Here is a 461373-nt window from a genome sequence, read left to right on the forward strand (position 1 = left end):
TCCGATGCTGCCTGGTGTCGATCTGCTGGGCGATCTCCGGCATCGCGGAACGTTCTGTGAATTTCATGGAAAGGGGGTAACGGCGCCTCATTCGGCTCCGGCCTATATGTGGCGGACCACGGAGTGGAAGCTCATTCTGTACCTGGAAGGTTCTGTCGCAGAGTCTGCATCCAGAGTGCATGAAACGAAGGGTGAATTGTATCACCTCACGGTTGACCCTCATGAGTGGACGAACCTGTATGATGAGGAGCAGCATGCTGTAATTCGGGAGCAATTAAAGACCGAACTGCTGATGCATCTGGCTGTCAGTTGGGCGAAAGGCCCCTTTTTCTATGATCGTGGAGGAACCAAGCCGTTGGAGCGGTAGATAGATCATGTTGACCGGGCAACCGGAGGCAAAGCAGTTATTGCTGAACCAGATCAGTCCATCTCATTAGATTGGCTCGTAGGGACAGAGATAACCGGCTTTGCTTTTTTTTGTACGCATATACTAACCAATCGATGGAGGGGAATTGTAAATGAAAACCAAAACGACTGTGGCCAGAGGAACAAAAGTACTATTCACATTGCTGTTAAGTGGAGTTATTGGATGGACAGGCATTGTTTCACCGGGAGGGGGAGTACTTCAGGCAGATGCCGCAGAAGGGTCTGCACCACGTCTGGTTGAAAATCTGGGACGAGGTCTTACTGCCGTATATCTGGGAGAGAACAAGGTATATTTGAACTGGCGTCTGCTTGGGACCGAATCGCAGCAGGTTACATTTGATATCTATCGTAGGACGGGTACAGAAGAGGTGAAGCTGAATGACCAGCCTTTGACGCAGGGAACCAATTATACGGACACGAATGTAGATGTAACCCAGAGCCATACGTATATCGTGAAGTCTTATGTAGACGGTAGATTACAGGATGAGAGTGCTGAGGTTGTATTGGCAGCCAATCCCGAGATCCGCAATTACTTCAGTATTCCATTGCAAAATATAACATCCAATCCGTCGGATTATTTTGTGCAGCATGGCTGGCCTGGGGATCTGGACGGTGATGGGGAATATGAATACGTGGTCACCCGCATTCCGGTGAACGGAGGCAATAAATATGTGGAAGCCTACAGTCTGACCGAAGGTTTCCTGTGGCGGATTGATCTGGGTCCATACAGTGTCACAACGATAGATACATATAATGCGCCGCCTGCTTCTGTCAGTGAATTTGGAGTGGCTGGACTTGGGGGCTGGCGGGACAATGACAATATAACAGTGTTTGATCTGGACAGTGACGGGAAGGCTGAAGTGCTGCTGCGTACCTTTGAAGGGGTAACGTTTGCAGATGGTCAGGTCGTTCCTGCCACAACGGAGCGTGCACAGTATGTGTCTGTCGTGGATGGATGGACCGGAACAGAAGCGGCACGCACAGCGATAACCAATGATTATGCAGCCGATGGTCCCCTCAGTGGGCACTTTGGCATTGCTTATCTGGATGGTGAACATCCAAGCCTGATTACGGCGCTCAAGAATCGTGCGCTCAGCCGCAACTTTCAGTATGTGACGTCAGCCTATGACTATACAGGCGGTGCCCTGACCGAGCGTTGGAGACATGCGGGAGCGGACGGTGAGTTTTTCCACCAGATTCGTATACTGGATCTTGACGGGGATGGGAAGGATGAGGTGTCATTCGGAGGCTGGGCGCTGGATGATAACGGAGAGACCTTATACAGTCTGCCTGGTGTAGTCCATGGCGATCGTTTCCACATTACGGACATTGATCCGGGTCGACCAGGGCTGGAGCAATTCGGGATTCAGCAGGCGGAGAACGGAAACGTCAATCAATTCCCTTGGTTTTATGCCGATGCGGCGACGGGCGAGATCATTCGTACAGGGGAAATTCCGCAGGACGTCGCACGGGGAACACTGGCGGATATTGATCCAACGCACAATGGGCTTGAGATGTGGTCCAGTTCAGGCAATATCTACAATGTGGACGGTGAAGTAATTAGTTCAGTTCAGCCCTCAACCAATTTCAGAATTTGGTGGGATGGTGATGTACTCGGCGAGTTGTTGGATAAGAACTTTGTGGAAAAGTGGGATTGGGAGCAGAACACAACAACACGTCTGTTTACAGCCGATGATGTTCGCGTGAATTCCAGAAATGCTCCTGTGCTCTATGGCGATCTGCTGGGGGATTGGCGAGAGGAAATTCTCTATGAAACGAATGATTTCACAGCATTGCGTCTGTATACAACAACGATACCATCCGATGTCCGCATCTACACGTTGCCGCATAACCCCGCCTACCGCAATGGACTGGCGGTGAAAGGATATATGCAATCCTTGTTGACGGATTATTATCTGGGTGAAGGGATGACAACACCAACCGTTCCGGACATTCTTCCCGTCGTGTACAATGGGGATCATGAGTCTTAAACCAAAGGGAAGGGGATGCTTCAGATGCATGGTCAGATATCCAAAAAGGAAAATTCTTGCTGTTGTTCTGCAAGCCGAAGCGGCAGGATGAAAGTGAAAATTCAATCAGAGGACACGCCAGAATTGACGGCTTCCCGTGAGGTGAGTGTAGCGTCTGACCATGCATCTCCATCTCCACTTTCCGTTGACCGTCTATCGCCTAGTGCGCTGGCGGGAGATGATGGATACATCGCCGGGCGAAACGACAGGGACCGTATATGGATTGAAGGTGGACGTTTCCTTATGGGCACCAATGATCCGGAAGCTTTTGCAAGTGATGGGGAAGGGCCTGTCCGGGAAACCCAGGTGGACTCCTTTTATCTGGATGAATGCACGGTGACCAATGCGCAGTTTGAACAGTTTGTAAGGGAGACAGGTTATCGAACGGAGGCCGAGCGATTCGGTTGGTCCTTTGTTTTTCATCTGTTCGTTTCTTCGCAAACGGCTGCTCATGTTCGTACTGTGGTGCAGCAAACGCCCTGGTGGTGGGTTGTTGAAGGTGCGGACTGGTCTCATCCCGAAGGACCTGACTCTGATGTAAAGGACAGGGCTGACCATCCCGTTATCCATGTCTCCTGGAACGATGCCAATGCGTATTGTGGCTGGGCGGGTAAGCGCCTGCCCTCAGAAGCCGAGTGGGAATATGCAGCCCGAGGTGGATTAATCCAGAAGAAATATCCCTGGGGCGACGTTCTGCGGCCGGATGGACAGCACCAGTGCAATATCTGGCAAGGTACCTTTCCAACTCAAAATAATGCTGCTGATGGTTATGCGGGTACAGCCCCATCCCGATCCTTTCCTGCGAACGGATATGGATTGTACAATATGTCAGGTAATGTATGGGAATGGTGCGCTGACAACTATGTTACGGATCATGAGAAGTCTATAATTACTGAGATTGTTGCTTCTCCCGATGAAGTTCGCAAGGTGTTAAAAGGCGGTTCCTACCTTTGCCACCGTTCCTATTGCAACCGGTACAGAGTGGCAGCACGGATTCCCAATACGCCGGATACATCCACCGGACATATCGGTTTTAGATGTGCATCCGATGTATTGCCGGTATAGCGTGCTATTGATAGGACATACCGAATACGATTATGTATATGAAAGGAATACAAGCGACTCATGTGAGTCGCTTTTTTCCTTTTACTGATCCGAAAGGATAATTCCGTTATTTCACGAATACAACAGAGAACTCAGTGAATTCAAAATCACAGACAAAGGGTGTGCCACATGACGAATCTATTCGAACAATGTTCAGGTCAAACATTATCTGCCAACCTGGGATGGCTGAACGAGCCAACAGATTGGTCCATTGAAGACGGCAAAGTAACGATAACCGTTTCGCCGATCAGTGACTTTTTCATTGATCCGGGAGGTGAGCCGGTGAAAGCTTCAGCTCCATTTTTACATACGATAGTCAAGGGAGATTTCAGCATCACGACTCAAGTACAGGTGGACATGAAAGAACAGTATGACTCCGGCTGCCTGATGGTGAGGGTGGACGATACGAATTGGGCTAAAGTCTGCTTTGAGTATTTTGAAGAACAGCCGTCTATTCTTAGTGTTGTTACTCGTGGTAACTCGGATGATTGTGTATCAGCACCTGTAGACGTTAACAAGCCTTATTTACGTGTAGCCCGGGCAGGCAACAGCTTTGCTTTCCATTATTCTCAAGATGGAGAGAAGTGGAAGCTGGTTCGTTATTTCGGACTCGACTGCCCGGAAGAGATCAAAGTTGGCATTGTGGCCCAATCCCCCATTGGGCAAGGGACCACGGTTACTTTTACTGACGTACAGCTTCAACATGGGGTGACCGGAAGTGTTCGCCGGGTAAAATAACAGCGATCAGAAGGTTGTTCTGTCATTTATTTCACCCGAATTAATAATCCAAACAGGCCGAGTACAGCAAAGGCCAGAAATGCCGTTGTATTGGAAAACACTTCAATCGTGTAACCTGCCATGGATGAGCCGAGGAATTGCCCCACACCCAGCGCGAGAAAGGCAAGGCTGATTCCGATAGACACATTTGGACTGAATAGTCTCGTTGCCCAAACGATAAATACACTGGTCAGGAAAATATACGTGCTGCCAAATATGATCGCAGAGATGAGACTGGCAGTCATGGATGGAAGAAGGATAACCCCGAGCGAAGTAGCCAATAAAAGTATGCCTATTCGGTAGGACCACCCAATCTCGAACCGTTCAATAATGCGACCAGCGCATCCACCGAGTATCCCCATAACCCCCATCACAATCCAGAACAACACGGCTTCCGAATCGGAGGCCCCTTTCTCGTCTGTGAGGAAGTTCCGGGCAAAGGTCCAGTAGATTGCAGAACTGAAACCTGTCAACAGACAAGCCATGAGCAGAGCAGACCCTGGTCTGGTAGGTTTCATACATGTCCAGAGAGATTTGGTACAAGGCAGTGTCTTGGTTGCCGGAATAACACGTCTGTTCCACAAAAGAACCACAACACCAATTACAGCAAACAGGATGTAGGTTAGACGCCAGTAATCCGTGAACAGCCAGTAGAGTGGACCCGATATGACAATCCCGAAGCTGGTTCCGGTGTTAATCCAGCTGTTGCCTCTTGCTTGTAGATCGGGTGCAAGCTCGGCATTAACCGTGTTACCGAGGGCTGGAGAGGCCCAGCCTGTACTCAAACCCGCTAAAAATATACTAAATGTAAGAACCCATGCATTCTGAGCAAGGGCAATGCCGGTTAATCCGAGCACTGCGCTGATTCCTGCCAATTGAATGACATAATGATGTCCCTTGCGATTAATCAACAATGGTGCAGTTAGAAGGGACAGACAGTAGGCAATATACGTTCCTGAGTTAATCGCACCAGAGGCTGCATCATTCAATTGTAAGGCTTCCGAAATTTCCGGCATAAACAGTCCATAACTGAATCGCCCGAATGCATAACATACAGCGATAAGTGCAATGCCTGGAAAGATAATTTTTTTCATTAAATCCACCGCCTTTTAGATAGAACGATCATTATATTTCTTATTAAATAAAAAAGTGAGTTGAACTACTAACTCACCCGGAATCGCATTACTTGAAACTGGTCTGCGTCATATGGATCAGTTCGCGGCAGACGTCATTTACATTTTCTGTCTCGGCCAATGCAGTAGAACCCTCCAGGAGCAGGGAGAATTGCAATAGATCTCGATCACTTGCAGCAGGCGCCAATGTTTGAATTAACGTTCGCATATGTCTTTTGTGCGCATTCACTGTCTGCACGATGATATGATCTGCATGACCTCCGAATTCTTCTTTGGCGCGTAAAAATAAGCAACCTCTTGATTCGTGCTCTTTCAGCCAGGCTGCATGTCCTTTAGCCAGATTGAGGAACATGGGTTGTGCTTTATTGTCTGCATATTGCCGGAGTTGTTCTAAATAACGCTGTTCGCGTCGCAAGAGTACCTGGACAATGAGATCATCCTTGGACTCAAAATGATTATATAACGTCATGATGGCAATCCCGGCATCCGTGATAATCCGCTTCAAACCGATGGAATGGAAGCCGTGAAGGTAGAACAATTCTTCCGCCACGTTCAAAAGCATTTCCTTTTTGCTGCTCATGATCAGTGATACTCTCCCTTCAAAATAAGATAGAACGATCATTATACTTGTAGGCTATATTATATCGTTAACATTGTCAAATTATGTGACTTCCCTTGCCTCTGGTTAGTTCAAAGCCTGGGCAGGGCGTTATATGAACAACGTCTTTGCACATTAACCGGACGTATGAGAGCACAATATGACAGGTTTTTGGGTGGTTTATCCGTTATATTAGACATCAAGGAGTGATTATTACATGAACTGGATCAACGCATTACAGGTCGCTATTCAATATATGGAAGACCACTTGCTCGAAAATATGACGATGGAGCAGATTGCAGCGCAGGCTCATATCTCTCCTTTTCATTTTCAACGTACCTTTGCCTTATTAACTGATGTTACTGTAGCCGAGTACATAAAACGCAGACGATTGACACTGGCGGCACATGAGCTGCTTCAAAGTGATCACAAAATCATTGATCTGGCGTTTAAATACGGTTACGACACACCGGAATCTTTCTCCAAAGCATTTCGTAGACAACATGGGATCGCACCCAGTGAGGCTCGAAAGAATAGTAACGCTGTCCAATCGTATAATCGTCTGGTGATTCAAGTGAGTCTAAAAGGAGCAGAGCCGATGAAATATAAAATTGTTGAACATCCTGAATTTACGTTGGTCGGAGTAGAGCAAACTTTCTCATATGCAGATGGAGAACATCTGCAAGGCATCGGGAAGATGTGGCAGGAAGCGTGGACGAGCGGTACAGAGGATCGTTTATTTGAACTGAACAATGGGGTTATTCCAGGTTTACTCGGTGTCGTTGTCGATCAGAGTGAAATCCAGGAGAAACAGATGCAATACTGGATTGCTACGACTTACGATGGTGAAGTACCTGAAGGATTATCAAGCTTCACCATGCCTGCTTCCAAATGGAGTGTATTTGAGGTAGAAGGCCCGATGCCGGAGAGTATGCAGCTTCTGTGGAAACGGATTATTTCGGAATGGTTTCCATCCAACCCGTATGAGCACGCATATATGCCGGAGCTGGAAGTATACCCGGGCCCCAATCAATCGCCACAAATCTGGATACCGATTAAATAAATTTTAACCGTTTCAAACTCGATCATTGTAGCCCATAAACATTCGGATAACCGAAGCTGTTTATGGGTTATTTGGTTGTGATTAATCAGAGATTCGAAGTTGTACAGAGGATGTTCAAGCGTTGTTCATTTTATTGCAGCCAGGTAAACATGATATATTGGAATGAAGGTTAACAGCTATAAGAGGACAATGAGGCGAACCGCAGGAGGCAGATATGTTATATGAGGACCCATTCATTCAGACGATCATCAAATACGAGCAATTAATGCACGACCTGCGGAGAGTTCGTAGTCTCCATTTGCCTCAATGTTACATAGGTGCAGGATATATTCGTAATTATATTTGGGATGTTCTGCATGGATATGATCTTCGTGAACTTCACAGCGATATTGATGTTGTCTATTATGATGCACAAGACTTGCGTGAGGAGCGAGACATACAGCTCGAACAACAGCTTCGTGAGGAGACGGGCAGTTCGAAGTGGTCGGTCAAAAATCAGGCGAGAATGCCTCTGCGCAATGGCACAGTTCCTTATCATTCTAGTGAAGATGCTCTTCGCTATTGGCCAGAAGTTGTGACTGCTATAGGCGTACAGTTGGATGAAGAGGATCGGGTGAACATCTGTGCTCCGCATGGTTTGCATGATCTGTATCATCTTATAGTCCGCAAAAGTCCATTCTTCACGGATGCTGACTATTATAATCAGAGAGTACAGAAGAAGCGCTGGCAGGAACAATGGCCGAAACTAACGATAATAACATCTTGAATAATAAGTAATTTGCGGAATAGTGGGTACAAGAAGGAGTGTCTACGGATTTGAAGAAAAAGTTCTTACAAAAAAATGGACTGATCATTGATCTTGTCCTGTTGGCATGTTTTGTGGCATTTCTGATCTTCTGGGGCCAAAGATTCCCAGTCATGTTATTCGGAATGATCACGGTGGCTTTTATTGTTCTAAGACGAATTGACTATCAGAAGCATGTTATTCTGAAACGGATTATCCTTACCGGATTTGGCGTGGTTGCCGTCTCTTTTGTTATTATCGAAGCACTTGTATTCACACAGCTTGGTGCGAATGATCCGGAAGAAGCGGACTATGTCATTATTCTGGGTTCAGGCATCCGTGGAACGGAATTGTCATTGACCCTAAAACAAAGGTTGGATGCCAGTCTGGACTATATTCGCAGTCACCCTCAGACACCCGTCATTGTATCAGGTGGGCAGGGACCTGGAGAATCGATTCCTGAAGCGCTCGCCATGAAAAACTATCTGATTGAACAGGGGATTAACCCTTCCCAAGTCATTATGGAAGATCGCTCCACAAGCACACAGGAGAATTTGGCCTTTTCCAAAAAAATCATTCTTGAATCCGGGTTAGAGCACCCTGAGATCATGATCGTCACCAGTGACTATCACATGTTTCGCTCCAAGTATATCGCTGCCAAGAACGGTTATGCGGCAGAATACGGCATATCGGCCCCATCACCGGGATATTTGAAACCCGTCAACATGATCCGTGAATATTTTGCTACGATTAAAACATTTATCTGATGCACATGACAGAAAAACGGAAACAGGACGAAGCGGAGATCTATGATCTATGCTTCGTCCTGTTTGCATATAAGGATGCTATTGATCCTTAACGATAGGTTATTTTTCTGAAGGAACAGGTACAGCTTCGGTGACCTGGGCCTCGGAAGGGACGGCTACGATTTCAGGAGAATTACCCGTAAAAGGAACAGTGGCTGCTTCTACAACTTTAGCCTCAGAAGGTTTAGTAGTAGAAGGTACAGTAGCAGACGGAACTGGCATAGCTTCGGAAACTTCATCCTCAGGGAGAGCCACGATTTCAGGAGTTTCGGAAGTGGAAGGAGCAGTTACAGCTTCGGAAATTCCGACCTTGTTGGGAGAAGCTACGATTTCAGAAGATCCATCCGTAGAAGGAACAGGCACAGCTTCAGTAGCATTGGCCTCTACTTTAACTGTGTGGTTTGATGCCCATACGGCGGTGGACGTACTTACGCCTGTAATAAGCAGGAGTGCTCCCATACTTAACATCCAATGTTTCTTTTTTAGTTTTTTTACATTAAACATAATCATCAATCTCCTTTTTAATTGTTTGCCTTCACCGGATAGGGACGAACAAAATTGAGCAGGCATTTTCTTGGTTCCCGCCATCACATTTAAAATTGTCTCACCATATCTTCTTCGTTCTTCGTGGGACATCTCTTTCACCACATCTTCATCACAGGCCAACTCGCTCCAGGTATGAATGTCCCGGCGAATCATATGAATCAGGGGATTGAACCAGTGCAGGGCACTAACCCCCAAGGTCAAAGCTTTGACCCACAGATCGTTATGTTTTAGATGTACCAACTCATGATGAATTACCATGCTGATGTCCATTTCCACCGTATTTTCGGGTGGCAGATATATCGTGGGTTTAAACAAGCCAACCAGTATAGGGCTTCGTACTAGCGTGCTGTGAGCAAGCGTGATATTGCCTTTGAGACCCAAAGCCTCTTTAATTAATGGTAGCTGTATAGCTGCTTCACTATGACAGAGGACTGGGGTACGTGTACGAGATAATTCATTCAAAAATCTTCGATAACAGTACACCTGCCATGCAGAAAAACCAATGACTCCAATGCCCCATACGCATAACAAGAACCAGGCTGTGGTTACCGAAATGGTTTGTTCCGGGATAAACGTTCCTGCAAGTACGCCCGAAGCTGCATTCTCCGTACCCGGTATAGTTGATGTCGTTTGGAACGCAATATCCAAAAGCCATGAAAGGCCAAGAGATACCGGGAACAGATAAAACAAGATAGCCAGTTTACCGAGTCTGTAGAGCCACTTGGTCGGAAAAACAGATACGGGTATAAGTCGTAGTGCCAAAATACAAACAGAAACGATACTTCCCGCCACGGTCAGGCTGCACAGAATTTCAAAAAAGATGTTCATCATCTGCACCTACTTTTCCGAAAGCCATTTTTTCAGTTCTGAAATGTCATCGTCTGAAAGCTTGTCGCCATCATACATGGCCGAAACCAAATTTTTAACTGAACCTTGGTAGAGTCCATCAATAACGTGCTGCGTTTCCTGTAGTTTGTAATCTTCGGGCTGTAGAAGAGGTACATAATCATTGGTTCGTCCACGTCTCGTGACGGTAAGTGCGCCTTTATCCACCAACCGTGATAGAAAGGTAGACATGGTCTGCGCTTTCCACGCTTTCCCCTTCTCAGCGAATATGTCTAATAGTTCTGTCGAGGTGACCGGTGGGGCGCATGACCATATAACAACCATTAACTCCATTTCTGTTTCGGATAATTTTTGAATCTGGTTCACAGTGAACACTCCTTAACATCGTTATGCGTCCATAACGATCGTATTACTACACTACGTAGTACGTATAAACTACTACAACTTGTAGTGGATAGTCAAGTTATCCTGATAGATGATTGCCAAACCATGTTATAATATAGGTCATTAATAGAAGAACGATGTAGGAGTGAATGATCATTACAGCATATCAATTACCTGCTCTCTATGAGCAGAAGCGAGTTTCAATGCACGAGATGGAAGAGATTGTACGCCTGTTAGCCCAGGCACCGCTATTATACGATGATGGACAGAGCATTCAGGTTCAGGATTACATGGGAGGCTTGGAGGTCGAACTTGAGCATGCGGTACGCCGTGCAGTGACCGAGTTGTATGAACTGGCTGTTCAGGCCTGCCGCGCCTTCGCTGATCCATTGGCGTACGAGCAACTTCAGGATGCGCTTGGGTTACAGGCTGAGTTATGGCAGGAGGAAGTGCTTACTATTGCGAAGTGGATGGACTGGCTGAAGCAGATCAGTGAAGGAAAGAAAACACTGCCAGAGTACAACTTTACAGCGATGCTTGGGAACTTGCCGGAAGGATTCATGATCCATGATTTTTATGATGAACTCCGATATCAGCTGGAACAAAACCCTGCAAACGAATGGGCTCTCAAAGAGCGGGATCGCTTGTACGCAGCCCTGGGTGCGAATTAAATCAAACCAACGGGTCACCAGCGGTGTTTAATCTAATATCTGCATTTTGCACGCATAGAAACATTCAGATCTATATCTTGCGAGTTCTTTACCCAGTATGGGAAATGAGGGGATACCGTGAAGAAGGTTGTATTAGCTGGTGGAACGGGATTTGTCGGACAGGATTTTGCCCAAAGATTCAAGAAACTGGGTTATGAGGTATTGATCATTTCGCGTCAGCCCGGTCATATTGCCTGGGAGGATCGTGCAGGAATTATAGGGGCACTGGAAGAAGCAGAAATGTTGATTAACCTGGCAGGTAAATCGGTGAACTGCCGTTATACGGATGAGAATCGCAAAGTCATTCTGGAATCCAGAACCCGTACTACGCGTATTCTCGGCGAAGCCGTCCTGGCTTGTAATCATCCTCCCGAACTATGGATTAATTCGAGTACAGCGACCATATACAGACATGCTGAAGATCGTCCCATGACGGAAAAAGAGGGCGAGATTGGCTCCGGATTCTCGGTCGAAGTTGCCAAGGCATGGGAACAGGCTTTCTTTGAATTCAGTCTGCCATCTACGCGTCAGATTGCACTGCGAATTGCGATTGTGCTGGGCGAGGGTGGCGTGATGGTGCCCATGACAAATCTGGTTCGTTTTGGACTGGGAGGATCGCAAGGCGCAGGAACACAGCAGTTTAGCTGGATTCATATCGAGGATCTCTTCCGCATGGTAATCTATCTGCAAGAGCATCCACACTTGAATGGTGTGTTCAATGCGTCCTCTCCGCATCCGGTGACGAATCGCGAGCTAATGGCGCGTCTAAGAGAACAGATGGGTGTTCGGATCGGCCTGCCTTCTCCTCGCTGGATGCTTGAACTTGGCGCACGTTTTATTAAGACCGAAACAGAGCTTGTCCTCAAAAGTCGTTGGGTAATTCCTGAGCGACTGGAGAGGGAAGGATTCACTTTCACATACGGTACGCTAGATGCCGCTCTTGCCGAGATTTTGAATAAGAAGAAATGACACTTCATAACAAAAGAAAACACAACAGGAAGGGCAGAGGCATCTGCCCTTTTGTTATATATTTTAAGGTTTACTTCATGGTGTTTCGCCATTGGAGGTGGAGTGTAAATTTCATATTAATCAGTCAGATGAACAGAAAGAGGTTGGGGAAATGCAACTTAGAAGAGTAAGGATCGCAGGAACAGGGAAGTACCTGCCTGAACAGGAAGTCACCGATGAGGAACTGGATCGCCGCTTGGACGTGCCTGCGGGCTGGGTCAGCAAAGCCACAGGTGTAGGTGTACGCCATTATGCTTCGGGTGAAGAAACCTCCTCTTTCATGGGCGCACGGGCTGCGGAAGTTGCACTGGCGGATGCAGGATTACAATTCAGTGATATCGACTGTCTGGTGTGTACCAGTGGCACGAAGGAACAACCGTTGCCAAGTACGGCGGTATTTATCCAGCAGGCCATGGGGCAGCAAGATTCTGGCGTACCTGCTTTTGATATGGATGCAACCTGCCTGAGTTTCCTGAACGGACTCGATGTGATCTCCTATATGGTAGATGCCGGACGTTACCGGCGAGTACTGCTCGTAGCCACGGAGATTGCCTCCGCCGGATTGAATTGGTCTGATAAAGAAAGTGCGGCGCTGTTCGGAGATGGAGCGGCCGCCGTTATTATTGAACGTACGCCTGAGGGATCATCGTCGCAGATCGTCCATGCTTCACTTCAAACCTACAGCCGAGGTGCTCGCTTCTCGGAGATTGCCGGTGGAGGTACACGGATGCATGCTTCAAATTACAAGGAAGATCAGCCTGAACCCTACCTATTTCATATGGATGGACAGGCCATCTTCCGCATGGCTTCCAGACTTCTGCCCGGATTCATTGGTGATATGTTGCAGGCGACCGGGAATCGAATGGAGGATTTCCAATTGGTCATTCCCCATCAGGGAAGTGCGATGGCGATGAGACTGATTCGCAAGAAGCTTGGCATTGCTGAAGATCGGTTTATGGACATCACACGAAATCACGGCAATACAATTGCGGCATCGATCCCGATGGGTCTGCATGAAGCGATTAAACAACAGCGTATTCAGCGTGGAGATCGGGTGTTGATGATTGGCACGGCTGCCGGATTATCATTGGGAGGACTCATTTTTGACTACTAGATCTGGGGAAACCGGACATCGTACATCTGCTTCTCTCCGTGTGTTGCTTACAGGCGGAAGGGCCCCCGTAACGCTCGATCTGGCACGCATGCTTCATCGGGCAGGCCATCGGGTCTATGTTGCGGAGAGTGCCGTACGGCATCTGACCAAATCATCCAGTGCAGTGGAACAGTGTGCTGTGGTCCCATCACCACGTCATGACACACGTGCGTATCTGGCGGAGCTGGAACGGTTGGTTCAGAAGTGGCAGATTGACCTGTTGATTCCGATGTGTGAAGAAGTCTTCTATGTTGCTCAAGGGGCAGACAGACTGCGTGCATATTGTCGTGTCCTGGTTTCAACTCTGGAGCAACTGCATGAGCTGCATCATAAATATGATTTTATCCAGCTTGCAGGGTCACTCGGTCTTTCGGTTCCGGATACACGCCTGATCCACAGTCGGCAGGAATGGATGGAAGCTCAGTCTGTTCTAGGAAAAGAAGGAGATTGGGTGTGGAAACCGGTGTATTCCCGCTTCGCAGCCAAAGTTCGCATGCCAACACTCATGCCCGATGACGCTGGGGCAGGGACGGATCAGGAAGGAAACGTAAGCGAAAAGAAACGTCGACATTTACGTAACGATCCTCCGGATGAAGGGGAATTATCCTCTATTTCACCTTGGGTTGCACAGGCATTCATTCCTGGTCAGATGTTATGTACATACAGCATAGCGCATGAAGGGCAACTGGTTGCGCATGCCACTTATGACAGCCGCTATCGTACAGGTAGCGTGGGAGCCAGTGTTTTTTTTGAACAGGTGGAACATAAAGATGCCCTTGCGTGGGTGAGACAATTTGCCCAGGCAACGGGTTTTAGCGGACAGATTGGGTTTGATTTTATAGAAGGTCCGGATGGGCAAGTATACGCAATTGAGTGTAATCCGAGGGCAACGAGTGGGATTCATCTGTTTCACCCCGGAGATGACTTGGTGCGTGCACTAACTGAACCGGAGACGTTGGTCAAAGAAAGAAGAATGATCACGCCCGCACGGGGCAGCAAAGCCATGCTCATGCTCCCCATGCTGGGAAGCGGAGTACAGCAGATCTTTGGCAAAGGGAAACTCCGTGCATGGATAGCTGCGTGGCGTGGAGCCAGGGATGTGGTCTATGGAGGGCAGGATATCCAGCCTGTATTTGAACAATTCGCAGTGGTGCTAGCCGCCTGGCGTCTGTCAAGATCGCAGAAGTGCTCGCTGACTGAAGCTTTGACTCATGACATAGAATGGAACGGTGAACAACAATGAATAGAGCATTGGTTACAGGAGCTACGGGATGTCTGGGCAGGCATCTCGCGATACGACTTGCAAAAGAGGGATGGGAAGTCACTGGCATGGGCCGACAGCCAAAGGTTGGTGCAGAACTTGAGTTGGCAGGAATCCGATTCTTGAGTGGAGATATACGAGATGAGGCAGCAGTAAACGAAGCGTGTGCGGGGCAGGATGTGGTGTTTCACTGTGCGGCACTATCCTCGCCATGGGGCCGATATCGTGACTTTTATAGCAGTAATGTAGAAGGCACACAAAACCTCATTGATGGCTGCCTGCATAATGAGGTGCAGCGATTCATACATGTCTCAACTCCGAGTATATATTTTAACTACAACCCGCGATATAACGTACATGAGAATGATCCGTTGCCATCCAAACCAGCCAATCATTATGCAGCCACAAAGCTTCTCGCTGAGCAGGTTGTGATGGAGGAGCATGCGAAGGGACTTCCGTCGATCATGATTCGACCGCGAGCGATCTTTGGTCCGTATGATCAGACGTTATTTCCCAGAATTGTCGCAGCAAACGCAAAATCGGGCGTGCCCATGATCGGTGGTGGACAGGCATTGATCGATCTGACCTGTGTGGATAATGTGGTGGACGCCTTGTTGTTATGCCGTGATGTTGATGCCGCAGCACTCGGCAGAGCTTACAATATCTCCAATGGCGATCCAAGGGCGTTTAATGAGTTGGTAAGCAGTTTGTTTGGTATGTTGGATATGCCGCTGCGTCGTCGAAATATTCCTTATCGGACGGCCTATGGTGTGGCAGCGTTGCTGGAGCGAGTTCATGGCTATATTCCTGCGTTGGGTGAACCTGCGTTAACACGGTATACAGTCGGCTCCTTATCCATCCCACAGACGTTGGATATTACGGATGCACGGGAGCAATTGGGGTACGTCCCTCGGGTGTCCATTGAAGAGGGATTGCAACAATTTGCAGACTGGTGGAGGGCTGAGTCATGCTGACAACAACTCCGGTGAAGCTATATTTGGGTGCGGCGGGTTACTGTACACATCCAGAGTTTCTGACGCTGCGCGGTGGTCGGTTGAGCCCAGTACCTTTCCCGGCAGGATTTGCCTGCATCATTCATCCCATACATGGACCGATCCTGTTGGATACGGGATACAGCTCCCGCTTTTTTAAGGAAACGGCTCATCTGCCCAACGCACTGTATCGTCATATTACACCTGTGGTTTATCGTGAAGAGGATAGTGCCCTTCATTTTTTGGCTGGGCTTGGACTGAAAGCTTCCGATATTCGGTATATCATCCTCTCGCATTTTCACGGCGATCACATCGCGGGTGTACGAGATTTCCCGGAGGCTCAATTCATCTATCTGCCCAGAGCTTATGATGCTGTGCGCTCACTCGGTCCGATTGCGGCTGTAAAGGCAGGCTTTCTTGCCGGGCTGTTGCCCGAGGATTTTACGGCCAGATCATGGCCTGTTACGTGTCAGCCTGAGCGGTTGACGAGAATAGGGGAAGGATTCCCTTTTGATGAGGTCTACGATATCTTTGGCGATGGCAGTGTGCTGGGGGTGGATGTATCCGGGCATGCGGAAGGCATGATGGGGCTCCTGCTGCGTACGGAAGAACACGACTATTTCCTGTGCGCGGACGCGGTGTGGTCGAGTCGGGCTTTTCGTGAACAGCGCAGACCTCATGCGCTCGCGGGTATTATTATGTCGAATCGACAGGAATACCACCTTAACTTTGACCGACTGGTTCAGCTGCATCAGCAGTTTCCTCACATTCGGATTGTGCCGAGTCATTGTCGAGATGTACTGGACGCTTGGGGTACGGGAGGGCTGAAACGATGAGCAATACCCTTCGTATTGTGGTTCATTATGCGCTTGCACGTGGGCTGCGAACATGGAAAACGCGAGAACAACTGGAGCGCTGGCAAGAGCGCCGGGTTATTCGTCATGTTCATCAGATCCGTGCCCGCTCTCCGTTTTACCGGAAGTGGTGGGGTAGCTTGAACACATCCGACTGGAGAAGATTTCCTTTGATTGATAAATCAATCATGATGCAGCATTTCGATACACTGAACACGGTGGGCATCACCAAGGACGAAGCTCTGGCTCTTGCAGGTGAAAGTGAAGAAACGCGTGATTTCAAACCTTCCATTCAAGGTGTGACGGTTGGACTGTCTTCGGGCACGTCAGGGAACCGGGGGATATTTTTGGTGAGTGATCGGGAGCAGGATGCGTGGACGGGCACAGTGCTGGCCAAGTTGCTGCCTGGTGGACTGTGGAAACCTGCAAAGATTGCGTTTTTCCTGCGGGCCAACAGTAATCTGTATGAATCGGTGCAACGTGGCAAATTGCAGTTTCAGTATTTTGATCTGCTGGAGCGTGTGGAGACCTTGGTGAATCGGCTGGAAACCTACCAACCTACCGTGTGGGTGGCTCCTCCATCCATGCTGCGTCTGTTGGCGGATGCCTATGTGGCAGGCGATCTGACCGCTGTACCGGATAAAATCATCTCGGTTGCCGAGGTGCTGGACCCCCTGGATCGCAAGGTGCTGGAGCAGGTCTTCGGACAGACCGTTCATCAAGTCTATCAGTGTACGGAAGGATTTCTGGGTGCGACCTGTCGTTATGGCACACTGCATTTGAATGAAGATATCGTGCACATTGAAAAAGAATTCATTGATCCCGCCACCCGGCGGTTCGTGCCCATTATCACAGACTTCTCCAGAACATCACAGCCGATTATCCGGTATCGGCTGAATGATATTCTGACCGAGGCGGCTATACCATGTGCCTGTGGTTCCCCGTTTACCGCCATTGAGCGGATCGAAGGCCGCTGTGATGACACGCTTTATTTTTCAAACATACATACGGGTGAGGCAGTACCGGTCTTTCCGGATTTCGTCACTCGTTCGGTCATTGCGGCTTCACCAGATATTGAACATTATCGTGTGGTGCAACAAGGAGACGGAACAATGGAAGTATCTCTTCGGCTTGGGGGGAGCGCAGTGCTGGAGCAGGTCGAGACGGATGTACGGAGTGAGCTGATGAAGCTGGGAGAGCGTCTGGAATGCACCTTACCTGAGATCAGATTTGTTCCGTATACGTTCGAACCGGGAATCACGAAGCTGCGCAGGGTGCAGAGAAAAGATAACGGAGTGGCGGATTAAGCAGCAGGGGCCGTGCGGTATAGGTAGGAACGGAAGTAAGTAATTTACCGAGGAAAGAAGGACACACCGTGACAGCTGATGAACACTTAACAGAGGACGAGCAAGGACGAATTAATACTGGTCTTGATTCAGTGAGTAAGACAAAGGAGAGAGATAACGCTCCGGTGGCCTTAATTACAGGTACCTCCAGTGGTTTTGGTATGCTCACCGCAATCACCCTTGCCAAGCAGGGGTATCGCGTTGTTGCTACAATGCGTGATCTGAGTCGAAGAGAAGAATTGGTGAAACTGGCTGAACAGGCGGGGGTAGCTAAACGTTTGCAATATGTGCAACTGGACGTGACCGATGCTGAATCGGTGCAAAAAGCTGTGGGGTCCGTACTTCTTAATAATGGCCGAATCGACATGCTGGTGAACAATGCGGGATTTGCGGTTGGCGGGTTCATTGAGGAAGTATCGATGGAGGATTGGCGGCGCCAGATGGAAACGAATCTATTTGGATTAATCGCCGTGACACGTGCGGTCCTGCCTGTGATGCGTGAACAGAAGCAGGGGCTGATTATTAACTTGTCCAGCGTTAGCGGGTTATCCGGTTTTCCAGGGTATGCGCCTTATGCTGCCTCCAAATTCGCTGTGGAGGGATTCGCCGAAAGTCTGCGGCATGAGATGTCTTCGTTTGGCGTTCGTGTGGTATTGGTTGAACCAGGTGCTTATCGCACGCCGATCTGGAATAAAGGTTTGGGTGAGATTCACCGGAGCGAGAACTCCCCATATAAGCATAAGCTGGATGCGGTTCTTCGTTATTCCAAACATGCGAGCGAGACGGCACCTGATCCACAGGAAGTGGCAGATCTGATTGGCCGAATTGCGCGGATGCGTGCACCAAGACTTCGATATGCGCTCGGAAAAGGTTCGCGTGTGCTCATCATAGGTAAAGCACTGCTACCGTGGAAGTGGCTGGAGCGGATTATCGCCCGTGGTTTAAAATAGAGATTAGGCAGGAGCCAAAATTGTACAGTTTGCGAATGGGAGGGGTTAGCCATATTCGAATTTATCGTCATTATTTTACTTCTTGCGATTGTGGGTCTGCTCTTTCATATCAATAGCAAGCTGCCAGCGCGTGACCGGGTGAAGGAAGCGATGGAACGGGATCGGAATCAGAAACATAATCAGGATGCTCCAAATTAAAACGCGGAGGTTACCAATGAAAATTGCATTCGTTTTGTTTGATGGACTGACTTTCCTTGATTTTGCAGGGTTTTATGATGTAATCAATCGGTTGAATTTCTTTGAACAAACAAAAGGAACGACGTGGGAAACCTGTGCCATGACAGATCAGGTTACGGATGAGTCTGGTTTAACGATGAAGGTGGATCGAGTGAAACCTGACCTATCGGAATATGATCTCGTGTTTATCCCCGGAGGCATGGGAACGCGTAAGCTTCGATACGACGAGGCCTTTGTAGGTTGGCTGAAACAGGCTGAGTCTGTGCCCATGAAGGTTTCGGTGTGCACAGGCTCTCTGCTGCTGGGTGCGGCTGGTTTTTTATCCGGCAAAAAAGCAACAACACATCCCTATGCATATGATTTGCTTCAGCCGTATGTCGATGAGGTGATTCAGAAGCGGATCGTAAAAGATGGAAATGTCATCACGGCTGGTGGAGTAGCCACGTCCATTGACCTGGGGATTTATGTTGTTGGGTTGCTTGCAGGACAGGAAGCGGCAGCGAATGTAAAACTTCAGATCGATTATCCTTATGAAATGCAGGGAGTGGTCGAAGAATGAACGAAGGCCGAAAGCAAGAGACCTATACCATTCGCAATATTCAGCGGGATGAAGCAGACATCTACTGGCCTTTGCGACTGGAAGCACTGAAAACACATCCTGAAGCCTTCGGGGCTTCGTTTGAATTGTCCATTCAGATCCCTATGAATGAAGTGCAGGAACGCATACATAATGAGCCCGATGATTATATTTTGGGGGCATATACAACAGAAGGAACACTGGCGGGAATGATGGGTTTCAAAAGGGAACACGGCCTAAAGCTCAGGCACAAAGGCATGATCTGGGGCGTCTATGTAGCTCCGCCATATCGGGGAAGTGGGCTGGCTTCGCGCTTGCTCCGTGAGGTGCTGGATCGGGGAAGACATCTGGAAGGTATCAAGCAGATTAATCTGAGTGTAGTGACAACCAATGAATCAGCCCGACGTTTATACGAACGATATGGATTTGAAGTTTATGGCATCGAGCGTAACGCATTGGAAGTCTATGGTCAGGGATATGATGAGGCGCATATGAATTACTTTTATACGGAGCATTCAACTTGGAATGAAGATATCAGCACAGGAGGAGTCCGATGACAGATCATGTTGAACATGAGATCGACGGTGTTTCCTTTGTCTTAAAAGAGTCTCATTCTTTCGATTGGTTACAGCCCTTGGGTAGGGTTTTTCGCGTATTCGATCAGCAGGATTCAGGGAATCTCTCCTTCGGTATTGTGCAAAGGGATGGAAAGAGATTGTTTGTAAAGTATGCGGGAGCACATACAATTCATGCGAATCATACGGGAAGTCCCCCGGAAGCCATTCGTAATCTGAAATCATCTGTTTCCGTTTACGGAGATTTGACGCATGACACGTTGATTCGACTAACGGATCATTTTGCAACGGATGAGGGGTATGCCTGTGTATTCGATTGGGTGGAGGGGGAGAATCTTCATAATCACTGGAAATTTCCGCCTCCGGCTAAGTATGAAGATCCCCGTTCGCCCTATTATCGGTTCAGACAGCTTCCGGTGAAGACACGTATTCAGGCGATGGAGCAGATTCTGGATTTTCATATCGAGGTGGAACGAAGAGGTTATGTGGCTGTTGATTTGTATGATGGCAGTCTGATCTATGATTTTGACAGAAACTTTATGAAAATTTGTGATATCGACTTGTATCGGAAGGGCTCTTTTACCAATACCATGGGGCGTATGTGGGGATCTTCCCGCTTTATGTCTCCCGAAGAGTTTGAGCTAGGCGCACCCATAGATACGGTTACCAATGTATTCAACATGGGGGCAACGGCTTTTGCGTTGCTTGGCGGGGAGAAAGATCGTTCCTATGAGAGATGGGATGCCGGAGAAGCATTGTATCAGGTTGTGATACGTGCAGTCAGCGCCGATCGGTCCCAGCGGTATGCAACGATTTCGAAACTTGGTGAGGCTTGGAAACAAGCAACCATGCAAGGTAAATGAGTGGATCGGTGTAATTTTCGCAAATATGCAAAATCCATTCGTATGTGCGTGTGAAATCCCGTATAATGGAAATTATTAAGGGGGGTGCAGACGATGTGCAGATATGCTATGTCAGGACCATATAAAGACATCTATGCATGTTTCAATTGTCGCAAATCATTTAAACAAGTTTCCAGACATGACCTAAGCCCTGAGGTGGTGGCACAACTTGAATATAAATGCCCGCAATGTGCCACGTCTATGGTTAGCATGGGACAGGATTTCCAGGCACCCAAGCAAAATGATACCAAACAATGGACCAAAGTGATGATGTTGTATCGTCATGGTTATACCTATCATAATTGCGGGTGCGGGGCTGGATATCGCCCGGCTGATTTACGTGAATTATCCGATTTTCTGGAGCAGCAGGAAGCTGGTAAAGGCAGTGAAGGCAAACGATTATTGCAAAGGTTAACTTCATAGTTATGGTTCCAGAATCCAACCTGTCGTCTATGGAAATGTTGAAAATACAGGTGAGCACGTTGTATACAATCAATGAGCAGCAGCGTCTATTAAGCATTAACGAGCCAGGTGGTGGGCAAGCTCCAGCCATTTTTATCGGCATGACTTCTGCTGGTTCACTGGTCTATTACCATGAGCAGTTACCGCAGGATCTAATGAATGAGTTGGCTAGGGATTGCGAGCTTCCGTTGGATATTCCGAAACTGATTCGCAAGGTGGAAACCTTTGAGCCAGTTAACCGTGTGTGGATGGGACCCGCCTATGCTTTTCCTGAGTTATCTCACGTGTGGAATCAGAAGGTTCAGTTGATTGGTCAGGAGCAGCGTTATTTGCTGGTAGAGCATTTCCCTGAATTAACAGATCACTTATATGAAAAAAGCCCTGTTGCCGCTTATGTTATTGGGGATTCTGCTGTGGCAGTGTGCTGCTCCGCAAGGCTCTCCGATCATGGGGCGGAAGCGAGTCTGTATACGGCACCGGGTTATAGAGGACATGGATATGCAGCGGAGACGGTAAAGTGCTGGCAGTATTATGTCAAGGAGCGTGGACGCATGCCAATCTACAGTACATCTTGGGATAATTTCGCTTCACAGCAAGTTGCTCGTAAACTCGGATTAATTCAGTTCGGTGTGGATTTCAGTATCACAACTGTGGATTTGAGGAAGGACTGTGATGTCTGATGATCCGCACTTTCGTACAAAAAGATCTGCAGTATGTCATTGAAGCGCATATCCGAATCTATCGAAACGAGTATAATTATGATCATAGCTTTGCTGAATTTATCACGAATGCGGTGAATTCGTTTGGACTGACGGGTAATCACTTGAGGGAGATGTTGTGGATCGTTGAGTTGAATCAGTCAGCTTCCGGCTCCATAGGTCTTACTCAGGTGAATGAAAATACGGCTCAACTGCGCTGGTTTCTGATCGAACCGGAAGCACGTGGTGCAGGATGGGGCAGGAAGCTTATCGAACAGGCAGTTTTTTTTGCAAAAGAAAAAGACTACACATCCGTGATCCTGTGGACCAATGAGTCTTTGATCGGCGCGCGTAGATTATATCAATTTGTGGGCTTTGAAGTGAAGGAAGTCCGCAAGCAGATGTTGTCAGGTCAGGAGCTTACCGAAGAACGATGGGAACTTGTTCTGTAGTTGGCCGAGGGCTTGAGCATGAAAGTCGAATCTATTGCGTTAACTCGTTGTTAAAAGGAGTGGTACAGTGAATCGCAGAAGACTGATTCTGGGTTTGTTATCCGTATGCACAGCATTGACGGTAGCAGCATGTTCGACTCGGACGGGAGAACAAGAAGTATCAGCAACAATTGAAAGCAACCTGCAGCAGATGGTTAGCGACCCTGTCCTCCTGACCAGCAGCGATCCCAATGATTATATTGCTGGCAACCGGGAGGCTTACGACGACATCTTGAGTACGGGTGAGGCAGGACTGCCTTTCCTGTTACAGCAGCTCGAATCCAGTCCGGATAACGGTCTTAAGGAATGGATCATGGCTCAGGCAAGTACTGAACTGCTTGGAGAACATAACCCCGTAGAGGCGTGGCATAGTGGCAAGGACTGGCTCAGACAGTATAAAATGAGCGTAGAATAATGGCTCATCTTCTCTATAGTACCTGACTTAGCGGAAGTAATGGAGGGGGCGGAATCGATTCTGAAGAAGCGATAGCGTTCGCCTTAGTCAGCGATCAGAAGAACGATCCGTAACCGGAATGGTTCCCGCAAGCCGTCAAGCACTGTAGTGTGTGATGAGCCGGAAGTACAAACCTCACCTCCAGTCAGCATGAGCAGCATTGAGAGGTTCTTGGAACCCGAAAGAATACATTATAGAGGTGAAATCCTTGACTAAAAAAATTGCTTTTTTTGATTCAGGCATCGGTGGTTTAACCGTTTTGCATAAGGCATTACAACAGTTTCCTGAAGAGAAATTTCTGTATTATGCGGATACTTTACATGTACCGTATGGAACCAAGTCGGCGGATGAGGTTAGAGGACATATTTTTGATTGTGTGGAAGCCATCGTTCAGGAGGATGTCCAGGCAATCGTGATTGCTTGTAATACAGCAACAAGTCTGGCTGTGAAGGATCTGCGCGCCAAATACGATATCCCGATCATTGGCATGGAGCCTGCGGTGAAACCAGCCGTGGAGATGAATCGTGATAGTGGGAAGAGAGTGCTTGTATTTGCCACGGCCCTCACCTTGAGCCAAACCAAGTATAACGAACTGGTATCGCGTGTTGATGATCACCACAGTGTGGATTCCATTGCGCTGCCGGAACTAGTGGAATGGTGCGAACAGCTGGATTTTGATCCGGGCAAAATCGCTGATTATTTCCGGTTCAAGCTGGCAGATCTCGATCTTCATGGGTATGGCACAGTGGTGCTTGGTTGCACGCATTATCCATTCTATACGTCCATTCTGCGCACGGTTCTGCCAGATCATATACAGATTATTGATGGCAGTACAGGTACAGTGAACCATCTGAAGCAACGGCTTGGACTGGTGGCTCAACATGGAGACAGAACAGGGGAACAGGTCACTTTCCTCAGTTCATCAGGCCGACAGGAAGAGCAGGAGAAGATGTACAGTGCACTTCAATATCTTGAGAAGAACTCTATGTAGGTTACACCATAGGAGGTGATAGCTATGAAGTCCATTTACCTTATCCGTCACGCCAAGGCCACAGGGCAGGAACCCCATGCTGAGCTTACAGATGAAGGGATCAGGCAGGCTGAAAAACTTGCAGATATCTTGGCTCATCATTCCATATCGTATATTGTCTCCAGCCCATGGAAAAGGGCCGTTCAGACGGCTATGCCACTGGGCATAGCAACACTGCAACATATACATACGGATGAACGTCTCCAGGAGAGGGTACTTAGTTCTCTTGATCTGCCTAACTGGATGGATGTACTGAAACGTACATACGATGATGTGGATTGGGTGGAAGAAGGCGGGGAATCTTCGAGAAACGCGGCTGCAAGGGGGCTGGCACTACTGGAAGAGTTGTGGAGCAGACCAGAACAGCACGGGGCCGTGGTTACACATGGGAACTTGTTATCACTGCTTATTCGTGAGTATGAACCATCCTTTGGTTATGAAGAGTGGACCAAACTTTCTAACCCGGATGTGTATGTGCTGGAGAGACAACTGCCAGATGCAGGGCTGTCCACCATTCGCAGAATTTGGACAGATTAAACAGTAAAAGAGTGCTCCAGCGATATTATATCAGCCAGAACACTCTTTTCGTTTATTCACAGGGCATGTTTACAATGCCGCAATTATGATCATAACCCATCCAGCCAAAAATGCGACTCCGCCAAGTGGGGTAATAGCTCCCAATTTGCGAACACCCGTTACACTTAAAGCGTACAGGCTGCCAGAGAACAGGATGATCCCGGCGAACATCAGCCATCCGGCAAGCATGACGAGTGAAGAGGATTCAAGACGGTCTGCCAGCAGTCCGATCAGGATGATGCCAAGTCCGTGGATGAGGTGATATTGAACACCGGTTTCATAGATTTTGATCATGTCAGCGGATAGTTTGCGCTTGAGCGCGTGTGCGCCAAAAGCACCCAAAGCAACAGCCAGGAACATCATAATACTGCCGAGTATAATCAGGGTTTGCAATGTGTTTTTCTCTCCTTTTAAGGGTAATTAGATATAACATCAAAGTGTACTGCACGAGTGTTGTCTACAGTTTGCGCAATTGAATCTGCCCAATGGAGTGGTCGGCTTCCTTTTTCAAAATCAGTCTGGCACGCCCTTTGGTTGGCAAAATGTTTTCATGCAGGTTTTTGGCATTGATATCTTGCCAGATCTGGTTGGCCGTACGCACGGTTTCTTCTTCATCGATATTGGCGAATCGTTGATGGAAAAAGGAATCCGTGTTCTGGAACGCTGTATTGCGGAGTAGCTTGAAACGCTCAACGTACCAGTGTCGTATATGCTCTTCTTCCGCATCAATGTAGATGGAAAAATCGAAGAAATCACTAACCAGCAAAGGCGTTTCCTTTTTGATCTGAAGTACATTGATACCTTCAATAATGAGAATATCCGGCTGACAGATCTGCTTCTCTTCCCCTTGAATGACATCGTAGGCGAGGTGAGAGTAGACGGGTGCTTTCACTTCGGGCTTGCCAGATTTTACATCACCCATGAACTGAATCAGGGATTTGATATCATAACTTTCCGGGAATCCCTTGCGGTTCATGATGCCCTTCTCTTGCAGCACGGCGTTGGGATATAAGAAACCGTCGGTTGTGACAAGGTCAACCTTCGGGCTATTCTTACCTCTGGCGAGCAGTGCCTGTAGCAAGCGGGCCGCTGTACTTTTGCCCACGGCAACACTACCCCCGATTCCAATGATGTAGGGGGTGGGGAGGGCTTCTTTTTTCATAAAGGAGGCCGTCAGTTGATTCAGTTCTCGTGAAACTCTTGCATATAGGTCAATAAAGTGGGTAAGAGGCAAATATATATCTTCGACTTCTTGAATCGATACCTCTTCATTCAATCCCTTTAACTGTTCTAATTCGGCTTCCGTCAGTGGAAGAGTGGTCTGATGTTCTTTAAGTTCAGCCCATTCCTTGCGGTTAAACTCGATGTAAGGAGAGTATAAATTCATGAGATCCCGCTTTCTGTATGTAATATAATTGTGGACACAACCTTTAGTGTATCAAATTTCAGGAAACTGACAACACCTTTACATTGTGCCTTTCATAATGCCTTTCGTCAAAATGGAGCGAAAAACAACTTACTAGGAAAGTTTAACCCAATTTATGTTAAAGTCAACGTATACCATGCGGAAGGGTGACAGCAAATGATCGTATATGAGAGAGAGCATGATTTTGTTTTGACTGCACAGCATGAGCATGGATTAGTAGCCGGAGAGATGGCTTCCCACTGGAAAAATGAATTACTAGCCGATGCTGCGCATCGGGATGAATTGATTCTAGCGGCCAAGGAACATGACCGTGGCTGGATTGAACTGGATTCATCTCCGTTCTTGAATGATTACAGTCAATCGCCGTATTCGTTTCGTGACTTTCCATTGCGTCCGCGTTTTGTATTCTACCATAAAGGGATTGAAGAAGTTCGTCAGAAAAACCTCTACGCCGGATTATTGTGTAGCTTGATGTACACCGAGCTATTTCAGAAAAATCTGGGGGCCAATGCTCAGGATGATGATGACATCCGAGATTATCTGCAACAAGAACACAAACGTCAGCTGGATTGGGAGAAACAGCTTGGTGGTGATGCTGAAGCACTGAAACAGAGGCTGCAAAGTGATGTGGAGATTATGCTTTTCTGTGATCAGCTCAGTCTGTTTCTCTGTATGGAGGAACCTGGAACACCTGCTGCGCGTTATGATTTTTTTGCAGAAGGGCTCAGTTGTACATTTGATGCCTGTTCCAGACAACCGATTCAGGCAGAGTGGTTATCCAATGAAAAAGTAGGCCTGTCTTTTTTCCCGTTTGATGAGGACTTTACGATCGTTTTACCATATAAATCGGTACCAAAGGCAAGTATCCGCAAATTTGGTATGCAACAGGCTTATCGCCGGGCTGAATGGAAGGAACGCCGGGTGTTGATTACGGAATTGAACTGAGAACTGGAAACTCCAGGCTTGAGGAAAGAGCAGCATAGAATATCACAAAACAGGCGGGCTTCTGATGTACAGGTGTACAGGGCGTCCGCCTTTCGTATGCATATATATCATCATAGACTATACTGTGAGACCGGTGAAAATACCAATGAATCAGAGTGGGAATAAAGAAGGAAAACACAGGTTATTCCCAGAAATGTTAGTGTACAGCAGAGAAGCGCACGTTAGCAGGAGGACGAATATGGATACTAGAATAGAGATATTAACGATGTGTATGATATGGGACAAAATGAATGATCAGGTGTTGTTAATGAATCGGCCGGACCGCAAAGGATTTCCGGGATACATTGCTCCTGGGGGGAAGGTAGACTTTCCGGAGAGTATCGTGGATGGTGCCGTCCGGGAGGTACTGGAGGAGACGGGGCTAGCGGTCAATGAGATTACGTATAAAGGGCTTGATGAGTTCTGTGATCCCGAACAAGGATTGCGGTACATGGTATTTAACTATTTGGCGACTTCATTTGAGGGTCAGTTATTGCAAGATCCGCCCGAAGGCGAACTGTTATGGGTGCCTATGAAGCGGGTTTTTGAGCTGCCTATGCAGGATTGGTTTGCTGAACGTTTCCCGCGTTTTTTCCAAAAAGGTACTTTTGAGCGCAGCGTGATCTGGGAGAAGTCATCCGGACGTACACTGCAAGAGACATTTATGGTGTATAGCGATTCGGTACTTGAACAGAGTGGGACCCGATAAGTTAAACCGTCAGAAGGAGGAAAAATCATGGGATACCAGCATGCCCTGCAAGGATACATTGCGGCGACGCTTGATGGGGAATGGAAATTAATCCATGAGCATTTAAGCTTGGGTTAGGATATAAAATAATGCCTCATAATGTATCATCCATATCTATATATTTATATCCAAATATTATGATATAATGAAGTTTGCTATTTTTATAGGAGATGACTAGTCTGTGGGTAATATTGTGTGATTAATAGATTGAGTAAACTAGTTTGTTGAAATGAAGAATGATATATTTGTGGATTTGCCATACATAGGCTTCTGCAAACAGAACGTAAATGAATATTGTACGATGAAAAGGTGGAGATTGGCATGAAATTGTCGTTCCGGATTTTGGACTGGGAAGAAGAGAGACCCTACGAACTTTTATTGATGGCTGATCCTTCAAAAGCAATTGTTGATGAGTACCTGAGTCGGGGTGTTTGTTTTATTGCCGAGTATGAAGGTGAGATGGTTGGGGAGTTCGTATTGTTGAAGACTCGTCCGGAGACTGCGGAGATTGTTAATATTGCCGTACAGGAAGAACTGCAGGGACAAGGTGTAGGCAAACACATGATTAAGGAAGCGATGGAAGCTGCACGTAGATTGGGCTGCCGGATTCTGGAGATAGGGACAGGCAACTCCAGCTTTCATCAATTGAAGTTATACCAACGTTGCGGTTTTCGCATTATCGGGGTTGATCGTGACTTCTTTGTGAGGCATTATGAGGAAGAGATTATAGAGGATGGTATCCGCTGTGTGGATATGATCCGTATGGCCATAGATCTGGATGCTGTTACAGAGGATGAAAAGAAATAGGAAGTATTTGCTGGGGTGAAATTTGCTGAATCCAAAGAAGCTGCTCGGATAATTTATGTCTGGGCCAGCTTTTTGCTGTGGGTCTCCTGAAGAAAACCCCAATTATTTGTTGAATGTGACGTCAAATGGTTAATGTTTAACTTGACGGTTTGTTTTTGCACATAATGGACCACAATTCAATTAAGGAGGTAAAATGGGAGATCGTATGCCTATTTTGTTGTAATTAAGCGTTCGTTGTTCTACCCAAATTGATCGATTTATTCGATTCATCTAATTTATGCATCAATTGAACTAAAAATAGGAAATGCTCCTGAGCGTAAAAGTTTATAGAATAGATAGTAGAACATGGACTTCACTTGAAGAAGTGGAGAAAGTGTAACCTTCGAACGGATCAGGACAGTATTCGACATCTGTGCGACGGTATATACAATCATTGTTTTACTTTGATTTTGAAAACGCAGACAAACCTTGACGGGAGCGTCGGACTAACGTTACTACCACCAACAGCACGATTATTGGACTTCATGAAAAATTTCGCTTAAAATGTTGAACGAACGCAAATTACGGCTTAGTCAATGATTTCCGTCAAAAACTTATGACTAAATCAAGACGGAGGGAACGTCGATGACGATCGTGGAAGGCAACAAGAAGCCCTGGGAAAGTTACTATGGCCCCAATATGGGATACGTACAGGAACAATATGAATTATTCACTCAAGACCCTGGTTCGGTTACACCGGCTTATCGTGAACTATTTGAACAATGGGGTGCACCGCCGATGTCTGGCAGGGATGCACGCACAACCTTGAATTCCGGCAACGCCCAATCGGCTTCCGGAAGCGTAGACATTCAACTATTACAGAAAGCGGTTACAGCGGGTAAACTGGTATGGAACATCCGCACCTATGGTCATCTTGCTGCAGATATAGATCCGCTTGGAATCAGTGAAGATACAGACACATCTTTGCTGGAACCTCAGCATTTTGAATTAAACGAAGAAGATCTGAAAGCTTTGCCTGCTTCCCTGATCTGGGAAGGTGCAGATGGGCAGACAGCAACCGGATGGGATGCAATCCAACGTTTGCGTCAGATATACACTGGACCCATGGCCTACGAATTCAGTCATGTGCACGAAGTTCAAGAGCGTGAGTGGCTGAATCGTCGTGCGGAATCTCGGACATCACCGGCTCCACTTACGCCGAAAGAACGTAAGGCTTTGCTGGAACGTTTGGTTCAAGTCGAGCAATTTGAAGATTATCTTCACAAAACATTTGTTGGGCAGAAACGTTTCTCCATCGAAGGTAACGATGTGCTTGTGCCGATGCTGGATGAAGCTGTTCGCATCATGGCAGAAGCCGGATCAAGCCACATTCTGATGGGTATGGCCCACCGTGGACGGTTAAATGTACTGGCTCATGTTTTGGGCAAACCGTACAGCAAAATTTTCTCTGAATTTCATCATGCTCCGAACAAAGATTTGGTTCCATCGGAAGGTTCGACTGGGATCAACTACGGTTGGACGGGGGATGTCAAATATCATATGGGTGCCAACCGTTTTGTGAAAGACGGGGAAACTGTGCAGGCACGCCTTACTCTGGCGAATAACCCGAGCCATCTGGAATACGTTAATCCGGTTGTACAAGGGTTTGCTCGTGCGGCTCAGGATGACCGTCGTGACCCTGGATATCCGAAGCAAGACGTGACGAAGGCAGCTACCATTTTGATGCACGGTGATGCAGCATTCCCTGGAGAAGGGATTGTTGCAGAGACGCTTAACTTCAAAGCTCTGCCAGGATATCAGAATGGCGGAACCATCCATATTATCGTCAACAATCGTCTGGGCTTCACTACAGATAGCGGTGATTCCCGTTCAACGTACTATGCAAGTGACCTTGCTAAAGGGTACGAGATTCCGATTGTACACGTGAATGCGGACAATCCAGATGCTTGTATTGCAGCCATTCGTATGGCAGCCGAGTATCGCAATCGCTTCAAAAAAGATTTCCTGATCGACTTGATCGGTTATCGTCGCTACGGCCATAACGAAACCGATGATCCCGAAACAACTCAACCTATCGTTTATGACAAGGTGAAAAACCATCCAACGGTAAGCCACTTGTATCAGGATCAGTTGAAAGAGGAATCGATTATCGATGATGCATCCATTACGAGCATTCGCGATGGAGTAACGAACAAATTAAAAGAAGCTTATGACCAGATGAAGAAAAATGAAGTACATGAATATTATCAGCGGAAAATCAGTGAGCCGGAAGCTGTTACGATTACTCCGACTGCGGTACCGCTTGAGAATCTTCGCAGCATTAATGCCGATCTGCTGAAATGGCCTGAGAACTTCAACGTGTATCCGAAGTTACAGCGGATTTTGCAACGCCGGAGCACTTCCCTGAACGAAGGGGAAAAAGTGGATTGGAGCCTTGCGGAGACACTCGCATTTGCAACCATTCTGGCAGATGGTAAGCCAATTCGGATTAGTGGACAGGATGCCGAGCGCGCTACATTCGCTCATCGGAATCTGGTGTTGCACGATTCGGAGAATGGAGCAAAGTTCTGCCCATTACATCACTTGCCACAGGCAAGAGCATCCTTTGCAATCTATAACAGTCCGTTGTCTGAAGAATCCGTTGTTGGATTCGAATACGGATATAACGTATATTCACCAGATACACTGGTCATCTGGGAAGCTCAATTCGGTGACTTTGCCAACTGTGCACAGGTTATATTTGACCAGTTTGTATCAGCGGGTCGCGCCAAATGGTCTCAGAAATCCAGTCTGGTTATGTTGCTTCCACATGCGAATGAGGGTCAGGGACCTGAGCATACAAGTGCTCGTCTTGAACGCTTCCTGCAGCTTTGTGCAGAAGACAACATGACGGTTGCCAACTTGTCGAGTGCATCTCAGTACTTCCACTTGTTGCGTCGTCAAGCTTCGTTGACTGAAACGGAAGATGCTCGTCCACTTGTGATGATGTCACCGAAAAGTCTCATTCGGAATCCACGTGTTGCTTCACCGGCAGTCGAATTTAGTGAAGGCAAGTTTGAGCTTGTGCTGGAGCAAGCCGGACTGGGTACACAGCCGGATCGCGTAGAGCGCATTATTTTGTGCAGTGGCAAGATTGCCATTGACCTGGAAGATGCTTTTGAAAAAGATAAAGCAGATTGGTCATGGCTTCACATTATTCGCGTAGAACAGCTATATCCATTCCCGGCAGAAGAGATCAAACGTATACTCGCACGTTTCAGCAATGTAAAAGAACTGGTATGGGTACAGGAAGAAAACAAAAACATGGGTGCCTGGACATACATGGAGCCTCGTCTTCGTGAAGTTGCCCCTGAAGGCACAACCGTTAGATACGAAGGTCGCCCGGAACACGCAAGTCCTTCAAGCGGTTATCAGCTTGTGCATAGTATGGAACAGCAACAGATTATTACATCTGCGTTGAAACAAACGACGAAGAATAATATTCCACTGGGGAGGTAACAGCTGTGAGTGAAATTAAAGTACCTGCAATGGGTGAGTCAATAACTGAGGGAACTGTATCCAGATGGATGGTTAAAGAAGGGGATACCGTTAATCAGGGTGATGTGCTTCTTGAACTGGAAACGGATAAAGTAAATATTGAGATCAGCGCAGAAGAAAGTGGCGTGCTGGAGAAGATCATTCGTCAGGAAGGAGAGACGGTCGAGATCGGTGAAACGATCGGTACACTCTCAGCTGGTTCTGGAGGAGGAAGCGGTGCACCCGCTTCCGAACCAGCAGCTGAAGAGAAAAAGGCCGTTACTCCTGCACCTGAAGCTCCAACACCACCACCAGCACCTGTTGCGGCAGCACCGGAGTCATCCGATAGTGCCAAGACGGCTTCACCGTCTGCCCGTAAGCTTGCACGTGAACGTGGTATCGAGTTGGATCAGGTTCAGAGCAAAGATCCGATTGGACGGGTATACCAGGATGATGTGAAGAGCCATAACAATCAGGCGCCTGCTCCTGCTGCTCCACCTGCGAGTAAAGCTCCAGCAACACCAAGTGCTCCGGCAGCTGGAAGTTCTACCTATACCAAACCAGTGGAGCGTCAGCGGATGTCTCGCCGCCGTGCAACCATTGCGAAACGTCTGGTAGAGGCTCAACAGACAGCAGCCATGTTGACTACGTTTAATGAAGTTGATATGACTGCCATCATGGATGTACGTAAACGCCGTAAGGACAAGTTCAAAGAGAAACATGAGATCAACCTGGGCTTCATGTCCTTCTTCACCAAAGCGGTTGTGGGGGCTCTGAAAAAATTCCCTACAATCAACGCAGAGATTGATGGCGAAGATGTTGTACTCAAAAAGTATTATGATATTGGCATCGCCGTATCTGCGAAGGAAGGACTGGTTGTACCGGTTGTGCGTGATGCCGATCGTCTGGGCTTTGCCGAGATCGAGAAGAGTATTGCGGACCTGGCATCCAAAGCTCGTTCCAACACGCTGGCGTTATCTGATCTGCAAGGTGGAACGTTTACCATCACCAATGGTGGAACATTTGGTTCCTTGTTGTCTACGCCAATTCTGAATACACCTCAAGTGGGTATTCTGGGGATGCATAAGATCCAGCTTCGTCCAGTGGCGATTGATGCAGAGCGGATGGAGAACCGTCCAATGATGTACATCGCGTTGTCCTACGATCACCGGATTATTGACGGTAGTGAGGCTGTTCGTTTCCTCGTGACCGTGAAAGAACTGCTTGAAGACCCGGAATCCCTGTTAATTGAAGGTTAATCCATAACGTTTGATCATGGCTATTATTCATATCGCTTAACAAGAAAACCCCTGAACTGGAGCGCAGCGTGAGCTGACATCCGATTCAGGGGTTTCTTTTTGCTCTTGGTATGTTGTCTCCGACTCTATTATATAGAGTCAGCCGTCTCGGTAGGGCTCACCGGACTAGGGTGTGTATTCGAGCCAGGGGTATTCCGCTCTAGCCAGCTCACAACGTGCTGGGCTACTTCTGTTCGGTTGATCTCATGCAGCATTTCATGGCGTCCATCCGGATACAGGCGATACTCAATATTCTCCAGCTGAAGCTTCTTATACTGCGAGACCAGATTAAGAACGCCTTTGCCATGAAGTCCGACAGGGTCCTTCTCACCTGAGAACAGGTATACGGGTTTGTGTTTGGGTATGCGCTCCATATTTTGTGGAAGATGGACTTCAAGCAGCAATTTGAAGAAGTCGCGGAAAAAGCCTGCTGTACAGACGGCTCCGCACAGGGGGTCATCAATGAATCGCTGAACCTCTTGTGAGTCCCGGGACAACCAATCAAACGGTGTCGTTGCAGGGCGGAAGGAGCGGTTAAATCCACCAAACACAATCGCGTTGAGCAGCATGCTGGGATGAGTAGCCCCCTGAATGCCGCATTGCAAAAAGGCGAGCTTCTCTCCAAACCGGAGCAGACCACGTCTGCCGTTTGTCCCGGATAAAATAAAGGCATGGTACTGCTCATGACCAGCGTACATGAGATGTTGTACCAAGAATGAGCCCATGCTGTGTCCCATTAGAAACAGGGGCACCCCAGGATTCTCTTTGGCGGCTACTTCGCCCAGATTGATCATATCACTCGCCATCCAGCGGAAGGCATCGATACCAGCATTACCAAGCAACTTGGCATTCTCCACAGTTTTGCCATGACCCCGATGGTCATTGGCATAAACCGCATAGCCATTTTGGGTAAGGATGTCGGCAAATTCGGCGTATCGGGCTGATGTCTCGCCCATGCCGTGTGCAATTTGCACGACACCTTTAACGTTGCATTCCGGATCGGGAAGCCAGCGGTACACATGAATACGGGTACCTTCACTAGCGACCAAGGCAAAGGTAGATTCCTGCATCTCGTGTAATTCCTCCTTCACAGGTTACATATAAGCTTAATTTAGGGTAGATAAGAGCGAAGAATAGTGGTATTCCCGTTCAATGTATAAGAACCCAGATTGGCTGGCAAGAGATAACATTGTCCAGCTTTCAATTCAATGCTGTCTGATTCAGCATGTGCCCACTCCAAAGTTCCTTCTCCTTCACAGACAACCAGAATCGTGAAGCTGTCAGGATTGGTGGAGAGTTCCCAACGTTTATTCACAATACCTTTTTCAACTACAAAATAAGGGCATTCCGCAAGCTTGAGCCATTCACCAGGAGTAGCGTTATTTGTTTTCATCGTTGAGGCACCTGCGCCCTCATAAGCGGTGACATTTAATGAGTCTTCAACATGCAACTCACGTGGTTTGCCATCCAGCCCTGGACGATTGTAATCGTAGATCCGGTACGTCGTATCCGAGTTTTGCTGAATCTCAGCGACAACCACACCTGCACAGAGCGCATGCACTGTTCCAGCAGGGATAAAGAACGTATCACCAGCTTCTACAGGTACCTGACGAAGGGTATCCATCACCGTGCCGTTTTCCAATGCTTCTTTTAATGTTGCCCGATCAACGCCTTCGTTCAAGCCATAGATGATATGTGCGCCCGGTTTTGCGTCGAGTACATACCACATTTCTGTTTTGCCAAGCTCGCCAGGAGGAAGTGCCTCATACTCGTCAGTTGGATGAACCTGAACGGACAGGTCATCGTTGCAGTCAAGCAGCTTAATCAGAAGGGGGAAACGGCCGCCTTTTTCAGAGACGCCTTTAGTTCCAAGCCATTCGGTGCCCAGTTGTTCACGAACTTCATCCAGACCTTTGCCAGCAAGTGATCCATTTAATACCTTGGTTGTACCGTTTGGATGATCCGCAATCATCCATCCTTCTCCGATATGTCCTTCAGGGGGCGTAAGGCCGAATTGCTCCAGCGCACGACCGCCCCACACACGTTCTTTGAATTCAGGTTGGAATTGTAATGGGTATGGCGTAGACATCAGTAATCTCTCCTCTAGTATATGAAATGGTGGATCGCTTTAATCAGTCATGGGCATGCAGTCGCCATGAGCAAACAAGTGAATACGTTTGCATATGTAGATGTAGAACACAGATCGCAGTAAGAGAAAGCCAGTAATGGCTCACCTTGCAATTGTGTCTAGTTTATTGTATTTGGTGAACAAAGGAAATTATTTTTTCTCGATTCCGATCAGAAAAGGAGAAGTTTCTCGCTGCAATTGGCGATACATCACAACCTGTGCCTGTTCCACCGGAAGGGCAGAGGACCAGTCTAATACAGCTTCTGCTTCCTGTGCCCCTCCGTCATGACCAGGGTAGAGCACAACCGTAATGATGCCGCGAGGACGTAATAAAGCGAGTGCGGCTTCGAGTGCAGCGATTGTGCTGTCTGTCTCGGTGATGATGGAGGAATCTGCACTTTCTGAAGGCAGGTACCCCAAGTTGAACATAACTGCACCAACCGCAGCAAGCCATGACTCAGGCACCGCTTCTGCCATTCGATCATGGCTGAGTTGAAGCATGGAGATGGAGCCAAGCTTGGCTTCATCGGTTTGTTTTCGAATCCGGGCCTGTGCCAGCGTGAGGGCTTCACTTTGAATATCGAATCCAATGACTTGACCACGCCTGCCTACTTGTTGTGCCAAAAATAGTGTGTCTGCTCCTGTACCCACCGTTGCATCTATGGCCAGATCACCTGGCTGCAGACGGGAAGCAATCCACTGATGTGCACAGCTGAGAACCGAAAGAAAGCCCATCTATGCTCGCCTCCAATACTTACCTTGCCATGAATCCCGCTCTCGCAGCTCACGATCAATGGAGTTCAATACTTCCCATTTGTTCATCGACCACATCGGTCCAATCAGCAGATCACGCGGTGCATCACCTGTAAGGCGGTGTACGATCATTTCAGGTGGAAGCATCTCCAGTGTATCTACGATCAGCTTGATATACTCGTCCTGATCCAGAAAACGTAAAAGACCAGCTTCGTATTGCTTCACCATTGGTGTTTTGCGCATCAGATGCAGCAGGTGAATCTTGATTCCCTGTACATCCATATTGGCAACTGCCCGTCCAGTCTCCAGCATCATCTCATGTGTCTCTTGAGGCAGACCATAAATGATATGTGTACACACTCGTATATTCCGTTTTCGCAGTTTCTCAACCGCTTCTTCGTAACACTTCGTGTCGTGCGCGCGATTAATCAATGTTGATGTGGAATCATGGATCGTTTGAAGGCCCATCTCAACCCACAGATAGGTGCGTTCGTTCAGTTCAGCCAAATAATCAACAACGTCATCTGGCAAACAATCCGGGCGAGTGGCGATGGACAAACCAACAACACCGGGTTGCTCAAGAATTTCTTCAAAATATTCGCGCAGCTCCTCAACCGGAGCATACGTATTCGTATAGGCTTGGAAATAGCCAATATAATGGGCTGTAGGCCACTTGAGGTGCTGTTTATCTCGAATTGTATTGAACTGAGTGACCAGATCTTCACGTCTGCTGCCAGCAAAATCGCCTGATCCACGCGCACTGCAGAAGGTGCAACCACCTTTGGCAATGGAACCGTCGCGGTTGGGACAGGTGAATCCAGCATCCAGCATCACTTTGAAAACCTTATTGTTAAATTGATCGCGCATCTCATAATTCCAGGTATGGAATCGTTTATCCCCCCACAACAGAGGGGACTGTAATGCAGGTGCATTCATCTTCAGAGTACTCCTTTGGCTGTCGAATTACAGTAATCATACGTGAACAAAAGAAGAAGCGCTATGCGATTTCCGTCATAGACGATTCATAGCGATTATAGGTGTCTTCATGAACTTTTATCATTGTATCAAAAAACGAAAAAAAAAGGGAATCGAAACGCAAAAATAGGCCGTAAAATCAAGGTTTTCTCCTTGCTATAGTTTACACCTTATGTTATATTTAAATCAGCGTCAGACACCATCTAATGGGTATTATTCATCATAGCATTTGAATCAACGTTGACGTCATGGACCATACTATACCGTGAGGTGATATGAATGAATTCCCAAGTTAAAAACAATGAATTGAATCATGTGTCTGTTGAATTGACGGCAGAAGAAGCACTGGCTTTAACAGGTGTTCGTTTTAATGGAAATCCGAAAGTGAAAGCGGCTGCAAGACAAAAAGTTCGCGATGCTTTCGAAAAGACATTTGATTTTTCACACCAAGATAAGGTAGACTATGAACTACTAAAGTAGTTGGACCCCAATTCCAAATAAATCGAAGAGGGAATCTTTGAGATTTGCCCAAAGTGGCAGATCCGAAGATTCCCTTTTCATTGCTCTTTACAATTTGCCAGTTCTTCGGCAAAATAAGTCTGAGACAAGTATGGGACAAACGGAGGAATAAAATGCGTTTACGTGGCAGAAAAGGGATAAGAGAAAATCTGGAGCAACAAGTTGATCTTGTTGTACTGGACCCGAAGCAACATAAAGGAAAATGGTCTGAACTGTTTGGCAATGATCACCCGATCTTCGTGGAATTTGGTATGGGTAAAGGTCAATTTATCAGCCAAATGAGTTATAAATATCCGGAATTTAATTTCATCGGTATTGATATGTATGATGAGCTGGTTCGTCGTGCCAGTGAGAAGGCTCGTAATGCGTGGAGTCAGGCTGATGTGGAGACTCCCCCGAACTTGAAGCTTGCGCTGGCAAATATCGAACAGATCGAAGAAGTTTTTGAACCGGAAGAACTGGAGCGCATTTATTTGAACTTCAGTGATCCTTGGCCAAAAGCAAAGCATGCACGTCGTCGTTTGACGCATCCGCGCTTCCTGAAGAAATACACGGAATTGCTTAATCCCAAAGGTCAGATTCATTTCAAAACCGATTCGGAGACGCTGTTTGATTTCTCACTCAACGCCATTGCCGACTTTGGCCTGCAAATGACCAATATTTCTTTGAATCTGCATCGTGATGGTTTGAATGAAGAACATGTGATGACCGAGTACGAGCAGAAATTCATGGGTAAAGGTATGAACATTCACCGCGTTGAAGTGATTGTGGGTGAAGAGGCCTTGCGTGAGTATCAGCAGACACGTTTGGACAAGTATAAAGTTCGTGAAGCTTCGGATGAGTCTGGCGAAGATCAGGAACAGGAATAAATCGAAATCTAACTTAAACTCATTAAAGAAGAGCGACACATGAGGTGAATGATTCATTCTCAAAGGTCGCTCTTTTTTTTGCATTAACAATCGATGTGCATTACTCCATAAACTCACGTCTGGGATAAATTCAAAAGTTCTCTGAATGAAACTCTTTGCGGCGATAGTCGTTTGGTGTAACCCCGTTGAACTTTTTGAACATGCGATAGAAGTATGAACTGTTGGTGAATCCGGTTCTCTCGGCAATGTCGGCAACGGAGTTCTCCGTCTCCACCAGCAGATGCTGGGCCTTGGCTATGCGGGTTTCGTTAATCACGTCCGTGAGCCCTTTCAGGGTGAGTTGTTTGTAGAGCCTGCTTACATAGATGGGCGACATGCCCAACTCGTCTGCGATAGAAGTTAGACATAGATTGGGGTCCGCATAGTCCCGTTCAATAATGCCATTGATTTTACGAATCAACTCTTCGTGCTTCAGTGTACGTTTCTCCTCAACTTTGGAACCAAGCTCATCAAACATTCGATAGAAGTGTTCATGTACTTCACTGATGTCTTCCGCGTCTTTGACAGGCAGCATTAGACCATCCGAGACTGAATCAAGCGTGAGTTGATTATTCTTCTTGAGGGTATTTCGTACATGGTTCAGTGTCATCGTCAGATGGGATAAGGCTAGCTGGAAGACGGTAAACGGATATGCAGCTGTCTCGCCGACGATATCTGCATAGACTTGTTTGGCTTCTCGCGTCTTACCTGTCATTAGATGATCGACAAGTTGTCTTTCCTTACCTGCTGGGAATGCGTACTCCTTGGCGTGATAAGCCATAATGTCAGAGGTATAGATCAGACAGCCCGGTCCCATGAACAAACGATGCAGTGAGGCTTCGGCTGATCTGGTGTAGGATGCAATACTGTCTTCCAATGAATCTTCTTCCGTGCCGATCGTACAGGAGATGGAGCATTTCAGATGGGTCATTACAGCTGCCTGCATCATACGTAGCAGCTCTTCAATCCGGTTATGAGCAGGTTGCTCAAGTTCATGGCTTTCCGCTTTCTCATTGAAGATGAGTGTGATCAGATCACCGCCCATGTCCACAGCTTCCGCATTGTAGTGGAGATCGGCTGTCTCGGTGCAGATGTTCATCATGGCGTATTTTACAAGCTGGGTCTCATCACGATACGTTTCGCTGAATTCGGTAAAATGGTCAATACGCAGCAATACCAGTCTGGATGCATGCCGAACATCAATGGAGGAACCATAGAACTTCATCCGTTCTTCCAGCATACCTCCGGTTACTGTTTCGCGGCCCTGTAGGGCCCCTCGTAGAAAATCCTGCCGTAACAAATGAAGACTGCCACGTCGCTCTGCTTCCATCACACGTAAACGAACAAGCACCTTATCAATAGGATGATATAGTTTTCGGGACACAAGGTAAGAGAGCAGTAACCCTGCGAAGAGAAGTCCAACACAAAACAGAACGGTATGTGTGCGCATACTCCGTATATCTGAGGTAATCAGATCATAAGGTGTTATTCTCACATAACGCCAACCCAGATCATCGGGAGCGGTATAGGTGATGAGAGATTTTTCTCCGTCGACCTTCTCGGTAAAGTAAGCTGATTGCCCCGTATCCTGCATAATTGGCTTCATAAAAGCTTCGCTGGAGAGATTTTTCATCAATGCACGGTCGCCAAAGTCAGATAAAAGGTCTCCATTCTCATTCACGATAAAGGTTTTGCCTGGTTGATCCACAGCATTCATATTAGGACTGAGCCAATCATCCTTGATATTAACGATGACAGCATAGTTTAGCTTTGCGTTATCATTAATCGTGTCATAACAGAGATAGGTGTAGCTGTTAACCTCTGTCGCTTCGGTAGAACCGACCTGATATGTACGCGGGATGGGAACAAAAGGTTTATAGTCATGGAAGCGTTGGAGGATGCTTTTAATCCCCTGATCGTCGATCTCCGAGATGGACTGCTGCCCATTGCGCACGTCGGAACTGATAAAGAATTCATTGCTTTTGGAGTTATATACATAGATAGATTCAATAAAAGGAAGGGACATACGGTAGTTGTCTAGCTGCTCCATCGCGGATGTGATTTCATAGATATTCGGTTTGGAATAGAGCAGTAATGAAGAGATGGTGTAGTCTTGATAAATCTGATATGACAATGATTTTGCAGTCTCGGTCATTTTGGCCACTTCACGGCTGGTTTGAGTAAGACTGTTCATATCTGTACGATACACCTGGCGAAGAGCGATCCGATTATAGTTGACGTACAAAATAGAAGAAGCCACAAGTAAGGTAGCGACGGTACTGATAATAATGCCGATCAGAATCCGTGTGAAGACCTTCTGACTGTCCTCTGAACGTTTACGCATTCTTCTTCCCCCTCAGACCTCCTATTTTGGGTGAACAACATAGAATTTCATATACATACGTGAGGCTTCATATATGGATGAGCAGAAGAACAAGAGTAATTTGAATTATATATTATGTATGCGTTTACATCAATGCTGGACAGGCCATTTTGCCTGTTTTGTCTACATAAAGTTCAACTTTCGCTGGATTGTTCACTAGGTGTAGCCTATGCACGATATCAACATTTGTGAACGGATGTGTGTGGATGTCTGTTCATTTCATGGTTCGTTCATTTTGTTCATAGTTCATTTCGCAGAATCGTTCATTTTCTGAAGGGAAGCTTCAGTATCCGTGAGTGAAGAGTGCATCTACAATAAAAAGAGAGCTCCACCACGCAGCACCGCAAGAAATTCGGGAGGGATCGAGCCATGCTCAAAGAATTGAACAAAAACAAAATCATGTTTCTGATGCTGTTGCCCACGCTGATCTTTTTTCTGATTAACTCGTATTTTCCGATGGTCGGCATCTATTATGCGTTCACCCGGTATGATTTTGAAGGCGGATTATTTGGCAGTCCATTTGTCGGTCTGGAGAACTTTAAGTTCCTGTGGCAATCCGGAATGCTGCTGAAGCTCACAACCAATACCGTGGGTTACAATCTCGCCTTCATTATATTAGGAAACGGTCTGGCGATCTTCTGTGCGATCATGCTTAGCGAGATCCGGGGCAGGTTATTCAAAAAAATTACGCAATCCGTCATGTTCTTGCCGTATTTCATCTCGTTTGTACTATTAAGTGTAATCGCTTACAACATGTTTAACTACGAGTCGGGTTTTGTGAACACGGTGCTCAAACGTTTCGAGGCCGGCCCGGTCGACATTTATAACACACCCTGGATCTGGGTGTTCCTGATCATCATCTTTTATCTATGGAAAAATCTTGGATACAGCATGGTCATCTATCTGGCCGCCATAACGGGTATCAGTGACGAGTATTATGAAGCTGCCCGTATCGACGGGGCCAATATATTTCAGCGGATCTGGTACATTACGGTACCAATGCTGAAGCCAACCTTTGTCATCCTGTTGTTGTTCTCACTCGGCAGCATTATGAAGGGGCAGTTTGACCTGTTCTATCAACTGATCGGTAACAACGGGGTGCTGTACAATGCTACAGATATTATTGATACGTATGTGTATCGTTCACTGAAAGTCACGTTTGATATCGGGATGGCAACGGCTGCTGGTCTGTATCAGTCCTTGTTTGGATTCATTTTGATCATGACCGTCAACTATATTATCCGCAAAGTAAATGAGGACTACGCCTTGTTCTAGACGCCCGCAGGGCAGGAGGGAGAACAATCATGAACACGCCAATGAATACTCACACGCGTACGAATACGCGTCTCAGAGATTCGGAATTCACTTTCATGTTTCAACTGATTTCCTACAGCTTCATCATCATTTTATCAATCATGTGCTTGCTACCGTTTCTGCTGATCCTATCCGGTTCATTCAGCAGCAACGAGTCCATTGTGAGGGATGGTTATCACCTCTTTCCAACGGACTTTTCCCTGGAAGGTTACAAAATGGTGTTCAAATTTCCGACTCAGGTACTCAAGGCTTATGGGGTAACGGTCTTTACAACGGTGGTGGGGACTACGCTAGGGCTGTTCCTCATCACAATGGCCGGATTTGTGCTCCAGCGTAAGGATTTTAAATACCGTAACACGTTTTCGTTTTTTATCTACTTCACAACCCTGTTTGGTGGGGGACTTGTGCCTTGGTACATTATGCTGGCGAACTACTTCAATCTCACAGATACGTACACCGTACTGATTTTCCCGGGGTTGATGACGCCATTCCTCATTATCTTGATGAAAAACTTCATTCGCTCGGCAGTTCCGGATGAATTGATTGAGTCCGCCAAAATTGATGGAGCGAATGACTTCCGCATCTATTTCAGCATTGTGTTGAAACTGGCGATGCCTGGTATCGCAACCGTAGGTCTGTTCCTGGCACTGGGGTACTGGAATGACTGGTTTACCTCATCCCTCTTCATTAACAACCCGGATATGTACCAACTGCAATTTTATCTCTACAACACGATGAACACGATTACATTCATTGACCAGATGGCGATTGGCACAGGGATCACACTCAGTCAGGATGTGCCTACCGAATCAACCAAGATGGCAATGGCTATCGTTGTAACGGGACCGATTTTGTTTCTGTATCCGTTTGTACAACGTTATTTTGTCAAAGGACTCACCATTGGTGCAGTGAAAGGTTAGAACGTGAACACGCTGTGGGTGTCAGGCCATTGACATCATTTCCGGTCTGAAGCATGGCGAGTCTGCGCTAACATATAAAGGTTCACCACAAAAAGGGAGGATGCGTATGCGTAACAAAACAATTCGGCACCTGTCTCTGGTACTTGCCCTGATGCTGTTCGCCGGGGTACTTGCCGCATGTAATAATGGTTCGGGGGGATCGACGCAAGGAAGCGAGCAGGGAGGAACATCCGGGAACAAAGGGGAGAAAGTCACACTTCAATTTTACATGCTTGGGGATGCTCCGAAAGATCTGCCTGTCATTGAATCTGAGATCAATAAGCTGGCGGAGGCTGATCTGAACGTCAATGTGAAATTCAACTACACCTCATGGACCGACTGGGATCAAAAATATAAACTGCTGCTGTCTTCCGGACAGCCGATCGATCTGATCTTCACAGCGGATTGGACATTCTACCAGTCCTATGCAAAGAAGGGTGCGTTCCTGCCACTGGATGAAATGCTGCCTACAGCAGCGCCAGCACTGAAAGCTCATGTACCTGATGACATGTGGAATGCTGTCAAAATCAATGACAAAATCTATACTGTTCCATCCACTTGGATTGAGTATGTAACCGAGGGAATTGCGTACCGTGAGGACTTGCGCGAGAAGTACAATCTTCCGAAACCGGAATCCTTGGAGACGCTCGAAGCGTATCTGGAGGGCATCAAAGCCAACGAACCCAATATGATTCCGATTGCGGATAGCAATGCCAACCATACCCATGGTATTCGTCAATTGACATCCAAGCTGGTTAATACAGCAGGTCAACTTCCATATGGACTGGATATTATGTATGACACACCAACAACTGTGACGTCCTACTGGGGATCGGCGCAACACCTGGAAGACCTGAAAACATACAAACGTTGGATGGATAAAGGCTTTTTCCCGAAAAACGTATTGAATGTAAAGGATACTTCCAACTCATTGCTGCAAAATGGAAAAGCAGCTGTTGTTCTGTCCGGGGAGAACCCGAACAAATTTAATGCAGATGTCATCAAGGTGCAGTCTACTCATCCAGATTGGAAACTGGCTTATTTCCCGTACCCGAATGCGAAAGGGTTTGCACAACCGGTTCACCCGATCCACAATGGTTTTGCGATTCCGCGTAGCAGTAAAAACCCGGAAAAAGCATTGGCATTTTATGAGAAACTTGTGACAGACAAACGATATAACTGGTTGACTGAATACGGCGTTGAGGGCAAAAACTTCGAGGTAGATAATGGATACTACAAAATGGTCGGAGATGCACAAACAAACGGCTTCCCGCGTGAGGGCATGAATGGCTGGGCTTGGCGCAATCCGGAATTCATGCTCTATGACAAAACCTTTGATGATGTCCTGACCATGTTTGAAGATCTCGACAAAATCAAGAAGCCGGATATTTATACCGGATTTGCTGAAGACTGGACACCGTACCAAGCTGAGAAGGCTGCATTGGAGCAAGTGGAAAAACAATATCTTTATCCGCTTAATGTAGGTTTGGTGGCAGACGTAGAGGCTGGATTGAACACATTTATGGAGAAGGCTAAACAAGCGGGATTGGAAAAAATTCAGGCAGAATACACCAAGCAGTGGCAGGAGTACTTGAAGTCAGCAGGCATTCAATAGTTTGTACTTTCCTTCATAAAGAAAAGGTGCCTTCAAATCCGAAGGCACCTTTCCAATGTGGTTGCAGGCTTGTTTGAAGCCGTTGGTTAGAGGCATGATTGGACGAAGAATACGGGAAGCAGCACCTTATTTGGATAAATTCATAAACGGGCCTCTTCTGCGGATGAAGGACGAACGTCCTCCAGCAGATCGATAATACTTTGAGCGCTCTGCATTGGATGAACCTTGGCGATTTCCGCCAGATGACGTTTGCGTTTACGTACAACATCCGGGTAGTGATGCAACAGCTTGTTCATCCATTTAACCACTACGTCGGGCGAAGTTATGGGTTCTCCCAACCCTCTTGCCGTAAAATAATGGACGTTTTCTTCTTCCTGACCAGGTATAGGGTTGTGGAACAACATGGGAATTCCTTTGGCCAAGCCTTCACTGCATGTCATTCCCCCAGGTTTGGTAATCAGAAGGTCGGATACTTCCATTAATTTGTCCACTTCGTTGGTGTATCCCATAATGTGAATGTTTTCTTTGCGATACATGGGGTTCTGTTCCATGCTGATCCGTACTTTATCATTGCGACCCAGACAAAAAATGATCTGAATATCTTCATGCCAGCGTGTCAGCAGCGGATGGACCAGCTTGTCGCTGAGCATTCCCCAACCGCCGCCCATCACTAGTACAGTGGGCATGTTCTTGAGGTTAAATCTGCTTCGGATCTCTTCTCGCCCGGGATGCTCCCAGAAATTTGGATGCACCGGAATGCCCGTGACTCGAATGTTGTCTGCAGGTACGCCTCGTAGCATTAGTTTGGACTTAACCTCATCTGAAGAAACCAGATAAAGGTCTACTTCACGGTTAATCCACGTCCCATGTGCATCATAGTCGGTGATGACTGTGCATAGAGGAACCTGTACACCCAGACGCTTCAGTCTGGATATGACAGCACTTGGAATCGGATGTGTACAGACGATCGCATCGGGACGTAACTGGCGCACAACGCTGCGTGTGTGTGTATAGAACAGTTTATGCAACGCCAGTGTTGTCAGCCTGTTCAATGATTTTTTATATTGGTGTCTGTATACGTATCCGAAAAGTTTGGGTTGGTTGGTAACCGTTTTTTTGTATGCTGTTATAATCAGAGGTGCAACCTTTGGATTTAAGAAACTTCCCAGTTCAAGCACTTTTGTCTGCACGTCTGGCGAGAGCTTTCGCAAATTGCTGGACAATGCATAGGCGGCTTGAGTATGACCCGTACCAAAGCCTTCAGATAATAGTAATACTCTTTTTTTCTCCACGCTTACTTCACCTGTTCCTGCTAGGTTTTTCTGAGTCTAACATATCGGCTTTAAGACCAGAATGCAACTGTTGCAAGTGCGACTAAAGTACCTATTGTGGCACCCGCCAGAACATCGGAAGGATAGTGTAACCCCAGATAAATTCGAGAGAATCCGACAATAAGGGCCACAGGCAACAATATTAGCAATAAGATCGGATCAGTGGTCATAAAGGGAACTGTGACCGAAAAAATGGCAGTTGTGTGCCCTGAAGGAAACGAGTGATCCGTCAGGGGATTACGGAACGTAATTGTATCCGGCAAGGCCAGATAAGGTCGAATGCGGGGATACAATTTTTTCGCGATGGCTACAGGGATGTGGCTGACCGCAAGGGCGATACATGCCTGGAGTCCTGTTGTGCTCCATGGAGCTGGAGCAAGCAGCCAGATTAACAACGATATTGCAATAGATGAAGTTGCTCCACCCAGATGGGTGAAATAATACAGCCAAAAATTCATAAAACGATTATGAAGTCGGCCGTTGATCCACATAAAAACATTTCGATCATAATCTTGAAACTTTAAGAATAAACGGCTCATATTGGCCTCCTGCCAGTCAGGCCGCCCATAATGGCGGCATTATTTCCGGTGATTTTCTGCATCCGGTTTCGTCCTGATTAGTATATAACCGTTTTTCATGAACTTGAGGTTATTTCAGGTATATGTTTATCATATTTTTAAATGTTGTCCTTTTCAAGAAGAACCCATGTAAAGAACGTGAAATTCATGTTAAAGAGTGGATATATACCCATCTTAACTTTTTGACTTGGGTCAGCCAAAAAAGATACAATGATTCAACATGGCTGAAATGAGGTAAAAAAATGTGAGTTCTGTTTCAAACTTTTTGAGGTCTGTTTGCGTTATTTGTTATAGAGCCTCTGACGAAGAATAACATGCTGATGAAAAAAGCAGGGACTTTAGAAATAAAAATCAAGTAAACGGCTGAAAATAAGATATAACAGGCATGAATGCGAGGTTGTGGTATCACGAAGTGTCTATTCAGCGTTTAAAGATCACATTTCTGCTTCAAAAAGTGAAATTGGGGTTTTGACAAATGACTGAAAAGGATACAGAATCGATAAAGCAGCCAACTGATAGCAACCAAGCTTTGAAACATTGCCTGATATAATCACGTAGTACACAAAAGAACAGGGTCATATTCTGCAGATCAAAAAAAAATAAATTGCAGAATCAGGAAGAGAAATGCTTGAGTAAACTGGGTTTTGAAAAAAAGGGGGTAACAGAGAACGATGTTGGACGCTATATTCGTCACGATGCAGGTCATTCTGGCACTGCTAGCCGTGTACCAATTCACGTTTTCGCTGTTCGGTCTGATTAAGAAAAAGAAAAAGAAACATTATCCGGCGACAAAATCATTCGCTGTACTCGTCGCAGCACACAATGAGGAACAAGTCATTGGTGCCTTGATGGAGAACTTGAAACAACTTGATTATCCGGAAGATCTGTACGATGTGTTTGTCATCTGTGACAACTGTACGGATGGAACGGCTCAAATTGTCAGAGAGCATGGATTAAACGCATGTGTACGTACCAATGCCGATTTAAGAGGTAAAGGGTATGCCATCGAATGGATGCTTAAGTACCTTTGGAAATTACCGCGTCAGTATGACGCAGTTGTTATGTTTGACGCGGATAACCTGGTTGACCGTAACTTCTTGCTTGAGATGAATGATGACTTGAACAATGGTTCGCGTGTTATCCAAGGATACATTGATACGAAAAATCCGGAGGATTCCTGGATTACTGCAGCTTACGGTGTTTCTTACTGGTACATCAACCGTCTGTGGCAGTTGTCTCGTCATAACTTGAATATGGCGAATTTCCTCGGAGGAACCGGAATGTGCTTTGAGACCAACCTGTTGAAGGAAATTGGTTGGGGTGCAACAAGTCTGGTTGAGGATCTGGAGTTTACGATGCGCAGTGTGCAACGTAATGTGTATCCTGTTTTCAACTATGACGCCAAAGTATTTGATGAGAAGCCATTAACATTCAAAGCTTCAGCGAGACAACGTCTGCGCTGGATGCAAGGTCACTTTACAGTTGCGCGTAGATACTTCTTCCCGTTGCTATGGCAGTCCATTAAGGAAAGAAGCCTGGTGAAATTTGACCTTGCTATCTACGGAGCCAATGTCTATGTGGTGTTGCTTACGTTCCTGATGACGGCTGTGATGTGGGTAGACATGGCTATATTCAGTGGTCCGCACATTGCTAATATTTATGGATACTTCCCGTTATGGGTTGGGTTCGTGGCTATTGGTTTGAACATTCTGACGTTCCTGTTGTCCATGGCGCTGGAGAAGGTTACCTTTGCCAAAGTTTATCTATATCTGATTTTGTTCCCGATCTACTTGCTGTCTTGGTACCCGATTACGTTCTACGCTTTCTTTACGCAGAACAACAAACAGTGGAGCCACACTCAACATACACGTGTTGTACGGTTGGATGAGGTGCAAAGCAAACAAGGGTAAGGAACATGCATGCGATACTTTGTTGACATCTGATATCACAAATGTGTAATTCACGAAAAAAAGTTGTGAAGAATGTTGACAATGTATTTCATGGGTGATATAGTATTCAAGTGCCTTAAAGCGAATAGCAATGGAATCACAAGCAGAAGTCCGACTTCTCACCTGATCAACAAATATGTTGGCTGGTCAACGATCCCAATAATTTATGAAGTGTATACTCATGAAGAATTGTGTTGATTACAGGGATGTCGGTAGCTTGACCGGCATCCCTTTTATTTTTGTTTAACTGGATATTCAAAATGACCTGGAGGTGGACGATTATTAGTAAAGATCACATGATTAATGATGAGATTCGGGCGAAGGAAGTACGCCTTGTCGGAGCTGAAGGAGAACAAATTGGGATTACGCCCATTCGCGAAGCACTGCAAATGGCGATTGACCTGAATTTGGATCTGGTCAATGTGGCACCACAGGCTAAACCGCCGGTGTGTCGTATTATGGACTATGGCAAATTCCGCTATGAGCAACAAAAGAAAGATAAAGAAGCCCGTAAGAACCAGAAAATTGTTGATATTAAAGAAGTATGGTTCCGTTCCAATATTGAGGAGCACGATTATCAAACGAAGCTTCGTAATGTAGTTAAGTTTTTGAACGAAGGCGACAAAGTGAAATGTTCTGTTCGTTATCGCGGACGTGAAATTGCACATGCCGCGATTGGTCAACGGATTTTGGAGCGCGTTAAGGTAGAAGTTGCAGAACTTTGTACTGTTGAACGTCAACCAAAATTGGAAGGCCGCAGTATGATCATGATCTTGGCTCCTAAAGCCTGATAACATTGGAGGAGGAAACACAAAATGCCTAAAATGAAAACACACAGCAGTTTGAAAGGACGCTTCAAAATTACCGGTTCCGGTAAGGTCCTTCGTTACAAAGCTCACAAAAACCACTTGCTTTCCCACAAATCCAAACGTGCTAAGCGCGTTCTGAACGGTAACCCAGTTATGGCTGCCGGGGATGTTAGACGTTTGAAACAAGGCTTGGCTAACTTGAAAGGCTAATTCTAATTAGTACATTCCGTATGGGGGATCGGCTACGGCCGTACACATACCACGGATACATTTATATTTATTTGGGAGGTTCTTTAATATGGCAAGAGTAAAAGGCGGTTTTGTAGTACGTCGTCGTCATAAAAAGGTTTTGAAACTGGCAAGAGGTTATTTCGGTTCCAAACACCGTATTTTTAAAACAGCTAACGAGCAAGTAATGAAATCCCTGGTATACGCATACCGTGACCGTCGCAACACGAAACGTAACTTCCGCAGACTGTGGATCGTTCGTATCAATGCTGCAGCACGTATGAATGGTTTGTCTTACAACAAACTGATCCATGGTTTGAAACTTGCTGGAGTAGACATGAACCGCAAAATGTTGGCTGATCTGGCCGTTAACGACATCAATGCGTTCAACTCTTTGGCTACTGTAGCTAAAGGCAAAATCAACGCTTAAATTGTATGATACAAGCCGCCGTACCTATATGGCGGCTTTTTTTACGGCTTGGAAGAAATTCGAAGATGAATCTCTGAATGATTAGAGCGAATAGGCTGTAGTCTGGAAGGGAACAATGAAACCAGATAACTGGTGAATAACGATCCATAGGAATACATAAAATACGAACGGTGAAATAATACAAATAAAAACAGGTAAATCCCACTCATCACTAAAGTTCGCGATATGTTTTTGTTATATAACATCACATCGTTGTAACGTTAGTGTGTTAAAACGCTAAATTATTAAGCGTTTTCAATAAAAAAAGAACAAAAATATGTGATATTTGGTGATGAAACATCTGGATTTTAACACTGGTTGATTGTATAATCACCTCTAGTAGGCTAGTCCTAGATTTTTCTCTCCATGTCATAATGTTCGGTTTTTCGACAGATGATAGGATGCTTCAAGGGTGAGAATACGCTTTTAATGTCGAAGAAACCATACATTCTGCATAAAAGTCATTCCTGCTATCTGTTAACCGTTCAATTGTAGGCTGGATTGGAATGAGGGATATATCATTAAGGGGGAAAAAGAGAAAATGAAAAAGATGCTCAGCTTGTCTTTGGTAATGTTGCTGGCGGTATCGGTTATGCTCGCAGGTTGCGGTAGCAAACCGAAAGAAGAAACAAATGCCGGAGGAGATACAGGTGGCACTTCCACTGAAGCAAAATCCGATCTCAAAATCGGTATGGTTACTGACGTAGGTGGAGTTAATGACAAATCCTTTAACCAATCCGCTTGGGAAGCTCTGCAAGCGACTGAAACAGAAACAGGTACTGCTGTTAAATACCTGCAAAGTAAATCCGATGAAGAATACATTCCTAACTTGAACGAATTCGTTAAAGGTGGATATGATTTGACTTGGGGTATCGGTTTCCAATTGGCTGATGCAATCAAAACGGTTGCTGACCAAAACCCGGATGCTAAACTCGCGATCATTGACAGCGTAGTGGATTCCCCTAATGTTAAATCCGTAACTTTTGCTGAAGAAGAAGGCTCTTTCCTGGTTGGTGTTGTTGCGGGTCTGACAACAAAAACGAACAAAATTGGTTTTGTTGGCGGTATGGAAAGCCCGCTGATCAAAAAGTTTGAAGTTGGATTCAGAGAAGGTGTTAAAGCAGTTAACCCTGACGCTAAATTCATTTCTAACTACACAGGTGCATTTGATAAACCTGACCTGGGTAAAGCAGCAGCAGCAACACTTTACAATGAAGGCGTAGATATTATCTTCCACGCTTCTGGCGCAACAGGTAACGGTGTGTTTATCGAAGCAAGTGCTCGCAAGAAACAAGGTCAAGATGTATGGGTTATCGGTGTTGACAAAGACCAATCTCTTGAGTTTGGTGATGAGATCACTTTGACTTCCATGATCAAAAAAGTTGACGAAGCTGTTAAGCGCGTAAACCAAGAAATCATCGATGGTACCTTCAAAGGCGGAGCTGAGAATCTGACTTTGAAAGACAACGGTGTAGGTGTCGCTGATACTTCCACGAAAAATGTTTCTGCTGATACACTTGCAAAAGTGGACGAGTACAAAGAAAAAATCATCAGCGGCGAAATCAAAGTTCCTACAGAGTAATTTGATCTTCGTTGCAAAAGAATAATCATTGGGGCCGGTCTTGACCGGCCTTATGATTGCAAGAACAGGAACATTTGATCAAGTCATCATAACAATTGTACAAGGTCACACTGTGCACCAACGCTCCGGTAGGAGCTTTTCTTAAGATAATGGAATGTATATGTTCTTAATTGAGTTGCACCATTCGATTATCGCAAGAAAAACTTCAGCTAAGCGAGGTCTGTCTTCTTTGAAAGTACGTCGATAGACGTTTTTTTTTACGTTTGCGGAACCACACTATATCAGTTATAAGGGTGATTACATGGGTGCAGCAACCCCCGTCGTTGAGTTAAAACAAATTACGAAGCGTTTCCCAGGCATTGTTGCCAACGACGCCATCAGCCTTCAGCTTCGTAAAGGCGAGATCCACGCGCTACTGGGCGAAAACGGCGCTGGTAAGTCAACGTTGATGAATATTGTTTTTGGTCTCTATCAGCCAGATGAAGGTTCCATTGAAGTGAATGGCAAGCCTGTCATCATCGACAGTCCTAACCGAGCGATCGATCTTGGCATCGGTATGGTGCATCAGCACTTTAAGCTTGTACAGCCGTTCACGGTAACAGAGAACATTATTTTGGGATCTGAACCAACGAAGGGTCTCAATATTAATTATAAAAAAGCAGCCGCTGAAGTTCAGCGTCTGTCTGAACAGTATGGATTGAAAGTGAATCCTCATGCCAAGATTCATGATATCTCAGTCGGAATGCAGCAGCGAGTTGAGATCGTAAAAACATTGTATCGTGGTGCAGATATTTTGATTTTTGACGAGCCTACAGCCGTATTGACTCCTCAAGAGATTAAAGAATTGATAATCATCATGAAGAAGCTTGCTGCTGAAGGAAAGTCCATTATTTTGATCACGCACAAACTGAAAGAAATCATGGAAATCTCCGATACGGTAACGATTATCCGTCGGGGTAAAGTGATTGATTCGGTCAAAACTTCGGAAACGAATCCGAATGAGTTGGCAGAGAAAATGGTGGGGCGGAATGTCACATTCAAAGTGGACAAAAAACCGGCTACACCTGGAGCCAATGTGCTCGAAGTCAGTAAATTAACGGCCAAGAATAAAGAAGGTATTTCGGTTCTGAACCAACTTAACCTGAACGTACGTGCAGGAGAGATTGTCGGAATCGCAGGCGTGGATGGTAACGGTCAAAGTGAACTGATTGAAGCTCTTACCGGACTTCGTAAAGTAGAGAGCGGTTCGATTCTTTTGGAGGGCAAGGAGCTGTCCAATCATTCTCCTCGCCATATCTCGGAGTCGGGTGTAGCCCACATTCCGGAAGATCGACATAAACACGGACTTGTACTTGATTTTTCAGTGAGTGAAAATATTGTTCTGGAATCGTATTATAAAGCACCATACACCCGTAAAGGGTTCCTTAACTTCGATGCCATCAAACAGCAGGCGAAGCGGCTTGTTGAGGCTTTTGACGTGCGTACACCAAGCATCGAGACCAAAGCTCGGTCCTTGTCCGGAGGAAACCAGCAAAAGGCCATTATCGCCCGTGAGGTAGATAAAAACCCTGAACTGCTTATCGCTGCGCAACCAACACGTGGTTTGGATGTAGGGGCTATTGAGTTCGTGCAAAAGCAACTGATTGCACAGCGCGATCAAGGGAAGGCTGTTCTGCTGATTTCATTTGAGCTTGATGAGATTATCAATGTATCTGACCGAATTGCTGTTATTTATGAAGGCCAGATCGTTGGCGAGGTGCTGCCGGAAGAAACCAATGACAGGGAGCTCGGCTTGATGATGGCGGGCAGCACCCAAAAGAGAGGTACTGCGCATGAATAACGTATTGAAATGGTTTACCCGAGATTCATTTATTTTACCTGTAGTAGCTATTATTATGGGTCTTATTCTCGGTGGAGTTGTCATGCTGATTGGTGGTTACAATCCAATTGAAGCCTATGGTGCATTGTTCACCAAGGTATTTGGCGACATGTACAACTTTGGTGAAGCAGTACGGGAAATGACACCACTAATTATGACTGGACTAGCATTTGCATTTGCATCACGTGCAGGGTTGTTTAATATCGGGGGAGAAGGTCAATTTCTCGTTGGTATGACCGCTGCAACATTTGTTGGTGTTAAATTTGCAGGTTTGCCGATCTACCTTCATGCGCCACTGGCTTTGATTGCCGGTGCATTGTTTGGTGGTCTGTGGGCCGCGATTGCTGGTTATTTGAAGGCGGCACGTGGGGTCAATGAAGTTATCAGTAGTATCATGTTGAACTGGATTGGTCTGTATCTGGCCAACCTTATCGTTCGCCAATTCTTGCTATTGAAGGGCGAGAATCGTTCCGTGGATATCAGCGAATCGGCTTCGATTAGTTTGACATGGCTCTCTGAGCTGATGGGCAATTCCCGTGTACACATGGGGACGTTAATTGCCCTTGTGATGGCTGTGCTCTTTTATATCTATATGTGGAAAACAAAACAAGGTTATGAAATCCGCGCGGTAGGTTACAACCCTAATGCGGCTGAATATGCAGGTATGCATGTTAACCGGAATATCGTAAAAGCGATGTTTATCAGTGGTATGCTTGCCGGTCTTGGTGGTGCATTCCAGGTTCTTGGTGTGTTCCAATACCAAACCGTAATGTCGGGTTCACCAGGAACAGGCTTTGACGGAATTGCGGTTGCCCTGATTGGTTTGAATCATCCGTTTGGGGTGTTATTGGGGGCAGTGTTGTTTGGTACCCTCACGTACGGATCTGCAGGTATGAGTTTTGCTGCGGATGTTCCGCCTGAGATTATTCGGATTGTGATCGGTTCGATTATCTTCTTCATTGCGGCACAAGGCATCGTGCGCTGGATACTTAAACCGTTCTATTCGAAGCGTAAGAAAGAGAAGGTGTTGTAGATGGACTTGTTGACAATTGGGCAAATTATCAATACGACGCTTGTCTTTGCTACGGCATTGATTTTTGCATCACTCGGCGGAATTTTTTCGGAAAAATCAGGTGTAACCAACCTTGGACTTGAAGGTTTTATGGTCTTTGGTGCCTTTGCAGCTGGAATCGGAGCGCATTATGCTCAAGAATCGGGCATGGGCGGAACGACATCGGCCTGGATGGGGGTTTTGCTCGCGATTGTATTGGGCGTACTGGTATCTCTGATTCATGCCGTTGCGTCTATCACATTTAAGGCAGACCAGATTATCAGTGGTATCGTCATTAACTTTTTGGCAGCAGGAAGTACGTTGTACTTGGTTAAACTGTTGTTTGAAGGTTCTGGTGATTCACCGTTGGTTCAAGGCTTCAGCAAGTTTGATGTGCCATTGTTGAAAGACATTCCTTTGCTTGGAGAAGCCTTCTTCAAGAACGTATATCCAACGACATATCTGGCCATTCTGTTCGTATTCCTGACGTATTACATCATGTTTAAAACGCCATTTGGTCTGCGCCTTCGTTCTGTAGGTGAACATCCAAGTGCGGCTGATACGGTTGGTGTTAAAGTGCTTCGTTATCGCTATATTGGCGTTATGATCAGTGGTGCGCTTGCGGCCATTGGTGGAGCTGCGATTACGTTGACGACTACGGGTACATTCTCACACAATACGGTTTCCGGCCAAGGTTATATTGCCATTGCAGCTATGATCTTTGGTAAGTGGAATCCGATTGGTGCCTTTGGTGCGGCTGTCTTCTTTGGATTCTCACAAGCGATCCGAAACTATGTACAGTTGTTTGAATGGTCACAAAGTATTCCCCAGGAAATTATTTTTATGTTGCCTTACCTGCTTACCATCATCGTTCTCGTTGCAGCGGTTGGACGTTCTTCCGCTCCGTCTGCACTCGGTGAAGCATATGATCCGGGTAAAAGGTAACAACCTTTTCCATATCAGTTTAGCTATTCAGAGTTTTGATAAAGGGTCCGCCTTGTGCGGGCCTTTTTTTGTTTTCTTGAGCATCACCAAGCCGTTTTTTCACGTTTAACTTGGTTCTCGTGCAGATACCCATATTTTCAGGTAGGGACAAAGAAACAGGCGAATTCAGTGATGGACGAATACACTGTTTTGAACGATCCGAGGAGGAGGGGAAAGTATGAAACAACAAGTTACGCGTGATGAAGCGATGAAATTAATAGGCAAAAATATTGTTGCAATCAAAAAAGACGGCACTCGGGTTACGGGAAAGCTGTTGAAAGTATCGGGCAACAAACTGGTACTCAAGCGTTTGAATGGCAAAAAAGTACGTACAAAAGCGATTCTGCCACTGGTATTGTTTGATCTGCTCGCTATTGCTACACTGCCTTATGCTTATGGAGGTGGTCCCGGCTTCGGTCCCGGATATGGACCTGGACCAAAACCAGGCCCTGGATATGGTCCAGGCTACGGACCGGGATATGGACCTGGAGGACCTGGTGGCGGATATGGACCTGGTCCTGGATTCGGCCCTTATGGTCCAGGTCCACGCCCACCAGGATTTTTCTAAGACATTCTATAATGTTTTTTCCAATTCGTAGCAGCGGCTTATCATGATGTATCGAATCGCGCTGTATCCATTTTTTTGATAAAACTGAAGCCCTTTGGTATTGCCCTCATCCACCATCACTTTAGATCTTCGACAACCCCGAGATACCGCAAAGCTCTCTGCTTTGAGTAACAAAGTTTGCCCGTAACGTTTGCGTTGTTCTTTCGGACTAACGGCCATCATATCGACATAGAGCAATTCCCCATGCATGAGAAAATGGATGAATGCCACAGCAGCTTTGTCTGGCTCCGGCGAGACAACAAAGGTCATGCCCCTGTTCATTCGCAGGGGTATTTCTTTGCGGATTTTATTAATTTCCTTTTCGCTCATATGGGATAAAGGAACAAGTTGAGTGTCAATCAGCTTCATGATGGCGCCATCATCCAGCTTGGATGTGCGTTGCCGAATCACCATGCGGAGCCTCCTTTCAGGACCAGTCGTGCTGCTCGTATATCCTATGCCCGAAGCAAGATAAAAGGTGACTGAATGAAGCGCTGGGATTAGGGCAACCTTATAGGCTGAAGAGGGAGGAAAGAAGGTTCTCTGAATTTTTATGCAAAACAGGTATTGACTTATCGGTTGGAGGAATCATATAATGTTCCTAACATTTAACGAGAATATTTCATCGGCTATGAAGAGGACGAAGTTTTAAGGGCTCTTTTGCTCAGAGAGTGGCTGGAATTGCTGAAACCACCACCATTATCCCTTATATACGAGCTCACCTCGGAGCTGTTTTCCTGAAAAGCACTGGATGTCACTCCTTTCGCGTATTAGGGAAAATCGTATGTCTGCGTTACAGACAACAGGTATGGGAAACGACTATGTTCGTTTGAGCTATTCGTTTTGTTGTACCTGGTAAGGTCCGTTATTGCGAAATTTCGGGCAAAGTTGGGTGGTACCACGGAAGCGATAACCTTTCGTCCCTCGCAAGCATGAACTTGTTTGCAGGGGATGGAAGGTTTTTTTTGTAACTTTAAATGTCAGAATGGTGTAAATTCCGAGAGGAGGATGACTAATGGGAGCTCAAATTCCAGAAGTACGATCGACAGATGAATTACGTGAAAAATGGATGAAGCCGGAGGTCATTAGCGGTTCCGAGATTCTGCTGAGAAGCTTGTTGCTTGAAGGTGTGGATTGCGTATTTGGTTACCCGGGTGGCGCAGTGTTGTACATTTACGATGCAATGTATGGTTTCGAGGATTTCAAACACGTCTTAACCCGTCACGAACAAGGTGCAATTCATGCAGCTGACGGATATGCACGTGCAAGCGGCAAAGTTGGTGTTTGTATCGCTACCTCCGGGCCGGGAGCAACCAATCTGGTTACTGGAATAGCCACGGCATATATGGATTCTGTGCCGCTGGTTGTCATTACGGGAAATGTTAATTCCAGCCTGATCGGCTCGGATGCTTTCCAGGAAGCGGATATTACCGGGATTACAATGCCGATCACCAAACACAGCTATCTGGTAAAAGATGTTAAGGATCTGTCGAGTATCATTCATGAGGCATTCCATATTGCCAACACCGGCCGTAAAGGTCCTGTACTGATCGACATTCCGAAAGATGTCTCAGCCAACAAAACCTTGTTTGAACCGAGTACTGAACCTGTTACATTAAGAGGGTACAATCCACGGACAGTACCAAACAAACTGCAGGTTGACCGTTTGGCTCAGGCCATTCAGGAAGCAGAACGTCCAATGATTCTGGCCGGTGGCGGTGTGGTATACTCGGGAGGACATGAAGAATTGTTCGAGTTTGTTGAGAAGACAGGCATTCCGATTACGACAACCCTTCTGGGGCTTGGTGCATTCCCAAGTGGGCATGAACTATGGACAGGGATGCCAGGAATGCACGGAACATACACATCCAACCTGGCCATCCAACAGTCGGATCTGCTGATCAATATCGGCGCACGATTCGATGATCGGGTAACAGGTAAGCTGGACGGATTCGCTCCACATGCCAAAATCGTCCATATCGATATTGATCCGGCTGAGATTGGTAAAAACATTGCAACCGATATTCCAATCGTTGGTGATGTGAAGACCGTACTTGAAATAGCCAACAAAGAAGTTGGACGTGCAGAGCGTGCAGATGCATGGAGAGACCAGATCAAACAGTGGAAACAAGAGAAGCCTTACAGCTATACGGATTCAGACGAAGTGCTGAAACCGCAGTGGGTTGTTGAAATGTTGAATGATACAACCAAAGGTGAAGCGATTGTGACTACGGATGTGGGACAACATCAGATGTGGGCAGCACAATATTACAAGTTTAATCAACCACGTTCATGGGTAACTTCGGGTGGTCTCGGAACGATGGGCTTTGGATTCCCTTCTGCCATTGGTGCTCAGATGGCCAATCCGGACAGACTCGTTATCTCCATTAACGGTGACGGCGGAATGCAGATGTGTTCCCAAGAACTCGCAATCTGTGCCATTAACAATATACCGGTAAAAATTGTGATCATTAACAATCAGGTACTCGGAATGGTTCGCCAATGGCAGGAACTCATCTATGAGAACCGTTACAGCCACATTGATCTGGCAGGAAGTCCGGATTTTGTAAAACTGGCTGAAGCATATGGCGTGAAAGGATTGCGTGCAACGAATAAAGAAGAAGCAGCGCGTGCTTGGCAGGAAGCTTTGGATACACCAGGACCAGTCGTTGTAGAATTCGTAGTACGCAAGGATGAAAATGTGTATCCAATGGTTCCGCAGGGAGCAACAATTGATCAAATGCTGATGGGGGATGCTGACGAATGATTAGACATACGATTTCAATATTGGTTAACGATCAGCCAGGCGTCCTTCAGCGGGTATCAGGGTTGTTCGGTCGACGCGGATTTAACATTGAGAGTATTACAGTAGGTCAATCGGAAGAACCTGGACTCTCCCGGATGGTTATTGTCACCATTGGTGACGATAAAACGCTGGAGCAGATTGAGAAACAATTGTACAAAATCATCGATGTTATTAAAGTGGTTGATTTCAGCCTGAAACCGATGGTAGCCCGGGAACTTGCCCTGATCAAAGTGAAAGCAGAGCCTTCCGAGCGTCCTGAGATTCTGGGTGTGGTAGAAACATTCCGCGCATCCGTTGTAGATGTTGGTCCAGGCAGCCTGATTGTGCAGGTAGTTGGAGATACGGACAAAATTGATGCTATGATTGAATTGCTCAAGCCATATGGCATTCGCGAATTGTCCCGTACAGGCATAACTGCATTGGTACGCGGCAACGTATAAAGCTATAATGAATGAAGAGGGACGACGGTTAGCTAACATATACAGTTGATCTTATGTGAGTGTCAGTCCCTTAACAGTTGTAATTTAACATTTTAGTGATGTAACGCTTGAAAATATAGCTACATTCCCGCATTAATGGGCGGGTGTCTGAACGGATCGGATCAGACCAGAGATGCTTTTGACACTCCAAGCGAGGCGGTCCCTTGAGACACCCGCTCATTAATGAAGGGTTCTTTACAATACAAAGGAGGACTTATAAACATGCCAGTAACTACTTATTATGAACAGGATGCAGAGCTTAACGTATTGAAAGGAAAAACGATCGCGGTAATCGGTTATGGTAGCCAGGGCCACGCCCAAGCTCAAAACCTTCGTGATAGTGGATTGAACGTAGTCATCGGACTTCGTGAAGGTAAATCCTTCGACACTGCAAAAAATGACGGATTTGAAGTTCTGTCCCCGGCTGAAGCAACAAGTCGCGCAGATGTAGTTCAAATCTTGCTGCCAGACGAAACTCAAGCTTCTGTATACAAAAACGAAATCGAACCAAACCTGAAAGAAGGCGCTGCATTGCTCTTCTCACACGGTTTCAACGTTCATTTCGGTCAAATCGTTGCTCCAAAAAACAGCGATGTATTGCTGGTAGCTCCTAAGTCCCCTGGTCACATGGTACGTCGTACTTATGTGGAAGGTTTTGGTGTACCAGGCCTGATCGCGATTGAGCAAGATGCAACGGGTAAAGCTAAAGAAATCGGTTTGGCTTATGCTAAAGGTATCGGTTGTACACGCGCAGGGGTTATCGAAACTTCCTTCCGTGAAGAAACAGAAACAGATCTGTTCGGTGAGCAAGCTGTTCTGTGTGGTGGTGTGAGTGCATTGGTAAAAGCTGGATTCGAAACATTGACAGAAGCGGGTTACGCTCCTGAAATGGCATACTTCGAATGTCTGCACGAACTGAAGCTGATCGTTGACATGATGTATGAAGGCGGACTTTCAAGCATGCGTGATTCCATCAGTAACACAGCTGAGTACGGTGACTATGTAACTGGACCTCGCGTGGTAACTGAAGATACCAAGAAAGCAATGAAAGAAGTGCTGACGGATATCCAACAAGGTAAATTCGCACGCGACTTCATTCTGGAAAACCAATCCGGACGTGCATTCTTGACAGCAACTCGTCGTAACGAAGCTGAACACCCAATCGAAGTGGTTGGCGGACAATTGCGTGAGATGATGCACTGGATCAAGAAGTAAGCATTAACTTCTAGACATGCACTTTAAGGTATTCAAGTAAACTTAGAGCTTTAACTGGGAATAGCGGCCGTGCTTTATGCGTGAGCCGCTATTGCTGGTTCAGAGAAACATATAATAACAAGTACAGGAGGTGCGAAGCGTGCGTAAAATCTATGTATTTGACACAACGCTGCGTGATGGAGAGCAATCCCCGGGAGTCAATCTGAACACTCGTGAAAAGGTGGAAATTGCCCATCAGCTCGAGCGGCTTGGCATTGACCGGATGGAAGCGGGTTTCCCGGCGGCATCTCCAGGTGACCTGGCAGCTGTCAATGCAGTAGCAAATGCGGTCAAAAATGTGACTGTAATTGGCTTGTCCCGTTCCAGAGAGCAAGACATTGATGCGGTTAAAGAAGCACTTAAAGGTGCACAGGATCCGTGCATTCACGTTTTCCTGGCAACTTCACCTATTCACCGCCAACATAAATTGCGCATGGACAAAGCGCAGGTACTGGATACAGCTCGTTCCGCGATTCGTTATGCAAAGAAAACATTCTCGAAGATTGAATTCTCACTTGAGGATGCAGGTCGTACCGAGTATGATTTCCTCGTGGAAATGGTGAATATGGCTGTGGAAGAAGGTGCAGCCGTCGTGAATATTCCGGATACGGTTGGTTACCTGAGCCCATATGAATACGGAAACATTTTCAAACATCTCAAGGAGAATGTACACGGCATTGAAAAGGTACAGCTGAGTGCCCACTGTCATAATGACCTGGGTATGGCGACGGCCAATACACTTGCAGCCATTCTCAACGGAGCCGATCAGATCGAAGGTACGATCAATGGTATTGGTGAACGTGCCGGGAACACGGCGATCGAGGAAATTGCTATGGCGCTGGAGACACGTCAGGAATTTTTCCAGGCGAAAACATCGCTGCAGTTGTCTGAGATTACACGGACCAGTCGTTTGGTTAGCCGTTTGACAGGGATGGTTGTGCCTGGAAACAAAGCCATTGTTGGGGCGAATGCCTTCGCACATGAATCCGGGATTCACCAGGATGGCATGTTGAAGGAAAAAACAACGTATGAGATTATGACTCCAGAGTCCATCGGTCTGAAGGAAAGCAAACTTGTACTGGGTAAACATTCTGGTCGTCATGCCTTCCGTGAACGGTTGATTGATCTGGGGTATGAGCTGGAAGATGAAGCATTGAATCGTGCTTTCGCTCAGTTCAAAGATCTGGCTGATAAGAAAAAAGAAGTTACTGACGAAGATCTGCTTGCCGTAATTGAAGAGAAATTGCAGGATGCACCTGAGGTGTATAAACTGGAATCCATCTTCGTAACGTACGGAGACGAATCGGTACCAACGGCCAAAGTCCGCATTGCAACGCTTGACGGGGATACGATTGAGAAGCAAGCAGAGGGTAACGGATCGGTAGATGCAATCTACAATGCGATTGACCAAGTGAGTGGGGAAGACGTAACGTTGTCTGACTACTCCATCAAATCGGTAACGCATGGTAAGGATGCATTGGGTGAAGTGCATGTTGTGCTGACTCAGAATCAGGTTTCGGTACAAGGACGTGGCGTAAGCACAGATATATTGGGTGCAAGTGCACGTGCCTATGTAGACGGCCTGAATCAATTGATTGAGAAGCGCAAAACATATACGAACCGTGTAAACGTTAACCTGTAGGCTCCGATGAAAGAAGCACACCACCTTCTTTGAACTGAACTTAAAGCTGGGACGTATGTACGCTGCCAGGAAGATCTATCTCGATCTGAATTGATTTGGTAGATCGTTCGGCTTGCTTTGTTACGTGTAGTGAGGGACGTAAAGAGTCTGACTCTCCTGTGGAGGGTCAGACTCTTTTGCTTGTATTTATATAATTATGGCAGTAAAACACAGAACCTTTTCTACGATTACCTATTGCATTGGCTTACGCTATCGAGCTATTACCACGCGTATGCATTAGGTGCATGCCCACCTGGACCCGGGAAAATCTCATCCAGACGTTTGAGAACGGCTTCATCCAAAGTCACGTCCAGACATTTGAGTGCGGTCTCAAATTGCTCCAGCGTACGTGGTCCGATAATCGGGGCGGTCACTGCCGGATTGGCTGCAACCCATGCCAAAGCCACCGTATCCTGTGGTTCACCGAGATCACGACACAGTGCGGCAAAGTCTTCAAGCTGAGTTTGCTGCTGCTCGATCCGTCCAGCGATGCCCCCGCTACGTGTTCCTTCCAGCTTCTGCAGAGCGTTACGTCCCAGTAACCCACCATCCAGTGGACTCCATGGAATGACGCCGAGGCCCAGCTCTTTGGCTGCGGGCAGTACTTCCAACTCAGGCAAACGACAGTTGAGACTATATTTATGTTGTTCGGAAACCAGGCCGAGGAAATGACGATTCTTGGCTTCACTTTGAGCGATTGCAATCTGCCATGCAGCAAAGTTACTCGATCCTACATAACCGATTTTACCCTGATGAACGGCATTCTCGAACGAACCCCACAGCTCGTCCCATGATATCGCAGGGTCTACATGATGCATCTGGTATAGCTCGATATGATCGGTCTGTAAGCGGCGGAGGGAACCCTCCAGATGCCGTCTGATTTTGTAGGCGGAGAGGCCAGCTTCGTTGTTGGGGCCGTCTGTATCATCATGCATGGAGCCATAGACTTTGGTGGCCAAAACTACTTTTTCACGTCTGCCCCCACCCTGGTTGAACCAGCGTCCGATAATTTCTTCGGTAAGGCCGGAATTTTCACCCCAACCGTAGATGTTAGCGGTATCAAAAAAGTTCACGCCTGCATCGAGTGCTGCGTCCATAATGCGGAAAGCTTCTTTTTCATCTGTAGCAGGCCCGAAATTCATGGTACCGAGACAGATTCGGCTGACCTTGAGGCCTGATTTACCCAAATACGAATATTGCATGTTGCTTATCCCTCCTGCGTACCTGATTTGAATTCAGCTATATTTTAACTCAGCCGGGAGGTCAGAACAACTTGGAAAGGCCAATCTCTATTGGCTTATAGGTAAAATCTATTAAAGTCATAGATTGTATATCTTGGTCAAATGACCTTGGAATATGATACAAAAGAGAGAGTTAATATGAGACGTTACTTTATGAATAATTAATGAATGAAATATAAGGAGTGGACAACCCAATGGCAGACGTGAAAAAAATTGCAGTTATTGCTGGTGATGGAATCGGCCCTGAAGTGGTAGCTGAGGCTGAGAAAGTGCTTAAACGTACGGAGGAAGTATTCGGTTATCGTTTTGAGACAGAGCATGCGCTGTTTGGCGGAATCGCAATTGATGAGAAGGGAACACCTCTTCCTGAAGAAACACTGAGCGTATGTAAAAGTGCAGATGCAGTCCTGCTTGGAGCGGTTGGCGGTCCAAAATGGGATAACAACAGTAAGGAGCTTCGCCCGGAAACAGGCCTGCTGGGTATTCGTAAAGCACTCGGATTGTTCTCCAACCTTCGTCCGGCTGTCGTATTTGATTGCCTGAAGGATGCTTCAACTCTGAAGCCGGAAGTACTGGAAGGTACAGATCTGATGGTGGTACGTGAATTGACAGGTGGGATCTACTTCGGTGAGAAGTTCAGACGTGAAAGTGCACATGGCGAAGAGGCAGTAGATACATGTGCATATAATGTAACAGAAGTGGAGCGGATCGTTCGTCAGGCATTCGAAATTGCGCAAGGACGTCGCAAAAAGCTCGCTTCTGTAGACAAAGCCAACGTATTGGAAACTTCCCGTCTCTGGCGTGAAGTCGTGAACCGGGTAGCACCGGATTATCCGGATGTTGAACTGGAGCATGTGCTGGTAGATAACTGCGCGATGCAATTGTTGCGTCGTCCAGCCAGCTTCGATGTCATCGTAACGGAAAATATGTTCGGAGATATCCTGAGTGATGAAGCAGCGATGCTGACGGGTTCCATCGGTATGCTAGCATCTGCATCACTGGGAGAGGGCAGCTTTGGACTCTATGAGCCGGTACATGGTTCCGCACCAGATATCGCGGGTCAAGGCCTTGCTAACCCGATTGCAACCATTCTCTCTTTGGCGCTGATGTTCCGTACAACCTTTGGTTATGCAGAAGGCGCGGACGCTATCGAAGCAGCTGTATCTGATGTACTGAACGCAGGACACCGTACGAGTGATATTGCTGTAGATAAGAGCACAGCGATCAGCACGACCGAAATGGGCGATTTGATCGTGGCGGCTATTCAGAAACAAGCGTAATTATATTACCAACAACACGACAGCCCTTTGTTTCCAATTATGGAATGTACAGAGGGCTGTTCCTTTATATTTTTTGCCACGAAAAATCCTTATTTATAATAATTATAAAAAAATAATGTTTATAATCTTGACTTTGGGAAGTCCGGATGATAACATTTTACTTGTACTTGTTATCAAGGTTCAAATCATTTTAATTACAGGAAAAGCGTACGCGTTTTTCTTGATGATGAGCAATCCGCAAGGATGCTTACATAATCCCAAAGGAGGAATTTTTAGTTATGGCAGAACGTTTGGTAGGTAGACCAGCACCGGATTTCGCAATGGAAACAGTATCGGGAGACGGACAAGACTTTGGTTCCGTTAAACTGTCCGATTATCGTGGCAAATGGCTCGTATTCTTCTTTTATCCTTTGGACTTCACATTTGTGTGCCCAACTGAAATTACAGCTTTGAGCGTTGCTTCCGAGCAATTCAAAGCTTTGGATACTGAAATCCTTGGCGTGAGCGTAGACTCCGTACACAGCCACAAAGCATGGATCAATACACCTGTAGACAGCAATGGCCTGGGTCAATTGAACTTCCCACTGGCTTCCGACATCACGAAGCAAGTAGCTAAAGATTACGGTGTTCTGATCGAAGAAGAAGGCGTAGCATTGCGCGGTCTGTTCATCATCGATCCAGAAGGCGAACTGAAATATCAAGTGGTTAACCACAACGATGTAGGCCGTAGTGTTGAAGAAACACTTCGCGTACTGCAAGCACTGCAATCCGGCGGATTGTGTGCAATGAACTGGAAACCAGGCGACACTAACCTGTAAGCCAGGTTAACTTGAACGGTTTTTGTTCAAGCCCTCATCCCGTTAGGGATTGAGGGCTTTTTGCACCCTTTTGCCGGAAGTTATCACGAAGTTAATCAAAAGTGTTTGAACAAGCAGCTAAACGTGTTAATGATGTATTAGGAGAAAGTCTTCTTTTTATCTGTTGAAAGAGGAATTGATGGCCTTCAAGGCGAATAGGGTATGGAAACCCGGTAAATATTCCGGTGCTCTGCATTTATAATCTGTACATGAATGTGATACACTGATGGAACTATTCCTTTTCGGAAGTGCTGGAAGTGTACGGGATTGCATTTTAACATAAAAGTCCCGGCACGTAATAAGGAGGGTGAACAAAAATGAGTTACTGTTGTGGGGCAAGTATGGTTGGAACGAAGGGCACGCTGAAGCATTACCGCACCCAGGTTCATAATGTTCCCCTGCTGTTTTGCCCGGTGTGTCATCGGGTTGAGGTGCATTATAAAGTGGAAAATGAATATGAAATTCTCGCAGAATACGCGCATGGAGACGGTGCGTCCGAGATCGATTTTCAAGATTATGTAACAGAAGATGAGGATGCGATTTTCGAAAACTGTGTAAACCGTGAGAGTGAGGATGCTATGGTCATTGTACAGCGCCAGATTGATATGGCTCTGGATCTGCTCAGACTCGCGAAAGAAACAAAAGACGAGAAGTGGGAAAGCGAACTTAAACGTCGATTAGCTGTGATGAGTCAGCGCAGACTGAAAATTCAGCATAATAAGACCGGACTATAGATGTTCTCGGATATATCATAAAATAAAGATATTAAAAACGAAGCTGATTTGCCTCCTGGGCGAAACGGCTTCGTTTTTGTGCATTGATCTGGAACTAATTCGAGGTTTTTTTTAAAATAATTTCCATTCGACACTTTCTCCGATTGACTCTCTTCTATAAACTTGTCTATGATAAAAACAGACTTGCAAAAGAGGCGGAGCAAAAAATGTTCGTGTTTGGGAATAGGAGAATGTCAGAATGGGACAAACGTATATGATTTTCCGGATCGACTGTTGGTTACCGGGAATAGACCAGCTTGAGTTCCGGACATGCCATCCATATTTTCGGCTCAGCCCCCCAACGAAAGGGCACCGGTAATGAAAAATAAAATCGGCCCTTCCTGTTTCTGTGATGATATGATGTCCGAATGGCAAGTTTATCATTTACGTGAAAAGGAGGAACCTGACATGATTAGTGAATTTCAGGATACAGTGCCTCAACCAACGGATGGATTCCCGCCCGTACATCTGGATAACAACAAGTATGAGAATGTACTGGAACATCTGGATAGCGGTATTATGTTGTTTGACAGCCACGGTGTATTGACGTTTATTAACGTTCAGATGGCAAAATTGTTGGAGCTTCCAAGAAGTCTGTTGAGCGGCTGCACCCTGATGCAAATGCTGCATCATCCACAGATGAGCCGATTCAAGAAAAAGAAAATTTTACGCATTTATCGGGAAACCATCTTCCATCGTAAGCGCTATCATGAGTTGATTGATGAATACGGAAGGCATTGGCTGGTTACTGTGACGTACGGGGATCAGATGGACGGAGACTTCTTGTTCAGTGTCAAGGATGTATCTGATTATAAACAGATTGAACAGACCGCTTATCAAAATGACAAACTTGCGATGCTGGGGCGCATTTCGGCATCTATTGCTCATGAAATTCGTAATCCGTTAACCGCAATCCGCGGGTTCATCCAGTTGCTTCGGCCCCATCTGCTGCAGCTTGGCAAAGACGAGTACGCTCGCATCATACTGACGGAGATTGATCGGGCGAACGACATCATCTACGAATTCTTGAATTCTTCCAAACCGTCAGCCCCTCAGAAGACCGTGATGTCTGTCGACTCTTTGCTCAAAGAGGTGGTCTTGCTGACAGAGAGCGAAGGTTTGATGAAGGGATGCGAGATCACGTTGGATGAAGGGGATGCCCCGCTGAATGTGTCCATCGATGTCAAACAGATTAAGCAGGTTATTTTGAATATGGTGAAAAATGCAATGGATGCCATTGAGGAAGTCGGCGAAGAACACACTGGCCTGATTCGAATATCTACCGCTACGGAAAACAAGTTTGTGCAGATCTCCATCGCCGATAACGGTCAGGGAATGGACCATAACACACTTGTGCGTCTGTTTGATCCATTCTTCACGACGAAGGAGAGCGGAACGGGTCTGGGACTCTCGGTGAGTTATCGGATCATTAAGAACCACGGAGGTACCATCTCTGTAGATAGCAAAAAAGGCGAAGGTACGCGGTTTATGATTATGTTACCCTTGGTATATTGAGAAGAGTGGGGCGTAAAGGAGTCGGCAAATAGCCGACTTCTTTGTTTTTTGTTGCCAAAAAGGGTTATAGTTAGTAATGAATGCGAATACATAAGCTCCATTAACGGAAGGATGAGATACGATGGATATCCAAGGAATGGAACGAATGAATCAACAATTGATTGATCACGTGGGAAAAGTGATTGTGGGCAAAGAGCATACCATAGAGCTGGTGATGACAGCGATCATAGCATCAGGACATGTGTTGCTGGAGGATGTACCGGGTACCGGGAAAACGATGCTCGCCAAATCGGTAGCCTCCTCATTGGACTGCACATTCCAGCGCATACAGTTTACACCGGACTTGCTGCCATCTGACTTGACAGGTATTCATTTCTTTAATCAAAAAGAAGGGGATTTTGAATTCAGACCCGGCCCCTTGTTCGCCAATCTTGTGCTAGCGGATGAGATTAACCGCGCTACACCGCGTACGCAATCAAGCTTGCTGGAGTGCATGGAAGAGCACCAGATAAGTATCGATGGTTCAACGAGACAGCTGGAGCGGCCATTTATCGTTATTGCTACCCAGAACCCCATAGATAACCAGGGAACTTTTCCATTACCTGAAGCGCAGATGGATCGCTTTATGATGAAAATTCGCATGGGTTATCCGAGCAGTGAAGAGAGTGTAGAAATTTTGAGACGTACGGTAGCCAGTCGCTCTGTTGACGACTTGTCGGCAGTGATCAGTCGTGAAGAACTTTTGAAGGCCCAGGATACGTATAAAACAGTGCAAATCAACGAAGATTTGCTACGATATATCATTCAGTTAACCGAAGCGACAAGGCAACATCCCGAGCTCTCGCTTGGCGTAAGTCCACGAGGGGCTCAGGCATTACTCAAGGCAAGTCAGGCCTGGGCTGCACTGCATGGCAGAGACTTTGTTTTGCCGGATGATATTAAAGTTCTGGCGGAACCTGTGCTGGCCCACCGCCTTGTATTCCGTAACCGGATCAGACAACAAGAAGGCTTGGCAGAGCGTATCATCCAGGAACTTCTGAATCAGACAGAAGTGCCAACGGAGAACCTCGCTACAAGCGGGCGTTAGTCTTATGGCATTATTATGGCTTGTCCTTGTAGGAGGCATTGTCGTTGGCATACACGGTGTATGGTTCGGACGACCTGCACTGCGGAAGCTCAAGTACAGCAGACAATTCAGCAAGCTGCGTTGTTATGCTGGAGATGAACTTGAGATGGTGGAGACAATATCGAATGAAAAACGAGTCTCCGTTCCCTGGCTCAGACTTGAAGCGATGATGCCTGTGTCGTTTGTATTTCGTTCCGGTTCAGGAATGGATATTAGCCAAGGCGAAATCTATCAGAACCATAAGAGTATTTTCACATTGAAACCGTTTACGCGTATCACGCGCAAGCATCCGTTCTCATGTACTCAGCGTGGCATCTATCCACTCAATACAGCAAGCATGACAGGTGGGGACCTTTTTGGCGTGTGGCGTTCCACCAAACCGATTCCTTTGCATATGTCCATGGTCGTGTATCCTTCATTAGTGAATGCAGAGGATCTTCCCGCCATATATCAAGTGTGGCAGGGGGAAGTGGAAGTATCGCGATGGATCGTGGAAGATCCGTTTCTGATTCTGGGTGTTCGCCCTTATGGTGCAGGCGACCCGATGAATCGTATCCACTGGAAAGCGAGCGCACGTACGGGTGAATTACAAGTCTACAAGCAGGGATGGACAGCAGATCCACAATCATGGATTGTAGTTAACATTCAGGAGTCAGCAGATATGTGGAGTGTAGTCACTCGACCAGAAAAGATTGAACGGGCGCTACGTTATGCTGCTACTGCTGTAGTGGATGCGATCGGTAGAGGGTTGCCGGCAGGCTTCGCTCATAATGGTTATCATGTGGGTGGAGGTCGTGATGCACTTCGGATTGAGCCGGATTATGGTACACCCCATCTGGAAAGGGTTCTGGAAGCTATGGCTGAGACCGAGTTGAAGTGCATGGTGCCGATGGAGCAATTCCTGAATGATGAAGTACGTCTGAATGAAGAAGCACAGCAAATCCGCAGCTATCTGCTGATTACGTCCTATGTATCTGCCGCTATGGAGCACGAGATTGCACGTCTGCACGAACAAGGACATCGCGTGACGATTCTCCCGGTAGAGGACGTGAAGGGTGATACGAAGGCGGTGAGTGCATGAGGGACAGACAGGTAGCGACGACCAAGGGACTTATAGCGATGCTTGCAGTCTTGATGGCGGGCATATACCTTTTCCCGATATTTACGCTTGCTTCATTCTACGCAATGGAACATGTACCTTACACACTATTCATTCTGGTTGTTTTCGTGGGTTGGTTGGGACAATTCATTCAACATAAAATTCCGGTTTTTAGCGAGAAAAGTACATTTATTCGTGGAGTAACGGCACTCGTCATAGGGCTTTTCTTCGGACTCGTAGTTGGGATGAGCCTCATTCTACCGATGCCGGATATCATCACATTGATGCTGTGTGGAGTCATCTCGGCTTATGCAGGTCTGACCTTCGAGCCAGCTTTTCATTCTGTTTTGTTATGGCGTTTGCAGATTGTGGGGGTAATCAGTGCGATTGTGCTTACGGTTGCTTCGAACCAGTTGGAATTCATGCAGCCGATACAAGCCTACACCATGTGGATCTATGTTGCGGGAGTGATCAGCTTTGCCTTCTGGCTGGTTGGACGATATATGCTACAACTGGACCGGGCAATACTTAATGATGGCAAGCGAAAATTAGTATTGCGCGATTTTGCGCGTGCGAATCATCAGCGGTTCATGTGGATGTTTATTGTCATCGTCGCGATCGGTGCTTTCCCAAGTTTGGCTGCGTGGTTGAAGCCACTACGCGACCGTTTGCTCGCATGGATCAGGGGATGGTTTGGCTCGATTTCCGGCGAGGATCCACAACTACCAATGGACGCCCCTAATCAGCCGATAAATATACCGCAGGAATGGAGAGAACCGCCCTCCGAACCTTCAATCTTTTGGAACATTCTCGGATGGGTAGTGATGTGTGCTTTAGCAGGAGCGATCCTGTGGCTGCTTCTGAGGTTCGGACAAAAAACGATAAACAGACTTATGGATCGATTCAAGGGGATGCTACAACCAGGTGTGAAGAAGGCAGAACCACGTACGGAGTATATGGATGTTAGTGAGACGCTTGAGGCGCCGGAAAAAGTTCGAAAGACTTGGTTTCGGAAGAAAGAAACGCCACCTGTGCAGGATGCTGAGCGTGTTCGGTATTACTATCGGACTTGGATTGACAAGGCTGCTCATCGAGGAGTGGGAATACAGGGGACGCACACTCCGCTGGAGGCTGCCCAGACCATTATTCAAAATGGTGTGAAGCAAGAAGAAGATGAGCTGTCTGCGAGACTGCCAGATACGTATAACAGCGTGCGTTATGGAGGAAAAGTTCCGGATCGTTCCGATATGGTTGAGATTGACCGAATCTGGAAATCTTATCGAAGTAAATAAGTCCGGAATCCCTTTACTTTTCTTGTCACGTTCAAGTATCATGAGAGGAATACACAAGTTGGTCAGAAAAGGAGCAGACATTAATGAAGACAAATCATTGCAAAATTGTAGATTGTACGATCCGTGATGGCGGATTGGTGAATAATTGGGACTTTAGCGTGGACTTTGTTCAACAGCTGTATGCTGGATTGAATGAAGCTGGCGTTGATTATATGGAAATTGGATATAAGAACTCTCCGAAGTTGCTGAAAGGTGCGGAGGAAGCAGGACCTTGGCGTTTCCTGAATGATGATTTCTTGCGTAAAGTTATTCCTCAAAAAGGAAATACCAAACTGTCTGCACTGGTTGACGTTGGACGTGTGGATGAGAACGACATCTTGCCTCGCAGTGAGAGCATGCTGGATCTGATCCGGGTTGCCTGCTACAGCAAAGATGTAGACAAGGCACTTGCACTGGTTCAAACATTCCATGATCGTGGATATGAAACAACACTGAATATTATGGCACTCTCCAATGTTATGGAGAATGAGTTGCTGGAAGCATTTGAATTGATCAAAGAAAGCTCCGTAGATGTGGTTTACATTGTAGATTCCTACGGTAGCCTGGATCATAATGATGTGAAATACCTGGTAGAGAAGTTCAAGACTCACTTGCCTAACAAGCGTCTTGGAGTTCACACCCATAACAATATGCAGCTCGCGTTCTCCAACACATTGGTTGCGGCGGAACTGGGAGTTGAGCTTCTTGATGCTTCTGTATATGGTATGGGCCGTGCGGCAGGTAACTGCCCAACCGAATTGCTCGTAGCTCATCTGAAAGGTACGAAATACAATCTGCGCCCAGTACTCGGTGTACTGGAACAGCTGATGGTACCTCTTAGAGAAAAAGAAGAATGGGGCTACATTCTGCCTTACATGATCACAGGTGCATTGGACGAGCATCCACGTTCGGCGATGGCGCTTCGTTCATCGGAAGACAAGGACAAGGTTGTTGATTTCTATGATAAACTAACAACACCAGAAGTGAATTTCGACAAGTAATCATTTGGCATGCATCCTTAGAGCGTCTTCCGATTAGCAAAATCTAGACGGAATGATCGTATTCATCTAGATTTTGTACCCGTAAGCGAACTAAATCGAATTATGCAAAATGATGATAATATAGTCTGAAATACAGTTGTAAACTAGGGAAACATGGACTCCACCTGGAGATCCATGTTTTTTTAGTTCTTAATGCCTTGTTTTTCTCCATATTTATGAATAAATATTCCTAGGAGTAACTATTTTTTAGTTCACGTATACAGAATTAAATGTTATTATGTACCAGATAGCATGTGCCTGCATGTGAATTGAACGTTGGTAAATATGTTTTTTGTCGAATTGTGTAAGCAAGCTTAGAAAGTTTGGTTAATGTAATTCAGGATAGGTGATCCCGGGAAGGAAAACACGGCATGAAGGTTAATCTGCAAGATCAGAGAAAAATAGGTTGGGTCGCTGTATGCGGCTTATTGTGTTTCCTCGCAAGTCAATGGTTTCGTTGTTCTTCAAGCTCTGATCTGATCATATCGGGTTACCCTGTTTTGACACTCTTGGGTGGATTCGCTGCGGCGGCGGCTTGTATCGGCATTTATAATCAAAGCTGGTTGTTTCGGACACAGAAGCTGACCCTTCGGAGGGTGTTATTGACAACACTCTTTTTATTGATTGGTCTGTTTGAACTGGTTCATATCGTTTCATTTGCAGAAGAGATTCCGAACGGAGCGATGATGGAGTCGGAATTCTCCTTGATGATGTCAACCATGGGATCTATGGTATGTTCAGTAGGTTTACTGCTCGTGTATACCATAAATGAGAAGGAAATTGCATTACCGCGCAAATTCTTACTGTTCAGTGGGACATTGGGTACCTTTGTTATTTTATACACATTGGCTATTCAGGAATGGAGCATGTTGCCGAATATGCTTGAGGGTGAAGTGCTTGGTGGGATTTTCACCCGGGTTCATTTTATGGTCGGATTGCTGTATGGCATTATTGCCGTAATTTTGTTTGTACAATGGAAAAAAACCAAGGATGGTGACTTGCCATCCATTCTATGCGGCATTCTGTGTTTCTTCTTTGGGGAATGTTATTTTGTTTCCGCCACAGGGGTGAACGATCTCAATCTGCTGCTCGGATTGCTGAGTAACTGTATGGCATATTTTTTCATCCAAAAAGGGTTGTACACGTCCGTTGTGGATACGCCGTTCCTGCAACAGCAGGTTGCTGAAGCCAAGATGAATTATATTGCCCATCATGAGGATGTGACGGGGCTTCCAAACCGTCGTCGCCTTTCGCAGCGGTTGAAAATGATGATGGATGATGCCGTGGTGGAGGAACAGCTTGTCGGTGTGCTCGTCCTGAATATTAATCGGTTCAAGACCATTAATGATTCGCTCGGACAGCAAGCAGCTAACCGGGTTCTGCGCCAGGTAGGTCAACGTCTGAAACATTCGTCACTTCCAGGAGAAGAAGTATTCGGCTTGGGAAGAGATGAGTTTGCATTGACGATGACAGATTTCAGCACAACCGATACAGCTTTGCGGAGAACAAGATCCATTTTGCAACTCTTCGAGAAGCCAGTCCTGGTTGATGGTAATGAGTATCATCTTACACTTGGAATCGGGATGGCTATTTTCCCGCATGATGGCGAGTCACCGCAGGAGATTATTCAGAATGCAGATACGGCTCTGCATAATGCCAAGGAACAGGGCATGGAATTGAACCGTTATGCTCATGCGATGCAGATGAAAGCACAGGAGCGTTTGCAGCTTGAGAATGATCTGCGCAAAGCGTTGGATCGAGGTCAGTTCTACCTGGTCTACCAGCCGCAGGTTAATCTGCAAAGTGGGCTAATCGTCGGCATGGAAGCATTGGTGCGCTGGCAGCATCCGCAGCGAGGCTCGGTATCTCCGGCAGAATTTATTCCTCTCGCAGAAGAGAGTGGGTTGATTGTACCGCTTGGCGAATGGGTGCTACGTGAAGCATGTGCACAGAATAAGCTGTGGCAGGAAGCCGGTTATCGTAAACTGTGTGTCTCGGTGAATCTGTCCATGAGACAGTTCAGGCATTCGCATCTATTGGACAATATCAATGGCATTCTCAAGGAGACGGGGCTTGAGCCGGTATGGCTTGAACTGGAGATTACGGAGAGTATGACATTTGATAAAGACCGGGCATTCGAGCAGTTACGTAAAATCAAAGAGATTGGTGTGCATATCAGTATTGATGATTTTGGAACGGGATACAGCTCGTTGCATTATCTGAAGGATCTGCCGATTGACCGGCTCAAGATTGACCGTTCATTCGTTAACGAGGTCATGGAGGACAGCAATAATGCTGCGATCGTATCCACCATCACTTCAATGGCACATCATTTACATCTGAAAGTGACAGCTGAGGGTGTGGAGAATGAAGATCAGATGGTCTTTCTTCGCAATCAGCATTGTCACGAGGCACAGGGGTATTTCTTCAGCAAACCGATTGAAGCCGCTGATTTTGAAAAGCGGTTTTTGAGAGATGTGGATAAACCCACAGGATAGGGAACAGCGGGGGCACGTGAGTGCTCCTGTTTTTTTTAGATGGATGCTTAATGAAAAAAATGGTAAATTTGACTTGCATGCTACAGAGGATTATGGTATATTATTCTTTGTAAAATCACTGTTAACTTCCGAACGGAACTTAATTATGAATCATCAATCATGCGGGTGTAGTTCAATGGTAGAACTTTAGCCTTCCAAGCTAATAGCGTGGGTTCGATTCCCATCACCCGCTTAACGAAGCAGTACCCAGAGCCCTTGCGATGCAGGGGCTTTTTTCTTTTGCCCTAAAAGAAATATGAGGGTAACCTTTGCTTTTTAACAATGATCTGGTACAATAACGGAGAAATTGATACTACACATGAATGAGAGGTAACCATACGTCCCATGAAGTAAAACACATGAATTGAACCCCAGTTAACTGCAGACGGTTTTATAACGCAGTCAGCCAGAGCGGCTGAGCAATGAGGGGATTCGTGTGTCCAAATTCAGCTATGGGAAAAGGTATGGAACAAGTAAGCCATGAAGGTTTACGTGTACCCTGTATTTGGGGTTTCTTTGTTCATGCCGTAGCTTACCTTAGATCTGTCTTTGAATGCTTGATCCAACCCTGAATTGCCAAACCGCCGGCTGATGCCAGCGGTTTTTTTTGTTCAGCAAAAAGGATGCAGGAAGGATGAGGCCTCATGATGACATTGGTACGCTTACATGAAGTATCAAAAGAATGGAACGGCAATGAATTGTTTACAGGATTGAATTTGGAGATTAATGAGGGCGAGCGACTCGCCATTTTGGGTCGCAACGGATGCGGCAAGACGACATTGTTACGCATCATTTTGGGTGAGGAGCATGGTGGTGGACGGATTGAACGTCATATCCCTCAGCAGGAATGGGGGTTCATGCGCCAGCGCTCGGAGATTGAGGCCGGGATGAATGTACTGGATGCAGTCCGGCGTGAGAGCGGTCAGATCTATGAAGTGAAACGGAACTTGGAAGAACTGGAACAACGGTTGAGCATTAGCACTGAAGCTGATGAAGAGCTGCTTGCAGTTTATACTAAAGTGATGGAGCAATATGAACAGTTGAATGGTTATATGTGGGAGACTGAGGTAGAGAAAGTACTGACTCGCCTTGGATTATCCGCAGAGCATTGGAACAGACCCTATCATTCTTTGAGCGGTGGACAAAAAACAAAGGCTCGTTTGGCGGGACTGCTTGTCAGCAAACCCAAATTCCTGATCCTGGATGAACCGACGAATCATCTGGATGAGGGAAGCATGCGCTGGCTTGAAGAGTGGTTATCCTCATATGAAGGTACGCTGTTATTTGTATCACACGATCGTACGTTTATTGATCAGGTAGCAACAGGCGTCATTGAGTTCAGTCCAGATGCCCTGGCCAAATACAAGGGCGGATACTCCGACTACAAAATCCACAAAGAGCGTGAATTACGCGAACAGGAAACGATCTACCGCAGGCAGGAGTTGGAACGTAAAGCGCTGGAAGAAACGATTCGAAATTATCAGGAATGGTTCCATAAAGCGCATAATTCGGCGACTGATGTGGAGGTGAAGATCACCCAGAGCTTCTACAAAGCCAAAGCCAACAAAAATATTTCACGTTACCATGCGAAACAAAAACAGCTGGAACGTTTGGAGCGGGAACGGGTGGATAAACCTCGTGAAGCTGCAAAGTTGAACATGGAATTACAGATGAATCCACTGGCTGCACGCCAGCTGCTTGCGCTGGAAGAGGTGAGTTTTTCATATACGGGAGAAAAACTATTGCTGCGTGATCTTCGAATTACTGTGGAACGTGGAGATCGGCTTGCCGTACGAGGCCCTAATGGAACGGGCAAGACAACACTGTTGAAGTTGATGATTGGTGAGCTGGAACCTTCGCAAGGCAAGGTCACACGGCATCCACAGCTGAGAATCGGTTACTTTTCACAGGAGCTGGAAGGGCTACCCGAGAACCTGACGCTGCTGGACAGCTTGCTTACCCTTCCATCCATGACACAAAGTGCGGCACGTACCATTCTGGGATGTTTCCTATTTTCCAGGGATGATGTGTTCAAGCGTATTGGGGATTTGAGCATGGGGGAAAAGTGCAGAGTGGCATTTCTGAGACTGTATTTTGGCGGAGCGAATCTGCTGGTGCTGGACGAACCAACGAACTATCTGGACATCGATACCCAGGAAGTCATGGAAAATGTATTAAAACAGGCTTCAGGTGCTTTGGTGCTTGTATCCCATGACCGGATGCTGACGAAGTCACTCGCGAATCGGTTATGCGATCTGGAGGCTGGTGGCACAGCAACTCTGTTTGAAGGAGGCGTAACGGATTGGGGGCAGTCCAACAAATTTCGGGAGGTAGCGCTGGAGACCCGAGAATCCGATGATGAGCGGTTACGATTGGAGATGCGCCTATCGGAGTTGCTGTCTCCTGTGAGCACTGCTGGAAAAGACAGTCTGACACAGCCGGAGCATTCGAATGAGCGAGCAGTCGAGGCAGCTGAGATTCGCGAAATCCAGCAGCGGCTTAAACAATTGAAAGATAAGGGTGCAAGCATAAATTAGAACATGGACGACTTGCTATTTCGATTTATTTTGCATATAATTATGAACGATCATCGATGATTACATCGATATAGGTAAACTAAGCAAACGTGATGATGGAGATAAGTAAGCAGTGCCTCTGGACAGGGAGGAAGCGCCGTAGATTGAGAGCGTTTCTGTAGAACAAGGCTGCCGAAATTCACTCCGAAGCGGTTCCCTGAACCTGTTTGTGTGCAGACACAGAGGCAACAGTAGGGGCAAACGGTTAACGGTCGTTATTCCGTACAAAGTGAGACAGAACCAGTTGCAGGCCAGAAGGGCCACGCAGCAATGGATGTCTAACAAGGGTGGTACCACGGTCTTTTCGTCCCTTCAGGGGAGAGAAGGCCTTTTTTTGTTGCAAAAACACCACAAAAAGGGGGCAATTACACATGAAAGAACGTTTAGAGGCATTGAAGATCGAAGCGCTGGAGCAGTTGTCTGGTGTGAATGATCCGCAGACGCTCGGTGATCTGCGTGTAAAGTATTTGGGGAAAAAGGGTGCATTGACTGAAATTTTGCGTGGTATGGGTGCGCTTAGTGCGGAGGAACGTCCAGTTATTGGTCAAGTAGCCAACGATGTTCGGGCTGCCATTGAGGAAGTCATCGACAGCAAGCAGGATCAGTTCCAGAAGGAAGAGACAGCGAAGCGTCTGCAATCCGAGAAAATTGATGTGACTCTGCCAGGACGTCGTGGACGTCAAGGCGGACTGCATCCACTGACCAAAGTGGTACAGGAGATCGAAGATATTTTCATCGGTATGGGATACCGCGTTGCGGAAGGTCCTGAAGTCGAAATGGATTATTACAACTTTGAAGCATTGAATCTGCCGAAGAATCACCCGGCGCGCGATATGCAGGATTCTTTCTATGTTACCGAAGACTTGTTGATGCGTACCCATACATCTCCGGTTCAAGTACGTACCATGCAGAGCATGAAGGGCGAAGTGCCTGTCAAAGTCATCTGCCCAGGTAAAGTATACCGCCGTGATGACGACGATGCGACGCACTCTTTCCAATTCAACCAGGTTGAAGGTTTGGTCATTAGCGAAAACATTCGTATGAGCGATCTAAAAGGAACCCTGTTGCAATTCGTACGCGAAATGTTCGGTTCCCACACGGAAATTCGTCTGCGTCCAAGCTTCTTCCCGTTCACAGAGCCAAGTGCGGAAGTGGATGTAACGTGTGTACAATGTGGCGGCAGCGGCTGTCGCGTATGTAAGCAAACAGGCTGGCTTGAAATTTTGGGCGGCGGTATGGTTCACCCGAAAGTACTGGAAATGGGTGGTTATGATCCGGAGAAATACAGTGGTTTCGCATTTGGTATGGGCGTAGAGCGTATCGCGATGCTGAAGTATGGTGTCGATGATATCCGTCACTTCTACAACAGTGATCTGACCTTCCTGAAGCAATTCGGACGGCTGTAATTTAACAAAACAATGGATCAACGTATATAGAGCAAGCGAATGAACCGGGAACACCAATTTATAGATGAAGGAAGTGAACGTCCATGAGAGTATCGACAGATTGGCTGTCTGATTATATTTCCCTTGAAGGTGTGACGCCACAGGAATTGGCAGAGAAAATCACCCGTGCGGGAGTAGAAATTGATGTAGTGGAGAACCGCAACAAGGGCGTGAATAAAGTTGTTGTAGGTTATGTGAAGAGCAAGGAGAAACACCCCGATGCAGACAAACTGAATGTATGTGTTATTGATGCTGGTCAGGAAGAAGATCTGCAGATCGTGTGTGGTGCGAAAAATGTGGATGCAGGCCAAAAAGTAGTCGTAGCCCTGGTCGGAGCGAAGCTCCCTGGTGGATTGGATATCAAAAAAGCCAAACTGCGCGGTGTTGTTTCCCTTGGCATGATCTGTTCCGCTAAAGAACTGGGCATGAACGATAAATTGCTGCCAAAAGATCAGCAGGAAGGTATTCTCGTTCTGCCAGAACAAACGGAGGTTGGCACGCCAATCAGCCAGGTTCTTGGTCTTGACGATCATGTGCTTGAACTGGACCTGACACCGAACCGTTCCGACTGTCTCAGCATGCGTGGTGCAGCTTATGAAGTGGGTGCCATTCTGGGTCGTGAAGTGAAGCTGCCAACTCCCAAAGACCAACTGGTTGAAATTGGTGATGCAGCCGCGAATCATATCTCTGTAGAGATCAAGGCACAGGAGCAATGCATTCACTATGCAGCTCGTTATGTAACTGGCATTAAACTGGGTGCTTCCCCTCTGTGGATGCAAAACCGTCTGATGGCGGCAGGTGTTCGCCCAATCAATAACATCGTTGATATCACGAACTATGTCATGCTGGAATACGGTCAACCGCTACATGCATTCGATGCGGATAAGCTGGAAAAGGGCCATATTGAAGTGCGGATGGCTAAAGAAGGCGAAACGATTGTTACGCTGGATGGCCAGGAGCGTAAGCTGGAGCCGCACATGTTGCTCATCACGGACGGCGTGAAACCTGTAGCCATCGCTGGGGTTATGGGTGGCGAGAATTCCGAGGTATCGGAAGGCACGGTGAATCTGCTCTTGGAGTCCGCCAAGTTCGACGGCGGAACCGTTCGGAAAACGTCGCGCCAACTGGGGCTGCGTTCCGAAGCAAGCATGCGTTTTGAAAAGGAAGTAGACCCGGGTGCGGTCATTACGGCTTTGGATCGTGCGGCTGAACTGATTCAGCGTTATGCTGAAGGTGAAGTGCACCAGGGAATCGTGGAAGCTGGAGCAGAAGCTGCGGAGAAACGTGTAATTCAATTGTCGCTGGACAGACTGAATCGTTATCTGGGAACTGATCTGTCTTTGCTTGAGGTGAAAACGATCTTCGCTCGCTTGCACTTTGCATGTGGTGATGCAGATCAAGGATTGCTGGATGTGGAAGTGCCAACACGCAGAGGGGATATTACGCTCGATGTAGACTTGTTTGAAGAGATTGCACGCCTGTACGGATACGACAACATTCCAACCACATGGATTGAAGGACCGACGACTCCAGGGGCATATACACGCTCTCAAGCAATGCGCCGCACGATTCGTGGATTGCTCTCCGGCAGTGGCTGGCAGGAAATGATCAGTTACTCCTTTGTACACCCGGATAAAGCGACATTGTTCCCGGCATTGACACAAGGTAGTAAAGCCGTGAAACTCGCTATGCCTATGAGTGAGGACCGCAGTGTGCTTCGTACGAGTATTTTGCCGCAAATGCTGGATGCAGCGGTGTATAACATGAACCGTAAACAGGATTCACTGGCTGTATTTGAAGTGGGCAATGTGTTCTTCACCGAAGAAGATCAGTTGACCAAGCAACCACATGAGATTCCGGTACTGGGCTTGCTGCTCACCGGGAATCGTGCAAGCCAGCAGTGGAATGTCGGAGCGGAGAAAGTAGACTTCTTCGATCTGAAAGGTGCTCTTGAGCATCTGTTCGCCTATGTGGGGCTTGAACAACGCATTCGCTTGGTAGCAAACAGCCCTGAAGGATTCCATCCGGGACGTTCCGCATCGGTTTACCTGGAAGGTAAGGATGGCGGGGAAGGCACATTGATCGGTACATTGGGTCAATTGCATCCGGAACTGCAACAGCAGTATGATCTGAATGATGTGTACATCGCAGAGATTGCACTTGAATCGATCTACAGCGAAGCAGACGCTGATATTCGTTATCGTGAACTTCCGCGTTTCCCGGCTATGGAACGTGATATCGCGGTTGTTGTGAATGAGGATGTTGAAGCTGGAGATATGCTGCGCGCCATTCGTGAATCGGCGGGTGAATTGTTACAAAACGTACAGGTATTCGATGTGTTTACTGGCAGTAAACTGGGTGAAAACAAGAAGAGCGTGGCGATGGCATTGGTATACCGGAATCGTGAACGTACACTCACCGATGAGGAAGTTACTGAAGTTCATGCCCGTGTAGTGGCTCGTCTGGAAGAGCAATTCGGAGCGGAATTGCGTAAATAGGACAAAAGAAGATTTTTTGAACAAAGATTAGCAGGAATTGTTTGAAGTCACATCGAATCCTTAGCATTAGAGGATCGATGTGACTTTTTTGTGATTACAGCTTAGAATCAACATACAGACTTGAAGGAGGGCACAACTGTGACTACACCTGATCGTACACGCGTCACCGTAGAGATCTACGGGACTTCCTATAAACTGGTTGGCAGCAGTGCCGACTATATGAAACAAGTAGCTAACCTGGTAGATGAGCGTATGGGCGCAATCTCCAAGCAAAATTCCCGTCTGGATACTCCGCGTATTGCGGTACTGGCGGCTGTACATATGGCTGAACAGTCTCTTCAGACTCAGGAAATCCGTAATGAACTGAAGATGCTCACTGGAGAACGTACAGAACTGAGAAACGAATTGAATCGGTTAAACGCCATACAAAATGAACATCAACAAGAATTGGAACGGCGTGACCAGGCTCTTGCTGATTTGAAACAGCTGAAGATTGAAGCAGAGCAGGCGCTGCAAAAGTCCGAATCGGACAAAAATTCAGAGATAGCCAAGTTGAATAAGCTGCTGGAGCAAGAACGCGCCCAAGCAACGGAGCGAGTGCAGAAATTGCAGGCCCAAGCGACGGCACAACTGAAGGAAGCAGAAGCCAAGGGAACGAAACAGCTGAAGGAAATGGAAGAGAAAGCGGCTAACCAGCTTAAAAATGCACAGGCACAGGCAGCTTCCCAGCTCAAAGAAGCTCAGAACCGTTCTGCAGCGGAATTGCAGCAGGCACAGGCCAAAGCTGCGGCACAATATAAAGAGTTGCAGGACAAGACTGCAGCTCAATTAAAAGAAGCCGAAAGCCGTGCCGTTGCAGAACGTCAACAGATTGAAGCGAAGGCTGCGCAGCAGGTTCAGGCAGCCAAGGAAGAAGCCGAGTCGGCCATTTTGTCCGAGTTGGAGCAGGCAGAGAGCAATCTGAAGAAAGCTCAGGAAGAGGCAGCGCTGCAATATAACGAACTTCAGCAACAGATGGAACTTCGTCTTCAACAGGCTGAAGAAAAAGCGCTGCAACAGACACAAGAGCTCACGGATCAGGCGAATCAGGAACGGTCTGCCTTACAGGAACAAGCGGAGCAGAAGCGCCTGACTGAGATAAATCAGTTGAATGCGGAGTTCAAGGCGTTATCCGAGCAGTTGGAACTCGAATGGATGGAGAAAGAAGCAGCCCTCGAGGAACAATTGCAGCAAGCCAAGGAAGCAGCAGCGTCCCAGGCGAAAGAAGCCGAAGTGGCGGCAGAGGCCTTATTGCAAGAAGAACAGGGCAAGCTCAAACAGCAACTTGAGGAACAACGTATACAGGCGGAGACTCGACTATTAGATGTCGAAGAGCAATTGGAAGAAGTGATGACCCAGCTCATCAGTGCACAGGACATGGTTGCAGAGCAAGAACAGCAGCTTCAGCACGAGCGTGGTCAATTGGAATCGTTACGTCATGAGCATGGGGTCCGTAAACAGGAGCAGGAAGTTCAGACTCGCCGAATTACGGAACTGGAGCAACAACTGGAACAGTTGAAAGAGGACCGTTCCCAGTTGCAGGAGCTTCTGCGTGAAACGGAACAGGCTGCCCAGCAATCCCGTGATTCACAGGAACAATGGAAGCAGAAGTATAATGAAACTGTGGATAGAGAAACCTCTCTCACAGCACAGCTACGCAAACTTCAGGAGCAACATTCACAGCTTGAACAGGAAGCCCAAAAGCTTCGTGAGGCTGAAGTGAAGTCGGAAGAGGAACAGCGCAGACTGCAAAAAGTGCTTGAACAAGCTCATGCTGCGGTGCGTACATTGCAGAATGAGATCGGCACGCTTACGGAACGTGAGCAGTCCTTGAAGGACCTTGCTGAGCAGCGATTGGCTGAGATCGGAGACCTGGAGAATCAGATTCTTGAAGTTGCTGAACAAAATGAAACGTTGGAGTCTGGTGTGCAATCCCTTCATGATGAATTGTCCGTGGTGAAGGAAGAGTCTCGTTTCAACCATGAAGAGGCTGTGCAATACCAGAAGGATGCAGAGCTTTTGGAAGAGAAACGTAATCAGCTTGAAGTTGAGCTAAATGTTGTTCGGGAAGAGCTGAACCGACTTCAGGATAACTATAAACAAATCCGTAATGATTACAGTGATGCATTACAACGTGAAGAGAATTACAGTTCCAAGCTGGATGAACTGAGCAAGGAGAAACAGGAGATTGTGAGCGCACTTGAAGAAGCGAGACAGTCTTCAGCTAAACTTTCCGAGCGTTACTCTGAGCAAGAGAGCCGGCTAGCCCAGACTGAGGAAGAAGCGTTGGAGTGGCAGATCAAATACGAAGAACTGTCAGCCAAACAGACCGAGTTGGCATCCCGTCTGGAGCAGTTGACAAGACGTGAAGAAGAACTTCGCTCAAGTGTTGAACAAGCAGAGCAGAACGACCAGGTATGGCAACGCCGTGCAGATGAATGGGCGGCTCAGGAACAAACCTGGCAGGAACGCTGGGCTGCACTTGAGAATGAACTGACGGTTTGGAAGAGAGAAAGTGCGGCAAGTAGTGAGTTGCTGGAGGGACTGGAACAAGAACGACAGCAGCTGGACAAGTTACGTGCAGAAGCGACCCAAGAGAAAGAGATCATGGAAACTGAACTGCTTGAGATGGGGGAGCGTTACGAACTAGCGGCCAATCAATTACGTTTGTTACAGGTTGAACGTGAAATGGAGCAGGAGAAGGCAGAGCAGCTGAACACGGAATATCGTCAGTTGCATGATGAATATAAGAAATTGCAGACGGAATATAACGAATGGATTGAATTGATTGAACAGGACCAGACCTAGCGGAATGAATGTAGCAGAACTGGATCGTGGGCAACGTACTCTGGTACAATTTGTTATACTAAAGAAGGAGCTCCCGTCGCTGCGGGGGCTCCTTGTCTTGAATACTATTCTTCAACGATAATTTTGGAGATCATGCTGCTGTGTCCTGAACCACAGAAGACAGAACAGGACATTTCAAACTCACCAACTTTGTCCGGGGTTATGACTTTGGAGCTATTTCTGGTATCCAGTTGAAGATTCAGCTCAGGTACAAGGATACCGTGATTTCCGTTTTCATTTTTATAAACAATGTTAACGGGAACGCCTTTTTTAAGATGGTACTCAGGTTGATCGAATTCATAGTTACTTGCCTTGATGACCAATTCTTCACTGGCTGTAACTCCAGCATCCGCATCGGATCCATTGCTGCCAGATTCTGCGGACTGTTTCGCCCCTCCACATGCAGTGAGGACCAGAATTAACATACAGGCAGCGAGCCATGTTATGCCTTTCTTCATCATGTGCCTCCTTAAAGCGTGATATGGATAAAATTTGAATGATTGCTCCAGTCATCATACCGCAATATGTGGATGCCTGTACACGCTGCGTATGTCGTTTTTTTGAAAATTGTACGTGTACGGCAGAGCGTGTGCACTGCCTGAATGAAATAAACCCCTTCCGGCCCAGGGCCTTCAGAGGTTTAGGAGAATACATGGGGACGTTAAGGTGAAGTGGAGATTAACTTTTGGAGCTTCGTCCGGCATCAAAAGGGGTGGATACCGGGATGAAGAGATCGATAATCCCGATAACCAGCGCAGCGAGAATGGCACCGAGCAGGCTGACTTCAACATGATCTACAACATATTGACCAAGCCAAATCACCAGTGCGCTAACGATAAATCCGACAATACCGCGACCAAACGGGTTGACTCTTTTGCCGAAGATACCTTCAACGATCCAGCCGAGCAGGGCAATGACAAGAGCAAGCAACAGGGCGCTCCAGAAGCCACCAACGGCGAATCCGGGAACGATCCAGCTAACCACCATTAATACAATTGCAGCGATGATAAATCGCACGACATGTCCCAGGAAATTCATGGTGTTTACCTCCTTTTATTCGGATTGAACTGAGCAGGGCAACTCCAAGGGGATGGAGAGGTTGCACAATCCTGACACCTGTAGTTTGTGGTGCTATGGTTGAAGTTATGTGTGGAAGGATTCGTTAAATAGCGTAAGAAAGTTTCTTTCGTTATAATACAGATATAGTTTGGAAGGAGTTGTACACTTGGACACGAAAATTTTACACACACTGGAATATCGCAAAATTTTAAATACATTGCTTAGCTTTGCCCAGACGACCATGGGAAAAAAGAAAGCGGAGCAACTTGAACCAAGCAGTGAACTTGAAGAAGTGAAGCGGTTGCTGCAGCAAACCGATGAAGCCTTCACATTTGATCGCCTGAAAGGCTCACCGTCATTTGGGGGAATTGTAGATATTTCGGCTTCCATCAAACGTGCTGAAATTGGAGGTACACTTAACCCTCACGAACTTTTGGGAATATCCAATACAACTTTTGCGGCGCGGCGATTGAAACGTCAGATTGGTACTTTGCATGAAGATGAGCCCATCGAATCTTTGTTCTATATTAGTGATCAACTGTCAGAGCAAAAAACGCTTGAGGATGCCATCAAAATCTGTATTGACGATAATGCAGAGGTTGCCGACAGTGCAAGCGTTACGTTGGCGCAGATTCGTCGTGAGCTGCGAGGCGGAGAAGCACGGATTCGCGAAAAACTGGATTCCATGATTCGATCCTCTACCGTATCCAAGATGCTTCAGGATCAGCTCATCACCATCAGAGGAGACCGTTTTGTTATCCCGGTGAAAGCTGAATATCGTTCGTACTTTGGCGGGATTGTGCACGATCAATCCGGTTCGGGTGCGACATTGTTCATTGAGCCGGAATCCATTGTTGCAATGAACAACAAATTACGCGAGACTCGGATTCGGGAAGAACGCGAAATAGAAATTATTTTGCAGAAATTGACGGCACTTGTCAGTGAACAGGGAGAGTGGCTGTTGTATGATGTCGACTTGCTGGGATCACTTGATTTTATCTTTGCCAAAGCACGTCTGGCTCGTGAACTGAAAGCAACATTGCCTCGCATGAATGACCGCGGGTTCCTGAAGCTCAAGAAAGGCCGTCATCCACTGATTCCGATTGAAAACGTGGTACCAATTGACATTGAGTTGGGCAATGATTATACATCCATTATCGTGACAGGTCCCAATACGGGTGGTAAAACGGTAACGCTCAAAACGATTGGATTGCTGAGCCTGATGGCCATGTCCGGTTTATTTGTTCCGGCTGAGGATGGCAGTCAGTTATGTGTATTTGATGCGATCTATGCAGACATTGGGGACGAGCAGAGTATCGAGCAGAATCTGAGTACTTTCTCCAGTCATATGACCAATATCATTCGCATTCTGAAAAACATGACGCCAAAAAGTTTGGTATTGCTCGATGAACTTGGAGCAGGGACAGATCCGGCTGAAGGTTCCGCACTGGCGATCTCCATGCTGGAGCATATGCACCGGACGGGATGTCGCATGGTTGCAACCACTCACTACAGTGAACTGAAAGCATACGCATATGAGCGTAAAGGTGTCATTAATGCCAGCATGGAATTTGACATCAACACACTGAGTCCAACCTATCGCCTTCTAGTGGGTGTACCTGGACGAAGTAATGCATTTGCCATTGCAGAGCGACTGGGACTGCCGGGTTACATTCTCGACTACGCCCGTGGCGAAGTGAAGGAAGAGGATCAACGGATTGAGCACATGATTGCTTCTCTTGAAGAGAACCGTCTTACAGCTGAACAAGAGCGTGAGAAGGCAGAGAGCTTGCGCCAGGATATGGAGAAATTACGCAGTCGTCATCAGACCGAACTGGAGAAGCTGGAACAGCAGCGGGATCGCCGGATTGAAAAAGCAGAAGAAGATGCACGCAGCATTGTGGACAAAGCTCGCGCGGAAGCGGAGAAGATTATAGCAGATCTTCGCCTGTTGGCTATGGAAGAAGGTGCTTCCGTGAAGGAGCACAAACTCATTGCTGCCCGCAAACAGCTGGACGAGGCTGAACCGGAGAAACGCAGAAAAACGGTCAAGAAGACGGCAACAGCGCCGAAGACTCGTGCTATCGGTCCTGGTGATGAAGTGCTTGTCTACAGTTTGAATCAAAAAGGCCATGTTGTAGAGATGGCGGGCAGCAAAGACGCTATGGTACAACTGGGGATTATGAAAATGAAAGTATCCCTGGATGACCTGGAACTGCAGCAATCGGCTCCCGCAGCCAAACCAAAGCAAAAGCCGGTAACGGGTATGAAGCGCACACGTGATGACAATGTGAAAAGTGAATTGGATCTGCGCGGTACCAACCTGGAAGAAGCCCTGATGGAGACAGACCGGTTCATTGATGAAGCTTTCCTTGCCAACCTGGGCCAAGTTTATATTATTCACGGTAAAGGTACAGGAATTTTACGTTCCGGTATTCAGGATTACCTGCGTAAGCATAAACATATTAAAAGCTACCGGCTGGGCAATTACGGAGAAGGCGGGAACGGTGTGACCGTCGCAGAATTGGAATAGCCGGTCCATGAATCAATGATATTCTGCGACCTTATTCATGAAGGTCGCAGATGGGGAGAGGGGAACGGTGCGTGATAGAAAGCATTGACCAATTGCTGTCTCATCCCTTGGGGATGGTACTCGGTTTTTTCTCGGTAGCGATTATGGAGCTGCTTGTATTTCTGGCTTGCTTCGAACTGGTGACGAAGTATAAATGCTGGACGGAGATCAAGAAGGGCAATGTGGCCGTTGCGATGGCTACAGGAGGTAAGATCTTCGGGATCTGCAACGTATTGCGGTTCTGCATACAAGCGAAATCTTCGGTATATGAAGCCATGACGTGGTCATTTGTAGGGTTTATCCTTCTGCTCATTGCCTACTTTTTGTTCGAATTCCTGACACCCGTGTTCTCCATTGATAAGGAGATCGAATCGGATAACCGAGCTGTCGGATTGATATCCATGATTATTTCAGTCTCGCTGTCGTTTGTAATTGGCGCGAGCATTATCTAGGGGGACCGGTCATGAAGATATTGATACGAATTCTGTTTGCGGCATCGATCGTGTTTTTTGCCATCGGTGTCATCTATGTAATGAATACATGATTATATGAAAGAGAAAGGTTGATCAATATGGAAACAACAGTATGCCCTTGGTGTCAGACGGAGATTGTATGGGATGAGGAGCTTGGTCCTGAAGAAGAGTGTCCGTATTGCCACAATGAGTTAAAAGGATACCGTACGCTCAATATTAACATCGATGATGAAGAGAACGATGAAGCTGAGGACGACATCTATGATGTAGACGATGTAACGAACGAGAAACAGACTACGGATCTTTCTGATCTGTGGGGGGATGAAGTCGAACTCAAATTGCCAGAGTTGCGAACGTTAACCAAATACGCGGATGAAGGTAATGATCTCATTCAGTATGAACAAGGTGTACAGAAGCAACTTGATCATCAGGAAGAAGTGCCGGAGTGCCCGAATTGCCGGGAATTCATGATTCTCGCAGGTACACAAGCTGCAACGCAGGATAACTTCACACCAGTTGCTAACGCTGCTTCAGGTGTAGGGCCACTATTGGCATCACCGTTTAAAGTATTGACCTATGTGTGCTCTGGATGTTTCCAAGTTCAATACAGTCTGTCTGAGGAAGATCGTCTGCGTCTGATCAAGAACCTGAGTACGCAGGAATAAACATTTCGGAGATTCTAACCAATTTCATAGCAATCCTGAAGATTCATCATGTTTTCCTCTTGCTTGGGGCACGTTAACCCTAAGACCTACCTGTACATAGTTCACTTCAGGTGGATGAAGGAGGAGCAGATGAAGATTACTTTAGGCCGACAATCCATTCTGCTTTTGGGCGTGAATGGATTGTTTGCGTTAGCCGGAGCGCTGTCGGGAACCTTTTTGAATGTGTTTCTGTGGAAAAGCCGTCCGGATTATGCCATGTTGGGGTGGTTCACTCTCAGCCAGCAACTGGCCATTGGACTGACATTCTGGCTTGCTGGCAAATGGGTCAAGGAACACAATAAAATGAGTGCACTACGACTAGGTACTGCGCTGTCCGGCATATTTTATATGATAGTCCTCTGGGCTGGTTCCAAAGCTGTAGACTGGATATGGCCTCTGGGTATACTACTGGGTTGTTCCCTGGGGTTATTCTGGATTGCATTTAATGTTGTGTATTTTGAAATAACGGATCGGGAAAACAGGGATTTATTCAATGGCTGGGTCGGGTTACTTGGTTCGATGACAGGAATTATAGGTCCATGGTTCTCCGGTCTGATTATTACTCGTATGACAGACAACACGGGATATCGGCTCATCTTTACGGTATCACTCGTTATTTATGTCATAGCGGTAGTTTTTAGTTTTTTTCTGAAAAAAAGAAAGGTGAGCGGTACATACCGCTGGTCAGAACCTTGGATACAGCTATCCAAGCGGGATAGTCCCTGGAGGACCTTAGGCTTGGGTTTATTCGCTCAGGGTGCACGTGAAGGTGTCTTTGCCTTCCTGATTGCACTGCTTGTATATTTGGCTACCGCACAGGAGTACAAATTGGGGCAGTTCTCACTCATCACTTCTGCTGTGGCGCTAGTAAGTTATTGGGCAGCCGGGAAATGGTTCAAACCACAGTATAGATCAAAAGGCATGTTCATTGGAGCCCTCATTCTGCTCGTTGTGCTTCTTCCTCTTCTATGGAAAGTGACCTATGGTACGCTGTTAATCATGGGGATTGGGAGTGCTGTTGCAATGCCACTATATGTATTGCCAATGATATCAGCGGGATTCGACATGATGGGCACAAGTGGCGAAAATGTGGAGAAAAGGGTTGAACTTGTCGTTTTGAGAGAGTTATGCCTGATGCTTGGCAGACTATGTGGGTTGACCATATTTATTGTGACGGTCTTAAATGCTCCGTCTCTACGCATGTTAACCTGGCTTATTATTGTCCTCGGCGCTTCTCCACTATTTGGATGGATCTTTATGCGCAAGTTATTGAACCGAACGGAAGGGCAAGAGCCCTCGGCTTAGCAGGCTTCCCAATATATAAACAGGGTACAGCGGCGGGAAAAGAGAACTTTCCGTGTGCTGTACCCTATTTGTAGTTGTATTGATTCAGTTGTTGATTATACAGGAGATGGTTTACTTGTACGTGTGAGAGAGAACAGATCCATATCAGGGTTTGGTTTGCCAGTAATAGCATCCACAATTAAGGAAGCAGCAATCATGCTGTATACCGTCCCGTTACCTCCATACCCTTCTACAAAATATGAATGCGGATAATCCGGATGTGTGCCGATCAGGGGGAGGCCATCATTCGTATTACCAAACACAGCGCCCCAGGCATAATCGACTTCAAGATCATCTAAAGGGAAATAGGAACGGACCTCTTCCAGTAGTGTATCTCCCCGGTGTTTTGAACGTATTTCACGTTGATCCTCTCGAGGTGTTTCTTCATCCAAACCGCCTGCGATGATTCTTCCGTCCGGTGTTGTTCGCATATACAAATATGGGCGAGCTGTCTCCCAAATCATGCTGTGTTCAAACCATTCACTAAGATCAGACAACGGTTTGGTAGCAATCGCGTAGGTCGTTTTCAGATAGGCTCCGCGATCCTTTTTGATGTCCTGTGTCTCGTAACCGGCAGCAAATATGACTTTCTTGGCACGGATTTTACCGTTGGCAGTGTGGCAGACTACACCATCTTCATCGTATTCACAGTGTATCATCTCCGTCTGACCATAGATTCGAGCGCCACGCTTATTGGCGGATTCAAACAAGGCATGAACAAAACGATAGGGGTTCACTTCTGCATCTCCCATTGTGTACAGTGCAGCGGGTTTGTTGAAGGGGAAATGCTGGCTTATTTTGTCGGCATCCCACAGTTCAGCTTCAAAACCATAACGCTTCAAGGTCTGATATTCTTCCTCCAATAGGGCCACATCATCTTCACTGCTTGCAAAACAAAGACTTGTTCGTGGGATAAACCAAGGGTCTGTATCCAGGCTGTCTGCAATTTGAGCAAGTTGTTTCATGGCTTCACGACAAAGCTCATAAAAACGTACGCCTGTTGCTTCACCAAAAGTGTGGATACATGAGGTTAGTGTCTTGTCATTGGTATATTGTAAAAGACCTGTATTGGCAGAACTGCTGCCGTTGGCAATGTCTCGTTTATCAATCACAACAGTGTTAACACCCTGTTCCGTAAGTAGTTTAGATGTCAATGCGCCCCCCATGCCCCCACCAATGATGAGGCAGTCACAAGAGATGTCTTCTTGAAGAGCAGAATAATTAAATGTTGAATTGAAAGTGGAGGGCCAGAAAGGTGTGCCATAGACCAGATCCATTAGAAACATCTCCTTTATAATTTAAATTTGTATACTTTTGTGTGACCGGGTTAACAATAATTGCGCATAAACTTTATGCCGAGGAGGCCATCGAAACATGCAGAATCATACTATGCAAGCGCTGAGTCCCAAGGAATTGAACTACATTGCGGACTCTATCACCAATGAAGAACTGCTGATTAAGCAGTGTGCAGCCACAGCTTCCATCACACATAATCCACAAATTCAACAAGCTCTGAATCACTATGTTCGCTCACATGAACAGCATCTGAACACGCTTGTCAATGCACTGCAGCAACATCAGTCTCTTGCACCGGCGCAAGTCAGTAATTGAAAACAACTCTAACTGTATAGGAGGAAAACGCATGTATTCTCAATCTTTATCATCTAATGGCGCTTTTATGCAGGAGCAGGATCTGCTGAAGTCGATTCTTGCAGATTTAAGACGAACCTCGCGCGAATATACGACTGCGACAACGGAAGCTTCCTGCCCCATGACACGTCGAATGTTCACAGACCTGACAAACGATACCCTAAGATTACAAGGGGAACTGTTTAATCTGATGCAGCAAAACAACATGTATTCTGTCTCGTCCAAGGCACTTCGTCAGGATGTGGACAAGCAAATTCAGTCCGCCCACCAGACCCAACAAAAGTGTCAGCAATTCATTCAGGAAAAGAATACGCAGAACAGTTCATATAGCCAAGCTCCGAATGTGCCTCAGCATCAACCGAATTACGGTAACCCTTATTACATGTAACCTATGTAAAAGAGGTTTGAAGCACCTAACGTTAAAGGACCATACCACCGCTTGCCTGAATTCAGGGCAGGCGGTCTTTTGTCTATGCATCAACGTCAAATTCATGTAATATAAGTATTAATTCATTTTCAGGAACCTGGATGACGCTGGAGGGAAAACCATGAAAGATTTGAACGATCTGCAATTAAAAGTTCTGGATCTGTTGAAGGAAGACGCGAGAAGGACTCCCGCACTGCTGTCGACGCTGCTGGGGGAGTCGGAAGACAAGATCAAGAACGCCGTGGCACAGCTAGAACAAGACCACGTCATCGTGAAATACGCAACCGTCGTGAACTGGAGCAAAATAGATGATGAAAAAGTAACGGCCCTGATTGAAGTGCAGATCACGCCGGAGCGTGGTCGTGGTTTTGAAGGGATTGCCGAACGCATTTATCTCTATCCGCAAGTGAAGTCCGTATATCTCATGTCCGGTGCATACGATCTGCTCGTTGAAGTGGAAGGTGGCAACCTGCGTGAAGTCGCTAATTTTGTGTCGGAGAAACTGTCTCCGATAGACTCTGTACTTTCAACCAAAACGAATTTTATTCTTAAAAAATATAAGCAGGACGGGATTATCTTTGAAGACCATCAGGAAGACAACCGTCTCATGATCTCGCCGTAAAGGAAGATGTGTCATGATAGTGAATGAACAGACAACCGGGAACAACAAGAAAATGACATCTTATCTGGCACCCCTCGTGCAGCAGATACCTCCATCCGGAATTCGTAAATTCTTTGATCTGGTTGGAGACAACAAGGATATAATCACATTGGGTGTGGGTGAACCTGATTTTGTTACCCCTTGGCATATGCGTGAAGCTTGTGTATACTCGCTGGAAAGAGGTATGACCAGCTACACATCCAACGCAGGTATGCCTAAGTTGCGAGAAGCCATCAGTGAATATCTGGATACTCAGTTTGATACCAAATACGATCCCAAGGATGAGATTATTGTTACCGTGGGTGGCAGTGAAGCGATTGACCTGGCTTTGCGCGCATTAATCGTACCTGGCGACGAGATTCTCATTCCTGAACCTTCGTACGTGGCTTATTCACCAATCGCTTCAATCGGTGGCGGTATACCGGTTGGTGTTGAAACCTACGCGAAAGATCAGTTCAAGTTAACAGCTGAAGCGCTTGAGGCAGGAATCACGCCGAAGTCAAAAGTGGTTATTCTGTGTTATCCGAGTAATCCCACTGGAGCCATCATGACGTATGAAGAGTGGCTGCCTATTGCTGAAGTGATTAAAAAGCATGATCTGATTGTGATCGCTGATGAAATTTACGCTGAATTGACGTATACGCAAAAACATGTTAGCTTTGCAGCTATCCCTGACATGAAGGAGCGGACCATTCTCGTAAGCGGATTTTCAAAGGCTTTTGCAATGACAGGTTGGCGGATCGGTTACATGTGTGGTCATCCTGAGCTTATTGCAGCCATGCTCAAAATCCATCAGTATACGGTAATGTGTGCGCCGGCCATGGGTCAGGTTGCTGCACTTGAGGCGTTGACGAATGGTTTGGGTGAGAAGGATCGGATGGTAGAATCGTATAATCAGCGTAGACGTTTAATTGTGCAGGGATTCAGAGATATTGGACTTGATTGTCATGAACCTCAGGGAGCATTCTATGCATTCCCGAGCATTCAAAAGACGGGTATGAGTTCCGACCTGTTTGCTGAACGATTGTTAACGGAGAATAAAGTGGCTGCTGTTCCGGGCAATGTTTTTGGACCTCAGGGTGAAGGCTTCTTGCGTTGTTCTTATGCCACTTCTGTAACCCAATTAAATGAAGCTTTGGAACGAATCGGAAACTTTGTTTACAAACTGCAAAAAGAGGGTTAATACTAAAGTAGAATCTTTTTACAAATGTGACATTGTTATTATTGGAAAAAAATAACTTTCTTTTACAAAATAATGTGATATAATTCAAATTTGAAATAAGTTTTCATATATTTGGAAACCATTTTTCCAAGGAGGGGTTAGCTTTGTTTTGTGTTGAATATGATTTACCGACGAATCGTGGGCACTATCTGGCAGAAGGCGATCATGGCGACCGATGGTCGGTGAAACCCGATAACGCATCTTTGCATGACATTTCCTTGGAAGATGAAATTCATATGCTTCGTCGCAAGATGGAACAGATCTTCCTCGAAGAGAAATCATTCACATCCGATATTGTAATTGAAATCAGCAGTTTGCTGGATTTAAAGATTAATGAATATATGAAGGCTAACCCGATTAAAGCAAAATAACGTTTATGCTGGATTGAAACGTTTCATTAATCGAATTAGAAAGGGAGACCTGAGAAGGTCTTCTTTTTTGTGTGTAAAGGCAAGGTGATCCCCCGATAAGCCAGGTTATTTTTTTGCGTGGAACAATTGTGATATATTGGACATAGGAGACTAAAGGGGGAACTGGAATGAAGAGATTTTGGGGGCTTACTGCAATCATTTCTATCGTTTTTCTGCTTGCTGGTTGTGGAGGTAAAGATGGTTTTTCCATATTCATCATTGATAACCAAGGAAATCCATCTGTAATCTCAGAACAGTTACAGGCCAATCTGCAACAGAAACTGGGTGAGGAACCCAAGGTGGAAGTGATTACCAGTGCAATGTATGATGTTCAGAAAATTATGGTAGAATATGCGGCTGGAGGACATGATATTTTCATTTTGCCTGAGTCCGACATGAAACAATACGGAAGTAATGGCTCCAATATTCCGCTGGATGATACTTTTGATCCCAAGAAGTTTGAACGGGGTGTATTTGAGGGTGGAGTATTGGTAGAGAAGGGTGAAGGAGATGGAGGTTCAGATCTCAAGCAAGAATCACATCTTTACGGCATTCCGCTCGAAGATATGAAAATGTTTAAAGATGTAGAATATGCTGCGAGCAATTTGTTCGCAACCATTCCAGTGTCATCTTCCAATGTCGAAGAATCCAAAAAAGTGCTGAAGGCGCTGACAGAGTAAAGAAAATTCAGAATGGCTATGGAAGGAGGGAAGCGGATTGCTGATTACGGTCACAGGCGGCATAGGTAGTGGTAAAACCCGGTTTGCCCTCAAGTACGCAGCCGGGATTAGCCGGGAGGGTGTATATTTATCCACCGGTGATCATGATCCCGTTATTCCCGAATTGCCATCCGCTCATTATCGTGCCATTCATGCCGGGAACGGTCAGCATCTGACAGAGGTGATCACCCAGATTAATCGGGAATCCAATCTGTTTTTGGCGGATCAGCGAATTGTAATTGTAGACAGTCTGACCTCCTGGATGGCTGCCGGTTTCAGGGCAACAGAGGATCTGGATCATCAGCGTTCAGAGACACAGCTTTTGCTTGATGCGTTATTGTCTTATCAGGGGAAGTTGCTTGTGATTACCAATGAAATGCATGGCACATTGCATCCTACCGAGGAAGAACGAATATTTACAGCGAGAATGGCTTCGGTTAATCGGATGCTGCAGATACATGCTGAAAAGATGTACTTGCTGGTATCTGGTCTGGCTATCGATCTTAAGAGTCAGGGCATGCGAAATGAAGATGAACGATAGCGAGATGACATAAACGGGTGACATAAAGAAGCCTCCTTAACCACGAATTGGTGGCGAGGAGGCTTTATTTATTAAGCTATTCTTTTTATTTCTACTTTTTGCTACGTCTGATCCACCAGATGATACATCCGATGACAATGATGGCCAGAATGACGTACACTACAATGGAATAGACGTCCATAAAGTGCAAAATGCTCTCCCATGATGCGCCAAGCGCAGCACCAACGCAGACAAGAATGACATTCCAGATCAATGTACCAATGGTTGTAAAGAGAAGGAATAAACCAAATTTCATATTGGACATGCCTGCGGGAATGGAGATAAGACTACGAACGAGGGGAACCATTCGGCAGAATAATACGGTCCACATGCCATATTTGTCAAACCATGCATCGACACGGTGAATATCCTCTTTTTTGATGCGCAGAACATGTCCCCAGCGTTCCACAATTTTCTCAAGGCGTTCGACGTCAATGAGTAGACCAATGCCGTACAGGATCACAGCACCAAGGACAGAACCAATAGTTGCAGCGATAATAACTCCTGGAATAGTGAGACTGGTATAGGTGGTCATGAATCCGCCAAACGGCAAGATGATTTCGGATGGAATCGGGGGGAATACGTTCTCAAGAGCAATAATGAGTGCAATGCCTATGTAGCCGTATTGTTCCATGAAATCGGTTATCCAGTTTTGCATAATCGTCTCCTTTACTTTTGGTTTCCTTCGATTTGTCGTATACTCTGCAGAGCACACCAATTCTTATATACGTGTAAAGCGATAGAGGGGTTTCTGAAAAAATGCATTCCCGTATTCATTATTATATTACCAATTGGAGGGATAACGATGGGCATATATACACGAACAGGTGACGAAGGACAGACTTCGGTCATCGGTGGACGCGTCATCAAGGATGATGACCGAGTTGAGGCTTATGGTACGATTGATGAGTTGAACTGTTTTGTAGGCCAGGCGATCAGCCTTATTGACTCGGCTCAAGGGGAATTTGAAGATCTGCGTGAACATCTGCTGGAAGTTCAGCAGGAACTGTTTGATTGCGGGTCGGATCTGGCCTTTGTGAAGATTAGTGAGACCAAATATAAGGTGAGAGATGAAATGGTCACACGTCTGGAACAATGGATCGACCAGTATGATGCAGAGAATCCAAAAGTGGAACGATTCATTATTCCTGGTGGCAGTCAGCTGTCTTCTGCTCTTCATGTGTGCCGTACTGTATGTCGTCGCGCAGAGCGTCGCACGGTAACATTGGGACAACATACGGACATTAACCCGTCTGTACGACGGTATCTAAACCGACTGTCTGATTATTTCTTCGTGGTTGCACGGACGGCCAACGCGAGACAACAGGTGGCGGATATTGAATATGTGCGGAGCAAAAAAGTATTCCGCCGCAAAGAATGAGCCAATATTATTCGCCGATTGTCTACACGGTGACCGAACAAGAAGATGGCTGGCTGCTGAAGACCGTGCTTCAGCGCCGGTTGCTGGTGTCGCGTAAGCTTTTGTCCAAAATTAAGCTGACCGAACAAGGTGTCATGTTAAATGGAGAGCGCGTGTATATTAGCGTCAAGGTAGCTGCAGGTGATGTCGTTGAAGTTCGGATGGAGCAAGAGGAATCGGATGATATTTTGCCTGAACCTATTCCCTTTACCGTTCTGTATGAAGATGAGCACTTGCTTATTGTCAACAAGGATGCGGGCATCATCGTTCATCCGACGCATGGACATTACACGGGTACTTTGGCAAATGGCGTTGTTCATTACTGGAAAACCAAGGGTGAACGCTTCCGGTTCAGACCGATTCATCGACTTGATCAGGAGACTTCAGGAGTGCTCGCAATAGCCAAGAACCCTTATGTGCATCAGCATGTCTCTGAACAGATGATCGCTGGAACAGTGGATAAGAAATATATTGCACTTGTGCACGGAAGCCCTGTCCCGGAACAAGGGTCGGTGGACGGACCGATTGACCGCGATCCTGAAGAGCCACACCGCCGAATCGTAACACCTGATGGTTACGCTGCAAGAACGTTGTACACAACCTTAACATGCTGGGCAGAAGACAGCGCCAGTTCGATAAGCCTCAAGCTGGAAAGTGGCAGAACCCATCAGATCAGGGTACATATGACTTCTATCGGATGCCCGTTGATAGGTGATCGAATGTACAAGACACTACCTGTGCATGACATCGATGAGCAGACCATGGCTGTTCGAGAAGAACGGGACAGCTGGATCGAACGCCAGGCATTACACGCTTGTGAGCTGACGTTCGAACATCCCATTCTACAGGAACGCATAACGTTCCAGGCTCCTTTTCCAGCAGATATGGCCGCGCTGGAGCAGCGTTTGAATGATGAGGCAGCTCCCAGAGAAGAACTGTAGGAAGCTGCGACGAGTCCCTTAGATCTGCACCTCGTATCGCAGTTTCCTGCACGGCCTGTCCTGTTTGGAGTTCAACGCTGTTTGTCTTACCCTTGTGAGGGATGCTTAATGCACCCGAACAGCATGCCGTAGGCTAATCTTTATGGTTCTATGGTTAATGTATTGATGTTTAGCAGTTTCATGTTAATTATTTCAAGAATTCAAATCTCAAAAGCTTTTAAGGATATAAAAGCTGTAAGATTTTGACCCAAAAAAATATAGCGAATGTGTTTTTGATCTCATTCGCAAAAGTCAGTAAAGTTGCATGGCGATGGTATCGATTTGGAGCGACTTTTGGATTTGCGAAGCAAACCAAGGGAAGTGACAAGTCGAGACCGGAGCCACACACTAGGAGGCAAATCGATGAGTAACTTAAAAATATATCAATATGCCAAATGCGGCACATGCCGCAAAGCTGTAAAATGGCTTGAAGCTCAAGGACATGAGCTGGAGTTAATCCCTATTTTTGACTCACCGCCTTCAGAATCTGAACTAACAGAACTCATCCAAAAGAGCGGACTTGAAGTGAAAAAGTTCTTTAATACGAGTGGGGAAGTATACAAAGAGCAACAATTGAAGGACAAGCTTCCGGGCATGTCCACTGATGAACAGATCCGTTTGTTGGCTTCCAATGGTCGTCTGATCAAACGTCCGATCGTTACGGATGGAGAAAAGGTGACGGTTGGATTCAAGGAAGAAACGTACGAGCAGGAATGGAATAACGCGTAAACGCGCTGAATATCAGCCTTGAATTGTTCAAAAATTCAGGGCTTTTTTGGCTGATCGATGGTTGGCGGAACTATGCTATAATGATAGAATTAGTTCGATATTTTATTTGCTATAGAAATTGAACTAAACATTTACACGAAAATGGAGAGGACAGAAATAACCTGAAGAAGCGGAGCGTTCGCCTAAAAGCTTTCTGAAAGAAAGCTACTTCGGAAGCATATGCTATCCCCGGATTTTCCCTTTTGGAAAAGGGAATCAAAAAAATCTGGGGATAACAGCGATCAGAAGGTTGTTCTGTCATCGGAATGGTAAGTGTAAATATACTTTAGTTTAATTTCTATAGAATCAGGACAGGAGAGAACAAATTCAAGTGAATCAACGTAATGAACCTACTTTGTTGCTGGTAGACGGTATGGCGGTGTTGTTCCGTGCTTTTTATGCGACATCTGCAAGCGGATATATCAGACGTACAAAGGCAGGATTGCCTACCAACGCAGTCTACGGATTTATCCGTTATTTCTGGGATGCGGTTCAGACTTTTGGGCCAAGTCATGTCGTATGTTGTTGGGATATGGGTGGTAAGACGTTCCGCGGTGAAGAATATGCAGCTTACAAAGGCAACCGGGCCGAAGCTCCGGATGACCTGATTCCCCAGTTTGCTCTGATTCGTGAAGTCATGGATAGCCTGGGTATTCCCAATATAGGTGCACAAGGATTCGAAGCCGACGATTGCATCGGGACGCTTGCGAAGTATTATACCGAAGAGACCGATATGAATGTTATGGTACTGACGGGTGACCACGACATGTTGCAACTGATCAATGACCGCACAAGTATCATTATTATGAAAAAAGGCCATGGCAACTACATGGTGTACAACCCTGAAACGCTCATGGCAGAGAAACAACTGACACCTCGTCAAGTGATTGACATGAAGGGTCTGATGGGAGATGCCAGTGACAATTATCCCGGAGTACGGGGAATTGGTGAGAAAACAGCGTTGAAGCTTGTACAGGAATACGGCTCCATTGAAGGGATTTTGAGCAACATGGATAAACTGACCCCTTCGGTGCGTAACAAGATTGAAAATGATCTGGACATGCTTCATCTGTCCCGCAAACTGGCAGAGATTCATTGTGCTGTTCCGGTTGCCTGTGCGCTGGATATCTGTGAATTGCGTCTTGATCCGGATATGGTGATGGACAAGTTTGAACAACTTGAGATGAAGAGCCTTGGCTCTTGGATGGGAGTGGCAATAGGGTGAGCAACAAGCAGAACGTACGAACAGGAAAAAAGTGGTGGACAGGGGCTATGGCCCTCGTCCTGGCCTTGCCGGTAATTCTTTCGGGAGCAGTAAGTGCACCACAGACAGTGGATGCCAAAGCAGCAATTAGCACAAAAGTACAGAAAGTAAAAGCAGCAGGACGTAATTTTACCGTACAGACCGTTTCGATTCCAAAGGGAACACCGGTTACCGTGGGACTCGCGAAGAAGCAAGTTGGCCAGACGGCAACATTGCCATCGATCGTGAAAGCCTATGGTGCACAAGCAGCCATTAATGGAGCATTTTTTGAAGCATATAACGGAGCACCAGATCCATACGGTATGTTAATAGCAAATGGTAAGGTCATACATATTGGAAGATACGGAACATCCATCGGATTTAAGGAAGACGGCTCGGCGATCATGGATTCACTTCAGGTGAGTTTGACAGGTAAAGTAACGGATACAAAAGGTAAATCACGGAGTTGGTATGCGACCTTTATTAATCGAACACCTTCAGCGAACGCAAGCATTACGATGCTGTATACGCCTGAACGAGGTGCCACAGTCGGGTTCAAAGGTGGCACTGCGGTTGTTATGGAGAAAGGTATTGTGACCAAAAAAGTGCCCAATACAAATGTAGCGATTCCTAAGAATGGCTCTGTACTGGTCTTCACAGGTAACCAGAAGTCTTCTTCGGATCGTTTCACCGTTGGTTCGACCGTAGAAATGAATTATAAGTATACGAACGCAGCAGGCAAAGAGATCCCTTGGCAAGATGTAGTGACTGCTGTGGGAGCAGGACCCCGTCTGGTGAAAGACGGCAAGGTAGCTGTAAATCCGACGAGCGAAGGTTTCAAGGATGCCAAGATTCTTAATGCTTCCGGAGCCAGAAGTGGTATTGCGATCATGGCGGACGGTTCTGTTATGCTGGCTACCGTTTCCGGAGCAACAATCAAGGAGTGGGCAGCGGTTATGCAGAAGCTTGGTGCCAAACAGGCCATGAATCTGGATGGCGGTGCTTCCTCGGGTATGTATGCCGGGGGCAAAATGCTGACTTCTCCAGGCCGGCTCTTGAGTAATACACTCGTATTTGGTGGCTCTGTGCGTTAAAAGAAAGTGATTATGGGAGGTATGATGCCAAATGACACTCACATCTGATCGAAAGCCAGGGGAGGGCAATACAGCTGTTCTGGCCATTAATGTAGGACTGCCGCAGCCGCTCCCTGGGCAGAAGCGTGAAGTGCTGAGCGGCATTGTGAAACATCCTGTATCCGAGGCGGTTTTCCTGTCATTCACTGGAATGACAGGGGACGCGCAGGCGGATCTGGTGCATCATGGCGGCCCTGACAAAGCCGTTTGTGTATACGATTACAGTCGTTATCCGGCGCTGGAACAACTGATGGATCGCAAGCTGGATTGGGGAGCTTGTGGAGAAAATCTGACGGTTGAAGGCTGTGCCGAAGAAGAAGTCCGGATTGGTGATGTGTACGAGTTGGGCGAAGCCACAGTGCAGGTCAGTCAGCCCAGACAACCTTGCTTCAAGCTGGGTGCGAGGTATGACTATAAGGAGCTGCCTGTTTATTTTCAGGAGAGTGGATATACCGGCTTTTATTTTCGTGTACTGCAAGAAGGTGAGGTAGGGCCTTCATCGATATTTCGACGGATCAGCACCGATTCTGCCTCAATGACGGTTCTTGAAGCCAATCGAATCATGCATCAGGGGAAAGAAAATGTCGAAGGTATTCAGGCGTTGCTGGCCATTCCTGCGCTGTCAGACAGCTGGAGGCAAACGTTAATGAAACGATTGTCCAAGCTGGAGAACAAGTAGCAGGGTAATTATAGTGTCATCAAGTAAAGCAATTCGAATTCCTTTTTAAACTAACTTGGGAGTGTGACTAACATGACGATCTTAGGCGCAATTGAAGCAGGCGGAACCAAATTTGTATGTGGTATTGGCACAGAAAACGGAGAAGTTCTGGAACGCGTAAGTTTTCCAACAACAACACCGGAAGAGACCATGGCTCAAGTGATTTCATATTTTGAAGGCAAAGGCATTGAAGCTCTGGGTGTAGGTTCATTCGGTCCGATTGATCCGATTGAAGGAAGCCCAACATATGGCTATATCACAACAACACCAAAACCACATTGGGGACAGTATAACGTGATTGGCAAGCTCAAGGAGCATTTTGATGTGCCGATGACATTTGATACGGATGTGAATGGTGCGGCACTTGGAGAAGCAACCTGGGGCGCTGCACAAGGTCTTGAGAGCTGTCTGTATATCACTGTGGGTACAGGTATTGGTGCAGGTGCTGTGGTTGGCGGTAAAATGGTCCATGGATTGTCACATCCAGAGATGGGACATATCATTGTGCGGAGACATCCGGAGGATACATACGAGGGTTTCTGTCCGTATCATGGTGACTGCCTCGAAGGCCTTGCAGCAGGACCGGCCATTAACAAACGTTGGGAGCAACCGGCTTATGAACTGCCGGCAGATCATAAAGCTTGGGAGATCGAAGCACATTACCTGGCACACGCACTGATGAATTATGTTCTGATTCTCTCTCCGCAGAAAATTGTCATGGGTGGCGGAGTAATGAAGCAGGAGCACCTGTTCCCGATGGTTCGTAGCAAACTGCAGGAGTTGCTGGCAGGGTACGTTCAGCATCTGGCACTTCAATCCGAGATTGACCAGTATGTTGTCTCACCAGGACTTGGCGACAATGCAGGGCTGTGTGGTTCGCTGGCGCTTGCCAAATTGGCATTGAATAAGTAGATTATAAAGGGATTGACGAATTTTACCATTGTGGTATGATATGGGCAACAGCATAGTACGGTTAATGAGGAAGCACCTCTCTTGCATGGATTTTGCAGGAGGGGTGTTTTTTTTGTGCTGCCTATAGGTAGTATCTCTAACTCGTATAAGCTGAATATTCAAAGGGAGGGAACGAAAATGGAAGTCATTTTCATGAACAGATTATCCAGAATGTCAGATCAGAATGCAGAGTATGCACAGTTATGGATTGGGGAAGAGGAAGATAGTTGGCAGCTGGGATGGAGTCGCTATGAGGAAGGAGAGCGTGAGGACAGCATCTGGTATGAGGGGACTTCTTGGGAGGAGCTGCTTCATATTTACCGTCATCAGCTTGCCATACAGATGAGTGAGGGGTACCGGCCGCAGTTGCAGGGGTTATTTCATGAGAATGATGATCTGAAGTCACGCAGTTATGGTGGACAGCGGCTTCATTGTTACAGTGAGTTATATGGCAATGAACAATTATATACGGATCTGTGCACATGGCGCAGGAAGAGAGCTGTCTCTGACCGGAAGGCACCGTATTTTATTGCAACGAATCGTCTGCTGCGTTTGATCAGTGCCTTTGTTCCGCAATCGCTGGATGAACTGATGCAACTGCCGGGCGTAGGAGAGAGCAAAGCGACTGAGTATGGTACGGAATGGATGGAGATTACAAACGGGTTGGAACGTTCAACGACATTCCCGCTGGACTGGGTATACACGGCGCTGAAGGAAGAAGAGTATGAGAGTTGGTTATACAAGCAGAGAGAGCAGAAGTACAAGCAAGAACTTGATAAGTTCACCACGCGCAAGCAGGTGCTTGAAGGCATGAAGGAAGGGTATACGTTAGAGGAGATTGTTCATCGATCCGGATTATCCCGTCGCGAGTTGGTTGAGCTGTTAGAGGCACTGGATCACGAAGGTTATGACACTGATTGTCTTCTTGATGTGGAGCTGGCAGTGATGCCAGAGAACGAACAAGAGGCAGTATGGAGTGCGTATGAGGAGCTGGGAGATACGTTCCTGAAGCCAGTATTACATAAGGTGTATGGAGGAGAGAAACCCGATGGAGGAAGTCTGGAGCAGGTCTATGAAAGACTGCGCATGATTCGAATCCGCTTCCGTCGGCACGCGGAGACAGAGAAGAGTGTTGGTTAATAATCAGAAATGAAAAAAGACGAGGCGTTTCTCCCGGAGGAGCGCTTCGTCTTTGTAATTTCATACGAGTTCATACCCAGTCTTTCTTGCGGAAAATGAAGAACATGCTCAGGCCCAGTGTAACCATCAGGCCAATCACAACAAAATAGCTGTATTTCCAGTTAAGCTCGGGCATATTCGTAAAGTTCATACCGTATATACCGGTAATGACCGTCAGCGGCATGAAGACCGTGGTAATGGCGGTAAATACACGCATGATCTCATTCGCCCGGTTCGCAATACTGGATTGGTAGGCTTCTCGCAAGTTGCCCATCAGGTCGCGATAAGTCTCAAAGGTTTCAGATATTTTTACAGCATTCTCATAGATGTCACTGAAATACTTTTGCAGTTGATCATCGATGAGACGCAGATCTTTTTTGTTCAAGGTGTTAATGACCTCTTTCTGAGGTCCAAGGACTTTTTTCAGCCACAGAATCTCACTGCGTAGCCCGATAATTTCATTCAGATGTGACTTTTTGGTGTGCATCAGAATGTCTTCCTCAAGCTTCTCGATCCGTGCTTCAATTCGGTCACCTACGGTGAAATAATTATCAACAATCAAGTCAACCAGCAAATACAGCAGACGATCCGGTGTACTGATTTCCTGTTCCCACAGGATGGGTTTCAGTGTGCGCAATTCGCTGACCTTTTGCTTCGTAACACTAATAATGAAATGTCTGCCGAGAAACAGGTTGACCGCACGTAGAAATATCTCTTCATCATCAAAACGGATGCTATTAATCACAATAAAATAATGGTTCTCATAAATTTCAATCTTTGGACGTTGTTCTTCGTCACTAAGACAGTCTTCCACAGCCAGATCATGCATCAAGAACAGCGGCTGAAGTACCGCCAAATCGTCTACGTCTGCATCAATCCAGTAAAATCCTTCCGCTGGTGGAGTCAGCGCCTGCTGAATGTCGTCCACCGGAATAAATACACCGTTGTTTACCAACCGGATTTTCATCGTTAATCTACTCCTTCTGCACCCGCCAACTTGGCGGATATTATCATAATGGGCGCAAAAAGAACAAATCAGCCGGTCGGCAGCGGAGCCTGGAGATCAGGGCTGCGTTCACTATATAATCAAACGGAAGTCACGTCCCGCTGCCGGCATGCTGATGTCAATTCTCTATGCAGTTTGTCGGAATTCGGCTGCCAGTCAGGCCTCGGGTCGCCATCCATTTAATATGTCACCTCTCACATAAGGGTTTATAACACCTTGTTTAGTATACCGCTGCTACAAGGTGCTTTCAAGCGCAAAAATGTGTCTATTTCGCGCCCTGAGGCAGTGTATGACAACGGATGATGAACGGTTCCGATCTGGGAAGCAGACATCGAACTGCAACTTGACGTGAGGGCATTAATGTAATAAAGTAGACGGTGAACCATATTAAATTACAATCTAATACAGCGAAATCTTATCAAGAGTAGGTGGAGGGACTGGCCCGATGAAACCCGGCAACCGGCGGTATACCGCACGGTGCTAATTCTTGCAGCGACTAAGTGTCAAGTGGCACTGTTGTAACTGAGAGATGAGAGAGGCGCATATCTATTTTACATATGACCTTTCTCGAAATCCGAGGAAGGTCTTTGTCATATGCCCCGACTTCTCAGCAGTGATTTTCGCTAAGGAACTTGAGGTTGTTTGTAACGTTGGATGAAAGCGCAATTCAATGTTTTTACAAGCTCAAGGCAGTCTATAACTGTATTGATGTGAAGACATCAAGCCAGGGGTGGCTGCATCTATTTATGCACAAGGAGGAGTTAGACTTACTATGCCAATCAAAATACCCGATACTCTACCAGCAAAAGAAGTACTTGAAGGAGAGAATATCTTCGTCATGGATGAAACTTCTGCATATCAGCAGGATATTCGTCCACTCCGTATCGTTATATTAAACCTGATGCCCACAAAGGAAACGACCGAAACACAATTGCTTCGTCTGGTGGGAAACACGCCTATTCAGGTGGATGTCGTTCTTGTACATCCCAAATCCCATACGTCGAAGAATACGTCTCAGGAGTATTTGGATCTGTTCTATAAAACCTTCGATGAGATTGAGCACCGCCGTTTCGATGGAATGATCATTACGGGTGCCCCGGTGGAACAGATGGATTTCGAAGACGTGAACTATTGGAATGAAATCCAGGAGATCTTCGAATGGACCAAAACCAATGTGACTTCAACCCTCCACATATGTTGGGCTTCCCAGGCAGGTTTATACCATCATTTTGACGTACCTAAGGTTGCACTTGATGAGAAGTGTTTTGGCGTTTTCCCACATACCATCAATAAACCACATGTTCCGTTGTTGCGTGGATTTGATGAAGTATTCAACGTTCCACATTCCCGTCATACGGAAGTGAGACGCGAAGATATTGAAAAGAATGAGAATTTAGAGATTTTGGCTGAATCCGAGGAAGCGGGGATCTTCCTGGTTGCTACCAAAGACGGCAAACAGATTTTTGCCACAGGACATGCCGAGTATGACCCGTTCTCATTAAAGTGGGAGTATGACCGGGATGCAGCCAAAGGGTTGGATATCGCATTGCCTAGGCATTATTATCCGAATGATGACCCTTCCCGTGTGCCACCAGCTACTTGGCGCGCTCATGCCAACTTATTATTCTCTAACTGGCTCAATTACTATGTGTATCAAGAAACACCTTACGATATTGGCCCGCAAATCTAATCGAGATTACAGGAGGATGCAGCAATGGAAGACAACAACAAGTTGAAAATCGAAAGCCGCTTAGCACAAATTGGGTCCATCAATGAACCGGTAACAGGCGCCATTAACTTTCCGATCTATCAATCCACTGCGTTTCGCCACCCGAAGCTTGGACAAAGCACGGGGTTTGATTATATTCGTACGACTAATCCAACCCGTAAAGTATTGGAAGAAGCCGCTGCAGCGCTGGAGTCCGGTGATGCAGGGTTTGCCTGTAGCTCGGGAATGGCCGCGCTGCAAACGATTTTTGCCATGTTTGGTCAAGGGGATCATCTGATTGTATCGCTGGATCTGTATGGTGGAACCTATCGTCTGCTGGAACGTATTCTGTCCCGTTTCGGCGTAACTGCAAGTTATGTGGACACGAATGACCTAGCAGCACTGGAGAAGGTTCGTCAGCCGAATACGAAAGCTGTATTTATTGAGACACCAACCAATCCACTGATGATGATCACCGATGTGGAAGCTGTTGCTTCCTGGGCGAAAAGTTACAACCTGTTGACCATTGTTGACAACACGTTGTTGACTCCATTTTTCCAACGTCCGATTGAACTGGGTGCAGATATCATCATTCATAGCGCTACCAAATATCTGGGCGGTCATAATGATGTGTTGGCCGGACTAATTATTACCAAAGGTGAGGCGTTATCTGCTGAGATGGCGTTCCTGCATAATTCCATTGGAGCGGTATTATCTCCAAGTGACTCCTACCAGTTGATGAAAGGTATGAAAACGCTGGCTCTTCGCATGGAGCGTCATGAGCACAATGCACTTACTATTGCCAAATACTTGCTTGAGCACCCAGCGGTGGTTGAAGTATATCATCCAGGTCTATCCGATCATCCGGGGTATGAAATACAGAATAAACAATCCACCGGTAACACAGGTATCTTTTCTTTCAAAGTGAAGGATGCACGTTATGTTGAACCATTGCTGCGTCATATCAAACTGATCGCTTTTGCCGAAAGTCTCGGTGGAGTGGAATCACTCATGACCTACCCAGCGGTACAAACGCATGCGGATATTCCGCTTGAAATTCGTGAAGCCGTAGGTGTGGATGACCGTCTGCTCCGGTTCTCTGTAGGCATTGAACATGCGGATGATTTGATTGCAGATCTCGGCAATGCTCTGACAGCTGCACAACAGGAAGTGGAAGGAGGCGTGCACTCATGAGTGAGTCCAATAACAAGCCCAATTCCGAGTTGAAATTTGATACCAAATTGCTCCATTTTGGAGATGAAATTGACAAAACAACTGGAGCCTCCAGTGTACCGATCTACCAAGCATCAACCTTCCATCATTTTGATATCTTCAATCCGCCTCAACATGATTACAGTCGTTCGGGTAATCCGACACGTCAGGCTTTGGAAGATTACATCACATTGCTGGAGGGCGGTGCACGAGGCTTTGCCTATTCTTCGGGGATGGCTGCGATATCAAGCGTGTTCATGATGTTCTCCGCAGGGGATCACATGATTGTAACGGAAGACGTATATGGAGGTACGTATCGTTTGCTTACTTCCATATTAAGCCGTATGCAGATCGAGACAACCTTTGTAGACATGACCAATATAGATGAAGTAAAAGCGGCACTCAAGCCAAACACCAAGGCAGTTTATATGGAAACACCGTCGAACCCTACACTGCGAATTACGGATATCGCTGCTGTAACTGACTGGTCGAAGGAACATGACCTAATCACGATTCTGGATAACACCTTTATGACACCGTACTATCAGCGTCCAATTGAGCTTGGTGTGGACATCGTCGTACATAGTGCTACGAAGTTTCTCGGAGGTCACAGTGATGTACTGGCAGGATTAGCCGTTGCTCGCACGGAATCACTTGGCGTACAACTGAAACAGTTGCAAAATGGACTTGGAACTGTACTCGGGGCACAAGAGTCCTGGCTTCTGATGCGCGGGATGAAAACCTTGGGGGCTCGCATGGCTCATAGTGAACGGAGCACAGCCAAACTGGCGGCATGGCTTAATGAGCGCAGTGATATTACCGCTGTCTTTTATCCTGGACTGGAGGATCATCCGGGCCGTGAGGCACATGAGCGCCAGTCCACAGGATATGGAGCTGTCGTTTCTTTTGACGTCGGCTCAGGTGATCGTGCAAAAGCAGTTCTTAACCGGGTGAAGCTACCCATAGTTGCTGTAAGCTTGGGAGCTGTGGAGAGTATTCTGTCCTACCCAGCCATGATGTCTCATGCGGCAATGCCAGCTGAGGTTCGCCGTGACCGTGGCATTACAGACGGGTTGCTGCGCTTCTCCGTAGGTCTGGAAGATATCGAAGATCTCATTGTAGATTTGGAGCAAGCACTTCAGGAATCCTAGCAAAAGTGGATGCCCGAATACGCCGATGCGTATCACTTAAGTTCGAACTAATTCTTTTCCATATGTAAAAATTTTTACTTATTTTTAAAGCACCTGAACATAAGGTGCTTTTTTTCACATGTAACCTGTGTTACGATATGTGGAGTACAGAAATACGATGTTGCCACCAGAACTTGCTTCTCTTGAACAAGTTGGGACGGATCGTTATATAATTTCTCTTCATGAGGGAGGCTTTTTTACGATGAGTACGGTAGACCGTATCTTAGATAAAGCCCTTCGGGGCGAACGTTTGGACTTGGAAGACACGATTCAGTTATTTGAATCCAATGAAGTGGACAAAATCGGGGCAGCTGCTAATGTCATTATGAAACGCATGCACCCTGAACCATACAGAACATTTGTAATTGGGCGTAACGTCAACTACACAAACGTGTGTGATGTATACTGTCGTTTTTGTGCTTTCTACCGCAGACCTGGTTCGGATGAAGGTTATGTGCTTCCGGACGAAGTTATTTTCCAGAAGATCCAGGAAACGGAAGATGTGAATGGTACCGAAATTTTGATGCAAGGTGGAACGAATCCAAACCTGCCTTTCAGCTATTATACAGACCTGTTGAAAGCCATCAAAGAGCGTTTCCCAAACATCACGATGCACTCTTTCTCCCCAGCGGAGATTATGAAAATGGTTGAAGTATCCGATGGCCTTACATTGGAAGAGGTTGTTCGTGCCATTCACGAAGCTGGACTGGATTCCTTGCCTGGTGGCGGCGCTGAAATTCTGGATGACCGCACACGTCGGAAGATTAGCCGTTTGAAAGGTTCATGGCGGGATTGGATGGACGTTATGCAAACTGCACACCGCATCGGTATGAACACCACGGCAACAATGGTTATCGGCCTTGGTGAATCAATGGAAGAGCGTGCATTACACTTGCTCCGTGTACGTGAAGCTCAGGACGAATGTATTGCGAACAAGTATGATTCCGAAGGTTTCCTGGCGTTCATTCCGTGGACTTTCCAGCCAGACAATACCAACCTGAAGCTGGAGCGTCAGACTCCGGAAGAGTACTTGAAGACTGTAGCCATCAGCCGCCTAGTGCTGGATAATATCAAGAACATTCAATCCTCTTGGGTAACGATGGGTCCTGAGATCGGTAAGAAGTCGCTTGAATTTGGCTGTAATGACTTTGGTAGCACGATGATTGAAGAGAACGTTGTATCTGCTGCTGGTGCAACATATAAAGTTAACATTGAATCCATTCTCCGTTTGATTCGGGAGTCCGGTTATATCCCGGCACAACGTAACACCCGATATGACATCGTGCGTATGTTCGACGAAGAGAATGCCGTGCATGAAGATTTCGTAATGCAGAACTAATTCTAATTAATTCAATACTACTCCCATAAATGCTGATTGTTAGATAAGTTTTTATGAAGCCAAGCCCGCTGACTACTCCGTTTGGAGAGACGGCGGGCTTTTTGATTTCTTTCTGCGGTTCGAGGTCATCAAACAGTACATGTTACGCAATTGGCGATATTTTATATTGAAATTGAACTGTTACAATGAAAGGGAACTTGTGTAGTCAGACACGGTGGAAGGGGTAAACCGATGAAGAGAAGAATACTTGGCAAGACGGAACTGGACGTACCTGTATTGAGCTTTGGAGCATCCTCACTCGGTTCTGTATTTCGTGACATTGACCGGAACGAAGGGATTCGCACTGTACATGCAGCCGTAGATGCGGGGATGAATTACATAGACGTTTCGCCTTACTACGGGCTGACAAAGGCGGAGACCGTGTTGGGTGAAGCCATCCGCAGCTTGCCGCGTAGTTCATATATGTTATCAACCAAAGCCGGACGGTATGGGGAAAACGAGTTTGATTTTTCACGTCAGCGGATTCTGGAGAGTGTGCAAGAGAGCCTGGATCGATTGCATACAGACTATATCGACATTCTGTTTCTGCATGATATTGAATTTGTGCCAGCAGAGATCATTATCGAAGAAGCTTTTCCAACGTTGCTGCGTCTGAAAGAGCAGGGAGTTATACGACATGCGGGCATTTGTGGATTGCCCTTACCGTTGTTCGAGGAGGTTCTGCCACAGATCGATGCGGATGCGATCATCTCGTATTGTCATTATTCATTGAATGATACCTCATTATTATCTTTATTGCCCTTGTTGGAAAAAAAAGAAATTGGCCTCGTCAATGCTTCGCCTCTTTCTATGGGCTTGTTGAGTACCCGAGGGGCTCCTGCCTGGCATCCGGCAGATGATCGGGTGAAACAGCTCTGCCTGAAGGCTGCCCGCTTCTGTGCAGAACAAGGCAGTGACATTGCCAAGCTGGCCGTGCAATTCTCCACGTCGAATGAACGAATTCCGACAACACTGGTGAGCAGTGCCAGCCAGCGCAATATCCTCAATAATGCAGCCTGGATAGAGGAACCGATCGATCAGAGCTTGCTGGATGAAGTGCTGCCCATTCTGGCTCCATTGCATAACGAGACGTGGTCAAGCGGACGACCCGAATATAATACGAAGCCAAGCAACACGTCAGCAGAAGCACCCAAGGGGGAACAACGATGAGAGCCATTGTATGTGAAGAAATAGATCAATTGAAGCTCCAGGACCTGCCTCAACCGGATCGAGCAGAAGGAGAGGCGTTGGTTGCCATTCGGCGGATTGGGATCTGTGGAACGGATCTGCATGCGTACAAAGGCAACCAACCATTCTTTACCTATCCTCGTGTTCTGGGTCATGAACTGGCGGCTGTTATTGAAGAGATCGGTCCGAACGAGGCAGGATTACAGCCTGGGGATCAGGTAAGTATTATTCCGTATCTGCACTGCGGTCACTGTATTGCATGTCGCAGTGGAAAAACCAATTGTTGTGTGTCCATGCAAGTCATGGGTGTGCACGTAGACGGAGGCATGAGAGAAAAAATCAGCGTGCCTGTCTCACATCTGCTCTCAGCAGAAGGTTTGACACTGGATGAGACGGCAATGGTAGAACCATTAAGCATTGGAGCCCATGCCGTCAGAAGAGCAGGAATCAAGCCTGGTGAGCATGTGGTTGTGATTGGAGCTGGCCCCATTGGATTGGGTGTGATGGCATTTGCCAAACAGGCGGGAGCACGTGTTATTGCCGTTGATCGTAATCTGGACAGGCTGGAGCTTAGCCGGACTTGGGCTGGAGCGGATGACCTGGTACAGGCCAATGAACATACTGTACAACAAGTGGCTGAAATTACGGGAGGCGACTATGCTACAGCTGTCTTCGATGCAACAGGTAACGTGAATTCCATGAATGAGGCCATTCAATATGTGGCGCATAGTGGTCAACTTATTTTCGTGGGACTGGTGAAAGCGGATATTACCTTTCATGACCCCGAATTTCACAAGCGGGAGATGAGCATCCTGGGTAGTCGAAACGCAACCCGTGAAGACTTTGAACAAGTCCTGTCGACCTTGCGTCAAAAGAAATTAAACATGGATGGGTATATCACACACCGCGTGGAATTTGATGAGTTACCTACTGCAATAGATCAATGGTTATTGCCAGATTCACATGTAGTCAAAGCTATCGTTGAACTATAATATCAATTAATTATAATAACAGAAAAAAACGCTCTCTGACCTTGGTGGACAATACTGTCCATCCATAGGGGAAGAGAGCGTTTTTTGTAAGTTGAATTAAAATTACACGATAACGAAGAGGACAGAAAAAAACTGAAAAAGCGAAGCGTTCGCCTTTATCCCCGGATTTTTCCCTTGAGAAAAGGGAATCAAAAAAATCTGGGGATAACAGCGATTGGAAGGTTGTTCTGTCATCGTAGTGTCAGTGTAAATATCTTTAGTTCAACTTACATGAGCTATTATTTTTCCGGATTCGTTACAATACCCGCATGTGGATCAATGTGACGCACAATGGACTTCAACCAGATCATCTCCAGCACATGTACCTCATAATAAAGTGCACCCGGGATTTGCCTGATCCATCCTTCCGCCATCGCGAGTTGTGTTGAGTCAGAAGTGGCTTCCAGAATTCCAGGTTCACGGCGAAGCCGTTTGCGTACAGCTTTTTCAACTTGAGAGCTTTGTGTGGTCAAAATGCATACTTTGCGTTTGGAAGAGAAGCCCCTGAACGCAATGTACACCATTTCATAAGCAATAAGATAGGCGATTACGGAATACATCGCTTGGTCCCAGCCAAAGACAACACCAGCGGCTGTCAGTATCAACAAGTTAAGCAGCATGATTATTTTTTCGATAAGCATCCGTTTTCCGCTAAATACACGTTCAGGTGGGCGGGAAGACGGATCACCGATTTCCAGCGTATCCAGTGTCCCACCATACCGCACGACGAGCCCAATTCCGAGTCCGAGGCATAATCCGCCAAACATGGCGGCAGCCAGCGGATGCTCTACAAGTGGCGGCATGGGATGAAGCACAATGGCACCGATCGAAAAGACAACCAGACCCAGAACAGTAACCAGTACAAATTTCTTCTGCACAATCTTGTAAGACAGAAATATAAACGGAACATTGAATAAAAATAGGAATAATCCAATTCTCATTTCGGTCCAGTGGGCGAACAGGGAGGAAATGCCTGTAATGCCTCCAATAATGATCTTATTGGGGTGTAAGAACAATTCAAGTCCCACGGAGGCCAGAATTCCACCGACAATCACAAGTAACAGGTTTAACCAGCGGCGGGTTGACGAGATTCTGGTCTTGGCGGTGTTTGGCACCGGATTAGCCGATATCAGAGGTGCTTTCATAGGTCATCCTCCTTAGTGCGGCTTTCGAGCCATCCCCCTGGGTTAGTCACAGAAAGATCGGCGTAGAGCCGCGAAGTACGATAGTATGTCTGTTCTGCACAGACATATGGATTATCCTTCTTTCTGCAGAACCTTCGGTTCTTCTTTCTTTTTCCGAGGATCTTTGAACTTGAATATTTTATCCAATAAACGGAATACATGTTTGGACTCTTTGGTTAATAAAGGACCCAGAATGGCCAGAATTAGGACATACAGCGCAGCAAATGGTTGAATCATTGGCAACAGTCCCCCGGCTTTACCCATGTTCGCCAAGATGATGGAAAACTCACCCCGTGATACAATGGTTAATCCGATATTCGCCGATGCTTTGGGTGATAGTCCTGCACTGCGTCCGGCCAGCATACCCGCCAGGAAGTTACCGAACAATGTAATAACAACTGCAATCAGAGCTAACCATACGGCATCGCCACCCAAGGACAACGGATCAATGGACAATCCAAAGCTGAAGAAGAAGATTGCTCCGAAGAAGTCACGGAATGGTAGAATCAAGTGCTCAATCCGTTTCGCGTGTTCTGTTTCAGCAAGCACCAGACCAACCAGTAATGCACCAATCGCTTCGGCAACATGAATAGTTTCAGAGAAACCAGCTACCAGGAACAAGGCTCCAAATACAACGAGAGAGAATAGCTCATTCGATCGAATTTTAAGCAATTTGTTTAGTAGCGGTGTTGCTTTGCGTCCAAGGATAATCACGATAAGCATGAATCCGAGGGCAATAAGTGCAGACATGATGACGCCTCCGATGGAGGATGAATCACTAAGCACAAGTCCGGACAAGATCGAGATATATACAGCGAGGAATACATCTTCGAACATAATAATACCCAATATCATCTCTGTTTCCGGGTTGGCCGTTCGTTTCAAATCGACGAGTACCTTGGCCACAATGGCACTGGAAGAGATGGTAGTTATACCTGCGATAATAAGTGCTTCTGCAACTGGGAAACCGGACATAAAACCGAATATTAATCCCAGTGTAAAGTTAATGCCGATGTAGATCGAGCCGCCAACTGCAATAGAGCGACCCGATTTAATTAAACGACCTACCGAGAATTCAAGTCCAAGGTAGAAGAGAAGGAACAGGATACCGATCCGACCCATAAATTCAATAAAAGGCTGACTCTCAATAAAACGGAAGTCCAGATGCCAGATTTTCATGGCATGTGGCCCAACGGCCATCCCGATCAGAATATAAAATGGAACGACCGAAAATCTTAGTTTTGCCGATAAAAGGCCGGCTGCAGCAATGAGCACAAGGGCCAGACCTACTTCGAATATCAAATGATCCATCTATTTACCCCCTTCCAGTCAGGAGGAGGGATTTAAACAGTTTCTGCTGATTGCGTTCGCCAACGGCTACCACCGTGGATTCTGCACTGATAACTACCTCCGGACCTGGGCTGATATGTTTTTTATGATTTTTCTCTACAACGGCGATAACCGTTGCCCCAGAGTTTTGACGTACGTCCAATTCACCGATGGATTTACCGATACTTCCGAAGGATGGTTCGATTTTGTACCACTCGATAATCAGGTCGTCAAACGTTACTTCAATATTTTCAAGCTGTTTTGGTTTGTAAGTTAATCCGCCAACAATAGCAGCAATCTGTCGTGCTTCGTAATCGTCAAGTGTGATCATCGAGATGCTTTGATCAGGATCATCATACTCGAAGTGGTACATTTCCCGGCGACCGTCATCGTGAATAATAATGACAATTTTATCACCGCTGCTTGTTTCAATCTGAAATTTTTTGCCGATTCCCGGCAAGTCTGTTTCGCGTACATCCATGGATTGTTGCCTCCTTATAATTAGGGGCTGGCCATAGAAGACAGGCTTATTTCCCGAAAATGATTAATCTGCTGCTCAAGGGAACATCAAAAGATGCGGGTAAACAGAGCCAGAAATTCCTGACACAGCCATATGATTTGAATTTGTCGGTGTGGGTACAACAAAAACAGGTACTGTCATAAACATTGGTTCATCTAACGTGTGCTAAAAGGGTTATAAGTTATGCACAAGCGCACCGTCTTTCATTACAGAGGTGTCTCCATGCAAAAGCAACCTGTAATACGTCGTAACGGCTAGTGAAGAGCGTTCACGTATTTTGGTGCTATAGGGGTGAGGGATACATACATGCTGGTAAACTTAATAGGTAGCAGAAATAATCTGCGTTTAAACAGACAATACCACGGTTTAAAGGACAGACCCGTTGTAGGGATTCGCAGCATCAATAACAATGCGAGGACAAGAAAGACAGGCTTATTATGCGTAACCGCAATCAGCTTGGACATGACTTGTGGGTATTTGCGAATAACAGGTTTCTGCTGGGATTCGGGTATTTGCGACAGCACTTCCTTGTTGGAAGTTGCGTCAACAGACACCCCAACGGCAGATTCGGACTGCATCGGAATAGGGAAGCACAAGGCTTGGAAAACGCACAAAATGATAATGATCGTGTAGTGGAGTATTCTAGGTTGTTGTCTCATTTTGGCTTCCCTCCTTTTCCGTGAAACATACTGTTATTAAAATAATAACACATTTTTGTCTTAACTCCAAACCTCTTCATAATATACTGAGAAATCATGACACGCTTTCCATCAATCCGCTTCGTATATCCCCATCGGCCTTGCCATATACTTTGAACAGGAAGGAAAGGAGTGATTCTTGTGGAACTGTTTGCTGTATGGACCGATGTATCGGGGCAAGAGGAAGCGGATCAATTTTATCGTTGTGTCAAGGAAAAAACCAAAGGTTTACATATAAGTAAAAGAGGATTTCGGCTCACCTTCAAACATAATGATGGAAGAGCAACCTGGGTGTGCAGAGGGAATGAGAATCACGAAGACTTCCAGCAATGGCTTCCCCGGATCAGTGATCTGCTCTCCCTTGGACTCGCCGACTTCATTATGGAGACACAAGAACGGAGCATGGTGGAGGATATGATCGCCAAGGCGTGTTCTGTCATGGATGAGCATGAGGTGGAGAAGGTCAATCGAATCTGCATGCCACTTCTATTAAATGGTGATCTGGATCAGCCCGGACTTCGGGAGCGCCGCCGTACTACGTTAGCCAGTGGACTACGGCAGGATTTGGAGGATGTTCACTTTTTTCACCTTGAAGGCATTATCAACTTCCGCATACGGCCATATAAGCAGGAGCTTCAGGAATTAGTGGAGTATGCGCTCGATGAGTTCTGGATGGATCGGCAATATGAAGAGTTTATGGGGCTGTTAAAATATTTTGTGTTTTTTCAAGAAGCCAAAGTTCCTCTGGTTCATCTTGTACACAAGGGAATGCATGAATTTCAGGTCCTGGATGCTGGACTTAATCTGTTACCCGTGCAAAAGGATGAACAGGTTGTTGTGGAAATGCCGGGTCTGGAACTGGAGATGGATATTGAAGATATGATTGTAAGTACACTCATCTCAATCTCTCCTGAGAAGGTCATGCTCCATACACGCACCCCGGATCTGCCAATCATCTCGACCATATGCCAGATCTTTGAAGACAAAGTGCAAATATGTCATCATTGCCCGGAATGCGAAGTGCTTCGCTCAGGATTGTTGACAGGTCTTGACGCAAGTGATCTCGGCAATTATAATAACTGTTGATCCATGAATTTTTCATGTGAACCATTGAACCAAAAGCGTTGACAAAGACAACAACCACACGCAAGATCGGTGCAGAGAGAGGAACCTAGGCTGAAATTTCCTCCGGATATCACGTATGGTTTACCCCTTTGTAGCTGCAATTTTGAAAGTGGAGTTAGAATATCGCCTTTATTGGGGATTATCCGCGAGTAAGGATCTGCCGGGTCATGCCCGTTATCGTCATGCCAATGAGGGCTGTGTCTCCGACTAGGATGAATCAGCTGAATTAGGGTGGAACCACGAGTATATATCACTCGTCCCTTTGCCGGGACGGGTGTTTTTTGCGTTCCTTTGCCAAATGACTGGAATAGCAATAGATAATCAGTCCATAAATATCTGGACACAAAGGTTACATTAACAGGAGGAATGAGACAAATGGCAGTGAACATTAAACTACCGGATGGTTCGGTACGTGAGTACGCGGATGGCAGCACCATTGAGGACGTAGCCGCTTCAATTAGCAGCGGATTGCGAAAAAATGCCGTAGCCGGCAAGCTGGATGGTATCGTGGTGGACTTGTCCACAACACTTCATGAGGGAGCATTGGTGGAGATCGTAACTCTGGATTCACCAGAAGGACTTGAAGTGATGCGTCATAGTACAGCTCACTTGATGGCTCAAGCAGTGAAACGTTTATATGGTAACAAAGAGGTACGCCTCGGTATCGGCCCTGTCATTGAAGATGGTTTCTACTATGATATGGACCTCGAACATGCGCTCAATCCTGAAGATCTGCAAAAGATCGAGAAGGAAATGGAACGTATTGTGAATGAGAACTTGCCAATTGTACGTAAGGAAGTTAGCCGCGAGGACGCGATCAAAACGTTCGAAGAAGTGGGCGATCCTTACAAACTTGAGTTGATTCGTGATTTGCCAGCGGACAGCGTGATTACGATTTATGAGCAAGGTGAATTCTTCGACTTGTGTCGTGGCCCTCACGTACCATCAACTAGCAAAATCAAAGTGTTCAAACTGATGAATGTCGCGGGTGCTTACTGGCGTGGAGATAGCAAAAACAAAATGCTTCAACGTATTTATGGTACGGCTTTTGTGAAAAAAGCACAGCTGGACGAGCATTTGCACTTCCTCGAAGAAGCTAAAAAACGGGATCACCGTAAGTTGGGTAAAGAGCTTGAAATGTTCACATTCTCCCAACTGGTCGGTCAAGGCTTGCCAATCTGGTTGCCTAACGGTGCGAAGCTGCGCCGTACTCTGGAGCGTTATATTGTGGATCTGGAAGAAAGCCTGGGATACCAGCATGTATACACACCAGTTCTGGGTAACGTGGAATTGTACAAAACATCTGGACACTGGGAGCACTACCAGGAAGATATGTTCCCGAAAATGGTAATGGATAACGAGGAACTTGTTCTCCGTCCAATGAACTGTCCTCACCATATGATGGTGTACAAGTCCAGCATGCACAGCTACCGTGATCTGCCAATCCGTATTGCAGAGCTTGGTATGATGCACCGTTATGAAATGTCGGGGGCATTAACAGGTCTGCATCGTGTACGTGCAATGACACTGAACGACTCACACATTTTTGCACGGCCGGATCAGATCAAAGAAGAGTTCGCTCGTGTTATCGAGTTGATTCAAACAGTCTATAAGGATTTCGGTATTAACGAATACCGTTTCCGTCTGTCCTATCGTGATCCGCAGGATACCGAGAAATACTTCCAGAACGACGAGATGTGGGAGATGTCCCAACGCATGCTGCGTGAAGTTGTGGAAGAACTTGACCTTCCATTCTATGAAGCTGAAGGTGAAGCGGCGTTCTACGGTCCGAAGCTGGATGTACAGATCAAAACAGCTCTGGGCAAAGAAGAGACATTGTCTACGGTTCAATTGGACTTCCTGTTGCCTGAGCGCTTTGAACTTGAATATGTGGGCGATGACGGACAGAAACATCGTCCAGTCGTTATTCACCGCGGTGTAATTAGTACAATGGAACGTTTCACAGCATTCTTGCTGGAGAACTTTGCAGGAGCTTTCCCATTGTGGTTGTCTCCCGTACAGGCAAAAGTGATCCCGGTATCCGGAAACTTCGACGATTATGCGCGTGAAGTGGAAGCGAAACTGAAACGTGCGGGAATCTCTGCTGAAGCCGATCTGCGGAACGAGAAACTTGGATATAAAATCCGTGAGGCGCAGCTTGAGAAAATGCCTTATATGTTTGTTGTTGGTGAGAATGAGCGTAATGCAGAAGCCGTATCCGTGCGTAAGCGTGGAGAAGGCGATCTGGGCATGAAACCGGTCGATGAAATAATCGCTCAATTGAAAGAAGAAATCGCAACACGTTTGGTATAAATGAACAAATGATCTATCAGATAACCAGTGCATAAGTTGCGCTGATCACTCTGCATAACGCCTGAATGACATGGGGTTGACCTATGTTATTCAGGCGTTTTTTCGTAGTGTTTGCAGTAAAAAGTATAGATTAATTGCTTTTTGGAAAACCTTTGCAGTGAGGGGGAGGTTATACAATGAAAAAGCAATTCTCAATTCAAAAGAAACATATACGGGGTTTATTGGTTGGCTGTGTGATGTTCGCCGGGATGATGATTAACCTGAATCAGGCGGATGCCTATACATTTGAAGATGAAAGTACAGTACTGCATGTCGAGAGTCAGAGCAGCGGCAGTGAAAGTCCGATTATTGAAACTTCGAGCAAGTCTGATCAGGAATTTCCAGAACAGGTCAGCCATCAATACAGCGATGAGGCCCAGCTGACGACCATGGTGTATATGGCTTTATTGTGGTCACCACAACCAATGGTCATTCCAAGACCTGAGCTTCCAGAGAAACAAGTGGCAGATCCGTCTATGCCGGTGCTTGCTCCGCGTTCAGAACAAATCCTGGGTACACAAAAGGTTACAGCAACGGGGTATACGGCAGGTGTGGAGTCTACAGGAAAAGGACCAAAACATCCTCAATACGGAATTACGTATTCTGGTGTAAAAGTACGTCGTGATAAAGAAACAGTTTCCACGATTGCAGCTGATCCAAAATTGTTCCCGATGGGTTCCATTCTGTACATTCCGGGCTATGGTTACGGAATTGTTGCAGATACCGGTTCAGCGATCAAAGGCAATAAAATCGATCTGTATTTCCCCACAACCAAGCAAGTGTACAAAGAGTGGGGCAAAAAGGATGTGGAGGTACAGGTGATCAGGCAAGGCGCTGGGAAATGCACAGAAAAGATGCTCAGCGAGTTGGCCGATGCGATCGATGTGTACAAATCCGTACCGGACTCCTGGCTGGACAAGGCCATTTAATTTCACACGTGAACATGAATAACTGAAGTGCTCTCTTCACATAATACTGACTGGGGACGAACCCCGCGGTGCAGCAATGCATCGTAAATATGAAGAGAGAGGTGATTCGTTGTGGCTAAAAAATCACAAGGGTACCAAACGCCAAACGAGAAGTACAATGCAGAGTTTGGAGAAGAGAATGCAGCAGCAAAAGTGAAGCAATCCGCTCAAAACAAAGTACAAGATAATTTCCAAACACCTGATGAAAAATACAATGCCGAGTTCGGTGTAGAAAACACAGGCCAAACTGGCCAAGGTCAAGGCAAAGCATCAAAATACAAAAAATAATTGAAGATTCATTAATCAAATGATGATTCAGCACCCTGGAGCACCAGCTCCGGGGTGTTTTACATATGCGAAGTTTTTTACATTAATATCCTCTGATCTCAGTCTCGAGACCGAGATGAATTCCATCTGCCGCCGCTGTTCTCATTGTCTTGTCTGAGTTACACTGGATACATAATACAGACAAAGGAGACATGAGCGATGAAACGATCGACGCGTGACCGCTGGTGGGTTGGCATACCTCTTATTGCTATTGGTGCGATGATCTTGTTCAGACAATTGGGATATGACATTGATGTAGGATATATTTTCAGAACATATTGGCCGTTATTTCTAATCTGGTGGGGGGTCAAAGGAATATCCGAGATTCGTCGCAACGGGGGTTACGCCTTTATTGGACCAGTAATTGTACTGGCGATTGGTGGTTACTTTCTTGCCCGTAACCTGGGATGGATTGATTACTCCATGGGGGAGTTCATTCGTTATCTGATCCCGGTTATGCTGATTGGCGGAGGATTATTTGTACTGATTGGGCCACGTCGTCGTGATCGGAAACATCATGACAAGATGCAGCCACCTCCAGCACCTGAGCAACCTTATAAACCGTTGGCTCCGGAGGATCTGGAGATGCCGTCGTCGTTTGATGAACAGTTCGAGAAAACATTTGGCAAACCAAAACAGGAACAGAAGAACGATGCACATGGCCCTCATTTCACAGGGTCAACGGATTCATCATCACAAGGGCATCAATATAAGAAGAAACATCAATCGTATAACTCTAACGATACCGGATATGGAGAACATTATGATGATGGCTACGGAAATGGTTATGGGGATTATGGCAATGGCAATACCATTAACAAATCGGCGTTCATCGGGGATCTGTACATGGGGCAGGAAGTGTTCTCGTTAAAACCAATGAACATCTCGGCTTTTATCGGAGATACCGTAATTGATTTGACCAAAGCACAGATTCCTTATGGGGAGACGAAGATTGTTATTTCTTTATTTATTGGGGATGTGAAAGTATTTGTTCCAGAAGATATGGATCTGGGTGTGACGGTGACGACAAATTCCTTCATTGGAGATATGTCACTGTTGAATCAGAAACGCGGCGGATTCCTGAGTAGTGCCCAGGCTGAAACTTCCCATTACCATGAAGCAAGCAAAAAAGTACGGATTATTGTAAGTGTGTTTATCGGAGACGTCAAAGTGAATAAGGTGGGTTAATGCATGATTCGAACAATTCTCAAGGCCAATAAATGGGAACTGATGATGTATTTTGCGCTAACTGGTCTGATTACGCTGGGCGGATTCTATCTATTGTATGGAGAGGTGTTGATGGGGGCTGGTCGTCAGCGGGCATGGACCTATGTTGCCGTTGTTGTGCTGGCCACCGTTATCACCGGATATATTGCTGCATTACGACTCCAACGCAAGATCGACCTGCTTGATCTCAACATGTTGAAAGTGTCCAAGGGTAATCTGGCGGTGCGCATGCCTGAAGCGGATGACGCTTCGTTTGGTCGTGTCTATCAGGAGTTCAATGTCATGATGGATTCGATTGAGAAAAAGATGAGACTGCTTCAGCGCCTCGGTGAGCAGGAAGTCATTGAGAAGGAGCAAGCCTCGGAGCGGGCTGTGCTTGAAGAGCGCAAACGAATGGCAAGGGACCTCCATGACACGGTTAGCCAGCAGCTGTTTGCCATGCATATGTCGGCTTCGTCCTTACCGCGACTGCTGGAGATGAATCCGGAACATGGTGGTAAAGTACTGGACCAGTTGATCCAGATGTCACATATTGCACAGCGTCAGATGCGAGGATTGATTGCCCAACTTCGACCGGTGGAGCTGGAAGGGCGTGACCTCACCGCAGCACTGGATAGTTGGTTTCCTGATTATTGCAGGCAGAATGGTCTTAAAGGTGTGAAAGAGCTGGAACTGGATGGCGGAATCTCGGATGCCATTGAGCACCAGCTGTTTCTTGTTATTCAGGAGGCAGTTGCCAATGTTGTGAAGCATGCAGAGGCGGGAGTGGTTAGTCTGTCCATACGGGAGAGTGAACATCAGATCAGCATGAGCATCAGCGATGATGGTCAGGGATTTTTGCAGCAAGCGGAGCGTCCGGGTTCATACGGGTTATCTACCATGCGTGAACGGGCGGAGAAGCTTGGGGGGCAAGTTCAGATTATATCGAAACCGGGAGCGGGAACGACGGTGCGGGTATTGATCCCGAAATTCCCGAACGTTCCTGAGTGAACCAGAGGGGGAGACGGAATGAGTGGTAAAGTAAACGTGATGATTGTGGATGACCATGATATGGTGCGCATGGGGTTGAAAACATATCTGATGCTGGAACCTACTTTTCATGTGATGGGAGAAGCGGGCCACGGGCAGGATGCGCTTGATCAGTTACGTAAGTTAAATGAGAGTGAAATGCCGGACCTGATTCTAATGGATCTGATGATGCCTGTAATGAATGGCGCTGAAGCAACAAAAGCCATCATGACTGAATTTCCAGGGATGAAAATTGTGATGCTCACCAGTTTCCTGGAGGATGATCTGGTTGTGCAAGCGATTGAAGCGGGTGCGGTAAGTTATGTACTCAAGACAGTCTCTGCTGAAGAACTGATCTATGCTCTGCAAGGGGCCTATAGAGGTATGCCTGTTATGACAGGTGATGTGTCGCAGGCGTTAACCCGGGGAATCAGACAACGTACAGCGAGAGAGAGTGAATCGGGTCTGACTGAACGGGAGAAGGAAGTGCTGCTGCTTATTGCAGAGGGAAAGACCAACAAAGACATTGGAGAAGAATTACATATCAGTATCAAAACCGTCAAAACACATGTGAGCAACCTGCTGATGAAATGTGAGATGGATGATCGTACACAATTGGCCATCTATGCGCATCGTCAGGGTTGGGTGAAAACGAAAGGGTAAAATGCTGTCATGACGGGGAAAAGAGTCTATTCTTACGTGCTTTTATCTCCTTTTTAATTGTTTTTAAGGTACGGTTAAGGTTTAAAGTACAAAATAAGGACAGTTAAAGAATATCTCTTGGGAATAAGAGATTGGGAGGTAGAGAGGCATGGACGAACGCAACTATAGATCGAACCGTCAAGACGAGGAAAACGAAACTAAACAAACGGAGAACCGCAATTCTTCCGGAACGGACGAATCCTCCTATTATTATTCTTATGGACCTTTTCAGTCCGTGAATCAGGAAGATACAGCAAATCACATGGGAAGCAATAATCAGCGTGAAGAAGGAAATGTAGAGATTACAAAACCTGATCCGGTGAGACCCGTACCTACTTACTATAATAGTGAATCAACCGAACAAGCGAAAAGATCATCAGCAGGCGGCGGAAACGGCTCAGGTAACGGTGGAGATCAAGGGAATGGCGGCAAAGGCAACTGGAACTATAATAACCGCAAACCGCGTTCTTCCGTAAGATCACTTCTATTTTCCTTTATTGCCGGTATGCTGGTCATCACCGTTCTCATGTACACAGCTGACAGAACAAACATGTTCACACCGGAGACGGCACTTACGAACACGGACAATCAAAGTTCAGGACAGGAAGCATCCACAAACACAGGCGGAGGCAACAATGTCACAGCGTCGTTACTGCCAACAGGCAAAGAAGATGTGTCTTCCGTTGTAACAAGTACAAGTCCGGCTGTCGTCAAAATCGAAACACTCGCGAAGCAGTCCTCACGTACAGGATTGGGTCAGGGTGGATCAAATACAAGTGATCCGTTGTACCAATACTTCTTTGGTAATGGCGGCGGAACAGAAGGCAATCAAGGCCAAAGTCAACAACCACAAAGCAGTAATCAGCTTGTGCCGATGGGCATTGGTTCCGGGTTCATTTTTGACAAAGAAGGATATATCCTGACGAATCAACACGTTGTTCAGGGTGCAGACGTGATCCAGGTAACCCTGGAGAACAACAGCAAGCCTTATGAAGCTAAATTGCTGGGAAGCAGCTTTGATCTGGATTTGGCTGTATTGAAAATTGAGAAAAACAGTGGTGACGATGCGTTCCCTGTAGCTCCACTGGGTGATTCCAACAGTACTCAAGTCGGTGAATGGCTTGTAGCTATTGGTAACCCGGAAGGGTTTGAACACACCGTTACAGCAGGTGTACTGAGTGCCAAAGAACGTACGATCAGCATTCCAGATGAAGAAACAGGAAAAACACGTGAGTACAGCCATTTGCTGCAAACAGATGCTTCGATTAATCCGGGTAACTCCGGTGGTCCGTTGCTTAACCTGAATGGGGAAGTTATTGGAATGAACGTTGCAGTAAGCGCAGATGCACAGGGTATTGGTTTTGCAATCCCGTCGAGCGTCATTTCTGAAGCTGTTAAATATCTTAAAGAAAACAAAGAAGTTCCCAAAGAGCCAGTACCCTTTATCGGTGCATCTCTGATGGCTCTCACGCCTGAAGTTGCTAAACAAATGGGAACAGACGTTACCGAAGGTTCTGTTGTAGCCAGCACGATCTTCCAATCACCGGCTTACCAAGCAGATCTTCGTGCATATGACATCATCACAGGTGCCAACGGTACGCCGTACGCGACAAGTCAAGATCTGATTGATTTTATCAAGAAACAGGAAATCGGTAGTGAAGTTACACTGAACGTGGTGCGTGATGGTAAGAAGATGGATCTGAAAATCAAAATCGGCAACAAAAATGATTTTGATACTTCACAAACAACAGATACACAACAGCAGCAACCATAAATATCAGGCAAGGATTGACAGAACGGAAGGGTTTGAAGGCCCTTCCGTTTTTTTTGCCCTGATGAAGCAGAGTTACAATGGACCAGGACGGATTGGAGACGCCTACTTGAAGATGCAGATTGTGCTTCTGCCTGTTACAATGGGATAAAACGTTAGGATAAAGGAGAAAGACCACCATGCGCTCAACTATTTTGATTGTGGATGATGACGAAAAAATTGTATCCATGCTCCGCCGGGGGCTGGCTTTTGAGGGATATGAGGTACAGACGGCTTCCAATGGAGCCGAAGGCCTCAGCAAACTGATGGACAAGGAGCCGGACATCGTTGTGCTGGATGTGATGATGCCACAGATTGACGGATTTGAGGTATGTCGCAGATTGAGAGAAGCAGGCAGTAAAGTGCCTGTGCTGATGCTGACGGCCAAGGATGAAGTACAGAGCCGGGTGACCGGACTGGACACAGGAGCCGATGACTACCTTGTAAAACCTTTTGCGCTGGAAGAATTATTGGCACGTGTCCGTGCATTGCTGCGCCGCAAGTCAGATAGTGCGGGTACGCCGGACAACCGCTTAATGTATGAAGATATCATTTTGGATAATGACTCACGTGAAGTATTGCGAGATGGGCAGCGTCTGGAGCTGACTGCCAAAGAATTCGAACTGTTGAATCTGTTCATGCAAAATCCAAGACGGGTACTGTCCCGTGATCTGATTATGGATAAAATCTGGGGTTATGATTACAGCGGTGAGTCTAACGTGCTCGAAGTGTACATTGCCATGCTCAGACAGAAGACCGAAGAATACGGTGGCAAGCGTCTAATCCAGACCATCCGGGGAGCCGGCTATATCCTGAGAGGTGACTCTTGATATGTCCATCCGGTTAAGACTAACCGCATGGTATTCTGGCATTTTGGCGGCTGTTCTTATCTTTTGGGGCGTTGTAATCTATGCCTTTGTATATTTTAACTCCTATCAGGAAGTCGAACAGCAATTGAAGGTGAAGAGTACCCGGATTACGGAACAGATTGGTGTTAATCCTCTTTCACAGTCGTTGGATCTGGACCCCTTTACAGAGAGTCAGCTTCAGGAAGCACAAATTTACATTCAACTCTGGGATTATCAGAGTCGCTCAGGCAGAATTTCGGGTAATATGGAGAAACTGCAGATTCAGTTTCCGGTATTAAAAGCCAATGAGATACTTAAAGAGCGAGGCATATCCAAGATCTATGTGGATGGAACGCCGTTTCTGGTGAATCAGCTCCCCCTTTCTCTTCAGGGAACCAATGAAGTACGTGGAATTCTTCAGGTTGGTGCGAATGTAAGTTCACAGGAGCGCTTGCTGGAGGCGTTGCTTAATATTTTGGTTTTTGGCTGGCTTGTAGCGATGGCCCTCGCTATTACCTCAGGTCTCGTCTTGGCTCGGAAGTCGATGCGTCCGCTCGTGACTGTCATTGATGCCGCCAATCAGATTCAATCTGGAGATGACTTAAGTGTACGTATTCAATATGCCGGGCCGAAGGATGAGATCGGGCGTCTGATTGAAACGGTGAATAATATGCTTGAACGTACAGAATTGTCATTCCGTGGTTTGGAGGAGACGAATGCTGCCCAGCGCCGCTTTGTATCCGATGCATCACATGAACTGCGTACGCCGCTGACCACCATTCGCGGGAACGTAGACTTCCTGAAGAAGCTGTGGGATCAGGAGGGAACCGACCGACCGAATCTGGATGAGGAGACTGTCAAACAAATGTCGCTGGAAGCCATTGAAGATATGGCGGATGAGGGAAAACGTATGAGCAGGCTGATCAGCGACATGTTATCGCTGGCGAGAGCGGATACGGGTCAGAAAATTGAACTAAATCCGATCCCGCTGCAGATACTCGTACAGGAAGTGGCACGCAGAGCACAGTTTCTGGATCGTCAGGCAGACTGGCTTCCAGGAGACTTTTCCATCCTTAACGGCATTTATGTGAACGGTAGCAAGGACTATCTGCAACAGATGTTGTTTATTTTCATCGAAAATGCGTTTAAATACACACCTGAAGGCTCTGTGACGCTGGATGCCGTATTATACAAGGGCCAGGTGGGATTACGCATTAGCGACACCGGTATTGGGATGGATCGGGACGAAGTGCCGTTCATCTTTGATCGTTTCTATCGGGCAGATGAATCACGCGGGGCTACACCGGGCATAGGTCTGGGACTTTCGATTGCGAAGTGGATTATTGAGGAACACCATGGATCGGTTGAGGTTGTGACCAGACGTGGAGAAGGAACCACCTTTATTATCTGGTTGCCGGTTGTCTTTGCTCCGCCTATCGAATAAAGGTATAATAGACAGGACTGCAATTACATCGGCAACGTTGCCGAGAAAGAAAGCGGGTGGCAACCAAGTGGAAGTACTACGAATTTCGCCGCGTGGATATTGTTACGGCGTTGTGGATGCGATGGTGCTCGCGCGTCAAGCGGCACGCAATCTGGATTTACCACGACCTATTTATATATTGGGTATGATTGTGCATAACCAACATGTGACGGATTCCTTTGAAGATGAAGGTATTATTACATTGGATGGTCCGAACCGGATGGATATTTTGAGCCAAGTGGAGAGTGGCACGATTATTTTCACAGCTCATGGTGTATCTCCTGAAGTGCGTAAGCTGGCACGGGACAAAGGATTGACAACAGTGGATGCAACATGCCCTGATGTCACCAAGACCCATGATCTCATTCGGGAGAAGACGGCAGAGGGTTATCAGATCATCTATATCGGCAAAAAGAATCACCCTGAACCAGAAGGTGCCGTTGGTGTTGCACCAGATCTCGTTCACCTGATCGAGAAGGAAGAAGAGATCGAAGAGCTGAACGTATCTCCAGGCAAAATCCTTATTACAAATCAGACAACGATGAGCCAGTGGGATATTAAACACATTATGAGCCGTCTGCTGGAGAAGTTTCCGGGCGCAGAGATTCATAATGAGATTTGCCTCGCAACTCAGGTTCGTCAGGAAGCTGTCGCGGAACAGGCGGGTCAAGCGGACCTGGTTATCGTGGTGGGTGATCCTCGCAGCAATAACTCTAACCGTCTGGCACAAGTGTCGGAGGAGATTGCGGGTGTTACGGCCTACCGTGTTTCCGATGTTTCCGAGATTCAGCAAGAATGGCTGAAAGGTGTAAATAAGGTGGCGGTTACTTCGGGTGCATCAACACCAACACCGATTACGAAGGAAGTCATCCTTTACCTGGAACAGTATGAACATGACAAGCCGGAGACGTGGGAGATCAAACGTACCGTGAACATGAGCAAACTGTTGCCTCCAGTTAGAGAAAAAACACGTACACCTTAGGGCAAAGGAAATGTAAAAGTAAGTCTAAGTGTATGTGAATTAAAAACGAGATGTGAATGAGAAGAATTCTGTTATGCAGATCCGAATGTCGGAGCCTGTAGAGCAGGATTCTTTTTGTATATGGATAAGGAATGTGTACCTTGACGCAATCAGATAACTATGGTATATTCACTTTAACGGATAAAAGCTTAAAAGCGAACAAGCGTTTAAGCGTGACAGAGTTTTTATATTTAATCAGACGCACGTTAAGAAATGATTGTGCTCTCATACAAGGAAGGATGGGAATTAATATGATCGTTATTGCAGGCAAGGCTACACCGGAGGAACAGATTCAGGATATCGTTGCAGTTATTGAAAAAGAAGGGCTTCAGGTGCATATCTCTCGCGGAGAGGATCGTACTATCATTGGTTTGATTGGTAAAGTTGAACCTAAAATGCAAGAGCATCTTCGCCAAATGAAAGGTGTCGAGAATGTCGTTAAAATCTCGAAGTCTTACAAATTGGCAAGCCGCGACTTCCATCCGGAAGATACGGTGATCTCCATCAAAGGTGTAGATATCGGCGGAAAAGAACTTGTTGTCATGGGCGGACCATGTGCGGTTGAATCCGCTGCACAGATTGATGAGATTGCCGGGCTTGTGAAAGCTGCTGGTGGGCAAGTGTTGCGTGGGGGAGCATTTAAGCCTCGTACGGGTCCTTACAGCTTCCAGGGAACGGGCGTAGAGGGATTGATCATGATGGCGGAAGCAGGCAAGAAACATGATCTGCTGACCATTACAGAAGTCATGACACCTGAGTATGTGGATATTTGCGCCGAGTACGCAGATATTCTGCAAGTAGGTACACGTAACATGCAGAACTTTGACCTGCTCCGCAAATTGGGCGAGTGTGGCAAACCGGTATTGTTGAAACGTGGCTTCAGTGCGACATACGATGAATTGTTGAATGCGGCTGAATACATTCTTGCGGGTGGTAACCCAAATGTTATGCTGTGTGAACGTGGTATTCGTACGTTTGAATCCTACACACGGAATACGCTGGATCTGTCAGCAATCCCTGTTCTGCAGTCTCTGAGCCATTTGCCGGTTATTTCTGACCCGAGCCATGGTACTGGACGACGTGAACTGGTGGAACCGATGACAAAAGCTTCCGTTGCTGCGGGTGCCAATGGCCTGATCATTGAAATGCATACCGATCCGGATAACTCCATGACAGGAGATGGTGTGCAATCCTTGTTCCCTGACCAATTCGCTAACCTGTTGCAGGATCTGGAGAAATTGGCACCAATCGTGGGTAAATCATTCAGCACAGCCAAACAACCGGCAGAATTTTTCCCGGCACGTGTAGGCGTGTAATAAAAATTTCTATAATCAAGGTCTGGATCATCATCCGGGCATCTCCTCTGATCTCGTTCATTGCAACGGAATCAGATAGATGCTCGGTTTTTTGCATATTTTGCAGTTTTGAACGTATTTATTAATCAATAGTGATAAGAAACATTTATGATGTGAAGTTTTTCCCATGATTTAGGTTAAAATAGGGGTCGCTTTACCGCATTAAACCAGTTAAATGTATATGAAAATAGTTGTTATATGAATTTATGTTATTTATAAAGTGTGAGTATATCTAACATCCCTTCAAAAAATACCTTACATAAGTATTGACGATGTCATGTTTTAAAATTTATAATGACGACAGAAAAAAATTCGAATTTAGACATTTTCTTAGTGGGGTTGTTTAATGTTCGGAATATTTGGGAGGACGAATACATGTCGGTTGAAAACGTATTGAAATCAATTCAAGAGAACAACATCGAGTGGGTAGATTTTCGTTTTGTAGATTTAGCTGGTCGTGCACATCACATCTCGTTGCCAGCTTCGGCTGTTGATGCAGACACGTTCGTAAATGGAGTAGCTTTTGACGGTTCTTCTATCCAAGGTTTCCGCGGAATTGAAGAGTCCGATATGGTTATGATGCCAGACCCTGAAGCGACTTATGTCGATCCGTTCACTGCACACCCTACATTGAATGTTATGTGTGATATCTTCACTCCGGATGGCGAGCGTTATGAGCGTGACCCACGTAGTATCGCTGTTAAAGCAGAAGCTTATTTGCAAGAGAGCGGTGTAGGTACAGCGGCATTCTTCGCACCTGAATCCGAGTTCTTCATCTTCGACGATGTACGTTATGAGAGCGGCACGAACAGCTCTTCTTACTATGTAGATTCCGAAGAAGCTTCATGGAACACCAACCGCAAAGAAGAAGGCGGAAACCTGGGCTTCAAAGTTCGCACTAAAGGTGGATATGTTCCAGTAGCGCCAGTGGATACACAACAAGATATCCGTAGCGAAATGTGTCGCCTTTTGGAAGAAGCAGGCCTGTCGATCGAGCGTCATCACCATGAAGTGGCGACAGCGGGTCAAGCCGAAATCAACTTCCGTTTTGATACACTGAAGAAAACAGCAGATAATCTGCTTGCATACAAATACATCGTGCACAACACTGCACGTCAATATGGTAAAGTAGCAACATTCATGCCAAAACCATTGTTCGGTGATAATGGTAGCGGAATGCACGTTCACCAATCCATCTTTGATGGCGATTCCCCATTGTTCTATGACAAAGCGGGATATGCTAACCTGAGTGAAATGGCTCTGCACTACATCGGAGGTATCTTGTACCATGCTCCGGCACTGATCGCTTTGACTAACCCTAGTACAAACTCATTCAAACGTCTTGTACCTGGTTACGAAGCACCAGTAAACCTGGTTTACTCCAAAGGTAACCGTTCCGCAGCAGTTCGTATTCCGGTTGCAGCTGTGACACCAAAAGGTTGTCGTATCGAGTTCCGTACACCAGACTCCACAGCTAACCCATACTTGGCATTCTCCGCAATGTTGATGGCTGGTCTGGATGGAATCAAACGCAAAATCAACCCAACTGAGCTTGGATATGGTCCGCTCGACAAAAACATCTATGACCTGTCTGATGCAGATAAAGAAAACATCCGCAGTGTGCCAGCTTCCCTCGAAGAAGCACTTGATGCATTGGCAGCTGATAACGAGTTCTTGACTGAAGGCGGCGTATTCACAAAAGAATTCATTGAAAACTACATCAACCTCAAACGTGATGAAGCGAAAGCAGTAGCGATCCGCATTCATCCGCACGAGTACAGCCTCTACTTCGACTGCTAATCGGTCGGGGTCGGAACAGTTCTTGTTCCAACTTAAAGCCTCCGGGACACGCTCTCGGAGGCTTTTCCTTGAATTAAACAATGTAGTGCTTTAACTTTGCAGGGTGATAAAGGAATTTGATGACCTGAATTCAACACTTCAGTGCATATTGCCCTTGAAGCAGATAGAGAATACTGATATCATAGCGATAATATTCACTTTGTATGTCAGAGTTACGGATGGAAAGGGCGGGGGATTTTGTGACAAAAAGAGCGTATAACTTTAATGCAGGACCTGCGGCGTTACCACTTGAGGTACTGGAGCGTGCACAGGCGGAATTTGTAGATTTTCGTAATACAGGCATGTCGATTATGGAGATGTCTCACCGTGGAGCGGTGTATGAGTCTGTACATAATGAAGCTCAGGAGCGGTTGTTGTCGCTTCTAGGCAATCCAAAAGGATACAAGGTTCTCTTTCTGCAGGGCGGTGCAAGCACTCAGTTCGCGATGTTGCCAATGAACCTGCTTGGGGCAGGGCAGACTGCAAGTTACGTGATGACTGGCAGCTGGGCGAAGAAGGCTCTGTCTGAGGCGAAGTTGATCGGCGAGACATATGTTGCTGCATCTTCGGAAGCAGAGAAGTTTATGAAATTGCCGGATGTTTCGAATCTGAGTTTGCCTGAACGTACGGCTTATGTGCATCTGACTTCCAACGAAACGATTGAAGGTACGCAATTCAAGTCGTTCCCGGATACCGGTTCAGTACCTCTGATTGCGGACATGTCGAGTGATATTTTCTGTAAACCATTTGATCTTAATCAGTTTGGCATGATCTACGCGGGTGCACAGAAGAACCTGGGTCCATCCGGAATTACGGTTGTAATTGCTCGTGAGGAACTGGTGAGCGAATCGCCTAAAACGATTCCAACCATGCTTCGTTACAGCACACATGTAGATAACAACTCCCTGTACAATACGCCGCCATCCTTCTCGGTATATATGGTGAATGAAGTATTGAAATGGATTGAAGAACAGGGCGGACTGGCTGGTATTGAGCAAAAAAATACGAAAAAAGCGGAATTGCTCTATAACACAATTGATGCTTCCGGTGATTTCTACCGTGGTTGTGTTGAACAAGAAGATCGTTCCCTCATGAATGTAACTTTCCGTCTTGCTTCTGAAGAACTGGAGAAAAAGTTCATCAAGGCTTCGGAGGAAGAAGGATTTGTAGGTCTGAAAGGACATCGCAGTGTGGGTGGTCTCCGTGCCTCCATTTATAATGCTGCTCCTTATGAGAGTGTTAAGGCACTGACAGACTTCATGAGCCACTTCCAGAAGACAAATGGATAATTAAGTATAGGTACGGTGTAATGGACCTTTGTGTCTAATCCTGTGCCTTACCAGAGCCTTCCACATTGACGTGTGGAGGGCTTTTCTTTAAGATTAGTGGGTTGTCGTCAACATGAAAATGAAAAGGAGATTGAACACATATGGCTTTACACATCGTTCTGGTTGAACCAGAAATTCCGGCGAACACAGGCAATATTTCGCGTACTTGTGCGGCAACCGGTACCCATCTGCATCTCGTACGCCCACTTGGATTTCGAACAGATGATGCTACATTGAAACGTGCAGGGCTGGACTACTGGCATGCCGTTCATATTGAATACCACGATTCATTTGCTGAGGTTCAGGAAAAATATTCGGAAGGTCGTTTCTTCTACGCAACTACGAAGGCCAAGAACCGATACAGTGATTTTAATTTTCAGGATGGAGATTTCCTCGTTTTTGGTAAAGAGACTAAAGGCCTGCCACCTGAATTAATTGCTGCGAATCCCGATACATGCATGAAAATGCCAATGACTGGTGACGTTAGATCATTAAATCTGTCCAATTCGGCAGCAATTATTGTATATGAAGCGTTGCGCCAGCTCAATTTCCCCGGGTTAGAAGGATAAATTTAGGTTATAAATGACGGCTAGAATTCGGTAAAAAAACATTTTTCAAAAAAAAGGACAAAAAATGTTTATTTCCAGCAGGATTCGACAAAATCTTGGCGAATCTATAAACATAGTACAAATGTACCTAGAAATTTAGAGTAAGATAGGAGAGGTGTGCCGTAGCTATGAAGCCAGCTGGAGTAGTTCGCAAAGTTGACCAATTAGGTAGGATCGTATTGCCTAAATCTTTGCGTAAAAGGTATCAAATGAATGAGGGAGATCCTGTAGAGATCTTAGTACAAGGGGACCATATTATCTTGGAGAGATATCGTCCAAAATGTATTTTCTGCGGATCCATCGAGGAAGTCAACGAGTTCAAAGAGCGTTACATATGCGCACAATGTTTAGATGAAATGACTCAGCTTCCACAACACGGATAAGAAATAACGTCATGGGGTCCATTGACCCCGTGGCGTTTTTTTTGTTTTATTATCAATTGGATGGCATAATTGCAGATTGAAAAAAAAGATAGACTATCCCTTGGTGTAGAGGGGTAATACCTCATTCCATACGGCATTCAGGATGCCTTGCATATTTTCTTCCTCACTATTAATACATATGACAGCTTCCTTTGAGGGAATTACGATACACAACTGACCATAGGCGCCATCGGCGCGGTAAGCGTCATGAGAACACATCCAGAACTGATACCCGTAACCTTTTCCCCAATCACCGTCTCCAGTCGTTTCGATCTGCGGGGACGTAGCCTGTCGAATCCAATCTGCAGGTACAAGCTGTCTGCCTTCCCAAAAGCCCTCCTGCAGCAGTAACTGTCCAAATCGACTCAGTTCCTCATTGCTTATCCAAAGACCTGCACAACCAAGCGTTACGCCGAGTGGAGAGGTTTCCCACTCTACATCATGAATGCCAAGTGGATCAAATAACCGTGGAGTCAGGTAATCTTTCACGGTTTGGCCGGTAGCAGCCTGTAGCATGGCTGAGATCATAAATGTATCCCCACTGCTATATGTAAATTGTTCTCCAGGTACCCGGTCCAGAGGCAGAGACATATAATATTTCGCCCAGTCCTTTTCAGTCAATGAAGCTCGTTCATCAGCCCAAAGAGGGGGAGAGTCATGACCCGAAGACATTCGGAGAAGATCACGCAGTCTCAATTCCTGCGGCGATGGGAGATTGCGCTGTGCAGAGGGAACATGATCATAAGAAAAGTAATCACCAAGTGTCGCATCCAGATGTAACAGACCTTCTTCAAGCGCAAGACCAACGGCCATACATGTGAAGGATTTACTGATGGAATGTTGGACCCTGCGCTGATCCTTATCTCGGTCCCAATGGGCAAGCAGATGCCCTTTTTGTAATATACGAATGGAAAAAACGTTCAATTGTTGCTCCGTAATCGTATGAATGAAACCTTTGAGTTGCTCAGACATATTAACCTCCCTAATATCAGGTGAAACCTGAGTAAAATCGGTTGGTGAAACGTTTCCGTAATTCGAATGCAAAATCAGAACCCATGTTAGTATAAACCTGGTTTGGTGTCAATTAAAGTTGTAATAGCACTTACTAAATTTTCATTTTTTCGTAATAATAGTGTCTTTGGACGCAAATTTAGACTTAAAAGAGCATTTTTTCGAGAAAAAAACGCGAAATTTGTAAAAAGGTTATTGACAGGATTTACTCATCGGGCTTATGATTTATTCGAAACGATTCGAAGAAATCGCTTCCACATTAAAAGTGTTGTAATGAAGTCCATGTGAATCAACGTTGGCTATGTTTTGAAACGATTCGAGAAAATCGTTTCGATAACCCATCGTAATACAAGGGAATCTACAACAGCCTGCAATCCAACGCCAGAGAAACGAATGAGTAAAGACAGCAGGCGATGATGAGAGGGGTTACATTTATGGCGCATATAACGATCGAAACTGGATCGCCAACCTTATGCATGAATACCAGCATACATGTTGTGTCCAGTGACTCCGGAGAGACTTCAGGCGGTACACTATATCTGTTGCACGGGGCAGGCGATAATGCGAGTACCTGGCAGCGGTTAACCACAATTGAGATGTATGCAGCGCAATACGGCTGTACGATCATTATGCCGGAAGCGAATCGAAGCTATTACACCGATATGGAATACGGCCTGAATTACTTCCACTACATCACTCAGGAGTTACCTGAAATATGCAAGCGTCTGCTCAATCTGAATCCTGATCCGGAGAAAACATACGTCGCCGGTTTATCCATGGGTGGATATGGTGCACTGAAATGTGGACTAACTTATCCAGAGCGATATCGCAAAGTAGTGTCTCTATCCGGCGTAACGGATATCCAGACACGGCTTCAAGATCCCCATATGCCAGCGACCATGATCAAGGAAATGAAAGCGGTTTTTGGAGAACGTTTACAGGTGAAAGCCGATCAGGATATTTACGCACTGTCGGCCAAGCTGCTGGAACAGGGTGTTGCTTTACCGGATATCCTCAGTTGCTGTGGCGATAGTGACCCCTTCGTAGAGATGAATCGCGACTATGCGAGATACATGCAGGGGACTGCCTTTGATTTTCGGTATGTGGAGACGCCGGGGGCTCATGAATGGAAATTTTGGGAGCACCACCTGAGAACGATGTTTGATTTTCTGTACAACGACAAGACCATAGTAGAGTGAGGAGATGCAATGTGAAACCTGCAGCCGAAGGACCTAGCAAAAAGCTGAAGGGAAACGTGAAGGGCAATTCGCTCTGGACTGAAATCTGGAAGCACCGAATGACATACACCCTGCTTATTCCGGGGCTTGTCTGGCTAATTCTGTTTGCCTACATGCCGATGGGTGGCCTGTCTCTGGCATTCAAAGATTACAAGGCCAACCTGGGCATCTGGGGAAGTCCATGGAGCGGATTCGAGAACTTCAAATATGTTTTCCGTGATCCAACCTTTATCGACGCAGTATGGCGTACGCTGTACATCAATATTCTGAAACTGATTATTCAGTTCCCGTTCCCGATCATTCTGGCGCTGTTGCTGAATGAATTGCGGATGCGCAGAGGGAAAAAATTATTCCAAACCGTTCTTACGTTCCCGCACTTCCTGTCCTGGATCATCGTATCCGGGGTAGTCATCAATGTGCTGGCATATGACGGACTGGTAAATAGCGCGCTCGGATTACTCGGATTGCCAACGATTAACTTCCTGGGGTCTGAATCCAACTTTGTACCAATGTTGCTGTTGACTGATATCTGGAAATCAAGTGGATGGGGCGCGATTATATTCCTGGCTGCCATCTCCGGTATTGATCAGGATCAGTATGAATCAGCACAGATTGACGGGGCTTCCCGTATGCAACAGATGTTCAAAATTACTTTACCGAACATCCTTCCAACCATCACAATCATGTTTATTCTGTCGGTTGGTGGATTGATGTCTTCCGGGTTTGACCAGATCTTCAACTTGGCAAATGCCGCTACCAAAAATGTATCGGAAGTACTCGATGTATATATCTATCGGATTACGTTCCAGTCATCTACCGATTTCTCATTCTCGACAGCGGTCAGCTTGTTCCGTTCCCTGGTGAATATGGCCTTGCTGCTTCTTGCTGACAGATTTGCCAAGTGGCTTGGCGGAGACGGTTTGTTCCGATAAGAGAGGAGGAAAAATGAGATGAGCAAGAAAGCTAACAAAAAACCGAGAATTGGTACAGAAAAAATGACACTTCTCGATTACATTATTTTCGCCGTATTACTCGTGCTTGCCCTGATGATCCTGATTCCGTTCTGGAATGTCATCATGATTTCGTTTGCAACACAAAAAGAATATGCTGACAATCCATTTTTGATGTTCCCTAAAGAATGGACATTGGATTCCTACAAGGCATTGTTCGCTGACGGAACGATTCTGACAGGGTACAAAAATACAATTATATTGCTAGTCATCGGCTTGCCACTCAGCTTGTTCCTGACAACAAGCATGGCATACGGCCTTAGTCGCAACAAATTTCCGTTTAAGAAATTTATATTTTTCCTGGTACTGTTCACCATGATCTTTAATGGTGGTATCGTGCCGCTGTACCTGATCATGAAATCACTTCATCTTACAGGTACGTTGTGGTCCGTTATCCTGGCGGGAAGCTTCAGTGCGTTTAACATGATTCTGATGATGAACTACTTCTACACCTTGCCTGAATCGCTGATGGAATCGGCGAGACTGGATGGAGCAGGAGAGTGGAGAATTTTGTTCTCCGTTGTTCTTCCGCTTGCTACACCAATTATGGCTACAATCACGTTGTTCTACGGTGTGGCTTATTGGAACAGTTGGTATGATGCGATGATATTCCTTCGAAAAGCGGATCAGTTACCGCTCCAGAATGTACTCCGAAATATTATCGTGACATCTACGACGAATGCATCCAATGCATCCAGTGTGGATGCTGCCCAGGCAAGCAACTTCTCAATGGGCATGAAGATGGCGGCCGTATTTGTCACCATGGTACCAATTATGTGTTTCTTCCCAATGCTGCAAAAACACTTTGCCAAAGGGGTATTAACAGGGGCAATCAAGACCTGATATACGTATAGGATTTTGCAATAAAATTCTACTAAAAAACATGGGGGTAAAACATGAAAACGAACAAAAAGTTGTCAGTAAGAGCTCTCTTTGCCATCACGCTTAGTGTAGTTATGCTGATGGTGACCGCTTGTTCCAGTCAAGGAGCTTCAGGTGGTAACGAAAAAGATGCAGAGGGAAATTACAAAGACAACCTGACCATCTCTGTAGCTAACCTGACAGAAATCAAAAACGGGAACCTGGATAATGACTTCCACAAGTTCTGGACAGACAAATTTAATTTAACATGGGACTACAACTATATCGATTGGGATTCATGGGGCGAGAAGCTTCGTCTGTGGATCAACTCTGGCGACTTGCCGGATGTAGCGGTATGGAACTACGTACATGGCGATGCCATTAACAGCATTGAACAAGGTTTGTTCTACAAATTCCCGGATGACTGGAAAGAACGCTGGCCTAACGTGGCAGCAGCTTACAATTTGACGGGTCTTGGAGACAAGTTGGAAGAATTGACAGGTGGAACATATGTCCTGCCTAGACCAATCTATTTCGAGAACAAACCGGCTGACCCACTGACGAACCAAATTGGTGTCATTGCGCTTCGTAAAGACTGGGCTGAAGCAGTTGGTTTTGAACTGAAAGATGCTTATACAACAACCGAATTGAATGAATATGCTGCGCTAGTGAAAGAAAAAGATCCAGGCAAAGTGGGTAACAAACTTGTACCTCTGTCCTACAATGCGGCAGATGCCATGACAAACATGATTATGCCAAACAGTGTGCATGCCATGACTGACTCTCCGTTCTACAAAGGTGAAGATGGCCAATTCCACTGGGGACCAGCAGATCCTGAAACGCTGACAGGACTTAAATTGATGCAAAAAGCCTACAAAGATGGACTGCTCAATCCTGAGTTCTACACATGGAAAAACAATGAAGGTCAAAACAACTTCAAAGTAACAGGTACAGCTGCTGTAACAAGTCTGGGCGGACTGGCTTCGTACAGACAAGGTCTGGATTCCGATATGAAAAAAAATCTGGGTGTAGATAGTGATGAACTGGTACACACAGCAATCGTAGTAGGCGATGACGGTAAATACCGTAACATGGAGCAAGCCAACTTCTGGTCGGCATTGATCTTCAATCCGGAAATTAGTGACGAGAAATTCGAACGGATCATGGATCTGATCGATTACTCTGCAACAAAAGAAGGACAGTTGCTCATCAACATGGGCTTTGAAGGAAAAGATTGGAAATATGATGAAAACAACGAACTCGTTAGCTTGTTGCCAGAAGGAACGGTATTGGAAGATAAATATCCAGCACGTTTCGAAGGTCTGTACCTGCTCGGTGACGACTTCAGTGTTGTAAACCCTGCAATCAAAAAAGATTACCGTGATAGAGCCGTGAAATTGTTCGAAGAAAAAGCAAAACTCGGTACAGAAGGCAAATCGCTTGCACCATACGATTGGGATGTCAACTTGTACGATTCCAAAGCTAAGAGTCAGGCTTCATTCGACTACCAGAATGAATATGCCAACTTGATCCTCAAAAACGGAGATCTAGAGGCAAACTGGAAAGAATGGGTAAACAGTAAAATGTCCCTGGTTCAACCTTATCTGGATGAGCTAAACGATAAATTCTAGTAATCATTCAGTAATAAATTTTGAACCCGGTGCGCGGTCTCTCCCCGAACGCAGCCGGGTTCTTTATTTCAACAACTTATAGTGGAGGATACGATCAGATGAATAACGAGCAGTTGTTAGACCTGGTAAAACAGATGACGTTGGAGGAAAAAACAGCTCAGCTTCTTCAGTTGACCGCCAACTTTTATGAAGGAACAAATGTCGAAGGTCAGATCACAGGGCCGATGGAAGAGATGGGAATTACGGAGCAGTCCGTGGATGCTAGTGGGTCCATTCTAGGGTTGTCCGGTGCGCAGGCCATCATTGATGTACAGCAAGCTTATATGAAAAAAAGCCGTTTGGGCATTCCGCTTTTGTTCATGGCTGACGTAGTTCATGGATTCAAAACCATTTTTCCGATTCCACTGGCGATCGGTTGTTCATGGGACACAGAACTGGCTGAGAAAAGTGCTGAAATTGCAGCACGTGAATCAGCTGTATCCGGTTTGCATGTTACCTTTGCACCTATGGTGGATCTGGTTCGTGACCCGCGCTGGGGCCGTGTGATGGAAACGACAGGAGAAGATCCTTATCTGAACAGTTTGTTCGCGGCTGCGTTTGTACGTGGATATCAGGGCGACAGCTTGAAGGATGAGCCAGATCGTCTTGCAGCCTGTGTTAAACACTTCGCGGCGTATGGAGCGGCTGAGGGTGGTCGGGATTACAATACGGTGGACATGTCCGAGCGTAACTTGCGTGAGTACTATTTGCCAGCGTACAAAGCAGCGTTGGATGCGGGCGTGGAAATGGTCATGACTTCGTTCAATACGGTTGACGGTATTCCGGCAAGTGGCAATGAGAAGTTAATGCGCGGCATTTTGCGTGAAGAGTGGGGCTTTGATGGTGTATTAATCTCGGATTGGGCTTCCATTCGCGAGATGATTGCGCATGGTTCTGCAGAAGATGATCGTGAAGCGGCATATCGTGCCATTCGCGCAGGAGTAGATATGGAGATGATGACACCTTGTTATGTGCATCATTTGCCTGAATTGATTGAGAATGGTGAAGTGGATGAGAAGCTCATTGATGAAGCCGTTCTGCGAATTCTGCAACTAAAAGAAAAGCTGGGATTGTTCGATAATCCACTTCGTGCAGCTGATCCTGAACGTGAACGTGAGATTGTATTCTCCAAAGAGCACCGTCAGGTATCGTATGAACTGGCAACGAAATCAGCTGTTCTTTTGAAGAATGATGACAGCGTGCTTCCACTTCAACCTGATGCTAATGTAGCCCTTATTGGTCCTTTTGCACAGAGTCCTGATATTCTGGGCTGGTGGTCCTGTGAAGGAGTTAAGGAAGATGCAGTTAAGTTGGGAACAGCTCTGCAAGAACGCCTGACGGGTGGGAAAGTTCAATTCGCTCAAGGCAGTAATGTTCATACGATCACAGCTGAGCAGATTGCCGAAGCCCTGGAAGTGGCAAGCAAAGCAGATCTGATTGTCCTTGCTCTTGGTGAAGACTCCGAGATGAGTGGAGAAGGTGGCTCGCGCACGGATATTCGTCTGCCAGCAGCCCAATTGGAATTGGTTAAACAGCTCAAAGCAGCGGGAAAACCGATTGCCAGCGTTATTTTCAACGGCCGTCCATTGGATTTGCATGGTGTAATAGATGAATCGGATGCCGTTCTTGAAGCCTGGTTCCCAGGTAGTGAAGGCGGAGCGGCGATCGCAGATGTTCTGACAGGTGTAGTGAATCCATCTGCACGTCTGACGATGTCTTTCCCGCAGTCCGTAGGTCAGATTCCGGTCTATTACAATCATTTCAATACAGGTCGTCCGCTTAACCCGGAGAAGACGGAAGAACGTTATGTCTCCAAATACATTGACAGCCCGAATGAACCTTTGCTTCCGTTCGGTTATGGTCTCTCATACACTTCGTTCTCTTATGGTGATCTTGAAGTGTCAAGTAACGAGATGACTGCCGAAGAGTCCCTGAGCATCCAAGTACGTGTAACAAACACGGGTGAGCGTGCAGGCGTGGAGACCGTTCAGTTGTACGTTCGTGATGTAACGGGTGAAGTCGTTCGTCCTATGCGTGAGCTGAAAGGATATGTGAAGCTTGCGCTGGCGCCAGGCGAAAGTGGTACAGCGACATTTACGTTAAATGAAGAACAGCTTCGTTATCACCATTCCGACTTAAGCCACCGCAGTGATCGAGGCGAGTTCCATCTTCTTGTGGGTGCAAACAGTCGGGATACTCAGAAGAAATCATTCAGACTTGTTTAATCCGGTGAATGGAAAGAGTAATGTGTCAGGCCTTTTGTTATGGAAGGCCTGATGAACATAACAGGGGAGCGAAGAATGTGGTCAGTATCAAGGATATCGCCAAACAGGCGGGAGTTTCCATCTCTACTGTGTCATATGCGCTGAATGGCAGCAACAAAGTGACCGATGAGACGAGTTCCAAAATTTTGGCCATTGCCAAAGAACTGAACTATGTTCCAAATGCCGCAGCAAGAACACTGAAGAAGAGGGAGTCCAAAATTCTAGGTGTATTCTTGACCGATTTTAGAGGAGATGTGTATGGAGACTTGCTGAGTGGCATGAAAGCCGTATGTAATGCTCAAGGCTATGACCTGATCGTGTGCAGTGGTAAACAATCCCATCGCATGCTTCCAGAGAGGATGATTGATGGTGCGATCATTCTGGATCATACGTTTGCAAGTGAGGAACTAATGCAGTATGCCGATCGTGGGCACAAAATCGTTGTACTGGACCGTGAGATGGATCATCCCAACATTAATCAGGTTCTGCTGGATAACAAAGCCGGGGCGACACTTGCGATGGAACATCTTATTGAACAGGGACACAAGAAAATCTACGTGGTGACAGGACCGGAAGGTTCGTTTGACTCTGTGCAGCGGTTAAAGGCTGTAAGACAGGTTGCGGAACGTGAAGCCGATGTGGAATGGATTGAGATCACGGGAGATTTCGAGAAGAGTGGTGGAGAACAAGCCGCAGATCAGATTGTGCAGGTGTATGATGGACCCGCAGCGGTATTCTGCCTCAATGATGAGATGGCTATTGGCTTGTGTGATCGTCTGGCAGACAGTACACTTGGCGTTGGTCAGGAGATTGATGTCATTGGATTCGACAATATTGAATTGAGCAAATACGTCCAGCCGAGATTGGCAAGCATTGATTATTCCAAGCGCAAGTGGGGATCGCTCGCTGCTGAACAATTGATCAAGATTATTGCTGGAGAACCCGTTGATCATGAACGAATTTATGTGACATTAGTTGAGGGTGGGTCGGTGAGTGGGCCTATTCCGTCTGATTCTGTTATATCCATGCGGAATGACCGGGCGGTTAGCTATTGATCCCGAATACAGCAAGAGACAAGGCTTAGAAGAATCGAATCATTCTTTTAAGCCTTGTCTCTTGTTATTTCGAGGATGAAGCAATAGAAAAAGCCTCTCCGGAGAGAGGCTTGGCCTTTACAAGCCTTTTGTTTTGTCATTGTTGTAGGATGAAGTGAGAATGCCTGTAATGAAGAGAGTCAATACGATTGCAATAATCCAGAATGTCAGTGAAAATGACATACCCTTCGCACCTCCTGCACAAGCTCATTTTCTTCTATTATAACCATTATAGGTAGAAAAGAAATGCTTCACCCTATTATTTGTAAAATAAAAAGTGTGTGGGCACCGGTCTGAGGCTGCCATCTGAAGGGTTATTCACGACCCGATTATTAAGAATAAGTGAGGATGATCCACCGCCATCCAGATTATAGGCGTCGATCACCCCAAGCTTGTACAACCGCCCTTGCAACTCTTCAAGGGTAGCACCGGAACTTCCGCCCTCATTATATCCGTCAACTACAATAATCAATAACTGATCATCTTTATAATTGCCAATGACTGTACGTGGTGCTCGTTTGGGTGATACTTTCCATTTGTCGGGAATTGGAGTTTTACGTCCATTCTGTAGCAGCACGGGTACAAACGTAGCCCCAAATTGTGGTTGCAGGCGATCCAGTGAGTTTTTGTCGAAGAACTTGCCTCCAACCAGTTTGCCGGCATCGTTAAGTCCTACAAAAAACAGATCTTTGAAACTGGCCTGGAAACCGTTCACGTATTTCCCGTCCATGACGGTTGTGCTAAGTGGATAACGTTTGCCGCCACTGTCAGCAAATCCACCTGCGTTAATCCCGGCAATTGCGCCGTTACGCTTCACAGCCTGCATGGTCGTCTCAGAACGCCCAGGTTCACTGTCTAGAGCCATCTGCATGGCCGTAGGGTCTTTTAGCTTGATCTTCATGGCATAGCCCTTATAGCTGCCAGGATTCACTCTGTACATTTCAATCGTTAGCCGGTCACTGTCTACCCGTTCAAATGGAACGCCAAGCTTGGATGAAATCCGTTTGTTGTAGATTGTTTCCGGACGATCCGCTTGGGCGGAAGCCTTCTGCACAAGTGTAGACATCGTACTTGTTGTTTTATTATAGAGCTGTGTCGTTCTTTTAATAGAAGAAGAAGTCTGGACAGCAGCATCTTTTGCCCCCGCAAGCTCTTGGCTAATTGCTTGGGTCCGGGGTGTAATCGTATCCTCTGACAGTTCGGTAGGCATCAAACCTCCGGGTTCAAGTGGAGGACGAAACAGCAGCAGGCATAATATCAATCCAACAAAAGGAGCGAGTGCAAGCATAAAAAAACGATTAACCTGTTTGACGGGTGTAATCATTTGAGCAGGTCCATCTTTTTCTGGAGTGTCTCCAGTTGTTTTTTGACTTCGCTCAGCTGGGTATACAGTTTGTTGCTGTTATCCGTTTTGTCACTTGCATTATCCTTGGTGAAAGTCAGCAATTCATTGAAGGATTGAACCTGTCCCTGCAGGTCTTCTACTTCCTTAGATATCGTTGTTAGCTGATTTTCGTAGTCGGTTTTTAGCGCTGCAATCTGCTGCTGATTATGGGCTTGAAGCTGGTTAATCATCTGTTGCTGGAGATGGTTACTATAATAGTAGGTTCCAACGACTCCTAGTGCAATGAGGACAATCCACATTACCAGAAACAGCTTGATTGAAGATCCAGCCTTGCCTTTGGCGCTCCGGGTGTGATGGATGTCAGAGGACGGGGCAGATGGTTTCATATCATCACTCCTGGTCATTTATAGGTACAAAAAAATTTCCAGTCCTCATTCTATCATGCCCCTATTGATTACGCAAAAATGAAATTCTTTACTTAATAGAGTAAAAAGAGATTGCATCGGAAGGAAGTCCTAGGATACAATTTCTTATAGATGCAATAAGTAGGAACTTTGGGCAGGTTTTTCGACTTTTTTAGATAGAAATGCAGGAAATTTATACTATATTTTGACCTTTCCGGGGATGGGAAGAGGGACGTCATGGTCTTTTTATAACAAAATACAGTGAAAATAGAGCTTTTTTATCGGCTTCCTCCTGTATTTTTCTGTTTTTCGACATAATCCGACCTGTGCTTCTTCTATACTCGGACTGTCGCATAGACGATGGAATTATCATGACAGAAGCTAGAAGTTATTTGTCCAATACATAACAGGGGGAACAACAATGAAAAAAGTATGGCAGGTGGTCATCATAGATATCCACCCCACCAGCATGCTCGGTACAAAATTGATTTTGGAAGAGCAGCAAGATCTGACGGTACGTGGCATGACTTCGACCGGAACAGAAGGGCTCGAACTGGTGAATATTCACCAGCCTGATCTGATTCTGATGGATTATCGTCTTCCGGAGGGTCAGGCAGATCAATATATTGCCCAGATGAAGAATCTGTCAGCTCACAGTCACATCATTATTTTGACGGATGAAGACAATGTGAAGCTGTTTCGTCATCTGATGAGCCTTGGTGCAAGCGGTATGTTATCCAAACAGGCTTCCCCTAGCCAGCTGATTCATCTGATCTCTGGGTTACGTGAGGGCCATGTGTCCATTCCATTGTCGTGGTTAAACAGTGCGGAGTGGGCGCAACCTGTAGAGTCTCCGACAGAAGCACGTGTCATTGAATTAACAGAAACTGAAACTTTTATCATGGAAAGAATTGTTCAGGGTGTAACCTATGATAAAATAGCGAATGAGATCAACGTTAGCAGACGTTCCATTGATAATTACCTGCGTAAAATATACGTGAAGCTGGAAGTAAGCAGTAGAGCACAGGCCATTGAACGTTATGCCTTGCATGCAAGACAAGTGAAGACGGGATCCTGACGAAACAAGTCTGTTCTTCCCATGATCACAACAGTTCTGTATGCATCCGGTCATATTCGATGGCGCGCAGGAATAGGTTGTAGGGCTGCGGACTGTGAGTACAGTTTCGGAATAGGGACGAAAGGGGAACGGATCGATGAAATATTTCTTTGCTTCCCGTACCAACAGGCTTTTGTCATCACCACTGAGGGATATACGTGAGATGTCTGGCAGGGATTATTTCATTTCTCTGGCAGAAGAATTGCCTGCGGAGGAGTTGTTTCCTTTCAAATTGTTGGAAGAAGCAGCGGTGTCTGTCTTTAGTTCAGGCCCCTCCGCATTGCAATATGGAGAGCCAGCAGGCTATACGCCCCTAAGAGAGTGGTTGAACAAAGACTGGAATGCACGCAAAGGCATACGAACGGTACCCGAGCAGATTCTGTTGACCACTGGTACCCAGCAGGCCATCGATCTGGTGATGCGTCTATTGCTTGAGCCCGGAGATTCTGTACTGGTTGAACATCCCACATCCCCAGGCTGTCTTGAGGTTCTGGAGATGCAAGGAGCCAAGATTGTGCCCGTAATGGGTGATCGGGACGGCATATTGCCAGACCTTTTGGAGCAACACATGCAGCAGGTTAGACCGAAGCTGCTTTTTGCTGCACCCAGTTTCTCGAATCCGACCGGTGCTTTGTGGAGTATGGAACGGCGGGAGGCTGTCCTTGAGCTGTGTTCGCGCTATGGTGTACTGCTTGTGGAAGATGATTCTTATGGAGAGCTCCATTTCGATGGCCTTGAGCCAACGGAATTCTATCGTAAATATCCTTCACTCTTTGCACTGGATACTGCCGATCAGGGTGGACATGTTCTCTACATTGGTTCATTCAGCAAAACGGTAGCGCCCGCTCTTCGAACCGGATGGGCCGCTGGACATCCTGCGCTGATTCAGGCAATGGCCTCGGTTAAACGAATTGCAGATGGTCAGTCCAGTCCGATGAATCAGCGGCTGTTGTATCAATTGCTTGCTCATTCCCCATTTCGTTGGAGTGATCACCTATCGATGTTGAATCGGGAGTATAAGACAAGACTCAAACTGATGCTAGAACTGTTGAAGAGGCCGGGCTGGAAAGGGTGTCAGTACAACATCCCTGAGGGCGGAATGTATCTGTGGGTACAGTTGCCGGAAGGATTGGATAGTGGCGCTCTGCTTAAAGCGGCTTTGCCCAAAGGTGTATCCTTTCTTCCTGGATCACTATGCTCCACAGGTGTACAGGATCAACGTTACATCCGATTGAACTTTAGCCATCCGGGCCGGGATGAATTGCTGCTTGGCATGAACCTGATCAGTGAAGCCATTTCCGAATTTACGGCTCGTAGCTAAGTCAGATCAAAAAATAGATTTTGTAGCAAAAATTAAAATTGGTTCATGACCAAAGTGATTACGTTATTGCATCCACTAACATTTTTATATATAATATGAATTAATGAGTTGTTGGTTTCTTTATATAAGCTACAATGGTGGCCAGTTCAGGAAAAGCACTCATATATTTTATCTAACGGGGGAAAATTCAACATGTCTAATATTTTATTTGTTAAAGCAAATGACCGTCCTGCAGATCAAGCAGTCAGCGTTAAATTGTACGATGCATTCTTGAGCGCATACAAAGAGTCCCACCCAGGTGACACAGTTACTGAGTTGGATCTCTACAATACAGAATTCCCATTCTATGGTAACACTGCTATCACAGGTACTTACAAAGCAGCTAACGGTTTTGAACTGACAGCTGACGAGCAAAAAGCAGCTTCACTTGCAGCACAATTGCAAGATCAATTCCTGGCAGCTGACAAAGTTGTATTTGCATTCCCACTGTGGAACTTCACTGTTCCAGCTCCATTGGTAAACTACATTGCTTACCTGAGCCAAGCTGGTAAAACATTCAAATACACTGCTGAAGGTCCTGTAGGACTTGCTGGCGACAAAAAAGTAGCTTTGCTTAACGCACGTGGTGGCGTTTATTCCGAAGGCCCAATGGCAGCTGCTGAAATGTCCCTGAACTTCCTGAAAACAGTTCTCGGCTTGTGGGGCATTCAAAACCCTGAAGTGGTTATCGTTGAAGGACATAACGCTTCTGCTGATCGTGCTGAAGAAATCGTTACTGCAGGTCTGAAATTGGCTTCCGAAGTAGCAGTAAAATTCTAATAACAATCTTCTATATAGAACACATCAAAACACCTGTAGTCTCCAGTGGAGATTACAGGTGTTTTTTTTGCATTCTTATTTTTTTTTACATCCGTTACTTCAGATGATTCCGGTTCAGATCTTGCCTGTATTTTTTAAGTACTGCTCCGCTGTTTCAGCGATGTGTGCAAGGTCGTCCTTATTTTCACCAGATACAGAATACGTTACATTGAGTTCATTAATGGTTCGTTCAATCATATCATTATCCTCAAGCATGTGTGCATGCTCGGTTAACGCCTGTACTCCCTTAATCGTCAGAATATACTTTCCACGGGAGAGGCGTTCAAACCAGCCATAATAATTTTTTTGCAGAATCGCTGCGGCAGAACCTACGCCTGTCTGTCTGGCAAGGTTGGCCGGAGAGGCTTCTCCGTTCGTCCGTAAAGCGGATGCGACACGCAAAGCCTTCTCACGATATGCTGTGACCAGCTGTCTTCGTGTGCTACCTCCCGTATTGTAGTCTCCGCTGCGTTCGTCGAATTCCTTGAGCAATCGTTTCCGCCGAACACCGCTTTTACGAGTAACCTGATTGTGGCCAGTGAGGGGGATCAGGGCGGAGGGCTCACACAATACATCAATCAGGGGAGCTTTGGTTTTGTAAAATGTGACAGTCAGCAGCCCTAGACCAAGTTGTCTGCATAGTGCGGTCAATTCGCTCCAGCGTTGGTTCACGGCTCCACGTTTACTGCGATTGCGCTCGACGGCCAGATACACGAACGGGCTGAGCTTCAAGCGCTGCATACCTTGTAACAACAGGGAGAGGTTAAATGTTTTTTTCATCTCCACGATCAGTGGTTCGTCCTGGTCCGATCTGACTCCGACGAGGTCACAATGTCTGACTTCCGCCTTGACGTCGAAGCCGCGCTGCTCGAAGAAAGCCTTCACAGGCGAATATAATTCGGTTTCGTATTTCACTGCCATCGTCCGTGCTCCTTTCCTGAAGTGGCCTGTCTCTGACCATGTGTTGTCCGGTTTCCTGAATTTAGAACCCTCATTATATCATATTCGTTCTTTTTTTTCTGAAGGCACAAGATGTCTGATAGAACAGGGAAAAGCCAAAATTCGAAGCGGTTGATTGAAAAAAAGAGGTCAACTTATCCGAATTGCCGCATAGGTATGTAATACACTTTTCACAACAAAACAAGACGTTTGGACAGAGGGTGGCGGGACTACACAGGACCGCAAGATTGGTATTCAAGCAGGAGCCGCAATTCTATTGATTTCTTCATACCATTCGGAATGGTTGACAATCACACTAAAGGAGCCATGGGAGGTACCAAGCATGAATATTTTTGAACGCGTTGCGGAACATCGGGCAGAGAGTGACCGTTTGACATGGAACGGAACATTTGAAGATTATATTGCACTGCTGAGAGAGGACCCGACTCCGGCAATGACGGCTCACGCCAGAGTGTATGAGATGATTGAATCGTTTGGCGTGGAAGAAGTAGGTGGGCATAAGCGGTACAAGTTTTTTGAACAGGAGATCTTTGGACTGGATCGTTCGATTGAAAAGCTGGTTGAAGAATACTTCCACTCGGCAGCACGTCGTCTGGATGTACGGAAGCGGATTTTGCTCCTGATGGGTCCCGTAAGTGGAGGGAAATCAACGCTGGTGACGCTGCTGAAGCGGGGGCTTGAACAGTTCTCGCGGACAGAGAAAGGTGCCATATATGCCATTGATGGATGCCCGATGCATGAGGAACCGCTGCATCTGATTCCACTGGAGCTTCGCCCTGAAGTGGAAAAGGAAATTGGAGTCCGTATTGAGGGTAACCTTTGCCCATCCTGCCAGATGAGGCTCCGTACCGAATATGGTGGTGATATCAGCAAGGTGCCGGTGGAACGGGTCATTGTTTCCGAAGATAATCGGGTGGGAATAGGAACGTTCAGTCCATCCGATCCGAAATCACAGGATATTGCCGATCTGACGGGGAGTATCGACTTCTCCACCATTACGGAGTTTGGTTCCGAATCCGATCCACGTGCCTATCGTTTTGATGGGGAGTTGAACAAGGCGAATCGTGGATTGATGGAGTTCCAGGAGATGTTGAAATGTGATGAGAAATTCCTGTGGAATCTCTTGTCACTCACGCAAGAAGGTAATTTCAAAGCAGGACGCTTTGCCCTAATCAGTGCGGATGAAATGATTGTGGCGCATACGAATGAATCGGAGTATAAGTCTTTTATCTCCAACAAGAAGAATGAGGCACTGCAATCCCGGATGATTGTCATGCCGATTCCATACAATCTGAAAGTGTCCGAGGAAGAGAAAATCTATGCCAAGCTCATTCAGCAAAGTGACATGAAGCATGTTCATATTGCACCGCATGCACTGCGGACTGCAGCCATTTTTTCGATACTTACCCGCTTGAAGGAAACGAAGAAACAAGGCATGGATCTCGTTAAAAAGATGCGCATGTATGATGGTGAAGAAGTGGAAGGATACAAAGAAGCCGATCTGCGCGAGATGCAAAATGAGTATTTGGATGAAGGGATGTCCGGCATTGATCCACGGTATGTCATTAACCGGATCTCCAGTGCTTTGATCAAGCAAAATCTTCAGTGCATTAACGCGCTGGACATTCTGCGGGCGATCAAGGATGGTCTGGACCAACATGCCTCGATCACAAAGGAAGAGCGGGAGCGTTATCTGAACTTCATTGCTCTTGCACGCAAGGAGTATGATGAACTGGCCAAGAAGGAAGTACAGAAAGCATTTGTGTACTCATTCGAGGAATCCGCAAGAACGTTATTCGAGAATTACCTCGATAACATTGAAGCATTCTGCAACTGGTCCAAGATTCGTGACCCGCTCACGGATGAAGAGATGGACCCGGATGAGCGTCTGATGCGATCCATTGAGGAACAGATCGGGATCTCAGAGAATGCAAAGAAAGCGTTCAGAGAAGAGATTCTGATCCGAATCTCGGCTTACTCCCGCAAGGAGCGCAAGTTCGAATACAGCAGCCATGACCGTTTGCGTGAAGCGATTGAGAAGAAGTTGTTCACCGATCTGAAAGACATCGTCAAGATCACAACCTCAACCAAAACACCAGATGCAACACAATTGAAACGTATGAATGAAGTCATTAAACGCTTAATTGAGGAACATGGATACACCGCAGCAAGCGCGAATGAACTGTTACGTTATGTGGGTAGTCTGCTTAATCGCTAATCGGCAACGAACCATTCCGGATCAGGCTCCTGATGCCTGTTGTGAGGCTCCTTCACAGCAGGGTCAGGGCCTTTTTAATTAAATGAAGGTCATATTAGTCTAAAAAGCTGACAAATAAGGTTAATTTTAAAGAGAATTAGTTCTAATGGTATATGTATATTTAGGTATTTTAGTCTATAATCAATACATATATTTACAATTTAAAGTAATTTAGTGTTTATTAAGGAGCTGACTGAACCAGATATGAGCAGTATTTCCGCAACAAGACAGAAGCAACTTGATTACATGGGATTAACCGCAGGGGATCTAAAACTGCTTGCCGATCATCGGCCTGTTTTTAAAAAAGTCGTTAATGAAGTGGTAGATCATTTCTACAATCATGTGGGGAATTATCCTGAATTGGTAGATCTGATCGCAAGATTCTCTACCATTGATCGTCTAAAAGAAACACAGAAGATGTACTGGCTATCAATGACAGACGGAATCGTGGATGACGCATATATTGAGCAACGGATTGCAATTGGACTTGTGCATTCACGGATTGGTCTGTCTGAAGATTATTATCTGGGTACCTATATGGTCTACCTGGATATTGCAACGAGCATATTCCAACAGGTTATCCCTGATTCCTGGCATCTTGTCATTCAGGCGCTCAGCAAAATGTTTAACCTGGATTCACAACTTGTCCTTGAAGCCTATGAGAAGAAAGAAAAAGAAAAGTTACATCAGCTTGCCGATGACCAAAAACATACATTACAGGCAATTACGCAGATTACCCAAGAGCTTACAGGCATGATTAGTGAATTAAATGAAAGTGCAATGGCTATATCAAGTGTAGCCAAAGAAACAGCGGCTTCTCAGGATCAGGCTCAGGTTATGCTTACCGAATTAACAGGAGAGATCCAGCAGATCGGAAAAATGGGTGAACTCATTCGCGAGATATCGGATCAGAGTCATCTTGTCGGTCTGAACGCAGCGATTGAAGCTGCTCATGCAGGAGAGTTCGGACGTGGCTTCGAAGTAGTTGCCAGTGAGGTGCGCAAGCTTGCAGCTAGTTCTCGGGATGCCCAGGGTAAAATTCAGTCTAATCTGGAGCAGATCATGAAGAAACTGAGCAGTGTGCAGCAGGAGTCGGATCATACGTCTCGCGGAGCACGTAGCCAAGCTTCACGCTCGGCTGAACTCGCTGTATTTGCAACAACAATGGAGAAACTGTCTCTGGATTTGAAGAATCTGGAACAGCAGGAATAGAGCTTAAAAGCATTAGGAACCTTCCATACCGTTTCAGGCTGTTTTAAGCTATAATGGGTAGACAAACCTGCCGATGTTATAGAAAATGCAGCCGGAGACAGGGGATTTGAAAGAGGTTGAGGTGATCAGATGGCTTCTATCCATGATGTAGCCAAGGAAGCGGGAGTATCTGTTGCAACCGTTTCCAAAGTGATAAACGATTATCCTGATGTAAGTGAAAAAACACGCAAAAAAGTCAATATAGCCATCGAATTATTGAAATATCAACCCAATGTGGTCGCACGTGGACTTGTCAAACGCCGTTCATGGACGGTGGGAGTACTGTTAACAGTTCCGTTTACGAACCCTTTTGTGTCGGAGTTGCTGGAAGGGATCAAGACAGCGCTGGAGAACAGTGGATATGACCTGGTCCGGTTGTCTACTCGATTCGATGATCCGGCGTACTCGTTCATCAAACATTGCCGCAGTCGTAATGTGGATGGCGTTGTGGTATTCGGGGAAGGCAGAGAAAACGCGAGTATTCAGGAACTGGTGGATGCAGAGATTCCAACGATGTTTGTTGATACGGACATGTTGGGCAAACGTGCCGGTTACATTACTACGGATAACGCGAACGGGATTTCGATGGGTGTCAAACATCTGCATGAGCTTGGGCACCGCAAAATTGCCTATATCTCAGGGACACTTGGACCTGCTGTAGCCAATCTGCGATTGGAAGGATATCGGGAAGGACTGCGAGAATGCGGCATCCCGTATTCTACGGTATATCTGGAGATCTGCGATTATTCCTTCGACGGAGGAAGCAAGGCTGCCCGGCGATTGCTGGCACTTCAGGATCAACCAACGGGAATTGTCTGTGCATCAGACATGTCTGCCTTTGGTGCGATTCATGAAATTGAAAAGCATGGACTGAGTGTACCAGAAGATATCTCGGTTGTCGGGTTCGATAACACGTATTATGCTGAGGTATTTAAACCGGGGTTGACCACGGTGAATCAGAATATCTATTCCATTGGTATTAAGTCCATTGAATATCTGATTGCCATGATCGAGAATCCATCCTATTCTCCTCCTGTGGTTACGGAACCTTCCAATCTGGTCATCCGTCAGACGACAGCACCTTTAAAAGTGTAAATATGTAATGACGGTGACATGGAGCACAGCTAACAAGCTGTGCTTTTTGTCGTTTTATATTATGGTGAAGTTTTTAAAATAAGTCCTATAGTTTAACGGGTAAACAAAGTTTACTAGCAATCGTATAATGAAAGTGCTTACAATTTTCTGTCCATTTGCATCTATCCATCCTGTATAACGATCTTGTAAAGGGCTGGCACATGGCAGAGCAAAGGTTATTCTTCACAAACAACGAACCAAGGAGGAGATCGGATGCATTTGAGAAAATGGTGGAGCTTGTGCTTGTCGGCTGTATTGATCTTCAGTTTGTTCCCAAGTGTGGGAACAGGAGGGACACGTGCTTCGGCAGCGGACGTTAAGACTGGCGATGATGAAGTACTGTTCAAGGCTGATTTTGAAGATGGTGTGTTGGGACAATGGCGTCCACGTGCAAGTGAAAAGCTTGATATCGTAACGCAAGTAGGTCATGACAGTACACGCAGCCTGAGAACCTCTTCACGTACCGAAACGTTCCATGGACCCTTAGTTGAAGTGCTGGATCATGTACAGAAGGGTAGCACAGTTCATATTTCATTTTGGGCCATGTACGATGAAGGGCCGGACAGTCAGGTCCTTAACGGTGCACTCGAGAAAGAATACAATAAGGACGCTTCGAGTCTTGAATATGCTACCTTTGCCTCCGCTACCTTGAACAAAGGACAGTGGAAAAAAGTCGAGGCCGATGTGGTGATTCCCGAAGAAAATAGTGGCATCACCGGATTCCGCATGTATGTGGAGACACCATGGAAGACGTCAGAGGAAGTGACGCCGGCAGATACGATTTCATTTTACGTGGATGATGTTCTGATTACGGCTGCTCAGAAAATTGAAATTGAGAAGGATATTCCGAATCTGGTCGATATCGTGGGACAAAATTACGCAATGGGAGCTGCCATCAACCAGTCTGCACTAGACGCGGAAAACCAGCATTCCCAGTTGTTGACGAAACACTTTAATAGTATTACAGCGGACAATTTTATGAAAATGGATGCGATGCAGCCCAAGGAAGGAGAGTTTGTCTGGTCAGAGACAGATCGCCTGGTGAAGTTTGCCGAAGCAAATGACATGGAAATCAGAGGTCATACGCTGTTATGGCATAGTCAGGTGCCGAATTGGTTCTTTACTGATCCGAATGATGCATCGAAACCTGCCACGCGGGAACAGTTGCTTGCACGGATGAAAACCCATATTCAAACCATCGTGACCCGGTACAAAGGAAAGGTTCATACATGGGATGTCGTCAATGAAGTCATCTCAGACGGGGGCGGCTTACGGAATGAGGCCAGTAATTCCAAGTGGAGAGATATTATTGGGGATGTAGATGGCGACGGAGATGACAGTGATTACATTGAGCTGGCTTTCCGTTATGCACGTGAGGCTGACCCCGATGCTGTACTGGTGATTAATGACTATGGAATGGAGGGCAATGGAAACAAGGTGAATGATATGGTGAAGCTTGTAGAGAAGCTGCTTGCCAAAGGAACACCGATTGATGCGGTTGGATTCCAGATGCATGTATCCATGTACGGACCGGATGTAAAGCTCATTCGTGAGGCTTTTGAGAAAGTGATCGCTCTTGGTGTAAATGTACAGGTTACAGAGCTGGACGTTTCGATCTATTCGAGTAACTCTGAACTGGAGATGCCTGTCACAGATGAATTAATGCTGCAACAAGCTTACCGTTATCGTGAACTGTTCGACCTGTTTGACGAGCTGGGAAAACGCGGCGTAATGGACAGTGTTACAGTATGGGGACTTGCGGATGATGGTACATGGCTTGACAATCATCCAGTCAAAGGACGCAAAGATGCACCATTGTTATTTGATCGTAAATTAAAAGCAAAACCGGCTTTTTGGGCACTGGTGGACCCTACCACCCTTCCGATCTATCGTAATGAATGGACAGCATTGAAAGCCAGCCCTTCTTTCCCGAACCACAAAGGACAGGAAGATATACTTTGGGGTGCTGTGAAAGGACTCGAAATTAATCATCTGGCAGATGGTACATCTGCGGTTACGGGTGAGGCTCGTATGATGTGGGATGCCAAAAAGGTGAATTTAAGAGTGGAAGTGAAGGATACCACACGTCGCAAAGGGGATCAGGTGCAGGTTTTCCTCGCGGAAGAAGTCAAGGGGACAGGCGCTGCAACTTCTGAAGCTGATCTGTCTGCCAAGAAGAAAAATCCGCCGTCTGCAAATGGTCAATATACATTTAAACGGGATGGCGGTAAAGGCAAAGATAAAAATACTTACAACGTACAGGAGACAAAAACCGGGTATGTTGTATACGCATCACTGCCTATGTCAGCCGCTTTACTTACCGAAGGCCAGGTCTTGTCTCTGGATTTTCGGATTACGGATGAACATGCTGCTGGAAAGATAGCGACCATCGTTTGGAATGATATTTCCAATCAACAGCCTGACAAACCAGCCAACCGGGGCAAACTGAAGCTCGGTTCTGTCTTGAAACAAACCAAGGTCACTTATGGCAAACCTGTCATTGATGCAAAAAAGGATAACGTCTGGAAAAAGGCTGCATCTGTTAAAACGGATGTCTGGGTGGTCGGAAAATCCGGTGCAACGGCGACTGCACAGCTGTTATGGGATGAGAAATACCTGTACGTATTGGCAGATGTGAAAGATCCTTTGCGAAGCAAATTAAGTTCTAATGCACATGAGCAAGATTCAATTGAAATTTTTATCGACCCGAGCAAAGATCAGACAACATTCTATCAGGAGGATGACGCCCAGTACCGGGTCAATTTTGATAATGAGACTTCTTTTGGTGGAAATGCACGGAAAGAAAGTTTCAAATCAGCTACCCGATTAACAAGCGGAGGGTATACAGTTGAAGTGGCAATCCCACTAGACAGCGTTCGTGCTGAAGGGCAAAGATGGATTGGGTTTGATCTTCAAGTTAATGATGATGGCGCCGGGGATGGCAAGCGAAGCAGTGTCTCCATCTGGAGTGATGCATCAGGTAATTCTTATCAAGATACTTCCGGTTTTGGCAGTCTGTTACTGACTCGTAAATAGAATATTTAGTTGTGAATTAGAATATGAGAATGTTAGCTGTTCAACATTGTATATCTGGAAATAAGTGTTGATTTTAAAGGCTGGGACGTTTAGACTATATACATTCAAATAAACGGGTTCCAATGTATGACAACGGCTTCAACTAAGTCTGTTGTCACGAGTCAAATGATGCGGAGGGAGTGCCTGTCATCCAGACAGCGCACTCGCTTCTTTTTTACATTTTTGCATACATACAAGGCATTTCCCGGTTGAAAGGACAGAGTGAGTGGAGCACCTACATGGCACGTACAACTTAGAACTTGTTATTTTATCCTATATTATTGCATCGTTAGCTTCATACGCTGCCCTTGACCTTGCAGGCCGTGTAAGTCAGGCTAACGGGATGGCGCGGAATGTATGGCTTACCTGCGGTGCAGTATCCATGGGGCTGGGAATCTGGTCCATGCATTTCGTAGGTATGCTGGCTTTTGTTCTGCCTACGCAAGTCTCCTATTCCACCGGTAAGGTTGTTTTATCTGTTCTACTTGCTATTGTCGCATCGGGGGTGGCCTTGAACATTGCGGGTAGACAATCGGGCAGGATAAGTAAGCTCATGATTGCTGGAGTACTGATGACAGCAGGGATCAGCTCGATGCATTATGTGGGCATGGCAGCGATGTCAATTCCGGTTACGTATGAACCAGGCAGAGTGGTGTTATCTATTCTGATTGCAGCGCTTGCTTCATTTGCGGCATTGTGGCTCATGTTTTTTTTCCGTTATCATCAATCAAGACATACCTGGGTTTACAAGATGGGCAGCGGTCTCATTATGGGTATTGGAATCTCTGGCATGCATTATACCGGGATGTCAGCCGCACATTTCCATCATTCACATGGCTCGATGGTAAGTTCAGGTATGCAGATTGAGCCAGGCATTCTCGCCTACTTGATCGCATCGGGCACATTTATTGCTTTGGGCTTGACGTTGTTTGGCATATTTATCAATCAGCGAATGTCACAGAAAGATCGACGGATTCATGAGAATGAGCAATGGTATCAGGCCCTGTATCATAACCATTCGGATGCCATTATTTCAGTGAACAAGGAAGGTATTGTCAAAGGCATTAATGCTGCTGTAACAACAATCACCGGATATCCTGAAAAAGAGGTCATGGATCGTTCCATTGATGAGATCGCTCAGCAAATCGATATAGAGTGGATAAGTGAATTTGATTCCATCGATTGGGATGATCATGGGCTGGAGCAGGCGCACTACATGGCCAAAATGAGAGATGTACAGGGTGAACTTCTGGACCTTAGTATTGTTGTAGTTCCTGTTGTCATTGATGGCAGACATGTGGGAAGTCACATTTTGATCAAAGACGTTACGGAGGAGAAACAGGCTCAGGAGAAGATTCGTCACCAAGCTTTGCATGATCCGTTGACGGGACTGCCCAATCGGCGCAAGTTGGATGATGTGCTGGCATGTACGATTAACGATTCAGCAGAAAAAGGGAATTCTTTTGCCGTTATGGTGATGGATATAGATCGTTTCAAGATGATTAATGACTCGCTGGGACATTCCATTGGAGATGTATTTCTAAGAGAAGTCAGCAACCGGATCATGAAAGCCATAGAAGCTTCTGATCCCTTGGCTATGGAGAATGTCATGCTGGCTCGGATGGGCGGTGACGAGTTCACACTCGTTGTGACCCAGGATCAAGCGACAGAAGTAAGAGTGGCAGAACTTGCAAAACAGATTGTTGAAGCCATTCAGTTACCTTATCGACTGAAGGAGAATGACTTTTACGTAACCGCCAGCATTGGAATTGCGATGTACCCGGATCATGGAGTGGGCGTGGATGCTTTGCTGAAACATGCGGACTCTGCCATGTATGAAGTGAAGAAAAACGGCAAAAATGGTTTCCAATTCTATACTGCCCAACTGGATTCGGAACTATATGAACGCATTGAGCTGGAGGGTTATCTTCGTAAAGCTTTGGAACGCGATGAGATGGTCCTGTACTATCAACCACAGATTCGTACCGAGGATAGCCGCATGATTGGTGTGGAGGCTCTTATACGTTGGAACCATCCACTCAAAGGTCTGCTCGCACCCAATGTGTTTATCCCGCTTGCAGAAGAGACAGGCATGATCTATGAGATTGGCAATTGGACGCTGCGGGAAGCATGCAGGCAGATGAAACTCTGGCATGCCAGTGGCGGACCACTCATTCCGGTATCGGTTAACTTGTCCAGCCAGCAGTTCCACCAATCCAACTTGGTAGAACAGGTCAAGAATGCACTCTTGGAGACAGGGCTGGAAGCTCGATATCTGGAGCTGGAAATAACAGAGAGCATGATGATGGATGCAGCCGTATCCACGGCGATTCTTAATGAACTGACAGCCCTGGGTGTCAAGATCAGCCTGGATGATTTCGGTACAGGTTACAGCTCACTCAGTTATCTGAAGCATTTCCCGATTCACAAGCTCAAGATTGATCGATCGTTTGTGACGGACATTACAGAGAGTCACAGCGATCAAGCCATTGTGGCGACCATTATATCGATGGCACAGAATCTCAAGATGGAAGTCATTGCCGAAGGCATTGAGACGAAAGGCCAACTGGATATTCTGATGCAGAATGATTGCCGCGAGATTCAGGGATATTATTTCAGTCGCCCACTGCCGGCAAGTGAAGTGGAGCATGATTTTTTTGTGCCGCTGCGATTGCAGGATAATGGTACACCAACAGTATAATCAGAGTGAACATTTCAATTAAAGGATTTTACAGTTTAGCTGAACTATATCTTAAACGGCAAGTCCCCAATCACGTGTAGGGAACTTGCCGTTTAAGTTTTTAGAGCAGTTTTTTTAGGGGAATGATTAGAAAAGAAGGCGTTAGGACCTGCTGTATTTTATATGATTGATATTATTGGTAATCCTAAGATTGATGGCTGAGATGCAACATGGTTGTATGCTATAATTCAGGTAAAAGTACGATTCACCAAATTTTTGCGATATCATCAAAGGAGGTTGCTAAGGATGAATTTTAGTCTTAAGGCTCCTGATGGCACTGTCATTGAATCCTATGAGAAGGATCATAAGGAATTCATTCGTATTGCCGGTCTGGAATATGAAGTCTATAACCCGGTGGATGAGCTAGACTCCGATCCGGAGATACGGCAAATGATTGAAGCTTCCGAGAAAGACATTAAACAAGGCAAGCTGTATTCAACAGATGACTTGATTGAACTGGTGAAGCGTGGTGAGCTGTAATTGATGGTTCAATGGACCGCCACGGCAATGAACCGACTTCGCCAGATCAAAAGCGAACATTTTACAGATAAAGAAACGATGGAATACAAAATTAATCTCATTCGCCGTGTTGAAGAGAAGATTGTTACTATGGGAAAAATGCTGCCGTCTCGTGAGTACCGCAACACGTACTATTGTTTCGTGGATCGATACGTTGTATCTTACAAGCTGTTGGACAACGGTGAGCGATATGTAATCACTTCCTTTAAGCATGGTGCAATGAAACGTAATTTTAAATATTAATTATGAAATGCCAAGCGGCAAGTCCCCGTGTATGTCGGGAGCTTGCCGCTTTTTTTGTTTTTTTATGGTATGTCGCCATCCTTCATACGTGATACGAAGGTTCTCTTTTTTAAAAGGAAAAGGGCTGTTGGAACCTTACATAAACTTGCGGTGGTGTTTCTTGCCATCATACGTAAACCAGATCGGTTTATCCTCAACACGTGTCTCCACATGTACGGTACGTCCCCAGAGGCGATACAGATAAGGCAGGGTGCGTTCCATATATTTCAGATCCAGCTCGATGCCTTCATATTGATGTTTTAGTACGAGTTCACCGGTCCGCAGATAGTCAGCATCTTGCACAACCAGATAAGGGGAGCCTCCGTTGACACGTGAAAATACGAGCTGATCCCGTATGTTCTCCCAGGACTTGTCGGTGATTTTCCAGTCCGGACCTTTTTTCTCAAATACGTAGAGGTCCAGATCTTCGGTTAATTGCTTGGTCATGTAATTGCGGATAAAGGAGGTATCGGAATCAAATTCACGCACCTCGAACATTTTGACACGACCTTGCCCTGGTTTGCGGCCCCAACGTTCCTTTTCTTCCCGGGTTGGGTTATCCCAGCGCCGTTCAATATCCTCGAAAATCTTCAGTCCCAAATAATACGGATTCAGACTTTGTTTGGATGGCTGCACCACGGAGGAGTTGAGTTTGGCAAATTCTATCGTATCCTCACTGTTCAGATCGAGCTCACGGATAATGCGTTGATGCCAGTAGGATGCCCAGCCTTCGTTCATGATTTTGGTTTCCATCTGTGGCCAGAAATATAACATCTCTTCACGCATCATACTCATGATATCCCGCTGCCAGTCGGTCAACACTTCGGAGAATTCCTGAATAAACCACATGACATCCTTTTCCGGTTCAGGCGGAAAATGATGGACCTGAATACCTTCAGCGGGAGCTTCTTCCGTCTGCACGTCATCAAGTGACCATAGATCATCATAGCGACCTTCCGGCCGTGGTTTTTTCTCACCGCGCTGCTCCCGCATTTTCATCTCCATGTAGCGTTGTTTGTCCAAATGGCGGGGTTTAATCAGCTGTGGGTCCACATGTTCCTGAATTGCGATCACGGCATCGATAAATGCTTCAACCGCTTCCGTTCCGTACTCCATCTCATAATTGCTGATGCGATCCGCCGTGGCAGCCATGCTTTCGACCATATTACGGTTGGATTTGGAGAAGCGGGCATTGTTTTTGAAAAAATCGCAGTGTGCCAGGACGTGGGCTACGATCAATTTGTTCTGAATCAGGGAATTGCCATCCAGCAAGAAGGCATAACAAGGGTTGGAGTTGATGACAAGCTCATAAATTTTGCTGAGTCCAAAATCGTATTGCATTTTCATCTTATGAAATGTTTTGCCAAAGCTCCAGTGACTGAATCTGGTCGGCATGCCGTAGGCTCCAAATGTATAAATAATATCCGATGGGCAGATTTCGTACCGCATGGGGTAATAATCCAGGCCAAAACCATTGGCGATCTCCATAATCTCGGCAATAGCGTATTCTAGGTCGCGGATCTCATCTGTCATCTAACGCTGCCTCCTTCCCGTTTCTGGAAAAAGCTGCGCAAAGCTTTGTACACTTCGCCTTTTTCTTTGATCACATAATACATGAACTGATCCATCTTGATATGACGGTAAGCCGACATCAGTGTGCTGCTGCGGTTGTACTGATTCACTTCGCCGTATCCAAACATATTGCTACGCTTCATTAACTCGCCGATCAGCTTCACACACCGTTCGTTATCCGAGGTCAGATTATCCCCGTCAGAGAAGTGGAAAGGGTAGATGTTGTAGCTTGAAGGTGGATACCGACTGTCAATAATATCCAGTGCCTTCATATATACAGAGGAGCAGATGGTGCCTCCGCTCTCGCCACGGGTAAAGAACTCTTCTTCGGTTACTTCCTTGGCTTCCGTATGATGGGCGAGGAAAACAATCTCAACTTTCTCATACTGACGGCGTAGAAAACGGGTCATCCAGAAGAAAAAGCTGCGCGCGCAGTATTTCTCAAACGAACCCATGGACCCGGATGTATCCATCATGGCAATGATAACGGCATTGGATTGTGGAATGATTTTGTCTTCCCATGTCTTGTAGCGCAGGTCATCTGGACTGATGTGATGGATGCCTGGCGTACCGGTCGTTGCATTGCGACGCAGATTCTCCAGAATGGTACGTTTCTTGTCAATATTGGACTGCATGCCTTTTTTGCGAATATCGTTGAAAACTACCGTATGTGTCTCAATCAGGTCTTTGTCTTTCTGCTTCAGATCGGGTAATTCCAGCTCAGCGAAGAGCATATCTTCCAATTCCTCAATACTAACTTCGGCTTCCACAATATCATGACCAGGCTGATCGCCAGCTTTTTCGCCTTTGCCGGGTTTCTGCGAAGCAGAGGGATCACGACCGATGACGTCTCCGACCTGACTGTCACCGTCTCCTTGACCGACATGTTTTTGCTTCTGGTAGTTATACACAAAACGGTACTCATCCAGACTGCGGATTGGTACCTTGATGATTTGTTTTCCATCAGACATGATGATGTTTTCTTCCGTAATCAGATCAGGCAGATTCTGCTTGATGACATCTTTCACCTTTTGCTGATGGCGCTGTTGGTCCTGGTACCCTTTGCGGTGAAGCGACCAATCTTCCTTCGACACAACGAACGAGTAAGGCTGGTGTGAATTTGACATGTAGGCACCCCCCATTGATTACGCGGCACAGTTTGGCCTGTCGGTAATTAAGTATATTCACGGGCGAGGACGATATGTGATGAGAGTGGATATAAAATGATACAATTACGCAAGTTCACCTCAGAGGGAAGGTGAGTCGTAAGAACAGAAGTGCACCATTTTTTACAGAAACAGTGAACAAGTGTGATATCCTTCCTTTACAATAGGAGAAAGACATCAATCATTTAATAGATGCATGAAAAGGAAGGATTTATGTGAATAAAAAGGCGATCAAGGCTTGGATTATGTATGATTGGGCCAACTCGGCTTATGCAACAACTGTACTGGCGGCAGTACTGCCTGTATTCTATGCTTCGGTGGCTGCCGCAACACTGGATACGGATACCGCCGCCTCCTACCTGGCTTATACACACTCCATTGGCATGTTGTGCGTAGCTCTGCTAACACCGTTGCTAGGCACGCTGGCTGATTTGTCTGGACGGAAAGGCGACTTCCTGCGTGTATTTGCAATTATAGGTGTCCTTGCCACATTGGGATTCAGCGCAATCGGTGAAGGGGACTGGTTCCTTGCTTCCGCGTTGCTGGTCATATCTACAATCGGTTTTGCGGGTGGTAACACCTTCTACGATGCAATGCTGCCGGATCTGGTACCTGTGGAACGAAGGGACATGATATCCTCCAAAGGTTATGCCTATGGTTATATTGGAGGAGGCTTGTTGCTTGCAGTGAACCTGCTGATGATTCAGCAACCGGGCTGGTTCGGGATGAGCAGTACACTGGCAGGAACAAGACTTGCTTTTATCTCCGTCTCGTTGTGGTGGTTGCTGTTCTCGATACCGATCTTTCGCCATGCTCCGAGACGGCCTGCATCACCGGATCTGCCCGGAACGTGGACAGGGTATGCTGCAGTGGGCGTACGCAGACTGCGGCAAACCTTTCGTCAGATGCGGCGTTTTCCCCAGTTAATCCGCATGTTGGTGGCTTTCTGGTTTTTTAATGACGGCATTAATACCATCATTCTAATGGCTACAATTTATGGGACAAGTATAGGTATAGGCACAGCCGACCTGATGCTCGCGCTACTGTTAACCCAGTTCATCGGGTTCCCGTGTACATTGTTACTGGGAGCATGGGCACAGCGTTGGGGAGCAAAGCAGGTATTAATCGTTAGCTTATCGGTCTACATATGTATTGTGATTCTCGGTTATTTCATGACACAAGCGATCCACTTTTATGTGCTCGCCGGGTTGGTTGGTGTCGTACAGGGTGTGAGTCAATCCACAGCGCGTTCCCTGTTTAGCAATCTGATGCCGGCAGGCAGAACAGGAGAGTATTTTGGTTTTGTGAATATTACAGGCAAATTCTCTTCGATCTTTGGTCCATTTGTGTTTGGTTATGTTGGGCAAATAACAGGTTCCACACGTTGGGGTATTCTATCCCTCATCTTCTTTTTCGTCGCGGGCATTGCCGTATTGTTAACCGTGAAGGTACAGAAGGGGATGCAGGATGCTACACAGGCAGATCAGGAAGAAGAGCGAAATAGGAGCGTTGGAGCTCCTGGGAAAAGTTCGAATGTAAGGTTTACCTGATGCTTGTTCACCAGTTTTTATGTTAATTTTCTCAACGGATTACGTATGGCTTCAGGCATTGTTCCTCACAGAACATGTCTGGAGCTTATTCGCTTTTGTGCAATCAGAACATAATTGATCATGAATAAGTGCTTAAATGACAAACAGCAGAATACAGTGAAAGAGTATGAATTTATGAAAAGGTGAAAATAAAAGATTGACATGATACATTTTGTATCATAGAGTAAAACTATAAATACATATTGTATCTGAGAGTTGTCGAATGTAACCATGTGTTTTGTTTCATTCCCGGGTGAACTTCCGACGGAATATTGCAAAATGCTGACCTATAGCGTGCATATTACTCGTTTTGCCAAACACAAAGGTAGAGTCTGGTCTATCCCAGCTACATATTTATACTAATGAACAGAGGAGAGGCTGCCATTGATCGATACTCAAGGTAACGGACTTGTTTTCTTACTATGTGTTCCCCGCAGTGGTAGTTCCTTATCCACCGTAATGCTGCAAAATCATAGTCGTATATTTGCCACCCAGGAAATGTGGTTTCTGATGAATCTTGTCGATTTGAACAAGGCTGATTCACGTGCTTATGGTGGCAGCTCCATTATTCGTCAGTTCTACAATGCCATGGTATCCGAGGATGTCTTCGAAAAGGCGTGCAGAAGTTTTGCTCTTGAAATCTACAATGGATTCCTGGAAGGGAGCGGAGCAGACTTCATCGTTGATAAATCTCCACGATACTATTACATGCTGGAATGGCTGGATCGTCTGTTCCCTCAGTCCAAGCGTATTCATCTCCAGCGTAATCCTCTGGCCGTAGCTGCATCATTCAAAAAGGTAAACCGCCACACAGGAGAAGGATTCGACCTGATTCATAGTTTGCAGAGCCCCAAATTAAATATGAAATCCGTTGATCTCACACTTGGGATGCTCCGCTTGAATGATTATTTTGCCAAACCCCACTCCAATGCGTATGAATTGCAATATGAACGATTGGTTTCCAATCCTCAAGAAGAACTTGAGAAACTATGCGCGTTTCTGGGAATTCGATATGAACAGGGAATGGAGCAGTATGGACAGTTTCTGGACAGTGCCAAGTCTGGCATGTTCTACAGTATGGGCGTGGGTGATCCTTTCCTCTCTTCGCATCAAGAGGCACATCAGGATTCTGTTAACAACTGGAAAAACATATTAGAACCACATGAAGTTGAACTGTATTGCCGTGTAATGGGGGCAGATCTGTTCCACCGGATGGGATACAGTGAACAGCTGGCAGAAGCCGAACAATGGACGGGTGTACATTATGATGCAAGTCCGGATCAAGAGGTCATCGATCGAATTACGCATCAATTGACGACAGCGACCGGTTGCCAGTGGCAATCGCAATACCAAATGCAATCGGCAGATTCTGTCGTTCATGATCCGCTTGGGAATCTTAATGACCAAATTGTCGAAGAACCGGAAAAGACAGACCCGACGCTAGCTGCACTGGTAACGATCAGACAGCTGCAAGCCGCATTACGTGCAGCAGATCATCGTCTGGAACGGGGTTACAGTGAGCGAGAACGCTTGAAAGTCCAGCTGGCTTCTGCTCAAAGCAAAATACAGCGTATCAAATCATGGGTACCATTTGGTCATCAGATCAGCGCCTGGGCTTCACAGCGCAAGATTCTACGGGGAGGCAAGTCATGAGCGCCATAGCAGGAATTGTACACAACGATGGTCAGCAGGCGCTATGGGAAGACAGCTGGCGTCTGTACGCAAGCCTGGGGCATGTCCCTGCGGATACAACAGGAGTGTGGAAAGGCAATGAGGCGTTCCTCAGCTGTCATGCCCAATGGATTACACCGGAATCGGTTAGCGAGAAGTTGCCTTTATATGATGAGGAAAGTGGTCTGACCATCACAGCAGATGCCATCCTGGATAATCGGGAACAACTGGCTGATCAATTGCAGATATCCAGAGCTGAACTGGCTATGTTGGCGGATAGTGAATTGATCTTGCGTGCCTATCAGCGCTGGGGAGACGATGTAGCCGTCCGATTGCTGGGGGATTTTGTATTCGCGATATGGGATGAGCGGAATCGCAAACTGTATGCAGCAAGAGATATTACAGGCATGAGAGCTTTTTATTACCGACATGATGGTTCACGTTTTGCTTTCTGCACACTTATGAATCCGTTGCTCGGGCTTGAAGGGGTACATAAAGAACTTGATGAGACCTGGCTGTCCGAATTCCTTGCCATTCCTGACATGCATGATTCAGCAGATATCAATTCGACCGTATATCGGGGAATAAGCCAGCTGCCTTCTGCACATACACTTGTCTTCCGGGATGGGAGACTGGAGCTGAAGCAATATCATCGCTGGAATGAAGTGGAACCTCTAAGGCTGAAATCCGATGGCGAGTATGTAGAAGCGTTTCGGGAGGTATTTGGGCAGGCGGTTGGATCACGCTTGCGAACGCACAGGCAGGTGGCTGCAGCATTAAGTGGTGGGCTGGACTCGGGAGCCGTGGTTGGTTTTGCTTCCGGAACACTGAGAAGTCAGGGTAAACGGCTGCAGGCCTATAGTTATGTTCCGGTACCGGATTTCACAGATTATACGTCGAAAACGTTGCTCGCAGACGAACGGCCCTTCATACGTTCAACCATTAATCATGTCGGCAATATCACAGAGAACTACCTTGATTTTGAAGGCAGAAGTCCACTTAGTGAAGTAGATACCTGGCTCGACATTATGGAAATGCCCTATAAATACTTTGAAAATTCATTCTGGATTCGCGGATTCTATGAAAAAGCGAGCCAGCAAGATGCAGGCATCCTGCTCACAGGCGCACGTGGTAATTTCACCATCTCCTGGGGGCCGGCTCTGGATTATTACGCCAGTCTACTGAAAAGTGGCCGCTGGTACCGCTGGTTCCGTGAGATGCAGCAGTATAGTGAACGAACGGGCATGCCCTTCTCCCGTATTGCCAAGATCACCGGGAAAAAGGCATATCCGGATTGGTTCAAGGCGCAGTCCAAAGGAGCCAGTCAGGCGGCATCTGTACAGTTGATCCATCCTGATTTTGCGCAAAGAACAGGTGTGTTGGAACGACTCAAATCCATTATTGTCCTGCAGGGCGGTGCCCAGGCGGATGCTCTCAAAGTCCGTGCCGAGAAATTTAATAACCTGGCTATTGCGAACAAAAATGGTGCCGTAGCTACGAAATGTTCTCTCCGTTACCGGGCTTGGGAACGTGATCCGACAAGTGATGCCAGAGTCATCCGGTTCTGTCTGTCCGTTCCGATTGAACAATATGTGAAACACGGGACGGATCGTTCATTGATTCGCCGGGCTACTTCACCGGAGTTGCCTGACAAGGTCAGGCTGAATCAACGGGTACGGGGTGTACAACCGGCGGATTGGTTACATCGCATCATTCCCAATTGGGATGCTTTTACTGCCGAGTTACGTGCTTTGTGTTCTGACAGCAAGGTCGCTGGCATATTAAACACGGAGCGTATCAAATCTGCCTTGGCCAACTTTCCGAGTCCGAGACCAGAGCTTGCTTCACATCCAGATCTGCGATTGATGATGCATAGTCTGATTGTCTATCGGTTCATTCGGAAATTCTGATATAGCCCGGTGAACTGTGAGCCCGGATTTTTCTTACATTTGACTCATGATAGGAGGTGAATACGATGCAAAGGGAAAAAAAGGAATGGCAAGAACCAGCACTAGAAATATTGGAAGTCAACCAAACAATGGCGGGCACAGGTTACAAACATATCGACTGGGTTACGGTTCACGATGCGGATCTCTACGGAACTAGTTAGAAAGCTTTACCATATGCCATCATACTTAGAAGTGCGTAAAGGAGGTGAATACGATGCAAATGGAAAAAAAGGAATGGCAAGCACCAGCTCTTGAAGTGTTGGAAGTCAATCAAACAATGGCCGGTACTGGCTACAGACAAATTGACTGGATCACGGTTCACGATGCGGATCTGTACGATCCAACTTCCTAAGTTGTTAAGTTTGATGAAGTGTCATCATACTTAAAGGGCGGAAATGCAACAAATCCAGCTTTTCGCCTCCGCCCTTATATTGAGCAACATGAATATAAGGGCTTTTTTTTACATTTTATTACGTAGGAGGCGTCGTTCATTGTTGCCTGTGCATTATGTGGCGTATGGTCTGCGCTGGTCGAGCCAAATTCGAATGCCTGAACTACAGATCGCACCCAAGGATGCGGAGACTGATTTTGATGTCGTGGATGTGCACATCGAGTCTTCAGATCTGACCCCATTGTGGGAGGATTGGGATGTAGGCAACGACAACTTTGTGGCGCGAGAGGGCAGTCTTTTTTTCAAAATCGAAGATACAGGTCTGTTTCTAATGGAACAAGGAAAGCGCATTGTTGTATCTCCGATACCGGGTGCAGATGAGAAAAAGGTCAGATTATTCATCCTGGGCACCTGTATGGCGGTCATTATGATGCAGCGTGGCATTCTTCCTTTGCATGGTAGTGCAGTTGTTATTGATGGCTGGGCTTACGCATTTGTCGGACATTCGGGGGCAGGCAAATCGACACTGTCGGCCGCACTGGCATCACGCGGATATCCACTTCTCACCGATGATGTTGTTGCACTGACCTGGGATGCCGGGGGAAGAGCCATCGTATCCCCTGGTTACCCGCAACAGAAGTTATGGCAACCCAGTCTGGACGGCTTCGGCATGAAGGAGCAGGATTACGCAACGGTTCACGCAGAGATTACGAAGTATGCGATTCCTGTCCAGCACTATTTTCATGAGATGGCCGTACCTCTAGGTGGAATATTCGAACTTGCTCCACAACCGGAGGAAAACCATACATCTGTTCAACTGGTTGAAGTGGCAGGCTTGGAACGATTGCATCTATTATGCTCGCATACGTTCCGTGGTGGACTCGTTGCAAGACAGGGACTGGCACAGTGGTTGTTCGAGACGGCTTCAAGACTTTCAGCAAGTGTGGAGATTGGCAGATTGGTCAGAACGGGTGCTGAGTTTACAGCATTTGAGATGGTGGATCGGATCACAGATCATATACGTAAAGGAGTGCATACAGGACAATGACAGCGACTACGCCGATGAATGTGGAAGACCGGGTAATCCGGAAGGAAGGCAATCTGGTCAGTGATATGGGCAGTGAGAAAGTCATGATGAGCATTAGCTCTGGAAAATACTATAATCTCGGGAGTACCGGTGGGCGAATCTGGGATCTGATCGCAGAAGAACGCACGCTGGGCGAAGTTGTTGAGGTACTTGCTGGGGAGTATGAGATTGAGCCAGATGAATGTCGTGAGCAGGTGGTGCAATTCCTGGAACATCTGTCCCGTGAAGGTTTAATCGACGTTACTCGCGGAGTGTAGAATGATGTTGCGAAAAATAAAGGCTTATTTCTCGCTCCCACGGCCGATGCGTCGACTGGTATGGGAGGCCTATATCCTCCTTGGCTGGGCACGCATACAGAAGGCTATGCCATTCGTTAAAATCGCGCCAGGGCTGGGTACGCCTATGGTAGAAACACCCATGACAGGACTTGATCGCAGCGAGGTCATCACTATACGGAATATTTCCAAAGCGATTTCGCTCGCCAGCAAATATACCTTATGGGAAAGCCGCTGCCTTGTAATGGCGATTGCCGGGATGAAGATGCTTGAGCGACGCAAGATAGAGAGTACGTTATATATGGGAACTGCGCGGAATAAGCAAGGACATATGATGGCTCATGCCTGGCTGCGAAGCGGTAAATTGATCGTGACCGGAGCTGATACTATGGACCAATATACGGTTGTCGGTGTGTTTGGCAAACGGTGTCCGGAGAAGGGATCTGGGGAGATTGTCTATGATACATGAAAGTGAACTCTATTCATCAGGGTTTCCGAAGGAGCTTAAGCTGATTTTGAGCATGATTAGAGGTGATCTGACGGCTCTATCCCCTGAAGAACTCAAGGTGGGTTTGCAAGGAACCGATTGGCGACTCTTTCTGCGGCTTGTCTATCATCACCGCTTATACTCTGCCCTTTATGTGAAAATGAAAGAATTGAACTCTGCAATCATTCCTGCAGATGTTATGGAGAGTCTGAGACAACAATATACGGTCAATACGTTCCGCATGTTACATCTAACAGCTGAGATGGAGCAGGTGTGTGGAGCTTTTCGTGAACGCGGTATCCGCAATATTACACTAAAGGGACCGGCACTCGCCCATGATCTCTATGGCGATGTATCGATGCGAACCTCCAAAGACCTGGATATCCTGATTCCGTTTGATGATGTGGAAGCAGCTGAAGGCATTCTGGCTACCCTCGGATATATATCCAAGGAAGGGGAGCGGGCACCTACGGTGCGCAGCTGGAAATGGCGGGAACATCATATCTGTTACACCCATCCGGTCAAAAGGACTCAAGTGGAGATTCATTGGCGTCTGAATCCAGATTCGGGCAAAGAAACAGATTTTGAATTGCTGTGGAAACGTAGCCGGTTCAGTTCATACACACAGACACCTGTCCGTATGCTTGAACAAGAAGACCTATGGGCTTATCTCGTAACCCATGGTGCACGACACGGCTGGTTCAGACTGCGCTGGTTACTGGATATCGACCAGATGATCCGCAGCATGCCACTCGATGTGAAGAAAGTAGAGAGACGTCTGAAAGCGGAGGGTCGTTTATCGATCGGTTCGCAGGCTCTTTATCTGGCTTCGGAGCTGCTGAATACGCCGCTGGATGTAGAGTACAGGTCCTTGATGTCCTTGAGTGACCGTACAGGCAAGCGATTAGCCAACGAAGGCGCAAAGTTCATGAACGACATGCTGGAAAGTCCGGCTGATATGAAGTCTTATCAATCGTATTTGTTTAAACTTCGAAGTACAAAACAGAAATGGTTCTTCTTTATTGAACGTTTATATCCAAGTACATGGGATGTGGATCAATTGCCGCTTCCACGTTCTTTGTTTTTTCTATACTTTCCGTTACGTCCGTTTCTCTGGTTCTGGCGGCGAATTAAAAGGTATACGGTGACGGAAAGGGGTAAAGTATGATCTCGGAATTAAGGTATTTCATGCGAAAGTTGCATCATGTCACGGGGCCCATTTTATATTGGAATCTGATAGGGATGATCTGTATCAGTCTCATGGAAGGGATCGGTATCTACATGCTTGTTCCGATGCTGAGTCTGATTGGCATATTTGAGATGGGCTCCACAGGCTTAAACATTCCCTGGCTTGGCGACGTGTTGAATCGTTTTTCTGAAAATAGCCAATTGTTACTCGTATTGTTCACCTTTGTGTTGATTGTCTCCGGACAGGCCTGGATGCAGCGTCTCCAGACGATCCGTAATACTCGAATCCAGCAGCAATTTGTACGAACGCTGCGCATGGAAACCTATGGTGCTATTATTATGGCGCAATGGTCATTTTTTCTCCAAAAACGAAAATCCGATTTTAACCATATATTAACGACTGAACTTGCACGTGTGAGCCAAGGAACGAGCATTATGCTGCAAATGGCAGCCTCGCTGATCTTTACGGGCATTCAGATCGGTCTTGCTTTCTGGTTATCCGCCAAGCTGACGGCACTTGTGCTGGTCTGTGGATTGTTATTATTTTTTGTCTTGAGAAAATTCGTCAAGCGGGCCAAGCAGATCGGAGACCAGACCTCTGAATTCTCGCAAAGTTATTATAACGGCATTACTGAGCATTTCAACGGCATTAAGGATATTAAGAGCAACATGCTTGAGCGCTCACACATGAACTGGTTTGAGCGCATGTGCAGACAGATAGAACGCAATGTCATTCAGTTTAGCCAATTGAACAGTGGAACACAGCTGATTCACCGGATGTCCGCGGCAATCATTATTGCGGCATTCATCTATCTTTCTCTCCGTGTAATGACGGTACCTCCAGCAAGTCTGCTGCTCATCATCCTTATCTTTTCCCGGTTATGGCCAAGATTTACGGCGATTCAGTCCAATCTGGAGTACATTAGCTCCATGCTGCCTGCATTTCGGGTAGTCAGAGAACTGCAAGCGCAGACGGCGAAGAGTCGTGAGATTAGTGAAGAGATTGCTTCGGCAGGAGACGTTGGAACTGATGGGATTCAACCTATGGAACTGAAGGCATCTATCACCTGTGAGGATGTCTGCTATCGCTATGAGGGAAGTGATACGTACTCATTGAGAAATGTGCAAGCTTCGATTCCAGCAAGGGGCATGACCGCGATTGTGGGGAAATCCGGAGCAGGCAAGAGCACGCTGATAGATCTGATTATGGGCCTCGTAAGGCCTGAAACTGGTCGTATTTTGATTGACGGTGAGCCTCTGTCAGAAGAACGATTATTGAGCTGGCGAAGTTCCATCGGATATGTCTCCCAGGACCCATTCCTGTTTCATACGAGTATTCGTGAGAATCTGCGTCTGGTTGATCCAAATGCAAGTGAAGAACAGATGTGGCAGGCTTTGCAATTTTCCTCCTCTGCGGCATTTGTACGGAAGTTGCCTCAGGGTCTGGATACGATCATTGGTGATCGGGGGATTCGGCTATCCGGGGGTGAACGTCAGCGATTGGTGCTCGCCCGGGCCATGCTGCGGAATCCTTCTGTATTGGTACTGGATGAAGCAACGAGTGCGCTCGACAGTGAGAATGAACAGTATATTCACGAGGCGCTGGAACGATTAAAAGGACATGTGACCATTATCGTGATTGCACACCGATTGTCCACGATTCGGACGGCAGATCGTGTAATTGTGCTTGATGAAGGTCGGGTGATTCAAGAAGGCGGGTACCAGCAGTTATCAACTGATCCGGTAGGGACGTTCAGCAAACTTTTGAACATGCAAGCGGGTGTTGTGGGACAATAAGTAGGTTATGACATAACGTAAAGAGGCGCGCCACGAGGGGCGCGCCTTTCATGTAAGTAGTTTGTATAATGAGCAAGAATTAATGAACGAGGGCTGTTTTCGTAGGGAGTGGCAGTTGAAGAGCGCCAATCTGCTCCAAATGCTGTACGATCTCTTGCACGGCTTCCTCAATGGACCATTGCTCTGTATCGATGATGAATGAAGGAGATTTTGGTACATCATAGGGGGCGGAAATGCCTGTGAAATGCGGGATGTCACCATTGCGGGCTTTTTTGTATAGACCCTTGGGATCACGCCGCTCACATTCTTGGATTGAACAGCGCACATAGATTTCAATGAAATCATCTGGTTCAAATAACTGTCTGACCATCTCCCGATCCTGTTCATGAGGAGAGATAAAAGCCGAAAGTACAAACAACCCGGCATCTACCATTAACTTCGATACTTCACCAATTCGACGCAGATTTTCTTGACGATCCCCTGCTGTAAAACCGAGATCACGGTTCAGTCCATGACGTACATTATCCCCGTCCAGAACATAACAGCGTACGCCTTGATCATAAAGATACTGCTCCAGGGCAAATGCAAGGGATGACTTTCCTGCACCTGATAACCCGGTAAACCATATGGCACGACTACGGTGCCCATTATGCTTCTCCCGGTCTTGTCTGTTGATGCTGGATGATTGCCAGGTTATATTGCGCTCTTCCTTCGACATGAGTATCCCGCCTTTTCCCTACCATGATATGTATAATATTTTAACATATTTACAAGATTATAGCACCTTATAGATTTCTTCAAAATAAGCGTGAATCGACAAAATATCGGGTATAGATGTAGTACATACATAAGCATTATGCATATATCCAAGGAGTATTTTGAATTGAATGATGCAAAATGCTCACATAGCAGGAGGAACAATGTCATGAACAAAAACATACAAAACATACAAGTTGGGTTCAAATGCCCGGATTGCCAACAGGATGTCCGAGCGGAATTTATAGATGAACAGGTCAGCACGGTTCGTTGTAAAGGTTGTGACAGAGCGTATACACTTTTGAAGCCAACCATCGGTGATGAGATTCTACTGGATTGGGAGCAGGAGGCTTTGTATCACAAGCTGAGGGCAGAGCAGTCTGAACTGGATAATCACAATATGTCGGCCTTGATTATCAAAGTTATCGAGTTGCTTACATGGCGTGATCGGGGAGATGGACAGACCCGTGCCATACAGACCGTGAGGGAATGGCTTGCTTCCAGTGGCAAACCTCAGACCTTACTTGAATTATTCCATCAATCTCCGTCACAACCTGAAAATAAACGTTTCGATCGTTAATGATTTACATACATTAGCCGTTCCTGTGGCATATTACCTGAAGGTGTTCGTGTGTGCAAACGACTAACCGAATTTTTCAGGAACAGGAGCGGATAGAATGAAGCGAATGGTTCTATATATACTGCTGGGACTGTTATCCATCAGTATGGTACCGGCACAGACTGAAGCATCACCGGTTACCGGAGCGTATCACTTTGGCTTCAAAAAAAGTCAAAACGGTCAACTGCCCTCCATTGATCAGGAAGGCTTTAAATCAATCTTACAACATAACGATGCCATTTTCCTGGGGGATACAAAACAGAAGGAGTTGTATCTCACGTTTGATAACGGGTATGAGAATGGATTCACACCTGCCATACTGGATGTTTTGCGTACCAAGAAGGTGCCAGCTGCTTTCTTTGTGACAGGTCATTATCTGAAAGATCAGCCTGAGTTGGTCAAACGTATGGCGGCTGAAGGTCATATTGTCGGTAATCATTCATGGAGTCATCCGGACATGACTCGCATCTCCAATGAAAAGCTTAGAGAGGAACTTGAGAAGGTCAAGTCGGAGGTCAATCGGCTGACCGGTCAACAAGCGACCTTTTTACGGCCACCGCGCGGGATTTTTAACAATCGTACGCTCGCAGAGAGTCATGCCCAAGGGTATGTGAACGTGTTCTGGTCTGTTGCTTATAAAGATTGGGATACCAATGTGCAGCGTGGTGCACAATATGCTCATCAACAGGTGTTGAAACAACTCCATCCGGGCGCTGTCATTTTGCTTCATTCGGTATCCAAAGATAACACGGAAGCTCTGGGTTCCATTATTGATGAGGCCCGCAAGCAAGGATATGCATTCAAAAGTCTGGATGATCTGCGGACCAAAAGTTATTGATCCATTATCGTAATGAGCAATGGACCAAGTGTAGGTCATTCAAAAGTTTAGCAAAAATATTAAAGGGCATCCTGAGCGATTAAGCTCGGAATGCCCTTTTTAGTTTATAACGGTATGCCAGTCCAAGTATTGGATGTACCACATATAGATTTAGAAGAAAGGATTGGGTAATACGATACGATGTAACGTGTAATACTATAAAACAGTATTATAGATGATTCCAATCGTTTTCGGGCCGCAGTGACTGCATACTACACAACCAGCAGTGGTCAGTTCCACACGTGCACCCGTTTGTTCCTGCAAAGACTTCTGCAAGTCAAGCGCATCCTCTTCAGCCATGGTGTGAACAACAATCAGAAGGTCTGGATCGATCTGATCTTTCTGGCTGAGCGTATTATTCAGCATTTGTTCCAGAGCTTTCTCCCGTTTGCCGCGCACTTTATAGGCAGGTGCCATCTTGCCATCTGTTACCCGGATGACAGGACGAATCTTCAACAGGCTTCCAATCAGGTTCTGCATGCCCGAACAGCGTCCGCCTTTATGCAGATACTCCAGTGTATCGATAACAAACTCCGTGCGTACATTTGATTTCATCGCCTCAATCAGGTGTGTAATCTGAGTCAGGTTTTGCCCTTTATCAGCAGCATGTACAGCTTTCATCACCATCAGTGCAATTCCTGATGAGAGATTCTGTGAGTCAATGACCGATATTCGACCTTCAGGGAACTCGGAACTCGCTAGTCGTGCATTTTGATAGGTAGAGGAAAGTTCAGAAGATAAGCTGATATATAAAATCTCATCCCCTTGATCTATGTAAGGTTGAAATGCCGTTATGAAATCAGCGGGGGAAGGTGCAGCCGTTTTGGGAAGACGCCCATCTTGGCTAACACGTTCATATAGCTGTTCAGGCTTAATCTCAGCACCGTCTTTCAGTGATTCTTCACCAAACACGACATATAAGGGGATGATACCGATATCGTGCTGCTGGATCCATTCTGGAGCCAGATCACTTGTGCTGTCCGCAAAAATTTTGATTCGTGACATGTCAATCTCCTTTGAAAACAATGATTTTGGCAAAAAATATAGATTATACTTATGTGTAAACCCATTCATTTTAATTATAAGGAAACATGACGCTGATGCAAAGCGTTACATCAGCGTCATGCCTACCAAAATAAGTCCAACGAATAACAGAATCATGATCCCATTTAATATGGTTCCGATAATGGCAAAGATTTTCTTTCGATTCTTGAGAACAAGACCGATAATTCCGACGATGCCTCCGGCCAGATTGAGAATCAGGCAGACCAGAATGGCTAATGAAGCCAGAACCACTGCTGGATGCAAGGCTATCTCTTCTGTCTGCAACGGGGTTAGAACTCCGATGGACTCGTTTACAGCCATGGTGGCAATAAAGAATATCAGAATATAACCCAAGATTGCAACCAACCCAATGACAAAGCTGGCGATCCCAGGTCCGGAATGTTTCAGTGGTGCCATTGGTTGCCTCTCATGATCTGGCGGGTAGGCTTCATACCCATTGTTATTGTATGGATCTGCATGGCCAGGATTCTGATCCGTGTTGTTATAACCTGAATTATAGGAATCGCGATTATCCATAATGTTGACTTGCCTCCCTTAATCATCGTACTGAATGTTATTAACCTAATCGATGAGTAATGATTAGCTTCATCCCATCTTCTCGGTACTGAAAACCAATCTTTTTGAACTTGCACTTAAAATACAACGATTACATACCTGTTTACTTTTCCATAATTACCGATAAAAATCAAGGATTTACGCCAGTTTTCTACGATATATTACGATATTTAGGGTAGGGATAGGATTGTTAAGTATAAACAGACATATGATCTTTGAAGCTCCGTCACGACTGGTAAAGGAGGAGTGGATTCGCTACAATAATAGGAGTGAATTTTAGTTGAATTAAGGGAGAGAACTTACATGCAACGAAGATGGATGATGCTTGGAGCTGTAATGACCATGCTGTCGGTGGCGATTGGTGCGTTTGGTGCTCACATGCTCAAGGATACGATTGGGCCCGCGGCCATAGCTACATATGAGACAGGTGTGCAATACCACATGATTCATGCATTGGCCTTGCTCATTATTGGCTTGACGGCTGGTCAACTTGGAGCATCGACAAAACTGAAGTGGGCAGCGCGTCTGTTGTTTATCGGAATTATCGTGTTCTCGGGCAGTTTGTATGTGCTTAGTATTTCTGGCATCAAGATTCTGGGCGCCATCACACCGATTGGTGGGGTAGCCTTCATTGCCGGATGGTTGTTATTGGCATTAGATGTATGGAAGCGAGGTAAGGATCGCTCCTGATCGACCCAAACAAATCTCGGAGGGTTCAATCCTGCATGAACCATTGAACTAAAAAAGCAACTTGCGTTAGAATGTCCCGTCATTCTAACGCAAGTTGCTTTTTGTTTTAATCCGATGAAGTTAGTTACAGAAACTCATCGATTTCATTGGTTCGGAACGTATACACCTGTTTTTCATCGACATGGTAGATGCTCACAATACTGGTATCTCGATCAAAATTCAGAATACGGCAAGGAATGCTCTGATGTTTACCGTTTTTGTTATTGACAACAATACGGGTGAGTTTATTCTCTTTAATGAGCGTGTCAATCCACGCGTCAAACGAGTTTCCATCGGATACATTGGATGTTTGGGTGGCAGGCTTTTTCTCGCTAACCGGTTTTTCTTGCTGATTCTGTGTTTTGACTGGAGCAGGTGAGGCAGGTGTCTGAGCTGCAGTGGACGCCTTCTGTGCTGCGTTGGCTTTTTTGCGTTCGTTGTGAAGTGTGACGAAAGAGTCCTTCTTGGACTGGAGTGTCGCTTCAATAATTTTGCCTAGCTCTATGCCGGATTGAATCCGAAAGTCCGCAATTTGTTCTTCATTGTTTATGAACTCCAACAGGGACTGCAGTGCCAATGCATTTGAGCGGCTCTTAATAAGTATATCGACATTAAATAAAAAGCCGATGTCCTCTTGATTGGATAAGGTTTCTTTCATTCATCCCAGCCCCGTTAAAAAGTATGTCAGCTCAAAAAAACGCTTCAATTCACTATATCATTAAAAAGGAAATTATCATAGTGCTAGAGACGCAGAAATATGCCGAAACAAATGGGTTAATATCACAAATAAACCTTATTATTCACGTCTTTTAGAAGGTGTCCACAAGACAATCCAGAATGAGGAAACAACATTCTGGATTGTCTTGTGGAAGAGGAGGTGGATCGGGAATTTTATAGACCGATGCAGTCCATTATTGTTGGAGAGCACGTATTGGCATGTGCGGAGCACATTTTGGACTAGAGTCGCAAAGTGCTGGTACATGTAAATAATGAACCCGTATGAGACAACATTCATTAGTTTTCAAAAGTGTTTAAAGGGAGTTGAGAACGCAAAAAGAAATCAACTGTGACTGTATTTATGACGAACTCCGTAAAGGCTGTGCTTTTGCTAAAATTCCCTTTAATATGTTGTTCTCCAATAGGCTCATGCCCACTCTAATTGTTTGTACTCTGACGTTTAACAACCGTCTTCTCGTTATTGTGTTACAATATGCTCATCACACATTAAGGAATGAAGATCATGCATCAAGAGGACAGTGTATTTGAACAAATTATGAAGCAGAAAAGATTAAAGCCTATCAAGCCTGAAACTACAACAGTTCAAGTGAAACCAATACATAAAAAGAAACTAGCTCAGGAGCCATTAAGTGAATTGGATGTCCAGTTCAAAAAGTCGGTAGCTGAATCAGTAGATCGAAGTGTACTTCATAGACGTGTACTGGGAATTAGAAGAGAGTTAACGGAGATAAGGAAACTAAAGAATGATGAGCATATGTTTTAAGGTAGGCCAAATTTGATTCACCTTGGGTGACACTTTATTTCGTTCTACCTGGGTATAAACTGCATTGCAGTTGTGTATATGTACTGAACATATAAATCAGATGTTGATTGATGGAGTGGGGTGTACTCTTCCAGCTTTGGTTAAAACGTAAAGAATAAAAAAGAGGCGTCAATCATTGACGTTCCCCCAAGTATTCGTTATTAATCTTTTTTCTGAAAGTCTTCTTGTGTTACGGTAATTTTGCTTCCATCTCCAAAAGTATAAACGTAATTTTTACCTACTTTTTCAATACTTCCTTTACGCTTCTTCTCTTCTTCTTGTTCTCTTCTTTTCTTATCTATTCTTATGAAGAAAGAAGCAAATATTATATGTATTATAATAAATAATGTAGTCCATTTTAAGATGCTAAGAAGTAAGCCATCGAATAGATCGTTATTGTAGGCAACTCTGTAATAATGAACTGCCATCATAAACAACCAGCCCGTGAAATTGTAAAGAAATGAAGCATGTACCAATACTTTTTCTTCAAGTGCGGCTAAACCTGAAAGGACACCCAATAATCCAGTTATACTAATACACAAGACCATACCAAAGTTCATTGTCTCTTTTGTATAAAACCTACCTGTACCTTCAAGTGGAATTCTAATATCTGTGAAAAGTATAAACGACAACATAATCAGTACAAGTACAGTTATAAAAAAAGATACTTTATAAATCGAGTTCATATTTCCCTCCTTCCCGATTAATATCATTATCGGTTATTCAACGTATTATATGAATATTTACCTTACATCTAATCCCATAGACCCACTTCTTTTGGCATGGTATAATCATTCCATAATTTAGGAAACGAGGTCTACGTATGAAGAAGTTGGTTTTATCGTTTTTAGCTTTATTATTGTTTGTCGTTACAACTACATATGCACCCGCACCTGCAACAGCAGCTACTAAGTACGATTTTAAAAATGTCAATTGGGGCATGACAGTCAATCAGGTTAAAAAGAAAGAAAAATCAAAGATATTGGAAACAGTAAAGAGTAAAGATTTTACCTACGTTGTTTATAAAACAAAAGGATTTAGGAAGAATGCGAATCTGTATTACTTGTTCTACAAAAACAAATTAGTCCGTGCAATGTATGTATTTGACCCAAACAATACTAATGGAACTACAATGCACTTGATAGGTGAATATTTCAGTTTAAAGCGAGATCTATTTGATACATATGACAGATCTATTAACAACAGAGACATTCTTGATCGAAGCGGCAAGCGTGTCACTATGTATGATGGCGAAGAGAAAGATCTAGCTGCTGGAAAGATAAGCTACCAATGCTATTGGATAGTAGATAAGAAAAAAACACACATTAGTCTTTCCCTCTCTATCTTTGGAAACTTTTTAATTAATCGAGTAATCTACAGCGATAACACTCTGGACTTCGACATCGATAAAGTCATGGATTCTATGTAAGTATAGGTTAAGTCAGTGGAAGAGCTGCCTCATTTCTGAGGTGGCTTTTTATATTCCAACTAAGCATATTTCTAATATCTAAGTCTGCGAAGAGAATTAGCAACAATATATTTGAACTGTAAGTACCTACATTTTCTCAAACACGGCAGGTGTCCACACGACAATCCAGAATGAGGCATACAATTATCGTGACCTGTGGAAGAGGAGGTGGATCGGGAAATTATGGTGACGATGGAGCCCATTGTAGTTGGAGAGCATGTATTGGTTGGGGTAGAAGTCAAGCTGCCCAAAACAACGTTGTTGACCATTAATACATCCAAAGGTTATATCATGTGCGGAGCACTCGACGTGGGATTACTTAATGAGAAGCTCGGGGATCGCAAAATTATTGCGGCTCGGGCGGTTGGTGTGCGTACACTGGAGCAGTTGCTGCATGCACCTATGGAGTCGGTGACAACAGAAGCCGAGGCCATGGGCATTACGGTTGGCATGACGGGTGTAGAGGCTTTGTTGAAAATGATCTAAGCACTAACAAAAGGGCTCCCCATATGGGAAGCCCTTCTTTAGCGTCTTAGCGTTCTAATACAGAGCTGGGCACATCAGTAGCCACTAGCTCTATACACGAACTCTTCTTGAATACTCTTATTAAATTAAGCTTCTTCCTTCGCGAACAAGGCAGCCAGATTTTCTTGGAAAGGTGCGCGAACAACGCCTTTTTCCGTGATAATAGCTGTTACATATTCGTTAGGCGTTACGTCAAATGCTGGATTGTATACTTTAACACCTTGCGGTGCTGTACGTTTACCAAATCCTTCAGTGACTTCTTCCGCAGCGCGTTCTTCAATCGGAATAAGGTCCCCGGATGGAGTGGACAAGTCGATAGTCGACAATGGGCTCGCTACATAGAACGGAATATTGTGAGCCTTGGCAAGCACGGCCACGCTGTATGTTCCGATTTTGTTAGCTACGTCACCGTTAGCTGCAACACGATCCGTTCCGACGATAACAGCTTGAATCCAGCCTTTGGACATCACCATGCCTGCCATGTTATCACAGAGCAGCGTAACGTCTATGCCGGCTTGCTGTAGCTCAAAAGCAGTCAGGCGTGCACCCTGAAGTACAGGACGAGTTTCGTCTGCAAATACTTTCAGGTGAATGCCACGTTCCTGTGCGAGATACATTGGAGCGGTTGCTGTACCATATTTCGCAGTAGCTAGTCCGCCTGCGTTACAGTGAGTAAGTACACCCATACCATCTTCGAACAAAGGCAGTGCATTCTCGCCGATCATGCGGCATACTTCTTCGTCTTCCTTCTGAATCAACAGAGCTTCTACTTCAAGAGCATCATTGCCCTCATCCAGGCTCAGGCCGGATTCAACGACCTCATTTGCTTTTTGCATCATGCGATCCAGTGCCCAGAACAGGTTCACCGCTGTAGGACGGGAAGTAGCCAGATGAGCACATATGGATTTTACGTGGTCCAACCAACCTTGAACGGTTGTTCCGTCATATGATTTGGCTCCCAGTACAACACCAAATGCAGCAGCAATACCAATCGCTGGAGCACCGCGTACTTTCATGGAGTGGATGGATTCCCATACTTCCTCGGGTGTATACAGTTTCAACATGAGGATCGTTTCTGGCAACAGACGCTGGTCAAGCATTTCAAGCTTGTCCTTTTTCCAGATGAGAGAGGACAGAGGCTGATATTCAGGGGTTGTCATGGGTGGTTCCTCCGTTCCTTATGTTAAGCCTTAGTAGTAGTAACAGCTGTGGATACAATATCCAGTACTTCGCCGATGGTATTCAAGCGACGATTGTTCTTGATCAATGCTTTACCAATGGACAATGCTTTACGCTGAGCATGCTCACGCTCAGTCGCATTTGGAATGGTATCTATATCCGCCACGTGAGCGAGTCCCACGATACGACGAACCATTTTGGCACCTGCGAAGCCGATCGAATCTCTAAACAATTGTTGCACATACAGATCCTGATAGCCTGGTGTTTTTGCCATCGGATCAACGAGGTCATTAACCCAGAGGGCACGGAAACGAGATTCGAATTCAGTCCATACATCACGAACCATGTTCAGCAAAAGCGTCTCACGCTCACGCAAAGCAGTCTCATCCTGAATCCATCCTGGCAGGGATGCGTAATTCAAGAGCAGGTTAGCAAGGACTGCACCAACATCAAATCCCATGGGGCCGTAATATGCAAATTCGGGATCGATGACTTTGGTCGATTCAGGTGTAACAAAAATACTGCCTGTATGCAGATCTCCATGAAGCAGTGCCTGCCCATGTGTCAGGAATTTTTCCCGTAGTAATGCCACTTCAAGGTGAAGCTCTCCATCTGTGCGAAGGGCTTCAGCCTCGTCCTCAATGGAAGCATCATAATTATTTTTCTCAGCGATCCGGTAGGGTTCATCAAAGATCAGATCCTCCGTTATTTTGCATTGGTCCGGATTAATGAATCTGCCCTGTTGTTCTTTCTTCAATTGCTGATCCATGCCCAAGTCTGATGTGAAGAACAGCGTTCTTGCCATGAATTCCCCAATATGCTGTGCAAAAAGAGGATAGGAAACACCTTCAATCAGGCCTTTGCGCATGATCACATGATCACTCAGATCTTCCATAACCGTTAACGCTAGGTCATCATCGTAATGATACACTTCGGGTACCATCCCTGGACACAGACGATACTCTTCCTGCAGAATCTCACGTTCAATGCGGGCACGTACCAGAGAGAGTGGCCATGATTCTCCAACCACTTTCGCATAAGGAAGCGCCTGTTTGATAATGATACTTTTATCGGAGTTCTGATCCGTGATGTGGAATACCAAATTCAGATTGCCGTCGCCGATCTCATGACAATCCAGATTTGCATCTGCCGCAAATGGACCCGGTAATGTTTTGGCCAGTTCAATTGCATCCTGGGGGGTAAACGGGCGATATTGGGACAAAGGTGCCACCTCCATATATATGAAGAAACAGGAAAACCCACTTCTTTGCTTGGTATATGTCAGTATATCGGAAATAACGCGGTTTTTGAACTTTTTTTTGAGACAAGTCAAGTCGATCCTGATTCGAACTTCCGGTTCAAGGGTAAAAACAAATAGGCCGGACGGTTGAGAGAAACGCCGTTAACAAGCCTCTCCACTACATGTGGTGACACATTATTAACTCTCTGTTATGCATTGCGGGACAACCTGCTTATCATGGCATGACAGACTAAATTTTAAATAAAGGATGGGATTAATATGGCTACAAAAAACAAAACAGATCAAGCAAAATCGGTGGAACAAGTACTTAATCGTCAGGTAGCTAACCTGAACGTATTGTATGTTAAAATCCATAACTATCACTGGTACGTTAAAGGACCTAACTTCTTCACGTTGCATGTGAAATTCGAAGAGTTCTACAATGAAGTTACAGTACAAATGGATGAAATTGCAGAGCGTATCCTTACGCTGAAAGGTAGCCCAGCGGCTACAATGAAAGAGTATCTGGAGCTTTCCTCTATCCAAGAAGCAGCAGGCGGAGAAGACGCAAAAACAATGGTGCAAAACCTGATCGAGGACTTCGCTACACTTTCGAATGAATATCAGGAAGGTATCGAAGTTGCAGATGCAGCTGAAGATCAACCAACATCCGATATGCTGACAGGTTTCAAGGCTGACCTTGAGAAACACATGTGGATGCTTCGCTCTTTCCTGGGTTAATATAGCCAAGATTTTGCCTAATACAAATGGTCTCTTACGTAAGCTTTCTGAGCCCGGATCATGTTGTCAGAAACGCCCTGAGCGTCTATACTGCTGACAAGAACGATAGGGGGAGGGGACCGCTTATGTTAGAACCAACGATACCGGCTTTAAAAGAATGGGCTTCTGCAATCAAAGCGCTGGAAACCGGTCGCCAGATTATGGTGATGCGCAAAGGCGGCATTGTAGAGGAAACCCGACATTTTGAGCTGAAAAGTCCAGCGTTTTATCTGTATCCGACTTATGAACATCAGCGTAAAGAACTGATTAAGTCCTCGGATCAATCCTATGTTGAAGAATCACTGGCCGAATGGGTGCCCGAAGCTTCGACAATCCGTATTACTGCATATGCCGAAGTAACGCAGGATCTGGAGATACGAGATCAGGAGATGCTGGATCGACTTCTTGACTTTCATATGTGGACAGCGGATTTTTCCGAAGAACGTTTGAAATGGAAACGGAAAGATCCGCTCCATGTATTGATTTTACGAGTGTACCTTTTGGAAGAACCGATGGAAATCCCCGTACTGCCTGAATATAATGGTTGCCGTTCATGGATTTCTATTCCGAATGGTCCGGTGCCGCGCGAAATGACGCCGGTGGTGGACGTTGCGGATTTTGACGAACAGGTACAGAAGATTAACGAGATGCTCAAATTGTAAATGGTAACGTTATTAACGGAGGGACTTGTCCATAATATGGATGAGTCCTTTTTTTAGATTAGTGTACAGCAGATGACTTAAAAGCTTGAATTGCTGTGATTTTTCTCACTGTGCATTTGTGCTTAAGATGTTTTCTGATTTGATTCAATTTGTCTTTTACTATAGAATCAGAAAGAATAAGGTTTCATGCAAGGGACAAAGGTTCTTAGGAAATGACTTGATTATCATTGAGAATCAGTTTAGAATTATTCTAAAGTGTTCTTGCTTTGAAGATTCGAGTACAGGAGAAATTCAGGGGAAGCCCTGTTCAGATATAATAGGCGCTTTTTCTTTTTCGACAGTAAACATCAATTTAATCAATGGAGGGAAACAATACACATGGCTACGAATTTCGTCATTGAAGGTCTGAAAGCGACGATCGAAGGTAAGGAAATCCTGAAAGGCATCAACCTGGAAATGAAAGGTGGAGAAATCCACGCAATCATGGGACCAAACGGAACAGGTAAATCCACTCTGGCTTCTGCCTTGATGGGTCACCCTAAATATGAAGTAACAGACGGTAAAATTACACTTGATGGTGAAGATGTATTGGATATGGCTGTAGATGAGCGCGCACGTGCAGGTCTCTTCCTCGCTATGCAATACCCAAGTGAAATTGCAGGTGTTACAAACTCCGACTTCTTGCGTAGTGCAATTAACGCACGTCGTGGCGAAGGTAACGAGATCTCCCTGATCAAGTTTATTCGTCAAATGGAAGGTAAAATGAAAGAACTCGACATGAACCCTGAGTTCGCTCACCGTTACCTGAATGAAGGTTTCTCCGGTGGTGAGAAAAAACGTAACGAGATTCTGCAAATGATGCTGCTTGATCCGAAAATCGTAGTACTTGATGAAATTGACTCCGGTCTGGACATCGATGCTTTGAAAATCGTGGCTGACGGTGTGAACGCTATGAAGAGCGAAGACCGTGGCTTCCTGATCATCACTCACTACCAACGTCTGTTGAACTACATTACGCCTGACTATGTTCACGTAATGATGCAAGGTCGTATCGTGAAATCCGGCGGACCTGAATTGGCTCACCGTCTGGAAGCAGAAGGGTATGACTGGGTAAAGGCAGAGCTGGGAATTACAGACGAAACTGTAGGCCAAGAAGCGTAAAGACAAAACGGAGGAGGATTAATTAATGACTACACAAACAATTCTTCCGGTTGAATCTGAAGCGCTTCGCGCCTTGTCGGAAAGCAACAATGAACCCGGCTGGTTGACCGAACAGCGGCTTGAAGCTTTAAAGCTTGCGAGCGGGCTTGCGCTTCCTAAACTGGAAAAACAAAAAATTGAACGCTGGAATGTCAGCGAGTACGGAACATATAAAACAAGTGAAGCCATTTCTTCTTTGACAGAAGTACCTGCTTCTATCAAAGATCTGGTTCAGGATCAAGCTGAAGGCAGTCTGGTTATCCAGCGCAATTCCGGTACGGTATACTCCAAGGTGTCTGCTGATCTGGCAGCAAAAGGAGTTATCTTTACGGATCTGGCTACAGCGGTTCGCGAACATGGCGATCTGGTAAAACAATATCTGAACACAGCAGTTAAAGCGGATGAGCATTCCCTCGCTGCATTGCATGCGGCACTTTGGAATGGCGGGGTCTTCCTGTATGTTCCGAAAAATGTTGAAATCGAAGTACCACTGCAAGCAGTGTTGCTTACGGATGACGCATCTGCAACGTTTGCACCTCACGTGCTTGTTGTTGTAGAAGCAAACAGCTCCGTAACTTATGTGGATAACTATGTATCTGGCGAATTGTCCGCACCTGTTTTCCATAATGGTGTTGTGGAAGTATTCGCAAAATCCGGTGCTAAAGTACGTTTTGCATCGGTTCATCAACTGAGTGTGAATGTAACTGATGTTTCATTCCGTCGTGCAGTGTTGGAGAATGATGCTTCCATCGAGTGGATTGTAGGCGAGATGAACAATGGCGACACAGCGAGCAACACGATGACCGTGCTGAAAGGCAATGGATCTAGTTCTGATTCCAAAGTCATCGCTGTAGGTTCCGGTTCGCAGAAAATCAACTACACCACAGAAGCTCGTCACTTCGGTAAGAATACGCCAAGCCAGATGATTACACGTGCAGTTATGCGTGAAGAAGCTTCTGCAATCATCAACGGCATCACGAAGATTGAGAAAGGCGCTACCAAAGCTGATGGACAGCAGACAGAGAAAGTGTTGATGCTGAGCCCTAAAGCACGTGGAGACGCCAACCCAATCCTTCTGATTGACGAGGATGATGTAACAGCAGGTCACGCGGCTTCTGTTGGTCAAGTCAATGCCGAGCAGATTCATTACTTGATGTCGCGCGGAATTAACCGTACGGATGCCGAACGCCTGATCATCTATGGCTTCCTGGCTCCGGTGGTGGCGGATATTCCTTTGGAAGCACTGCGCACCCAATTGCAGTCCCTGATTGAGAAGAAGCTGGGACAATGAACCCGTCCATTCGCGAGCAGTTCCCGATCCTCCACCAGGAAATTAACGGACACCCGCTCGTATATTTAGATAGTGCTGCAACTTCACAGAAGCCTCATGCTGTGATCGAAGCAGTCAAACATTATTATGAGTATGAGAACTCCAACGTACACCGCGGTGTTCATACCCTTGGAAGCCGTGCAACTGACGCTTACGAAGGCGCACGTGAGAAGGTAGCCAAGTTTATCAATGCCCGCCGTACACAGGAGATTATCTTTACCCGCGGGACAACGACAGCTCTGAATCTGGTGGCTTCATCATATGCCCGCGCCAATTGCAAAGAAGGCGATGAGATTGTTATCACGCAAATGGAGCACCATAGTAATCTGATTCCTTGGCAGCAGGTTGCCAAGGAGACAGGTGCAACATTGAAATACATCCCGCTTCAGCCTGACGGTCATATTGAATTGGCTGATGTCGAGAAGACGATTACGAACAATACTAAAATTGTAGCGATCGCTTATGTATCCAATGTTATGGGTCTGATCCATCCTGTGAAACAAATTGCTGAAATTGCACACCGCAATGGTGCTGTCATCGTTGTTGATGGCGCACAAAGCACACCTCACATGAAGGTGGACGTTCAGGATCTGGACTGTGATTTCTATGCATTATCCGGTCATAAAATGTGCGGACCAACCGGAATCGGTGCACTCTACGGCAAAAAGGCGCTGCTGGAGTCCATGGAACCCATTGAGTTCGGCGGTGAAATGATTGATGATGTGGGTCTGTACGAATCCAACTGGAAAGAGCTTCCCTGGAAGTTCGAAGGTGGAACCCCGATTATCGCAGGTGCGGTAGGATTGGGAGCTGCCATTGATTTTCTGGAGCAGATTGGTATGGATGAGATCGCACATCATGAGAGTGTGCTGGCAGCTTATGCAACAGAACGACTGGCCGAGATCGATGGGTTAACCATCTATGGCCCAGCCAAGCGGCATGTGGGTGTTGTTACCTTTAATCTGGGGGATGTTCATCCGCATGATGTGGCAACTGTGCTGGATGCGAGTGGCGTAGCCATTCGTGCCGGACACCATTGCTGTCAACCGCTAATGCGCTGGCTTGAAGTTAGCTCAACAGCTCGTGCCAGCTTCTATCTATACAATAACGAACAAGATGTAGATCGGCTTGTCAGCGCCTTAATCCAGACAAAGGAGTATTTTGGCGATGCAACTTGATGATCTGTACAGACGTGTTATAATGGACCACTACAAAAACCCGCGTAACCGCGGAACATTTGATAATGACGCTGTCACGGTGAATTTGAACAATCCAACGTGCGGCGACCGGATTTCACTGCAAATTTTGCTGAAAGACGGAATCGTCCAGGAAGCCAAATATACGGGTGAAGGCTGCTCCATCAGCATGTCCTCTGCATCGATGATGACGGAGGCTGTCAAAGGCAAAACGATGGAACAGGCACTCGATATCGCTAACCGTTTTTCCTCACTGATGAAAGGTGAAGAAGTCGATTTCGACGATTATGAAGATCTCGAAGCCCTATCCGGTGTGAACAAGTTCCCTGCACGCATCAAATGTGCCACTCTGGCCTGGAATGCATTACGCAAAGGGATTGACGAAGAGAACAAAGTACAATAACGATAGGGAGGTAGAGCAAGATGGCTAAAAAAGCACCAGAAATGGAAGAGTACAAATATGGTTTTCGCGATGAGCACAAATCCATCTTTCAAACCGGTAAAGGTCTGACTGCAGAAGTAGTTACCGAAATTTCCAAGATTAAGAACGAACCGGAATGGATGTTGGAATTCCGTTTGAAATCCCTGAAACAATTCGAAAAGATGCCAATGCCGAAATGGGGCGGAGATCTAGACGGATTGGATTTCAATGAAATTCAGTATTATGTACGTGCTTCTGAAAAACAAGGTAAAACATGGGAGGAAGTTCCTTCCGAAATCAAGGAAACCTTTGATAAATTGGGTATCCCTGAAGCAGAGCAAAAGTTCCTTGCAGGTGTATCGGCTCAGTATGAATCCGAGGTTGTATACCACAACATGCAAAAGGAATTGGAAGACCAAGGTGTAATCTTCATGGATACCGACACGGCTCTCAGAGAGCATCCGGAAATCCTGCGTGAATATTTTGCAACGGTTATTCCACCAGCAGATAACAAATTTGCTGCGTTGAATAGTGCGGTATGGTCCGGAGGAAGCTTCATCTACGTGCCTAAAGGCGTTAAATGTGAAGTGCCTCTGCAAGCCTACTTCCGGATTAACTCCGAGAATATGGGACAATTCGAGCGTACACTCATCATTGCGGACGAAGACAGCTTCGTTCACTATGTAGAGGGATGTACAGCTCCAATCTACAGCACGAACTCACTGCACAGTGCGGTTGTTGAGATCATCTGTAAGAAAAATGCCCGTGTTCGTTACACAACGATTCAAAACTGGGCACCAAACATCTACAACCTCGTTACGAAACGTGCGGTTGCAGAAGAAAATGCAACGATGGAATGGGTCGATGGTAACATCGGTTCCAAACTGACGATGAAATATCCAGCGGTTGTACTGAAAGGCCGTGGAGCTAAAGGTTCCGTACTCTCCATCGCTGTAGCTGGTAAAAACCAGCATCAGGATGCAGGTGCGAAAATGATTCACTTGGCTCCGGATACAACATCTACGATTGTATCCAAATCCATCAGTAAACATGGTGGTAAAGTAACGTACCGTGGTTTGGCTTCCTTTGGACGTCAAGCTGAGGGCGCGAAATCCAACATCAAGTGTGATACACTCATTCTCGATAATGAGTCCACATCGGATACAATTCCTTACAATGAAATCATGAATGATAACATCATGCTGGAGCATGAAGCTACAGTATCCAAAGTGTCTGAGGATCAACTCTTCTACCTGATGAGCCGTGGTCTGACTGATGCAGAAGCAACACAGATGATTATCATGGGCTTCATTGAGCCATTCACGAAGGAATTGCCAATGGAATACGCCGTTGAGATGAATAGATTGATCAAATTCGAGATGGAGGGCTCCATTGGTTAATCCAATGCAGCGCCTTTCGAAGCCGTAAAGCTGAAGCTAGCTGCTGATGTTAAGCGGTAGATATCGTTTTATGTGATTGAATACCCTCTAGAGCAGACTTTTTAAAAAGTCTCTCTAGGGGGTATTTTTATTCAAAAAATCTGGGGATAACAGCGTACAGAAGGTTGTTCTGTTATCGGAGTGGCAAGTGAAAATATACTTTAGTTCAATTTGTATATTTACAAATGAATAGACCAGAGTTATTCTTCCACTAATGAATATTACATATATTTGAATAGATTCTAATATGAGGAGGTATATAATGCGAAGAAGTATAGTTAAAAAAGGAGCAGCCTTGGTATTGTCTGTTGTTGTTGCCTTTACGAGCTGGCCTTTATTTTTATCAACGGCGAGTGCAGCAGAAGGTGGAATGATATCGGGTTCATTCAAGGTACTTAGTTACAATGTAGGTGGTCTTCCGGATCTGGTATCCAGTTCCAACCCCAAGGAGTACACCGTTCAGATATCCCCCAAATTAAATGACTATGACATTATTAATGTGCAAGAGGATTTTAATTATCATAATGAGCTGATATCTCAGGTCACTCTGCCATATCTGACGACAACAAGCGGAATTGCGGGTTTTGGTAGTGGGTTGAACAGTCTGTCCAAATATCCATTCCGAGACTTGAAACGTATTACCTGGGATAAGCGATCTGGTCTTTTTGACAATGGAAGTGATGAATTGACTCCAAAAGGATTTACAGCAGCCACATATGAGATCACACCTCAGGTGAAATTGGACGTGTACAATTTGCATGCTGACGCAGGTAGCGATGATAAATCGCTTGAGGCCAGACGAGATAATATCAGACAACTCTCCAATTACATCAAGGAGCACTCGGACGGGAACGCAGTTATCGTATTCGGGGATACCAATACACGGTATACCCGTGCTGCTGACAATATAGAGTTGCTCATGTCTGAGAATGGTTTAAGCGATCCGTGGATCGATTTGATTCGAGGTGGGAGTATTCCCGCTGATGGAGACGCCCTTATGGATGCAAGCAATTTAAATGGCCCGAACTATGAAATTGTCGACAAAATTTTGTATCGCGGAAGTAAAGCGTTGTCCCTTAATGCACAGAGCTATCGTTTAGAAAATCAAACGTTTGTTGATCCAAATGGAAAGCAACTCTCTGATCATTATCCGATTACAGCGGAATTTGTGTACAGCACATCTTCTCAGTACCAACTAAGTTCAACGATCGGAGGATCCGGAGGAACTGGGTTTAATGATCTGAATCAGATTCCCGATGCCAGACCCAGCTCCGTCGTGCTCAACTCGGGTAATCGTGTAGACGGCATTTCAACGTTATATGGGGATGGAACGAACCTGGCACATGGCGGCCAATCGAACATTGCCACACTGAACCTGGCAGACGGAGAGTACTTAACTCAGGCTACAATTGGTCAGGGGACACGTAATGGAGATAAACGTATCTTTTACGTGGAGTTGTCCACCAATCTTGGAAACAAAGTTGAAGGCGGACAAAAGACCTCGGATCAAATCAAACTTGAGGCACCAGTTGGTTGGTATATTGCCGGATTTTATGGAAGAGCAGGACAGGAATTGGATCAGCTAGGCGTCATATACAGACCTCTGAATTAGAAGTGAGCAGTGGTTAAAATGAAATAATAATATATACATCTCATAGAGTGTTCATAATGGTGTAGCGCGCCGCTTGGAATATGTGTTGGAGAGACCACAAGGTTTTCCCCAAGGCTATTCTGAGCGGTGTTTTTTTGTAATAAAATAAGACCAATAGCACAAGCCATTTCATAGATTTAAGCATCTAATGATAGAAAAGGATGTGAGTGTATGAGCGTGAACCCTTTCGAGGGATATCGGATTACAAGTTCATTCGGCTATCGAATTCATCCCATTCATGGTGGACAGACGTTTCACCGCGGAATTGATCTCGTAACAGAGCCATGGAATGGCCCCGTCTATGCCTTTATGGAGGGGAGGGTACGTTTTGCTTCCGAGGGAGTTACAGGCTCTGGATTTGGCGGTTACGGGCTTACAGTAGCACTTCAGGATCATCGAGGCTATTTACATTGTTATGCGCACCTTTCGCGCATTGCTGTAACTGTTGGGCAACGCGTGAAGCGAGGCCGGCTTATCGGTAATCAGGGAAGCACGGGTCAGAGTACTGGCCCGCATGTACATTATGAGATTCGCAAAACAAGTGCACCATCTTACGGGTATACAGCCAGCGAAGATGGTGTGACGGAACCGGGTGCGTATCTACAGGCTGAATACGGAACTGCATCTCAGGAACAGGAGGCTCCGCCGATGACCACTGAGCAGAAGAAAATGTTTGAAGCCATGCAGAAAACGCTGGAGATTCAAGGGGAATGGATCAAGCAACAGGAGCAACTTTCCAATATGGATTGTCCCGCATGGGCGCAGCAAGCATTTGATTATTATCGACCGTTTATTATGAATGACAAAGGCAGTTATGAATTTTGGAGATTACTTGTTATCATGTACCGCAAGGAAAAAGGCATTCAGGTTCATTCGGAGTCCGACATATAGATCTCTGCAAAGAACAGGGAATAGCAAAAGGCTAAACCACTCAGGTAGATGCAGACAGACAACCATTTATCGAATGTTGCCTGTTCGCCCGGTTCATTCCAACGGAAACGTCATATGTTAGGGTATACCTGATGAAGAGGAGGCAATCACATGAGCGAAGTAGGATATGGCTGTGGTGGCAACGTAGGCGGAGTAGGCGGCGTTGGCGGATACAATATGTTCACAAACACTGGTGCAATCTTGGTACTGTTCATTCTGTTGGTTATCATCACAAAAGCATTCTGCGTGTAATCCAATATGATCGAATCGGAATAGACAAAAGGGAAGCCAATTACGGCTTCCCTTTTGTCATATGCCAACCTATGAGTTGGTTATTTCAGTTACTATGGGGTTCTTCGTATACATGCTGTGTACAATGAACAGTTACTGTACATAAATCTCAACGATAGCAATATCTCTTTCTTTCGCTAAATCGATAAAGGCCGTAGAGGTCTGAACGAGTGGTCGGAAATAATCCGCAGGATTATTCATGACAATGAGTCCCGTCTGACCCGTGGTGAGCAGAACCCTTTTACCGATAAAATTAGGCAGCATGTGCTTGATCAGTTCCTGCGTTGCTTCAGCATTTAACTGACCAAAGCTGAGGCTGTACAGTTCACACAGAACAGAGATCAGTTCCTGTTTGGTCTGGTACACCCGATTGGTCGTCATGGCGCTGTAAACGTCTGCTACAGCAGTTATACGGGCATATGGGTGGATCTCGTCTCCTCGCAGTCCATGAGGATATCCACTTCCATCCTCGCGCTCATGATGTTGAAGTGCAACCATTGCCAGAATTTCATCCTGCGTGGATTCTTTAATGATATCGTACCCATAGAATGTGTGTTTCTTCATTTCGTCAAATTCTTCCGTGGTCAATTTACCAGGTTTATGTAAAATCTCAGAAGGAATCTTGGACTTGCCGATATCATGAAGATATCCTGCTTTGGCTACCGTTAGACATTCCTCGGGGTTGTAACCCATCCAGCCGGCGATATAAAAAGCGAGCATTCCGACTTGCAATGAATGGTTGTACGTATAATCGCTATCCCCGTCCAGCATAAGCAACAAGGAGACAACATCTTTTTGTTTTTCCAACTGTTCTGTTAGGGTAAACAAAATCTCATCGACCTGTGTCTCATCAATAAAACCCTTCTCCATCGCTTGTTGAAATAGAGATTCAGTACCTTTGATCGTATCGTTAAACAAGTTAGTTAACAGACGGGATTGATCGGAAGGTAAGGTTTGTGCATCAGAGTGTAGGTCGGATGTTGTGTGTTCTACATCTGCGTACTCGATTCCATGTTGCAACAGTTTGGATAGGTCATCTTCACTGAGGGTGGAACCTTTCATCAGCATGTGGAGACCCGAACTGTTGTATACATCATTTTTTAACAGGTCACCCGGTTTAAGATCAGTAACATGCACTCTCACGTATAAACCACCTTTTCTCGACTAATATCGACACATATAATTATAATAACAAGAAAAAAATGGGTTGACAACGACTTATTTACTATTAACCCACTCTATCTAAAAGGTGTAAAGGCTCATTATTTAGTTCTCCATGGGGTTCCATGGTCCTAATTGATGTCCCTTCCATTCAGATCCATCTTCCCAAATTTCCTTTTTCCAGATCGGAACGGTCTGTTTGAGTCTCTCTATGGCGTAACGGCTTGCATCATAACAGTCGTTGCGATGAGGCGAGGAAACGGCGATGACTACACTAATCTCTGCCACATCCACTTTGCCAATTCGGTGACTGATTGCACATAACACACCAGGCCAGCGCCCCGAGATTTCCACACCAATGGCTGCCATCTGAGAAAGAGCCATCGGCACATAGGCCTCGTATTCAAGATGAACGGTGCGCTGTTCACCGGTCATTTCACGAGTTGTACCTACAAAAGTAAGAGCTGCCCCGTGATTCGGGGTAATCACTAGCTCCGTTGTTGCTTCCACGGACAAAGTGGATTCTGTAATTAGAAATAAGCCATCTTCAGTCCGATGCTCTGGAACGGTAGAGCGAAGCTGTTCATCGGAAATATCCGTACCATCGCCTCCAGAGACGGGAGGGATCAACGCAAGTTCATCTTCTGAGCTAAGTATAGTATCGGCAGGAGCGTACTGCTGGTTAACTGCCAAAAAGGATGTCCTTATCTGAGAAGCTGCGTCTGGGTAGGCCAGACTCAGTTTTTCTTTTAAATCGGCAGCGGTTGGAATGTCACCAATGTACTCAAACTCCAGAAGGGATGTATTTAAACGTTCTGCAATGCCTGCAAATAGTTGAATTGTCAATTTCATAGATATGACTCACCTCTTTTTGATCTCTAAACCCTATAAATATATCATAACGACGCGGAAAATGTTATGCTTATCCATTAGAAGAATGAACGTTTATTGAAGAGCAGGGGAGGCGGTGTGATGAGCACCAGGGAGAAGCAAACGTTAACGATTCTGCACACCAACGACATTCATAGCCACTTCGGCTCCATGAGCACCATCGCCGCTATGATCAATGAGGAACGTGACCAGGGTGGCAACTTCCTTGTATTGGATATCGGCGATCATATGGACCGGATGGCCGTTGAAACAGAGGGAACACTGGGTACGGCTAATGTTGATGTTATTAACCTGACGGGCTACGATGCCATTACAATCGGTAACAACGAAGGACTAACCTTTACGCCAGATCAGCTCTCACAGTCCTACGCTGGACTTCTGTGTCCTGTGGTATGCAGCAATGTTGTGGAGCAAGATACTGGCCTTCCGCCAGTGTGGATGAAACCTTCTCTGATTGTGGAGAAAGGTCCATTTCGCGTTGGTCTGCTGGGGGCAACGGCCCCTTTTACCACGTTTTACGAATTGCTCGGGTGGGATGTTCTGGACCCTGTGGATTCACTAAGAGCTCAAGTGGAAGCATTACGTGATGAAGTGGATGTGATAGTTATTCTTTCACATCTGGGGCTTTCGACAGATCGGAGACTGGCGGAGCAGATTACTGGAATTGATGTTATTCTCGGTGGACATACCCATCATGTTCTCGAAGAACCCTTAGTCATTGGTCAGACCGTGCTAGGTGCAGCTGGAAAATTTGGCCAATGGCTTGGGAAAGTGGTACTGGAACGAACAAGTGTGGAAGAACCTCTCCAACTGGTAAGTAGCGGTTGTATGGCTGCCAAGAGTATATTACTGGATGATCAGGTCGCGCTGGCAATCGCTACGAATCGTACGGAAGCCGAAAGGACACTCAATCAGACGGCAGTGATAACGGATCGGGTACTGCCCATCATCTATGACCGGGAATCCCCGTTTGCAACCTTGCTTGCACAAGCTGTTCGTCATTTCACGGGGGCACAGCTGTCTCTGGTGAATGCAGGTCAGCTTCTCGGAGAGCTTCCACAAGGTAATATTACAAAAGGAATGTTGCATTCCCTATGTCCATCTCCTATAAATGCTTGTACAATATGCTTGAGTGGAAGTCATATTCGTGAAGCACTTGAGCAGTCCTTGTTGGACGAGTTTTCAGGTAAGCCCATTGTGGGATTTGGTTTTCGTGGTCATATTCTAGGCACGTTATGTATGGACGGAATGGAAGTTCAATACAATCCAGATGCGCCAGCCTATGAGAAGGTCCAGACCATATCCATCAATGGAGAGCCTATGGACGAACAATGTGAGTATATTGTTGGGACACTGGACATGTTTACGTTCAATGTGGGGTATCCTCCTCTTGCTCATGGAACCCGTACGCTCTATCATCTTCCGGAATTCATACGCGATTTGCTGGAAATGGAAATAAAACGACCAGGGGCTCTGGACGACAGCCTGCGAGCCCGCTGGCATCAAAGCTAAATTTAAAGTACTTGCCTTCTGCTGAAGCGGCGGCTAGTGGTAATTACATCTACGGAGCGGGAGAGGATAGGCTGTGCGTTTAGTACATATAAACTTATTGCAGCCTGGCATGAAGCTGGGGAAACGTATTTATAGTGAAGAAGGCCTTGTATTACTTAGTGAGGATGTAGAGCTAACCAGTCGATTGATTGGACGCCTTAAGGATCTCGGAGTCAGTTATGTGTATATTAAAGATGCTGCGACAGAGGACATCATCGTTCCTGAAATGTTGCAGGAAGAGACCCGAAGGAAAGCACTGGTCGAGATCAAGCAGCAATTTCAGAGCATGTCGGGAATGAAAACGAAGAATCGGATTCCTCATTTCGGTAAAGCGCTTAGTGGTGTGATGAATACCATTCTGGAGGACATCGGCAGCCAAAAGGAAGCCATGATTATGCTGATGGACATGAACTCCAGTGATTTTGACCTGTATAATCATTCACTGAATGTATGTGTGTATACACTGGTTCTTGGTGTCGCTTCGGGTTACACACGCCAGCAATTAATGGAGATTGGTCTGGGTGCCTTATTGCATGATATTGGCAAGACACAGATTTCACCAGAAATTCTGCATAAGCCTTCCAGATTAAGTGACGAGGAATTTAAAATCATTCAGCAGCACACTACATATGGACATCGTATTCTCAAAGACGAACCAGGTATACCGCTTCTATCTGCACATTGTGCATTGCAGCACCATGAGCGAATTGATGGCAGTGGATATCCCTTTGGGCTGAAGGATAAAGAGATTCATGAGTATGCCAAGTGGATTGCTCTTGCTGATTCGTATGATGCCATGACAACGAATCGAGTCTACAAGCAAGCCTTGCTGCCACATCAGGCCGTAGAGGTGCTGTATACGGGCTCAGGAACGCTTTATGAACAACGAATGCTGGAGAGATTCAGGGATTGTGTAGCGATCTACCCCGTGGGTCTATCGGTCACGCTCAGTACGGGAGAGGTTGGGGTGGTCGCAGCGATTCATCCACGTGTTCCTCAACGTCCACTTATCCGGGTGCTCAAGGATGCCGACGGCCAGACCTTATCTTCGCCCTACGAAATTAACCTCTCTACAGCACTGTCTGTGATGATCACAGGTGTAGAGGGTGTGGAGGATACACCTTCAGCGGCTCAAAGTGAACGGTTGGAAAGCTGAACAAGCTTAGAAATGATTAGCGCTCATGTCGTAATATCGGGGCCGTTTCGTGATTCGGCCCGGAGTTACCTGAGTGTTTTTTGTCATGTAATGGACAGGGTCTACGTATGCCGGAGCATTCAAAATTGTGCTATGATAAAAGATAACTCCAAAAAGAGAAACACAAGGTATGATGTAAATAAAACTTTTTAGGTTAATAAAAGGAATAAGGTGAAGAACAATGACCATGCTAAACTCAGGATCGGTACAACCGATGCCTTTATCTCCAACGAATGATCCGTGGGATCCGATTGGCTCTCTGCGTACATATGGACGCCATGTGTTGACCAGTGTAGAAATGACTGTGACACATCTGTGCAACATGCGGTGTGAGCACTGTGCCGTAGGAGATATGCTTACGATGCGTGAAGCGCCGGCTCTTCCATTACCGCTGATGCTGAAACGATTGGATGAAGTGGAGCATCTGCAGACGATTAGTCTGACGGGTGGCGAGCCAAGCTTTAGCCAGAAAACAGTGGATGAGATGATTATCCCGCTGCTCAAATATGCCAAGGAACGTGGGATTCGTTCCCAGATCAATTCCAACTTAACGCTGGATATCAGCCGATATGAGCAACTTTTGCCGTATCTGGACGTTATGCATATCTCATTCAACTACCTGAATGCTGACGATTTCCATCAAGTCGGATTTGCAAATAGTGGCAGACCTGTGAAACGTGAAGTCGCGGTGAAGATGTATGAGAAAATGATTGAAAATTCCCGCAAATTAAGTGAAGCAGGCATGTTTATCTCTGCCGAGTCCATGATTAACTTCCGTACACACGACAAGCTGGATGGTATTCATCAATTGATTCGTGAGATGGGCTGTGTTCGTCACGAAGTGCATCCAATGTATAATTCGAACTTTGCTTCGTCGTTGCCCGTGTTATCACTGGACCATATGAGAGCAGCGATACATCGTTTGCTTGATGCACGTGACAAAGATATGTGGATGCTCTTTGGTACTCTTCCATTCTTCGCGTGCAGTGCTGCAGAGCAGGATCGAGAACTGATCAATCGACTATACAGCGAACCAAATGTGACGGTGCGTAATGATCCGGACGGACGCAATCGCGTTAACGTCAACATGTTTACGGGCAATGTATATGTGACGGATTTTGCGGACATCCCGGCGTTTGGCAACATTCGTGATCGTAAACTGGATGATGTGTTCCATGAATGGTCAGCTGAACATCCGTTGAATCAAACGGTCAATTGCCATTGCGATATCGCATCCTGTTGCGGACCAAACCTGCTGGTGGCAGATATGTATTACAAGGGTGTGGATTTCAAATCGAGAAAGGCAATCACACGTTGATATTCCAGGTGTATTCCTGAAATAGATAGAAAAGGGGAGTTTCAACTTGGATATTCATACCGAATTTCATCTTGGGCAGCTGGTATTTAATCTGGTCTGTGTCTTTTTGCTCGTATTTTTGAATGGCGTATTTGTCGCAGCGGAATTTTCGCTTGTGAAAGTAAGGCAGACACGCTTAACTCAATTGCAGAGTGAAGGAAATCGTATGGCGGGTTATGCACTGAAGGTGAATAGTAAACTGGATTCCTATCTATCGGCAACTCAGTTCGGGATTACGCTGACATCGCTTGGACTCGGGTGGCTGGGAGAACCGGCCATCTCCGAATTGCTCGTTGAGCCACTCATGTTTAAACTTGGTGTAGGAGATACAGGGCTTATTTCGACCGTGTCGGTCATTATCGGTTTTTGTATCATTACGTTTCTGCATATTGTGCTGGGTGAGCTTGCACCTAAATCGTTGGCAATTCAAAAAACAGACGGAGTGGCATTGTTTTTATCTGCGCCCTTGCTGTTGTTCTACAAAATCTTTTTCCCGTTCATCTGGGTACTGAATGTATCGGCCAATGCATTGCTGCGTCTGGCGGGTATCGAACCTGCCAGTGAAGGCGAAGCTCACTCGGAAGATGAACTTCGTATTCTGATGAAGCAGAGTGCCAAAAGTGGTGTCATCGATAAAGATGAGATCAAACTGATGGACAACATCTTTGATTTCTCCGATATGTTGGCACGTGAAGTGATGCTGCCACGCACAGACATGGACTGTCTGTACACACATATGTCTTTGGAAGAGAACCTGGAGATCATTAATGCAACCAAACATTCCCGTTATCCCGTAGCAGTAGAAGACAAGGATGAGATCATTGGATTTATACACATCACCGATCTGTTGCTGGCTAAACCGGAGCAACAACATGATCTGGCTTCACTTGTCCGTCCAATCTTAAACGTTCCTGAATCGATGGAAATCAGCCATGTGCTGCGTCTCATGCAGAAGAAACATTCACAGATGACGCTGGTTGTGGATGAATATGGCGGCACAGCTGGATTGCTGACCGCGGAAGAAATTCTGGAAGAGATCGTTGGAGACTTGTATGACGAGTTTGAGGATGAGCGTCCGCATATGGAACGGAGTGGAGATTCATTTTCCGTTGATGGTCGTTCGCTTATTGAAGAAGTTCATAAGTGGACTGGAGCCATCATTGAGGATGAAGAAGTGGATACAATCGGCGGATGGTTGTTTAAAGAGCTTGGGGGCAATCCAACTAAGGGGAAAACGCAGGAGCTGAATGGGTACGTTTTTGAAGTGGAAGAATCGACTCGCTTGCGAATTACCCGGGTTCGAGTGTACAAGAAATCTGTCCCTCAAGACATGAATTCGGAAGAAAATCCAGCAGAATAGAACTCGTTGCAGGAGTAAGATAAGACGAGAAAAAGTATGAAATGACGCAGATTACGAAGATCTGCCAGGATATAAGACCTTTGGAAGTTACCTGAAAGGGGAACGAACCGAAGGTCTTTTTTTTATTTTAAATAAGAATTTGGAGAAATTCTGCACATAGTTGAAACGAATTTCGGATTAACTTCGGGGACAGCGTCATATGGATATAGAGACGGGAAGCGGGAAAGAACTCAGTGTTATTCAATATGCACCAACGATGTAATAAGGAGGCGTTGTTTTGTGAAAGATCCGCAGCTTCGTGCTTACGCCCCTTTTGTGGGGCCGTTTGATCCTTGTCCGCCAGTAGCAATTCGGACGTATCTGGTACCTCCGCAGTTATTTATTCCATTTCAGCCCATGGGCTGGCCGCAGTACAGCCCGGCGGAAGCGTTGAGATTGGGAACCTTATGGCCTGCATTATACAGCCCTTATACACCAGCCAGATCGAAGGGAAGGAAGGTGGAAGTGGATGGAACCTGAAGTGCCGAAACCCTGTGACGCTAAATACTACGAATTGCTTGAAGAACTTCAGGCGCTGGATTTCGTGTTAGTGGAACTGAATCTGTACCTGGACACCCATCCGGGAGACTTCCAAAGCATTGAGCAGTACAACAAGTTCAGCCAGGAGCGAATGAGGGTAGCCCATGAATTTCAGCAGTTGTACGGACCGTTGATGAACTTTGGGCATGCTTTCTCCAAGTATCCTTGGGAATGGTCTCAGACACCCTGGCCATGGCAAGTGTGACACATCAGCCTCAGGCTTCCTTGCAGGACTTTAGGGACAGGAAGCCCGAGGGTTAGAAGAAGGGCTGTATTTTAATAACGTAGAGGGAGGCGTCTTACATGTGGGTGTATGAGAAAAAACTGCAATATCCCGTAAGGGTTAGTAAATGTGATCCTCGTATGGCGAAATTGCTGATGGAACAATATGGCGGTGCCGATGGGGAGTTGGCCGCTGCCCTTCGATATCTGAATCAGCGTTATACGATTCCAGACAAGATTATCGGTCTGCTGACGGATATTGCTACAGAGGAATTTTCTCATCTGGAGATGATTGCCACCATGATCTACAAGTTGACCAAGGACGCGTCGGTGGATCAATTGGAAGAAGCGGGACTTGGGCCGAACTATGCTCAACGCGATTCTGCCTTGTTTTATACCAATTCCTCCGGTGTACCCTTTACTGCTGCCTACATAGCTGCAAAGGGTGATCCAATTGCGGATCTGTACGAGGACATTGCAGCAGAAGAGAAAGCCCGGGCTACATATCAATGGTTGATTGACCTGACCGATGACGTGGATCTGCAGGATAGTCTGAAGTTTTTAAGGGAACGCGAGATCGTACATTCCTTGCGTTTCCGGGAGGCTGTAGAGATCCTGAAAGACGATCGGGAGACAAAGAAGATTTTCTGAACGTTTGGTATAAAAGCAGAAGTCTGGCAGTCCGATAGGGCTGCTTTTGCTTTGAAAAGATAGTATTATTAAATAATTAATTTTAATTTTAAATTAAAATTACACATAATTATATATTTTACAAATATTGTTGTTAAATCCACTTACATATTATACAATGAAATTGTAGTTAAAAACTCTATTTAGGAGATGATCATTTTGAGACTTAGTAAAGTTCTTATTTTGACTGCATGTTCCTTTATTCTGACCACTTCCATTTCAAGTGCAGGCGTGTCTGCGGCAAATATTCAACCAAATACCAGTACAAGTGTATCAGACGTAGTAACTCCTATGCTTGAAAGTAAAACTTTTTCTGTAGTGCATTATTACCCTGTAGGTTTTGGAGTACCAAAATATCTTACGGACTATAAAACGCCAGACGGCTATGTAGGAACCTTGGTGTTGGTTAGTTATCATACGGTGGATGGAATTGTTGCTGCAAGATACGAAGGGACCGTTTACAGATAATCAGAAATGGTAGATTAAACCTTCTAGTATTTAAATTCTTATAACAACACATTTATAATAAATTTGAAAGTAGCAGTTCTCAAGATTAAATAATCTTGGAACTGCTACTTTTCACTTTTTAATAATATTTTTTGTGTAATAATGTGTAAGTGAATATTTTCACAATTATGGATGTTTAATCTTCAATGATAGGGGGAGAAAAAGGAGAAAATAAAACCCTCCCCGGTATACTACTGGGGAGGGTTTTATTGGATTTTTTTGAAGTGTATACCTAATATTCAACCACCATGGCAACATTTTGCCACCCGGCTCCAACGGTCCAGAACAGAACTTTGTCACCACGCTGAATCTGACCGGTTGTAACCGCTCGATGTAATGCGATGAATGGACTGCTGGTTGAGGTGTATCCGAACTCATCTCCGATATAGACGGCAATATCATCACCAATGCCGACGTTCTCGGATACAGCCCGAATGTTACTGATGGATAGCTGGGAGAAGCAGGCGGCTCTGATCTCGTCTGGTCCAATCTCGTTGCGAGTCAGCAACGTACGAATGGACTCTGAAGCAGCATCCACACAGATGGAATCATCAAATGGGATGAATTTCACATGAAAGGCACCCGCATCTACACCCGTTTTGCCCAGCTTTGCCAAGCCTTCTGCAGGAAAAAGAGAATTACCATACACACAGGTATCCGTCTGATAGATGGAGTCAATGAAACCGACAGCATGTTCATCCCGTTCTACAATAACCGCCGCTGCTGCATCACCGAAATTGGCGAAGTATACGGGATCATCGGGACTGGCGTGAGGAGCTACGTAATCCGAGCCGATAATTAATGCCCGGCGAATTCGAGGATTGCCCAGCATCTGCCGGCTAACCTGTTCGAAAGCAGCGGTCATGCCTGCACAGTTGGCGTTACTGTCAATACAGATCGTGTGCGAAGCTCCGTTAATCAGGCGATGAATCATCAAGGAATTCGTAGGAAAGATGTATTCTGGCGTTTGGCTTGCATAAGCAATCAGATCAATATCTGCACCGGTGAGTCCGGTTTTCTCCAGTAGGTTACTGGCTGCCTCAAAGGCCATGCTTAGTGAATTTTCGTTATCGTTGTCAATTTTATAACGTGTATCACGACCAAGTGCCTTTAACAATCCACGAATATCTACACCTCTTGCATCAAAATGTTCAATATAAAAATCATTGTGTACCTTGGTTGCAGGATGATAGATATCGATATCTACAATACGAATTCCGGCCATCTTCATTCTCCTCTTGAGCGGAAGGGTGAATTCACAGCTTGTCCGCCTGGTTTATTAAGTGGTAACGGTAGATATGATTTCGAGATTGTCCAGGCCAACAGACCGACCAAGTCGGGACAATTGCATTTTTAGAATCGCGTTGTTCTCGAGGGTCAACACGACTTTTTTATATTCATCTTTTTTGAACATTTGAAGGCAACCTTCCAGAAGAGGAACAATCTCCGGCGCAGTAACATTCAACTTTTTGCAATCGATGTTCAGGTCATACTCCTTGGTGTTAAGAGGAGCGATCGTATCCTGATAGGCCGAGATGGAACGCAAACCGTCTTCTTGAGAGAAAGAACCCTCCAGTTCAATGTTTAACACCTTGTTTGGAACGTCAGTCTTCAGAATGAAATTTCCCATGTTTGATCTCTCTCCTTTAAATGAGTTAAGGCTATCCTGCTGATGGATACACAGCCCCATAGGGCGTCTGCTGAAAGCTTCTAAGATGAGAGCTGGTTCGAAGGATAATTTAACCATATTATAAAGGTAGGAATGTAAAAAGATCAATAAAAAAGTCGAATCATGTATAAAAATGTAGAAAAGTGAATTACTGTATTTCATCCAAGGTCGCAAGCAAAATATTAAATGCACTAATAATGCGCGGAGCACCCACACAGGGTGCCAGATGTAGCAATATCCCCTTGAGTTGATCCACCGTCACTCCCACGCTCAGAGCCATTGTGTAATGCACTCCCAGTTGTTCATACTGTCCTTGGGTGATCAACGAAGAGATAATAGCAACTTCCTTCCATTGATCCGTAATCGTGGTGCGCTGAAAAATATCCCCATATGCCGTCCCCATAATAAACTCAGACAATTCGGGAAAATGCTCTTTGATGGGGGCGAGGGCTCTTGCGCCGTACTCCCCAGAAAGTTTAGCAAAACGGTCCAGTCCCTGGGCTACATGTTCACTCATGATCTACTCCTCCTAATTCAAAGTTACGGTGCGGTGAGCCGTGGGTGGAATTTCATCTCGATCGGTCAGAAGCTCAATAACAGTTACCTGATTCAACGTCTGGGCTGTGTTCAGCGCAGATGAGAATTCAGCAAGGGTTTCTGCTCGAAACGCAACCGCACCGAGTGATTCGGCGAATTTGGCTGCATCCATAGGAACTTCATATAATGTGCCATCGATTCTGCCTGTTGTTTTTTCCATTCCTTTGAGTGCCATGTCCAGTTGTTTGTTGTTAACGACAATGAAGATGACATTTAGGTTGTTGCATACCGCGGTATTGATCTCCGTCCCCAGCATCATGAAACATCCATCCCCGGTGATACATACAATGGTCTCTTCAGGTGAAGCGGCCTTTGCACCTATCGCCATACCAATGGCGTTCCCCATGCAGGCAAAGTACGCGTCAAACACAAAGCTGCCTGGTTTCTTGACTTTATATCGCTGAACCGCATGGAATCCATGGCTGCCATCATCGACAAACAGCTTATGATCGTACGGAAGCAGATCGCTCATTCCGTCTAGCACAGAAGCCAGAGACAGTTGGGGGAGATCTGGTAAAGGGACAGTGTAATCCATGGGTGCCGTGGTTCTCACAGGAGTAGGGAGGTCTTCTAATGTGCCCAGCAAGTATTGCAGGTTGTCCTTCAAATCACCGGTGATATGTAAGGTTTGAGCGCTCAGAATCTTGCCTACAAATGTAGGATCAGCGTCAAATTGAATGAGGTGTACCGGATGATGTTCAGGTTTCAGATTGCAGAGGGTCATGTCACTCAGACGTGAACCGAGTACGATATAAAGGTCACTTTGGTTCAACATGTCGTCTGCATGCGGGAAACCTCCAACACCACAAGGTCCATGGTACAAGGGGTGGTCCCACGCAATCGCTCCTTTTCCACCAGGAGTAGTAATGACGGGAATGTTGAACGATTCGGCCAATTGAAGCAATTCATCATGGGCTCTGGCGCGACTTACACCTTTACCAGCAATAATTAAAGGGCGGTTGGATTGTTGAATGAGAGGAAGAATACGATTCAGGTTAGATACGCTAAACAGAGGTTCCGGTTCGGGAATGACAATCCGGCATTGGGATAACAACTCGGTCTGTACATCAAAAGGAATACAGAGGTGAACAGGGCCTTTATTAGGGCCGAGTGCAATGGAAAGGGCATGATTCAGCAGTGTACCGAAGTGATCTCCACGCTCAACCAGTTTGCTGAATAGCGTAGCAGGCCTGAACATCTCGGCCAGATCAGCCAGATAGGAAGAAGAATCTTGACACTGGGGGAGCCCCAGTTCCTGAATGGATTGATGACCCGTAATAAACAGTACAGGCAGATTGTTGGCCTTTGCATGGGCTGCTGCAGTAAGCAGATTGGTTCCGCCTGGGCCGGATGTGGCAAAGGCAACGCCGAGTTTACCTGTCTGTAATGCATAACCGGATGCGGCAAAACCTGAGCTGGATTCATGACGGCCTGGAATGAACTCTAATCCGTAATCCACCATTTTCAGTACAGCAGGACAGATGGATTTACCAATAATACCAAAGACATGAGTAACGCCTAGATTACGCAGAGTTTCTGCCAAATAGTCCGCAACTGTTCTCATGCGGGACACCTCGCTTCATGAAATAGGTTATTAGAACCATACGCATATTCCATTTATTGAATGCAAGTTACAGTCTATGGTTGTAAGATGAAATATTGATTGTTATTAGGAAGAGTATCTTTTTTTGTGGTTTTTTGTCAACCTGTTTTTGTGAGTCTAAATTCCTGATTCTTAAGTTGGTAACGCTTTAAGTGTTGCTGGATAAAGTAAAAATAATTGGTTATATATCCCTGCAACGAATTACCCAATCGCAACGAAGTTACAAATAATGTAAAATAATGACTGTAAATGATGAATTTCAGCCTCTAATAGCGACTTGAAAGCTAGAGGTTTATTTTTTTTCGTATCAACGCATCATCGCATTCGCAATTATTTGCTTTCTGCTATACTGGAAAGGAATTGGGAGGGGATGGAATGACAGTCATCAAGATGGCTCTGATTGGGCTGGGTAAAATGGGACTACATATGGTTCATCTAATCGAGAATACGAAGATGGATACAAAGATTGAGATTGTAGCGGTATGTGATGCGAATGAGGACGGTTTGGCGTCTTTTGCAGCTTCTCATCGGGGAGTTAGGACGTATACGGATTACAAGCAATTGATGAATGAACATCAGATTGATCTGTTGTATATTGCAGTTCCGCCGAAATTTCATTATCCGGTTGTCATGGAAGCGCTGGAGCGCAAAATTCATGTGTTCTGCGAGAAACCGCTTGCCAATAGTGTAGAAGAAGCCCAAAAGATGCTGGATGCAGCAGAGCAGGCGGGCGTTGTTCATGCCATCCATTTCTCGATGCCGCATGAACCTTCCGTGCTGAAGTTGCAAGAGATGATTGAGCAGGGTACAGTGGGGGCAATTCGCAAAATAGATCTCATTTTGCAATTCCCGCAGTGGCCACGATCATGGCAACAGAATGCATGGATTACGAGCCGGGAACAGGGTGGATTTATTCTTGAAGTGGGGATTCACTGGATTCATATGATTCAAAAGGTGTTTGGTGCCATCCGGGTAGTGAGCACTCAGGTTCAATATCCTGAGAATGGAGACTGTGAACTAGAAGTACAGGCTGCAATGGAACTGGAAGACGGAACCCGAATTCAGCTGAACGGCATCTCTCAATTTGCGGGGGAAGAACGTGTATCCATGGTGGTGTACGGTACAAAAGGCACGATTGCTCTGGAAAATTGGGAAGATTTGAAGACGGGTCTGGTGGGGCAGCCACTGTCTCCAGTAGAAGTGCTTGAATCCGCCAGTGAATTGCCGGTGCTTAAACATGTCATTGCCCGTATACAGGGTAAACCAGCTAAGATATATGATTTTAACGATGGGTATCAGGCACAATTGATACTTGAAGCGCTACGGAACACGGAACAATCGAGATAAGAAAAGGAGTGCTTAGGTTTTTTTCATATGAGGTGCCCGGTGCACCTTTTCCTGATTCAACTCTCCTTAACACAAAGAAGCATCGCAGAGGCTCGGGTGAGTCTGTCTGCGATGCTTCTTTCCTTTGATATATGCTCATGATACAGCTATTTAGATACTCGATCAGTAGGTTGATTCAGTTCAAGCCAGCTTGAATTGCTTAACCAGCTGATCAAGTGCATCGGACATTTCATTCAACTGCTTGGACGTGTCAGACATTTCCTGCAGGGAAGCAAGTTGTTCCTCGGTCATCGCAGATACTTCTTCCGTGGCTGATGCCGTATCTTCCACAACAGCCGATACTTCATTGATGGACCTCATCACAGCCTCACTACCAGAAGTTAACTCCTCGACAACAGCAGATACCTCCAGAACTTCACCACTGAGGTTATGAATATGCTGAGTAATGGTTGAAAAAGCATTACCTGCATCCTCAATGGTACGCAATCCTTCATTCACATGTAGAGTGCTCTCATCAACCACCTGCACCGTACTTTGAACACCTGCTACCACGGTTTCCAATATACTTGTAATCTCTTTCGCTGATGTTGCACTTTGGTCTGCAAGATTACGGATTTCCGCGGCAACGACAGCGAAGCCACGTCCATTTTCCCCAGCACGGGCAGCTTCAATTCCAGCGTTAAGTGCAAGCAGATTGGTTTGTCTCGCAATACCCGACATTGAATCTGCAATGTTGATCACTTGATCAGACATCTTCGAAATTTCATTAATGGCTTCCTGTACAGAGAGGAAAGATTGCTCAATGGAACTCATTTTACCTACAGCATTATCAATGCGCTGTTGCCCATCCACAGCAATGGATTCGGTACGAACCGCACGGCCTGCCACGTCACTTGCTGAGGAGGCGACACGATTAAGCCCGTTGAGGGATTGCTGCATCGCAGCTACCATGGTTTGCGTAAGAGCAACTTGTTCATCAGCGCCTTCAGCGACGCGTTCCATGGCAGTGGCAACTTCTTTTCCTGCAAGATGGCTATCGGCAACCCCTTTATCCAATCGATCCGAAGCTGTGCTCAGAATCATGGCATTGCTCTGAACGTCCAGCATCATTTGCTGCAAACCAGTGAGCATTGTATTGGCTGCCTCCGCGAGTTCACGAGTTTCGTCTTTCATTGGCGTAGCGATTCTCAGTGTCAGGTCGCCATTGGAAGAACCGATGTCATTTAATGCCTGCTTCACGGTACGAATGTTTCTAACAATGGCACGTGACAGGACCAATGCAGTGATGAACGAGATAATGGCCACAACGATAAGTGCCCCATACAGTTCCAAGTTCAGTAGTGTGTTTTTTTGCTTCAGCGCTTCTGTACGGTTATCGGTTAACGTATGCTCGTTGGTTCGAAACGTATCGAGAGCAGTGCGAATCTGGTCCATGTCTCTTTTACCTGGATCATCTGCGAAAAAATCTCGAATGGCTTGCGTATTATTGGCTTGGCGAAGGGCGACCACAGGTTCACCAGCGACCTGGACCCAGTTCTCCATATTAGTATGTATGTCTTTCAAAAGTGCAAGTTGAGCCGGATTGTCCGAAATTAAAGCAGCAAGTTCATCTCTGAGTGTAATAAGTTGCTCTTTTCCTTGGGTGTAGGGATCAAGATAATTGTCCTGACCAGTGATGATGTAACCGCGTTGACCAGTTTCCATATCTACCATGTTTCTTTCGAGTTCATAGGTGAGAGCATGTACCCGCATATCGTGATCGACCAGAAAATCCAGTTCCCGTTGGAGCTGACTTGTGCTGTTCTGAATCAGCAGGATGCAACCAGCCAGTACAGCCAGTACGAGTAAATACCCTAATCCAATCTTATAAAAAATCTTAAAGGTCTTACGCTTTTTCATGTTTGTTATTCCTCTCTATGGGGTATATGTAGTTGTCGAAAAAACTGGAAATGTGATAATTATAGGTCTTTAGATTAGGTGTCTAAAGCACTATTTTTTAGTATTATACGTAAAGAAACTTCTTTTGTATATAGTTTGTTTAACTACAATATAACGTTTGGTTGATGTTGTATAAGGTTGGGGTTGATGATGTTTTACAATCGTTGGTTTACACGTTCAAACGTTATGTTTATCATGGGAAGGGAACGATTCCAATTACATATACAATATCCCAATCCGAAAGGAACATTGGACATGAATAAAGAGAAGGTATTGCTCAAACCGGAAGCGATGATTTTTGACATGGATGGTACGCTGTTCCAAACAGAGACCCTGTTGTTGCCAGCTTACCAGCAACTATTTGATACATTGCGTGCCGAAGGGCACTTTGAAGGAGAAACTCCACCCGAGGAACGGATGCTGGGAAGTTTGGGCATGTTGCTCGAAGATATATGGAAAGTGGTTATGCCTGAGGCATCGGAAGCGGCACATCGCCGGGCAGACGAACTGTTGCTTCAACTGGAGATTGAAGGGCTTGATCAAGGAAGTTCCCAATTGTATCCTGGGGTGAAAGAAACACTGCAAGCCTTAAAACAACAAGGAGTGCGTCTTTTTGTCGCAAGTAACGGGCTGGAGGACTATGTGAAGGGTGTGGCGTTTGCACACGAGATTATGCCTTTCTTTGAAGGGGTATACAGTGCAGGCCAGTACAAGACTCCTTCCAAGATTAATCTGGTGCAGATCCTGCTTGAGAAACATCGTATTCAGGACGCATGGATGGTAGGGGATCGCTCTTCTGATGTGGAAGCTGGTAAAATGAACGGTCAGGCGGTCATCGGATGTGCCTATGCCGGGTTCGGACGTGATGAGGAGCTTGCAGGCTCAGATGTGCTCATCTCTGATTTTACAGAACTACTGCGTCTGTATGATGAAGCAGAGTAGCCTCTACGCTGCATACGTATACTGAGATTTAAGATTACCAACCGCATGATATGAACCTGTAGACTCAACGGAAATTCGTTGAATACAGGTTTTTTTGCTTGGTCATGCAGTCACATTCTCCCCTGTAGAAAGTTGATTTCCCTATCCCGCTTTCCTCCATAATCCCTCTATACTTCATTCAAAAGCTATAGGGGGTCCGATTCTGGTGAAACCATCCAAAATACATGCCTATATGTTCATCTTTCCAAGTCTTTTTTTAACTGTTGTATTCGGGATCTATCCGCTGTTATGGGCGCTGCGTTACATGTTCTATGATTATCAAGGCATCGGGACGCCGGTCTTTATCGGGCTTGATAATTTTGGACGCATTTTGCGTGACGGGCAATTCTGGGATTCTGTAGGCAACACGGGTGTGTATGCCCTGGGCAAACTCGTCGTTACAATTCCACTGTCGTTAACTTTGGCGATTATTCTGAATCGCAAATGGAGAGGGCGATCCCTCTTTAGAGCGATCTATTATCTTCCCACTATTTTTAGCGCTTCGGTCATGGCGATTGTATTTTTTATTATTTTCAACTCCTATAACGGAATATTGAACCAATTGCTGCTTAAGTATCATGTGATCTCCGAATCCATTAGCTGGCTGGGGGCTGAACATGCCATGCTAACAACCATCATCATCGCCATCTGGGGGGCCGTGGGCAACTATATGTTGTTGTTCATTGCGGGTCTTCAGAGCATTCCTGAAGAGCTATATGAGGCGGCATCGCTGGATGGAGCGAGTGAGTTTCAGAAACTGCGGAATGTAACGATTCCGTTGCTGGGTCCTGTCTTGCAGATGATCATCATGCTGGCAATTACCACGGCGCTGAAAGGTTACGAGAGTATTATGGTGCTGACCGAAGGGGGGCCGTATGGCAAAACAGAGGTGATGTATCTGTATTTGTTCAAACTGTTGTTTCCCGTGTCGGCTGACACCCAATCACTCCAGCAGCTCGGTTATGGCAGTGCGGTCGGTTTCACAACGGCTCTCATCGTAGGGGCTGTGACGCTCATTTACTTCCGGATATCCAAAAAGCTCAATGATGTCTATTAATCCCATTTAGGAGGAAACGATGATGACTCAAAACGTGCTTGCGCCCTCAGGGTCTCCCCAACTCATTCGCTGGACCAAACGAACGGTACTTTGGCTGTTTTTGATCGCAATCGCTCTGCTGTCACTGTTCCCCATCATACTTGTATTGCTCGGTTCCTTCAAAACAAACCAGGAATTGACCGGAGGAGCTACCATCTGGCCGAAGATTTGGCAGTTCTCCAACTATGCTCAGGCTTGGAAAACCGCCAATTTTTCGGGTTTTACGATGAACAGCTTGTTTGTTAGCATCAGTACAACAGTTGGCACGCTGCTGGTAGCTTCGATGTCAGCCTACGCTGTGGATCGAGTGAATTTCAAAGGTAAAAAGGGATACACCCTGCTCATGGCATCTACTCTGTTTATTTCCATAGGCGCAGTTGTGCTGCGTCCGCAATTTGACCTCATGGTCAAGCTGGGACTGAATACCACGTTATGGGGCGTTATTATTATACTGATCAGCGCACACGCTGCCACATACTTTATTCTGATTGGTTTCTTCAAGAGCATCCCGCGCGAACTGGATGAAGCGGCGATGATTGATGGCTGTAATTTTTTCACCACATACTGGCGAATTATTCTTCCGCTCCTGCGGCCCGGACTCGCCGTTGCAGGTCTGGGTGTATTCCAGAGTTCTTGGAATGAATATATTCTTCCTTTTGTGTTCACCATGAGCAATCCGGACTTGCAGACTTTGCCCGTTGGGCTGGCTAATCTGCGATATGGCATCGGAGCTGCGGCTGAGGTCCAACTGATGATGGCCGGAGCCTGTCTGTCCATTTTGCCGCTGCTCATCGTTTATATTTTTGCCAACAAATCATTCATGCAGGTGACCTTGGGAGCTGTGAAAGGATAGGCGTGAGCACAATCATGGAAACGGTTTTACGGGTAATTCCACTGTGCTATACTCATTTTAATTCACAGCGGACGGGCCAAGCCGTGTGCAAGGAGCGAGCGCCGATGATATTCAACTTTTATAAAATGTCCCTGAAAAAAAGAATACAGCTGCTGTACATTTTTCTCGTTGTCTTGTGCATCAGTGTGACCGGGATATGCTCGTATCTCTTTGCTGCACGAAGCATTGAGCAGAATGCACTTGAACTGAAACAAAGCATTCTGAACAAATCAGTGCAGGTTATGGATGAACATCTTAGGCACATTGTTGTATCCTCTTTTTCTTTTATGCTCAATGAAACGTTCACCCAAGTCATGAAGGACGTGGGAAAAAATAACACATCTCATTATTATCAGAATCTCTCGCTGCTGCAAACGTCGTTTGCTCAATTGAAGCTCGTAGAGCCACTGATTGATACCGCATATCTGACAACACCCATCGGTGATTTTTTCTCGACCAAAGACTTTCCGAATCGCAATAACTCGTTCAACAGGGAATACGGACGCTACGTGAAGCTGCAAGGCTGGAATACGATGTGGTTTGGTTCACATCAGAGTCAATTATTCCAATCCCAAGGAAATGTGTTATCTCTGTTGCTCAAACCCATTGTGATCGATAATCATACCTATTCGAATGTATACATGGTCGTCAATATGAAGGAAGAGGCGATGCGAGACATCCTGTCGCAGGATCTCATGAATAACCAGATTCAGCTGTTTTTGCTGCACAAAAACGGAAATGAAGTCATTCGGCCCAGGTCCCGAAATTACGATTTCATTATGGAGCCTTACTTTACTCAACAGTTTAGCCGTGGCGATGCTGGGGATTTTACCTACAGGAACGATCAGGGGGAGGACATGCTTGTTAACTATTCGGCATTGTCGATGAACGAGGATTGGGTCATGGTAAGTGTACAGTCCAAGGCTGACTTGTTGTCCCCCCTCCAAAAGATACGCTGGCTGATCATCCTGATCATGTTGTTTTGCATTTTGCTCGCACTCGGGTTGTCCAGGCTGCTGGCCTCCGCTCTGCTGAAGCCTCTGAACAAACTGCGACGCCTGATGGTTGAGGTGGAGTCCAATGATCTGGATGTACGGTTTCGCAGCAAGTATGACGATGAAGTTAGCGCTGTAGGGCATCGTTTCAATCGGATGTTGGACCAGATTCAGATTCTGTTTGAAGAAGTACGGACAACGGAGCAAGACAAACGGCAGTTTGAAGTCAAGGCGCTTCAGGCGCAGGTTGATCCTCATTTCCTCTACAATACGCTTAATACGATGTTCTGGAAAAGTGAGAGCGGAGAGAAGAAGGATGTAAGTGAGATGATCGTCTCCTTATCCTTGTTATTCCGTCTGGGCCTTAATGATGGGAAAGACATCACCAGTGTGGAGCAGGAGATCAAACATGTCGAACAATACATGCAACTTCAGCAAAAATGTTACGAGGATCTGTTCGTTTATCGGATTGAGGTGGGGGACCCCTCTTGTTACGCTGTTGATATTTTAAAAATATTGCTTCAGCCCTTGGTCGAGAATTCCATCCTGCATGGATTCAATGACAAAGAAGATTTGGGTGTTATCCTGATCCGCATTGATCGTCAGGGTGACACACTACGGCTGGAGGTGGCTGACAATGGATGTGGGATGGATGTAGCCAGCATCTATGCTGAGGAGGCTCCTGACGGGGGACGCAAAGGTTATGCTCTATCCAATCTCCATGGCAGATTAAGCCTGCACTACGGGGATGTGGCCTCGATTGTGTTTCATAGCAGTACAGATGTGGGAACAACGGTTGTTATCACGATTCCGATCACCTGAGGAGGGGCAGTATGGGCGAATTGACGATGTGTGTTATGGATGATATCCAGGCAGTTGTAAAGGGCATATCTTCAACTATTCCGTGGGAAGATCATCAGGTTCGGATTGTAGGCACGGCGAGCAATGGAGAGCGCGGTTGGTCCTTGTTGCTGGAGCAGCAACCCGACATCGTGATTAGTGATATCAGGATGCCCAAGCTGAGCGGGCTGGAGCTAATGAAGCGGGCATTGGATGCCGGACTGCGAGCTAAATTTATTTTCATCAGTGGTTATTCGGATTTCCAATATGCACAGGAGGCCATCAAGCTGGGTGCCTCCGATTATTTGCTCAAACCGTTTACCCCTGAAGAAATACTCGGTGCGGTGTTGAAGGTAAGACAGGTGATTAAGGAAGAACAGGCACAGTGCAAACAGTTGGAACAGTTGGAGCAGAAGGTGGAGAGCAGCAGCCAGTATGAGCGTCACAGCTATCTACTGGGCTTGTTGCGTCATGAAATCGGGGGCTTCCTGAATGAAAGTCGCTGGAACGAGCTGCATATTGATCTCGATTCATCCAATCTTCTCGTCATGGTCATCGAGGTGGATGGTTATACGCGATATGGTTACACGATGCATCTGGATGCCGAAATCGTTCCTTTTGCGGTCCAAAATATTGTTGGAGAAACCATAAACCGTTATACCAAAGGCGTTGTTTTACGGGAAAACCGATACCGGCTTGCAGCCATATTGAACACACCAAGCCAGATCGACGTCTCCGAGCTACTGGAGCAATGCCGCCAAAATGTGGAGCGATTCAGCAAAAAAACAGTCTCGATTGGTGTTGGTACGATTGCCCGCAGACCACAGGAAATTTGGACGTCCTACGCACATGCAGATCAGGCGATATCCTATCGTTTCTACAGTGAAGGAAATTGCATCCTCCAGTATGCTGAACTGGAGAATCAGGCATGTGTGGCTCCGATATATCCTCTGGAGAAGGAGAAAGAGCTTTTTTATGCCCTGAAATGTGGTAATGAGAGCACCTGTCACCGCATCATTGATGAAATTCTCGAAGAATGGCAGGTTTCCGAAGGTTTTCCCGAGCCACTCACGATGATTCGTTTGCTGTCTGGACTGGCTTTTGCCATCTACCGTGCCTTTTGTGATGAGATTACAGCAGAGGAACGCTTGCGTTTGGAGGCCGACCTGACAGTGCTTGAGGCGATGCGTTCCTTGACGTTTGAGGGCTGGAGGGGATATATCAAGCATTTTAGCAGTATGGGTTGCGAGATTATGGACAAAAAACGACTCACTGATGTCAAACAGGCGATTAGCAAAGCGCAGGAATATATCAGTCTGAATCTTGCAGAAAATCTGACGCTGCATGCCTGTGCCCAATCCGTGCATTTAAGTCCGAGTTACTTTGCCAATGCCTTCAAAAAGGAAACGGGCATAACGCCGATTCAATATATTACTAAGATGAGGATGGAAAAGGCCAAAGAGTTGCTGGTTGCAGGTGTACAGGTGCAAGAGATCTGCCAGAGGCTGGGTTATGAAGACAGGCCGTATTTCAGCGGTTTGTTCAAGAAATATTGCGGCATGACGCCAACCTGCTTCCGGCAAATGTATGAGAATTGAAACCGATACGGATCATCATTTTTCCCACCATGCAAAGTCAGAATGTCCCTCACCTCCATGAAAGCGTAGCGATTATCATTACGTTAACGGATAACCAAACGGGTTGTCCAGACAAGCATAAGGGGGCATATCAATGGTTAAAAAGTGGATGGTGACTACGCTAAGTGCATTGCTGGCGCTAAGTTTGGCAGGTTGTTCTGCCGACAGTGGTACTTCGGCAAATAGCGAATCGGGGACCAGCGGGGAGAATGCCGGAGGGAAAACCAAAATCATATATTGGACACCGGACCGCCATGATGCTGATTTTATGAAATCCAAGATCGATGAGTTCAACCAGACGAACAAGGACAACATTGAAGTGGAGATGACCGTGATGGGGGACAACTATCCACAGGCGGTCGATATTGCTTTTGCCAGCAAGCAGGCACCCGATGTGCTGCAAGTTAATGATTTTCAGACGTATTATCAGAAGGGGTATCTCGCCCCGATCGATGGATACATGAGTGATGAGATGAAGGCCGTATTTAAAGACAGCTTGATTGAAAATAAAAACACGATTGATGGAAAGATATATTCCCTCCCCAATACAGGGCAGGTCTGGCGGCTTGTGTATAACAAGGATATTTTCAAAAAGGCAGGGATTGAGAGTCCGCCAAAAACGTTGGCTGAGATGGTTGCGGATGCCAAAAAAATTACCGAAGTTGGTAAAAGTGAAGGCATCTATGGCTTTGCCAGCCCATTCAAGAGCAGCAGCGGCTTCTGGAGAGCAGCCAATACGATTGCAGGTGCAAGCAATAATGTTGGTATTGATGGTTACAACTACAAGACTGGTCAATTTGATTTTGGGATGTACAAGGATATCGCAATGGCGCTTCGTCAGATGAATCAGGATGGCAGCATGCTGCCAGGGGTTGAAAGTCTGGACATCGATCCACTCAGAGCCCAGTTTGCTCAAGGCAAAATCGGAATGTACATTAACCACTCCGGTGAACCAGGTGTATATAAAGATCAGTTTCCTACAAAAGAAAATTGGGCAGCCGCTCCTGTACCAACTAATGATGGAACGATCAAGGGCGCTTCACAAGTCATCGGGGGCTCCTACATCGGCATCAATGCAGATTCTGCCAACAAGGAAGCGGCATGGAAGTTTATGGAGTATGTGTACAGCACAGATCTTCAGAGTGAGTATTACGAAAAAGGATACGGAATCTCACTGATTCCTGCTGTATTAAGCTCTGACAAAAAACCAAGCATTCCGGGCATTGAAGGTTTCCTGCCCAAACGTTATGATGCCATTTTCCCGGCAAATCCAAGTGTGGTAACTGAGAGTTCACTGGAAGGCACCAAATGGAGTGAGGCTTTTTCAATCTTTGTATTCACGGGTGGCGATCTCGATGCTGTGATCAAGGATCTGGATACAAGGTACAATGCAGCTCTGGAGAAAACCAAAGCGGCAGGGCTGACCAACATAACTGCTGATCCTTCGTTTGATTCTTCCAAACTACAGGGTAAATTGTCCACAGAAGACTAATAAACTTTCATAGCGGCCGTGGTTTAACTACTTCGGTCGCTTATTCACAAGGAAAGGGGAAAAGCAAAATGATTATTAATCATGCGTCTATCGATGCACATATCGTGAACGAAACGAGTTCCCGCAAGATCTTGGGTATGGGCGGTACATTAATGATGGTGGAGGTTACCTTTGCTAAAGGTGGTATTGGAGAAGTTCACTCCCATGATGCGCACGAGCAGGTCAGTTATATCGTCAAAGGCAGCTTTGAGGTACAGGTCGGTGAAGAAACTCGCATCTTAAAAGCAGGGGACAGCTTTTATGCCGGTTTTAACGTCCCGCATGGGGTCAAGGCACTGGAGGACTCCGTCATTCTGGATGTGTTTACCCCGTTCCGTCAGGATTTTCTTGAGGCGTCCGAATGAGCGATTTTTACCTTTCGGCAACGGACCTGCAACGGGCTGCCCAATATTATGAAAAACATTTTCCGGAAGAAGCCCGAAATTCGCTCACGATTGCCAATCGTGCCATCCTGAATGAATTTATCGTTCCTTATACCAACGATCTGAATCGCTGGATTCCGATGGGGACACCCGTGGACTGGCTTCACAACCCGACCAATGATCTGGAGTTCACATGGGGCATCAATCGACACTGGCATATGCTCGATCTGGGTAAGGCGTATCTGATGAAGGGCAATCCGCTATATGTTACAGCATTTATTGACCACTTCCGTAGCTGGAGACAGCAAAACCCGGTACCTGTAAATCTGGTTTACGACGAGGCTGTGTTCTTTCAAAAACCCGGTCCGTGGCGCCTGCTGGAGACGGGACTACGTGTGCAGTCCTGGATATCGGCATATAAATATATGGAAGCGAGTTCACTGATAGACGAAGGCTTTCAGGCGGAGTTTCGAGAAGGTCTGGACGAGCACGCCGAGTTTTTGACCCGTTATCTCGGCAGCACGGAAATCAATCATGCCATTATGCATATGCAAGGCTTGTTCATGATCGCTACGTTCTACCACCAGCACCCGCGAAGTCCATACTGGCGTCAAGTGGCGATGGAACGTCTTGAACTGTGTTTGTTGCATCAGTTGGGTGAAGAAGGGATACAGGTTGAACTGACAACACATTACCACAATGCCAGCATCGAAATGTTTGGCACACCTTATCGGTTGGGCGAGATTTCAGGACATCCTTTCTCGGCATGGTATGCCCGCTGTCTGCGCCAAATGGCTGCATTCACCGAGGCGCTGATCCGACCAGATCATCAGTCTACCGGTATTGGTGATTCGGATTGGGTTGGCGATGGGCGACAACGACTGACCCTGCTTGGCGCGATCCTGGACGATGATGATTTGATGGCTCGCGGAACGGATAGCTCGGAGTGTCTCTGGTTGCTGGGTGTAGAAAAATATGAGCGATGCCTCCGACTACAGGCTTCTTCTTCTCCGGTGTTGTCGAGCCGAGCCTTTCCGCAGACAGGATATTATGTCATGAGGGACAAGTATCAATATCTTTTTTTTGATGCGGCTGCCATGGGCGGAGCACACGGACATGCGGATGCGCTGAATGTGGAGTGGATGTGGAAGAACCAGCTTTTCTTCACGGACACCGGACGTTATACGTATGAAGAAGGGAAATGGCGTCGGTATTTCAAAAGTACGCGGGCGCACAATACCGTCACGGTGGATGGTCTGGATCAGACACCTTATCTCTCCACACAGCAATGGGGTGAACCGGAGGCTCAGGCCACAACGCTACGTTGGGAGAGCAATGACAGCTATCACTTCATTGATGCTTCACAGGATGGATATACACATTTGCCAGATCCAGTTACACATCGTCGGTGGATGCTGGCAGGGGTGGAGATCCCTATACTATTAATTGTGGATTGGCTGGAGGCAGAAGCAGAGCATACTCTGGAGCAACGTTTTCACCTGCATCCGCAAGCGGATATTGCGCTGAGAATGAATGAAGCTGGAGAAATGACGGCGGATATGAGCTATGAGGCATCTTCCATAACGCTGACGATGCAATGGGTTACGGCAGGCATCGGGAAGGGAGCCTTCGCGTTGACGGAGCAGCCCGGCTGGGTATCTGAGGTGTATGGTTCCAAGTCGGAAACATCGGTCATCCAGGGCAAGACTGATTTCTCGGGTAAAGTGGGTATTCTGACGTTGTGCCTCCCCGCGGATCATACAGACCAGGTTACACGTGTAACCACATGCCAACTGGAACCTGACCTGATGAGATTGGCATTATCTTATGTGCAAGGTGAGGAAAAAGGGTATATTGTGATTGACAACGACACGCTGCAATGGTCGAAAGAACAGAAATAAAAACAGTGAAGCAGGAGCAGATGCTCGCACTTGGCGAACATAGACTCCTGCTTTTTCTTCACTCACTTGGCTTTATTTTTTCTTTTTACTCTGGGTGATTTTTGCGTAACGGGCTTGGGACTGGCTGGCTTTTTGGCCGTTCCGGGAGGTCTGTTGCGATATACCCATAAGGCATACTCCAGCGGCTGAGTGATGGCTTTATAATAGATATCCCGCTCCCCGATGCGAGCGAATACTTCACGTGCAGGTTTGGGGTTAACTTCAAGCAGGTAGATACGCCCGCTTCTGTCAATCGCCAAATCCAGTGCCAACTCACATAGGTCCCCATACGTATCTTCCAGAAATGAAGCAACATCAATGCCGAATTTCTCTGCAGTTGTGTTAATTTCTGCCCGGAGGTCGTCATCTTCGATCCATTGCTTCATGAGTCGGTCCATCGCTATTGCCTGACCGCCGCCATGCAGATTGGAGGTTACGCTTTTTTCTGCACCCATGCGTCCAGCACATCCAGTAAGCTCCCATTGTCCTTCTCCGTTCTTCTGAACGAGCATGCGATAATCATGCACACGTCCATTCGGAAGCTGAAGTTGAATGCCCTTTTGTACAAGATACTTGTCTTTCATGTTCCAGTGCTGGAGCAATGCGCCAAGTCGTGATAAATGAACTTTACGTGGAGTGATGATACGACGCTTCTGATCCCGCCCCTGAACAAGCACTGTATTAGCCTCGCTACTGCTGCGTTCAATGCGCAGAATACCACGTCCGCCTGTTCCATTAATGGGTTTGAGATAGACCAGAGAAGAAACTTTGAGCATCCGGTTTACATCGGACATATCCTGAAATAGAGCGGTTTCCGGCAGGTGTTCACGAAAGTTGGCTTTTTGTAAAAGGGTCTGGTGGATGGTCCATTTATTGCGCAGTGGCCTGTTCAGAAAGAGCAGATGCCCATATTTCTCACGAAAAGCAAGCAATTGCTGGAACCTTCGGTTACGCTGAATCCGGCAGCGATCAAAGATCAGGTCCGGGAATGATCGCCACTCCCTGGACCAGCCTTTTCCCTCATGAAAAACCATGGCTTCAATTTGTTTGCCGCCGGGGTGTACGTCGGCTGGTGTGAATACATAGATATCGAGTCCCCGCTTGCGCCCTTCAAGAATCATTCTGCGATAAACGCTTCGTTCTTCAAGAGCGCGATGTTCATTTAAGTACAACGTCATAATGCCCAGAACAGGTGAGGACACAAACAATCACCTTCTTTTTGCAGTATTCCTGTCTATCATCGTTTAGACTGACGGGCAAGATAAGCGCTGTAGTGAAATATACGTTCCAATGACCGCCGTCTGATCTGTGGTTCATCAAACTTCATGGGCTTTGCATTGGCTTCGAAGAACCAGAGTTCCCCCAGATCATCAATGCCCAGATCCATGGACATTTCTCCGAGCGTGTAACCTGATCCCCGTTCGACCTGTCTTGCGATCATTAATGAAGTGGATTTCACTCGTTTCATCAGGGTTGTTGACATTTCTTCGCCAAAAAGATCGGTCAGCAGCTTCTCAGGGTCTTCTACGCTCCCGCCGCGCGGCACATGCGTTGTAATGCTGCGGGAGCCAGCAAGTCTCGCTCCTACACCGGTTACGCTCCATTGGCCCTTGGTGTTCTTTTGTACAAGAACACGCAAATCGAAGGGGCGTTTACGAGAGGATGCCAGTTCAATGCCTTGTTGCATGATATAGGGCGTAAGTCCGGTTTCTTTGCGAATTCGTGCCCATAACTTGGCGAGTGTAGATGCTTTATAGGTCGTGCTTCTACGTGTGGTTTGTATTTTGAGTCGATAGGGAAGCCGTTCTTTTTCCTGGAATTTAAGCATCATGATTCCTTTGCCAGCTTTGCCACTCTCGGGCTTAAGGTACAGATAGGGATACGCCCGTAGAACGGCACCCAGAGAAGAAGCACTTCGCATCCGCCGAGTATAAGGAATCAGTTGCTGAGTCGATTTGGATTTCTTGAGCCATTCGAACAGATCCCATTTGTTGAAAAAGAATGGGTTATACAGTTCGATTCCTGATTGCATGCATTCGTCAATTTTACGCTGAACGGAAGGTTTTCCTTCGTCTTCCCGGTTGGGAATACGATTGTACAGAACATGGGGAAGGGGGAAAGGTTGTGAAACCCACTTTCCACTCCCCTTGTTGTACGTATATCCTTTCACGGTGGGACCACTCACGTTCAGATCTCGTACAGTTACAATGTACACCACGTATCCCATGCTCTCGCCTGTCTGTAAGATATCCTGAAAATTTTGATGATTTCCCCTGAACATACGCTGTTTATCATGCATGGTCAAAACAGCAATGACAGGTTTGAAATCATCATGGAGGGTCATCAAATCTCTTCCTTCTTCCGGAACTTGCTCAAATACAGGCAGTGTTCCAAGATGTGCTCCACCGACGATTTGCCCTCCACCCGGAGTGAAGGGTGACGGAAAATGGAGCGCCCGGGTTTGGCGTTCGCTTCGAACATCCATACATGTTCCTCCTGATCAATGCCCAGATCAAAGCCAATCTCACCAATCAGATGCTGGTGCTGGGTTTCAATCGCCTGGGCCAGTGTAATAGCGACGGATTTGGCCTGCTGAAGAACTTCTCCCGCACGATCGCCGAAGTTGCGACTGAGCGCCTGCTCAGGAGTCATTAGGGAGCCGCCATTTTTGATGTGTGTTGTGACGCTGCCACGTCCTGCCTTTTTGGCTCCAATCCCGACAACAACCCATTGATTGTTACCGTTTTTGTGCATGTGAAAACGGAAATCAATTGGACATTCATCAATCTCAATTAAACGTATTCCCTGCTGAACTACATATCCGCGTAGCTGTTTGCCATGTCTACCCTGAAGCATGCGCATCAGACTGTTGAAGGAACCAAAACGCAGGAGTGCATTACCGCCTTTTTTGCGATAACGTGCGAAATATCCGCGTTTCGGCGAATAAGTCAGGCGGTAGATCCCGTTCCCCAGACTTCCTGCAGTAGGCTTATAGTAGACGAACTGATGGCGTTCCAACATTTCCTTCATCTGTTCAACGGACGGATTGGTAATTGATTCTGGAATATACCGTCCTGCTGCCGGCTCGTTCTCCAGCAACGTATAGATATCCGATTTGTTGAAGAAGCTCCAGTTGAAGAACGGAATTTTTCGGCGAACAAATCGTTCCCGCAGCTGGTTGATGGCTGGTGAGAAGTCTGAGCGTCTGCTCGGCAATCGGTTGTAGACGACATCGGGCAGAGGTACCGTTCTGCGGGTAAAGCTTCCGTTCTCATTCAGAAAAAAACCGGATACCGTCTCATTCTGCCAATTGATATCCCGGGGAGTAAAGGCATAAATATAGGATTTTCGGCTACCTTCACGGAGTAACTGTTTGATGAAACCAGTACGGGAACCGAATGGATTCGTGCTCGTCGCAGGCCCATCAGAGAGTACGCCGATCAGTGGACCTAACTGGACCTCATCATTTTGCAAATTCCGGAGATAAATACTGCCCCGTTTGGGAACGTTCATCATATTACGGATACCTGAAGCGAGATACAGATGTTTACCTGCTTTTTTGATTGGTTTGATCGTTGCAGGTACCCGGTCACGCCCGAAGCGAAGGTGCACCGTTTTTTTGCCGGACAGGTTGAGGCTCTTCATTAAAGCGTTGGATACATAAACCACTTTATCCGGTTGCTTGGTGAAATGCAGATTGCAAAAGGTCAAACTCATGATTTATCCTCCTATCCTGAAAAGATCCTTGGGCTCCATGGCAAGCGGGCGCTGCGGGCCTCAGCCGCCGTGAATCGGGATGGGTTTCAGGCCAGCTTTGCTGGATGTATTCGGCAATTTCATTGGACGAAAGACGTCCGTGAGAACATGTTGTTGCAACAGATAACGGGCATAGGCAAGCGGCCGAGTATAAGTCAGGGTATGCATGCGTCGGTCGCCCGCTTCTGCGAATGAGGTGCGGCCTGGTTTGGAGTTGACTTCAATTAGCCAGAGTTGGCCCTCTGCATCTGCTCCGAAATCAAGCCCCAATTCGGCTAACCTGCCGAAACGGCTTTCCAGCAGGGTGGGGATAAGAGTAGCAGTCTGCCGGATGCTCTTCAGCAGAGTTTCCGTGCGGATCGTTCCATATCGCTGGAGCAGATATGCGTGGGCAGGATATGCTTTACCCCCACCGTGAAGATTGGACGTGAGTGAACCTTCGGGTCCTTCCCGTACCATACATCCGGTAAGTGTCCAGCGACCTTGCCCATTCTTTTGCATTAGAGCCCGTATGTCGAATGCTCTTCCATGATGGCTAAGCTCCAGATATGGCTGCACGATCATCTTACGCTCAGCCTGATGTAATGCTAGCCAGGAAGATACAGCCTGGGTATGGTTGAATGTAAGAAAAATGGGTTCATTGTCCTCGTTACGCCCCTCCACGACCCATGTTGATGGAGTCGCTCCCTGAGACAGGCGAAAGGTATTTTTGCCATGAGTCCCGGATACCGGTTTGAAGAACAGTCCTTTGGGCCAACGGTCCAGCCATGTTTCCCAAGGAATATGCGATCCTATCCGGGTTGTGGGAGCAAGTTGTGACCTCAATTCAGGATTTCGGGACAACACACGATGTACCTCCCATTTTCCTGGAAGGGAAGAAGACCAATAACGGTGTTGATCTGTGCCGTTGGTTGGTATCCATTCCTTAAGCTGTTGTCTGACGTACCTGGAGATAGGGCGAAGACAACGATCCATAATGAGATCGACTGCAGGAACAGGTACCGAATTCCACTTCCCTTGATGATAGACATATCCCCATTGAAGAGGGAGATGGACTGCATCATTCGATATCGGGATCACAATAATCTGAAGGGCGTATTTCATGCTCCCCAAACTGAGACGACGGCAGAAAAGTTCATCCGTAAAGGGAGGTGAGCCTTCGGTTGCACGTACCAGAATGGCCAGTGTCTTGGTCTGAGATGTTGGAAACATTACGCTGCACCTCTCCTCTATCAGATTTGTTTTCAATAGGGAATAACTTTTCAAAAACCCGCCAGATACGTAGAGTATTCAAGCATGGCTTTGACGGAAGGGCGGATCTTGCTCTCACTCAGTGGTGTATTATCATTCTTGGATGGTTTGGAGTTGACTTCGAGCAGCCATACGCGCCCAGTGGTGTCTAGAGCCAGATCAATACCAAGTTCACCAAAATGAGCAGGGATGGCACTCTCGATCCCTTTTGCGATATCCAGTGCTGCGGTGTGTAATCCTGCATACGCGGAAGCTTTGGCTGATCCAGACAACTGTGTTTTGGCAACAGCATCCTTGACGGTGCTGAGACTTCCACCTCGTGCCAGATTGGATACGTAGTGACTCCCACCCGCTATCCGGGCGACGATGGAGGTTACACTCCATTTACCTGTACGGTTCTTTTGCACGAGCGCACGGAAATCCACGGGTCTGCCACTGTTGTCAATGAGAGTCAGCCCTTGTTGGATCTGATAACGCGTTGTTTTCATTTTCCCAGACATACTGGCATACAGTTTATCCAGAGAAGTATACGTTTGTTTCCGGGTACCCCCGACGCCAGTCGCCAGAGTCAGGAAGCTTCCGTCCGTCTGACGTGAGACCCGGATGATCCCTTTGCCCAAAGAACCGCGGACGGGCTTCAGAAATACAACCGGATGTCGGTTGCACATCGTCTTGAGCATGGCGGACGTCTTGAGCAAATGAGACTCGGGAAGAACTCGTTTAAGCGTTGAAATGGACTTGAGTGCGTCAAACACTTCGTTTTTGTCCAGAAACTTTTCATTGAAGGTTTGCGTGCCGTAGAGCGATTTTACTTCTTTCATAAAATGCTGTACGCTAGGTTTGTTCTCAAGCTTGCGGGACGTTAGCCGGTTATTGACGACGTCTGCTACAGGCAGAACAGTCTTTTTCCAGCCGTCATCATACACCCAGCCTTTCATATAACCCGTTACCGCTCCAATATCCTCCGGTGTGAAAAAGGATACATAGGCGCCTTGCTTACGGCAGGCGTTCACCAGTTCTTGACAGAACATCGTGATGGAGCCAAAGGGCCGATCGGGCTGATCGGGATAATCCTGGCTAACCAGTACACTGATGTAGGGTCCAAGGCGAAGCGTACGGCTGGCTGAACGATAGGATACCCTCAGGACCGAACGCGGAACGAGACCGGTCTTGCTGGCAACTGTCTGATTGATGCGCAGCCCGTCATACCTTGGTACCGGAATAACAGTGACTTCGCGGCGGAAAGAGCCAAATTGCAGCTGAAGCGGCCTTCCTGAAGGGATTTTAAGCGCCTTAAGCACCCCTTCGCCCAGCATGATGACGTCGTCCTGCAGGATGCCCGAGCCGGTAACCTGAATCGTTACTTTTTTAGTGGACATCACGGATCTCCTTCCGGGCGGCAACTTGATGTCTGATCTCGAAGTTGAACGGCATCTGAACATGGCATGTGCTTCATCATATGAGGACATATAACCCTTGGTGATTGACCCATATGGATTAAATGCATTTGATTTTGAGGCAGGTTATGGATGGCCTGTTTCAGATCGCCCTTGTTTGACAGGAGAGAAAAGCGTGTATTAACACGGATGAACAAACCAATCTGAGGAGGAATAATAGTGAACATTTATGACAAAGCCAATGATTTGGCCAAAGCACTGAGAGAAAGCAGCGAGGTGGAAGAGATTACTTCCGCGATGAAGCTGATTGAAGCTGATCCGGATGCAAAAGCAATGCTGGATAACTTCCGTGATCAACAAATGGAATTGCAACAACGTATGATGAGCGGGGATATGCCAGCTCCGGATGAGATGGAGAAAATGGAGAAACTGTTTGAAGTACTGAGCTTGAATCTGAACATCCGTCGCTTGTTTGATGCGGAGCGTCGCCTCAGTGTTATCATTGAAGACGTGAATAAAATTATTGCTGATAGCCTGGGTCATCTGTACGGTGGCGCTGAAGCGTAAAAAGGTAGTTCAAAAAGTCCACTTTTGATTACGAAGGATGCCTAGCGGCATCATCAGCATCGAATATGAAATTCAGCCGAAATAAGCGGGGGCTTACGAAGGTTGTTTCCTTCGGAAACATTGTGGTTGCTCACGTAGTTCTCCTACGCTCCGCTACTCCATTTCTAGCTTCATTCCATCTTCTCGGTACTGAAAACTGATCTTTTTGAACACGTACTAAAAGGTTGTCTTGTTTTTTACCTGAACCTTTCATATTAGCTCTTTATCGTTCATAGACTAGACATATAGAGTCGATCAAGAACGAAGGAGCTGTGAATGGTGAAGAGGTTGAAAAAAGCAAAACATGTGATCTATCTGCTTATTGCGTTGTCGATGCTGGTCATTGCACTGCCGCGGATTTCCTTTGCTGGAGGAATGGACTGGGTTAATATTTTTGGCATCGTATGGGTGCTGTTCTCCTTATTAATCGTTGGTGCACATCTACATTTTATTCTCGGTGTTGATGAAGAGAAGAAACGTGCACTGGAAGCCGTTCGCCGGGCGAAGCTGCGGCAGTGGGAGATGAAACTGCTGGACAAGCAGGAGCGGAGCGAGTCTGTATAAGGTACACAATGAGATCCAACATGGAAGACCGGAATCCTTTGATACAAAGGGTCCGGTCTTTTTTGGTACATACAGAATTAGCGGTTAATCGGATGATTAAATTCAGACGGCGAACTTGCCTACGAGAATGGGTAGGGGTGGGGTTATTTTCCTAAAGCCGTGTTATAATAGATACAGTATAGTACAGATGCATCTTCGGGGGTGGTACAGTTGGACGGACAAGAAGAGAACGTAACGAAGCATGAACAGTTACTTCAACATATTGAACAACTGAAGGTTGGCAGCAAAATATCAGTACGTGGACTCGCGCGGGAGCTGGGTGTAAGTGAAGGGACAGCGTATCGTGCGGTGAAAGAGGCGGAGAACTTCGGACTGGTCGTGACCAAGGAACGAATTGGAACGGTACGGATTGAGAAGAGACCTCGGGGCATGTCGGAACAGTTGACCTTTGCTGATGTTGTGACCATTGTGGAAGGCCATGTGCTGGGGGGGAACGAAGGTCTCGCCAAACCGCTGCACAAGTATGTGATTGGTGCGATGAAGGAACAGGCAATGGCCCGTTATATTGACGCTGGGAGTCTGCTGATTGTGGGTAACCGTGAAGATGCTCACTCGCTTGCCCTCGAACAGGGAGCGGGCGTGTTGATTACGGGTGGTTTTGGGACAAGTCGTGAAGTAAGAATTATGGCTGACGAGCTTGGGCTACCGATTATTTCATCCAGACATGATACATTCACGGTAGCTTCAATGATTAACCGTGCGATCTTCGACCGGCTGATTAAGAAAAAAATTATGCTTGTTGAGGATATTATTGGTCAGAAACCTCGCTTGCAGGTATTGAAGGTGACCAGTTCAGCCGCAGATTTTCATATGTTGGTTTCAGAGACGGGTGAACATCGCTTTCCAGTCGTGGATGAATGGAACCGGGTCATCGGGATTGTGAGTCTGAAGGATGTCAGTGAGCTGAAAGAAGATCAAAGTATTGAGAAATGTGTGATACGCCGCCCGATTACGGCCTCATTGCAGACATCTCTTGCTTCTGCTGCCCAGATTATGACCTGGGAAGGCATCGATTTTCTGCCAATCGTGGATCGGAACCGCAAACTGATTGCGTCCGTCACACGCAAGGAAGTGCTTCAGGCTATGCGGGATGCACAGAAGCAGCCACAACTGGGAGAGACGTTTGATCATCTGATCTGGAACGGATTTGCCGAGGAGCGCGGTGAACAGAACGAATTGTTATTTCACGGATTCATCATTCCTCAGATGGCAACGGATCTGGGTACGATCTCCGAAGGTGTTCTGTTGAATGTGATGACACAGGCTGGCCGGCGGGCAGCGTGGGATGTTACAGGGAACGACCATGTGGTGGATAATGTAACAACTTATTTTGTTCGACCGGTACAGATTGAGGATCAGATCCTGGTTCGACCGTTAATTCTGGAAACCAGCCGTCGAACGTGCAAAATGGACATTGTGGTTACCCGTGAAGGCAGTGTGGTATGCAAAGCGGTAATGACATTGCAGTCGATTGACCATGCCTAGCAGGGTACGTTGCCTCGGGCATAGACAAAGAGAGTACTCCCTGATCGAGAAGCTCTGCAGGGTTGCGCTGTCGCGCGGTTCTGGCTTCGCTTAATGAAGGGAAGTACTCTCTTTTTGCAGACACAACAATAACACTTCAACGAATCATGCAGATTGTCCAGAGGTTTTACCTGATCCATTATTGGACCGTTGTTGAAGCCGTGCATAATAACTGCGATTACGTATTCCCGCAAATACATTGTACGCACCCATAATCAGAAATAGCGCTTCCACAATCACAGATAAAGTGGAACCCGTGAATACAAACATCAGGATCAGGGCAAGAACAACAAGCATGCCACCCATCCAGATATTTGTCCACGAACGGTACAGACCGGCGCTGGCAGCATCCGAGCTTCTGTGTGAACGAATACTGTTCAACGCTGCAAAAACCATGGCAACAGCAAAGATGGCAATTAGAGCATATTTGAGTACATCAATGAACACAAAGACGCAGCTCCTTTTCTGGAAAGCATTTACTGCCCTTATTGTACCATGCAGAGATGCAGACAAGGGCAGTTTTTTTGCTGTTACGCAGGAACGTGCATGCGAATCTGTACCCAAACTTGCAGTACCCCTTCCATAACCAGCATCGTTTTGACCTGAACGGTGTACTCCTTTTCCCTGACTGAGTACACTTTCTGATTCAGCATGATTCGCGTCATTTTGCTATACTCATCGATGTTGAATACATCTCTGCCCCGAAGTACCTCAAGTTCGTCTCCGAGCTTCTGTAACATCACTTTCAGAGAAGCCTCGTCTGGCCCCTTATCCGATTCTTCTGCACGGACCTTGATTTCCTTGATAACGGTTTGGCGTTTACTGTATTTTTTCAGCGTTTTGATATCCTCCTCATTCTGATGCAGCTGAAGCTGCAGCTCCTGATTGTTCAGCCACAACGCATTGTAACTCAGGTGAAATACACCGTTGTAGACGACACATCCAGCGATCATTCCCAGAACAAACACAGCGGTCATTCGCATCAGCGGGCGGTAACGAGAAAATGGCGGAACTCTCATGAACGCTGTTCCTGTCTCATATTAGCTCCGGCCTCCGCCGCACACCCATTTCACGAGTTCCGTTCCCATATGTGCGCCCATAAAAGCAGAGATCAGATACAGTATTTGTTTGACCGCCGGAGACAAGTTACCATCCAGGAAATTGCTCTCGATGACACGCATGGGGTCTATTGTGCCGCCGACAGCGGCAGCGAGTGCCCATATCTTTATTTTTCCAGAAATATCGAGCATCGTCTGTGTTGGAGGCTGAAGAGAGATCACTGCTCCAATACCTCCGATCATCGCGCCGCCCAGCACGATTCCAAACGCAATAAAGAAATCAAGAATGGCTTTGGACAAAAATGTGCTCACTGGCAACACCCCTTTCAGACCTAGCAGCACACCTCCTGTCTTCGGTCTGTCACAGGGGGAGCGGCTTGTACTTCTATTGTATGGGCGTGCCCCCGAACGTTATGATAAAATAGAATAATAAAGTCTCCTTTTAAGAGGTTGTTACAAATTCTAATATGGGGATTCCATTTTTTATTTATTTAATTCATATATATGAGATAGATAGGGTAGCAGTGGGATCAGAAGATCGATGCTGCGACTATCTGCGGCGAAAGGAAGAAAAAAACATGAGTTCTTTTGTGCATTTGCACGTTCACAGCGAATACAGTTTGCTGGACGGCGCTGCGCGTATTCCGGATCTCGTGAATAAGGCTGCAGATCTCGGAATGACGACACTTGCGCTGACCGACCATGGCGTGATGTATGGTGCAATTCCTTTTTATAAAGCATGTATGGAGCGAGGCATCAAGCCGATTATAGGTTGCGAGGCATACATGACAGCAGGGTCCCGTAAAGAGCGGGGAAGCCGCAAGGATCAACCGATTCATCATTTGATTTTGTTAGCCAAAAATATGACGGGTTACCGTAATCTGATGAAATTGTGCTCGATTGGACATCTCGAGGGCTTTCATTACAAACCCCGTGTAGATATGGAAAGTCTGGCTGCCCATCACGAGGGCATTATTTGTCTAAGTGCGTGTCTGGGTGGTGAAGTACCACAGCATCTGCTGCATGGGAGAGAAGAAGAGGCAAGACGTGCGGCGTTACGCTACAAACATATCTTTGGTGCCGACTTCTATCTGGAACTTCAGGATCATGGGCTTTCCGAGCAAAAAAGGGTAAATCCGCAGTTGATCAAACTGGCGGCTGAGCTTGAGATTCCACTTGTAGTGACCAATGATGCGCATTACCTGTCGGAAGAGGACGCGGAGCTTCAGGACGTACTGATCTGTATTGGAACCGGCAAGACCGTGGATGATGAGAATCGGCTCCGAATTGGAACGAATCAGCTCTATCTGAAAAGTGAAGAAGAGATGGCTCGTTTGTTTCCGCATGTACCGGAAGCTCTGGCAAACACCGTCCGCATTGCGGATTCCTGTGAGTTGAAGCTGGAATTCGGCAAATCGATTTTGCCGGAATATAGACCGCTTCCCGATGGACTCAGTCCTTCGGCGTATCTGCGTCAGCTGTGCGAAGAAGGAATGGAGGAGCGTTACGCGCAGTCCACACGTTGGACAGACGCGGAGCTTCGAGCTGAACTTGAACAACGACTGGCGTATGAACTCGGTGTAATCGACAGCATGGGGTTCTCGGATTATTTCCTGATTGTTTGGGATTTTATCGCCTATGCGCATAAACAAGGCATTGTTACTGGACCGGGCCGGGGCTCCTCGGCAGGTAGTTTGGTAGCGTACACGTTGCACATTACCGATGTTGACCCGATGAAATATAATCTGCTCTTCGAACGATTCCTGAATCCCGAGCGGATCTCCATGCCGGATATAGATATTGACTTCAGCGATGAGCGGCGGGATGAGGTCATTGATTATGTCGCGCATAAATATGGCAAAGCCCATGTTGCCCAGATTATTACGTTTGGAACGATGGCTGCCCGTGCAGCCGTGCGTGATGTTGGACGGGCACTGAATGTGCCTTATGGCGAAGTGGACAAGGCTGCAAAGCTGATTCCGGCACAGCTCGGCATTAACATCGAGCGAGCCATGGAAGCTACACCTGAGCTGAAGGCGCTGTATGAAACCAAACCCAAAACGCGTGAACTGCTGGATATGGCGATGAAGGTCGAAGGTATGCCACGTCATGCTTCAACACATGCGGCGGGAGTGGTCATCTCCCGTGACCCGCTGACTGATGCGGTGCCACTTCAGGAGGGCAGTGAAGGAACAGCGTTAACCCAGTATTCCATGGAAAACCTGGAGTCTATTGGGCTGCTTAAGATGGACTTTCTTGGTTTGCGTACCCTCTCAATCATTGAGCGGTGTGTACGCTGGATTGGGGAACATGGAGAAATTCCGGATTTCCGCCTTATTCCCGATGATGATCCGTTAACGTACGAGATGCTTGGGAAAGGGGACACGATGGGCATATTCCAACTGGAATCTGCCGGGGTACGCCGTGTGCTAAAAGAGATGAAGCCAAGTAGTTTTGAAGATGTAATCTCGGTACTTGCCTTGTACCGTCCGGGTCCGATGGAGTTCATATCCAAATACATTCAGGGCAAGCATGGACAGATTGAAGTGGATTACCCCCATGTGGATCTGGAGCCTATCCTGAAAGATACGTACGGGATCATCGTGTATCAGGAACAGATCATGCAGATAGCCTCCCGGATGGCGGGTTTCTCGCTGGGTGAGGCAGATTTGCTCCGCAGAGCGGTCTCCAAGAAGAAACGGGAAGTGCTGGATCTGGAGCGTGGACACTTTGTACAAGGCAGTCTGAAACAAGGATATAGCGAAGAAGAGGCAGACCTGGTCTATGATATGATCGTCAAGTTTGCCAACTATGGCTTCCCGCGTGCTCATGCCGCGGCATATGGTGTGCTTGCGTTCCAGACGGCGTATCTGAAGGCGCATTATCCGGTTCATTTTATGGCATCCATGTTAACAGCCGTAATGGGTAGTCATCGGAAAGTGGCAGAGTACGTGGTGGAATGTCGGCGTATGGACATGGAGGTGCTTCCGCCGGATGTAAATGAGAGCGGTATTCTATTTACACCTGTATTTGTGCCGTCCGGCAGCGCAGGAACTGGGGATCAGAGCAAGGTATCGCAGCAGAATGCGGGAGCAGATGCAGAGAGTGACGCCGGAAGCCTTGCCGAAGAACATGCCACGAACAGTAACGGGAGTTCCTTGAGGGAAGATCACGTTCATGGGCATTCGGGACAAGCAGAATATGGTGAAGCACCTCTGCCGGATGATCCCGGTCCTGAACCGGAAGAGGACAGTGGCGGATATGAGTGGCAGGCAGCGACATCCATGCCTGAGGCATCCGACAACCGGAAGGAACCGGGATTGGTGACGGCTTCTTCAATGGAAAATGGTAATGACGAGGGACAAGAGGCGTCTTCCTCGCGCGCGGAGCATGGGGAACTGTCCTCTGTGGAGAAGAACGTTGCAGTGTCTAATGATAATCCGGCCGAGGAAAAATTAACGGGTGCAATACGATTTGGTCTGGCCGCTGTGAAAAATGTCGGTACCCAGGCAATGGAAAGCATTATGATCGTAAGGCAGGAGAGACCGTTCGACAGTTTGCTCGATTTTTGTCGTCGTGTGGATCTGCGTGTATGCAACAAACGTGTGATTGAATCGCTGATCCAGGCTGGAGCTTTTGACACATTACCTGGACACCGGGCCCAATTGCTGGCGATGCTGGATGAGACTGTTGAGGCGGCGTTGAAATGGCGCAAGGAACGTGAGGATCTGCAGATTCAATTGTTCGACTTTGTTGAGACGCCAAACTGGGAGATTGAATACCCGGAAATTCCTCCTTATTCCTCAGGGCAGCAACTGGAGTTAGAGCGTGAGTTGTTAGGTTTGTATCTCTCCGGGCATCCGTTGGATGACTATGAAGATGTGCTGGAATCGAGTGGGGCTGACCGGATCATGGAATTGACCGAGGCGGCTGATGACACGATGACTGTCGCCGCGGGTATGGTTGTGTCTGTGAAGTCGATTACGACGAAACAGGGCAAGGCTATGGCGTTCATGGAGCTGGAAGACCAGATCGAACGCTGTGAAGTGGTTCTCTTTCCCGAGGTATGGCGGCGTAGCCAGCAACATGTCGGGAAAGGTGAACTGCTCGTCGTGCGTGCCAAAGTACAGCAGCAGGACGAAGGGTTTAAGCTGCTGGCTGAGGAAGTGGTGCCGTTGTCACCGGCGGCACTGGAGCAGCAGCTGCGCAGCCGTGACCGGCGCGGCAAGCCCGGCAGCGGCAGCTCTTCGCGCCCGGCGCAGGCGGCTTCGCCGCGGCGGCCAGCGGGCGCAGGAGCCGAAGCGCAGCGCAGCAGCGCAGGCGGGGATGCTTCCGGTGCGCGTAGCAGCGGGAGCCAAGGCTCGGCAGCGACGCGCAGCGATGCGGCGGGTACGGGCGCAGCCACGGCGGCGGCTTCCCGGCCTGGCGGTGCCGCTGAGGCGGCTGGCAGCCCGGCGCAGAGCCGCGAACCGCGGGCCGTGGAGCAGCGGGTGTTCGTGAAGATTGCCCCGCATGCGGAGAAGCCTGAGCTTCTGGCACGTTTGAAGCAGCTGCTTCAGGAGCATCCCGGACCTGTGGCGACAGTGCTCTTCTATGAGCAGCAGCAGAAGTTGCTTGCGCTGAGTGATACCTACCGGATTAAGCCATCACCAACCTTGTTCTCCGAGATGGAGAAAATGCTGGGTGAAGGCACGGTCAAAATTAAATAAGAGGCTGTCCCGTAAGTGATAGCACTTATCCATATTATGAAACCTGTTTGGCTCAATGCTGAACAGGTTTTTTGTGATTATTTCAGCGCGGTTTCCTGACGACAGGGTTTAAACAAACGAATTGCAGACTTGTTAGGGCCGCCGGAGCCTGAATGTACAATCCTGCAACATGTCCATGGTGTAATTGGTCTCAACCATCCGCACATTTTATGAACATTTTAACAGGTTGCTGCATACACTTGAGAACACCGAAGGACCTCGCGGTCCTCGGGGGATTGATGCGGGAGGTCGAGATATGTCATATGAAATCGTAGAAGCCATGCTGGCCCGGCGGGGTGTACGGATTGATGCAATCGCAGCAATTGTATACCGTCTGCAAAAAGGGTACCACCCCGAACTGACCTTGGACGACTGTGTAACCAGCGTGAAATCCGTTCTACAGAAACGAGAGGTGCAATATACGCTGTATACCGGTATTGCTCTCGACGAACTTGCGGAGAAAAAACTCTTGCCCCAACCGTTACAGGCTATTATGGAAGCGGATGAATCCCTGTATGGAGTGGACGAGACTCTGGCCCTCGGCATTACTCATGTGTATGGTATGATCGGCTTAACCAGCTTTGGTTATCTGGATAAAGAAAAAATAGGTGTAATTCATGATTTGAACGAACACACAACAGCCATTCATGTCTTTTTGGATGATCTGGTCGCAGGGGTGGCGGCTGCCGCATCTGCCCGGATTGCACACAAAAATATTAAAGCCAAAAAATACCCCTCAGACCTGTAACCCCCTGTATTTCCATGCTTATATGCTGTTGTCACTCCAATGGCTCGTATGAAGTCATCAAGGGCGGCCAAGGCTGCCCTGATAGGCTTGATGCTGCTTATCGATGGGTATCAACAAGAAGATTTCGTCAACCATATGAGTTATTCGTGGGGGACAAACGTCCCTCATGATCCCGAATTCTCCCCAAAGGTCCCGAACCCTTTCTTGCAGAAAAAAAGTGAGGTATGTTATCATTAGTCCAATATACGGGCTCTGAACATTAGCTTAGGGGGCGGACAAGGCATGTGGACGGTGATTTACATTGCGCCGACAGCAAAGGTTGCGGACAAGATCAAGACCAAGCTTTCGGAAGAAGGTTTTCTGGTACAGACCCGTCCCATCAGTTTATCCAAGCAGCAATTTGAGATTCGCGTCCCTTCTGGGGAATTGGAAGAGGTTCAGGAAGTGCTGAATTCCATTCTGCATTCCTGATTCGTTCGACATCGACGTGCCTTGGCAGATGAAGAAGTACCATCGGTACATAAGGGACTAATCGCGTAAGCGGAGAGAGGAATCGACTTGCATGTATTGTATGCTGCTGTCCTTCCTTCTTTTTTTGTTAGGACAAGGACCGATCTGGTTGCTCCCGGAGACCCTACCAAGATAGATTCAAACATCGGCGCAACAATCTTTCGGTTTTGCAGGTAACATCAATCGTGCTGACAGAAGCCGCTGATCCTTGCCCTGTACCGGCGGATTTTTTTGTTGTGAATGCTGGACAAGGCCCATGGCAGCGTGTGGGTCGTAAGCGGTTTACCGTAGCACGCGGATGAAGCTGCCACAAGCAGCGCTCTGCAGGTTGCGGCCATCAAATCAACGGCTGGAGAGGTGTAGTTGTGTTCAAAGATATATTCCAGAAGAAACGGAAGTACGCTACCATACCTTCCGAGCGTGCACTTCCCGGCGAAGGCCAGGAAGTCCTAGAACGCCCAAAACGTGAAATACCTGAAGGGCTTATGAACAAGTGCAGCAAATGCGGCACCATTCAATATAGCAAGGAATTGGAGAAAAATCTGAAAGTATGTCCTGCCTGCGGTTACCATATGCGTCTTAACGCTATGGAACGCATTGCTATGGTACTTGATGATCAAGGATTTGTTGAGTTTGACGCTGATATGATATCGGTTGATCCACTTGGCTTTCCTGGATATAGCAACAAATTGGAGCAACAACGTCTGAAATCGGGCCTTAAGGAAGCGGTAATTACAGGGGAAGGAACCATTGAGGGCCTGCCTGTAGTTGTGGCTGTCATGAGCTTTGATTTCTTCACAGGCAGCATGGGTTCTGTTGTAGGGGAGAAAATTACCCGTGCCATTGAGCATGCAACAGAGAAGCGCTTGCCAATGATTATTTTCTCCACATCAGGTGGTGCCCGGATGCAGGAGAGTATTCTCAGCCTCATGCAAATGGCCAAAACAAGCGCAGCTTTATCCCGTTTGGATGAACAGGGCGGGCTGTACATTTCGGTCATTACGGACCCAACGACAGGTGGAGTCTCGGCAAGTTTTGCGAGTCTGGGCGATATTAATATTGCCGAACCTGGCGCTGTATTTGGTTTTGCCGGCAGAATCGTTATCGAACAGACGATCCGTCAGAAGTTACCTGATGATTTCCAGACGGCTGAATTTAATATGCAGCATGGTCAGTTGGACATGGTTGTGCACCGGAAAGAACTTCGGGCCACTCTTGGCAAGCTTTTGGATATGCATAGTGAAAAAGGAGGGGTCTAAATGGCGGGTGAGTTGCCATATGAAGCGCCTCTGGTTGAGATGCGCAAAAAGATTGATGAACTCGTACAGTTTGGACAGGAAAAAGGCATCGACTTCACGGACGAGATTGCCCGCCTGGAAGAACGTTACCATAGACTTGAAGAAGAGATCTACACTGGCATAACGGCAGCTCAGAAGATGCATCTGGCGCGTCATCAGCAGCGCCCAACAGCGCTGGACCTGATCCAGCTGATCTTTACAGACTTCATTGAGCTGCATGGTGATCGCATGTTCGGAGACGATCTTGCGGTTGTTGGCGGACTTGCCAAGTTGAATGGAAAGACAGTAACGGTAATCGGACAACAGCGGGGGAAAGACACGAAGGATAATATCGCCCGCTTTTTCGGCAGCGCTCATCCAGAAGGTTTCCGAAAAGGACTTCGTCTGATGAAACAAGCGAACAAATTTGGCCGTCCTATTATTACGTTTATTGATACTAAAGGGGCGTATCCGGGTAATACTGCAGAAGAGAGAGGTCAATCGGAAGCGATTGCTCGCAACCTGATGGAAATGGCGAAGCTATCGGTTCCTGTTATTGTTGTGGTCATCGGCGAAGGTGGAAGCGGCGGTGCCCTCGCTATGGCTGTGGGTAATCGTGTGTTGATGCTGGAACATGCGATCTATTCTGCAATCTCTCCGAACGGCGCTGCTTCGATTCTCTGGAAGGATGCATCCAAGGCAGATCAGGCGGCTGAAGCAATGAAAATAACAGCCAAAGACCTGTTGGAGATGGAAGTCATTGAAGAGATTGTCCCTGAGCCACGCGGCGGTGCTCACCGGGATTATGAAGCGTCTGCTGCTTTCATCAGTGAAGCTTTGGTCCGTCATCTCGACGAGATGAAGGGTTGGAGCGGGGATCAGCTGAAGCAAGATCGTTATGAGAAATTCCGTAAAATTGGATCGGTCACGTTTGAACCTCAAGCATCCATTGAAGCCCCTCAAGAGCTTGTAGAAGTCGATGTTGCGAGTAATTTGTCGGGAAATGCTGAATAATGTGACGAATTTCCTATACAAATGAGCAAAAGTATAGTAAATTTAATAGTTGGAAAAAGAAAAATAGATAAAGAGTAATACCTTTAAAATCGGAGGAAACCCAAAATGCGCAAAACGAAAATTGTATGTACCATTGGTCCATCCAGTGAATCTCTGGAGAACACCAAAAAATTGATTATGGCCGGTATGAATGTGGCCCGTCTGAACTTCTCCCACGGTGATTTCGATGAGCACGGCGGACGGATCATTGCGATTCGCCAAGCATGCGAAGAGTTGAACAAAACAGTAGCGATCCTGCTGGACACCAAAGGACCGGAAATTCGGACAGGTAAACTCGAAGTTGAACCAATCGAATTGGTTCAAGACGAGTACATCACTTTGACAACAGAAGAAATTCTGGGCACCAAAGAACGTCTTTCCATTACGTATACAGATCTTCCGAATGATGTTGAACCGGGATCTACAATTCTGATCGACGACGGTCTGATCGGACTGACTGTGGTGGAAGTGCAAGGCACCGAGATCAAATGCCGTATCGTTAACGGCGGATCGATCAAAAGCAAAAAAGGTGTTAACGTTCCGGGCGTTGCCATTTCTCTGCCGGGTATCACCGAAAAAGACGCTAACGATATCGTATTTGGTATCGAACAAGGTGTCGATTTCATCGCGGCTTCTTTTGTACGTAAAGCAAGTGACGTACTTGAGATTCGTGAATTGCTTGAAAAACACAATGCTGGACATATCCAAATCATCTCCAAAATCGAAAACCAACAAGGTGTCGATAACCTCGATGAAATCCTTGAAGTGTCTGACGGCCTGATGGTTGCTCGTGGAGACCTGGGTGTTGAGATTCCTGCGGAAGAAGTACCATTGGTACAAAAACGCATGATCCAAAAATGTAACGTTGCAGGTAAACCGGTTATCACAGCTACACAAATGCTGGATTCCATGCAGCGTAACCCGCGTCCAACACGTGCGGAAGCAAGTGACGTGGCGAATGCGATCTTCGACGGTACGGACGCAATCATGTTGTCCGGTGAGACAGCTGCGGGTAAATACCCAGTTGAATCTGTTCTGACCATGTCCCGTATTGCTGAAAAAGCAGAATCTGCTCTGCCTTACCAAGAGTTGTACCTGAAACAACGTGTTGCTCAACAAACAACAGTTACAGAAGCAATCAGCCAATCGGTTGCTCTTCAAGCTCAAGATTTGAACGCAAAAGCGATCATTACTTCGACTGAATCAGGACATACTGCACGCATGATTTCCAAGTATCGTCCAGAATCTCCAATCATCGCTGTGACAACGGAAGATAGAACTTCCCGTCGTTTGGCTCTGGCTTGGGGTGTAACTCCTGTCAAAGGAAGACTGGTTGATTCCACGGATGCTTTGTTCGAAAATGCAATTGAAGGCGGCGTAAAATCCGGACTTGTTAAAGAAGGAGACCTGGTTGTGATCACAGCAGGTGTACCTTTGGGTCGTTCCGGTTCTACCAACCTGATTAAAGTAAGCCAAATTCCAAACAACGCTTAATAGCGTCTTGGATGGAGAAGCAACAGGAAAGAAGCAATGGGGCTTTATTGTCCCGTTGCTTTTTTTCCATCTTATTGACACTTTACAACGATGTAACACGTATGAATGATAGAACGAAGGAGGCCGATCACGTGCGAGAACAGAGCAATGGTAACTGGTATGCGGCACGTCTTCGTGTACGCTATCAAGAAAGTGACCAGATGGGCGTGGTCTACCATGCGAACTATTTGAATTGGTTTGAAATCGGTCGAACTGAGATGATTCGCCAAATGGGGTATACATATCGTAAAATGGAGGAACAGGGGTTACTGCTTCCCGTAACCGGACTGGATGTGAAGTATCACAAGCCTGCCCGATATGATGATGAGATTATCATTTTCACCCGTATTGCTGCATTTAGTGGTCTGCGACTGAATTATGAGTATGACGTAAGACGCATGTCTGAAGAACCTGATGAGCATATGGCGATTGGAGAACGGGTATGGTCAACTGATGAATCACTCCCCGGTGAACGGCTAGTTACAGGTTCTACCCAGCATGTATGGGTGAATGGGGACTGGAAGCCAGTTCGGCTGGATAAGGCAGCCTCTGAGTTATACAGCGCGCTTGAAAAGGTGTGGCTTTCGGGAAAGGGGTAATACGTCAATGCGAAAATGGATGTGGGCTTTACTCTTAATCATTCCGGTGATTGAATTATTTGGTTTTATTCTGATGAGTGACTGGATCGGAGCCGGAAAGACATTGCTTCTCATGATTCTCACGTCCTTGATTGGTATAGCAATGTTGCAGTTTGAAGGGCGAAAAGTACTTGTGGACGCCAAATCCGAGATGGAGCGTGGCAAGGTACCAGGAAGAAAAATGGTCGATGGTCTTTTTATTTTTGTCGGTGGTTTCTTGCTTTTGATTCCAGGTTTTGTGACGGATCTGATCGGCTTTACACTGGTATTTCCATTAACACGTCCAGTGTACCGTCTGTTCTTCCTGGGATGGCTGGAGAAAAAAATGAAAAGTGGCAAAATTACGTTTTATCGTCGTCCGAAATGAAACACCAGTTGTCATGCATAATGGAAAAGGCTCCGCTCAGCAGATGATTTCTGTTGATCGAAGCCTTTTTCTATTTTCCTGGGCGCTCATAAGATGATGCCTCATCGGACACGGCCGTTGATGATATACGTTCTGAGGTCTCGTAATACGTTAGCCCGATTGAACGCATCGAGAATCACGAGACTGACAGGGCCAATAATCAAGCCCAGAACACCGAACAACTTCAAACCCACAAACATGCCAACCAGCGTGGCGAGTGGGTCGAGCCCTACACTGCTTGCAAGTACCTTCGGTTCAATAATCTGACGGGCGATCAATAAGATCAGATAGATAATACTAATCCCAATGCCCAGATACAGATCCCCATTCATAAAGAGGTACGCTGCCCAAGGCACCATGATAAGGCCAACACCCAGATAAGGAAGCAGATCGACCAAACCAATCATCAGAGCGATGGTGAAGGCTGAATTGACTTGCAATATAAGCAGTCCAATCATGACGAATAGTGCTGTAATCGAGATCATGATCAATTGTGCTCTTGCGTATCCGAACAGTGCCTTCTTAAGGTCAGTCCAGATGTCGGATATCGGCTTGCGAATGGAAGAGGGTACCCATCCCGATACGGTGATGTTGTGCCTGGTCCAGCTTTTGCTAATGAAGAATGTAGACAACAGAACAACGATTAATACCGCGCCCATGTTCGGAAGGGAAGTCAGCAGACTCAGAATCATGTTGAAAAATCCGGTGACCAGATCTGTGACGGCCGTACCCACCGTTTCAGTTGTTTTACTAATATTGCTGTTGATAGTTTCCTGGTAGTTGGGATTTTCCTTGTAAAATTCATTGATCTGCGCAGTCAAACTTTGAATGGTGTCATTCTGGGTCCAGCGCACAAAAGTGTCCTTGATCTCATCAACATGAAGATCAAAACTTGTCGTAAGTGAAATGACTTCTTTTACCATGCGGGTAATCGCTGCAGACAGCACCACCGCAATGGCTCCAAAATAAAGGATTAATGAAAGAGTCACAGCCAGCCAGCGCGGGAATCGTGCTCTATGCTGAAGCAGTTTCACTAATGGATTCATGGCATAGGCGATAATCCACGCAATCGCAAAAGGGTACAAAAGCGGGAACAGCAAGTATATGGCAACGGCGATCAGAACAGCCGAAATGATAACCCATAAGCCACGGAGCAGGCGTTTCATTATTATTCTATCCAAGCATCAACTCTCCTTAGTTCAATTAAGCCGACCTATGTATGATCCATGAAGCAGTATTAAAAATAGATGGCTATCTTAATTAATATAGAGCATTTACAAGGTTTTGAAACGCCCGGATGTTATCAGATCTTGTTCAAAAGCGGATTTTTGAACAAGATGTATGGGGATTCTTTCTTTTGCCTAGAGTATGCCTTAGTATTACAGAATATAGCAATAGAAAGTTCTTCATACGACAGGATTGGTTAAAAAACATTAAATGTCAACCTTGTTTTTGTAAAGGCTTTCAAAAATGCTTTATCGGACCGATAAAGAAGTTTGATGTGCGAATGAACTCTCATCATGTTCACATAAACGACAAAATCCAGTATGATGTTATAAGTAAATACCGATTGACAGATAGGAAAACCTTAGTTTGAAATATTTGTTAATTTTAAAATGAAAATGTTTACAAAAAGAGAATAGGTGCATTTTGGCACTTATATGACACTCTGGAATGGTTCCTGATTTCGCTTATTAAAGGAGAGATGTAATATGACAGCTACCAAAGGTCTGGAAGGCATCGTTGCGACAACCTCTTCGATCAGTTCTATTGTAGACGGTGTGCTCACATACCGTGGTTACGATATCGACGATTTGGCTGAACATGCCAGCTTTGAAGAAGTTGCCTATTTGTTGTGGTTTGGTAAATTGCCAACAACGGATGAACTGAAATCCCTTCGTAAAAGCCTGAGCGATTACGCGCCGATTCCGAGCGAGTTGATTGCACAAATCCAATTGTATCCGAAAAACGTCAGTACCATGGCAGCACTTCGTTCCGCTGTCTCTGCACTTGCACTGTACGACGAGCAAGCAGATGAGATGACAACGGAAGCGAATGAGAACAAAGCGGTTAAGTTGCAAGCACAGTTGCCAACGATTGTGGCAGCCATCGCCCGTATCCGTCAGGGCAAAGAACCTGTGGCTCCAAAAGAAGGCGCTTCCATCGCAGAGAACTTTTTATATATGATGACTGGTGAAGAACCATCCGAGACCGCAGTGAAAGCATTGGATCAAGCCCTTGTCCTGCATGCGGATCATGAGTTAAACGCGTCGACATTTGCAGCCCGTGTAACGGTTGCTACGCTGTCGGATATCTATTCCGGTGTAACTTCCGCCATTGGCGCACTGAAGGGACCACTGCATGGCGGTGCTAATGAAGCCGTTATGAAAATGTTGAATGAGATTGGTACGCCTGATCGTCTTGAAGCGGCAATTCAGGAAAAACTGAATAATCGTGAAAAGATCATGGGCTTTGGACATCGTGTGTACAAAAACGGTGATCCACGCGCCAAACATCTACAGAAGATGTCCAAGGAACTTGGCGAGATGAACAATGATACGCGTTTGTATGATATGTCTGTGAAGATCGAGGAACTGGTAACAGGACAAAAAGGACTGAAGCCTAACGTAGACTTCTATTCTGCTTCTGTATACACCCAACTGGAGATCGAACAGGAATTGTTCACTCCGATCTTTGCCATCAGCCGGGTGTCTGGATGGACAGCACATATTTTGGAACAGCTTGCGGACAATCGCATCATTCGTCCACGTGCGGAGTACACTGGCCCTACAGAACAGAAATACGTTTCTATTGAACTTCGCTAATAGCCACAAAAACAGTATAATAATATGGACGAGGTGAAGGGTTGGAAAGCAGAGGCTTTACTGGCTTAAGCTCTCAGGACCCTTCTCTCAACAAGACTAGTGGTATGATGAATACTGCATATACGAAACTTAGGAGGAATTTTAACTATGAAATTAGAAAAATTTGCTCACCCAACTGAAGGCGAAAAAATCCAAATTGATAACGGTACACTTCAAGTACCTAGTAATCCAATCATTCCATTTATCGAAGGTGACGGTACAGGCCGTGATATCTGGAAAGCTTCCAAACGTGTATTGGATGCAGCTGTTGAAAAAGCTTATGATGGCAACAAAAAAATCGCATGGTATGAAGTGTTTGCTGGACAAAAAGCATTCGATACATACGGTGAGTGGTTGCCGAATGATACACTGGAAGCCATTCGTGAGTATATCGTAGCGATCAAAGGACCATTGACTACGCCAATCGGTGGCGGTATTCGTTCCCTGAACGTAGCCCTGCGTCAAGAGCTTGACCTGTACACATGCTTGCGTCCTGTTCGTTATTTCGACGGTGTACCTTCTCCGGTTAAACGTCCTGAGTTGGTAGACATGGTCATTTTCCGTGAGAATACGGAAGATATCTATGCAGGAATCGAGTATGCTGAAGGTTCTGAAGAAGTGAAAAAAGTGATCCAGTTCCTTCAACAGGAGATGGGTGCTAACAAAATCCGTTTCCCTGAGACTTCCGGTATTGGTATCAAACCAGTTTCTTCCGAAGGTTCGAAACGTCTGGTACGTGCAGCAGTGCAGTATGCAATTGACCATAACCGTAAGACGGTTACACTGGTACACAAAGGTAATATCATGAAATTCACAGAAGGTGCCTTCAAAAACTGGGGATATGAAGTGGCTGAAGAAGAGTTCGCTGACAAAGTATTCACATGGGCACAATACGACATCATCAAAGAAAACGAAGGTACAGATGCAGCGAATGCAGCACAAAAAGCTGCTGAAGATGCTGGTAAAATCATCGTAAAAGATGCGATTGCCGATATCGCTCTGCAACAAGTATTGACTCGTCCAGGCGAATTTGATGTTATCGCAACATTGAACCTGAACGGTGACTATCTGTCCGATGCACTTGCAGCGCAAGTTGGCGGAATTGGTATCGCTCCTGGAGCGAACATCAACTACGTAACAGGACATGCTATCTTCGAAGCAACTCACGGTACTGCACCTAAATACGCGGACAAAGATGTCGTGAACCCTGGTTCCGTTATTCTGTCCGGAGTAATGTTGCTTGAGCACTTGGGATGGCAAGAAGCAGCTAACCTGATCTACAAAGGTATGGAAACATCCATTAACAATAAAACAGTAACGTATGACTTTGCACGTCTGATGGACGGCGCTACTGAAGTGAAATGTTCTGAATTCGCGGATCAAATCATTAAAAACCTGTAAGGGGAGATGTGAATCTTGACTATTCAGCGCAAAAAAATCACAGTAGTCGGCGCCGGTTTTACCGGTGCTACGACCGCATTAATGCTTGCCCAAAAAGAACTCGGGGATGTTGTGCTGGTTGATATTCCTCAACTGGAGAACCCGACGAAGGGGAAAGCACTCGATATGATGGAAGCAAGTCCTGTTCAAGGATTTGACAGTCATATCGTCGGTACTTCCAACTACGAAGATACTGCAGGTTCTGAGATTGTAGTCATCACCGCTGGTATCGCCCGTAAACCGGGTATGAGCCGCGACGATCTGGTCAATACGAATGCGGGTATCGTGAAGTCCGTTTGTGAAAATGTGAAAAAATATTGCCCTGATTCCATCGTCATTATTCTAAGCAACCCGGTGGATGCGATGACTTATGCAGCTTATCAGACCCTTGGTTTTCCTAAAAACCGTGTTATCGGTCAGTCAGGTGTTCTGGATACAGCACGTTATTGTACCTTCATTGCGCAAGAGTTGAACGTATCTGTTGAAGATGTTCGTGGATTCGTTCTTGGCGGCCATGGAGACGACATGGTGCCACTCGTTCGTTATTCGAGTGTAGGTGGTATTCCGATCGATACGTTGATTCCGGCAGACCGCATTGAGTCCATTGTTCAACGCACACGTGTTGGCGGAGGCGAGATTGTGAATTTGCTGGGTAACGGCAGTGCCTATTATGCACCAGCAGCTTCGCTTGTTCAGATGACCGAAGCCATTTTGAAGGACAAGAAACGTATCATTCCAGTGATCGCTTATCTTGAAGGTGAATATGGCTATAATGATCTGTTCCTCGGTGTACCAACCATTTTGGGTGGTAATGGCATTGAGAAAATATTCGAACTTGACCTGACAGCGGAAGAAAAAGCAGGATTGGACAAATCGGCTGATTCGGTTCGCAACGTCATTTCTGTAGTAAACCTGTAAGTTTGAAAACTTTTTGAACAGAAGCTAAAAGAAAACCTCCGGTAAAACCGGAGGTTTTCTTTTCTTTGGATAAGTTCCCCAGTATAATGAGATGTGATGTATAGCACACCGAAAATGTTGAGGAGGATGAAAATTTTGACAATGATTATGTATCTGCTCCATATTGTTGGAGCACTGGCGATGGGATTCTATTTGATTCTGCCATTCGTGGTCGGTAAAATCCGTACCTTGAATGCTGCAGCACAAGAGGGAGCCTTTGCATCGCTTCGTTCTTTGAACAAAGTTGCGCAGTATGGACTTGTAATCCAACTTCTTACTGGTGGTTACCTGATGACCAAAGGTGAGTATTCTCATGTCTGGATGGCTGTCGTTGTTGTTCTGCTCTTGGCTATTGCGGCTATTGGAGGAATTATGGGTAAACCGCTGCGACTCGCTGCAGAAGGTGTGAAAAACAAACGTGATGTGGGTCCTGAGCAAAGCAAGATCCGTATGTTCAGTACACTTCTGGCTGTATTCTTGCTAATCATGGTGTACCTGATGGTGAATAATCAGGTGATCTAAGTGCGTCGCGGACGGTTAATCCACCTTACGAAGATGTTTGTTAGTTGTTGGTTAAGCGTTTGCAGACGTAATTAGGACAAGCCGGAAGATATGTAAGATGGTGTTTCGTTGAAACAAACAAAAAATAGACAGCCTCATTGGCTGTCTATTTTTTGTTATTACCAAGATGAAATCAGTAGTCCTTGGTTTATTTGATCTGGAACTATTAGGAGCCTACCTTACATAACATCTTGCATATTCCATCAGACACGGTCTACATTGGCTAGGTTGTACTCACAGTATACGCACGCACTGCATTTCGACCATTACGTTTGGATTCGTACAAGGCAGTATCAGCGTCGCGTAACAAGGACTCCAGCGAATCTGACCCTCCATTGTACTGGGCAATACCAAAGCTTGAGGTCAGCGTAATAGGTACTCCCTTAACATCCAGGGGGTCATTCAACAAGGCAGCTCTCAGTTGCTCTGCTAGTTCTTCGGCTTCTTGAAGCGAGGTATTCGGAAGAGCGATGACAAACTCTTCGCCTCCATATCGGGCAAACAACAACTCAGGGCTTAAATATCGATTACAAACAGAGACCACATGAATGATGGCCTGATCGCCAACATCATGCCCGTAGGTATCGTTGATGCGTTTAAAGTGATCAATATCAAATAAAATAAATGATACAGGTTGCGTTTTAAGCTGAGCTTCACTCAAAATCTCCCGTCCTCTATGCAAAAATTGAGTGCGATTATAGATTTTGGTCAGACCATCGAAATAAGCCAGTTGTTTCAGCTGTTCTTGCAAGAAGCGTTGTTCCGTTATATCGATTAACATAATTAGACTGCCCACAGTCTGTGCATCCTTGTTATACACGTAAGATGTCCTGACCTGATAACAGACGGTCTCTCCATTTAACTGCCAGTACAGATCGGTTTGCAATCCTTCTCTTCCGTATTCAACGGGAAACGTCTTTCCAGCAAGTTTAAGCCAGATATCATCCAAGGATTGGCCAATCATGGTTGTATTAAGCTCTGGCAACATGTCACGCAGAGATCTGTTGTAATCGACCAGTCGATTGAAACTATCCAGTACAATAACACCTTCACGCATGCTCTCGAAAATACTGTCTTTGGCGATGGGTACGATGGTCAGTAGACGTGAGGATAGAATCGCCCAGATATACATGGCAGATGTGATACACATGAGTACGGGTACGGGGTCCATCCCGCCGGGGGTCAAACCAAGCAAATACAGAAAAGCTGCGACCATAGGAATAATCTGTGAAGTAATGAGAGTAAGTAGTTGACGACGATACATCTTCTTGGTATGTCTCCATTGTCCAATCAGGATGAGGCAGGCACATAACAGACAGGAGAAGGTGAATGCACCGTGTACAACATACCATTGACCCACTGCGATATCCATCAGAGGAACGGGACTACCTTCTCTCAGCCATACTTTTTTATAAAATAGATGATGAAAGTCATTGGTTGCAACCATACCTAGGGTAATGGAAGGGATTACAAACAGCGCTGCAGTTACCTTTTTGGATAACGTTTTTCCTGTGTACTTTATCATCAACATGAGGCCAAGAGATGCGGAGAAGGGCATGCCTATATACTCCACGGTGGTCCAAAACTTCATCTGTTCCAGCGTGTTGCTGGCCAGCTCAATCGCATAACCAAAAGTGTATATGGAGAGTGCAGCTGTGTAGAGAATGAATATCTTGGAACTGGGGATCTCGGATCTTCTGAAATAGGTATATAAACACAAAAAGACATTCAGCACGGCTGAAGTAGCTACGAGTGTTATATATGTATTAATATGCGATTCCATTGTCAGGTCTCCATGTTAGGTTAGAATGATTAAACCAATAAAAATGAGAGTTAAAGCACATCAGTATACTGTACATTGTACATCAGCCCAAGCAGCATAGGAATACACTTTGTATCATGAAACAGTCTAATTTCGAATAAATTTCGAATTTTTGCAAAACAGGCATTGAAGCAAATCGGTTGTTTGACATCCAAAGAGAGTGGTAAATAACGATTAGAGACGGCACACTGAGGCTTAAGTTGCTGTTCATCGCAGAAGAATAATCTGAACTGTTCATGCCATCCTACAGAATGAGACTTTTTCAGAGAACGAAAGACAAGGAAGGTTACAGTTAGAGTCCATGTCTTCTGTAATCCAAACATGTTCACATTTTGAGAGGAGAATGTTAGATGTCAACCAACACACAACAAAATCAAAAAACAATGCCAGCACAGCATCAGGATCAACGCCCCGGTATTGAATCGGAGATGCATCCCAGACCGGAATTTGAGAAGCCTGAATACAAGGCAGCAGGTAAACTGATGGGTAAGGTGGCCCTTATTACAGGGGGTGACAGCGGAATTGGACGTGCTGTTGCTGTTACGTATGCCAAGGAAGGCGCGGATGTCGCCATTGTATACCTGAGCGAGCACGAAGATGCCAAGGAAACGAAGCGTCAGGTCGAACAAGAAGGACGCAAGTGCATCTTGATTGCAGGTGATATTGGTGATGATGCCTTTGCGAAGAAATCGGTTCAGCAGACAATAGATGAACTGGGCAAACTGGACATTGTCGTGAATAACGCAGCAGAACAGCATCCACAGCAGAATCTGGAGGATATTACGCCAGAACAGTTGGAGCGTACATTCCGTACCAATATCTTCGGCATGTTCTATGTGACGCAGGCAGCTCTGCCACATCTGAAGAAGGGCAGTACGATTATTAATACAACCTCCATCACAGCCTATCGCGGAAGCCCAACCCTGCTTGACTATTCATCTACCAAAGGAGCAATCACTTCGTTCACTCGTTCGTTATCGATGAATGTGATTGAGAAGGGAATTCGTGTCAATGCCGTTGCACCAGGGCCGATCTGGACACCACTCATTCCATCCACATTTGATGAGAAAAAAGTAAGTGAGTTCGGCGCAACGCAGCCAATGAAGCGGCCAGGACAACCGGATGAACTGGCTCCAGCCTATGTATATCTAGCTTCAGATGATTCTTCGTATGTGAGCGGACAGGTGATGCATGTGAATGGCGGCGAAGTGGTGAACGGATAATACGTTAAGGACGTTTAGATTCAGGATAAGATTGATTATATAGAGAGGCGTATCGCTTTCAGCATGGCTGAGCGGTGCGTCTTTTTTTATATCAGGTGAATATGTATGTCAAAGATACGGTTAGCACCTGTTTACAAAAGTCGGCATCTCTGTTGATACAACTATGATATTTTATTATTATCCTTGTCTGACTGCATTTGATAGCGTATTACAAAGTACTCACTGAAAAGATTGGGAGTCCCCTAATCTGTGATATGATAGATCGAGCAATTATACTCGGAGGGACAAGTCATATGAAAATGAGCAAACAGAATGCAGCACATTATATATGGGGTGCACAGTGCGACGGTTGGCATCTCGTTCAAAATGAAACACTGAGCATTATTCATGAACGAATGCCCGCAGGAACGGCTGAAATACGACATGTTCATTCGGTAAGCCGTCAGTTTTTTTTCATCCTCAGCGGTGAAGCCTGTATGGAACTTAATGGAGACACGTTTGTGCTGGAACCCCATGAAGGGATTGAGATTCCTCCGGGAGAGCCTCATCAGATGATGAACCGGAGCGACGAAGAAGTGGAGTTTCTCGTAATTTCCAATCCGGGTACCCGTGGGGACCGAATTGAACTGGATTCAATGTAGAGCAATTCATTAGATATTAATCTGATCATAAAGGAAGAGATAGATGAGACCGTTCCGAATTCGCCTTGCCATCATTATGATGGTGCTGATCGGCGTATCCGTCATTGTGGCTGGATATACGATGGGCAGAGTGTTTAAGACTACGCATATAACCGCATTGGAGCAAACCATGGTGCGCGAGATTAATTTGCTCAAAGCAACTTTTCCATTCCATGATGCAAGTGATCCTACCTCGGAAGCCACACGAAAGTATTATTCAGATCGGGCGCTGGAACTGGATCGTCTGACGGATTCCCGGGTAACCTTCATCAATAAAGACGGCATGGTCATTGGAGATTCCGAGAGTGATCCGGCATCGATGGATAATCACTTGAACCGTGAGGAGATTAAGGGTGCCGTCGGAGATGGATACGGACAATCCATACGTTACAGTGAGACATTGGGACAGGACATGCTGTATGTAGCACTACCTGTGAATTCGGATCAAAGTGACATGATTGAAATACCTAGCGGCAAATTTGATGGGTACATCCGCCTTTCCATGAGTCTGCATGCGGTTGATCAGGGTCTTCAGCGTGGTTGGATGATTATGTTTGCTGCACTTGGGCTATTGTTCTTAATTGTCGCGTTTGTCAGTTATCGGGTTGCACGCGGATTAACCTCCCCCATTGAGCATATTACGAAAGTTGCTCATCGGATCACCAAGCTGGAATACGATGCCAGAGTTGATGTAACGCGTAGAGATGAGATCGGACAACTGGGGCTTGCGATCAACGGAATGGCAGACAGCTTGCAGTCCCAACTGAAGACGATCCGTGACAATGAAGCGTTGTTACAGAGTGTCCTCGCGAACATGACCGGAGGTATTGTCATGATCGACGCAGGGCAATCCATTGCACTGGTCAATCGGGAAGCGGAGCGTATGCTTGGTATTCAGGCAGGAAAGGTTACGGGTAAGCCTTATACTGAATTGAAAAGACACTACGAATTAACACGTACCATTGAAGAGAGTGTTGCACTGAAAGAACGGATGCATGAAGAAGTAAGTGTGTTCAACCCGGAGGAAAAATTGATTCGTATTGATGGGGTACCCATGTCCGAAGATGATGGCGGGTATCGAGGCATGTTGTTCCTTTTACAGGACGTGACGGCGATCCGTAGACTGGAGTCGATGCGTAGTGAGTTTGTCGCGAATGTTTCTCACGAGCTCAAGACACCAGTCGCTGCGGTCAAAGGGTTTGCCGAAACGTTGCTCAGCGGCGGTGTACAGGATAAGGAGACAGAGCGATCATTCCTGAAAATCATCTATGATGAAGGAGATCGACTTAACCGATTAATTGGGGATATTCTGGAGTTATCCAAAATTGAATCGAAACGCGCGCCGCTGCAATGCTCCCCTGTTCATGTACACTCTTTCTTCGAAATGGTGCTGGGCACCTTGTCCAAGGTGGCGGAGAAAAAGCAGATTCGTCTGGAAATGCATGTTCCGGAGGAGCTGTACATTGAAGCGGATGAGGACAAGATGAAGCAGATTTTCATCAATCTGTTATCCAACGGCATCAACTATACCCCCGATGGTGGACGAGTGAAGTTACAGGTGACGATGGATAACGATGATGAAGTTGTCTTTGCGGTGTCGGATACAGGAATTGGCATACCGAAAAAAGATTTGCCGCGAATCTTCGAGCGGTTCTATCGTGTTGATAAAGGCAGATCCCGTAATTCAGGGGGCACAGGCCTTGGACTTTCCATCGTTAAACATCTGGTGGAACTGCATCATGGCAAATTGTCTGTAGAGAGTGAACTGGGCATGGGGACAACGTTCCGTGTTATCCTTCCATTCATTCAGGAAGAAGAGATGTAGGCGTCTGGTTAGGGCGTGTCTCAAAATTCGCTGAAGTGCATCTTTTACCGCCTTTTCGCCCCCTGCTGCGTCACTTTCCCTTGACGTGCCCCGGCACGCCTGCGGAAAACTTCCTGGCTTGGAACGAAAATTCGGAAAAATCTGCTTCCTTCAGAATTTTCAGACACGCCCTATCAAAATGTAAAAAGTGTGTATTGTTTTACACCGCGTTAACAAATTAGTGCTATGATAGAAAAAGTGTTGTGGCAACAGACAACCTATGAAGAGAGAAGGGGTATCATGGCACAGCGTTTACTAGTTATTGAAGATGAACCTACATTATCAAGATTACTCACGTATAACCTGACACAGGAAGGTTACGACGTTACGGCAGAGGATCACGGATCTGCAGGATATGATCGGGCCTTGTCCCAGGAATTTGATCTCATTTTGCTGGATCTGATGCTTCCGGGCATGAATGGTCTGGACATTCTGAACAAGTTAAGAATACAGGGTGTCAGTACACCGGTTATCATTCTGACGGCCAAGAACGGTGAAGCCGAGGTTGTACAGGGACTGAAATCAGGTGCCGATGATTATATTACCAAACCGTTTGGTGTATCTGAGTTATTAGCCCGAGTGGATGCGGTATTAAGACGTTATTCCAATGGTGAAGATTTACCACAGCTTGAGGACAAGGATGGCTCACGAATTATTCTGGGAGAGCTGGAGATTTATCCTTTGAAATATGAAGTGACACTGGGTGGGCAATCCATCAGCCTTCGTCCGAAAGAGTTCGAAGTACTTCTATATTTGGCTAAAAAGCCGGGTGTGGTACTGACGCGGGATGATCTGATGAACGCTGTGTGGGGCTTCGATTATATCGGAGGTCAACGAACGGTGGACGTACACGTCAGCTCATTACGTAAAAAGCTGGAGTTGGACCCGGAATCGGTTCACATTGATTCCATTCGTGGTGTAGGTTATAAATTGGTTGTCAAAAGAAAAACTCCCCATCATTCAAGTTAACAATGATCGGGGAGTTTTATTTTACGTTCATTTAACATAAAGGAAGATTTTTCTTTACGTAGAGGGAGTAGCATGGACTTATCTGAGTGATACTTTGTACCTACATAACCCACCTCAAGACGGAGGTATTACGTAAAGGAGATTGCGCATTTATGCCCATGTTGCTCGAAGTGAAACCTGACCAGCCTCATGTTGTTTTACATAATGAAGAAATAGCGACACCCGAACAGCAGCATCATGAAGTAACGGTTGTTGCTGAAGAACCTGTAATCCATTTACATGACTATTACCGTCAAGTACCTGTCGCCGGAGTCCATACCACCTGTGGAGAAGCTGCCACGATGATGAATCAGGATCAGGAACACCCATGTATTGTACTGTGTGATGAGCAGATGAAACCTACCGGATTGTTAATGCGAGAGACGTTATATCGGATGTTAAATGGCCGTTTTGCCGCAGATCTATTCTACCGTAAGCCGGTCATACAAGTAGTGAATAAGTCTCCCGTTGTTGCAGATATTCATATGGAAGCCTCAACGATTATTGATATCGCACTTGGACGGGATGAACAACATTTCTACGACTGTCTGCTGGTTACGGACCAAGGCAGACTGCTTGGTGTGCTGACGATGCGTGACGTAATGTCGCTATCTCGCAGATTACAACAGGCTGTTACGGAAGAGCGCATACGTACTGTAACCGAGAGCAGACAGGAGATATCCAGAATCAACAATGCGGTCACCAAGCTGGTGAATGCAGCCAATCAGACTGTACATGAGGCCCGTGAGATCATGGCATTGTCCAAGCAGGGTGAAGAGAGTTTGAAACACGTTGATGCTTCCTATAACCGGGTACATCAGCATATGGAGAGTCAAGGACAACATGCGGATCACATGCTGAATTCGATCAAAACAGGCTCAGGCATGGCACATTCCATTCGCTCCCTGGCAGATCAAAGTGGTCTCCTCGCCCTGAATGCTTCCATCGAAGCAGCTCATGCCGGTGAATATGGACGAGGTTTTCAGATTGTTGCAGGTGAGATTCGAGCGCTCGCAAAACAGACCCGTGAGGTTGCGGGGAACATGTCTTCATTGCTAGAGAATATTGGTGGATTGACCCTTCAGACTGTTGAACTGGTTAAGGCAAGCGGAGCGGAGATTGACGACAGTTCGGTACATGTCACCGCAGGGGGAGCAACGTTCCGACAACTGAACAGTGCAGTGAGAGATTTGTCTCGTATAGCAGAAGAGATCGCCATGGAAGGCGGGAAAGCTGGAGAAGTCGCAGAGCACATTCGTACGAAGCTGGATGAGATGGTTTCGAATAGTGAGTAATATAAAGTAGTCAATAAGGCAGGCATCAGCAATCAGATTGATCCATCAAGCAGATCATGAAGGTTAAGGATGTCTTTTTTACATTCCGTTAACATGAAAGTGATACTGTTTTTACAATGAAAGGGTAGGATATTAAAGATGGCCGAGCAGCGATGAAAGATTATCAGTATCGGTCTCAACGTAAAGGGAGTTTTAGTGTCCCTGCAGCGAAGGAGAAGTGAACATCCATGAAGGACCTCATTCACATTGAAAATCTTAATTTATATTATGATACGCATCACGCGCTTAAAAATATATCGATGGATCTGCCGGAAAAAACCGTTACTGCGTTCATCGGGCCGTCAGGTTGTGGTAAATCGACATTGCTTCGCACGTTAAACCGGATGAATGACATGATTCCGGGTGTTCGTGTGGAAGGACAGGTTATGCTGAATGGCTCTGACATTTACAGTAATGAGATTGAAGTGGAGACACTGCGCAAACGAGTGGGCATGGTGTTTCAACAACCGAATCCTTTTCCAAAATCCATATACGATAACGTGGCTTATGGACCGCGCTTGCACGGGGTAACCCAAAAGGCTGAACTGGATCAGTTGGTAGAACAAAGTCTTGTCCATGCTGCCCTATGGGATGAAGTGAAGGATGTATTGAAAAAGTCGGCACTTAGTTTGTCGGGCGGACAACAACAGCGTCTCTGTATTGCACGGGCGCTGGCTGTACAGCCTGACGTTCTGCTGATGGATGAAGCAACATCTGCACTCGACCCAATCTCCACATTGAAGATTGAGGAACTGGTGAAGGAATTGCATCACAAGTACACGATCGTTATGGTTACCCACAATATGCACCAGGCGGCACGGGTATCTGGACGCACGGTATTTTTCCTGAATGGTGAAGTGGTGGAGGCAGCTGATACGGAGACGTTATTCTCCACACCGCAAGATTCCCGGACCGAGGATTATATATCTGGAAGGTTCGGTTAAGCGAGTTGAGTTGGAATGATCCCGGCATAACCGGAGATGATGGATAAGGAGGACATGAAATCTATGATTCGCAGAAAAGAATTTGATCAGGAGCTTGAAGAGCTGCGTACCTTGCTCAAACAAATGGGTGAACATGTAGGATCAGCATTGGATGGTGCTATTGAGAGTTTACAAACGATGAACGCGGAGAAAGCTCAGGTCATCATCAAGAATGATGCGAATCTGAATGCCCTTGAAGACAAAATTATGGAACTTGGCTCCAAACTGATCATCACACAACAGCCGGTGGCGAAGGATCTTAGACGTATTATCGTGGCATTCAAAATCTCCAGTGATCTGGAGCGTATGGGAGATCTTGCGCTCGACGTGGCGAAGGTGACACTCCGGATGGATGGACAGAAGCTGATTAAACCTCTGGTGGATATCCCGCAAATGGCAGAAATCGTGAAATCCATGATTGATGAATCCATCGAATCTTTCCTGAAAGAAAACACAGACCTGGCCTATAAAATGGCTCAAACGGACGATCAGGTCGATCAACTGTACAGCCACATGATCAGTGATCTCTACACGTTAATGACAGAGCATCCTAATCAGGCTTCACAGGCTATGCTGCTGATGATGGTTGGACGTTACATTGAACGTATTGGCGATCATGCAACCAACATTGGTGAGAGCACGGTGTACCTGGTGACAGGTAAACGTCCGGATCTGAATCAATAAAAGAGTATTGATTTGGAATTGGGGAATCAGTACTGATTAAGTAATGCAATCATATGAATGGAAAAGGACTTTCTCTCAGGTGGCCTGTGCACAGGCTGTCTGCGGAGAAGGTTCTTTTTTGCGAGTAAATATGATGTGAAAAGATGGCTAATCTTTTTGATGTGACAGGTGGGTATGGTATCATGAGAGTAGATGTAATTTGAAGAGGTTGACCATATAATACGCGAGGTGCTGGAATGGACAAGTTTATTCTCATAGATGGAAATAGCATTATTTACAGGGCGTTTTTTGCAATGCCGCCTCTGACCAACTCGAAAGGTCTGCATACCAATGCGGTATATGGCTTCACCACGATGCTGCTGAGACTGCTTGAAGAGCATAAACCTACACATGTCATGGTTGCATTTGATGCAGGCAAAATCACGTTCCGCCACGAAGGGTACCAGGAATACAAGGGCGGACGGGAGAAAACACCACCAGAGTTGTCAGAGCAATTCCCTTTGCTCAAAGAACTGCTGAAAGGACTTGGCATTGCTCAGTTTGAGCTGGCTGGATTCGAAGCGGATGACATCATCGGAACGTTAACCAAACACGCAGATGAAGCGGGCAGACAGGTGCTTGTTGTATCGGGTGACAAAGATATGCTCCAGCTTGCTTCCGAACATGTACATATCGGGCTGACGCGTAAAGGGGTAACCGATATTGAACTGTATGATCCTGCTCAGATTAAGGAGCGTTATGGTCTGACGCCGCTGCAAATCATTGATCTCAAGGGTCTGATGGGCGATGCGTCCGATAACATTCCGGGTATTCCCGGGGTTGGAGAGAAGACAGCATTGAAGCTTTTGCACCAGTTCGGATCGGTAGAAGATGTGCTGAACGGCACAAGTGAGCTGAAGGGCAAGATGAAAGAAAAGATCGAGGCCCATGCCGAAGATGCCCGGATGAGCAAACAACTCGCGACGATTCACCGGGAAGTTCCGCTGGAGCAGACTTGGGAGGATATGCAATTCGCGGGATTAAAAGAAGAACATGCTGGCCCTGCATTAGCTAAGCTGGAATTTAAATCCTTGCTCGAACGCCTGTCGTTCAGTGGCAGCATCGGTTCTGAACAGGAAGCGGTCCCTGCTGCCGAAGTTGAATCCTCCATTGCAACAGAGGACAACATCAGTGAGCTGTTCAGTTCACTGGATTCCATTGATGTACTCCATGTGGAGACACATGGAGATAACCCGCACCAAGCGAAACTGATTGGACTAGCTGTAGGTTCTGCTGGAACATATACGTTCTTATCTCCCGAATTGCTTCATTCCGAGGCAGCGGCTCCAGTGCGGGCATGGCTTGGTAATTCAGAGCAGCCAAAGCGCGGGTACGATCTTCATCGTGTGGACCTGGCCCTGCATGCGCATGGCATTGAATTTGCTGGTGCGTCATTTGATGTACAACTGGCGGCCTATTTGCTTGATCCAACGGAATCCAACCAGACGATTAGTGGACTCACGACCAAGTATGGTCTGCCGTCACTTGTGGAGGATGACGCGGTTATGGGCAAAGGGGCCAAGTACAAGGTGCCGGAAGTGGAGGTTCTGGGCGATTTCCTGTGCCGCAAAGCCGCTGCAGTAGCAGCTATTATTCCACTTCAGGAACAGGCACTGGAGGGCGATGAGATGAACTCGCTCTTCCACGAGCTGGAGATGCCGTTATCACGTATATTGGCAGACATGGAGAAACTGGGTATCAAGGCCAATACAGCTGATCTTCAGGCTTTGGGCAGTGAGTTTGAAGAACAGATCAGCAGGTTGATGGCAGAGATCTACAAGCAATCAGGAACGGAATTTAATCTGAATTCACCGAAGCAATTGGGTGAGATTTTGTTTGATAGACTGGGCTTGCCGGTGGTGAAGAAAACAAAAACGGGTTACTCCACAGATGCTGAAGTATTGGAGAAGTTGGCCCCTTATAATGATGTGGTCAAGCATATTCTGCAATATCGTCAGCTTGCCAAGCTGCAATCCACGTATGTGGAAGGATTACTCAAGGAGATTTCCGATCGGGATGGCAAGGTGCATACGTATTATCGTCAGACCATTGCTGCAACGGGACGACTTAGCAGTCAATTTCCGAACTTGCAGAACATTCCGATTCGGATGGAAGAAGGTCGCAAAATCCGGAAGGTATTTGTTCCTTCCGAGCCCGGATGGTCCATTTTGGCAGCAGATTATTCCCAGATTGAACTGCGTGTATTGGCCCACATTTCGGACGATGAGCGCTTGAAGGAAGCATTTGTCAATGATATGGATATTCATACAAAGACCGCTTCGGATGTATTCGGCGTGAAGCCTGAGGATGTGGATGGGGATATGCGTCGTTCCGCCAAGGCAGTTAACTTTGGTATCGTGTATGGAATAAGTGATTATGGCTTATCACAGAACCTGCATATTACACGTAAAGAGGCTGCGCAGTTTATTGATCAGTATTTTGAAGTATTCCAGGGTGTCCGCCGATACATGGATGACATTGTTAAGGAAGCTCGCCAGGATGGTTACGTCAAAACGTTGTTGGAACGACGTCGCTATCTGCCAGAGATTAATGCCAGCAACTTCAATCTGCGTTCCTTCGCAGAGCGTACGGCGATGAATACACCGATTCAGGGAACAGCGGCAGATATCATCAAGTTGGCCATGGTACAGATGGATGAAGCGCTGCGGGAACGCAAGTTGAAGAGCCGTATGTTGCTTCAGGTGCACGATGAACTTGTATTCGAAGTGCCTGCGGATGAATTGGAACTGATGAAAGAGTTAGTCCCTTCTGTTATGGAAAAAGCATTGGAACTGTCGGTTCCGCTGAAAGCCGAAGTCAGCTTTGGTGATAACTGGTACGAAGCGAAATAAATCAAGTGCCGCGCGGTTTTTCCGGTATTTTACAAAAGGACTTTCCATGTTTGAGATATAAGAAAAGGGTCCCGCTGAGCGCCATCTTCCGTTATAATATAGGGGAGGTGAGAACATCATGCCGGAATTACCGGAAGTCGAAACAGTCAGAAGAACATTGAATCAACTTATTGTGGGCAAAACGATTGATCATGTTACCGTTAGCTTGCCGCGGATTATTCAGCGGCCGGACGACATAGATGCATTTGCAATGGAACTCGCGGGACATACCGTCATTGGGGTGGAGCGTCGAGGCAAGTTTTTGCGTATTTTGCTGGACGGGCTGGTGCTTGTCTCCCATCTGCGGATGGAAGGAAGGTACGGTGTGTACGAGCAGCATGAAGATGTGGAGAAGCATACACATGTGATATTCCATTTTAATGATGGTACGGAATTGCGTTATAAGGATGTGCGTCAGTTCGGTACGATGCATCTGTTCAATGCAGGTGAGGAACTGGTGTCCAAACCTTTGCTGAAGCTGGGACTGGAGCCGCTTGATCCAGCCTTTACGGTAACTGCATTCCGCGAGGCGGTTGGCAAGCGTACAACCAAAATCAAGGCTGTACTTTTAAATCAGGCATATGTGGTTGGTATCGGGAATATTTATGTGGACGAGGCTCTATTTCGCGCAGGTATCCATCCCGAGACGATCGCCAAGACACTGACCGAAGCTCAGTTAACGGTGCTTCATGAAGCGATTGTGGCTACGTTGCAAGATGCAGTGAATGCGGGTGGATCTTCCATCAAGTCCTATGTGAATGGACAGGGTGAGATGGGGATGTTCCAGCATCAACTGAAAATCTATGGACGCAAATCAGAACCTTGTACAACTTGTGGTACGTTAATTGAAAAAACGGTGGTTGGTGGCCGAGGCACGCATTTTTGTCCGAACTGTCAGCTGCTGTAACATGAACTGAATGAACGAAATGATGAAATCATAGCACCCTTGGATTCCTCCCTCCATATACTGATATGGCAGAAATAAGCGGGCGTATACCCATACTGGCATCTTCAGTTGGCACGAGTACCGCACAGAGGAGGAGTCCGGGGTGCTGCATCATTTTATTTCATTGCTGGCGCTTGCTTTGGCGCTTAGTTTAGATGGTTTTGGAGTCGGGATTACATATGGGTTACGGAGGACTAAGATTCCCCTGTTATCTATCGCTGTTATTTCGATCTGTTCGGGATTGGTTATTGCCTTGTCGATGCAAGTAGGTGTGTTGTTGTCCCATGTGGTGTCACCGGATATCGCTTCGATTGTGGGAGCCGTTATATTGATAGGTATTGGCGCATGGTCACTGTTGCAACTTATTCGAAAGCAAGGCAAAGAACAGTTGGAAACAGACACTGGAACGGGTGAGGGAAGAGAAGCAACGGTAACTGGGGTGGGAGAAGCACAAGAGAGACTGTCGGATTCAAAGGGCAGGAATCAGGTGCTCGCACTGGATCTGGAACAGTCGGCTTCAAGTGGATCACTGGAACGAATGGTATTTACACTGGAGCTGCGCAAGCTGGGCGTTGTCATTCAGATCCTTCGCAGTCCCTCCAAGGCGGATATGGATAACTCGGGCAGTATATCTGCCCAGGAAGCGATGTGGCTGGGTATTGCCCTGTCTCTGGATGCGTTTGGAGCAGGTTTGGGAGCGGCACTTCTGGGATTCCCTACACTATGGACAGCACTCATTATTGCACTGTTTAGTGGGGCTTTTCTGTCACTCGGCATGAAGGTTGGCCTACGATTCTCAGCTCTGCGCTGGATGCGAAGACTGTCTGTATTGCCAGCGCTATTGTTAATGATTATGGGAATAATGAAGTTGTTATGAGGTGAAACGATGAATATAGGCTTAACCGGCGGGATCGCGACAGGCAAAAGCAGTGTTTCCGCCTATCTCGCCAGTAAGGGAGCGTTGCTCATCGATGCAGACGTTATTGCCCGGGAAGTTATGATGCCCGGGCATCCCGTGTTGGCCGCCGCTGTTAAGCGGTTTGGACAAGCCATACTGAACGAAGATGGAACACTGGATCGGAAAAAGCTTGGAAGTATTGTTTTTCAACAACCAGAGGAACGAAAGGCACTGGAGGCTATTACACATCCGGCGATCCGAAAAGAGATGCGCGAACGGGCTGCTGCATACGAATTGCAACATCCGGATAAACTTGTGGTGTCTGATATTCCTTTGCTCTATGAATCAGGTCTGGAGGACGGTTTCGAGGAAGTCATGGTTGTATATGTCCCGAGATCGGTGCAACGAGATCGCTTGATGAGTCGGGATGGAATGACTGCAGCACAGGCTGAGGCTCGAATGGATGTACAGATGGATATTGAGCGCAAAAAGCAGCTGGCAGACATTGTCATCGATAACAGCGGCTTATGGCCTGCGACGGAGCAGCAAATTGACTCATATCTACAGCGTAAGGGTTTGTTATGAGAATATTGCGTAAGAAACGTGTACTGCTGTTGATGTTTGTGTCCTTTGTACTGGTGTTATTTCTGAATACAAATTGGATGGCATGGTTCTATCCCATACATTATAAGGAAGAGATCCGTGCCCAATCTCAGAGCTATGAGGTTGATCCGTTTCTGATTGCTTCCATTATCAAGGTGGAGACTAATTTTAAGACAAGCAAGGAATCCAAACGAGGTGCCATTGGGCTCATGCAACTGATGCCGGACACGGCGAATTGGATACTGGAACAAGCCAAAATTCCCGACACTTCGCTGGAGGAATTGAAGCACGAGCCTGAACGAAATATTCAATTAGGCACATGGTATCTGCGGAATCTGTCTGATCAATTCGATGGCAATGAAGCAGTTATGATCGCTGCCTATAATGCGGGACCAGGCAAAGTAAACAGTTGGCTTAGAGATGGTGTATGGGATGGCTCGTTCGATACAGTGAAAGATATTCCGTTTGGTGAGACGCGTCACTATGTACAAAGAGTCATTTACTATTATAATCAGTATGTAAAGATCTATAATACGTTCTAAGTATATAAGTAGAAGCACAGAGCAGGCCGGTTATTCACCGGCCGCTCCATGCTCCTCTGTGTAGCGTATTACGATGCAGATATTATTGGTATTGACCTGCCAATTGCTGTTCTGCAATTGTTACCAGACGCTTCGTGATGTATCCACCGATCGAACCGTTCTCGTAAGAAGTCATGTTACCTTGGTATCCGTCTTGTGGGATGCTGATTCCGAGTTCTTGAGCAACTTCATATTTCATTTGCTCGAGTGCTGCGGAAGCTTTAGTTACCACCAAGTTGTTGGAGTTACCATTGCTTTGTGCCATTGCTGTTCACCTCCTCGCGGGTTGGTAAAAGTATTATGTGTCGGCAATGCGTTTTTCATTACAAAATCAGTACAGGGAATATGTGGTAAAAAGTAAAACGTGGGAAGTGATCTGTTTTGAAGTGTCCTTATTGCGGTTATATGGGTACCAAAGTGCTTGATTCGCGTCCGGCCAACGAAGCAAAATCCATTCGTCGTCGCCGTGAGTGTGAGCAGTGTGCCCGAAGATTTACAACGTTTGAGATGATTGAGGAGACTCCACTGATTGTCATTAAGAAAGATGGCAGCCGGGAAGAGTTCAGCCGGGATAAAATTCTCCGCGGGCTTATTCGTGCCTGTGAGAAACGCCCAGTCTCCGTAGAGACCCTGGAGATGATGGTATCTGAAGTGGAGAAATCTCTGCGTAATACAGCCGATGCTGAAGTGGAGAGTCGCCAGATTGGTGAGCTATTGATGGAACAGTTGTTTCCGGTCGATGAAGTGGCGTATGTCCGTTTTGCGTCGGTATACCGCCAGTTCAAAGATATCAATATGTTCATGAAAGAACTGAAATCCCTGTTGTCCAAAGACGATCTGGAGGATTAGTGAAGTTGGTAAAGGGAGAAGAGCAGTCTGGAGTTCCAGTCCGTGTGTACCAGAGAAATCGGTTGTTCTTCTCCAATCACTTTGGATCTTGAGAAAGTGATTGACAGCGAAAGCTGGATTTTATATGATATAGGAGTCGCCTGTGGAACGTTGCAGTGTTGGACAAGTTATCTATTTCATATCCTGGGGCCTTAGCTCAGCTGGGAGAGCGCATCGCTGGCAGCGATGAGGTCAGGGGTTCGATCCCCCTAGGCTCCATACTTACAGAACCCGCTAAACACAAGGATTTTCGAGTGTTTGGCGGGTTTTTGCTATGAGAAAATGGTTTGGATTTATTGTTCTGGTCACACGAATGGTCACAGTGAAGAAATTTTTGATGTTTTTTTGATTGGTTGAATCTAAGATGGTACATATTATAGCCCGATTTACGTAATACTTTGATGAATTGAAGTCGAACTAATATTGCGAACCAAACAACATATCCTCCTATTGAGAAGCGGTCTGTTGATGAATGACAGGTAAAAGATGAGAGTACATATCCAACGTTAGTCTTATGTCCGAATGTCCAAGAATTTCTTTTACAATTCTAGGGTTGATGTTCTGAGCGAGCATGAGGGAGGCGACAGTGTGTCTAAGGTCATGAAAGCGAATTGGAGGAACATCCGCATTTCTGATTAAACGATAGAAGCTACGAAGTAAATTTCGTGGATTTAATGCTTTTCCTGAGTTTGTACAAATCACTAAGTCGTGGTCTTGATAATCGAATCCAGCGGCGAGTTTTTCTTTCTTGTATATCCGTTGCTGTTTTTCTAATTCCGTAATTAAACGTGCTCCTAAATTAATCTTTCTTGAACTTGTTTTGGTTTTAGTCCCTTGAATTAATTCTTTACCGTCACGACTGAGGGTCTGACGAATTTGTAATATACGTTTAGAAAAATCAACATCTTTCCAAAACGCTATGCGAGTATTTCAGATTGTCCGTGTAGTTAAGGCAAGCAGAAAAGCGGTATGGAGTTTGTCCTTTTCGGCAGCTTTTAAAAATTATACTACGTCATTGAGTTCCCATACGTCCATAGATCGGGGCGAAAGTCCAGTCTCTTTACGGAGATGTGTATAAAACTTCTCAATCATAACTGTAGTAATCTTACCCATCTCCTGATTTATGTTTTTGAATATTTGATTTATAAGTTTTGAAGGTAACGTCTCTGAGCTTGGATTCTTTACTGTTTAACCATTCACCCTCAATAAATTCGGCATATTTTAAATCGCTATTTTTGATGTATGTTTGGTCATCTACTTGCTGCATGATTTGTCTTAGTTCTTTGAGCGTATCTTTTTCGGTTTTAAAACCACGTCTTTTGATTTGTCTTCGCTTGCCATTCTCATCTTTTCCTGCACTAATTATAAACCACCAAGTTCCTGTTTTTTCGTCTTTATGAGCTTTCATCTGCATGTGTAGTTCCTCCCAGAGATTAAATTAAAATGCAAAAAGGCAGGAGTTTTAGGCTCCTGCCAATTAGAAAGATGTTATAGCGTTATTAAATTTTAATTACCTTCATTTCAAGGTTGAGCTAATTAGTTGTAATGTCGATTCAAATTTAACTTAGCTTGAGTGCTTCTTTCGGAATACGATACCCCTTCATTTTCCACGATTTTATTTGACCGCTCTTGAGAAGTTCATAAAGTTTAGAAAGCCCGATGTTGAGAGTTTCCATCACATCTTCAACCGTCATAATGTCATCATATTGAGTAAACATGTTACCATCCTTTCTAATTGGTTATTGGTGTATCTTAGAAAATAATAAGTAAAGTACCTATTGGTATAATAGATATAAGTAATGTTCATGAATTTGAGGTAGTATTAGAGCAGGTTAACCCGGATTCCAAGTAAGCGATTCTAATCGGAGCATCGTTACTGTTACTATCAATGATTCTGGATTTGAACGAATAACTAACGTTCTAATATTCCCTACAGCCGAAATTTACATTTCAGATAGGGACAAACAAAAAGTTTCAAGTGAAAATAGATCAGGAAATAAGTGACGAACAAGCTTTTTCAAGTGTTTATAAATTACTCAATGTGGCAACAAGCTCTGTAACATTCCCATTGTTGTCATTCACAATTCTTTCAACACTATCAGGTTTAATTAAGCTCAATAATAAAATGAAGCCTGAGTTTATACTTAATTTGTATGGGGATAATGGACAAACAAAAGAGGTTTTGTCTAACTTGTTTTGTAATTTGTACAATCGTTCTAAGCATATCCACTCTATTGATTCAAGAATACATGCTAATCAAAGTCTCAAATCCGAAATACATGGTAGGAAGGTTGGTGTAATAGGTCCCCATAATGATGTGGACTTAATTAATCGTTCTATCCATGTTTTCAGGAGTCATTGTACTCTGGAATCAGGCTCAGAGAGTCATATGAATAATGATATAACCGTTCTTCTTATGACAGACTCACTTAAATTCATCCATGCAATAGATCAATTGCTAATGCATGAAACCTTATTCGCTTATAGTAATAAATCTATAGAAGATCGCTTTCAAGCAATAGAAAATAATTGATCTATGTAGAATAATAAGTTTTAGGTGTATCTATTTATGATATAAAGTTAATTATTGGAATCAATATACTTGAACTAAAGAGTACTATGGAGGCGATAATGTGATAACTAAACCGGATTGGAATATATTTAAAGCAAAGTTTAGTGAGAATCCGCAAAGTAATTTTGAATGGCTTTGTTACTTACTCTTTTGTGTTGAATTTAAGTTGCCTTTAGGTATTTTTCGTTACAAGAATCAGTCCGGTATTGAAACTAATCCTATAATCCATGAAAACGAAGTGATTGGATGGCAGGCAAAATTTTATGAGACCACATTATCTGCGCACAAAGTTGATCTAATAGAGATGTTGAAAAAAAGCAAAGGTAGCTACCCCGACTTAACGAAGATTATCCTTTTTACTAACCAAGAATGGGGACAAGGGAAACTTCAAAGTGATTCTGAGGTAAAACTCGCGGTAGAGGAAGAAGCTGAAAAACAGAATATTCAAGTTGAGTGGAGAACAGCAAGTTATTTTGAATCCCCTTTTGTGACAATAGAAAATAATTTAATAACTCGTTACTTCTTCAGTCTACAAAAGAACATAATGGATACAATCACAAATATGAGGAGGCATACAGAATCTTTACTGTTGGAGATTCAAACGTCAATTACTTTCAATGAGCACATTATAGAGTTGGATAGAAGCAAGCTTCTGCAAAATTTGAATGCTGAGTTGGAGCAAAATTCAATAATAGTCTTAAGTGGAGAAGGCGGGGTTGGGAAAACAGCGGTTGTTAAAAAACTATACAAAGATTTTGGTAATAGTGTCCCTTTCTATTTAATGAAAGCGAGTGAGTTTGAAGTTGCCAATGTTGATCTTTTATTTAGGAATGCCAGTTTAAAGGATTTTATTGATGTTCATCACAATGATAGCAAGAAAATCTTTGTAATAGACTCTGCCGAAAAGCTAATGGATTTAAATAATCATAATCCATTTAAAGAATTTCTCTCAGAAATACTTCAAGCTGGATGGAGGATTGTTTTTACTGCAAGAAGCCGATATCTAGTTGATCTTGATATTCATTTCATTGATCATTTCCAATTAAGACCTTCCAGAATGTATGTTAGTAAATTAAATCACGAGGAACTCGGATACTTAGCGGAAAATTATAACTTTGATCTTCCAAATGACTATAAATTGCTGGAGTTAATTACAAATCCTTTTTATTTAAATGAGTATTTGAAATTCTATACTGGAGGTAGCAACATTGGATATTTGAAATTCAAAGAACTGTTATGGAATAAAATAATTAAAAAAGCGAAGCCATCTAGGGAACAATGTTTCTTACAAATTGCGTTCAAGAGAGCTAATGAAAATCAATTTTATGTAACTTTGGGTTCAAATGATGTCAATTTGGAAGCCTTTGTTCATGAGGGTGTACTTGGTTATGAAACTGCTGGTTACTTTATTACTCATGATATTTATGAAGAGTGGGCATTAGAAAAAATAATAGAATCTGAGTTTTCTAAAAAGGAAAGTAACATTGACTTTTTTGAAAAAATAGGGGATTCTTTTGCAATTCGTAGGAGCTTTAGAAACTGGATGTCAGAGAAGCTTTATCTTGAGAATGTTTTTGTTAAAGAATTCATTGAAGAAATAATTGATGATGAGCAAGTAATCGGGTTTTGGAAGGACGAAGTAATGATTTCGGTATTACTTTGTGACCACTCCCAATATTTTTTTGGTTCGTTGAAGAGAGTATTTCTGGACAAAGATAAAGAATTGTTGCACAGGGTCTCTTTCTTGTTGAGAATTTCTTGTAAAGAAGTGGACGATAGTTTTCCACAGTTGGGTTCTAAGAATATCGATTTTTTATCTATTCAGTACATATTTACTAAACCCAAAGGGAATGGATGGAGTAGCCTGATTCAATTTATATATGATAATTTGAAGGAAATAGGATTAAAAAATGTTGGTTTTATATTACCTATTCTACATGATTGGAATACAAAATTCAGGCAAGGAGATACTACGAGATTTTCAGGTCTAATTGCTCTCAAATACTATCAATGGTTAATCAAAAAGAAAGTATATATTCCTCGTGATGAAGATTTTAAAGATAAAATAATAGAAATAATTTTGTATGGCGCTGGAGAGCTCAAAGAAGAGTTAGCTACTATTCTTGATGAAGTATTAACTAACAAGTTGAAAAATTATAGAGCACCTTACTATGATCTGAATGAAATGATACTGACTAAAACATTTGTGAATATGGAGGTTGCCAAAGCATTACCAGAGTATGTGTTAAAACTAGGAGATTTATTTTGGTTTCGTTCGAGTGAAAGAGATGATAGATTTCACTCGGATTCAGGTATAGAAGAAGATTTTGGGATTGATAAACGGTTAGATAATTATTTCCCAGCAAGCGCATATCAAACTCCAATATATTGGTTGTTGAAAACAGAATTTACTCAAACAATAAATTTTATTTTAAATTTTACTAATAGGGCAGTAGAATGTTTTGTGCAGTCCGATTTTGGACAAAACGAAGTTACAATGATCGAACTCCGCACAAGAGATAACAATAATGAACAGTTTATTTGCAATAGGCTATGGAATGTCTACAGAGGAACTCAGGTCGCACCGTATGTTCTGGAATCAATGCACATGGCTTTGGAGAAGGTATTTCTAGAGACGGCTAAAAACCTAGAAGCTAAAGTATTGGAAGAATGGCTTTTATATTTACTGAAAAATTCTAAATCAGCCTCTATAACAGCGATTGTAGTAAGTATTGTTTTAGCATACCCAGAAAAAACATTTAATGTTGCAATCGATTTATTTAAGACTAAAGAATTGTTTTTTTATGACACAAGTAGAATGGTTCTTGATCAATCTGCCAAATTTAATTACTCCATTGGATATGGATTAAACTATAGTTCTAAACTTTATCAGGACGAGCGTATTGAAACCTGTAATGCCAAGCATAGATCAAAGAGTCTCGAACATATTGCCCTTGAATATCAATTTTTTAGTACTCAAGGGATTAGTGAAGAGGAAGCAGAACAAAGACAAAATAAAATTTGGGCTGTTTTGGATTCACACTATAAGGAATTGTCTGAAGCATTAGTTGAAGATGAGCATACAAAAACTTGGAAGCTTTATTTGGCAAGAATGGATAGAAGAAGAATGAGCCCTACTATAGAGGAAAAGGATGGAGATGTTATTATAAGCTTTAATCCTGAACTGGAACCAGAGGTTCGTGATTATAGTGAAACTTCAATAAGACAAAATTCTGAAAAGATGAAGTATACTTCATTAAAGCTTTGGGCGCATTATAGAATTAAAAATGATGATAAGTATAAGCAATACACTAGTTATGAGGATGATCCTAAACTTGTACTTAAGGAAGTACGGGAGATTATTGGAAAGTTTGAACTATTCTCTGAAACAGAGCATTATGAATATGAAGAGTTCTTTCTAATGAATCATTCAATTCCTTCAGAGGCTTCTGCTGTATTATTTAGGAATTTTCGTGATGTGTTTACTGATAAAGATAGAGAATTCTGTAAATTAATTATATTGGAAGCAGCCACTTCTTCGTTCAGAGAGGGCTACCAGTACCAGATTTCAGACGGAGTGGAATCTGCAATTTCAGTATTGCCTATACTTATGCATGAATTTCCCAATGAAAAGAAGGTTGTCAAATTTATTTTGTTAATGATACTTTTTGACCCGAATAGCATTGGTCAGTATGCTGACTTTTCAGACTTCTCCGTTAATGCAATTCTAAAGGATTTGTGGGATTTGAGTTTTGAAGATGCTCACTCTATTTTAGTTGGGTATTTGTTTTTAGTACCCAAATATAATTCGATTCGCGAAAAACTTCGTAAAGATAGTCAGAAGCAAAATAGATATCGACGCGTGGGTGAAAATGAAATAATTGAGATTTTGGAGTGTGATTTTGAAAATGATATAGAAAGAATTTTAGCAAATAAAATTACATTAAATGAACTAGAAGCAATTAACGAGATGGATTTAGGCTACTTGATAAAAGCTTTTCAATTAATTCCATTAGGAACTGATAATCCTGAACATATGCAAATTGCAATAGATATAATAACTAAATTTGCAACTAAAGTGGCATCAGATAGAAGAGAGGATAGAGTAGACTACTGTATTAAACGTGATTTTTTAATCAAATTCTCAAACTTGGTTTTAGGCTCTGCTGAAACGTATATACCCTTGTATTTAAAGCCGTTTATTGAAAATTTTAATAGCTCAAAGGTTTTCGGGGAACTTTTTGATCAGTTTATTATTGCTGAGAATACTCTTAGTACTAAATATAATTTTTGGAAAGTATGGGATGCTTTTTTTGAGAAAGTAGTTGGCCTCGTTAAAAAGGGAGAACAGTATCGGTATACTGGCGATATAATAAAAAGCTACCTGTTCGCAAATGCCCCATGGAAAGAAACAGCAACGGAGTGGCAAACCTTTCGTGAAGAGGACAAAAGATTTTTTAAAGAGATTTGCAAAGAGTTAGGACACAGTCCTTCTACTTTATATGCCCTGTCCAAGCTCTTAAATAGTATTGGCATCAACTACTTACTCCCAGGAGTAGTCTGGATTTCAGAAATATTAAATAGAAATGAGGTGTTATGGAACTCGGAATTAGATACAAATACTGTATTTTATCTAGAGTCTATAATGAAAAAACATATTTATAAACACATAGAAGACATAAGAAGAGGAAAGAAACAAAAGCAGGAGGTTTTAGTGATCTTAAATTTCTTGGTAGAAAAAGGTTCTGTCGTTGGCTATATTTTGAGGGAGAGAATTCTATAGGAAATTACTTGATCTCTGTTTATAATCACATTTTTCTGAGCGCTGTGGCGTACATTTCCTGGCATGCAAGTGCTGATATGAAAAGGCTTAAAGCAAACAAAATATCTGGCTGTTTCTTTCAATCGAAGATGGTTTTGATTTAAGAATGTGCTCGGGATGTCCCTTTACATGAATAAAATCGATAAATGTAATTGAGTTTTAGACATTAAATAATATGAGTTTGGAGATAGTCTATGATAGATAGCAGAGAACCTATTCATGACAAGATTAAATTTTTCAAATCGTATTGTCATCACCTTTTATCTAATGGAATTGATATATACTCGAATTATTATCTTGTAAACCTTAGGAGTTTGATGTTTGAATTAAAAAGTGAATTAGTAAATCACAAATATCAAAAGGAACGTCGTCTTGGGGGGTTGACATTTTTTTTAGAAGAAATCAAAAGCTACTTGGATAATAACTACTTTTATAGAAAAAAAGTATCCGAAGAAATTATGCAATTAACAAGAATTTTTGCAGAGTTCGAACAGTCTAACAATCCACGAGAATATCTATCTACAAAAACTACTCTGTCGGGAATAGTTGAGTTAATGATAGAAAAGGTGAGTACTTCACATATTTTAAATGACATAATTTGCGAAATAGATGATGTCATATACAATAGCGAGAAGTTAGATGACTGTTACAACAAAATTAAATCACTTGCAAGTGACTATATTTGTGAGATATTACTTCGAGAACTTGATTACGAAAAAATAAAAGAAGAACTTACAAAATCAACATTCAGTTATGAATCAAGTGGAATCATCGATAAAATTGAGGAGTTATTTAGAGAGTTTATTTGGTTACCAATTGATAATGAAAGTAAAGGTTATACATTTATTTTTAAAATTACAGGTTTAAAGATATATGTTAAATCAATTAGAATTGATGATGTACTATTTTACAATCCAATTAGAGAAGATTTGTTGCGTTGGAGAGAGAAAGAAGAAATCTTTTCAGATGAAGTATACATTATGAATCCTGAAGATCAAGAACTTTTAAAGGGTTATCGTGCTGGAACGAGGAAGAGTGATCAAGACCATTATGAGATTGAATATACTGATTGCCATGCTCGGCTCAAAATCAATGCTTCAGGTATCAGTCAAGGATTATTACGAGCAAAAAATAAAATCGATGACGTATTACAAATTCTTAAGTTTAATTACCCAATTAGTAATGTGAGAATTAGTGATTTGTACCTGGTTTATGACCATAGCAATGGAAATCAATATTTAGAATCTATTACAACTGAAGGAAAAAGAAGAAAATCCAAGTTAACGGAAGTAGACTATTACCCTAGAGGATTAACAGATAGAATATTAAACGATATAACTAATAGAAATAGCCAATTAAATAATTTTTTTATGGTTAATAATTCTGAATTTAAAGAGAATTTATTAAGAGTAATTCATTGGTATAACAGGGGGCAAGATGAGTCCGACAACCACGTCAAATTTGTGAATTATTGGGTAGCTCTTGAATATTTGGTGGGACAAAATTCTAGCAATATCAAAACCAAAATGCTCAATGATTTGGCGTGTGTTCTATCTCAAGTAACATTCAGAAATGAATTATGGGGGCTTTATTCATATTTCAGAAACAGGTTTTTTGGTATTGGTAGTGTCATGAAGTTTCCAACTGAATTAGCTAATATTAGCGGTTTTAATGAGTTCCATTCCAAAGTAGACCCTAGTCTGTTTATTGAAAATTTATTAGCATTTAAAAATTATACTGATGATGATTTTATTAAGTATAGAATTGATTTCTTAAATAAATTAAACTCTGATATCAATCATCAAAAAAACATAATTAAGCAATTGGAAGAGAAATACAAGTTACTCGTCAGCAGATTGTATCGAATCAGAAATGGATTAGTACATGGCGCACTTACTGGAAAAAAAGATATTAGTATTTATGTTGAATGGCTTAGATACTGTGTTGTTTTAATTTTAAATGCCGCTGTATCAATTGATGAGGATAAAAATGAAGTTTGGAACTACGAATATGCAATTAAGATATTTAAAGAGTGGAAACATAAGGCCAATAAGGGGCAATTCATTGAGTTTTTCTAAACAATTGAGTTTGTAGGATGATAAGAAAATATGATTTAACAATGTTTAATAATGTTTTGGTCACATTTCTGGTCACACTTTCTCTTTTCCGAGCTTTACACGAAACTCGAACATAGAAATAAAAAAACAAAATAAAGCCTTGTCGCTCAAGGCTTTCCTCCGCGATTCTCTTAACACTCAGAACCCTATCGCTCCACTGGCAGCGATGAGGTCAGGGGTTCGATCCCCTAGGCTCCATAAGAACGCCATCACATTATTGCGATGGCGTTTTTATGTGCGTGAAATAAATCAGAACATGCATTAATTAATTAGAATTTTTGGACTTGGTGACGAGCCTGTTGAGGAATATTCTAGATGCAAAAATAGAGGGTTTAAAGTCCTGACTGTGGAGTTGTCAAAAAAAGTACAGTTTGAAAACAAGCAGACCCTTCCGGCTGGATATTGTCCAACCGGAAGGGTCTGCATTTATCTGTATACGCTTTCAGTTAGCCGGATATTCGACGAATCTTACAAAGATCGTGGCTACTTCGGCGCGGGTGGCGGTGGCTTTGGGAGCAAAAAAGTTGTCCGGCTTGCCTACTACAATGCCGATGTCCCGCAGTGCCTGAACGGCCTCCAATGCCCAGGAGCTGATCTCACTCTCGTCCGTGAAGGACTTAGAATGGCTTTCAGGGAGCTCATAGCCCTTGTACTTCATGTAGTTGTACAGTATCACCAGCATCTGCTCGCGCGTCATCGGTGAATTGGGGTCAAACAGGTCTGCGTTTGTACCGTTGACTACGCCTTTATCGGCTGCCCACTCGGCTGCCGCGGTGTACCATTGTCCGTCCGTCACGTCGTTAAAGCGGGAGCTCGTGTAGCTGGAGAGGTTTACGTTCTCAAGATTGGCCAGTACCTGCACGAACATTGCACGCGTCATTGCGGTGCGGGGTGAGAACGTCGTGGACGTCGTGCCGTTGAAAAGATCGTATGTGTAGGCGAAATTTATATCGTTGTAGAACCAGTCGTCCATGTTGGCATCCCTGAAAGGATTGCCCGATAGCACGAGGAAGCCCAGTGGGGTGGCGTCATCAAACGCCAGCTCCGTACCCTCACGGATGTTCAGCGACATGCCGTTATCTAAGCTAACTTTTGCGCCGCTCGGTCCTACCACAACCGCTCCGCCGCTCCGTATCTTCGATCCGCCGTGAATATCCACACGGTTGCCGTTGGGCAGGGTCACATGCGCGTCTTTGCCGCCTACTGTAACCGTACCGTCGCTCGCTATCGTCGATCCTCCCGAAATGGTCACTGTGCTGTTGCCGCCGGGTAGTGTCACTTCGGCGCTCTTGTCTGCCGGAATGGTTACCTTACCGTTTGAGTCTATCGTTGTGCCTTCGGGTACCTTAATCTTCGTCCCGCCTTTGGTCGCAATCTCGCCGCCACCGGGGAGGGTGGTGTTACCGTTTTTGTCTGTGACCGCAGGCTTATCCTTCGGTGTATTCACTGTGTAGGTCGACTTCGGCGTTCCAGCGTCTGTGCCCGTATTATCGGTGTTGCCCGCATTACTGATGTTGCCGGTATTTCCGGTGTTGCCCGTATTGCCGCCAGAATCAGGCACAGTGGGAGTCGACGTCTTCATCGGCGTCGTCGCACTGATCTCCGCGCCGTCTCCCTTCGCGTTCATCGCGATAATGGTGAAGCTGTAGCCTTGGCCGTTTGTCAGGTCCTTGAAGGTATATTTGGTCTTCGCCGCATCCAATGTGACCGGCGTCACGTTGCCATACCATACCTTGTAGCCCAATATCGCACTGCCACCGTCGTCAGCAGGGGCGGTCCAGCTCAATGTGACCTGTCCGTCACCCGCTGTCGCCTTGAAGCCACTCGGAGCACCGGGCACGACCGGTTTTCTCTGTGCGAATATCCATTCAAAGACGTCTGTGTAGTCATTGTTCCAAGCTGGCAAGTTAGAGGACTGCGCCGTGGGAGCTATGCTCCAATTCCCCATAGTTATCTGGTTGTAAAGAACCGCCGCTTCAACTTCGTGCGCTATGTAATCAGCCAGAACAGGTGTGTTGGCCGGATTCGGCCTCAGGTTCGGCTGATCAAATTGATTGTAGGGCCACGTAAGGACCTCATTACTCTCAAAGCGCGAAGCCCTCGCGTTGATCATTTTCGGCATATTGTTATTGATAAAGTTATTGAGGTTAGTCTGGTAGCCTCCAACATTATGAGCATTTAAAAACATCCAATAGGCCAGGTTGTTGTGAGCGTCATTGTCCTTAGCGTTCGGTGAACCGCTTACCGGGGCCATAGGTGCGGCGGCAGCGAAGAAGCCAGGGTAGCTGTTAACTAAGTTGTTCGTATACTGGCCGCCCCAGGAGAAGCCTGCTGCGTAAACACGATTAGGATCTACTTCGCCGCTGGCAATCAGGGCGTCTATGACCTTCTTAACATTCTCTGTTGAGGGAACAGATACGCCATTATAGGAAATATTCAGTACATGGCTGGCGTACTTGTCAGGATTTTTCTCCATTTTTTTCATTAGAGCGACCGAGCCGTTGGCGGATTTCATGGCCGCTTTTTGGTCTGTCGCAGCGTTTGTACCGCCGCGTGACATGCCGTGAGTATAAACATACAGCGGCAATCCTTTGATCACTTTACCGTCTTCATCCTTGTGAAGGTAGAGCGAGCGATTGACCGAATTGTCCGTGAATGTTGTAAACTTGTCAAGGATCGGATTCACAACTTTTTCCTGTTCAAAAACCACGTTGCGAAGTGGACTCCCCTCTGTCATTACGATCTCTCCGTTTGGGACGATGTTGTAAACCTGCTTTGTCGAGTTACTGCTGCCATCCAGCGTTGTTTTGCCGCCGCTCGCTGAATAAAACTCAGACTCAACTACGATGTAACGGCCGCTTGCCAGTCCGTCCTGATAATCTGGTGAATTGTTAACCTGCCCCACATAGCCGCGTACCTTCGGTTCGTCATTAGCGTATACCCTTGTGATTTTGCGTGGTCCTTCAAAGGTCACTGCTTCGCCGTTCAGGGTTGTGTTCCTAGCCGATAAGGCAAACAAGTCCGGATTAAGAGCGGAGCCTAACGCTGCCTTCCCCTCGCCTAAGTCAATGATGACAGCCGTTGTGTACTCGCCACTGGCGAAGTTGTCATTCCATACAACAAAGGGAAGCAGCCCCGCGTCCGGATCGTTTTTGAATGTTACGTGAATTGTATGGTCAGCCTCAATATTCGAAAAGGTATAAGTGCCAGCAGATAGAGTCGCGGTCTCGCCGTCTACCGTTACGGTATCCACAATTTTGCCGGAATCGGGGGTAAACGTAAATTCTTTGTTAGAGTCCCTATCTACTCTCAGCACATCGCCGGGTGGGTTCGGCGTTATTCGGCCGCCCGGTCCCGCAGTGGCGGTGATTGAGAATCTGGTGTCCACTTCATTGGCTAAAGAGAGCTGCAGGCTGTCTGTAAAAGAAGCAGCGCTGGTGTAAGCCGCGTCCGGATCTCCGAAACTGGAAACGACTTCATAGCGGTCACCGCCCTTTTCCGTTGAGTTATTAATATAAACCTCAAAGGTAAGCTTGCCCTCCTCCAAGGTCAAGGTTCTTTTGGGTATTCTCATCTCCACGATATATCCTGTTTCCGTGATCTGGGTCCATGCAGCTCTGCCCGGAGCGGCCTGCCCTGAGAACACGCCCGTCGCGCTGACGCGCCATTGGTTTGAGCCTCCGGTTCCGGTGCCGACATAAAACTCCAGGCTGTCGTACTGGTGATCTCCGCCAGCTCCCTGATATAGATTACTGTCATTCACAACTACTCTGGAATACAGGTAGTCATGGTCCCAAAGGATTCTGGCTGTGCCCGTGGCATGGGGTCTGGGATCGGCGGGCACAGTGCTTTTGTTGATGTGATGCTCCATGGTCTGGTCCCAGAGTGGGTCGTTTGACCCGAGTTCGGGAGTTCCAAAAATGGCGGTGGGTGTTTCATTCGCTTCTGCGTTCTCGATGTTGTCAGTGGCGGCGGCATAGCTGGTAGGCATTAGCGACGCCACCATTACCAAGCAACAGAGGAACACGAGCATTCTGCTAAATCGTTTTGGCATAAATGAAAATCCTCCTTATTTTTCGATCCGGTGCGCCCACGGCTTACCGCATCGTATTCGGACACGTTGTCCATATGACAAGCGCCCAACTATATATATTATGTTTATCAGGCGTTCAATCCTTTAATTTACCTATAGAGTATATTAAGAATGAAAACGATTACTTCGAAGCATAGGGATAGTGTTGAAGTTTGCGGGAATTACAATAAAAAAATCCACCTTATTAACAAGATACTACATTGAATTGGAAGTGTTGAAGACGTAATATGAGAAGAAATGTAAGCGCATTCTTTTTTTTAAAAAACGTATCTCTATTTCCTTGAGCGAGGTGGTCTGGTTTTAAAGGTGAGAGATATGGGTTGTATGCTTCTGAAAATTAATCGAAGGGAAGAATGCTATGCGAAAGCGGATTTCAATCATAACGTTAGCTTTACTTTTGACCTTCAGTAACTGTTTGAGTCTTGTTCTGTCATTTAACAATCAAGCTTCAGCGGACCCCGTAACACCAACGATGTTGGCACATTATCCATTGCTTGAGGATGTGCAGGATACATCCGGTAATGGCAAACATGGAACGGCTATAGGCAACATTACGTATGCTGATGGTCTTACTTTACCTGGAGGGACCGATAGTAGTACGAACTACGTTCAGCTTCCTACGGGTTTGTTTGATAATCAAGAAAATACAACGATATCTGTATGGATCAAGAATAACACGGGGAGTGGGAACTACTCCGCATTATTCTACGGTACGCCAGCAGCTGGCAATAACTTGCCAACAAATTACTGGATGTTGAATCCATCGAATCCAAGTGGTGATTTTAAGTCAGTATTTACGAATAGCAATAATGTTGACCAGCCTTGGACGACTGAGGTAGGAGTATCAGGCACTTCTACGTCACAGTACAAAGGTCAATGGGTTCACTATACAACGGTTATTACAGAAAGCTCTATTACAGGTTACATTAACGGCGTAAGCATAGGCACGATCGCCAAAGAGAAAACAACAGCAAGTTTTGGTACGGATTTGCATGCTTACATCGGTCGCTCCAATTATTTAGGGGATGCTACTTTTGCGGGCAGCTTTCAAGATTTAAGAATTTACGGAGAGGCACTAAATAATGAAGATATCGCTGTAGTATATGAACAATCGTTTAATGAAAAGCAAATACAACAAGGCAAAATAGAGCTAACGTTAGGTGATATATCGGCAGTTACAGAATCTCTTGAACTGCCTACTCAAGATAAGAATGGCGCAATGATCTCATGGACTTCTAGTGATGAGAGTGCGATTAGTCCAACCGGGGAAGTGTTCTTACGAGAAATGGAGCAACAAGTGACGTTAACTGCAACCATTTCTTTAGGTGGAAGCCAGGCAAAGAAGGAGTTTATTGTTACTTTACTACCTAAGGATGACTCTATTGAGCAAATTGCCGTTAAGAGTGTCTTGCTTAATGAACCTACATTTATTTTATCAGTGGGGGACAGCGAGATATTAGTAGCTACTATTTCACCTTCAAATGCAACAAATAAAAGAGTTATCTGGACATCTAGTGACTCCAGTGTAGCGATTGTCAATTCAACGGGTAAAGTTACAGCTGTTAGTGAAGGTACAGCCACAATTACGGTACAGACTGAAGATGGAGAGTTTACAGCTACATCAGCCGTTACCGTTAAGGGAAAATCGCTAAAAGATGATCTTATTCTTCATTACAACATGAAGACGACTGAAGAAGTAGACGGTCAACTCGTACTGAAGGATGTTGCCAACAAGGCAGTTACATTTGACGGAATATTTAAAAATCCAAACAATGGACAATTCATTTCAAATAGTGAAGTTGGCTTTATTTCCTTTAATGGTGGAAGCTCTACATCGGACAGTGGATATGTTGAGATTCCCAAGGGCTCCAATGGACTGGATCTATTACAAGGTCTGAATGAAATCACCGTATCTTCCATCGTGAACTGGACGAATGATGGTACGAATCGCTGGATTTTTGGTTTGGGTACGGTGTTAACGCCGGAAACGAACAAATATTTTTTTGTAACACCACGTCACGGTAGTGGATCAGGTAATATGATCGCTACAGGTATCTCCAAAAATGGCTGGCCAAACGAAGCATTAGTTACAGGTGGCGCAAACTCAAACCTGATCGGTGGACAGTGGAAGCATGTAACGGTGTCCTTCTCTGAAGCTAGCAACAGGATCACATTATTCGTTGATGGAGTTAAGGTTGCTTCAGGTAATACGAAGGGACTAAAGCTGTCAGACATTATTAATCCGGATGCTACGTTCTCTGGCTTTATCGGTAAGTCCATCTTCTCAAACGATCCATACCTTCAAGGTAGCGTGGCTGATTTCCAAGTATATGATCGTGCGTTGACGGAGCAAGAAGTAGTCGAGTTATATCAACAAGAGGGAGCAACTCACATCTCAAAAATACGTCAGCTCACTGTTGATGATGCAGCGAATCAACTTGACATCAGTCGTTACTTAGGTGAAGGCGATAAAAGCACCGATAAGATAACGAGAAACGTTACATTACCGACAAGCGGTAAAAATGGCGTGAATATTACGTGGAGTTCTAGTCACCCTACGGTCATTTCTAACAGTGGCACTGTACAACGTCCGGCTGTTCAAGCAGGTGATGTTCAAGCAGAGCTTACGGCTACTTTAACGTATCAAGGCGTATCTACAACTGCTGTATTCCCTGTTACGATCTTGAAGCAATTCGATGATCAGCAGAAGGTTGATCTGGATGCTGAACAATTAGAGATCTACAACGCGGACAATGTTAAAGGGAACTTACGTCTTGTCACTGTAGGTGAACAAGGCTCCACCATTACATGGACATCCAGCAGGCCGGCGGTTGTTAAAGGAACGGCTGAAGCGGCTGGTAACGCTACACAATTAGGCTGGGTAAGCCGTCAAGCTACGGATATACCCGTTACGCTAATCGCTACTATTACAAATGGTGCAGCTTCTAAAGAGCTTACGTTTAACGTTACGATTAAACAAGCAATTGCGCCAGTACAGCATGATGCTTACTTTTTTGCGTACTTTACAGGTGAATATGAGGGCGGTGAAGAGATATCCTTCGCTACAGCTGAAGATCCATTGTTCTGGAAAGGGTTGAATAACGGTAAGTCGATCCTTCAATCCGATATGGGTGAAAAAGGACTTCGTGATCCATTCGTTATTCGGTCACCAGAAGGTGATAAATTCTATATGCTGGCAACCGATTTGAAAATGGGCGAAAGTACAAATTTTGACCAAGCTCAAATTACGGGTAGTCATTACATGATGATTTGGGAGTCGGAGGATCTCGTTCATTGGAGCGAGCAGCGTATGATCGAGGTTGCTCCTAAGACTGGAGGAAATACGTGGGCACCAGAAGCGATCTATGATTCAGTAACTGGAGAGTATATCGTATTTTGGGCATCATCGATGAAAAACACAGAGACATATGGTGATTATAACGGAAGACCGGAAGGTCAGTACAATGTGATGTACTACGCAACAACAAGAGACTTCTATAACTTCTCTGAGCCAAAGGTCATGATTGATGAGTCACTTCCGACAATTGATACAACGTTTATTGATCATAATGATATGTTGTACCGATTCACCAAATCAGAAGTGAATACCAAAGTGTATGTGGAGAAAGCACCAAACTTCTACTATGACAAGGATGGTATTGCTGCAAATGGCCTTCAATACAACGCTGTTCCGGGTACACGTGATAATAAACTTGGCTTGATCGGAAAAAATGGAAATAATGAAGGGCAAACGATTTTTAAAGATATTCATAAAGACAAATGGTATCTGTTCCTTGATTCATGGCCATATCATGTCCGGTATACAACAGATCTGGATAGTAGCACGCAATATATGAACAATGTATTAAGTAGTGATCAATATGCACTTCCGCCAGGACCACGACACGGAACGGTAATTCCAATCTCACGTGCAGAGTATGATGCTTTGCAAGAAAAGTATGCATGGAAAGGTCCAGCACCATCAACGGACCCGGTTGTACATTACTCATTTGATGCAAATACAGTGAATGGTACAACCGTGAATGACATTTCTGGCAATGGTCATCACGCAACACTAGTAGGTGGAGCAACGATTAATGAAGAGGATCGTATCGGTAAAACGGGTGGTGCACTAGAGCTTAATGGTTCAACAGGATATGTGAAGCTGCCAGATAACTTGATTCAATCCTTGAATCTTGAGAAGGCTACGTTCTCAACATGGGTTCAAATGGACAGAAATCAAGCCAATCAGAGAATATTTGATTTTGCTTCCGACACAGGCAGACAGGTTAACCGCAACACCATGTACTTGAGCACACAAGGTGATACAGGTAGTCTAGAGTTTGCTGTCGTAACACCTTTTACAGAGAAATTTAGCAATGACAGCACGAAACTCGGATCAGAATATAAATATGCGGTGAGAAATGCTGGACTATTACCTACGAAGACTTGGCAGCATGTTGCCATTACAATGGATGAATTTGATGCAGTATTGTATGTGAATGGTCAAGAGGTTAAACGTAGCTCGACATTTAACGTTGAGCCGAGAATGTTACTGGAAACAACGATGAATTATATTGGTAAATCGAGAAATAGCTCTCATAGTTTATTTGATGGTAAATTTGATGATTTCCGTATTTATAATCGTGCATTATCCGTTGAAGAGATTGCAACATTAGCTGATGAAGACGTTACTCCTCCAGTAGAGCAGCCATCCGGGGCAGAGCTCATTCTTCACTACGATATGAATGATATCGATGGTGCGACGGTTATTGACCAAACAGGAAACTTCAACGGAAAATGGATGAATCCGTCTAAAGCAGAATGGATTCGTACACAAGATGCTGGTGTGCTGAGCTTTACTGGGGGCGGGGCGGACTCTTATGTAGAGCTACCACAAGGAGTACTTGATGGATTAACGGATATGACCGTTTCATCCATTGTGAACTGGAGCGGTAAAAACGCTGCGGAGTGGATGTATGCATTAGGAAGACCAGACAATAACACGCACTATACGTACTTCACACCACGTTATAATGCTAACGGTCTAGCTCGTCTTGGTATCGCGACAAATGCTTGGAATAATGAGTCTTCAACTTCTACCACAGGCTTAAAGAATAATGAATGGAAAGTAGTTACGACTGTTGTTTCAGGCACGGATGGTACACTAACGCTTTATATTGATGGTGTTGCTGTTGCATCAGGCTCAACGAATGGAATGACACTAGAACAAATAAAAAATACTTTAGGTAGTAGTGGGTACATCGGTAAGTCATTCTATACAGCTGATCCATACTTCGGCGGTATGATTGCAGACTTCCAAATCTATGATGGTGCTATGACTGCGGCAGATATTACATCACTTAAGGCTCATGCAGATCAGAAGATTGCTTTGATGGAGGGCATGCTTGTATCAGCTGCGACAGAGAAATTAACGATTAATGATCTTCTTGCTTCTAATACATCAAAAGATGCGATTATAAGCAATGTCACATTGCCAACATCGGGTGCTTATGGCACAACAATAAGCTGGACTTCAGATAAGGGGAATGTCATCTCAACTACAGGTGCCGTAACCAGACCAGCTAACGCAAAAGGTGATCAAGTTGTAACGTTAACAGCAGTATTTACAGATGGTACAGAGACAGTTAACAAAACTTTTCAGTTGACGGTTAAGGCATTGCCAAACGATGTCACTTCTGTAGATGAAGCAAAAGCAACACTAGTCGTTCATAACATTAATGATGTAAGAGGTCACATAGCACTACCAGCATCTGGACTATACGGAACAACAATTACTTGGGCTTCTGCTCAACCAAACGTCGTTTCAGTTACTGGAGAAGTAAAACGTCCGGCACACGGTAGTGGAAATGTGGACGTGAAGCTTACAGCTACGATTAAATTAAATTCAGCATCCACTACGAAGGAATTCATTGCAAAGGTGAAGGAACTGCCTGCTGATGAAAATTATGCGGGATACTTTTTCACATATTTCACTGGAGAAGGTACTGCAACAGGCGAGCAAGTTTACTTTGCGCTAAGTAACGGCAATGATCCGTTGAACTGGCGAGAATTGAATGATGGTAAACCTGTATTGACCTCTACCTTAGGGGAGAAGGGTGTACGTGATCCGTTCATTATTCGTTCGCCTGAAGGTGATAAGTTCTACATGATCGCTACCGATCTGAAAATTAACGGCAATGGTAACTGGGGTAGAGCACAGACATGGGGCAGTCGTTCCATTATGATTTGGGAATCGAATGATCTAGTCAACTGGACAGATCAACGCATGGTAGAGGTTGCACCGGAAGAAGCGGGTAATACATGGGCACCAGAAATTATGTACGACAAGACAACGGGTGAATATATCGTATTTTGGGCATCAAGAATGTTTGATGACGCATCCCATACAGGCGATGCTTATCAAAAAATGATGTATAGCAAGACAAGAGATTTCTATACGTTTACTGAACCGCAAGTATATTTGGATTATGGATATTCCATCATTGACACAACGATGATTGAGCATGAAGGAAAAGTGTATCGCTTTACGAAGGATGAGCAAAACAACGGAGTTTCTGCTCCATTTGGCAAGATGATCTTCCAAGAGGTGGGTGACTCGATCTTAGATCCCACCTTCAAGAAGATTAATCAAGGCGTTGGTAACATCAAATGGGTCGAGGGTCCAACGATCTTCAAATCGAATACCGAGGAAAAATGGTATTTATTCGTAGATGAGTTTGGTGGAAGAGGTTATGTTCCATTCGAGACAACAAATCTTGCATCAGGTTTCTGGACATTATCTTCTAACTACAACTTACCGGCTAGTCCGCGTCACGGAACGGTAATTCCAATTACACAAAGTGAGTATGATGCACTCAATGGGAAGAACGTACCGGTTAGCGGAATTAGCTTGGACAAAACGACGTTGTCCATCGTAGAAGGTCAATCAGGGCAATTGACAGCTACGGTTGCACCAGCTAATGCAACGAAAAAAGCAGTAACATGGAGCTCTAGCGATACAGCTGTAGCGACTGTAAGTGCGACAGGTCAAGTAACAGCGGTGGCACCAGGAACAGCAAGGATTACAGTAACTACAGTGGATGGTGGTTTATCATCTAGCGCTACGGTAACGGTAACACCATTGGTTGATGGAACACCACAAGCACCAGGCAGTGGTAATGGAAATGGTAGCGGTGACGGTAACATCCCTGCACCTACAGCACCACCAGCTACAGGTGGAAGTGAGCCAGTGGTCATGGACAACGGCCAAATAAACATTAAACCAGTTGTAAATGAGAGCGGTACTTCTGAAGTGAAGTTAAGTGCGGATACAATGAAGCGTGCGCTTGATCAAACGACAGGCGGTAAGCTACAGGTACGAGTTGAAGGTGATCAAAGCTGGAACGGGCTAACGATTGAGCTAGCCGTAGATGCGCGCTTAACAAGTGGATCTTCTACGGTAGATCGCATCGAGATCAACACAGGCTCTGCAGTTGTAACCGTGGCAACCGAATTGCTTGGAACAGGAACAAGTGCAGGGAAAACGTTAGGATTGTCGATTAAGAAAACCGCAGCTAATCAACTGCCAGCTGGCGCACAAGCTCAGCTGAACGGTGAGGTCGTATACGATATTGAGCTAACGATTGATGGTAAGAAACTTACAGAGTTTGATGGCAGAGATGATCTCGTGATTGAATTGCCATACACACTAAAGGCTAACGAAAATCCAAACAACGTCGTCGTATACGATGTGAAAGACAACGGAGTGCTAAGAGTCGTGACGAATGGTAAATACAATGCAGCGACAGGGAAAGTAGAGTTCAAGCCAACATATCTGAGCAAGTATACGGTAGCGTATGTTGCAACGAGCTTTAAGGATGTGACCCAAGACTGGGCGAAAGATGCAATCTCAGCATTGGGAGCAAGAGGCATTGTGAAGGGTGTAGGCGACGGCGAGTTTAATCCGAATGGTCAAGTGACAAGAGCAGAATTCATCACCATGCTGATGAAGTTGTTTGAGCTATCGGATGAGAGCGCAACGACAAGTTTTAGTGATGTGAAGCAAGGAGAATGGTACCATGGAAATATCGCAACCGCGCAGAAGCTGGGGATTGTGAACGGGAAACCAAATGGACGATTCGGAGTTCATGAGAACATTACGCGAGAAGAAATGGCGGTTATGGTATACAAGGCTGTCCAAATGAAGCAACTAGCGTTAACAAGTGGTGAAGCTACAGCCTTCAAGGATGAAGCAAGCATCGCAAACTACGCGAAGCAAGCGGTAGAGGCAATACAGGGAGCAGGCATAATAAACGGTGTAGGTAACAATGAGTTTGCACCGAAGAAGAATGCTAGCCGTGCAGAAGCAGCAGTGATGATCTATAATGTGTTGGGTTTGATGTAGACACGTTAAGTATAAGGCAGTTGCTATTGATTCACTCAGATAATAAAGTTGGGCGGAAGAACTTGTTCCGTCCACTTTATTATCTGTTTAATCAGTGAGCAGGAAAAGCCGTTAGATCCTGGCTTAAAGAAGTAGCTGTTCACTTTACCTTAATACGGGCTCAATTCTGCCCCTAAGATTATCGGTATAGGCCAGATTTCCATCCGTCGTAATTACGGCAGCTTCGATATCCTTCATATTATTTACTTTATGAATAATGGAGACAGCGTCGCACCCAAACAATTCTGTAGTATATATATCGCAGTCGAGCGATCGATCCGCAATAATCGTTAACGAAGCAATATTACTTTCGATAGGATAGCCAGTTTTACTGCTGAATATATGATGGTAATGACTCCCTTCCTTCTCTAAAACTCTCTCGTATATTCCTGATGTAACAACGGATTGCTCCCGTATACTAACGAGTGCTGCTGCATTTCCTCTAGGTAAAAAGGGATTTTGGATTCCAACTTTCCAGTGACTGGACCCGGAAGGTGAATCTCCATAAACAAGAACATTACCTCCCATATCGACCATAGCGGACGTAGCTCCATTTTTCTTGAAAAATGCCATAACTTGATCAGCAAAATAACCTTTAGCAATCGCTCCAAGGTCGATTTCCATGCCTTTTTTAAATAAATGAACCGTTTGCAGCTCATCGTCAAACTGTATATGCTCCGGATTCAAGAGCTCCAGCACCGCTTTAATCTCGGTATCCTCCGGCACATGTGCCTCGCCGAAACCAATTCTCCACAATTTGATCAAAGGCCCTATCGCAATATTTAAAAATGAATCTTTATTCAGGCTGTGTTCTTTGCCTATCTTAATAAGATCATACAGTTCCTTGTCTACTCTAAGCGGATGTGATGCGGCTTCTTTTTTTAACATGGCAAGCTGCGAGTGCTCACTGTTGGCACTAAACACTTGTTCATAACGGATGAGCATATTCACGGCTTCATCGGCAAGCTCTTCAGCATCTGTTTCCTCGATATAGAGGGATATGTTCGTTCCCATGAGCGGTATCGTTCTCGTAAAAGGTTTCATGATAGCCTCCTATATTGCACATTGTTGTCCGTGATTGAGAAAAGTATGGATGAGGTCATGATCCACGCTATTCAGCTTTTTTTCTCCATGATGGGCTATAAAATAATCCAGACTCATCTTCTCTATAGGGATTGGATAGATGTTGTATTCCGAAGGGCACTCCTTGATATGGATACTTTCAGGCACAAAGGTCAGACCTAAATTATGCTTTGCCAGCTTCAGTACCGTGTAAATTTCTTTGCTCTCCATAACGATATTAGGCTGTACCTTGTAGACACTGAGCAATTGATCAATCTGTTTTCGGATTGCCGAACCCTTGGACGTTAGAATAAGCTTTTGATTCAAAATGGTGCTGATCTCAATCGTGCCCTCCGGGATGACTGCAACATTCTCTTGATATAATTCGCAGCAACGCGGAATAATGGCCTGGTAACTGTGCCTGCCCCAGTTAAACGAGTTCAAGTTAGGGGAGATACAGCTTGAATTTTGCCCGATCCAGAAGTCCAGCTCATTATTTTGGAGACGTTTCTCATTTTTTTCAGGTAAATCCTCGACAAGATTAATTTTATAAGCAGGATGAAGCTCGAGAAAATCTGGTAAAAAAAGGGGCGTTAAGTACACACCGAGGCTCGGAAGAATGCCGATCCGTATCACCTTATTGCCAATATCCGATACATATGAGATTTCCCTAATAAGCTTGGCGTAGCTGTTTTCGAGTGAAGTTAAGTATTGATAATATATTTTCCCCTGCTCGGTTAATCGATAGGGAAGCTTGTGGCGAGTGATTAGCTCACAGCCCAACTCACTTTCGATTTTCTTGACAACCTTTGTGAGGTAGGGCTGAGATATGTAAAGGGATTGGGCAGCCCTGCTATAGTTACTGTATTTCAATAGGCTGTCAATGTAACACAAGATATCTTGAGATTCTAACTTAGACATGACCCTCACCCTTTGTGAAAAAAGTAACAAACTTTGAATTTGAGGTGATTATAACAAATTAGTTATCAAACTGCAATGAATAACTATTAGATCATTTGAGCTTTGAATGTTAGAGTTATGCCGAAAGAACGAGTCTGACATTTACGAACATCATCTCGAATGACAGAAGGGGGATTACGATGAATTATTTAGCTATCGTGGGCACGAATTCGGATGTATCTACAAACCGGACGCTACTTCAATTTATGCAAAAGCATTTTGCTAGTGAAGCCCAGATTGACTTGTTTGAAATTAAGGATTTGCCTGCTTTTATTGAAAAAGATGAATTAGAGGATGCTGAAGTTGATATTCCTGTGAAGGTACAAGACTTATTAGATCAAATCTCTAAAGCGAAAGGTGTCATTATCGCTACTCCTGAGTATGATCATGCAATCCCTGCCGTGTTGAAAAGCGCGCTGGAATGGATCAGTTATACCACTCAAACCTTGAAAGACAAGCCTGTTCTGATTGTGGGTGCTTCACATGGTGCACTTGGTTCTTCCAGGGCACAAGCGCATCTTAGACAAATCCTGGACTCACCTGAGCTTGGTGCGAGAATGATGCCTAGCAGCGAGTTTCTTTTAGGAAAATCCCAGATTGCATTTGATAACAGTGGCAATCTTATTGACGCTGACAAAGTAGCGGAGCTTGACGAAATCTTCAATGAGTTTGTTTTGTTTACGGAGATCACTACGGAACTGCTATCAAAACGAACGTTGAAGAAAAAAACGAAAAAATTTTCCTGGCAAGAGTAGGGGGCTAATCATAATGAAAATCATAGCGATCGTTGGCACAAATGCAAAGAAATCGTATAATCGCAAGCTGCTTCAATTCATACAAAAGCATTTTGAATCCAGAGCAGCCATTGAAATCCTGGATATTACAGATGTTCCGATGTTTAATCAGTCCGATAACCAAACAAACAGTGCAATTATACAATCGTTTAATGAAAAAATTATGGCAAGTGATGGTGTCATTATTGCGACTCCAGAATATAACCATTCCATCCCTTCATCCCTTAAAAGCCTGCTCGAATGGTTGAGCTTTGAAATCCATCCGCTGGCTGGCAAACCCGTGATGATCATTGGTGCGTCACAGGGAACACAAGGTTCCTCGCGTGCACAGCTACATCTTCGTCAAATCCTGGATGCACCGGGTGTCGAAGCAAACGTGATGCCAGGGTATGAGTTTTTGCTTGGAAGTGCACATAAAGCATTTGACGAATCAGGTAACCTGAACAATGAAGGAACGATTGATTTCCTGGAAACATGTTTCCTGCGGTTCCTTCGGTTTGCCAAAATTTCAAATCAGCTCAACGAAGAAGAGGAGTTTACCTATAGACCCGGTGTGTATGAGATCAATGCCATAGGTCACAGTGGCAATCTGCCGATGAAGGTATCCTTTAGTGAAAATAGAATTGAAAGCATCGATATCGATTCGAAGGGTGAAACGGAAGGCATCGCCGATGTTGTTTTTATAAGAATTCCAAATAAAATCATTGAGGGACAGACGCTGAATGTAGATGCTCTCTCTGGTGCTTCTGAAACCAGTAATGCTGTCATCAATGGTGTAGCCAAAGCGGTTAAGCTTGCCGGAGTGAACCCGGATATTCTAAAAAGACGTCCAAAACCTGCCAGCAGCCAGATGAAAGATGACGAAGAATATATTTGTGATGTGGTCGTTGTAGGTGGAGGTGGCGCAGGACTCAGTGCTGCTGCTACAGCTTTACAACAAGGAGCAAGTGCGATTGTGCTTGAGAAATATCCTGCTGTTGGGGGAAATACGATCCGCTCAGGTGGTCCTGTCAATGCTGCAGATCCTGTATGGCAACAACAGTTCACTGAGAATCCAGGGGAAAGACAGACGATTGAGAATTTATTAAATACCGATGAGAGCTTGATCCATCCAGAATATGTAGCTGATTTCCATGCACTCAAAGAAGAGTTTACTGCGTATCAGGATAAGTTCGGCACAGAAAAGGCTTATTTATTCGACTCCCCACTTCTTCACAGAATGCAAACGTATTTTGGGGGCAAACGTACAGACCTGAATGGGAGCATGATCTATGGACAATACGATCTGGTCAAAGTACTTACAGACCGTGCCTTGGAAAGTGTAACGTGGCTTGAGGATATCGGGGTTGAGTATGATAAAAGTATCGTATTTGCTCCAGTGGGTGCCCTTTGGCGTCGTGGCCATAAACCTGTCAAAAGTTATGGCTCTGCATTTATCATTGCACTTAGCAAATATGTAGAAGAACATGCAGGAAAAATTATTACAGATAGCCCGGTCAAACAATTGATCATCGAAGATGGAAAAATAACAGGTGTTATCGCAACCGGAGTTAACGGACAGAAAATTACCATTCATGCAAAAGCGGTTGTTCTTGCCAGTGGTGGTTTTGGGGCAAATACACAGATGCTCAAGGAATATAACACGTACTGGAGCCATATTGACGATGATATCAAAACAACAAATTCCTATGCAATGACGGGTGATGGAATATCGCTTGGTAAGAGTGCAGGAGCGGCGCTGACAGGCATGGGCTTCACTCAAATGATGCCGGTTGCCGATCCGGAAACTGGCGAACTCTTCAGTGGACTGCAAGTACCGCCTGAAAACTTTGTCATTGTTAACAAAAAGGGAGAACGATTTGTTAATGAATTCTCGGGACGAGATGTCTTAACAAAAGCGGCTATCGAGCAGGGAAGTTTATTTTACCTGATTGCGGATGACGAGATCAAGAAAACCGCAGCGAACACAAGCCAGGAAAAGATAGACCGTCAAGTCGAAGCAGGTACCTTGTTCAGAGCCGATACCATAGAAGAACTGGCAGTGAAAATCAATATGGAACCTGAAGTTCTTAGAAATACGATTGATAAGTATAACTCATATGTGGATGCGGGCTTTGATCCGGAGTTCCATAAGGATACGTTTAGCTTAAAAGTCGAGAAGTCTCCATTCTATGCCACACCTAGAAAACCGGCGGTTCACCATACCATGGGCGGAATTAAGATCGACACCCAAACCCGCGTATTGGATGAAAACGGTCAGCCGATTGCACATCTGTATGCGGCTGGAGAAGTTGCAGGAGGTATACATGCAGGCAACCGTTTAGGGGGTAATGCCTTGACGGATATCTTTACTTTTGGGCGAATCGCTGGTAAGACTGCTGTTGATGAGATGAATGATTAGAATGTAAAATAAGAAATATAGATCACTCTAGGTTTCCCATATGTAAAGAACCCGCTAAACACAAGGATTTCCGAGTGTACAGCGGGTTTTTTCAATGTGGAAATGGTTTGGTTTTGTGGTCGTGGTCACACGAATGTTCTCAGACCCCAAACCAAGCCCGGTGAAGGGCATATACACCTTCTGTAATATCCTCAATACTCAATCCACCAAAACCAATCTGAACCATGGATTGCTCCGCTTGAGCTGGTTGCGCCCAAAAGGGGGATACCGGGTAGACCTGGACACCTTCCTTCTCAGCAGTAGCAATCAGCTTGTGTTCATCCATTCCATTATGTACACGCAACAAAATATTAAGTCCTGCATCCTCACCAATGATGGTAACTTGAGCACCCATCATCTTCTGAATCATTGAAATAAGTGTGAATTGCTTCTGTCGATATACCTTTCTCATCTTGCGAATGTGGGCTTCCCAATGTCCATTACTCATAAACAGCTCTAGGGTGTTCTGCTGAAAATGAGAGACCGTTTGATCATATAATCGGTAGTCTTGTTTACGGTGTAGCTCTAACATGGTCTGTGGTAAAACCATATACGCAATTCGTAATGAAGGAAGAAGGCACTTTGAAAATGTTCCCAGGTAAACGGTTCGCTGTTGAGTATCCAGGCTTTGCAGGGAAGGTATCGGTTTGCCGACATATCTGAACTCACTATCATAATCGTCCTCAATAATGATCCCATTCTGTTCTGTTGCCCATTTCAGTAATTGCATTCTCTTGGCGAGCGGCATGACCATTCCATAGGGGAACTGATGTGACGGTGTAATGTAGACGATGCGGGAATTGCTTTCGTATAACTTATGGATATGAAGTCCATCTGCTTCCAGCGGAATCGGGTGAACGTCCAAACCTTTATGTTGAAAAACCGTCCGAACACCGTCATATCCAGGGTCTTCCATCGCGATACCATGACTAACATCACCTAGTAATCCGGATAACACACCGAGCAGGTATTGAACACCAGCTCCAATTATAATTTGATCAGGTGAACAATTTACTCCCCTAGAGCTGTGCAGGTAATTTGCAATTTCAGATCGAAGTCCCGGTTCTCCAAGAGGATCGCCATAAGAGAACAACTTCATTTGATTCTGGAGCAAGCTCTGATTGGATAACTTGCGCCAAGTGGCAAATGGAAAATGCTCAGCATCTACGTCACCATAACGAAAATTGTATCGAATCTCTGGGCTATCCTGAATACTGTTTTCCAACCAATTCTTACTCACTACATGGGACAAGGGCAATGCTTCCAGCTTCAAATCCATTATGTATAAGCCACTTCTAGGTCTGCTCTGGACATAACCTTCGGCTAATAACTGTTGATACGCCATATCCACTGTATTACGGCTAATGTGGAGGTGGCTGGATAGTGAGCGAATAGAGGGAAGTCGAGAATCGGCTGGTAACTTTCCGTTCAAAATATCTTTTTTAATATAGTTATAAAGCTGAGCGTATAACGGATCTCCAGACTCTCTGTTCAACAATAATGTCAAATCAATCATGTTAATCCTCCTCGTTGCCAAAACTGACCCTGTTATTTTGTTGAGAGTTGTCACTACTTATGGGGTCAATCGATGGTTACAATTATATCAGTTCCGGTCGAATTGAAAAGATATCAGTACACTGGATTACCATTGTTTTAGGAGGAGAAGGAATGAACAAACCTATAGATGTTATGGAACGAATAGAAAATCCGTCAATACAAACGGTAGAAAACTTCAATCAACACCCTGGTTTCCGCCGTATGTTTGCCCCAGACCAATTGACAATAGGGCTGTTTTTACCACTAAAATTTTATAAAGGTCACATGGATGTTCTAAAAGGTCAAGCTGACCTCGTGGAAAACATTGATCAACGAAATTTTGCAGCCGTGTGGGTGCGAGATGTCCCTTTATTTGATCCCGGCTTTGGAGATGCTGGACAAGTATTTGACCCATTTGTCTATCTAGCCTATCTTGCTGCAAGAACCAAAAACGTCTCCCTAGTAACAGGAAGCGCGATCTTCACGCTTCGCCATCCGATTGATTTAGCCAAGGCAGCTGCATCCATTGATGTACTTTCGGGCGGACGACTTGTGTTAGGGATTGCTTCTGGCGACCGACCTGCGGAGTTTCCGGCTTATGGGATAGATGGGGAGCATCGTGATGTGCGATTCCGGGAGACGGTGGAGTTTTTCCGTGAGCTTATTCAGGATAGAACTGGTGCAATTGAATCTTCTCTTGGTCAATTAAAAGGGCTTGAATTGCTCCCAAAACCAGCAGCTGGTGGTATTCCGCTCGTTGTGACAGGCTCAAGCAGGCAGTCTTTAGATTGGATTGCGAAGAACAGTGACGGCTGGCTCACGTATCCCGAAGCAACGGCAAACGAATCCGGTCCTCAGATGCTTGGCCATAAGATTAGTGCCTGGCGTGAAAAAATACCTAATGGCATGTTTAAGCCGCATATGACCAACGAATGGATTGATCTGGTGGAAGATGTCAATTATCCTCGAACACCGCTTCGTGGCGGGTACATATTACGTACAGGTCGGGCAGGTTTGATTCAGCTTTTGGAGGAATGGCGATCAGTCGGCGTTAATCATGCTGCACTAGGCATTCATTTTTCGAGTCGGCCTCCTGCTGAGGTGATTCAGGAGTTGGCAGAGGAAGTATTGCCGCTCTTTCCCACGCATGTGGGTCCGAAGCCGTTGTTTACAGGGTGGTAGAGCATAAAATTATTGCCTGATGACACAGATGGCTTTTCTCCGCATTTCTGTTAACGATCAGAAGAGTATCGATCCGCTGACAGCGATAAGGTCAGGGGTTCGATCCCCTAGGTACCATAACGAAAAAGACGTCATTACGAAATATATTATGGCGTTTTTTTTCGTTATGGATTGTTCAGGTAGCGAATGCGTAGCTTAGTCCGCGTGCGTGCATGAAGCTGTAAATCGAACTCGATACAGCAGATCAGGGATGATGCCAAAGGTATGACATGCTCTTTATGTAAACGCTTTAATTAAATATAGACAAGGGATGCCGACGGTGATAATATTGTTTCTATAAGAAACTATATTGTTCTTATGAAATATAATTATAAGGACTTCATTCTTAAGTACACGAATAACGCCATGTACTAAAGAATTTTAATTGTTTGGTGCTTGAGCGTAACGAGAGGGATGGGAAATATTATGAGTATAATTGAAACAACAATCGAATCCTTTGACGGTACTCGGCTATATTCTAGTAAGAATTTAGTTAGTGATGCGAAGGCAGCCGTGGTCATTGTTCACGGACTAGCTGAGCATGCAGGGCGCTACGATTATTTGACAGAGAAGCTGAATCAGCGCGGGTTTAGCGTGTATCGCTTCGATCATCGGGGTCATGCCAGATCCGAGGGACAGCGTACATTTTATAAAGAATTTGATCATCTTATTGAAGATGTTCATGTCATTGTTGAGGCGGCATTGCAAGAGAGCGGCGATCTTCCGCTGTTTGTTATCGGGCATAGTATGGGCGGTTTTGCAACCTCGTCCTTTGGAACGAAATATCCAGGCAAGGTCAAAGGCATCGTGTTATCCGGAGCGCTCACTCGGTACAATACAAAAGTTGCCGGAGAACTGCCGATGGATCTTCCTGCAGGCACCTATTTTCCAAATGAGCTGGGCAGCGGCGTGTGTAGTGATCCCGCAGTTGTATCCGCTTACGCGAATGACCCGCTGGTTGAAAAGCAGATCTCTGTAGATTTATTTAATAGTCTGGGAAATGGCATAATGTGGCTCAAGGAGAACGCCAAGCAGTTTACAGATCCCGTACTTGTTCTGCATGGAGCAAATGATGGACTGGTCAGCGAAAAGGATTCCCGTGACTTTTACGGCGATATCGCTTCAACGGATAAAACACTCAAAATTTATGCTCATCTGATGCATGAGATCTTTAATGAACCGACTCGTGATGATGTTATTGAAGAAGCAATTACATGGATTGAAAAACGGATCTGATTTCAGTAGAGTAAGAGAGAGAATCTGAATATGAAAGGGATTACGCATGAAATTAGATTGGATGGGCAACCATCGGGAACTGATTGAGAAAATTATCAAATACGGTAATGCGTACTCAAACACTTACAAGTTGCAGCGAAGCTATGGTACAGACATGATGTTCTCGGCTTCACAGATTCAGACGCTGGAATACATTCTGGAAGCCGAGGACAAGGAAGAGAAGATGTCGGAGATGGCCGCACGCCTGGGCGTAAGCCGCAGTACATTTTCCAAGAACGTGAAGAATCTGACGGAAAAAGGTCTGCTCGAAAAATTTCATTTAAGCGGTAACCGCAAAGACATTTACGTCAAACCTTCGGAGAAAGGTCGCGAGGTATATGTGAAGTATACCGAATTTGTAAGGGAACTTTGCTTTGATGAGATTTTCAAGTATGCAGATCAGATTTCAGAAGCAGATAAGCAGAACTTTGTTCGCATCATGGATCTGTTTGCCGACGTGCTCGTCTGGTATGGTGAAAAAGAACAGGAAGCGCGCAAGTTAATCAGAATTGATTCCGATTCGGGAAGCGACTAGTGTCGAGATAAAAGGGATTTTCCTCAAGGCTGTTCTGTGGCCTGAGAGGAAAATCCCTTTTTGCTTCCTCTGAGACACGAACCTTGAAATTAAGGGCACCAGCCCATTCCCTCCGCGAATGTCCGTCATACAGTATAAAGTGCTTGATGTAGCAGAGGCTGTAGGACAATTATTCAGCAGGGAGTGGGATGTGTGAAATCATCAACAAAGCTTACCGGACGGGTTATTTACAAAGGTGATCCAGGATATGAAGCGGCGCGTAAGAACTGGGACCCGCATACGGACAGATTTCCCAAAGTTTTTGTTTTTGCCCAACGGACGAAGGATGTATCCAACGCTATCCGATGGGCTCGTGAGAATAATGTTCCGATTCGTCCGCGGAGTGGCAGACACGCGCTGGAAGTGAATCTTTCCCAAGTGAATGGCGGTATCGTGATTGATGTGAGTGATCTGAATTCCATCAAACTTGATAAAAAAAATGGAACGGTTGTTGTTGGAACAGGAAACCGAGTGGGAAGAATTGCGAATACCCTTGCCAAGCAAGGGTTCATAGCTCCTTTTGGTGACAGCCCTACTGTAGGGATCGGTGGAATTACGTTAGGTGGGGGAATTGGGCCTCTCCAGCGTACGATCGGTCTTATCAGTGATAACCTGCTTGAGGTAGAGATGGTGGACGCCAAAGGAAAAGTGATTCGGGCCAATAAAAATCGTAATTCGGATCTCTTTTGGGCCTCGCGGGGAGGAGGCGGTGGTAACTTCGGAGTATACACCCGCTACAAATTCAAAGTGCGCCGTGCTCCAGCGAAGGCTACTGTATTTAAAATCACCTGGCCATGGTCTCAATTCGAAGAGGTACTTAAAGTATGGCAGAGGTGGGCTCCCTCAGTTGATACGAGACTGGGCAGCGAGTTGTCCATCGGACCGAAAAAGGGTGGCAACGTCCTTATGGAAGGGCTGTTCTTAGGCTCTAAAACAGAAGCTCTCCGTTTATTACAGCCAATTACGAGTGTTGGCAAACCGACGAGCTCCGTTGTTCGTTTGTTACCTTACACGGAAGTTGTAAAGTTCTTATTGCTTCCTGATCCGATCGAAACTCAAAGGTACAGTAACCAGTTCTCGTCCGGTTTTGGACGAAAACCATTCCCCGACAAAGCCATCAAATCGATGCGATCATTTTTGGAGAACTTGGAAGAGGGGCCAGGCGGATTCTATTTCCTCAACTGGGGGGGAGCAGTAAGTCGCAAATCACCTAGATCAACCGCCTTCTTCTGGCGTAAAGAGAAGTTTTATGTGGAATGGACCAGTACGTGGCTCAAACCATCCCATGCCGCCAAAAATATCGCACTCGCTCGTAATACTCGCAAGAAATTGCAACCATACATTGTGGGTTCCTATATCAACGTTCCAGACCAAGGGATCAAAAATTCCGGTCCAGTGTACTATGGAGCCAACTATGCCAGACTGCGGAGAGTCAAAGCCAAGTATGACCCGAAAAATGTGTTTAACAATCCGCAAAGTATCACTCCGGCTCGGATAGTGTAGTCCATGTTCACTTGTTCAATGCCTCTTCAATGAGTGAAGAAAACACGCCTTAATTGGCGTGTTTTTTTGTTGAAGTGAACTTATTTTCAAAAGGAAACTAAAAAGCCGCCCTCGGTCATATGACCAAGAGCGGCTTCTTCACATGTTAAATACGCATGGCAGTTAATGAGCTATTAAGCTTTAACTTGTTCTCCAGCAAATACTTCAACGTTCATTGGAGCGGCCATGAATGCTGCTGCTTGTTGTACAAAAGCTTGGAAATGCGCGCTTGTGTTGTGGGATGCTGTAGCAGCTTCATCTTTCCACAGTTCGATCATCGTGTATTGTTGTTCGCGTTCTGTGCTTTTTGCCAGGTCATAGCTGATGTTACCTTCTTCTTGACGTGTAGCAGCAATCAGTTCTTTCGCAGCTGCGAGGAATGTTTGCTCTTGATCCGGTTTAACTTGCAGATGAGCGTGAATGATAATCATAATGTATAACCTCCATATTGTGTTTGTTTGGAATGTGTTAAAAATATATGCTTATTAACCAGTATAATTGTGACTTACAGGGAAACCGTCCCTGATATTATGCCCAAGTTGTGATTGTTTCTACTGGCAGACGGTAGGAAGGATGACCTTCTTTGGCCGATTTACCGATCGAGATCAACATAACTGGTTGATAACGCTCTTTGTCCATGCCGAACGCTTCTGCGATTTGATCTTTCTCATAACCACCAATTGGGTTGGTGTCATAACCATGAGCACGTGCAGCAAGCATCAATTGCATGGAAGCAAGGCCAGCATCGATCAGGTTAACGTCGCGAAGATCGGAAGCAGCCATTTTTTCGTAATAAGGCATTACGGTTTTGAGCTGCATATCCTTAATGTCTTGTGGCATGTAACCAAGTTCTACAGCTTTACCAAAAATCTCGTCCATGTATTCAACGTTGTTCATGTCAATGAATACGCCAATAACTGCGGAGGAAGTCAACACTTGATTTTGATTAAATCTTGCAAGTGGAGCAAGTTTTTCTTTACCTTCAGCTGTATCTACAACCAGAAAACGCCAAGGCTGCAAATTGATCGAAGACGGTGCACGGGAAGCTTCTGACAGAATTTCTGTCATTTCTTCACGGCTGATTTTTACTTCAGGATCGTAAAGCTTAACAGAACGGCGACCGTAGGTAATTTCGTTAAAATCATTGGTTTTTTGGAATTTGCTTTGAATTGTACTCATGAATGGATCTCTCCTCTATATATGGGTTTAGAAATTGTTCTGCATACGTTCCAGGAAATCGGCGAGTGACTGAACTTCGTCTTCACTGAAATCCTGTAAAATCTGGTTGATAAAATTGGTCTTCTCTGCTTTGTAACCTTCAATCTGCTTCCGACCGTGGTCCGTCAGACGAACAAAAGTTACCCGATTATCATCGGGATTCTTACGTCTTGTAACCATCAGGTCCGCCTCAAGCTGTTTCAAGTGGCGTGTAATTGCAGCACTATCAATGTTAATGATTTTCTGCAGCATGGATTGGTTAATCTCATCTACCTGATCCAGCTCATGCAGAATTTCAAAGCGAGAGGAACTGATACCTGTACAGCGTTCGAACTTGGGACTGATTTTGTTACCCAACACGTTCAACAGATTGATGATTTGTTCTTCTTTGGAAACAATACGTGTCATGACTAGACCTCCCGGGTGAATCTGAATCATGAACAACGGCGTATGTTAACCAATGATTAATGTTGCAGTATACAATGCCATTGCCTAATGATTATTTGGATGCTCTCGATCATTGATGTATCAATATTTGATGCGTCAATCATTGATGGCTCAATTAATATATCATGCCTTTTATGATTTTGCAACAGGTTAGAAAATGTTGCTGATGCTGGCGTTATTATCCCGCTACGTATACATTGCAGTCCGTATATGTTGTCCAAATGGATAAGTTAATATTGATTGTGCATGTTATTGAGAATTGTTATCAATTAATTTATAATAAAATGAAATGTACATAATGAGCGAAAATTACAGGCTCTTCATAAAGAGCAGCAAGAAGGTATGTCGATGTAATATGGCGGGAGGGAAAGTGCAGCGGATATGAATTTGAATGATCACATCAGGTTGTGGAATCATGTTTTTGTCAAAATACTGGATGTACGCCAAAACGCTTTGCATCCTGGGGAGAAGTTGAAGAATTATCAACTACCAGCAAGTACCTATCTATATATCACCGACGGAAGTGCACGGATACGAATGGATCAACACAGATACATCGTGGAGGGATTCCACATCATTCATGGAGGCAAGCAGGCGTATTTAAACATGGAGACGGATTCGGGCGTGGCGTATTATATGATTTTGTACAAAGCCATTCTAGCCTTGCCCTGTGGGATGGAAATTCAGTATCTGATGGACCATGAACGTCCGTTTCAGGACCAATATGCATTTGTACCAACCCGTCCGCTACACATGTATCAGTGTATGGAGGAATTGAAGCAGGAGTGGGAGCAGTCTACTAAGCTTGCAAAGTTACATGCCAAAACCTTATTTCATCAATGGGTATATCTTTTATTGACAGACTTACACGAACAATCCATTCAGCCACATAAACCGGATACGGTCACACAGGCTATTGAATATATGAATACTCATCTCCATGAGCCCATAGCTCTTGACGTAATGGCAGAAGCAATGGAATGCAGTGTGGGGCACTTGTCGAGGCTGTTCAAACAAAAGTTAAACATCAGTCCCATCCAGTATCTTGGACAGATTCGAATGGAGAGGGCCGCACATCTTCTGGTGCATACCAGTGCTACGCTGCAACAGATTGCAGAACAGATCGGCTATCCGGATGCGCATTCGCTGAGTCGTACTTTCAAAAAGATCAAAGGACTCTCTCCAATTCGCTACAAAAAAGGAGTAAGCCAACGGTTAAACAAGTCGAAACACCTATTGGTATTGAACAACAAGCAAGATTTGCCCAGTGTAATGCAAGAAAATGCCCTTCATTCGTTACATTCCCATCTATATAATGATATTGATTATCAATATCAAAAGAATGTTGGAGGGGAATTAATAATGCAAGGAAAATTCAAAATGACAGCACTAAGCATGATGTTGTGTTTCACGTTATTGCTCACGGCCTGTTCCAGTTCAGCACCGTCTGCAAGTGGTACGCAAACTGAGACCAATACGGCTACTACACAATCGGGTAACCAGGCAACGGAGGCAGGGAAATCGACTGCACAGCCGGAGACGCGGACCGTCTCTACAATGAGGGGAGATGTGGTAATCCCGGCCAATCCGCAGCGTGTTGCTTCAGATCAATATATGGGGTACCTGCTGAAACTGGGCATTGTACCGGTTGGTGTAAGAACATTTATGCTGAACGAAGGATGGATTGAAAAGTCTGGCATTGCTGCTGATGTTATAGCGGGTATTGAGGATTTGGGAGGAGAGTTCCCAATGAATCTGGAGAAGTTAGTGTCACTTGAGCCGGATCTCATCATCGGTTCCATTGATAAAAATATTGAGGATTACGAAAAAATTGCAACGACCGTCTTTTTACCTTATTGGGAAGGCGATAAAACTTCTGGTCCACTGGAAAAGCTGCGCCGGATTGCTGGTGTTTTTGGAAAAGAGAAGGAAGCAGAGCAATGGATCACGACATATGAAGAGAATATCGAAGAGACTAAGAAGCAGATTGATGGTGTAATTAAAGAAGGCGAGACCGTATCCATCATACAAATAGGGTACAAAGCGTTGTATGTACTTGGTGCAGAAGGCGGGAACTATGGTAGTTCCACGATCTATGAGATGCTGAAACTGCCTCCAACTCAGCAAGCACTCGAAATGAAGGATGGATTCGAGACGATCTCCCTTGAAGTACTGCCTGAGTATATGGGAGATCATATCTTCTTATATGGTTCGGGTAGTGAGGACGCCAAAGAGATCCTGAACAGCGAGGTTTGGAAACGTCTGCCTGCTGTGCAGAAAGGACAAGTCTACGCCTATGGTTCCTTGGATGGTACAGAGGATGAGTTCGTCATGGAAGATCCCTATTCACTGGAGTTGCAGTTGGATAGTATAAAGAATTTACTATTGGGAGCTGAAAAATAGAGTGTAATCAGTTCACATAGAATCGGATCAGAACAGGGAGGGAACGTGAGCATGGAGGAAAATGATTGGATCAAACAACTGGAGCGACTACATTTCTCTGCTGTCCACGTCTGCCATTACTCTAGCAATCCGGGGGCTGTTCATCATCGGATCTGGAAAAGGTTCGCCATTTGCAGGGTCATCGCTGGCAAGGGATCTTTGTCTATGGATAACATTGTACATACGATATCTCAAGACGAGTGGTTTTTGTTGAAGCCAGGAATGCATGTGGAGTTTCAGACGGATATGGAAGCACCTGTCCGATATCAGATCATTTTATTTTCCTGTGTTATACTTACCCGGCGTAAGAATGCTTGGGATACCGAGGCATTGAATCTCCCTGTGACGGGCAAACTTAATGTTCCTTCCAATACACGTGATATTCAGGAGATGATGGATACCCTGATGAGTGGAAAACACTCGTTTACGAGTCTGGAAAAGACGCGTATGAAACATCTTTTGCATCAGTTGTTGATTCAGTTAATGATGCACGTGAAAGAAGCAACTCCCCCTGTAGCGGGGATGGATTTGGCACTTGATTATATGACGCATCAGTATATGGAAGACATTCGGATTGATCAGATGGCCCGCATGGCAGGGCTTAGTGTGAATCATTTTATAAGAACATTCAAACGGCAATTAAATATGACCCCGATTGAATATATACTGAAACTACGTATGGCAAAGGCCAAGCAGCTGTTATTTTCTTCAGATAAAATCAAGGAAATTGCGGAGCAAGTGGGTTATAAGGACGAGCACTATTTCAGCAGAGTTTTCAAGAAAAACGAAGGTATCGCCCCAACGTTGTATATGAAAAATAAAGTAAATCGCATTGCCACCTTGTATTACGGGTTGGACGATTATGTGATAACGCTCGGTTTGAGGCCAGTATCCGCTTTGTCCTATGGTCAGAGGGTGGCTCGTCATGTTGCCATACCTGCGCTTCAGGCACACAGTCATCAGGGACTTATCCTAGATAGCTTCAATCAGAACTATGATGATTTGAGGCGAGTCCAACCGGATCTCATCATTACAAGTGATCGTTTGGAGCGAAATGACTCCCTGAATCGTATCGCGCCTACCACCATGCTGGAGCACACCAACCATTTTGGCGAGAGGCTTCTGTATATGGCGGACATTATGGGTCGCACCGAACAGGCTGTACAGTGGATAGAACAACATGCTGAACTGAGCTGGGTTCTTCGAGGACGCATTCAATCGAGGTGGGGGAAACAGAGTGCCATGTTCATCCGGGTGACTTCTCATTTCTACCGAATGTATGGATTGAACAACCAGACAGGGGCCCTATTGTATGATGATCTGGGATTTTATTTGCCTCATGATTTTCCGGAACAACAGTGGGCTGTAGAGAGCAAAGTTTGCGATTTGCAGTTATACGACGCGGATCATGTGTTTGTAATGGTCGACCCGACAGAAGAGGCACGTGCTCAACTGGGGCAATTGCAGCAATCCAGTGCATGGTTGGCATTAAAGGCTGTTCAAGAAGGCCATGTATATAATGCAGGAGATATTTTCTTCAAAACGCTGGGTCCCACCGGACGCATGTGGGCCATGCGATATGTGGCAGAGCAACTTGGGGTTACCTTACGGTGATATTGTGCAAGAGAAGAGAGTGGAATAATCCATGGTAAGCCTGTATGCTTTTCCCTACTATAGTGATAATGATTATTATTATTAAATAGTAGAGGGGATTTACTACAAATGGTAAGACAGAGAGCAGCAACGATGATACTGTTGGCTCTGCTTGTGCTCGTTCTGACGGCATGTAGCAAGGCATCAGAAGTAACAGAAGCAACGCCTCCGCAACAGGATACACCTGTGGAAGAGAGTGGTACACAAACGATTGAGCATCTTAAAGGAACAGCGGTTGTACCGCAAAAAATAGAGCGTATGGTGGTATTGTCTGCTGCTTACATCGATCACATGTTGACGATTGGTGAGAAACCAGCAGGCGTTAATGTTGAAGTTCGTTACGAAGGAGATTATTTGCCTTACCTTGCAGATCAGCTTACTGGTGTTCCAACGGTAGGGTCGGCAGACAGTCCTAACCTGGAGGCTATCCTTCAGATTGATCCGGATGTCATCGTTATTGAGAGTCGAACTGCGGAGAGTACGTATGAACAGTTGGAGAAAATCGCTCCAACGATTGTACTTGGTACCGAATGGCTGGATTATGAAGATGATTCAACATATTGGACACAGGATCTGTTGACTATTGCCGGGATGTACAACAAAGTGGATCTGGCAAAAGAAAAGATAGCCGAGGTAGAACAGCAGGCGAAGCAACTAAAAGCGAAGATCGAACAACTGGATCAAAAAAAGTTGGCTTATCTGCGTGTAAGAGAGAAGACCTTGCAAATATACGCGGCAAAAGGACATCCAACCAACACACTTTTGTATCATGATCTTGGATTTGTGCCAACGACTGTGACACCTGCCGAACAACGTGAGGACCTGTCCATGGAGAAAATTGCAGATGTGGATGCTGATTTCGTAGTTCTGGAGATTGACCCGAATGCCGATGAGTATGTAAACAACATCAACGCAAGCTCACTCTGGAAGGCAGTACCGGCTGTTGGTGCAGACCAGGTCTATACGACAGATTCGTTCTGGTTGTTTAAGGGCTGGGGAGCAATTGGGCGAAGCGAGATTATCAACGAAGTTGAAGACATGATTAATAGATGAGACATTATCCAAGACATGATTATTCAGAGATGTCGGAAGTGTTACAGCAATTTTTTGTGACGACGATCCAAGCGACTTGTGATGATTCCAAGTATCCTTTCCATGTGAAAGATCTGCTGAATGAAGAGAAACGAAACTTGATATTGCGTGAACAGGCTATGCAGCAAGGGCTTCAATTGGGCGGAAGAGGAAGTGCGGCCGTCGGTACACTTTTTGCCAAACGTTACTCCGTATTCGTGATGTCCGTAATTTCAGCATTCAGTCTATACGATACTATACTTAGCGTTGCAGACGATGATGTGCGGTTTGAATTGAATGGTGCAGGTGGCATGCGATATGAGACTCTGCTGGAGAGAACCTCTCTGAAGGGTGAAGATCCTGTTCAGCGCAGGTCAGAGAGTGGCTTGCTCAAGAAAAGATTGCTGCTACATCTGGAACCTGTCCTGCGAGCGGTAGCCGTCGCTACAAGAGCGAGCGATAAGGTCATGTGGTCTCTCGTTGCCCATAATGTGCAACAATTGTATGCACGTATGATCAATGATCAGAGCATTTGGAAGACAGATGAACGGCTTGCAAAGATTCAAGAAGATCAGAGCCTCTGGCTGGATCGGCAAAACGATAATGCATGTACATTTGCCAATGAGCTGCAGTGCTTCGAACATTCCGGGTGGCAGGGACCTCCGTTCCTGCTACGCCGATATTGTTGTTTGGCTTATCTGGTTGGAAACGGAAGTCATACACATGGGTATTGTAATAGTTGTCCGAAGCTGGATTCGGAATCCCGATTGCGTAAACTTCTCCAGCAGTGAACAGACACTCTTGTACCGCATGGTACGAATCAGTTTCAGACAATCCATGTTCTCTTCGGTTTCCAGTGGATAGAATCTATGATTGACAAGCTACACAACCTGCAGCGGCTTGAGCCAGCGTCTGCGGGTTTGTTGGCTTTGTACAAGTTCACGATACCTTTGCATTGAGGGATAGTATTCGTTATACTTCAAGCTATTGATCAATTAATCACTAACTATTGGAGGGCGGATTATCATGGCAAAGGATGCAGCAGCGTCGGTTAACCGGCGAAATGATATTATCTCTGCAGCAATTGACGTCTTCGCGGAAATTGGCTATTATCGTGCGACTACAGCCCAGGTGGCTGAACGGGCACAGATCTCACAGCCGTATATATTTCGTTTTTTCAAAACAAAAGAAGCTTTATTATTAACTGCAATTGAGGTCTCATGGACACGGGTGATTGATTCGTTTCGAATTGTGGTGGAGACGGCGACACCAGATCAGTTAGAGAGTGATCTCATTGAAGCCTATGATAAGATTCTGGAATCGCACAAGAGCGAAATATTGCTTCAGATGCAGGCGCAAACGATCCGGGAAGAAGTCATTCGTCAGGCGATGCAAAAAGGCATTAGTGATGTACGAAGTATGGTACTGGAAGCTTTCACCGTTGCAGGAATTGCTGAACCGCTGAAAAGAACCATGATTTTTCTGGCAATCGGGATGTTGTGTAATGTATCTAATGCACTGGATATGCCGGAGCTGAAGGAACGATAGAGAGGGAGGTAAAGTCCCTTTTTATATTTTAGTTATTGATCAATCACTAATTCTGGTTTATATTGTTTTCAGGTAAGTAATCGATCAATAACTAAATGGATGAAAGAGGTCGATCTACGATGAAAAAAGCTATTGTTATTGGAGCCACAGGTGGAACAGGTGCAGCAATTACGGAGGAATTGATTAAACGAGGAATTTCTACGATTGCATTTGGGCGCACCCGTCAAAAACTGGAGCAACTTGCGGTAAAGTTGGGATCGCCAGATCACCTGCAAATCGCAGTGGGAGATGCATTTCGGTCGGATGATATTATCGTTGCTTCCCAGGAAGCGGATGTCATGTTTCATTGTGCGAACGTCCCGTATAACGAGATGGGGAGTAGGCTTATTCCGCTTGGCGAATCCGTGATGGCGGCGGCAGAACACTTGGGGCTGAACGTGGTTGTAATAGATGGAATCTACCCCTATGGCAGAAGACAAATGAACGAGGTAACAGAAGAACATCCGAAGCAGCCACATACCCGCAAAGGCAAGACACGATTTGCCTATGAACAGATGTTATTCAGCACAAGATGGAGCAGAGCTCAGGTGATGATCGTTCGTTTGCCAGATTACTATGGCCCAACGGCCAATCAAGCTTCCTATCTGGGTTCAACGCTTGAAGCGATAGCAAAAGGTAAGATGGCTTTTTTTATCGGGAATATGAAGGTACCGAGAGAGTATATTTATTTGCCGGATGCTGCGGTCATGGTAGTGGAGCTGGCAAGCAGAGATACGACGTATGGACAGAACTGGAACATTCCTGGATCGGGGATCATCTCGGGTCATGAGATTGTGCGTATGGCACAGAAGGCTGCGGGGAGAAGAAAACCTGTGATGACATTAGGAAAAGTGGGATTGTCGGTGATTGGACTAGGTGTACCCGTTATGAAAGAAATTGTAGAAATGTTATATCTGACCGAGGAACCCCTGATCTTGAGTAGACAGAAGTATGAGGAACGGATTGGCCCGGTTGTGGCAACATCTTTTGAAGAAGGAATTGCGTTGACGATTAAGGAGTTGGAGTTGCAGGGGGAGTAGAGGGGAATATATTTTTCGGAGAAAAGTAATTGATTGATCACTAACTGTGAAGGTTTTATAGGTATATTGAACAGGGGCGCACAAAGCTAGTCCAGGGCATAGAGTGTACTATTGTAAAATGCGGGGATTTGACGTGGTGTACAAGGAGGGGGGATTCTCTTGTGAGCGGTATATCCAAAAGGAAACGCAAAATTTCCTCAATCAGTACAGGTAAACGGAAAGCAAAAAAATCAAAAAAGCACTCTATCCCAAAGAAGAAGAGTAAGTCTTGTAAGAAAAGCAGACGTAAATGCAAAAAAAAGAAAAGTCACAGGATTCCTTTCCTTCGCGGCCCACGGGGTTATCAAGGAATGAGAGGATTCACAGGAGCAACAGGTGCTACGGGGTTAACCGGAGACCCTGGGTATCCCAGCATATGGGGAGCAACCATTTTAACAGGACGGACCGGAGTAACTGGAACCACGGGAAGTACCGGAATAACTGGAGTCACAGGTGCAACAGCAGCTACCGGACTGACGGGAACCACAGGTGTGACTGGAACTACAGGATTTACAGGTCCGACCGGTCCAACGGGTGAGTCGGGAGCAACTGGATCTACAGGAAGCACAGGAGTGACAGGTGCGACTGGCACTGGATCAACTGGAGTCACAGGAACAACTGGCGCAACTGGAATTACCGGATTTGGTGTTACAGGCGTGACCGGTGCTACAGGAAATACCGGTATAACCGGCTTTACAGGTCCAACTGGAGTTGCAGGATTAGCTGGGGCTACCGGGTTCACTGGAGCAACTGGTCCAACTGGGATTGGTGTGATGGGACTAACGGGATCTACTGGTGAAACAGGATTCACGGGAGTGACTGGAGCGACTGGACCAACCGGAGCGACGGGTCTAATAGGTATTACAGGTGCGACTGGATTAACGGGAAGTACTGGCGAAATTGGAATCACAGGCCCGTCCGGAGCAACTGGTATTACTGGAACCACAGGTAACAGTGGCGTAACGGGAACGACAGGTACTACGGGCGCGACCGGCCCAACCGGTGAGACAGGTATCACCGGAGTTACAGGCGCTACAGGATTTACTGGGGCAATAGGAGCAACGGGAAGTACGGGTCCAACTGGAAATGCTGGCATAACCGGCACGACAGGGATAACAGGTGCGATTGGCGCAACTGGTGCCACTGGGGGGATTGGGTCTTCGGGAGTTACTGGAATTACGGGTGTAACCGGATCTACTGGAAGTACTGGTGAGACGGGGCTAACAGGAGTCACAGGTCCAACTGGTGTCACTGGCACGACTGGCTTAACTGGCGCAACTGGTACTACTGGAGAAACAGGCAACACAGGAACGACAGGATTTACTGGTGCGACCGGAGCGACTGGCGTCACTGGAGAGACGGGTCTAACAGGTATTACGGGTGAGACTGGAGTTACAGGAAGCACTGGTACTTCTGGAACAACAGGTACTACGGGGGCAACTGGATTAACTGGTGTGACGGGAGCAACCGGCGAAACAGGCACGACAGGCATCACTGGCGTTACTGGAAATACTGGTGCTTCAGGGATTACTGGATTTACGGGTAGTACAGGTGCGACCGGCACGACTGGTTTGACAGGATTCACCGGAGCGACAGGAAGTACTGGTGAGGCGGGGCTGACAGGAGTTACAGGTACGACCGGATTAACTGGCGTTACGGGTACCACGGGTGTAACCGGTTCTACTGGAATTACAGGCCTCACGGGAATTACTGGAGCAACTGGTGCTATTGGCACTACCGGTATCACAGGTACGACTGGTGTGTCAGGACCCACTGGGGATACAGGAGTAACGGGAAATACCGGTACCACAGGAATAACTGGCATTACCGGAGCAACTGGTGCCACTGGAGAGACGGGTCTAACTGGGAACACCGGCACGACAGGTGTGACAGGACCGACCGGGGCTACTGGAGCAACGGGTACCACCGGAGTTACAGGTGCTACAGGATCTACTGGAGCGATAGGGGCAACGGGAAGTACAGGTACAACCGGCGTTACTGGCATAACAGGTACGACTGGTACTACGGGAGTTACAGGCATAACCGGCAATACTGGTGTAACAGGAGCCACAGGAATTACTGGAGATACAGGTCAAACAGGGGTCACAGGAACGACAGGTGTGACGGGATCAACTGGCGCAACTGGAGAAACGGGGATTTCAGGTGCAACCGGAGTTAGTGGCACAACAGGAATTACCGGAGCTACCGGACTGACTGGTGTCACTGGGGAGACGGGTCTAACAGGAGGTACAGGTGCAACTGGTATTACAGGTCCTACGGGTGCGGCTGGACCAACTGGTATTACCGGAAACACGGGTATCACAGGCGTGACCGGAGCCACTGGTGCGACTGGTATCACAGGAACCACGGGTACAGCTGGTGTAACTGGCCCAACAGGTGCGACTGGAGAAACAGGAGTCACAGGTGTCACCGGAGAAACGGGTCTAACTGGGACTACAGGTGTAACGGGCTCAACCGGTTCGACTGGCCCAACAGGAGAGACAGGACTAACAGGTATAACTGGAGCTCCTGGAAGTACGGGCGCGACAGGAACAACTGGTGTTACAGGTGCAACCGGAGTTAGTGGCACAACAGGAATTGCTGGTGTAACTGGAGTGACAGGACTCACCGGGGTTACTGGTTCAACTGGTAATACCGGAGCTACGGGCATAACCGGGGTCACCGGCGAAACAGGGCCAACCGGCACAACTGGCTTAACTGGCGTTACGGGTACAATTGGTGTGACCGGAGCAACAGGCCTCACTGGAGAGACTGGAGCTACAGGTCTGACGGGAAATACAGGACCAACGGGTGACACCGGATTTACGGGTCCAACAGGTGAAACAGGAATAACTGGAGTTACTGGTCCTACTGGAGCAACCGGAGCTACTGGAGATACAGGTTCAACAGGGGTCACAGGTACGACTGGTGTGACGGGACCGACCGGTGCAACTGGGGCAACGGGAATTACAGGTGCGGCTGGACTAACTGGTATTACCGGAACCACGGGTGTCACAGGAGGTACCGGAGCTACAGGGATTGCGGGAACGACCGGGGCCACTGGTGTTACTGGGGAGACCGGTCTAACAGGAGTCACTGGTGTCACCGGGGAAACGGGTATAACTGGGGCCACAGGTGTAACGGGCCCTACCGGTTCGACTGGCCCTACAGGAGAGACGGGGTTAACCGGGGTCACAGGTCCGACTGGTGTGACGGGACTGAACGGTGCAACTGGAGAAACTGGAATTACAGGTACAACTGGCATTACCGGAACCACGGGTATTACAGGAGGTACTGGAGCTACAGGAATTACAGGAGTAACCGGAGCAACAGGTGTCACTGGAGATACGGGTCTAACAGGGGGGACAGGTGCAACTGGTATTACAGGTCCTACTGGTGCGACTGGAGAAACAGGAATTACAGGTGCCACGGGAGTAACCGGCGCAACCGGAACAACTGGTGCAACTGGGCTAACAGGAGTCACTGGTGTCACTGGTGTCACCGGGGCTACTGGTTCAACTGGTAATACCGGAGCTACTGGCATAACCGGGGTCACCGGCGAAACAGGGCCAACCGGTTCGACTGGCTTAACTGGCGTTACGGGTACAATTGGTGTGACCGGAGCAACAGGCCTCACTGGAGAGACCGGAGCAACAGGTCTGACGGGAAATACAGGACCAACGGGTGACACCGGATTTACGGGTCCAACAGGTGAAACAGGAATAACTGGAGTTACTGGTCCTACTGGAGCAACCGGAGCTACTGGAGATACAGGTCCAACAGGGGTCACAGGTACGACTGGTGTAACGGGAGTAACCGGAGCAACAGGTGTCACTGGAGAGACGGGTTTAACAGGAGGTACAGGTGCAACTGGACTAACTGGTATTACCGGAACCACGGGTACAGATGGTGTAACGGGCCCAACAGGTGCCACTGGAGCAACAGGAAGTACAGGTGCCACGGGAGTAACCGGAACAACAGGTGTCACTGGAGAGTCGGGTCTAACAGGAGTCACTGGTGTCACCGGGGAAACGGGTATAACTGGGGCCACAGGTGTAACGGGCCCTACCGGTTCGACTGGCCCTACAGGAGAGACGGGGTTAACCGGGGTCACAGGTCCGACTGGTGTGACGGGACTGAACGGTGCAACTGGAGAAACTGGAATTACTGGAACCACGGGTATCATAGGCGTGACCGGAGCTACTGGACTGACTGGTGTCACTGGGGAAACGGGTCTAACAGGATTCACAGGCGCGACGGGACCGACGGGATCGACTGGGGCGACAGGAGCAACCGGAATTACAGGTATCTCGGGAGTGACTGGCGTAACCGGAACGACAGGTGTTACTGGAGAAACAGGGTTCACAGGACTGACGGGAGCGACCGGGGCCCCTGGTGTTACTGGGGAGACCGGTCTAACAGGAAACACAGGTGTAACGGGCCCTACCGGTTCGATTGGCCCAACTGGTGAAACAGGACCAACAGGCACGACTGGTTTAACTGGCGTAACGGGACCAACTGGTATTACGGGAGTAACGGGAGTAACCGGAACAACTGGTGTCACTGGAGAGTCGGGTCTAACAGGAGTCACTGGTGTCACCGGGGAAACGGGTATAACTGGGGCCACAGGTGTAACGGGCCCTACCGGTTCGACTGGCCCTACAGGAGAGACGGGGTTAACCGGGGTCACAGGTCCGACTGGTGTGACGGGACTGAACGGTGCAACTGGAATTACTGGAACCACGGGTATCACAGGCGTGACCGGAGCTACTGGACTGACTGGTGTCACTGGGGAAACGGGTCTAACAGGATTCACAGGCGCGACGGGACCGACGGGATCGACTGGGGCGACAGGAGCAACCGGAATTACAGGTATCTCGGGAGTGACTGGCGTAACCGGAACGACAGGTGTTACTGGAGAAACAGGGTTCACAGGACTGACGGGAGCGACCGGGGCCCCTGGTGTTACTGGGGAGACCGGTCTAACAGGAAACACAGGTGTAACGGGCCCTACCGGTTCGATTGGCCCAACTGGTGAAACAGGACCAACAGGCACGACTGGTTTAACTGGCGTAACGGGAACAACTGGTATTGCGGGAGTAACCGGAGCAACTGGTGTAACTGGAGTCACAGGTGTAACAGGCTCTACTGGTTCGACTGGTCCAACAGGAGAGATAGGACTGACAGGTATAACTGGAACTACTGGAAGTACGGGCGCGATGGGAACAACTGGTGTTACAGGTGCAACTGGAGGTAGTGGCACAACAGGAATTACTGGTATAACTGGCGCGACAGGACTCACCGGGTCTACTGGTTCAACTGGTATTACCGGAGCAACAGGCGTCACTGGAGAGACGGGTCTAACTGGGAGCACAGGAGCCACAGGAATTACTGGTGCAACCGGAATTACTGGAGCTACAGGTCCAACAGGGGTCACAGGTACGACAGGTGTGACGGGACCGACCGGTGCAACTGGAGAAACGGGAATTACAGGTTCGACTGGCCCAACTGGTGAAACAGGACCGACGGGCACAACTGGTGCAATTGGTATTACAGGTCCTACTGGTGCGACTGGAGAAACAGGAAGTACAGGTGCCGCGGGAGTAACCGGCGCAACCGGAACAACTGGTGCAACTGGGCTAACAGGAGTCACTGGTGCCACCGGGGCTACAGGTGCAACGGGATCTACCGGTTTGACTGGCCCAACAGGAGAGACAGGGCTAACAGGTATAACTGGAAGTACGGGTGCGACGGGAACAACTGGTGTTACAGGTGCAACCGGAGTTAGTGGCATAACCGGGGTCACCGGTGAAACAGGACCAACAGGTACGATTGGTGCAACGGGTATCACGGGAGTTACTGGTGTAACAGGAGCCACAGGAATTACTGGTGCAACCGGAACTACTGGAGCTACAGGTCCAACAGGGGTGACAGGTACGACTGGTGTGACGGGATCAACTGGAGAAACAGGGCTCACAGGACCAACCGGTGCGACTGGCTTAACTGGAGTTACGGGTACAACAGGTACGACTGGAGCAACGGGAAGTACGGGTACTACGGGAGCTACTGGTGTGACGGGAACAACTGGCATCACAGGTCTAACAGGAATTACTGGTCCAACTGGTGTTACGGGATTAACTGGAGCCACTGGTGCGACTGGCATAACCGGAGTCACAGGTACGACTGGAGTTACAGGAGCAACGGGGAGTACGGGTTCCACAGGAATAACTGGCGTAACCGGGCCGACTGGTGCTACTGGAATTACTGGGGTTACAGGTAATACAGGATTTACTGGAACGACGGGAGCAACTGGTGCCACAGGAGAGACGGGTGTAACAGGCGCTACCGGTACGACTGGTGTGACGGGGCCCACCGGGGCTACTGGAGCAACAGGAACCACGGGCATTATAGGAGAGACGGGTGTAACAGGCGCTACCGGTACGACAGGTGTAACGGGACCAACCGGTGCCACTGGAATAACCGGCACGGCAGGACCAACTGGTGCGACCGGATCTACGGGAGTTACTGGCGTAACCGGCTCGACTGGAGAGACGGGTGCAACAGGCGTTACCGGCACGACAGGACCAACCGGATCCACTGGTGCGACTGGCATAACCGGAGTCACAGGTACGACTGGTGCTACAGGTGCCACCGGCACAACTGGCCAAACTGGTGAGACGGGTCTAACAGGGGTCACAGGTACGACTGGTGTGACGGGACCCACCGGGGCTACTGGAGCAACGGGAACTACGGGAGTTACAGGCGTAACCGGCGCGACTGGTGCCACTGGCATAACCGGCACAACTGGCGTAACTGGTGTTACGGGTACAACAGGTACGACTGGAGCAACAGGAACCACGGGTATTACAGGAGAGACGGGTGTAACAGGCGTAACCGGCCCGACAGGTGTAACGGGACCAACCGGCGCGACTGGAACAGCAGGAACCACGGGTATTACTGGCGCGACCGGAGCAACTGGAGAAACAGGAATAACGGGAGCTACAGGAGTTACAGGAATAACCGGAACAGCAGGCATTACGGGAGCTACTGGTTCTACAGGTGCAACTGGGGTTACAGGCATCACAGGAGCAACCGGGCCCAACTTTGCAACACAAGGGTTCTCGGCCTTCCTGGCTACACTTTCGACAGCAACCAGCACTCAGTTAACCAACTGGACGACCACGGCTCCTTATTACGGTAATGCCAACTTCAATGCAACCACAGGAAACTATACCGTCCCGGTAACCGGAAGATACTCCATTGTGGCCACGATCAATTATGCAACGACTGCAGCGATTGCTCTATCTCTGGGTGCAGGCGTTAACCCAGCCTTTCTTGTACAGAGAACATCCCCTACGGTAACGACACTTGTCAGTGGTTTGTTGCCCGTCCTAAATGTCGCGATTACGCTACTCACACTGCGGGCAGTGCTGGGAAGTGGTTCAGTGACTTTGGCAGTAGAAGTCGCATTAAATGCGGGAGATGTGATTGGACTGTTCTATGCTGCAAACGGGTTGACGATTACATTGAACCTGGGCAGTGGTGCTACAAATGGCATTGTGTGGTCTGTGCATGAGATTACCTAAACACCTCTCAACGGATTGCGCCTATGGACAAATTCGTAAAGTTGTAATAAGTTAGTTTGAAGATATTCGAAATATCTTTTGGAAAGTGGACTAACAAGTGAGGTGGATTTCATGATTCCTATTTTGGGACGCATTAACGAATTAAGTCGAAAACAACGCAGCAGCGTCGGTTTGACAAAAGCAGAAAAAAGCGAGCAGCAGGAGCTTAGAAAACAATATTTACAGGCCATTCGAGGTCAGGTACTGACAACCATGCTGGCAGTATCCGTTGTGGACCCACTGGGTCATGATGTGACCCCTGAGAAATTAACCAACGAAAAATTGCAGCGCCGTGAACAAGCCGGCCAATAGCATTCCTTTAAAAAGACAGACCAAGGTTACATCTTGGTCTGTCTTTTTTTTCTGCAAATGATCCGCTCAGCAGGAACTGCATTAATAATCCAGTTAGGTATTTCGTGCGAATTAACAAGCATGTTAGATATTTTTAGTGTTGATGACAATAAAGCTACCGCAAACTTCAATTCATCCCCGATAACTCATATAATAACGCTAATATATTTCAGAAATACAAAGAAAAAGCACAATTCTCCTCAATATAACTGACAACAAACTTACATCAAATAATCAAAGAAAGACTAGTTCATATATGTATCTCGAAAGGGTTGATGAATCATGAGCCTGGAAGCTTTGAATGAACGTGTGAAGAATGATCTGGATTATTTATCATTTGGTGGCGCGAACTGGGTACGTCCAAGAGAACATGCGGATGGTCATGTCTATGATGTCGTTATTGTGGGTGGAGGCCAGAGTGGTTTAGGGGCGGCATTTGGACTTCTTCGTGAACGGATCTCCAATATTGTTGTCATTGACGAGAATGCATCGGGGCTTGAAGGACCTTGGGAGACTTATGCGCGTATGGTAACTTTGCGCACACCCAAGCATCTGACCTCCATTGATCTGGGGATCCCCTCGTTAACCTTTCGCTCATGGTGGGAAGCACAGGTTGGGCCCGAAGGTTGGGAAGAGGTAGATAAGATCCCGCGTGGGGACTGGATGAATTATTTACGCTGGTATCGGAAAGTATTGAATCTGCCTGTGCTTAATGAGGTGGAATTGACGCTGGTTGAGCCTATGGAGAACGGAATACATCGACTTCATGTGAACAAGGCTGGATCTCAGATGGATGTTATACTTGCTCGCAAAGTAGTGTTTGCTACGGGAATACAAGGTGGTGGAGAGTGGCATGTGCCATCCATGATTGCGGATAGATTACCTCGGGATCGGTATGCCCATACGTCGGAAGCGATTGATTTTGATCAATTAAAAGGTAAAAAGGTTGCTGTACTTGGCGGCGGCGCTTCTGCATTCGATAATGCCAGTTATGCGCTTGCCACCGGTGTGGCGGAAGCTCATGTATTTGTACGGCGGGAACAACTGCCTAGTGTTAATCCCATTCGTCAGATGGAACAATCCGGTATGATCGAGCGATACCACGCTCTTCCGGTTGCTGATAAATATGAAGTGATCTCTCATTTCTTCAAATTCAATCAACCGCCAACCAACGATACGTTTAATCGTGCGGCAGCCTGGCCTGGTTTCGAGCTGCATCTGAACGCTCCATGGCTGAGTGTAGAAGCGACGGACCAAGGCGCGATTGTGCATACCGCACAGGGAGCATATGAGTTTGATTTTCTAATTATTAGCACAGGTCTGCTTAGTGATCCGGCACTCCGTCCTGAACTGAAGCTTGTAGAGCCATACATCGCACGCTGGGAGGACTGTTACCAGGCTCCGCCAGAGCTTCGTAATGCGTTGCTGGACGCACATCCATACCTGAGTTCCGGGTTTGCAATGACAAGCAGGAGTGAACAGGGTGAGAGACCGTTGCACGGACTGTTTGTATTCAACTACTCTGCACTTGCCAGCTGTGGTCTGTCGGCATCGGCAATATCGGGAACGAAGAGTGCAGTGCCGAAACTGGTCTCTGCCATAGCGGATCAATTGTTTCTCGATGATCGAGAGGTTATTTTACAACAATTTTATGCGTATGAAGAACAGGAATTTACGGCTACGTGGGCGAAAAGTGGTGCCCTCGCTGAGTAACGCACTCTATAATATTGTGAACGTGTGGCATCTGATGCTGCACGTTTTTTTGTTTTTCATATGAAGAAGGTTACACTTGCCTTTAATTTGTTGTAAAATGTCGGTTGGAACATGTTAAAGGCAGGGATAATAGATGAATGAAATGAACTATGAACAATTTAGAGCCCATTTGAAGAAAGCGTCGCGTAAACGAAATGTACCTTTGATTAAGATCGTTGCATTTCAAGAGAAATACATGAAGATTGAAGAAGTTCAATTTTACGATGTGGAACAAAATCATATGAGTGTTCAGGCTTGCAATACGTTGTGGATGCATCTGGAGAATAAATCTTTCCGTAATATGGTGTCCCAACATTTGCAGTTTTATAGAGACATGGAGAACCTGGGTCGTCATTCCTTTGAGAATCTGATCAAAGAACTATATGATACGTCTGTTCCTGTGCTGCTTGATTACAATCCCGCTCATTATTACACCTCGGGGCAACTCGCTGAGATTCTGGTCATGGATGAGGAGAGGCTGATTGAACAATTGGAGATGGGCCGATTCAAGGGGGCTTTTATTAATGAAGATGGAAAATGGCTTAAACCCAAACCGGATGCAATGGTTGTAGAGTCATAAACGCCATAAAGGTTTCATGATAAGCAAAATCCTGCAACGCCGCGCATCAAGCGCTGGAGGCTGCAGGATTTTTAATGGAGATTTGAAGGGCACGGCATTCCAACTTTAAAAACATGAAGAGAGAAAGGGACAATTGGACAAGAAAATAAGTCGAAAGATGCGGGCTTTTGAATGTTTTTAAATTATTTTGAATGAAAGTGGTTGTTTTTTGAGGAGTTTATGATACTATAGAAGCAGTTGGAGGAATGAAGATGCTGACTGAAGAACGATATGCTGCAATTATAGAGCGCTTACATTTACAGGGAATTGTGAAATTGCAAGAGCTTGTTGATGTGTTAGGTGCTTCTGAATCAACGATTAGGCGTGACTTGATCGATCTGGAGAGTCGTCAGATGCTCAAACGCATCCACGGCGGTGCCGCACTGGTGAATGAAAAAACGCTGGAACCGGGCATGGAAGAAAAAACGTTCAAAAACATTCAACAAAAAACGACGATTGCCCGTTTGGCTGCACAGGAGATCGAAAATGGCGAATGCATTTATCTGGATGCAGGAACGACAACGTTAGCCATGATTCCTTTTATTGAAGCTAAAGACGTAACGGTTGTTACCAATGGACTTTCACATGTTGAAGCTTTGGTAAGCAAGCGTATTCGCAGTTATTTGCTCGGAGGTATGATGAAAATTCATACAAAAGCAGTCATTGGCAGTATCGCATTACAGAACATGGATAATTTCCGTTTTGATAAATGTTTTCTTGGAAGCAACGGAGTTGATCCCGAAATGGGGTATACAACACCGGATCCGGAGGAAGCCTTGATTAAAAGGCGTGCACATCAATTGTCGGGAAAATCTTATGTGCTGGCTGATTCCAGCAAAATAGGGGAAATTACTTTTGCCAAATTGTTTGATTTGGAGGAGGCCGATTTGATTACCGAGCAGATGCCAGAACATTGGCGGCCTGGAATCGCCCAGAAAACTAAAATAATTGAGGGATAACGATGATATATACGATAACACTTAACCCGTCCATTGATTACATCGTGGAAGTGGATGAGCTGAAGCTTGGCGGATTGAATCGAATGAATCGGGATTTGAAGCTCCCTGGCGGCAAAGGCATTAATGTCTCTCGCATACTGAATCAACTTGGAGCAGATAACACGGCTATTGGTTTCCTTGGTGGATTCACAGGACGTTTCATTAATGACAAGTTGCAAGAAGATAACATTCGGACAGATTTTGTTACGATTGCAGACGATACTCGCATTAACATCAAGCTGAAGCATGGAGAAGAGACAGAGATTAATGGTCTTGGACCTGCAATCAGTGCCGAAGAGGCGGAGCAGTTGCTTCATAAATTGTCTTCGTTGGAAAAAGGAGATATTGTCATTCTCTCCGGAAGTGTACCGCCTTCACTTGGAACGGATTTTTATGATCGTCTCATTAAAGTATGCAAGCAAACGGGTGCCGAATTTGTGATTGATACAACTGGCCCTGCGTTAATGGAAGCTCTTGAACATGCACCATTGCTGGTGAAGCCTAATCATCATGAACTGGCTGAACTGTTCGGTGTAACGATTAATACTCGCGAGGAACTGGTGTTATACGGGCGTAAGTTGCTGGAAGCCGGTGCTAAACATGTGTTGATCTCCATGGCAGGTGAGGGTGCACTATTCATTACCAAAGCGGAAGTTCATCATGCGAATGTGCCAAAAGGCACTGTGAAAAACTCGGTTGGTGCCGGTGACTCCATGATTGGCGGATTCGTAGGTACCTATGTACAGAGCGGAGATTTGCTGGAAGCTTTCCGCACAGGGGTTGCATCTGGAAGCGCAACTGCGTTCTCGGATGATCTGGCAACACGAGAACTGATTGATGAATTGCGCAATCAAGTAACCATTACGACGATCTAGTCTAACGATCATATAAAAGTTTTCATTGTAATTGTAATGTAGTGAGGCCTGCCTAGGCAGGCCGACTGAACTTAAGGGAGTGTACCAAGATGAGAATAACAGACTTGATGATCCAGGAAACGATGATCATGGACCTGCAAGCTACAACCAAAGATGAGGCTATTGATGAACTAATTGCAAGCCTGAACCGGAGCGGACGAATTAATGATCCTGTTCTGTTCAAGGAAATGATCTATAAAAGAGAAGCTGAATCCAGTACAGGTATCGGTGGCGGAATTGCAATGCCACATGCCAAAACAACAGCGGTGAACGAACCAACAGTTGTATTTGCCAAGAGTAGAAAAGGGCTTGATTTTGAAGCGTTGGATGATCAGCCAGCTCATGTGTTCTTCATGATTGCGGCTCCAGAAGGCGCAGGTAATACCCATCTGCGTACGCTTGCAGCTCTTTCCAGGTTGTTGATTGATAGCGATTTCATCTCACAATTGATGAGTACAGATACACCTGCTGAAGTTAGTGCATTGTTTGATGCCAAACAGGCTGAAGCAGCTGAGAAGGAAGCAGCCAAAGAAAAAGCAAAAGCTGAAAAAGCAGCAAATGCCGGATCCACTTCTACTACTGGTCAGCAACAGAATACTTCTGGTGTGATTGTTGGTAATGCCAATTCGGAAGATTTTGTTGTTGCGGTTACAGCCTGTCCAACAGGGATAGCGCATACGTTTATGGCTGAAGATGCACTTAAAAAGAAAGCTCAGGAAATGGGCATTAATATTCGCGTAGAGACAAACGGCTCTGAAGGAGCGCAGAATGTTCTCACTGCTGATGAGATCGCTCGTGCTAAAGGGGTTATCGTTGCCGCAGACAAAAATGTGGAGATGGCACGTTTCGATGGCAAACCGGTATTGCAAAGACCGGTGAGTGATGGAATCCGTAAATCCGAAGAGCTGATTCGCAAGGCCGTTAACGGTGATGCACCGATCTATCGCAGCCAAGGCGGAAATGCCAAGGAAGAGGGCGCAAGCACTGGTAAGATTAGTGTAGGTAGCAAAATCTATAAAGATCTGATGAATGGTATCTCGCATATGCTACCATTCGTTGTAGGTGGCGGTATCCTGCTAGCAATCTCCTTCTTGTTCGAGCAACTCGCTAGCCCTGAGAATCCGATTGTACAATTGCTTCAAACGATCGGTGGCGGAACAGGTGCGTTCCACTTCCTGATTCCGGTACTTGCCGGATTTATCGCGATGAGTATTGGTGATCGCCCGGCCCTGATGCCTGGTATGGTCGGTGGATTGATGGCGGTTAACTCAAACGCCGGTTTCCTTGGTGGTTTGGCTGCCGGTTTCCTGGCGGGTTATGTAGTTATTGGTCTCCGTAAGTTGTTCAAAGGATTGCCTAAAGCGATTGATGGCTTGAAACCAATCTTGCTGTATCCGGTATTTGGTTTGCTGATCGTAGGTGCCATCAGTTTCTATGTCTTTGATCCAATCTTTGGTTCCCTGAACACATGGCTTGTAGATGCATTGGGTAATCTGGGTACAGGTAATGCGGTATTGTTGGGCTTGCTGCTTGGCGGTATGATGTCCATCGATATGGGTGGACCGTTCAACAAAGCGGCTTACACATTCGCTATTGGGGTATTCACATCCAGTGGTAACACAGACGGTGCATGGATGGCAGCGGTTATGGCAGGCGGTATGGTGCCTCCTCTGGCGATTGCACTTGCAACAACATTCTTCAAATCCAAATTTACAGAGCAAGAACGCAAATCAGGCCTGACTAACTATGTACTTGGATTCTCTTTCATTACAGAAGGTGCAATTCCATTTGCTGCGGCTGATCCATTACGTGTATTGACTTCCTGTATTCTGGGTTCCGCTGTTGCTGGCGGATTGACACAACTGTGGAGCATTAATGTACCAGCTCCGCACGGCGGGATCTTTGTTGCAGCACTGGCGAACCACGCACTGTTGTTCTTGCTTGCTGTTGCGATTGGTTCTGTGATCTCCGGTCTGATTCTGGGATTGTGGAAGAAATCACCAACGCTTGTGAAGTAACAAATATAAGAAACATCTCCTGGGTGAAATTCACTTGGGGGATGTTTTTTATTTCAGCTTTTTTGTTAAGTAGTGAAAAGTTGCCTCCGGATTTGTGTAAAATGCTTATTTAGCTTTTACATTCATGTGTGGTAAAATAAATATAATTATATTTTGAAACTATGTTTCGTCTAATGAAACTTATGCAGGAGGAATTGGAATGTCTGATGTAATCAAAAGTCAGGTGCAGAAGCAGTTTGCGAAAAATGCAGGTAAATATGTGACGAGCTCGGGGCATGCCAAAGGTGAGGATCTCGCGTTGCTCGTGGCTTCATCTCAAGCCACTCCGGATATGAACGTGCTGGATATCGCCACTGGAGGAGGGCATGTCGCTAATGCATTGGCTCCACTTGTTCAGCGGGTGACAGCTCTCGATCTAACGGAGGAAATGCTGCAGGTGGCTGAACAATTTATACAGGGCAATGGACACCGTAATGTAGATTTTGTTGCCGGGGATGCAGAGAAGCTGCCATTCGATGATGATGTCTTTGACCTTGTGACCTGTCGAATTGCTGCTCACCATTTTCCGGACGTTTCTTCGTTTGTTCATGAGGCATTACGAGTTATGAAGCCCGGTGGAAGGTTGTTATTCATTGACAACGTGGCACCTGAACGTGATGAGAATGACCAGTTTTACAATGAAGTGGAGAAGTGCCGGGATGCAAGTCATGTTCGAGCATGGCGCAAGACGGAATGGATTCATATGCTGGAGTATGCCGGCTTCCGAATGGAAACGATGGTTTCCTTCCAGAAGCGCTTTAAGTTTGAAGAGTGGTGTAACCGTGCGGCACTGCCGGAACGGGAGAGAAGGGAACTTGAAGCAAGTATGTTGAGTGCACCGTCCATCATCAGAAAGTTTTTCAATTTTGAAGTGACAACAAACGGGAAGCTCGACAGCTTCCAAGGAGAAAGTGTGTATATCCAAGCGATTAAACCGACTCATGTCTGATTAGGTGTCGATAAAATAAAACAAGCAGAGTACCTTGAACAGGTAGTTCTGCTTGTTTTATTTTGTATATTTATAATCAAAGCGACGGTTCAGGGTTTTAGTATAACTTTGGTACATTCGTCTTCATGATCGTTGAAAATGCGGTATGCATCGCTTGCATTCTCCAGTGAAATCCGATGGGAGATGATCTCGGTTGGATCAAATTCACCAGCAGTGATTTTGCGGAACAATTCAGGCATGTAATGTATAACAGGAGCTTGTCCCATTTTAAGATTGATATTGCGTTCAAACAAATTACCTAACGGAAACATGTTGTAGGAAGAGCCATATACACCCGTAAGTTGGAGTGTACCGAATTTCCGGATTGCTTTCATGCCGATTTCGATCGCACTCAGTGAACCGCCATGAAGTTTCAGCTTCTGTCCGATCTCCTCCAGCGTGGTTTTTTTACCATCCATACCTACACAATCGATAACAACGTCGGTTCCGCCTTGTGTAATCTCACGAATGTGCTCACCCATATCATCGTAATCTTCGAAATTAAAGATCTCTGCATCGTTTAAACGTTTGGCTTTCTCCAGTCGATAGGGCAGGCGATCCACAGCAATAACACGTTTGGCACCTTTCATCCAGGCGAACTTCTGCGTCATCAGCCCAATGGGCCCACTACCGAGTACAGTGACCGTATCTCCCGGTTTAACTCCGGCATTCTCCACGCTCCAATATGCGGTTGGAAGAACATCGGACAGGAATAATAAAGCTTCATCTTCCAGTTCACAGGATTCAGGAATCACAAACGGAGTGAAGTTTCCGTAGGGAACACGCAATAATTCTGCCTGACCTCCGGGGTGATTTCCGTAGCGTTCGGTGAATCCGAAATATCCACCTGTATGAATATCCGGATTACCATTGGAATTATCGCACTGGCTCTCCATGTCATGATTGCAATAGAAGCATTCACCACAAGCGATGTTAAAAGGCAGGACCACACGGTCCCCCTTCTTCACACGTGTCACTTCTGGACCTACTTCTTCTACAATGCCCATCGGTTCATGACCGATAACGTAATCTTTGGCAGCAGGCAAGGCTCCCTGATAAATATGCAAATCGGATCCACATATAGCTGTGGAAGTAATACGAACGATAATGTCATCCTTCTGTTGCAGTTTGGGATCTTCAACCTCTTTGACTTGAATGTCCTTGATTCCCTGAAACGTAACGGCTCTCATCTTTCATATTCCTCCTTATATAGTGGGATTCTCTGACAATTACCCCATTTCAGTACAAATGATAGAGGTACATACTAAATTAAACGACAGGCCATTTTACTTTACGCAAGGCATTGAGCAACTCAGTCGGCGCATTCAGATTGTCACGGACCAGATCCCGAGGAGTTAATGCTATCCACTGATTCAGCGAGACATCCTCAAAGCGATCACTTCGAAATATCTCCAAAAACCATAAAGTGTCTGTACCGGTATTCTGTATATAGTGTCCCATTGCGACAGGAACATATCCGACATCTCCAGCCCGATAGTCAAATGTGCGAGCAATGCCATTGCCTCCAAAGACAGTCATTCTTCCTTGTCCTGTCAGATAGTATTGCCATTCATCTGCATTAGGATGCCAGTGCAGTTCACGCATGGCGCCAGGCCGGATCTCAACGAGTGCGGCAGCAACGGTAGTTGAGATGGGGAAGTTGGTGGAGTCTACAATCCGGACGCTTCCGCCGGGGGTAATGAGTGGTTCCTGGGCCAGCAATCGGTGTTTGAATGTGAGAGGAACGGTACCATATGGCGACTGAACTTCCTGGCTCTCGATGGAACCCGGGACGGTATCTTGGAAAATGTAGACCTGTTCCTTCGGCATTGACTGAAAAGCGGATTCGGGCACGCCGAAATTGACAGACAATACCTCTGGTGGGGTGTGGGCAAACCAATCCGATATGGATAACGTATTCAGATCGGAGAAGGACCCGTCATCAAACACAAGCAGAAATTCACAACCATCCTCCAGTCCCTGAATGGAATGGGGGAGACCTTTGGGGAAAAACCAGAGATCGCCAGGTCCGACATCCGCAATAAAATTACGTCCGTTCTGATCTACCGAAGTGATTCTTGCCGTTCCCCAGATCATATAGGCCCACTCGGATTGTTGATGCCAGTGCAATTCCCGTACACCTCCCGGTGTCAGGCTCATGTTCACACCAGCCAGTGTAGTGGCAATAGGGAGATCCCGTACGGTGATTTCACGTGACCAACCCCCATGGTTCAATTGCATATGCGTATCGGAAAAAGACATTCTCAGATTGGGCAATAACCCGTTATCTGTTGCTGGAGGTACCAGCATATCGGGGTTTTGTATATCTCTCATAACATCTCTGGGTCCCAGATCAGGTCCTCCAGCGCCATCACTACGAATGGGTTGCGGGATAATAAATGGTTTTTCGTTTGGTTCCTGTCCTTTAGTCATTGAGTGATCCCTCCAGATTCAGTAACATTTCACACGCGACATTGTATCGTTATGTTTACACCTATGAATCAGGGCCTGGATAATATGAGTGACAAACGACAAAAAAAGACGTGACCGCATGCGGTCACGTCTTTATACGTAGGTGAGAAAGTTGAACAATCCATGAATCCGATTATCGAATCAAATGAAGGCAGAATTCCAGATCGGATTGCAGATGTTCTTTCATCAGTCGTTCGGCAGTCTGCCCGTCATGTGCCTTGATCGCTTCACAGATCTGATGATGCTCTTCAATGAGGAAGGGGCGCTGATAATACACAACCGTCTGCCGGAATAGATAAATGACGGATTGCATTTTGTCGAAGAGATCAATCATCAATGCATTATTACTCGCACGCATGATGATTTCGTGAAACTCTTTATTGGCTTCCATAATCTCTTCTTTGCTTCCGGTATGTCCCACGTGCACGCAATGCTCAAGAGCCGCCACTTCCTGGGCGGATAAGAAGGCAGCAGCAGATTGAGCCGCATGTCCCTCCAGTAACTTCCGTAATTCAAACGTATTTCTTAGATCGGTCTCGGTTAGCTTGACGACCCGTTTGTTTACGACTAATCCTTCCTGTTCCAAGCGGCGGATGGATTCACGGATCGGGGTCCGGCTGACATTCAGATCGGTCGCCAGCTTCTCTTCCACAAGTTTGGTTCCCGGAGAAAGGGTGCCTTGCAAAATCATGTCCCGCAGAACTTCATAGGCCTGCTGATAAGCTGGACGGGACTTGTCCGTACTTGGTTGCATTGTATTTCACCTCTACCTTTACTTTAGCGAAAATGAAGGCAATAAACAACAAGATAAAAAACCGAATTTTAAATTTCGGATACATAAATAATAAAATTGTATACAAAAATTAAAATGTTGTGTACAATAACGAATGTGAACAGCAATGATAGCGATTACAAGAGTGAAAAGCGAAGAATTTAGGCTGGAGGGATTGCAAGATGAAGAAACGAATTGGATTTATTGGACTCGGTATTATGGGACGTCCTATGTCATTGAACCTGATCCGGGCGGGATATGATGTAAGCGTATACGATATTAATCAAACGGCTGTGATGTCATTGGCTGATGCGGGAGCGCGAGGCGCAGCATCTCCAAAAGAGGTGGCTGAGCATAGTGATGTCATCTTCACAATGCTGCCCAATTCAGAGCATGTCCGCACCGTTATAATGGGCGAACAAGGTGTGCTGGCAGGAGCCAATACGGGAAGTATCATTATCGACATGAGCTCCATCTCACCGGTCGTTTCCAAAGAGTTGGCTCAGCTTGTATCCCAATCGGGATTATATATGTTGGATGCACCTGTAAGTGGAGGAGAACCCAAAGCAATAGACGGTACACTCGCCATCATGGTGGGTGGCAATGAAATGATTTTTGAATCTGTGAAAGAGGTTCTGCAAGTGGTCGGACAGGATGTAACGCGAGTGGGGGATAATGGTTCCGGTGCTACCGCCAAGCTGGCGAATCAGATTATCGTGAACCTGAATATTGCGGCCATGTCCGAAGCGCTTGTATTTGCAGCCAAAGCTGGCATTGATGTAGAAAAGATGTATCAGGCAATCCGCAGCGGGCTCGCTGGAAGTGCGGTACTGGATGCGAAAGTTCCACTCATTCTGGATCGTAACTTTGTCGCTGGAGGACGGATTGATATTAACCTCAAAGACATGACCAATGTGATGGAAACGGCACATGATATCGGGGTGCCTTTACCGCTCAGCAGTCAGTTGCTGGAGATCTTCCATGCACTGAAGATTGATGGTAAAGCCGCGGATGACCATGGCGGAATCGTTCAATATTTTGAGAAACTCGCAGGTGTAGAAGTGAATCGGGTCTAATAAAAAATTAAAAAAAGAAAAAAGAATGTTAATAGATATAGATATTGATATGAGGTGGAGAGACATGACCTATCAGATGTTATCGGATATCCCCGCAGCTCTTCGGACGGACAACTCTTCTGAAGGATTGCGAGGACAGATTAAACAATTGCAGGATGCGAGGGCACGCAAAATTATCGTGCTGGATGATGACCCAACTGGTGTACAGACGGTTCATGATATTGATGTGTTGACGCAGTGGGACAAGCCACTGTTGCAGGAGGCATTTCGATCCTCTGAATCGTTATTCTATATTCTGACCAATACACGAGGGCTGGATGCAGATACAGCGGAACGTATTAATCGGGAGATTGCCCGCAATGTGCAAGAGGTTGCAGCAGAGGAAGGAACGAGTTTCACCTTTGTGAGTCGTAGTGACTCCATGCTGCGTGGGTATTATCCGCTGGAGACGGATGTGCTAGCCGAAGAAGTGGCGCGTGTCAGCGGACGTGCATATGACGGACAACTGATCATTCCGGCCTTTTTCGAGGCAGGACGGGTTACGGTAGGCAACACGCATTATATGGTTGAGGGCGAACAGTTGATTCCAGTTCATGAGACGGAATTTGCCAAGGATAAAGTATTTGGGTATGAGCATGGAGATCTGCCATCGTGGGTAGAGGAGAAGACTTCAGGCCGTACTAAGGCTAGTCGCTGCCTTACCATTTCACTGGAGGAAATCCGTCAAGGAGTCGATGTAGTCAAAGCGATTTTGCTAAAAGCCGAAGACAATGTACCGATTATCGTGAATGCGCTCTCTTATGCAGACATGGATGTTCTTTCTCTGGCTTTGCTTCAAGCGGAGGAAGAGGGGAAAGCTTTTATTTTTCGGACGGCGGCCTCCTTTGTCAAATCGTATGCAGGCATCTCGGATCAGGCATTTCTACCGAAAGAACAGCTGATCGCAAGCGGACAGGAACAGCATGGAGGTATTGTTGTTGTTGGTTCCTATGTACAGAAAACGACACGTCAACTGGAACAACTGCTTACGTTTCCGGGCATCATAAGTCTGGAGATCGATGTGGAGCGTGTATTAACGCCGGATGGATATACGGAGGAAATTCAACGTGTGATTGGTGAAGCGAACAGGCAGCTTGCGGAGGGCAACAATGTTGTTGTATATAGCAGCCGTAAGCTCATCACAGTCGAAGGACATGAGGGTAATTTCAAGATCAGTCAGAATGTATCATCCGCGTTGGTCGAGATTGTGCAATCCCTTGAAGTTGTACCAAAATTCATTATTGCCAAAGGTGGCATTACATCCAGTGATGTGGCAACGAAAGGTCTGGCCATACGCAAAGCAAGGGTGCTCGGTCAAGTGGCAGCGGGCATTCCGGTATGGTTGACAGGGGAAGAAGCCAAATTCAGTGGTATCCCATATATCGTGTTTCCAGGGAATGTTGGCGGGGAACGTGCGCTACTGGAGACGGTGGAGAAGATCGAAGCTTAAGCTTAATACGAAAGCGCGCAGTGTCCAGGTCGTTTGGGCCAGAGTAATACCGCGTGCTGACACAACATAACAACTTGGGGGAGGCTATTCGGATGTATTCCGTATTCGGTCTTAGTCATGATGCAAGTCTGCTGCTCTACGCACTGATATCCATTCTTGGATTGATTCTGTTGATTGCCAAATTTAAAATGAACCCGTTTGTTGCCCTGATCGTGGGTGCTGTCTTTATGGGATTGATCTCGGGTATGCCGTTCACGGATATCGTGAAATCCTATCAGGAAGGTGTTGCAAGTGTTCTCGGATTCATCGCGATTGTTTTGGGGCTTGGAACGATGCTCGGGAAACTCATGGCCGAGTCTGGTGGGGCCGAACGAATAGCCCAGACACTCGTTCGTGTCTTCGGGGAGAAGAACGTACACTGGGCGATGATGGTTGTTGCGCTGATCTGTGGTATTCCGGTATTTATCCAGGTTGGGATCGTGCTACTCTTCCCGCTGGTATTTGTTATTGCGAAGCATACAGGGACGTCGCTGATCAAAATCGGACTTTCACTTGTCGCTGGTCTTGCCGTAGTACACAGTCTGATTCCGCCTCATCCGGCGGCGATGCTCGCGGTAGGAATCTTCAATGCCGATGTTGGTAAAACGATATTCCTGGCTCTGATTGTATCCCTTCCAGCCGCAGCGATTGCAGGTCCGCTCTATGGAACATGGATTTCCAAGCGGATCAAAGTCGAGACTTCAAGTGAGCTAATGGAACAGTTCACCGAGACCAAAGATCGGGAACTGCCTGGTTTCGGCATCACCCTCTTTACGATCTTGCTTCCGGTGATTCTGATGTTACTCGCTACGATTGTGGATCTGATTCTACCAGAGACAAACGGATTCCGTCAGGTCGTTGATTTCATTGGTAGTCCGATTATTGCACTGCTGCTTGCTCTGCTCTTTTCCTTTTATTCTTTTGGATATGCACGTGGTTTCAGCAAACAGCAGATATTGAAATATACAAATGATTGCCTGGGCCCAGTTGCTTCCATCATCTTGCTGATCGGTGCAGGCGGCGGATTCAACCGTATCCTGACAGACAGCGGTGTAGGTGACGCGATAGCGGGTTTTGCCCAAAGTGCGCATCTGTCGCCACTCGTGCTGGCCTTTGTTATTGCCGGATTGATTCGTGCGGCGGTAGGTTCAGCTACGGTGGCGATGACAACAGCGGCGGGCATTGTGGCTCCAATCGCCATGACGATGCCCGGTGTAAGCCCTGAATTGCTGGTGCTCGCAACGGGAGCAGGTTCGATTATTTTGTCCCATGTGAATGATTCGGGATTCTGGATTGTCAAAGAGTATTTGAATCTGTCTGTGCCGCAGACACTTAAGACATGGACGGTCATGGAGACCATTCTCGGATTTGCCGCCTTTGGCATGGTGTTATTGTTGAGTGTCTTTATCTAACAAGAAAAAAACCATAAAGCCCATAAACCTAAAAACACGCCGCTTTGGCGTGTTTTTTTGTTATGTTTACTGCTTACGGGCCATCATGATTAAGATGGGGTGATTGTAGTCTTTCCAGACTGCGTTGTGCGGAAACGCTGATCATAAATCTCGTTTACCCGGTGGAGAACGGCAGGGCCTTGCTCTGTGAAACGAAGCGCTGCCGCTTTATTTTTCACCAGAAATGTACCGGATTCATGTCTGGTTGGGGATAAGGCCGCATTGTAGAGCAGCGAAGCGCCATGGCTTGGATGAGGAAAGAACCATTTCATGATAGGTTTGATATAGAAGGGCAGGCCGGATGTTTTGTTGCCCCTTAGTGTATTATTTCCACCGGGATCTACGCTTAGTAATTGTATACCATCCGCTTTGTCAGACTTGGCAACCTCGCGTGTCCATAGGGATAAGCCGAGCTTCGAGGTGGCATAAGGACCAAACAGCTTTTTGAATTCGGCTGGACGTTCCAGGATGTTTAGATCAAATTGTCTGACCATATTGAACGAGGTGGTGGAAGTATTAATAACTGTTTTCATCTGTCCTTTGAGTAATAGCTCAACTAATTCCATGTAGATGATGTAAGGGACTATCGTCTGAAGTTCAAAGTGTAGTTCATGCCCCTGATCAGAGAAATGAAGTTCGGCAGCGCTGCCTCCGGCATTGTTAAACAAAGCATCGATCGAATCGGTATCGGATTTAATCTGATCTAGTGCAGTTCTCAGACTGTCGTAGTTGGTCAGGTTAGCTTGAACCCAACGGAGTTGACCCGAACGTAATGCGTTCTGAATATCGGTATCCTCTGATGGGAAAGCAGAGCGGTTGAGACCGATTACCTGCCATCCTTCAGCCAGTAACTTGCGTGTCAGTTCAAGACCAATTCCTGACGTTGAACCTGTGATGAGAGCGGTGCGAAGCTGATTTTGTATGTTCATATATACCTCCAGATAGAGTGGGATTACAGAACGAATCTGTATGCTGCGCTCATTCTATAACTTGGAGTCGACTCCAAGTCAAGAGGTGTTGGGATGGAACGGTTCATGCTTGACTTGGAGTCAGCTCCAAGTTGTAATATGGAGAGAAATGAATGTGGAGGAGGCCCATATGATGAGTGAGAATGAAGTGTTCTCCATTAAAGAAACGTCAGAACAGGCCGGATTATCGGAAGATACAATTCGTTATTATGAGAAGATTGGGCTGCTTCCCCGTGCTGAACGCAAAGCCAATCGCCATCGGGTATATCGCTCGGAGGATATTCATACGATGAAGTTGATCACTTGCCTGAAAAAAACAGGAATGTCTCTGGAGGAAATGAAGCCTTATTTACAAATGTCCATGGATTCCGATCTCGCCGATTTCCCTGATGAACGGGAGATGCTGGTGAATCACCGGAAGAAAGTTGAAGCACAGATTGCTTCGCTACAGCAGGTGGTTGATTTTATCGACGAGAAGTTGGAGAAACGAAGTATGTATCCTGATGAAAGTCCTATTACCGGGGAGGACCAGATGTCTGTTTTTGAAAAACAGAACCTATTCTCTTGATGGCGCTGCTGCCTATTTAAATCTGAAAACCCACGTCATGATGACGTGGGTCTTTTTGCTGTTTCTAGTATTTAATATCGAGTGTATGACGAAGTCGTTTGATATCGCTTTTGGGAGGGAGACCATACATGCGGGCATACTCCCGGCTGAATTGAGACGGACTTTCATAGCCAACCTGGAACGCAGCGTCGGCGGCATCGGTTGAACCTGCAAGCAGCATTCGCCGGGCTTCATGCAATCGAATTTGTTTCTGGAATTGCAAAGGGCTCATGGCGGTAATGGCTTTGAAATGATGATGTAATGAGGAAGAACTCATGTTGATCATGGCAGCAAGTTGCTCAATCCGAAGTGGCTTGGCGTAATCGGATTGGATAACTTCGATCACCTCGGCGATGTGCTGTGCATGACTGTCCTGAATCGCAAACTGCTTGATGGAATGTCCATGTTCATCCTGAATAATACGATATAGAATCTCGCGGATAAACATAGGGGCAAGGACGGGAATGTCTTCAGGTGTATCCAGCAGCCGAACCAATCGGATCACAGCTTCAAGAAGGGAAGGTTTGGTTGAGCTAACAAACAGTCCTCTTTGTGTTGAATGGTCAGGTTTGGGTTGTGCAGAAGGCGTATCCTGAATCAGATCGAAAATCTGCCCTGAATCAAAATCCAGTCGAACACATAGATAGGGATGTTTGGTTGTAGCCTTTACAACCTGCCCTGAAATAGGCAAGTTTACGGAAGCTACCAAGTACTGTGACAAGTCGTAGGTGTAGCTCTCGCGGCCGAGTATAACTAATTTGGAACCTTGGGCTACAATGCAGAGGGCAGGCTGATGAACGGAATATATGGGGTGTGAGATCTCGGAGGCACGGATTAAGGAAAGGGATGGAATTGCTGTTGGATGTATCCCATCATTTGGGGTGAAATGCTCAATAAGTTGAGCCAATTGTTGCTGCTGCTCCGTGATGCCCGTATCCGTTTCATTTGTTTTGATAAGCATGAATTGCAGCCCCCCTTGTAAACCACTATTACTATTATTTTAAATCGCGCTGGAGGAATAGGCAAGAATACTGCGGAATTTTTCTATCGTACAACGACTGATCCTCTACATAATGGAGATAAGCAACGGAATCTTTTGAAGCAGAGAGGGGTGAGAAACAATGGAGCGCAATTCAATGGGCGACCAACAAGAACCAAAACACCCGTATGTGGGGATGTGGGTCACGAAGGATGGATATATCAGACACGAACTTCTTCCTTGCGGTAGATATGATGAAGCGAGAGGAGATCGGCAAAGTGCATATCAGGGTCGCTATGTTGTTCATGGGAAACATATAGAGTACGTGGATGACACGGGATTTACAGCGGATGGAGACTTCAGGGACGGCATTTTGTACCATGCAGGCATGGTTTTGTATAGAGAAAATGTACAATAACAATCAAATAAGGAGCGATTTAATATGTCCAATGTAAAAGGGAAAGTTGTTGTCATTACCGGTGCGAGTAGTGGAATTGGTGAGTCAACAGCTCGATTGCTTGCACAGCATGGAGCACATGTAGTTATTGGAGCTAGACGTATGGAACGTTTGGAGGCATTGGCCTCCTCCATTCGTTTGGAAGGTGGATCGGTGGAGTATCATTCGCTGGATGTTACCAGATTGGAAGAGATGCAAACCATCGTTGACCTCGCTCAAACTCGCTATGGACGTGTCGATGTTATTTTAAATAACGCTGGAGTTATGCCGCTATCTCCCCTTGAATCGTTAAAAGTATATGAGTGGAATCGCATGATAGATGTTAACATTCGTGGGGTTCTGCATGGCATTGCAGCTGGACTGCCTGTCATGAAAAAGCAGGGTTTCGGCCAGTTTATTAATATTGCCTCTATTGGAGCCTATGCCGTGTCACCAACGGCAGCGGTGTATTGTGCAACCAAATACGCGGTCCGCGCCATCTCGGAAGGATTGCGACAGGAGGTAGGCGGAGATATCCGTGTAACCCTTGTATCGCCGGGCGTGACGGAATCGGAACTCGCGGATACGATTTCTGATGAAGAAGCACGTGATCTCATGAAAGAGTATCGGCGCATATCCATTCCTGCCTCGGCGATTGCGCAAAGTATCTTGTTCGCCATTAGCCAGCCGGCAGAGGTGGATGTAAATGAGATTGTAGTGAGACCGACAGCAAGCATGGCTTAAGTTCGGATCCTCTTTTGGTATATAATAGATTCAATTGATACGAAAAGAGGAATAGTGCAGTGACATTACAACAACTAAAATATGTGATCGAAGTTGCCACGCGCGGTTCCATGAATGAAGCAGCCAAAAGGTTGTTTATCTCGCAACCCAGCCTATCGAATGCCATTCGGGATCTGGAGCAGGAGTTGCGAATTACTATTTTTGAACGTACCAATAAGGGAATATCTCTGTCTAAAGAAGGCGTTGAGTTTCTGAGTTATGCACGTCAGGTGGTAGAACAAGCTGAATTGCTGGAGAATCGTTATCTGAACGCCAAGCCATCCCCGCAGCACTTCTCCGTATCGACGCAGCATTATGCGTTTGCAGTAAATGCCTTTGTTCGTCTGGTACAGCAGTATGGTCAGGATGAATACGAGTTGGCGCTTCGGGAGACAAAGACCTACGAGATTATTCAGGACGTGAAAAGCCTGCGCAGTGAAATTGGCATCCTGTATCTGAATGAGTTCAATGCCAAGGTAATTAACAAATTGTTAAAAGATGCGGGGTTGGTTTTCACGAGTTTGTTCATAGCCAAGCCCCATATCTTTATCAGTGTGAAGAACCCGCTGGCGAAGCAAGAATCGGTTGCAATCGAGCAACTGCAGGATTATCCGTACTTGTCATTTGATCAGGGAGAGTACAATTCCTTTCATTTTTCCGAAGAAATCCTGAGTACGTTATCTCACCCCAAAAGCATACAGGTCAATGACCGCGCAACATTGTTTAACCTGTTGATTGGTCTGAATGGTTATACGATCTCTACCGGTGTACTTAGCGCTGATCTGAATGGAGACGAGATCATTCCTGTACCGCTGGAATGTGAGGAATCCATTAATGTAGGGTGGATAAGCCACAAGAGCACTTCTCTCTCTAATCTGGGTGTAGCATATGTCCAGGCTCTGCATGAGGCCATAGGGTCTTAGTGGTGTTGAATGGTTCATCAAAAGGCCGTTTCCGTATGAGTCGGAACGGTTTTTTTGTTGTACTATGATCTTTAAAGTATAGGGTGGTATGTTGTCATCCCGTGTAATAGAATGAAGGTATATGTCGAATGTGTGCAAGAGATCGAAGGGAGAACGGTTAGTGAGAGTTCTGTATCGGAATAAAAGTGAACAGCATGAGCTGACGGTATATGATACCAAAAAGCTTTATGGAGAAAAGGGCCAGTTTCGTGTATTAGAATTCTCCAACGCAGCTGTGCAGGGAGCCATGGATCTGGATGAGCCTAACCGGATGGTGTTGGAGTATCCGAGAGCGATGGTGCATCTAATGGAACGGAATGATCCTGAGTTTGATAACGTATTTGTGGTGGGACATGGTATTGGCACATTGCCAACCTACTTGTCTGATCGTCAGGTAAAGGTGGCTGAGCTTGACGCAGAGGTCGTGGAGTTGAGCCGGACCTTTTTTGGATATGAGGGAAGTCCTGTGCTCATTGGGGATGGTCGTGAATTATTAGGCCAGGAACCCGCTGCGACATATGATTATATTGTTATTGATGCCTTTACGGCAACGGGTACACCCGAGCAGTTTATATCCAGTGATTTTTTTGCCATGGTCAAGGACAAGCTGGACTCGGACGGAGCTGTCATCCTTAATGTGTTCGGGCGTGCGGGCAACGATCGACTTGTCAATGCGATCTATACGACACTTCAGGCACAGTTTGCTTATACACGTGCATTCGCATTACCTACAGAAACAGCGGATGAAGTTCAAAATCGCATTTTAATGGGTAGTCATCACCCGATCGAATTTCAGGTTCGTCAGATGGCAGGGTTTGTTGAACAAGAGCCAGAAGAAGGATATATCATTGTCGATTAGGGCGATTCTGAACAGTGATTCTTCCAGGGAAAGTAAAATGTCATTAAATCGTCAATCTTACGATGTAATTGTTAAGATTTCTCAGTCTCTTTATTTGATCTTAACAACTTTCGTATAAGATAGAAGGAATATGCTTTTTCATGAAAATCCGGGGGAAGTAAAACGATGATTGCACAGATCAAGAGATCTAGATTACGAAGAAAAATAAAAAACATCAAGAAGATTAGCCTCACGGCTTTACTCGGCGGGTTGGTCACTATTTCAGTTTTAATGACATTGACCCTCATGGTCATCTCATCTTATACATCTCAGAAACAGTCACTCATTGATAACACCCTGTCCCTAAACTATGCAAGCGCTGTGCAAATGAGCCAAACGCTGGATTCGCTTTTTTATTCCATGCAGGAGAGCTTGAAATATGCAGCCACATATTTCCCGGATATGGATCACTCCAATACAAAAGAGTTGAATTCCACATTGGATTTGGTTCGCAATAGCAGTAATTTCTTCAATTCCGTTTCTTTGGTAAATAAAGAGGGAGTAATCAGGTCTACCTCACCGTACTCACAGGCTAGTGTAGGTCACCATGTTAGTTCCAATGCAGCAAAAGAAGCGGTTAAATTGAGGGCTTCGTATATCTCCGAAGCGTACCAGACACCCAGAACCAAACGCAGAATTGTATTTGTCAGTGAACCGATCTTTGATTCGGCAGGGGAGTACCAAGGAACAATCGGTGGAAATATCTTTTTGCAGGAAAATAATATATTGAGTCTGTCTTTTGGCAGTCAGCTCAAGACAAGTAATGGTTCTTACTTTTTTATTGTGGATAAGAAGGGCACTTTGTTATTTCACCCAAACACCAATCGAATTGGTGAAAATGTCAGTAAAAATGAAGTGGTGCAAAAGCTGCTAGTAAACAAGCACGGTAAAGAACAATACAAAAATCTGGCAGGTGTGGATTCGCTTGCAGGTTATTACAAAGTTCCATCAACAGATTGGGGCGTCGTAATCGTGTCTCCAACCCAAACGGTGTACGATCAGTTGAATCATCATATCCGTATGTTGTTGCTGTACACCTCAGTGCCTTTCCTGATCCTGACCCTTATTGTGGTTCGGGTTGCACGCAAGCTGGCCAGTCCTTTTGCTATGCTGGCTGATTTGGTGAATCAGGTCGATAAGGGACAAGTGGATCTGCCTGTGATGAAACCTCACTGGAATAGAGAGGCAGACCTTCTCACAAGGGCGGTTGTTGGCGCATTGGCGAACTTTAGGAAACAGACTAACCAGCTTGTCTATGATGCCAGAACAGATGTGTTAACAGGCATGAACAATCGTAGAACCTTCGAAGAAGTCATCCAGGAATGGATCCAGGATGACGTGCCGTTCTCTATTATTGTTCTGGATATTGACCGCTTCAAGTCCATTAATGATACATTCGGGCATCATGCTGGGGATGAAGTATTGAAACACATTGCCAATATCATTCAATTGTCTGTTCGAACAGAAGATGTCTGCGCCAGGTTTGGTGGAGAGGAATTTGTAGTCTTGTTAAGAAATTCCGAGTCTAACGTGGCTTTTGAGATTGCTGAACGTATCCGAATAACGGTCGAAGAAAGCATATTGCCTATAGATCGTTCCGTCACCATCTCGGCTGGAATTGCCGAATATCCGAAGCACTCCACAACATCCACAGAACTGTTTCACTTGGCGGATAATGCATTGTATCAAGCGAAGGAAGAGGGACGTAACCGTACGGTTACGATCCAAACGGTTATCAAATAAGCAAGCAAAGAAGCTGTTCCCTAAAAACCAGGGCCAGCTTCTTTTGTGTTTTATACCTCTTGTGATGATCTGGCCAGAACCTCATTTGTATACGTTTCTCCCCAATCTCGCATGCTGAAGATAATCGGCCGTAACGTTTCACCAAATGGTGTGAGGGAATACTCCACTTTAGGTGGGATCTGGGGGTATATTTCACGATGGACAATTCCGCTGCCTTCCAACTCTCGAAGTTGCAGGGTGAGCATACGCTGGGTGATGTCAGGAAACAATTTTCGGAGCTCGTTAAATCTCAAAGGACCGGAGAATAAATGATACAAAATGGCACCTTTCCATTTGCCTCCGATCACACTGAGGGTAACTTCCACGGAACAGCCGTATGGCGCGGGACATAGCTTGGTTGCGTCCTTTTTCATTATAAGTACACCTCCACTTTCCGGTGATTTTCTATGGTATCTATTTGGGTGGTTGCATTACATAAAGTACGTATAGTTCATGAAAAAGCATATCACTTATTATGCAGATTATAAACCCTAATCCTAGGCGAAGGCAGATGTGTTGATGCCTATAAGAAAGAAAAGAGCCCCGGTTTCGTCTTGCGAAACATTGAGGCTCCATGTGATGAATTTTGTACATTATATCAGGGCATCGAGGGAGTATGCACCGGCTCCTGCGAGAGCAACACCAAGTAATGATCCGATCATCACAAGGTTATATTCGAATCCTCCGTTCAGATTCCATAGACCTTTATCGGCATGCACCTTGGCTATGGCTACAATCATCGGAAGAATGAGCAGAACGGCACCAACGATAATCCATAGACCGACTCCAAACAGGAATCCACCGATCAGTTCAGCAAATCCGGCACACACTGCCAAGGCTCTAGCCGGTTTCAGGCCAATCGCTCCGAAGAATTCAGCCGTCCCTGATATACCCTCGCCTCCAAACCAGCCAAACAGTTTCTTACATGCATGTCCAATCATAATGAAACCAATCACGAGACGAATGATAAGTAGACCTGTGTCCAACATGAGATTAGTTCCTCTTCTCTGGATGTATAAAATATGATGATGAGCGTATATACGCTACTTCAGTGATGATAGAATGGAGTCACATAGAGCCATCGTTGCAATATTATCCTTGGCGCTGGAATGTGGGACAGTCTGATTCTGGCAACACGCGATGAAGTGCGCCATTTCACCAACAAACCCGCGTAGATAAAGGTCACGATAAGCTCCTGACATGGGAGATCCGGAAGGTGTATAAACAGTATCTTGCTCCTCGAGAGATTTCCAGGGGAGGCTGGTCGAGCTTCGGGATTGATGAACAGTAAGTGTGTTGATCTCTTCAGCTGACGCAAATCCGTTGTCAAAGGTGACGAGTACACTTTCACTCTCCCGTGACCAAGCACTCATGCCGGTAAAATAAGCGCTGCCTACTACGTTATTCTCAAATACAAGGGAAATGCTTTGATTAATGTATTCCCCATCCTTCACGGTTGTGCCTGTAACCCGTATTGCTTCTCCGAATAAGTAACGCATTAGATCGACCATATGAATGGCAGCGAGCTTCATGAACTGTTCCTCATCCTTGCAAAATGGGGTACTGTCTACAGCGAATTTCATCTGGAATGAACGTACCTTACCTAGCGAACCACTATCAATTAGCTCCTTCAGCTTCATGTATACCGGGGCATAACGTTTCATAAAACCGACCATGACAACGACGCCAGCCTGCTCGGCAGCTTCTGCTACACTGGCGGCTTCCGCTGCGTTCCATCCGAGCGGCTTATCCACGTATACATTCTTGCCAGCCCGAATGCATTCGAGAACAAGAGCGGTCTGATCTACAGGCTGGGCGACTACAACGACTCCGTCACAGATTTCCTGCTGCAACATAAGCTGAGCATTGTCATACGCTTGTCCGTTGCTGCCAAATCGCAGCAGAGCTGCTTCAGAGCGTTCCATACTGCGTGTGGCAATGGCCTGGATCTGCGCTCCGGCTTCAACAACAGAAGGGTAAATATTCGTGGATGCATGAAACCCGGCACCGATAAAGCACAGATGGGTTGTTTTCAAGGTGGATCTCTCCTTCATTTTTGCATTCGTATGGATAGTATATTTGTTGTTTAATGCTACGATAGGGTGTTTGAAGTTGAGAAAAAAGGACATATGTCCTTTTCGTGAATGAATAAAAAAGAAGTTGCATTTTTATTTTGGAGCATGTATACTCTGAATTACGGTAAAACAAGGAATTGTTTCACCGGAACGCTTTTCATCGATGGATGAGGAGATACATATTATGCGGTCGTGGCGGAATTGGCAGACGCGCACGGTTCAGGTCCGTGTGGGCTAACCCCCGTGGAGGTTCGAGTCCTCTCGACCGCATCTAACAAAAAAGGTTCGTGAGTTGCTCTAGGGCAATTCACGAACCTTTTTTTATTTTGTGGATCATTCGTGTGAAGCCTGCATTTTGCTACCAGCATGCTAATGCTAATGTTGCCGCTGGCGCAGAATGACTGCCGTGATGATCCCGGCAATGGCTCCTGCAATACCAAATAGCGTTACACTGGCAACCACTTCAACCGACTGGAGACGAAACAAAAAAGCGATACCACTGCCAAAGGTGGTTCCGGCCAGAAATCCGAGCGAAATTCCTAATTCTTTTGTTAATTTCATTGCTTCACCTACTTGGAAATGTGAGATATGGATTTGCAAATATTGGGTACAGGCAGTAAAGTGTGATCAGGAAAATCATCACATTTTATTTCCTTTTTTATCTTGTGGTTTTAACCCGTTAATTATGCATGATATCTCATATGGGAGGGTAAGAGCGAATGAATATGAACGAACGAATTGCAGCATGGAATAAGGAAGCACAGCAGTGTGCTTGCGGTCATCAACACCGGGTGGTGGATATGCTGATACATCTGGAAGCTGGGGCCATTCAGAGGTTACCGGGTTATTTGTCTGAGCAAGGATACCATCAGGTGACGATTGTTTATGATCAACATACGTTTCGGGCCGCCGGATCTGATGTGCTGAGTAGTATTCGCGAAGCGGGAATGCATGTGGATGAGATCGCTCTGCCGGAGAATCGGACGGGGGATATCATTGCGGATGAAGCGGCTATTGTACAGGTCATGTTGGGTGTGAATATGGAAAGTCAGGCTGTGATCGCCGTGGGTTCAGGTACCATCCATGATTTGGTGCGATTTGTATGTTCCAAAATGAACAAGCCTTTTCTGTCCATACCGACAGCGGCTTCAGTGGATGGGTTTACCTCTGCGGGTGCACCCTTAATTGTAAGCGGAATCAAACAGACATTTCAGGCTGTTCCGCCTGAAGCCATCTTTGCCGATCTGGATATTCTGGAGCAAGCCCCACAAGTGATGACGGCTGCCGGATTCGGAGATATGCTTGGTAAATATACTTCGCTTGCAGACTGGATTGTTTCCCGTGAACTGGGCGGAGAACCGTTCTGTCCAGTTGCTTATCGGATGACAGAAGAAGCGCTGAATACCTGCATAGATCATGTACAAGCGATTGCGGAGGGGCGAGCAGAGGGAGTAGCTGTATTAATGGACGCATTAATTGTTTCCGGTATCTCCATGCTGATCATTGACCATTCCCGTCCGGCATCCGGAGGTGAGCATCATCTATCCCACATCTTGGAGATGGATCTGATGCAAGCGGGAGAAAGACCGGTTCTGCATGGTGCCAAAGTTGGCGTAGCTTGTGCATTGCTTACGGTGAAATATAAAGAACTTGCACAGACATCTGGTGAACCGGTGTTTGGGATATATGATCAATTGCCGGAGGCTTCTCAGCTCATCGCATGGTTGGAACAAGTAGGTGGCCCTGTGACTACTGAGCAACTCGGTGTAACCCCGGAGATGGTGGAACATGCATTCAACACAGCGCATACGCTTCGTCCTCGATATACCGGATTGAGATATATTAATGAAGTGTTAAACACGAGGTTAGGATGACCTTTTAGAGAGAATGGTCTCGATGAAATGCATAAACTTAGCTTGTAGCGGGCTGTGATGGCTCTCCTTGGGAGCAAAAGGCGAAAAAGGGTAGGTTATCTGACATTTCTGATGGAATAGCCAGAACAGTGCTTCAAGTCCGAGAGAGAAGGCATGCATTTTATTTTAAAAAAGGCTCTGGCCTCCCTATGGGAGATCAGAGCCTTTTGGCTGTTCGCTTATTAGTTGTTGCGACGATCTTTCAAGATGACATCTGCGAACAAAATAGTTTTCGGGATACGGAAAAATTGCTCCGCTTGTTCCTGAAATGCAGCAGAAGGCAGTGTTCCCTGATGCAGCCATTTGCGGAAAGTGCCGGGATGAACCCCGATCCAGTGGCTGACATCTGTCACCGACAGATCATGGACCATACACAAGCCTGTCAAAATACGGTTACTAACCGGAGAACGGGTCACCGTACGCTTCATGAAGCGAGATGACTCGGGTTGACATATGACAGGGCTATTACGCACAACTTCTTCATTGAAGAGAATATGACGCGGGTAGCCGAGTAATTGGCAAGTCTTGTCCAAATTGGTACTGCCGGGTATCCGTCCTTCATATACCCACGCACTGACACTGCGTGAAGAGATGGAGAGGTCTTCAGCAAGCTGGGACAACTTGATATCATTGGCCATCAGCACGGCAAGAAGAACACGATTGCGGATTTGACAGCGTGTCGGTTTTCGGAATCGTTTAACACGGACGCCTTTTCCCAAGTATTTACGGTTGATCAGAGACCACGCCTGGATGGAATGTTGTTCTGGTTGATTAGGCATATTTCCTCCGATTTTTTTTAACCAAATACTACAATAAACAACGGGGTACTTTCAAGTGCCGGGATTACCGGTTACAAATGCGTTAATGCGTCAATTCACGATAAAGAGGGAACTACGAACTAGACCATGCGCAATTCACATCCTAGTATATTCCTAGATTACAATGTTTCACTAAAAATGAGGGGAGAAATTGAACAGGAATAAAAATAATATAGTTCTAATTACTTATTATTAGGTCTAAAGAACTTTTATCTGTTTTTTGTTGATATGATGCGGTTTATTTCCCTGAATTCCCCAAAAGCATGTGATTTTTGTTCCCCTGTTGCGAAGAGGATGTGCACAAATCTGAAATGATAAATCCGCATGTTCAGCATGACATGTGACCTGTCAAATCTCTTACTTTTACATATATTGTATGATACTCAAGTGTAAGGGAGAGGTGAGGAACGTGCATCTATCTGTGAATACCTTTGCTGTCATCTCGGGAGCATTTGTTACGTTTGCTTTTGGCGGATGGGATCAATTGCTGAGCCTGCTCGCGGTCGCGATGGCTGTGGATTATATAACAGGTTTGGCAGCGGCGGTAAGAACAGGTACCGGGTTGAATAGTAACATTGGATTCTGGGGGATTGCTCGCAAAGGGCTCATGCTGACCGTTGTTTTGCTTGCTCATCGAATTGATCTGATCATGGGAACCGATTTTATCAAAGGCGGAGCTATTTATTTCTATCTGGTGAATGAACTCATTTCGATTACCGAGAATTATGCCAAAATCGGTCTTCCATTGCCTGCAAAGCTCAGACAGGCCATTGCAGTGTTGAAGAAACAGGAAGATCAGGAGGATCTGATGAATCGTGAATGGGCCAAACCACAGCAAACTCCAGACAACATCAAGCAGCAGGCTGAAACAGGACAAACTCTGCAAGATGAATCGGCGAAACAGACGGAGGATGGATCGCAAAAGAAATCCGAATCGAAAGGAAACGGTTCGGATTAGTTTTTCTTATCAAGAGAACGTTTCCAAGTATCCTTTCGTAATAGAGAACGTTATGATATATTTTGGATACATGAAAATTCATTCATTTCTACTATTATATTAAATGAGGTGCTTGCCCAGATGATAAAACATATTGTCCTGTTCAAAATGAAAGATCGCTCAGCAGAAAGTATTGAAGCTGCAGCCCAGGTGCTTCGCAATCTGGAAGGTAAAATTGATGTCCTGGTTTCACTTGAAATCGGGATTGATGTGCTTCGCTCGGAGAGATCGTTCGACATTTCACTCACGGCGGAGTTTGCGTCACTGGAGGATCTCCAGGCGTATCAGGTACACCCGCTTCATCAGGAAGTTATTAAGTACATGAACGAAGTCAGAGAACAGTCAATTGCAGTGGACTACGAAATCTGATCTGTCATTCAAACTACGTTGAGATAAAGGGGACTCTGCATGAGCGATTTAAGAGACGTTATGGAATTTCTATATATTTTTGTTGTGTTTCTAATCGCTTGTCCTGTGATGATATTCTGGCTTAAGCGAAGAGGGAAACGGAACCGATAACTCACTGAACGGGAAGTGAACGAATGTATTATGTGAACAGAGAACAGATTGCCCGCCGGCTTGCTGCTGTACCGGAAGTAGCTGAAGGGCTTCGCGGGGCAGCAGAAGCTTGGGATGGCAGTCTCATGCTGGGGATGGTACAGGAACGTTGTCTTCACCTGGCGATCGAAATTGTTACCGATGTGGGAAGTTATCTGATAGACGGCTTCATCATGAGAGATGCGAGCAGTTATGATGATATTATTCAGATTAATTATGAAGAAAAGGTTTTTGATAATCCGACCTATGAGATATTGCGTCAGCTTGTCACGTTACGCAAGCCACTGGTGCAGGATTATTTCACTTGGGAGCGGTCTGAGCTCCATCCACTTAGCGTAGAGTTGCCGAGTATACTTGAACATTTTACTACTCAGGTTAGCGCCTACGTGGAAAAAGAACTTGGTCCTTTCAATACGGCACAGGCCGAGGGACAGCGTAAGGAATGAGGGAAATCGCATGACAAATGAATCAAAAGAATTCAATGAAGTAAATACTGAAAGTAACGAAACAAATGAAACACCTTCCGGATTCCATCCGGTGTATATGGTTGAACTCTTGTTCCGGGAACGTCCAGAGGTGGATCGCCTGCGTTTGCAGGAAGCGATGATTCGTCATACAGGACAAGTCCGACTGGATGTGAAACAAGAGAGCGGAGGGCAAAAGCATGAGATGCTTGTCTTCTATCATCTGGACCATAAGGTATCCTTCCAGGAAGGGGATATCCCTGCTCAGACTTGCATGCTTCCTGTGAATGAAATCGCAGATCGTGCTCGCTTTGGCGGTGCTCTGCAACAAGCATGGCATTGGCCAGAAGTGGGACAAGTTGTAGAAGCTGCGCGTTACTCCATTCGGATACATGATATGTTCACGGCTGCTATGCCTCGTAAACAGCGCTTGGAGCTGTTTCAGAAGACTGTACTGGCAATCATGGAAAGTTTGACCTGTGATGCGCTGTATTGGTATGGCAGTGACAAGCTGGTTGAACCGGAAGCATATACGCAAGCTCAGGAACGTGAGGAACATCTGTATGCAGCCATGAACGTTCGAATGTATCAAGCCGGAGGTACAGAGGAACAGCGCGGGTTGGTCATGGATACCGTGGGATTATCTGCGCTGGGTGTACCTGATGTCCAGTGTCACTTCGTCGGTCTTGATCCCGATACGGTGGCTCAGACCTTACTGGGTGCAGCGTATTACATATTTGATCAGGGGGATGTTCTGCAAGATGGACAGACGCTGGGTTCTTCAGGTGGACGTCGCTGGCGTTGTGAACATCAGGCGGCATTGATTGCACCTGGACGATATGTGATTGATTTGGACCCGGGGGATGAGCATGCCGCGGCTGATCTCGAGCCGGCTCGTCAGAACTGAGTTAGCCGAGTCATTTGCATCCATTCAAAAAGGGCGTTCAGATTATTTTTAACATCTGGAGTGTCAAGTCAAGCCTGTGCTGCTTATAATGCATCAACAGAGTAGGCATTCGCCCGGATGGCTGAGCGACAGACCGTTGCTTCTGATCCGGTACTTAAACAATAGTAAAGGGAGAGATGTGACGTGAAGGATTCTAACAAAAGTTTGTTGTGGGGAGCTCTTATTGGCTCCGTGGTTGGTTCAGTAACGGCATTATTGCTGGCGCCGAAATCGGGACGTGAACTTCGTCAGGATATTACAGAAGGTGCTCGTCAGGTATCGGAGAAAGGTCAGGAACTGGCTGGTATCGTGGGAGAACAAAGTTCGCAGATCGTATCCAAAGTTAAAGAGACCGCAGATGTCGTGATTCAGGATATTCAATCCTGGCGCAATTGCGCTGAAGGGAAAGAAATTCGCATATCGGCAGCCATTGTTGATAATGATATCGATAAAACAGTGGATGAACCCGGAATTGACATCGTAGCGAAGCTTCCTGCGGATGAGTCCAAGGACGACAACTAAGCAAAGCTTGATAAGCAGGCTTTCCTCTGATTAGAGGAGAGCCTGCTTTGTTGCGTGTCCACACATAGATGACGTAGCGCGTGGATTTAATTTGAACCCTGCGATGAAATCGGGTAAGATGTAGGTACCTTTTTGCCGGAATGTTCATACGGTAGGAAGAAAGCTCTGAGAAACAATCGTTTTGAGAACCAATTCAATGAAGAAGGAAGCGGTGTGTTCGTGCAGCAAGCAATCGCTATATTAGACTCCGGTGTGGGGGGATTGACCGTCGCCAAGGAAGTGATGCGTCAGCTCCCGCGGGAAAAGATCATTTATTTTGGGGATACTGCCCGGACACCGTACGGACCCCGTTCGTCCGAACAAGTAAAACAATTTACGGAACAAATCGTTGATTTCTTGATCCAATTCGATCCGAAGGTTATCGTTATCGCCTGTAACACAGCAACAGCAGCAGCGTTGGAGTATATCCGTTCCAAGGTGAATATGCCGGTCATTGGTGTTATACATCCGGGTGCGCGGGCCGCAATCACAGCGACACGTACAGGACGTATTGGTGTGATTGGTACCACGGGTACCATAGGTAGTGGGGCTTATACATCGGCACTCAAGCAGTTGTCCCCCTATATTGATGTGGTCAGTCAGGCTTGTCCGGCGCTGGTGCCGTTGGTGGAACAAGGTGAATTTCGTTCCGAGCACACGACACATACGGTGGAACAATCATTGGGCGAGATCAAACAACAGCCAATCGATTGTCTTATTCTGGGTTGTACGCATTATCCCTTTCTCATGGACACGATTCAGGAAGTTATGGGACAGGAAGTGAAGTTAATCAGTTCAGCAGATGAAACGGCACGTGAAATCAGTACGATTTTATATGACAAACGAAAGCTGGCCAGTGGGGATGAGACTCCGGTGCATCAATTTTTCTGCACGGGTGACCCGAGAATGTTCCAGAATATCACCCGTCGATGGTTGGGGGAGCAGATTTCCAAGACCCCTGTTGTCTGGCAGGTAACGCAATTATCATAGTTATATTCAAAATATGCATGAATAAGACTTTTAATTAATGTAATTTGGTTGTGGACTATCCCGGAACTGTGAAGTTCCGGGATTTTTTGTCGTCATTATGCATTAACCGAAGATAAACATGATTCATGTCACATGACGGACAACCTGACCTGCATACATATGTTACAGACACGAAATCGGTCAGAACTGGACAGGAGACCTGTCTTTTCCTGTGGAAAGGAGAACAACATGGATCTGCAGTGGATTATTGTTCAGCGGGGAGATACATTGCCGCGAATTGCGTCAGCACATCATATGACCAAAGAGTTCCTTGCTGCACTGAACCCGGAAGTAGCTTCCCAGCCATACTTGGTGGCGGGTCAGATGCTGCGTATTGTCCCCGGGACAGGTCGCAGATACGCTGTACCGCCTGGAGAAAGTGTAGGGGAGATTGCAGGCAGATTTGGTCTGGATGAAGAGGTGTTGCGCCAGGCCAATCCCGAAATCACCAATGTAACCGACTGGGTTGGTCGCTGTATTCATATTCCGGCTTCGAATGGAAAAACTATTGTGAAGATTCAGGGAGAGTATGGTTATCGAGAATTAATCAGGGATATAGACAAGCTGGAGAATCAATACCCGTTTATTGAAACGGGGTCCATTGGAACAAGTGTCATGGGGAAGTCGCTGCCTTATTTGCGTATTGGGCAAGGGTCGAGACATATCCATGTTAACGCTTCCGTTCATGCGAATGAGTGGTTGACAACAGCAGTTTTGATGAAGTTTATCGAAGAGTATGCCGAGGCGTATAGTGCGCATAGGACATGGCATCAATACCAGACAGAACGCTGGATGCAAGAGACGACACTCTGGGCCGTGCCGATGGTTAATCCGGACGGGGTCGAACTGGTTCAGGAAGGTGTGGTCAATCAACATCCACATGCACAGCAGTTGTTAGCCTGGAATGCCGACAGATCACATTTTACCCATTGGAAGGCCAATATCAGAGGGGTGGATCTGAATGATCAATTTCCAGCCCATTGGGATGAAGAGGCAGCGAGAAGAGGTATAACCTCACCGGGCCCCAGGGATTATGCGGGGACAGCGCCATTGACAGAACCGGAGGCACAGGCGCTTGCACAGTGGACGCGGCAACATACATTTGATGCAGTTGTATCCCTGCATAGTCAGGGACAGGAGATCTATTGGAACTACCGTGATCTGGAACCTAGAGAGAGTGGCCCGCTGTCGCGTAGACTCGCCAAAGCTTCCGGCTACAAGGCGGTGAAGCTCGGTGGCAGTGATGCCGGATACAAGGACTGGTTTATTCAAGATTTCGGTAGACCGGGCTTCACGGTAGAAGTTGGATTGGGTGTTAATCCGCTGCCCGTAGAACAGTTTGATGATATCTGTATAGAAGTGGGAATGTTGCTGGCTGAACTGTTATCCAATGGGCAATGAGGCAAGACCCCGAATTACGAAGGTGTGAAACTTAACAGTAGATCATTCGTATAACAGGAACGGACGCTATGAGCGACGTTCCGTTTTTATTATTTTTTATAATGGCTTGTCACGTCATTCGTTCTGAATGGATTTCGAACGGGTAATGATGGATGTGCCTTTTCGGCGACATATATAATTATACGGAGGGATTCAAATGAAGTGGAGAAGACTGCTGTCGTTCAAACGATGGACACAAGTTTTCAAAAGGCTCCCCCGGCTGCTCCGGGCTCCGCAGATTCCTTTGGGAGAAAAGCTGTTGTTTATTATTCCAGCGCTGTTGTACTGGGTACTTCCTGACGTAATGCCCTTTATGCCCATCGATGATATCGGGGTCACTTTGATTCTGATGAACTGGTTTGTAAGCCGGGCAGAACGCAAATATCCTGTGCTTCAGGAAGGGGCTCCTTCTTAATTTGTGCCTAAATGGAGAGGTTTAACAATGAATTCGCATCAATGTTATTGCGAAGAGCGGTAACTTTCTTTACAATAGATGCTGTAGTTTAAGAATGCTGAAATTGTTGAAACCTGCAATTACAATATAGGAGATGAAGAGAATGAACTGCAAAATTACGCGTAATGCTGCTAAAGTATTGAAGCTTGAATTGGACAAGCCGGAGAACGAAGGAAAAAAACTGCGCGTTGTCATCACCCATGCACATGGTGACCATGCTCACTACGGCCTGGATATTGACACACCAAAAGAAAATGATACAGTTGTATCTACCGATAAAGAGATTGATGTCATTCTCGCGAATGATCAGCCTTTGTTGAACGGTGTTAAAATTGACTACCTCTACTTCCCGGAAGAGGGATTTGTTATTACGAATCCGTCCCAAGGTAATCACGGCGACCACTAAGGGCGCGAAGAAGGGGAACTCATGGCTAACGATATCCGTGTATGCGAAAAGTGTAATCATGTCCGACTGAAATCGATTGTACCCAAGTTGCAAAAAATGGCTCCAGACACGGAGATCAAGATTGGGTGCAAATCCTATTGTGGTCCTTGCGCGAAACGTGCGTTTGTCTTTATCAACGGTCGGTACATCAGTGCGCCGACAGAAGAAGAAGTGCTCGTCAAAGTCGCAAAGTTCGTGAAGTAACAGGATATAACAAGGTGAGTGAACGAAAAGTTCAAACATCCGCAAAGGAGGGGCGATGTGCCTCTCCTTTTTTGCGTTTGGATAATAGTGAGTGGCTGCTTCAAAATGCGGCATTCTCTATCATTTCAGTAATTTGGAAGGTATCTTCTCGAATTTCAATAGCAATGACCTTATTATCCTTTTTCAGAAAATGTACATGCCCCAGTCGTTCTTCCTCCAATTCGACCCAACCTGTATCCGCTAACTTCTGAAAATAATCCATTGGTGGGTAGAGTCCTTGTTCACCCCCAATATGTTTCAGTTCATACTTAGCTCCTTTTTTAAGATTGGGATCATCGGAATAAGCTATGTTTTCAATGAGCTTTGCATTGGTTGGAACCGGGATGTCTGGATTAATGGATGATTCTGTATATCCTTCTATCTCGTATGTTGCAGGAGCGCAGCCTTGTACCCAAATGAAGAAGGGCAGCATACAGAGTGTCAGTAATATTTTCTTCAAATGAATTCCTCCTGATTCGGCATGATTATCTAATTAACGTAGCGTAATCAACTAAAGTTACGATAAAAACACAAAAGAAGAATAAGGAAGGCTTGTGTTATCCATCCTAAAGGGGTAACAGGAACATGATAATCCCAAGGAGGAATACTCATGCCGAAGCGTTATGATTCCAGTTTGCAAGCCGATACCACCGTATCTCAGGCGCAAAATGCGGTGAACAAGCTTCATTATGCTGTATCTCAGGCCATGTCTCATCCGACGGCACAGACCATTGTACAGGCGGAACGACGTCTGGCACACACGGAGCAGGCGATGCGACAAGCAGAGCTTTCGCTCGGAGGGCAAGGTGTTGAGTTGGCAGAGGAAATGTTCATCGAGGAGAAGAGAAGATTGAATTCTATCCAGAGTCAGCACGGTCAAGGGAATATATAACGTTCCTGTCACATCAGAACCCGCAGGGCAGTAATGCTTTGCGGGTTTTTCATATCTTTTGCAAAGACTCTCGATCATGGGTTTACTCCGACAGTATGTCGAATGGTCGCTTAAAATTCTGTGAGAAGGTTAATAGAACAAGAGCAGGCAAAATTCCATACGGGAGGTACAGAATGACAAAACATATTACAGATTGTACGATTCTGAACAACGGAGTAACGATGCCATGGCTAGGATTTGGAACATATAAAGCAAAAGGTAAGGAAGTACAACAGGCGGTTGAGACCGCTTTGGAGGTTGGATATCGCAGTATTGATACCGCGTCCATCTATGGCAATGAGGAAGAAGTGGGACAAGCTATTGCAAGCAGTGGTGTTTCCCGTAACGAACTGTTTGTGACGACCAAGCTCTGGAATGAGGATCAGGGATTTGATTCAACGTTGAGAGCATTTGAAGCCAGTCAGAAGGCACTTGGATTGAATGTGATTGATCTTTATTTAATTCACTGGCCTGGCAGAGACCAGTATAAGGAGACGTGGAGAGCATTCGAACGTCTATATAGCGAAGGAAGCATCCGTGCGATTGGTGTGAGTAATTTTCAAGTTCACCATTTGCAAGATATCATAGATGAGGGCGGAACGGTGCCTGCGGTAAATCAGGTAGAGCTGCATCCGGGTCTGATCCAGCAGGAACTTCAGGATTTCTGCGGGGCGCAGGGAATTCAGCTGGAGGCATGGAGTCCTATTATGAAGGGCAAGCTGAACCAAGAGTCCACCCTCAAAGCGTTGGCCCAGAAATATGGGAAAACACCAGCACAGATTATTCTGCGCTGGGACATTCAGAATCAGATTGTGACGATTCCGAAGTCGGTTAACCCGGAGCGTATTCGTGAGAATGCGGACATCTTTGACTTTGAATTGACTCCGGATGAGTTGAGACAGATTGATGCACTGGATTCGGATAAGCGGACGGGTCCACATCCGGATCAACTGTTCTGGGATTAAGTGGGTGGCGCTAATTGAATATAAGTGTTTGATGATAAGTTAGTGGAGGTTCCGGTTACGGAATCGTTCTTTTGATCGCTGTTGTCTCCAAATTTTTTTGATATCTCTTTTCAGAGGATAAAATTTGAAGACAAAGGCGAACGCTTCGCTTCTTCAGAATCGATTCCGTCCCCTCCACAGTAACTGTTCATCAAACACAAATATATACAATGAGCTAGAGTGGTGTGTAGTATATAAAAAAGCAGCAGGATCAGGGAGTATCCCTTGATCTTGCTGCTTTTTTTTTTTTTTTTTTTGAATTGGCTTAATTTTTTTTCGGGACTTCGCATCCGTCATCTGTGCAGATGCCACTGCCGTCTGTTTCTGTTGTGTTGGATTCAACCATGGTGAAAGGGGAACGCTCGTCCCATGCTTTTTGAATGGCATCCAGGAACACCTCGTCAGGCTGAGCGCCCGATACGGCGAACTTGCGGTCGAATACAAAGAAAGGTACACCGCGGATACCAAGTTGCTCACCTTCTGCTTGGTCAGCACGGACATTGTCGGTGAATTGATCACTGGACAGCACTGCCGTAGCTGCATCTCGATCCAAGCCGACTTCTTCTGCTAACTGAGCCAACACTTCAGGGTCGCCGGAGTGTTTACCTTCAATAAACACAGCTTGGAATATCCGTTCACTCAGTTCAAGCGCTTTGCCTTGTGTATCTGCCCAGTGTGTCAAGCGGTGAGCTGAGAAGGAGTTCGTAGGGATCATGGCATCGATATTGTATTCCAGTCCTGCCGTACGAGCATTGGCATTCATCTGGGCATTCATACCTTTGGCTTGTTCCACGCTCATATTATATTTGGCAGCCAGATATTCCGAATTGGTTTTGCCTGGGTTCAATGCAGCGTTTGGATCAAGCTCGAAGCTTTTAAATTGCAGCTTCACTTCATCACGGTGTGGAAACTGTTCCAGTACATTCTCCAGGCGGCGTTTGCCGATATAACAGAAAGGGCACAGAAAATCAGACCATATCTCAATATTCATTTTATTATAACCTCCATCATCCTTTTAGTTGAAACCAATATGGTTACAATTATAAAGCCACTTTCTATAATTCGCAAGGAGATTACTTTTTATCCCGATATGCTTTGGACCAATGGTAAGGTTGGATCTCATCCAGTCTTTTGAAAACCAACTGACCAGAAGGATCGTATACGGCAGCTTTAACTTCTTCACCCCAGTAAAATAATCGTTCCTGGCACACGCCGCAAGGTGTAAGGACCTTGAATTCTGAATGCTCGTCATTACGAGCGATACAGAGGGAGTGGGTGACGCGTTCGTTCAATTTGTGGGCTTCCAGATAAGCTCCTGTTTCCATACACAGATGCGTGGCATCGTTGATGACCTCTGGAGCTACGCTAATCAGCAGGGAGCCAGCTTCGGTATAGACGGCACCCGCACCGCCCCATCCCTGAGGATAACGTTGCTTCACAAATTTTGCGGCTGCATCGAACAATTGCTGTTCAATATTGAGTGGTTCAGTCTGTGATGTCATGTAATGAGAGTTCCCCTTTTTTAAATCCAGTTCAATTCATTTCGTGTATTTGTTTAGCTTGTCATTACGATATTGCTCATTGCGATGTTGCTGTTGAACTGTCTTCCTCTCGAAAGCGCTGAATCAAATCATAGGTAATTACGGTGTCCGAGACATGTAATCGCTTGGCTGCTTCATCATGACCTGGACGGCAAGCATTGATATCTGTTTTGTCACGTGTTGACAAGTCATAACAAGCGCCATTCTCGTAGATATAATCATCCGATGGAATATAGAATACAGAACCATCCGAGAATGCGCCATTACGCAGCACAACCGTACGCCCAGACCCGTCATATACGTCGTTACCCATGTGATAATAGGACTGGTCGGATAAGCCTAGCAAATGCAATACGGAAGGCGTGATGTCCAGTTGTCCCGAAGGTTCGTCGATGGTTCCGGCAGCTGCTCCGTCCGGTAAATGCACGAGCAGGGGGACCTCGTTCATGATCTGTGCCATATCCAGTTCGTTCAGCGAACGTCCCAGGAACTGTTCGTATTGTGATTGTTCCTTAATCGAGTTGTCGTGGTCTCCGTAGAACATAAAGATGGTATTTTCCCATAATCCCCGATTTTTCAGATCCTCGACCATCTTGCCGAGCGCCGAATCCACGTAATGAACGGATTGCAGATAGTTACCAAACATGGTCCCCTGGAACTCGCCTACATCCAGTTGCTGTTTCTCTTTAGGCAGGGCGTATGGATGGTGACTGCTAAGTGTAATGAGGAAGGAATAGAACGGCTCGGTCACCTCACTACTCATTTTCTCAACGGATTGGCGGAAAAAGGATTCGTCAGACAGGGACCAGCCAAGCGGATCATCCTGTGCAAAATCATTTTTACTGTAAAATTTGTCGTACTTCATGTTCTGATACATCGTATACCGATTCCAGAATCCGCTCTCATAAGCGTGAAATACGTTGGTGCTATACCCGTTATCCTTCAGAATGGAAGGTAGGGAATCATACGTATGGTCTGCATATCGTACAAAGGCTGATCCAATCGGAAGTGGATGCAGTGATATGTTTGCGCCAAAATCTGCATCTGACGTTCTGCCCTGACCGGTCTGGTGGTAAAAGTGACTATAATACTGACTTTCCTTCATCAGTTCGTTAAAATACGGTGTGATCTCCTGACCGCCAATGCTCTGGCCAATCATGAAGTTCATAAAAGCCTCACCCTGGACAATGATCACATTGCTGTCTTTATATTTGCCAAACAAGGCATCATTCTGCGGGGCAGCTTCTTGCCTTTCAGCGAAGAATGCCTTTGCTTGCTCAACATCAGCGGGTTCAGCCTGCGGCCCGGAGCCGATATGGTCTTTGGCAAAGTTGTACAGATCATAACCGTGAAAAGCGAGCAGTCCGGTCACATTGTACATGGATACATTCCACCAGTTGTTATCGAACAGGCCTTTGGCCCATGTTTTGCTGTAGAAATAAATCGGGCCGACAGCGAGGCCAATTCCCAGCACAAGGGCAATGCTGCCAGACGTGAGACGGCGGCGCAACCGTGCCTTGCCATCGTTATACGAATAACTCCCGTAACCAGTAACAGACGTACTGGAGTGCTTCGAACGGTAACGTCTGCTGAACAGTACGATAGCTGCGAACGGAATGACGACAAGCCAGTCGGCAAAGAACCAGAGATCACTTGTGTAGATCAATGTAGCGATACTGTCACCCAATGCGTCAACTTGTCTCGCCTGCAACAATACCGGGATGGTCAAGAAATCCTGAAAATAGCGATAATACACCATATCGGCATAGATTAGTGCGGTAAGCAGCAGGTTAAGCACCGCGAGAGACACGATCATGCCTCTACGTGGCAGCAACCAGGTCCAGAAGGACAGGAGTAGTAAAGATCCAATAGCAATGACTTTATCCAGCAGTCCCATCGTAATGTTATAAGCGTGAAGATTGTGATGGAGCCACATGAGTTTGAGCAGCATGAGCACAAGAAAAATAAGATATAACGTTAATGGATGATTTAGAAGCCCGCGTGGCATGGAGCTGCGCGTAGGCCGAATGACAACCATATGTATGTCCCCCTTGCTTTTGTTGTTTTGTAATCGGAGTGTAAAATAGGGCTCCATCCATTATAGCGTGGCCTCATGTGTTTTCAACTATGCCTCAGGGAGAATTGAATCTTGTCCAGCCGAAGACCGAAGTCGGTGAATTCATATGACCAGAAAAGCGCACAAAAAAAGCGCCCCGGCCATGGATGGCAGGAGCACTTTAGATTCGAAATAATTATGAAGATTGTGGTGCTTTATTTCGTGGGGGCAATGGGCCCAAATACTGATAGTACTGGGTTTCAATTCGTCCGTTGAACAACTTACGACGTTTGTCTGCCTTATGACCGAAATACTCCTCGAAAGCTTTGGTCGACGTGATTGCAAAAAAGGACCATGTTGGCATGTCGAGGTAACTGCGCCCTAATGAGCGGAGCAACTTCTGAACTTCTTTTTCTTCACTCAAACGTTCACCATATGGGGGATTGGTAATGATGACACCATATTCACCCTGTGGTCTTGCGCGATGAGCGGGCAGGACGCTGACTTCAATATCTTTGGCGAAGCCAGCACTTTTGATCGCTGCCATAGCAACTTCAATCGCTTCCGGATCAATATCGCTACCTGAAATTTGTAACGGGACATCGTCACGTACAGCATCGAATGCTTCTTCGCGCGCCTGTTCCCATAATTCTTCAGGAATGACAGCCCAATCCTCGGAGTTAAAGGTCCGACGAAGTCCTGGTGCAATGTTCCAGCCGATCATAGCGGCTTCGATCAGCATTGTGCCTGATCCACAGCACGGGTCATAGAATGGGCGGGATACATTCCAACGGCTGAGCTGAATAAGAGCTGCAGCAAGTGTTTCTTTGAGTGGCGCTTCGGTAACGAGTTTACGATAACCCCGTTTATGCAGACCTGGTCCCGTCGTATCTAAAGTAAGCAGGGCGCGATCGTTCAGCAGAATGACCTCAATCACATAACGAGACCCATCCTCTGGGAACCACTCTGTGTCATAAGTCAGCTTCAGTTTCTCTACGATTGCTTTCTTCACGATCCCTTGTGATGCAGGCACACTGCTTAACTGGGATTTTTGAGAACGACCCTCTACAGGAAATTCACCGTCGGCTGGAATCCACTCTTCCCAAGGCAACGCTTTGGTGCCTTCAAACAACTCGTCGAAAGTCGTGGCAGGGAATTCACCCATTTTCACCAATACACGATCCGAACTTCTCAGCCACAGATTACAACGGCAAATATCAATATAATCTCCTGTGAAGAAAACCCGTCCATTGTCGATCGTAACATCTTCATACCCCAGTTGTTTCAGTTCCCGGGCAACAACAGCCTCGAGTCCCATCGCCGAGGTTGCAATCAATTGCAATTGAGCCATGTGATTCATTTCAACTCCATTTCAAGCTGGAGAAGGGAAATCCTTCTCTCTGCTGTATAGTGACGGTGCGGCCTTGCCGCTTTCCGTGAAAAAACTTACAATGAGAAATGCGGTGAACGTATGCACGCCTCTTTCGAAGTGATGCATCAGTCAACCGCCTGTGTTGATAACAAACATTTATTATAGAACATTGGCATCCATATGGAAAGCAGTCCAAGTGTCCAAGGAGGATTTTAGTGGTGAATCTGACCCCTGATGAATATGTAAATCAATTATTTCAAGAGGATGAGCTTTTGCTGAAAGTGAAAGAGGCCATCCGTTCGAACGGCATGCCGGAAGTTTCGGTTGCGGCGGCGTATGGACGTTTGCTCACGTTTCTAGCCAAGACATCCAAAGCAGAAGCTGCGCTCGAAATCGGCGTGCTGGGCGGTTACAGTGGGATCTGCATTGCGCGTGGTTTGCGTGAGAATGGAACCCTGACTTCGCTGGAACTGAAAGAGGAATATGCGGCAATGGCGCGTGGTCATCTGGAAGAAGGCGGTTTTGGTGAAAAGGTGGAGTACCGCATTGGCCCGGCGGCAGACAGCCTGAAGCAATTGGAGCAGGAAGGTCGCACATTCGATTTTTTCTTTATTGATGCAGATAAGGAGAATTATCCGGTATATCTTGACTATGCCATTAAGCTGGCCCGGCCAGGTGCTGTTATTGTAGGCGATAATTGTTTCCTGCGTGGTCGTACACTAAATCCGGACAAGCAAGGTCCGGCTGTGCTGGCTGTTCGTCGCTTCAATGAACAGATGGCGAGTGACCCGCGTCTGGTGACGACGATGTTACCGGACTACGATGGGCTGGTACTTGCTTGGGTGAAGTGAGAAAAGGTTGAGGTAACAAAAAGAAGAGACGACACACCTTGTTAGTCAGGGGAGTGTCGTCTCTTCTTTTTGTCCAGATTTATAAAGGATGAGTGCTTTCTTATACTTCAGGTGTTCCGTACGTTTCAAACCATTTTTTGATGGTGTCAAAATCATCACTGAAGGACAAGCCCAGCATCAATAATACACGAGCTTGTTGAGGACTCAAATTGTCACCTGCAATGATACCTTTGCCACCGCCATACACACTTCCTGAACCCGTCCGAGTGGTGGTCACAAAGATGACACCTTCTTCAATGGCTTTGGTACGAGCTTGTCCCATAGCTCTGGAGATACCGCCAGCTCCGGTACCGGAAGTTACGATTCCTTTGGCACCGCTACTCACGAATCCTTCAATGGCTCCGCCGCCAGCTTCTTGATATGAGATCGCAATTTCAACTTTGGCCAGATCTGCCTTTGTTATTTTACTTAGATCAAATACGGGCTTCGCTGTGCCTTCAGGTTTCAGGGCACGTGCAGGAGCACGGTAGATTCGAATATTTTCTTCATCAATATATCCTACAGCACCGAGCATCGGCGTTTCAAACGTATCTGTCCGATAATCATTTGTCTTGGTTACACCACGAGCAAGCTGGATTGTGTCATTCAACATGAGTACTGTGCCGAATGAAGTGGTACGACCACTGCCTGCAAGTTTGATGGCGTTGTACAGATTGGCTTGAGCGTCAGAACCGATGACGGTCCATGGACGCATGGAGCCTGTGATCACGACAGGTTTGTCACTCTGAACCGTCATATCGAGGAAATAAGCGATTTCTTCCATTGTATCTGTACCCGTGGTAACGACAACACTGTCATACATTGCCAGAGCTTTGTCTACCGTCTGTGACAAGTCATAGAGGTCGGTCATGCTATAGGAACCTGAACCTGAGTTTCCGAATTGGAGTGTGCTAACATCAGCAATCTTCTGTTTATCCGGTAAGGCGTCTACCATCTCTCCAATGGGAAGCGTACCTGCCTTGTAATTCTGGAAGCTGGTGGCATCCTCGGATTGACCGGCAATCGTTCCGCCAGTTCCGATCACCAATACATTAGGGAGTGCAGATTGCTTGGAAGAGTCTGGTATTGCAGGGATGGAAGTATTGCGAGCCGGAGTAGTGGTTGCTGTCTGAACAGCACCTGTTGTGCCTTTCACCTCTACCGTAGCTGCGTGCGCAGCGTAGGTTCCAATGGGGGACAACGAGATGGTCAATGCTGTTAAAGCTGCGGTACTCCATACGGCCCAGGGACGAAGATTGGATGTTTTACTCATGAATAGCACTCTCCTTCAAGTAAGTGTGATGTTAAGTTTGTTAAGAAGAATATGTATACCATTTCAAATTGATTGTATTTTATGTTAAGTAATATGACAAATATAGATAAAGGTAGAGTAATCGGTTACATTCATAGATAATGAGAGTAAAATGGTTATTTATGAGGAATTACGAAAGAATATTCATTCTAATAGAGATAGATGAGAGCTGGTTTTAGTAGTTTTGAAGAAAAATAAGTCTTTTTAATGTTAGTTAATATTACATATTGAGTCTTTTGTCCTGATAAAACGATGTATTTTAATAAAAGAATGTCGAATTGGGACTCATATCAGAAGTGGGTTACAGAATGAGAGGGTAATAGTAACGCATATTAGGTAATGGGGCTCAATTACGGTCTGAAGAGTGGTTTCGTAATAGAGTTATGTTTATAATAGGGGTGATCAACATATGTAAATAAATATATAATATTGATTGGAGGAGAAACGATGAAACAGGCACCGAGAAAGTATGCAAATTACATTCCGATTCGGGAACTGGAGACTTTGGAAGAGAGGTTATCTCCCTTCAAGGTGTATGCAGAACTTCGTGATAACACTCCAGTCCGCTATGATGAGCATCGAGAATGTTGGGATGTTTTTGGTTATGAAGATGTGAAGTACGTTCTGAAAAATCCGAAACTATTCTCTTCTGCACGTGATCGTGCCAATACGAGCATGTTGACGACAGACCCTCCCAAACACAAACAGCTGCGTGATCTGGTGAACCAGGCGTTTACACCCAAGGCAATTGAAGCATTGGCTCCGCGTATTCAGGAAATCACAGATGAGTTAATTGCTCCATACCTGTCAGAAGGACATATGGAACTTATTGATGACCTTGCAACACCATTGCCCGTCATTGTCATTGCGGAATTGATCGGAGTCCCTGCGGCGGATCGTCAAAAGTTCAAAGACTGGTCTGATGTGTTGGTGAAAGGCGCACGTGACGATAGTGAGCAGGCCTTCCAGGAGTTATTGGAGGAGAAAAAAAGAAATATGCAGGAGTTGCATATCTATTTCACTGGCATTATGGAAGAACGTCGGTTGCAGCCAAAGGATGATCTGATCTCATTACTGCTTGCTGCGGAGATTGATGGTCAGCAATTGACTTCAGATGAAGTGGTGGGCTTCTGTATTCTCTTACTTGCTGCCGGTAATGAAACAACAACCAACCTGATTACCAATGCGGTTCGTATTCTGTCTGAACAACCCGAGCTACAACAGGAGTTGCGCGAATATCCTGAACGGATTACTTCTGCGATTGAAGAAACGCTGAGATATTATCCGCCAATTGTTGCGATTGGGCGGGTCGCCAAGGAAACTGTAGAGTTGAATGGTCAGACGATTCAAGCTGGAGAGCAGGTGATTTCCTGGGTTGGAGCAGCCAATCGGGACAGTGCCCAATTTGAAAACCCGGAAGATTTCATCTCTGATCGCAAGCCGAACAGGCATATGGGCTTTGGTTTTGGCATTCATTTTTGTTTGGGTGCACCACTCGCTCGATTGGAGGCAAGGGTAGTTCTTCATACATTGCTTCAGCACATGGGAAACATTCAACTTGTGTCTGGAACGGCTCTGCAACCGATACAAAGTGCTTTTGTATTTGGTGTGAAACATTATCCGATAGAATTCAATCTAATAAATAAATGATGAATGGCGCATGAATGACAAAAGCCGCTCTCAGGCCAATTAGGCGCTGGAAGCGGCTTTTTCAAATGAAAAATTAAGATGGACTATTTAAGAAATGGATAGGGAATCAGGATTCTCGAATAGAAGCAGGTTTGTTATACAATTTGAATCGGACCCAAACCATATTAAGCAGCAGCAGTCCGCCAGAGACGATAAACAGACCTTCGATCCCGATGAATCCTGCCATAAATCCTCCAATGATCGCTCCAAGCATGTTGCCCAGCGCCAGAGTACTCGTATTAAAACTGAATGCACGGCTGATCATGCTATCGGATGTATAGGAACGGATCAGGGCATTAACGCTCGGAAGCAAGCCACCCATGAACACACCCATCATGAAACGAACAAGAATGAGCTGCCACACGGTCTGAACAAATGCCTGCGGAATAAGCATGAGTCCTGTTCCTATGAGAGAGAACGTCAGCACCTTGTGAGGACCAATCCGGTCACTCAGCTTCCCGAGAATCGGAGACATGGCCATATTGGATAGTCCCGTAACTGCACCGACAAGTCCTGCCCAGAAGGCCACATTTACATCCGAAGCATGCAATTTTTGCACATACAGCGGCAAGAGTGACATGGGGCTAATCATCGCAAACTGCAACAGAAACGTCACGGCAAACAGTGCGGGCAGTTGAGGTGACTTGTTCAATTCCTTCAGACCGGATAATACGGATTGTGCCGGTAGTTTGGCTGCTTCTTGACGGTCAAACTTCTCTCTCACCAGGAACATGGCGAGCATGGAAGCAACAAAGATCAGTCCACCTGTAATGTAGAAAATGGGGCGGAAGCCTACCGCATCCGCTAACAAGCCACCAATAAGGGGACCCAGGATTGTGCCGGCAACCTGCCCGGACTGACTGATTCCCATGGCAAAACCCATGCGGTCTTTCGGAGTGGTACCCGATATCAGCGCAACAGCCGCAGGATTGAAACCGGAAATTGTACCGTTAAGCAAACGCAATAAGAGAAGCTGCCAAGGATTCTGTGCCAGACCCATAAGGGCAATAACGATGGCCATCCCGAATCCCGAACGCAGCAGCATTACTTTTCGGCCATACTTGTCTGATAACTTGCCCCAGAGCGGTTGGAACAAAAATGAGGTGAGGAAATTGGCTGCAAAAATAAATCCAGCCCATATGCCAATTTCATGTTCGCCAACAACGCCCAGATCTCTTGCGAGATAAAGAGACAAAAATGGGGTAATCATGGTCATGCCCGAATTGACCAAAAATTGTCCGAACCAAAGCACAATGAGGTTTACTTTCCACGTTTTCAAAGTGCTTTCACTTCCTTTCAAAGATATTTCTGTAATTCTCAAAAAAACACCATTCTTTCATTATAACATAATTGGCATATGAGGGATGGGTGTAAGGAATGTCATAGTATTGTCACGTAGAACGCATCTGCATGTGGTTGTTACGGCTGTTTAAAAAGGGCATAATGGTAATTATGAGTCCAAAAACTATTGGAGGCTTCTTACATGAGCTATAATGATCGACTGATTCGGGCAAGTTTCAAACAACAGGTAGACCGTGTCCCGGTATGGTACATGCGTCAAGCTGGACGTTACGATCCTGAATATCGCAAAATTAAAGAAAAGTACTCCTTGTTAGAGATCTGCAAACAACCCGAGCTGGCGGCTGAAGTTACACTCATGCCGGTACGCAAACTTGGTGTAGATGCGGCTATTTTGTATTCCGATATTATGAATCCGGTTGCCTCTCTGGGCATTGATTTTGACATTGTAAAAAATATTGGTCCAGTTATTGATAATCCTATTCGTTCGGCTGCAGATGTGGATCGGCTGCGTCCCATCGACGTAGAAGGAGATCTGTCACATATTCTGGAAACCATTCGAATTCTGGATAAGGAGCTTGATGTGCCTCTTATTACGTTTGCGGGCGCACCATTCACGATTGCGAGTTATCTGATTGAAGGACGACCTTCGAAAGGTTATATCCGCACCAAAACGATGATGTACAGCGAGCCTGAGATGTGGCATAAGCTGATGCAGAAGCTTGGTGATATGGTTATTACATATGTCCGTGCGCATATTGCGAATGGCGGTAAGGCATTCCAGTTGTTTGACAGCTGGGTTGGAGCACTTTCTCCCAGAGACTTCAGAACATATGTGTTGCCTACGATTACCCGTATCTTTACCGAATTATCGGATTTGAATGTACCGAAGATTTATTTCCCTGGTGTTGCATCCGGTGAGTTGTTGCCAGCACTGCATAATCTGCAAGCCGATGTGATTGGACTGGACTGGAGAGTATCCATTTCGGAAGGGCGTCAACGTCTTGGTGGCAAGTTTGCAGTACAGGGTAACCTGGACCCATATTTGCTTACTGCCCCGATGGAACTGATCAAGGAGCAAGCCAAAGTGATTATTGACGAAGGAATCAAGGAGCCGGGTTATATTTTCAACCTCGGACACGGATTATTTCCTGAAGCATCGCTAGAGAAGCTCAGAGAATTAACGGCGTATATTCATGAATATTCTGCCGAAGCAATGAAGACTGGGGTGACGGTAACCAATGACTAATACTGTAGGTGTACTGGTGATGTCGTATGGCACACCAGAAAATATGGAGAGTGTTGAAGCGTATTACACACATATCCGCAGAGGACGTCCGCCTGAACCAGATCAATTGAAAGAATTGACGGATCGTTATGAAGCTATTGTGGGCGGTGTTTTCCCACTTCGGGAGAACACAGACAATCAGGTCAAGGCCCTTCAAGAGACATTAAACCGCGATGAGCGTGGCACTGATGTGGAATTCCGTTGTTATCAAGGACTGAAGCATGCCTATCCGTTTATTGAGGATGGCGTGGAGCAGATGGCGAAGGATGGAATTCAGACAGCGATTGGTATTGTACTGGCTCCTCATTTTTCCACGATGAGTGTAGGCAGTTATATCAAACGTGCGCGTGAAAAAGCAGAAGAGCTGGGCGTTCATATGTCCTTTATTGAGAGTTATCATCTGCATCCGAAGTTAATTCAGGCGTTGTCCACACGTGTCAGTGACAAGTTGGATGCGTTCGAAGAAGCTGGAGCAAAACGCGGAGATGTGAAGGTGTTGTTTAGTGCGCACAGTCTGCCGGCACGTATTGTGGAGATGGGTGATCCATACCCGCAACAATTGCTGGAGACTTCGGAAGTGATTGCATCACGTGTAGGCATAACGAATTGGCAATTTACGTGGCAGAGTGCCGGACGAACAGCTGAGCCTTGGCTTGGACCGGATATTCTGGATACGTTACAGGAGCTTTCTCGTGAACAGGTAGAGGATGTGCTTGTGGCACCAATCGGGTTTGTCTCGGATCATCTCGAAGTGCTCTATGATCTCGATATTGAGGCCAAATCGATTGCCAAAGAGATCGACATGCGCCTGATGCGTATTGATTCTCTCAATAGCGATCCTCTATACATGGAGACCTTAAGCGACGTTATTATAAGCCAATGGCAGCAAGGGTCGGATGAGTAATGGGTGATAAGAAACGCCGTGTTGTTGTTGTCGGCGGTGGCCTTACCGGCCTCAGCGCGGCATTTTATATCCGCAAGCATTACCGGGAAGCAGGCGTTGAACCTGTGATTACTTTGGTCGAGAAAAGCTCGTCCATGGGAGGCATGATTGAGACACTGCACCGGGATGGATTTGTGATTGAAAAAGGGCCAGATTCTTTCCTGGCTCGCAAAACAGCAATGATTGACCTTGCTAAAGAATTGGAGATTGATCATGAATTGGTCAGTCAGAATCCGGAGTCGAAGAAAACGTATATCATGCAGCGTGGCAAGCTTCATCCTATGCCAGCAGGACTTGTTCTCGGTATCCCGACGGAACTAAGACCATTCTTGAGAAGTGGTCTGGTCTCTCCGGCAGGCAAACTGCGGGCGTTGATGGATTTTGTCATCCCGCCGCGTCGTACAACAGAGGATGAATCGCTCGGTTATATGATTGAACGCCGTCTTGGAGCAGAAGTGCTGGAGAACTTGACGGAACCACTGCTCGCGGGAATCTATGCAGGTGATATGCGGCGATTGAGCCTACAGGCTACTTTCCCGCAGTTCGGAGAAGTAGAGCGCGATTACGGCAGCTTGATTCGGGGCATGATGACTGGCCGCAAACCGGCTGAGACGCATACCGGAACGAAACGAAGCGCATTTCTGAACTTTCGTCAGGGACTCCAGAGTCTTGTTCATGCACTCGTCCATGAGTTGCAGGATGTGGATCAACGTCTGAACACCGCGGTGAAGTCACTGCAACGTCTTGATGCAGCACCAACCAGATACCGTGTTGAACTGGATAATGGCGAAATGCTTGAAGCCGATGATGTAGTGGTTACTGTGCCGACGTATGTCGCGTCGGAGCTGCTGAAGCCTCACGTGGACACAGCGGCACTGGATGCGATTAACTATGTGTCTGTAGCCAATGTAGTGCTCGCTTTTGAGAAAAAAGAGGTGGAGCATGTATTCGACGGGTCGGGTTTCCTCGTTCCGCGGAAAGAGGGTCGCAATATTACGGCTTGCACGTGGACATCGACGAAATGGCTGCATACCAGCCCGGATGATAAAGTACTGCTCCGCTGTTATGTTGGTCGCTCCGGTGACGAACAGAACGTAGAGCTTCCGGATGAAGCGCTGACGAATCTGGTTCTCAAGGATCTGAGAGAGACGATGGGTATTGAAGCAGTGCCGATCTTCTCCGAGATTACAAGGCTACGTAAATCCATGCCACAGTATCCGGTGGGACACCTCCAACATATTGCCGCCCTCCGTGAGGAGCTTGGTAGCAAATTACCGGGTGTGTACATTGCAGGTGCAGGTTATGAGGGCGTAGGCTTGCCTGATTGCATCAGACAAGCGAAGGAAATGTCTGTTCAGGCTACACAAGAGCTTGCAGCAGATTAAGTACAGCAAGAGAGCTGTCTCAAACGTAGAATTATCTACTGGAGAGATGGCTTTTTTTATGTGAAGATCTGGAAGCTAACTGAGTTCATACCCTTTCAATCGATACAGTTCCAAGGAATGATGGAAATCCAGAATATGCCTGATATAATGGTATGTATGGCTGTGAAGAAGAGGAGTTGCTTATGTATCCCCCAAGATCAGATCGAAGTGTAGAGAGAAAAAAAAGAAAGCGCACCCGCGATAGAATCATCTGGACAGTTAATCTTGTATTGATCATGGCAATTGGTCTGGTGGGCATTTTTTATGTCATTAATACACGTCAGCAACAGGCAGACCTGCCAGTGAAGCAAGAAATGGTTGATCAGGATCAGCCTTCCATTGGAGACGATGCCAAAGGTGGGGATCAGGTAAGCTCTCCAGAATCGGAATCCGATGAGACTTCGGAAGAAGAGACCGAAGCTACGGATGAAGAGACAACAGCGGATGCAGATAAGACATCTGGAGTAGCGACACCTGACACTTCAGGCAATACCAATAGTGAGAAAGTAGAATCCGGAACGAAAAAACCTGTGGCAAATTCGACACCGTCCGGTACCAAGGGAAATGCAGGTGTGGATCAGGAATCAGGGACGTCGAAACCTTCCAATTCAGCGAAGGATGTTACGATTAACTTTGTTGGTGATATTCAATTCTCGGGCAAAGTTGCTGAACTGCTGGATAAAAACGGTTATGATTATCCCTTTGCCAAACTCGGCAGATTATTCAAGGATGATGATCTTACCATCGGCAACTTGGAGACCCCGATAACCCTGGGTGGTACTGGTGCGGCTAACAAAACATATGTATACAAATCTTCGCCCAAAGCATTGGCGGCAATGGCCTCTGCGGGTTTTGATGCTGTCAATTTGGCTAACAATCATATTCTGGATCAGGGCGTAGAGGGCTTGGTGGATACGTTAACCTATCTCAAGGAGTATGGCATAGCTCACACTGGAGCAGGGATGAACAGAGATGAAGCTTATGCACCAGCTTACCTGGAACGCAAAGGCATGAAGATCGCACTGCTTGGCTTCTCCCGAGTGGTACCGGAAACGAGTTGGAAGGCGGAAGGCAATCGGGCTGGTGTGGCTGACGCTTATGATTCTACAGGAGCAGTCAAAGCAATCCAGGAGGCCCGTCAGAAGGCAGATCTGGTCATTGTGTTTGCACATTGGGGAGAGGAACGTGTAAGTACTCCGAATAGTGACCAGACCCGATTGGCTCATGAGTTTGTAGATGCTGGCGCAGATCTGGTCATAGGTGGTCATCCTCATGTGTTGCAAGGGTTGGAGTACTATAAGGGGAAGTGGATTGCATACAGTACGGGAAATTTCATTTTCTCCAAATCAACTACCGAAGAGACTTGGAAAACGGCGGTATTTCAGGCTCGTTGTAGTCAAGATGCAGCTTGCAGCATGAAAGTTATCCCTTATGAGGCCGGGCTAGGTCAGGCCATTCCAATGATTGATGAGGCGAACAAACTGCTGTTGGAACAGATGACAAAGCTCTCCCCAGGTATTCGATATGATGGGAATGGAGTCGCTTCGCCTAATTAAAAACCTTTTTGAGGAGGGAATCGAATGAACAACCTTTGTGTAGCACACCGTGGATTTTCTTCTATTGCACCAGAGAATACGATGGCTGCATTCCTGATGGCCATGGAGCGGCCTGAAGTTCAGTGGATGGAGCTGGATGTACAGTTGTCGCGTGATGGGGTACCAGTGGTTATTCATGATTTTACAGTGGATCGTACGACGAATGGCAAGGGCTTGGTTCGGGAAACCGATTGGGCTGATCTGCAACGTCTGGATGCCGGAGCATGGAAAAACAAGTCTTACAAAGGCGAACGGATTCCGGCGCTAAGTGAATTGTTAGATCGCTCGTGCGGCAGAGTACGTTTGAACATTGAACTGAAAACGCAGGGAGACATGTACCCGGGTCTGCCTGCGGCTGTTATACATGAAGTGAGAAAAAGACATATGCAAAATGATGTTGTGATCACCTCATTTGAACCAGCCGCTCTGATCGAAGTGAAGAAACTTGCACCGGAGATCCAGACAGGGCTGATTATCGATGCACGACCAGGTGATCTGTTAACCGCGCTGCGGCAGATGAATTGTACATTCCTTTCGATTGGATACACCAATGTAGACAAATCCTTAATGAACGAGATGCGGAGTGCAGGCATTCGGGTGATGGCTTGGACAGTGGATGACAAGACCATTATGAAGAAACTGGCGGCGGTTGATCCTGAACTCATGTTATGTACGAACCGTCCTGACGTATGGGAGCTGGCATTTCAGGAGACGAGCAGCCGATTTTTCAGACCGTAATTATCCCAAATGCACTATTGAATCCAATAAAGGTGGTTATATACCCATGTTGACTAACATTCGCAATGTATACTGTGTAGGACGCAATTATAAACTTCACGCGGAAGAATTGGGTAACGCCGTTCCGGATGAACCAATGATCTTTATGAAACCTTCCCATGCAGTCGTGCCCCTGAATGGTGAAACGCTTCAATTGCCTGCTACCAAGGGTGAAGTTCACTATGAAGCTGAACTGGTCGTGCAAATCGGCCGGAGTTATAAGCCAGGTATGGCGGTGGATGAGCTGGTGGATGCGTATGCGTTTGGTATTGATTTTACGTTACGTGACGTACAGACCGTGATTAAGAAAAAAGGCCACCCGTGGACAGCGGCCAAAGGGTTCAGAAATTCCGCTCCGGTTACTGTATTTCAGGCATTCCCGGGTGCGGCAGCATTACTGGAGAAAGACTTTACATTGACCAAAAATGGTGAGGAAGTCCAGCGTGGTAATATTCGTAACATGATCTTCAGTTTACAGGATATTGTGGATTATGTAGGTCATCATTACGGCCTGGGGCCGGGCGATGTCATTTTTACAGGGACTCCGGAAGGTGTTGGACCAACACAAGCAGGAGATGTGCTCGAACTGGCATGGGACGGCGAATCCTTGGGTGCCTGCACGATTGGGTCAGCGCAATAAGGATTACACATCACACCTGCTTGAGATGAATAGAGTACAAGAAAGGGGCGTGCATACGCTCCTTTTTGCTGTGTTATCGTGGATATATATTTATATCTTCATCGAACGGATACGCTACTAATTTACGCCAAACTGTATGCTGTATTTGCGCTCTGTGTGACCAACTCTTCCAGTTCAGCTTGTTGTGCAGCATGTTGCTCTAAACTGATACTTCCACTTGCGAGCCGTTCATCCAACTGCTCTCTGAGCTGTCTTACTTGTATAGCAATCACTTCATCCAAATTCCCGTTGTTTTCTTCCGTAATCCTCCTCAGTGATTTTCCGTTGTACAGTTCCTGATACAGATCCGCTTCTGAAGGCTGATTGAGAGCGCTGAGCAGCTCGTCATTGCTTCCCTCACGAGTATCCAAGTCAACGATGGACCACTTAGCACTAGGTATGGGGGAGATGGCGGATTGGCCCCATGCTGTTCCGGCGAAGGACATGGTGACAATCATTGTGCCTATAATAATGACTCTTTTCATATTCATATGGATAATCCTCATTTCTGTAGTTGAGTACGAACTGAATCGTAGCTTGTCGTTGATGTATTTGTAGATGTTTCTATCTGAGAATAGTGTAAACGGGAAACCTGAAGTGAAACTTAAAACAGGATAAGTAATTTCAAACCGGCGGGTAATGACTGTAAAAGTAGATCTATATTTTAATTCTCACTTGACAGGTTGGGTTAGTTGGTTATATGATAATCTCAATTATTTTAATATTCATTAAATGAACAGTGAACTAATTTGAACTGAAAACTGCATTGAGCTGATTGGACCACCAAAGGCTCCCGGGACTACTCCTCTAAGGAATGTCCTCGGGGGCCTTTTTTTGTTCGCTATTGAAGCTTCAAAACGATCAAGGAGGTTATGAAATGAGCGATAGAGACTGGGAAGCGTTGGAGCGGACGGATTGGTTATTTCGCAAAATGGTCAGACGATTTGTCAAAGAGCGGGATCGCATCTCTGTAGAGGGAATCAGCCTGCCGGGTATGCTTATCCTGCACAAAATCATTCGTGAGGGAGAACAGCGGCTTGGAGATCTGGCAGAACAATTGGACTTCACATCGGGTGCCATTACAGCTCTGACTGATAAGTTGGAGAAAAAGGGACTCACCATCCGCAGACGAAAGGAAGACGACCGCCGGACGGTTTTACTGGACATCACATCCAGCGGGCGGGAGATGTATGCGAGAAACAGCAACATCGGTGCCCGATGTATCACGCTTCTGTTTGAGGGTTTTACAACGGAGGAGCTGGAGCAGCAAAGTCAATTCTACGAGCGGGTAGTAGCGAATCTGGAGGGATTCTCGGACACGGTGCTGGAATTGGCGGAGAGCAACGGGATACAAGAACATGATCGGTCCTCCGCAAGTGACCTTGAGCAGAAGCAACGGGAAAATACCGGGAAGAGGAACTATCTCAGTTATTGAGGTTGGGTCAAAGTAACGACATTTGATATACCACAAACATTTTAGGGAGAGATGATCAATGGGACACTCAACAATATATCCAACTGGAGCGACGTTATACAATCCGGATAAGGCTTGGGGCGGTTATACCGTCTATCAGGCAGGTGAAGAAGGCGTAGTATTGATCGATATGAATGGCAAGGAGGTTCACCTGTGGAAAGGATTGTTAGGCTTTCCGGCCAAAATATTACCTGGCGGCTACGTGCTGGGCAGCACGGGTCGGAGAGATCCGAAGTTCGGTATTCAGGATAATGTCGATCTGGTTCAAGTGGATTGGGACGGCAACATTGTATGGAAATACAATAGCTACGAACACATCGAAGATCCGGGGTATGAGCCACTATGGTATGCCCGCCAGCATCATGATTATCAGCGTGAGGGGAATCCAGTAGGTTATTATGCACCTGGCCTTGCGCCAAAGACGAAGAGTGGTAAAACACTTATTCTGGCTCACAAAAATGTGAGTAACCCGCAAATTTCAGATAAGCCATTGCTTGATGATGCCATTATCGAAGTGGATTGGGAAGGGAAGGTACTCTGGGAGTGGCTGCCTAACGAACATTTTGAAGAATTAGGTTTTGATGAAGCTGCTCGAAATGTCCTGTTCCGTGATCCAAATACACGTTCTTTCGGTCATTTGGGTGGTGGCGTTGGTGACTGGTTACATATTAATTCTGCTTCTTATGTCGGACCCAACCGCTTCTATGAAGGCGGAGACGAACGGTTCCACCCCGACAATATTATCTGGGATGCCAGAGAGGCCAATATTATTGCCATTACAGACAGACAGAGCGGAAAGATCGTGTGGAGACTAGGACCAGACTATACTTCAACTGAAGCGAAACACATCGGCACAATTATCGGACAGCATCATGCACATATCATTCCCCAAGGTCTACCGGGTGAAGGGAACTTGCTCGTATTCGACAATGGCGGCTGGGCAGGTTACGGCCTTCCAAATCCGGCTTCTCCATTTGGATTGAAACATGCGATTCGGGATCACTCCCGTGTACTGGAGATTAACCCGGTCACCCTGGAGATTGTCTGGCAGTATACCTCGGCAGAAGCAGGTTTCTCGGTTCCGACGGATTCTTATAAATTTTATAGCCCATACATCAGTTCCGCCCAGCGTTTACCTAACGGCAACACCCTGATAACCGAGGGTTCCAATGGCAGATTGTTTGAAGTGACAGTGGAGCATGAGCTGGTCTGGGAGTATGTCTCCCCATACACGGATGGGCGGAATACCAATATGGTCTATCGCTCATATCGAGTTCCTTATCAGTGGGTTCCACAGTTGGAGAAACCGCAGGAAGTTGCCATCGAAGCCATTGATGTCTCCACCTACAGGGTCCCGGGAGCAGCACCCAAAGGTTCTGCATCCATCGTGAGCGTAGAGACAACTCTTCCATTTGTGGAGGGTGCAGCCTGTGTGGCAACGTCGGATGAAGGCAAGTCAGGCGGTTAAGCGTCAAGATTCATGACTAGATCGAATGGGGTGTATATTGTGAGAAAACCATCCATAGTAACCGGCATATTGATATTATTTCTGGCCACGGCACTCATATTATCCGGATGCAGTTCAAACGCAGCAGGATCTGGAGCAAAAGACGCTACCGGCAACAATACCGATAATGTAAAAATTCGAATCGCAGATACAAGTACGAACCCAACGTTCAGGGTAGCCATTGCCAAAGGTTTTTTTGAAAACAGGGGCATTGATGCAGAGAGTATTACGTTTGGCTCACCGGCTGAAGGTGTAAATGCACTATTTATCAAACAGGTTGATATTGCTTACGGTGCGGACTTCCCTGTATTAAATGCGCTGGCTAAAGGGGAATATTCAGTCATCGCTTCTGCAGGCCAGACTACGGATGAAGCGGCAGCCGCCTGGAAGCTGTATGCAAGGGAGGATATTCAGAGTGGAGCGGATTTGAAGGGCAAGAAAGTGAGTTTCATTCGAGGCACATTTATTCCGTATCTATGGGATGAATATTTGAAAGATCAGGGGGTGGCGCTGAGTGATGTGACGCAAATTGGTCAGGGGGCTTTTGATGAAGCCTACATCGCACTGAAACAGGGAGACCTTGATGCCGCTTGGGTTATAGGTTCCGCGTTAACCGATAAATTCGATGCACTCGAAGGAGTACATCAGCTGACGGATATGTCTCAGACCCCTATACGCCTTGGTATGGGACTGGTATCAAGTAATGAATTCATCCAGGCAAACCCTGAAACGGTAAGTGATTTTCTTGCGGCGCTGGATGAAGCATCCACGTATGCCCAAGCGCATCCTGAAGAGGTTGCCGATATGATGTATCAAGAGACCAAACAGCCTAAAGATGCCACGTTGAAAGACCTTCCGATCAATCCATGGGAAGTTGGATTTACGCAGGCTGCTTATGATAGTTTGGCAGGTCAGAAGCAATATATGGTGGACACCGGAATCATCGAACAGGATTTTGATCTCGACACCAAACTCAATCTGACTTCTCTCCAGCAGGCGTTGCCGAAAAAAGTGACATACAGTAAATAATTCTTATTGAAATGGGAGGTGTCCGTTATGTCCTTACCTGCAACTCAGCACACCATTCATATTGAACAGCTTCGGAAAACATATCATGCCCCGACCAATGGGGATGTGCATTATATCATTAAGGATGTCGATCTGGTTATCAAGGGAGGAGAGTTCTTTGTCCTGCTTGGTCCCAGTGGGTGCGGGAAGTCAACGCTGCTGAACATGATCGCGGGGTTTATCTCCAAGTCGGGTGGACAGCTCAAGGTGGATAACAAGGAGATTGACAGACCAGGCAGGGATCGGGCAATGGTATTCCAGCAGGCGGATTCTTCTCTCTTTCCATGGCTAACCGTGAGGGAGAATGTTGAATTCGGACTTCGAATGTCCAAGATGCCTAAGACGCAACGGCGTGAGATCTCCGATCGTTACATCCAGCTTGTGGGACTGAGTGCTCATGAGGGGAAATTTCCAAAAGAACTCTCGGGTGGCATGAAGCAGCGTGTTCAATTGGCCCGGGTACTTGCGAATGACTCGGCGATCTTGCTGATGGATGAGCCATTCGGTGCGCTGGACGCGATGACGAGACGGACCATGCAGAAGGAACTGGTGAATATTTGGAAAGAAACCCATAAAACCGTTATCTTTGTCACACACGATATTCAGGAGGCGTTATTGCTTGGTGAGCGCATAGGCATTATGTCTGTAGGTCCGTCTTCGAATATCACGGATATTTACCACAACACTTTACCTTACCCGAGGAACATCGCCTCGTCTGAGTTCAACACCCTGTATGACCGAATTCAAGGCCACTTTGAAGAATAACTGAGGTGATATACAAGATGAAATGGTTGGAGAAAAAATGGGTGTCTATCCCGCTTCTATGGGTAACGGTCATCTTAATCTGGCAGCTTGGTGCCCTTATCTATGGGCCTGACGTAATCCCTGGTCCGTGGCACACGATCCTGGGAGCACGCGAATTGATTGCTGACGGTACACTGATGGAGTATATCGGAATCAGCTTCACTCGTGTACTGGCGGGCTGGGTACTCGGAAGCATCATTGCTATTCCGGTAGGGCTGATTATTGGCAAAGTTCATCTCATCCGGCTGTTCGCGGAACCGTTCCTTAACTTTATACGTTTTATCCCGCCGATCGCCTTTATTACCTTGTTTCTGGTGTGGTTCGGAATTGGTGAGCAATCCAAGATCGCGCTTATTATGTACGCAACCTTCTTCATTGTTGTATTGAATACACTGACAGGTGTGCTCTCTGTCGAAGAAGATAAAATCCGGTCGGCCCGCAGTATGGGAGCCAATGAACGGCAGATTCTGCTGCATGTGATTGTTCCGGCGACAACCCCGTATATCTTCACGGGTGTGCGACTGGCGATGGGAACCTCGTATATGGCCATAATCGGTGCTGAGATGATTGCTTCGAATGAGGGGGTGGGTTACTTAATCTGGAATTCCAGACTCTTTTTCCGAACAGATTGGATCTTTGTCGGACTGATTTCCCTGGGTTTTATGGGATTCCTGACGGATCGATTGTTCAACTGGTTTGGTCGCAGAGTACTCTACCGATATGGGGTCATTGGAGGAGCGAAGCGGGTCTGAAACAGAACCTGGGAACACCGAATTACAGACGTCACTTGAAAAGGGAAATTATCTTGTTTTAACGTTTGATCCATAACCTGTTTTGGCACTTCTACACGAGGCCAAAACAGGTTTTTTGTGTGCTGGCGTAAGGAGTTTCGGCATTGAGATCAAACCGTGGTATAATTGAATTTCAAAAATACAATTAACGTCATGCGGGCTGTACATATGCTGCATGCAGGAGACATTATGGATTGGATTATTGGCGCCGTATGCGCTTCTATGGTGGCAGGTGCTGCCTATGCGAAAAAGTCGCTAACCCTGTCTGGCTGCCTGGCGGCCATCATGATGGGAACGATATATTACGGAGCGGGTAACCTGTTCTGGTTTGGCACGTTATTGTTGTTTTTCATCACTTCAACGTTGCTCTCCAGGTTTCGTAAAGATCGGAAGCAGGAGCTGGAGAAATCCTATGCCAAGTCAGGAAATCGGGACGCCGGGCAAGTGATGGCTAATGGTGGGATGGGCATGTTCCTGTGTCTGGGATACTGGATATTTCCACATCCGGCATGGGTGTATGCTTTCATTGGTGTAATGGCTACCGTTACATCGGATACATGGGCAACCGAAATTGGGAGTCTCAGTCGCAAGCCGCCGCGCTCTGTTCTCACGTGGAAGGTACTTACTCCTGGTGCTTCAGGAGGTGTCTCACTTCTTGGCACCGTGGCTGCAGCCGTAGGCGGGGCTCTGATTGGCGCGGGAGCATTCTTGTTTTCCTGGATCGCCGGGATAGAAGGGCTTGGTCTGTTTAGTTGGACTTTTGTGGGCCTTGTAGGTGGATTGGCAGGGGCTTTTGCTGATTCTTATCTTGGCGCAACGGTGCAGATGATGTATCGTTGTACCGTGTGTGGCCGTGAAGTTGAGGTACATGAACATTGCGGGCATCCAACGGTTCGGGCTCGTGGCTGGGCATGGATGAGTAACGACCTGGTGAACGTGCTTAGCTCGGTGATCGGTGGATGTGTGGCAATTGGTTTAGGTAACATTTTGGCGTTGTAGGGGGGAGTACATTTGAGTACGGTACAGGGAGACAAATCGGAGGCTATTTTGGATGCGGCCTATGGTATTTTTGGCTCGAAAGGTTTTTATGAGACCAAAATGTCTGATATTGCAGACGAAGCCGGCATCGCAAAAGGCACCATTTATTTATATTTCAAAAGCAAGGAACAATTATTTATCGCAGTATCCAAGCGGGACTGTAACAGCTTTATCAGCCGCCTGGAATATGCTTTGAACTCGCATGAGAACACAGGTGATAAACTTGGAGCAATAGCCAAGACACACCTTACGTATTATTATGAGCGTCGCAATCATACCAAGCTCTTTTTTATGGCACCAAATAATGATCCGGATCTGATGAAATTCATGAAGGCATTCATGAATCAATACATGAGTATGGTATGTGAGGTATTGGAAAGTGCAAGTGTACCTGAGCCTGTATTGCTCGCTGAAGCATATATCGGAATTCTGGATCGGCTGAAGATGGATATCATGTTAAATCCGGAGTTTAATGAGGAACATCTGAACAAACGAATTGCCTTTGCAGCAGCATTGTTTCTGGACGGATGCCGTTCTTTTTTACAAGTTTAAAGTAAGTGCGCGGATGTACGTAATATTGAATTTTAATTTACAGAGAAGTGGGTACGAGCAATGAACATAATGACGGTAGAGCAAATTGCAAAAAGTTATGGCGAAAAAATATTGTTCAAGGATGCTTCATTTGGCATGGCTGATCAGGACAAGATTGGTGTCGTTGGGGTAAATGGAACTGGTAAATCCACGTTTTTGCGTGTGATATCCGGTATGGAACCTGCAGACGCGGGACAGATCTCGATCGGTAATGATGTACGTATTCAGTTCCTGGCACAAAATCCGGACTTCAATCCGGATAATACGGTACTGCAACAAGTATTCGAAGGTGACAGCATGGAAATGAAAACCGTGCGTGAATATACGGAAACGATGGAATTATTGGAACTGAATTCGTCCGATCCAGCGTTGCAAGAGCGGTTATTACGTTTGAATCAGCAAATGGAGCAGCTTCAGCTCTGGCAGATGGAGAGTGAAGCGAAGAGCATTTTGTCCAAACTGGGTATTCGTCAATTCGATGCACTTATGGGCACGTTGTCTGGTGGACAACGCAAAAGGGTAGCACTTGCTGCTGCACTGATTCATCCTTGTGAACTGCTCATTCTGGATGAGCCGACGAACCATATTGATAACGATTCGGTCGTATGGCTCGAGCAGTACTTGCAGAAGCGCCGCGGCGCACTGCTTATGATTACGCATGATCGGTATTTCCTGGATCGTGTGGCGAATGTCATGCTCGAATTGGATCATGGACGTTTGTTCCGATACGAAGCGAACTATACACGTTTCCTGGAACTGAAGGCGGAGCGCGAAGAACGGGAAGCTTCTTCGGAACAGAAGCGTAAGAACTTGCTTCGGACAGAGCTTGCGTGGATTCGTCGCGGTGCCAAGGCACGGACAACGAAACAAAAAGCGAGAATTGATCGCTTCGAACAACTTAAAGATCAACAAGGAATCCAGCGCTCGGGTTCATTGGAAGTATCGGTTGGCTCCACTCGTTTGGGTAAAAAGATTCTGGAGATCGAGCATCTTTCCAAATCCGTCGGTGGCCGCACGCTGATCGAAGATCTGAGTTATATTGCCGTACCTGGAGATCGGGTAGGGATTGTCGGACCGAACGGTAGTGGTAAGTCCACGTTGCTTCAGATGATATCTGGCAAGCTGGAACCCGATGCAGGTGTGGTTGACGTTGGTCCTACGGTCAATCTGGGCTACTTCACACAGGAACATCAGGAGATGGATGAATCACTTCGTGTGATTGAGTACATCAAGGAAGTGGCCGAGAATGTGAAAACAGCCGATGGCTCTCTGATTACAGCATCCCAGATGCTGGAGCGGTTCCTGTTTACCCCGGCATCCCAGTGGACGCCAATCTCGCGTCTGTCTGGTGGAGAGAAGCGTCGCCTGTATCTGCTGCGTGTGCTGATGGCTGCGCCGAATGTATTGCTGCTGGATGAGCCGACGAATGATCTGGACATTAAGACACTCGCTGTACTGGAAGACTACCTGGATGATTTCCCCGGTGTTGTTTTTGTCGTATCCCATGATCGCTATTTCCTTGATCGTACTGTGGATAAAGTGCTGTCTTTTGAGGGCAACGGTGCTGTACGTGTACACGTCGGCGACTACAGTGAATATGCAGAGTGGTTGCTGAAAAATGCGCCTGGAGCTAATCAAGAGAGTGACACAGGAGCGGCGAAGGTGAAGCAGTCATTGGATAAAACGACGTCTGCTGTTTCAGCGGCTAAACCGAAGTTGAAATTCAGCTTCAAGGAGCAACGTGAATACGACCAGATTGATGAAAATATTGAGAAGGCTGAAGCCAATCTTGTCCGGATTAACAAAGAGATGGAAGAGTCATTTAGTGATTCTGCCCGTCTGCAGGAGTTGATGGCGGAGCAGGTTGAGGCTGAACGTCATCTGGATGAATTGATGGAACGCTGGACCGTTCTGAATGAACTTGCAGAGCAGATTGAACAGAGCAAGTCTTGATTTATAACTAAACATCGCCCTTTTTTCCATAGTGACTTTATGTCGCATTGGAGGAAAGGGCGATTTTTTGTCTGCGAATTTGCGATTTTATGTGAAACGTTCTGTATGTTCATTACGTTGTATAAGTAAAGAATTCCATAGAAGGGAGAGAACACCACACTTATGTATAAGGAAATTAATCAACAGTTGGCAGCGCTCAAGGAAAAGGGGAGAATTTACGAGAAATGGACCAAACGTCTGGAGAAGCTTCAAACGGAGGAAAGCGAATGGGAAGCAAAGGTAAAACGTCGTCTGGAGCATCTCCAGAAGGAGCAGAAGGATGTCGATCGACTGAACAGTATGACATTGTCGGCATTTTTCTATCAACTGATTGGCAAGAAGACAGAACGGCTGGAGAAGGAAGAGCTGGAACTGATGGAGAGCAAGGCTGCATATGACACCGCTTGTCGCATGTTACAAGACGTACAGGAGCAACGAATTCATGTGGAGCAGGAGTTGGAGGGCGGCAGTATCAGTACTGGCAGAGCGATTACAACGCGCTGTGGGGGAAGAAGGAAGGTCGTCTGCTGGACCAGGATGCGGAATTGCAACAGATGGCTGAGAATCGGGAACATCTTGCGAGCGAGCTACAGGAACTGGATGAAGCTTTCCGGGAGGGAGAATATCTGCTCTATGCTCTTGAACGTGCCGAGAAGGCTTTGTCTTCGGCAGGTAATTGGGGTATATATGACATGATGGGTGGTGGAGTCATCTCCACGCATATCAAGCGAGGAAGAATGGATGACGCTCAGGTTGCCATCATGGATGCAGGTAAGCGTCTACGACGTTTTCAGAAGGAATTGGAGGACGTAGAAATGGCAGTACATGCGGATCTGCATCTGGGAGGTCTGCTTTCATTCGCAGACTATTTCTTCGATAACCTCTTCGTAGATTGGATGGTTCAGGACAAAATTCGCAAAGCCGAACGTCAGGTGAAGGATGGACTGAGTGCGGTTCGGAAAACCATGCATGTGTTAAGAAATGAAATGCGTGACCATAAGGCAGAGTTAGAGATATTGGATCGTAAGTATCATGCATATGTCGAACAGGCAGATTAAAAGATATGACAACAAAGGCCCCTTCCAAGCACATCGAATTGTGTGCTTGGAAGGGGCCTTCTGCTTAGACGAACATGTGGATGTTATCCATGATAATTTCGTCGATCAATGATTCTGTTTTACTTGGTTGTAATGTAGGCTGCGAGCAATCGTGCCGTATTCAGGACAGCATCCTTATGTGTACGCTCCATGGAATGAGATGCGTGAACCCCCGGACCAATCAGTGCTGCTCGGATATTGTTTCCTCCGCGTAATGCTGCACTGCCATCTGAGCCATAGTGGGGATAAATGTCGACGACGTAATCCATTCCATCTTGTTTGGCCAGTTCAATGAGACGGCTGGTCATATCGTAATCATACGGGCCAGAAGAATCTTTGGCACATATGGAAACGTCGGTTTCTTTACAGCTCAGGTCATCACCCATAGCTCCCATGTCTACAGCGATCATTTCACTGATTTCCGCAGGGATATATGATGCGCCATGTCCAACTTCTTCATAGTTCGAGATAAGCAGTGAAACGTTATGTAATGGTTTCCAGCCTTCACGATGTGCAGACTCAAGGATGCCAAAGAGGGCAGCCACGCTGGCTTTGTCGTCCAGATGACGTGATTTGATATAACCACTCGGCGTGATGACTGCGCGAGCATCGAAGGAGATAAAGTCGCCGACAGAGATCCCGAGTTTCAACACATCTTCCTTGGAGGAGACGACCTCATCGATTCGAACTTCCATATGGCTCTCGGACCGTTCAAAGGTACGTGCATCCGGATAGACGTGGACAGACGGATGAAGGGAGAGAATGGTGCCTGTGTATGTTTTTCCATCCCGAGTATGGATGCTGCAATATTCGTTTTCGATACTTTGCATCGAAAATCCACCGACAGAGGTAAGTTTCAATGTGCCGTAGGATGTAATTGAGCGTACCATGGCCCCTAGCGTATCCACGTGGGCGCTTAAAGCGATTGTCTTGGAAGAGTCCTGTCCAGGCAATGTGAGCACCGCACCGCCCTTGTTATTCAGCTCACAGGCGATGCCCAGTGCTGCTGCTTCCTTTCGGATCATCTCGATAATATGATGTGTGTAACCACTTGGGCTTGGTGTATCCAGCAATTTTTTCAGAAAAGACAGAACGTAAGATTCATCAATTGTAAAACTCATTGTGTAATTTCCTCCTCGGATCATGGGTATGGTGTGAAACAAAATACAGCCTGTCTGGGGGAGAGGATGTGATACTACCATTCCTGACTCGCCAGCAGGCTGTCTCTGATTGGTTACAGTGTTCCCGTAGGGTTTCCTTTGCGCTGACTCTGGATCGAATCATTCTCCAATAGGCTGTCGGATTCATTGGAGTCAAGCGAATCCATCGATTTAAAAGAATCCAACGTAGATTTGCTTGTCGCGGAACTTTCCAGTTCAGATACACGCAATTTCAATTGTTTGTTCTCGCGTTGCAGTCTGTATTGGCGATAGATGCCATATGACCCTACAATAATTCCACCGATCAGGGTACAGCCGAGAATCAGCAAGATCAGCGGGATTTGTACCGTGTTAAATAACAGGTTGACTTGTACGGAATCCACATTAATGACCGCAAAGATTCCCGTAAGCAGTGCAAAAACAAGACCTGCTATGAGTGCCCATTGCATTTTCATGGTGTTGCCTCCTTGTTGAACAATTGAGAACTAGATATGCATTACCCATATTCGGGTATGTTGCATCTTGCAATGATGATAAAATCCCCTGCCCAAACGGGCAAGGGATGCAGGTCACATGAAAAGACAACCTTATTTGGTTAGCTGCTCCATCTGTTCAATCAGTTCCTTGAAGACACTCATAGCTTCACGAATTGGCTGTGGTGTAGACATATCCACACCTGCTTTTTTCAGAATGTTGATGGAGTAATCACTGCCACCACTCTTCAGGAAGCCAAGATAACGGTCAACAGCCGGTTGGCCTTCTTCCAGGATTTGCTTGGAAAAGCTTGTCGCTGCGGAGAAGCCTGTAGCATATTTGTAAACGTAGAAGCTGTTATAGAAGTGGGGAATACGAGCCCATTCCATTTCAATTTCTTTGTCAACAGCCATGCCTTCTCCGTGATATTTAACGTTCAGATCATAATAGATCTCGGATAACAATTGTGGTGTTAATGCGTCACCTTGTTCCGCACGTTCATGAATGATTTTCTCGAATTCAGCAAACATGGTCTGACGGAATACCGTTGTACGGAATTGGTCGGCATAATAGGTTAACAGATACAATTTTTCCTTTGGATCTGTTGATTTGTTAAGCAGATAATCCATGAGCAACGCTTCGTTGGTTGTAGATGCAACCTCTGCCAGGAAGATGGTGTACTGTGCATCACGATACGGAAGTGTTGTATCCGAGTAATGTGAATGCAGAGCGTGACCCATTTCATGTGCAAGTGTGAACATGCTGTTCAGGTTATCTTTGTGATTTAACAAGACATACGGGTGAGTGCCGTAAGCGCCCCAGGCATATGCGCCTGAACGTTTATTTTCATTCTCATATATATCGATCCAGCGGTTATCATATCCAGTCTGCAATGCGTCAGCATAGTCCTTGCCGAGTGGTTTCAGACCGTCTTTAACCGTTTGTTTCGCTTCCTCATAGGTAATATCCATTTTGTATTCGTCTACGAGTGGAGCGAACAGATCGTACATGTGCAATTGATCCACACCCAGCAACTTTTTGCGCAGGTCCATATAACGATGCAATAACGGAAGGCTCTCATGAATGGTGTCTACCAGATTGGTATACACATCCGTTGGGATGTTATCTCCATATAGGGACATTTCCATCACGGAAGGGTACTTCCGAACATTAGCATAGAACATATTTTTGGTTACATTTGCATTCAGGGCAGCCGCAATTGTGTTCTTCTGTTTGGCATAGGTTTCGTATACCGCTTTGAAGGCACGTTCGCGAACTTCACGGTTTGGGTTCTCTAGGAACTGAATGTAGCTGCCGTGTGTCAGTTCAACTTCGTTATCATGTTCATCCTTGATTCTTGGAAACTTGAGATCGGCGTTATTCAGCATGCTGAAGATTGTCTGTGGTGCTTGTGAAAGGTTGCCTACCTGTGCAAGCAAAGCCTCTTCTGCTTGGCTAAGAACGTGGGCTTTTTCGCGTTTCATCTCTTCCAGCGTAAATGTATAAGCAGAAAGTTTTTCGTTCGCAATAAATGCGTCCAACTGATCATCCGGCAGGGAAAGAATCTCCGGTGTGACAAAAGAAAGTGCTTCACCAACCCGTACGCCTAATTTCTGGGCTTTTTGGGACAGGTTTTGATATGTAGGATTCGCTGTGTCTTCATCTTGATGCATACGTGCGTACACAAAGAGGCGTTCTATTTTGAGGCTGATCTCATCTTCGAATTCGAAGCAAGATTTGAGTACATCAGGTTGATTTAATTTGCCTTGGAATTCGGAGGCCTTCTTGGTCAAAGACGATACTTCTTCATATTCCTGATCCCAGGCTTTCTGATCGGCAAATAAATCTTCCAGTTTCCAGCTATGTTCAGCCGGCACCTCGGAACGTTTCAATAATTGACTCATGGAAATCCTCCTTTGATGATCTGATGAATGTATGGACGAAGCTGCCTTCGTCTCGCTTGCCTGTGCGGAGAGAGACGAAGGAATCAGACTAAGTACCAGGATAACAGATAGCGATTTCTGGTATTTCAACGGCCTTCCTCCTTACGATACGAATAATCTCGTATAGTATGACCTTAGGCACGTTGAAATATTTGAATATCTGGGTCCCCGTGATTAGGTTCCCATGTTATACAGAAAATAAACGATCAGGAAAAAGGCGAAACAAATGAGCAGGGTAGCAATAAGCGCCATTCCCCGTCTTAATCGATCCGGGATGGAATTGCGTCCCAGAATAAGCACAATACCAAGGGAGAAGGCAAGGATAATAAAGATGACGACATTGCTTGAGTCAAGCTGCATGGGTTAGACCCCTTTGAAGGCAGCCATCAATTGACGCCATTCATCCTCACGGTTCTCAAAATCTGCTTTTGGAAAACGGCGTTCAGCCCAGTGCATTAATGCAGGACGGCTAAGGAATGTATGGCATTCTTCGCCCCATTCTTCCGAAATTTCTCGCAGTACGAGATATTTGCCTTGAACTTCTACGGTCATCATATTCCACTTGTCTGTTTTGTATATTTCATGTTTTTTTATCATAGGTAGTCTCCAAACTAACGGTTTTGGTAAAATGATACCGTACCCTACGATTCAAAGCAAATTTTTTCGACATTTATGGAAAGATAAATTGCAAAATGGAAGCCCATACAGTATAATAAGGATATTCGCCATAGATGGCGATATTTTTAGGAGGTTTTTCATTTGAAAGGTACAGTTAAATGGTTTAACGCAGAAAAAGGCTATGGCTTTATTTCAGTTGAAGGCGGCGAGGACGTATTCGTACATTTCTCCGCAATCCAAGGAGATGGCTTCAAAACATTGGAAGAAGGTCAAGCGGTAGAATTCGAAATCACTGATGGAAACCGTGGTCCTCAAGCAGCTAACGTAAACAAACTGTAAGAATTTATCCGGCTAACGGACTTCTTATATATTATAAATTTATAGCTGAATATTAAGAACCTAAGCACAGTCCCCCATGGGAGGCTGTGCTTTTTTTGATTCTAAAATTTTCAGTGTAAATAACGGTTGAATACGGTGTAAGTAACCCTGTGTGTTCAGGAGACACGATTGGTCATGCTGGACCATAACTTTAATCCGAAACCGATCAGTGCAGCCAGGGAGAAAGCCATAGCGGTGAGATAGAAGGTTTGTCTGCCTGCATGTTCCAGCAGCAGTCCGCCCAACGTTCCACTAAGAAGTCCCGAAGCACTGGACCAGACAATGGTGAACAAAGCCATACCTGTAGCTCTGTAACCGTCCGGAACTAGGCGAATGATGTAGCGGACCGCCGTAACGTAGAAAATACCAAAGGTTACACTGTGCATCGTCTGAATTGCAACGACGGCTGCAGGTGTATCGGATATGGACATGAGAAGCAAACGAACCGTATACATCAGTGCAGCAAAAGCAATTAGCGGCAGTTCTTTATAACGGTTTCCATACTTGCTGAGCAGTAGAAATATGGGGATTTCACTTACGGAAGAGATCAGCAAAGACCAGCCGATCAGCCCCTCGCTGGCACCCAGATCTTTTAGCGTGATGGTAAGGAATGCTTCGTTCATGCGATGTCCCATGGCAAGCAAAAACACACAGCCAAAAAAGGTGAGCACATCTCTGCGTTTCAAAATAGCCCATAACCCCGATAGATCCATTTTGCTACTGCTCCCCGAAGGTTGATCCTTCAATTGAAAACTGATCAATAGTGTAGTGGCAGCAAGACCAACGCAAACCCAGATCGTCCATGCTGGACCAAAAGATCCAAGGAAATACCCGATACTTAATGCAAAGAAGGCATAACCGATCGATCCGAAGACTCGAATGGAAGTGAAATTTCGGCCGTACTTGCTGGCCGTTGTAATAGCCATCGTATCGGAGAGTGGATAGACCGGATAATAGAAAAAGTAAAACAGGGTCACGAGTACAAATACCTGACCAAAAGTTGTCGCATTGGCGAGCATGATTCCTGTGATCAATTGACCACCAAGCAGAATGATCATCACTTTGCGTACCGTTTGGTAGCGGTCGCTGGCCATGCTCCAGAACATATTGGAGAACACAGAAATGAGGGGGCCAATTCCGTAGAGATATCCAATCTCAGCCCGACTGAAGCCCAGATGACTGAAGTAAAGCTGGAAGTAGGATACCACCAGGACGGTGGAACCAAAGATGGTGAACATGAGAGCCCGCAGCCAGTTCTGGTCCGGGCGGGCGTTGTGACTTAATTTCATGATGAGAGACTCCAATCCTGATAACAATTCAATGATTTTATTACCCTTTCAGGGATGTTGATTTATGGGCTCTAGGCACGGACATCGTAGGTTCTTGCTTCGTGCGCCGGATGACAAGCCAGACAATGATAAGTTCGGCGAGCAGGCCAAGGGATTGGGCTACAGCGCCAATCATACCGTTCCACGCAGGAAAAATACTAACCAGTATAAGCAGCACAATCACCGTGCAGATTGCATTCGCCGTTTGCGAACGAAACATCGTTTTTGTCTGACCGCGAAGCAGAATGAGGCCATTGCTGAAATCCAGAAAAGGGAAGATCAGCGGAAATAAGACAAACGCACGCAGAGTCCACAGACTTTGTTGCAAAAGTTCGCCCTGAACGCTCATGACATTTTCGAGTACCCAAGGTCCCAAGGGGGTATAGGCAATCGACACCATCATCGCAAACGGAATAAATCCGGTCACAAGTGCGAATTTTCGTACCAGTTTGGCGTCCACAAGGTAGAAATTCAGCACGATCTGATGGATGTATGTAAAGAAGCTTAGCATCAACTGCATCAGACTGCTTGCTATGGCAAAGGACGAAATGGCTAGTGCAATCCCGGTCGTTTTGCCCAGTACGATGTTAATAACCGGTCCTATGAACAGCGCTACAAAGCTGGATAACAGCAGCGGCTTATAAAAGCGAAATACGTCTCCCTTGCTCTCGACGGGATGATCCTCAAGCTTGGCTGGCATCTTGCGCTTGATGCTGTTACCCTCCAGAAAGCTGACGAGCGCTTCAATCATCATGCCAGCAGCAAAAATGATAGCGCCTACACGTCCACTGTCAATGCTGTCTGTGTATATGAAATAGAGGGATAGGCCGTACATACCGGCTAAACGGAATACCATCCCGATGGTTAACCACTTGGTGCGGTTATTCGTAATGATGATCCCCTGATAGATGTTGCGGATCACTGAAAAGATACTCACATACATGAGAATTTCATATACGTCTATGACTTTGTTAAGCAGATCCGGACTTACACCAAACAAGTATTTGAACACCCCGGTACCAACGGGAGAGTATACGATGAGAAACCCAATGAGAAGCACACAGGCAAGAAATATTTTGGTCACAAACGTGAGGGCCTGAAAGGAAAGGCGATCGCGAACCAGTGCGGAACAGGTTTGCCGCAGCAGGGTGGAGGGGCGTTCCGTGAGGGTTAACAAGCTACCGGCGATGGCATAGCTGGCAATAACCGTCTCGGGATGAGCGGAACGTGCTAATGTGCTGTTTATAATGACGTGAGAAATGGTGACGAGAGAGGCGGAAATGCCAAGTGGCACAAAAAAAGAAAATAACCGTCTCCACGAAAGTGATTCACTTGACGACATGTCAACGACTCCTTTGATGGATGAAATATGGATAGTATATCACAAAGCTTTGAACGCCGATGCGATTTTTTATGCGGAATATGCGGCAGATCATTTGTACAATTAAGGGGATCATATTATAATAGGAATGGTTAAAAATCGCTCTAATACGTATTCAACCAAGTGGAGGCACATTTATTTTGAGCCAATCAAATCGAAAACGTCATCAATATCCGCGTGGACCGCTGGCATTGATGAGAGGGGTGTACAAATACACCATTCCGGAAACACGGAAGGCACTGAATGGATGGCGTGCTCAAGCTGAGGCGATTCCGAATGAGGAGTTGCGTACACAGGCACTTGCCAGTCTGAAGGATAAACAGTTTCACTGTGAAGGCGGAACCGTCTACGCATTGGCTGATTTGCCCAACAGGCACATTCTGATTCCGCTGATCGTCTCATATCAAACTATTAGTGATTATTTGGACAATCTGTGCGACCGCAGCACGTCGATGGACCCGGATGACTTTCGTCTACTCCATCAATCCATGCTTGATGCGGTAGATCCCGAAGCAATTCCCGTCAATTATTATGCCCTCCGTGAGGAGCAGGATGACGGTGGATATCTGCGGAATCTGGTGACCACATGTCAGGAACTGACCCGTCAGTTACCAGGCTATACGTCCGCCAAGCCCCAAATTCAGGATCTGGCAGGCCTATACACGGACCTGCAGGTATATAAGCATATCAAGCCGGAACTGAGAGAAACGGCACTGCTCGAATGGTGGTCGGAGCATCGCCATCGCACACCTCAGTTTCGTTGGAACGAATTTGCTGCTGCAACTGGCTCTACACTGGGCGTTTTCATGCTGTTTCTGGCTGCCAGTGACGATCAGTTGACTGAAGAGCAAGCGGCCTCGATCCACACGGCCTATTTCCCACATGTATGCGCATTGCACATTATGCTCGATTATTTAATTGATCAGGATGAGGACCGCATCGGGGGAGATCTCAACTTCTGCAACTATTATGAGAATGTGGAGACAATGCTGGACCGAATTGCTTTTATTGTGGAGATGGCACGCAGTGATGTGCAGAAGATTCCGGGAAGCTCCTTTCACCGGATGATCATCGAAGGACTGATTGCCATTTACCTGTCTGATCCCAAAGTCAGCGAACAACAGGAAGTTCGCGTTGTATCCAAACGTCTGCTGAAAAATAGTCCAATCACAAGAATATTTTTCTTCATTTTCAGTCGCTGGATACGGAAAAATATGTAAGTCAGGTGTGATATTGCGGAGCCTGAAGTGAAACTAGAGGAGGAAGAAACATCATGACAGCAGTAAAGAAAATCGCAGTATTAACGAGCGGTGGTGATTCACAGGGGATGAACGCGGCTGTTCGTGCGGTTGTTCGCAGCGGACTGTTTCACGGTCTCGAAGTATTTGGAGTTCAACGTGGATACCAGGGTCTTTTGAATAATGACATTTTCCCGATGGATTTGCGGAGTGTAGGGGATATCATCCAACGTGGGGGAACGGTTCTTCAATCGGCACGTTGCAAGGAGTTCTATACCGCTGAAGGTCAGCAAAAAGGTGCGGACATTCTGCGTGCGCGTGGCATTGACGGTCTGGTTGTTATCGGTGGGGATGGTTCCTACAACGGAGCAAACAAACTGAGCAAGCTGGGCATTAACACCATGGGTCTGCCAGGAACGATTGATAACGATGTTTCATTCACCGACTATACTATCGGATTTGATACAGCTGTAAGCATAGTGGTTGATGCAGTAAACAAATTGCGTGATACGATGTCTTCACACGAACGTTCTTCCATCGTTGAAGTTATGGGTCGTCATTGTGGAGATATCGCTCTGCATGCCGGACTTGCTTCGGGTGCTGAAACGATTCTTGTCCCAGAAGTTCCGTTTGACATGGACGAAGTAGCAGATCGGATGAAAGCTAACTTTGCACATGGCAAACGCCACAGTATTATCATCGTTGCAGAAGGCGTAGGCAAAGGTGAGGATGTAGCAAAAGAACTGATGGAACGTTGCCCAACGTATGAGCCACGTGTAACCGTTCTGGGTCACATTCAGCGTGGGGGTACGCCAACACCTTTCGACCGTAACCTGGCAAGCCGTCTTGGCGACTTCGCTGTTCGCAGTCTGATCGCAGGCGAGACAGACAAAGGTTGTGGCATTATCAAGGGTGAACTTACCCTGACGGATATTGATAAAGTGGTTAACACAAAAAAAGATTTCGATATGGTGACTTACGAGCTTGCACAACGTTTGTCCCAATAATTCGATTCTTACGCAAAGAGCACAATCCCGCTTTAACGAGGATTGTGCTCTTTTTGTTGTTTTCCAAAGTAAGTGAGTGTTCCTATGCTACGCCTTGCGGAGTGCTGCTTGTTTTTGTACCAGGAAGAGTCTCCAGAGAAGCGCTGTTGCTCCTACAGCAAGGCCGGCAATGAGTCCAATCCAGTATCCGAAGGCACCGAGTGAAGTATACGTAGCTGTTAGGTAACCTACAGGCAGACCAATAATCCAATACGCTATGAACGTAATGATTAGTGCAGGATTAACATCTTTGTAGCCACGCAATGCTCCTTGGGTCGGTGTAGCAATCGCATCCGAGATCTGAAAGAAAATGGCGTAGATAAGGAAATGCTGCGTAAGTGCAATGACCTCTAGATCGTTTGAATACACGCCTGCAATCTGTTCGCCGAACACAATCAACACGATGGCTGTCAGCAGGGAGAGCCCGATGGCTCCACCAATTCCGAGCAGACTGTATTGTTTGGCATCTCTCAGACGCCCTGCACCTGCCTCATAACCCACAAGGATCGTAAGAGCCATACATATGCTCACAGGCAGCATGTAGAGCGTAGAAGCAAAGTTCAGCGCCGCCTGGTGGGCAGCAATTGTTGTGGTATCGAAACGGCTCATCATTAAAGTCACAGCAGCGAAGATGGACGTTTCGAAAAAAGTCGCAAATCCGATGGGCACTCCAATCTTGAGTAGCTCTTTCCATTTGGACAATGATACACGGGTCCATTGACGGAAAATGCCATACTGGGCGAAAGGTTCGACCCGATGGACAAAAAAGAGACTAATAAGAAAGATCAGCCAGTATGTACATGCTGTAGCAACACCAGCACCAACACCGCCCAATTGTGGAAAGCCCCAGCGACCGAATATCAGCAGATAATTCAAAAAGATGTTAACGGGCAGTGAAACCAACGTAATAAACATCGTAGTCCGTGTCTGGCCAAGTGCATCCATGAAGCTGCGAAGCACCGTATATCCGAAGAGTGGGATAATCCCAAAAGCAAGTGCGCACAAAAAATAGAAGGCAACTTGGGAAACTCGGGGTTCAAGAGGCATTCCGTTCAGTATAGGGCCAAGTAACAACGCCCCCGCTCCGATAACGACGAGACTGACAGCAATTCCAAGATACAGCGCCTGGATGACGTTATACCCGATCTGATCCTTACGTTTGGAACCCAGCAAATGGGAAACGACAGGTGTAATACCGATCAGAATCCCGCTTAGTCCAGTTTGAACTGGCATCCAAAGACTTGTGCCAATCGCGACGCCTGCAAGGTCGGCCGGAGAAAACTTGCCTGACATATTGGTGTCGAAGAACGACATGGCAGAGAGGGCGATTTGAGTGGTGAAGATGGGCAAAAATATAATCAGGAATTGCTTCACTTTTTGGGAAAAACTTGTTGTGTTCATGTTCACTGGCAGTGCCTCGCTATTCTAAAGAGATGTCATCCAAGTGTCATATCTGGACAGCTATTTATTGTAGTGGATTTTGTTCAATTTGAATAGGGACAGAAGCAGAGTATGGGGTACAGAGAAAAATGAACACCAAAAAACCTCGCTCCGCTTCAAGCAGAACGAGGTTGGATGAAATGAGAAGTATGAAAGAGTGCGGATTACTTATATTGTACACCTGATGTATAACGGTTGGACGCATTCCAGAGCAGATATTCATGTACATCCATGTCTTTCATTGCTCTAATCTGGTCTTCCACTTGTTTCTTGCCATACTTGACATAATGCCCACTGCCCAGCCAGCTTGCTGTGAAGTCCTGAATCCACGGACGAATGACGGGTTTGAGTTCTTTGGTAGGGTCCAGTTTCTTATGCGTATCTTCCATTGAACCCTTGATGGTTGTGTAAGGATCTTTGTCAGGGTCCTTGACCCCATACCAGCCAGTAGAATAGTGACTCGGGTATACCATCGGTGAGATGACATCCACATTTTCGGATATTTTAACAAAATCTTGTCCAATGCCTTCAGCCGCAGGTACAGAAGCGGCATAACCAAAAATATCAACCGAGACACGGACCCCTAGCGGGGCCAACTCCTTGCGTGCATATTGCACGAATTCAGCCACAACATCGACGCGTGACTTGTCAGATTTGGTATATTTCAGTACATCGGCTCGAGTTTCGAAACCTTCCGGGAAACGAACGTAGTCAAATTGAATCTCTTTGAACCCAAGCTTGGCTGCTTCCTTGGCTATCTCAATGTTATAGTCCCATACTTCCTTGCTGTACGGATTCACAAAGCTGTCGCCTTTGCCATTCGCCCAAACAGAACCATCCTTATTGCGGAAGGAGAGCTCCGGATTTTTCTTGGCAAGAATCGTATCTTTGAATACAACGACACGTGCAATCGGGTAGACCTCATGTTTTTGCAATCGTTTCATCAAGGCATCGATATCCCGAATAAAAGGTTGGGATTTACCCATTTTCTGAAGCGCTTTGTTTTCTGTGGGGTAAGTTATGTATCCGAGATCGTCTTTGATATCAATGACCATGGCATTCAGTTCTGTACTGTCTGTCAGTTCCAACAATTCTTTCATACGTGCGCCGCCGGCGCTGTAGGCTGTTACATAAATACCTTTGACCACAGGTGCATCAGGTTGAGGATCAATTTTGGCAGGTGGATTATCGGCATCAATAACAACCTGATCTTTTTGAGATTGGATAATTGCGGTGTTAAAACTGTTGGTTAACGATTGGAATTGAGGGTTTCCCTGGTCCGCCACTGTGGGGGCACCACCAAAGCTTCCGAAGGCCATAGCCAGTAAAGCCCAAAACATGTTCATTCATTTCCACTCCCTTATGTGTGCATTCCATGTATGAATTATACATTAAAGCCTCTGGGCTTTTAACCATATTAATCAAGTAATGAAACACATGGAAAAAATGAAAACCGCTTCCTGCTGAGGAAATCCCCTGCAAGAAGCGGCGTGATCAATCTGAAAAAATTATTGAATGTAAATCTCATTTTGATGCTCACAAATACTGTACTGAATGATTTCCATTGCGTCTCCCTGTTCCAGGATGCCCAGCCCATCCCGGAGGACAATCAGTGAGTCGAGTTCATTCGGTTTCAAGAAAGGGAGCATTTCCGGGCACCATCTGTTGACAATTTCAAACAGTTTTACCGTTTCCATATCCACAATAATCACCCTTTCCTACTCGAATTCCAAAATGGTAAGTCATTCGGTGCAATTCGGGAAAGCATATGGCCTGTGAAATTGAAGGGTTGAACCTGCTATACAACATATTTAGGAGCCGTACACCGTTATTATACCACAATGTTGTGAATTGTTAACCGTACAGGTGTCTTAACTTCTGCGAAATGAACCCATAACACCAACCGTTTCCACAATGTTAACAAAAGCGTTTGGATCTGTATCCTTGATAATACGTTTAATTTCAACCAACTCGTAACGGGTCGTAACGGTCATGAGCATGTCCTTCTCAATATCCGTGTAGGCTCCCTGAGTCTTAATTTTGGTAACTCCACGAGGCCGAACAAGTAATTTTTTTAACATGGCTTCGGTTTCGTTTGTAATAATGTACAGTGTTACTTTGACGTGACTGATATGGATCAGATCAAGCACTTTGCCTGTAATGTAGATGGATACCATCGAGGCCAAGGCTGTATTCCAATTGTCACTCAGGTAACCTGCAAGCATAATGATCGTACCGTTCATACCGGCCATCACTGTACCAATCGGAAAGTCTCGTTTACGCGTGAAAATGGACCCAACAATGTCGAGTCCTCCTGTGGAGCCGCCGACTCGGAAGGAAACGCCTGTACCCATTCCAATAAGCACACCGCCAAATACAGAACTAAGTAAAGGGTCTGTAGCCACAGCAAAAACAGGCAGAAGCGCAATGAACCAAGAAGTGGCTGCTACCGAAAGAATACTTAATGTAATGAAGCGTCGTCCAAGAATAAACCAACCTGCAATGAGCAGGGGAATGTTGAGAACAAAATACATTATACTAAGATTCAACGTTGTAAAATAACCCAGAAGCATTGAAATACCGGACACCCCGCCGCTTAAAAGCTGATGGGGGACCAAAAACCAGTTGAAGCCGCAGGCAATAGCTGCAGCACCCAAAATGATCACTAAAGAGTGCCAAATTATTTTGGGCAATTTAATCACCTCATTTATATTTAAAACCAGATTGCTGGTAATCTTGAATTGTTTTGTGATATAATAATTTGTGGATATTCTTGAGTAGGAAACTTTTCCTAAATGGAGCAATAAAATTTTGAAATGTTTCAAACACATGTATGTAGTTTTAGTCTTATGTTGGGGACCCATTCATGGAATTATATTCGTTAGTGAAAATAATTCGTCCCGTTGGGATACCCTATAAATATTAACGCTACTTAAGAATACAGACAACAAAGTGGATTGTCCACCATGTCCACCATATAAAAGGAGCATGAATAATTTTGACAAATTTAAACTTTACAGATTTCAATCTTGAACCACTGGTGCTGCAAGCCATCACTGAGCTCGGGTTTGAAGAAGCAACACCGATCCAATCCAAAGCGATTCCTTTGGCACTCGAAGGCAGAGATTTGATTGGTCAAGCTCAAACAGGTACGGGTAAAACAGCTGCATTCGGTATTCCGTTGATCAGCAAAATCTCAAAAAGTGACGAGAAAATCCGCGCCCTTATTATGGCACCTACACGTGAACTTGCAATTCAAGTTGCTGAAGAGATCGAAAAACTCACTCGCTTCAAAGGTCTTCGCTCCCTGCCAATCTACGGCGGACAAGATATCGTGCGTCAAATCCGTGCACTGAAAAGAAAACCACAGATCATCATTGGTACACCTGGACGTCTCCTTGACCACATCAACCGCAAAACAATCAAACTAGATGATGTACAAACTGTTGTACTGGATGAAGCAGATGAAATGCTCGACATGGGTTTCATGGAGGATATCCAATCCATCCTGAAACAAGTTCCAGACGAGCGCCAAACTATGCTGTTCTCAGCAACAATGCCTCCTAACATTCAAAAATTGGCACAACAATTCTTGAACAATCCTGAACACATTTCTGTGATTCCGAAACATGTTAGTGCACCATTGATTGACCAATCCTATATCGAAGTACCTGAGCGTCAAAAATTCGAAGCATTGAGCCGTTTGTTGGATATGGAATCTCCTGAACTGGCGATCGTATTCGGACGTACAAAACGTCGTGTTGACGAATTGGCTGAAGCTTTGCAAAAACGTGGATATTCTGCAGACGGTCTTCATGGTGACTTGTCCCAGAATCAACGTGATGCGGTAATGCGTAAGTTCCGTGACGGCAGCATTGACGTACTCGTTGCAACAGACGTGGCTGCACGTGGTCTCGACGTATCTGGCGTAACTCACGTTGTTAACTTTGACCTTCCACAAGATCCGGAGAGCTATGTTCACCGTATCGGTCGTACAGGTCGTGCGGGTAAAGAGGGTGCTGCTTGGTCCTTCGTTACACCACGTGAGATTGATCACTTGCACTTCATCGAGCGTGTAACACGTCACCGTATTCCACGTAAACCACTGCCAACAATGGCAGAAGCGGTTGAAGGTAAACAACGTTTGACAGCAGAGCGCTTGCTGGAAATCGTACAATCAGGCGAACTGAACGAATACAAAGGTATTGCGATTCAAATGCTTGAGCAATATGATTCTGTTCAACTGTTGTCAGCTGCACTGAAGCTCCTGACAGGTGACAAGAAAGATGCTCAAGTTGATCTGACTCCTGAAGATCCAATCCGTGCTAAACGTCGTAAACCGGATGTTCGCTCTGGCGGACGTAAACCATCGGGTTACAGCGGTAACCGCACAAGTGGTAGCGGCGGCAGTGGTGGTGGTTACAACCGCGATCGCAACAGCAGTGGCGGCGGACGTGGCGGTTACAACCGTGATCGTAACAGCGGCAGCAGCACTGGCGGTGGAAGCAGAGAAGGTGGTTACAACCGTGACCGCAAACCGCGTCCAAGCAGTAACGAAGGACGTCGTCCAGCGAAAGATTCTTCTTTCGAGTAATATAAACGTATGATCTGAAGAATGGAGCGGGCAACTGCTCCATTTTTTTTATTTTCAAAGTGACTGCATCATTTTATTTCACTGCCAGAAGCGGCTAGAAGCGCTAGCTGAGGATAATGACGATCTCTTTTCGGGAAGTACTGGCTTTTCCTATCTATAATAAGGTATATTAATATTAGACTTCAGGTAATTCGCAAGGCTGCAGAGGAGGAGAAATGTTTGGAATTTAAAGGAGCTATGGGTGGGATCTACCGGCTTACAGAGTGGATTACGAGACTGGCCGCAACCAATCTGTTGTGGGCTATTTGTTCGTCTCCGTTCTTGTTTTTCTTGATTATGAAACTGCTCGTGATGCAGCAGAACCTCGCAAACGAATCATTGCAAATGAACTGGGCTATAGCTATTGTGGCACCGCTTACACTGTTCCCGGCGACTTCGGCGCTGTTTACGGTTGTTCGTAAATGGAATATGGGTGATACGGATGTACCGATCTTCCGTACTTTCTTTGTAGGTTACAAGGAAAACTACAAGCAAAGTTTAATTGGGGGTATTTTTTACACACTGTTATTCGCGATTATGTATCTGGATTACACAGTGTACATGACGCAGTTCCGCAATATGCAGCTCGTGGGAATCATCATGTTAGTACTGCTTCTCTTGTTATTTGTATCACTCTTTAACTTTTTCTCGATGGTTGTACATTATCATATGTCCATCGGACTCATTATCAAAAACGCGGTATTGCTTACGCTGATCAGACCATTCCGTGTATTTTCCACATTGCTGGGAAGTGGATTGCTGTTCTACATCGGTTTCCGTTATCCGGTCTTGTTCGTTTTCTTCATTATCAGCATCATTGCTTGGTTTGCTTTCTTTAACTTCTACGCAACCTTCAACAAGATGCAGGAGCAGATGGAGAAGATGCAACTCAAGAAGGAAGAAGAAGAAGCTGCTGCGCTGGCTGAACAATCAGCAGAGAATGGTGAAACATCTGAGCCATCAGACGACAAAAACATTACATTGCAAAAATAAAACATGATGAATCGCCATTTACTTTTTACACAGTTAGGGATATAATAATTGTACATCCTGCGATGTACGTTTCGGTTATTCGTTGTTTTGAACCAATGATGATGTCTTCGGGAGATCAACACAGAATGTTGCTGAAAAGCCCTGTCTATACGACATGGGGACTTCAAAAAGCATTTTTGCGGTCACCCACCTGCCAAGCAGGTTCATAAGACAATGTAGCCGGACGGCATAGGCGGGTTCCTAAATCTTCATGTACAGCACCCTGACTTTTCCTCTACAAAAGGAATTTCAGGGTGTTTTTAAGTTGTGATGAATGTTTTTGATTGGTTTTATGATAAATATGATGCTTGCCCTTTTGTTACTACTTGAACAATGTTACACTAAGATACATAAATGGAACGGTTACAATCAAAGGAGGAAGGGTCTTGACCTTAAAGAGAACGCTCGTCGGTATCATCCGCAGCATGGAGGGGACCAGCGATCGAGCCAAGGATCCCAAATTAAAAACACGGTATTATAACTTATCCAAAGACAGAGCCTGGGAAGAGGTCTCTTCGACACTCAAAAAGATTCCGGGTTATAAAGTGCTGCATGAAGTGCCTTCTGTTGGAGAAGTTATTCTGGAGAAGCGGACTACCTTTGGACGGACGATGGATATTACAGTTTCCATTATCTCAGTAAGTCCTGTTCGCAGTGCGGTGGATATGTATTCAGCTTCACGTGGTTCACTTGGAGACTTGGGTTCCAATTATCGCACGATTATGAACTTATTCTCTGTTCTGGATAAGAAGCTAAGCAAGTATAAAGCAAATGATTGAAATAGATGATAAATAACAAAAAGCGAGTGAAGGTTAACCTTCCTCGCTTTTGTTCTGAACGTATGGTAACCTCTACAGCAAAGCTTTTACAGCAGCAATCGCTTGTTCGAAGTTAGGGGAGTCTGTCATTTCAGGCAAATACTCCACATATGTAATCCGGTCTTCGGCATCCAAAACAAAAATGGAGCGCATGTCGAGTTGGAATTCTTTGATCAGAACGCCGTAGTCTTCACCGAAAGAACGTGTTTTGTAGTCTGACAATGTAACTACGCGGTCAACACCAGCTGCTCCACACCAACGAGCCTGAGCAAACGGAAGGTCAACGCTTACTGTCAAGACAACAACATTGTCTCCGAGTTCTCCAGCTTCCACGTTGAAACGACGAGTTTGCGCATCGCATACGCCAGTATCCAGGGAAGGAACAACGCTGATTAATTTGATTTTGCCTGCGAAGTCTTTCAGGGAAGCGTCCTCAACCAGGTTCTTGCTCAGTGTAAAATCAGGTGCTTGATCGCCGACTTTCAGTTCGGGTCCGATCAATGTAATAGGGTTGCCTTTAAATGTGGCTGCGCCTGTACGTTCTTGTGTCATAATAATGTTCCTCCTTATAAATTGGTGATCCGTGCCAAAATCCATTATAATCTTTTATGAAAGGCATTGTCCAATTCGGGCATGTACCATTACGATGGATCAGAGATGTAAGTCCGATCTGAACAGGGTGGAGTGAAAGAAGAAATTTATGATATTTATTCGCTATGAGAACTGGAAAGGTTATTTGAAGTATTTCCCTTTGACGTCGCTTTTTTTAATTGCCAATGTAGTCATGTTTATTGTGTTAACGGTGAACGGTGGATCAACGAACAATATGGTGCTGCTGAAATTTGGGGCACTTACGAATCATGAACTGTTCGCACAGGAGTGGTGGCGTTACATCACATCCATCTTCCTGCATGCGGGCTTCAGTCATTTATTGTTTAACAGCTTTGCGTTAATCGTATTTGCACCACCGATGGAACGGTTGCTCGGGTCGGTGAGGTATGGTGTATTGTACCTGGGTGGCGGTGTATTGGGTAATATTCTTGCTGTTGCGTGGTATAACTCGGTTGGGAGTATTACCATCTCGGTAGGTGCTTCAGGAGCGATCTATGCTGTCTATGGTGCATTCCTGTATGTAGCGCTGTTCCAGCGAACGATGATGGACGAGGCTTCGCGCAAAACGATGTACACATTGCTTTTGTTCGGAATCATATTCTCCTTCGCCATGTCAGGAATCAACTGGATGGCTCACCTTGGCGGATTGTTGGGTGGATTCTTTATTTACGGACTGTTGATCAGATTGTGGAAACCCCGCAGCTTAAAGCGGTAGTCAGAACGTTCTCAAGATGGAATGCAATCAAGGATAAGTAGGGTATAACAGATTGGAGCGATCAGGCGAGTGGAATTAAGACAGTTGCATTACTTTTTGAAAGTGGCACAGAAGGAACATGTAACACAGGCTGCTGAAGAGTTGCATGTGGCACAGTCGGCGGTGAGTCGTCAGATTCATCAGCTGGAAGAAGAACTGGGCGTGGACCTTTTTATGCAAAAGGGACGAAACCTGCAGTTGACTGCAGTGGGACAGCTTTTTTGCAAACGAATTGAAGGTATATTAAAAGATTTGGACAAGGCAGTCGGGGAAGTTCATGAGTTTCTGGACCCGGAGCATGGGGAGATTCGAATTGGATTTCCGCATAGCCTGGGGATTCATCTCATTCCTTCCGTGGTGGCTGCTTTCCGTCAGCGCTACCCCAACGTGAAATTCAGATTCAAGCAGGGGATGTTCCCTACACTGATTCGTGATGTGTTATCGGGAGAGGTAGACTTGGCATTCATTTCTCCTTTTCCAGAGAAGCATGATCAAGTAGATGGCGATATTGTACTCACGGAAGAATTACATGCCATCCTTCCTCCTAATCACCCGTTAGCTGGTGAAGAGACAATCGCGCTTGAACAGCTCAAGGATGATAAGTTCGTATTATTCAGCAAAGGTTATTCTCTTCGTCCTATTGTATGGCATGCCTGTCTGGAAGCTGGTTTTACACCCAAGATCGCTTTTGAAGGGGAAGAGACCGACACCATCCGCGGATTGGTCGCTGCGGGCATGGGGGTCAGTCTGCTGCCTGAGATGGCGTTATTCCAGACGAATCCGTTGCAACCGGCACATGTGGCCATTTCTCATCCTAAAGTAACGCGAACTATCGGTTTAATTCATCGTGCGCATGATAAACTGCCGCTGGTTGCTCAGTCCTTTCGTTCATTCTTGCTTGATTATTTCGGTTTACAACAAAACAATACCCCATCCGATTAACGGTGGGGTATTGTTTTTTGTTTTTGTTGTATTAGGTATCCAATTAATCGCGGCTGTTGAAGATTCCGATGTAACGAATCAACTCAAGCAGTGAAATCAACGCTGCAGCAACGTAAGTCAAGGCTGCGGCATTCAGAACTTTTGCAACACCTTTTTCTTCTTCATTACGGATGTACCCTTCGGATACCATAATCTCTCTAGCGCGATTACTTGCATTGAACTCAACCGGTAAAGTGATGAGTTGGAATGCTACAGTTACGGAGAAGAAAATGATACCGATACCTACAAGGTTCATGGCATTGAAGATGAATCCTGCAATTAACAGGAATGGAGCTAATCCGGATGCAAAGTTCACAATTGGGAAGATCCGGTGACGCAGTGCCAGCATCGGATAACTTTCTTTATGCTGAATGGCGTGGCCAACTTCGTGACACGCTACCGAAACAGCTGAGATTGAGTTTTCGTAATATACTGGTTCTGATAAACGTACAACCCGATTGATCGGATCATAGTGATCAGAGAGCGTGCCGCGTACAGGTTCAATTGGAACATCATGCAGGCCGTTAGCATCAAGCATCTGGCGAGCGGCATCGTAACCAGTCATTCCGTTCTGGTTCGGTACCTCCGACCAACGTCTAAACGTACCTTTAACGCGAAATTGCGCCCATAAAGAGAGCAAAAAGGCGATAATGATCAATACGAACATACCGTTATTAAAACTCATATTCATTCCTCCGCTTTCTAAGAATAAGCTACATCATGGTGTTCTCAAGCAAGATTTTTAGTGCCTCCATTGTACCGGCACTTTTGGTGAGGAGTCCTGCCATCATTTTACGTGCTTGTACAGGTTTCATCTCTCCAAGTAGCGGTTTGAGTTCGTTAACCTCTCGCTCAAGTTGTTGTACATGAAGCTCCAATGTTGTCAGTTTGCTGGCAACTTGTTCTTCTGTACTAACCAGACGCCACTTCTCAAGAGATTGCTTAATCTCGTCGAGACTATACTTCTCTTGTTTCATCTGTACAATACGTTCAAGCCTCGTTAAAGTTTCATTACTATAGAGACGATAATTTTTTTGTGTACGTTCTTCGGGAGCGATTAGTCCAAGCTTTGTGTAATAATCAATCGTCCGTTCACTAACACCAGCGGTCTTGGCAAGTTCGCCAATCCGAAAAAGTTTCATATCCCCAATGATATTCACCTCGCTTGCAAGTTCAAATGTAGGGAATTGTAGTTTCCACTTGTGAATTTCTAGACTACGCCCAATTTTTCTTACTAATAAGTATGATACATGATCTTTAACCGTACAGTCAAACGTTATGCTTTGGCAATCAGCATACTGCATTTCTATATCTATGTACTCATAGAATGTGATTATGTACTTAAGTGCAAGAAAAAGACGTATGACTTTATTCCCAGAAATAATTTTCAGTTTTGATGAAAATACTCTTGTCAACTTTCCTCTCTTCTGCTTATAATGACATTAAGAGTTTCACGTTATGTGAAGAAACTTAACATAAGAGGGAGTGGGGTATATGAGAAAGAAATGGTTGGTTTCTGTGTTAGTAATGCTTACTTTGTTCGCTTTTCCGGTTAGCGCATTTGCGGCTGCGGAGGGTCCGACTAACATTGAACTTCAAAGTGGTTTGAACTCAGCCTTTACGTTTCTGGCTGTTGTACTCGTGTTCTTGATGCAAGGGGGGTTTGCTTTACTTGAAGCGGGTTCAACACGAATGAAGAATGCAGGACACATTGCGGGTAAGACCATCCTGACATTGGGAATTTCAGTTATTGCCTTCTGGGCTTTGGGTTTCGGTCTTGGTTTCGGTAATGGTAACAGCTTCTTTGGAACAACAGGATTCTTCCTGAGTGGTGACAAGATGGCTGCTTCCTTCGAATCACTGGCTTTCTCCGATGTTCCATTGACTATTAAATTCGTATTCCACCTTGCCTTTGCGGCGGTATCTCTGGCCATTGCCTGCGGTGGTATGGCTGAACGTGCAAAGATGAGCGTATATATTGTTTTTGGTACACTTTATACCATTATCATGTATCCGGTTGTTGCTCACTGGGTATGGGGCGGCGGCTGGTTGGCTGAGCTGGGTATGCAAGACTTTGCAGGATCGACGGTTGTTCACTTGACTGGTGCGACTGCAGCATTGGTAGCGACCATCTTGTTGAAACCACGTATTGGTAAATATAACAAAGACGGCAAACCTAACATCATTCCAGGTCACAACCAAGTGTATTCTGTACTCGGGGTTATTATCCTCTGGATCGGTTGGTTCGGATTCAACCCAGGTAGTACATTATCTGCCATGGGGGATGGATTCTTCGGTTATGTTGCGTTGACTACTAACGTAGCTGCTGCAGCCGGTGGTGTTGCTGCACTGTTGATCTCATGGGCAGTACTTGGTAAGTCTGATATTCCTAGCATGTTAAACGGTGTGCTTGCGGCACTCGTTGCAATTACAGGAGCATGTGCCTTCGTTGAACCTTGGGCAGCGCTGGTTATCGGTGCTCTGGCGGGTATCATCACATTCTTCACAGCACAGTACTTCGATCGTAAAGGAATTGACGATCCAATCTACGCTTTCTCCGTGCATGGTATTGCTGGTATGTGGGGTGCGATCTCCACAGGTTTGTTCGCTACTCCTGAACTTGCCGAGAATGCGGGTGTAGGTCAAGCGGGTCTGTTCTATGGCGGTGGATTCCACCAACTGGGCGTACAGCTTCTCGGTCTGGCAGGTGCTTTTGCCTTCGTACTCGTAATGTCCTTCATTATTCTGGGCGGAATGAAAGCAATCATGGGCATCCGTGTTACTGAAGAAGAAGAAACAATGGGTCTGGATATCAGTGAGCACGGTACTTACGGATACCCTGAACAAATGAAAAATGTAGATTCTAAATCCAATGGTGGTACGTTCAGCTCCTGAGGTGAATGATGCTGAATCATGCTTCAAGGAGGCTGGACATGATGGAACCCATCTCGTATACAAACTATTCCTGCTCTTATCAGGGAATCGATGGTGCGGTGTCTTCTCAAGAACTGCGCCAGGCACGTGTGATATTACAGAACGAGCTCCAGGAATTGTTGTCCGCTTCCTTGTCGCCGATCGAGTGGTACCAAACGGTAAATGAACTGCATGACCGGATTGCACGGAAAGCAGTAGAGTTATGCATTCAGGGGATGGTTGAGGAAGGCTTCGGCCAACCTCCCGTCCCCTATGCCTTTATCGTATTTGGCAGTTCCGGCAGGGAAGAAGCAACGTTATGGAGTGATCAGGATAATGGCATGATCATTAGCGATACCTCGCACGAAGGTAAAGAGGAATATTTTGCTCAGCTCGGACAACGAATGACGGACATGTTGGAAGAGCTTGGTTACGCCAAGTGCGAAGGCAAAGTCATGTGCTCTGAGCCACTCTGGAGAAAAACGCTGGCGTCATGGAAGCAACAATTAGCAGCTTGGAGCTCGGATCTGAATTGGGAGCCCGTTCGTAATCTGATTATTGCTTCAGACATGCGTTTTGTTGCAGGTGAGCAAAGTCTGGCGGAGGAATGGATCACGAGTTTTTATGAACAGTTCAGACTGATTCCTGAACTTTCGGATGCGGTTCTTCGCAATACGGTTAAACATAAAGCTACATTAAATGTACTTGGACGTGTGGTCACAGAACGATTTGGTGAACATGCAGGTGGATTTGATGTCAAATATGGTTTGTACATTCCACTGGTGAACAGTGCCCGTTATTTGGCTTTGCAACATGGGATCAAGGAGTCATCGACGCTAAAAAGAATGGAGAGACTGACTTCACTTGAAGCTGTTCCATTTACATTACTGGATGCATGCCAGCGGGCCTTCTTTGCCGCTTTGAAATTTCGCAGAAGTACACCGGTTGTCATCCAAAGGGAATTGCAACATAGCAGCGGGTTTCTGGATGAGAAACAGATGAAACAAAAGCAGCTTCATTATGAGCTCAGGGATACGCTCGGGTTGGTACGACGAGTGCATCGTGCTTTGCAAAGACAGTTGCGTTTTGCAGAAAGGAGACGTCCATGAGAGAGCCGGCAAGGGGCAATACAGGATTCTGGAATTCGCTGCGTCAGGGAGGGGTTCCTTCCGCCATCGCTTCCATTATGGGAGCCCCTACGGCGCAACACATGGCGTTTATCCGCTCGATGATGAGAGAACAGCGCAGACCTGAGGTTCTGCATACACCTCTAAATGAGCTGGACGCAGTTGTATTTGATCTGGAAACGACGGGTTTTTCGCCCCAGCATGGGGATGAGATTATCTCATTTGGTGCGGTCCGTATACATGGTGGTGTGGTACTGGAAGGGGAGCAGTTCTATACGGTGGTGCAGTCCAAGACTGCGGTTCCGGAACATATTACTGAACTTACAGGTATTACACAGAAGATGACGCTGGACGCACCGACTTTGCTGGAAGGGCTGCATGATTTCATGTCTTTTGTAGGTGGAAATGTTCTGATTGCACACGCAAGTGCGCATGATCGAGCCTTTCTGAATGCAGCTCTGTGGCGGACTTCAAAGGTAAGGCTGACACATCGTTTAATCGATACGATGATGTTGGCCCGCTGGCTTGAACCGAGCAGGCCGGGGTATGGTTTGGATGAATTGCTGGAATCCAGAGGGATTCCGATCTATGGACGTCACCATGCACTGGAAGATTCCAAAATGACTGCACAGTTATGGTCCTGCTACTTGGAGGACATGACTCGTAAAAATGTGGAGACCTTGGGTGATCTGTATACCCAGCTAAGTCACGCATAACGGAACGGGAAGCAGATTGTATGAAGGCACAACGCGGTGTGCCGAATCCTGCGATTCCTTCGAGGATTCAATCAGATAACCGTTCAGATGCATAAGAGATCGCAACCCGCTTGTTAGGTCAGGTGAGCCGATGAGGTACATCTGAAGCAAACTGGCGAAGGCCGGAAGAGCTTGCAAGTCCTCTAAGGAAGGAACAGGCCTGGTCTGCGGATGAGAATGGAAGATACCAATGAGCTTAGGCTCGGAGAATACGCACCGAATCCATTCGGCATCGTCCAGAGTAAAATGGTGCAGCGGGTCAGGTGCTACGTTACGAATGGGCTGAAACCGACTGATTCGTATACCGCCCGCTGCGGTTTCACCCAGCATAACCCCGCAGGCTTCTTGCGGCAGCGAAAGGAACATGTGCTTTGACATTTCTTGTTCTACGGAAGAAGGGATGTAGAAGGCGTTTTGCTGCCCGTGAAGTGCTGCCATTTGTATTCACCCCTCTCTCTTTGGCTCCTGCTTAGGCAGGAGTCCTTTTTCATTTTATTTTCTGTAATCCGGATTGTAAAATTTTAAAGGAAAAGGGTACAATAATAAAGAGAACATTTGGAGTCATGTTCTGGTGAACTATGATAGAGCGTGATAAACACTTAGCATGTGCAGAAATTACGGTTTCAGTTTCAATATGCTAATTATATAAAAGGGTGGCGGGTTATGAAACGAAACATATACATACTCCTTGGTGTTGTCTTGCTGGTTGGTATTGCACTGGCCCAGAATGCGGGTGATGGCATTGCAGCCGTTTTTAAGCAGGAAGAACCGATGCCTACAGAGACAGGACCACGTGCGGGTCTTCTGGCACCTGCTTTTTCTCTGACAGCAATGGATGGAAAGACGTACAGTGTGGGCGGTACTAAAGATAAGGCCACGTTCGTCAGTTTCTGGGCATCCTGGTGTGAGCCGTGTAAGCAGGAAGCTCCGGAGCTGAACAGAATGGCTGCGAAATACAAGGATAAGCTTGACATGTATGGGGTTAATGTAACGTCATATGATAAACTCAAGGATGCCAAAGCTTTTGTGGATGAGTACCAACTGACATTCCCTATTCCCTTGGATGAGAAGGGGACTGTGTATGCTCAATACAATGGGGTGGCTTTTCCAACGAATGTTCTGATTGACTCTAGAGGAGTTATACAGGAGATTGTTCTGGGCATATTGCCTGAGAAAGAGTTGGAACGTAAGATTAAAAAGTTAATTGCGAATTAATTTTCATGTAAACAAAGAAGCCTTTGCATCCATGAATCATGGGTACAGAGGCTTCTTTATATTTTCCGGGAAATAAGCGTTAAGAGGTTGTTCAAAAAAACGCCTTTTTGAATATATACTTTAGTGGTTGCTTATCCCATGAGCAGGAATAGGGAGTGTGCCTGGCTCATCCTGCAATTTTTCTTGAAGCAAAGCATAGCGGAAACTGTGTACAAGAGCTTCCCAACTTGCTTCAATTACGTTCTCGGATACACCGACAGTGTTCCATGTGTTCTCCGTATTTTTGGATTCGATCAATACACGAACTTTGGCAGCTGTAGCATCCTTCTCATCCAGAACACGCACTTTGTAGTCCGACAGATGCATGTTGGCAAGTGAAGGGAAGTATTGCACCAGCGCTTTCCGAAGGGCGTTATCGAGTGCGTTAACCGGACCATTGCCCTCAGCAGCGGTATAAGCGCTTGTTCCAGCGATATTCACTTTGACAAAAGCTTCAGAAACAACGGATTTGCCCGCTGTTTTCTCCACAAGCATTTTGAATGATTCAAACGTGAACAATTCTTTCATGTCACCGTTCGCTTCACGAATTAACAATTCAAGCGAAGCATCTGCACCTTCGAACTGGTAACCCTGATGTTCCAGGTCTTTGATCTTCTCGATAATCTGACGTGAATTGGCACTGCTTGGATCGAACTCAAGCCCCAGTTCCTGTGCTTTGGATACAATGTTACTTTGTCCGGCAAGTTCAGAGACCAGCACACGTTGTTTGTTACCAACCAGTTCAGGCACGATGTGTTCATAGGTACGTGAATCCCGCAGGATGGCAGAGACGTGAATTCCACCTTTGTGAGCAAAAGCAGCATTGCCAACATAAGGCTGATTAATTGGCATATTCACATTGGCAATCTCGCTAACATAACGAGCCACGTTTGTAAGCTGTCTCATGGAATCTTCAGTAACGCATTCATAACCAAGCTTCAGTTGCAGGTTCGGGATAATGGATGCGAGATTGGCGTTACCGCAACGCTCTCCATAACCGTTCATCGTTCCTTGCACCTGACGGGCTCCGGCTTGTACAGCGCTGAGTGTGTTGGCCACAGCCAGTTCACAATCATTATGTGTATGGATGCCGAGATGTGCATGAGGCAGGCTTCTATGCAGTGTGGATACGATCTCGTGCACCTCGGTTGGCATCGTCCCGCCATTGGTATCACACATAACGAGCCAGTCCGCTCCAGCTTCGTGAGCTTTGGTCAAGACCGCTTGAGCATACTCCGGGTTATGTTTGAATCCGTCAAAGAAGTGTTCTGCATCAAAGATCACTTCCATTCCATTCTGTTTCAGATAGGCGATGGAATCATAGATCATGGACAAGTTTTCTTCCAATGTAGTCTGCAAAGCGGTGTGAACATGGAAGTCCCATGATTTACCGACCAGGGTTGCAGCCTGAGCACCAGATTCGATCATGCGCTTCAGGTTGGCATCTTCACTAGCAACACTGCCTTTACGGCGGGTACTGCCAAAAGCAACAACCTTTGCGTTCAGGTTTAATTCCTTGACTCTTTTGAAAAACTCAATGTCCTTGGTATTGCTGCCGGGAATTCCGCCTTCAATATAATGGACACCCAGGTCATCAAGCTTTTTGGCAATTTTGAGTTTGTCGTCTGCCGATAAGCTGACACCCTCCCCTTGTGTGCCGTCACGTAAAGTCGTATCGAAGATGGAAATGGCCTTTGACATGAAGATCCTCCTTTGAGATAAAGCGCTCTTTTAAAAGTTTGGATTGTAAGTTGGGAAAAGCTGTTAAGTACGTTAGTGGACGAATCCTTCGATTCGGCAACGCTACACTGTGTTAAACTCAATGCGCTGATTTGTCCTAAAGTCGTCAATTTGTATAATTAATTATTATAGCACCATTATAGCCAAATGCTACATAGAAATCGCAGTTTCATGTAACAATTAACGTATTTTAGAGAAAAAAGAAGGATGTTAATCATAATCCGGATGTATGTTATAATCTATTATTGAGTTTTAATTGGAATATATGGAAGAAAAGGAGGGGTGATTTTGACTTTTGTATGGGAAAATACGGTTATTGCTCTGATCACTTTGATATTTTTTGTGAGTGTAGGCTGGTTAATTATTCGGTCTCTGATCAGATCTCGCAGAAAATAAATGCACGTGACTGAATTAACATAACGGGTTTGATATACTATAGAAGAAAGAAATTCGTATCATTAATTAGTGTGCAAGAAAGGGCGGGGGTTCATGATGTCTTCAGACGGCAATCCTCCAGCAAATGTGGATCAATATTACCCTGCAGCCGGACGGGTGATTCTGCATGTCGATATGAATGCTTTCTACTGCTCTGTACATGAAGCCGAGGAACCAGATTTGTATAGAGGAAAAGCAACGGCCGTTGCGGGCAGCAGTGAACTGCGAAAGGGTGTAATTGTAACCTGCTCATATGCCGCTCGTAATCGAGGCATCTCAACAGGAATGGTCGTGCACCAAGCCATGAAAAAGTGCCCTGATCTCATTGTGATTCGTCCTGATTTCCATTTATATCGTCAATATTCAAGAGCCTTCATGCAGATTGCGTATAGTTATACGCCTCAACTTGAGGCGACATCCATTGATGAATGTTATCTTGATATTACAGGTTCAAGGCAATTCGGGAATCCAATGGAGATTGCGGAGAGTATTCAGCGTAGAATCAAGGATGAATTGGGGCTGCCATGTTCCATTGGTATTGCACCCAACAAATTATTGGCAAAAATGGCTTCGGATCTGAAAAAACCGAATGGTATCTCCATTTTACGCATGAGAGACGTACCCCGGATTCTTTGGCACAGACCATGCAACGAGATGTTTGGCATTGGCAAAAAAACGGCTGAAAAGCTGAAAAAACTGGGCATTGAAACGATTGGTCAATTGGCCCAGTCGGATGAGAACATGTTGACCGAACTATTTGGAGTTAATGGAGCATGGCTCAAAAATTCTGCGAATGGCATTAACCATTCCGCAGTTCACGCGGAACGTGAGGCCAATAAATCCATTGGGCATACAACCACTTTACCGGCGGATGTATCGGATATGAATGAGATTCATCGGGTGTTCCTCAATATAAGTGACCAGGTAGCCAGAAGATTGCGCAAGCACGAAATGTTCAGCCAGGGGATTCAGATTACAATCCGCACACCGGATATGAAGACAATCACCCGATCACGTCTAATGGAAGTACCTACGGAGGATGCAACGGTCATTTACCGTGAGGCCTGTAAACTATTTGAGAAGCATTGGGGTAGTAGCAAGCCTGTACGCATGCTGGGTGTGACACTCCAAAACCTGATTCCAAGAGAGGAATCCGCTGTACAGATGGACTTGTTCGAATATGAGCAGAAGCCCAAGAAGGACAATCTGATTCGGATTATGGATCAGTTACGTGATAAATTTGGTGAGAATGCTGTTGTGACCGCCGGCATGCTTGGAGACGATCCTTCCGTGCTGCTTCGTAATCATAAAGTGCGCGGTACTTCCCTGCAAAAAGATAACTTGCAAAGTCTTGATTAAATAAGGGATAATAGAGACTTATGGTTGCAAAATGTTTGTAATTATCCTTACTTTGTATTAATATGTTTCTAGATAAAAACACTGTACGTTTTGAATTTTAGGAGGAGAGAATGTAAATGAGTAAATATACTTGGGTTGAAAAAGACACATGCATCGCTTGTGGCGCTTGTGGAGCAACTGCTCCAGACATCTACGATTATGATGATGAAGGTTTGGCTGAAGTTATCTTTGACGGCGATGCTAACCATGGTGTCAAAGCTATTCCAGACGACTTGTTTGACGATATGCAGGATGCATGCGATGGCTGCCCTACAGATTCAATCAAAGTAGCGGATGAGCCTTTCAATAAAGAGGGTTAAGTATTTCTTGCATGAACACAGAGCACTTTCTTTTGTCTTAACGACAAGGGAAGGTGCTTTTTTTGTTCTCATTTAACTGTGATTAGCTGATCTGTGGATCAAGGACGAACATTGTCGAACCCCCTATTTTCCACCGGGTACTCAAGTCCTATGGATTCAACGCCTGGTTATGCCGATATATAATGATATACGGAAAAAGGCGAAATAGTGGAGGATCGGATGCAAAATACTCATCTAAGAACATATGTCAAGAAACATCCCGACAATAAAATGGCTTGGTACTTGCTCGGAAAGGAGTATTTGGGCGAAGGACAGGAGGCCAAAGCCAACTATTGCTTTCAGCAAGCGGGCGAGGTTTATGAGGCATTTGAACGCAGTAAAGCTCCTGCTGACATCTGGGTAGACTATCAGGAGAAACTGGTGGAGATGTCTGAGCAAAAGGAGAAAAAACAACGTAGACGCAAAATGTGGCTTACGTTGCTCATGCTGCTTGTGCTGGCAGGTCTGCCACCTGCGGACGCTCCGGGTTTCAGTCGGGAAGCGGCCGACGCACTGTCAGCAGCACTGGAATCCACAGATGACATCGAAGCGCCTGTAGAAGCGGATAAACAGGTTGGAACTGCATCCATTGCGCCAAGCAATGTGTTCACCGCTGCGGCATTTGGTGGAGGCAACCATGGCGAGGCTGCTCTCGCAGCTGCCTGGTCCGGGTCTGGCCCAAAAGTAGAGACCTCTGCTGTACTGGGTATGCAAACCTCGGATGACTGGTCTTTATGGAAGCGAAATATGCCTGTGAAGTACATAGTACAAACCAATACAAGCGGTAAATTAACTGCACAGAGTTATGATGCCAAGCAATGTAACTGTGAACCTCCTGAAGTTACGCCGAAAATCAAAAAGATGGCCTTGGCGTGGACCGCCAAGCAGGAAGCCGCTGCATCATTATCAAGTGCAATCGTTGCCTATCGCAAAAAAAATGACGCTTGGCCCAAGAGTGTAACGCAAATGGCCCAGCCATTTCCGAACAATATTCTGGGCGAGACTGCGCCAGGGATGACCGAGATGTTTCCGAAGCTGTTAGCTCTGCATCAAGGAAAGGCAAAGGAAGGAAAGAACGATTCGAGTGGTAAAGAGAATGGTTCAACGACTTCGAATTCGTCTCAAAGCAACAATGCCGCTTTTGCAGATACGCTGGGAGGTCGGCCTTTTTTGCAGGAACCGCTGGAGATTGTCATTGATAAGGATAAACATAAACTTGCATTAATCAGTGGGGATACCATTATTCGTATGTATGATGTGGGACTTGGCGGTGATCGCACACCGGAGGGTTCATTTATCATTACAGATAAAGTGGTCAATCCGAATGGACGCTCGAACGGTGAGTTTGGAAGCAGAGGTATGCAGCTCTCAAATACGAATTATGCCATCCACGGGACCAACGAGCCAGACAGTATCGGACTGGATGAATCCCTTGGATGTGTGAGAATGCGTACAGGAGATGTAGAAGAGTTATTCGCTCTTGCTCCGCAAGGCACTCCAGTACGCATTGGAGAAGATGTACTGCCAGATCTGACGCTTGTTCCAGAAGCAAAGCAGCGTTATCAGCATACACTTGTTCCAAAGCAGAATAATCCGAACAAAACGTATCACTGGCTGAATTGATCTGTTTGATATGTAGAATCAGATGGATTCAGCCTGAATCATCTACATGTTGGCAATAATGATAAGAGCACCAATGATGATGATCAAGCCGCCTACACTGGCTGCTGTCCATGCAATGGCTTTGCGATTCACTTCTTCTTTCTTTTGCTGTAATGCAGGTGGTTTACGTTTGGGAGCCATGAGTTATTCCTCCTTATTTGGAATAGAACTGGTGTAGAGTAACCATGCTCTCATTGTAAAGAATTCAACTCGTCATTTCCAGTGGGCGGGTGGATTTCTTGTGAGCATTTTGTATTATTCGATTTGTGCTGTCTATGCGCAAACTACTTTCCTTTTTAATAAGAAACAGATAGACTTGTGTGTAGAGTGTTTTTTACATATGAAAAGACGGACAACGGCTTTTTGGCGTACCGGACCAGAACGGAGTGAGTGATTTGTTATACAGAAGTCTTGCTAAACCTTTGTTGTTCAAAATGGACCCTGAACAGGCCCATCATCTGATTATTGGCGGCCTTAGTGGCGTGGGCAGCATCCGTCCGGTTCCTTCCGGACTACGTGTGATGTACGGCGTTCGTGAAACGTCTGATCTGGCTGTTGACATGTTTGGGTGTCATTTCCCTACACCTGTTGGTCTGGCTGCGGGTCTGGACAAAAACGGACAGGCCGTAACGGGCTTTTCTTCCATCGGATTTGGATTCATGGAAGTGGGAACCGTGACACCACTTGCACAACCAGGTAACGATCAACCACGACTGTTCCGTTTGCCTCCGGATGAGGCTTTGGTGAACCGAATGGGCTTCAACAATCTTGGTGCGGAAGCCATGGCAGGAGAACTTTCACGTCTACAGGATCGGCGTATTCCAGTGGCTGTTAACATCGGCAAGAATAAGGCAACGTCTAATGAGGAAGCTCACTTGGACTATTCGAAGTGCATTCAGGCACTATACGATTATGCTGATCTGTTCGTAGTTAATATCAGTTCACCAAATACACCGGATTTGCGTAATCTGCAACATGGGAATGAATTGAAGGAACTGCTCGCTGCGGTTATGAACGAGATGAACGTGCAGCATGCACGAGCGGGCGGAGCGGCCAAATCCGTTCTGGTGAAGATCGCACCGGATGTGAATGATCAGGAACTTGAATATATGGTTCGCACAATTGCAGACAGCGGTGTTGCTGGCATTATTGCAACGAACACAACCATCAGTCGTACAGGACTTTCCCACCAACATGCAAAAGAGACTGGCGGTCTGAGCGGTAAACCTCTGCGTGAGCGTTCTACGGAGATTATTCGCCAGATCTATCGCCAGACCGAAGGCAAACTTCCGATCATCGGTTCAGGTGGTATTTTCACAAGTGAGGATGCTTATGAGAAAATTAAAGCCGGAGCAAGTCTGGTCGAAATATATACAGCATTAATCTACGAAGGACCTGAGGTGAATCGGCGTATTCATGCCGGACTGCGTGAGTTATTGCGCAAGGACGGTTATCGTCATATCTCTGAAGCGGTTGGTGCGGAGCATCGTTAAGAAGGAATGTGGATCCCCGGATTGAAAATATAGAAGCATGGAAGAGCGTAAAATGGTTCGGGACTCTTCCCCCCACCAAACATCATGTATAATGGAATAGAACAGGGGACGCTATAGAGACAGGAGGCATAAGCATGGACGGTAGAGACTGGGGTACATTTTTACTTCCTTATGAACAAGCGGTAGAGGAATTAAAAGTCAAGTTTAAGACAATGCGGGCGGAGCTGAAAAAACGGGAAGAGTATGCCCCGATTGAATTCGTTACCGGTCGTGTCAAAAAAATATCCAGTATTCTGGAGAAATCCAGACGACTGAATGTGTCGCTTGATGACGTGGAGACAGGCATTGAGGATATTGCAGGTATCCGTATCATGTGCCAATTCGTAGATGATATCCGTCGGGTTGCCGAGTATATTCGAGGCCGTAAGGATCTCACGGTACTCATTGAGAAAGATTACATTACGAATTTCAAAGAGAGCGGCTACCGAAGCTTCCATATGATTATTGAGTATCCCGTTCAGACGGCTCTGGGACAAAAGAAAGTTTTGGCCGAGATACAGATCCGGACTCTTGCCATGAACTTCTGGGCTACCATTGAACATTCGCTGAGTTACAAGTTTCGCGAAGGGTTACCTGATGAGATGAGAACCAGGCTGAAAAAAACGGCTGAGGCCGCGTTTATACTGGACAACGAGATGTCTGCAATTCGTCTACAGATTTTGGAGGCGCAGAAGGCATTTGAGGATGATTCCAATATCGTGTCAAGAACATTGAATATCATTCATCAATTATACTTCTACCACCTTGTCAGTGAAGCAATTGAAGCACAGAAGCGATTTAACGATTACTGGGAACGGCATGATATGGAAGGGCTCAAAGACTTGCTGGATGACGTGAAGAAACTTCTGAACAACGCCAGAAAGGGCGAAAACCCGGATGAGCATCTATGAGCCACTGTACGTTGACTACTTAATCTACTTCAATCGGGATCAGGATTATTTCGAGTGTCATGAGGTGCTGGAAGAATTGTGGCTTGAACGTAACCGGGATTCTCTCTATAAAGGGTTGTTGCAGATTGCGGTTGGTCTATACCACTTCAGGAATGGCAATCTCCGCGGAGGAACGATGATGTTACAGAGCTCACTTGATCTTCTGGAACCTTATCCTGCTACGACTCTGGGCATTGAGCTTGGGATTTTGGTAAAGGAAGTAAAGGCAATCGTGAAGCAACTGTCTGAGCCTGACGCTCAGTCTGTGACTTACAGGGATTTGTCCATACGAATTGTTGATGAGGTCTTAGAACAAGAGATATCTAGAAGATCGCTTGAGCTAAAACCAAATATTCCTCAACGCCGGAGTCCTACCAGAGGGCGAATATACGAAGAGAAGATGAAGGCGATGGATCAGAGTAAAAGTTGAACCGTAATCACGTTAACATTCAAATGAGCATCCCATGGATATGAAGTTCCATGTATATGAAACACCCCGACGATTCCTGTAAAGGGAACGATCGGGGTGTTTTTGAATGTTGCGTCATATTCAGATGATTGCAGGTGGCACAGCCTGTCCTTCAACAGAACAGTTTCTGGTGATACAAGTGCCTAATTGTAGATATTTGTGGGAACGGATCTATCAGTTAGCTTGCCGAAGGAGCGGCACTGCCTTTATATTTTTGGAAAAATTGTTTGTAATCATCCAGTGTGTAGCCTTGGTCACTGCCATTCTCTTTCAGTCCGCCAACCATACGGTCTTTCTCGACACCAGCCTCATAATAGACGAGTGTAGGTGTGAACTCGATATTGTAATCAGTCCATCCTGCTTCGAATTCACGCAGATTGAACTGCGGAAGCTCAATACCTTCACTGTCAACTAGCGGCATCAACTGAGGTGTTGTGGCACGGCAGTGCGAGCAGTCGGAAGCAAAGAAATAAACAAAAAAGCTGTCTTTGTTATCGATTTTGGCTTTGAGATCTGTGGGTACAATAATTTGTTGATAGTTGGGATCACTAAGTAGCTCCCGTGTAGCTGGATTAAGCTTGGAAGCAGCGATGCCATAAGCATTTTCCACTGAATCCATCTGTTTCTTGGATTGCTGGTCTACGACAACCAGTGCTGCAATCATAATGATTAAAATACCCAGGAATATAAGGATCGCAGCACTTTTCTTTTTCTTCTTGGATTTCATTGGACATCCCCCATCGATCATATCGAAATATAGTTTGGGCAAAAATAAAGGTTGGGATAATATGCATAAACACCCGAATTTTTGCTCAGGAATCAATCTACTTGCCATTATACTACATTACACGCTGTAGTGGAATAGATACGATATGATAGGAATACAAAGCTTGGATATGATAAAATAAAACGATATTGCAATCTTACCAAGACAGGATGAGTGGGAATATGGGTGTAAAGCTACCTTTGATATTTGCTGAGCGAATGAAAAGTTTGCTGGGTGATGAGTTTGAACAATTTATGAAATCTTATGAACAGTCTCCTCATGCGGGACTGAGAGTGAATACACTGAAAATATCGATGGAACAATTCGATGAGATTGCTCCGTTTGATCTAAGACCTATTCCGTGGTGTGAGACAGGATTCTATGTACCTCATGGTGTTAAACCGGGGCTGCACCCTTATTATCATGCAGGCCTGTATTATATACAGGAACCAAGTGCAATGGCTCCAGTTGAATTATTGCAGGTGGAGCCTGGAGATCGTGTGCTTGATCTATGTGCTGCTCCGGGAGGGAAAACCACACAGATTGCTGCAAAGCTGCAAGGCAAGGGTGTACTTGTGACGAACGATATCCATGCTGAACGCACAAAAGCGCTGGCCAAAAACGTGGAACTGTACGGGGTGCGTAACGCGGTTGTTTTGAATGAGTCGCCAGAGCGGATCGCAAATGCATTTCCTCATTATTTTGACAAAGTATTAATCGATGCGCCTTGCTCAGGTGAAGGCATGTTCCGCAAGGATGAAGACATGGTGAAATCGTGGGAACATCATTCGGTGGAAAAATGTGTGCTCATGCAGCGGGATATCTTGGAGACTGCGGCACGATTGCTGGCCCCAGGAGGAACCATCGTATATTCGACATGTACCTTTGCGCCGGAGGAAAACGAAGCGATGATTGCGGAGTTCCTAAATGTAAACCGTGATTTCGTAGTCATGGACATTCCTGAAGAGACAGGATTTGCTCCAGGACGTCCGGAATGGGTACGTCAGATGATGCCGGAGAAGGCAGAAGAGACGGAAGCTGTGCTGGATCAAACGCGTGGTACCGCAAGATTGTGGCCCCACCTTTTGGAAGGGGAAGGACATTATGTCGCTGTATTAAAGCATCGTGTAGGGCAAGAAGTAGAAACAGATCAACCTGGAGTAGTTAAAGAAGGAGCAATGGAGTATGGACAGGTCGTGGATGTGTCCAGGATTGAAGTAGAGGGGAACAAGGATCACTCTATTGCTGCTTCTTCAATTGCTATGACCAAGGCTGATCGTAAAAAGGAACGTTTGTTGCGAATCGAATCCCGAGAGTCCCATGACAGACAGGTTGGTGGCGGCAAGAATTCGGGTAGACAGAGCAAAAAAGGTAAAGATCACGGTGGACGTAAATCGGAACGGGGTCATGGACGCGGAGCCGATTCGGCAAGTATTGATCCGGTTGCGATCTACAGTCAGTTTATGAAAGAACAATTGGAGATTGAGTTAACTGGAGAGACGGTATGTTACGGAGATCGGGTGTATCAATCATCGGTTGGTGCAGCTCGGTTGGAGGGACTGAAAGTCATTCGTCCAGGCTGGTTTATGGGCACGATTAAGAATGGACGATTTGTTCCGTCCCACCCGCTTGCGTGTGCTCTGAATGCATCTGAAGCACGGCGAAGCGTAAATCTGTCATCCGCTGATGGCGAAGCCGTGAGATACCTCAAGGGTGAAACATTAAATATTGAAGAAGAACGAGTGGTGCTCAAGGCAGATACGTTTGCCAAAGGGTACGTTCTTGTATGTGTAGATGGTTATGCCGCTGGCTGGGGAAAATGGCTGGATGGTGTACTGAAGAATGAATATCCGGCAGGCTGGAGGTGGACATCGGTATGAGTGGGAAAGGCAAACAAACGCTGCGTCTGGACAAAATATTAAGCCATATGGGTGTGGGAACACGAAGTGAACTCAAAAAGATGGTGAAACAAGGCAGAATTCATGTGGACGGCAAAGCGATGAAAGACAGTGGTGTACAGGTGAACCCTGAGGTCAACGTTATTGAAGCCGATGGCGAGCGGATTGTGTATCGGGAGATGATCTATCTGATGCTGCATAAACCTCCGGGTGTCGTGTCTGCTACTGAGGATAACAGAGATAAGACGGTGTTGGATTTGCTCCGTAAAGAGGATCGGGTGTTCAATCCTTTTCCTGTGGGACGACTGGATAAGGATACGGAGGGACTGCTCATTCTTACGAATGACGGTCCACTTGCCCATGATCTGTTATCTCCACGCAAACATGTGTCCAAAACCTATGAAGCCCGTGTTCTGGGAAACGTGGATGAAGCGGATGTGCAACGTTTCAAGGCGGGCGTTCAATTGGATGACGGATACGAGACGTTGCCGGCCGAACTGACTATCCTTGGTCAAGAAGAAACGGAAGAAGGCACGATCTCGTCGATCTCGCTTATTATTCACGAAGGGAAGTTTCACCAGGTAAAACGTATGTTTCAGGCGGTAGGCAAGCGAGTGATTTATCTGAAACGCGTAGCCATGGGTGAGCTGGAACTAGCTTCCGATCTTGCTATCGGAAGCTATCGTGAACTAACCGCAGATGAGTTGAGCCTTCTGCGGAAGTAAAAGCTCCCGACCTTCGCGAAGCGGAGCAGGGAGTCGTGGAGGGAAGCGAAGCCCCGATACTAACGCCGAAGGCGAAAAGCTCCCGACCTTCACGAAGTGAAGCAGGGAGTCGTGGAGGGAAGCGAAGCCCCGATACTAACGCCGAAGGCAAGAAAGCTCCCGACCTTCACGAAGTGAAGCAGGGAGTTGTGGAGGGAAGCGGAGCCCCGATACTAACCGCCGCAGGCGAAAAAGCTCCCGACCTTCACGAAGTGAAGCAGGGAGCCGGGCAGAGAGCGAAGCCCTGCCCGTAATGGTCCCGGTTAAGCTTGGGCGGGACCGCCGCTAACCAGCGGTGTGCCCGGCAACAAGCGTTCCTACGACAACCGTGACATAGCAAGACCCGACCTAACACCGGTGAGCAAGACGGGAGTCCAGAGGGCAGAGCCCTCTGGGGCCCTCCCTCGGAAGGGAGGGTTTGGGTGGGTGCGACTACTAACAGATGAGGATGAAGCCAGATGACTTATAAATTAATTGCACTTGATGTAGATGGAACGCTGCTGAATGATCATCATGAACTTACCGAATGGACTCAGGAGACCTTGATCCAAGCTTCCCGTCAGGGAGCGGAGATTGTCCTGTGTTCAGGTAGAGGTCCTGCCAACACGATTCCTTTTATGGAGCAGATGGGACTGGATGGATATGTGATTACGCATAACGGCGCCGTTACCGCGCAAGTCGATACCCGTGAGGTAGTTCATCATTTTGCATTAGATGGACAAGGACTAGAGCCGATCATATCCTACTGTCGAACCAATGGAGTACATTTTGACATTAATACAGCATTTGGTCTGTATGTGGATCAACCGGAAGGTTTGGGGTTGCAGGTGCGTGAGATGTATTACAACTTTATGGCAGAGCCACTGAAGTTACCCAAGTGGGTTGACATGACAGAACCGCTGGCGAAGTTCACTGCATTTGGTCCGATTGAACAGATGGATGCAGTACTTCAGGAATGGTCTACTTGGAATCTGCCTTATTATATGACACGGAGTGGTGACTTTTTTATTGATCTGATGCATCCCGAAGCGTCCAAAGGCGCTGCTCTTAAAAGGCTTGCTGAATCGAAGGGAATCCTGCCTTCGGAGATTATGGCGATTGGTAACTACTTCAATGATATTACTATGCTGACTTTTGCGGGCAAAGGCATTGCCATGGATAACTCACCGGACGAGGTGAAAGCTGCTGCGGACGAGGTTACACTCTCCAATAACGAGCAGGGTGTGGCACACGCAATCCAAAAATATGTGTTATCCGTCTAACCCTACATCTTATACTTAAAATGCACGCTTTCCTCATAATCTACCGTCCTCAGGGGCATCCTAAGAGAATAACGTTAGGAATGGAGGAGGACACGTGATGAATTATGATGTGGAATTGGTTGCAGACCTGCGGACATCAGGTGGAGAAGTACAGGACGTGATGGTCAATGGTCAATATGCAGGCTCACTGTTCCTTGTGTACAGAGAAGGAGATCGTTTATCAGGTAGTCTTCAGATCGAGCAGGAGTCTCTGCCAGATGATACAGAGCAACGTATCGTGGAAAAAGTGCATGCCTATGTCCGTTCTCTTGCAGATGCGTTGGAAGCTGCGTATTATGAAGTGCTGGTTAGTTGTGGCTCATTACATACGGTTCTGCATAAGCCTGAGTCAGAGACAGTGTGGCCGTCTGAAGAATTGAATCATGACGAAGGCAGCTATGACGATATAGGTAGCAGTGGAAGTAAGGTAATCCCTGTTTCACAAGCCGAATCGTTTACATATGAAGATCGGGATCAGGTTCTGGAGATGGAAATGGTAAGCGCAGGACGCAGCATATCGACGTATATATTCAATGATGTCGAAGGGCAGGAACTTGCAGAAGCTTCCTTAAAACAATATGGCGCTGATGTACAAGGTGAAATACACTGGTATGACGAGCCGGAAGAGAATCAATTGGAAGCTGCGGCAGAGTTACTGGTCAGAGAGCTGGATGAAGATATCATCGATACGATTACGATCCGCATGTGGCATCAGGGCAACGAACTTGAAACGCTAGAGTGGGTACATCGCGATTTCTCCGAGGATTTGGAGGATACCGATGAATCGGATCTGGATGAGCTGGAAGCTGCTGAAGAAACATGTTATGTCATGCTAAAGCGTAAGGATCGGGAGTTCCGGGTATATGAGCTGTTTCTTCAGGAAAGAGGTGGATTGCCTGTGGGAACAGCAACAATAGACACTTCTCATTCAGATCTGACGGGATACATTGATTACGAGGTTCCTGGTACCAGCATTCAGCGAAAGAGCCTGGTCGAAGTGTTGATGCTGGAGTTGGACAAGGAAATGGAGTTTGACACCTTGCACCTGACGATGTTGTATCGAAATCAGATTATTGATGAAGCCAGAATAGATGGGTAAAGGGCAACCGCCTTTTACCTTTTTTGTTCTCATTTTGACGAAAAATCCATTTCCCGGTATAGTACCATTAGTTTAAAAGAGATCAGGAAGCGGAGGAGAACAATGATGCACTCATTCAGGATCATTAGCCAATATATTAACGATGGTTTTCAAGCGGTTCAGGCGAAGCCGGAAGATACGGAGGATGTGATGTCGCTGCTGGTGGAGACAGCCGAATGGTTACAGAGCCAAGGTTCTTCCCAATGGAACGCTTTGCTTAAAGGTGAAGATTCACATGATACGGCAGGGGCGATTCGCCGTGGGGATGTGTTTGTATTTAAAAAAGGGGCGGACGTAGCGGGGATGGTCATCCTTTTGGTTCAGCCAAGTCCTTGGGATATTCATCTTTGGGGTTCAAAAGCTTATGCCAAGGACGGCGCAATTTATCTGCATCGGTTAGCGATTCGAAGAAAATATGCTCAGAGCGGTCTGGGACGGTCCATTTTGCAATGGTCCAGCAGCGGCATACATTTTGAAGGAAAACACACTGTTCGGTTAGATTGCGGAGCGAGCAATGCTACGTTGAACGCCTTTTACGCGCGGAACGGGTATACTTTTTTGGGAGAGACCGATGGTTACAGTACATATGAGAAGCCCGTGGAGCCACTGAGCTGAGAATTTTGACTATCCTATGAATATGTTGACGACAACCGCAAGCGATGGGCTGCTGAATTAAAGCTTTTGCTTCTGAGAGGCACGTTTCATGAATATGTTGTATATACGAGTTGGTGAACAAAAGCTTGGTCAGTTTAGCTTTGATTGAGCTGTTTAAATAGCCAAAAGTTTGCACTATCTTACGTAATATAGATGTTCCGGCTTCCCTATGTCATAATGGATAGTAGAGCCGTATGCAGAGAAAATAAATGATGTGCATACAACAGAGGATGGGCAATTGAGAGGGATTCTCATTTTGTATCTTTACTGAACATATGTTCTGATATATCATGAATGAAGATGCATTGAAAGAACGTAAGTTAGAAAGGGGGAAACTAACGGTGAAATTGCTGCAGGCGCTTTTCTTTCCTCCGGAGCAGCCCGGAGGTGTATCCTCTATGATTCCGTATATGCAAGAGAGATTTACAACCCCGAGGTGGGAAATGGATCTGTTCTCGTTGCCAAAGCGAATTCGCAACAAGGGCAGAGAGGAAGTTCAGTTCGAAACGTTTGACTGGACGGAATATCAGGATAGTCCTGTTGTCCAAAAATATATTCAAACTTATCGTGATTATCTTTGGTGGACCAAACTGCGTATTCAGAAGCCCTATGATCTGATTCATGCCCACCATCCAATTGCAGGACTTGCGATGAAAACGGTTTTCCCGGATACACCCCTCATTCAGACGATTCACTCCAGTTATGAACGAGAATTAATCCTTAATGGACGCATTGAAACGGATGGACCGGAGCATCGATTCCTGCTTGCGATATATGGTGAGCTGGAACACCAGGCAGAGCGCCTCTTGACGGTGTCGGATTCGTTCCGTCGTTATCTGGCTCCCTACGTGAAGGAACCTGATGTCATCGGTGTGATTCCCAATGGATTTGATGAGAAGCGCTTTAAGCCGATTCCTCATGATAATGCGATACCACAACTGGTCACGGTATGTAGGCTTGTTCCGGCGAAAGGGTTGGATATTCTTTTCAAAGCTTGTGCGGAACTGAAGGGCCGAGGTCATGATTATGTGTTACATATTATTGGAGATGGACCGATTCGTCCTGATTTGGAAGAATTGGCGCAGCGATTGGGGATCTATAATGAGACCATTTTCTATGGTTACACACTGCACCCTGAGGAATTCATGCCATTCTTTGATATTTTTGTACTTCCTTCACGGGCAGAAGCATTTGGTTCCGTCTTTGCTGAAGCGGCGCTGAGTTGTCTTGCCCTTGTGGGTACGGATGTAGGTGGTATACCGGAACAGATCGAGAACGGTAGCAATGGGTTGCTTGTACCGGCAGAAGATCCTTCTGCATTGGCTGAAGCGCTTGAAAAGGTGATGCTGGACCCGGCTTACCGTTATGAACTTGCCCGTTCGGCGTGTGAAAAAGCCAAAACACATTACTCGCTCGGCAGATCGGTGAATGAGCTGAAAAAAATGTATCTCCAGTTCCCTAGCCAAGCCTAAAACGGAGAGTAACAAGTTAAGCCGCTGTGTTATACAGCGGCTTTTTTGTCATTTCTAAGGAAAGAATACGCCGCGATAACTTGTGGTCATGAACCAAATAATGCTCATAATCATGAAATACATAACTGTGAGATTTATATATTGTTGCGTTTACGAAAGGTGCCCCAGCGGTTCAGTACTAATTTGGCAGCCCAGATCAATGCCATACTTCCAAAGATGGGGTAAAGGATGGACAGCAGGGAACTGAATCCAAACTGGCTGAGTGAGTAACACAACAGCATAATGGTTAATGTAATGAAACGGGGATGGACACGTATATGTTGTCTCAGTTGCAAGGTCATTCCATAGATATCGGCTACAAAGGTACTGAATATTTCCATAAAAATAAGGGATACATATACAGATTGCACTGCCCATCCAAGTTGAAAGGCGATGCTACCCATCGGGATTTCGAATTGGATGATGCCGGGCATCTGAGCTGACATGGCAAAATGAGCTGCCATCAGCATGAAACCAACGCCAATTCCACCCAACACTCCACCCCACTTCAGCACATTCCGACTACGGATCTGGTTACCTACTGGCACAAGAACAGCTTGAGCCAACACCAGATTGAATGAAGTATACAACAGTGGAGACAGCCACACTTGAATAGGGTTTGAGTCTGTCGTCAGTGTGATGAATCGGGAAGCACCTGGATGATGGATCGTACTGGTGATCATGAGCAGAGATAACAGGAGCATCATGGGCACGACGATGCTATTCATTTGTAGGATGGCTTGAATGCCCCGACCGAGAAGCAGATATGTCCCTACAAGTGTGACGATCAGACCTGTCTGATAATGCAAACCCAGATGTTCGACAAAAACGGAGCCTGCTCCGGCAAGCATGACACTGTTCACGCCAATGAGAATGAGAAGGGTCACCCAGGTGATCCATTTGCCCGCCTTGTGGCCGAATAAATGTTTGTTTAGATCCTCATAAGAGCGGGACCCGGTATCGTGAGCGATCAGCATCATTTTGGTACCTAACCAGACAAAGAGCATGGTGGATAAGCCTATGGTGATGGTGGCCCATTTGCCATACTGGGTAAAAAACTGCAAAATTTCCTGCCCTGTAGCGAAGCCGGCTCCAACCACCGTTCCAATGTATGTAAATGCGATCTGCAGCACCCGAAATGCCTGTTTCATGTGTTTCCCCTCTCAGGCCCCTGTATAGTTTGGACATGCGGGTACCATGGTACAAGGTATGCTTGACCCACGAAAGTCATGACAATGGATAATGAGCTTTGGCTTGAAATGCGTCCCAAGGACAGCGCCCAGGCAATTTCGCTTGAACTTATAGATAGATATATGATACTTTTACCTCATAGGATAGGCTTGGGAGGTCAAATCATGGAATTATTGAAACAACGAATTTTACAAGAAGGTGTGGTTATCTCGGATCAAGTATTAAAGCTGGATGGTCTGTTGAACCACCAGATTGATCCTGCATTAACGATGGAGATGGGACGTGAGTTTGCTGCCCGTTTTCGTGAAAGTGGAGTAACTCGGGTAATCACGGTAGAATCCTCAGGGATTCCGGTTGCTTTTGCAGCAGCCTATGAACTTGGGGTGCCCCTTGTATTCGCCCGTCGTAAAAAAACACTTCTGGCTGATCCTGATGCTTACTGTGAACGTGTACCGTCCTTTACCAAAGGAATTGTAACTGACATTATGGTATCCCGCGAGTTCATTCATGAGAATGACCGTATTTTGTTCATTGATGATATTATTGCCAATGGAGATGCCGCTCGTGGCGTCATCAAAATTATCGAGCGTTCCGGTGCGGAACTCGTCGGATTCGGCGTTGTGGTCGAGAAAAGTTTTCAGGCGGGGGCACGCACGATTCGTGAACAGGGTATTCCGGTGGAAGCCTTGGTACGCATTCGTTCCCTGAACGATGGTACGGTACAATTTGACGATAACGAAATGTGACATTTTAAAGGAATAGGGCCTATTTTTTGAACTATGCCTTTGCATGACCGCCGATTTCATTTATAATGGGGTTATGTTAGGGAGAGGAGGCAACACCATGGGGAACCAACCGGCAACAGAACAATTTTTTAATGATAAGCTGGCGGAATCGAAAGTTCATTTTGAACGTGCCCTGGATTGTAAACATACGGAATTCGATGACCTTTATCCCTATATGATTGAACATCCTCAATTTTTCTGGTACAAACGCTATGTTGCCTGGTCAGAATTACTGACGATTGTAGGCTTGTGCGAAGAGTTGTCCTTCTCTTGGAAAGAACAATTTACACCGCATCAAGTGGAGTACCTTGAAGAACGTGTGATGTCCGCCAAAGTGCTTGATTTTTGGTTCGAGAAGAACGACAGCAAAGAGCACGCGCAGCGGTAACTTTCAGTCGGGACATAATTTCGAATGACATGACAGTCCAATACAGTCACGTGAGACCTAAATGACATTTCATTTAGGTCTCTTTTTGTAAATAAATTTGGAATATAGGAGCCATGAAGATGATTAGTGATACAGAACTGGACGCCCTGCGTCTGTCAGGTGAGAAAGTAAGAGTAGTACGGGACGAGCTGGAATCTAACGATGTAACCGGGATTGTGGTTGCCTGGGATGGCGAGCAGGTACTTATCCGTCGTCAGAATCGACGTGTCGTGAAGCTGGATCGCGGTTACCGATATCAGCTGTTCAGCGAGCCGCGCCAGAGTCCACTTAGTGGATAGCAATCGCTTATAATTGAGCAGGAACTTTGAGCGTTTAAATGTTTGGAATTACCATGATTTCTTGGCATAATTGGCTCACTCGGGAGAGAAGATAGGTACAGTGAGGAAGATCTGTAACTATAGCCGAGAGGGTGTGCTACAAGCCATGACATTGATGAATGATAAAGTTCATGCCTACAAGGATCAGATTGGAGCATTAAGCGATGTACTGCCAGGTGTGGTGAAGTCGTATCATGAGTTTACCGGAGAATGTTTCCAACCTGGCGTGATTGATGCCAAGACAAAACAGCTAATTGCACTCGGCATTGGATTATTCGCCAACAATGAAGTATGTACCTTCTACCATGTAGAAGAAGCCCGTGCCAAGGGAGCAACAGATCAGGAGATTATGGAGACCGTTGCGGTGGCCGGAGCTGTTGGAGGAGGACATGCCCTGTCTCAGGGTGCGATGCGAGTGCAGAAGGCGCTGCATTAGTAAGTAATGCAACATACATTTTTAAGTACAAAAAAGGCATCCGGTTAATAACCGATGCCTTTTTGTATGTGAATCACATTTTACCTAACATTTTATCATACATAAACTGTCCAGTTACCCGACGTGCTGTTACATAGCGGTCATTGAAGTATGGATTCGATAACTTTGTGATGCTTACACCTTTACTGCTGGAGGCATGAGCGAATTGTCCGCCGCCGATATATACACCTGTATGTGAAATGCCTTTGCCTGTTGTATTAAAGAACACCAGATCACCTGTCCGAACATTGCTCTTGGATACAGGCGTACCTGCTTTGGCTTGCTGCTGAGAAGTACGTGGCAATTCAATGCTGTATTTGTTGAAAAGATATCTCATAAAACCAGAACAGTCGAAGCCGGCTACAGTCGTGCCACCCCATTTGTAAGGAATACCTGTCATGTTGTTCACTACGGAGTTGATACTGCTTGCCTCTGTGCTTGTTGCCCCGGATGTAAATAATACAGCTGCTCCAAAAATGGAGATAATCAGTTTTTTCAAAATCAATGTTCTCCCTTCGATGCCTACGGAGTTAGCTAAGGGTTCGGTAGAAGGTTCCCTATATTTCCTATGTATAAGAATAATTCACCCAAATTGGTTCCCCCGTTTTCAAACATGAAACTCGGCAATGAATAATTAAGTTTTTGTAACTATTTGAAACTATATTGCATAAATGCGTAATTGTCAAACCCATTTAAACCCTTTCTTAATACCTCAATGTTAGCGGAATTAAGGTTTTTATATGAAAAAAGGGATCAACTTTGGGTATCATTCATGACAAAAACGTCATTATTGATTCGTTTAAGACGAATTTGGATAAATAAATAGGTTTGTCATGAGTTAAAAGAACTATTCCGTTATGTAGAATTAGAGAGATTATATTCATTAAGTTGCATATATTGACAAAAATCGATTTTTTGCATAATATCTGATTATCCAATCCACATATTGGATTTAAATTGATTTTATTATGCGATAAATATAAATAAAGGAGGTTTAGGGACGCGTATCATAGATAAAGTAGAAGTGGAAGATTTATAAAAACGAACATAGGAGAGTGTTACATTTGAAAGCGAAGAAATTAGTTACTTTTGTCCTGGCATGTACGATGGTGTTCTCAGCAGTTGGAATGGCAGTTCTTCCTGTAGGGACGGTATCTGCTGCGGATGCATCAGGTACAACAGCGAGTATTTTTGATATTTTGAAGAACCAGCTGCCGGATGGAGGTTGGAGAAAAGATTATAAACAGACAAGTGGAGAATGGGCAAAGTCCACGATAGACAACAAGGCTACATACTCAGAAATTAGAAGATTGGCGAAGGAATTTAAAAAGACGAATGATCCGCGTTACTCCACAGCTGCAATCAAAGGAATTAACTTTTTGATCAACATGCAGTATTCAAACGGCGGATGGCCACAGGTCTATCAAAGCTCCGGATATCACAAGCATATTACCTACAATGATGATGCCATGATTAATGTAATGATCATGCTCGATGAAGTAGCAGCACGCAAAGGTGATTTCTCGTTTATTGATAGTACACTTGCTAATCGCAGTAAAAATTCAGTTGCCAAAGGTGTGGAGGCGATTTTGAATACACAAGTCGTTTCAGGCGGTAAGCTGACAGGATGGGGACAACAACATGATTCCAGTTCCCTTAAACCAGCGAGCGCAAGAATCTACGAAGTGCCATCGCTGACAGCTGGAGAGAGTGTAACGATTGTTAAATTCCTGAAAACCAGACCTGCTAACGCTAAAATTACCGCATCTATTAAAGGAGCGGAGGCTTGGTTTAACAAGGTAAAAATTACGGGTTACAAGTATGAAAGAGCTAATGGAGATAGTAAAATTATCGCTGATTCCAAAGCTGCACCAATTTGGGCACGCTTCTATGAGATAGGAACGGATAAACCAATCTTTATTGGTCGTGACGGGGTAGTTAAATACAAATTAAGTGATATTGATAAAGAAAGAAGAGGCGGTTATGCATGGTATGGTAACTGGCCTTCCAAGCTGTAATTTGAAGTATGCTTCCGTTTTAATGAACCAAACTATTAGCAGCAGTTAAAGGTAGAGCCCGAATCGACATGGACGTCTGGTTCGGGCTTTATTGTTATTATTTTCAGTGTTGACATGATAGATTCCGCATGATATATTATTTCTTGTCGCCGATATTGATGACGGAGATACAATATGCGGTCGTGGCGGAATTGGCAGACGCGCACGGTTCAGGTCCGTGTGGGCTAACCCCCGTGGAGGTTCGAGTCCTCTCGACCGCATCTAAAAAAAAGACTCCTTAAGCTAACGCTTAAGGAGTCTTTTTTGCATTTTTTGATATAACACTAACATTAGACTTAAGTATCCAAGAGGTTAGTGCTTAGCTGCACGTACAGCAAATGTCTTCCATCAGCCATACGGAACGTTTATTGTGCTGCGGTAACATTAACGCTGTCAATATTCGGTCCTTCCGATCCAGTGGTAACCACTTTCAATGTATTGGTGCCCGTGTTCATGGGGACCTGTATTGTTTTTTCAACCCAAGTGGACCAGCTTCCCGTAGCCGGAAAGGGCTCGTTGCTAATGACTTTGGTTCCGTTCACAAAAATGTCGAGGTTCCGAGTGCCGCTTTCCAGCGCATAACGAAACTTTACGTTTTTGGTACCTGTTGTCGTGTTATTAATGCCGTTCCATTGAATGGCCGAACCAGTCATCGCATTGAAGTTAACATACCCGGAGCCAGTGTAACCGGGGTAGATTGTTTCAATGGCAGCTTCCGTAAGTGACGTTCCGGTCTCGGCTTCATACGTAGTGCCACTGCCTGTATTCCCGCCGCTATTTCCGCCAGTAACGTTGGCAACAAACGTTGTTACGCTCTGAGGCGGGAGCTGTGCCGTGAAGGCTCCATTGGATACGGTAAGCGCGTTTCCGCTTGCCAAGTTTCGACTGCTGTCCGTAATCCATGAGGACACCGTGGAGGCATTACCATTCTGCAGAACGAATTTTTGGCTTGTGGCTGAAGTTCCACGGTTAATTGCCACGACGACGACTTTGTTATCACCTTTATAGGCTGAGACAAATGTGTTTGTATCCGGATTTTTCGTTGCATCGACTCGCAGGTAGCCTGGACGCACGAATTTAGAGAAATGAGCCATATTATACCCGCGTTTGCTTATGGTACCGTCCTCTTTCATCGGACCATACTGTCTGCGGATGTACCACCACACGTAGGCCTGGAAATCACCTTCTACCATGGCATTGTGCATGTGATAGGAAACGTCTAATGCTTCAGGCCAGCGGTCTGCTGAGTTGTTGTCACTGTTCGGAACATACACCTCAGTCATCCACAGTTCTTTACCGGCTCCTTTTTGCTTAAAGAGAGGGTAGGCAAAATTGGAAATCTGGGTTCCATACGTATGTGCTCCCAGAATGTCCATGTTGGCAAGTGCCTGCGGATCATTCAGGATTGGGTCGGATATGTTCTTTAAGTATTGGAAGGATTCAGGCGCCATGACTTTGGTACCTTGAATGGACCCGGCATTTTCTTTCATGAATCGAAGGATCTCTTGTGGAGTCCACCAGGTCCAGTCATGAGCATAATCCGGTTCATTTTGCACAGAAATGGCATACAGATCTACGCCGTTATTTTTCATGTAGTTTACAAAGTCGTTCAGATGTTGCGCATATGCGGCATATTTGTCGTATTTCAGACGTTTGGCATTTGTGTCCCCATTGCGGTTGAATGTTTCAACCATGCTGCTTGGAGGATTCCATGGGGAAGCAAATACGATAGCACCCTTTTCAATAGCCCGTTTGGCTGTGGCAACTTCACGATACCAGTTATTAGAATCCGGATCAACGTAGATCCTGAGAATGGAGAAGCCTAACTGATTCTGATCATTACCGAAAGCAGTTTCACGTTGAGCGGGAGTCAGATCACCAATCCAGGCAGGGAGGTTAATGCCTCCAAAGCCCTTGATCAGCTGTTTTTCCGAGGACAAATTAATGTTGGCATCGCTGGCTGCTGACACATTGGTCGGGGTTAACATCAAAGGCAGGGCTGTTAAACAGGCCAAAAGAACATTAATCGTCTTTTTTAGTTTGAATTTCACTACTTTCATCCTCCTCGATAATAGTAAATGGTTACATAGAGAAACCGCGACCAGGAAAACAAACAAGAATAGCGGATTGTCTGGCATTTATTTTATGTAAACCCTTTCAAAACCTCCTTCCATAAATCATAGGAAAGAAATGCAGCACATAAGCTCTTTCATTTGTTGATTCTACTAAATAATTCCTAAACTGAAAACCTGACAAATTACAGTATTTTTTCTAATTAATATCTATTTTCTAACTGTTCAATGACAGTTCTTGTCTGAATGCTAAGGAGAAAACTGGAATGATGGAGATCTTCACTTGAGATAGAGGTCTTCAATGGCGGGGATATTATCATTAAGGAAGGCTTTGGCTTACATATTCCTCCCTTCATTATCAAACAATGAGATCACAGAAGTTACGGGGAGGGAATCATGATGAAGGTACAGAGAAAGAATTATCGATTCATTGCAGGTATCATGGCATTATTGATTGTGTTTTACGCAGGCATATCGGGAGGAGGGCCTACAGCGGCAGCTTCAGAGTCCACATCGAATCACAAACGGTTAGCGATTATCATCGATGATGTTGGTAATGACATGAAGGGTACGGCAGAGATCCTGGCGATGCCAGTTAAACTAACGGTAGCGGTCATGCCTTTTTTGCCAACAACAAAAAAAGATGCGATAGCTGCACATGAAAAGGGGATGGATGTGATTGTGCACATGCCCATGGAACCCAAGAAAGGACGACCTGAATGGCTGGGCCCGGGTGCAATCACATCCAATCTAACAGATGAAGAAGTCCGCTCACGCGTGGAGAAAGCGATTGATGATGTGCCCCACGCCATTGGCATGAACAATCATATGGGTTCCAAAATTACTTCGGACAAACGCATCATGTCCATTGTGCTCGATGTATGCAAGGAGCGGGGCCTCTTCTTTGTAGACAGCCGTACGAACTTTCGCTCTGTGGTGGGGGAACTGGCCATATCCAAAAACATGCCACCTGTAGGTAATGACATTTTCCTGGATGATCAAAACTCCAAGCAACACATTCGCAAGCAACTGGATCTGGCTGCTCAGCGTGCGATCGATAAGGATATCTGTGTTGTCATTGGTCATGTCGGCCATTCAGGGATGAACACATCCGCAGTAATTCGTGAATCCGTCTCCCGTCTGCAAAATCAGGTTCAATTTGTAGGGATCGGTGATCTGGTTCGAGATGTGTGGCAATGGCAGTCTGCTCCTACACTACCGACAGATAATAAATAATACCATTGGCAATGGACTGGGCGATTCGTTTTTGCTCAGCGGGGTCATTCATTCTGGCTCGATCTTCTGCATTGCTCAAAAATCCGGTTTCAACGATGACGGCAGGTTGCTTCACGTAATTCAATATATAAAAGGGCTTGCCCCATACAACCCCGTGCTCCGTTCCGTACAACTTGTTCATGGCATCCTGAATGGATTGGGCCAGCAAATAACTCCTGCCTTCTTTCTGGTGCAGTACCACCGGGCCGTGTGCTGTCGATCGGGGACTCCAGTTCGCATGAATGCTGACCACGATATCTGTACTTACTTCTTCGCTAAGGCTTTTACGTTGGGCAAGATCTCTGGTATGACGGGAGCGGCTGTTCAGCCAGCGGTTCTCATCACTAAGTGCATAATCACCAAGTCGATTGATGATAACGGCATAACCTTTGCTGCGAAGCAGGAGATAGACCTTTTGGCTAATGGCCAGGTTGATATCTTTTTCCAGCACACCTTGGGCTGACGTACCACCGTCAATACCGCCATGGCCTACGTCGAGCAGGATAACGGGTGCTGCAAAGGCATGATGGCTTGAGCGATAAGCATCTCCATCGGTCACCGGTAGCATGGATGGACTGTTCTGGGACGGGGCTGCTTTTCCATAAGCGACATGGGGCAGCATGGGAAGGCAATAGAAGCTGATTAACAAGGCTACCGAAGCGGTCAGCAGCTTATACATGGGAATACACACTCCTTCATGAAATAGGTATCGAATGCAGATTAATGACTCAATGGATACCTTTGGCATTAGACTGTGCATTCTGAGAGTTTTCATACTTCTTTCAATAAAAAAATGTTTAACCAGTACACATCCTGCACACAATAGAACTATCGTAAGCTCCGCGAATGTGCAGGAGCGAAGGAGGCAGAGGTTATGGCCAAAAGTGATGAGTTGGTAAAATACATTACGCAGCGTGTTGTTCATTATATCGATACGCCGAAGGATGAGCGGAAAGGTCGCACCAAAAGGAAAGAGCCGTGGGCGATGAAGTGGTTTGGTATGATCCCTTTTGCTGTATCCCTGTGGGTGGGGAAAAAGGAAAAAGAATTTGATGCACAGTCTCATAAACGAAGTTCTTCGGGTAAAGGGTGACTATCCCTTACCTATTTCACTAATGGTAAACCAAAAGACGCAATCCCTTAATAAACGGGAAGGCGTCTTATTTGTTGTCGATGTTTTTAGTTTTACAGGTTATCTGACTGTATGTTAAGAATTTGCTGATGATCAAGGATTTACGAGGTGAAAATGGCCATCGTGCTGCAATGTGCTCAAAGGGACAAAGCGTTGAATGGATGATGTTCCACCTAGCGCTACATATAGAATGGACTCTGCTTCCTGATCTGTGTGCCACAGCTGATAACCGCTAACGGGTAAAGGACCGCCGTATACAACGTTACGATCACCCGCTGAGAAAACAATCTCTTGATTCTTCCCGTGTTGTATCACATCTTGTGCCTGGTCGGCAGCAACAGGTTTGGAGGTAATCCACAACAGATTGTCAGCCGGGTTGAAGACGGGTCGGAGATGATGTGGATCGACTGATAAAGATGGCGTTGTGGATAAATCAGTTATGCTGGCAGAGTTCTGTTTGGAATCAGCCTCCAGCAGGTTCAGAAACTCTGACGGCAGTACATCTCCGTTCGTAGCATCAATATAAAGTGCAGGATGGTTAGGTTGTTCCACTTTCCAATAAGCCAGCAGAGGAAGAGCATAGCCAAGATGAAGCTCTCCTCCGCCAGCAAGCAATGCCTCAAGGTTCACATGTTGTTGATCCAGGGCTTGTCCAAGAAGTTCATTGTTGTATGGTGACTGTTCTCCATGACCATATTCACTAAGCATCAACTGACCCTGCTCTGTGGCCGTAATAATCATATATCCGACAGGTTTGCCTTCAAACTCAGCTTGTACGAGCCAGCTATGTAAACCTGGCCCCAGAGGGTAGAAGTTCAGGTCGGCGTCCTTCCAATGCGCTTCGCCGTTAGCTGTATCAAGTGTAACAGCTTGTTGCTCTGCAAACTGTTGCACAGCAGCGGGAGCTAGCTTTTCAGTCTGAATGGCATGATGTTTGGGACTATGCTCTGTTGATGATACGGGGGATAGCGAAGAGGTTTTTAGTTCCTCTGCATTGGCTATCGACCAAAAAGAGAATAGGGCAAGACAACTGAGCAAGCCCAAGGTTATACAGGTTGTTTTCCGAGCGTTGTTCCAACATGTATGAAAGAATCGTTTCAAATTTACACCTACTTTTCATTTATCCGTTACCTGAGCGGGTCCTAGTTTCATTCTAGGGGACAGGCTATGCAAAGGTTGCCGCAACCTGTCGGGCAGCTGATCATGAATAAACACTACTTTTGCCAGCATTTGCAGGAAAAGTAGTGTCTTCGTCTATCTTAAGTGAAACATGCCGCTGCTAATGGCAGTCACTTTCACTTTGGGTTCATATTGCCAGATCATCTCGGTCCGGCGTGTCTCATACTGCAGTTTCATAGCTTCACGATCGATTACCGCCTGTTTTGCTTTCTCTTCTTCGGCATCTGTCTCGGAGTCGATCGGTACTGCGGCCTCTGCCGCCAGTTCTACATCTGTTCCAATGGGTTTAGCGTTAGTTATATCCAGAACGTTTTTCAGTGGTGCAGGTGACGTGCGGTCAGAAGGGACATTCTCCGTGTCTGAGGTTATGTTACCTGGTGATTCTACCTCAGGCGTATCTTCCCGGAGTACCGCCTCATAGTAGGTGTCCAACACGTCCAGCTCCAGATCAAGCCGCTCTTGGGCTTTCTCTGCCCAGCTATAATCGAGTTCCAGCAAGCGGTTCGTCAAATGAGATTCCAAAGCAGCTCCGGCATCAAATAACGAAACTTTAGCTGTCTGTACATGCATGTTCTCCGCAAGCCTTGGACTGAGATCACGTCGGTTCAGCTTGGTGCCGAATTTTTCTATAATTTCACCCGAGCGAAGGGAGATGCCGAGAAAATGCAATTCCTCCCGTTTCAAATCACAGGCGAATTCCACCTTGAAACACACACCAAGCCAAGGCTCATATACGGCTGGCGCTGTAGCCCGCAATTGCCGTTTGGCAGCCTGTTCGAACAGGTTCACGAAGGCACCGCCTTCACGGGCAGCGCCGAAAATCTGCTGGAGTCTGCGACTGCCATACACCACTTCTTCACGCAATATTCGTCCTGGCCCCAGCTGTGGCAGCGATGGCGTAATACCGAAGTAACGGCCTAGAATAGTTTCTTTTGGTGGCTCGCCTTGAGGACTGCTGTTGGTTACGCCATTCGTTCCATCAGGAGGTGATGCTTGCGCAGCTTTGGCTTCTGCTGCCTCAATGGCCTGCTGATAACTGTCAGAATCAAATATAAATGTAAAGGACATCGTCTCAGCGGGGGCTCCGGTTCGTTCCACGAACCCCCAATAATAGGGGCGATTGGTCAACGCTTTGTCCGCCTCAGGTGAGAGTTTGACTGTAACATGGGCAGGGGAACGCTCCATAATCTGACAATCCAGTGCTTCCAGATAGGTGAGAACATAAGCCTGCACTTCATGGGGAGACATGGTCATGAGTTAGCTACCTCCTTTGCGAAGATCCAACAACCCGGATACGGCAGGCCCTTCATCTGAAACCTCACGTTGAATAGAGTTCAGCGATTGTCCAAGTGAATCCATTTTACGGCGAATATCTTCATCAGTTTGTGATTCCAGCATGATTTTGTACAAACTTTTCTCAATAGACTCCTTCTTCTCCAACCGTTCCAGAATGACATCCAGCCCGCCGATCACCATCTCAAACATATTGATCTTCTCATGCAGCAGATTCAGAATATGTTCCTCAATAGTTCCAGTCGTTGATAAATTGAAGATGTTCACGTCATTTTGCTGTCCCAGCCGGTGTACCCGACCGATCCGCTGCTCTACCCGCATAGGGTTCCAAGGCAGATCAAAGTTGATCATATGATGGCAAAATTGCAAATTGATGCCCTCACCACCTGCTTCGGTTGCAATCATGGCCTGCACACGCCCGCGGAAGAGATCCATCATCCAGTCTTTTTTGCCTCGATTCATGCCACCCCGATAGGGTACAGCCGTAAGCCCATTGTTGCGGAAATAGTTTAGCAGATACTCCTGCGTGGCCCGGTATTCGGTGAAGATAATTACTTTTTCATTCATGTTCCGTACCAGCTCCATCGTTTTCTCCGCTTTGGTATTCTCCTTGATCGCTTTAATATGGGCAACGAGTTCCCAAATCTTGTCGCGAAGGGGAGAGTCCAGCGGAAGTTTCTTCGACAGATTAACCAGTGTTACGAATACCGCATCTCGACTGCTGCACACTTCACGCTGCAATGTAACAAGGGAGAGCATGCTGCTTAGGTTGCCGCCAGCTTCCTGGTACTGGTCTTTAACAAAGGAAGTCACGCCATCATAAAGCGCTTGTTCTTCGGGCGATAGTTGCAGATTCACGTTGGAGACGTTCCGTTTGGTAAATTGAACGGGGCCTTCGCCGCGGCGGTTACGAATCATGACTTTGGATAACTCGTTCTTAAGCTGTTCCTGATTTTTCGGAACCCGCTTGTCTACAACAAAGTTGGCCGCAAAGTCACCCTGACGACCCAGTTGACCGGGCTTCAGCAGGTTGATCAGATTGAACAATTCACTCATATCGTTCTGCACAGGTGTAGCTGTAAGCAGCAGACAATACTTTTTGCGCAATTTCAGCATGAATTGATAGTTGGTTGTTTTCTTGTTTTTGAGCTTATGAGCCTCGTCAATAATAATCATGTCGTAATCGGTATTCAGCAGCATATCTTTATGCGGGTCACGTTTGGCTGTATCCATGGAAGCAACAACCACTTCATTCTGCCAGGAATAGGCCTTTTTCTGGGCAATAGCAGGGATGCCAAATTTTGAATTCAACTCCCGTACCCATTGCAACACAAGAGAGGCTGGCACGAGAATGAGTACCTTGGATACGAGACCCCGAACCATATATTCTTTCAGAATGAGACCGGCTTCAATGGTTTTGCCCAGACCCACCTCATCGGCGAGAATGGCCCGGCCTGACATTTCAAATAATACTCTGCGTGCAGTGTCCATCTGGTGAGGGAGTGGGGTAAGGCCTTGTAGATGCTTCAGACATTGGATCTCGTCAAAATTGGGAATCAGGTTGGTCTCTTCGGCTTGAATACCGAGTTGAAAGAGTCGGTAATCCCCCCAAGGACCTCCTTTATCCAGTCGTGATTCCAACTGATTGATCCAGCTCCGATCAAATTCCAAAGGAACGGGCAGTTCGGCTACAGGTTGATTCGTGTGGTGCGGGTTTTTCCGGTTCATGGTGCTTCCTCCCCTGCCATACGTGATGACGTTTTATTCGTAGGTAATAGTATGGACGAATGAGAGTCAGTTCATAACTATGTGGGTTCAAATAAGGAATATTTACACTTGTCACTCCGATGACAGAATAACCTTCCGATCGCTGTTATCCCCAGATTTCTTTGATTCCCTTTTCTGGAGGGGGAAATCCGGGGATAAAGGCGAACGCTTCGCTTCTTCAGGTTATTTCTGTCCTCTCCGTTCTTGTGTAAAAAGTTTAGTTGAACCAATATGAACTACAGTTTATTTGCAAGAAGTTTGTTCGAGCAGGGGAGTCTATAAAAATAAGGTCTATGATAAAAGTCATATGGATAATCAATATATGGTGTATTATACTGAATTCATATCACTATATGTGGTGTTTCATCATAATTTACTTATATAGTGAAAATGTAGCGTTATTCGGGGAGGTTGAACGTAGCGATGAAATCAAACCAACGATCGTACCAATTAGAGGGACTCAGCGAAAAAATATTTCTGGACCGATACGCCTGGAAAGATGCTGATCCGAATCATGCCAAGGTCGGTGATGTGGTATTGGTTTTAACAAAGGATGATCCCAAGTTTCCAACCAAGGAAGTGGGCGAAATCATAGAACGTCAGGGTCAGCTTGTACAGGTAAGAACTCGAAGCGGAGAGATGATCGAGACAAGTGTGGAGAAATTGACACTCAACATAGAAAAAACACCGGAAGAGATGTGGGACCGTCTTGCCAAAGCGATGGCTTCTGTCGAATCCACAGCCGATCAGCGGGCAACGTGGGAGTCCAAGTTCCGCTCCGTGTTGGAAGATTGGAAGTTAGTACCTGGAGGCCGCATTGCTGCGGGTGCGGGGGCAAGTGACGAGTTAACACTCTTCAATTGTTATGTCATTCCGTCTCCGCAAGACAGTCGGGGTGGCATCATGAGAACTTTGACCGAGATGACGGAGATTATGGCACGTGGGGGAGGCGTTGGCATTAATTTGTCCTCTTTGCGTCCCCGCCGAGCGGTGGTGAAAGGTGTCAACGGATCATCCAGCGGTTCCGTATCGTGGGGCGGATTGTTCAGTTATACGACTGGACTGATTGAACAGGGCGGAAGCCGCCGGGGTGCGCTCATGCTGATGATGAATGACTGGCATCCGGATGTGCTTGATTTTATTACCGTGAAACAAACGATGGGACAGGTGACGAATGCCAATCTGTCTGTATGTGTGAGTAACGCATTTATGGAGGCTGTCAAGCAGGACGGAGATTGGGATTTGGTTTTCCCCGATACGAACGATCCGGACTACGACACCGAGTGGAACGGGGATATGCAGCAATGGAAAGCCGCACCAGGTCATTCGGTGGTGCACTATCGTACGCTGAAGGCTCGCGAAATCTGGCATACCATTATTGAATCAGCCTGGAAATCGGCAGAGCCTGGTGTGGTATTCATGGAGTACTACAACCAGATGTCCAACAGCTGGTACTTCAATCCGATTATCTGTACTAATCCTTGTTTTCATCCAAAGACCAGAATTACAACTGAATACGGACTTATAACAATAGAAGAACTTTATAACCGGACAGCAGGCAAATCATTTCTAGTTGGAACAGATCATCGTCTTGTTGAGCAGGCAAAGATTGTAGGTGGCAGATCATATGAAATTCCGGGATTGCATTTGAGAACAGCAAGCGTTTATCCAACCGGAATAAAAGAGACGTTAACAATTCACCTTCAAAATGGATTGGAAATTAGCGTGACATCTGACCATCAGTTATATACTAATTCAGGTTGGAAACAAGCTAAAGACTTGACCTCCGAAGACTATATCTATATCCAATCGGCCGAAGGAGCTTTTGCCAAGGAAGATCAGCTAGGAGAGGAATGGGGACTGTTCCTGGGATGGTTAACCGGAGATGGCTGGGTCTCTAAGCGTGGTGAGGTTGGTATGGTTTTTGGTGCAGAGGATGAGGAAGTTATTCCACGGTTGATTGATGCTGGAGAAAAAATATCAGGCGTAAGAGCAAAAGTATATCAAAGAACAAATGGAACAAAACAAGTGTATTGGTGGCGCAAAAAGCTGATTGAAGAAATTGTAAGATTAGGTGTGAAGGCAGTTAAGGGACCTGAGAAGGAAGTTCCAGAAATGATATTTACTTCATCTAAAAAAACCATTACGGCTTTTTTACAGGCTTTATTTAGTGCGGATGGTACTGTATACGAAAGAGATGAGATGCATCGTACCGCAAGATTGACTTCATCTTCCAAAAAACTATTGCAGGGCGTTCAGCTACTTTTGCTGAACTATGGAATCAACAGCTCTATTTACGCACGCCCTAAGTCATCACAAGCCATATTTAAATACACAACAAAAGATGGAGATCACAGGACATATTCCAGTAATGGTTTCTACGAATTGGTCGTGTCAGGGAACAATTTACTTGTGTTTAAAGAGAAGATTGGTTTTAAATATGTAACAAGAAAACAGGATGCTTTAGAACGAATCGCCAGACCTTCTAGAAAATCAGAAAAGTTTATGTCGAAAGTTAAAAAAATAGAAAAGGGAGAGCAAGTAACTGTATATGACATAACTGAGCCTGTGACTCACTCCCTGATTGCTGGTGGAATTGTTGCTCATAACTGCGGGGAACAAGGCCTGCCTGGCTGGGGTGTATGTAATCTGTCAGCAATCAATTTGTCCAAATTCTACGATGAAACAAATCATGATGTGGCATGGGATGAACTGGCAGAAACCACTCGTATCTCGGCTAGATTTTTGGACAATGTCATCGATGCAACACCATATCATTTTGAGGAAAATAGACTGAATCAGCAGCGTGAACGCCGGGTTGGGCTTGGCACAATGGGATTAGCAGAGCTGATGATTAAGCTGCGTATACGATATGGCAGTCCTGAATCCCTTGAATTTCTGGATAAACTGTATGGATTCATGGCAAAGGAGGCCTACCTGGCATCGGCAGAGATTGCAGCAGAGAAGGGTGCTTTCCCAGCATTTGAAGCTGAACCGTACTTACAGAGTGGATTTATGAAAAACATGGTTGCGATGTACCCTGAAGTGGGGGAGGCCATTCGTAAAAAGGGCATTCGAAATGTCACACTGATCACACAAGCGCCAACGGGCAGTACAGGTACGATGGTGGGCACATCAACAGGTATTGAGCCGTATTTCGCCTTCAAGTATTTCCGTCAAAGCCGTCTAGGTTATGATGAACAGTTCGTACCGATTGCACAAGATTGGCTGGATGAACATCCGGGTGAAGCTTTACCTGACTATTATGTGACGGCGATGGATCTGTCGGCTGAGAATCATATCCGCGTGCAGGCTGCGATTCAGCAATGGGTGGATAGCTCCATCTCGAAGACGGCCAACTGTCCGGCTGATTTTACGGTAGAGGATACGGCTGAGCTGTACGAACTGGCCTTCGACCTTGGCTGCAAGGGAGTAACGATATATCGCGACGGCAGCAGGGATGTGCAGGTGTTGTCCACGTCGAATAAGGAAGAGACCAAGGCCGAAGATCAGAACACGGCGGAAGCTGAAGAGAAGACAGTCGTATCTGCAATAGAAAACCCGGATGATGCGGAAGGGCAGGCAAGTGATGGAACTTCCAATAGCCAGGTTGGTGTTAGAACGCAATCTTCCGATCAAGTCCCTTCCTCTTCTACAGTGCTGGATAAACAATATAGAAGCCGTCCTCAGGTACTGCGTGGTGCAACATACAAAATCAATACGCCATTCGGTATGGCTTACATTACGATCAATGATCTGGAGGGAACGCCGGGTGAGATCTTCCTGAACGTGGGCAAAGCGGGATCGGACGTGTTTGCCATGGCTGAGGCACTCGGTCGAGTATGCTCTCTATTCCTTCGATACGGAGACCATGGGCACAAGGTTGAACTGTTGATCAAACATCTCAAGGGAATTGGTGGTTCGGGAGCGATTGGCTTCGGAGCCAACAGGGTTGAATCGATTGCTGATGCAGTCGCCAAAGCATTGGAAAGTCATGTACAGAGCAATGCTCAGGAGAACGAAACTGGAGCATTACAAGAACAGAGTCAAGTGGAGAGCACGTATCCAAAAGTGGAGGATCAGAAAACCTTTATCGAATCGAGAGATTTATGTCCTTCATGCGGCTCGGCATCCCTGATGAATGTGGAAGGTTGCAAAACATGCAGCAACTGTGGGTACAGTAAATGCAATTAAATATCTTTTGAAAAAAAGAGAAAAAGAAAAGGCACTCCTGACTCCATCATGAAGTCAGGAATGCCTTTTCGTCATTTAGCTAACTAACACCAATCCTGGCATCGATCTGCAAGTGATTGCAATTCATTAAATACAACACTAGCATGGTAGCCGTCGCACACGGCGTGATGTAACTGAACGGATAAGGGAAGATGTACTTTATCGTTCTGTTGAACATATTTTCCCATCGTGAAAATAGGCAACAAGTAGGTTCCCTCATTGTAAATATTCAGATTAAATCCCGTAAAGTTCACCCAAGGAATACTGGAAACGGGAAATGTATTCGGTGGTTCATTGGGTTTGGCAACAAATTGTTTGTGATCTTTGTAATTCTTCATATCTTCCAGATAACGATTGTGGAACGTCTCGAAATCTTCATGGAATGCTGTCCAGATCGTTGAGAAACTTTTGTCGTCCTCATGAAAAATCGTATAACTCGGAGACATTTCGTCCCAGTAGCCCAATCTTCCCTCGGCGTCAAAACAAGTTCGAAATTCTCTGTGTGCATTGACAACCGTAGAGATCATGTGAATAAGAGCGGGATAGAACTTCAATCCTTTAAACTTCAGTTCGTTGATCAATAGAGTGATATCCAGATTAGCAGTTATGCTGTAGGTACATCTGACCTGATTCAAGTAGTGGTCAAAGTATGGCTTTCGATCCCACTGATCTAACACGATTGAATTAAACATAAGTTATAACCTCCTAAATTTGAATAATGTCTTTATTTAGGAGGTATATTTGACTGATTTGACCATATCCTATCACATTCCCAGTATCGTATTTTTAGAAATTGACCATCTCAGTATAACATGATACTGAATGTGTCGCTTATAGCGAAATCCTCTGCAAAACGCTTTTTCAACCTGTTTCTTTCCTTTATAATTAAAGTTGTCTTTATAACGAAGAAGAGAGGGGATTAGATGCGTCAGCCGATAGAAGAACCTATATTTTATTCTTATCCTGGAATGGTAGCGGTGGTGACTTCACGTCATGAGGGAGTCCAGAATGTGATGGCGTCCGGATGGCATACATACATCGGATCATCACCAGGCGTATACGGCATCTCCCTTCGTAAGGAAACATACTCCTATGAACTCATTGAGAAGAGTGGCGTATTCGGCGTTCATTTCCTGCCAGGTCATCGATCGGAGTGGATTCAAGCTGCAGGAACGTTCAGTGGAAGAGATACGGATAAATTCACAAGATTCGGCATTCCGTATGAGGAAGGAATCAAGGTAAGTGTACCCATTTTGACAGATGCTTATTTTGCTTATGAATGCAAGGTTATGGAGATTACGACATATGGTGACCATGAATGGATTGCAGGCGAAGTATTGCAGCGATATCAGGATCAGAAGTACTTTCTGGAGAACGGAATGGTTGATCTGGAGAAGTTGCAAATCCCAATGTACACAGGACGTTCAGCATACCGGATCATGGATGCGAGGACAGAAGAAAAGATTCACCCGTTCCACCTCTAGGGTCCTAGGCAAGAAGAAGCAATTATGAGCAAAACTTTCAATCCGGTCTGACATAGGTTTATAATGGATATTGGCTGCTGAGCAAGTCGGCAGCCTTTTGTTATGAATTCAATTGTTTCAATCGATGTGTGCGTGGGTATGCTGGTTTGCGCAAGCGGGACAGGTAATTTTAGCCACTCGATGAAAAGTACTATATTTAACGACAAAATTAGAGTATGATTTTACAGCTATATGAGCTGGCAGGAAAGGTTACATCGGTTTAATCGTTTGTAACTATTCCTGTAAAGTATGAGGCTTATATCGGGCGCATAATGCTAAACGTGAACTCACGAATGAATATAAATAATATCGTAATGATTAAAACTTAATGGACTGGCCACACGTCTTCCTTAAGACAATAGAATTCACCAAGAATGTAGCATCATCGGATCGTGCTTCGAACAGAGGCTTTTCTAATGTTGTAAATGAAAGATGGAAGGTGCAATACGTATGTTAATGACAACCAGAACGATCAGGAGTTCCTTTATGCCCCCAACACCGATGTTGTTGACTCACAGTAACAAGGAGGGGCATGCATGTCACAATCGTTAAATCGTAAGAGACATATGAACGGGCTTGACGGCTTGCGAGCCATCGCTGTACTTGCGGTAATCGCGTATCATCTGAATTTGGATTTTATTCCGGGCGGACTGCTCGGTGTAGGTATATTCTTTGTTCTCTCGGGATATTTAATTACAGATATTCTCGTGTCACAGTGGCAGGAACATGGACGCATTTCACTCGGTGATTTCTGGGTAAGACGGGTAAGGCGTTTGCTTCCAGGCATGCTGACCATGACAGCTGTGGTGATGATCTGGTTGGCTTGTACAGACCCATCCCGGCTTGCTGCGCTTCGTGGTGATATCGTTTCGGGTGTATTATACATAAGCAATTGGTGGTATATCTTTCACAACGTTTCCTATTTCGAAAGTTTTGGCCCTCCATCACCGTTTGGACATTTCTGGTCGCTGGCTGTGGAAGAGCAATTTTATCTTATATGGCCTCTTCTACTGATCGCAGCAATCGTAGTGTTCAAAAGAAAGGGATGGCTGGTCGTCTTCATTGTTGTCGCAGCTGAATTATCTGCTGGCGCAATGGCCATCATGTATAATCCGGATTTGGACCCGAGCCGTGTATATTATGGAACAGACACGCGGGCATTTGCACTGCTTGCTGGTGCTGCGCTTGCCGTGGTGTGGCCTAGTCGCAAGCTATCGAACTCTCTGTCTGGCATGAACCGGCTTGTGCTCGATGTGTCGGGACTTGCTGCGCTCGCTTTGTTAATCTACATGATGCTGAACAGCAGTGAATATGATCCGTTTCTGTATCAAGGGGGCATGGTGCTTCAGGCTATCGCAACAACGTTGCTGGTAGCGGTGTTGGCTCACCCATCGTCTTTCTTGGCACGTATCATTGGAGCGAAGCCATTACGCTGGATCGGAGAGCGATCCTACGGATTATATCTGTGGCATTATCCTGTCATTATGTTAACCAATCCCGCGGTGGATACGGGAGGAGCACATCCTGTACGAATCATTTTACAGGTTGCTGCAACGGTTGTACTGGCTTCATTGTCTCTTAAATATATTGAAAATCCGATTCGGTACAACGGATTCCGTGATTCTTGGTCCCGATTATGGGGAAGAGGGCGGTCATCAATCGGTATACGTAACGTATGGTGGAAGCGGGCAGGTCTGTTGATGACGATTCTGCTGTTGTCCTATACGGTATCTCAGATGATGGTCTCACATGCAGCGAACTCTGACTCCCATTCGGTATCGATGTCCAACACATTAAATGGAGAGAATTCCGTAGCGGAGGAACAGGGACAGGATGTGTTGCCAGCTATTACAGCGACGTCAGGCTCTGGCCAAAAGAACGATGCTCATACCCATAAACCGGAAGCAGGAACGAAAGATGATCCGGGGAAAAATGAGAAGCCAACAGGAGAGTCTGCTCCAGATTCAAAACCTGACGAACAAGACAATTCAGTGAATTCTGGCAAGGACGGTCAGTCTGAAGATAAGCCGACTGATGACTCCGTGACTAACGAGAATGATACATCGGATGACGCTGGAGCGAATCAATTCGATGATACGGAACATACAGATGATGCACCTGATTCATCTCAGGACAATGAAGAAACGGCTCCTCCTGCCCAAGATGGCAAGGTTCATTATACCGTCATTGGAGATTCGGTGATTTTGGATGCAAAACCGTATCTGGAGCAAAGTATATCGGGAGTGTATGTGGACGGACATGTTGGTCGTCAGATGTGGCAGGCAGGCGATGTATTGGAAGGTCTGAAGCAAAACAACCAAATGGGCAGCAAAGTGGTGCTGGAGCTCGGGACGAATGGTTCCTTTAACTCCAAAAACTTGAATGCTGTGCTTGATTATCTAAAGGATGAGGATCGGGTATATCTGGTTACTGTGCGCGTACCTCGTCCATGGGAACGAACGGTGAACAGGGCGTTGAATGATGCTGCATCCAAATACAGCAATGTCTCGTTAATTGACTGGAACAGTGCAAGTGAGGGACATGACGAATATTTTGAAAAAGATGGCGTACATCTCACTACGCAAGGGTCCGAAGCTTTTGCAGAACTGGTGAAAAACAGTATCCAATAATACGCAATCCATATTTAATACGATTTAGCACTTATTCATTATATATAGCCTGGGGTGAAGCTGCCGACGGCTGCAACAAGAAAGAGCTCTCATTGTGAGGGCTCTTTTTATATGTTATGAACAATAAGTCAGCAAAGTAAATTCCAAACAGGGGAACCGATATTTTTCACCCCTGCATCCGTGGATCGTCACCTTACGGTATGATAGCGTTACCATTTACAATAAGTGTATTCAAATCGCCGAGGGGGATTATAGAGATGTTGAAAAAATGGCTTTCGGGTTTCCTGGCAATAACATTGTTCTCCATTATTCTGGCTGGCTGTGCTGGCGGGGACACCTCAGAAGGAGGCAGTGGCAATGACAAAGTAACCGTCACACTCTGGCACAACTGGACCGGACAGGATGCAAAGGCAGTTGCAATGCGCAAAATTATTGAAGATTTCCGCGCGGCGCATCCAGATATTGAAGTTGTGGATGAAGGCTTGCCAACAGATGGTCTCAAAACCCGGCTTCGTACGGTGGCCGCTGCCAATGAGATGCCAGACCTGTTCGTGATGTGGCCGGATGCCATGACTAAGGAATTTGTAAAAGGGGATCTGTTACAGTCCATTAATGCAGAGTTGGACGCAAAGCCGGAGTGGAAAGACAACTTTATCCCGAATGCACTGGATGGATACACTGTGGACGGGAATATCTACTCCGTGCCGATGAATTTGGCGCCAAGTTCCTTCATTTATTACAATGAAGCTCTTTTCAAGCAGTACAATGTAAAAGTGCCTGAGACCTGGGCGGAACTGGAACAAGCGATTGCTACTTTTAATCAAAATAAAGTCATTCCCATGGCACTTGGCAACAAGGCCAACTGGGTAGCTCAATCAACGATATTCAGTACACTGGCTGATCGGATTACCGGCACAGACTGGTTCCTGAAAGCGGCAGCACAAGAGGGTGCAAGTTTTACCGATCCACCATTTATTGAAGCCTTGAACAAGATGCAGGAGCTTGGCAACACCAAAGCATTCCAGGATGGATTCAATAGTATCGATGAGACACAGATGATGCAGCTTTATTTCCAAGGTAAGGCAGCGATGGTCATGAACGGCGGATGGGCCTTGGCAAATCTGGTGAACAATGCACCTGAAGAGGTGTTGAACAACACACATATTACGATTCTTCCTCCAGTGGACGGAGGTCAGGGTGAACCAAGAACAACATCCGGTGTAGTAGGAACCGGGTTGGGTGTAAGTAAAAAGCTGAGCGGTGCACAAAAAGAGGCAGCGATGGAGCTGTTCTATGCGCTGGCAGGACCTGATGGTCAGAAGGCGACATTGGATAGTAGCACATTGGTGAGTTACAAGATTGATCTGGACAAAACCAAAGCACATCCATTGTTCGTAGAATTATATGATCTGATGCAGGAAGTGAAGATCACGCCAGTATACGATTCCAAGCTGGGATCGGCAACGGTTGAGGTTATTAATAATGCATTGCAAGAGTTGCTTATGGGCGGCAAGGCCGAAGACATTGCAGCCAAAATTCAGGCGGCTCAAGCCAATGCAGTTAGTCAGTAACCATTCGTCAAAACCCCTTCCCGGCAGGGGAGGGGTTTTAAGTATGAATGGGACAGTCAGTTGAAGTTGGTAAAGGCATTTATGGAAGGGAAGTGAACAGATGAACGCACTGCGCAGTCGGCGTTTTATTATGCTGGGGCTGGCCCCGGCAGTCATCATTTATGCATTGTTTGTATTTGTACCGGTCGTGTGGTCGGCATATTACGGTTTCTTCAACTGGTCCGGCATCGGCGCATCCAAATATATTGGTGTGGATAATTACATTGAGATCTGGCATGATCCTGTGTTTTGGCGGGCACTGAAAAATAACGTTATCTTTGTGTTGGCATCGGTATTTGGACAAATTCCGTTAGCGCTGATGTTGGCGGTCATATTACACAAAAGTAATCCATTACAGCGGTTTCTGCGCTCAGCCGTATTTCTGCCGATGGTATTATCCACTGTAGTTATCGGTATGATCTGGCAGTATATCTATCATCCGCAGATCGGGATATTGAACTTTCTGCTGGACGCACTGGGACTGGAAAGTTGGAAGCTGCAATGGCTTTCCGATGACAAGATTGCCATTTTCTCATTGGTACCACCGCTGCTCTGGAGCTTTGTCGGGTTGTATCTGATTATCTTTATCTCGGCACTACAGAATATTCCAGGAGAGATTCATGATGCTGCCAAAATAGACGGTGCTTCTGGAATCCGGAAACTGGTATCCGTCTCTTTGCCCATGATCTGGGGAACGGTTCAGGTTGCGATCATTCTATGTATTTCAGGCAGTCTGAAATCATTCGATCTGGTCTACATCATGACAAAAGGTGGGCCGGCTCATGCGACAGAATTGCTCGCTACGTATATGTATAATTCGACCTTTACAACATACCGTTATGGTTTTGGTAGTGCGATCTCAACAACCATCGTACTGATCTCCCTGCTGCTGATCGGAACAAGCCAGTGGGTGACCAGTCGCAAACGAAAAGAGAATCAATAGAGAGGAGGAGCTATCATGCGCGCGACACCTATATCCATGCCATCACCACGAAGCGGCTCGGGCCATCCGATTCGCCGCCTCCGCAGCGGAATTGTTTGGACGCTACTAACGGTCTATGGTATTTTAACATTGTATCCGTTCTACTGGCTCGTGATTAGTGCGTTCAAAACAAATGAAGATTTCTATAGCAGGCCCTTTGGTCTGCCGGCAAACTGGAATGTTGCCAATTTCAGCAATGCATGGGAAAGCTCCAGGCTGGGGACTGCTTTTGGCAATTCACTCATTGTATCGGTTGGATCACTTATTCTAACGCTGTTTATTGCAGCGCTGTCTTCATTCATTCTGGCTCGTTTCCAGTTTCGCTGGAAAGGGTTAATTATGACCTTCTTTGTTGTAGGTATGCTCATTCCGATCCATAGTACACTTGTCCCTTTATTTATTTTGATGAAACAGATGTCCCTGCTAAATACGTATTGGGCATTAATATTACCTTATACGGCTTTTGCATTACCTACAGCTATTTTCGTGCTTACTGCCTATCTGACAAGTGTTCCACGTGATATTGAAGAGGCAGCTTTCATTGATGGAACAGGACTTTGGGGGCTGTTTACCCGGATCATGTTACCGATGTCTGTGCCTGCGTTGTCAACGGTTACGATTCTGAGTTTCTTGCATGCGTGGAATGACTTTTCATTTGCGCTTGTATTCATCAACAAAACCGGATTGAAAACGTTACCGTTGGCCATTGCGAACTTTGCGGATGGGTATCAAACCGATTACGGATTAACGCTTGCTGCCATGACCCTGTCGGTCATTCCAACCATTATCTTGTATCTCATATTCCAGGAACAGGTTATGAAAGGCATGACAGCCGGAGCTGTCAAAGGATAAGCGAAAGCGCATCCAGAGGAGGAGAAACGTTTGGCACGCTGGCTCACATCTTCGTTACAAAGGAAGCTATCGGTCGTCGTGACGGCTTCAATGATTGTGCCATTGCTGGCCTTGGGTCTGTTCGCCTTTCTGATCTCTTCCCGCATTACAGAGCAAAAAACAAAACTATCCGGCATGGATACGCTGAAACAGGTGGAAGCGAATCTTCGTTATATGCTGCAAGATGCCGAGAACCTATCGATTTTTCTGATTGGAGAACGGGACATCCAGCAGTATCTTAGCCACAATGAAGATCATGAGCTGGACAGGGTGGATATCCTGGGCAGGATGACCAATCTGGCGGCTTCCAAGAAATATATCGCCAACATCGCCATATATCCGGGACGTTTTGATGCCACATTGTCAACCGCTACCTGGTATGAATCCAATGAATCCAATCTTTCGTATCCCTCTGTTCCAAGCGGTGAAGCAGTCAAACAATGGACGGGGATATACCCGGTGCAGAATTACGCAGGTATTCAAAATGTGATCACATTGGTTCGGCCGATTCGCAGTATCCATGATTATCGACCCATCGGCTGGTTAGCGATTAGTCTGGATGAGAAGGCCATATCCAAGGGATGGGCCGCTCTGGGATTAGGCAGAGGGCAAGGCAGACTGGAGCTCATCGGCAGTTCTGGAGAGATTCTGTCTTCGATGGACAAATCCCGGCTTGGACTTAAGCTGGAGCAGGCCGAACCAGGAGTCACAACGTTAATTCAGGATGGCGGTAGCGGAACCACCACGTATGGCAGTGGTGACGATAAACGGACGTTGCTCTATTATCCGGAAGAATTGACGGGGTGGACATTGGTTGGAACAGTCCCATACGACCAGTACAAGTCCGAGAATCGGTACATTCTTATTCTAACTGGCTGCGCCGTTGCTATGTCTGCTGTGATCAGTGCTGGATTGGTATGGTTTACGGTGCGGCGTGTGACGAGGCCACTTCGTGTGCTTACCAGACATCTGTCTCGAATTGATCCGGAACGCCCGCTTCCTCTGTTTCGGTCTGAAAGTGATGATGAGATCGGCAGGCTTGGGGAGAGTTACAATCTGCTCGGTGCACATATTCAGTTATTGAAGGAAGAGGTTATTCGGGGTGAAGCCCGTAAAAAAGAAGCGGATCTTCGAGTGCTTCAGGCGCAGATTAACCCACACTTTCTCTATAACACGCTCTCTTCAATTCATTGGATTGCCTTGATGTCTGAAGAGAAGCGGATTGCGGATATGGTTGAGGGCCTGAGTGATTTTCTGCGTATCAGCTTGAATAATGGTCAGGATTACTGCCCTGTGGAACAGGAGATCGCTCATATTCGCCATTATGTGCGTGTGCAGTCGATTCGTTTCCCTGATCAATTTGTGTTGCATTATATCGTAGATCCAGCGCTTGAGAAGCGAATGATGCTGAAGCTATTGCTGCAACCGCTGGTTGAGAACGCCATGATTCATGGCATTCAGCCCAAAGCAGGCGTGGGTACCATAACAATTATGATTCGCAAGGACCCGGATAATGAACAGATGAATGTGCTGTTGCTGGATGATGGTGTCGGCATGGAGCCGGACAGGCTGGAACAATTAAGGATAAGCATTAGGGAATGGAAGGGAAAACAGCCGGAAAAACAGCTAAACCAAGGCGGTTATGGGCTCTGCAATGTGAATGAGAGACTGCTGCTCCATTATGGAGCGGATGCACAGCTTGAAGTAGACAGCAGGGTTGGGGGAGGTACCCGGATTTCGTTTTCCATTCCAATCTTGGAGGGTTCGTCATGAGACTATTAATTGTTGATGATGAAGTGATTATCCGTACAGGGCTTGCCAGCGTTATCGCTTGGCATGAACTCGGAATTGAACTTCTTCAACCTGCTGCCTCGGCAGAGGAGGCGTTAACACGCATGGCTGAGGAACGTCCGCATATCCTGATGACGGATATTCGGATGACAGGCAGATCGGGGCTGGAACTGGCAGAAGAGGGCTTACGATTGCTACCTGAGCTGGAGGTCATTATTTTGTCCGGATACGATGACTTCTCTTATGCGCAGCAGGCGATTCGCCAAGGTGTTACAGATTATCTGCTCAAAACAAGCAAGCCGGAAGAGATCATCAAGACCGTATTACAGGCCAAACAGCGAATCACGGAAATTTGGGCAGAGAAGTCCAGAGAGGGCCAGCTTATGCGGGAGAATCGGGAGCGGTTATTTGCCGGGTGGATCATTGATGGTGACACCGCTTCGGGTCATTTCCCTTCATTTTTGCGATCTGATGCTGGAAAAGAGGCTGGGTTTGGTGGCCTTGATGATGAACAGATTCTCAGACAAGTCATTATTCTTCGAGCAGAGGGTTGGGATCGATCCTCGGATGCGTTATTACGATTTGCGGTGCAGAATACCCTGGAGGATATGTTACCGGGTGCCATTGCTCATGTAGAGAAACAGCAAATTATTTGTGTAGTTTCATGGCCGCCGGTGGATCAAGAATATCCGTTCAGGCTGGAGAGTGCATTACGTCGGGTGGAGCAATTACTGAAGTGCACCCTGCGCGTAGCGGTAGGTCTGCCTACGCGTGGATATGCAGATCTGCACGAAAGCTATAGAACTGCTTCAGCTGCATTCCGATATCGGGGTTTGATGGATGATAAAGTATGGCATTATGAGCACGTTCAGGATCGCCAAGGTGGTAAAACTGTACTTACGCACGAAGAGGAGACCAGACTTGGTACAATATTGCTTGATAATGATTCAGTCACGTTAACGACATGGACGCGGGAACTTGTGGCTAATCTGATTACAGAACCGGAGGTCACACCAGATTCGTTCACTGCTTGTTTGCACTCGGCCATCATTGCCGGTCATCGCTGGCTGACTCGCACAATGCGAGCTACAGGGCGTGAAGAACCCGCAAGGCTCGAGCCCTGGTTGCCGGAACCGGATGCTGAAGCTGGTGACCTCGGGGATATGCTGTTCCATCATCTGTATGGTCTGATGCATGTCTATCATAGCCGAATGGGTCAGGGACAGGCTGCCCATGTGCAGAAGGCTATCGGTTATATTGAATCTTCATTGGCGCAGGATATTAATCTGCAGCTGGTAGCTGGACATGTTCATTTGCATCCGGGTCACCTCAGTGAGCTGTTTAAAAAAGAAATGGGTGTGACCTTCGGAGATTTTGTCACCGATATGCGTATACGAAGAGCGATGGATATGCTCGCGGTGTCTCCAGCGAAGGTCAGTGAAGTCGCTGCAATCAGCGGCTACGAGGACGTGAAATATTTTAGCAGACTGTTCAAAAAACATACGGGCAAAACCCCGAGTGAATATCGCGAAGAGGCAATGTCGTTTAAGCCTTCGGGAAGTTAGAAATGAGCAGATTAGGAAACATGTCTTGCCTTACTGCAAACGTTTTCGATATGGTATTACTCAGGGTTATTGGAGAGTGAGGGCATACGGATGAAGACCTATAGTTCAAGTCAAGATTTATCGGGACAATGGAAGATACAACATTTTGAAGTTGGAGAGAAGCGGGCAATGGATGTGGCGGCTGCTGCGCTGGATGACCGTTTCTGGATTGGGGCTGAAGTGCCTGGCGATGTACATGCTGCATTGGTTGAGCGTAGTATCATTGATCCACCCTATTACGGACATAATGATGCCAAAAGTCGCTGGATTGAGCAAAAGGAATGGTGGTATCGCACAACCTTCAATCTGGTGAGAGATACAGAGACGGAGGAGCACTTTGAATTGGTGTTCGAAGGATTGGATACGTTTGCAACGGTATATGTCAACGGCCATGAGGTCGGGAAAACGGCCAATATGCTCATGTCACATACGTTTAATGTAACGTCTCTGGTACGCAGCGAGTGGAATGCGATTGCTGTCAAGTTTGATCCGCTTCACCTGCATCACCGGGACAAAGAAACCTTTGACTGGTCCTCGTATACGAAGGAACGGCCATGGTTGCGTAAAGCAGCGATGAACTTTGGCTGGGACTGGGGTCCACGCATGGTTACGGTGGGGATCTGGGGTGCGGTAAGGCTGGAAAAACGAACAATCGCCAAGCTGGAAAATGTGTATGCTCGTACGGAATCAGTCAGTTCAGAGCAGGCTGTCTTACATGTCACGGCGAATGTGAAGTCGGTCTTGTCTTACCGTAACAGACAGAAACGAGAGCAGGCTGTGGTTGCGTCCTGTAATGTTCGTCTGTTGGATCGCAGCGGACACGAGGTGGCAGGTGTAACTGAACTACCCGTAGAGGGTGGCAAAGCGGATACCACATTAAACGTTACGTCACCTCAGTTATGGTGGACTCATGATCTGGGTGAGCCATACCTGTATACACTGGAGGTTACATTGCATACAGATGGCGTTGAGGTGGATCGTTATAGCGAGCCTTGTGGGTTACGAACGATTGAGCTGGCGCTTCACAATGAACGGGGTGAAGATGCATTTGCTTTTATCCTGAACGGAGTCAAGATCTACGCCAAGGGAGCCAACTGGATTCCGGCTGATCATCTGATTGGCGCCATCCCGAACTCTCGGTATCGTGAGCTTGTCGAGCTGTCGGTAGAAGGGCATATGAACATGCTGCGTGTCTGGGCTGGTGGTATATATGAGAAGGATGTCTTCTACGATGAGTGTGATCGGCAAGGGGTGTTGGTGTGGCAGGATTTTGCATTCGCGAATGCACTGTTCCCGGATTTCAATCGTGATTTCATGGATAATGTACGGCAAGAGGTAGAAAACAATGTCCTGCGCCTGCGTAACCGTGCCTCGCTTGCCCTGTGGTGTGGGAATAATGAAATAGATTGGCTCTATGATATGAAGTCTGCAAGTGGAGATATTACCAGCCCGTTCTACGGTGAACAGATCTATCATGAGCTGATCCCTGAAGTGCTGGAGCGATTGGATCTGTCTCGTCCGTACTGGCCTTCTTCGCCGTTCGGCGACAGCAACGGTCAGGATGCGAATGACCCGGATGTGGGGGATCGCCACAACTGGCAGGTATGGCATGGTTCGGTCTATCCAAGGAAGTATGGAGAGCCACCGCTGCTGGACTACAGCATTGAAGGTGTAACGTTCAAAAATTATAAAAAGGATCATGCGTTGTTCAGCAGTGAATTTGGTATGCATGCCTCGGCCAATCGTTACACACTGGAGAAAAATATGCCCGCAGGTCAGTTTTACTGGGGCAGTCCGGAGATGGCCTATCGTAACAAAGATACCAATCATCAGAAAGGTATTCTGCTAATGGAGGGTTACACAGGCATTCCGCAAGATATAGAAGAGTATATGAACTACTCCATGCTCACTCAAGCAGAAGGGCTGCGATATGGAATTGAACATTTCCGGCGCATCAATCACCGCAACAGCGGTGCGCTTGTGTGGCAATTGAATGACAGTTGGCCAGGAACAAGCTGGTCCATGATTGATTATGAACTGCTGCCGAAAGCATCCTTTTATTATGGGAAAATATTCTTTCATCCTGTCCTGTTGTCACTGGAGCATGAGCCCGGTGAGCCGCTTGCGTTGTGGGTTGTGAACGATACACGTGACGTCTTGAAAGGGGAGCTTCGACTCAATGTCTATGCATTGAATGGAGAGAAGATCTACTCCAGCTCACATGCTGTTGAAGTAACATCCCAATCCTCACTGTGTATTGCTGAAATAACTGAATCAGAGGTGTTACAGGGCAGACGTGCGGAGGAAGTAATGGTTGAGTTGGTATCCGAAGGGTTTGCAGCACCGAGCAATCGATACTTCTTGCGTGATCCTAAGGATGTGACGTTGCCAGAGTCGCAATTGAGTGTGCATGTGAACGAAGAGGAACAGTCTGTAACGGTTACGGCCAGTGGAGCGATTGCACGATTGGTGAAGCTGGAGCTTCCCCTTGGGCGTGTCCGATTCAGTGACAATTATTTCGATCTGCTCCCCGGTGAGAGCCGAACAGTGAGACTACGTCACCCAGAGCAAACGTCTCTGCCACTGACAGAACTTCGGGTTAGTGCCATGAACGGCAGAGAAGGATAAAATAATAATAATAGACTTCGAATCTTATTCGAGGTTCAAGGTGGTAATCCTGATCAGGGATACCACCTTTTTTATTTTTGCAGCAGGTGAGTTCCTGTCGTTATGTCAGGTGATCTTGTCCGTATTCCACAAGCGAAACTTCCAATCGGGTTCACATGTTGGCATATTAAGGTTAGAATGATATAGAGAAATCGTTTTCAAAGGAGGTGGATTCATGTCATTTGTCTTTTACCCGGAGATGGTTATATTCATTCTGATGTTGATCCTGCTGATTATTGGTATTGTATATATCGTTCGTAAAAGCAAACAAGTATTGCGTCGCTTAAGCAATCTGGAGAAAGCAGTATATGAAAAAGATAACATCTCATCCTATCCGAAGGACGTTGATACTGTACAAGAAGCACCCAGAGAAGACACGTTTGCTCCACGCAAACGAAAATGAAGAAGGATACGGAATTACATAAGAAAGATAAACCAACAAGCCAAACAGCCGATTCTTCTCTATGAGGAAGTTATCGGCTGTTTGGGCATATAGACGTTTTATCGGTATTAACTGGGTTTAGAGAAAGGATTCATAACGCTGTTGGAAAGAGGATTCCATCTCCACTTGCCGAGCAAGTTGCTGCTGTACCTTGGCCCCGCGGATCGTCTGAAGTTCCTGAAGTTGTGCAGTGGAACTGAATTGATCTGCAGCCATTTGGACAAGTAATTCGGAGAGCACATCCGCATCTTCGAGCGCGGAATTAAGTCCAAACGCACCGGTTGGGGTCATGGTATGAGCGGCATCACCGATGAGTACAACATTGTCCTGTGCCCACGACTGGCAATAGCTGCTTTCGACAGATAACAGAACAAAATCACTCCAGCTCTGAATGTTGGCAGCTACAGAATCAGATAGGCAAGGAAACGCGGATACAAGTTTGTCTACAAAAGGAGCAATCGGCTGCTCTCGCAGCTTGGAGTAAGCTCCCTCGGGAATGTTCCATCCAATCTGAACATAACCGCCGAACTGTGAGAACAGTGCGAGCTGTTGGCCATCCATGCTGGCCATCCGAACAGCGGGTTCCCAACCTACGGGTGCTGGAATGCGTGCCCAGAGCAGATCATACCCGTGCTTGCGAATCTCGGGGGTTAAACCGGAATGTTTGCGTACAGCAGAATATCTGCCATCAGCACCAACAATAACAGATGCTTGAATGGAGGTAGGAACGCCGTTCTGCCGAATGTTAATACCCACGACCTGGCCGTTCTTGTCTCGTAACAAACCGGTCATAATCGTATTGAATAGTACTTGTTCATATGAACTATGCTGCTGAGCGTGCGACACGATGGCCTCCAGGAGATGATCTTGGGGTACATGAATACCAACATGAGATTCTCCATTGCCCGGTGATACCGTATGAATAATCTGCCCATTTTCCCAATACTGAATCTGTTCCAAGAGCAGCGCTCCGCGTTCCTGAATGAGGGAATAGAGGCCGTGTTTATTCAAAATGGCTTCGCCGTCCACATTGAGCAACTCCCCGCGAAACGACTTGTGCAGGTGGGGCTGCCGCTCAATGAGCATCGTGGAGATTCCTTTTTGATTCAGTAAATAAGAAAGCAAAGCACCGCCAGGTCCAGCGCCGACGATGCAAACATCCGTTTTGAGTTGTGATTGTATATTCTGATTCATGTGCATAAGTCCCTTGCATTATAATGGTGACGCTTCATTTACTTTATAACAACAAATTTATTAAAATCATTAAGTAACTAAAAGTAACTTTAAAGATATAGGTTATTATAAACAAACCCGTTGCCATAATGCAATAGGCGAAACCGGAAATAAAACAAGAGTCTTGCAGTCAACGATTGGGTGTCGGATACAAGCGCATTTTTCACAAACATCATAGTGTAAATATGTTACAATATAAGGTAGGTTATGATGAAAGGCAGGAGGAACGTTTATGAGCCCGGATACGGAGCGAAACTCTCAATTGGCAAATGTGGATCAATTGTTGGAGGCCTTCTTCAGATATAAAAATAAAGTATTGGATCAGCAGCAGAAGACCGAAACCAACTGTAAACTGAATCCGACAAAAAGTCATATATTGGGCATGATTTTACGTGAAAAACGCTGCATGGCGGTTGATGTGGCCAGACAACTCAGTTTGTCTTCCGGCGCAACCACCATTGTACTGAATCAACTGGAGACGGAAGGGTTGATCCAGCGGGTGCGCAGTGAAGAAGACCGGAGAATTGTGTGGCTGTCCTTAACGGATGAAGGCGCGCAGCTTGCCAAGACACTTAATGCGAATCGCGGCCGAATGACCTGGGAATTGTTGCAAGCACTTTCCGAAGAGGAGCAACAGCAGATGTTTGGCATGCTGAAGAAAATTGAACTGAAACTGCTGGAGAACATGAAGTCGTTTGAGCAGATCCACCGGTAGTCCATAATATGACTTGATCCTTAAAGACGTCAGTCCTCATGAGTTCGTCCCTAATTGCGGGGGGATGAACCTTGAAGACTGGCGTTTTTGAGTTGGTTTACAAATGAAAGCGAGCCACATGATCCGTTAAGCCTTCCTGGATCAAAATTTCTTTTTGCTTGCTGCCCATCAGGTCAAAGTGGGGAAAGGGCTGCCGCCGATGAATGTATCGCCCGTCCAACCCATGATCGTTGCACCAACGTTCGAGACGTTCCAGATCTGCACAGCCAACTTTGGTGACACTGGTGATACCGGGAAATCGGTTGTCAATCCAGAAATGAGTGAGGTACGCAATCTCACCACGAGCCACTTGTTCCTTCCACGCAGCAAGCTCTTGTCGTTTAATTCCAAATGCCATAGATGCAAGTTCCTTTCCAAACGGGTATTGTCCTGAGCATATTGTAACATCTTATATACAGAATCCATCAGAAATCTTTCATTCAGACTGGTCTGAGGCCAGTTGAATGGGTATATGAATATGACAACATTTTTATAACAAAGTCTGGATTATGTTAAAATAAACCTATATAACAAAGGTTTCACCACTTCTATAGCGGAAAGGGATTGTCATCATGGAAATATTTATTGCCGTACTTGTGTTACTGGTACTGATTGGTTTATCCAATATTTTAAACCGGTTTGTACCCTTTATTCCCATTCCGCTCATTCAAATCGTGCTTGGTGTAGCTATAGCTTTGCTTCCCGCAGGTGTTCACCTGCCGTTGAATCCGGAATTGTTCTTTGTACTGTTCATCGCACCTTTGTTATACAACGATGGTAAGCGAACACCAAGGAATGAATTATGGAATCTGCGTGCACCGATACTTCTGCTTGCGCTGGGACTTGTGTTTGTCACGGTGGTTGTGGCGGGATATGCCATTCACTGGCTGATTCCTTCGATTCCGTTACCTGCTGCATTTGCTCTTGCAGCCATATTGTCCCCGACAGATGCTGTTGCCGTTGGCGCCATGGCGGGCCGGGTACATCTGCCCAAAGGCATACATAGGCTTCTTGAAGGTGAAGCATTAATGAATGATGCATCTGGCCTCGTGGCCTTCAAATTCGCCATTGCAGCAACAGTTACAGGTGTATTTTCCCTGGCGAATGCAACCTTCAGTTTTATTCTGATTGCGATTGGTGGGCTTCTTGTCGGGGCATTGTTATCTTTTCTGTTAATCAGGCTAGGGGTATGGATCCGTAGACTGGGTATGGAAGATGTGACCATTCACATGTTGCTGCAAATCCTGACGCCATTTATCATCTATCTGGTAAGTGAAGAAATTGGGGTTTCAGGTATTCTTGCGGTAGTGGCAGGCGGTATTATCCACGCCATTGAGCGTGACCGCGCTGAATCGGTTCAGTTGAAAATGCAGGTGGTATCTGCGAGCACATGGTCAGTCATTTTATTTATACTAAATGGTCTGGTGTTTGTTATTCTGGGTGTACAGGTCCCGGATGTGTTGAGTACCATTTTTGAAAATGTTTCGTTTAATAATCTGCAGGTGTTGGGATATGTGGGCTTGATCTCGGTGCTACTGCTGGTTCTGCGTTTTCTCTGGATCTATCTGTTCTGGCAAGGGAATGAATTGCTGCGTACCAAATCCTCTATTGGCAGGCCCAGATTCAAGGATATTACGATCATTTCCCTCTCTGGAGTGCGGGGGGCTGTAACATTGGCGGGTGCGTTCTCCATTCCTTATGTGCTTCAGGATGGATCACCTTTCCCTGAACGGGATCTGATTATTTTCCTCGCGGCAGGAGTTATCCTCTTCTCCCTGATTGCGGCGAGCGTGTTTCTTCCAGTTCTGGCCAAGGACGATGGGAAATCTACAGAAGAAACACCGCAGAAGTCAGAACGAAAAGCACATGACATTATGCTGAATGCGGCAATACGAGCTGTCAAATCCGAAATGAACGATGAGAACAAAGCTGCGGCACTCGCGGTTGTCTCCGACTTGTCCAAGTACATCAGACAGGCCGCAGGTCAGCTTACCGCCGATAAACGCAAAGATATTCAGAAACAAGAAACGGCTATTAACCTGATCGCTACCCGGGCGGAGCGCAAAGAAGTTGAAGTAATGTTAGACGAAAATGCAATTGCTTCTGATGCGGCCTTCAAATGTGACAGCTGGCTGGATCGCAAGGAAATGATGCTGGCGAATCGCGCAAACACTCAGTTCATGACCTCGATCAGCGAGATCGGGCGTGTGTTAGGACATCTGTTCACCAACCGGTCCCAGAAGCCGAATCAACCATTTATGCTTGAAAATGCAGAACTGTTCCGTCAGGTGAAGCTGCGCACCTCTGAAGCGGCAATTAAGGCTATTCGTGCTCATATGAACGATGGGAATCGAGTCGTCGCACTGTCGGTCATTGCCAAGTATGAGCGTGTAATTGCCAAATTGCGCACCTGGAACCAGGGTAAAACAGAAGATCCGTTTAATCAGGAGAAATTGGAGTTGCAGATGGTGGCGATTCAGGAACAGCGCAATACAGTGCAACAACTGTATGAAAACGGCGAAATCACCCGTGATGTGGCTGCCAAGCTGCGCCGGTTTATTAACGACGTGGAAGCAACTGCGCTGAAAAACACCTAATCCGATAAATCCGATATTTTAAATATGCTAAACGGTTTGATATAATATGGGACAAGAAAGACGTTACAACTAAATTGTACTTATTCGATCAGTGAAGGAGAGATGAGACATGGCAGAACAACAAATTCGGTTGGGCAAGACGGATCTGATCGTGAATCCCATTGGACTGGGTGCGAATGCAGTAGGCGGACATAATATCTATCCGGACATGCTGAATGATGAGACGGGTAAGGAAGTGGTTCGTACAGCTTTGAAACAAGGTATTAACTTTCTGGATACGGCATACATCTATGGACCGGAGCATTCCGAACGACTGATTGGTGAAGTACTGAAGGAAACCGGTCAGCGGCAGAATACCATCATTGCAACCAAGGCAGCTCATAAATTAGTGGATGGCAAAATTGTCATAGATAACTCACCTGTTTTTCTGAAAACATCCGTGGATGAGGCGTTGAAACGTCTGCAAACCGATTACATTGATCTGTTCTACATCCACTTTCCGGATGAACATACGCCTAAGGATGAAGCGGTAGATACGTTAAAACAATTAAAAGACGCTGGCAAAATTCGTGCCATTGGCGTATCTAATTTCTCCATTGATCAGTTGCGTGAAGCCAACAAGGACGGGCATGTAGACGTACTGCAATCTGAATATAATCTGTTCAAAAGAGAAGCGGAGAAAGAGCTGTTGCCGTATACGGCTGAGCATAACATTTCTTTTGTTCCTTACTTCCCTCTGGCAGCGGGACTGCTGGGCGGGAAATATAATCGTGATACAACCTTTCAGGATGGACGGGCAAAGAACCCACTGTTTACAGGTGAAGCTTTCATTGAAAATCTCGATAAAGTTGAGCAACTGCGCAGCATAGCACAATCCAAAGATGTTGAGGTCGCGCATCTGGTTCTGGCCTGGTACCTGACTCAGCCTTCCATTGATGCATTGATTCCGGGTGCCAAGCGACCGGAGCAGGTCATTAACAATCTGCAAACATTAAATGTGGAATTAACTGCTGAGGAAATTGCAGTCGTGGATCAGATCTTTCGTTAATGAGTTCGGGTGAATCGGGAAATGCTAACAGGGAGTTTACGTATGAAGACAAAGTGAGGACACCACATGAACCTGAAGGCAGCCCGAGTCATCGGAATGTTCACGCTAATTATTTTGCTAGGTAGCAGTTCTGCTTATGCGAAGCCTGTACAGAAGAACCGTCAGTATTATGAGGAACGAGGAGAGATTGTGTGGGAAGTTCCCACGCAGGATAAACTCATCGCCCTTACCTTTGATGATGGACCAGATCCGATTCAGACTCCGCAGATCCTGGCTTTGTTACAGCAGTATCATGCTAAAGGAACTTTTTTTGTACTTGGCAAATGGGCAGATAAATTTCCTAAACTGATTAAGCAGGAACAGCTCGAAGG

At 46.1% G+C, this 461373-nt stretch carries 407 protein-coding genes, 4 tRNA genes, 1 other RNA gene, 1 pseudogene and 2 riboswitches (2 of these 415 running past the window's edge); of the genes and pseudogenes, 302 read left to right on the forward strand and 111 right to left on the reverse strand.

All coding sequences use genetic code 11. From position 1 onward, the window contains the following. The 4 genes from MHI12_RS08365 to MHI12_RS08380 form a co-directional block, all read left to right on the forward strand. Positions 1 to 367, forward strand: partial view of a sulfatase gene (locus MHI12_RS08365; RefSeq protein WP_405172125.1) — the end only. The gene continues 1151 nt to the left of window position 1, outside the view; 367 of the gene's 1518 nt are visible here — the last part of the coding sequence; the start codon falls outside the window, past its left edge; its stop codon occupies positions 365 to 367. A 151-nt stretch (positions 368 to 518) separates the two neighbouring features. Beyond that, entirely contained in the window at positions 519 to 2417 is a 1899-nt protein-coding gene (locus MHI12_RS08370) for a hypothetical protein (RefSeq protein ID WP_405172126.1), read from the forward strand. 87 nt (positions 2418 to 2504) lie between these two features. After that, on the forward strand, positions 2505 to 3521 hold the full coding sequence (locus MHI12_RS08375) for a formylglycine-generating enzyme family protein (protein WP_405172127.1): 1017 nt from the start codon (positions 2505 to 2507) through the stop codon (positions 3519 to 3521). Positions 3522 to 3689: 168 nt separating this feature from the next. Further along, positions 3690 to 4298, forward strand: coding sequence for a DUF1349 domain-containing protein (locus MHI12_RS08380; protein WP_405172128.1), 609 nt, complete (start codon positions 3690 to 3692; stop codon positions 4296 to 4298). 26 nt (positions 4299 to 4324) lie between these two features. On the opposite strand, the gene MHI12_RS08385 is transcribed toward MHI12_RS08380, so the two are convergent. Together MHI12_RS08385 and MHI12_RS08390 are read right to left on the reverse strand one after the other, a co-directional pair. Next, entirely contained in the window at positions 4325 to 5431 is a 1107-nt protein-coding gene (locus MHI12_RS08385) for an MFS transporter (RefSeq protein WP_405172129.1), read from the reverse strand. Between the two features lie 88 nt (positions 5432 to 5519). Then, on the reverse strand, positions 5520 to 6050 hold the full coding sequence (locus MHI12_RS08390; protein WP_405172130.1) for a TetR/AcrR family transcriptional regulator: 531 nt from the start codon (positions 6048 to 6050) through the stop codon (positions 5520 to 5522). A 235-nt stretch (positions 6051 to 6285) separates the two neighbouring features. Between MHI12_RS08390 and MHI12_RS08395 the strand changes: the two genes are divergently transcribed. From MHI12_RS08395 to MHI12_RS08405, 3 genes are all read left to right on the forward strand, one after another. Next, positions 6286 to 7131 (forward strand): effector binding domain-containing protein, encoded by an 846-nt coding sequence (locus MHI12_RS08395; RefSeq protein ID WP_405172131.1) that lies wholly within the window; start codon positions 6286 to 6288, stop codon positions 7129 to 7131. 214 nt (positions 7132 to 7345) lie between these two features. Continuing rightward, positions 7346 to 7897, forward strand: coding sequence for a nucleotidyltransferase family protein (locus tag MHI12_RS08400; protein WP_405172132.1), 552 nt, complete (start codon positions 7346 to 7348; stop codon positions 7895 to 7897). Positions 7898 to 7947: 50 nt separating this feature from the next. Beyond that, a complete protein-coding gene (locus MHI12_RS08405; RefSeq protein WP_405172133.1) occupies positions 7948 to 8682 on the forward strand; it encodes a YdcF family protein in 735 nt (244 codons plus the stop codon). Positions 8683 to 8781: 99 nt separating this feature from the next. On the opposite strand, the gene MHI12_RS08410 is transcribed toward MHI12_RS08405, so the two are convergent. Continuing rightward, positions 8782 to 10098 carry a M56 family metallopeptidase gene (locus MHI12_RS08410; protein WP_405172134.1) on the reverse strand — a complete coding sequence of 439 codons (1317 nt, stop codon included), beginning with the start codon at positions 10096 to 10098 and terminating at the stop codon, positions 8782 to 8784. A 6-nt stretch (positions 10099 to 10104) separates the two neighbouring features. Then, complete coding sequence (locus MHI12_RS08415; RefSeq protein WP_074094262.1) at positions 10105 to 10479, reverse strand: BlaI/MecI/CopY family transcriptional regulator; 375 nt, start codon at positions 10477 to 10479, stop codon at positions 10105 to 10107. A 167-nt stretch (positions 10480 to 10646) separates the two neighbouring features. Between MHI12_RS08415 and MHI12_RS08420 the strand changes: the two genes are divergently transcribed. From MHI12_RS08420 to MHI12_RS08500, 17 genes are all read left to right on the forward strand, one after another. Next, entirely contained in the window at positions 10647 to 11168 is a 522-nt protein-coding gene (locus tag MHI12_RS08420) for a hypothetical protein (RefSeq protein ID WP_405172135.1), read from the forward strand. A gap of 117 nt (positions 11169 to 11285) precedes the next feature. Further along, a complete protein-coding gene (locus MHI12_RS08425) occupies positions 11286 to 12176 on the forward strand; it encodes a TIGR01777 family oxidoreductase (RefSeq protein WP_405172136.1) in 891 nt (296 codons plus the stop codon). Positions 12177 to 12327: 151 nt separating this feature from the next. Further along, positions 12328 to 13329 (forward strand): beta-ketoacyl-ACP synthase III, encoded by a 1002-nt coding sequence (locus tag MHI12_RS08430; RefSeq protein WP_405172137.1) that lies wholly within the window; start codon positions 12328 to 12330, stop codon positions 13327 to 13329. Then, a complete protein-coding gene (locus tag MHI12_RS08435; protein WP_405172138.1) occupies positions 13319 to 14611 on the forward strand; it encodes an ATP-grasp domain-containing protein in 1293 nt (430 codons plus the stop codon). The genes MHI12_RS08430 and MHI12_RS08435 overlap by 11 nt, the downstream gene beginning before the upstream one ends. After that, entirely contained in the window at positions 14608 to 15603 is a 996-nt protein-coding gene (locus MHI12_RS08440) for an NAD-dependent epimerase/dehydratase family protein (protein WP_405172139.1), read from the forward strand. Before MHI12_RS08435 ends, MHI12_RS08440 begins: the two co-directional genes overlap by 4 nt. Further along, positions 15597 to 16457 carry an MBL fold metallo-hydrolase gene (locus tag MHI12_RS08445; RefSeq protein ID WP_405172140.1) on the forward strand — a complete coding sequence of 287 codons (861 nt, stop codon included), beginning with the start codon at positions 15597 to 15599 and terminating at the stop codon, positions 16455 to 16457. Before MHI12_RS08440 ends, MHI12_RS08445 begins: the two co-directional genes overlap by 7 nt. After that, positions 16454 to 17782: a F390 synthetase-related protein gene (locus tag MHI12_RS08450; protein WP_405172141.1), complete on the forward strand. Its 1329-nt coding sequence runs from the start codon at positions 16454 to 16456 to the stop codon at positions 17780 to 17782. Before MHI12_RS08445 ends, MHI12_RS08450 begins: the two co-directional genes overlap by 4 nt. A gap of 68 nt (positions 17783 to 17850) precedes the next feature. Further along, the gene (locus tag MHI12_RS08455) at positions 17851 to 18771 is read left to right on the forward strand and encodes an SDR family oxidoreductase (RefSeq protein WP_405172142.1); all 921 of its coding nucleotides are present in this window, start codon (positions 17851 to 17853) and stop codon (positions 18769 to 18771) included. 214 nt (positions 18772 to 18985) lie between these two features. Continuing rightward, a complete protein-coding gene (locus MHI12_RS08460; RefSeq protein WP_405172143.1) occupies positions 18986 to 19567 on the forward strand; it encodes a DJ-1/PfpI family protein in 582 nt (193 codons plus the stop codon). Next, a complete protein-coding gene (locus MHI12_RS08465) occupies positions 19564 to 20142 on the forward strand; it encodes a GNAT family N-acetyltransferase (protein WP_405172144.1) in 579 nt (192 codons plus the stop codon). Before MHI12_RS08460 ends, MHI12_RS08465 begins: the two co-directional genes overlap by 4 nt. Further along, positions 20139 to 21023, forward strand: a complete 885-nt coding sequence (locus MHI12_RS08470; RefSeq protein ID WP_405172145.1) for a serine/threonine protein kinase — start codon at positions 20139 to 20141, stop codon at positions 21021 to 21023. Before MHI12_RS08465 ends, MHI12_RS08470 begins: the two co-directional genes overlap by 4 nt. A gap of 93 nt (positions 21024 to 21116) precedes the next feature. Continuing rightward, the gene (locus tag MHI12_RS08475) at positions 21117 to 21485 is read left to right on the forward strand and encodes a hypothetical protein (RefSeq protein WP_405172146.1); all 369 of its coding nucleotides are present in this window, start codon (positions 21117 to 21119) and stop codon (positions 21483 to 21485) included. 59 nt (positions 21486 to 21544) lie between these two features. After that, positions 21545 to 22204, forward strand: a complete 660-nt coding sequence (locus MHI12_RS08480) for a GNAT family N-acetyltransferase (protein WP_405172147.1) — start codon at positions 21545 to 21547, stop codon at positions 22202 to 22204. Next, on the forward strand, positions 22204 to 22674 hold the full coding sequence (locus tag MHI12_RS08485) for a GNAT family N-acetyltransferase (protein WP_405172148.1): 471 nt from the start codon (positions 22204 to 22206) through the stop codon (positions 22672 to 22674). The genes MHI12_RS08480 and MHI12_RS08485 overlap by 1 nt, the downstream gene beginning before the upstream one ends. A 67-nt stretch (positions 22675 to 22741) precedes the next feature. Continuing rightward, on the forward strand, positions 22742 to 23128 hold the full coding sequence (locus MHI12_RS08490) for a hypothetical protein (protein ID WP_341006544.1): 387 nt from the start codon (positions 22742 to 22744) through the stop codon (positions 23126 to 23128). Positions 23129 to 23375: 247 nt separating this feature from the next. Beyond that, complete coding sequence (gene murI, locus MHI12_RS08495) at positions 23376 to 24158, forward strand: glutamate racemase (protein ID WP_405172149.1); 783 nt, start codon at positions 23376 to 23378, stop codon at positions 24156 to 24158. 24 nt (positions 24159 to 24182) lie between these two features. Further along, a complete protein-coding gene (locus tag MHI12_RS08500) occupies positions 24183 to 24734 on the forward strand; it encodes a histidine phosphatase family protein (protein ID WP_405172150.1) in 552 nt (183 codons plus the stop codon). A 69-nt stretch (positions 24735 to 24803) separates the two neighbouring features. Here MHI12_RS08500 and MHI12_RS08505 read toward each other — a convergent pair whose 3' ends face one another. Next, positions 24804 to 25166, reverse strand: a complete 363-nt coding sequence (locus MHI12_RS08505) for a DUF423 domain-containing protein (RefSeq protein ID WP_405172151.1) — start codon at positions 25164 to 25166, stop codon at positions 24804 to 24806. Positions 25167 to 25230: 64 nt separating this feature from the next. Further along, a complete protein-coding gene (gene coaA, locus MHI12_RS08510; protein ID WP_036610217.1) occupies positions 25231 to 26160 on the reverse strand; it encodes a type I pantothenate kinase in 930 nt (309 codons plus the stop codon). 195 nt (positions 26161 to 26355) lie between these two features. On the opposite strand from coaA, the gene MHI12_RS08515 reads away from it, so the two are divergent. The 5 genes from MHI12_RS08515 to odhB all read left to right on the forward strand — a co-directional run bounded on the left by MHI12_RS08515 (position 26356) and on the right by odhB (position 33513). Next, positions 26356 to 27144, forward strand: a complete 789-nt coding sequence (locus tag MHI12_RS08515; RefSeq protein WP_405172152.1) for a DUF3891 family protein — start codon at positions 26356 to 26358, stop codon at positions 27142 to 27144. 238 nt (positions 27145 to 27382) lie between these two features. Beyond that, positions 27383 to 27892, forward strand: coding sequence for an 8-oxo-dGTP diphosphatase (locus tag MHI12_RS08520; protein ID WP_405172153.1), 510 nt, complete (start codon positions 27383 to 27385; stop codon positions 27890 to 27892). 360 nt (positions 27893 to 28252) lie between these two features. Then, complete coding sequence (locus MHI12_RS08525; protein ID WP_076209233.1) at positions 28253 to 28738, forward strand: GNAT family N-acetyltransferase; 486 nt, start codon at positions 28253 to 28255, stop codon at positions 28736 to 28738. 624 nt (positions 28739 to 29362) lie between these two features. Beyond that, positions 29363 to 32236 carry a 2-oxoglutarate dehydrogenase E1 component gene (locus tag MHI12_RS08530; protein WP_405172154.1) on the forward strand — a complete coding sequence of 958 codons (2874 nt, stop codon included), beginning with the start codon at positions 29363 to 29365 and terminating at the stop codon, positions 32234 to 32236. Positions 32237 to 32241: 5 nt separating this feature from the next. Continuing rightward, positions 32242 to 33513 (forward strand): 2-oxoglutarate dehydrogenase complex dihydrolipoyllysine-residue succinyltransferase, encoded by a 1272-nt coding sequence (gene odhB, locus MHI12_RS08535; protein WP_405172155.1) that lies wholly within the window; start codon positions 32242 to 32244, stop codon positions 33511 to 33513. Positions 33514 to 33641: 128 nt separating this feature from the next. Here the strand turns inward: odhB and MHI12_RS08540 are convergent, their stop codons facing one another. The 4 genes from MHI12_RS08540 to MHI12_RS08555 form a co-directional block, all read right to left on the reverse strand. Continuing rightward, complete coding sequence (locus MHI12_RS08540; RefSeq protein ID WP_405172156.1) at positions 33642 to 34622, reverse strand: alpha/beta fold hydrolase; 981 nt, start codon at positions 34620 to 34622, stop codon at positions 33642 to 33644. Between the two features lie 41 nt (positions 34623 to 34663). Continuing rightward, entirely contained in the window at positions 34664 to 35641 is a 978-nt protein-coding gene (locus tag MHI12_RS08545) for a type I phosphomannose isomerase catalytic subunit (protein ID WP_405172157.1), read from the reverse strand. A 189-nt stretch (positions 35642 to 35830) separates the two neighbouring features. After that, positions 35831 to 36415: a class I SAM-dependent methyltransferase gene (locus MHI12_RS08550; RefSeq protein ID WP_341006553.1), complete on the reverse strand. Its 585-nt coding sequence runs from the start codon at positions 36413 to 36415 to the stop codon at positions 35831 to 35833. Next, positions 36416 to 37369, reverse strand: coding sequence for a TIGR01212 family radical SAM protein (locus MHI12_RS08555; RefSeq protein WP_405172158.1), 954 nt, complete (start codon positions 37367 to 37369; stop codon positions 36416 to 36418). A 318-nt stretch (positions 37370 to 37687) separates the two neighbouring features. On the opposite strand from MHI12_RS08555, the gene MHI12_RS08560 reads away from it, so the two are divergent. Together MHI12_RS08560 and trmB are read left to right on the forward strand one after the other, a co-directional pair. After that, positions 37688 to 37888 (forward strand): hypothetical protein, encoded by a 201-nt coding sequence (locus MHI12_RS08560; RefSeq protein WP_036610190.1) that lies wholly within the window; start codon positions 37688 to 37690, stop codon positions 37886 to 37888. A 152-nt stretch (positions 37889 to 38040) separates the two neighbouring features. Beyond that, positions 38041 to 38796, forward strand: a complete 756-nt coding sequence (trmB, locus tag MHI12_RS08565; protein ID WP_076252463.1) for a tRNA (guanosine(46)-N7)-methyltransferase TrmB — start codon at positions 38041 to 38043, stop codon at positions 38794 to 38796. A gap of 130 nt (positions 38797 to 38926) precedes the next feature. Here trmB and MHI12_RS08570 read toward each other — a convergent pair whose 3' ends face one another. After that, the gene (locus MHI12_RS08570; RefSeq protein ID WP_405172159.1) at positions 38927 to 41179 is read right to left on the reverse strand and encodes an AraC family transcriptional regulator; all 2253 of its coding nucleotides are present in this window, start codon (positions 41177 to 41179) and stop codon (positions 38927 to 38929) included. Positions 41180 to 41587: 408 nt separating this feature from the next. Here MHI12_RS08570 and MHI12_RS08575 point away from each other — a divergent pair, with 408 nt between their 5' ends. The 3 genes from MHI12_RS08575 to MHI12_RS08585 all read left to right on the forward strand — a co-directional run bounded on the left by MHI12_RS08575 (position 41588) and on the right by MHI12_RS08585 (position 45106). Then, on the forward strand, positions 41588 to 42493 hold the full coding sequence (locus MHI12_RS08575) for a sugar ABC transporter permease (RefSeq protein WP_017689672.1): 906 nt from the start codon (positions 41588 to 41590) through the stop codon (positions 42491 to 42493). A 95-nt stretch (positions 42494 to 42588) separates the two neighbouring features. Further along, positions 42589 to 43452 carry a carbohydrate ABC transporter permease gene (locus MHI12_RS08580; RefSeq protein WP_370511436.1) on the forward strand — a complete coding sequence of 288 codons (864 nt, stop codon included), beginning with the start codon at positions 42589 to 42591 and terminating at the stop codon, positions 43450 to 43452. A gap of 100 nt (positions 43453 to 43552) precedes the next feature. Further along, entirely contained in the window at positions 43553 to 45106 is a 1554-nt protein-coding gene (locus tag MHI12_RS08585) for an ABC transporter substrate-binding protein (RefSeq protein WP_405172160.1), read from the forward strand. A gap of 140 nt (positions 45107 to 45246) precedes the next feature. Here MHI12_RS08585 and MHI12_RS08590 read toward each other — a convergent pair whose 3' ends face one another. Together MHI12_RS08590 and MHI12_RS08595 are read right to left on the reverse strand one after the other, a co-directional pair. Then, positions 45247 to 46398 carry an MGDG synthase family glycosyltransferase gene (locus MHI12_RS08590; protein ID WP_341006557.1) on the reverse strand — a complete coding sequence of 384 codons (1152 nt, stop codon included), beginning with the start codon at positions 46396 to 46398 and terminating at the stop codon, positions 45247 to 45249. Positions 46399 to 46448: 50 nt separating this feature from the next. After that, a complete protein-coding gene (locus MHI12_RS08595; RefSeq protein WP_017689668.1) occupies positions 46449 to 46976 on the reverse strand; it encodes a phosphatase PAP2 family protein in 528 nt (175 codons plus the stop codon). A 710-nt stretch (positions 46977 to 47686) separates the two neighbouring features. Between MHI12_RS08595 and MHI12_RS08600 the strand changes: the two genes are divergently transcribed. The 9 genes from MHI12_RS08600 (at position 47687) to MHI12_RS08640 (ending at position 56534) form a co-directional block, all read left to right on the forward strand. Continuing rightward, on the forward strand, positions 47687 to 48925 hold the full coding sequence (locus MHI12_RS08600; RefSeq protein WP_036610177.1) for a glycosyltransferase family 2 protein: 1239 nt from the start codon (positions 47687 to 47689) through the stop codon (positions 48923 to 48925). A gap of 335 nt (positions 48926 to 49260) precedes the next feature. Then, positions 49261 to 49755 carry a translation initiation factor IF-3 gene (gene infC / locus MHI12_RS08605; RefSeq protein ID WP_017689666.1) on the forward strand — a complete coding sequence of 165 codons (495 nt, stop codon included), beginning with the start codon at positions 49261 to 49263 and terminating at the stop codon, positions 49753 to 49755. Positions 49756 to 49779: 24 nt separating this feature from the next. Continuing rightward, positions 49780 to 49983, forward strand: a complete 204-nt coding sequence (gene rpmI / locus MHI12_RS08610) for a 50S ribosomal protein L35 (RefSeq protein WP_017689665.1) — start codon at positions 49780 to 49782, stop codon at positions 49981 to 49983. Between the two features lie 88 nt (positions 49984 to 50071). Continuing rightward, a complete protein-coding gene (gene rplT, locus MHI12_RS08615; protein WP_017689664.1) occupies positions 50072 to 50431 on the forward strand; it encodes a 50S ribosomal protein L20 in 360 nt (119 codons plus the stop codon). Between the two features lie 580 nt (positions 50432 to 51011). After that, positions 51012 to 52052, forward strand: coding sequence for a BMP family protein (locus tag MHI12_RS08620; RefSeq protein ID WP_091032858.1), 1041 nt, complete (start codon positions 51012 to 51014; stop codon positions 52050 to 52052). Between the two features lie 301 nt (positions 52053 to 52353). Next, on the forward strand, positions 52354 to 53892 hold the full coding sequence (locus MHI12_RS08625; protein WP_127544457.1) for an ABC transporter ATP-binding protein: 1539 nt from the start codon (positions 52354 to 52356) through the stop codon (positions 53890 to 53892). After that, a complete protein-coding gene (locus tag MHI12_RS08630; RefSeq protein WP_036610168.1) occupies positions 53885 to 54964 on the forward strand; it encodes an ABC transporter permease in 1080 nt (359 codons plus the stop codon). Before MHI12_RS08625 ends, MHI12_RS08630 begins: the two co-directional genes overlap by 8 nt. After that, positions 54965 to 55927: an ABC transporter permease gene (locus tag MHI12_RS08635; protein WP_047842245.1), complete on the forward strand. Its 963-nt coding sequence runs from the start codon at positions 54965 to 54967 to the stop codon at positions 55925 to 55927. It begins immediately after the preceding gene. A gap of 217 nt (positions 55928 to 56144) precedes the next feature. Then, the gene (locus tag MHI12_RS08640; RefSeq protein ID WP_047842246.1) at positions 56145 to 56534 is read left to right on the forward strand and encodes a hypothetical protein; all 390 of its coding nucleotides are present in this window, start codon (positions 56145 to 56147) and stop codon (positions 56532 to 56534) included. 6 nt (positions 56535 to 56540) lie between these two features. Here the strand turns inward: MHI12_RS08640 and MHI12_RS08645 are convergent, their stop codons facing one another. After that, positions 56541 to 56984, reverse strand: a complete 444-nt coding sequence (locus MHI12_RS08645; protein ID WP_036611020.1) for a GNAT family N-acetyltransferase — start codon at positions 56982 to 56984, stop codon at positions 56541 to 56543. Positions 56985 to 57588: 604 nt separating this feature from the next. Between MHI12_RS08645 and ilvB the strand changes: the two genes are divergently transcribed. From ilvB to MHI12_RS08665, 4 genes are all read left to right on the forward strand, one after another. After that, entirely contained in the window at positions 57589 to 59340 is a 1752-nt protein-coding gene (ilvB, locus tag MHI12_RS08650; protein ID WP_036610160.1) for a biosynthetic-type acetolactate synthase large subunit, read from the forward strand. Next, positions 59337 to 59819, forward strand: a complete 483-nt coding sequence (gene ilvN, locus MHI12_RS08655; RefSeq protein WP_024628317.1) for an acetolactate synthase small subunit — start codon at positions 59337 to 59339, stop codon at positions 59817 to 59819. The genes ilvB and ilvN overlap by 4 nt, the downstream gene beginning before the upstream one ends. Positions 59820 to 60080: 261 nt before the next feature. Further along, entirely contained in the window at positions 60081 to 61073 is a 993-nt protein-coding gene (ilvC, locus tag MHI12_RS08660; protein WP_036669754.1) for a ketol-acid reductoisomerase, read from the forward strand. A gap of 139 nt (positions 61074 to 61212) precedes the next feature. After that, complete coding sequence (locus MHI12_RS08665) at positions 61213 to 62754, forward strand: 2-isopropylmalate synthase (RefSeq protein ID WP_405172161.1); 1542 nt, start codon at positions 61213 to 61215, stop codon at positions 62752 to 62754. Between the two features lie 260 nt (positions 62755 to 63014). Here MHI12_RS08665 and MHI12_RS08670 read toward each other — a convergent pair whose 3' ends face one another. Then, complete coding sequence (locus MHI12_RS08670) at positions 63015 to 63995, reverse strand: aldo/keto reductase (RefSeq protein WP_036669756.1); 981 nt, start codon at positions 63993 to 63995, stop codon at positions 63015 to 63017. Between the two features lie 233 nt (positions 63996 to 64228). Between MHI12_RS08670 and leuB the strand changes: the two genes are divergently transcribed. From leuB to MHI12_RS08740, 14 genes are all read left to right on the forward strand, one after another. Next, positions 64229 to 65314: a 3-isopropylmalate dehydrogenase gene (gene leuB, locus MHI12_RS08675; RefSeq protein ID WP_405172162.1), complete on the forward strand. Its 1086-nt coding sequence runs from the start codon at positions 64229 to 64231 to the stop codon at positions 65312 to 65314. Between the two features lie 278 nt (positions 65315 to 65592). Further along, positions 65593 to 66132 (forward strand): peroxiredoxin, encoded by a 540-nt coding sequence (locus MHI12_RS08680; protein WP_036610146.1) that lies wholly within the window; start codon positions 65593 to 65595, stop codon positions 66130 to 66132. Positions 66133 to 66488: 356 nt separating this feature from the next. Next, positions 66489 to 66905 carry a hypothetical protein gene (locus tag MHI12_RS08685; RefSeq protein WP_017689649.1) on the forward strand — a complete coding sequence of 139 codons (417 nt, stop codon included), beginning with the start codon at positions 66489 to 66491 and terminating at the stop codon, positions 66903 to 66905. 447 nt (positions 66906 to 67352) lie between these two features. Further along, on the forward strand, positions 67353 to 68459 hold the full coding sequence (locus tag MHI12_RS08690) for a PAS domain-containing sensor histidine kinase (RefSeq protein ID WP_062833434.1): 1107 nt from the start codon (positions 67353 to 67355) through the stop codon (positions 68457 to 68459). Between the two features lie 121 nt (positions 68460 to 68580). After that, positions 68581 to 69546 (forward strand): AAA family ATPase, encoded by a 966-nt coding sequence (locus MHI12_RS08695; RefSeq protein ID WP_405172163.1) that lies wholly within the window; start codon positions 68581 to 68583, stop codon positions 69544 to 69546. Positions 69547 to 69550: 4 nt separating this feature from the next. Next, on the forward strand, positions 69551 to 70666 hold the full coding sequence (locus MHI12_RS08700; RefSeq protein ID WP_405172164.1) for a DUF58 domain-containing protein: 1116 nt from the start codon (positions 69551 to 69553) through the stop codon (positions 70664 to 70666). Continuing rightward, complete coding sequence (locus tag MHI12_RS08705; RefSeq protein WP_405172165.1) at positions 70663 to 71976, forward strand: DUF4129 domain-containing protein; 1314 nt, start codon at positions 70663 to 70665, stop codon at positions 71974 to 71976. The genes MHI12_RS08700 and MHI12_RS08705 overlap by 4 nt, the downstream gene beginning before the upstream one ends. A gap of 83 nt (positions 71977 to 72059) precedes the next feature. Beyond that, positions 72060 to 73016, forward strand: a complete 957-nt coding sequence (locus MHI12_RS08710) for an aldolase catalytic domain-containing protein (RefSeq protein ID WP_076330255.1) — start codon at positions 72060 to 72062, stop codon at positions 73014 to 73016. Positions 73017 to 73426: 410 nt separating this feature from the next. Next, entirely contained in the window at positions 73427 to 75553 is a 2127-nt protein-coding gene (locus tag MHI12_RS08715) for an EAL domain-containing protein (RefSeq protein WP_405172166.1), read from the forward strand. 161 nt (positions 75554 to 75714) lie between these two features. After that, positions 75715 to 75785, forward strand: a tRNA-Gly gene (locus tag MHI12_RS08720). Between the two features lie 451 nt (positions 75786 to 76236). Then, complete coding sequence (gene abc-f / locus MHI12_RS08725) at positions 76237 to 78129, forward strand: ribosomal protection-like ABC-F family protein (protein WP_405172167.1); 1893 nt, start codon at positions 76237 to 76239, stop codon at positions 78127 to 78129. Positions 78130 to 78539: 410 nt separating this feature from the next. Continuing rightward, positions 78540 to 79574, forward strand: a complete 1035-nt coding sequence (gene pheS / locus MHI12_RS08730) for a phenylalanine--tRNA ligase subunit alpha (protein ID WP_017689641.1) — start codon at positions 78540 to 78542, stop codon at positions 79572 to 79574. Positions 79575 to 79657: 83 nt separating this feature from the next. Further along, the gene (pheT, locus tag MHI12_RS08735; protein WP_405172168.1) at positions 79658 to 82111 is read left to right on the forward strand and encodes a phenylalanine--tRNA ligase subunit beta; all 2454 of its coding nucleotides are present in this window, start codon (positions 79658 to 79660) and stop codon (positions 82109 to 82111) included. 138 nt (positions 82112 to 82249) lie between these two features. Further along, on the forward strand, positions 82250 to 84958 hold the full coding sequence (locus MHI12_RS08740; protein WP_405172169.1) for a hypothetical protein: 2709 nt from the start codon (positions 82250 to 82252) through the stop codon (positions 84956 to 84958). Between the two features lie 104 nt (positions 84959 to 85062). Here the strand turns inward: MHI12_RS08740 and MHI12_RS08745 are convergent, their stop codons facing one another. After that, positions 85063 to 85458, reverse strand: coding sequence for a cytochrome C oxidase subunit II (locus tag MHI12_RS08745; protein WP_373461337.1), 396 nt, complete (start codon positions 85456 to 85458; stop codon positions 85063 to 85065). Between the two features lie 217 nt (positions 85459 to 85675). Then, entirely contained in the window at positions 85676 to 86035 is a 360-nt protein-coding gene (locus MHI12_RS08750) for a phage holin family protein (protein WP_017689637.1), read from the reverse strand. Between the two features lie 187 nt (positions 86036 to 86222). On the opposite strand from MHI12_RS08750, the gene MHI12_RS08755 reads away from it, so the two are divergent. The 4 genes from MHI12_RS08755 (at position 86223) to MHI12_RS08770 (ending at position 91110) form a co-directional block, all read left to right on the forward strand. Then, positions 86223 to 88589, forward strand: coding sequence for an endonuclease MutS2 (locus MHI12_RS08755; RefSeq protein WP_405172170.1), 2367 nt, complete (start codon positions 86223 to 86225; stop codon positions 88587 to 88589). A gap of 50 nt (positions 88590 to 88639) precedes the next feature. After that, positions 88640 to 89080 carry a DUF350 domain-containing protein gene (locus tag MHI12_RS08760; RefSeq protein ID WP_082219034.1) on the forward strand — a complete coding sequence of 147 codons (441 nt, stop codon included), beginning with the start codon at positions 88640 to 88642 and terminating at the stop codon, positions 89078 to 89080. Between the two features lie 119 nt (positions 89081 to 89199). Beyond that, the gene (locus tag MHI12_RS08765) at positions 89200 to 89766 is read left to right on the forward strand and encodes a hypothetical protein (protein WP_341006569.1); all 567 of its coding nucleotides are present in this window, start codon (positions 89200 to 89202) and stop codon (positions 89764 to 89766) included. A gap of 129 nt (positions 89767 to 89895) precedes the next feature. Then, a complete protein-coding gene (locus MHI12_RS08770; protein WP_405172171.1) occupies positions 89896 to 91110 on the forward strand; it encodes an MFS transporter in 1215 nt (404 codons plus the stop codon). Positions 91111 to 91205: 95 nt separating this feature from the next. Here the strand turns inward: MHI12_RS08770 and MHI12_RS08775 are convergent, their stop codons facing one another. Beyond that, entirely contained in the window at positions 91206 to 92426 is a 1221-nt protein-coding gene (locus MHI12_RS08775) for an NAD(P)/FAD-dependent oxidoreductase (protein ID WP_405172172.1), read from the reverse strand. 97 nt (positions 92427 to 92523) lie between these two features. Between MHI12_RS08775 and MHI12_RS08780 the strand changes: the two genes are divergently transcribed. The 7 genes from MHI12_RS08780 to MHI12_RS08810 all read left to right on the forward strand — a co-directional run bounded on the left by MHI12_RS08780 (position 92524) and on the right by MHI12_RS08810 (position 96779). Further along, a complete protein-coding gene (locus tag MHI12_RS08780; RefSeq protein WP_036610100.1) occupies positions 92524 to 92760 on the forward strand; it encodes a hypothetical protein in 237 nt (78 codons plus the stop codon). Between the two features lie 31 nt (positions 92761 to 92791). Further along, positions 92792 to 93187 carry a spore coat protein gene (locus tag MHI12_RS08785; RefSeq protein ID WP_062833450.1) on the forward strand — a complete coding sequence of 132 codons (396 nt, stop codon included), beginning with the start codon at positions 92792 to 92794 and terminating at the stop codon, positions 93185 to 93187. 160 nt (positions 93188 to 93347) lie between these two features. Further along, the gene (locus tag MHI12_RS08790) at positions 93348 to 93848 is read left to right on the forward strand and encodes an Lrp/AsnC family transcriptional regulator (protein ID WP_024628343.1); all 501 of its coding nucleotides are present in this window, start codon (positions 93348 to 93350) and stop codon (positions 93846 to 93848) included. Between the two features lie 13 nt (positions 93849 to 93861). Then, entirely contained in the window at positions 93862 to 95070 is a 1209-nt protein-coding gene (locus MHI12_RS08795) for an aminotransferase class I/II-fold pyridoxal phosphate-dependent enzyme (RefSeq protein ID WP_036610094.1), read from the forward strand. A 188-nt stretch (positions 95071 to 95258) separates the two neighbouring features. After that, positions 95259 to 95480: an aspartyl-phosphate phosphatase Spo0E family protein gene (locus MHI12_RS08800; protein ID WP_179198508.1), complete on the forward strand. Its 222-nt coding sequence runs from the start codon at positions 95259 to 95261 to the stop codon at positions 95478 to 95480. A 167-nt stretch (positions 95481 to 95647) separates the two neighbouring features. Further along, positions 95648 to 96199 carry a hypothetical protein gene (locus MHI12_RS08805; RefSeq protein ID WP_405172173.1) on the forward strand — a complete coding sequence of 184 codons (552 nt, stop codon included), beginning with the start codon at positions 95648 to 95650 and terminating at the stop codon, positions 96197 to 96199. 37 nt (positions 96200 to 96236) lie between these two features. Then, on the forward strand, positions 96237 to 96779 hold the full coding sequence (locus MHI12_RS08810; protein ID WP_017689625.1) for a bifunctional adenosylcobinamide kinase/adenosylcobinamide-phosphate guanylyltransferase: 543 nt from the start codon (positions 96237 to 96239) through the stop codon (positions 96777 to 96779). Between the two features lie 91 nt (positions 96780 to 96870). Here MHI12_RS08810 and MHI12_RS08815 read toward each other — a convergent pair whose 3' ends face one another. Further along, positions 96871 to 97476 (reverse strand): DedA family protein, encoded by a 606-nt coding sequence (locus MHI12_RS08815; protein ID WP_405172174.1) that lies wholly within the window; start codon positions 97474 to 97476, stop codon positions 96871 to 96873. Positions 97477 to 97623: 147 nt separating this feature from the next. Here MHI12_RS08815 and MHI12_RS08820 point away from each other — a divergent pair, with 147 nt between their 5' ends. The 8 genes from MHI12_RS08820 to MHI12_RS08855 all read left to right on the forward strand — a co-directional run bounded on the left by MHI12_RS08820 (position 97624) and on the right by MHI12_RS08855 (position 105171). Then, positions 97624 to 98199, forward strand: coding sequence for a cob(I)yrinic acid a,c-diamide adenosyltransferase (locus MHI12_RS08820; protein ID WP_036610088.1), 576 nt, complete (start codon positions 97624 to 97626; stop codon positions 98197 to 98199). Further along, positions 98196 to 99179 carry an RluA family pseudouridine synthase gene (locus MHI12_RS08825; protein ID WP_405172175.1) on the forward strand — a complete coding sequence of 328 codons (984 nt, stop codon included), beginning with the start codon at positions 98196 to 98198 and terminating at the stop codon, positions 99177 to 99179. The genes MHI12_RS08820 and MHI12_RS08825 overlap by 4 nt, the downstream gene beginning before the upstream one ends. A gap of 402 nt (positions 99180 to 99581) precedes the next feature. Then, complete coding sequence (locus MHI12_RS08830; protein WP_405172176.1) at positions 99582 to 99947, forward strand: arsenate reductase family protein; 366 nt, start codon at positions 99582 to 99584, stop codon at positions 99945 to 99947. Between the two features lie 370 nt (positions 99948 to 100317). Continuing rightward, positions 100318 to 101211, forward strand: a complete 894-nt coding sequence (locus MHI12_RS08835) for a 5'-3' exonuclease H3TH domain-containing protein (RefSeq protein ID WP_017689620.1) — start codon at positions 100318 to 100320, stop codon at positions 101209 to 101211. Next, the gene (locus MHI12_RS08840; protein WP_133384130.1) at positions 101208 to 102323 is read left to right on the forward strand and encodes a phosphodiester glycosidase family protein; all 1116 of its coding nucleotides are present in this window, start codon (positions 101208 to 101210) and stop codon (positions 102321 to 102323) included. The genes MHI12_RS08835 and MHI12_RS08840 overlap by 4 nt, the downstream gene beginning before the upstream one ends. 31 nt (positions 102324 to 102354) lie before the next feature. Beyond that, positions 102355 to 103041: an MOSC domain-containing protein gene (locus tag MHI12_RS08845; protein ID WP_405172177.1), complete on the forward strand. Its 687-nt coding sequence runs from the start codon at positions 102355 to 102357 to the stop codon at positions 103039 to 103041. A gap of 72 nt (positions 103042 to 103113) precedes the next feature. Continuing rightward, positions 103114 to 103992, forward strand: a complete 879-nt coding sequence (locus MHI12_RS08850) for an ROK family protein (RefSeq protein WP_405172178.1) — start codon at positions 103114 to 103116, stop codon at positions 103990 to 103992. Positions 103993 to 104169: 177 nt separating this feature from the next. Further along, the gene (locus MHI12_RS08855) at positions 104170 to 105171 is read left to right on the forward strand and encodes an HRDC domain-containing protein (RefSeq protein ID WP_405172179.1); all 1002 of its coding nucleotides are present in this window, start codon (positions 104170 to 104172) and stop codon (positions 105169 to 105171) included. A 70-nt stretch (positions 105172 to 105241) separates the two neighbouring features. On the opposite strand, the gene corA is transcribed toward MHI12_RS08855, so the two are convergent. Further along, complete coding sequence (gene corA, locus MHI12_RS08860; protein WP_062833460.1) at positions 105242 to 106177, reverse strand: magnesium/cobalt transporter CorA; 936 nt, start codon at positions 106175 to 106177, stop codon at positions 105242 to 105244. Positions 106178 to 106628: 451 nt separating this feature from the next. After that, a riboswitch (SAM riboswitch) is annotated at positions 106629 to 106752 on the forward strand. Between the two features lie 236 nt (positions 106753 to 106988). Between corA and metA the strand changes: the two genes are divergently transcribed. From metA to MHI12_RS08890, 6 genes are all read left to right on the forward strand, one after another. After that, positions 106989 to 107906, forward strand: a complete 918-nt coding sequence (gene metA / locus MHI12_RS08865) for a homoserine O-succinyltransferase (protein WP_405172180.1) — start codon at positions 106989 to 106991, stop codon at positions 107904 to 107906. Between the two features lie 24 nt (positions 107907 to 107930). Continuing rightward, positions 107931 to 109118: a PLP-dependent transferase gene (locus MHI12_RS08870; protein ID WP_076327044.1), complete on the forward strand. Its 1188-nt coding sequence runs from the start codon at positions 107931 to 107933 to the stop codon at positions 109116 to 109118. After that, positions 109115 to 110287 (forward strand): PLP-dependent aspartate aminotransferase family protein, encoded by a 1173-nt coding sequence (locus tag MHI12_RS08875; protein WP_036669808.1) that lies wholly within the window; start codon positions 109115 to 109117, stop codon positions 110285 to 110287. The genes MHI12_RS08870 and MHI12_RS08875 overlap by 4 nt, the downstream gene beginning before the upstream one ends. Before the next feature lie 241 nt (positions 110288 to 110528). Beyond that, entirely contained in the window at positions 110529 to 111665 is a 1137-nt protein-coding gene (gene mqnC / locus MHI12_RS08880; protein ID WP_074096829.1) for a cyclic dehypoxanthinyl futalosine synthase, read from the forward strand. 231 nt (positions 111666 to 111896) lie between these two features. Continuing rightward, a complete protein-coding gene (locus MHI12_RS08885; RefSeq protein ID WP_405172181.1) occupies positions 111897 to 112874 on the forward strand; it encodes an aldo/keto reductase in 978 nt (325 codons plus the stop codon). Further along, the gene (locus tag MHI12_RS08890) at positions 112871 to 113884 is read left to right on the forward strand and encodes a zinc-binding alcohol dehydrogenase family protein (protein ID WP_405172182.1); all 1014 of its coding nucleotides are present in this window, start codon (positions 112871 to 112873) and stop codon (positions 113882 to 113884) included. The genes MHI12_RS08885 and MHI12_RS08890 overlap by 4 nt, the downstream gene beginning before the upstream one ends. Positions 113885 to 114162: 278 nt before the next feature. Here the strand turns inward: MHI12_RS08890 and MHI12_RS08895 are convergent, their stop codons facing one another. The 4 genes from MHI12_RS08895 to MHI12_RS08910 form a co-directional block, all read right to left on the reverse strand. Beyond that, positions 114163 to 115068 carry a YitT family protein gene (locus MHI12_RS08895; RefSeq protein WP_405172183.1) on the reverse strand — a complete coding sequence of 302 codons (906 nt, stop codon included), beginning with the start codon at positions 115066 to 115068 and terminating at the stop codon, positions 114163 to 114165. 111 nt (positions 115069 to 115179) lie between these two features. Continuing rightward, positions 115180 to 116418 (reverse strand): cation:proton antiporter, encoded by a 1239-nt coding sequence (locus MHI12_RS08900; RefSeq protein ID WP_405172184.1) that lies wholly within the window; start codon positions 116416 to 116418, stop codon positions 115180 to 115182. 4 nt (positions 116419 to 116422) lie between these two features. Beyond that, a complete protein-coding gene (locus tag MHI12_RS08905) occupies positions 116423 to 116917 on the reverse strand; it encodes a cation:proton antiporter regulatory subunit (RefSeq protein WP_036610059.1) in 495 nt (164 codons plus the stop codon). 293 nt (positions 116918 to 117210) lie between these two features. Continuing rightward, positions 117211 to 117615: a hypothetical protein gene (locus MHI12_RS08910; RefSeq protein ID WP_339784935.1), complete on the reverse strand. Its 405-nt coding sequence runs from the start codon at positions 117613 to 117615 to the stop codon at positions 117211 to 117213. 171 nt (positions 117616 to 117786) lie between these two features. On the opposite strand from MHI12_RS08910, the gene MHI12_RS08915 reads away from it, so the two are divergent. The 16 genes from MHI12_RS08915 to MHI12_RS08990 all read left to right on the forward strand — a co-directional run bounded on the left by MHI12_RS08915 (position 117787) and on the right by MHI12_RS08990 (position 136038). Beyond that, positions 117787 to 118740, forward strand: coding sequence for a putative sporulation protein YtxC (locus tag MHI12_RS08915; RefSeq protein ID WP_051447153.1), 954 nt, complete (start codon positions 117787 to 117789; stop codon positions 118738 to 118740). Between the two features lie 414 nt (positions 118741 to 119154). Continuing rightward, positions 119155 to 121092, forward strand: a complete 1938-nt coding sequence (thrS, locus tag MHI12_RS08920; protein WP_076327039.1) for a threonine--tRNA ligase — start codon at positions 119155 to 119157, stop codon at positions 121090 to 121092. A 428-nt stretch (positions 121093 to 121520) separates the two neighbouring features. Beyond that, positions 121521 to 122060, forward strand: coding sequence for a 3D domain-containing protein (locus MHI12_RS08925; RefSeq protein ID WP_081595013.1), 540 nt, complete (start codon positions 121521 to 121523; stop codon positions 122058 to 122060). 111 nt (positions 122061 to 122171) lie between these two features. Beyond that, entirely contained in the window at positions 122172 to 122387 is a 216-nt protein-coding gene (locus MHI12_RS08930) for a hypothetical protein (protein WP_036610057.1), read from the forward strand. A gap of 198 nt (positions 122388 to 122585) precedes the next feature. Beyond that, entirely contained in the window at positions 122586 to 123614 is a 1029-nt protein-coding gene (gene liaF, locus MHI12_RS08935; protein ID WP_405172185.1) for a cell wall-active antibiotics response protein LiaF, read from the forward strand. Positions 123615 to 123617: 3 nt separating this feature from the next. Next, positions 123618 to 124643 carry a sensor histidine kinase gene (locus MHI12_RS08940; protein WP_036669825.1) on the forward strand — a complete coding sequence of 342 codons (1026 nt, stop codon included), beginning with the start codon at positions 123618 to 123620 and terminating at the stop codon, positions 124641 to 124643. A gap of 18 nt (positions 124644 to 124661) precedes the next feature. Next, on the forward strand, positions 124662 to 125324 hold the full coding sequence (locus tag MHI12_RS08945; RefSeq protein WP_405172186.1) for a response regulator: 663 nt from the start codon (positions 124662 to 124664) through the stop codon (positions 125322 to 125324). Between the two features lie 148 nt (positions 125325 to 125472). After that, entirely contained in the window at positions 125473 to 127137 is a 1665-nt protein-coding gene (locus tag MHI12_RS08950) for a S1C family serine protease (protein WP_405172187.1), read from the forward strand. A 176-nt stretch (positions 127138 to 127313) separates the two neighbouring features. Continuing rightward, positions 127314 to 128003 (forward strand): response regulator transcription factor, encoded by a 690-nt coding sequence (locus MHI12_RS08955; protein WP_036610048.1) that lies wholly within the window; start codon positions 127314 to 127316, stop codon positions 128001 to 128003. A gap of 1 nt (position 128004) precedes the next feature. Continuing rightward, positions 128005 to 129465: a cell wall metabolism sensor histidine kinase WalK gene (locus tag MHI12_RS08960; protein ID WP_074094317.1), complete on the forward strand. Its 1461-nt coding sequence runs from the start codon at positions 128005 to 128007 to the stop codon at positions 129463 to 129465. A 67-nt stretch (positions 129466 to 129532) separates the two neighbouring features. Next, positions 129533 to 130486, forward strand: a complete 954-nt coding sequence (locus tag MHI12_RS08965) for a 4-hydroxy-3-methylbut-2-enyl diphosphate reductase (RefSeq protein ID WP_091032713.1) — start codon at positions 129533 to 129535, stop codon at positions 130484 to 130486. A gap of 290 nt (positions 130487 to 130776) precedes the next feature. After that, positions 130777 to 131841, forward strand: a complete 1065-nt coding sequence (gene aroF, locus MHI12_RS08970; protein WP_036610039.1) for a 3-deoxy-7-phosphoheptulonate synthase — start codon at positions 130777 to 130779, stop codon at positions 131839 to 131841. A 414-nt stretch (positions 131842 to 132255) separates the two neighbouring features. Next, on the forward strand, positions 132256 to 133680 hold the full coding sequence (gene glnA / locus MHI12_RS08975; RefSeq protein ID WP_074094318.1) for a type I glutamate--ammonia ligase: 1425 nt from the start codon (positions 132256 to 132258) through the stop codon (positions 133678 to 133680). Positions 133681 to 133919: 239 nt separating this feature from the next. Beyond that, positions 133920 to 135008, forward strand: a complete 1089-nt coding sequence (gene serC, locus MHI12_RS08980; protein ID WP_405172188.1) for a 3-phosphoserine/phosphohydroxythreonine transaminase — start codon at positions 133920 to 133922, stop codon at positions 135006 to 135008. Positions 135009 to 135148: 140 nt separating this feature from the next. Continuing rightward, positions 135149 to 135616: a tRNA (uridine(34)/cytosine(34)/5-carboxymethylaminomethyluridine(34)-2'-O)-methyltransferase TrmL gene (gene trmL, locus MHI12_RS08985; protein WP_211081130.1), complete on the forward strand. Its 468-nt coding sequence runs from the start codon at positions 135149 to 135151 to the stop codon at positions 135614 to 135616. 167 nt (positions 135617 to 135783) lie between these two features. Continuing rightward, on the forward strand, positions 135784 to 136038 hold the full coding sequence (locus MHI12_RS08990; protein WP_036610032.1) for an AbrB/MazE/SpoVT family DNA-binding domain-containing protein: 255 nt from the start codon (positions 135784 to 135786) through the stop codon (positions 136036 to 136038). Positions 136039 to 136131: 93 nt separating this feature from the next. On the opposite strand, the gene MHI12_RS08995 is transcribed toward MHI12_RS08990, so the two are convergent. Next, entirely contained in the window at positions 136132 to 137049 is a 918-nt protein-coding gene (locus MHI12_RS08995; protein WP_405172189.1) for a serine hydrolase domain-containing protein, read from the reverse strand. 473 nt (positions 137050 to 137522) lie between these two features. Here MHI12_RS08995 and MHI12_RS09000 point away from each other — a divergent pair, with 473 nt between their 5' ends. The 6 genes from MHI12_RS09000 (at position 137523) to MHI12_RS09025 (ending at position 145186) form a co-directional block, all read left to right on the forward strand. Beyond that, positions 137523 to 138287: an alpha/beta hydrolase gene (locus tag MHI12_RS09000; protein WP_405172190.1), complete on the forward strand. Its 765-nt coding sequence runs from the start codon at positions 137523 to 137525 to the stop codon at positions 138285 to 138287. Between the two features lie 11 nt (positions 138288 to 138298). Then, positions 138299 to 139258: a sugar ABC transporter permease gene (locus MHI12_RS09005; RefSeq protein WP_017689585.1), complete on the forward strand. Its 960-nt coding sequence runs from the start codon at positions 138299 to 138301 to the stop codon at positions 139256 to 139258. 18 nt (positions 139259 to 139276) lie between these two features. Then, on the forward strand, positions 139277 to 140179 hold the full coding sequence (locus MHI12_RS09010; RefSeq protein WP_341006590.1) for a carbohydrate ABC transporter permease: 903 nt from the start codon (positions 139277 to 139279) through the stop codon (positions 140177 to 140179). A gap of 53 nt (positions 140180 to 140232) precedes the next feature. Next, positions 140233 to 141828, forward strand: coding sequence for an ABC transporter substrate-binding protein (locus MHI12_RS09015; RefSeq protein ID WP_074094322.1), 1596 nt, complete (start codon positions 140233 to 140235; stop codon positions 141826 to 141828). A 98-nt stretch (positions 141829 to 141926) separates the two neighbouring features. Then, positions 141927 to 144092: a beta-glucosidase BglX gene (bglX, locus tag MHI12_RS09020; protein WP_405172191.1), complete on the forward strand. Its 2166-nt coding sequence runs from the start codon at positions 141927 to 141929 to the stop codon at positions 144090 to 144092. A 77-nt stretch (positions 144093 to 144169) separates the two neighbouring features. Beyond that, positions 144170 to 145186 carry a LacI family DNA-binding transcriptional regulator gene (locus tag MHI12_RS09025; protein WP_340966660.1) on the forward strand — a complete coding sequence of 339 codons (1017 nt, stop codon included), beginning with the start codon at positions 144170 to 144172 and terminating at the stop codon, positions 145184 to 145186. A gap of 298 nt (positions 145187 to 145484) precedes the next feature. Here MHI12_RS09025 and MHI12_RS09030 read toward each other — a convergent pair whose 3' ends face one another. Together MHI12_RS09030 and MHI12_RS09035 are read right to left on the reverse strand one after the other, a co-directional pair. Beyond that, on the reverse strand, positions 145485 to 146549 hold the full coding sequence (locus tag MHI12_RS09030; RefSeq protein WP_405172192.1) for a phosphodiester glycosidase family protein: 1065 nt from the start codon (positions 146547 to 146549) through the stop codon (positions 145485 to 145487). Beyond that, entirely contained in the window at positions 146546 to 146956 is a 411-nt protein-coding gene (locus MHI12_RS09035; protein WP_017689578.1) for a uroporphyrinogen-III C-methyltransferase, read from the reverse strand. Before MHI12_RS09035 ends, MHI12_RS09030 begins: the two co-directional genes overlap by 4 nt. Before the next feature lie 439 nt (positions 146957 to 147395). On the opposite strand from MHI12_RS09035, the gene MHI12_RS09040 reads away from it, so the two are divergent. The 3 genes from MHI12_RS09040 (at position 147396) to MHI12_RS09050 (ending at position 150231) form a co-directional block, all read left to right on the forward strand. Beyond that, positions 147396 to 148052, forward strand: a complete 657-nt coding sequence (locus MHI12_RS09040) for a response regulator transcription factor (RefSeq protein ID WP_338593040.1) — start codon at positions 147396 to 147398, stop codon at positions 148050 to 148052. 136 nt (positions 148053 to 148188) lie between these two features. Next, positions 148189 to 149412: a PLP-dependent aminotransferase family protein gene (locus tag MHI12_RS09045; RefSeq protein ID WP_338593042.1), complete on the forward strand. Its 1224-nt coding sequence runs from the start codon at positions 148189 to 148191 to the stop codon at positions 149410 to 149412. Between the two features lie 192 nt (positions 149413 to 149604). Continuing rightward, on the forward strand, positions 149605 to 150231 hold the full coding sequence (locus MHI12_RS09050) for an FMN-dependent NADH-azoreductase (RefSeq protein ID WP_036610012.1): 627 nt from the start codon (positions 149605 to 149607) through the stop codon (positions 150229 to 150231). Positions 150232 to 150345: 114 nt separating this feature from the next. On the opposite strand, the gene MHI12_RS09055 is transcribed toward MHI12_RS09050, so the two are convergent. Further along, on the reverse strand, positions 150346 to 151191 hold the full coding sequence (locus tag MHI12_RS09055; RefSeq protein ID WP_405172193.1) for a DUF2161 domain-containing phosphodiesterase: 846 nt from the start codon (positions 151189 to 151191) through the stop codon (positions 150346 to 150348). A gap of 361 nt (positions 151192 to 151552) precedes the next feature. Here MHI12_RS09055 and MHI12_RS09060 point away from each other — a divergent pair, with 361 nt between their 5' ends. From MHI12_RS09060 to MHI12_RS09090, 7 genes are all read left to right on the forward strand, one after another. Beyond that, entirely contained in the window at positions 151553 to 153448 is a 1896-nt protein-coding gene (locus MHI12_RS09060) for a PrkA family serine protein kinase (RefSeq protein WP_036610009.1), read from the forward strand. A gap of 243 nt (positions 153449 to 153691) precedes the next feature. Next, entirely contained in the window at positions 153692 to 154699 is a 1008-nt protein-coding gene (locus MHI12_RS09065) for a protoglobin domain-containing protein (RefSeq protein WP_405172194.1), read from the forward strand. A 129-nt stretch (positions 154700 to 154828) separates the two neighbouring features. Continuing rightward, positions 154829 to 155833: a LacI family DNA-binding transcriptional regulator gene (locus MHI12_RS09070; RefSeq protein ID WP_405172195.1), complete on the forward strand. Its 1005-nt coding sequence runs from the start codon at positions 154829 to 154831 to the stop codon at positions 155831 to 155833. 252 nt (positions 155834 to 156085) lie between these two features. Then, complete coding sequence (locus tag MHI12_RS09075; RefSeq protein WP_405172196.1) at positions 156086 to 158908, forward strand: endo-1,4-beta-xylanase; 2823 nt, start codon at positions 156086 to 156088, stop codon at positions 158906 to 158908. A gap of 265 nt (positions 158909 to 159173) precedes the next feature. Continuing rightward, on the forward strand, positions 159174 to 161648 hold the full coding sequence (locus MHI12_RS09080; protein WP_405172197.1) for an EAL domain-containing protein: 2475 nt from the start codon (positions 159174 to 159176) through the stop codon (positions 161646 to 161648). A gap of 285 nt (positions 161649 to 161933) precedes the next feature. Next, positions 161934 to 162167 (forward strand): hypothetical protein, encoded by a 234-nt coding sequence (locus MHI12_RS09085; protein ID WP_047842290.1) that lies wholly within the window; start codon positions 161934 to 161936, stop codon positions 162165 to 162167. Between the two features lie 3 nt (positions 162168 to 162170). Beyond that, positions 162171 to 162449, forward strand: a complete 279-nt coding sequence (locus MHI12_RS09090; RefSeq protein WP_405172198.1) for a type II toxin-antitoxin system RelE/ParE family toxin — start codon at positions 162171 to 162173, stop codon at positions 162447 to 162449. A gap of 135 nt (positions 162450 to 162584) precedes the next feature. Here MHI12_RS09090 and MHI12_RS09095 read toward each other — a convergent pair whose 3' ends face one another. Together MHI12_RS09095 and yhbH are read right to left on the reverse strand one after the other, a co-directional pair. After that, positions 162585 to 164021, reverse strand: a complete 1437-nt coding sequence (locus tag MHI12_RS09095; RefSeq protein ID WP_405172199.1) for a SpoVR family protein — start codon at positions 164019 to 164021, stop codon at positions 162585 to 162587. Beyond that, positions 164018 to 165187, reverse strand: a complete 1170-nt coding sequence (gene yhbH / locus MHI12_RS09100; protein WP_036609998.1) for a sporulation protein YhbH — start codon at positions 165185 to 165187, stop codon at positions 164018 to 164020. The genes MHI12_RS09095 and yhbH overlap by 4 nt, the downstream gene beginning before the upstream one ends. A 254-nt stretch (positions 165188 to 165441) precedes the next feature. Between yhbH and MHI12_RS09105 the strand changes: the two genes are divergently transcribed. From MHI12_RS09105 to MHI12_RS09150, 10 genes are all read left to right on the forward strand, one after another. After that, positions 165442 to 166776, forward strand: a complete 1335-nt coding sequence (locus MHI12_RS09105) for an MFS transporter (RefSeq protein WP_341006603.1) — start codon at positions 165442 to 165444, stop codon at positions 166774 to 166776. Between the two features lie 423 nt (positions 166777 to 167199). After that, a complete protein-coding gene (locus tag MHI12_RS09110) occupies positions 167200 to 168468 on the forward strand; it encodes a sulfotransferase family protein (RefSeq protein WP_405172200.1) in 1269 nt (422 codons plus the stop codon). Next, a complete protein-coding gene (locus tag MHI12_RS09115; RefSeq protein WP_074094338.1) occupies positions 168465 to 170396 on the forward strand; it encodes an asparagine synthase-related protein in 1932 nt (643 codons plus the stop codon). The genes MHI12_RS09110 and MHI12_RS09115 overlap by 4 nt, the downstream gene beginning before the upstream one ends. Before the next feature lie 65 nt (positions 170397 to 170461). Beyond that, positions 170462 to 170596, forward strand: a complete 135-nt coding sequence (locus MHI12_RS09120) for a paeninodin family lasso peptide (protein WP_105598020.1) — start codon at positions 170462 to 170464, stop codon at positions 170594 to 170596. A gap of 53 nt (positions 170597 to 170649) precedes the next feature. Further along, entirely contained in the window at positions 170650 to 170787 is a 138-nt protein-coding gene (locus MHI12_RS09125; protein ID WP_174806426.1) for a paeninodin family lasso peptide, read from the forward strand. 139 nt (positions 170788 to 170926) lie between these two features. Next, positions 170927 to 171874 (forward strand): aldolase, encoded by a 948-nt coding sequence (locus MHI12_RS09130; RefSeq protein ID WP_405172201.1) that lies wholly within the window; start codon positions 170927 to 170929, stop codon positions 171872 to 171874. After that, positions 171871 to 172170: a lasso peptide biosynthesis PqqD family chaperone gene (locus MHI12_RS09135; protein ID WP_405172202.1), complete on the forward strand. Its 300-nt coding sequence runs from the start codon at positions 171871 to 171873 to the stop codon at positions 172168 to 172170. Before MHI12_RS09130 ends, MHI12_RS09135 begins: the two co-directional genes overlap by 4 nt. 4 nt (positions 172171 to 172174) lie before the next feature. Next, positions 172175 to 172657, forward strand: a complete 483-nt coding sequence (locus MHI12_RS09140; protein WP_405172961.1) for a lasso peptide biosynthesis B2 protein — start codon at positions 172175 to 172177, stop codon at positions 172655 to 172657. Positions 172658 to 172709: 52 nt separating this feature from the next. Further along, on the forward strand, positions 172710 to 173843 hold the full coding sequence (locus MHI12_RS09145) for a nucleotidyltransferase family protein (protein WP_405172962.1): 1134 nt from the start codon (positions 172710 to 172712) through the stop codon (positions 173841 to 173843). Further along, on the forward strand, positions 173843 to 175660 hold the full coding sequence (locus MHI12_RS09150) for an ABC transporter ATP-binding protein (RefSeq protein WP_405172963.1): 1818 nt from the start codon (positions 173843 to 173845) through the stop codon (positions 175658 to 175660). Before MHI12_RS09145 ends, MHI12_RS09150 begins: the two co-directional genes overlap by 1 nt. A gap of 79 nt (positions 175661 to 175739) precedes the next feature. On the opposite strand, the gene cysC is transcribed toward MHI12_RS09150, so the two are convergent. Continuing rightward, positions 175740 to 176378, reverse strand: coding sequence for an adenylyl-sulfate kinase (gene cysC / locus MHI12_RS09155; RefSeq protein WP_076318331.1), 639 nt, complete (start codon positions 176376 to 176378; stop codon positions 175740 to 175742). Positions 176379 to 176585: 207 nt separating this feature from the next. On the opposite strand from cysC, the gene MHI12_RS09160 reads away from it, so the two are divergent. Together MHI12_RS09160 and pdaA are read left to right on the forward strand one after the other, a co-directional pair. Further along, positions 176586 to 176996 carry a hypothetical protein gene (locus MHI12_RS09160; RefSeq protein WP_405172203.1) on the forward strand — a complete coding sequence of 137 codons (411 nt, stop codon included), beginning with the start codon at positions 176586 to 176588 and terminating at the stop codon, positions 176994 to 176996. A gap of 97 nt (positions 176997 to 177093) precedes the next feature. After that, positions 177094 to 177873, forward strand: a complete 780-nt coding sequence (gene pdaA / locus MHI12_RS09165; protein ID WP_074094344.1) for a delta-lactam-biosynthetic de-N-acetylase — start codon at positions 177094 to 177096, stop codon at positions 177871 to 177873. A 195-nt stretch (positions 177874 to 178068) separates the two neighbouring features. Here the strand turns inward: pdaA and MHI12_RS09170 are convergent, their stop codons facing one another. Then, positions 178069 to 178917, reverse strand: coding sequence for a DegV family protein (locus MHI12_RS09170; RefSeq protein ID WP_036609970.1), 849 nt, complete (start codon positions 178915 to 178917; stop codon positions 178069 to 178071). Between the two features lie 105 nt (positions 178918 to 179022). Beyond that, the gene (locus tag MHI12_RS09175) at positions 179023 to 179493 is read right to left on the reverse strand and encodes a hypothetical protein (RefSeq protein WP_405172204.1); all 471 of its coding nucleotides are present in this window, start codon (positions 179491 to 179493) and stop codon (positions 179023 to 179025) included. Between the two features lie 342 nt (positions 179494 to 179835). Here MHI12_RS09175 and MHI12_RS09180 point away from each other — a divergent pair, with 342 nt between their 5' ends. Continuing rightward, complete coding sequence (locus tag MHI12_RS09180; protein ID WP_405172205.1) at positions 179836 to 180222, forward strand: DUF423 domain-containing protein; 387 nt, start codon at positions 179836 to 179838, stop codon at positions 180220 to 180222. Between the two features lie 124 nt (positions 180223 to 180346). On the opposite strand, the gene MHI12_RS09185 is transcribed toward MHI12_RS09180, so the two are convergent. Then, positions 180347 to 180919, reverse strand: a complete 573-nt coding sequence (locus tag MHI12_RS09185; RefSeq protein ID WP_091014625.1) for a hypothetical protein — start codon at positions 180917 to 180919, stop codon at positions 180347 to 180349. Positions 180920 to 181501: 582 nt separating this feature from the next. Between MHI12_RS09185 and MHI12_RS09190 the strand changes: the two genes are divergently transcribed. Beyond that, a complete protein-coding gene (locus tag MHI12_RS09190) occupies positions 181502 to 181762 on the forward strand; it encodes a hypothetical protein (protein WP_341006609.1) in 261 nt (86 codons plus the stop codon). A 200-nt stretch (positions 181763 to 181962) separates the two neighbouring features. Here MHI12_RS09190 and MHI12_RS09195 read toward each other — a convergent pair whose 3' ends face one another. Next, positions 181963 to 182487, reverse strand: a complete 525-nt coding sequence (locus MHI12_RS09195) for a hypothetical protein (protein WP_405172206.1) — start codon at positions 182485 to 182487, stop codon at positions 181963 to 181965. A 137-nt stretch (positions 182488 to 182624) separates the two neighbouring features. On the opposite strand from MHI12_RS09195, the gene MHI12_RS09200 reads away from it, so the two are divergent. Together MHI12_RS09200 and MHI12_RS09205 are read left to right on the forward strand one after the other, a co-directional pair. Then, entirely contained in the window at positions 182625 to 183230 is a 606-nt protein-coding gene (locus MHI12_RS09200; RefSeq protein ID WP_341006611.1) for a hypothetical protein, read from the forward strand. Between the two features lie 222 nt (positions 183231 to 183452). Continuing rightward, positions 183453 to 183755: a YunC family protein gene (locus MHI12_RS09205; RefSeq protein WP_017689545.1), complete on the forward strand. Its 303-nt coding sequence runs from the start codon at positions 183453 to 183455 to the stop codon at positions 183753 to 183755. Between the two features lie 125 nt (positions 183756 to 183880). Here the strand turns inward: MHI12_RS09205 and mtnA are convergent, their stop codons facing one another. Continuing rightward, a complete protein-coding gene (gene mtnA, locus MHI12_RS09210) occupies positions 183881 to 184954 on the reverse strand; it encodes an S-methyl-5-thioribose-1-phosphate isomerase (protein WP_036609936.1) in 1074 nt (357 codons plus the stop codon). A gap of 23 nt (positions 184955 to 184977) precedes the next feature. Then, the gene (gene mtnK, locus MHI12_RS09215; RefSeq protein ID WP_405172207.1) at positions 184978 to 186195 is read right to left on the reverse strand and encodes an S-methyl-5-thioribose kinase; all 1218 of its coding nucleotides are present in this window, start codon (positions 186193 to 186195) and stop codon (positions 184978 to 184980) included. Positions 186196 to 186492: 297 nt separating this feature from the next. On the opposite strand from mtnK, the gene MHI12_RS09220 reads away from it, so the two are divergent. The 10 genes from MHI12_RS09220 (at position 186493) to MHI12_RS09265 (ending at position 196074) form a co-directional block, all read left to right on the forward strand. Further along, on the forward strand, positions 186493 to 186954 hold the full coding sequence (locus tag MHI12_RS09220; RefSeq protein WP_017689542.1) for a Dps family protein: 462 nt from the start codon (positions 186493 to 186495) through the stop codon (positions 186952 to 186954). Between the two features lie 125 nt (positions 186955 to 187079). Further along, entirely contained in the window at positions 187080 to 187655 is a 576-nt protein-coding gene (locus tag MHI12_RS09225) for a DUF1802 family protein (protein WP_405172208.1), read from the forward strand. A 378-nt stretch (positions 187656 to 188033) separates the two neighbouring features. Beyond that, positions 188034 to 188816 (forward strand): Fe-S cluster assembly ATPase SufC, encoded by a 783-nt coding sequence (sufC, locus tag MHI12_RS09230; protein ID WP_036609931.1) that lies wholly within the window; start codon positions 188034 to 188036, stop codon positions 188814 to 188816. Between the two features lie 25 nt (positions 188817 to 188841). Further along, on the forward strand, positions 188842 to 190146 hold the full coding sequence (gene sufD / locus MHI12_RS09235) for a Fe-S cluster assembly protein SufD (protein ID WP_237176150.1): 1305 nt from the start codon (positions 188842 to 188844) through the stop codon (positions 190144 to 190146). Beyond that, a complete protein-coding gene (locus MHI12_RS09240) occupies positions 190143 to 191363 on the forward strand; it encodes a cysteine desulfurase (RefSeq protein WP_017689538.1) in 1221 nt (406 codons plus the stop codon). The genes sufD and MHI12_RS09240 overlap by 4 nt, the downstream gene beginning before the upstream one ends. Continuing rightward, entirely contained in the window at positions 191353 to 191784 is a 432-nt protein-coding gene (gene sufU / locus MHI12_RS09245) for a Fe-S cluster assembly sulfur transfer protein SufU (protein ID WP_017689537.1), read from the forward strand. The genes MHI12_RS09240 and sufU overlap by 11 nt, the downstream gene beginning before the upstream one ends. A 20-nt stretch (positions 191785 to 191804) precedes the next feature. Further along, positions 191805 to 193202 carry a Fe-S cluster assembly protein SufB gene (gene sufB, locus MHI12_RS09250; protein WP_036669904.1) on the forward strand — a complete coding sequence of 466 codons (1398 nt, stop codon included), beginning with the start codon at positions 191805 to 191807 and terminating at the stop codon, positions 193200 to 193202. A gap of 301 nt (positions 193203 to 193503) precedes the next feature. Further along, the gene (locus MHI12_RS09255) at positions 193504 to 194853 is read left to right on the forward strand and encodes a jacalin-like lectin (RefSeq protein WP_405172209.1); all 1350 of its coding nucleotides are present in this window, start codon (positions 193504 to 193506) and stop codon (positions 194851 to 194853) included. Positions 194854 to 195063: 210 nt separating this feature from the next. Continuing rightward, a complete protein-coding gene (locus MHI12_RS09260) occupies positions 195064 to 195783 on the forward strand; it encodes a M23 family metallopeptidase (protein WP_405172210.1) in 720 nt (239 codons plus the stop codon). Positions 195784 to 195933: 150 nt separating this feature from the next. Then, the gene (locus tag MHI12_RS09265) at positions 195934 to 196074 is read left to right on the forward strand and encodes a hypothetical protein (RefSeq protein ID WP_017689533.1); all 141 of its coding nucleotides are present in this window, start codon (positions 195934 to 195936) and stop codon (positions 196072 to 196074) included. Positions 196075 to 196206: 132 nt separating this feature from the next. Here MHI12_RS09265 and MHI12_RS09270 read toward each other — a convergent pair whose 3' ends face one another. Further along, entirely contained in the window at positions 196207 to 197256 is a 1050-nt protein-coding gene (locus MHI12_RS09270) for an HD-GYP domain-containing protein (protein WP_091014614.1), read from the reverse strand. Positions 197257 to 197379: 123 nt separating this feature from the next. Next, positions 197380 to 198126, reverse strand: a complete 747-nt coding sequence (locus MHI12_RS09275; RefSeq protein WP_405172211.1) for a molybdenum cofactor biosynthesis protein — start codon at positions 198124 to 198126, stop codon at positions 197380 to 197382. A 120-nt stretch (positions 198127 to 198246) separates the two neighbouring features. Between MHI12_RS09275 and MHI12_RS09280 the strand changes: the two genes are divergently transcribed. From MHI12_RS09280 to MHI12_RS09315, 8 genes are all read left to right on the forward strand, one after another. Then, entirely contained in the window at positions 198247 to 199677 is a 1431-nt protein-coding gene (locus MHI12_RS09280; protein WP_405172212.1) for a bifunctional metallophosphatase/5'-nucleotidase, read from the forward strand. Positions 199678 to 199750: 73 nt separating this feature from the next. After that, on the forward strand, positions 199751 to 200872 hold the full coding sequence (locus MHI12_RS09285) for an HD-GYP domain-containing protein (RefSeq protein ID WP_405172213.1): 1122 nt from the start codon (positions 199751 to 199753) through the stop codon (positions 200870 to 200872). 220 nt (positions 200873 to 201092) lie between these two features. Beyond that, positions 201093 to 202229, forward strand: a complete 1137-nt coding sequence (yfkAB, locus tag MHI12_RS09290) for a radical SAM/CxCxxxxC motif protein YfkAB (protein ID WP_155985059.1) — start codon at positions 201093 to 201095, stop codon at positions 202227 to 202229. Between the two features lie 46 nt (positions 202230 to 202275). After that, positions 202276 to 203628 carry a hemolysin family protein gene (locus tag MHI12_RS09295; protein WP_405172214.1) on the forward strand — a complete coding sequence of 451 codons (1353 nt, stop codon included), beginning with the start codon at positions 202276 to 202278 and terminating at the stop codon, positions 203626 to 203628. A gap of 279 nt (positions 203629 to 203907) precedes the next feature. Then, a complete protein-coding gene (locus tag MHI12_RS09300) occupies positions 203908 to 204147 on the forward strand; it encodes a spore coat associated protein CotJA (protein ID WP_036609912.1) in 240 nt (79 codons plus the stop codon). Further along, positions 204137 to 204412: a spore coat protein CotJB gene (locus MHI12_RS09305; protein WP_036609910.1), complete on the forward strand. Its 276-nt coding sequence runs from the start codon at positions 204137 to 204139 to the stop codon at positions 204410 to 204412. Before MHI12_RS09300 ends, MHI12_RS09305 begins: the two co-directional genes overlap by 11 nt. Positions 204413 to 204510: 98 nt before the next feature. Further along, on the forward strand, positions 204511 to 205080 hold the full coding sequence (locus MHI12_RS09310; RefSeq protein WP_036669914.1) for a manganese catalase family protein: 570 nt from the start codon (positions 204511 to 204513) through the stop codon (positions 205078 to 205080). A 198-nt stretch (positions 205081 to 205278) separates the two neighbouring features. Continuing rightward, complete coding sequence (locus MHI12_RS09315; RefSeq protein WP_338593285.1) at positions 205279 to 205587, forward strand: hypothetical protein; 309 nt, start codon at positions 205279 to 205281, stop codon at positions 205585 to 205587. A gap of 271 nt (positions 205588 to 205858) precedes the next feature. Here MHI12_RS09315 and MHI12_RS09320 read toward each other — a convergent pair whose 3' ends face one another. From MHI12_RS09320 to MHI12_RS09335, 4 genes are all read right to left on the reverse strand, one after another. After that, entirely contained in the window at positions 205859 to 206851 is a 993-nt protein-coding gene (locus tag MHI12_RS09320; protein ID WP_405172215.1) for a 3-oxoacyl-[acyl-carrier-protein] synthase III C-terminal domain-containing protein, read from the reverse strand. Between the two features lie 54 nt (positions 206852 to 206905). Then, positions 206906 to 207256, reverse strand: a complete 351-nt coding sequence (locus MHI12_RS09325; protein WP_091032592.1) for a hypothetical protein — start codon at positions 207254 to 207256, stop codon at positions 206906 to 206908. A 187-nt stretch (positions 207257 to 207443) separates the two neighbouring features. Beyond that, positions 207444 to 207812 carry a carboxymuconolactone decarboxylase family protein gene (locus tag MHI12_RS09330; protein WP_017689521.1) on the reverse strand — a complete coding sequence of 123 codons (369 nt, stop codon included), beginning with the start codon at positions 207810 to 207812 and terminating at the stop codon, positions 207444 to 207446. Positions 207813 to 207824: 12 nt separating this feature from the next. Beyond that, positions 207825 to 209456, reverse strand: coding sequence for a thiamine pyrophosphate-binding protein (locus MHI12_RS09335; protein WP_405172216.1), 1632 nt, complete (start codon positions 209454 to 209456; stop codon positions 207825 to 207827). Positions 209457 to 209870: 414 nt separating this feature from the next. On the opposite strand from MHI12_RS09335, the gene MHI12_RS09340 reads away from it, so the two are divergent. Then, positions 209871 to 210842 (forward strand): Gfo/Idh/MocA family oxidoreductase, encoded by a 972-nt coding sequence (locus MHI12_RS09340; protein WP_341006626.1) that lies wholly within the window; start codon positions 209871 to 209873, stop codon positions 210840 to 210842. A 180-nt stretch (positions 210843 to 211022) separates the two neighbouring features. Here the strand turns inward: MHI12_RS09340 and MHI12_RS09345 are convergent, their stop codons facing one another. Further along, the gene (locus tag MHI12_RS09345) at positions 211023 to 212741 is read right to left on the reverse strand and encodes a methyl-accepting chemotaxis protein (protein ID WP_405172217.1); all 1719 of its coding nucleotides are present in this window, start codon (positions 212739 to 212741) and stop codon (positions 211023 to 211025) included. Positions 212742 to 213035: 294 nt separating this feature from the next. On the opposite strand from MHI12_RS09345, the gene MHI12_RS09350 reads away from it, so the two are divergent. The 8 genes from MHI12_RS09350 to MHI12_RS09385 all read left to right on the forward strand — a co-directional run bounded on the left by MHI12_RS09350 (position 213036) and on the right by MHI12_RS09385 (position 223036). Beyond that, positions 213036 to 213722, forward strand: a complete 687-nt coding sequence (locus tag MHI12_RS09350; RefSeq protein ID WP_047844222.1) for an HAD family hydrolase — start codon at positions 213036 to 213038, stop codon at positions 213720 to 213722. Positions 213723 to 213927: 205 nt separating this feature from the next. Then, the gene (locus MHI12_RS09355; protein ID WP_091014599.1) at positions 213928 to 214818 is read left to right on the forward strand and encodes a carbohydrate ABC transporter permease; all 891 of its coding nucleotides are present in this window, start codon (positions 213928 to 213930) and stop codon (positions 214816 to 214818) included. A 22-nt stretch (positions 214819 to 214840) separates the two neighbouring features. After that, the gene (locus tag MHI12_RS09360) at positions 214841 to 215710 is read left to right on the forward strand and encodes a carbohydrate ABC transporter permease (RefSeq protein ID WP_017689515.1); all 870 of its coding nucleotides are present in this window, start codon (positions 214841 to 214843) and stop codon (positions 215708 to 215710) included. A 104-nt stretch (positions 215711 to 215814) separates the two neighbouring features. Beyond that, the gene (locus MHI12_RS09365; protein ID WP_405172218.1) at positions 215815 to 217566 is read left to right on the forward strand and encodes a sensor histidine kinase; all 1752 of its coding nucleotides are present in this window, start codon (positions 215815 to 215817) and stop codon (positions 217564 to 217566) included. 11 nt (positions 217567 to 217577) lie between these two features. After that, on the forward strand, positions 217578 to 219182 hold the full coding sequence (locus tag MHI12_RS09370; protein ID WP_405172219.1) for a helix-turn-helix domain-containing protein: 1605 nt from the start codon (positions 217578 to 217580) through the stop codon (positions 219180 to 219182). 133 nt (positions 219183 to 219315) lie between these two features. Next, positions 219316 to 220713, forward strand: coding sequence for an ABC transporter substrate-binding protein (locus MHI12_RS09375; RefSeq protein ID WP_405172220.1), 1398 nt, complete (start codon positions 219316 to 219318; stop codon positions 220711 to 220713). Positions 220714 to 220781: 68 nt separating this feature from the next. Next, positions 220782 to 221117: a cupin domain-containing protein gene (locus MHI12_RS09380; RefSeq protein ID WP_339188534.1), complete on the forward strand. Its 336-nt coding sequence runs from the start codon at positions 220782 to 220784 to the stop codon at positions 221115 to 221117. Beyond that, positions 221114 to 223036 (forward strand): alginate lyase family protein, encoded by a 1923-nt coding sequence (locus tag MHI12_RS09385; RefSeq protein ID WP_405172221.1) that lies wholly within the window; start codon positions 221114 to 221116, stop codon positions 223034 to 223036. The genes MHI12_RS09380 and MHI12_RS09385 overlap by 4 nt, the downstream gene beginning before the upstream one ends. Before the next feature lie 62 nt (positions 223037 to 223098). Here MHI12_RS09385 and MHI12_RS09390 read toward each other — a convergent pair whose 3' ends face one another. Genes MHI12_RS09390 through MHI12_RS09410 form a run of 5 tightly spaced genes read right to left on the reverse strand, consistent with a single transcriptional unit; the run spans position 223099 to position 229461 of the window. Beyond that, complete coding sequence (locus MHI12_RS09390) at positions 223099 to 224277, reverse strand: YheC/YheD family protein (RefSeq protein ID WP_405172222.1); 1179 nt, start codon at positions 224275 to 224277, stop codon at positions 223099 to 223101. Positions 224278 to 224312: 35 nt separating this feature from the next. After that, a complete protein-coding gene (locus MHI12_RS09395; protein WP_341006636.1) occupies positions 224313 to 225419 on the reverse strand; it encodes a YheC/YheD family protein in 1107 nt (368 codons plus the stop codon). Further along, positions 225419 to 226792, reverse strand: a complete 1374-nt coding sequence (locus tag MHI12_RS09400) for a YheC/YheD family protein (protein WP_338593327.1) — start codon at positions 226790 to 226792, stop codon at positions 225419 to 225421. The genes MHI12_RS09395 and MHI12_RS09400 overlap by 1 nt, the downstream gene beginning before the upstream one ends. A gap of 60 nt (positions 226793 to 226852) precedes the next feature. Then, the gene (locus MHI12_RS09405) at positions 226853 to 228043 is read right to left on the reverse strand and encodes a YheC/YheD family protein (protein WP_405172223.1); all 1191 of its coding nucleotides are present in this window, start codon (positions 228041 to 228043) and stop codon (positions 226853 to 226855) included. Positions 228044 to 228093: 50 nt separating this feature from the next. Then, a complete protein-coding gene (locus tag MHI12_RS09410) occupies positions 228094 to 229461 on the reverse strand; it encodes a YheC/YheD family protein (protein ID WP_074094376.1) in 1368 nt (455 codons plus the stop codon). Positions 229462 to 229698: 237 nt separating this feature from the next. Here MHI12_RS09410 and MHI12_RS09415 point away from each other — a divergent pair, with 237 nt between their 5' ends. From MHI12_RS09415 to MHI12_RS09425, 3 genes are all read left to right on the forward strand, one after another. Then, a complete protein-coding gene (locus MHI12_RS09415) occupies positions 229699 to 230046 on the forward strand; it encodes a YlbF family regulator (RefSeq protein ID WP_036609862.1) in 348 nt (115 codons plus the stop codon). A 318-nt stretch (positions 230047 to 230364) separates the two neighbouring features. Further along, positions 230365 to 230649, forward strand: a complete 285-nt coding sequence (locus MHI12_RS09420; protein ID WP_085981456.1) for a hypothetical protein — start codon at positions 230365 to 230367, stop codon at positions 230647 to 230649. 210 nt (positions 230650 to 230859) lie between these two features. After that, complete coding sequence (locus MHI12_RS09425) at positions 230860 to 232194, forward strand: DRTGG domain-containing protein (protein WP_036609860.1); 1335 nt, start codon at positions 230860 to 230862, stop codon at positions 232192 to 232194. 144 nt (positions 232195 to 232338) lie between these two features. Here MHI12_RS09425 and MHI12_RS09430 read toward each other — a convergent pair whose 3' ends face one another. From MHI12_RS09430 to MHI12_RS09440, 3 genes are all read right to left on the reverse strand, one after another. Further along, positions 232339 to 232680, reverse strand: coding sequence for a YtpI family protein (locus tag MHI12_RS09430; RefSeq protein ID WP_338593339.1), 342 nt, complete (start codon positions 232678 to 232680; stop codon positions 232339 to 232341). A gap of 83 nt (positions 232681 to 232763) precedes the next feature. Beyond that, a complete protein-coding gene (locus MHI12_RS09435; RefSeq protein WP_036609856.1) occupies positions 232764 to 233252 on the reverse strand; it encodes a hypothetical protein in 489 nt (162 codons plus the stop codon). Between the two features lie 21 nt (positions 233253 to 233273). Continuing rightward, on the reverse strand, positions 233274 to 233603 hold the full coding sequence (locus tag MHI12_RS09440; protein WP_026081169.1) for a YtrH family sporulation protein: 330 nt from the start codon (positions 233601 to 233603) through the stop codon (positions 233274 to 233276). A gap of 266 nt (positions 233604 to 233869) precedes the next feature. Here MHI12_RS09440 and MHI12_RS09445 point away from each other — a divergent pair, with 266 nt between their 5' ends. From MHI12_RS09445 to MHI12_RS09480, 8 genes are all read left to right on the forward strand, one after another. After that, on the forward strand, positions 233870 to 238000 hold the full coding sequence (locus tag MHI12_RS09445; protein ID WP_405172224.1) for a DNA polymerase III subunit alpha: 4131 nt from the start codon (positions 233870 to 233872) through the stop codon (positions 237998 to 238000). Between the two features lie 295 nt (positions 238001 to 238295). After that, entirely contained in the window at positions 238296 to 238787 is a 492-nt protein-coding gene (locus MHI12_RS09450; protein WP_036609851.1) for a phosphatidylglycerophosphatase A, read from the forward strand. 282 nt (positions 238788 to 239069) lie between these two features. Beyond that, a complete protein-coding gene (locus tag MHI12_RS09455; protein ID WP_017689496.1) occupies positions 239070 to 239258 on the forward strand; it encodes a hypothetical protein in 189 nt (62 codons plus the stop codon). A 404-nt stretch (positions 239259 to 239662) separates the two neighbouring features. Further along, positions 239663 to 240556 carry an acetyl-CoA carboxylase, carboxyltransferase subunit beta gene (accD, locus tag MHI12_RS09460; RefSeq protein WP_339240998.1) on the forward strand — a complete coding sequence of 298 codons (894 nt, stop codon included), beginning with the start codon at positions 239663 to 239665 and terminating at the stop codon, positions 240554 to 240556. Continuing rightward, a complete protein-coding gene (locus tag MHI12_RS09465) occupies positions 240557 to 241588 on the forward strand; it encodes an acetyl-CoA carboxylase carboxyltransferase subunit alpha (protein ID WP_315936561.1) in 1032 nt (343 codons plus the stop codon). Positions 241589 to 241693: 105 nt separating this feature from the next. Then, on the forward strand, positions 241694 to 243121 hold the full coding sequence (pyk, locus tag MHI12_RS09470) for a pyruvate kinase (RefSeq protein WP_017689492.1): 1428 nt from the start codon (positions 241694 to 241696) through the stop codon (positions 243119 to 243121). 101 nt (positions 243122 to 243222) lie between these two features. Continuing rightward, positions 243223 to 243759, forward strand: coding sequence for an acyl-CoA thioesterase (locus MHI12_RS09475; RefSeq protein ID WP_405172225.1), 537 nt, complete (start codon positions 243223 to 243225; stop codon positions 243757 to 243759). A gap of 7 nt (positions 243760 to 243766) precedes the next feature. Beyond that, positions 243767 to 244165 carry an FxsA family protein gene (locus MHI12_RS09480; protein WP_036609835.1) on the forward strand — a complete coding sequence of 133 codons (399 nt, stop codon included), beginning with the start codon at positions 243767 to 243769 and terminating at the stop codon, positions 244163 to 244165. 101 nt (positions 244166 to 244266) lie between these two features. Here the strand turns inward: MHI12_RS09480 and ytvI are convergent, their stop codons facing one another. After that, the gene (ytvI, locus tag MHI12_RS09485; RefSeq protein WP_405172226.1) at positions 244267 to 245385 is read right to left on the reverse strand and encodes a sporulation integral membrane protein YtvI; all 1119 of its coding nucleotides are present in this window, start codon (positions 245383 to 245385) and stop codon (positions 244267 to 244269) included. A gap of 531 nt (positions 245386 to 245916) precedes the next feature. On the opposite strand from ytvI, the gene citZ reads away from it, so the two are divergent. The 4 genes from citZ (at position 245917) to MHI12_RS09505 (ending at position 249987) form a co-directional block, all read left to right on the forward strand. Beyond that, a complete protein-coding gene (gene citZ, locus MHI12_RS09490) occupies positions 245917 to 247029 on the forward strand; it encodes a citrate synthase (RefSeq protein ID WP_017689488.1) in 1113 nt (370 codons plus the stop codon). 147 nt (positions 247030 to 247176) lie between these two features. After that, a complete protein-coding gene (gene icd, locus MHI12_RS09495; protein WP_036609828.1) occupies positions 247177 to 248469 on the forward strand; it encodes an NADP-dependent isocitrate dehydrogenase in 1293 nt (430 codons plus the stop codon). 15 nt (positions 248470 to 248484) lie between these two features. Next, the gene (gene mdh, locus MHI12_RS09500) at positions 248485 to 249426 is read left to right on the forward strand and encodes a malate dehydrogenase (protein WP_405172227.1); all 942 of its coding nucleotides are present in this window, start codon (positions 248485 to 248487) and stop codon (positions 249424 to 249426) included. Between the two features lie 135 nt (positions 249427 to 249561). Further along, positions 249562 to 249987, forward strand: a complete 426-nt coding sequence (locus MHI12_RS09505; RefSeq protein ID WP_017689485.1) for a hypothetical protein — start codon at positions 249562 to 249564, stop codon at positions 249985 to 249987. Positions 249988 to 250249: 262 nt separating this feature from the next. Here the strand turns inward: MHI12_RS09505 and MHI12_RS09510 are convergent, their stop codons facing one another. Then, positions 250250 to 251809, reverse strand: a complete 1560-nt coding sequence (locus MHI12_RS09510; RefSeq protein ID WP_405172228.1) for a histidine kinase N-terminal 7TM domain-containing protein — start codon at positions 251807 to 251809, stop codon at positions 250250 to 250252. A 389-nt stretch (positions 251810 to 252198) separates the two neighbouring features. Between MHI12_RS09510 and MHI12_RS09515 the strand changes: the two genes are divergently transcribed. The 12 genes from MHI12_RS09515 to MHI12_RS09570 all read left to right on the forward strand — a co-directional run bounded on the left by MHI12_RS09515 (position 252199) and on the right by MHI12_RS09570 (position 265543). Continuing rightward, the gene (locus tag MHI12_RS09515) at positions 252199 to 253071 is read left to right on the forward strand and encodes an SDR family oxidoreductase (RefSeq protein ID WP_405172229.1); all 873 of its coding nucleotides are present in this window, start codon (positions 252199 to 252201) and stop codon (positions 253069 to 253071) included. Positions 253072 to 253364: 293 nt separating this feature from the next. Continuing rightward, a complete protein-coding gene (locus MHI12_RS09520; RefSeq protein WP_405172230.1) occupies positions 253365 to 253712 on the forward strand; it encodes a cupin domain-containing protein in 348 nt (115 codons plus the stop codon). A gap of 43 nt (positions 253713 to 253755) precedes the next feature. Next, positions 253756 to 255576 (forward strand): two-component system histidine kinase PnpS, encoded by a 1821-nt coding sequence (gene pnpS, locus MHI12_RS09525; RefSeq protein ID WP_405172231.1) that lies wholly within the window; start codon positions 253756 to 253758, stop codon positions 255574 to 255576. A gap of 279 nt (positions 255577 to 255855) precedes the next feature. Beyond that, positions 255856 to 256584, forward strand: coding sequence for a response regulator transcription factor (locus tag MHI12_RS09530; RefSeq protein ID WP_091032528.1), 729 nt, complete (start codon positions 255856 to 255858; stop codon positions 256582 to 256584). Between the two features lie 152 nt (positions 256585 to 256736). Next, positions 256737 to 257918 (forward strand): methyl-accepting chemotaxis protein, encoded by a 1182-nt coding sequence (locus MHI12_RS09535; protein ID WP_405172232.1) that lies wholly within the window; start codon positions 256737 to 256739, stop codon positions 257916 to 257918. A 227-nt stretch (positions 257919 to 258145) separates the two neighbouring features. Next, positions 258146 to 258901: a phosphate ABC transporter ATP-binding protein PstB gene (gene pstB / locus MHI12_RS09540; protein ID WP_036609821.1), complete on the forward strand. Its 756-nt coding sequence runs from the start codon at positions 258146 to 258148 to the stop codon at positions 258899 to 258901. A 63-nt stretch (positions 258902 to 258964) separates the two neighbouring features. Next, entirely contained in the window at positions 258965 to 259624 is a 660-nt protein-coding gene (gene phoU, locus MHI12_RS09545; RefSeq protein ID WP_341006648.1) for a phosphate signaling complex protein PhoU, read from the forward strand. A gap of 236 nt (positions 259625 to 259860) precedes the next feature. Further along, a complete protein-coding gene (gene polA, locus MHI12_RS09550) occupies positions 259861 to 262515 on the forward strand; it encodes a DNA polymerase I (RefSeq protein WP_405172233.1) in 2655 nt (884 codons plus the stop codon). A gap of 118 nt (positions 262516 to 262633) precedes the next feature. Continuing rightward, a complete protein-coding gene (gene mutM / locus MHI12_RS09555; protein WP_036669994.1) occupies positions 262634 to 263461 on the forward strand; it encodes a DNA-formamidopyrimidine glycosylase in 828 nt (275 codons plus the stop codon). A gap of 142 nt (positions 263462 to 263603) precedes the next feature. After that, positions 263604 to 264377, forward strand: a complete 774-nt coding sequence (locus tag MHI12_RS09560; protein WP_405172234.1) for a manganese efflux pump — start codon at positions 263604 to 263606, stop codon at positions 264375 to 264377. Positions 264378 to 264386: 9 nt separating this feature from the next. Beyond that, entirely contained in the window at positions 264387 to 264983 is a 597-nt protein-coding gene (coaE, locus tag MHI12_RS09565) for a dephospho-CoA kinase (RefSeq protein ID WP_405172235.1), read from the forward strand. Then, the gene (locus MHI12_RS09570; RefSeq protein WP_036609809.1) at positions 264980 to 265543 is read left to right on the forward strand and encodes a lytic transglycosylase domain-containing protein; all 564 of its coding nucleotides are present in this window, start codon (positions 264980 to 264982) and stop codon (positions 265541 to 265543) included. Before coaE ends, MHI12_RS09570 begins: the two co-directional genes overlap by 4 nt. Positions 265544 to 265625: 82 nt before the next feature. Here MHI12_RS09570 and MHI12_RS09575 read toward each other — a convergent pair whose 3' ends face one another. Then, the gene (locus MHI12_RS09575) at positions 265626 to 265847 is read right to left on the reverse strand and encodes an alpha/beta-type small acid-soluble spore protein (protein ID WP_017689472.1); all 222 of its coding nucleotides are present in this window, start codon (positions 265845 to 265847) and stop codon (positions 265626 to 265628) included. 116 nt (positions 265848 to 265963) lie between these two features. Here MHI12_RS09575 and nrdR point away from each other — a divergent pair, with 116 nt between their 5' ends. Continuing rightward, on the forward strand, positions 265964 to 266431 hold the full coding sequence (nrdR, locus tag MHI12_RS09580; protein ID WP_036609807.1) for a transcriptional regulator NrdR: 468 nt from the start codon (positions 265964 to 265966) through the stop codon (positions 266429 to 266431). Positions 266432 to 266616: 185 nt separating this feature from the next. Further along, positions 266617 to 266689 (forward strand) — tRNA-Ala (locus MHI12_RS09585). Positions 266690 to 266917: 228 nt separating this feature from the next. Here MHI12_RS09585 and MHI12_RS09590 read toward each other — a convergent pair. The 3 genes from MHI12_RS09590 to MHI12_RS09600 all read right to left on the reverse strand — a co-directional run bounded on the left by MHI12_RS09590 (position 266918) and on the right by MHI12_RS09600 (position 268188). Beyond that, positions 266918 to 267391, reverse strand: coding sequence for a site-specific integrase (locus MHI12_RS09590; RefSeq protein ID WP_405172964.1), 474 nt, complete (start codon positions 267389 to 267391; stop codon positions 266918 to 266920). 184 nt (positions 267392 to 267575) lie between these two features. Next, a complete protein-coding gene (locus tag MHI12_RS09595; protein WP_405172236.1) occupies positions 267576 to 267884 on the reverse strand; it encodes an Arm DNA-binding domain-containing protein in 309 nt (102 codons plus the stop codon). Between the two features lie 145 nt (positions 267885 to 268029). Next, positions 268030 to 268188: a helix-turn-helix domain-containing protein gene (locus MHI12_RS09600; protein ID WP_405172237.1), complete on the reverse strand. Its 159-nt coding sequence runs from the start codon at positions 268186 to 268188 to the stop codon at positions 268030 to 268032. 260 nt (positions 268189 to 268448) lie between these two features. Between MHI12_RS09600 and MHI12_RS09605 the strand changes: the two genes are divergently transcribed. The 3 genes from MHI12_RS09605 to MHI12_RS09615 all read left to right on the forward strand — a co-directional run bounded on the left by MHI12_RS09605 (position 268449) and on the right by MHI12_RS09615 (position 275942). After that, entirely contained in the window at positions 268449 to 269003 is a 555-nt protein-coding gene (locus tag MHI12_RS09605; protein WP_405172238.1) for a hypothetical protein, read from the forward strand. A gap of 100 nt (positions 269004 to 269103) precedes the next feature. Next, positions 269104 to 273825, forward strand: coding sequence for an AVAST type 4 anti-phage nuclease Avs4 (avs4, locus tag MHI12_RS09610; protein ID WP_405172239.1), 4722 nt, complete (start codon positions 269104 to 269106; stop codon positions 273823 to 273825). Positions 273826 to 274181: 356 nt separating this feature from the next. Then, a complete protein-coding gene (locus tag MHI12_RS09615) occupies positions 274182 to 275942 on the forward strand; it encodes a hypothetical protein (protein ID WP_405172240.1) in 1761 nt (586 codons plus the stop codon). 481 nt (positions 275943 to 276423) lie between these two features. Here the strand turns inward: MHI12_RS09615 and MHI12_RS09620 are convergent, their stop codons facing one another. Continuing rightward, complete coding sequence (locus MHI12_RS09620) at positions 276424 to 280035, reverse strand: S-layer homology domain-containing protein (RefSeq protein ID WP_405172241.1); 3612 nt, start codon at positions 280033 to 280035, stop codon at positions 276424 to 276426. Positions 280036 to 280432: 397 nt separating this feature from the next. Between MHI12_RS09620 and MHI12_RS09625 the strand changes: the two genes are divergently transcribed. Next, positions 280433 to 288481 carry an immunoglobulin-like domain-containing protein gene (locus MHI12_RS09625; RefSeq protein ID WP_405172242.1) on the forward strand — a complete coding sequence of 2683 codons (8049 nt, stop codon included), beginning with the start codon at positions 280433 to 280435 and terminating at the stop codon, positions 288479 to 288481. A gap of 144 nt (positions 288482 to 288625) precedes the next feature. Here MHI12_RS09625 and MHI12_RS09630 read toward each other — a convergent pair whose 3' ends face one another. Then, on the reverse strand, positions 288626 to 289564 hold the full coding sequence (locus MHI12_RS09630; protein WP_405172243.1) for an FAD:protein FMN transferase: 939 nt from the start codon (positions 289562 to 289564) through the stop codon (positions 288626 to 288628). 9 nt (positions 289565 to 289573) lie between these two features. Beyond that, positions 289574 to 290503 carry a LysR substrate-binding domain-containing protein gene (locus MHI12_RS09635; RefSeq protein WP_405172244.1) on the reverse strand — a complete coding sequence of 310 codons (930 nt, stop codon included), beginning with the start codon at positions 290501 to 290503 and terminating at the stop codon, positions 289574 to 289576. Positions 290504 to 290682: 179 nt separating this feature from the next. On the opposite strand from MHI12_RS09635, the gene MHI12_RS09640 reads away from it, so the two are divergent. Both MHI12_RS09640 and MHI12_RS09645 read left to right on the forward strand, forming a co-directional pair. Then, on the forward strand, positions 290683 to 291297 hold the full coding sequence (locus tag MHI12_RS09640; protein ID WP_405172245.1) for an NADPH-dependent FMN reductase: 615 nt from the start codon (positions 290683 to 290685) through the stop codon (positions 291295 to 291297). Positions 291298 to 291310: 13 nt separating this feature from the next. Continuing rightward, entirely contained in the window at positions 291311 to 293737 is a 2427-nt protein-coding gene (locus MHI12_RS09645; protein ID WP_405172246.1) for a flavocytochrome c, read from the forward strand. A 139-nt stretch (positions 293738 to 293876) separates the two neighbouring features. On the opposite strand, the gene MHI12_RS09650 is transcribed toward MHI12_RS09645, so the two are convergent. Then, positions 293877 to 295292, reverse strand: a complete 1416-nt coding sequence (locus tag MHI12_RS09650) for a PLP-dependent aminotransferase family protein (protein ID WP_405172247.1) — start codon at positions 295290 to 295292, stop codon at positions 293877 to 293879. 152 nt (positions 295293 to 295444) lie between these two features. Between MHI12_RS09650 and MHI12_RS09655 the strand changes: the two genes are divergently transcribed. From MHI12_RS09655 to MHI12_RS09670, 4 genes are all read left to right on the forward strand, one after another. Beyond that, complete coding sequence (locus tag MHI12_RS09655; protein ID WP_405172248.1) at positions 295445 to 296494, forward strand: LLM class oxidoreductase; 1050 nt, start codon at positions 295445 to 295447, stop codon at positions 296492 to 296494. A gap of 465 nt (positions 296495 to 296959) precedes the next feature. Further along, positions 296960 to 297769, forward strand: a complete 810-nt coding sequence (locus MHI12_RS09660; protein WP_405172249.1) for an alpha/beta hydrolase — start codon at positions 296960 to 296962, stop codon at positions 297767 to 297769. A 46-nt stretch (positions 297770 to 297815) separates the two neighbouring features. Next, the gene (locus MHI12_RS09665) at positions 297816 to 298343 is read left to right on the forward strand and encodes a MarR family winged helix-turn-helix transcriptional regulator (protein WP_405172250.1); all 528 of its coding nucleotides are present in this window, start codon (positions 297816 to 297818) and stop codon (positions 298341 to 298343) included. A gap of 192 nt (positions 298344 to 298535) precedes the next feature. Beyond that, positions 298536 to 299885 (forward strand): FAD-binding oxidoreductase, encoded by a 1350-nt coding sequence (locus MHI12_RS09670; protein ID WP_341006741.1) that lies wholly within the window; start codon positions 298536 to 298538, stop codon positions 299883 to 299885. Between the two features lie 173 nt (positions 299886 to 300058). Here MHI12_RS09670 and MHI12_RS09675 read toward each other — a convergent pair whose 3' ends face one another. From MHI12_RS09675 to MHI12_RS09685, 3 genes are all read right to left on the reverse strand, one after another. Beyond that, complete coding sequence (locus tag MHI12_RS09675) at positions 300059 to 300355, reverse strand: putative quinol monooxygenase (RefSeq protein WP_074094400.1); 297 nt, start codon at positions 300353 to 300355, stop codon at positions 300059 to 300061. Between the two features lie 97 nt (positions 300356 to 300452). Next, positions 300453 to 301103: a nitroreductase family protein gene (locus tag MHI12_RS09680; protein ID WP_341006743.1), complete on the reverse strand. Its 651-nt coding sequence runs from the start codon at positions 301101 to 301103 to the stop codon at positions 300453 to 300455. A gap of 27 nt (positions 301104 to 301130) precedes the next feature. Then, positions 301131 to 301550: a MarR family winged helix-turn-helix transcriptional regulator gene (locus MHI12_RS09685; protein WP_074094402.1), complete on the reverse strand. Its 420-nt coding sequence runs from the start codon at positions 301548 to 301550 to the stop codon at positions 301131 to 301133. Between the two features lie 420 nt (positions 301551 to 301970). Here MHI12_RS09685 and MHI12_RS09690 point away from each other — a divergent pair, with 420 nt between their 5' ends. From MHI12_RS09690 to MHI12_RS09755, 14 genes are all read left to right on the forward strand, one after another. Continuing rightward, a complete protein-coding gene (locus MHI12_RS09690; protein ID WP_405172251.1) occupies positions 301971 to 303992 on the forward strand; it encodes a helix-turn-helix domain-containing protein in 2022 nt (673 codons plus the stop codon). 51 nt (positions 303993 to 304043) lie between these two features. Continuing rightward, positions 304044 to 305645 (forward strand): helix-turn-helix domain-containing protein, encoded by a 1602-nt coding sequence (locus MHI12_RS09695; RefSeq protein WP_405172252.1) that lies wholly within the window; start codon positions 304044 to 304046, stop codon positions 305643 to 305645. 108 nt (positions 305646 to 305753) lie between these two features. Next, positions 305754 to 306737, forward strand: a complete 984-nt coding sequence (locus MHI12_RS09700; protein WP_405172253.1) for an ABC transporter substrate-binding protein — start codon at positions 305754 to 305756, stop codon at positions 306735 to 306737. Positions 306738 to 306766: 29 nt separating this feature from the next. Beyond that, positions 306767 to 307546, forward strand: a complete 780-nt coding sequence (locus MHI12_RS09705; RefSeq protein WP_405172254.1) for a hypothetical protein — start codon at positions 306767 to 306769, stop codon at positions 307544 to 307546. 235 nt (positions 307547 to 307781) lie between these two features. After that, a complete protein-coding gene (locus MHI12_RS09710; protein WP_405172255.1) occupies positions 307782 to 308303 on the forward strand; it encodes a TetR/AcrR family transcriptional regulator in 522 nt (173 codons plus the stop codon). Positions 308304 to 308422: 119 nt separating this feature from the next. Then, the gene (locus MHI12_RS09715; RefSeq protein ID WP_405172256.1) at positions 308423 to 309382 is read left to right on the forward strand and encodes an SDR family NAD(P)-dependent oxidoreductase; all 960 of its coding nucleotides are present in this window, start codon (positions 308423 to 308425) and stop codon (positions 309380 to 309382) included. A gap of 350 nt (positions 309383 to 309732) precedes the next feature. Then, complete coding sequence (locus tag MHI12_RS09720; protein WP_405172257.1) at positions 309733 to 317007, forward strand: hypothetical protein; 7275 nt, start codon at positions 309733 to 309735, stop codon at positions 317005 to 317007. A gap of 111 nt (positions 317008 to 317118) precedes the next feature. Next, positions 317119 to 317358 (forward strand): DUF896 domain-containing protein, encoded by a 240-nt coding sequence (locus MHI12_RS09725; RefSeq protein ID WP_047842338.1) that lies wholly within the window; start codon positions 317119 to 317121, stop codon positions 317356 to 317358. Between the two features lie 321 nt (positions 317359 to 317679). Continuing rightward, the gene (locus MHI12_RS09730) at positions 317680 to 319110 is read left to right on the forward strand and encodes an NAD(P)-binding domain-containing protein (protein WP_405172258.1); all 1431 of its coding nucleotides are present in this window, start codon (positions 317680 to 317682) and stop codon (positions 319108 to 319110) included. 133 nt (positions 319111 to 319243) lie between these two features. Beyond that, positions 319244 to 319729, forward strand: a complete 486-nt coding sequence (locus tag MHI12_RS09735) for a hypothetical protein (protein ID WP_315936524.1) — start codon at positions 319244 to 319246, stop codon at positions 319727 to 319729. Between the two features lie 251 nt (positions 319730 to 319980). Continuing rightward, positions 319981 to 320727: a DeoR/GlpR family DNA-binding transcription regulator gene (locus MHI12_RS09740; RefSeq protein WP_017689448.1), complete on the forward strand. Its 747-nt coding sequence runs from the start codon at positions 319981 to 319983 to the stop codon at positions 320725 to 320727. 2 nt (positions 320728 to 320729) lie between these two features. Beyond that, a complete protein-coding gene (gene pfkB, locus MHI12_RS09745) occupies positions 320730 to 321641 on the forward strand; it encodes a 1-phosphofructokinase (protein ID WP_341006753.1) in 912 nt (303 codons plus the stop codon). 89 nt (positions 321642 to 321730) lie between these two features. Then, positions 321731 to 323698, forward strand: coding sequence for a fructose-specific PTS transporter subunit EIIC (locus MHI12_RS09750; RefSeq protein ID WP_405172259.1), 1968 nt, complete (start codon positions 321731 to 321733; stop codon positions 323696 to 323698). Between the two features lie 199 nt (positions 323699 to 323897). Further along, on the forward strand, positions 323898 to 324686 hold the full coding sequence (locus MHI12_RS09755) for a class I SAM-dependent methyltransferase (protein ID WP_405172260.1): 789 nt from the start codon (positions 323898 to 323900) through the stop codon (positions 324684 to 324686). Positions 324687 to 324775: 89 nt separating this feature from the next. Here MHI12_RS09755 and MHI12_RS09760 read toward each other — a convergent pair whose 3' ends face one another. From MHI12_RS09760 to MHI12_RS09770, 3 genes are all read right to left on the reverse strand, one after another. Further along, positions 324776 to 325915, reverse strand: coding sequence for a zinc-dependent alcohol dehydrogenase (locus tag MHI12_RS09760; RefSeq protein WP_036609757.1), 1140 nt, complete (start codon positions 325913 to 325915; stop codon positions 324776 to 324778). Between the two features lie 79 nt (positions 325916 to 325994). Beyond that, positions 325995 to 327158, reverse strand: coding sequence for an oxalate decarboxylase family bicupin (locus MHI12_RS09765; RefSeq protein WP_405172261.1), 1164 nt, complete (start codon positions 327156 to 327158; stop codon positions 325995 to 325997). A 172-nt stretch (positions 327159 to 327330) separates the two neighbouring features. Beyond that, on the reverse strand, positions 327331 to 327951 hold the full coding sequence (locus MHI12_RS09770; RefSeq protein WP_036609753.1) for a GntR family transcriptional regulator: 621 nt from the start codon (positions 327949 to 327951) through the stop codon (positions 327331 to 327333). Positions 327952 to 328151: 200 nt separating this feature from the next. Here MHI12_RS09770 and garR point away from each other — a divergent pair, with 200 nt between their 5' ends. The 3 genes from garR (at position 328152) to MHI12_RS09785 (ending at position 331985) form a co-directional block, all read left to right on the forward strand. Next, a complete protein-coding gene (gene garR, locus MHI12_RS09775; RefSeq protein WP_405172262.1) occupies positions 328152 to 329045 on the forward strand; it encodes a 2-hydroxy-3-oxopropionate reductase in 894 nt (297 codons plus the stop codon). 64 nt (positions 329046 to 329109) lie between these two features. Further along, positions 329110 to 330534: a four-carbon acid sugar kinase family protein gene (locus tag MHI12_RS09780; RefSeq protein WP_405172263.1), complete on the forward strand. Its 1425-nt coding sequence runs from the start codon at positions 329110 to 329112 to the stop codon at positions 330532 to 330534. Between the two features lie 92 nt (positions 330535 to 330626). Then, positions 330627 to 331985: a GntP family permease gene (locus MHI12_RS09785; RefSeq protein ID WP_036609749.1), complete on the forward strand. Its 1359-nt coding sequence runs from the start codon at positions 330627 to 330629 to the stop codon at positions 331983 to 331985. Positions 331986 to 332074: 89 nt separating this feature from the next. Here the strand turns inward: MHI12_RS09785 and MHI12_RS09790 are convergent, their stop codons facing one another. After that, on the reverse strand, positions 332075 to 332953 hold the full coding sequence (locus tag MHI12_RS09790; RefSeq protein ID WP_405172264.1) for an SDR family NAD(P)-dependent oxidoreductase: 879 nt from the start codon (positions 332951 to 332953) through the stop codon (positions 332075 to 332077). A gap of 169 nt (positions 332954 to 333122) precedes the next feature. Between MHI12_RS09790 and MHI12_RS09795 the strand changes: the two genes are divergently transcribed. Continuing rightward, a complete protein-coding gene (locus MHI12_RS09795; RefSeq protein ID WP_405172265.1) occupies positions 333123 to 333560 on the forward strand; it encodes a MerR family transcriptional regulator in 438 nt (145 codons plus the stop codon). A 64-nt stretch (positions 333561 to 333624) separates the two neighbouring features. Here MHI12_RS09795 and MHI12_RS09800 read toward each other — a convergent pair whose 3' ends face one another. Next, positions 333625 to 334560: an AraC family transcriptional regulator N-terminal domain-containing protein gene (locus MHI12_RS09800; protein ID WP_405172266.1), complete on the reverse strand. Its 936-nt coding sequence runs from the start codon at positions 334558 to 334560 to the stop codon at positions 333625 to 333627. Between the two features lie 160 nt (positions 334561 to 334720). Between MHI12_RS09800 and MHI12_RS09805 the strand changes: the two genes are divergently transcribed. The 5 genes from MHI12_RS09805 (at position 334721) to MHI12_RS09825 (ending at position 339400) form a co-directional block, all read left to right on the forward strand. Continuing rightward, complete coding sequence (locus tag MHI12_RS09805; protein ID WP_405172267.1) at positions 334721 to 334996, forward strand: Atu4866 domain-containing protein; 276 nt, start codon at positions 334721 to 334723, stop codon at positions 334994 to 334996. A 24-nt stretch (positions 334997 to 335020) separates the two neighbouring features. Further along, entirely contained in the window at positions 335021 to 335758 is a 738-nt protein-coding gene (locus MHI12_RS09810) for an SDR family oxidoreductase (protein ID WP_405172268.1), read from the forward strand. 59 nt (positions 335759 to 335817) lie between these two features. Next, entirely contained in the window at positions 335818 to 336720 is a 903-nt protein-coding gene (locus tag MHI12_RS09815; protein ID WP_341006763.1) for a LysR family transcriptional regulator, read from the forward strand. A 160-nt stretch (positions 336721 to 336880) separates the two neighbouring features. Continuing rightward, positions 336881 to 337618, forward strand: coding sequence for a spermidine synthase (locus MHI12_RS09820; RefSeq protein ID WP_405172269.1), 738 nt, complete (start codon positions 336881 to 336883; stop codon positions 337616 to 337618). A 165-nt stretch (positions 337619 to 337783) separates the two neighbouring features. Beyond that, complete coding sequence (locus tag MHI12_RS09825) at positions 337784 to 339400, forward strand: sensor domain-containing diguanylate cyclase (RefSeq protein WP_341006765.1); 1617 nt, start codon at positions 337784 to 337786, stop codon at positions 339398 to 339400. Between the two features lie 50 nt (positions 339401 to 339450). Here the strand turns inward: MHI12_RS09825 and MHI12_RS09830 are convergent, their stop codons facing one another. The 3 genes from MHI12_RS09830 to MHI12_RS09840 form a co-directional block, all read right to left on the reverse strand. Further along, the gene (locus MHI12_RS09830) at positions 339451 to 339813 is read right to left on the reverse strand and encodes a helix-turn-helix domain-containing protein (protein WP_074094421.1); all 363 of its coding nucleotides are present in this window, start codon (positions 339811 to 339813) and stop codon (positions 339451 to 339453) included. A gap of 219 nt (positions 339814 to 340032) precedes the next feature. Then, positions 340033 to 340428 carry a DoxX family protein gene (locus MHI12_RS09835; RefSeq protein WP_405172270.1) on the reverse strand — a complete coding sequence of 132 codons (396 nt, stop codon included), beginning with the start codon at positions 340426 to 340428 and terminating at the stop codon, positions 340033 to 340035. 54 nt (positions 340429 to 340482) lie between these two features. Beyond that, positions 340483 to 341475, reverse strand: a complete 993-nt coding sequence (locus tag MHI12_RS09840) for a Gfo/Idh/MocA family protein (RefSeq protein WP_405172271.1) — start codon at positions 341473 to 341475, stop codon at positions 340483 to 340485. 225 nt (positions 341476 to 341700) lie between these two features. Here MHI12_RS09840 and MHI12_RS09845 point away from each other — a divergent pair. Further along, positions 341701 to 341784: transfer RNA gene (locus MHI12_RS09845), tRNA-Leu, on the forward strand. Positions 341785 to 341889: 105 nt separating this feature from the next. Here MHI12_RS09845 and MHI12_RS09850 read toward each other — a convergent pair. Continuing rightward, positions 341890 to 342075, reverse strand: coding sequence for a hypothetical protein (locus MHI12_RS09850; RefSeq protein WP_036609735.1), 186 nt, complete (start codon positions 342073 to 342075; stop codon positions 341890 to 341892). Positions 342076 to 342233: 158 nt separating this feature from the next. On the opposite strand from MHI12_RS09850, the gene MHI12_RS09855 reads away from it, so the two are divergent. Continuing rightward, positions 342234 to 343388, forward strand: a complete 1155-nt coding sequence (locus MHI12_RS09855; protein ID WP_405172272.1) for a sn-glycerol-1-phosphate dehydrogenase — start codon at positions 342234 to 342236, stop codon at positions 343386 to 343388. Between the two features lie 221 nt (positions 343389 to 343609). Here MHI12_RS09855 and MHI12_RS09860 read toward each other — a convergent pair whose 3' ends face one another. Further along, positions 343610 to 344206: a helix-turn-helix transcriptional regulator gene (locus MHI12_RS09860; protein ID WP_017689431.1), complete on the reverse strand. Its 597-nt coding sequence runs from the start codon at positions 344204 to 344206 to the stop codon at positions 343610 to 343612. Positions 344207 to 344654: 448 nt separating this feature from the next. Here MHI12_RS09860 and MHI12_RS09865 point away from each other — a divergent pair. The 10 genes and pseudogenes from MHI12_RS09865 to MHI12_RS09910 all read left to right on the forward strand — a co-directional run. After that, a pseudogene (locus MHI12_RS09865) lies at positions 344655 to 345038 on the forward strand (holin family protein); the annotation flags it as partial. Between the two features lie 285 nt (positions 345039 to 345323). Further along, complete coding sequence (locus MHI12_RS09870) at positions 345324 to 345611, forward strand: Dabb family protein (RefSeq protein ID WP_017689429.1); 288 nt, start codon at positions 345324 to 345326, stop codon at positions 345609 to 345611. 173 nt (positions 345612 to 345784) lie between these two features. After that, entirely contained in the window at positions 345785 to 346246 is a 462-nt protein-coding gene (locus tag MHI12_RS09875; protein ID WP_341006769.1) for a HepT-like ribonuclease domain-containing protein, read from the forward strand. Between the two features lie 10 nt (positions 346247 to 346256). After that, entirely contained in the window at positions 346257 to 347171 is a 915-nt protein-coding gene (locus MHI12_RS09880; RefSeq protein ID WP_405172273.1) for a DUF4261 domain-containing protein, read from the forward strand. Between the two features lie 183 nt (positions 347172 to 347354). After that, positions 347355 to 347732, forward strand: a complete 378-nt coding sequence (locus tag MHI12_RS09885) for a YtxH domain-containing protein (protein WP_017689426.1) — start codon at positions 347355 to 347357, stop codon at positions 347730 to 347732. Positions 347733 to 347951: 219 nt separating this feature from the next. Next, positions 347952 to 348761, forward strand: coding sequence for a glutamate racemase (gene racE, locus MHI12_RS09890; RefSeq protein WP_026081161.1), 810 nt, complete (start codon positions 347952 to 347954; stop codon positions 348759 to 348761). A 228-nt stretch (positions 348762 to 348989) separates the two neighbouring features. Then, a complete protein-coding gene (locus MHI12_RS09895; protein WP_405172274.1) occupies positions 348990 to 350201 on the forward strand; it encodes a M14 family zinc carboxypeptidase in 1212 nt (403 codons plus the stop codon). A gap of 196 nt (positions 350202 to 350397) precedes the next feature. After that, the gene (locus tag MHI12_RS09900) at positions 350398 to 350655 is read left to right on the forward strand and encodes a hypothetical protein (protein WP_017689423.1); all 258 of its coding nucleotides are present in this window, start codon (positions 350398 to 350400) and stop codon (positions 350653 to 350655) included. A gap of 142 nt (positions 350656 to 350797) precedes the next feature. Then, entirely contained in the window at positions 350798 to 351100 is a 303-nt protein-coding gene (locus tag MHI12_RS09905) for a heme biosynthesis protein HemY (RefSeq protein WP_036609727.1), read from the forward strand. Between the two features lie 21 nt (positions 351101 to 351121). Further along, on the forward strand, positions 351122 to 351343 hold the full coding sequence (locus MHI12_RS09910) for a DUF1450 domain-containing protein (protein WP_091032287.1): 222 nt from the start codon (positions 351122 to 351124) through the stop codon (positions 351341 to 351343). Between the two features lie 100 nt (positions 351344 to 351443). Here MHI12_RS09910 and MHI12_RS09915 read toward each other — a convergent pair whose 3' ends face one another. Continuing rightward, positions 351444 to 351842 carry a hypothetical protein gene (locus tag MHI12_RS09915; RefSeq protein WP_405172275.1) on the reverse strand — a complete coding sequence of 133 codons (399 nt, stop codon included), beginning with the start codon at positions 351840 to 351842 and terminating at the stop codon, positions 351444 to 351446. 150 nt (positions 351843 to 351992) lie between these two features. Between MHI12_RS09915 and MHI12_RS09920 the strand changes: the two genes are divergently transcribed. Both MHI12_RS09920 and MHI12_RS09925 read left to right on the forward strand, forming a co-directional pair. Continuing rightward, on the forward strand, positions 351993 to 352274 hold the full coding sequence (locus MHI12_RS09920; protein ID WP_076326962.1) for a hypothetical protein: 282 nt from the start codon (positions 351993 to 351995) through the stop codon (positions 352272 to 352274). 173 nt (positions 352275 to 352447) lie between these two features. Then, positions 352448 to 353278 (forward strand): aldo/keto reductase, encoded by an 831-nt coding sequence (locus MHI12_RS09925; protein ID WP_405172276.1) that lies wholly within the window; start codon positions 352448 to 352450, stop codon positions 353276 to 353278. A gap of 304 nt (positions 353279 to 353582) precedes the next feature. Here the strand turns inward: MHI12_RS09925 and MHI12_RS09930 are convergent, their stop codons facing one another. From MHI12_RS09930 to MHI12_RS09945, 4 genes are all read right to left on the reverse strand, one after another. Then, positions 353583 to 354308 carry a DsbA family oxidoreductase gene (locus MHI12_RS09930; protein WP_405172277.1) on the reverse strand — a complete coding sequence of 242 codons (726 nt, stop codon included), beginning with the start codon at positions 354306 to 354308 and terminating at the stop codon, positions 353583 to 353585. 82 nt (positions 354309 to 354390) lie between these two features. Continuing rightward, positions 354391 to 354819 (reverse strand): cytidine deaminase, encoded by a 429-nt coding sequence (locus MHI12_RS09935; RefSeq protein ID WP_405172278.1) that lies wholly within the window; start codon positions 354817 to 354819, stop codon positions 354391 to 354393. Between the two features lie 76 nt (positions 354820 to 354895). Then, on the reverse strand, positions 354896 to 356896 hold the full coding sequence (locus MHI12_RS09940) for an LTA synthase family protein (RefSeq protein WP_405172279.1): 2001 nt from the start codon (positions 356894 to 356896) through the stop codon (positions 354896 to 354898). Positions 356897 to 357110: 214 nt separating this feature from the next. Next, positions 357111 to 358265: a class I SAM-dependent RNA methyltransferase gene (locus MHI12_RS09945; protein WP_074094429.1), complete on the reverse strand. Its 1155-nt coding sequence runs from the start codon at positions 358263 to 358265 to the stop codon at positions 357111 to 357113. 239 nt (positions 358266 to 358504) lie between these two features. Between MHI12_RS09945 and MHI12_RS09950 the strand changes: the two genes are divergently transcribed. Further along, positions 358505 to 359137: an O-methyltransferase gene (locus tag MHI12_RS09950; protein WP_405172280.1), complete on the forward strand. Its 633-nt coding sequence runs from the start codon at positions 358505 to 358507 to the stop codon at positions 359135 to 359137. A gap of 100 nt (positions 359138 to 359237) precedes the next feature. Here MHI12_RS09950 and MHI12_RS09955 read toward each other — a convergent pair whose 3' ends face one another. Further along, entirely contained in the window at positions 359238 to 360449 is a 1212-nt protein-coding gene (locus MHI12_RS09955; RefSeq protein WP_100529287.1) for an asparaginase, read from the reverse strand. A 486-nt stretch (positions 360450 to 360935) separates the two neighbouring features. Between MHI12_RS09955 and MHI12_RS09960 the strand changes: the two genes are divergently transcribed. Further along, positions 360936 to 362138 carry a cytochrome P450 gene (locus tag MHI12_RS09960; RefSeq protein ID WP_405172281.1) on the forward strand — a complete coding sequence of 401 codons (1203 nt, stop codon included), beginning with the start codon at positions 360936 to 360938 and terminating at the stop codon, positions 362136 to 362138. A gap of 106 nt (positions 362139 to 362244) precedes the next feature. Here the strand turns inward: MHI12_RS09960 and MHI12_RS09965 are convergent, their stop codons facing one another. Continuing rightward, complete coding sequence (locus tag MHI12_RS09965) at positions 362245 to 363456, reverse strand: MFS transporter (RefSeq protein WP_036670103.1); 1212 nt, start codon at positions 363454 to 363456, stop codon at positions 362245 to 362247. 204 nt (positions 363457 to 363660) lie between these two features. On the opposite strand from MHI12_RS09965, the gene hemE reads away from it, so the two are divergent. From hemE to MHI12_RS09995, 6 genes are all read left to right on the forward strand, one after another. Continuing rightward, positions 363661 to 364725: a uroporphyrinogen decarboxylase gene (hemE, locus tag MHI12_RS09970; protein WP_405172282.1), complete on the forward strand. Its 1065-nt coding sequence runs from the start codon at positions 363661 to 363663 to the stop codon at positions 364723 to 364725. Continuing rightward, complete coding sequence (gene hemH / locus MHI12_RS09975) at positions 364718 to 365668, forward strand: ferrochelatase (RefSeq protein WP_405172283.1); 951 nt, start codon at positions 364718 to 364720, stop codon at positions 365666 to 365668. Before hemE ends, hemH begins: the two co-directional genes overlap by 8 nt. Then, on the forward strand, positions 365668 to 367092 hold the full coding sequence (gene hemY, locus MHI12_RS09980) for a protoporphyrinogen oxidase (protein WP_405172284.1): 1425 nt from the start codon (positions 365668 to 365670) through the stop codon (positions 367090 to 367092). Before hemH ends, hemY begins: the two co-directional genes overlap by 1 nt. A gap of 182 nt (positions 367093 to 367274) precedes the next feature. Beyond that, the gene (locus tag MHI12_RS09985; RefSeq protein WP_405172285.1) at positions 367275 to 368687 is read left to right on the forward strand and encodes a CapA family protein; all 1413 of its coding nucleotides are present in this window, start codon (positions 367275 to 367277) and stop codon (positions 368685 to 368687) included. Between the two features lie 24 nt (positions 368688 to 368711). Then, the gene (locus tag MHI12_RS09990) at positions 368712 to 369464 is read left to right on the forward strand and encodes a glycerophosphodiester phosphodiesterase family protein (protein ID WP_047842367.1); all 753 of its coding nucleotides are present in this window, start codon (positions 368712 to 368714) and stop codon (positions 369462 to 369464) included. Positions 369465 to 369510: 46 nt separating this feature from the next. Then, complete coding sequence (locus MHI12_RS09995; protein ID WP_405172286.1) at positions 369511 to 370143, forward strand: fumarylacetoacetate hydrolase family protein; 633 nt, start codon at positions 369511 to 369513, stop codon at positions 370141 to 370143. A 122-nt stretch (positions 370144 to 370265) separates the two neighbouring features. On the opposite strand, the gene MHI12_RS10000 is transcribed toward MHI12_RS09995, so the two are convergent. Next, positions 370266 to 370673, reverse strand: a complete 408-nt coding sequence (locus MHI12_RS10000; protein WP_338593542.1) for a hypothetical protein — start codon at positions 370671 to 370673, stop codon at positions 370266 to 370268. 386 nt (positions 370674 to 371059) lie between these two features. Here MHI12_RS10000 and MHI12_RS10005 point away from each other — a divergent pair, with 386 nt between their 5' ends. The 10 genes from MHI12_RS10005 to MHI12_RS10050 all read left to right on the forward strand — a co-directional run bounded on the left by MHI12_RS10005 (position 371060) and on the right by MHI12_RS10050 (position 380505). Further along, positions 371060 to 371617: a MarR family winged helix-turn-helix transcriptional regulator gene (locus MHI12_RS10005; protein ID WP_405172287.1), complete on the forward strand. Its 558-nt coding sequence runs from the start codon at positions 371060 to 371062 to the stop codon at positions 371615 to 371617. A 58-nt stretch (positions 371618 to 371675) separates the two neighbouring features. Further along, positions 371676 to 373124, forward strand: coding sequence for an aryl-sulfate sulfotransferase (locus MHI12_RS10010; RefSeq protein ID WP_405172288.1), 1449 nt, complete (start codon positions 371676 to 371678; stop codon positions 373122 to 373124). A gap of 39 nt (positions 373125 to 373163) precedes the next feature. Continuing rightward, on the forward strand, positions 373164 to 374192 hold the full coding sequence (locus tag MHI12_RS10015) for an ABC transporter substrate-binding protein (RefSeq protein WP_405172289.1): 1029 nt from the start codon (positions 373164 to 373166) through the stop codon (positions 374190 to 374192). A 27-nt stretch (positions 374193 to 374219) separates the two neighbouring features. Next, positions 374220 to 374996: an ABC transporter ATP-binding protein gene (locus tag MHI12_RS10020; protein ID WP_405172290.1), complete on the forward strand. Its 777-nt coding sequence runs from the start codon at positions 374220 to 374222 to the stop codon at positions 374994 to 374996. Between the two features lie 17 nt (positions 374997 to 375013). Then, entirely contained in the window at positions 375014 to 375787 is a 774-nt protein-coding gene (locus tag MHI12_RS10025) for an ABC transporter permease (protein WP_074094444.1), read from the forward strand. 228 nt (positions 375788 to 376015) lie between these two features. Continuing rightward, positions 376016 to 376825, forward strand: a complete 810-nt coding sequence (locus MHI12_RS10030; RefSeq protein ID WP_150364367.1) for a DUF92 domain-containing protein — start codon at positions 376016 to 376018, stop codon at positions 376823 to 376825. 12 nt (positions 376826 to 376837) lie between these two features. After that, on the forward strand, positions 376838 to 377416 hold the full coding sequence (locus MHI12_RS10035; RefSeq protein WP_017689402.1) for a TetR/AcrR family transcriptional regulator: 579 nt from the start codon (positions 376838 to 376840) through the stop codon (positions 377414 to 377416). Positions 377417 to 377476: 60 nt separating this feature from the next. Then, entirely contained in the window at positions 377477 to 379408 is a 1932-nt protein-coding gene (locus MHI12_RS10040; protein ID WP_405172291.1) for an ABC-F family ATP-binding cassette domain-containing protein, read from the forward strand. A gap of 224 nt (positions 379409 to 379632) precedes the next feature. Then, positions 379633 to 379845, forward strand: a complete 213-nt coding sequence (locus tag MHI12_RS10045) for a hypothetical protein (protein WP_405172292.1) — start codon at positions 379633 to 379635, stop codon at positions 379843 to 379845. A gap of 6 nt (positions 379846 to 379851) precedes the next feature. Continuing rightward, positions 379852 to 380505 (forward strand): hypothetical protein, encoded by a 654-nt coding sequence (locus MHI12_RS10050; RefSeq protein WP_405172293.1) that lies wholly within the window; start codon positions 379852 to 379854, stop codon positions 380503 to 380505. Between the two features lie 119 nt (positions 380506 to 380624). Here the strand turns inward: MHI12_RS10050 and MHI12_RS10055 are convergent, their stop codons facing one another. The 5 genes from MHI12_RS10055 to MHI12_RS10075 all read right to left on the reverse strand — a co-directional run bounded on the left by MHI12_RS10055 (position 380625) and on the right by MHI12_RS10075 (position 384718). Next, the gene (locus tag MHI12_RS10055; RefSeq protein ID WP_076318418.1) at positions 380625 to 381665 is read right to left on the reverse strand and encodes a M42 family metallopeptidase; all 1041 of its coding nucleotides are present in this window, start codon (positions 381663 to 381665) and stop codon (positions 380625 to 380627) included. Positions 381666 to 381778: 113 nt separating this feature from the next. Then, positions 381779 to 382159 carry a lipopolysaccharide assembly LapA domain-containing protein gene (locus tag MHI12_RS10060; protein WP_047842377.1) on the reverse strand — a complete coding sequence of 127 codons (381 nt, stop codon included), beginning with the start codon at positions 382157 to 382159 and terminating at the stop codon, positions 381779 to 381781. Positions 382160 to 382291: 132 nt separating this feature from the next. Beyond that, positions 382292 to 384082 carry an oligoendopeptidase F gene (gene pepF, locus MHI12_RS10065; protein ID WP_405172294.1) on the reverse strand — a complete coding sequence of 597 codons (1791 nt, stop codon included), beginning with the start codon at positions 384080 to 384082 and terminating at the stop codon, positions 382292 to 382294. 213 nt (positions 384083 to 384295) lie between these two features. Then, on the reverse strand, positions 384296 to 384481 hold the full coding sequence (locus tag MHI12_RS10070) for a hypothetical protein (RefSeq protein ID WP_047842378.1): 186 nt from the start codon (positions 384479 to 384481) through the stop codon (positions 384296 to 384298). A gap of 3 nt (positions 384482 to 384484) precedes the next feature. Further along, positions 384485 to 384718, reverse strand: a complete 234-nt coding sequence (locus MHI12_RS10075) for a hypothetical protein (protein WP_017689395.1) — start codon at positions 384716 to 384718, stop codon at positions 384485 to 384487. Positions 384719 to 384880: 162 nt separating this feature from the next. Between MHI12_RS10075 and MHI12_RS10080 the strand changes: the two genes are divergently transcribed. Next, positions 384881 to 385078 carry a cold shock domain-containing protein gene (locus MHI12_RS10080; RefSeq protein ID WP_017689394.1) on the forward strand — a complete coding sequence of 66 codons (198 nt, stop codon included), beginning with the start codon at positions 384881 to 384883 and terminating at the stop codon, positions 385076 to 385078. A 155-nt stretch (positions 385079 to 385233) separates the two neighbouring features. Here the strand turns inward: MHI12_RS10080 and MHI12_RS10085 are convergent, their stop codons facing one another. Both MHI12_RS10085 and MHI12_RS10090 read right to left on the reverse strand, forming a co-directional pair. After that, positions 385234 to 386406, reverse strand: coding sequence for an MFS transporter (locus MHI12_RS10085; protein ID WP_074094449.1), 1173 nt, complete (start codon positions 386404 to 386406; stop codon positions 385234 to 385236). Between the two features lie 40 nt (positions 386407 to 386446). Next, on the reverse strand, positions 386447 to 387787 hold the full coding sequence (locus MHI12_RS10090; RefSeq protein ID WP_405172295.1) for a multi antimicrobial extrusion protein MatE: 1341 nt from the start codon (positions 387785 to 387787) through the stop codon (positions 386447 to 386449). A 179-nt stretch (positions 387788 to 387966) separates the two neighbouring features. On the opposite strand from MHI12_RS10090, the gene MHI12_RS10095 reads away from it, so the two are divergent. Together MHI12_RS10095 and pfkA are read left to right on the forward strand one after the other, a co-directional pair. Then, entirely contained in the window at positions 387967 to 389046 is a 1080-nt protein-coding gene (locus MHI12_RS10095) for a tetraprenyl-beta-curcumene synthase family protein (protein ID WP_017689390.1), read from the forward strand. 53 nt (positions 389047 to 389099) lie between these two features. Continuing rightward, positions 389100 to 390071: a 6-phosphofructokinase gene (gene pfkA, locus MHI12_RS10100; RefSeq protein ID WP_036609663.1), complete on the forward strand. Its 972-nt coding sequence runs from the start codon at positions 389100 to 389102 to the stop codon at positions 390069 to 390071. A gap of 87 nt (positions 390072 to 390158) precedes the next feature. On the opposite strand, the gene MHI12_RS10105 is transcribed toward pfkA, so the two are convergent. The 4 genes from MHI12_RS10105 to MHI12_RS10120 all read right to left on the reverse strand — a co-directional run bounded on the left by MHI12_RS10105 (position 390159) and on the right by MHI12_RS10120 (position 394243). After that, positions 390159 to 391511 (reverse strand): MATE family efflux transporter, encoded by a 1353-nt coding sequence (locus tag MHI12_RS10105; protein ID WP_405172965.1) that lies wholly within the window; start codon positions 391509 to 391511, stop codon positions 390159 to 390161. A 203-nt stretch (positions 391512 to 391714) separates the two neighbouring features. Continuing rightward, positions 391715 to 392896, reverse strand: coding sequence for a putative glycoside hydrolase (locus MHI12_RS10110; RefSeq protein ID WP_341006795.1), 1182 nt, complete (start codon positions 392894 to 392896; stop codon positions 391715 to 391717). 162 nt (positions 392897 to 393058) lie between these two features. Then, positions 393059 to 393247, reverse strand: a complete 189-nt coding sequence (locus tag MHI12_RS10115) for a hypothetical protein (protein WP_029880762.1) — start codon at positions 393245 to 393247, stop codon at positions 393059 to 393061. A 174-nt stretch (positions 393248 to 393421) separates the two neighbouring features. Next, positions 393422 to 394243: a YitT family protein gene (locus MHI12_RS10120; protein WP_036609659.1), complete on the reverse strand. Its 822-nt coding sequence runs from the start codon at positions 394241 to 394243 to the stop codon at positions 393422 to 393424. Between the two features lie 305 nt (positions 394244 to 394548). On the opposite strand from MHI12_RS10120, the gene MHI12_RS10125 reads away from it, so the two are divergent. The 4 genes from MHI12_RS10125 to MHI12_RS10140 all read left to right on the forward strand — a co-directional run bounded on the left by MHI12_RS10125 (position 394549) and on the right by MHI12_RS10140 (position 397994). Next, on the forward strand, positions 394549 to 396144 hold the full coding sequence (locus MHI12_RS10125) for a DEAD/DEAH box helicase (RefSeq protein ID WP_076209022.1): 1596 nt from the start codon (positions 394549 to 394551) through the stop codon (positions 396142 to 396144). A 219-nt stretch (positions 396145 to 396363) separates the two neighbouring features. Beyond that, on the forward strand, positions 396364 to 397176 hold the full coding sequence (locus MHI12_RS10130) for a YesL family protein (RefSeq protein ID WP_017689383.1): 813 nt from the start codon (positions 396364 to 396366) through the stop codon (positions 397174 to 397176). 51 nt (positions 397177 to 397227) lie between these two features. Further along, positions 397228 to 397419, forward strand: a non-coding RNA gene (gene ssrS, locus MHI12_RS10135) — 6S RNA. 182 nt (positions 397420 to 397601) lie between these two features. After that, on the forward strand, positions 397602 to 397994 hold the full coding sequence (locus MHI12_RS10140) for a DUF1499 domain-containing protein (RefSeq protein ID WP_017689382.1): 393 nt from the start codon (positions 397602 to 397604) through the stop codon (positions 397992 to 397994). A gap of 72 nt (positions 397995 to 398066) precedes the next feature. Here MHI12_RS10140 and tpx read toward each other — a convergent pair whose 3' ends face one another. Then, positions 398067 to 398585 carry a thiol peroxidase gene (gene tpx / locus MHI12_RS10145; RefSeq protein WP_036609653.1) on the reverse strand — a complete coding sequence of 173 codons (519 nt, stop codon included), beginning with the start codon at positions 398583 to 398585 and terminating at the stop codon, positions 398067 to 398069. Positions 398586 to 398733: 148 nt separating this feature from the next. Here tpx and MHI12_RS10150 point away from each other — a divergent pair, with 148 nt between their 5' ends. Both MHI12_RS10150 and MHI12_RS10155 read left to right on the forward strand, forming a co-directional pair. After that, the gene (locus tag MHI12_RS10150; RefSeq protein WP_341006797.1) at positions 398734 to 399360 is read left to right on the forward strand and encodes a rhomboid family intramembrane serine protease; all 627 of its coding nucleotides are present in this window, start codon (positions 398734 to 398736) and stop codon (positions 399358 to 399360) included. Between the two features lie 69 nt (positions 399361 to 399429). Further along, entirely contained in the window at positions 399430 to 400341 is a 912-nt protein-coding gene (locus tag MHI12_RS10155; RefSeq protein WP_036609648.1) for a LysR family transcriptional regulator, read from the forward strand. A 43-nt stretch (positions 400342 to 400384) separates the two neighbouring features. On the opposite strand, the gene MHI12_RS10160 is transcribed toward MHI12_RS10155, so the two are convergent. Beyond that, positions 400385 to 401065 (reverse strand): zinc metallopeptidase, encoded by a 681-nt coding sequence (locus MHI12_RS10160; protein WP_036609646.1) that lies wholly within the window; start codon positions 401063 to 401065, stop codon positions 400385 to 400387. Between the two features lie 28 nt (positions 401066 to 401093). Continuing rightward, positions 401094 to 401522 (reverse strand): MerR family transcriptional regulator, encoded by a 429-nt coding sequence (locus tag MHI12_RS10165; RefSeq protein WP_017689377.1) that lies wholly within the window; start codon positions 401520 to 401522, stop codon positions 401094 to 401096. A 352-nt stretch (positions 401523 to 401874) separates the two neighbouring features. On the opposite strand from MHI12_RS10165, the gene MHI12_RS10170 reads away from it, so the two are divergent. From MHI12_RS10170 to MHI12_RS10180, 3 genes are read left to right on the forward strand one after another with little or no spacing between them, the layout of a single operon-like run. Next, positions 401875 to 403275 (forward strand): ammonium transporter, encoded by a 1401-nt coding sequence (locus tag MHI12_RS10170; protein ID WP_074094452.1) that lies wholly within the window; start codon positions 401875 to 401877, stop codon positions 403273 to 403275. A 41-nt stretch (positions 403276 to 403316) separates the two neighbouring features. Next, entirely contained in the window at positions 403317 to 404402 is a 1086-nt protein-coding gene (locus MHI12_RS10175; RefSeq protein ID WP_405172966.1) for a DUF294 nucleotidyltransferase-like domain-containing protein, read from the forward strand. Further along, complete coding sequence (locus tag MHI12_RS10180; RefSeq protein ID WP_405172296.1) at positions 404399 to 405136, forward strand: exonuclease domain-containing protein; 738 nt, start codon at positions 404399 to 404401, stop codon at positions 405134 to 405136. Before MHI12_RS10175 ends, MHI12_RS10180 begins: the two co-directional genes overlap by 4 nt. Here MHI12_RS10180 and MHI12_RS10185 read toward each other — a convergent pair. Continuing rightward, positions 405122 to 405613, reverse strand: coding sequence for a M67 family metallopeptidase (locus MHI12_RS10185; protein WP_405172297.1), 492 nt, complete (start codon positions 405611 to 405613; stop codon positions 405122 to 405124). The genes MHI12_RS10180 and MHI12_RS10185 overlap by 15 nt on opposite strands. Before the next feature lie 225 nt (positions 405614 to 405838). On the opposite strand from MHI12_RS10185, the gene MHI12_RS10190 reads away from it, so the two are divergent. Further along, positions 405839 to 406390 (forward strand): TlpA family protein disulfide reductase, encoded by a 552-nt coding sequence (locus MHI12_RS10190; RefSeq protein ID WP_405172298.1) that lies wholly within the window; start codon positions 405839 to 405841, stop codon positions 406388 to 406390. A gap of 120 nt (positions 406391 to 406510) precedes the next feature. Here the strand turns inward: MHI12_RS10190 and cimA are convergent, their stop codons facing one another. Continuing rightward, positions 406511 to 408130 carry a citramalate synthase gene (cimA, locus tag MHI12_RS10195; protein WP_405172299.1) on the reverse strand — a complete coding sequence of 540 codons (1620 nt, stop codon included), beginning with the start codon at positions 408128 to 408130 and terminating at the stop codon, positions 406511 to 406513. A gap of 531 nt (positions 408131 to 408661) precedes the next feature. Between cimA and MHI12_RS10200 the strand changes: the two genes are divergently transcribed. The 3 genes from MHI12_RS10200 (at position 408662) to MHI12_RS10210 (ending at position 411984) form a co-directional block, all read left to right on the forward strand. Further along, positions 408662 to 409963 carry a DNA polymerase IV gene (locus MHI12_RS10200; protein ID WP_405172967.1) on the forward strand — a complete coding sequence of 434 codons (1302 nt, stop codon included), beginning with the start codon at positions 408662 to 408664 and terminating at the stop codon, positions 409961 to 409963. Between the two features lie 116 nt (positions 409964 to 410079). Next, on the forward strand, positions 410080 to 410322 hold the full coding sequence (locus MHI12_RS10205; RefSeq protein WP_017689369.1) for a ferredoxin: 243 nt from the start codon (positions 410080 to 410082) through the stop codon (positions 410320 to 410322). Between the two features lie 219 nt (positions 410323 to 410541). Further along, complete coding sequence (locus MHI12_RS10210; RefSeq protein ID WP_405172300.1) at positions 410542 to 411984, forward strand: L,D-transpeptidase family protein; 1443 nt, start codon at positions 410542 to 410544, stop codon at positions 411982 to 411984. 42 nt (positions 411985 to 412026) lie between these two features. Here MHI12_RS10210 and MHI12_RS10215 read toward each other — a convergent pair whose 3' ends face one another. Further along, positions 412027 to 412164 (reverse strand): hypothetical protein, encoded by a 138-nt coding sequence (locus MHI12_RS10215; protein WP_017689367.1) that lies wholly within the window; start codon positions 412162 to 412164, stop codon positions 412027 to 412029. 254 nt (positions 412165 to 412418) lie between these two features. Between MHI12_RS10215 and MHI12_RS10220 the strand changes: the two genes are divergently transcribed. From MHI12_RS10220 to MHI12_RS10230, 3 genes are all read left to right on the forward strand, one after another. Continuing rightward, positions 412419 to 413516, forward strand: a complete 1098-nt coding sequence (locus MHI12_RS10220) for a quinone-dependent dihydroorotate dehydrogenase (protein ID WP_338593635.1) — start codon at positions 412419 to 412421, stop codon at positions 413514 to 413516. Positions 413517 to 413650: 134 nt separating this feature from the next. Then, positions 413651 to 414466, forward strand: coding sequence for a GTP pyrophosphokinase family protein (locus MHI12_RS10225; protein ID WP_036609636.1), 816 nt, complete (start codon positions 413651 to 413653; stop codon positions 414464 to 414466). Further along, a complete protein-coding gene (locus MHI12_RS10230; RefSeq protein WP_405172301.1) occupies positions 414453 to 414935 on the forward strand; it encodes a DUF309 domain-containing protein in 483 nt (160 codons plus the stop codon). Before MHI12_RS10225 ends, MHI12_RS10230 begins: the two co-directional genes overlap by 14 nt. A gap of 217 nt (positions 414936 to 415152) precedes the next feature. Here MHI12_RS10230 and MHI12_RS10235 read toward each other — a convergent pair whose 3' ends face one another. After that, a complete protein-coding gene (locus MHI12_RS10235; protein WP_036609632.1) occupies positions 415153 to 415701 on the reverse strand; it encodes a thioredoxin family protein in 549 nt (182 codons plus the stop codon). Positions 415702 to 415922: 221 nt separating this feature from the next. Here MHI12_RS10235 and MHI12_RS10240 point away from each other — a divergent pair, with 221 nt between their 5' ends. The 6 genes from MHI12_RS10240 (at position 415923) to MHI12_RS10265 (ending at position 422967) form a co-directional block, all read left to right on the forward strand. Continuing rightward, the gene (locus MHI12_RS10240) at positions 415923 to 417620 is read left to right on the forward strand and encodes an RsmB/NOP family class I SAM-dependent RNA methyltransferase (protein ID WP_405172302.1); all 1698 of its coding nucleotides are present in this window, start codon (positions 415923 to 415925) and stop codon (positions 417618 to 417620) included. Beyond that, positions 417617 to 418363, forward strand: a complete 747-nt coding sequence (locus MHI12_RS10245) for a pseudouridine synthase (protein WP_341006803.1) — start codon at positions 417617 to 417619, stop codon at positions 418361 to 418363. The genes MHI12_RS10240 and MHI12_RS10245 overlap by 4 nt, the downstream gene beginning before the upstream one ends. A gap of 497 nt (positions 418364 to 418860) precedes the next feature. Continuing rightward, a complete protein-coding gene (locus tag MHI12_RS10250) occupies positions 418861 to 419664 on the forward strand; it encodes a Cof-type HAD-IIB family hydrolase (RefSeq protein WP_278295848.1) in 804 nt (267 codons plus the stop codon). Between the two features lie 97 nt (positions 419665 to 419761). Further along, entirely contained in the window at positions 419762 to 420802 is a 1041-nt protein-coding gene (locus MHI12_RS10255; RefSeq protein ID WP_405172303.1) for a hypothetical protein, read from the forward strand. A 102-nt stretch (positions 420803 to 420904) separates the two neighbouring features. After that, positions 420905 to 421456: a GNAT family N-acetyltransferase gene (locus MHI12_RS10260; RefSeq protein ID WP_341006805.1), complete on the forward strand. Its 552-nt coding sequence runs from the start codon at positions 420905 to 420907 to the stop codon at positions 421454 to 421456. 380 nt (positions 421457 to 421836) lie between these two features. Next, entirely contained in the window at positions 421837 to 422967 is a 1131-nt protein-coding gene (locus tag MHI12_RS10265; protein ID WP_036609621.1) for a glycosyltransferase family 4 protein, read from the forward strand. A 134-nt stretch (positions 422968 to 423101) separates the two neighbouring features. Here the strand turns inward: MHI12_RS10265 and MHI12_RS10270 are convergent, their stop codons facing one another. Beyond that, positions 423102 to 424157: a hypothetical protein gene (locus MHI12_RS10270; RefSeq protein WP_074094468.1), complete on the reverse strand. Its 1056-nt coding sequence runs from the start codon at positions 424155 to 424157 to the stop codon at positions 423102 to 423104. A gap of 204 nt (positions 424158 to 424361) precedes the next feature. Here MHI12_RS10270 and MHI12_RS10275 point away from each other — a divergent pair, with 204 nt between their 5' ends. The 4 genes from MHI12_RS10275 (at position 424362) to MHI12_RS10290 (ending at position 426183) form a co-directional block, all read left to right on the forward strand. Next, a complete protein-coding gene (locus MHI12_RS10275; protein ID WP_036609617.1) occupies positions 424362 to 424943 on the forward strand; it encodes a xanthine phosphoribosyltransferase in 582 nt (193 codons plus the stop codon). 97 nt (positions 424944 to 425040) lie between these two features. Next, positions 425041 to 425370 carry a hypothetical protein gene (locus MHI12_RS10280; RefSeq protein WP_036609615.1) on the forward strand — a complete coding sequence of 110 codons (330 nt, stop codon included), beginning with the start codon at positions 425041 to 425043 and terminating at the stop codon, positions 425368 to 425370. A 119-nt stretch (positions 425371 to 425489) separates the two neighbouring features. Beyond that, complete coding sequence (locus tag MHI12_RS10285; RefSeq protein ID WP_405172304.1) at positions 425490 to 425708, forward strand: hypothetical protein; 219 nt, start codon at positions 425490 to 425492, stop codon at positions 425706 to 425708. 145 nt (positions 425709 to 425853) lie between these two features. Beyond that, the gene (locus MHI12_RS10290; RefSeq protein WP_017689352.1) at positions 425854 to 426183 is read left to right on the forward strand and encodes a carboxymuconolactone decarboxylase family protein; all 330 of its coding nucleotides are present in this window, start codon (positions 425854 to 425856) and stop codon (positions 426181 to 426183) included. A 73-nt stretch (positions 426184 to 426256) separates the two neighbouring features. Here the strand turns inward: MHI12_RS10290 and MHI12_RS10295 are convergent, their stop codons facing one another. Further along, positions 426257 to 426721 (reverse strand): C40 family peptidase, encoded by a 465-nt coding sequence (locus MHI12_RS10295; protein WP_036609611.1) that lies wholly within the window; start codon positions 426719 to 426721, stop codon positions 426257 to 426259. 5 nt (positions 426722 to 426726) lie between these two features. Next, positions 426727 to 426858, reverse strand: a riboswitch (cyclic di-AMP (ydaO/yuaA leader). A 419-nt stretch (positions 426859 to 427277) separates the two neighbouring features. Here MHI12_RS10295 and pelA point away from each other — a divergent pair. Both pelA and MHI12_RS10305 read left to right on the forward strand, forming a co-directional pair. Then, the gene (gene pelA, locus MHI12_RS10300; protein ID WP_405172305.1) at positions 427278 to 428240 is read left to right on the forward strand and encodes a pectate lyase; all 963 of its coding nucleotides are present in this window, start codon (positions 427278 to 427280) and stop codon (positions 428238 to 428240) included. 176 nt (positions 428241 to 428416) lie between these two features. Further along, a tRNA-Leu gene (locus MHI12_RS10305) sits at positions 428417 to 428500 on the forward strand. A gap of 144 nt (positions 428501 to 428644) precedes the next feature. Here the strand turns inward: MHI12_RS10305 and MHI12_RS10310 are convergent. After that, positions 428645 to 430339: a carbohydrate-binding protein gene (locus tag MHI12_RS10310; RefSeq protein ID WP_405172306.1), complete on the reverse strand. Its 1695-nt coding sequence runs from the start codon at positions 430337 to 430339 to the stop codon at positions 428645 to 428647. 408 nt (positions 430340 to 430747) lie between these two features. On the opposite strand from MHI12_RS10310, the gene MHI12_RS10315 reads away from it, so the two are divergent. Beyond that, on the forward strand, positions 430748 to 431587 hold the full coding sequence (locus tag MHI12_RS10315) for a divergent polysaccharide deacetylase family protein (RefSeq protein WP_405172307.1): 840 nt from the start codon (positions 430748 to 430750) through the stop codon (positions 431585 to 431587). On the opposite strand, the gene MHI12_RS10320 is transcribed toward MHI12_RS10315, so the two are convergent. Continuing rightward, positions 431562 to 432305, reverse strand: a complete 744-nt coding sequence (locus MHI12_RS10320; protein ID WP_405172308.1) for an N-acetylmuramoyl-L-alanine amidase — start codon at positions 432303 to 432305, stop codon at positions 431562 to 431564. The genes MHI12_RS10315 and MHI12_RS10320 overlap by 26 nt on opposite strands. A gap of 195 nt (positions 432306 to 432500) precedes the next feature. Here MHI12_RS10320 and MHI12_RS10325 point away from each other — a divergent pair, with 195 nt between their 5' ends. Next, positions 432501 to 432719 carry a YqzE family protein gene (locus tag MHI12_RS10325; RefSeq protein ID WP_405172309.1) on the forward strand — a complete coding sequence of 73 codons (219 nt, stop codon included), beginning with the start codon at positions 432501 to 432503 and terminating at the stop codon, positions 432717 to 432719. 132 nt (positions 432720 to 432851) lie between these two features. On the opposite strand, the gene MHI12_RS10330 is transcribed toward MHI12_RS10325, so the two are convergent. The 3 genes from MHI12_RS10330 to MHI12_RS10340 all read right to left on the reverse strand — a co-directional run bounded on the left by MHI12_RS10330 (position 432852) and on the right by MHI12_RS10340 (position 436958). Beyond that, positions 432852 to 433859, reverse strand: coding sequence for a hypothetical protein (locus MHI12_RS10330; RefSeq protein ID WP_405172310.1), 1008 nt, complete (start codon positions 433857 to 433859; stop codon positions 432852 to 432854). 153 nt (positions 433860 to 434012) lie between these two features. Further along, the gene (locus MHI12_RS10335) at positions 434013 to 435191 is read right to left on the reverse strand and encodes a YqhG family protein (protein WP_405172311.1); all 1179 of its coding nucleotides are present in this window, start codon (positions 435189 to 435191) and stop codon (positions 434013 to 434015) included. 3 nt (positions 435192 to 435194) lie between these two features. Further along, entirely contained in the window at positions 435195 to 436958 is a 1764-nt protein-coding gene (locus MHI12_RS10340; protein ID WP_091017478.1) for a DEAD/DEAH box helicase, read from the reverse strand. 462 nt (positions 436959 to 437420) lie between these two features. Here MHI12_RS10340 and MHI12_RS10345 point away from each other — a divergent pair, with 462 nt between their 5' ends. Continuing rightward, entirely contained in the window at positions 437421 to 441191 is a 3771-nt protein-coding gene (locus MHI12_RS10345; RefSeq protein WP_405172312.1) for an LAGLIDADG family homing endonuclease, read from the forward strand. A gap of 83 nt (positions 441192 to 441274) precedes the next feature. Here MHI12_RS10345 and catA read toward each other — a convergent pair whose 3' ends face one another. Next, complete coding sequence (catA, locus tag MHI12_RS10350) at positions 441275 to 441922, reverse strand: type A chloramphenicol O-acetyltransferase (protein WP_405172313.1); 648 nt, start codon at positions 441920 to 441922, stop codon at positions 441275 to 441277. A gap of 231 nt (positions 441923 to 442153) precedes the next feature. On the opposite strand from catA, the gene MHI12_RS10355 reads away from it, so the two are divergent. From MHI12_RS10355 to MHI12_RS10395, 9 genes are all read left to right on the forward strand, one after another. Then, a complete protein-coding gene (locus MHI12_RS10355) occupies positions 442154 to 442714 on the forward strand; it encodes a flavin reductase family protein (protein WP_076318443.1) in 561 nt (186 codons plus the stop codon). Between the two features lie 575 nt (positions 442715 to 443289). Continuing rightward, positions 443290 to 445383 (forward strand): acyltransferase family protein, encoded by a 2094-nt coding sequence (locus MHI12_RS10360; RefSeq protein ID WP_405172314.1) that lies wholly within the window; start codon positions 443290 to 443292, stop codon positions 445381 to 445383. A gap of 257 nt (positions 445384 to 445640) precedes the next feature. Continuing rightward, entirely contained in the window at positions 445641 to 446954 is a 1314-nt protein-coding gene (locus tag MHI12_RS10365) for an extracellular solute-binding protein (RefSeq protein WP_405172315.1), read from the forward strand. Positions 446955 to 447054: 100 nt separating this feature from the next. Next, positions 447055 to 447936 carry a sugar ABC transporter permease gene (locus tag MHI12_RS10370; RefSeq protein WP_339169490.1) on the forward strand — a complete coding sequence of 294 codons (882 nt, stop codon included), beginning with the start codon at positions 447055 to 447057 and terminating at the stop codon, positions 447934 to 447936. Between the two features lie 36 nt (positions 447937 to 447972). Then, positions 447973 to 448827, forward strand: a complete 855-nt coding sequence (locus MHI12_RS10375; protein ID WP_340915230.1) for a carbohydrate ABC transporter permease — start codon at positions 447973 to 447975, stop codon at positions 448825 to 448827. A 30-nt stretch (positions 448828 to 448857) separates the two neighbouring features. Beyond that, entirely contained in the window at positions 448858 to 450639 is a 1782-nt protein-coding gene (locus MHI12_RS10380) for a sensor histidine kinase (protein WP_405172316.1), read from the forward strand. Next, positions 450636 to 452222 (forward strand): helix-turn-helix domain-containing protein, encoded by a 1587-nt coding sequence (locus MHI12_RS10385; protein WP_405172317.1) that lies wholly within the window; start codon positions 450636 to 450638, stop codon positions 452220 to 452222. The genes MHI12_RS10380 and MHI12_RS10385 overlap by 4 nt, the downstream gene beginning before the upstream one ends. A gap of 90 nt (positions 452223 to 452312) precedes the next feature. Beyond that, positions 452313 to 454889: a glycosyl hydrolase 2 galactose-binding domain-containing protein gene (locus MHI12_RS10390; RefSeq protein ID WP_405172318.1), complete on the forward strand. Its 2577-nt coding sequence runs from the start codon at positions 452313 to 452315 to the stop codon at positions 454887 to 454889. Positions 454890 to 455103: 214 nt separating this feature from the next. Next, entirely contained in the window at positions 455104 to 455331 is a 228-nt protein-coding gene (locus tag MHI12_RS10395) for a hypothetical protein (RefSeq protein ID WP_047842410.1), read from the forward strand. A gap of 117 nt (positions 455332 to 455448) precedes the next feature. Here the strand turns inward: MHI12_RS10395 and MHI12_RS10400 are convergent, their stop codons facing one another. Then, a complete protein-coding gene (locus MHI12_RS10400; RefSeq protein WP_405172319.1) occupies positions 455449 to 456564 on the reverse strand; it encodes an FAD-dependent monooxygenase in 1116 nt (371 codons plus the stop codon). Between the two features lie 271 nt (positions 456565 to 456835). Between MHI12_RS10400 and MHI12_RS10405 the strand changes: the two genes are divergently transcribed. Continuing rightward, a complete protein-coding gene (locus MHI12_RS10405) occupies positions 456836 to 457318 on the forward strand; it encodes a MarR family winged helix-turn-helix transcriptional regulator (RefSeq protein WP_036609579.1) in 483 nt (160 codons plus the stop codon). Between the two features lie 97 nt (positions 457319 to 457415). On the opposite strand, the gene MHI12_RS10410 is transcribed toward MHI12_RS10405, so the two are convergent. Continuing rightward, on the reverse strand, positions 457416 to 457715 hold the full coding sequence (locus tag MHI12_RS10410) for a hypothetical protein (protein ID WP_341006831.1): 300 nt from the start codon (positions 457713 to 457715) through the stop codon (positions 457416 to 457418). A 214-nt stretch (positions 457716 to 457929) separates the two neighbouring features. Between MHI12_RS10410 and MHI12_RS10415 the strand changes: the two genes are divergently transcribed. From MHI12_RS10415 to MHI12_RS10425, 3 genes are all read left to right on the forward strand, one after another. Beyond that, positions 457930 to 459954, forward strand: a complete 2025-nt coding sequence (locus MHI12_RS10415) for a Na+/H+ antiporter (RefSeq protein ID WP_036609574.1) — start codon at positions 457930 to 457932, stop codon at positions 459952 to 459954. Between the two features lie 109 nt (positions 459955 to 460063). Beyond that, positions 460064 to 461002, forward strand: coding sequence for an aldo/keto reductase (locus tag MHI12_RS10420; protein ID WP_405172320.1), 939 nt, complete (start codon positions 460064 to 460066; stop codon positions 461000 to 461002). A 66-nt stretch (positions 461003 to 461068) separates the two neighbouring features. Further along, positions 461069 to 461373, forward strand: partial view of a polysaccharide deacetylase family protein gene (locus tag MHI12_RS10425; RefSeq protein ID WP_051449686.1) — the start only. It continues 484 nt past the right edge of the window; 305 of the gene's 789 nt are visible here — the first part of the coding sequence; its start codon is at positions 461069 to 461071; its stop codon lies off the right edge, out of view.

Source organism: Paenibacillus sp. FSL H8-0280, from assembly GCF_045040665.1.
GTDB lineage: Bacteria > Bacillota > Bacilli > Paenibacillales > Paenibacillaceae > Paenibacillus > Paenibacillus xylanexedens_A.

Bases quoted from the DNA above. Each gene is read 5' to 3' on its own strand.
- rplT (WP_017689664.1), top strand. From the start codon at position 50,072: ATGGCAAGAGTAAAAGGCGGTTTTGTAGTACGTCGTCGTCATAAAAAG.
- MHI12_RS10200 (WP_405172967.1), top strand. From the start codon at position 408,662: ATGTCTTCAGACGGCAATCCTCCAGCAAATGTGGATCAATATTACCCT.
- MHI12_RS10160 (WP_036609646.1), bottom strand. From the start codon at position 401,065: ATGAGTTTTAATAACGGTATGTTCGTATTGATCATTATCGCCTTTTTG.
- MHI12_RS09040 (WP_338593040.1), top strand. From the start codon at position 147,396: ATGAAAAAAGTATGGCAGGTGGTCATCATAGATATCCACCCCACCAGC.
- MHI12_RS08950 (WP_405172187.1), top strand. From the start codon at position 125,473: ATGGACGAACGCAACTATAGATCGAACCGTCAAGACGAGGAAAACGAA.
- MHI12_RS09530 (WP_091032528.1), top strand. From the start codon at position 255,856: ATGGCACAGCGTTTACTAGTTATTGAAGATGAACCTACATTATCAAGA.
- MHI12_RS09780 (WP_405172263.1), top strand. From the start codon at position 329,110: ATGACCTATCAGATGTTATCGGATATCCCCGCAGCTCTTCGGACGGAC.
- MHI12_RS09085 (WP_047842290.1), top strand. From the start codon at position 161,934: ATGAATTTTAGTCTTAAGGCTCCTGATGGCACTGTCATTGAATCCTAT.
- MHI12_RS10395 (WP_047842410.1), top strand. From the start codon at position 455,104: ATGTCATTTGTCTTTTACCCGGAGATGGTTATATTCATTCTGATGTTG.
- MHI12_RS09900 (WP_017689423.1), top strand. From the start codon at position 350,398: ATGAAGTGGAGAAGACTGCTGTCGTTCAAACGATGGACACAAGTTTTC.
- MHI12_RS08850 (WP_405172178.1), top strand. From the start codon at position 103,114: ATGACGATCTTAGGCGCAATTGAAGCAGGCGGAACCAAATTTGTATGT.
- MHI12_RS09350 (WP_047844222.1), top strand. From the start codon at position 213,036: ATGAATAAAGAGAAGGTATTGCTCAAACCGGAAGCGATGATTTTTGAC.
- MHI12_RS10085 (WP_074094449.1), bottom strand. From the start codon at position 386,406: ATGAAATTAAGTCACAACGCCCGCCCGGACCAGAACTGGCTGCGGGCT.
- MHI12_RS08750 (WP_017689637.1), bottom strand. From the start codon at position 86,035: ATGAATTTCCTGGGACATGTCGTGCGATTTATCATCGCTGCAATTGTA.
- MHI12_RS09635 (WP_405172244.1), bottom strand. From the start codon at position 290,503: ATGTCTAAGTTAGAATCTCAAGATATCTTGTGTTACATTGACAGCCTA.
- MHI12_RS08445 (WP_405172140.1), top strand. From the start codon at position 15,597: ATGCTGACAACAACTCCGGTGAAGCTATATTTGGGTGCGGCGGGTTAC.
- MHI12_RS10045 (WP_405172292.1), top strand. From the start codon at position 379,633: ATGGACCAAACGTCTGGAGAAGCTTCAAACGGAGGAAAGCGAATGGGA.
- MHI12_RS09455 (WP_017689496.1), top strand. From the start codon at position 239,070: ATGTGGACGGTGATTTACATTGCGCCGACAGCAAAGGTTGCGGACAAG.
- MHI12_RS08410 (WP_405172134.1), bottom strand. From the start codon at position 10,098: ATGATGAACATCTTTTTTGAAATTCTGTGCAGCCTGACCGTGGCGGGA.
- MHI12_RS08815 (WP_405172174.1), bottom strand. From the start codon at position 97,476: ATGCAAAACTGGATAACCGATTTCATGGAACAATACGGCTACATAGGC.
- MHI12_RS08925 (WP_081595013.1), top strand. From the start codon at position 121,521: ATGGTGTATATGGCTTTATTGTGGTCACCACAACCAATGGTCATTCCA.
- MHI12_RS08845 (WP_405172177.1), top strand. From the start codon at position 102,355: ATGACACTCACATCTGATCGAAAGCCAGGGGAGGGCAATACAGCTGTT.
- MHI12_RS09620 (WP_405172241.1), bottom strand. From the start codon at position 280,035: ATGCCAAAACGATTTAGCAGAATGCTCGTGTTCCTCTGTTGCTTGGTA.
- MHI12_RS10275 (WP_036609617.1), top strand. From the start codon at position 424,362: ATGGAATTATTGAAACAACGAATTTTACAAGAAGGTGTGGTTATCTCG.
- MHI12_RS10060 (WP_047842377.1), bottom strand. From the start codon at position 382,159: ATGAAAATGCAATGGGCACTCATAGCAGGTCTTGTTTTTGCACTGCTT.
- MHI12_RS09920 (WP_076326962.1), top strand. From the start codon at position 351,993: ATGCCGAAGCGTTATGATTCCAGTTTGCAAGCCGATACCACCGTATCT.
- MHI12_RS08635 (WP_047842245.1), top strand. From the start codon at position 54,965: ATGGACTTGTTGACAATTGGGCAAATTATCAATACGACGCTTGTCTTT.
- MHI12_RS10410 (WP_341006831.1), bottom strand. From the start codon at position 457,715: ATGGCATTTGGAATTAAACGACAAGAGCTTGCTGCGTGGAAGGAACAA.
- MHI12_RS08475 (WP_405172146.1), top strand. From the start codon at position 21,117: ATGTGCAGATATGCTATGTCAGGACCATATAAAGACATCTATGCATGT.
- MHI12_RS08775 (WP_405172172.1), bottom strand. From the start codon at position 92,426: ATGGATCTGGTCTATGGCACACCTTTCTGGCCCTCCACTTTCAATTCA.
- MHI12_RS10230 (WP_405172301.1), top strand. From the start codon at position 414,453: ATGAGCATCTATGAGCCACTGTACGTTGACTACTTAATCTACTTCAAT.
- MHI12_RS08465 (WP_405172144.1), top strand. From the start codon at position 19,564: ATGAACGAAGGCCGAAAGCAAGAGACCTATACCATTCGCAATATTCAG.
- MHI12_RS10090 (WP_405172295.1), bottom strand. From the start codon at position 387,787: ATGTCGTCAAGTGAATCACTTTCGTGGAGACGGTTATTTTCTTTTTTT.
- MHI12_RS09830 (WP_074094421.1), bottom strand. From the start codon at position 339,813: ATGAAAAAGGACGCAACCAAGCTATGTCCCGCGCCATACGGCTGTTCC.
- MHI12_RS10210 (WP_405172300.1), top strand. From the start codon at position 410,542: ATGCAAAATACTCATCTAAGAACATATGTCAAGAAACATCCCGACAAT.
- MHI12_RS09675 (WP_074094400.1), bottom strand. From the start codon at position 300,355: ATGATTATCATTCACGCTCATCTGCAAGTTAAACCGGATCAAGAGCAA.
- MHI12_RS09615 (WP_405172240.1), top strand. From the start codon at position 274,182: ATGTTTGAATTAAAAAGTGAATTAGTAAATCACAAATATCAAAAGGAA.
- MHI12_RS09145 (WP_405172962.1), top strand. From the start codon at position 172,710: ATGATTAGAGGTGATCTGACGGCTCTATCCCCTGAAGAACTCAAGGTG.
- MHI12_RS08640 (WP_047842246.1), top strand. From the start codon at position 56,145: ATGAAACAACAAGTTACGCGTGATGAAGCGATGAAATTAATAGGCAAA.
- MHI12_RS10335 (WP_405172311.1), bottom strand. From the start codon at position 435,191: ATGACCATGTCTCCCCATGAAGTGCAGGCTTATGTTCTCACCTATCTG.
- MHI12_RS09770 (WP_036609753.1), bottom strand. From the start codon at position 327,951: ATGCAACCAAGTACGGACAAGTCCCGTCCAGCTTATCAGCAGGCCTAT.
- MHI12_RS10205 (WP_017689369.1), top strand. From the start codon at position 410,080: ATGAGTAAATATACTTGGGTTGAAAAAGACACATGCATCGCTTGTGGC.
- MHI12_RS08450 (WP_405172141.1), top strand. From the start codon at position 16,454: ATGAGCAATACCCTTCGTATTGTGGTTCATTATGCGCTTGCACGTGGG.
- MHI12_RS08990 (WP_036610032.1), top strand. From the start codon at position 135,784: ATGAAGCCAGCTGGAGTAGTTCGCAAAGTTGACCAATTAGGTAGGATC.
- MHI12_RS08680 (WP_036610146.1), top strand. From the start codon at position 65,593: ATGGCAGAACGTTTGGTAGGTAGACCAGCACCGGATTTCGCAATGGAA.
- MHI12_RS09810 (WP_405172268.1), top strand. From the start codon at position 335,021: ATGTCCAATGTAAAAGGGAAAGTTGTTGTCATTACCGGTGCGAGTAGT.
- citZ (WP_017689488.1), top strand. From the start codon at position 245,917: ATGACAGCTACCAAAGGTCTGGAAGGCATCGTTGCGACAACCTCTTCG.
- MHI12_RS08710 (WP_076330255.1), top strand. From the start codon at position 72,060: ATGAAGACAAATCATTGCAAAATTGTAGATTGTACGATCCGTGATGGC.
- MHI12_RS09190 (WP_341006609.1), top strand. From the start codon at position 181,502: ATGCATCAAGAGGACAGTGTATTTGAACAAATTATGAAGCAGAAAAGA.
- MHI12_RS09135 (WP_405172202.1), top strand. From the start codon at position 171,871: ATGACAGCGACTACGCCGATGAATGTGGAAGACCGGGTAATCCGGAAG.
- MHI12_RS10250 (WP_278295848.1), top strand. From the start codon at position 418,861: ATGACTTATAAATTAATTGCACTTGATGTAGATGGAACGCTGCTGAAT.
- MHI12_RS08550 (WP_341006553.1), bottom strand. From the start codon at position 36,415: ATGGGCTTTCTTTCGGTTCTCAGCTGTGCACATCAGTGGATTGCTTCC.
- MHI12_RS08855 (WP_405172179.1), top strand. From the start codon at position 104,170: ATGGAAGTCATTTTCATGAACAGATTATCCAGAATGTCAGATCAGAAT.
- MHI12_RS08555 (WP_405172158.1), bottom strand. From the start codon at position 37,369: ATGAATGCACCTGCATTACAGTCCCCTCTGTTGTGGGGGGATAAACGA.
- MHI12_RS10340 (WP_091017478.1), bottom strand. From the start codon at position 436,958: ATGAACCGGAAAAACCCGCACCACACGAATCAACCTGTAGCCGAACTG.
- MHI12_RS08595 (WP_017689668.1), bottom strand. From the start codon at position 46,976: ATGAGCCGTTTATTCTTAAAGTTTCAAGATTATGATCGAAATGTTTTT.
- abc-f (WP_405172167.1), top strand. From the start codon at position 76,237: ATGATGACATTGGTACGCTTACATGAAGTATCAAAAGAATGGAACGGC.
- MHI12_RS09705 (WP_405172254.1), top strand. From the start codon at position 306,767: ATGTCGGAAGTGTTACAGCAATTTTTTGTGACGACGATCCAAGCGACT.
- MHI12_RS10235 (WP_036609632.1), bottom strand. From the start codon at position 415,701: ATGAAATCCAAGAAGAAAAAGAAAAGTGCTGCGATCCTTATATTCCTG.
- garR (WP_405172262.1), top strand. From the start codon at position 328,152: ATGAAGAAACGAATTGGATTTATTGGACTCGGTATTATGGGACGTCCT.
- MHI12_RS09400 (WP_338593327.1), bottom strand. From the start codon at position 226,792: ATGAGTTTGACCTTTTGCAATCTGCATTTCACCAAGCAACCGGATAAA.
- MHI12_RS09160 (WP_405172203.1), top strand. From the start codon at position 176,586: ATGAACAAAAACATACAAAACATACAAGTTGGGTTCAAATGCCCGGAT.
- MHI12_RS09735 (WP_315936524.1), top strand. From the start codon at position 319,244: ATGAATGAAATGAACTATGAACAATTTAGAGCCCATTTGAAGAAAGCG.
- MHI12_RS08600 (WP_036610177.1), top strand. From the start codon at position 47,687: ATGTTGGACGCTATATTCGTCACGATGCAGGTCATTCTGGCACTGCTA.
- MHI12_RS09570 (WP_036609809.1), top strand. From the start codon at position 264,980: ATGAGAATATTGCGTAAGAAACGTGTACTGCTGTTGATGTTTGTGTCC.
- cysC (WP_076318331.1), bottom strand. From the start codon at position 176,378: ATGTCGAAGGAAGAGCGCAATATAACCTGGCAATCATCCAGCATCAAC.
- MHI12_RS10290 (WP_017689352.1), top strand. From the start codon at position 425,854: ATGACATTGATGAATGATAAAGTTCATGCCTACAAGGATCAGATTGGA.
- MHI12_RS09935 (WP_405172278.1), bottom strand. From the start codon at position 354,819: ATGACATCACAGACTGAACCACTCAATATTGAACAGCAATTGTTCGAT.
- MHI12_RS09175 (WP_405172204.1), bottom strand. From the start codon at position 179,493: ATGGATAATCGCGATTCCTATAATTCAGGTTATAACAACACGGATCAG.
- mtnA (WP_036609936.1), bottom strand. From the start codon at position 184,954: ATGACAACCCCTGAATATCAGCCTCTGTCCTCTCTCATCTGGAAAAAG.
- MHI12_RS09170 (WP_036609970.1), bottom strand. From the start codon at position 178,917: ATGTCACGAATCAAAATTTTTGCGGACAGCACAAGTGATCTGGCTCCA.
- infC (WP_017689666.1), top strand. From the start codon at position 49,261: ATGATTAATGATGAGATTCGGGCGAAGGAAGTACGCCTTGTCGGAGCT.
- pstB (WP_036609821.1), top strand. From the start codon at position 258,146: ATGAAGGACCTCATTCACATTGAAAATCTTAATTTATATTATGATACG.
- MHI12_RS09095 (WP_405172199.1), bottom strand. From the start codon at position 164,021: ATGACAGATGAGATCCGCGACCTAGAATACGCTATTGCCGAGATTATG.
- MHI12_RS09340 (WP_341006626.1), top strand. From the start codon at position 209,871: ATGACAGTCATCAAGATGGCTCTGATTGGGCTGGGTAAAATGGGACTA.
- MHI12_RS09000 (WP_405172190.1), top strand. From the start codon at position 137,523: ATGGCGCATATAACGATCGAAACTGGATCGCCAACCTTATGCATGAAT.
- icd (WP_036609828.1), top strand. From the start codon at position 247,177: ATGAAATTAGAAAAATTTGCTCACCCAACTGAAGGCGAAAAAATCCAA.
- cimA (WP_405172299.1), bottom strand. From the start codon at position 408,130: ATGTCAAAGGCCATTTCCATCTTCGATACGACTTTACGTGACGGCACA.
- MHI12_RS09660 (WP_405172249.1), top strand. From the start codon at position 296,960: ATGAGTATAATTGAAACAACAATCGAATCCTTTGACGGTACTCGGCTA.
- yfkAB (WP_155985059.1), top strand. From the start codon at position 201,093: ATGACCATGCTAAACTCAGGATCGGTACAACCGATGCCTTTATCTCCA.
- sufB (WP_036669904.1), top strand. From the start codon at position 191,805: ATGGCTAAAAAAGCACCAGAAATGGAAGAGTACAAATATGGTTTTCGC.
- MHI12_RS08995 (WP_405172189.1), bottom strand. From the start codon at position 137,049: ATGTCTGAGCAACTCAAAGGTTTCATTCATACGATTACGGAGCAACAA.
- MHI12_RS08715 (WP_405172166.1), top strand. From the start codon at position 73,427: ATGAAGGTTAATCTGCAAGATCAGAGAAAAATAGGTTGGGTCGCTGTA.
- MHI12_RS08575 (WP_017689672.1), top strand. From the start codon at position 41,588: ATGCTCAAAGAATTGAACAAAAACAAAATCATGTTTCTGATGCTGTTG.
- MHI12_RS09385 (WP_405172221.1), top strand. From the start codon at position 221,114: ATGAGCGATTTTTACCTTTCGGCAACGGACCTGCAACGGGCTGCCCAA.
- tpx (WP_036609653.1), bottom strand. From the start codon at position 398,585: ATGACACAAGAACGTACAGGCGCAGCCACATTTAAAGGCAACCCTATT.
- MHI12_RS10000 (WP_338593542.1), bottom strand. From the start codon at position 370,673: ATGAATATGAAAAGAGTCATTATTATAGGCACAATGATTGTCACCATG.
- MHI12_RS08695 (WP_405172163.1), top strand. From the start codon at position 68,581: ATGGATATCCAAGGAATGGAACGAATGAATCAACAATTGATTGATCAC.
- yhbH (WP_036609998.1), bottom strand. From the start codon at position 165,187: ATGTCAAATTCACACCAGCCTTACTCGTTCGTTGTGTCGAAGGAAGAT.
- MHI12_RS08895 (WP_405172183.1), bottom strand. From the start codon at position 115,068: ATGAAAGCACCTCTGATATCGGCTAATCCGGTGCCAAACACCGCCAAG.
- MHI12_RS09265 (WP_017689533.1), top strand. From the start codon at position 195,934: ATGAGCGAAGTAGGATATGGCTGTGGTGGCAACGTAGGCGGAGTAGGC.
- pfkB (WP_341006753.1), top strand. From the start codon at position 320,730: ATGATATATACGATAACACTTAACCCGTCCATTGATTACATCGTGGAA.
- hemH (WP_405172283.1), top strand. From the start codon at position 364,718: ATGACTAATACTGTAGGTGTACTGGTGATGTCGTATGGCACACCAGAA.
- MHI12_RS09945 (WP_074094429.1), bottom strand. From the start codon at position 358,265: ATGGCTCAATTGCAATTGATTGCAACCTCGGCGATGGGACTCGAGGCT.
- MHI12_RS09955 (WP_100529287.1), bottom strand. From the start codon at position 360,449: ATGAGTAAAACATCCAATCTTCGTCCCTGGGCCGTATGGAGTACCGCA.
- MHI12_RS10260 (WP_341006805.1), top strand. From the start codon at position 420,905: ATGATGCACTCATTCAGGATCATTAGCCAATATATTAACGATGGTTTT.
- MHI12_RS08580 (WP_370511436.1), top strand. From the start codon at position 42,589: ATGTTTCAACTGATTTCCTACAGCTTCATCATCATTTTATCAATCATG.
- MHI12_RS08940 (WP_036669825.1), top strand. From the start codon at position 123,618: ATGATTCGAACAATTCTCAAGGCCAATAAATGGGAACTGATGATGTAT.
- MHI12_RS10245 (WP_341006803.1), top strand. From the start codon at position 417,617: ATGAGTGGGAAAGGCAAACAAACGCTGCGTCTGGACAAAATATTAAGC.
- MHI12_RS10075 (WP_017689395.1), bottom strand. From the start codon at position 384,718: ATGATAAAAAAACATGAAATATACAAAACAGACAAGTGGAATATGATG.
- mutM (WP_036669994.1), top strand. From the start codon at position 262,634: ATGCCGGAATTACCGGAAGTCGAAACAGTCAGAAGAACATTGAATCAA.
- MHI12_RS09785 (WP_036609749.1), top strand. From the start codon at position 330,627: ATGTATTCCGTATTCGGTCTTAGTCATGATGCAAGTCTGCTGCTCTAC.
- MHI12_RS09575 (WP_017689472.1), bottom strand. From the start codon at position 265,847: ATGGCACAAAGCAATGGTAACTCCAACAACTTGGTGGTAACTAAAGCT.
- MHI12_RS09055 (WP_405172193.1), bottom strand. From the start codon at position 151,191: ATGGCAGTGAAATACGAAACCGAATTATATTCGCCTGTGAAGGCTTTC.
- MHI12_RS10375 (WP_340915230.1), top strand. From the start codon at position 447,973: ATGCCATCACCACGAAGCGGCTCGGGCCATCCGATTCGCCGCCTCCGC.
- MHI12_RS10325 (WP_405172309.1), top strand. From the start codon at position 432,501: ATGGCCAAAAGTGATGAGTTGGTAAAATACATTACGCAGCGTGTTGTT.
- MHI12_RS08385 (WP_405172129.1), bottom strand. From the start codon at position 5,431: ATGAAAAAAATTATCTTTCCAGGCATTGCACTTATCGCTGTATGTTAT.
- MHI12_RS09475 (WP_405172225.1), top strand. From the start codon at position 243,223: ATGAATGATAGAACGAAGGAGGCCGATCACGTGCGAGAACAGAGCAAT.
- MHI12_RS09120 (WP_105598020.1), top strand. From the start codon at position 170,462: ATGCAAAGGGAAAAAAAGGAATGGCAAGAACCAGCACTAGAAATATTG.
- MHI12_RS10365 (WP_405172315.1), top strand. From the start codon at position 445,641: ATGTTGAAAAAATGGCTTTCGGGTTTCCTGGCAATAACATTGTTCTCC.
- MHI12_RS08790 (WP_024628343.1), top strand. From the start codon at position 93,348: ATGAAAGATTTGAACGATCTGCAATTAAAAGTTCTGGATCTGTTGAAG.
- ilvC (WP_036669754.1), top strand. From the start codon at position 60,081: ATGCCAGTAACTACTTATTATGAACAGGATGCAGAGCTTAACGTATTG.
- MHI12_RS09375 (WP_405172220.1), top strand. From the start codon at position 219,316: ATGGTTAAAAAGTGGATGGTGACTACGCTAAGTGCATTGCTGGCGCTA.
- pepF (WP_405172294.1), bottom strand. From the start codon at position 384,082: ATGAGTCAATTATTGAAACGTTCCGAGGTGCCGGCTGAACATAGCTGG.
- MHI12_RS08905 (WP_036610059.1), bottom strand. From the start codon at position 116,917: ATGGATGTACGCGAAACAGACTTGCCGGGAATCGGCAAAAAATTTCAG.
- MHI12_RS09850 (WP_036609735.1), bottom strand. From the start codon at position 342,075: ATGAAATTAACAAAAGAATTAGGAATTTCGCTCGGATTTCTGGCCGGA.
- MHI12_RS08515 (WP_405172152.1), top strand. From the start codon at position 26,356: ATGATCGTATATGAGAGAGAGCATGATTTTGTTTTGACTGCACAGCAT.
- MHI12_RS08830 (WP_405172176.1), top strand. From the start codon at position 99,582: ATGAGTAACTTAAAAATATATCAATATGCCAAATGCGGCACATGCCGC.
- MHI12_RS09790 (WP_405172264.1), bottom strand. From the start codon at position 332,953: ATGAACATACAAAATCAGCTTCGCACCGCTCTCATCACAGGTTCAACG.
- MHI12_RS10020 (WP_405172290.1), top strand. From the start codon at position 374,220: ATGTCCTTACCTGCAACTCAGCACACCATTCATATTGAACAGCTTCGG.
- MHI12_RS08370 (WP_405172126.1), top strand. From the start codon at position 519: ATGAAAACCAAAACGACTGTGGCCAGAGGAACAAAAGTACTATTCACA.
- MHI12_RS09125 (WP_174806426.1), top strand. From the start codon at position 170,650: ATGCAAATGGAAAAAAAGGAATGGCAAGCACCAGCTCTTGAAGTGTTG.
- MHI12_RS10390 (WP_405172318.1), top strand. From the start codon at position 452,313: ATGAAGACCTATAGTTCAAGTCAAGATTTATCGGGACAATGGAAGATA.
- MHI12_RS08470 (WP_405172145.1), top strand. From the start codon at position 20,139: ATGACAGATCATGTTGAACATGAGATCGACGGTGTTTCCTTTGTCTTA.
- MHI12_RS08430 (WP_405172137.1), top strand. From the start codon at position 12,328: ATGCAACTTAGAAGAGTAAGGATCGCAGGAACAGGGAAGTACCTGCCT.
- pnpS (WP_405172231.1), top strand. From the start codon at position 253,756: ATGAGACCGTTCCGAATTCGCCTTGCCATCATTATGATGGTGCTGATC.
- MHI12_RS08875 (WP_036669808.1), top strand. From the start codon at position 109,115: ATGAGTGAGTCCAATAACAAGCCCAATTCCGAGTTGAAATTTGATACC.
- MHI12_RS09060 (WP_036610009.1), top strand. From the start codon at position 151,553: ATGAATATTTTTGAACGCGTTGCGGAACATCGGGCAGAGAGTGACCGT.
- MHI12_RS10360 (WP_405172314.1), top strand. From the start codon at position 443,290: ATGTCACAATCGTTAAATCGTAAGAGACATATGAACGGGCTTGACGGC.
- MHI12_RS10385 (WP_405172317.1), top strand. From the start codon at position 450,636: ATGAGACTATTAATTGTTGATGATGAAGTGATTATCCGTACAGGGCTT.
- MHI12_RS09360 (WP_017689515.1), top strand. From the start codon at position 214,841: ATGACTCAAAACGTGCTTGCGCCCTCAGGGTCTCCCCAACTCATTCGC.
- MHI12_RS09030 (WP_405172192.1), bottom strand. From the start codon at position 146,549: ATGATTACACCCGTCAAACAGGTTAATCGTTTTTTTATGCTTGCACTC.
- MHI12_RS09275 (WP_405172211.1), bottom strand. From the start codon at position 198,126: ATGAAATTGACAATTCAACTATTTGCAGGCATTGCAGAACGTTTAAAT.
- MHI12_RS08525 (WP_076209233.1), top strand. From the start codon at position 28,253: ATGAAATTGTCGTTCCGGATTTTGGACTGGGAAGAAGAGAGACCCTAC.
- MHI12_RS10115 (WP_029880762.1), bottom strand. From the start codon at position 393,247: ATGGAAACGGTAAAACTGTTTGAAATTGTCAACAGATGGTGCCCGGAA.
- MHI12_RS09650 (WP_405172247.1), bottom strand. From the start codon at position 295,292: ATGATTGATTTGACATTATTGTTGAACAGAGAGTCTGGAGATCCGTTA.
- MHI12_RS09870 (WP_017689429.1), top strand. From the start codon at position 345,324: ATGATAAAACATATTGTCCTGTTCAAAATGAAAGATCGCTCAGCAGAA.
- MHI12_RS09625 (WP_405172242.1), top strand. From the start codon at position 280,433: ATGCGAAAGCGGATTTCAATCATAACGTTAGCTTTACTTTTGACCTTC.
- MHI12_RS09515 (WP_405172229.1), top strand. From the start codon at position 252,199: ATGTCAACCAACACACAACAAAATCAAAAAACAATGCCAGCACAGCAT.
- MHI12_RS09600 (WP_405172237.1), bottom strand. From the start codon at position 268,188: ATGTTTACTCAATATGATGACATTATGACGGTTGAAGATGTGATGGAA.
- MHI12_RS08785 (WP_062833450.1), top strand. From the start codon at position 92,792: ATGTATTCTCAATCTTTATCATCTAATGGCGCTTTTATGCAGGAGCAG.
- MHI12_RS10055 (WP_076318418.1), bottom strand. From the start codon at position 381,665: ATGAGTTTTACAATTGATGAATCTTACGTTCTGTCTTTTCTGAAAAAA.
- MHI12_RS08955 (WP_036610048.1), top strand. From the start codon at position 127,314: ATGCGCTCAACTATTTTGATTGTGGATGATGACGAAAAAATTGTATCC.
- MHI12_RS09995 (WP_405172286.1), top strand. From the start codon at position 369,511: ATGTTGACTAACATTCGCAATGTATACTGTGTAGGACGCAATTATAAA.
- MHI12_RS10030 (WP_150364367.1), top strand. From the start codon at position 376,016: ATGGATTGGATTATTGGCGCCGTATGCGCTTCTATGGTGGCAGGTGCT.
- MHI12_RS08530 (WP_405172154.1), top strand. From the start codon at position 29,363: ATGACGATCGTGGAAGGCAACAAGAAGCCCTGGGAAAGTTACTATGGC.
- bglX (WP_405172191.1), top strand. From the start codon at position 141,927: ATGAATAACGAGCAGTTGTTAGACCTGGTAAAACAGATGACGTTGGAG.
- coaE (WP_405172235.1), top strand. From the start codon at position 264,387: ATGAATATAGGCTTAACCGGCGGGATCGCGACAGGCAAAAGCAGTGTT.
- MHI12_RS09835 (WP_405172270.1), bottom strand. From the start codon at position 340,428: ATGTTGGACACAGGTCTACTTATCATTCGTCTCGTGATTGGTTTCATT.
- MHI12_RS09410 (WP_074094376.1), bottom strand. From the start codon at position 229,461: ATGTCCACTAAAAAAGTAACGATTCAGGTTACCGGCTCGGGCATCCTG.
- trmL (WP_211081130.1), top strand. From the start codon at position 135,149: ATGGCTTTACACATCGTTCTGGTTGAACCAGAAATTCCGGCGAACACA.
- MHI12_RS09805 (WP_405172267.1), top strand. From the start codon at position 334,721: ATGGAGCGCAATTCAATGGGCGACCAACAAGAACCAAAACACCCGTAT.
- MHI12_RS09720 (WP_405172257.1), top strand. From the start codon at position 309,733: ATGAGAGGATTCACAGGAGCAACAGGTGCTACGGGGTTAACCGGAGAC.
- MHI12_RS10255 (WP_405172303.1), top strand. From the start codon at position 419,762: ATGAATTATGATGTGGAATTGGTTGCAGACCTGCGGACATCAGGTGGA.
- MHI12_RS09520 (WP_405172230.1), top strand. From the start codon at position 253,365: ATGAAAATGAGCAAACAGAATGCAGCACATTATATATGGGGTGCACAG.
- MHI12_RS08380 (WP_405172128.1), top strand. From the start codon at position 3,690: ATGACGAATCTATTCGAACAATGTTCAGGTCAAACATTATCTGCCAAC.
- ilvB (WP_036610160.1), top strand. From the start codon at position 57,589: ATGGGAGCTCAAATTCCAGAAGTACGATCGACAGATGAATTACGTGAA.
- MHI12_RS08460 (WP_405172143.1), top strand. From the start codon at position 18,986: ATGAAAATTGCATTCGTTTTGTTTGATGGACTGACTTTCCTTGATTTT.
- MHI12_RS08395 (WP_405172131.1), top strand. From the start codon at position 6,286: ATGAACTGGATCAACGCATTACAGGTCGCTATTCAATATATGGAAGAC.
- rpmI (WP_017689665.1), top strand. From the start codon at position 49,780: ATGCCTAAAATGAAAACACACAGCAGTTTGAAAGGACGCTTCAAAATT.
- metA (WP_405172180.1), top strand. From the start codon at position 106,989: ATGCCAATCAAAATACCCGATACTCTACCAGCAAAAGAAGTACTTGAA.
- MHI12_RS10175 (WP_405172966.1), top strand. From the start codon at position 403,317: ATGGAACCCATCTCGTATACAAACTATTCCTGCTCTTATCAGGGAATC.
- sufD (WP_237176150.1), top strand. From the start codon at position 188,842: ATGACTACACAAACAATTCTTCCGGTTGAATCTGAAGCGCTTCGCGCC.
- coaA (WP_036610217.1), bottom strand. From the start codon at position 26,160: ATGAATTTATACTCTCCTTACATCGAGTTTAACCGCAAGGAATGGGCT.
- corA (WP_062833460.1), bottom strand. From the start codon at position 106,177: ATGAAAATCCGGTTGGTAAACAACGGTGTATTTATTCCGGTGGACGAC.
- MHI12_RS09925 (WP_405172276.1), top strand. From the start codon at position 352,448: ATGACAAAACATATTACAGATTGTACGATTCTGAACAACGGAGTAACG.
- MHI12_RS09740 (WP_017689448.1), top strand. From the start codon at position 319,981: ATGCTGACTGAAGAACGATATGCTGCAATTATAGAGCGCTTACATTTA.
- MHI12_RS10345 (WP_405172312.1), top strand. From the start codon at position 437,421: ATGAAATCAAACCAACGATCGTACCAATTAGAGGGACTCAGCGAAAAA.
- pdaA (WP_074094344.1), top strand. From the start codon at position 177,094: ATGAAGCGAATGGTTCTATATATACTGCTGGGACTGTTATCCATCAGT.
- MHI12_RS09895 (WP_405172274.1), top strand. From the start codon at position 348,990: ATGGATCTGCAGTGGATTATTGTTCAGCGGGGAGATACATTGCCGCGA.
- MHI12_RS08745 (WP_373461337.1), bottom strand. From the start codon at position 85,458: ATGATGAAGAAAGGCATAACATGGCTCGCTGCCTGTATGTTAATTCTG.
- MHI12_RS10070 (WP_047842378.1), bottom strand. From the start codon at position 384,481: ATGCAGCTTGACTCAAGCAATGTCGTCATCTTTATTATCCTTGCCTTC.
- MHI12_RS08540 (WP_405172156.1), bottom strand. From the start codon at position 34,622: ATGCAGGAATCTACCTTTGCCTTGGTCGCTAGTGAAGGTACCCGTATT.
- MHI12_RS10215 (WP_017689367.1), bottom strand. From the start codon at position 412,164: ATGGCTCCCAAACGTAAACCACCTGCATTACAGCAAAAGAAAGAAGAA.
- MHI12_RS09185 (WP_091014625.1), bottom strand. From the start codon at position 180,919: ATGAAAGAAACCTTATCCAATCAAGAGGACATCGGCTTTTTATTTAAT.
- MHI12_RS09905 (WP_036609727.1), top strand. From the start codon at position 350,798: ATGAACTGCAAAATTACGCGTAATGCTGCTAAAGTATTGAAGCTTGAA.
- liaF (WP_405172185.1), top strand. From the start codon at position 122,586: ATGAAACGATCGACGCGTGACCGCTGGTGGGTTGGCATACCTCTTATT.
- MHI12_RS08910 (WP_339784935.1), bottom strand. From the start codon at position 117,615: ATGAGACAACAACCTAGAATACTCCACTACACGATCATTATCATTTTG.
- MHI12_RS09280 (WP_405172212.1), top strand. From the start codon at position 198,247: ATGAGCACCAGGGAGAAGCAAACGTTAACGATTCTGCACACCAACGAC.
- MHI12_RS10400 (WP_405172319.1), bottom strand. From the start codon at position 456,564: ATGAATCAGAATATACAATCACAACTCAAAACGGATGTTTGCATCGTC.
- MHI12_RS09930 (WP_405172277.1), bottom strand. From the start codon at position 354,308: ATGAATATTGAGATATGGTCTGATTTTCTGTGCCCTTTCTGTTATATC.
- MHI12_RS09680 (WP_341006743.1), bottom strand. From the start codon at position 301,103: ATGAGTACAATTCAAAGCAAATTCCAAAAAACCAATGATTTTAACGAA.
- MHI12_RS09655 (WP_405172248.1), top strand. From the start codon at position 295,445: ATGAACAAACCTATAGATGTTATGGAACGAATAGAAAATCCGTCAATA.
- MHI12_RS09510 (WP_405172228.1), bottom strand. From the start codon at position 251,809: ATGGAATCGCATATTAATACATATATAACACTCGTAGCTACTTCAGCC.
- MHI12_RS08795 (WP_036610094.1), top strand. From the start codon at position 93,862: ATGATAGTGAATGAACAGACAACCGGGAACAACAAGAAAATGACATCT.
- MHI12_RS09380 (WP_339188534.1), top strand. From the start codon at position 220,782: ATGATTATTAATCATGCGTCTATCGATGCACATATCGTGAACGAAACG.
- MHI12_RS09910 (WP_091032287.1), top strand. From the start codon at position 351,122: ATGGCTAACGATATCCGTGTATGCGAAAAGTGTAATCATGTCCGACTG.
- MHI12_RS08805 (WP_405172173.1), top strand. From the start codon at position 95,648: ATGAAGAGATTTTGGGGGCTTACTGCAATCATTTCTATCGTTTTTCTG.
- MHI12_RS10170 (WP_074094452.1), top strand. From the start codon at position 401,875: ATGAGAAAGAAATGGTTGGTTTCTGTGTTAGTAATGCTTACTTTGTTC.
- MHI12_RS09855 (WP_405172272.1), top strand. From the start codon at position 342,234: ATGAATATGAACGAACGAATTGCAGCATGGAATAAGGAAGCACAGCAG.
- MHI12_RS10285 (WP_405172304.1), top strand. From the start codon at position 425,490: ATGATTAGTGATACAGAACTGGACGCCCTGCGTCTGTCAGGTGAGAAA.
- pheT (WP_405172168.1), top strand. From the start codon at position 79,658: ATGAGAGTATCGACAGATTGGCTGTCTGATTATATTTCCCTTGAAGGT.
- MHI12_RS09665 (WP_405172250.1), top strand. From the start codon at position 297,816: ATGAAATTAGATTGGATGGGCAACCATCGGGAACTGATTGAGAAAATT.
- MHI12_RS09220 (WP_017689542.1), top strand. From the start codon at position 186,493: ATGGCTACAAAAAACAAAACAGATCAAGCAAAATCGGTGGAACAAGTA.
- MHI12_RS09445 (WP_405172224.1), top strand. From the start codon at position 233,870: ATGAGTTCTTTTGTGCATTTGCACGTTCACAGCGAATACAGTTTGCTG.
- MHI12_RS09320 (WP_405172215.1), bottom strand. From the start codon at position 206,851: ATGGCCGGAATTCGTATTGTAGATATCGATATCTATCATCCTGCAACC.
- MHI12_RS08870 (WP_076327044.1), top strand. From the start codon at position 107,931: ATGGAAGACAACAACAAGTTGAAAATCGAAAGCCGCTTAGCACAAATT.
- MHI12_RS09715 (WP_405172256.1), top strand. From the start codon at position 308,423: ATGAAAAAAGCTATTGTTATTGGAGCCACAGGTGGAACAGGTGCAGCA.
- MHI12_RS09985 (WP_405172285.1), top strand. From the start codon at position 367,275: ATGTATCCCCCAAGATCAGATCGAAGTGTAGAGAGAAAAAAAAGAAAG.
- MHI12_RS09045 (WP_338593042.1), top strand. From the start codon at position 148,189: ATGAAATATTTCTTTGCTTCCCGTACCAACAGGCTTTTGTCATCACCA.
- MHI12_RS09695 (WP_405172252.1), top strand. From the start codon at position 304,044: ATGGAGGAAAATGATTGGATCAAACAACTGGAGCGACTACATTTCTCT.
- MHI12_RS09860 (WP_017689431.1), bottom strand. From the start codon at position 344,206: ATGCCTAATCAACCAGAACAACATTCCATCCAGGCGTGGTCTCTGATC.
- MHI12_RS08545 (WP_405172157.1), bottom strand. From the start codon at position 35,641: ATGTCTACGCCATACCCATTACAATTCCAACCTGAATTCAAAGAACGT.
- MHI12_RS10025 (WP_074094444.1), top strand. From the start codon at position 375,014: ATGAAATGGTTGGAGAAAAAATGGGTGTCTATCCCGCTTCTATGGGTA.
- MHI12_RS10355 (WP_076318443.1), top strand. From the start codon at position 442,154: ATGCGTCAGCCGATAGAAGAACCTATATTTTATTCTTATCCTGGAATG.
- MHI12_RS09140 (WP_405172961.1), top strand. From the start codon at position 172,175: ATGTTGCGAAAAATAAAGGCTTATTTCTCGCTCCCACGGCCGATGCGT.
- aroF (WP_036610039.1), top strand. From the start codon at position 130,777: ATGATCGTTATTGCAGGCAAGGCTACACCGGAGGAACAGATTCAGGAT.
- MHI12_RS08440 (WP_405172139.1), top strand. From the start codon at position 14,608: ATGAATAGAGCATTGGTTACAGGAGCTACGGGATGTCTGGGCAGGCAT.
- MHI12_RS10320 (WP_405172308.1), bottom strand. From the start codon at position 432,305: ATGTATAAGCTGCTGACCGCTTCGGTAGCCTTGTTAATCAGCTTCTAT.
- MHI12_RS10405 (WP_036609579.1), top strand. From the start codon at position 456,836: ATGAGCCCGGATACGGAGCGAAACTCTCAATTGGCAAATGTGGATCAA.
- MHI12_RS08900 (WP_405172184.1), bottom strand. From the start codon at position 116,418: ATGGATCATTTGATATTCGAAGTAGGTCTGGCCCTTGTGCTCATTGCT.
- hemY (WP_405172284.1), top strand. From the start codon at position 365,668: ATGGGTGATAAGAAACGCCGTGTTGTTGTTGTCGGCGGTGGCCTTACC.
- MHI12_RS09960 (WP_405172281.1), top strand. From the start codon at position 360,936: ATGAAACAGGCACCGAGAAAGTATGCAAATTACATTCCGATTCGGGAA.
- pheS (WP_017689641.1), top strand. From the start codon at position 78,540: ATGAAAGAACGTTTAGAGGCATTGAAGATCGAAGCGCTGGAGCAGTTG.
- pyk (WP_017689492.1), top strand. From the start codon at position 241,694: ATGCGCAAAACGAAAATTGTATGTACCATTGGTCCATCCAGTGAATCT.
- MHI12_RS10185 (WP_405172297.1), bottom strand. From the start codon at position 405,613: ATGGCAGCACTTCACGGGCAGCAAAACGCCTTCTACATCCCTTCTTCC.
- MHI12_RS09255 (WP_405172209.1), top strand. From the start codon at position 193,504: ATGCGAAGAAGTATAGTTAAAAAAGGAGCAGCCTTGGTATTGTCTGTT.
- MHI12_RS10165 (WP_017689377.1), bottom strand. From the start codon at position 401,522: ATGAAACTTTTTCGGATTGGCGAACTTGCCAAGACCGCTGGTGTTAGT.
- MHI12_RS09070 (WP_405172195.1), top strand. From the start codon at position 154,829: ATGGCTTCTATCCATGATGTAGCCAAGGAAGCGGGAGTATCTGTTGCA.
- MHI12_RS10415 (WP_036609574.1), top strand. From the start codon at position 457,930: ATGGAAATATTTATTGCCGTACTTGTGTTACTGGTACTGATTGGTTTA.
- pfkA (WP_036609663.1), top strand. From the start codon at position 389,100: ATGACAGCAGTAAAGAAAATCGCAGTATTAACGAGCGGTGGTGATTCA.
- mqnC (WP_074096829.1), top strand. From the start codon at position 110,529: ATGAGTACGGTAGACCGTATCTTAGATAAAGCCCTTCGGGGCGAACGT.
- MHI12_RS09195 (WP_405172206.1), bottom strand. From the start codon at position 182,487: ATGAACTCGATTTATAAAGTATCTTTTTTTATAACTGTACTTGTACTG.
- MHI12_RS09685 (WP_074094402.1), bottom strand. From the start codon at position 301,550: ATGACACGTATTGTTTCCAAAGAAGAACAAATCATCAATCTGTTGAAC.
- MHI12_RS09940 (WP_405172279.1), bottom strand. From the start codon at position 356,896: ATGGTTGTCATTCGGCCTACGCGCAGCTCCATGCCACGCGGGCTTCTA.
- MHI12_RS09010 (WP_341006590.1), top strand. From the start codon at position 139,277: ATGAGCAAGAAAGCTAACAAAAAACCGAGAATTGGTACAGAAAAAATG.
- MHI12_RS09180 (WP_405172205.1), top strand. From the start codon at position 179,836: ATGCAACGAAGATGGATGATGCTTGGAGCTGTAATGACCATGCTGTCG.
- MHI12_RS08560 (WP_036610190.1), top strand. From the start codon at position 37,688: ATGAATTCCCAAGTTAAAAACAATGAATTGAATCATGTGTCTGTTGAA.
- MHI12_RS10010 (WP_405172288.1), top strand. From the start codon at position 371,676: ATGGGACACTCAACAATATATCCAACTGGAGCGACGTTATACAATCCG.
- MHI12_RS09035 (WP_017689578.1), bottom strand. From the start codon at position 146,956: ATGAAACCATCTGCCCCGTCCTCTGACATCCATCACACCCGGAGCGCC.
- MHI12_RS08825 (WP_405172175.1), top strand. From the start codon at position 98,196: ATGAGCCAATATTATTCGCCGATTGTCTACACGGTGACCGAACAAGAA.
- MHI12_RS09595 (WP_405172236.1), bottom strand. From the start codon at position 267,884: ATGCAGATGAAAGCTCATAAAGACGAAAAAACAGGAACTTGGTGGTTT.
- MHI12_RS09395 (WP_341006636.1), bottom strand. From the start codon at position 225,419: ATGACCCTCCATGATGATTTCAAACCTGTCATTGCTGTTTTGACCATG.
- MHI12_RS09690 (WP_405172251.1), top strand. From the start codon at position 301,971: ATGAATTTGAATGATCACATCAGGTTGTGGAATCATGTTTTTGTCAAA.
- MHI12_RS08780 (WP_036610100.1), top strand. From the start codon at position 92,524: ATGCAGAATCATACTATGCAAGCGCTGAGTCCCAAGGAATTGAACTAC.
- hemE (WP_405172282.1), top strand. From the start codon at position 363,661: ATGAGCTATAATGATCGACTGATTCGGGCAAGTTTCAAACAACAGGTA.
- MHI12_RS10240 (WP_405172302.1), top strand. From the start codon at position 415,923: ATGGGTGTAAAGCTACCTTTGATATTTGCTGAGCGAATGAAAAGTTTG.
- MHI12_RS09370 (WP_405172219.1), top strand. From the start codon at position 217,578: ATGGGCGAATTGACGATGTGTGTTATGGATGATATCCAGGCAGTTGTA.
- MHI12_RS08400 (WP_405172132.1), top strand. From the start codon at position 7,346: ATGTTATATGAGGACCCATTCATTCAGACGATCATCAAATACGAGCAA.
- MHI12_RS09825 (WP_341006765.1), top strand. From the start codon at position 337,784: ATGATTGCACAGATCAAGAGATCTAGATTACGAAGAAAAATAAAAAAC.
- leuB (WP_405172162.1), top strand. From the start codon at position 64,229: ATGGCAGACGTGAAAAAAATTGCAGTTATTGCTGGTGATGGAATCGGC.
- MHI12_RS09260 (WP_405172210.1), top strand. From the start codon at position 195,064: ATGAGCGTGAACCCTTTCGAGGGATATCGGATTACAAGTTCATTCGGC.
- MHI12_RS09325 (WP_091032592.1), bottom strand. From the start codon at position 207,256: ATGGGAAATTTCATTCTGAAGACTGACGTTCCAAACAAGGTGTTAAAC.
- sufC (WP_036609931.1), top strand. From the start codon at position 188,034: ATGGCTACGAATTTCGTCATTGAAGGTCTGAAAGCGACGATCGAAGGT.
- MHI12_RS08375 (WP_405172127.1), top strand. From the start codon at position 2,505: ATGAAAGTGAAAATTCAATCAGAGGACACGCCAGAATTGACGGCTTCC.
- MHI12_RS09065 (WP_405172194.1), top strand. From the start codon at position 153,692: ATGAGCAGTATTTCCGCAACAAGACAGAAGCAACTTGATTACATGGGA.
- MHI12_RS08705 (WP_405172165.1), top strand. From the start codon at position 70,663: ATGAGGGACAGACAGGTAGCGACGACCAAGGGACTTATAGCGATGCTT.
- catA (WP_405172313.1), bottom strand. From the start codon at position 441,922: ATGTTTAATTCAATCGTGTTAGATCAGTGGGATCGAAAGCCATACTTT.
- MHI12_RS09875 (WP_341006769.1), top strand. From the start codon at position 345,785: ATGTATTATGTGAACAGAGAACAGATTGCCCGCCGGCTTGCTGCTGTA.
- MHI12_RS09630 (WP_405172243.1), bottom strand. From the start codon at position 289,564: ATGAAACCTTTTACGAGAACGATACCGCTCATGGGAACGAACATATCC.
- MHI12_RS09090 (WP_405172198.1), top strand. From the start codon at position 162,171: ATGGTTCAATGGACCGCCACGGCAATGAACCGACTTCGCCAGATCAAA.
- MHI12_RS09345 (WP_405172217.1), bottom strand. From the start codon at position 212,741: ATGAAAAAGCGTAAGACCTTTAAGATTTTTTATAAGATTGGATTAGGG.
- MHI12_RS08520 (WP_405172153.1), top strand. From the start codon at position 27,383: ATGGATACTAGAATAGAGATATTAACGATGTGTATGATATGGGACAAA.
- MHI12_RS09330 (WP_017689521.1), bottom strand. From the start codon at position 207,812: ATGAGTGAACATGTAGCCCAGGGACTGGACCGTTTTGCTAAACTTTCT.
- MHI12_RS08485 (WP_405172148.1), top strand. From the start codon at position 22,204: ATGATCCGCACTTTCGTACAAAAAGATCTGCAGTATGTCATTGAAGCG.
- MHI12_RS10420 (WP_405172320.1), top strand. From the start codon at position 460,064: ATGGCAGAACAACAAATTCGGTTGGGCAAGACGGATCTGATCGTGAAT.
- MHI12_RS08945 (WP_405172186.1), top strand. From the start codon at position 124,662: ATGAGTGGTAAAGTAAACGTGATGATTGTGGATGACCATGATATGGTG.
- MHI12_RS10005 (WP_405172287.1), top strand. From the start codon at position 371,060: ATGAGCGATAGAGACTGGGAAGCGTTGGAGCGGACGGATTGGTTATTT.
- MHI12_RS09535 (WP_405172232.1), top strand. From the start codon at position 256,737: ATGCCCATGTTGCTCGAAGTGAAACCTGACCAGCCTCATGTTGTTTTA.
- MHI12_RS09480 (WP_036609835.1), top strand. From the start codon at position 243,767: ATGCGAAAATGGATGTGGGCTTTACTCTTAATCATTCCGGTGATTGAA.
- MHI12_RS10040 (WP_405172291.1), top strand. From the start codon at position 377,477: ATGAACATAATGACGGTAGAGCAAATTGCAAAAAGTTATGGCGAAAAA.
- MHI12_RS08685 (WP_017689649.1), top strand. From the start codon at position 66,489: ATGAGTTACTGTTGTGGGGCAAGTATGGTTGGAACGAAGGGCACGCTG.
- MHI12_RS08630 (WP_036610168.1), top strand. From the start codon at position 53,885: ATGAATAACGTATTGAAATGGTTTACCCGAGATTCATTTATTTTACCT.
- MHI12_RS09310 (WP_036669914.1), top strand. From the start codon at position 204,511: ATGTGGGTGTATGAGAAAAAACTGCAATATCCCGTAAGGGTTAGTAAA.
- MHI12_RS08585 (WP_405172160.1), top strand. From the start codon at position 43,553: ATGCGTATGCGTAACAAAACAATTCGGCACCTGTCTCTGGTACTTGCC.
- MHI12_RS08620 (WP_091032858.1), top strand. From the start codon at position 51,012: ATGAAAAAGATGCTCAGCTTGTCTTTGGTAATGTTGCTGGCGGTATCG.
- MHI12_RS09450 (WP_036609851.1), top strand. From the start codon at position 238,296: ATGTCATATGAAATCGTAGAAGCCATGCTGGCCCGGCGGGGTGTACGG.
- MHI12_RS10225 (WP_036609636.1), top strand. From the start codon at position 413,651: ATGGACGGTAGAGACTGGGGTACATTTTTACTTCCTTATGAACAAGCG.
- MHI12_RS10315 (WP_405172307.1), top strand. From the start codon at position 430,748: ATGATGAAGGTACAGAGAAAGAATTATCGATTCATTGCAGGTATCATG.
- MHI12_RS10180 (WP_405172296.1), top strand. From the start codon at position 404,399: ATGAGAGAGCCGGCAAGGGGCAATACAGGATTCTGGAATTCGCTGCGT.
- MHI12_RS08890 (WP_405172182.1), top strand. From the start codon at position 112,871: ATGAGAGCCATTGTATGTGAAGAAATAGATCAATTGAAGCTCCAGGAC.
- MHI12_RS10270 (WP_074094468.1), bottom strand. From the start codon at position 424,157: ATGAAACAGGCATTTCGGGTGCTGCAGATCGCATTTACATACATTGGA.
- trmB (WP_076252463.1), top strand. From the start codon at position 38,041: ATGCGTTTACGTGGCAGAAAAGGGATAAGAGAAAATCTGGAGCAACAA.
- MHI12_RS09700 (WP_405172253.1), top strand. From the start codon at position 305,754: ATGGTAAGACAGAGAGCAGCAACGATGATACTGTTGGCTCTGCTTGTG.
- MHI12_RS09645 (WP_405172246.1), top strand. From the start codon at position 291,311: ATGAAAATCATAGCGATCGTTGGCACAAATGCAAAGAAATCGTATAAT.
- MHI12_RS08885 (WP_405172181.1), top strand. From the start codon at position 111,897: ATGAAGAGAAGAATACTTGGCAAGACGGAACTGGACGTACCTGTATTG.
- MHI12_RS08625 (WP_127544457.1), top strand. From the start codon at position 52,354: ATGGGTGCAGCAACCCCCGTCGTTGAGTTAAAACAAATTACGAAGCGT.
- ilvN (WP_024628317.1), top strand. From the start codon at position 59,337: ATGATTAGACATACGATTTCAATATTGGTTAACGATCAGCCAGGCGTC.
- MHI12_RS09725 (WP_047842338.1), top strand. From the start codon at position 317,119: ATGATTCCTATTTTGGGACGCATTAACGAATTAAGTCGAAAACAACGC.
- glnA (WP_074094318.1), top strand. From the start codon at position 132,256: ATGTCGGTTGAAAACGTATTGAAATCAATTCAAGAGAACAACATCGAG.
- MHI12_RS09365 (WP_405172218.1), top strand. From the start codon at position 215,815: ATGATATTCAACTTTTATAAAATGTCCCTGAAAAAAAGAATACAGCTG.
- MHI12_RS09050 (WP_036610012.1), top strand. From the start codon at position 149,605: ATGTCTAATATTTTATTTGTTAAAGCAAATGACCGTCCTGCAGATCAA.
- MHI12_RS09465 (WP_315936561.1), top strand. From the start codon at position 240,557: ATGGCGGGTGAGTTGCCATATGAAGCGCCTCTGGTTGAGATGCGCAAA.
- MHI12_RS10190 (WP_405172298.1), top strand. From the start codon at position 405,839: ATGAAACGAAACATATACATACTCCTTGGTGTTGTCTTGCTGGTTGGT.
- MHI12_RS09795 (WP_405172265.1), top strand. From the start codon at position 333,123: ATGATGAGTGAGAATGAAGTGTTCTCCATTAAAGAAACGTCAGAACAG.
- MHI12_RS09760 (WP_036609757.1), bottom strand. From the start codon at position 325,915: ATGAGAGCCGTTACGTTTCAGGGAATCAAGGACATTCAAGTCAAAGAG.
- MHI12_RS08770 (WP_405172171.1), top strand. From the start codon at position 89,896: ATGAAGATTACTTTAGGCCGACAATCCATTCTGCTTTTGGGCGTGAAT.
- MHI12_RS09640 (WP_405172245.1), top strand. From the start codon at position 290,683: ATGAATTATTTAGCTATCGTGGGCACGAATTCGGATGTATCTACAAAC.
- MHI12_RS09335 (WP_405172216.1), bottom strand. From the start codon at position 209,456: ATGAGAACAGTTGCGGACTATTTGGCAGAAACTCTGCGTAATCTAGGC.
- MHI12_RS10310 (WP_405172306.1), bottom strand. From the start codon at position 430,339: ATGAAAGTAGTGAAATTCAAACTAAAAAAGACGATTAATGTTCTTTTG.
- MHI12_RS09755 (WP_405172260.1), top strand. From the start codon at position 323,898: ATGTCTGATGTAATCAAAAGTCAGGTGCAGAAGCAGTTTGCGAAAAAT.
- MHI12_RS08760 (WP_082219034.1), top strand. From the start codon at position 88,640: ATGGGGAGAGGGGAACGGTGCGTGATAGAAAGCATTGACCAATTGCTG.
- sufU (WP_017689537.1), top strand. From the start codon at position 191,353: ATGCAACTTGATGATCTGTACAGACGTGTTATAATGGACCACTACAAA.
- MHI12_RS09075 (WP_405172196.1), top strand. From the start codon at position 156,086: ATGCATTTGAGAAAATGGTGGAGCTTGTGCTTGTCGGCTGTATTGATC.
- MHI12_RS09765 (WP_405172261.1), bottom strand. From the start codon at position 327,158: ATGACTAAAGGACAGGAACCAAACGAAAAACCATTTATTATCCCGCAA.
- thrS (WP_076327039.1), top strand. From the start codon at position 119,155: ATGGCAGTGAACATTAAACTACCGGATGGTTCGGTACGTGAGTACGCG.
- MHI12_RS09115 (WP_074094338.1), top strand. From the start codon at position 168,465: ATGAGCGCCATAGCAGGAATTGTACACAACGATGGTCAGCAGGCGCTA.
- MHI12_RS08820 (WP_036610088.1), top strand. From the start codon at position 97,624: ATGGGCATATATACACGAACAGGTGACGAAGGACAGACTTCGGTCATC.
- MHI12_RS08700 (WP_405172164.1), top strand. From the start codon at position 69,551: ATGGCATTATTATGGCTTGTCCTTGTAGGAGGCATTGTCGTTGGCATA.
- MHI12_RS09750 (WP_405172259.1), top strand. From the start codon at position 321,731: ATGAGAATAACAGACTTGATGATCCAGGAAACGATGATCATGGACCTG.
- MHI12_RS09800 (WP_405172266.1), bottom strand. From the start codon at position 334,560: ATGCTTATCAAAACAAATGAAACGGATACGGGCATCACGGAGCAGCAG.
- MHI12_RS08570 (WP_405172159.1), bottom strand. From the start codon at position 41,179: ATGCGTAAACGTTCAGAGGACAGTCAGAAGGTCTTCACACGGATTCTG.
- MHI12_RS09015 (WP_074094322.1), top strand. From the start codon at position 140,233: ATGAAAACGAACAAAAAGTTGTCAGTAAGAGCTCTCTTTGCCATCACG.
- MHI12_RS08765 (WP_341006569.1), top strand. From the start codon at position 89,200: ATGGAAACAACAGTATGCCCTTGGTGTCAGACGGAGATTGTATGGGAT.
- phoU (WP_341006648.1), top strand. From the start codon at position 258,965: ATGATTCGCAGAAAAGAATTTGATCAGGAGCTTGAAGAGCTGCGTACC.
- MHI12_RS08390 (WP_405172130.1), bottom strand. From the start codon at position 6,050: ATGAGCAGCAAAAAGGAAATGCTTTTGAACGTGGCGGAAGAATTGTTC.
- MHI12_RS10150 (WP_341006797.1), top strand. From the start codon at position 398,734: ATGATATTTATTCGCTATGAGAACTGGAAAGGTTATTTGAAGTATTTC.
- MHI12_RS09405 (WP_405172223.1), bottom strand. From the start codon at position 228,043: ATGTTTCCAACATCTCAGACCAAGACACTGGCCATTCTGGTACGTGCA.
- MHI12_RS08960 (WP_074094317.1), top strand. From the start codon at position 128,005: ATGTCCATCCGGTTAAGACTAACCGCATGGTATTCTGGCATTTTGGCG.
- MHI12_RS09205 (WP_017689545.1), top strand. From the start codon at position 183,453: ATGGTGACGATGGAGCCCATTGTAGTTGGAGAGCATGTATTGGTTGGG.
- MHI12_RS10105 (WP_405172965.1), bottom strand. From the start codon at position 391,511: ATGAACACAACAAGTTTTTCCCAAAAAGTGAAGCAATTCCTGATTATA.
- MHI12_RS08420 (WP_405172135.1), top strand. From the start codon at position 10,647: ATGATCATTACAGCATATCAATTACCTGCTCTCTATGAGCAGAAGCGA.
- polA (WP_405172233.1), top strand. From the start codon at position 259,861: ATGGACAAGTTTATTCTCATAGATGGAAATAGCATTATTTACAGGGCG.
- MHI12_RS09240 (WP_017689538.1), top strand. From the start codon at position 190,143: ATGAACCCGTCCATTCGCGAGCAGTTCCCGATCCTCCACCAGGAAATT.
- MHI12_RS08690 (WP_062833434.1), top strand. From the start codon at position 67,353: ATGATTAGTGAATTTCAGGATACAGTGCCTCAACCAACGGATGGATTC.
- MHI12_RS09305 (WP_036609910.1), top strand. From the start codon at position 204,137: ATGGAACCTGAAGTGCCGAAACCCTGTGACGCTAAATACTACGAATTG.
- MHI12_RS08670 (WP_036669756.1), bottom strand. From the start codon at position 63,995: ATGCAATATTCGTATTTGGGTAAATCAGGCCTCAAGGTCAGCCGAATC.
- MHI12_RS08500 (WP_405172150.1), top strand. From the start codon at position 24,183: ATGAAGTCCATTTACCTTATCCGTCACGCCAAGGCCACAGGGCAGGAA.
- MHI12_RS09200 (WP_341006611.1), top strand. From the start codon at position 182,625: ATGAAGAAGTTGGTTTTATCGTTTTTAGCTTTATTATTGTTTGTCGTT.
- MHI12_RS09730 (WP_405172258.1), top strand. From the start codon at position 317,680: ATGAGCCTGGAAGCTTTGAATGAACGTGTGAAGAATGATCTGGATTAT.
- MHI12_RS10280 (WP_036609615.1), top strand. From the start codon at position 425,041: ATGGGGAACCAACCGGCAACAGAACAATTTTTTAATGATAAGCTGGCG.
- MHI12_RS10110 (WP_341006795.1), bottom strand. From the start codon at position 392,896: ATGAACATGTTTTGGGCTTTACTGGCTATGGCCTTCGGAAGCTTTGGT.
- MHI12_RS09990 (WP_047842367.1), top strand. From the start codon at position 368,712: ATGAACAACCTTTGTGTAGCACACCGTGGATTTTCTTCTATTGCACCA.
- MHI12_RS10370 (WP_339169490.1), top strand. From the start codon at position 447,055: ATGAACGCACTGCGCAGTCGGCGTTTTATTATGCTGGGGCTGGCCCCG.
- MHI12_RS09880 (WP_405172273.1), top strand. From the start codon at position 346,257: ATGACAAATGAATCAAAAGAATTCAATGAAGTAAATACTGAAAGTAAC.
- MHI12_RS09225 (WP_405172208.1), top strand. From the start codon at position 187,080: ATGTTAGAACCAACGATACCGGCTTTAAAAGAATGGGCTTCTGCAATC.
- MHI12_RS09710 (WP_405172255.1), top strand. From the start codon at position 307,782: ATGGCAAAGGATGCAGCAGCGTCGGTTAACCGGCGAAATGATATTATC.
- MHI12_RS09435 (WP_036609856.1), bottom strand. From the start codon at position 233,252: ATGAGAGTTCCGCCATTTTCTCGTTACCGCCCGCTGATGCGAATGACC.